A 448,909-nucleotide genomic window follows, 5' to 3' on the forward strand; every position below is an offset into this window, starting at 1 on the left:
GCCATGCCGCGAAGTCGTCAGGGTTCTTGTAGCCGAACAGGTGAAGGACCGACGCGCCGGTGGCGTAGAACAGAATTTCGAGAAACAGATTCAAGAGCCGGTCGAGCATCAGGTCTCCAGTCCGGACGCGGTGCTTCGCCACTGAGCCTGGCAGCTGATTGCGCATCGCTTTGTCCAGCTCACGTCATGGCACCTTCCGGTGCTGGCGATTAGTCGCCCCACGCGCCGCTCCGGTTCACCTGCCCGGCAAGGACGCCTCGCGCGCGAAAGCGAACAGCTCAAAGGGGATGATGGTGGGCGCGAATGCAGCAGAACAGAGCCGCCCGCGACGACTGCCCTTCGCTGCGATTTGCTGCTATCTATGCCCTGCCCCGCCTATAACGACGGAAAATCCGCACACGTTCTCAAGGAGTTCGCAAATGAGATACCTCCACACCATGCTGCGCGTCCGCAATCTCGATACCGCGATGAAGTTTTACCGCGACGCGCTGGGGCTGAAGGAAGTACGCCGGGTCGATAACGACAAGGGCCGGTTCACGCTGGTGTTCCTGTGCGCGCCCGAGGACGAAGGCCTGTTCAAGGCAGCGCCCCAGAACCGCGGCGCGCCGCTGGTTGAGCTCACCTATAATTGGGACGAGGAGAAATACGGCGAGGACCGCTATTTCGGCCACCTCGCCTACGAGGTCGACGACATCTATGCGACGTGCGACCGCCTGATGAAGGCCGGCATCACCATCAACCGGCCGCCGCGCGACGGCAACATGGCCTTCGTGCGCTCGCCGGATCTGCATTCGATCGAGCTGTTGCAGAAGGGCGAGCCGAAGCCGCCGGCAGAGCCGTGGACCTCGATGCCGAATACCGGCCACTGGTAGGGTGTTGTACAAGTTCTTCGTGCACGTCCACCATCCGAGCTACCGGCTCGTGACACGAGCGGACGCGCCGTTTCCGCCCGATACGAGCGAAAGCGAATGGCGGCTGACGCGCAGCCGCCATTCCGACGACGTCAATGCCGAAGTGCGCGAAGCCGTCGAGCAGGACGGCTATTCGCTGTTTCGGATCGGACTGTCGCTCTCGGAAATTCCCAAATCGTAAAACGTTCCGTCGCGCAGGCCTGTTTTTTGCGCAGGAACAGGTCACGACATGCCGCGTTTTCCCTTCGATTCATTTCGAGGAGGAGATGATGGGACGAGGAATCCTGTTGTGGTTGCTGGGTGTGCCTATTCCGGTGATCATTTTGCTGTGGCTGTTCTTCGGTCATTGAGAACTGACGAGCCGTTCGTGCGCAAGGTCGGGCTCTGTCGCATCGCGGCGGAGTCCGATTTGTTTTTGAGCCTCTGTTTTGAGCCGCAGGATTTTTGCCCTGCCCGCCCATCTTCGGCTATGAACGCAGCAACGAAAATCAGCGGGAGCAACGCGCGTGGCCGACAACAACAAACAACTCACCGTCTGGGGCCGGGCCAACTCGGTCAACGTCCAAAAAGTGCTGTGGTGCCTCGCCGAGCTCGGCCTCGCCTATGAGCGCATCGACGCCGGCATGCAGTTCGGCAAGAACAACGAGCCGGCCTATCTGGCGATGAACCCGAACGGCCGCGTCCCGACCTTGGTCGACGGCGACTACGTGTTGTGGGAATCCAATTCCGTGATGCGCTATCTCTGCATGGCTTATGGCGCGAATTCGCCGATCTACCCGTCGCAGCCGAAGGCGCGGGCCGGCGTCGACCGCTGGCTCGACTGGACGCTCTCAACGCTGCAGCCGGTCGACCGTCCCGTGTTCTGGGCGCTCGTGCGCACCCCGCCCGAAAAGCGCGACATGGTGGCGATCCAGAAGGATGTCGACGCCGAGGCGGTGGTGTGGCGAATCGCCGAGGCGCAACTGGCGAACCGGCGCTTCATCGAGGGCGAGCAGTTCACCCTCGCCGACATCGCGATCGGTGCCTTTGCGCGCCGCTGGTTCGGCGTCGAAGGCGTGACCAAGCCGAAACTGCCGAACCTCGAGCGCTGGTTTGCGCAAGTTTCAGAGCGTCCCGGCTTCGTGCGATTCCTGTCGGCGCCGATGACGTGACGGCTGTCAGCGTGAGCCGCTGGAAACGCCCGCACCGACGCCGATCGCACCGCCGATCTTCATGCAGGTGCCGGTGCCTTCAACCCTGACGAAGCCTGCGCCGTATTCCGCGCAGGCATTGGCCGAGTTCGGGCGCTTCAACGGGAGCACCTTGCCCGATGGCGCGGCCTTGTCGGATTTGGGAGGACGGCGTTGTTCCGCCACGGCGCCTGAAGACAGGACGAGTGCTGTCGCCAGCAGGAGAAGTTTTCGCATCTCGCCTTTTTACCGCTGCCCGCAGCTCGACGCCAGCGGAAGGATCTAGCGAACGAACTTGACGCCCACCGTCTTGCCGCGGCGCCAGACCACTTCGCAACGGCGGCCAGTTCGGGCATCGCGCGAAAACGCAAGCCGCAATTTCGCCGGCAGCGAGTTCGGATCGTCGATGGTGACTTTGGCCCCGGTCGTGGACATGTCCTGCACCACGCATTGGCGCGCAGCAAAGCCGCCTTCCAGCGTGATCCAGCCTGGCTGGCTCAATGATTTGCGCGTCTCGCGCTTTTTGCTCGCTCGCAAGGCCATGTCGGAAATCCCCCGGACATCATCCCTACACCGGGCGGCTTTACATTCCGTTGCGCTGCGTGGAGCACCCGCCGGGGCGGGGCGCCGGAGAACAGCCCACAAGATCGGCTTTGCGAGCGGCTTGCCCCTCCGGCCAAACGCCACTATACGTTCGCCCGTCGCCGCCGCCATGAACCATGAACGGCCGGCGGCCAACACGGCCATCAGGCGCATAACGCATTGATTTTCCGGTTGTTTTTGCTCCCTTCGTCTATCGGTTAGGACGCCACCCTTTCACGGTGGAGAGAGCGGTTCGATTCCGCTAGGGAGCGCCATCGTCCCCCGACGATTGAAATTCCTAACAAGCCTTTACCGACCGCCGCCTGAACGCTTGTTCCGCGACCGGCCTCGCGTCGCACCTGCCGGTGGCGCTGTGGTTCATCGGAGCCGCGGTTCTGGGTACTCCCCTATGGCATCATGCGTAACCGGCGTCGTACACGCCCCGAAAAAGCGACCACCGAGCAGGCGACCAAAGATCTCTACGCGCGAGAGAACCGCAACTGACTCTCTTGCAAGCTCCTGCGGCGCAGGCAGCCAGACCATATCCGGCGGCGCGGCATGTCGTGCTCGGCCGGCCTTACTCGGCGGGCGGCCCCTGATTCTTCCGGAACGGATCGGCCGCTTCATCGTGTCCGCTGCGGCTGCTGAAGAACATCAGCGCCATCAGGCCGCATCCGACCAAAAGCGAAAAGAACGTGCCGAGCCCAAGGGCGATCCAGCCGTGCCGATCCATCACGACGTCGCCCGTGGCGTTCCATACCGTGGTCGCCCAGACCCCGGTAAGGATGAGCAGAGCCATCAGGACCAGGATGAGCGCGATCTGTCCGGCGCCAAGAGTTCGCATCGGTAATGCCTTCTCGGGTCGTCCCCTGCAGGCGGTGAACCATCGGGGGAAGCATCCGTTCCTCGCACGAAACGACGCAGGAAGCGCTGTCGGCCTGCCCTAATCCATACGCGCTTTTTCCTTGAGGTCGCGAATGCGCGTCTCGGCTTCTTCCCTGGAGGTTACGATCTCGGACTCGTCAGGTACGCGCGCCTCTTTGCTGAGCCTCTTCAGTTCATCGAGCTGTTGCGGCGTGGGCTTTTCGGTCATGGGCGGCTCCTCTGCCAAGCCAACGGTGTCGAGAACGCGCCGTTCCTGGAAATGCATCAGCCTTCGGCGGCCTGCGCGGCACTTTGCCCATTTCGCGAGCATATCCTGCGGCTTACCCGGCGCTGGTCACGTTGCCACCACGTTCAAATCCCAGTGGAACCATTTTTGCGGCTTAAGGGAACCATTTTCAGGTTCCATGATCCCCATCGTTAACGCAGTCCGTCAAACGGACGCGGCGTCAGTAATGGGGTACAGGGAATGGATATAGCTGCCATCGCGATTACGGGTTGTGTCGGAATCTACCTCGCTCTCCGCTATACTTTGCGGTCCTACTTCCCGCCGGATACCTGATAGGCCGCAAGCGTCGGACATCGCCGGCGCTTCGCTGCTCGCCTGAATACGATCTCGCCGTGGCCGGGTTTTCCCGGCCATTAATTTTTCCAGCATCCGTTCTGCGCGCCGCCTTCTTCGTCAGATCGCTCAGGTCGCGCGCCGCGGCAACTGCCTTGGCGCCCGCCATTTCCTGGCCGTCAGATAGACGGGACCGCCGAGAAAGAGCGCGACGCCGCCGATATACATCGCGACGAGGAACAGAAATTCGAGCGGCGCGGCGGCGAAAGCAACACGGGTAGAGCCCGAAATAGTATACGGCGCTCCCCGCAAAATCATGGCGACCAGCTGGCTTGCCGCGAACAGGCCGATCGGCACACCGACGGCCAACGCCCAGAGCGGCAACGGCCTGGCAGAACCGGCATCCGCGGTCTCGCGGCTGCCGTGCAACGGCGGCCGTTCCTGCAAGGGCTCAACCTCAGTCGCAAACTCGGAGCCGAATAGCTTGCCGAGCTCTGCGATCTGTTCGGGCTTCAGATACACAATGGTGGCATCGCCATCGAAAAATGCAGCGAACCGTCCCGCCGCTCCAGGCGGAAGCCGCTCGTTGAGACGCGTCACGACCGACCAATCAAAATCCTTGTCCGCGATCAGATCGAAAGACGGAGCGCCTCCCTCGCCTTGAATGACGATTTCGATACGATGAGACAGACCATATTGCCCCAGCCTCTGGACGCTCGACGCCGAGACGGTCGCGTTCGGCCATTCTTCCCCCGCCAGCGCCATGATCGAGGCGACCACCCCGGCATAATCCTCTTCGCCGGCGACGTCGAAACAATGGTCCTGAAAATGGACGGCGTTGGCAAACACCTGCTCTGGGCCGGTGAGCGCGAGATCGAACCAGGTCAGAGGCAACGGCGGATCCGGGATGCCGGTCCCTGCAAATTCTTCCGCGATCCGCCGTGCCAGCGCCGGGAATTCTTCTTCCGGAAACAGCGGCCTCAAGCCGATCCGCGCAAGCTGCGGAATCGCAGCCGCGATTTTTGGCGCGTCATCGGCCGTCAATCTCCGGGACGCCATCATCTCAGCTCCACCCATGCAATGCTGTCGCGCATCGGCCTGGACGAATTGCCGGGGGCAGCCATGGGCACGCCTGGCCGATGGGTTTGGTCCCAGTGCATTTGCAGTTGCTGTTCACCATCGGCGCGCTCCTGAACGAAGGCACTCTCAACGCGTCGTACGGCGATAATTTGACCCGCGCTTCAACGGGCTGCATCGGCAAAGCAGTCACGCATGCCGAACGATAGGCGGCAGCGACATGTCTCCGGAATGAACGCCGCAGAGCACCCACCTGAAGCTGGCCTGACCCACGAAGGATGGGAAAAATACCTATTTATTTTAATCCTGAACCGACTTACCGCTCAATTAAATACGACTATATAAAAATGAACACGTCCCACGAAAATTCAGTCGGAACGCGCATTTTGAAGGAGATGCACAATCACTGGCGCGCAACCTACAAATGTTGAAATTATTTTAAATAGAGGTATCTCAGTAATCGCTTGCCCCTTTACACTTTTTTAATAATCGGTAGATTTCGGGAAAAGGTGGCAATCAGTCAGCCGCCATTTTTACGCGAATTTTACGCGAATTTTTGGCACCGGTAGGCAGGGAGTATAATGGAATGGTTAGTTCACGCGGAATATTGGCAGCTGCTTTCATATCGATGGCCGCTGTTTCGATCAGCCCGGCGCAGGCAGACATCGTTGTGGTCACGGGCGTCAACAATCAGGGCACGGACAACGTGCTGCTGGACCCCGCGACAAACGTGTCGCTCGTCACTGGCACGGTCGGACCAAACGACCTCGTGGTTAATTTCACGTCCACGAGCGGCACCGGACTCTTGAGCGCAAACCCCAGCGGCCAGGCCACGGTGTCAGGCGGTACCGGGAACACTTCCCTGACTCAACTCTCGTTCGACTTGGCGAACAACGACACATTCACGAGAGCCGTGTTCAACATCAATGCCGCCAGCAATGGGAGCGTGCTTATCCATGTGGAGGGCGTCAATATCAACGGCGGCTTCTTCGAAGACGACTTCACGGTCAACGCCAACGGCCAAAACTTCTTCACTGTTACCAGTATCAACGGACAGCTGATGACCGACATTTCGCTCACAGCGATTAATGGCGCGACGTTCGAAGATGTGCGGCAAGTCCGGCTCGGAGGGTTTGAGACGGTCGGCGCCGTCCCCGAGCCCTCCACCTGGGCCATGATGATCCTCGGCTTCGCCGGCGTGGGCTTCCTCGCCTACCGCCGCCGCGCACAAGGTCAGGCACTGCGGCTGGTCTGATACGCGCGCATCGATAGAAGACGAAAAGGCCGCCACCGTGGCGGCCTTTTTTTCGAGATGGCGACCCACCCAAGTTGATCGCTGCAGAGGCATGTGATGAAACGGAGGGATTGCAATTTCGAGACGATGTCAACCGCCGAGCTCTGGGACTTGTACAATGAGCTCGGATCCAAACTGGCCGTCAAGCTGGAGGCCGAAGCCAACTTGCTTCAGCAAAGACTGGACGAGATCCAGCGCCGTGCCAGCCTTTCCCCCATCGGTGGCACCGACAAGCGCAAACATGCCGCCGTGGCAAAATTTCGCAACCCGCACGCCCCGTTCCAGACATGGTCGGGCAGAGGAACACAGCCGCGCTGGGTCAAGGACGCGCTCGAGCGCGGCGAGACAATGGATAGCCTGCGGATCAAGGCGCTTGTCCCTCAGCAAGATGAGGAAACCCATTCTGTGTAGTGCAGGCCGCTGGCGTCTCCTCGATCGGACCATCCTATTGCGACCATCTTATGGATCGAGACCCCCGTACGAAAAGAACGGGCCGATCTGAAAGATGCCCTCGCCGGTTTCGAACATCGGCTCGAAGCTCGCACGGGATACTGGAAGCCATCGCCAGCGCATGAGCCGCTGCCGCACGATTTCAAACTGCATTCGCCAACGACGTCATCGCAGCGGTGAAAAACCGGAAGAGCGAGCATCTCGGGATGGCCGGCCTGCGACGAGCGACCATTATAGCCAGTGCCGGACCGGCAACGCCCATTGATTGCCGGGCCACGCCCCGATCGAACAACGGGAAAAACTGCACTCAACAACAATACAGCCTGAGCAATTATTCAATCAGGACGGCCAAAGAGCAACTTGAGGCTGCCACAACCCTTTGTATTACGAGGCAATATAGGTAAATCCAACTGACATTTAAATATTTTAATCGACAGCGCTAAATCACTTTACCAATTTTTAATGACTGATAAATTTCGGGAAAAAATGGCAATACTCAAACTTGGATTTCAAACTTCATCAGGGGGGTGCATGTAAAACGGAGTAGCAGTCATGAGGTTCAATCGAACTGCATTAGCTTTGACATTTCCAGTGCTGCTTGCGACCGGTGCTTTGGCCTTTACCAGTCCGGCTCAAGCGGACCTTATCTTCACCCTTGATACGACCAATGGGTTTGCCACGTGTCCTGTCGGTGGTTGTGGAACCATCGACATCGACGTAACTAGCGCGACTTCGGCAACCGTTACGTACTCTGCGGCTACGGGGTTCGCCTATCACCAGAATGTGGTAGGTCTAAATATAAACCTTGGCGGCGGCAGCGCGTCTTTAACGACGTTTTCCGGCACGTTGGCTGATGGTACCGCGTACCCGCAAGCCACCAATCCCGCAACCCAAGGATCAGGAAATCTAGACGGCTTCGGCTTCTTCGATTTCGTAGTCAATACGTTTGACGGCTTGGCAACGACGTCAGGTACGTTCACGATCACTGGTACTGGCACGTCGTGGACCGAAGCTAATTTCCTCACGCCCAACAATAAGGGCTTTGAGGTGGCTGCTCAGATGGGCTTTTGTGGCACCGTCTGTACGACCGATCACGGGCCTTTTGTTAGCACAGGCTTCGCCGCTGCGACGCCTGCGGTCCCCGAGCCATCCACCTGGGCCATGATGATCCTGGGCTTCGCCGGTGTCGGCTTGTTGGCCTATCGCCGCCGCAGGCAAGGCCATGCAGTCCGTCTGATCTGACGGCTTGTCTCCTCCAGAAAATTGCGGGCCGCCACACGTGGCGGCCCTTTTCGAAACCGACAGCCGCACAATGTTAAATCGCAGCCGCTGGGTGAGGGACGCACTTGAGCACGGTGGGACAATTGCCAGCTTGCGGATCAAGACACTCGTCCACCGGCCAGATGAGGAAGCGCATGCTGCGTAACTTCCGCCGCTGGTTCGCGTCGGCTCGCAGACTAATGCATTGGGAGCATCCTATGGACCGAGATCCCCGCGCGAAAGAACAGGCCAATCTGAATGACGCCCTCTCAAATTTCGAGCATCAGCTCGATCTGTTCGAAGCTCGCGTTGGGTACCCGCCGAAAGACTCGCAAGCTCCCGACCTCGCGCCGGCTGATCCGCACACCGCAGCAGGCAATGATCCTCGGATTGCATTCGCCAGTAACGTCGTTGCCGCCATGAAAAATCGTATGAGCGAGGATCACGCGGCCGCCGGCATGCGCGATGCCGTCTCTCCCGACAGCCGCTGGTGAAGCTCCGCCCTAATCCGCCTGGACCAGCGCCCCCTTCGATCTACCGGAAGCAGACACAAATCCCCCGCGAGCAACGCGCGGCGCGGGGGCCCCCGGCCCGTTGCGCCGCCGCTTCACGAGAAGCCTATTTCCTCCGGCATGCCCCGGCGGTTAGAGTTCCACGGCAGCCCACCACCCTACAACTACTTTTGCGATAGTGATGCGGAACTACACGCCAGGGGACAGAGCGAAGATCACGGCCGGTGCGGTGGCCGCGATCGTGATAGTAGTGGCTAGCGATCGCCGCGCTCGGGTTCCTCATGGCATAAATTCACGATAGTGGCCTCGTTCACGGAACTTTGTTCTACCCTCGCGAAAACGTGAGGAACTTTGTTCTACCCCGGAGAACTACGGATAAACGAACGCGTGTAGTCCATGACTGATCATCTTCCGCGTGCAGACGGTGCGCGCGTTCTCGCAGACCTACACGCATTGCGTGCAATAGGCCCGTATAAGACCGGGGTCCACAAACCGACATTGTCGGAAGCGCATCTGGATTCCCTGCGGTGGCTGGTACAACGCCTCCCCGACGCCGGGCTTGCGGGCGAGATCGACGGCATCGGCAACGTGATTTCTACCAGTGCCAAAGCCGGTCCGAAATTGCTGGCCGGCTCGCACCTGGAAAGCCAGAACCATGCAGGCTGGCTCGATGGACCGCTCGGCGTGGTCTACGCGCTCGAGGCCGCTCGCGTCCTCAATGGCGACGCGGCGACGCGCGGCGCCGTCGAGGTCGCGGCGTGGTGCGACGAGGAAGGGCATTTCGGGCACTTCCTCGGCAGCCGCTCCTATGTCGGCGCGGTCAGCGATGCCGAAATCGATGCGGCGTGCGATCGTAGCGATGGCCGGACCATGCGCGAGGCGCTGGCACGCGCAGGCCTTGCCGGCCGTCCTCGCGTGCAGGCCGAACGCGGGCGCCACATCGGATATCTCGAGGCTCATATCGAACAGGGCGAGACGCTGGAAAGCAGCGGCCTCAAGATCGGCATCGTCACCTCCATCGTCGGAATCTGGCAATACCGCATCGCGTTCACCGGCGAGCAGAACCATGCGGGCACGACGCGGATGGCCGTCCGGCGCGATGCAGGCCTCGCGCTTGCCAGATTTTGCGTCGACATCGACGATCGTTTCCCCGCCGCCTGCGGACCGCGCACGGTGTGGACCACCGGCCGCATCACCCTCGATCCCGGCGCACCCAGCATCATCCCGGGCGCGGCGGAGATGCTGTTTCAGATCCGCGATGACGATCCCGCCGTGATCGCGCGGCTGGAGGACCTCCTGCGCAGCATGGCCGCGGAGGTCGACAGGCAGGGCCGCTGCCGCGTCGCGGTGGAGCGCATCCGCACCGGCGCGCCGGCGCGAATGGATGCCTCGTTCCAGGATGCCATCGAGGCCGCAAGCGCAGCCCTCGCGCAGGGCAAATCGCTGCGCATGCCGAGCGGTGCCGGGCACGATGCCCAGACCCTGGCCACCATCATGCCATCGGGCATGCTGTTCGTGCCCTCGATCGGCGGCATCTCGCACCACTGGACCGAGAACACCGCAGACGCCGATATCGTCACGGGCGCAGAGGTCTTTGTCGAAGCCTGCCGCCGCCTGTTGGCGCGATGAGGCGGCGCGAGATGCGACATGATCGCTGATACCGGGCCGAACCGTTCGGCCAGGGGCATCCCGCCCGGCGTATGGGTCCTGGGCTTCGTCTCGATGCTGATGGACATCTCGTCGGAGATGATCCACGCCCTGCTGCCGATCTATCTGGTCACCGTGCTCGGCGCGTCGATGGTGACGGTCGGCGTCATCGAGGGCATCGCCGAGGCGACCGCCTCGATCACAAAAATATTCTCCGGCGCGCTTTCGGATTGGCTCGGCAAGCGCAAATGGCTCGCCGCCACCGGCTATGGCCTTGCCGCCATCACCAAGCCGGTCTTTCCGCTGGCGCCGACGATCGGCTGGCTGGTGGCTGCGCGTTTCGTCGACCGCGTCGGCAAGGGCATTCGCGGAGCGCCGCGCGACGCACTGATAGCTGATATCGCGCCAGCCGATCTGCGCGGCGCCAGCTTCGGGCTGCGGCAATCGCTCGACACGGTCGGCGCGTTCGTCGGTCCGCTGCTCGCGATCGCCCTGATGTGGTGGACGGCAGACAACTTCAAGACGGTGTTCTGGTTCGCGGTGCTTCCCGCCTTCCTCGCGCTGGCGCTGATCGTCTTCGCCGTCCGCGAGCCCGAACGGCCGCCGACGCTGCGCGTCGTGCGCAATCCGATCAGCCTGGCCGAGATCGGAAATCTCGGCGCCGCCTATTGGTGGGTGGTGGCGGTGGCGAGCGTGTTCACGCTGGCGCGCTTCAGCGAGGCATTCCTCATCCTGCGCGCCCAGAACGTCGGGTTGCCGATTGCGCTGACCCCTGCTGTGCTGGTCGCCATGAATGTCGTCTATGCGCTCGCGGCCTACCCGGCCGGCGTCATCTCCGACCGCGTCAGCCGTACGGCCGTGCTGGCAGGCGGCATTCTGTTGCTGGTCGCGGCCGACGTCGTACTGGCCCTGCTCCCATCGGTGGGCGGCGTTGCGCTCGGCGTCGTGCTCTGGGGCCTGCACATGGGGCTGACGCAGGGATTACTGGCCGCCCTCGTCGCCGATACCGCGCCGGTGGAATTGCGCGGCACCGCTTACGGGTTTTTCAACCTGCTGGGCGGCGTGGCCATGCTCGCGGCCAGCGTCATTGCCGGCGCGCTCTGGGACAGCGCCGGACCGCAAGCGACGTTCCTGGCGGGTGCCGGCTTCGCGGCGCTCGCACTGGCGGGATTGCTCCTGGTCCAGGGCAGGATCGGCAAGCCATCCAGGCCCGCTGCCTGATTACACCTGCTTGAACAAGTGTGAACCGTTGACCGGACCTGCGGCGCGTCCGAAATGTTGATGGCAGACGGCGTGGCGTTCAAACCGGCTTTGGCGACAAGGAGTCGCGTTTGACTTTCTTGCAAACGGCTGAAGATACGGCCATTTTCGTAAATGAGGTAAAGTTCCGCAAGATGTTGTTGCTTCAGGCCCTCCCCACATCGATCGGCGTTGCCGCGATCGCGCCGGCGTTGCTGCTGCTATGGCTCGTCATCGCCGCCGACGAGCGTCCCGGTCCGCCGGGGCGGGTGTGGCTCGCCTTCATCCTGGGGGCCGCCAGCATCTCGCTGCTGGGCATCGCGCGGGCCCCGTTTGCGGCAATCCTCGCGGTGCCGGGAAACCCGTGGATGACGCAGGGCCTGCGCTCGGTGTTCGGGGTTGCCGCGCCGGAAGAGATCGTGAAGGTCCTCGTCATCCTCCTGGTCGCCGCGTCGGCGCGCCGCCGCACCTTTGCCGACCCGATGGACACCGTGGTCTATGGCGCGGCCGCCGGCCTCGGCTTCGCCGCTTACGAAAACCTCGCCTATCTCGTTCAGCACTCCGACATGTGGCGTTCGCTTGCCGCGCTGCGCAGCGTGCTGACGGTGCCGTTTCATGGCGCGCTCGGTATCATCGCCGGCGCCTATATTGCGATCGCGCGCGCCGGCACGGCACTCGGCGCAAATCGCCATCATCGCGACTGGGCACGGATATCGAGCTGGGCGCTGGCGCTGTTCGCACCGATCGCACTCCATGCCGCCTTCGACTTTCCGCTGCTGACCCTGCAGAAACATGGCGAGCTCGGTCCCAACGCGCGACTGCTGCTGGGCGCGGCGAGCCTGCTGATCGGCTTCAGCTCGATCGGATTTGCGATCCGCCTGGTACGGCGCGTCGGCCGCCATCATGCGCCGCGCACCGAGATCGCGCGTGAGCGGTTGAGCCAGTTGCGGCGGATGTGGGCGCTCTTGCTCGTTGGCAGCGGTGCTGGATTCGCCGGCGCGGCTTTCGTGCTGACCTCGCTGCATCACTGGTTCGTCAATCCCGACCGTAACGCCTCGCTGCTTCTCATTCCGCTCGGCATGAGCTCCATTCTGATCGGCCTCGCGCTCTTGCTGGCGACCTCGGCGGTTTATGTATTCGGCCGCAACCGCATCAGAACCTCTGCGGACGGATTCTCGTCCGCGCCCGAGCCCGGCTGAACGTCATCCGTCCGTCGTTGATATCGATCAAAAAGGCCAGCGAACAATTTTCGCCCGCAGGCCGCGCACGGGCTATATTGGGCATGCGATCGGCGCGGCAGGCATCGGAGCTTCCAATGACCCTTCCCCAGGACAATCCTCCGGATATCGGAAAACTGCAGACTGCAATGAACGCCGCGGTAAAGGCGCACTGGAAGGCCTTCTTGTTCGAGGGCATCGTGCTCGCATTGCTCGGGCTGGCCGCGATGATCGTGCCGCCGCTGGCCAGCCTTGCCGTCACCATCTTCCTCGGCTGGATGTTCCTGATCAGCGGCATCGCCGGATTGTTTGTCACCTACTGGGCGCGGCAGATGCCGGGCTTCTGGTGGTCATTGTTTTCCGCCGCGCTGGCCGTTCTCGCCGGTGGCATTCTGCTGGCACGGCCGGTGCAAGGCATCCTCACGCTCACCATCGTGGTCGGCGCTTATTTTCTCGCCGAAGGCGTCGTCACCATCATGTATGCGCTGGAGCATCGCCGCGAATTGTCGGAGCGTTGGTCCTGGCTGCTGATCTCAGGCGTGATGGACCTGTTGATCGCCTTCATCATCATCTCGGGGCTACCGGGATCGGCGGAATGGGCGATTGGCCTGCTGGTCGGGATCAACCTCGTGCTCGGCGGCGCATCGCTGGTCGGGGTGGCGCTCGCCGCGCGCAAGACCTGAGGCCGCCGATTATGGGGTGACAGGCCGGGCCGGGTGCGCTATAGAGCGCGCCATGATCACGTTCGCCGCCAGCAACTTTTGGTATTTTAGCTACGACAGCTCGCTGGCGGTGGGAGGATCGCGCTCAATCTGATGAATTGAAGCATACAATCCGAACAGCCGCCAAACCTGGCGGCTTTTTTATTGGCCGGCAGGTTTCCTAACCAGGAGCCAGAGCCGTGTTGAGCACCACCGACGACCTTCGAATTAGCGAACTGAAAGAACTGAGCACGCCGCAGGAGGTGATGGGCGAGATACCGCGCACCTTGACCGCGACGCGCGTCGTGATGGCCGGACGTAACGCCATTCACGCCATCCTCAACGGCACCGACGACCGCCTGCTGGTCGTCGTCGGCCCCTGCTCGGTCCACGATCCCGCCGCAGCCGTCGACTACGCCGAGCGCCTCGCCGTCCTGCGCGAGCAGCTCGCCGACCGTCTCGAAATCGTGATGCGCGTCTATTTCGAGAAGCCGCGCACGACGGTCGGCTGGAAGGGGCTCATCAACGACCCCAATCTCGACGGTTCTTTCGACATCAACAAGGGTCTCCGCCTCGCCCGCAACGTATTGTCAGCGGTGAACAATCTCGGTCTGCCGGCCGGCACCGAATTCCTCGACATGACGACGCCGCAATACATTGCCGACCTGATGGCGTGGGCGGCGATCGGCGCGCGCACCACCGAGAGCCAGATCCACCGCGAGCTCGCATCCGGCCTATCCTGCCCGGTCGGCTTCAAGAACGGCACCGACGGCAATGTCCGCATCGCGGCGGACGCCGTGAAGTCGGCCTCGCATCCGCATCATTTCATGGCGGTGACCAAGGGCGGGCGCTCGGCGATTGCGGCAACAACCGGCAACGAGGACTGCCACATCATCCTGCGCGGCGGCAACAAGCCGAACTATGATCGCGATAGCGTCGATGCGGCGTGCCAGGAGCTCGTTCGTGCCGGCGTGGCGCCGCGCATCATGATCGACACCAGTCACGCCAACAGCTCCAAGAAGCCGAAGAACCAGCCATTGGTCGCCGCCGACATTGCCCGGCAGATCGCCGGTGGCGAGCAGCGCATCACCGGTGTGATGATCGAGAGCAATCTGGTGGCCGGTCGCCAGGACGTGGTGCCGGGCAAGAAGCTGACCTATGGCCAGAGCATCACCGACGGCTGCATCGACTGGGAGACGACGGTGTCGGTGTTGAACGGTCTGGCCGATGCGGTCGAGACAAGGCGTGCGCGATCGCTCAAATTCCCAGAGGAGCGTTCGGCTTAAAGCCCCCACGCGCATAACGGCGAAGCAGGGCACGCAGGCGGCGCGCCCTGCTTCGGCTTAAAAAACTGGCAACCACGGCCAGAAGACTGGACGCATAATCCGGGCACTCCTCCCCCAAACGGCTGACTTCACCGACGAGCCCACGGCATAGGCTTTGCAAGAAGCGACCGGCCTGTGGGGTATGTCACATGAAGAAATTGAACTTCGAATTATACGTTCCCGCAGTGGACCGGCTCCTTCGCGGTCCGGCAATTCGAACGGATTTCAGCATATTTTGGAGCAGCGCGATGATTAACCCGGTCGGTCGATTGTTGTTGACGGTAATTCTGCTTGCTCCAATTTCAACATTCGCGGCTGATCGGGCCAACGTTCAATTCTGTTGGGCAATGGGAAAGTTCGACCACACGATCTACTTTGCCGAAGTTGAGAATCGCGAGGATCGGCAGGCAAGTTTCGACGCGCTGCTCGAGATTTCCGGCATCGATCATAACGCGGTCAATTGCATAACGTCAGACCACGCAACGCACGTTGCGACGCGTGCGAGATTGATGAAAGACTGGCGGGACTCCGAGTTCGAGATTGTGAATACGACGTTCCTGTCGGATCTCGACTATTAACACGGCGACGCCGCAGATCGCGGGCGCTAGCCGCGCTATCTTCCGATCGTCACGCCTGCTACGGAGCCCAGCGCGCCCCGAACGCTGGTGGCGTTCATGTCGTCGAGCACTTCCCGCGTGAGAACGGTGGTCTGCCCGGGAATGTTGAGGATCGGTTCGCTCACCCGCGGCGATGAAAGCCGATTGGCCTTGTAGGGGGCTGCCGGATCGATGTAACCATCGCGGGCGGCAACCGGCATCCGGGCAGCGTTGTGCTTCAGACGTGATGCACGCGTATCAGTGGATCGAACGGTGGCGGCTCCCGGCGCATGACGCGGCTGTGCAGAAACGACAGCTAACGCGCCGTCGCAGAGGCAGACGACAATCAACACAATTGTTCGCAACGGGGCAGCGGGCATGCGGCCTCCCAATCAGCAATCATCATGCCGAGTATATGTCTGATGTTGCCGATGGACGATGGTGCAGGCGCGCATTGTACCAACTTGTGATCGGCGTAAGACCGTCACCTTGCCGCCGGCTGCGAGGCCACGAGCGAGCGGATACGCTCGGCATCGGAACTCGTCGCCGGATTGTAGACGATCATGCTGAGGTCCGGCCGGCCATCGACGGCAAAGGCGGAGTATTCCATCATGATCGGGCCGAGGATCGGATGCCGGAGGCGCTTGACGCCCTCGCCGTGCACATGCACGTTGTTGTCGCGCCATAGCGCGGCGAATTCCGGACTGCGCCGGCAGAGTTCGTCCACGAGTTCGCCGACCTCGGAAACGGCGCCGGCCCGTGCCGCATCCACCCTGAATGCACCTACCACGAACCGGGCGATGCTTTGCCAGTCATATTGCGCGGCGCGAACGCGCGCGTCGCAGAAGATGAGGCGCAGGATGTTGCGCTCGCCGGGAGGCAGCGTGCCGTAATCAGTCAGCACGACGGCGGCCGCGCGATTCCAGGCCACGACGTCCCAGGTCGCGGTCTTGATCAGGGCGGGACTGACCTCGAATGCGTCGAGCAGGCGCTGCAAGCGCGGCGTTACGCCATCGGCCGCCCTGTAGCGCACTTCGGGCGGACGCCCGAGCCCGAGCAGGAACGCATGCTCGCGCTCGATGTCGGTCAGCATCAGCGCGCCGGCGATCCGGTTCAACACATCAGCCGAGGGCGCGCCGCCCCGCCCCTGCTCCAGCCACGTGTACCAGGTCGGACTGATATTGGCGCGCTGGGCGACCTCCTCCCGGCGCAACCCCGGCGTCCGCCTTCGCCCCACTGCAAAGCCGAAGGCCGCCGGATCGAGCTTGGAACGACGGTCCTTCAGGTAGGCCCCGAGCAGATTGTTCGTAGCTTCGGCCATCCCTCATCCTGTTGGTCACTATACCACGATAAGGTCACTACTTTAACATGATGAACGGCTGACCGATATCAGCCTCCAAACACCAATTGGAGACTGTCCCATGCGTATCTTCGTCACCGGCGCGACCGGCTTTGTTGGATCTGCCATTGCCCGCGAACTGATCGCATCAAGCCATGAAGTGCTGGGTCTCGCCCGTTCCGATCGCGGCGCCGAGGCGCTCGCGGCCATCGGTGCCAACATCCATCGCGGATCGCTGGAGGATCTGGACAGCCTGCGCGCCGGCGTCCGTCAGGCGGACGCCGTGATCCACACGGCGTTCAACCACGACTTTTCCAGATTCTCGGAAAACTGCGCCGAAGACAGGCGTGCAATCGAGGCGATGGGCGCAGCCCTGGAAGGCACCGACCGGCAGATGCTGGTCACCTCCGGATTCGGATCGCTCGCACCGGGACGCGTCGCGACCGAAGCCGACCGTCCGGATCCGAGTTCGCTGCGCGTCTCCGAAGCAGCCGCCGCAGCGCTCGCGGCCCGCGGCGTGCGCGCATCGGCGGTGCGTCTGGCGCCGACAACCCATGGCATCGGCGATCATGGCTTTGTTCCGCATCTGATCAGTCTGGCGCGCGCGAAAGGCGTTTCGGCCTATGTCGGCGATGGTCAGAACCGCTGGCCTGCCGTGCATCGGCTCGATGCCGCCCGCCTCTATCGGCTGGCGCTCGAGCGCGGCGTCGAGAGCGGTCCGTATCATGCGGTCGATGAGGAGGCTGTCCCATTCAAGGCCATTGCAGACGTGATCGGCCGCCGGCTCGGCGTGCCGGTCGTCTCGAAGACCCCTGACGAAGCCGCTGTGCATTTCGGCTGGTTCGTCAGAATGGCGAGCATGGATATCCCGGCCTCGAGCGCGCGGACGCGCTCGTCGCTATCATGGAGGCCGGAACAGCCGGGGCTGCTCGCCGACCTCGACCAGCCCGGCTATTTCGGCCCGGCACGGCCGCTTGCGTCTTGAGCACGCGGCAACAAGCGTGTATCGGCGCCAGCGGCGTCCGGATGCCGCGTCGGCATTCGGGCCAATCAGGTTTCCCCAGGTGATCGATTGAGTTCAAAACCTTCGACAAGCCCCGTGGCTGCATCGAGCTCGTTTGCAGCCATGAAGTCAGTGCCCTATCGGGCCCAGTTCGCAGCTTACGTGCTGGCCATGATGGCCGACAATGTCGAGCATGTGATCAGCTACTGGGTGGTGTTCCAGAAATTCCATTCGCCGGCGCTTGCGGGCTTTGCGGTGCTGTCGCACTGGCTGCCCTTTCTGTTCTTCTCCGTCGCCGTCGGCGGCCTCGCCGACCGCTACGATCCGCGCCGCATCATCCAATGCGGCATGTTGCTGTTCATCGTGGCGTCCGCCGGATGGGGCCTCTTCTTCCTCACCGACACGCTTCAGATGTGGCATGCGATGCTGCTTCTGGTGATCCATGGCTGCGCCGGCGTGCTGTGGCAGACGCCGAACCAGTTGCTGCTCTATGACATCGTCGGTCCCGCCGATCTGCCCAGCGCGGTGCGGCTGAACGCGATGGCGCGCTATCTCGGCATCCTGGTCGGGCCGGCGATGGGCGGCGTCATCATGCTGGCGCTCGGCCCGTCCCATGGCATCATCGTCAACACGCTGTTCTATTTGCCGATGCTGCTCTGGCTGTTCTGGGCGCCCGCCCGCGACAAGAGCCTGGCGCTGAAGCGCTTCGCCGTCCGCGGCCTCGCCGACATCGTGCAGACCATCCGCGACATCGCCACGCACGGTGTGCTGACCTCGATGACGCTGCTCGCCGGCCTGACCTCCTTCATGATCGGCAATGCCTACCATGCCCAGATGCCGGGCTTCGCCGGCGACCTCGGGCACGGCGATCCCGGTGTGTCCTACAGCGTGCTGCTGGCCGCCGACGCTGCCGGGGCTGTCCTTGCCGCCATCGCCCTGGAAGCATGGGGACGGCTCAGACCAACGCCGCGCACAGCAATCGCGCTCGCCATTCTCTGGGCGCTGTCGCTGCTCGCCTTTGCATCGTCACGCATCTACGCGCTTACGATCGCGCTGCTGTTTGCCGCAGGATTCTTCGAACTGTCGTTCAACACGATGGCGCAGGCGCTGGTCCAGATCAACGCGCCCGCCGATAGCCGCGGCCGCGTCGTCGGCCTGTTCAACATGGCCGGGCTCGGCATGCGGGCCTTCAGCGGCATCACGGTCGGCCTCGCGGGAGCCGCGATCGGCATTCACTGGTCGCTCGGCCTGTCGGCCGCGACGCTCCTTGTCTGTCTGGCTGTGCTTTATGGCCGTGCGGCAAAGCCCGGCTAATGCCGGACGGTGGCGGGCGCAGCGCTCGCCGCCGTCTTTCTCATCTCGTCATCAGCAGCCGCGGCAGATGCTCTTGATCTTGCGATCGAGCGCCGCGTTTTCCTTGCTCAACGCATCGTTCGGATCGTTGTACTGGTTCTTGCCGTCATTGGGCAGATCGCTCGGACGCGGCTGGCGGTGACCGACCGGCGCCTGTATTGCCCCGCCGCCACCACCGCCGGAATTCTTCGAAACGGATGACGACCCCTGCGCGAGCACATCCGCGCCGCCGATCAGAACCGTCAGCGCTATCGAAAGGATTGTGGTTCGCATGTCGGTTCTCCCGTATTCCTGTTTGTTGCTACCGCGCCGGCACGTCGATTATCGCACAGTTCCGGCGTCCCTGGGCGGCGCAGTCCTGCGCCTTTCGTACATCGGCCATGGTGCCAAGCAACCAGATTCCGGCCGCCACCAGCACCACGAAGAAACCGAGCAATACCGCATTTTCAATTCCGCGATGGCGCTCGTCTTCCGGCGGCTCCTGCTTCTCGTCGCCGTCGTCCGTCATCGCTGGTTACGGCTTTGGCGGATAGAGGTGAACGTCACCGCAATAATCAACGATACGATATTGCGCTTCAGAGGATAGATCACATTCCCTGGAACTTGTATGCGACAAATAATTCGGTCCGATCGGCGCCTTGCCGTGACCGCCGGGAATGTCGAGCACATATTCCGGCTGGCACAGGCCCGAGACGCGGCCCCGCAAGCGACGCATCAGTTCCTGCCCCTCCGCGATGCCAGTGCGCAGATGCACAGTCCCCGGCGCGAGGTCACCATGGTGCAGATAGTAGGGTTTGATTCGATTTTCGACAAAAGCCCGCATCAAGGCTTCCAGCGTCGCCGCATCGTCATTGACGCCGCGCAGCAGCACCGTCTGACTCACCAGCGGAATGCCGGAATCGGCCAGCCGCGCGCAGGCGGCGCGTGCCTCATCAGACAGTTCACGCGGATGATTGGCATGAACCGCGATCCAGGTGGTGACGCCGCCGGCATGCAGCGCCGCGATCATATCGGCATCGATTCGCTTCGGCGCCGCCACCGGCACGCGGGTGTGAAGCCGCACGATTTTGACATGATCGATGGCGGCGAGGTCGGCCATGATCTCGGAAAGCCGCCGCGGCGAAAGCATCAAGGGATCGCCGCCAGTCAGGATGACTTCCCAGATTTCGGTGCGCGCGCGGATGTAGTCCAGCGCGCCCTGATAGGCGTCCTCCGACAGCGCGGTCGCCTTGCCCGGCCCGACCATCTCGCGCCGAAAGCAGAACCGGCAATAGACCGCACAGACATGCACCAGCTTGAACAGCACGCGGTCGGGATAGCGGTGCACGATGCCGGGAAGCGGCGAATGTGCGTCGTCGCCGATCGGATCGGCATTCTCACCGGGCGCTTCCTCCAGCTCCAATGCGCTCGGAATGAATTGCCGCGCGATCGGATCATCGGGGTTGTCTGTGTCGATCAGGCCGGCGACCTCCGGCGTCACGGCTATCGCATAGCGCGCCGCCACCCGTTCGAGATCGGCGAGGTCGGCAGGCATCGCCAGCCCGCGCGCGACGAGATCAGCGGGCTGCCGCAGCGTTGCCAAAAGTTTCGGATCGATCCTGTTCATCTCTCTCCTGCCGGCGGCGTCCACACTACCTGGTCGACCCGCAGCGCACCGCTTGCCAGCATCACCAGCCGGTCGAAGCCTAGTGCAACGCCGCTGGATAGCGGCATCGCGGCGACTGCGGCAAGAAAATCCTCGTCCAGCGGGTAGCGCTCACCATAGCGCCGCTCCTTCTCGTCCATCGAATCGACGAAACGGCGGCGCTGCTCAGCGGCATCGGTCAGTTCGCCAAAGCCATTGGCCAGCTCGACGCCGCAGGCATAGACCTCGAACCGTTCGGCAATGCGGGGATCAGCCGCCTTCGCCCGCGCCAATGCGGCCTCCGGCGCCGGATATTCGAACAGGACCGTTAAACGCCCCTGCCCCAGATTTGGTTCGACATGCTCGACCAGCACCTTGCTGAAAATGTCCGACCAGGTGTCGTCGTCCGTGACCCGCACCCGCTTACTTGCAACAGCCGCCAGTGCCGCTCGATCGCCCTCGCCATTCACGATTGTGGCCAGAAGATCGATTCCGGCAAAGCGCTCGAATGCCTGCGCCACCGTCAGGAGTTCCGGCTCGGCAAAGGGATCGGCCGTTCTGCCGCGGAACGCGAATTGGCCGATGCCGGTCGCCTGCGCTGCATGGGCAATCACGACAATGGTGTCGGCCATGATGGCGTCATAGCCGGCGTTAGCGCGATACCATTCCAGCATCGTGAATTCGGGCAGATGCAGATCGCCGCGCTCACGGTCGCGGAACACCCGTGCGAATTCGAATATTTTGGTTTCACCAGCGGCGAGCAGTTTCTTGGCCGCGAATTCCGGCGAGGTGCGCAGGTATCGTGTCGCACGGCTGCCGTCATTGCCGGTGATCTCGGTACGCGGCGCATGCAGATGCGTCTCGTTGCCGGGTGATATCTGGAGCACGGAGGTCTCGACCTCGGTAAATCCCTGCTCGTCGAACCAGGCCCGCACCGCCCGCATAATCGCGCCCCGGGCCATCAGGAACGGCCTGCGGTCCGCGTGCCGCGCGGCCGACCACCAGGGCGAAGGCTGGTCCGTCGCGCCCATCAGGCGCCGTCCGTGCCGCGCAACGCCACGTGTTCCGCAAGGCCTGAAAGGGCAGTCAAGGAAACGGAGAATACCATTGAAACTGTTCGACTTTCCTATCGTCTCGGCAACAGCGGCCAGCGCCCGTGCCTGATCCGTCCTTCATGGCGAAACAGGCTGAGCTTGTCCATTCCATCGGCGCCCCCGGAGGGTGAAACGCTGAACCTTGCGGCCCCCTTCCCCGTCCAATCACGTGAGTTTTGCTGGGATCTACGGACATGTCTGGCGGCTGGCTGCGAAGGACTGCAATTCTTTTGTTAATCGGCTTCGGGTCCCTCGCGCCGGCCTGGGCGGATGGGCCCGGGGCAAAATTCAAGCATCTGAAGGACGAGACCGCAAAATCCCCCGACCGCCAGGTGAGGGTCGAACAATATTCGACGGAACGCGACGACGATATTCTCTATCAGTTCTGGGTCTTCGACCGGAAGAAGCGCGGCTTCCTCCTCAATCCCGGAGAAGATCGCGACCTCGCCGGATATCGCGCCGGTTTCCGCTTCAGCCCCGACAGCCAATGGCTGGTGCGCATGCAGAAGATCGGCGCAGGCTTTCACACCCTGCTGCTTTACCGACGCGACGGCGATCGATTTGTAGCGGCAACCGCCAAGTCGCTCGGTGACCTCGCCTGGGACTATCTGTTCAGTCTGCCGGTATCCGGGGGCATGGAGCGGGAGCCCGAGGACGCCGGTACGCTCAATCATGCTCAGGTGCACCTGCTCAAGGGCCTGGAAGACAATTACGCCTAGCTCGGGAAGCGCTGGCCGGACAGCCGCTATCTCGTGCTCAGCCTCTCCTTTGATATTCAGGGCCAGGACAAGTCAACGCCTTGGGTTGAGGACTGGCGCTGCATATACGACATGAAAACCGGCGAATTTACCGTCCCGCCCGATTTCGCCGACCATAATGCGAAGGCCCTCAAACGGCGCGATGAGGTCGGCCGGTAAAGCGAGCAAATCAGGGCCGTTCCGGCCTCAAGCAGACCTGCCGAAATGGCCCTAAAACACTGGCATCGACGGGCAAAATCAGTATGTTGCAGCCCGAAACTGCCTCGACGGCCGAAGGACGCTTATGTCCCGATTTGGCCGCAGGCCCGAAATTCAGGAAAACAGCTTTGAAAGTCATCGCCAGTTCTATTCGCAAGGGCAACGTCATCGAGCAGGACGGCAGGCTCTATGTCGTCCTGTCAGCCGAAAACATCCATCCCGGCAAGGGAACCCCGGTCAGCCAGATCGAAATGCGCCGCATCGGCGACGGCGTGAAGGTGTCGGAGCGCTACAAGACCACCGACCAGGTCGAGAAGGCGACCGTCGAGGACCGCAACTTCAACTATCTCTACGAGGATGGCGATGGCTTCCACTTCATGAATGCCGAGACCTACGACCAGGTCCAGGTGTCCAAGGAGATCGTCGGCTCGGCCGCGCCCTATTTGCAGGAAAACATGACGGTAAAGCTGTCGATGCACGACCTGAACCCGGTCGCGATCCAGCTGCCGCAGCGCGCAACGCTGGAAGTTGTGGAGACCGAGCCGGTCACCAAGGGCCAGACCGCGTCTTCCTCCTACAAGCCTGCTATCCTCTCCAACGGTGTTCGCACCTCGGTGCCGCCGCATATTGGCACCGGAACACGTATCGTGGTCATGACTGAGGATGGCTCCTACGTCGAGCGCGCGAAGGATTAAGACCGCGCTTTGGAATACGGGGCACGCCGGGGGGCGGTGCATTGGAAATCAGGGCTGTCAGCTTGCTCTTGCGGTGGCTGGCAGCCTTTTGTTTGCTCCTCGCCGGGATCTCAGGCGTTTCCGCCAACGAATTCAGGACCCCGTCGATCACGGCCGTTCGCGTCGAGTGGCGCGCTGCCCTCGATCAACTGCGCAGCGAGATCAGTTCCCAGCCCGCTATCGCCTCGCGCTTCAGCTTCGCGGGCCGGCAACGGATGGCGGCAAGCGATCCCCGCGCCACACCCGCGCTGGTGCAATTGAACGCGATCAATGCGTCGATCTTCGCCGGCATCGGACGCAGCCCGGTTCCGGTGCTGCTGCCGTTCGATACCGCTGCTTATCTCGAGGCTCAGGCTGGCGGCACGCCCGCTCCCGCGCTGGCGCGTCATCAGGCTGATTTTCGGCCCGCTGACTTCTTTCACGCCGGCCCATCCGGCTATGACGCCGTGTTCACCCTTGATCCCGGCGCGGGCGCCGGTCTGCCGTCCCGAATCTTCGCCCGCCCGGTCGAGGTGCAGATCACCGGTTCGCTCCTCACTTACGATCTGGCCGATCCGCTCGGCGGCAGGGGTGTGCCGGTCAAGGCGCTGGCGGCGCAATTCCCGGATATCCGCCGCTTCATTCGCGAAGGCTATGTGCGCTACGCCTTCACCCGCTTCGGCGTGCCCTATGTCGTGTCGATCCAGTGCCTGGACTCGGCGCCGCGGGCGCGGCGGCTGGCCTGCCGCGAGGCCTACGCGATTGCCGAGCGTTTCCTGAAGGCGCTACGCATCGCCGGCGGCCAGCCGGCCCGTCCGCGGTTTGACATGGCATCCGAGGTTGCGGAACGGCCGGCGGCCCGGTCACCCGACTTCAGCTATCGCCCAAGCGGCGACATCATTGCCAACAGCAGCGCCCGCAACCGCGGCGGCCGCACCGATCTCATCGCCTATTCGCAGATCCGCTTTCCGCTGGCGAAGGCGCCGGTCCGCGTCAGCTCGCAGCAGTTCGGCAAGCGCGGCCAGCAAGGCGTTTATCCTTGGCGCGACAATTTTTGCGAAGCCCGCAGCTTTCAGGTCGGGCAATGCGCCGCCGGCTTCGGGCATCAGGGCCAGGACATCCGTCCCGCACCCTGCCCGCCGCACGGCGACAGCGAGAGCGCCTGTCATCCGAGAAAGCAGGCTGTCGTGGCCGTGCGCGATGGCATGCTGATCCGCTCACCGAGGCAGCAGGCGCTAACGCTGCAGATCAACACCGGCACCGAACATATCCGTTTCCGCTACATGCACATGAATCCCTCCGCCATGGACGCGGACGGTATTCTCAATGGCCGCGGGGTCGCCGAGGGCGAAAAGATCGGCGTGGTCTCCAACTATCTCGATTTCCCCAACGGCACCTCATACCACCTTCACTTCGACGTGCAGGTGTTCACGCGCGATGGCTGGATCTGGGTCAATCCCTACACCACGCTGATCGCCTCCTATGAGCGGCTGATCCGCGCCCGCGGCCGCGAGATCGGCACCGATCCGCCCGTGGCCGCCGTAGCGCATGTGCTGCCGGAGGATGTGCTGCGTCACAGCGCGCGGCAAGGCGAAGGCCGCGAGAACTAGTCATGAGGCATGAAGGCCGGACGACGCTGCGCCTACCAACGCGGCGCTAGGCGGCCGATTGTTCAAGGCCTCGCGATGAGCAATGGCTGCACGTTTGCGCCGCCTGCCATCAGGGGATTCGACGGCTCGAAGCGCTCGCGCAGTTCTCGTTTCCGGACGAGTGCCCGCGCAACAACAAAGGCTTCCTTCAAGCTTCTAGCTCGCCGGAGCGCAACGTTGAAAAAGGCATCGCCGAAATAGGTCCACTTGGCCTTGTCCTCGCAGCCGAACGATGGATGGTCGGCATCTGCCGCCGTGATGACCAGGACATCGGGGTTGGCGAGACGAGGGATAAAGACGCCGGAATAGCAGGCCGAAATGACTACGACCTTGTGTCGCACGCTCGTCCGCGCCAACATGTCGGCGAGATTGGAGGGCGTGAGCGTTTGCGTTAATCGTCCCGCTTTGACTGCAAGACCGTCGCGGGAGCCATGCGAGGTCAGTATCAAGAACAGAATGTCGTTCTCGGCGTCCATCCCATTGGCTGCCACTTGCAACGACATGGCCAGGGCCTCGATCGTTGCGCGTCCGCCTTTCTTCGAATTGTATTGCACGTTGACTGGGCCGCTCCCGAAACGATCCGCAACGACCTGTGCTGCGCCGGTCGCCTCGCGTCTAAACACCCCTTGATCGCCGAAAAGGCCAAAGGACACCACGCTCACCTTGGGCGCGTCCTCGACCGCGTGCGTCGGCGAAGCCGACAGCACGGCCGTCAAAACCAGCGCGATGAGCGGTGCGCCGAGCCGGCCGATCCAGGACTTGGGCGTCATTGCAAACCTTGTCTCGTCGTCGCCGTCATTGCGGCCCAATCCGCGACACCGTCAGTGTCTTCCCCAGCGGCGGACGTCAACGAATCATGCGCAGAAGGGAACTGGCGGCTAGCTAGCGGTTTGGTCCTAGCTGAGTCCACGCCCCCGATTTCTACGAGGCTGCCGCGCCCACCGCTGTTTTTCGCGCGGGCGGTGTCCAGCGGAAGGCAGCACCGAACCTGTTCCAGACATTGATCGACGCCACGGCCGACGTGAGGTAGGCGAGCTCCTTCTCGGAAAATTCCGCGCTCGCTTCCGCATAGACCTCGTCGCTAACGCCCGCGCTGAGCAGCGTCAGTGCTTCCGTCCACGCCAGCGCCGCCCGCTCTCGCGCAGTGAACTGCAGCGCCTCGCGCCAGACCACCACGAGATTGAGCTTATCAGCTGATACCCCGAGCTTCTCGCCCTCCAGGATGTGATACTGAACACAGAACGCGCAGCCGTTGATCTGCGAGGCACGCAGCTTGATCAGCTCGAGCAGTTGCTTGTCCATGCCCACCTTGCCCGCGACCTGGCTGAGCGCCAGCACGGCCTCGTAGGCGTCCGGCGTCAGCGACATAAAGTCTCGATATTCCTTGCGGGCGTGCGACATGTTTCCTCGCCTTCGTTGTCGTTGCTCCGGATCATTATAAGAGGCGATCACACCCCGTCCATGGCCGGGAGCGGCGGCAAAACCGCGGCAAAATGCCGGTTCCCGCGACGTCAAGGCTTTTGGCTCGGGGCCGCCGCGCCGCTAGACTGCCGGCATGAAACAGCCTGATTCCAAGCCTGCTTCCAGGACAGCCCCCACCCGCCGCGCCGTGTTGCAAGCCGGTCTCGCCGCAGGCGCAATGTTCGCCGCGCCATCCGCGTTTGCCGCCCCGCCCGGCTTCGATGAGTGGCGCAACAATTTCCGCCCGCGTGCGCTGGCAAAAGGTATTTCGGACGCGACCTGGACACGGGTGATGGGCCGCATCGAGCCCGACATGACCGTGTTCCGGCAGATGCAGAAGCAGCCGGAATTCCACGAGCAGATCTGGCAATACATCAACCGCCGCGTCTCGGACTGGCGCATCATCAACGGCCGCGAGGCGCTGAAAAAGCACGAGGCGCTATTCGCCCGGATCGAGCAGGACTTTGGCGTCGAGCGCGGCACGTTGCTGGCGCTGTGGGGCGTTGAATCGGCCTATGGCGATCCCCTGGTGCAGCAGAACCATATGCGCCCGGTTTTTCCGGCTCTCGCCGCGCTCGCCTGGAACGAGCCGCGCCGCCGCGCCTATTGGGAAACCGAGCTGATCAACGCGCTCAAAATCGTCGACCGTGGCTGGGGCACGCCGGAGGAAATGCGGGGATCCTGGGCCGGCGCGATGGGCCACACGCAATGGATGCCGGAAGTCTGGCTCAATGTTGGCATGGACTATGACAAGGACGGCCGCGTCTCGCCGTTCGGCAAGCCGGACGATGCGCTCGGGTCCAGCGCGCGCTTCCTGCTCAACCGCGGCAAGTATCACCGCGGCGAACATTGGGGCTATGAGGTCCGCACATCCGGCGGCGCTGCGAGCGGCAGCCGGACCTACGCCGCTTGGGCCAGCGCCGGCGTCACGCGCGCCGACGGCAAGCCGTTCCCGCAACCGAATGCGTCCGCGCAGATGTGGGTGCCGGTCGCCGGCGGCCCGTCGTTCCTGCTCGGCCCCAATTTCTATTCGGTCAAAAGCTATAACCCCTCGATGAACTATGCGCTCGCGATCTGCCATCTCGGCGACCGCATTTTGGGCGCACCGCCCTTCATCCAGCCCTTCCCCGGTTCAGAGCGCGCGCTGACGCTCGCCGAAGTGCAGGAAATGCAGACCCGGCTGACCAAGGCCGGCTTCGACACCGGCGGCACCGATGGCCGCGTCGGCAACGACACGATGAAGGCGGTCAGGGATTATCAGAGCAAGATGGGGCTGTTGCCCGCTGACGGATATGGCGGGCTGAAGGTGCTGGCACGCTTGAGGCAGGGCGGGTAGTCCACCACCGTCATTGCGAGGAGCGTAGCGACGAAGCAATCCATCTATCCCCAAGCCGAGATATGGATTGCTTCACTTCGCTCGCAATGACGGCTGAGACGCTATCTCCGCGCCACCGCGCCCGCAAACATCCCGCCATCGATCACGAGCTCCGTCCCTGTCACGTAGCGCGAGGCATCGGACGCCAGATAGAGCACGCCTTGGGCGATCTCCTCGGCGTGACCGGCGCGGCCGAGCGGCGTTCCCAGTCTGGCGCGCTCCCCGGGATCGATCGGCGCGTTCTGTCCGCTGCCCGTGGCCCCCGCCGGGATCTTGCCCCAGATCGGCGTGTCGATGATGCCGGGATGCACCGAATTGACCCGGATGCCATCACCGAACGTGGCGCATTCCATTGCAATCGCCTTCGCGAACAACCGGACACCTCCCTTGGTCGCGGAGTATCCGGAAAGCCCAGCCGCGCCGCGCAGGCCGGCCAGTGACGACATCATGATGACGGAGCCGCCGCCGGTCTTGCGCATCGGCGGCAGGCAATGCTTCACCGACAGGAACACACCGTCGAGGTTGATCGCGGTCTGCCGCCGCCAGTCGGCGAGCGACATCTCGGTGATCGTCGGCACCGAAATGCCGATGCCGGCGTTCGAGACGAGCACGTCGAGCCGGCCATAGCGCTTCATGACCTCGGCCACGACCTCGATCCAGCGTTCCTCGCTGGTGACATCGTGATGCCAGAAGCTCGCTTCGCCGCCCGCATTCTTGATGCGCGCGACAACCTCCGGGCCTCTGAGGTCATCGACGTCGGTCACGGCCACCGATGCGCCCTCGCGTGCCAGCAATTCGCAGACTGCCTCGCCGATGCCGGACGCGCCGCCCGTCACCAGCGCGACCTTGCCCTGAACCTGCCCCGTCATTTCCACTCCCGTTTTTGTGTTTGTTGATTGAGACGTCTCTTGATCTAGCGGATCACGGCCGGCCCGGGATCCGGCACCGCGACGTCGACTACGCGCAGCTGCACGCGTTCCGCGCCCTGGAAACGATCGACGGCGAGCGATCCGGCGACATGCAGGGGCTGGCCACGATTCTGCGTCAGCGCATGGCCGAGCTTCTGCCCGATCGCACGGAACGCGATGCCGTTGACGATGGCGCCGTCGCCGGCCTTGAAGCGCACGCGCAGATGCGCCTGCCCCACTTCGTCGGCATAGACGAGCTGATGCGCCGGCAGCGCGATCACCGGCTCCGGATTGGCCGACCCGAACGGCCCGGCACGGTTCAGCATGTTGGCGAATTCCACGGTCACGCTGCGCGCGCTGACGGCGCCGTCGATGAACAGCTCGTTCTCGTGCCGGGAATTGGCAACGTCTTCGGCCAGCACGCTCTCCATGAAGGCACGGAATTCGGCGAGCTTCTCCTTCCGCAGCGTGATGCCGGCCGCCATGGCATGGCCGCCGCCCTTCATGAGGATGCGCTCCTTGACCGCCTCGCGCACGGCCTTGCCGAGATCGACGCCGGAGATCGAGCGGCCCGAACCGGTGCCGATGCCGCCCGGCTCCAGCGCAATGGCGAAGGCAGGCCGCGCGAATTTCTCCTTCAGCCGCGAGGCGACGAGGCCAACGATGCCGGGATGCCAGCCTTCGGCGGCCGTCACGATGACAGCGCCCTTGTCTTCCAATCCAAGCGAAGCCAGCGCCTCGGCCTCCGCCTGCGCTTCGGCCGCCTGCTCGATGATGCGTCGCTCGCTGTTGAGCCGGTCGAGTTCGGCTGCGATCCGCGCCGCTTCCGACACGTCGCCTTCCAGCAGCAGCCGCACGCCGAGATCGGCCCGCCCGATCCGGCCGCCGGCATTGATGCGCGGCCCCAGCATGAAGCCGAGATGCCAGGCTTCCGGCGGCCCGTTGAGCCGCGCCACGTCCATCAGTGCGGTGTGTCCGACATGGTCGCGGCGGCGCATCGCGATCAGGCCTTTGGCGACGAAGGCGCGGTTCAGCCCGGTCAGCGGCGCGACGTCGGCCACGGTTCCGAGGGCCACATGGTGCAGCATTCCGAGCAGATCCGGCTCCGGCCGCTCCGCGTTCCAGAAGCCGCGCCCGCGCAGTTCCCGGTTCACCGCGACCAGCGTGATCAGGACGAGGCCGACGGCGGCGAGATGGCCGAGGCCGGAGAGATCGTCGGGACGGTTCGGATTCACCAGCGCGTCGACCTCCGGCAGCGCCTCCCCGCACTGGTGATGGTCGATGACGACGACCGCCATGCCGAGCTTGCGGGCCTCCGCCAGCGGCTCAAGGCTGGTGGTGCCGCAATCGACGGTTACCAGTAACGTCGCGCCTCTGCCGGCGAGTGCCCGCACCGCCTCGGTGTTGGGACCGTAGCCCTCAAAGATGCGGTCAGGGATGTGAATCAGCGGATCGAGCCCGCAATGGCGCAAATGCCAGGCGAGCAGCGCCGCCGAGGTCGCGCCGTCGACATCGTAATCACCGAAGATGGCGACCTTCTCGCCGCGCTGGGCGGCATCCGCGATCCGCCCCGCCGCTGTCTCCATCTGCGTCACGGTGTGGGGATCGGGCATCAGCTTGCGGATGGTCGGATCGAGGTAGTCCTCGACCTCGTCGATTCCGACGTCGCGGCCCGCCAGCACCCGCGCCAGCATCTCCGGCAACTGGTAACGCTGGGTGATCGCCAGTGCCCGCGCCGCTCCCCGCGCGTCGAGCCGGTCGCGCCACAACTTGCCGGTTGCCGAACGCTGCACGCCCAGAAAGGCCGGCGGCAGTTCAACGGGCAAAGCGGATGCGGGCGTCATGATACCTTCGAGACATAGGGGCAAAGTGCGCGCTCAGCAAACGCAATCACCGGGAACGACGGCCAGCCGGAATCCTGCCGTCAAAAACAACTTGCACAAAGAACGTGCAACGCGATCGGGTAAAACTACCCTGAGGCCGCCGGAACATAAACCAATCGTTAGCCATGATCCCCGACAAAGAAACAGGCACGTTCGCCTTGAGTCCCTGCCGATCCGCCAGAAGACCGGCAACCGCACAAAGACTGAGGAATTCCCGCCAATGTCCGTCGCGCTTCGCTCCCAGACCGCACCGATTTCGAAGCTGAACGCCAAGCCGGCGAGCGCCGAGGATGAAGCCGACGTTTCCGCGCTGATCGCGCGGCTGACCGCCGAGGTCAACCAGGTCGCCTGCGAGAAGACCAAGTCAATCCAGAAAATCACCAACCAGATGAAGATGCTGGCGCTGAACGCGCTGATCGAAAGCTCGCGCGCCGGCGCGCAAGGCGCCGGGTTTGCGGTCGTGGCACAGGAAGTGCGCAATGTCGGCCAGCAGGTCGAGACCATCGCCCGCGAGCTCGAAAGCCAGCTCACCAACCGCACCGGCAATCTGATGAACTCGATCGCGCAGATGGCCGACCGCTCGCGCGGCGAGCGCATGGTGGATCTGTCGCTGAATGCCATCGAGCTGATCGACCGCAACCTCTATGAGCGCACCTGCGACGTGCGCTGGTGGGCCACCGACTCGGCTGTGATCGATTGCGCGGCGGCGCCTGATGCGGCCACCGTCAGCCATGTGTCGGAACGGATGGCCGTGATCCTCGGCGCCTATACCGTCTATCTCGATCTCTGGCTCTGCGATCTCAACGGCAACGTGCTGGCCAACGGCCGCGCCGACCGGTTCGGCGTGATCGGCCAGAACGTGGCGCAGACCAAGTGGTTTCGCGCCGCGCGGGCCCTGCGCTCCGGCGACGATTACGCGGTGGGCGACGTCGAATGCCAGCCCTTGCTCGGCAATGCCCAAGTCGTGACTTACTGTGCCAGCGTTCGTGAAGGCGGCAAGGCGCACGGCAAACCGACCGGTGTGCTGGCGATCCATTTCGATTGGGAGCCGCAGGCCCGCGCCATCGTCCAGGGCGTGCGCGTCGGCGCCGCCGACAAGGCCCGCGTGCTGCTGGTCGATTCAAATTTCAGGGTGATCGCGGCCTCCGACGGCCAGGGCCTGCTCAGCGAACGCATCTCGCTGCAGCTCGAAGGCAGGCGCTCCGGCTTCTATCAGGACCGTTCCGGGAATATGGTCGCGTTCCACGCCACGCCTGGCTACGAGACCTACAAGGGCCTTGGCTGGTTTGGGGTGATTCAGGCCGGGGCGACGTAAGCCCTAGCACCCCATCCGCTCGGCAATCGCGCCAAAATCCTTGGCGACGATGTCCCAGTCGCCCTTGGCCTCGAAATCATATTTCTGGTGCGGTCCGTATTCGGTCGGGCGCGCGACGAAGGCGGTCTTGAGGCCGAGCTTCTGTGCGGCCTTCAGATCGTGGTTGTGGGCAGCGACCATCATCACCTGCTCCGGCGGCAGGCACAGCAATTTGGCGGCGCCGAGATAGGTTTCGGGATCGGGCTTGTAGTGCTCGAACAATTCCGCGGACATGACGAGGTCCCACGGCAGGCCTGCGAACTTCGCCATGTTGGTCAATAGCGCGACGTTGCCGTTGGAGAGTGGCGAGATGATGTACTTCTTTTTCAGCCGCGTCAGCCCCGGCACGCTGTCCGGCCACGGATGCAGGCGGTGCCAGCCCATGGTGAGGTGATGCAGATCGGCCTCGCTCAGTCCCTTGATCGAGAAATCGGCGACCAGCTTTTCCAGCGAGCGCCGGTGCAGCGTGTCGAGGATCTGATAGCCGCGTTCGGGATGCTTGCGCACCTTGTCCATCGAGGCGGTGTAAACCGCGCGCCAGCCGTCGACCAAAGCGGTCCAGTCGGCCTTGATGCCGGAGGTCTTCGACCACTCCGTAAAATCGTTGATGAGGCTGGTGCGCCAGTCGACGACGGTGCCGAACACGTCGAACACGAGTGCTTTCACCGCTGATACGTCGGACATGCGCGCCTCCTCTTGTTCTTATTTTTCTACTCCGTCATTCCGGGGCGATGCGTAGCATCGAACCCGGAATCTCGAGATTCTCAGATGCGCAATTGCGCATCATAGTTCGCTTCGCGCCCCGGAATGACGGTGCATTAGTCGAGATGGAATTTATCCAGCTGCCTATGCTCGGCCTTGATGTAGCGCACCGTGCCGGTGACGGAGCGCATCACCACCGTTTCGGTCTCGATCACGCCATCCTTGCGGAACTTGACGCCTGACAGCAGCGAGCCGGTCGTGACGCCGGTCGCGGCGAACAGGCAGTCGCCGCGCACCATGTCCTCGATGCCGTAGATCATTTTCGGATCGGTCACGCCCATCTTGTGTGCGCGCGCGCGCTTCTCATCGCTGTCGAGGATCAGCCGGCACTGCATCTGGCCGCCGATGCAGCGCAGCGCCGCCGCCGCCAGCACGCCCTCCGGCGCACCGCCGGTGCCGATATACATGTCGACGCCGGTGTTATCCGGATCGGCACAATGGATCACGCCGGCGACGTCGCCGTCGGTGATCAGCCGCACCGCAGCGCCGGTCGAGCGGATGCTGGCGATGATGTCGGCGTGACGCGGACGATCCAGCACCAGCACGGTGATCGCACCGGGCTCGACGCCCTTGGCCTTGGCGAGACGGCGGACATTGTCGGCGGGCGATGCATCAAGCTCGACGACGCCTTTGTCGTAGCCCGGACCGATCGCAAGCTTTTCCATGTAGACGTCGGGCGCGTGCAGCAGCGTGCCGCCATCGGCCATCGCCATGGTCGCGATCGCGCCCGGCATGTTCTTGGCGCACAGCGTGGTGCCTTCCAGCGGGTCGACGGCGATATCGACTTGGGGCCCGGCGTTCAGCCCGACCTTCTCGCCGATGAACAGCATCGGCGCCTCGTCGCGCTCGCCCTCGCCGATCACGATGGTGCCTTCGATCGGCAGCTTGTTGAGCTCGCGGCGCATCGCATCGACCGCGGCCTGGTCTGCCGCTTTCTCCTGGCCATGGCCGCGCAAGCGCGCGGCCGAAACCGCTGCACGTTCCGTTACCCGCACGATTTCAAGCGTCAGGATGCGCTCAAGCAGCAATTGCGGCGGAACGGAAATATGGGTCGACATCGCTCACTCCTTGTAAACTTGCACGGACTTTGTAGCCCGCAATCAATGCTTTGGCGCGCGATCCGTTCGGATCCTGCGTCAGTTCTTCTCGATTCGTATCACCTGCGGCCGGCCGCTGATCACCTTGTCGCGCTGAACCTTCTCCAACGCGCGATAGACCGCGTCCTCCGAGGTGGCATAGGTGATCAGGATGACCGGAACCGGCGCGGCCTTCTTCGCGGCACCGTTCAAGTCGACGCCTTCGGGATGGCGCTGCACGATCGATTCCAGCGAGATCTTCTGTTCGGCAAGGCGCTTGGCGATGGTCGCGGCGGTGCCGGCGAGGTCACGCGCCATCAGGCGGATGTAATAGCCGCCCTCATGCCGCTCCATCGGCGCCTTGGTGGTCTCGCGCAGCCGCTCCACGGGGCGTCCGAACGGTTTGGCGCGAATGCCGCGCGCCACGTCGGCGATATCGGCGACCACGGCGGACGCCGTTGCAGCCCCGCCGGCGCCGGGTCCTACCAGCGTGATCGGCGGAATGCCCTCGCCGTCGATGGTCACCGCGTTGGTGACGCCCATCACCTGCGCGATCGAAGATGATTTCGGCACCATGGTCGGATGCACGCGCTGCTCGATGCCCTTGGCGGTACGCACGGCAACGCCCAGCAGCTTGACGCGATAGCCAAGCTCTTCGGCTGCGCGAAGATCTTCCGGCGCGATCGAGGAGATGCCTTCGACATAGACCGCGCTCTGCGCCACCTTGGTGCCAAAGGCGAGGCTGGCCAGGATCGCCAGCTTCTGCGCGGTGTCGTGGCCGTCGACGTCGAAGGACGGATTGGCCTCGGCATAGCCGAGCCGCTGCGCATCCTTGAGGCATTCAGCGAACGACAGGCCCTCCTGCTCCATCCGGGTCAGGATGTAATTGCAGGTGCCGTTGAGGATGCCGTAGACGCGGTGGACGCCGGTGCCGGCGAGGCCCTCGCGCAGCGTCTTGATGACGGGAATCGCCGCGCCGACCGCCGCCTCATAGTTAAACGCGCCGCCATGCTTCTCGGCAGCCTTCGCCAGCCGCACGCCGTGCTTGGCGATCAGCGCCTTGTTGGCCGTCACCACAGACTTGCCGGCCTTCAGTGCCGCCTCGATCGCCGATAGCGCCGGCTCGCCGGAGCCGCCCATCAGTTCGACGAAGCAATCGACGTTGGGATCGCCGGCCAGATCGAGCGGGCTCTTGGCCCAGTCGACGCCGTTGAGGTCGACCGAACGCTTCTTCGCTTTCGAGCGCGCGGTGACGGCAACGACGCGCACGCCACGCCCGCTGCGTTCCGACAGCGTTCGCGACTGCTCTTCGATGAGGCGGACGACTTCGGCACCAACGGTGCCGAGCCCCGCGATACCCACTCTCAGGGGTGCGACCATGGATGAGAGAACCTGCAATAGAAAGGAATTAGCGCCGGTTGGCGAGAGGAACCACGTTGTGCAACGTTTCAATGCCGCTTTCAAGGAAGCGCCGCACCCCGCGCGCCGCCTGGCGGATACGCTGCTCGTTTTCCACCATGGCGATGCGGACATAGCCCTCGCCATGCTCGCCGAAGGCGACGCCGGGCGAAACCACCACGCCTGACTTCTCCACCATCAGGGTCGCGAACTGCATGCTGCCGACACTCTCGAAGGCTTTCGGCAGCGGCGCCCAGGCGAACATCGAGGCCTGCGGCGGCGGGATCTCCCACCCTGCCCGGCCGAACGATTCGACCAGCGCGTCGCGCCGCCTGCGGTAGGTGTCGCGCATTTCCTTGATGCAATCGTCCGGCCCGTTCAGCGCCGCGGTCGCCGCCACCTGGATCGGGGTGAACGCGCCGTAGTCGAGATAGGATTTCACACGCGCCAGAGCGGCGATGATCCGCTCATTGCCGACGGCAAAGCCCATGCGCCAGCCGGCCATCGAGAAGGTCTTCGACATCGAGGTGAACTCGACGGTGACATCGATCGCACCGGGAACCTGCAGCACCGAGGGCGGCGGATTGTTATCGTCGAAATAGACCTCGGCATAAGCCAGATCGGACAGGATGAATATCTCGTGCTTCTTGGCGAACGCCACGAGGTCTTTATAGAAATCAAGCTCGGCGACGTAGGCTGTCGGGTTCGAGGGATAGCAGACGATCAGCGCGATCGGCTTCGGGATCGAATGGATGATCGCGCGTTCCACCGCCTCGAAAAACTGCGGCGTCGGTTCCGACGGCACCGAGCGGATCACGCCGCCAGCCATAAGAAAACCAAAAGCATGAATCGGATAGCTTGGGTTCGGACACAGCACGACGTCGCCAGGCGCGGTGATCGCCTGCGCGACGTTGGCAAAGCCTTCCTTCGAGCCGAGCGTCGCGACGATCTGGGTGTCGGGATTGAGCTTCACGCCAAAACGGCGTCCGTAATAGGCGGCCTGTGCCTTGCGCAGGCCGTTGATGCCGCGCGAGGCCGAGTAGCGGTCGGTCCGTGGCTTGCCCAGCGTTTCCTTCAGCTTCTCGAGCACATGGGTTGGCGTCGGCAGGTCCGGATTGCCCATGCCCATGTCGATGATGTCGGCCCCGGCATTGCGCGCGGCCGCCTTGGCCTGGTTGACCTTCTCAAACACGTAAGGCGGCAGACGGCGGATGCGGTAAAAATCTTCCATGGGACCCTTGCTCCGACAACCGGCAGGACAGAATCGAGGAACTCTCGTGAGGCAACGAAACCGATTCAGCGGTTTCGTCAGAAATCGCGCTTAATCAATGATTTAGAGCGAATTCAGGCACGAGGTCTTAAGGCTCTGGGCCCGCAATACGGTTGAATTGGGTTCTTTTTACCACGGGAGGGCGGCAGCGCCAGTTTTTATAGTGTTTTCAAGCCCGCCCAAGGGCCTGATTCCGAGGTGGCCCGCCAATGCCAGCAAGCGCGTTAAGGTGATGACTTTCTCACTTCTTGGCCGGCTTTGCCGCGGCGGCAGGGTTCGCCGCGGCCGCCTGGCGGTCCCGGGCAGCCGTTAATTCTGCCTGGATTTTAGCCAGTTCGGCCGGCTTCATCGCTTCCTCGGTACGTTCCGGCGGCAGATCATGGACCGGTAAATAGCCACCGGCTTCCTTCGGACGTTCGGGCGCGTCCGCCGGCAGGCCAAGCGCCGGCATATCGGCAATCTGGGTCGAGCAGCCGCCAAGCGCGATCGTTGTCGCGCACAGCGCCACTATCGGCCACAGCCTTATGATCCGGCTTACCGGCATCCGTCCCGAATTCCCCAACTACTGAACGCCACCCACTGCGTATCCCGGCACCATATGGATACGCTGGTATGAGCTTTGCAACGTCAAATCGTCCCGCGCGTTGATTTCGCTGTGACTGTTCAAACCATTGTCGCCCGAAACGATTAGAGCCAAAGCAAATAGAGGCGGTGCGGCTGCAATGTGTCTGAACACGCAAACTTTATCGCAGTGCAACAGGGTGGTTAACGCAAAAATCCCTTGCATCAATCCGCGCGGTGACGAACGCAAAATGAAGTTATAGTGTCCCTGTTATGAGTGACGTCAGCACCGAAACCCAAGCGCCGAAGACATTCAACGCCGAAGCCTTCGCCATGAACATCGCGAAAGCGATGGAATCGACCGGCCAAGCGCTCGCGGCCTATCTCAAGCCGCGCGAGGACGGGGAACCAAAGGACAAGCCACCCAGCGAGATCGGTGAAGTCGTCAAGACATTCTCCGCAGTCGCTGAATACTGGTTCTCCGACAAGGAGCGTGCCGCGGAATTGCAGACCAAGATGGGCAAGGCCTATCTCGATCTCTGGGGATCGGCGGCGCGCCGCATGGCCGGCGAAGCGGCCCAGCCCGCGATCGAGCCGTCGCCGCGCGACAAGCGCTTCAAGGATCCGGAGTGGAAATCGAATCAGTTTTTCGATTTCATTCTTCAGCTCTATCTACTGACCACGCAGTGGGCGAATGAGCTGGTCAAGAACGCCGAAGGCATCGATCCGCACACGCGCAAGAAGGCCGAGTTCTACGTGCAGCAGATCACCAATGCGATCGCGCCGTCGAATTTTGTCTTCACCAATCCGGAGGTGCTGCGCGAGACGCTGGCCTCCAACGGAAGCAACCTGGTTCGCGGCATGAAGATGCTGGCCGAGGATATCGAGGCCGGCCGCGGCACGCTGCGTATCCGCCAGTCCGACCCGTCGAACCTCGTCGTCGGCGTCAACATGGCGACGACGCCGGGCAAGGTGATCTTCCAGAACGATTTGATGCAGCTCATCCAGTATACGCCGGCCACGGAGACGGTGCTGCGCACGCCGCTTTTGATCGTGCCGCCCTGGATCAACAAGTTTTACATTCTCGATCTCAAGCCGGAAAAATCCTACATCAAGTGGTGCGTGGATCAGGGCATCACGGTGTTCGTGATCTCCTGGGTCAATCCCGACAAGGAACTCGGCAAGAAGACCTTCGACGACTACATGAAGGAAGGCCCGCTCACCGCGATGGACGTCATCGAAAAGGTGACGGGCGAGATGAAGGTCCATACCGCCGGCTATTGCGTCGGCGGCACCCTGCTCGCCTCGACGCTGGCCTGGCTCGCCGAGAAGCGGCGCCAGCGCGTGACGTCGGCGACGTTCTTTGCGGCGCAAGTCGACTTCACCCATGCCGGCGATTTGCTCGTGTTCGTCGACGAGGACCAGATCTCGACGCTGGAGCGCGAGATGGAGGCGCGGGGCGTGCTCGAAGGCAGCAAGATGGCGATGGCCTTCAACATGCTGCGCTCCAACGACCTGATCTGGTCGTATGTCGTCAGCAACTATTTGAAGGGCCAGCCGCCCTCCGCCTTCGACCTGTTGCACTGGAATTCCGACGCCACGCGGATGCCGGCGGCCAATCATTCCTATTACCTGCGCAACTGCTACCTGGAGAACCGCCTCACCTCCGGCAGCATGGTGCTCGACAACACCCTGCTCGACCTCTCGAAGGTCAAGGTGCCCGTCTACAATCTGGCGACCAAGGAAGACCACATCGCGCCGGCCGATTCGGTGCTCTACGGCTCGCAGTTCTTCGGCGGCCCGGTCAAATATGTGCTGTCCGGATCAGGCCATATCGCCGGCGTGGTGAACCCGCCGGCGGCCGGCAAGTACCAGTACTGGACCAACGACAAGATCAAGGACGTCTCGCTCGCCGACTGGATGAAGCACGCCACCGAGCACAAGGGCTCGTGGTGGCCCGACTGGCTGCAATGGCTGGAGAGCCTCGATGCCGAGCGCGTGCCCGCGCGCGCGGTCGGCTCCACGGAGCTGCCGCCGATCGAGGACGCCCCCGGCAGCTACGTCAAGGTCCGCGCATAGCGCCGCCACGCGCAGTTGGTTATAGTCCGATCGCGTCGTAAGCCCCTCATGGTGAGGAGCGCGAAGCGCGTCTCGAATCCATGAGGCCCGTCTCTGGCCTACATCCCTCGAGACGCTCGCTCCGCGGGCTCCTCAGGATAAGGGTTCGAACGTGACGCAGTAGAACCACCTGACATCCCACGCCGGGATTTGAACTCAGTTGAGGGGGAGAGCATGACGCGTGAATTGTTCTGGCTGACTCTGACCGTGATTTTGACCGGGCTGTTGTGGATCCCCTACATCATCAATCGCTGTCAGGTCCGCGGCCTCTCCGGCGCCATGGCCAACCCCTCGCGCAACGACAAGCCGCATGCCGAATGGGCGACGCGGCTGATGTTCGCCCACGACAACGCGATCGAGAATTTGATCATCTTCGCGCCGCTGGTCCTGATCCTGAACGACCTCGACTATTCCACCAAATGGACCGTCTATGCATGCGCCGTGTATTTCTGGGCTCGCGTCGCGCACCTGATCTTCTACACCCTCGGCCTGCCGGTGTTCCGCACGCTGGCCTTCACCGTCGGCTTCTTCGCCCAAGCCGTGCTGGCGCTGGCGATCTTCAAGGTGGTTTGAAAAGGTCCTTCATCGGCCAGACCAAAGCAAAAACCCCGGAGCCAGGCTCCGGGGTTTTTCATCGGCTGCTTTGAAGCGGCCCTCAGTACTTCGCCACGACGGGCGAATTGAAGTGGTAGTTGATGCCGGTGCGGAAGACGTGCTCGGTGACCGAACGAGTCGCCGTTGCCGGAGCGGCCCCCAGAACGAAGTTGTCCGAACTAGAGCCGAGGTCGACGTACAGATACTCGCTCTTGGTGGTCCAATTCGGGCCCAGCAATCCGAGCAGCGTGAACGGCGTTTCGATACCCGCACCCGCGGTCCAGCCGGTCTTGGTATGCTCGAACGATTGCGTGACCGGGCCGACAAAAGAGGTCGTGTTGATCTTGGTCTTGACGCTGCCATAGGCGAGACCGCCTGTCGCGTAGAACAGGGTGGATCCGACCGAATAGCCGAGGCGGCCGCGCACCGTGCCGAACCATGGCAGGGTCGCATCGTAGGCGACCGTAAGCCCGGGCGTGCAGGCGAGAATGCAGGTCTTGTTGTCCTGCTGGGTGCTGCCCTGGATATCGGCCTCCAGGCCGAACACCCAATTGGCCGCCTGCCAGTTGTAGCCGGCCTGGATACCGCCATTGAGGCCGTCGGGCGCAAGGTTGAAGGTCTGGACGATCGGCACTGTAGGAAGGCTCAATGCGCTGCGATCCCGCCCGGTGCCGGAGCCGAAATTGCCACCGAGGTAGAAGCCGGCCCAGTTGGCGGCAGCGACCGGCGCATAAGGCCTGCCGCCGATCCGGTAGTTCAGACCGACCCGGAAGATGTTCTCGCGCAGTTCGGTCTGGATCGGCGTGGTCGCGCCTAGCGTGGCAAGGTCGCTCCTGTTGCCCAGGTTGAGGTAAAGATACTCGATCTTGCCGGTCCAGTTACCGCCCAGCGCGGCTTCGACGCCGCTGCCGATCACCCAGCCGCCCGCCGTGCGCTCGTTCGAGAAGGTGTTGGTGATGCCGCCGAACGACGCGCTCGCGTTGGTCTTGACATTGGCGTAGGCGAAACCGGCAGTGAAATAGCTCAGCACCGGACCATTCGCGATGCCGACGCGACCACGCGCGGTCCCGAACCAATCCAGCTTCTGGCTGTAGTTTCGCAAGACACCGACCTCGTTGAACGTCGTGCGATCATCGCTGAGGCCCGCACCCTGAATGTCCGCCTCGACGCCGAAGACGATCGGTCCGAACACCGATCCGGTCTGCCAGTTGTAGCCGACCTGGCCGCCGCCGAAGCCGCCCTGCGGCGAGACGTAGAAAGAATTGACCGAACCCGTGCCGAGCCAATCGTGCTGGAAGCGATCGCGGCCGATGCCGACGCCGGCGTTGACGCCGATGTAGAAGCCGGTCCAGTCATAGACCGCAGCCAGTGCAGGAGCTTTTGTGTAAGGGCGGGCGGCGAGGTCTGCAGCGAGTGTCGGGACGGGTGAGAGGCCAACGAGCGCGGTGGCCAGCAGAAACTTCTTCATTTGCATTAACGGCATTCCCAGTGCGTTCCCGACGCAACGCGCTGCCGGTACTTGGGCAATGGTTCTACTGGATTCGCACCTGAATGCTGTAGCGCGTCAGTCACATCTTTCCGGGAATTCCCCGTCACAAATTGGCAATATTCGGGCAGCCTGATCGCTTCGAAACCGCGTCAATCGTCCTTGCGTGCAACGACGAACAGCATCTGTGCCATCTTGTCGTCGAATCCCCTCACCTCACCGCGCTCCATCGACAGCGAGCTCCAGCTCCCCGCTTCGGCGTAGGTGGCACGCAGCCAGTCCTGCGAGGGATAGTTGTAGTAGCGATCGAGCGTGTCGCGTCCGCCCGCCTCGCCTTCCTTGTAGCTGGCATAGAACACGCCGCCCGGTTTCAATGCGCGCCGGATCAGCGATAGCACGGACGCAAGCTGATCGCGGGGAACATGCAGCAGGCAGGCATTGGCCCAGACGCCGTCATACGCCTCGGCTTCATCGAGTTCGTGGAACAAGAGCGTCTCGATCGGACGGCCGAGGCGCTTGGCGGCCACCGCGGCCATTTCCGGCGATCCGTCGGTCGCGCGGACATCGAACCCGCGCGCCAGCATTTCCGCGGTATCGCCGCCAGCGCCGCATCCAAGTTCGAGAATGGCCGCGCCCGGCGGCAGCAACGCCAGAAACGCGGTCAGCCGGGCATGACGCGAGGTGATCTCGCGCTGCGCATAGGCATCAGCGTTGTCGCGGTAGAATTGCAGCGTCGCTTCGTCCACCGTAGCACCTCACATCACGGGAACAGCGCGATCTGCTCCAGCCCCGCCGTCTCGGGCAGGCCGAACATCAGGTTCATGTTCTGGACCGCCTGCCCGGCCGAACCCTTCACCAGATTGTCGAGCGTGGAAATCACGATCGCCCGGTTCCTGATGCGGTCGGCGATAACGCCGATCTGGACGTAGTTCGAGCCGCGCACGTTCTGTGTCTGCGGCAGCACACCCTTTTTGGCGACATGCACGAACGGCTCGTTCGCGTAGGCATTCTCCAGCGCCGCGCGCAGATCGTCCGGCGTCGCGCCGCCGGCGAGTTTTACATAGGACGTGCACAGCTCGCCGCGCGCCATCGGGATCAGATGCGGCGTGAAGTTCACCGTCACCGGCGCCCCGGCCGCGACGCCAATCTCCTGCTCGATCTCGGGCGCGTGCCGGTGGGTGCCGACCGAATAGGGTGACAGCCCCTCGCCCGCCTCGCTGAACAGCGTGTTCTGCTTCAGCCCGCGGCCGGCGCCGGTGACGCCCGACTTGGCGTCGATGACAATGTCGTGGACGTCGATCAGTTTTGCCTTCGCCAGCGGCACCAGCGCGAGCAGCACCGCCGTCGGATAGCAGCCGGGACAGGCGACCAGCCGCGCGGACGCAATCTTCTCCCGATAGAACTCGGTCAGGCCGTAGACCGCCTCACCCTGCAGTTCGAGCGCCCGGTGCTCATGGCCGTACCATTGCGCATAGGTCTCCTTGTTGCGCAGCCGGAAATCGGCGGACATGTCGAGAATCTTGATCCGCGGATTGGCCTTGAGGAGCGCGGCAATGATCTCCTGCGTGGTGCCGTGCGGCAGTCCGCAGAACACCGCGTCGAGGCTCGTCCAGTCGACCTTTTCCCATTCCACAAGCTTCGGCAGGTCGAGCATGAAGAAATGCGGAAACACATCGCTCATGGTCTTGCCGGCATGGGTGTTGGCGGTCACTGCCGTGATCTCGGCATTCGGATGCCGTGCCAGGAGGCGCACCGCGTCGGCTCCGGTGTAGCCGGAGGCGCCGAGAATGCCGATCTTCTTCTTCGAGCTCATTGCGCGTTCCCGTTATTGGTCGGCCAAGCCCAGCATCAGCCGCATGTTCTGCACGGCTGCGCCCGACGCGCCCTTGCCGAGATTGTCGAGCCGCGCAACCAGCACGGCTTGGCGATGTTTTTCGCTGGCAAAGACGTAAAGCTCGAGCTTGTTGGTTTCGTTCAACGCCTCCGGCTCGAGCCGCCCAGCCTTGGTTGCCGCATTCTCCAGCGGCATGACCGAGACATAGGTGCTTCCTGCGTAGCGCTTCGCCAGCGCGGCGTGCAGGTCGGCGGCGCCGGGCTTGCCATTCAGCGTATCGAGATGCAGCGGCACCGAGACCAGCATGCCCTGCCGGTAATTGCCGACCGACGGCACGAAGATCGGCCGCCGCGTCAGCTTCGAGTAGAGCTGCGTCTCCGGCAGATGCTTGTGCTCGAAGCCGAGGCCATAGAGCTCGAACGACGGCGCGCTGCCGTCCTCGTAGCTCGCGATCATCGACTTACCGCCACCCGAATAGCCGCTCACCGCATTGATGGTGACAGGATAGTCCGCAGGCAGCAAGCTGGCATCGACCAGCGGCCGCAGCAGCGCAATGCCTCCGGTCGGGTAGCAGCCGGGATTGGAGACTTTTCGCGCCGCGCGGATCTTGTCGGCCTGGTCAGGCGCGAGTTCTGGAAAGCCGTAGGCCCAGTCACTTGCAACGCGGAACGCCGTCGAGGCGTCGAGCACCTTCGGCGCCGAGGCGCCCATGCTGTCGATGAGGGCAACCGTTTCTTTCGCCGCATCGTCAGGCAGGCAGAGGATGACGAGATCGACCTCCTCCATCAGCGCGCGCTTGGCGCCGGCATCCTTGCGCTTGTCCTCGGCAATGCTTTTGACGACGACGTCGTTCTGCTGCCGAAGGCGCTCGGCAATGCCGAGCCCCGTCGTTCCGGACGCGCCGTCGACGAACACGGCGGGCTTGGCTGCGGCGTCCACGGTCTTCGGCTCATGGCTGTCGGTGATGGTCATGGCACGGTCCTTTCGAACTGGTTGGTTTCGTCGGCAAAGGCTTGCGGCCGTGCCTCTCTCATCAAATGGGCGATCTGTTTGGCGCCGGCGTCGGTCTGCTCGGCAAGCGACCCCGCAACCGCCACATAGTCGGTCTCGGATTTGTGCTGATTCAGCTTGAAGCTGCCCTCGACCTCTTCAACCGTCATCTCAAGGCCCACGATCGCTTTCTTCATCGCCTCCAGCCGTCCGGCTGTCATCTTCGATGACAACCACGGCTTCTTCGGCAACAGCCGCGCCTCGAACTTGGCGCTGAGCGCCTCGATCTGCGCGGCGAGTTCATCGTCAGACATCGTCCGCACCGGGCCGGTCAGGTGCACCGACTGATAGAGCCAGGTCGGCACCTGGTCCGGCGAGACGTACCAGTCTGGCGATACATAGGCGTCCGCGCCGGTAACGGCCAGCAGCCAGGAGGTCGTGCCGTTCGCAAGCTTTACCAGCGGATTGTGACGGGCGACGTGAAACGCCACGCGCGGCGTGCCGTCATTGGCCGAGGTCAGATAAAACGGCAGCGGCGAGGCGACCGGCTTGTCGCCGTCCCACGCGCAGGCAAGGCCAAAGCCGCGCGCTTCCGCGAACCCGAGGCTCGCGGCGCGGTCGGACTTGAACGGTGGCGGCGTATACATCTCAAACTCCTGCTTGACGTAGGAGCCGCCAGTTCAGACCGCGTTTTCTGGAAGAAGGAGAAGCCGCGGAATCCGATCCGGCGGCAGGGGCGATGATCTCAAACGCAGACGACCGCCCGAACCGCGAGTGTGCGGCGGCGGCGAGCGGCGGACATGGTCAAAGCGTTGATCATGGGCGCGGCTATAAGGCCGCGCCCGCCTGGCGTCAAGAGATTGCATCGTCATTCCGGGGCGATGCACAGCATCGAACCCGGAGCTACAATCTCTGGATTCCGGGTTCGCTCGCCTTGCGAGCGTCCCGGAATGACACCTTCAGCTCAAATCACCGGATTCCACGGCGCCGGGATCAGCCGGTAACCATTGCCGTCCTTCTCGACGAAGCCGTTGGCGGGGAACGGATAGTGGAAGCCCTGCACCCGCATCTTGTCGGCCACCAGCATGTCGTAGACCCGTCGGCGGGTCTTTTCCGCCAGCGCCGGATCCTGGTCGAACATCAGGTGCCAGCCCGGATGGGTGACGAACAGCGCCGGCAGGTTGGTGACGTCGGACTGGATGAACACTTTGTCTGAGCCGGAGGCGAGAACGTAGGAGGTGTGGCCCGGCGTGTGGCCGATGGTCTCCATCGCCGTCAGTCCGGGCGCGACCTCCTTGCCCCATTCATAGGGCGTGACCTTCTTGTTCAAGCCAGCCTCGAACACGCGGCGGGCGTTCTTGAACACGGTCTGCATCCGCCCTTCCGGCGCACGGCTCATCTCGCCGTCGTCCATGAAATATTTCCACTCCACGGCCGGCACCAGCACCTCGGCCTTGGGGAATGCCGGCTTGTTGTCGGCGGTTAGAAGGCCGTTGATGTGATCGCCGTGGAAGTGCGAGATCACAACCATGTCGACCGCATTGGGATCGAAGCCTGCGGCGACCATGTTGGCGCCGAACTGCCCGACATTGCCCTTGCTCGACGCAAACGCGGCGGCGCCGTTGCCGGTGTCGACGACCACGAGCTTGCCGCCCGTGTTGATGACGAGCGGCGCGAACTGGATCGACATCTTGTCCTTCGGCATGAAGGCTTTTTCCAGCGCTGCGTTGACCTCGTCCTTTTTGACATTGAGCACGAAGGTGTCGGGCAGCGCGAAATTGTTGACGCCATCGGAGATCGCCGTCACCTGGGCGTCACCGACCTTGTAGCGATAGAAGCTCGGCGCCTGCTTGTCCGCGGCTGGCGCGGCGGCCTTGGCCGGCGCATGTGGCAACAGCGGCGTGGCGGCGAGCGCCGCGGCCCCGGCGAGTGCGTGACGACGAGTCAATTCCATGATGATGTCCTCCCAGTTGAGACGATGAAGCAATTGCGGAATCCACCTGCGTCTTTGCTTACCCCTGGTCCGCTTGCCGCTCTCACTGGCAGCGTTTCTACAATCGCGCGATGACGGCTTCGGGGCGGCAAAGCGAAGATGAACAATCGTGGGACTTAACACTTCTGCCGATCGCTTATTCCCTCTCGTGACCACGGTGGGGGCAAGCGGTCGAACGGTACGACGCCCTTAGCCGAAGCGGCGCGGAAGATGATAATGATTCGCATTAAGCGTCATTACCGCCTGGATAGCCCGACGTGCCGGAACAGAGCGCCCCAGAACGAAACGCCCTCCGTCAACCCTGCCAGATGGGCGTGGGCTTGTGCGTGGCCGAGATTGGAAGCCTTGCTATACCACTTGATGGCCTCCACCGTGTCCCTTGCCACGCCGGTGCCGCTCTCGTAGGCCCAACCAAGATTGTATTGAGCGTCACGATCATTCCGCTCGGCGGCTTTCCTGATCAAGGCGATACCCTTGCCCTCGTCCTGTGCGACGCCCTGTCCTTTGAGATAGAGCAGTCCAAGGTTCATCTGCGCCCACGAATAGTCCTGGTCGGCGGCCTTCGAAAACCATTTTGCCGCCTGCTGGAAGTCTTGGGGAACGCCACGGCCGTCCCGGTACATGCCCGCTAGCCGCGCTTGGCCGTAGGCGTCGCCCTGCTCGGCCGCTTTGACGTACCAATGAACTGCGGCCTTGTCGTCGCGCGCGGCACCGAAGCCCCTTTCGTACGCATAGCCCAGATGCGATTGGCTGAAGGCGTCGCCCTGCTCCCCAGCCATCAGAAACCAGCGGATCGCCTCGGCGTAGTTGTGCTCAACGCCATTGCCCGAAACATACATGGCGCCCACATAGGATTGGGCCTTGGCGTTTCCGGTTTCGGCAAATGGCTTGAGCCGCGTCATTGCCAGCTTGTAGTTGTTTGCAAGATACGCCCTCACGCCTTCATCATACTTGGCGCTGCCTTCCCAGACATGGGTGGGCGATTTTGGCGTCAGGCCAATCGGGCCATGCCTGAACTCGCCGAAGGCGTCGAAGCCTGACTTGATGGCCGCGCCGAATTCGGCCGGACAGACCGGCGCATCGAACGTCAAGCGCACCAGGGCGGTGGAACGCACGGTCCGGCCCTCGATCACGGCGGCTGCGGTCACTTCGATGCTACCATTGACCGCCCCATATGCCGTGTTGCCACTGAGATTTTTGTGATATCTGACGGACGGCGGCTTTTGGTCGAAATTGGTTTCCTCAGGAATCGTTAGCGCGCTTGTCTCGCGGTATTCCAACGAACGGCAATGGAATGGCCGGTCGGTTGCTCCCCCTGTGCTCAGGAATAGTGCCGAGGGCCGAGGATCGGTCAGGGGCAGCAGCCGGACGGTCCGGCGTTCATCGAGTTCGACGCGGGAGCTGATGCGAAAGGTCGCGGTGATGGCATAGCTGTCGGACAGCTCACGCGGGTTCGGAAAGCTGTAGTCGCCGGTGCCCTTCAGTGCCGCCTGCTCGATCAGTTTCCGCGCCGTGTTCTGCCGATCGACGGTCTCCAGCTCTTGCGCGATGGCGCGTCCCAGCGTGGCGCCCAGACCGGTGCCGGACAGAATCGAACGGGCCTGCCTCGTTCCATCGCTTGCAAGCTCGTACTGCGTATCTGTCGCCAACGTAAAAAGCTCCGGCGCCGAAACCGGGATGCGGGCCAGCGTACCTCTATCGATGTTCAGCACCGGCTTGCCGCTTAGGCGAAACGGCAGCGCGCCGTAGGCCTGGAGCGATGCCGTAGGGTCGAGATACTGATCGATCGCGGGCACGTAGACGATCGCGTGGTCGAAATTTGGAGTGGCGACTTCCGTCAGCGTGTACTGCATGCCTACATTCACGGCGACCAGATCGGCTTCGATCCCCTGCGCGGCGAGCAGAGCCTTGAGGATCGTCGCATGCGCCTTGCAGTCGCCGTAGCGCGCGGCGAGCACCGCCGACGCCGGCTGCGATGTCCAGCCGCCATCGTCGAATCCGATGCCGACATAGCGGATATTCCGCGCCACCCAATTGTGGATGCGCTCAACCTTGAGGCGGGAGTTGGTGGCATCGCCAACGATTTCGGCCGAGAGCTTGTGCAAGGTCTCGTCAGGCCGCGCCATCGGCGCATTGCGGGCATTCAGCATGGAAGCAAAGGCGGCATAGTCCGCAAACGTGCTGACTTCGAACCGCCGGGCATCGTCGAATCTGCCACCATCGATTTGACGCGGCTTCGGTGTCTGCTGCTTGAGGCGGACGCGATGAATGATCCTGCCGCCTACCCTCTCTTCGGCATGATCGACATTATGCCCAGCGATGCGCAGCGGTTTGACGGCAGGGCCATCAAGGGTCAATTCGATCGTCTCGGGAGGCTGATCCGCAGGCTGGATCCAATAGCGAGCAAACTCGCCTGCAAACTTCGGACGCTTTGCCTTGTCAGCCGCCCTCTAACCTTGTCGCCGGGCGCGACGTGTGGATAGGCGATGATCCTCTGCCGCGTTTCGTCAAAATAAGGTGAGGAAGAGTCCGCCGATACGGGCTGATCGCGGATGGCACGCTCGTCGACCGCTATGATGCGGCCGTCCGCTTTGACGGTTGCAAGTTCGCTGGAAAGCAGCTCGTCGAAATAACTGTTGTATAACGTGATCTGCTGCGCGATGTCCTGGGCACCTTTTTCATTGAGTGCCTGGATTTCGAAGTCGAAGACCGTGGTGCTTAACCCCTCCTCGTCGAACGTCACCGCATAGCGGGCGACTGTTCGGCGCCAGCCTGGGTCGACCCAAACGGGCCCCAGTTCTGCACTTGTCGTGTCAGCGGCGTTAGTAGCGACGAAGGTCGACGAAACCAGCAAAGGCAGCAAGGCTGAGTAGATGCGCTCGATCATGTTGCGGAAGCCCCGGGTTGCTACCGGTCACTCAGCTAACATCGCGAAATTACCGTCGTCTCGCGCCGATAGAGAACATTTCATCTTTCCCGCAGAAGGTGTGCGAGCGACACACCGTGCCCTGCCTTGCGATCGATGCCTGCCCTACACCGCCCGCCACAGCCATTCGGCAAGCTTGCCCATGACGTCGCCGACCAAGAGCAGCACGGCCGACCAGATCAGCGCCGAGACGAAGTTGGCGATCTGGAACGGCCAGTAGGACATCTCGAAAATGCCGGCAGCGAGCGGCACCGAGGCGCGCAGCGGCCCGAAGAAACGGCCGATGAAGATCGAGGGGACACCCCATTTCTTCACGAATTCCTCGCCGCGCGGCAGGATCTCGGGATAGCGCGACAGCGGCCACATCTCGGCGACGTGCTCCTTGTAGCGGTAGCCGAACCAATAGGAGACCCAGTCGCCGAGCGCAGCCCCAATGCCGCCGGCGAGCCACACCGGCCAGAAGCTGATGCCGCTGACGCCGATCAGCGCGCCGATCGCGACCAGCGCGCCCCAGGCCGGCACCAGCAGCGAGATGAAGGCCAGCGACTCGCCGAATGCCAGGACCAGGACGATCGGGGCGGCCCAAGCCTGATTGTCGCGCACGAAATCAGCCAGAGTGCGCGCAAAATCTTGCATGTCCGAAGTGCCTTCCCCGCCCTGTTGACGCCGTTGAATTTTTAGCTGATTCAAGGCTCACAACAGCTAAGCCAGCCACTTGCGTGACTTCAAGTCACAAAGGCTGGCACGGCCCGTGATCCCCTTCCAATACCATCGGCGGCCTCGGCGGCGGCAAAAACGCTGATGTCTTCGGGTCCTGGCCGGCCGCATTGCGGTCATCTGTTCAGCGCAGCGCAGGCCTGATAGAGGGCTCGCAACCCGGTGTCAAAGGCCGGAAAGGCGCTCTTGCCCATCGTCACCTTTTGAGGCCATCCGTGGCATAGTCAGAGCGACCGATTCGCTGGCGCGACCTCGCGCGCAACATCTAAAGAGCCATGTCCAAACCATTGAAATCAGCTGCAAAATCAAAGCCGGACCTGTTCGCGGAATCGAAGGGGCGGGCGGCGCCGAAGGCCGCCGCGCGGGCGAGTAGCGCCGAGGCCGGCTACACCGCGGCCGACATTGAGGTGCTGGAGGGATTGGAGCCGGTACGGCGCCGTCCCGGCATGTATATCGGCGGAACCGATGAAAAGGCGCTGCACCATCTGTTTGCCGAGGTCATCGACAACGCGATGGACGAGGCGCTGGCCGGGCATGCCTCCTTCATCGAGGTCGAGCTGACCGCCGACGGCTTTCTAACCGTTACCGACAACGGCCGCGGCATCCCGGTCGATCCGCATCCGAAATTTCCGAAGAAGTCGGCGCTCGAAGTCATCATGTGCACGCTGCACTCCGGCGGCAAGTTCGACTCCAAGGTCTATGAGACCTCAGGCGGCCTGCACGGCGTCGGCGTCTCCGTCGTCAACGCCCTCTCCTCGCGACTCGAGGTCGAGGTCGCGCGCAGCCAAAAGCTCTACCGGATGAGTTTTGAGCGCGGCCATCCCAAGGGCAAGCTGGAAGACCTCGGCAAGATCAATAACCGCCGCGGCACCCGCATCCGCTTCAAGCCGGATACCGACATCTTCGGCGCCAAGGCCGCCTTCAAGCCGCAGCGCCTGTTCAAGATGACGCGCTCGAAAGCCTATCTGTTCGGCGGCGTCGAGATCCGCTGGCGCTGCGATCCCGCGCTGCTCAAAGGCATCGAGGATGTGCCCGCCGAGGACAGCTTCCACTTCCCCGGCGGCCTGAAGGATTATCTCGCCGCCGCGATTCACGCCGACACGCTGGTGCATCCGGACATCTTCTCCGGCAAGTCCGGGCGCAACGGCGCCCATGGCGCCTGCGAATGGGCTATTGCGTGGACGGCGGATGCCGATGGCTTCCTCTCCTCCTATTGCAACACCGTGCCGACGCCCGACGGCGGGACGCATGAATCCGGCCTGCGCAGCGCCATGCTGCGCGGCCTGAAGGACCACGCCGAACGCATCGGCCAGGGCAAGCGCGCCGCGCCGGTCACGTCGGAAGACGTCATGGTCGGCGCCGCGGTGATGCTCTCGGTGTTCGTCCGCGAGCCTGAATTCCAGGGCCAGACCAAGGATCGTCTTGCGACCGCCGAAGCGCAGAAGATCGTCGAACAGGCAATCAAAGACCCGTTCGATCACTGGCTGTCGGGCAATCCGCTGCAGGCCAACAAGCTGCTCGACTTCGTCATCGAGCGCGCCGACGAGCGGCTGCGCCGCCGCGCCGAAAAGGAAATCTCCCGCAAGACCGCCGTGAAGAAGCTGCGCCTGCCCGGCAAGCTCTCCGACTGCACCAACAGCGCTCAGGAAGGCTCCGAACTCTTCATCGTCGAAGGCGACTCGGCCGGCGGCAGCGCCAAGCAGGCGCGCGACCGCAAGACCCAGGCCGTGCTGCCACTACGCGGAAAAATCCTCAACGTCGCCTCCGCCGGCAAGGACAAGCTGACGCAGAACGCGCAGCTCTCAGACCTCATGCTGGCGATCGGCTGTGGCACCGGCGCGCATTATCGCGAAGAGGATCTGCGCTATTCGCGCATCATCATCATGACGGACGCCGACGTCGACGGCGCGCACATCGCCTCACTGCTGATCACGTTCTTCTATCGCCAGACGCCGCGGCTGATCGATGAAGGCCATCTCTATCTGGCGGTGCCGCCGCTCTACAAGCTGACCCATGGCAGCAAGTCGGTCTATGCCCGCAACGATGCACACAAGGACGCGCTCTTGAAGAGCGAGTTCAACGCCAACGCCAAGGTCGAGGTGAATCGCTTCAAAGGTCTTGGCGAGATGATGCCGGCCCAGCTCAAGGAAACCACCATGGACCCGGCCAAGCGCACCATGCTGAAGGTGGTGCTATTGGCCGACGACCGCGAAGGCACGGCCGATTCTGTCGAGCGGCTGATGGGAACCAAGGCGGAGGCCAGATTCGCCTTCATCTCCGACAAGGCGGAATTCGCCAGCGACGAGCTGCTGGACGTTTGATTTTACCGCAACAGCCTTTTTTGGGGCGATTTCGGGCTTTTTTGGTCTGAAATCGCCTGAACTTGCCCGCTTTCCGGGCAATTCTCCGACTTTCGTTTTCCGGTAGCTGTGCTTCCCCCGCAACAGCATTTTCCCCGGAACTGCGTATAGTCGCCTTACTGGATTTTGGGAATCGGCGCTCGCGCACCCCGTTAGAGGGGTCTAACTGGGGCACTTAGGTGAGGAATTTGAAAATGAAAAAGGTGCTGTTCGCTCTGACCGCGCTGGCGGCGTTCACCGGATCGGCCTCGGCCGCAGATCTTGGCGCACGTCCCTACACCAAGGCTCCGGTCGCGGTCGCGCCGACCTATAATTGGACCGGGTTTTACATCTTCGGCGGCGGCGGCGGCGGTCTCTGGAACGCTGACAGCAACGTGAACACCTTCCCCGGTGGCGTAGCTATCACCCGCGATCAGCGGCTTGGCGGCAGTGGCTGGTTCGGAACGGTCGGTGCCGGCTATGATTGGCAGTTCGGCGGTCGGTGGGTGGCCGGCATTTTCGGTGACGCACAGTTCGGCGACATTCGCGGCTCCCTCAGTGATCCATTTTTCGGGACCGAAGGCCGTATGAAGCTTGAGACGAGCTATGCCGGCGGTGTGCGACTGGGCTATCTGGTGGCTCCCAATGTGTTGTCTTACGTTAATGGTGGCTACTCGGGCTCCCATTGGTCGGGTACTACCCAATCCACTATCTTTGGCGGTGGCGCTGGTATCTACACCACGCCCTCCTTCGATCGGAATGGATGGTTTATTGGCGGCGGCGTCGAGAACAATCTGGACATTTTTGGCATCACAGCTCCCGGCTGGTTCATGAAGACAGAGTACCGTTCTGCCTTCTATGATCGGACTACCCTGCCCGGGACGTTCACGCCTGCCAACGGTGGCGGTCTGACCGGCACTGCTGTGACATTCAAGCCTTGGACGCAGACCATCAGCACCTCGCTGGTCTACCGCTTCAACTGGGGTGGTCCTCCGGTGGCCGCCCGGTACTGATCTCTTCGAAATCGGAAATCAAAGCCCCGGCATCGTCCGGGGCTTTTTTTGTTGCTTGGCGTCGACGGCTCCTGATGGCGCCCCTCAGCCTCCTGCCACCGCCTCCTTTGGCGACTAGTACGCACGGCGCAGCCGGCACTCGATCTCGGACCAGTCCTGATCCGTCATCGCCTGCCCGCACGCGTCGCGGTAGGCCATCGCCTCGGCGCGGCCGATTCCCGAGATCAGGAGTGACGGCTCGTCCGGCCGCTTGCCATAGGTGATCGCGGCGCCGCGGGCGACCCTCACACCGTACCGCTCCGGGTCGAAGGCTTCACGCCGCGCCTGCCACCAGTCGAGCTCAAGGCGCACCGCCTCTTCGACATCGAAGCCACCGGGAGTGGCGGCAGCCAGCAGGCGGTAATAAGTCACAAGCGGCGGCAGCGCTGCGTCGGCCGCCTCGCTCGACCGGGTCGGCTGAAACGCCTTTGCGGCCCGTGCCGCCGCCTAGGCGATTCGCAGGCTGTCGAGCGGTGAGAAGCCGAACTGCGTCCGCGACACATCGCGGTCTCCAACCGTGCGATCGCGGCCGGCGCGAAGCCTCGCAGATCCGCCGCCCGCGGCCACGACGCATAGGCGAGCATGACGACCAGGACGAGCGCGACGGCAAATCCGAGCCTGAGACCGACCGTTCGGCGGTTCATGATGTCCCCTTTGAGGATGCAACGCAGCGGAATTTCCGGCCTTGCGAAGCCGGCCGGCTTTCTATTCGATCGGAAGCTACGGCCGCCGTCGGCAACGGTTTCCCGCGGTGGTCCGAAGACGACGTTCCTGTGAGGGCGGCAACAAGGGAGGAAGCCATGGCCAGATCGCTTTCGATCATCGGCTTTCTGGCGCTTGCGATCGGTCTGTTGTGGATCGGTCAGGGCACCGGCGCGATCGCCTGGCCACGTTCGAGCTTCATGATCAACCAGCTGCAATGGGCGGGATATGGCGCGGTGCTCGGCGCCGTCGGCCTGATCCTGATCTGGCAAGGCAACCGCTAGGTTTGTAGTAAACCATCAGACCCTCATGGTGAGGAGGTGCTTTAGCGCCGTCTCGAACCACGAGGCCCCACTGGTGCCACTCGTCCTTCGAGACGCGCGAAGACGCGCTCCTCAGGATGAGGTCTGACACTTCAAGGAGGCAGGACAAATGACAGCAAGACCCTTCGATCTCAGCGGCAAGGTCGCGATCGTCACCGGCGGCAATGGTGGCATCGGGCTCGGCATGGCCCGCGGCCTCGCGCAGGCTGGCGCGGCGGTTGCAATCGTCGGGCGCAACGAAGCCAAGTCGGCCGCGGCCGTCGCCGAGCTCGTGCAGGCGGGCGCAAGGGCGATTGCGGTGGCCGCCGACGTCACCGACAAGGCGGCGGTCGCGGCCATGGCGAGCCAGGTTGCCGGCGAGCTCGGCCGGATCGACATCCTCGTCAACAATGCCGGCATCAACATCCGCAAGCCGCCGCATGCGCTCGACATCGCCGAATGGAACAGCGTGATCCAGACCAATCTCACCAGCGCCTTCCTGTGTTCGCAGGCGGTCTATCCTGCCATGAAGGCCGCGGGCGGCGGCAAGATCATCAATATCGGATCGATGATGTCGATCTTCGGCGCCAGCTTCACGCCGGCCTATGCGGCCAGCAAGGGCGGCATCGTGCAGTTTACGCGTTCCTGCGCCTGCGCCTGGGCAGCCGATAACATCCAGGCCAACGCCGTGCTGCCGGGCTGGATCGATACCGACCTCACCAAGCGCGCGCGTCAGGAGATCGGCGGCCTGCATGAGCGCGTGCTGGCCCGCACGCCCGCGGCGCGCTGGGGCGCCATCGACGATTTTGCCGGCATCGCCGTATTCCTCGCCTCGTCAGCCTCGGACTTCCTCACGGGTACGGCGATTCCCGTCGACGGCGGCTATTCGATCATGGGCTGAGACGGCCGACACGCCATAGCGCCTTGTCGAATGCGCAAAGAAAAAGCCCCGGCCTTCGCCGGGGCTGTTCCCTCAGGAGATTCCAGAACGATCAGTACTTCGCGACGACCGGAGCACCGAACTTGTAGCTCAGGCGGACGACGGCCCACTGAATGTCGCGCGGCTTCACGTCGAAGGCATAGGTGGCAGCGGGACCAGCAGTGCCACGGAGCTGATAGCTCTTGGTCTCGAAAGCCGCGTAATTGTACTCGAGGCCGACGATCCAGTTCGCGGTAATGCCGTATTCCCAGCCGGCGCCCACGACCCAGCCGTTGTGCCACTGCGTGTCCGAACCGTTGCCTACGAAGGCCGGGACAGTATCGGAGACCGACAGGCGGTTATTCACGCCAGCCCAACCGCCGCGGACGTAGAACAAGTTGTTCTGCACGGCGATACCAGCGCGGCCGACAACGGTCGCGAGCCAGTCGGAACGCCAGCTGAATACGTCGTCCCGGCCAGCACCAAACACCGTGTTGAGCACGGTGCCGCTGTTATCCATACCGGAGATCGTGCCTTCAAGACCGAAGACGAACTGGCCAGCCTGCCAATTGTAGCCAAGGTGGCCACCGCCGAACACGCCGGTTCCACGTTGACGGAAGCCTTGACCGGGGCTGAGATCGCCAAAACCGGTGCCGACATTCGCGGTGTTCACCCATTCCTGGTTGGTCCAGGAGCCACCGACGTGACCGCCGATGTAGAAGCCACCCCAGTTGTAAACCGCTGCAACGACCGGCGGAGCCTTCGTGTAAGGACGAGCCGCCAGATCCGCAGCCGATGCGCCAAACGTGCTGGCGATCAAGGCAACGGCTGCGAATGCCAGTTTCTTCATATTACTTAAGCCCCTCTATCCGACAGAATTAGACACCTAATTCCCAAATTGATGCCCAATCTTACGGGGATTCTCGCCTGCTGGCTGTCACCCGCTTGCTACATTTGCGAGCAATCCATGACGTCCGCCGCCTCACATTTGTATGATATTACCGCATGCCCACAACTGGCGGTCACATAGCACCGCCACATCTGTGGGGAGTAACTTGCGTGCCTCTGCAGAGTGGCTCATGCATCTCACCTTTTTGGCCTCGCGATGTTCAAAGTCTGACGCTGTGGCATGCAGGTGACAGCTATCCGGCGACTCTTTGGTTATGTTGCAAGAACATCGATTGCTCGCTTGGCTTGTATCTATTGGGGAAAATCATGAAAAAAATCGCTCTCTCCGCAGCCGCTTTAGTCATCGGCACTGCTAGTGCCTCGGCCGCGGATTTGGCAGCCCGGCCGTACACCAAGGCCCCCGCGCCCATCGCTGCGGTCTACAACTGGACTGGCTTCTACATCGGTGCACAGGTCGGTTACGCCTGGGGTGACAACAGCACCCGTGAGTTCGTCACTGCAACGGGCCTGCCCACTGGCTTCATTCGCGACTTCAACGCTGATGGTTTCGTCGGCGGTGGTCACATTGGCTACAACTGGCAGGTCGGTCAGTTCGTTTTCGGTCTTGAAGGCGACGTTGAAGGCGCCGACATCAAGGGCGGTTATCGCTTGGCAAACCTCAACGGCACGGACTTTCGGATCGATGCTCAGGCCTCTATCCGCGGTCGCCTCGGCGTAGCCTTCAACAATTCGCTGCTCTACGTGACCGGCGGTGCGGCCTGGGCGGATATGGACCACACCTACGTGTTCGCGAACACTCTGTTTGAGACCGTCTCCACCACCCGCACGGGCTGGACCGTCGGCGCAGGCTGGGAATACGGCTTCACGCCGAACTGGTCGGCCCGTCTTGAGTATCGATATACCGATTTCGGCACCTTCCGGAACAACTCTACCTTCTCGTTCCCCGGCTTCACGTACGAACATGATCCGGTATTTCACACGGTGCGTGGCGGTATCAGCTATCGCTTCGGCGGTCCGGTGGTCGCCAGGTACTGATCCTGGCCAACCTGACAAACCTCAGCAGCTTAAAGCCCCGGCATCGTCCGGGGCTTTTTGTTGGGTTTTGCTTGCAAGCAGAAGCCCCTGCACTCGCATCGTCGCGTTACGGTTGGATCGGCGACTGCACATGTTCAGGCCGCACGCCCACCCCCACAAATCGCGCGGTGATTCCCTGTAACCACGGAATAGCGGTGACCAGCCGCATGACCAGCGGCGGCCTCAGCGGCTGATTGCCGGGCCGGAGCGCGGCGCTGACGATGGTATCTTGCGCGATCACTTGCATGCGCTGCGTCATCTTCACTGGGAATTCGCGGCGCCGGCGGACGGCGTCGAGCTCGTCTTCCGATGGACACCCATGCTCAAGCTTCGCCGCCAAGAGGTTCGCGGTCGCCACCGCATCCTGCACCGCAAGGTTGACGCCGACGCCGCCCATTGGCGACATCGCGTGCGCGGCGTCGCCGATGCACAGCAGCCCCGGGAGTGTCCAGCGCTTCAGCCGGTTGATTGCAACCGTCAGCAGCTTCACGTCGTCCCAGCTCTTCACCTCTGACAATCCAGGTTTGAGGATCGGCGCCATCCGCCCAACGTCTTCGAGCAGCGCCGGCAAGCCTCTCGCCTTCACGGCCTCGTACTCTCCCTTGGGAATGACGAAGGCACATTGCCAGTAGTCGCCGCGGTCGAAGGTCACCATCATCTTGCCGGGGTCGACGCGGGCAAACAGGCTTTCGTTGTCGCCCGCCCGCTTGCCGGCGCGAAACCACAGCACGTCCATCGGTGCGCCGATTTCCTCGATCGCGAGGCCCGCGCGCTCGCGCACCAGTGAATGTCGGCCGTCGCAGGCAATTGTCAGATCCGCCTCGATGTCGATCACGCCATCGGGTGTCCTCGCCTTGACGCCGGTGACGCGCTCGCCGTCACGCAGGAGATCGATTGCCTCCGTCGACATCATCACTTTCAGCGAGATGAACCGCTTGCCCGCCTCGCGCAGGAAATTGAGAAAATCCCACTGCGGCATGAAGGCAATGAAGGGATACTTCACGCTGAGCCGGCTGAGATCGGCGATCCTTACCGTTTCGTCGCCGAACTTTCCCTCCATACGCTGCAGTCGCTGATGCGGCAGTTTCAGGACTCCGTCGATCAGCCCGAGCTCATCCATCACCTGCAGCGTGGAGGGATGCACGGTGTCACCGCGAAAATCGCGAAAGAAATCGGCATGCTTTTCCAGCACCACGACATCGATGCCGGCGCGTCCCAAGAGATATCCGAGCATCATGCCGGCCGGCCCGCCGCCGACGATGCAACAGCGCACTTTCATCGCAGACTCCTCAAAGATGATCGACGATCCGACAACGTTCACCCCGTGAGATCGCCGACGAACCGCCTGACGCGATCAAGCACTGCCCGCTGGTCGCCGGCGAAGGCAAAGTGATCGTCGCCGTCGAGCTCGATGAATCGCGCCCGCGGGATGTGGTCGGCGAGATGCCTGCCGGCGCCGATGCGAACGGCGCGGTCGCCGCGGCGGTGGAGCACGAGCGTCGGAACGGTAATCCGCCCCAACAGATGCCGCACATCCGTATCGCGCAGCGCCTCCAGCACGCCTTTGATCGCGCCCGGGCTCGAGGCCGCACGAAGCAGGCCGGCCCACCAGGCTCTCGCTTTGGCATCGCCGGCAAGGCTCGGCGCGAAGGTCTCGATACCGGCCGGCCCTCCCCAGGCCGAGACGAGTTGCTGCAGCCACGCCGCATACTGATCGGCGCTCAACGCGTGGGGATAGTCGGGTGCAGCGCTTCCCTTCGCGAGCGAGGCGAACAGGATCAGCCCGGCGACGCGCGCAGGATAATCCGCCGCGAACCGGATGCAGGCCGGTCCGCCTTCGGATGCACCGAACAGCACGACCCGGCGTGAGCCTGAAGCATCAAGCACGGTGCGGATGTCCTGGGCCGTTGCCTCCACGCTCGGGCTGAACCCGACCCGATCGGACAGGCCGACGCCGCGGCGATCGAACAGGACGAGCCGACCCATCTCCGCGAGCGAGGCCAGGAAGGCCCGGCTCCTTTGGTCCTCCCAGACCCGTTCGACATGGGATACGAAGCCGGGCAGCATCAGAACGTCGGTACGCCCATTGCCATAGGTCTGGAACGCGAGATGCACGCCGCCGCTGACATATCGCGTCGGCGGAGGCGCTGCCGCGGTGACAGCCTCAAGCAGCGCACTGGTCTCGACTTCGGGCGCCACGTCGAGCTCGTCGCGTAAACGCTGCGTCAGCGCCTTGAGCTGGCGCTCGGCCCCGGCCCGATCGCCGCCCAAGATGAGATTGCGAATGAGGTGGCGGGCATAGATTTCGCTGAGCGGATCGAGCGCCACCAGACGGCCGGCATGCGCGGCGGCGGAGACGTAGTCGCCCACCGCGTGCTTCTCCTGCGCCACCCGCTCGAGCGCCTGGATCGCGCGGCCGCGCAAAGCCTCCTTGCGAAAGAATACCCACTCGTCGAATTGCGGACAGTCGCCGGGCGAGAAGCCATCGAGGAAATCGGCCTGATAGAGCGTGCAGGCGCGATCGAACTCGCCGCGATCGCAGGCTTCTTCAAACTGGCGTGAATCGATCTCCAGATCGATCGCCGCCGACAACCGGACCGTGGATCGGTCTGTTACCAGGACATCACCGAGGGCCTGTTGAAGCCGGTGCAGCAGCCGGCGCAGCCGTGCCCTGACCACGTCAGCCGGGCTTTCCGGCCACAGCATGGTCGCCATGGCATCGCGGCCGACCGGCCCGTTGGCTTCAGCCAGATAGACCAGCATCGCAAGGCCCTTGCGCAGGGCCAACGGGCACGGGCGGTCATCACACCGAACCTCCGGAAACCCGAGCGTCCGGACGCTGAACGAAGCCATGGCGATGCAATCATCAGTAATGGCGTCCGGAACACCCAAGGGGTCCGGGGACGCTGAAGGGACGCTGTGATGATAGCGCGGTGGCATCGCACCGTCACCTTATGGAGAAACCTCATGATCGGACGCACCGCCGCCCTGCTCTATGGCCTGGTGAGCTATCTCATCTTCTCTGCTTCATTTGCCTACACGCCGGCCTTTGTCGGGAATTTTCTGGTTCCCAAGACGATCGACGCCGGACCGGACAGCGGACGCGCGCAGGCCGTCCTGATCGACGCCATCCTGCTCGGCCTGTTCGCGATCCAGCACAGCGTCATGGCCCGTCCAGCGTTCAAGCGTTGGTGGACGCGCATCATCCCGACGTCCTGCGAGCGCAGCACCTACGTGTTGATCTCGAGCCTTCTGCTGATCCTGATCTTCTGGCAGTGGCGTCCGATCGCCCCGACCATCTGGCACGTCGAGGGCTGGCCGGCCGCCATGCTCACGGCGGTGTTCTGGATGGGCTGGCTGATCGCACTGGCGTCGACATTCCAGATCGACCATTTCGAACTGTTCGGGTTACGCCAGGTCGTCGATGCCCTGCGCGGCGCAACCGATCGTGTGCAGGCGTTCAAGACGCCGCTGCTATATCGCCTGGTGCGCCATCCGCTGATGCTGGGCCTCTTGCTCGCCTTCTGGGCAACACCGCACATGACGGCCGGGCATCTGCTGTTTGCTATCATGAATACCGTCTACATCCTTGTCGGCGTGACGCTCGAGGAACGCGACCTCGTTGCGGCGTTCGGCGCGAGCTACGAGCATTATCGCCGACGCGTTCCGATGCTGATGCCGCGTTTATTCGGCGGCGGCGGTTCCACCGCTTCAGAAGCACGCCGCGGAGGCTGAGATGCGCGCCATTCTGTGCAAGGCCTTCAAAGGCACCGAGGCGCTTGAATTCACCGAGGTCGCCGAACCACACCCGGCGGCAAACGAGGTTCTCGTCGACGTCCATGCCGCATCCGTCAGCTACATGGACTATCTGATGAGCTCTGGCGGCTATCAGATGCGACCCGCCCTTCCCTATGTGCCGGGAACGGACGCCGCCGGTATCGTGCTGGCCTGTGGCGACCGCGTCACGCGCTTCCGACCCGGCGATCGGGTCAGTTGCGGAAACTGGTTCGGTGCATTTGCGGAGCGCATGGTCGCCAAGGAGAGCAGCGTTGCATTGCTGCCGGCCAATGTCGATTTCACCGTGGGATCAACTGTGATGAACGCCTATCTCACGGCCTGGTACGCGTTGATCGAGCGGGCGCGGCTGCAGGCCGGTGAGACGGTGCTGGTGACGGGGGCCGCCGGCAGGGTTGGCCTCGCCTGCGTCGAGATCGCGCATCTGATCGGCGCGCGGGTCATTGCCGTCGTGGGAAGTGGTGCGAAGGCAGCGATGGTCCGCACGCACGGCGCCGCCGAGGCCATCGACCATTCGTGCGAAGACCTGCGCGAACGGGTGAAGGCGCTTGCCGGAGACAAAGGCCTCGACGTCTGCGTCGACAATGTCGGCGGCGCGCACTTCGCCATCCTTGCAAGACTGATGGGCTGGAACGGCCGGCTGCTCCCGATCGGCTTCACCAGCGGCGAGGTTCCGTCGCTCGCCATGAATCTGCCTTTGCTCAAGAACTATTCGGTCGTCGGCGTCTTCGTCGGCGCCTGGATGGAGCGCTATCCGGACGAGGCGGCCCGCGCAGCGGAAGCCGTCATGGCATGGGTCGGCGAAAGCAAGCTCCACCCTCGGGTTGACCGCGTGCTTCCACTGCAGCGTGCCGGCGAGGCGATGAGCCTGGTTGCGAACCGGACCGCGATGGGGCGAATTGTGCTGCAGGTGAGAAACGGCGTTTGATCGGACCGAGACGAGATACTACCGCCGAGCGAAGCTACCTAGTTCAGCTTTGCTAGGAACGCGTTGATAGCGTCAGCACCTAGCTTCGGCTGCTGGCACATCCACCAATGACCCGCCCCCTTCAAGATAGCGACCTCTGCGCCGGCGCGCTCGGCACTGCGGCGAGCGAGTGGCTCTCCGCCGCAATAATGATCTTCCGTCGCGATCACGGCCAGACCGGGCTTCGCGGCGGCGCGTGATAAACCGGCTCCGAAATCTCGCATCACCGGCTGCGCGGCCGATCTGTAAACCGCAAGGATCGCCCTGCCCACGTCCGGGTTCGTACCGGCAACCACTTTTCGGGCGATCGCCGCGGTCATGCCCAGGCTCTCAAAACGCTCGACCCGGGCCTCGGCCGGCGCGCTCGCCATCTGCGCGATCGCCTGCTCGCCGGCTTCTGGCGTCTGCCAGACCTGCGCCATATCGTGCCAAACATAATCAGCATCGAATGCGCCGAGAATATCCGACGACCAGGAACGTATGAGATCCGGATGATCCATCGCGATGCGCACGACATGTCCTCCGCCCCAATCGTGCCCGATGAGATCGACCGGTTGCGCCAGCTTCCTGAGCTCGCCCGCAAGCCAGTCGCGATAAGCATCGACAGAACAGTCGAAGCCGGGAGGGATCGCCGACCCAAATCCGGGTGGAGAGAGACGCACGATGTTCTGGTCGCGCAGATGCGGAACGAGATCGTCCCAGACCGCTTCGGTTTCAGGATTTCCGTGGACGAGAACAACAGCCATGGCGAGTTTCTCCCCGACAGAGTTCGTTGAATAACCTCTCAGTTGCACGCCTTACGGGCGCGCTTCTGGCCATTTTATATTTGAATTCTACCGCGGCCAATGGCCATACTCGATCATTGCTTTGCTGTTTTTACTTTCCTTTTTTCCCGGGGGTGTGCATGACCAATCTGGCGCCGGATATCGTGATCGTTGGTGGCGGGATTGCAGGCGGCACCATGGCAACGGTGCTTGCCAAACGCGGTTTGCAAGTTTGCGTGTTGGAGCGCGAAACCATCTATCCGGATCGCGTGCGAGGGGAATGGATTGCCCCTTGGGGAGTCGTCGAGTTCAAACGCTTGGAGCTACTCGAACTGCTGCACGACACTGGCGCCATTCCCGTAAAGCGAAACGTGCCCTACGACGAGAACTGGACGCCGGATGTCGCGGAAAAGCGCGCGCTTGATTTCAGCGCATTGCCACCGGATCTCCCGCTCCCTCTTTGCATCGGCCATCCGACCATGTGCCGCGCATTTGCAGCGTCAGCGAAGGCGGCCGGCGCGCAAGTATTGACGGGCATTAGCGACGTGAAGGTGACAGCGGGTGCACGACCCGCCGTATCCTGCTCATTAAATGGCGAGCGATTGCAGCTCAGGCCGCGCCTCGTCATAGGAGCCGATGGGCGCAACTCCGTTCTGAAAAAACAGCTCGGGTTTTCCGTGCAGGCCGACGAACCGCATAATCTTCTCGGCGGGATGCTCGTCGCAAACGTTCCTGAATGGCCTCGTGACGTACAGGCGATAGGAACGGAGGATAGATTTCATTATTTCGTTTTCCCGCAAGGGACGGACTTGGTTCGGCTTTATGCCTGCTTTGATTTCGAGGACCGGCAAAGATTCGCCGGCCCGGAAAGAGAAGCCCGGTTGTTGCAGGCCTTTCGCTTGAAGTGTTTGCCCTATGCAGAGGCAATACTGAAGGGAACGCCGGTTAGTCCCTTCCATGCCTATTCGAACGAAGATCATTGGATCGATGATCCGACGATGCCAGGCGCGGTGCTCATTGGCGACGCCGCCGGCCACAATGATCCGATCATGGGGCAAGGCTTGTCGATTGCTATCAGGGACGTACGCATCGTCTCCGATATTCTGCTTTCAACGAAAGACTGGGACCGCATCGACTTCGCGCCCTATGTCGACGAACGACGGGAGCGTATGCGCCGCCTCAGGATCGCTGCTGGTTTCGCAACCAGGATACGAGTCGAATTTGGCGAGGCTGCCAGGCAGCGGCGCGCAAGGGTCAGCAACAGAATGCTGGAACGCCAACTCTCTCCCTTGCCGGCGGCAATTATCGGCCCGGAACGGCTGCCAGCCGAAGCCTACACCCCTGAAACGATCAACCTGTTGATTGCGCCGTAGCACGGCGCTGCTCGTCTTCCGGTGTCGTCACCCACCTTGTGCGCATTGCGCACTGGGGCGGGTGACCAAGTATTCCAGAGACAGCAATGATTGAACCGATAAGACGCGGCGTACTGGATCCCCCGCATTCGCGGGGGATGACGACGTCGATGGCTGTGAGATCGTGCCGCTCCCTACCGCCGAAAACTCTTGATCTCCGAGACGCTGCCGTCGCGATAGGTCAGCTCCACCGAGACCGACCTGGTCTGTGGTGCGAGCTTCAGATAGGGGTTGGCGTCGTGCGGGATGACGCTGGGATCACGGGGATCACAGGGAGGCATTTTCAGAACCTTGTCGGGCACCGCAGAGTCGATGCCGACGCGCACTTCGCGGATCGCGCAGCGATACGACATCAGATGGGTGTAATAGACCAGCAGGCCGTTGAACTCGCGGAACGACAGCCAGCTCGTCGCGGTCATGTCGAGGATCTTGCGCTGGTCACGGATCAGCGCGGCTTCGGGATCGAAGCGGATCGGGAACGGCCCCTGCAGATCGCCATTAGCATCGACATAGCGCACCTGGATATTGCCGGCCGGCGCATCGGCCGGAAGCTCGATCGACGGGTTGGGCATCCGCTTGCGGGTGCGCGGATCGAGCGTGTCGATGAAACCGGTCTCGCGGAAGTCGCCGGCCTCGCCGAGCCGCCAGGAAATGCCGAGCGTCGGATCGGCAAACGAGAACACGACCGACCAGCCGCCATTGTGGCGCGAGAACGACGCGATCGGCGCATTGAGCGATTCCTTCTGCGGCTGCAGGCGCTGCACTGGCGACATTGCCGCGAGCTGCTGCGCCGGCTCGGCCGGCTTCGCCCCAACTTCAGGCTGGCCTTTCATCACGCCATTCAGGAACACGTCGTCGACCATCTGGTCGAAGTAAACCGGGATCTGCTTGTGGCGGACGGTCTCCGCGAGTTCGCTGACCGAGCGCCGCGTGCGCTGCGCGACCTGGACGAGGTTCGCGCCGGGCTGCGTCAGCTCCTTGGCGAAGGTGCGCGTGAACACCGAATTGGGATTGGTGTCGTCATTGGACAGCCGATCGAGCGCGGTCTGGCGCGGTCCCGCCGAGAAGATCGAGAACACACCTTCCGGCAGTTGCGTCATCGGCGCCAGGCCGCCGCCGCCGGCCACCGCACGCGTACCGGGGCGTTCGAACGGATTGTTGCGGCAGGCATCGAACACCAGGATCGCAGTGCGCACCTTGCGGTTCTGCAGCCGCTCGATGATGCGGTCGGCGAGAACAGAGGCGTCGCGCACCAGCTCCTCCTGCCCTTCGGTCGCCGCCGGCACGTCGGTCGGCAGCAGGAAATTCTGCCCGGCGATTTCGAAGCCATGCCCGGCATAGAAGAAGAACGCGGTGTCGCCGGCATCGACCGCCTTGTCGAAGGCCAGCAGCGTCTGGCTGAACGCCTGCCGGTTCTGGTTTTCCGCCACCATCACGGTGAAGCCGAGCTGCTTCAGCGTATCGCCCATGGTGCGGGCATCGTTGACCGCCTTCTGCAGCTTGGGCACGTTCCGGTAATCATTGTTACCGACTACGAGCGCCACGCGCTTTTCGGCGTAGGCGGGCGCGGCAAAGACGGCGATGCACGTGGCGAAGCTCGTCACCGCGAGCAGTCTGGAAAGCCAACCCTTCATCGAATTCCCCAAGTGCACCAATGGTCCTGTTCCGGGCCGTGCATAGCCGCTTATTGCCATAGTCGGCAGCGGAAAGCCGGCGGTTCAACGGCGTCGATTGATAGCAGGACTGCGGCGCCGTTTGGCCGCCAAACCGCGGTTTTTGCCGTTATTTGTGCGAAAACATTAAGCTTTTTGGGCTCCAATGCCCGTTCCAACATTGACTTTGGCGATTTCGACCCTATGTTCGCGCTCAACGCGGCCCTGGATCGAAGCGCGATTCCTCGTTAGCCGCTCGTCTGCGTAAGTCAGAGCCCCCAGCTTCTTAAAAGCGCGCCGTTTCGGGGCAAAACGCGACAGCCTTTTTACCCTCGATTCCGAACGGCGGTGTCGACCAGAGGCTCAATGTCTTTTTCCCATCTCGGCCTTTCAGATAAGGTCCTCGCGGCAGTCGCGGCCACCGGTTACACCACCCCCACCCCTATCCAGGAACAGGCCATTCCGCACGTTCTGGCCCGCCGCGACGTCCTCGGCATCGCCCAGACCGGCACCGGCAAGACCGCCGCCTTCGTCCTGCCCATGCTCACACTTCTGGAAAAGGGCCGCGCCCGGGCACGAATGCCGCGCACCCTGATCTTAGAGCCGACCCGCGAACTCGCCGCCCAGGTCAAAGAGAATTTTGATAAATACGGCGCCGGCCAGAAACTCAACGTCGCCCTCCTGATCGGCGGCGTTTCCTTCGGCGATCAGGACTCCAAACTGACCCGTGGTGTCGACGTCCTGATCGCAACCCCCGGCCGCCTGCTCGACCACACCGAGCGCGGCGGCCTCCTGCTCACCGGCGTCGAGCTGCTGGTGATCGACGAAGCCGACCGCATGCTCGACATGGGCTTCATCCCCGACATCGAGCGCATCTGCAAGCTGGTGCCCTTCACGCGGCAAACGCTGTTCTTCACCGCGACGATGCCGCCGGAAATCAGCCGCATCAGCGATACCTTCCTGCACAATCCCGAGCGGATCGAAGTTTCAAAGCCGGCGACCACGGCGACCGGCGTGTCGCAATTCAAGGTCACCGGCGGGCGCGAGCCGCACGAGAAGCGCGAACTGCTTCGCCGCCTCCTGCGCGATGCCAAGGACCTCAACAACGCGATCATCTTCTGCAACCGCAAGCGTGAAGTCGCGATCGTTTACAAATCGCTGCAGAAGCACGGCTTCAGCGTCGGCGCTCTGCACGGCGACATGGACCAGTCGGCGCGCACCGCGGCGCTCGATCAGTTCCGCAAGGGCGAAATTCCGCTCCTGGTGGCCTCCGACGTCGCCGCCCGCGGCCTCGACATTCCCGCCGTCAGCCACGTCTTCAATTTCGACGTACCGCATCACGCCGACGATTACGTGCACCGCATCGGCCGTACCGGCCGCGCCGGACGCGCCGGTACCGCGATCTCGATCGTCAGCCCGCTCGACAGCAAGTCGCTCGCTGCGATCGAACGGTTGATCGGGCAAGCCATTCCAACTGCTGAAGGCGATTACACGTTGAACTCGGGCTCGTCCGAGGAGACCGATCAGCCGCGCGAGCATCGCTCGCGCGAAGGCTCCCGCGGCGGGCGCAAGCCGCGGCGTGAACGCGAGCCGCGACACGCCAGAGGCACGGACGCGCGCAACGACAAGAGCGCCGAGCGTGAGCCGCGACAGGCCAAGCGTGCAGGCCGCAGCGGCAGACCGCAGCCGGAGGCCGCGACCTTCGCTCCACCCACCTCTGCACAGCCGTCGCGCGTACCCTCGATCGGCCGGCCCGAGCCGCGGCGCGCGCAGCGCGAGGTCGAATCGGAACCCGCCGATCACTCGCACCTTCCCGCGTTTCTGTTGCGGCCGGTGCGCGCCCGCGTCTGATCTTGCGTCAATGACCTGCGGCCGGAAGTGTTTACCGGCCGTTCATCCTCCTCCACTACCGTGGCGCCGATAATTTAGTCATTGCTGCACGGCAACGACCGGCGCTGCTCGGATATTGGGGACGGATCAGTGGTCAAGCTGCTGGACGAACACGAACGCACGATGGCGTTTGCCGAAGTTGCGTTGGGCCAGATCAGATCCCTCCGCCAGACCGCCATCCCGCGCAACTATGAAATCTGGTACGTCTACGCGACCGGATACAACGCTCCGCTCAACAAGATCATCAACGAGACGCTGGCACGCAACGGCAAGCTCAGCGAATCCGATCTCGAGCAGATATACGAAACCTATCTCTCGCATATCAAGGCTTCCGACCGGATCGACAAGGTCGGCGCGCGCGTGATCGGCGAAATCGACGACGTCATGGCGTTGATCACCGAGGCGCTGGGCATGTCGGAGAGCTACGACGCCAAACTTTCCGGCGCGAACGAAAAACTCAGGACCGCCAAGACCCGCGATCAGCTCAAGTCCGTTGTCGACGGCCTGATGAAATCGACGCGCGAAATGCAAGAGACCAACAAGGCGCTGGAGAATCGGCTGGCGCTGTCGAAGACCGAGATCAGCAACCTTCAGCATAGCCTCGAAGCGATTCGCGCCGAGAGTCTGACTGACCCGTTGACCGGGCTCGGCAACCGCAAATATTTCGATCGTTCGATCGAGATGGCGGTACGGACAGCGCTGGCGAATGGCGAACCGCTGTCGCTCATGATGTTCGACATCGACCATTTCAAGTCGTTCAACGATTCCTACGGTCACCTCACCGGCGACCAGGTGCTGCGGCTGGTTGCACAGTCGCTGAAGCAGACGATCAAGGGCCAGGACATCACCTCCCGCTATGGCGGCGAGGAATTCGCGGTCGTGCTGCCCAACACCGGCCTGCGCCAGGCGCTGACGGTCGCCGATCACATCCGCCGCGCGGTGATGGCGAAGGAGCTGAAGAAGAAATCGACCGGCGAGATTCTCGGCCGCGTCACCATTTCGGTCGGCGTCTCCCTGCTCAAGCCGGATGACGACACGGATTCCCTGATCGAACGCGCCGACGGCTGCCTCTACGCCGCCAAGCGCAATGGCCGCAACCGCGTGGTCTGCGAAGTCGATCCCGAATACGCCGACGAGACGCGCAGCCAGGTCGCCTGACGCCGGTTATTTGCGCTGCGCCTTTTTCGCCTTGGCCGTACGCTGCTTTGCCGCGGGCTTCCGGCGGGCGACAGGCTTCTTCGCTATCTTGCCAGACACCTTCGGCTTCGTCGCCTTGCGGGCTTTCGGCCGCTTGCGAACAGCCGCGCGTTGCGCGGCGGCGAGTGCCGCCCGCGCCCAACTGGCCAGTTCTTCGGAATCATCGAACAGCCGCGCCGGCAATTGCCAGTACGAGTTCACGGTGACGGTCTTGGTCCGCGTCTGATATTGAAACGGCTTCGAGCCTTCCGCTTCGAATTGCGGGATGGTCGCCTCGTCGGCACGGAAATAAAGGCCGGCACGCAGCGACAGCGCGAAATTGGTGCCATCGGCCGAGATGCCGTAACCGGAAAACATCCGCCGGATGGTGACTGGACCGAAATCGGCGAACAGGTCGATGAGGAATTCGCGATCCATGGCTTACGGCTCGTGCCCCGGACGCGGCGCAGCGCGAAGCGGTGCGCCGCAGAGCCGGGGCCCATCACTGGGCAGACAGTAATCGTGGGTCCCGGCGCTGCGCAGCAGCGTAAGCACGCTGCAGCGCGTCCGGGACACGAGACCTACACCTTCGCCGGCGTCAGCTGCACCGATTCGCCGCAGCCGCAGGCGGAAACCTGGTTCGGGTTGTTGAAGATGAACTGGGCCTGCAGCTTGTCGGCCTTGTAGTCCATCTCGGTGCCGAGCAGGAACAGCACGGCCTTGGGGTCGACCAGGATCTTGACGCCCTTGTCCTCGACCACTTCGTCGGTCGGGCGGATCTCATGGGCGTATTCGACCGTGTAGGACTGCCCGGCGCAGCCGCCATTCTTGATGCCGACGCGCAGGCCGACGATCTCGGAATCGGCGCGTTTGGTCAGTTCTGTGATCCGCGCAGCGGCCGCGTCGGTCAGTTTCATGACCTGCGGGCGCGGCCGCGGCTTGGGCTTGGCAGTCGTGGGTGAAGCGGGTGTCATGTCAGTCATGTCGTCATTCCCAGCGGCAATTCAATGCCTGTCATCTTTCCCGTAACGCCGCAAAACCCTCACGCAACGCAGATTCACCACATGTTGAGGACGAGGCGGGCCTCGTCGGACATCCGATCCGGCGTCCAGGCCGGATCCCACACCAGATTGACGTTGACGACGCCGACGCCGGGAACGCTGGCGATCGCGTTCTCCACCATGGTCGGCAACTCGCCGGCCGCCGGGCAGTTCGGCGTGGTCAGCGTCATCGTCACGTCGACGCTGCGGTCGTCCTTGAGGTCGACCTTGTAGATCAGGCCGAGCTCGTAAATGTCGGCCGGGATTTCCGGGTCGAACACCGTCTTCAGCGCCGCGACGATTTCCGTGCCGAGACGCTCGGTCTCCTCCGGCGGCAGCGCCGAATTGGTTTCCATATTGGCTGACTTGATTTCGGCCGTATCACTCATGCGAACAAATCCCGCGCCTTGATCAGCGCCTGTGCCAGATGGTCGACTTCTTCCCGCGTATTATACATGCCGAACGAGGCCCTGCAGGTGGCTGTGACGTTGAACCGCTCTAAAAGCGGCATCACGCAATGGGTGCCGGCGCGCACCGCGATGCCCTGCCGGTCGATCACGGTCGCGACGTCGTGGGCGTGCGCGCCCTTCATCTCGAAGGAGATCACCGGACCCTTGCCGCGGGCGGTGCCGATCAGGCGCAGCGAATTGATTTCGCGCAGCCGCTCCTGGGCATAGGTCAGAAGATCGTGCTCGTGGGCGGCGATGCGCTCCTTGCCGATCGAGGTGACGTAGTCGATCGCAGCCCCCAGGCCGATCGCCTCGACGATCGGCGGCGTCCCGGCCTCGAACTTGTGCGGCGGGTCGCCATAGGTGACCCAGTCCTTTGCCACCTCGCGGATCATCTCGCCGCCGCCATTATAGGGTCGCATCGCGACCAGGTGTTCATGCTTGGCGTAGAGCGCGCCAATCCCGGTCGGGCCATAGACCTTGTGGCCGGTGAAGGCATAGAAATCGCAATCGAGGTCCTGCACGTCGACCGGCAAATGCACGGCGCCCTGCGCCCCGTCGACCAGCACCGGAATGCCACGGTCATGGGCGAGCTTCACGACTTCCTTGATCGGCACGAAGGTGCCAAGCGCGTTCGACATCTGGGTGATGGCGACGAGCTTGGTGCGCGGCGTCAGCAGCTTCTCGAATTCCTCGATCAGGAAATTGCCGTCATCGTCGACCGGCGCCCATTTGATCACGGCGCCGTGGCGCTCGCGCAAAAAGTGCCACGGCACGATGTTGGAGTGGTGCTCCATGATCGAGAGCACGATCTCGTCGCCCTGCTTGATGTTGGGCTCGCCCCAGGACGATGCCACCAGATTGATAGCCTCGGTGACATTGCGGGTGAAGATGATTTCTTCGCTGCGCCCTGCATTGATGAATTTCGCTACCTTGGCACGGGCGCCCTCGTAAGCCTCGGTGGCCGCATTGGCGAGGTAATGCAAGCCGCGATGCACGTTGGCGTATTCGCTTGTGTAGGCCTGCGTCATGCGGTCGAGCACGGCGGTCGGCTTCTGGGCGGAGGCGGCGTTGTCGAGATAGACCAGCGGCTTGCCATAGACCTTCATCGCCAGCGCGGGGAAATCCTCCCGCACGCGGGTCACGTCATAGGCACCATTTTTGACCGCCGGGTGCTGACTCATGAACGTGCCTCCAGCCAACGCCGCGTGGCTGCAATTGCGAGTTCTCGCAGATTGTCGCTCGCGATGGATTCAATCGCCTCGCCCACGAACGCCTGGATCAAGAGCGCCTGCGCCTCCTTCTCGGAGAGACCGCGGGCGCGCAGGTAGAACAGCAGGCTCTCGTCGAGGGCGCCGGTGGTCGCGCCATGGCCGCAAGTGACGTCGTCGGCGAAGATCTCGAGCTCCGGCTTGTTGTCGGCCTCGGCATCATCGGAGAGCAGCAGCGCGCGCGTCATCATCTTGGCATCGGTCTTCTGCGCGTCGGGACGCACGACGATGCGGCCCTGGAACACCGAATGGGCGCGGTCGTCGGCGACGGCGCGGAACACCTCGCGGCTGGCGCAATGCGGCACCGCGTGGTCCATGAACAGCGTGGTGTCGGCGTGCTGGCGGCCATTGAGCAGGTTGACGCCGTTGGTCTCGACCCGGGAGTGCTCCCCGGCGAACGCAATCGTCGCCTGGTAGCGGCTGACGGCGGCGCCCGAGGTCATGCCGAACGTATTGTAATGCGCGTGCGCACCCAGCGTGACGACGGCGGAGGAGACGTTGAAGGCCTCGCGGCTGTCCTCGACCAGTCTGACATGGTCGAGCCGCGAGTTATCGCCGACCGCGATAACCAGCGAGTCATGGGCCTGATAGGTCTTGGTACCCTCGGCCGCGATATAGCTTTCGACCAGCGTCGCGCCGGCGTCCTTGCCGAGACGGAGCAGCGAGCGCGTGAACATCGCCGCAGGCGCGGGCCCGCTGGCGACATGGATGATCTGCAGCGGCTGCTTCAGCACGAGGCCACCAGCGATCTCGATCACCACGCCATCGGTCATCATCGCGCTGTTGAGCGCCACCATCGGATTGGCGTTATCGGACGTAAGAAGCTGCGCCTGCAGCGCGGCATCGCCCGCCTCCAGCACGTCGCGCAGCGTACGGACAGTAAGGCCCTTCTCCAGGCCGCCGACATCGGAAAGCTTTGGCACGAACACGCCGTCCACCAGAACCAGCGGGCGCGCGCCCTTGATCGCCTGCAGCTTGATGGCCGCAGCGGCGCGCTTCAGCGCGGCAGCATCCGGCGCGGGCGCCAGCGGCAGCACCTCGCGCACAAGCGCGCGCAGGTCGGTATATTTCCAGTCTTCGATCCGCCGATGCGGAAGGCCGACGCGCTCGTAGGCCTCGAAGGCGGCGCGTCGTGCCTCCGGCACTTTTCCAGCACCGGGCAGCCGGTCGCGCGCGATCGCAAAGCTGTCGCTCAGCGCGCGTCCCGTCTCGTTCTTTGCCAAAACCAGGTTCATCACAAATCCGCTTTGCGTCAGGCCGCGTCGTCGAACTGGGTGTAGCCGGAAGCCTCGAGCTCCAGCGCCAGATCCTTGCCGCCGCTTTTGACCACCCTGCCCTTCGACATCACGTGGACGAAGTCGGGGATGATGTAGTTGAGCAGCCGCTGGTAGTGCGTGATGACCACCATGGCGCGCTCGGGCGAACGCAGCGCGTTGACGCCATCGGCCGCGATCCTGAGCGCGTCGATGTCGAGGCCGGAATCCATCTCATCCAGGATGCAGACGGCCGGCTCGAACAGCGCCATCTGCAAAATCTCGTTGCGCTTCTTCTCGCCGCCGGAGAAGCCGACATTGACGCCGCGCTTGAGCATGTCCTGCGGAATGTTGAGCGATTTTGCGACCTCGCGGACCTTCTTGAGAAACTCCGGCGAGGTAAGCTGGCTCTGGCCGCGCGCCTTGCGCTGCGCATTCAACGCCGTGTGCAGGAAATTCCAGGTGGTGACGCCGGGGATTTCGACCGGATACTGGAACGCCAGAAACACGCCCTTGGCAGCGCGCTCATCGGGATCCATTTCCAGCAGATCCTCACCTCTGAACAGGATCTGCCCGTCGGTGACCTCATAGCCCGGCTTGCCCGCGATGACGTGGCTCAGCGTAGACTTGCCGGAGCCGTTCGGGCCCATGATCGCATGCACCTCGCCCGGGTTCACCGTCAGCGTCAGCCCGTGGAGGATCTCACGCTCCTCGACACGGACCTTCAGATCTTTCACTTCAAGCAAAGCCATTTTGGTTTCCAGTCTATTCAAATGTTGCATAGAGCGCCGAAGCGCACCGCGAGGATCGGCAATTAACCCACCGATCCTTCCAGCGAGATCGAGATCAGCTTCTGCGCCTCAACTGCGAACTCCATCGGCAGTTGCTGCAGCACGTCCTTCACAAAGCCGTTGACCACGAGGCCGACCGCTTCTTCCTGCGAAAGGCCGCGCTGGGTGCAATAGAACAGCACGTCCTCGGAGATCTTCGACGTCGTCGCTTCGTGCTCGAAGGTCGCCGACGAGTTCTTCGCCTCGACGTAAGGCACGGTATGCGCACCGCATTTGTCGCCAATCAGGAGCGAGTCGCAGGCGGTGTAGTTGCGCGCGCCAGCCGCCTTGCGATGGGCGGTGACAAGGCCTCGATAGGTATTCTGCGAGACACCGGCCGCGATGCCCTTGGAGATGATTCGGCTCGACGTGTTCTTGCCGAGATGAAGCATCTTGGTGCCAGAGTCGACCTGCTGGTGACCGTTCGAGATCGCGATCGAGTAGAACTCGCCGCGCGAATTGTCGCCGCGCAGGATGCAGCTCGGATATTTCCAGGTGATCGCCGACCCGGTCTCGACCTGGGTCCACGAAATCTTCGAATGGTTGCCGCGGCAGTCGCCACGCTTGGTGACGAAATTATAGATGCCGCCGACGCCTTCGGAGTTGCCGGGATACCAGTTCTGCACCGTCGAGTACTTGATCTCGGCATCGTCGAGCGCGACGAGCTCCACCACAGCAGCATGGAGCTGGTTCTCATCGCGCTGCGGCGCGGTGCAACCTTCGAGATAGCTGACGTAGGAGCCCTTGTCGGCGATGATCAACGTGCGCTCGAACTGGCCGGTGTTGCGCTCGTTGATGCGGAAATAGGTCGACAGCTCCATCGGACAGCGCACGCCCGGCGGCACGTAGACGAACGAGCCGTCAGAGAACACCGCTGAGTTCAGCGTCGCGAAGTAATTGTCCGAGGTCGGCACGACCGAGCCGAGATACTTCTGAACTAGTTCGGGATGCTCGCGGATCGCTTCCGAGATTGGCATGAAGATCACGCCGGCCGCCTTCAACTCCTTCTGGAACGTGGTCGCGACCGAAACCGAGTCGAATACCGCGTCGACTGCAATCTTGCGGTTGGCTGACGATTCGCCCCCGGGCGGCGGCTCGACGCCTTCAAGAATGGCAACCTCCCGCAAGGGAATGCCGAGCCTCTCGTAGGTCTTGAGGATTTCAGGATCGATTTCATCGATCGACGACAGCGTCTTCTTCGGCTTCGGCGCCGCGTAATAGTGGATGTCCTGGTAGTCGATCTTGGGGTAGTTGACGCGCGCCCAGGTCGGCTCGGTCATGGTCAGCCAGCGGCGATAAGCCTCCAGGCGCCATTCCAGCATCCAGGCCGGCTCGTTCTTCTTGGCAGAGATGAAGCGGACGGTTTCTTCCGACAGCCCCTTGGGGGCCTTCTCGGACTCGATAAGAGTCTCAAACCCATATCGATACTGGTCGACGTCGATGCGCCTGACGCGCTCGACCGTCTCTTGTACGGCTGGCATTCCATCCTCCGCTCGCGGTTTCAAGGACCGCGGTGGAACAATCAAAGTCGAATTCGATATCTTTCAACGAAACGCGCTTAGAACGGTTCAAGCCGTGTTTCGTCGTCCTCTAAGTAAGGCATCGGCAAGCTTTCGCCAAGCCTGAAGGGCCAAATCTATGTCTGCCTCCGAGGTAGACCAGCCCAGACTGAGCCGCACCGCTCCCTGCGCCAGATCCCTGGCAATACCCATGGCGGACAGCACGTGGGAGGGCTGGACCTTCCCGGAAGAGCAAGCGGAACCGGAAGATACCGCAATACCGCCAAGATCGAAACCAATCACGGCGGTTTCGGCCTTCAGTCCGGGGACTGTGAACAAGGTGGTATTTGGCAACCGTGGCACATCTGCAGAAAATACAATCATACTAGCGGTTTGCATCAATCCCTTCTCAAGCCGCTCCTGCAGGGACTGCAGCCGCCGGGCGTTCGGCGCGAGCGCGGCCATGGCAGCCGAGGTGGCTGCGCCGAAGGCCGCGATCCCAGCGACGTTCTCGGTGCCGGCCCGGCGGCCGAGCTCCTGCCCGCCGCCCCGCAGCAGCGCCTCGAGCTGTACGTCCTCGCCGAGGACCAGCGCCCCGACGCCCTTCGGACCGCCGATCTTGTGCGCGGAAAGCGTGATCAAATCGGCATTCAGCGATTTGATCTCAAACGGTATTTTCCCAAGCGCCTGGATCGCGTCGATATGCAATAGCCCGCCCGCTTCATGCACGACGTCAGCAACCTCCGAAATTGGCTGAATGGCACCGGTCTCGTTGTTAGCCAGCATCACCGAAACCAGCGCAGGCGGCCCAGCGGCCAACAGCCGCCGCAGATGATCGAGGTCGACCAGCCCAGAGCCGGTGACGTCGATCGTACCGATCGCCTCCGGCGAGAAACGCCCGCCTGATAGTACCGACGTATGCTCGATGGCCGAGACCAGGAGCCGCCGCGCCGGCTGCCCCGAGCCGTGACGCACACCTGGTGTCAGCGCCAGCGCGTTCGCCTCGGTCCCGCCTGAAGTAAACACAACGTCCTGCGGACGGCCACCGACGGCGGCTGCGATCGCCGCGCGTGCATCCTCGACAACCCGCCGGGCCTGACGCCCCTCGGCATGGACCGAGGACGGGTTGCCGGCGATGTCCCAGGCGGCCGCCATCGCCGCCCTCGCCTCGGGGCGAAGCGGCGTGGTCGCGTTCCAGTCGAGATAAACTCTCTCGGGCATTTGAGTACAATATTACCTATATCCGCCAGTGGGCGACCATGGCCCTTATCGGGCGCCGTCGCCGGACGCCTTATGGCAATTGGGGATTACGCCGTCTTCTACAATCGCAGGCTAACGCCTTGAACTGCCTTTGAGATGTTCAAGATGCTTGCTTTTTGCCCCTCGCCTCATGCTAGAAGGCCGCACCAGTTCACAGAAGCGTCGTTCGCGCATCGCCCAGCGACGCCAGATGACATTCTCTCCCCCGGATCACGTCCGCTGCCCAGGGATAAAAATGCCTGAAGTAATTTTCACCGGCCCCGCAGGCCGTCTCGAAGGCCGTTATCATCCGGCCAAGCAGAAGAACGCGCCGATCGCGATGATCCTGCATCCGCATCCGCAGTTTCACGGCACGATGAATCACCAGATCGTCTACCAGTGCTACTACGCGTTTGCGCATCGCGGCTTCTCGGTGCTGCGCTTCAATTTCCGCGGCGTCGGCCGCAGCCAGGGCTCGTTTGACCACGGCACCGGCGAACTGTCGGATGCCGCGTCCGCGCTCGACTGGGCGCAGACCATCAATCCCGAAGCGCGCGCCTGCTGGGTTGCGGGCTTCTCGTTCGGCGCCTGGATCGGCATGCAGCTCCTGATGCGCCGCCCCGAGGTCGAAGGCTTCATCTCGATCGCGCCGCCCGCCAATCTCTACGACTTCTCCTTCCTCGCGCCCTGCCCGTCCTCGGGCCTGATCGTGCATGGCGAGAAGGACGCGGTGGTGCCGCCGAAAGATGTCAACACGCTGGTCGAGAAGCTCAAGACGCAGAAGGGCATCGTGATCGATCAGCAGATCATCCCCGGCGCCAACCATTTCTTCGACGGCAAGCTGGAGCCGCTGATGGAGACGGTGACGGGCTATCTCGACATGCGCCTCGCGAACGTGCGCTAAAAGCGAGCGGCGCCCCGTCGTCCCTCAAACGGCTCTATGCCCGGCCATGACGACGTAGAAACGTAAGCACGCGCGCGTGAGCAGCGAATGCCCGTCTTTGGGCCTGGGCCGAAGGTCGCATTGGTCGTCTGCACGTCGGCACGTCGGGGTAGACCGGACATTGCTCACCGCGACGTTTAACGCCGGCTTTTGATCCAGCTGCGACATTCGGCACTCTCGACGTCTCCTGGGGCCGGACATTCCCTCGAAGGTTAGCCTTATTGGCCTGTCTGCTGCGTTCGGTATCCAAAAGCGGACCACGATCTATTCGATCGGTGGAATGGTGCGCACCCAGGCAACGATGGCGTCGAGGTCCTGCTCGGTCATCCTGCTGAAATAGCGCTGCCGCGCCATCGGCTGCTTGAGCACGCGGCCGTCGCGGCCGATCCCCTCGGTCAGCACGCGCTTGAGTTCGGCGTCGGACCATGCGCCGACGCCCTTCTCCTTGTGCGAGGAGATGTTGGGAACGATGACGGAGCCGAACGGGCCCTTCATCTCGTGACCGCCCTTGCCCCACCAATTCTTGAAATCCTGCACGCCGTCAGGTTTGCGCGAATGACATTCCATACAATGCGCCAGGCTGGCGAGATAGAAGCCGCGTTGGATCGGGTCTTGCGGGACGGTGTCGCCGATCGACCGCTCGGCACCCGGCAGCGGCACCGGATACGCCGCAGCCTTGTAGACCGGCAGCGGCATCTCATGGGTCACTGGCTTGATACTCTTAAGATAGGCCGCGATCGCCGCGGCGTCCTCCGGCGTCAGGATCTTGTAGAACCCGTACGGCATTTGTGGTGCGACAGACACACCGTTCGGCCGCACGCCGGTGGTCAAGAGCCGCTTGATGTCCTCCGTGCTCCACGCGCCGATGCCCGTATCGCGATCCGGCGTGATGTTGGAGCCCCACACCGTATAGGCCGGCGTGTCCCACATAATCGCCCCGCCCGCGAGATGCCGCTCCATGTCCAGGCCCGCCGGCCCGCGCGGCGTATGGCAGCCATCGCAGACCATGACAGCATTGACCAAGTAGCTGCCGCGCTCGACCAGCGTCTCGGCGACAGCGCCGGTGGCAAATGCGCACCAAGCGGCGAGCACGGCGATGAGCTGGGCGGCGCCTGGAATGTTCCGAAACCGCAGCACCACCGTCTTGCTCCTTGCAACCAGTCGACCGTCAGCCGGCCGAATTCTCGCTTGAATGCCAGCAGACCACAGACCGGCGATCCGTATCCTGAAAGAGACATGAAATTCTTCTGAAACTTCCCGCTGCCTTCAACGCACAAATCCGGTAAGCTCGAGGAAATGAAACTGATTTTCAGCGCTTTGACGCTTGATATGCAGCGGTTTGGCCTGTTTGGCCCCACAGGTCAGATCAGACTGCGGCCGAAGAGCTTTGAAGTGCTGCGCTATCTCGCCGAGCGTCCCGGACAGACGGTCACCAAGGATGAATTGATCGCGGCCATCTGGCCGAACGTCACGGTCAGCGAGGAGTCGCTGACCCGCTGCATCAGCGACATTCGCCTCGCGATCGGCGATCCCGCGCAAGAGATCATCAAGACGCTGCCCAAGCGGGGCTATTTGCTTGAGGGACCGGTGTCACGCGAAGAAGACCAGCTCGATCCGTCGGCAGGCAACCTCACGCTGCCCGACAGGCCCTCGATCGCCGTTCTGCCCTTTGTCAACCTGAGCGCCGATCCCGAGCAGGACTTCTTCGCCGATGGAATGGTCGACGACATCATCACGGCGCTGTCTCACTTCAAAGCGCTCTTCGTCATCGCGCGGAACTCGAGCTTCACCTACAAGGGACGCGCGGTCGACGTGAAGCAGATCGGTCGCGAGCTTGGCGTGCGCTATGTCCTGGAAGGAAGCGTTCGCAAGGCCGCCGACCGGGTACGGATCACGGGACAGCTGATCGATACGACCTCTGGAGCACATCTGTGGGCCAATCGGATCGATGGCAGCCTCGGCGATATATTTGACCTGCAGGATCAAGTCACCGAGAGCGTGGTCAGCGCCATTGCATCCGTCGTCGAAAAGGTGGAGATCGAACGCGCCAGGCGTAAGCTAAAGCCGAGTCTGGATGCCCATGCTCTGTATTTGCACGGCATGGCCAAGGTGTATCAGTTTGCCAGCCAGCAAGCGAACGAAGAAGCCTTGCGCCTGTTCTACCGTGCAATCGAGCTCGATCCAGACTTTGCATCTGCCTACGGTCGTGCCGCCTCTTGCTACGCCCGTTTCAAGGCCGATGGCTGGATTGCGATCACGCCGGACGAGATTACCGAGGTGAAGCGGCTCGCTCGGAAAGCGATCGAACTGGGTAGAGACGACGCGATCGCGCTCTCCGCGAGCGGGTGGGCTCTGGCGTTTGTCGTTGGCGATCTCGGCGCAGCCGCCGACTTGGTGGATCGGGCGCTTGTGCTCAATTCCAATTTGGCAGAGGCTTGGCGTTTCAGCGGATGGGTGAAAAGCTGGCTCGGGGAGTCAGAAGCGGCGATCGAGCGCTTCGCACGTGCCATGCGCTTGGATCCGCTCGATCCTCGGATGGGCGGGTTGCGAAGCGGCGTCGCGCATGCACATTTCTTCGCTGGCCATTACGACGAGGCAGCAGGTTGGGCTGCAATGGCATTGCAAGACAGTCCAGATTTTCAACCCGCACTACGTATCGCTGCCGCAAGCAATGCAATGGCCGGACGCCTGGAGCAGGCGCGGCGTTCAATGGCCAGGTTGCGGGAGCTAAATCCGATGCTGCTTGTTTCCAATATGAAAGACGGATTGGGGCCTTATCAAAAGGCCGAGAACGTTTCACGATACGAAGAAGGATTGCGCCAGGCTGGATTGCCGGAATAACGATCGGCATTCGAGTCTAACGACCCCAGCGAAGCGCTTCCGGTTTTGATTCGTAGCGGACGCCGCGGCCAATATCCGCTCGCACCTAAGCTATCACAGCCTCCACGACGCTCGCGGCCGAACGGGTCGGCACGACCCGCGTGAGTCTGAAACCACTCTTACTCAAGAGTGACCCGTATTCGACTTCGGTTCGCTCCTGACCTCCCATACTGACGAGCATGGTCATATCGAGCATTTTCCCTGGATGCGGGGTGTCGCCGAGCGGCAGCACCATTTCAACGAGGAGCAGGCGACCGTCCGCATCCATTGCATTACGGACATTACCAAGGATGGTCAGGCACTGATCCTCATCCCAATCGTGGATGATGTGCGAAAGAATGTATGCGTCGGCGCCAGTGGGAACGCTCTTAAAGAAATCACCAGGCTCGATCGTCACCCTGTCGCTCACGCCTCTTGCTTTCAGCAAGTTCGGTGCATCCGTCACAACGTGCGGTCGATCGAACAAGATCCCCCGCGGCCTAGCATGACTGGAGAGGACGGCCGCCAACATGTTGCCGGTCGCACCGCCGACGTCAGCAATGGTACCGAACACTGAGAAATCATAAGCCTCGGCGACGGCTGCTGGCTCTTGGCTGTGTAGACCGACCATCATCTCGCTGAATAGCGATGCCTCCTCGGGATGATGGGCTAGGTAGTCGAAAAACGGGACGCCCTGTGCCTTTTCAAAGCCTGGTCGGCCCGTCTCAATGGAATAGACGACATGGTCCCAGCCACTTTGAGACGACGGATTGCCGGAAAAAATCACGGATGCTCGTGCTGAGCCAGGCGCGTCGGCTTTCAGCGCCTCACCCAATGCGGTTAGGGCAAAACGTTGTTCCGCACGCTCGGTAAGAATGCCCAGGCTCGCCAAGGCACGCATCAGCCTGTGCAATGAAGGAGCATGTACATGCAGAAGTCCGGCAAGTTGTGCAGCGCTCTTTGGTCCGGAGGCGAGTTGATCTGCTAACCCCAACTTAGCCGCAGCGTAGACGGTTCTCGCGACGACATGGGCGCGACCCATTTGGATCAACTGAATGTGCGGCGGAGGTTCGTCCGGCTTGAAATGTGCCATAACCACTCCTGTCAAAGATGAATAACATACAAGACAATCGAGGAGCAGGCTACTTCCGCTAGCGGCCCCTTCTCGGACCTCTCGCAATGTCGGCTCTGGCGCCGCTCTTGGACAAGCGGGCATCAAACATGCCTCGTGGAGCTTCCTGATGAGTACACGACCTCGTGCCGGTCAAATGCAATAGCCCTGCCGTCTTGCTACGGGCGGCTTCGGGTCGGCGCCGTGTCGCCGTCGATCAGGTCGCTGACGCTCTCGGCGAGCTCCTTGTTGTCGAGCACGAAGAACAGCCCGCCGCGCCCGTTCTGGCTCTTGTTGCAATCCGGCGGCGACAGCGTGCCTTGCTGGTTGAGATCGCCGAAGATCACATAGTGATGGCTGCCGGCAGTTGAGACGCCGATCTTGGCGTGATTGGACGGCGCGGCGAGCTTGATCTCCTTGTCGTCCCAGTTTCCGGTCAGCGCGATCGCCACCGGACCCAGCGCCTTTTTCAGAATCGGATCGCCGGATTTCGGTGCCGCAAAGGGATCGAGGCATTTCACTTTCGAGGACTTCGTCGTGGTGTTGATCGTCGGCTTCATCCACCAGGTTGCGGCCCGCTCTGCCGTGCCATCCAGTATCGCGGACAGCATCTGCCATGGCGGAGCGGTGAGGTTCGAGGTCTTCGCAACCAGCAGGACCTTGCTCGACAGCTCGGCCTTGGTGAAATAATCGTCGGCCCTGAGCGGCTGGTCCGGAAGCATTTTCAGCTTCTTCGGCCGCTGCCCGAGCTCGCGCACCAGCGCCTGCACGTCGTCAGGGCCCCCGTTCCTGACGATCTGCAGCTTGGTCGGATCGGTGACGACGCCGGCGGTCTTCAACGCCGCCAGCACCTTGAGCAGATCGGCCTTGTCGAGCTTGAGCGCGAAAAAATGCTGGCTGGCGAGCAGATTGTTGTTGCTGCTGATGCAGCCCAGCGTGTTGCCCGCTTTGCGCTTGATCTGGTTAGTGCCGGATCCCGGCCAGGACGGCGTCGACACCTGCATCACGAAGCCGGCGCCGCTGTTGTCCCACGCCAGCAGCCCCTTCGAATGCCCCCATGGCGCGCCGCAGCTTTTGGCCGTGCAGTTCGAGAGCACGGGGTCGCGGTAGAATTGATCGTTCCAGATCACATAATTGAAGTTGCCGTTATAGACCTGATCGAAAGTGGCCCCGACGGGATCGTCGAGCGTGGCGCCCATGCAGCCCTTGCCCTGATTCAGCGTATTGCCACGGCTGCTGGCGATGGCGAATTGCTGACCAAATCGTTCCTTGGCCTGAACGGTGCCGCCGAAAATGCAGGTCCGCGTTCCGCTGTCAGGACCACAGCCGGCAAAAGTTTGCTGGGCGTTGAACTTGAAGGCGAACCACCAGTCGACGGCTTCGCCGCCTTTTTTTAATAGCGGCGCCGGCGGCTCTGCCCATGCCGGCCCGCCGCCCACGATAAACAGCACGAGGCTGCCAATCAGCAACCGCACCAGACGGCGCGCGGGGCGCCCGGCGTTCGATCCGGGCGCGGGAGGCAAGCCCTGACGCATCAGGGGGCTCCCGCGGCGTTTGCCCCACCTTCCGCAGGCGGAGCCTGAGGGCCTCTCCGCCGTGATCTGGGTGGCGGCTTGTCCTGCCCTTCGTTTTCGTTGCCTCCGGCGGGCTCCGAACCGCCGGACGCGTCTGTCGGGCCGCCACCGGCCGGTGGCCGTGGTGGTGGGGGTTTTTTGGCGACCTCCCTTTGCCCCCGTGACGGCTGTACCCTCGGATCGCTGTCGGTCTTTGGAAAGATCGCAGCGACGACGCGCTCGATGGTGTTGAACAGGAAATCGGTGCTGTAGCCGGCGACGAAGCCGAGCGCCGCCGAACTCAGGTGCACCACGGTGCCGCTGTCATCGACGAGATAGTTGACAAACAGGATGATGGCGCCGCCCGAGATCGCACCGAGCAGAATACGATTGTAATATTCAGGCTTGCGGCGCAGATCGAAACTGCGCTGGTAGATAAAATAATGCGCCGATCGCAGCAGATAGGCGCAGGACCCGAGCGCGCCATACGCCCATGGCAGCAGCGAACTAAGAAGATTCTTGTCCCAAACGCGGATGCGGGCGTCACCTTCCAACCCCCAGACATAGACGAGGCATTCCGCGATCAGGATGAAGGCGGCGATGCCGATCGTCAGGCCCGAGAACATCCGCGTGAAGCGCAAGGCGGGCGAATTGCCGAAGATCCTGTCCCACCATGTTGCCCCGTCGGTGTCAGGCGAGGTGCCTTGCGTCGATTTCAGCGTTTCGGCGGTGACCGGGCTGAGCGCAGCGGCCAGACGGTAATAGGCCTGTTCGAACCCAACCCATTCGGGTGTGGTGACGCTGCCGGATGATGCACCCTCGCCCGGCGCCTCGAACATCCCGAGCCGGGCTGCGGTGCCGTGGATTACGGCGATATCGGCAAACAGTTGCGGCTCGCCGCGCGGCGAGTGCACGCCGGCCGCGACGGCGTAACCGCAAAGCGACAGCGCGTCCTCGACCTGGCCGCGCGCATAGGCGCTCGCTGCCGTTATGTTTCCCGATGGCGTTGTGTTGCCCGATGGTGGTGACGCATTGGTTTCCTCAGCTGACATGTGCAGCTCCCCCTGCCAATTACGACAACTCGCCCCTTAGGGGCTTTCTGTTTTTACGCAATCATAAATAGAGATCATCGACATGTCCATCCGCCGGCCGGGGGGAGCCGGCCTGGCGTTGGTTCATGACGCGCCGCAGCGTGACCATCGGCACGGCGCCAGCCTCAAGGGTAGCCAGCGCCGTGCCGGCGATATTTCACGCCGCCAGCTTCAGCATATGCGCGTCGTGGCGCACCAGGAATGCATGCAGCAATTGCGGATAATCCGCGCCGACCGCGCTGCGAACGCTCGGCCGCTGCGCCAGCGCCTTTCGCCAGGCGCGCACCTTCGGCGTTTCGGCGAACACCGAAAGATCGATCAGTTGATCGAACACGTCGAAATAGCGAAAGATCGGCGCGAACACCGCATCCACCAGGCTGAACTTTTCTCCGGCGAAATACGGCCCGGCGCCCAACGCCGCTTCGACGCGGGCGAATTTCGCTGAAATCGCCTGCCGCTTGTTCTCGAAGATCGCCGGATCGCCTGTCGTTTCCAGCCCCCACAACTCGCTGAGGATGGTCGATCCGAATTCCATCCACGCGCGGGCTTGCGCACGCGCCAGCGCATCCTGCGGGTGCAGCTTGGCACCCCCCTGCGTCTCCTCGATGTACTCGCAGATCACGTTGCTCTCGAACAGCGCCACCTCGCCCTCTCCGGTCTGAACAAGCAGCACCGGCACCTTGCCGAGCGGCGAAATCTTCAAGAACCAGTCCGGCTTGTTGGCGAGATCGATATCGATGCGCTCGAACGGAACGCCCTTTTCAGTCAGCGCGATCACTGCGCGCTGCACATAGGGACAAAGCTTGTGGCTGATCAGTTTCAGGGTAGCGGCCATGGCCATCCTCCGATTAATGCAACTGCATCTATTTAAATGCAGATGCATTCATCTGTCAACCGGCCGCGACCGAGTTGGCAAGACTGGGAGGGCAAGACCGGGTCACGCCACGCGACGGACCGGCCCAGCGCTTCGGCCGCGAGCGGCGCGAATAGCGGCCCAATTCCTACTGTGCATGGGGTTGTTTTCGATATTTTGTGCTTGAGCCCGCGGCGTGCCGCCAACGGGTATCTGACCTTACGGCCGTACGATGATGCCGCCGGTCATCGGAAACGGCACGCCTGTTGTGGCGGGGTAGCTGAGCGGCAGGCCTTTCAGGCCGCGCGCCGCCAGGAATCCGAAGGCCTGCGCCTCGATGGCATCAGATGCCCAGCCCAGCGTATCCGCCGCGCGGACCGTCGCCGGCGCCAGGCATTCCCTCAGCATCCGCAGCATGGTCAGGTTGCGTGCGCCGCCGCCGGCCACGATCCAGTTCTTCGGCTCCTTCGGCAATAGCGGCACCACGCGGGCGATCGCGGCAACCGTAAATGCCGTCAGCGTCGCTGCGCCGTCCTCGGGCGGCATATCGCCGAGCTTCAGTCCCGCAAAATCGTTGCGGTCGAGCGATTTTGGCGGCGGCAGGGCGAAGAACGGCATCTGCAGCGCGCGGTTGATCCAAGCCGCATCAACCTTGCCCAGCGCCGCCGTGCGGCCCTCGGTGTCGAAGCGCTGGTTCAGGCGGCGGAACATGTGGTCGTCGAGCAGCGCATTGCCCGGGCCGGTGTCGCAGGCGATCAGCGTGTCGCCGTCGATATAGGTGATGTTGGCGACCCCGCCGATATTGACCACAACGGTCGGCCCCTCCCAGTCCAGCGATTGGGCGAGCGCGCGGTGGTAGACCGGCACGAACGGCGCGCCCTGCCCGCCGGCCTCGACGTCGGCCGCGCGGAAATCGTACATGACGGGAATGTGGATCAGCTTGGCGAGCTTGTTGGCGTCGCCGATCTGCACCGTCAGCTTCTTCTCGGGCCGATGCAGCACGGTCTGGCCGTGAAAGCCGACGATATCGATGTCGTCGAAACGCATCCGGTGTTGCGCAGTAAAGGCGGCCACCGCTTCGGCATGCGCCGCCGTGACCACCTGTTCGGCCTCGCGCAGGCAGCCGGGCCGCGCCGCGCGATCCGGCAGGTCGGCGGCTTCATACAGCGCCTGCCGCAGCAAGCCGCGCTCGGTGTCGGTATAGGGCCGGTAGCCGGACGGCCCGAGCGCGTTCACCCGGCGGCCGTCGGTCTCGATCAAAGCGACATCGACCCCGTCCAGCGAGGTGCCGCTCATCAGACCTAGTGCCGTCAACATCATCGCAATTCGTGCCTTCGCAACGCCCTGCTCGAACCGTCCCGCCGACGACGATCAGCTTGTGCCAAACACGGACATCTTATAATGCCACAGCGCCCGGCCTTCGGCAGCCTGTTCCGCCATGGTTCCCGCAGACAGTTACAATTACAGTGAAAATAGAATGATCAGAGCAGCCCGCCAATGACCGCATTTAAATCAGATTTCCTGAACATTTTACAGGAACGCGGCTTCATCCATCAATGTTCCGACTTCGAGGGCCTGGACGCGCTGGCGGCCAAGGGCCAGGCGACCGCCTATGTCGGCTACGACTGCACGGCGCCCTCGCTGCATATCGGCAACTACCTCACCATGATGATGCTGCACTGGCTGCAGGAGAGCGGCAACAAGCCGATCACCCTGATGGGCGGCGGCACCACCATGGTCGGCGACCCCTCCGGCAAGGACGAGACGCGTGCGATCCGCACGGTCGAGGAAATCGAGGCCAACAAGGCCTCGATCCGCGGCGTGTTTGCGAAGGTGCTGCGGTACGGCGACGGCCCGAGCGATGCGATCATGCTCGACAATGCGGAGTGGCTGACGAAATTGAACTGGATCGAAATGCTGCGCGATATCGGCCGGCATTTCTCAGTCAACCGCATGCTGACGATGGATTCGGTGCGCCTCCGGCTCGAGCGCGAGCAGGAGATGAGCTTCATCGAGTTCAACTACATGGTCTGCCAGGCCTACGACTTCGTCGAACTGGCGAAGCGCTCCGGCTGCCGGCTGCAGATGGGCGGCTCCGACCAATGGGGCAACATCGTCAATGGCGTCGATCTCGGCCGCCGCATGGGCACGCCGCAATTGTTCGCGCTAACGACGCCGCTATTGACGACAGCCTCGGGCGCCAAGATGGGCAAGACGGCGCAGGGCGCGGTATGGCTCAATGCCGACCAGTTCTCGCCCTACGATTTCTGGCAATACTGGCGCAATGTCGAGGACGCCGACGTCATCAAGTTTCTAAAGCTGTTCACGATCCTGCCGATGAGCGAGATCGCAAAGCTGGCGGCGCTTAAGGGCGGCGAGATCAACGAGGCCAAGAAGGTGCTGGCGACGGAAGCGACCGCGCTGCTGCACGGCCGCGAGGCCGCCGACACGGCCGCCGAAACCGCACGCCAGACCTTTGAGCAAGGCGCGATCGCCGAGAACCTGCCCACCGTGGAGGTTTCGCGCGGCGAGCTCGAGGCCGGTGCCGGCGTGGTCGGGCTCTTCGTCAAGGCGGGCCTCGTCGCCTCGAATGGCGAGGCACGTCGCCAGATCAAGGGCGGCGGCCTGCGCGTCAACGACGTCGCCGTCACCGACGAGAAGATGGTGCTGACGCCGTCCAATCTCACGCCGGAAGGCGTCATCAAACTTTCCATGGGGAAGAAAAAGCACGTCCTGCTGAGGCCGGCCTGATCACACCTGCATAGGCGCATTCGCTTTTTGATGCTTGCGGGAAGATGCGGAAACGCGCTCCCTGCATGGCCATGGACAACAAGACGCCAGAGGAAGACGCCCTCGCCCGGCCGCTCAAGCCGGGACGGGTTGCGCTCAACGTGCTGGCGCTGTGCTTTACCCTGGCGCTGCTCGGCCGCGGCCTCGGCGAGAGTTTTACAGTTTTCCTGAAACCGGTCGCGGAGAATTTCGGCTGGGACCGCGCGGAAATCGTCTCGGTCTATTCGCTGACCTGGCTGGCCGGCGGATTGATGGCACCGGTGGTCGGCCGCCTGTTCGACCGCTACGGTCCCCGCACCGTCTATTCGCTCGGGCTGCTGCTGCTCGGCGGCGCGTTCCTGATTGCCTCGCGCGCGCAGGCGCTGTGGCAATTGCAGCTCAGCATCGGCCTTTGCGTCGGCATCGGCATTGCCTTCATCGGCAACGTGCCGAATTCGATCCTGCTCGGCCGCTGGTTCGGCCCGCGCCTGCCGACCGCGATGGCGATCGTCTATTCTGCGACCGGCGCCGGCGTGCTGGTGCTGTTGCCGGCGTCGCAGCTCCTGATCGATCATGTCGGCTGGCGCGGCGCCCACCAGATTTTCGGCATCATCGCGCTATGTCTGTTGGTGCCGCTGCTCTTGCTGCCGTGGCGGTTGTTCGCCACCGGCTCGCCGCACATCGCCAGGAAAGCCGATCCCGGTTTCGTCGACGGCGGCTGGACGCTTGGCAGCGCGATGCGCCATCACGCCTTCTGGGCGCTGTTCTCGACCTTCTTCTTCACCGCCGTCGGCATGTACGCGATCTCGGCGCAGATCGTCGCCTATCTGATCGACGCCGGCTTTCCTCCGCTGCAGGCCGCGACCGCCTGGGGCTTTTCCGGCGTCGTGCTATTGTTCGGCATGCTCGGCGTGACCCAGCTCGATACGATGATCGGGCGCCGGCCATCGGTGCTGCTTAGCTACGCCATCTCGATCGTTGGAATCATCCTGCTCTGGCTGCTGCAGTTCCATCCGAACTTCTGGCTGCTCGCCGCGTTCGTCGTCACCTTCGGCAGCATGATCGGCTCGCGCGGACCACTGATCACGGCAACCGCGATGAAGATCTTTCGCGGCGAGCGCGTCGGCACCATCTACGGCACGATCTCGATCGGCAGCGGTCTCGGCTCCGGCCTAGGGGCCTGGGCCGGCGGCCTGATCCACGATTGGACCCACAGCTACAACCCCGTCATCGCATTCGCGCTGGTGGCGGTGATACTGGGGATGATCCCGTTCCTGATCGTGCCGGCGCTGCGGCGGTAACTTACGTTTCGCCCTTGCCGCTCGGACTTCCCTTCTGTGCTGCGATCGTTTCAAGCAACCAGTTCTTGAAGGAGAGCATCGCTGCTGACGGTTGCCGGGAATGCAGCGACGTAATCCAGTAATCGCCGAGCGCGACTTCGATCTTGAACGGACGCACCAGCCGGCGCTCACGGATCTCGTCCTGAAATAGCGCCGCCGGCAACAACGCAACGCCAAAACCGCGCGCCGCCACGCTGGCGATCGTGACGGATGAATCGAACACCATGCCCTTGAGCACCGGGCTCTGCAGTCCCGCCGCCGCAAACCATCGCGGCCATTCGTCCTGGCGATAGGAACGCAGCAGCACCTCGCGCTTGAGATCGGCCGGCCGGCTCAGCCGGCGCGCCAGCGCGGGCGCGCAGAAGGCGGAAAAAGGCGCGCCCATCAGGTGCGTCGCCTCGGTGCCGTGCCAGAGGCCGTCGCCGAACCTGATGGCGTAATCGAGCCCTTCGCCAGCAATGTCGATCCGGTTGTTGTTGGTGAACAGGCGTAGATCGATCCGCGGATGGGCCTTCCGGAAGGCCTCGAGCCGCGGCAGCAGCCATCCCGAAGCAAAAGTGCCGACCACGCCGACCGAGATGACGTCCTGGTAGCGACCGTCTTCAAAACGGTTGAGCGTTTCGCTGAGCCGGCCGAACGCCTCGACAATGCTCGGCAGCAGCAATTGTCCTTCATCGGTGAGCGCGACGCCGCGGGGCAGCCGGCGAAACAATTGCACGCCGAGCCGGTCTTCCAGGCCTTTCACGTGCTGGCTGACCGCCGCCTGCGTGACGCGAAGTTCGAGGCCAGCGCGGGTGAAGCTGAGATGGCGCGCCGTCGCCTCGAAGGCCCGCAGCGCATTGAGCGGAAGGTGCGAAAGCTTCATCGGGCGCCGCATGATCTGACCCTAGTTTTTCTTATGCCTGCCCGCAGAACTGATCGTTTGTCAAGACTGCGGCGCGTCGGCATTTTCCCACCACCGCACGAAGGAGATTCACAGTGATCAGCAGAAGACAGTTCCAGTTGGGACTTGGCACGGCATTGATAGCGACGGCTTTGACCATCCGGCCAAGAGCGATGCGCGCATCGATCGCCGATCAACAGTTCATCGATGAGATCAAGCGCCTGGAGCGCGAAAGCGGCGGCCGGCTCGGCGTCTGCATCCTCGATTCCGCGACGGGTACCCGTCATGTCCACCGGGGCGATGAGCGCTTTCCGATGTGCAGCACGTTCAAGGCCCTCGCAGCCGCGGCGATCCTGGCGCGGGTGGATTCCGGCAGCGAGCAGTTGACGCGGCGTATCACCTACGACCCGTCTGCACTCGTCACCTACTCACCCGTAACTGAAAAGCACCTGAGCGACGGCATGACGGTCGCGGAGATCTGCGAAGCGGCGGTAACGCTGAGTGACAATACGGCTGCTAATCTCTTGCTCGCGGCCCTTGGCGGTCCTTCGGGATTGACGACCTTCATACGGAGCCTCGGTGATCAACTCACGCGCCTGGACCGGAATGAGCCCTCGCTCAACGAAGCCTTGCCCGATGATCCGCGCGATACGACGACGCCGAATGCGATGGCCTCGACTTTGCAAACCCTCATTCTCGGAACCAAGGCGCTATCGGCCCAATCGCGTGATCAGCTGACGGCGTGGTTGATCGCCAACAAAACTGGCGACACGCGGCTACGTGCCGGCTTTGCGAAGGACTGGCGTATCGGCGACAAGACCGGCACCGGCGCCCGTGGTACCAACAACGACGTTGCCGTGGTCTGGCCGCCCAACAAGGCACCCGTCGTGATCACTGCCTATTTGACGGGAGCCACCGTTTCATCCGCCCAGCAGAATGCCGCTATCGCGTCGGTCGCGCGGGCGGTGTCGACGATGCTGTCCGGGTAGGTGCGGCATGCAGCCCGCTACGACCGGCTCGTTTGCAGCAGCCATTTGCCTGTGCCTCGCGGCGCCCGCTCCATCAATCGCATCAGACGATCCATTCGCCGGCAGGCCTGCATTTTCCGAAGCCGAACAGCCTGTGCAGACGCCAGCCGAATGCAGCGATGTCAGGCGGATGGCGGATGGCCTTCCTGAGCCCGGCTACCGGATCGATCTCGCGGTGGCCGGCAGCCTCACGGCGGTGCAGACAGATAGCGTGTTGTGGTATCTCGTAATGTGCTCGTCGCCGGATATCAGGATCATGTGCGTGACTTACGAGTCCAACGGCATGGCGGTCGGCGACCGGGTCATCGTCAAGGGCGGCTATCGACGGCTCGACGCCAACCATGTCCAGCTGGATCCCTGCCTCGCCAACAGACCGGAGCAGTGACCGCTGATGCCACGGCCTGGTCACCCCCTGTCAGGATCGCACGGGACCCAACTAATTGTTCGGCGGAAGCTCGGCCGGGTTGTTGTTCTGCTTGCCGGTGTTGAATTCCATAATCTTCCGCGTCACGCCCGGAAAGATCGCCGAAATCGGATTGACCCGCAGCACTGGCTGGCTTGGTGTGCCCACCACCTCATAGGTCACGCCGATCAAACCCTCGTTGTTGCCGTTGCCGAGGAGCAGCCCGACGACCGGAATCTGGCCGAACATGTTGTTCAATCCGTACATCGGAACGAAGGTGCCGCTCATGCGAACCTGATTGGCGACCGTATCGATGCTGCCTTCAATGGTCGCGCCAATCATCGGTCCCTTCACGACACCATCGCGGATCGATAGCTGTCCGTTCTGCCGGGTGAACTCGGCGCGCAGTGCCGAGAAGGAGACGCCGCTCTGAGTGCCGGTGGAATTGCCCGCCGCAACACGGTCGAGTGAAGCTTCACCCCTGATGGAGAAGCTGCGCACATTGATCAGACCTTCCTTGGCGCTGGGTTCGACCGTCGGTGGCTCCAAGTAGAGTTCGAGCTGTCCGCCAACCACCTTGGAGTACATGTCCGTGAACCGGAAGAATGCGCCGGCGTCGTTGGTCTGCAGCGCAATGATGTCCCGGCCCTGCCCCTGCCCACGAAGACGCAAATCCGCCGTCACAGGCGTGGCGTCGCGCCCGAGCTTGCCGGAAAGCGAGAAATTTCTGACGATACCATTGCGGCGAGAGAACTTGCTGTCGACGCTGCGCAGCGCCTCGCCACTGAAGCCAGCGACTGCACCGAGCTTGACGTCGATGTCGAGATCGATGTTCCTCGACTTGCTCTTGGGGTCGTCCCTGCCTGAGATTGCCGATTTGAGGAAGCCGCGGCCGTCGAAGACGTCGCCGCGCATCGTAACCTTGACAACACCATCAGCGCCGCGCTCGGCTTTCAAGGTGGTCCTGTCGCCGTCCGACGGCGAATAGACCGGGAAGTTCGCCATCATCAGGTCGCCGTTCTGGTCGACCTCGAGCGACCCCTTGATCGACGCGCCGCCGCCTTCCACCACGATGTCCTGGAACAGCGTCGACTGCTCCTTCTTCACGACGTTGAACGTCGCCTTGCCGGACTTTCCGGGCACCTTGACCCAGCCCGGCAGGATGTTGTCGAGCCGCAGCGAGGTCAGGTCCGCCTCGATGCCGACGCGGCTGTCATTCTCGCCGATCTTGCCGACCACCTTGATCGGAATCGAGCCGCTCACGGCAGACCCGAGATCGATCCCGAGGCGTGCGCGGCTGGCATCATCCAGCGTCGCCTGCAAGCGGATATCGGCGTCGCCTTCATTCGGCTTGCGATAGTCGAGCGAAGCCGGCTGCCCGTTGATCTTGACGTCGCCCTTGACCTGGTAGCCGGCATTGTTGGCCAGCACCTTCAGCGCGTTGGCCTCCAGTTTCTGGTTCATCACCAGCTTGTCGGCGGCAAATCCGCTGAGGTCGCCGATCACCGTATAGGTGGTATCGGCCTTGGTCATCGAGCCCTTGACCGGCATGCCGAGCGTGATGGTGGCGGCGACCGTCCCCTTGCTGGCGTTCGGATCGACCAGCGTGCCCGAGAGATCGCTGATGCGGTCGGAGGCCAGAATCTCGGCGGCTGCCGGCACCGGACAATCCACCCTGAACCTGACCTTCGACGGCGACGGCTTCGGTGCCATATCCGGCACCTCGAAGCTGAAATCTGAAATGTTGATCTTGCGGCCGGCGGGCGTGTCGGCAATGCCCTGCCCGATCGTCACCGTGGCGGTGCGCCCGGTCACACGCGCTTTCAAATCCGCATCACGGACGGCGGGCATGCCGTCGACCGGGCGAACCGTGACGCCCGACGCAACGATATTGACGGCGAGGCCATCATCCGGAATTGGCGGTCCCTTGCGCGGCAGGTTGCGCACCGGCGAATTGACGCCGACCTCGATACGCTGAAGCGTACCCTTCTCGATCCGCTCGATCACCCATTCGCGCACTTCGGGCACGATCAGGATCGGCCAGATCCGCTTCAGCGCCGAAGCCGACATCGGCGTGCCCGCGAAGCCGAGCTGGAGGCGCGCCTCGTTCGCATAATCGATGCTGCCGGTTCCGGCGATGCCGATCTCGCCGTTGCTGATGTCGGCCTGGGTCAACGTCACGCGCTTGCGGTCGGTGTCGAACTTCATCCCGATCGCGATGCGATTGAAGATCAGCGGCGGTTCGTTGTCGGTGCCGGCCAGGAGAATCGTGCCGCCGCTCAGGCCGGCTTGCCACTCGGTGGTGGCGCCGTTCGGCGGCTCGAGATGGCCGAGCAGCGTGATCCGGTTCGCGCCGGAAACGACCTTGAAGGGCGCAACCAGCACACGCCGTCCGGCATCCCATTCGACGCTCATTTCCGCCGAATCGATCGGCATCGGATAATCAGGCGTATCGCTGTCGATGAGGTGCCCGGCACCCGCCGTGACCTTGCCGCGCAAATAGGTCGGCACGCCGTCGCGGCCCAGCTCGCCTTTCAGCTCGCCGGAGAGCGGCAGCTCCGCGCTGTAGGTGAGATCCTTGACGCGCATCGCGAGCAGGATGTTGGCGGCCGGCACCTTGTCGGCGCGCAGATCAACCGAGCGCACGCCGTTCTGCGGCGGCCCGACCACGATCTTGAGCGACCACGGGCGCGCGCCCTCCTCGCCAAGGCTCACCGCGACACCGCCGCCGCTCGGCCGGCGCATGCTGAGACTGATGTTGTCAAACGTCCATTTGTTGCCGCGCTGCTGGTCGTCGACGACGAGATTGCCGTTCTTGAGGCCGATCTCGTTCAGATTCTGCCCGTCTAGGCCGGTCAGGCTGAGGCTGTCGAGCCAGTCGAGGCCCGCCAGCAACCCGCTCTGCGCCGTATCCGGCGCTGTCGCCGCCGCGCCGGGCGCCGGCAGTTGGCGCGGGAAGGTCGGCGCCAGGCCGGCATCGCGCTTGGAGGCAACGCCGGTTGCCAAGGGTTTGGCCGTATCGCCGGTGGACACTGTCACCTGACCATCCGGTGTAATGCGCACCGAGAGTTCGGCATCGACAAGATTGAGGCTTTCGGCGCGCAGCCGGCCCATCAACAGCGCCGTGCCCGACAGCTTCACCTCGGCCTTCGGCGCCGTCGCAACGACAACCTGGTCGCGGTCGCGCACCACGATGTCACGGATGCGCACCGCAATCCGGATTCGCCCGGCGCGCTCGATCTGCGTGCCGCCGACTGCAACCGTATTGCCGTGGCCGATATTTTCCTCGATCGCGGCCGCCAGCCAGGGCGTCGCCACATCGAGATTGATGGGGCCGGCGCCGAGCCGCCACCACAGGCCGCCAAAGCAGCCGGCGAAGATCACCACCAGCACGGCGATCACGATCGCGACGCGCTTGACCCAGCGCTCGCCGCTCAGCCAGAGCTGCAGCGCCGAGAAGCGGTCACCGACGCGGTGCAATTTGGAATCGGAGCGCGACAGCAGCCGCCGCGCACGATGGCCCGCCGCCTCTTCCTGCTCCCAGCCCGCCGTGTCATCCCATTGCTGGGCCTCGGCACGCGGATTCGACCCGTTTGGCGAAGTATTCCTAGCCATTGCCTCTCGGTGCCGGCGCTGAGGTTGATCGCCGCCAAGGGCGCGCCCATCGATTCGTATCGAGCGCTCCTGTGCCGGCATCGCTGCCAATCCTCGATTATTACTGTTACTCGTGGTCGGGCCCAAGGACTGATTAGGCGGCCCCATCGACGAGCGGACGGGTGTAGCGTCGAATTCCTTGGTACCATACTCCGGGGTCATCAAACGTGCCCGGCAGCCGGAGCGAATCCGGCGGTCAAAGGCGAGACCCGCAATACCCCAATGGTTGATCTGCGGAAAGCGACGAAAGGAAGGCGTATGTCCAAGAAAACGCGCACGAAATCCTCCAAGCCATCCCCCAAAAGCCACACGGCATCCGCCCGCAAACCAGCCGCAGCCAAGACCGCCCGCAAGACCAGCCACCCTGGCGCGGCGGCATCAGCCAAAAAGCCTGCCGCCAAGGCAGCCAAGGCGGTGAAACCCGCCGCCAAGAAGACCGTCAAAAAACCGCCCAAGGTGACCAAATCGGCGGCCAAAGCTGCATCATCCAAATCGTCGCATAAGCCGACACCTAAACAGTTAATAAAATCCAACCTTTCGGCCCCGGCCGAGGCTAGTGGAACTGGATTGGCCGAAGGCGCCATGGCACCAGCCTTCAGCCTGCCGCGCGACGGCGGCGGCAACGTGTCATTGGCCGACTATGCCGGCAAGAAACTGGTGCTGTTCTTCTACCCCCGGGCCGATACACCCGGCTGCACCCGGGAGGCGATCGACTTCACGCGGCTCGACCGTGCCTTTGCCGATGCGGGAGCCGTGGTGCTCGGCATCTCCGCCGACACCGTAAAGGCCCAGGAATCGTTCCGCGACAAGCATGAGCTGTCCGTTCCTCTGATCTCGGATCAGCAGCATGAAATGCTGGAGGCCTTCGGGGCCTGGGGCGAAAAATCGATGTATGGCAGGACTTTTATGGGCATTATTCGAACGACCGTGCTGATCGGCGCCGACGGACGCATCGCCAGGATCTGGCGCAATGTGCGGGTCGATGGCCACGCCGACGAGGTGCTGGAAGCCGTCCGCGCCCTATGATTTGACCGGTTCCCTTTCCCAAAAATTAACCATGAGAAGGTCAAATCGGCCCCGCAAATCAGCCGTCCGGAACGTCTCCGACCGGCGCGGGAGTGCCGATGTCGTACCGTTCCGGTCACCATTCTGATCACCACCATCCTCAGGATTACGGCCGAACGCCGCCGCGGCGTCCCGCACCTCAGGCGGCCCGAGCCGCCACGTTGGACGCGGACGGCTACACCATTGCCCACGCCGGCAAGCAGGTCCGTCTCGGCCCCGTCGTATTCTGGATCGTGGTCGGCACGATCGTGCTGCTCGGCATGTGGTCGGCGGCGACTGCGACCTATTTTGCGTTTCGCGATGACGTGCTGACCCGGCTGATCGCCCGTCAGGCCGAGATGCAATACGCCTATGAGGACCGCATCGCGGAACTGCGCGCCAAGGTCGACCGGACCACCAGCCGCCAGTTGCTCGATCAGGAACAGTTCGACCAGAAGCTCGACCAAATCATGCGCCGCCAGACCGCACTCGAATCGCGCGCCACCGCGCTCGGCGCGATTCCAGATGCCGCAGCCACCGGCTCGATACGTCCGCCGGCGCGCGGGGCGGCGGTGGAGACGCCTGCCTCCGGCACCCTAAAGCCCTCCCCGATCAGTGACACCGTGATCTTCGTGGCGCCACCGGATCGTGAAGCACGGCTGGAATCGCGTTCGCCCGTCATCGTCAAGCCGCAGCCGAATCAATTTGCCAAGGTTCAGGGTGTCGACAACGTGCTAGTCCGCCTGCAGACGTCGCTTGATACTGTCGAGCGTCGGCAGATGGCAGCGCTGAGCGCGGTCGAGGACGGCATGGAATCGCGGGTCCGCCGGATGCGCGGCGTGTTCAGCGATCTCGGCCTCGACATGGCGCAACTCGAGGCGGCGACGCCGCGCTCGGCGATCGGCGGCCCATTCGTGCCGGTGAAACTCTCGGCCGATGCCGGTGCGTTCGAGCGCCAGCTCCACCGGATCAACATCCAGCGCTTCCAGATGCAGCGCCTCAACGCCACGCTGGCGCTGGTGCCGTACCGCAAGCCAGTGGTCGGCGAGGTCGAATTCACCTCGGGTTTCGGTGTTCGCAGCGATCCTTTCCTCGGTCGCCCCGCCATGCACACCGGTCTCGATTTCCGCGCCGCTACCGGCGATCCGGTGCGCGTTACCGCCAACGGCAAGGTGGTCTCATCGGGATGGCAGGGCGGCTACGGCCGCATGGTGGAGGTCGACCACGGCAACGGGCTGTCGACCCGCTACGGCCATCTGTCGGAAATTCACGTCAGGGTCGGCGACGTGGTCAAGATCGGTCAGGTGATCGGCGCCGTCGGCTCGACCGGTCGTTCCACCGGCCCGCATCTGCACTATGAAACACGGATCGATGGCGATGCCGTCGACCCGCAGAAGTTCTTGCGCGCGGGCGTAAGGCTCAGCGCAGGCTGACATCGCGCCCATCGGAACTCGCGCTTTACGCCCGTGCCGGCAGAATTTTTTTCTGCCGCATGTCGGCCCGCGTGCAGGCCGGACGTCCTCGTGACATAGACTGAGCCTACTCAAGCCCATCCCGCGACCCCTCCGCTCAGTAATGGAGAAGATAACGTCATGTCCCAAGGCAATACCGTTCGTCTGCACCGCGTCCTCGCCACCAAACCCGAAAAGGTCTTTCGCGCCTTCCTCGATGCCGACGCCATGGCCAAGTGGCTGCCGCCCTACGGCTTCACCTGCAAGGTTCATCATTTCGAGGGAAAGGTCGGCGGCACATTCAAGATGTCGTTCACGAATTTCACCACGAACACGGGCCACTCGTTCGGCGGCGAATATCTGGAGATCGTGCCCAACGAACGTATCCGCTACACCGATCGCTTTGACGATCCCAATCTGCCTGGGGTCATCGAGGTCACCGTGATCCTGAAAGCGGTTTCGGTCGGAACCGAAATCCACATCGAACAGTCGAACCTGCCGGCGGCAATCCCGGTCGAAGCCTGCTATCTCGGCTGGCAACAGTCGCTCGCCCAGCTCGCGCTGCTCGTCGAGCCGAACATTCCGGGATAGCCGGCCCAGAGGAGAGGCACCACCGCATGGTGCCCCTCCTCTTTAATGCCCGACCTCGCCGGTGATGATGTCGCCGAACACCTCCCACGCTTCCCCGTTGAACTTCATCAACTGCATCTGCTCAATCGGGAAGAAGTCGTTCGCCGACGTGTTGACCTTGATGCCCGGCAGCAGCACCTCGCTGGTGAAATCCTTCAGGCTGGCGGCCTGCTTCATGACGTTCTCGCGCGTGAGGTTGTCGCCGCACTGCTTGAGCACCTGAACCATGGTCTGCGCCGTCGCATAGCCATAGATATTGTTGACGTTGGTCTTGTCGCCGTCGGGAAAGTATTTGTCCATGAAGGCGAGCCAGGCCTTGATGCCGGGATCGTCCTTCCACAACGGATCGGTCGGGTCCTTCAGATAGGCGGTTGAGATGATGCCCTTCGAATTATCGAGGCCGGCCGGCTTGAGCACCGCCGCGACGGAGGTCGAGACGTTGCCGATGAAGAACACCGGCTTCCAGCCGAGTTCCGCGACCTTGCGGATCGCCTGCGCCGCGCCCTTGGGCGCCGCCCAGGTCATCATGATGTCGGCGCCGGAATCCTTCAGCGCAACGATCTGCGAATCGATGGTGGGGTCGGAGACCTCGTAGGACTTGTCAGCGATTATCATGCTAGCCTTGGCGCCGAGGCCGTCGCGCAAGCCTTTCATCTGGTCCTTGCCGGCATCGTCATTCTGCCAGAGCGCCGCGATCTTGCCGTTCGGGTAATTCTTGAGGATATAGGCGGCATAGATGCGGCCCTCGCTCTGGTAGTTCGGCTGCCAGCCCATGGTCCACGGAAAGTTCTGCGGATCGCCCCATTTGGTCGCGCCGGTCGCGACAAAGAGCTGCGGCACCTTCCTGGCATTCATGTATTTCTGGATCGCGGAATTGGACTGCGTGCCGAGCGGCTGGAAGATCAGGAGCACCTCGTCGCTCTCGACGAGCTTGCGCGCCTGCTCGACCGCTTTCGGTGGGCTGAACGCGTCGTCATAGCTGATGAAATTGATCTTGCGGCCGTTGATGCCGCCCTCGGCATTGATCTTGTTGAAATAGGCCGCCTGCGCCTTGCCGATCGTGCCGTAGGCCGAAGCCGGGCCGCTATAGGGCATGATGTTGCCGATCTTGATTTCAGTGTCGTTGGCGCCGGGATCGTATTTCTTCTGGGCGTTCGCCGTGGTGGCGATCGCCGCGGCCACAGCGAACGCCGTCAGGGCAACAAGGTTTCTCATGCGAACCGGCATCGTTTTCTCCCCATCGTTTCTTTTCTGACCAAGTTTTGTTTCGACGAACTCTCGCAAGCTGCTTCAACGCTTGCAAGCATGTGCTTATTCCGCACGACGAAACGGGATTGTTGGCGAGCGCCAATTGTGGTTGATGCACCCTGGCGCCATCGGCCGGCGCGGTTGCAGGGCCCAGAGGTTGGACAGGGTTGAAACAGAACTTACGAATTGGTCCGCGGCATCCAAGGCTTGCGGCCGCAGGCTTCCGCTTCGCGCGCTGGCTCGCGGCGAAAACCATGGGCGCCGCAGGATTTCACCAACTCGGCTCTGCTTTCGCCGACGCGCGGATCGCGCGTGTGCGCGAAAAACTGGCGCGCGGTGAAACCGTCTATCTCGCCGGCCTCGGCGCGCCCGGTACGCATAATTCAGGCCTGGCGCTGGTCGAGGTGACGCAGGCGCATGGGCCGCGCCTGATCGTCAACAATGAGGAAGAACGCTTTTCCGGCAACAAGCACACGACGGAGTATCCAAAAAAGTCGATCGACGCGGCGGTCGCAACGCTGCGGAACATGGGCCGCGACATCGGCGATATCGACGCCTGGCTCACGAGCTGGGATTATCCGACGCTTGCCGGCACCCTGGCGCGCTCGGTGCTCGAGGAACTGCCGCAGAGTTTCAAGCTCGTGCGTACCACCGAGGCCGCCGGTTTCGACGGCCGCCGTCTTGACCAGATGACGCGGACGCCAAAGATCCTCGCGCGCCAGCTCGGACTTGCCGAGCGGGTGCCGCTGATCTGCCTGCCGCATCACGACAACCATGCCTGGTTTTCCTATGCGGCCTCGCCGTTTGCCGATGACGGCGCGCCGACGGCGATCGCGGTGCTCGACGGCACCGGCGACCAGGGCTCGATCTCGCTCTATGTCGTCGAGCGCGGCGCGATGCGCCGGCTCTACTGCAACGACAGCATGTTCGATTCACTCGGCGCGTTCTACAGCGTGATCTCCTCGACACAGGGCGGCTGGACCTGGCTGTCCTGCGAGGGCCGCTACATGGGCGCCGCCGCCTGGGGCGACATGGATCGCGCCAGCAATCCCTATTATACGCGGTTGCGCGACGTGCTGCATTTCGGCAGCAATGGCGAGGTCAAGCTCAATCGCGCGCTGGCAAACTGGTACTGCGATCCCTTCGAGCATCCCTACAAGCAGGCGCTGACCGACATCCTCGGCGAACCGCTCAGGCCGGAGCAGCTCTGGAATCCCGATGCGGTGCTGCGTGTCGAAGACATCCATCACCGGCCCGACACCAAGGACCGGCTCGACAAGGCCGCGGCGACGCAGCTGGTGTTCGAGGACGCCATGATCCATGTCATCGATCACCTGTTACGCACGACCGGCGCAAACCGGCTGGTGCTGACCGGCGGCGTTGCGCTGAACGCCGTCGGCAATATGCGGCTGCTCGAACATTTCGATGAGGCGTGGTTTGCGGAGGCGCAGCAGCGCAAGGCACGCCTGCAATTATGGGTGCCGCCGGTGCCCGGCGATCCCGGCGTCACCATCGGCGCGGCCTTTCTATTGGCGCATCTGGCCGGCGCCCCGCGCGGCGCGCCGATGACGCACGCATTTTACTGCGGCACGGCGCCCTTGCAGGCCGATATTGCCGGCGCGGTTGACGACGACGATGTCGCCTCGGAGCTGATCGGCGATATCTCGACAGCCGAGGGCCTTCAGGCCGTCGCCGACCTGATGGCGTTCATGGTGGCGCAAAACGGCGTGATCGCACTCTATCAGGGCGCGGCAGAAACCGGTCCCCGTGCGCTCGGCCACCGCTCGATCCTCGCCAACCCCTGTGACCCCGCAGCGCGAGAGCGGCTCAATGAGCGCGTCAAATACCGCGAGGCCATTCGTCCATTGGCGCCGATGGCGACGCTGGAGGCTGCGCAGGAATATTTCGAGCTGCTGTCCGGCGCCTCCGATGGCGACTACAACGCCTATAATTACATGGTGCTCACGGCGCATTCGAAGCCGCATGCCCTGGAAAAAATCCCGGCCGTCATCCATGCCGACGGCACCGGCCGCATCCAGATCGTGCGCGCCGGCGACGATCCTCTCACCTACGCCTATCTGAAGGCGCTCGGCCGCCACATCGGCGTCGAATTATCCGTCAACACGTCGTTCAATGTTGCCGGTCCGATCGCGCAGACGCCGCAGCAGGCCATCGACACGCTGCGCCGCTCCAAGGGCCTTGATGTCGTGGTGCTGGTGGCCGCCGACGGCACGGTCACCGCGGCCTGGCACGGCGGCGAGCGCGACAGCGGCAGGTTCACAAACTGGCTGGCCGACTGGAAGACGACATCGGCTTCCAGCCGGCCTGCGCGATAATTCGCTATTCAGAGATCGACGCGTTCGCTCGCCACCGACTTGCGTTCCGCCATGTTGAACCGGCCGCTATAGATCGGGCGCTCGCCGGTCGTCGGACCCGGATACTGGACGATGAATATCTCGCCGCCGGTTTCGGTGCGGAATTCACCCTCGAAGTGCGGGTCGGGATGGAACAGCACCGTTCCCGGACCGTGCGGCGTCCCGTCGATTGAAAACTCGCCTTTCAGGATATGCCAGACCTGCGCGAAGCCATGATAGTGCTCGGGATGGTATGCGCCGGGCTCGAGCCGCAGGATTCCCGCGTTCGGTTCGGTCGGACCTTCCGGCCGCGGATGAAACAGCATTTTGCCTGTTTCACCCGGCCAGCGGATCGTCTCCCATTCGACGTCGTCGAAGTGACGCGTCTCGTATGGCCTGTGGTCCCTGCGCGAGGCTTCGCGCGCGGTCGTTAACTCCGCATTGGCGGCCGCCGTATCGGGAATTTCCTTGCTGCTGACGTTCATTTCGCTCTCCCTTTTGCCGTTCCTTCCCGTTCGCTTTTCTTGCCCGCAAGTTTGCTCCACCACTCGACCGCGATGGCCGACTGATTTTCGATCGCGGTCACCATGAGCAGCCGCGCGCTGCCTGAGCCACGCGCCCACGCCATATGCGGCACGTCTGAACGCAAATGAATCGAATCGCCGCGCTCCAGCGCGATGGTTTCCTCGCCCACTTGGAATTCGACGCTGCCTTCGAGGACGAAACACATTTCTTCGCCGGGATGCGCGACCAGCGTCGGCTTGCGCGGCTTTGCCGACAGTTCGAGCAGGAAGGTTTCCAGCCGCTGCTCGCCGATGCCGGACGCGAGCTTGCGCCAGGCATAATTGGCGTCAGCATCCTTCGATGGAACGGCATCGCTTGACCGCACCACGCGATAGGCGCGCGTTCGGTCCTCGCCTTCGATGTCGGCAAACAATTCGGCCGGCGGCAGTTGAAGGACACCGGCAATTTCCAGGAGATTGCCGATCGAACACGCGATCAATCCGCGCTCGATCCGCGAGAGAAACGTCACGGACAGCCCGACCGTGCCGGCGAGTTCATCTAGCGTCAAACCGCGCGCCGAACGCGCCCTGCGAATGACCGCCCCAATCCCGGCAAGGCGCGCTGCCTCGCGGGCGCGCCGGCCAGCTTCTGACGAAACCACGCCGCTCTCCCTTTTGCTTATATGGCAAATCTTATTGCTATATAGGCAAATGTCAAGGCGCGAATAGCTAGCGTTGAAAGACCTTCAGTCCACGGCCATCGATCAGCAGCAGCGCGCTGCCGATCACCAGCGCGCCCATGATCTCGCGCGGCGAAATCTGCTCACCGAGCACGAGCGCGCCAAGCAGGATGGCCGTGACAGGCACCAGCAGCGTCACCAGCATGACGTTGGTGGCGCCGGAGCGCCGCAGGATCTGGAAGAACACGATATAGGCCAGCGCCGTCGACAGCGCGGCAAGGCCGAGCACGGCGAGCCACGTCACCATGCCCGGCATCGGCAATTGCCAGGGACGCTCGAAAAGGCCGGCGACGACGGCCATCATCAGGCTCGATGCCATCAGTTGAAACGTGGCGGTGGCAAGCGGCGGCGACTTCGATAACCCGCGCCGGGCGATCAGCGCGGAGATGCCATAGCTCAGCGCGGCCGCAAGACAGAGCAGGATGCCGAGCCCCTGCCCGCTGGAAAAGCCGAGCCCGCCGCCGCGAAGGATCACGACGCCAACAAGGCCTGTGATCACGCCAAGCACACGCCTGCCGATGAGCTTTTCCTCGCCCGCCGCCGCCATCACTGCCACCGTGAACAGCGGCGTGGTGGCATTGAGGATCGAAGCCAGCCCGCTCGGGATATAGGTCTGGCCGACCACGATCAGCGAGAACGGCAGCACATTGTTGAACAAGGCGATGAGAAAGAACGGCCGCCAGCCGATCCATCCCTTCGGAAACGCCAACCGCTGCACGTAAAGCACCGGCAGCAGGATCATGGCGGCGAGCGCTACGCGCAACAGCACGAGCGTGAACGGCGGCAGCTCGCGCAGCACCACCCCATTGAAGAAGAACGATCCGCCCCAGAGGATCGACAATGCCGCGAGCAACACCCAGTCGCGGGCGTCGATCCGGCCATCGCTGACTGTCATTTCGCAGAAACCCGGTGAAATCACGCAACCGCTAGGCCGAACGCTCCTCGCCGTCCACCCGATTTCCGAAGACTATTTCGGCTGCGACACGATCTCGATCATCTTGCCTTCGTCATCGTCGGGCGCGCTTGCCTTCGCTTTCTCGTAGGCGGCAAGCGCGGCGCGGCTGACGGGCACGCCGGGCAGCAGCGTTTCGGCCAGCCTCACGGCATAGGCCGCGTCCTTGTAGCGGAGCGCAGCCGTGAAGGACGCGCCGGAGAAGTCGCGCGCCACCATGCGCTTTGAGTGGCGGATCACCTGCGGCGACGCCACCGCGCCGGTCGAGAGTGCTTCCGCCACCAGATTCATGTCGAGCCCGGCCTGCTCGGCCATCGCGACGCCCTCGGCGAGGCTCGCGATCTGCACTGCGCCCATCAAATTGTTGATCAGCTTGAAGACCGTGCCGGTGCCGACAGCGCCGAAATGCCTGATGGCGTCGCCGATCGGCGCGAGAAAAGGCTTTGCCTTGTCGAGGTCGGCTGCGTCGGCGCCGACGAGCAGAGTCAGCTTGCCCGCAGCAGCCGCCTGCGGCAGGCCGGTGACGGGACAATCGATATAGACGAGTCCGCGTCCGCGCAGCTCGCGCGCCATATGAAGCGCGTGCTGGTGCGATACGGTCGAACACTCGATCGCGAGGCTGCCCGCCTTCATCTTAGCGACGGCGCCGTTCTCGCCAAGCCAGACGGCGCTTGAAGCCTCATCGTCGGCGACCATGGTGACGACGGCCTCAGCGCCGTCGGCCGCCTCGGCCGGCGACGCCGCCCAGCGCCCGCCGCGCGCGATCAAATCTTCGGCCTTGGCCTTGCTGCGATTCCAGACGGCGACTTCAAAGCCGGCATCGAGATAGCGGCCGGCCATGCCATGACCCATGCGGCCGAGCCCGATGAAGCCGACCTTTGCCATCGGCTAGTCCACGTCCTCGACGCTGCCGGGCCCGGTGCCGAACGCGCGTTGCGCCAAGGTCGCCGCCATGAACTCGTCGAGGTCGCCGTCGAGCACGCCTGACGTGTCCGAAGTCTGCACGCCGGTGCGCAGGTCCTTCACCATCTGGTAGGGCTGCAGCACGTAGGAGCGGATCTGGTGGCCCCAGCCGATGTCGGTCTTGGCGGCCTGGTCGGCGGCGGCCTGCTCCTCGCGCCGCTTCAATTCGATTTCGTAAAGCCGCGCGCGCAGCATGTCCCAGGCTTGCGCGCGATTCTTGTGTTGCGAGCGGCCGGCCTGGCAGACCACCGCGACGCCGGTCGGAATATGCGTCAGGCGCACCGCGGATTCGGTCTTGTTGACGTGCTGGCCGCCGGCGCCACCCGAGCGCATGGTGTCGGTGCGGACGTCCGATTCCTTGATGTCGATCTTGATCGAGTCGTCGACGACGGGAAATATCTGCACGGACGAGAACGAGGTGTGCCGGCGCGCATTGGAATCGAACGGCGATATCCGCACCAGACGGTGCACGCCGGCCTCGGTCTTCAGCCAGCCATAGGCATTATGTCCGCTGATCTGGATGGTCGCGGATTTGAGCCCGGCTTCTTCGCCAAGCGTTTCTTCCAGATATTCGATCTTGAAGCCGTGGTTCTCGGCCCAGCGCGTGTACATGCGCAGCAGCATCGCGGCCCAGTCCTGGCTTTCAGTGCCGCCGGCGCCGGCATGCACTTCGAGGTAGGAATCGAACTTGTCGGCTTCGCCCGACAGTAGCGCTTCCAGCTCGCGGCGGGCGACTTCCTTCTTCAGGGCCTTCAGTGCGTTCTCGGCTTCGACCACCACCCCTTCGTCGTTCTCGGCCTCACCGAGCGCGATCATCTCGACATTGTCGTCGAGCTCACGTTCGACCTTGCCGATGCCATCGAGCGCGTCCACCAGCGAGGTGCGCTCCTGCATTAGTTTCTGGGCTTTCTGGGGATCGTTCCAGAGATTGGGATCTTCGGCGAGCGAGTTCAGCTCAGCCAGCCGTGCCGTCGATTTCTCGACGTCAAAGATGCCTCCTCAGCAGCCCGACCGACTGCTTGATCTCTTCTACGAGGCGTTCGACTTCCGCGCGCATGGTCTCTTCTGTCTGCGGTCATGGGCCGCGATTGGATTGACTGGCGAGGGATGTAGCGGCGCCAGCCGCAAAGCGCAATCGGCTAATACAGCCGGCCGGTTCCCGGACGCATGATCGTGTCGGTTTCGGGTGAGATCGGCTGCGGCACCCGTCCGTCGCTGTCGGCAACGCCGACCATGGAATAGCTGTCCGGCGGCGCGGTGCCCGGCTTGAAGGCCTCCAGGATGGTGCGGCCGCCGTCGCCCGGATTGGGCCGCATGCCGCTCTTGGCGTCGATACGCACCAAGCGGATGCCGGGAGGTACCTTGAACGGCGTCGCCGGCTTGTCCGCGAGCGCGAGCTTCATGAAGTTCTTCACGATCGGCGCAGCGGTATGGCCGCCCTGGGCCGCGCGGCCCAGACTGCGGGGTTTGTCGTAGCCGAGATAGAGCCCGACGACGAGGTCCGCTGAATAGCCGATGAACCAGACGTCCTTGCCGTCACTCGTCGTTCCGGTCTTGCCGGCAATCGGCTTGCCCACTTCGCGCAGGACCGAGGCCGTACCGCCCTGCACCACGCCTTCCATCATCGAGGTGATCTGGTAGGCCGTCATCGGATCGATCACCAGCTCGCGGCGGTCCACCAGTGCAGGTTCAGCCTGATTCTTCCAGCCCTCGGGGGCATCGCAGCCGCGGCACTCACGGGCGTCATGCTTGAAGATGGTGCGGCCGTAGCGGTCCTGAATGCGGTCGATCAGGGTCGGCTTCACGCGGCGCCCGCCATTGGCGAGCATCGAATAGGCCGTAACCATCCGCATCACGGTGGTTTCTCCGGCGCCGAGTGCATAGGACAGGTAGTTCGGCAATTCATCATAGACGCCGAAGCGCTTGGCATATTCGCCGATCAGGGGCATGCCGACATCCTGCGCCAGCCGCACCGTCACGGTATTGATGGAGAATTTGAGCGCTTCACGAAGCGTGATCGGGCCTCGGTATGAGCCGACCGAAAAGTTTTCCGGACGCCAGACGCCGCTCTGCCCCTGATCGATCTCGATCGGACCGTCGATCATGATGGTCGCGGGGCTGTAGCCATTGTCCATCGCCGCCGAATAGACCAGCGGCTTGAACGTCGATCCGGGCTGCCGATAGGCCTGGGTCGCGCGGTTGAACTGGCTCTGGTCGAACGAGAAGCCGCCGACCATCGCCACCACGCGGCCGGTCCAAGGGTCCATCGCAACCATGGCGCCGGACACCTCAGGCAATTGCCGCAAGCGATACTGGCCTTCCACCGTGTTGCCGTCCTTGATCAGCGGATCGGCGTAGATCACGTCGCCCGGCGAGAGAATCTGCGACACCGCGACCGGCGCCGTCGCCCGGCCCCGCGCCGGGGCAGCCGTCGGCTTTGCCCAACGGACACCTTCCAGCGTGATCAGGCCGGTCTGCCGTTCCTTGGAGACGGCGCCTCCGAGTTCACGCCCGGGCTGGAAGCCGATCCGCGCCGACTGGTCGGACGTTTCCAGTACCACCGCCATTCGCCACGGCGAAATATCGGAAAGAGACTTGATGTCGGCGAGTTTCACGCCCCAATCACCGGATATGTCGAGCTTGCTCACGGGGCCGCGATAGCCCTGCGCCTCGTCAAAGTTCACGAGGCCGGCGGCCACCGTCTTGCGCGCCATCACCTGCAGCTTCGGATCGAGCGTGGTGCGGACCGACAGGCCGCCCTCATACAGCTTCTTTTCACCGTAGCGCTCGAAGATGTCGCGGCGGACTTCCTCGGCAAAATATTCGCCGGCGAAGGTATGCCCGGTGTTGGACCGGCTGGTGACGACCAGCGGCTCCTTGCGCGCCTTCTCCGCGTCGGCCTGCTTGATCCAGCCGTTTTCCAAAAGGCGATCGATCACGTAATTGCGCCGCTCGGTCGAGCGATCGCGGTTGCGCACCGGATGCAGCGTGCCCGGCGCTTTCGGAAGCGCCGCAAGATAGGCAGCTTCCGCGATCGTCAGTTCGTTCACCGACTTGTCGAAATAGACCAGCGACGCGGCGGCGACACCGTAGGCACCGAGGCCGAGATAGATCTCGTTGAGATAGAGCTCGAGAATGCGGTCCTTGGAATAGGCGCGCTCGATGCGCATCGCCAGCAGGGCTTCCTTGATCTTGCGGGTGAAGGAAACCTCGTTGGTCAGCAGAAAATTCTTCGCGACCTGCTGGGTGATCGTCGAGGCGCCCTGCGGACGCTTGTTGGAGCCGAGATTTTGCAGATAGAGGACGGCGGCACGCCCCAGGCCGGTGAAGTCGAGGCCGCCGTGCTCGTAGAAGTTCTTGTCTTCGGCCGCCAGGAACGCGTTGGTGACGAGCTTCGGCATCGCCTGGATCGGCAAGTAGAGCCGCCGTTCCTTGGCGTATTCGCCAAGCAGCGCGCCGTCGGCCGCGTGCACCCGCGTCATGACAGGCGGTTCGTAATTCTGAAGCTGTGAATAGTCCGGCAAGTCCTTGGAGAAATGCCAGATCCCGGCTGCAACGCCGGCAACGCCCACCAGAAACACCACACTTCCGGCCGCGAACAGGAAGCCGGTAAACCGCAACAGAAAGCGTATTATCAAAGTCTCATTCCAACTGTTGCGTCGCCATCCCGACGTGCGTTGCCGTGCGGAGGTCTCTGCCGAGAGATTCGCGCCCGGACGCTATCCCATGCTCACATGGTCGAAATCGGGCAATTCGCTTCCCGTGTTGCCCGCCCAGCACGCCCGGTCAAGTTCAGGCAGCGCCAAAGCACGGCCTGAAATTGTCGTCGGGCACCCCGCTAGTAAAGGCCGCCGGTCCCCGGACGCATGATGTAGCCCCCTTCGGGCTGCTGATAGCCTTGCTGATACCCTTGCGGATATCCCTGCGGCGCCCGGCCATCGACGTCGGCGACACCGATGACGGAGTAATTATCCGGCGGCGCTGTGCCCGGCTTGAAGGCTTCGAGGATGGTGCGGCCGCCCTCGCCCGGTCCGGCGCGCATGCCGCTCTTGGCATCGACGCGGACCAGCTTGATGCCGGCAGGCACCTTGAACGGGATCGGGGGCTTGTCGGCGAGCGCCAGCTTGAGAAAATCCTTGGCGATCGGCGCGGCGAGATGGCCGCCGGTCATACCGCGGCCGAGGTTGCGCGGCTTGTCGAAGCCGACATAGATGCCGACCACGAGGTCCGGCGAGAAGCCGATGAACCAAGCATCCTTCTCATCGTTGGTGGTGCCGGTCTTGCCCGCGATCGGCTTGCCGACCTCCTTGACCACCGTCGCCGTGCCGGCCTGCACGACATATTCCATCATCGAGGTGATCTGGTAGGCCGTCATCGGGTCGAGCACCTGCTCGCGGCGGTCCACGAGCTGCGGCTCGGCCTGGCTCTTCCAGCCGCCGGGCGCATCGCAGCCGCGGCACTCGCGCGCGTCATGCTTGTAGATGGTGTGGCCGTAACGGTCCTGGATGCGGTCGATCAGGGTCGGCTTCACGCGGCGGCCGCCATTGGCGAACATCGAATAGGCCGTGACCATGCGCATGACCGTGGTTTCGCCGGCGCCGAGGGCATAGGACAGATAGTTCGGCAGCTCGTCATAGACGCCGAAGCGCTTCGAATATTCGCCGATCAAGGGCATGCCGATGTCCTGCGCGAGGCGCACCGTCACCGTGTTCAGCGACTGCCGGAGCGCGTTACGCAGCGTCGTCGGTCCGCCATATTTGCCGGACGAGTAGTTTTCCGGACGCCACACCCCAGCGCCCTGCCCCTGGTCGATTTCGATGGGAGCGTCGACCACGACGGTCGAAGGCGTATAGCCATTGTCCATCGCCGCCGAATAGACCAGCGGCTTGAACGACGAGCCCGGCTGCCGATAGGCTTGGGTGGCGCGGTTGAACTGGCTCTGGTCGAACGAGAAGCCGCCGACCATCGCCAGCACGCGGCCGGTCCAGGGGTCCATCGCGACCATGGCGCCCGAGACTTCCGGCAATTGCCGCAGCCGGTACTGGCCTTCGACCGGCTTGCCGTCCTTGTCGAACAGCGGATCGGCATAGATCACGTCGCCCGGCGACAATACCTGCGCGACCGAGGTCGGCGTCTTGCCCCTTGCCGGTCCCGAGGCTGCCTTGGCCCAGCGCACGCCGTCGAGGGTGATGATGCCGGTCTGCCTGGCCTTGCTGACGGCGCCGCCGAGCTCGCGCCCAGGCTGAAATCCGATCCGCGCCGACTGGTCGGACGTCTCGAGCACCACGGCCATCCGCCACGGCGAGATGTCGTTGAGCGATTTGACGTCGGCGAGCTTGACGCCCCAGTCGCCCGAGATGTCGAGTTTTGAGGGCGCGCCGCGCCAGCCACTCGCCTCGTCATACCTGACGAGACCCGCCACCATGGTCTTGCGCGCCATCACCTGCATCTTCGGATCGAGGGTTGCACGAACCGACAGGCCGCCCTCATACAGCTTCTTTTCGCCGTAGCGCTCGAAGATGTCGCGCCGGACTTCCTCGGCAAAATATTCCCCGGCGAAGATATGCGCACCGGTGCCGCGGCTGGTGACGTTGAGCTGTTCCTTGCGCGCTTTGTCGGCGTCGGCCTGCTTGATCCAGCCGTTTTCCAGCAGGCGATCGATCACGTAATTGCGCCGCTCCACCGCGCGGTCGCGGTTACGCACCGGGTGCAACGCGGCGGGCGCCTTCGGCAGCGCCGCGAGATACGAGGCTTCCGCGATCGTCAGTTCGTTCACCGATTTGTCGAAATAGACCAGCGACGCCGCGGCGATGCCGTAGGCACCGAGGCCGAGATAGATTTCGTTGAGATAGAGTTCGAGGATGCGGTCCTTCGAATATGCCCGCTCGATGCGCATGGCGAGCAAGGCTTCCTTGATCTTGCGGGTGAAGGAGACCTCGTTGGTCAGAAGGAAGTTCTTCGCGACCTGCTGGGTAATCGTCGAGGCGCCCTGCGGACGCCTGTTGGAGCCCAAATTCTGCGCGTAGAGGACGGCGGCGCGCGCCATGCCGGTGAAGTCGATACCGCCGTGCTCGTAGAAATTCTTGTCCTCGGCCGCCAGGAACGCGTTGATGACGAGTTTCGGCACCGCCTGGATCGGCAGGTAGAGCCGCCGCTCCTTGGAATACTCGCCGAGCAGCGCACCGTCGGAGGCATGCACCCGCGTCATCACTGGCGGCTCGTAATCCTGGAGCTGCGAATAGTCCGGCAAGTCCTTGGAGAAGTGCCAGATCGCGCCCGCGACGCCGGCGACGCCCACCAGGAACACGACGGTTCCGGCAGCAAACAGGAAACCCAAAAACCGGACCAGAAAGCGCATGTTCGAAGTTCCGTTCCAACCCTTAAGCGCCGAACTTGGCGGCTATCCTAGCACGGCAATCCGGCCAAACGGTCCTGCCGCTACGCGGTCGAACAATCCAAATGAAGGTCCGGCGGACAATACTGACCGATTCCAAAGACCAGCAGTCAACTTCTATACCGTTTCTATACCGCCGCCGCTGTGGCCAAACTAGGGCTTGGCCCATTGGATGGCAGGCTTTTCAGGCCCCGTCATACATTTCGCTCGCCGGCAATTCACTTGCCGGGCCCGGCGGTTACTATCCGTTTCGCGAGGAACGTATCGATCGCCTGCGCCATTGAGCCGACGGTCTTGTTCCGCCAATTTTCCGACACCAGATGCTCAAGGTCGCCCTTGTTCGAGACGTAGCCGAGCTCGACCAGCACGGAGGGCACGTCTGGAGCCTTCAGGACCCGGAAACCGGCCGATTTCAGCGGATGCTTGTGCATCCGCACCGTGGCTTTCATCTCATTCATCAACATCCGCGCGAAGCGGTTTGAAAAGGTCTTGGTCTCACGCTGCACGAGGTCGATCAGGATATCGGCGACTTCGGTCGGCTCATCGGCGAGGCTGACGCCGCCGATCGCGTCCGACTTGTTTTCGACATCCGCCAGTCGCTGGGCCTCGGAGTCCGAGGCCTTGTCGGACAGCGTGTAGATGGTGGCGCCCTGGGCGTCGCCCTCGCCGCGGGGCAATGCATCCGCATGAATCGAGACGAACAGCGCCGCCGCCTCGCTGCGGGCGACCTTCACGCGGTCGGCGAGCGCAATGAACGTATCGTCCGTCCGCGTCATGACGATACGATACTTGCCGGACTTCTCGAGCCGATCGCGTAGCGCCAGGCCGAACGTCAGCACCAGATTCTTTTCCATGACATCGGCGCCGCCGGCCTGGGTGCCGTTGTCCTCGCCGCCATGCCCGGGATCGATCACGATCACCGGCCGCTTGTCGGCCGTTTGCGGCGCAGCCGACACCGCCCGTTCCTCCGGCCGCGCGGCGACCGCGTTCGCCTCGGCGATCGCGGGCCGCAATTCGGGGCGGCTTTCCGGCGCCAGCGCCTGGACGAAGGCGGTGCGGTCAACGTGCTCGAGTTCGAGCACCAGCCGCGGCGGCTGACCGTTCGCGGCCTCCAACACGTAGGATTTGGCGATCTTGGCCGGCCCCGTCAGATCGAACACGATCCGCGACCCGCCCGGCATGACGACGCCGTAGCGGAACGCCTTGACCAGGCCCCGCCCCGCCGTGCCGACCCCGCCGGCAAGCTGGAAATTGACCTGGGGAAGGTCGATCACGACGCGATATGGGTCGGCCAGCGTGAAGGCGCGAAACTGGACGGGCTTGTCGAGATCGAGGATGAAGCGGGTCTGCCTGTTGTCACCTGCCAGCCGGGCATCGGAGGCGATCGGGAAATTCGGCACCGCTGCCGAATTGGGGACGGCCGGAACCGTGGCCGGTCCTTGTATCGCCGGCGGCGAAGCCGCCCCTTGGGCCGCACTGGTCGCGATCACGGGCGTGCACAGCCATGCTGCGGCGCACAACAGCCCACATCCCAGCAAAACAAGATGATTTGCGCGGCTCGCCAACGATTCGGTGCCTCCGGAGGAGCCTTCCCTTACCGCATTAGGACCATACGGTTAATCGGACCTTAAGCCATGACCGGTGAAAAGAAGCTAGTGTTGCCGCAGTGCGACGCCGAGTTTGGGGTTCCCGAGCGCTTCCCTTGCACGCAGGCCCCAATCCACGTATGTACGGGGGGCTGACGGCTAATACTCCCGGTTGTGTCGCGTTCAGCCTCCCGGTGCAGCGCCGGAACCTCCTGACAGGAGGAACCTGCGTCTTTCCCGATCCCTCCCCGGCCAGCGCCGCGCGCGGCTGACATGGAGCGGCGGTTTCGAGCCCGAGCGGCGTCCGGTCCCAGGTCTTTTTCCAGGGACGGTTTGAGAACACGGCAAAACTGATTATCCGGACCCCAAACGGTCCGATATGCGATGGCCGGCAGGCGCTTAGGCGCCAAACCGGGCTTTCAGCGATAGATACGGCGGTATCATTTTCCGCCAACATGTTCAGACGGGCCGACGCTTGATGCGCCAGACTGTGTTGCCGACCAGGATCCACGGAACGATCGCGCCGACGCGAGGCGAAAGCTTCGCTCGTTGCGTTGTTCTGGTGGGCCCCCGTTCGGCGCGGCGCCAAGAAGTGCGTTTTGGCCTTCCCCTCACCCCCGAATCAGGTGGACCGTCGCGTCACCGGGCCGCGCAATTTGCGCGCGCCATGCACCGCGCCCGCCGCCGTCAAGAGTCCCAAAATGCCCAACAAGATGTTGATCGACGCGACCCACCCGGAAGAGACCCGGGTCGTTGTGGTCCGCGGCAACCGCGTCGAAGAATTTGATTTCGAGACCGCCCAGCGCAAGCAGCTGCGCGGCAATATCTATCTCGCAAAGGTCACGCGCGTAGAGCCGTCGCTGCAAGCGGCGTTCATCGAGTATGGCGGCAACCGCCATGGCTTCCTGGCCTTCAGCGAAATCCATCCGGACTACTATCAGATCCCGGTCGCCGACCGTCAGGCGCTGATCGAGGCCGACGAGCGCGCCCACCGCGAGGCCGAGGAAGAGAGCGAGAACCGCTCCAGCCATCGTCGCCGCTCGCGTCACCGCAACGCCCGCCGCCGCGGCCATGGCGACCGCGTCCAGAGCGACGTGATCGAGAATGCCGGCCAGGATCCCGCACAGGCGCCCCAGCCCTATGAGGACGAGCCGCATGAGCACCACGGCGTCTATGCCGGCGAGGCGCAGGCGCACGAGGCCGGGCATGGCGACGATGCCGCCCATCCCGATCATGAGGCGCACGACCACGAACCGCAGGGTCACGATGCGGATCATGCGCACGATCCCCACGAGGACGATGCGCCGCGTTCGAGCGAACCGGCGGAAACGGTAAGCGAAGCACCGGTTGCGGAAGCCGCACCTGAAGCCGTGACGCCAACCGAGGCCCCCGTCGCCGAGGCGGCTGCCGAGCCCGCGCATCCGGAAGGCGCGCACGACGAGCATCATGACCATGAGCATGAGGATGCGCACGAACATGCAGCCGATGCTGCTGAGCCGCCGCATGTCGAGCACGCCGGCGAAGGGTATGCCGCGGCTGCGGTGGACGAATTCGCCCCTGCTCCGGAAGGCGACGATGGCCATGACGACGAGGACGATGCCGAGGAAGCCGAAGAGGACGTCGTCGAATCCGTCGGCGGCGACGACGTTCTGGAGGAAGTTCCGGAGCGCCCGTTCCGTCCGCGCCGCCAGTACAAGATTCAGGAAGTCATCAAGCGCCGCCAGGTGATGCTTGTTCAGGTCGTCAAGGAAGAGCGCGGCAACAAGGGCGCGGCGTTGACGACCTACCTGTCGCTGGCCGGCCGCTACGCCGTCTTGATGCCCAACACCGCGCGCGGCGGCGGCATCAGCCGCAAGATCACCTCGGCCCAGGACCGTTCGCGGTTGAAGGAAGTGGTGCAGGACCTCGACGTGCCCGAAGGCATGGGAATCATCCTGCGCACCGCCGGCGCCTCGCGCACCAAGCCCGAGATCAAGCGCGACTTCGAATATCTGATCCGGATGTGGGAGACCGTGCGCGACATGACATTGCGCTCGCAGGCCCCCACCCTCGTCTACGAGGAAGGCTCGCTGATCAAGCGCTCGCTGCGCGATCTCTACAACAAGGAAATCGACGAGATCCAGGTCGCCGGCGAAGCCGGCTATCAGGAAGCCCGCGACTTCATGAAGATGCTGATGCCCTCGAACGTGCGGGCGGTGAAGCAGTATCGCGACGGCCAGCCGCTGTTCTCGCGGATGGGTGTCGAGAGCCAGCTCGATGCGATGTTCTCGCCGACCGTGCAGCTCCGTTCCGGCGGCTATGTCGTCATCAACCAGACCGAGGCGCTGGTCTCGATCGACGTCAACTCCGGCCGCTCGACCCGCGAGCACCACATCGAGGACACCGCGCTCAAGACCAATCTGGAAGCGGCCGAGGAAGTGGCCCGGCAATTGCGTCTTCGCGACCTCGCCGGTCTCATCGTCATCGACTTCATCGACATGGACGAGAAGCGCAACAACCGCGCGGTCGAGCGCAAGCTCTCCGACTGCCTGCGGCAGGACCGCGCGCGGATCCAGGTCGGACGGATCTCGCATTTCGGCCTCCTCGAAATGTCGCGCCAGCGCATCCGCGCCAGCGTGCTGGAGAGCTCGACCGAGCCCTGCCCGCAATGCGGCGGCTCGGGCCATGTGCGTTCAGTGTCCTCGGTCGCGCTGCAATTGCTGCGCGGCATCGAGGAAATCCTGATGAAGGGCGCCACCCACAATCTCGTGGTGCGCACCCGTACCGACGTCGCACTCTATGTGCTGAACCATAAGCGCGGCCATCTGCGCGATCTCGAAAATGCCTTCAAGGTTACGCTGGCCGTTGTGGCCGACGCCACCGTCAGCGGCCAGCAGTCCTACATCATCGACCGCGGCGAGCAGGTCCACACGCTGGAGGCCGCCAAGGCGCTGCTGGCGGCGCAGGCTGCCGCCTTCCCGCCGCAGGTCGAGGAAGCCTATGACGACGACGACGCGTACGACTTCGAGACCGAATCCGAGGTCGAGACCGAGGAAACGGAAGGCCTGACCGACGAAGCCACTGAGGCAGCGCCCGGTGACGGCGAAGGCGACGGTCATCGTCGCAAGCGGCGCCGGCGCCGGCGTGGCCGCGGCGAGCAGCGCGAAGGCGGCGCCCCGCGCGAGGACGGTGATGTGGTTCGCGCCGCCGGCGAGCCGGTCGAAGGCGCGGCCGTGGAGGACGCTGAAACCGACGAGGACGAAGGCGACGAACAGGTGGGCGTGGTCCGTGGCGATCAGCCTCCTGGCGAGCGGCGTCCGCGCCGCCGCGGCCGGCGCGGCGGACGCCGCCGGCGTGGCGGACCGGAAGACGGGCTTGCCGGATCGATCGCCGACGAGCTCGGCCCGACCTCGGCGCCGGAAGCCGCCAACGCGGCGGCCGATTTCGACGGCGGCTCGGCCGAGCCCGCACCGTCCCTGGTGCATACTGAAATTCAGCCCGAGCCGGTCGCTGAGCCGGCGACGATGCAGCCTGCGTCCGACGTCCAGCCGGAACCGGTCGCCAGTGCACCCGTCCCGGCCGCTGAAGAAGCCGCGCAAGAGACCGAGCGCGCTGCGGCACGGCGGCGTTCGACCGTGCGCGAGAAGGTCAGCTTCCTGACCAGCGCACCGGCCGAACCGGCGCCCGCCGCCAACGCGAGCGCGCCGGAGCCGGTCGCAACGCCCGCGTCCACTCCGGCTGAGCCGGCACAAGAGACATCCACTGACGCTGCGCCACGCAAGGCAGGCTGGTGGTCGCGGCGTTTCGGCGGCGGCGAATAGCGAAACGAAGACAGAAAAGCGAAAAAAAGAACCGCCCGGCACAAACCGGGCGGTTTTTATTTGGCGATCCCGGGTGACCTTTATCCCGTCGTGATCGCGGTCTCGACGTCGGTCGGATCGATTTCCCTGTTGAGATTGGCGATCAGCCGGTCGTGATCGAGTTCGCCCTCCCACCACGATACCACCACGCAGGCGACACCGTTGCCGCACAGATTGGTCAGCGCGCGGCACTCACTCATGAACTTGTCGATGCCGAGGAGGATCGCCATGCCCGGCACCAGCCGCGGATCGACCACCGCGAGCGTGGCCGCCAGCGTGATGAAACCGGCGCCGGTAATGCCGGACGCGCCCTTCGAAGTCAGCATCGCCACCAGCAGGATGGTCAATTGCTGGCCGAAGGTGAGATCGAAGCCGAGCGCCTGCGCGATGAACAGCGTCGCCAGCGTCATGTAGATATTCGTGCCGTCGAGATTGAACGAGTAGCCGGTCGGCACCACGAGACCCACCACCGACTTGGAGCAACCGAGCCGCTCGAGCTTCTCCATCAAGGACGGCAGCGCGCTTTCCGACGACGATGTGCCGAGCACGATCAAGAGCTCGTCCTTGATGTAGGCGAGGAATTTGAAAATCGAGAAGCCGACGATCCGCGCGATCACGCCGAGCACCACGAACACGAACAGCGCCGCGGTAACGTAGAAGGTCGCGATCAGCCCGAGCAGGTTGAGGATTGCGCCGGTGCCGAACTTGCCGATCGTGAACGCCATCGCACCGAACGCGCCGATCGGGGCCGCCTTCATCACGATGGCGATGACGCCGAATACGGCGTGCGCGGCATCATCGATGAAGGCGCGGATGGTGTGGCCGCGCTCGCCGAGCCCCATCAGCGCAAAGCCGAACAGGATCGAGAACAGCAGCACCTGCAGGATTTCGCCCTGCGCAAAGGCGCCCACCACGGTGTCAGGAATGATGTGCAGGAAGAAATCGACCGACTTCTGCGCTTCGGCCTGCTTGGCGTAGCCGGCGACCGCCTGCGCGTTCGCCATGCTGCCGCCAAAACCGTGCCCGGGCCGGACGAAGTTACCGACCAGAAGGCCGATGACAAGCGCGAAGGTCGAGACGACCTCGAAATAGACCAGCGCCTTGACGCCGATCCGGCCGACCTTCTTGGCATCTTGTATATGCGAAATGCCTGAAACCACGGTGCAGAAGATGATCGGCGCGATCACCATCTTGATCAGCTTGATGAAGCCGTCGCCGAGCGCCTTGATCCAGTCATTGGTCGCGAGCGCCGGCCACAACCAGCCGACCAGCGCGCCGAGCACGATGGCGATCAGCACCTGGACGTAGAGAATCCTGTACCAGGGCTTTTTCGCCGCGCTCGCGGGCGCTTCCGTCGCAATCGTTGCCGCCATGACGCTTACTCCCTTGGAAGGTGCGGACTGGTCGACATGCGCCAATCCGTCGCACACAGCCAAAATACTTTGGGCGAGCGGAGTCAATGGGTGTTGGCGGATGTAGTCCCGGCTATTCGCGGGAATCGAAAATCCGCCTGATCGCCGGTACCAGAGCAGCGCCAAGTGCGTTCTTAATCAGCGATGCCGCGATGAACGGCGCAATGCCGACCAGCCACGCCTTTTCAACGCCAAGCTTGATGCCGAATGCCAGCCAGCCAAATCCGGCGGCGAGGATGAGAAGGTGTCCGAGTGCCATCGCAACGAACAGAAGCGGCACCGATCGATCCCAGCCGTGTTCGGCAAGCCAGCCGGTGATGAAGGCTGCTGCCACGAACCCGAAGAGATATCCGGCCGTCGGGCCGAAGAGCGGCGCAAGACCGCCGACAGGGCCGGCGAATACCGGTAATCCGATCGCCCCTTCGGCGAGATAGGCGAGCAGCGTGGCGCTGCCGAGCCGCCAGCCATAGGCCGCCCCGATCATCAGCACGACCAGCGTTTGCAGCGTCATCGGCACGTAGGGCAACGGCAGATTGACCTTGGCCGACAACGTCAGCAGCGCCGTTCCCAGCGCGATTAGGATCACGCTACGGAACACACCGGATGAACCGTCCGCGCGATGCGGCCACAGCAGCGCTGCAAGCGGAAAATGCGACGGGACAACGGCTTCGGGCATGGTTCTGGCAGACACGGATAGCTCCCCGGTTAAGAAGACAGGAAATGATGTGGATGAAGACTGACTGCGTTATCGCAGCCAACGCGCGATGCGCGTCACCGCTTCGCGCATCTCGTCGGCTGAGCGCGCATAGGAGAAGCGGATGAAGTTGCGGCCGTGGATCGGATCGAAATCGACGCCTGGCGTTGCCGCCACATGCGCCTTCTCCAGCATGCGGCCGGCAAATTCGAAACTGTCTGACGTGAAATCCGAAACATCGGCATAGAGGTAGAAGGCGCCATCAGCGGGCAGGAACTTGGTGAGGCCGGCCTTCGGCAGTCCCTCGATCAGGATGCGGCGGTTCTCCTCATAGCCGTGCTTGATCGCTTCCATCTCCTCGCGGCCCTCGAACGCCGCTTCGGCCGCGATCTGCGACAACGTCGGCACCGATATCGACAGGTTCTGCTGCAGCCGTTCGATCGGCCGCACCAACTGCTCCGGCACCACCATCCAGCCGACCCGCCAGCCGGTCATGCAGAAATATTTCGAGAACGAGTTGATGACGAGGGCATGCGGCGAAAGCTCCGCCGCCGTCACTGCTGGAAATGCGTAGTCGAGGCCATGATAGATTTCGTCGGAGATGAAGCGGATGCCCGCGCTCTCGGCCGCATGGATCAGGCCGGTGAGCGCCTCGCGCGACATCATCGTTCCCGTCGGGTTGGCGGGGCTGCCGACCAGGACGCCCTTCAGCGGCGTCTTGCGATGAGCCGCCAGCAGCGCTTCCCCGGTCAGCGCGTGGCGTGTCGCGCTCGACGTCTCGATCAGCACCGGCTCGCAGCCCAGCGCGGTCAGGATGTGCCGGTACGGCGGATAACCCGGCACCGTCACCGCGACCCGGTCGCCCGGTTCGAACATCGACAGAAACGCGAGGATGAATCCGCCGGAGGAGCCGGTCGTAACCACGATACGGTCGGCGTCGACGGTACAGCCGTAACTATCGCGGTAGTGCCGCGCGATGCGCGCGCGCAGCGACGGCATGCCGAGCGCCGAGGTGTAATCGATCCGCGCCTCGTCGAGCGCTCGGTGAGCCGCTGCAATCGCGCAGCGTGGCGCCGGCGCCGCAGGCTGCCCGACCTCCATGTGAATCACGTGGCCGCCGGCCTTCTCGATACGGGCGGCAGCCGCCATCACATCCATCACCATGAAGGGTGGAACATTGCTCCGCGCCGAGGGTGTCAGCAGCGCTCTTGCGCGGTCTCTAAGTGTCGATTCCAGCATCGATATCTGCTATGTGCACGTGCGCCGCTCGAATTCGGGTTCCCGAACCGGTTGGCGCCCCAGACTGGCCGTATTCGGTGGCTTGTTATAGCGTTTTCAAGCGAAGTGATACCGGCTTCATGCAGTGATACCCCAGCTCGGGTGAAGAAACGCACGGAAACAACAACTGGACCGTTTCCGATCTGATCGGAGACCGAACCGCCGTCCGGGCAACCCCGGATACACCGCCAATCGCCAAAGACCGTTCATGCAGCTCCGTATCGCCCTGCGCCAGACATCGTTGAAATTCACCGCTCTTACCACCGCCCTCGCGCTAGTCGTTGCGCCCATGGCGGCGACGGCGCAGGAGAACCGCGGTCCGCCCGTGCTCCGCGATGCTGAGACGGAGCAGTTGCTGCGGGAATATACCCGCCCGATCCTGCGCGCCGCCGGTCTGGAAAAGCAGAACATCCAGATGGTGATCATCAACCAGAGCGTGTTCAACGCTTTCGTTGCAGACGGCCGGCGCATCTTCGTGAACTACGGCGCGATCCTGCAGTCGGAGACGCCGAACCAGATCATCGGCGTGATGGCGCATGAAACCGGCCACCTCGCCGGCGGGCACCTCGCCAAGATGCGCGAGCAGATGGCGCAGGCCCAGACCCAGATGATCATTGCCATGCTGCTCGGTGCCGGCGCCATGGTCGCGGGCGCGCGCGGCGGCGGCAGCAACAGTGGATTGACCAATGCCGGCGCGGCGATGTTCTCCGCGCAGGGCGAGGTGATCCGCCGCAATTTGCTCTCCTATGTGCGCCAGCAGGAGGAAAATGCCGACAAGGCCGGCGTGAAGTTTCTGAACACCACCGGCCAATCATCGCGCGGCATGTGGGAGACCTTCAAACGCTTCACCGACGAAAGCCTGTTTGCGGCGCGCGGCTCGGACCCCTACGTTCAATCGCACCCGATGCCATCCGAGCGTGTCGCCGCGCTACAAGAACTGGCGCGATCGAGCCCCTATTGGGACAAGAAGGACGACCCTGCCCTGCAACTCCGCCACGACATGGTGCGCGCCAAAATCTCGGCGTTCATGGAACGGCAGGACACCGTGTACCGTCGCTATCCGATGTCCAACAACAGCCTGCCGTCGCGCTATGCCCATGCCATCGCAACCTATCGGCACGGCGACCTGCGCAGTGCGCTTGCCCAGATCGATTCCCTGATCCAGCAGCAACCCAACAATCCCTATTTCCATGAGGTGCGCGGCCAGGCGCTGCTGGAGGGTGGCAAGCCGCAGGAGGCGATTGCGCCGCTGAAGAAGGCGGTCCAGCTCTCCAACAACTCGCCGCTGATCGAGATGATGCTCGGGCAGGCCCTGGTGGCGACCGGTAACAACGCCTACACCGACGAGGCCATCACGATCCTGCGCGCGGCGGTCGCCCGCGAGAGCGAAGCGCCGCTCGGCTACACCCAGCTCGCGATAGCCTATGGCCGCAAGGGCGACTACGCGCAGGCCGATCTGGCCTCCGCCCAGGCCGCCTACCTTCGCGGCGACAACAAGACCGCGCGCGACCTGGCCTCGCGCGCCAAGACGCGCTTCGCGATCGGGACGCCCGGGTGGGTCAAAGCTGACGACATTGTGAGCGCCAAGCCGCTGCCCGGCCAGAAGAGCAACTAGAAATCAACCGCATTCGGCTATAATCGGACCGGGTCGCAAAGGCTTGAAGTACCAGCATTTGGCGCCCCAGTACTTGGCTACGAACTGATATTCTCCAGGAGCCGGCCTTCAGCAGGATGGTCCGGGAACCGCTGCATAAGGACTTACCGATGCCCTCGTTCCGTCTTCTCGCCCCCGCATTGCTCGCTCTCGCGCTCTGCGGCGCACCGCAGGCCGCTTCCGCGCAGAGCTTCACCGACGCGCAGCGCGGCGATATCGAGACGATCGTCCGCAACTACCTGATCGCGCATCCCGAGGTGCTTGAAGAAGCGATGGCCGAGCTCAGCAAGCGCCAGGCCGCCGCCGAAGTCGCCAAGCATGAAGCCGGCGTCGCCGCCAACGCAGAAGCCATCTTCAATTCGCCGCGCGGCGTCACGCTCGGCAACAAGGACGGCGACGTCACCTTCGTCGAGTTCTTCGATTACAATTGCGGCTACTGCAAGCGTGCGATGGCCGACATGATGGAGCTGATGAAGGCCGATCCGAAGCTCAAGATCGTGCTCAAGGAATTTCCGGTCTTGAGCGCGGGGTCGGTCGAGGCCGCCCAGGTTGGCGTCGCCGTGCGCATGCAGGATCCGACCGGCAAGAAATATCTCGACTTCCACCAGAAGCTGCTCACCGGCCGCGGCGCCGCCGACAAGGCGCGGGCGATGGCGGCAGCCAAGGAAGCCGGGCTCGACATGGCCAAGCTGGAGAAGGATCTCTCGAGCGCCGAGGTACGCAACACGCTCGAGGAGAACTTCAAGCTCGCCGAGGCGATGGGCATGAACGGCACGCCGAGCTACGTCATCGGCAAGCAGGTCGTGATCGGCGCGGTTGGCGTCGAGAGCCTGCGCGAGAAGATCAGCAACGCCCGCTGCGGCAAGGCGACCTGCTGAAGCCAGCCGACTTCGCACGCGTGATGAAATCCGGCTGCGGCGCAGCCGGATTTTTTTGCCGGCAAAGTCCTCGCCAATGGACCTCGAAATTCAGCGCGACTTGTCTTGAGATCGAAGAACATTTCGGCTGCAATTTCGGTGGCGGCAACGGCCAGCTCGATCTCGCGGCGATGAAATCGACTGGGCCTGCGGCTGAAAAACATCTGCGAATTTGAAGAAAGCAACGCGTCGGAAAAGCCTATTTCCGCCGAGGTCCCGCGTTCATCCTGCATTCACAAAACAAACCCGGCGGAACCGCCAACTATCAGGAACATCAGGGAATTCCTTTCGTTGTCGGCGTGGGCAATGCAGACACGTGAGGAGATATTCGATGAGTAATCGCTTTCTGATGACGGTCGCCGCGGCGGCTCTTATCGCCGGAACCGGCTTTGCGAACGCGCAAGGTACCGGCATGGGACGTGGCGACGCGGGGTCGGCCGGTTCTGCGGCGCAGCAGAGCGCGCCTTCTTCCGAGCGGGGCGGCGCCTCGTCCGGCGGTGCCATGCAGCGCGATGACAGCAGCAAATCTGGCATGAAGGGGGCGCAGTCCGAGCCGAAGTCGATGGGCGCTGAAAAGAGCCAGCGCGCCGAAGAGCACGGCAAGGGCGGCAAGGACATGAAGGCCGAGGGCAAGGAAGGTGGCATGAAGTCCGAGAAGAGCCAGACCACCGGCCAGGGCACCGGCTCGAGCACGATGCAGAAGGATCAGGGCACGACGCAGCATCGTGACCAGACGACCCAGGGCCGCGACCGCGACCAGATGCAGAACCGCGACCAGAAGGCTCAGGGCCAGCAGGACCGCACCCAGTCGCAAACCCAGACCCAGGGCGGAGCAGCGGGCCAGAGCAGCACAACGACGGGTCAGGCCGGCGCGGGCGGCAAGCTCTCGACCGAGCAGCGCACCCAGATCACCAGCGTGATCAAGGAGCAGCGCGTGCAGCCGGTGACCAACGTGAACTTCTCGGTGTCGGTCGGCACCCGCGTGCCGCGTGACGTCACGTTCCATACGCTGCCGGAGCGTGTCGTGACGATCTATCCGGAATGGCGCAGGTATAAGTTCATCCTGGTCAAGGAGCAGATCGTGATCGTGGATCCGAACACCTATGAGATCGTGGCGATTCTGGAATCCTGATCGCAGACTTTCGCAGCAAGAGAGGGCGGACAGCAATGTCCGCCCTTTTTGCCGTAAGAGCCGCGGCCAGGGACGGCGCTACAACCTGATTGACGCCTCTGGCCTTCCTTTCGCCCTTGGGCAGCACAGCTTTCGCCGCGCTCGGCCTGCGAAACGGTCCGGAGGGCAACAGTCGTTGATAATCGGACCCCGGGGCGGCGGCCGCGGCGATTCGACGGCCTTGGTTAATCAGTAGAATCAGCGGGTTCTTGCCGCCTTTTTATGAACAGGATGAGGCCCTTGAAAGGGCTTGGCGCGGCCTAAAGACTTTCCCTTGGCCGCGTTGTTACCTATAACGCCGCGACCTGCCCGCCCCTCTTTGCTGGAATCCGGATGGCCCAAGGAAATACCCCAGCCTCTGCTGCGACGATCTATGTGCTCAACGGCCCCAATCTCAACATGTTGGGAATCCGCGAGCCGCAAACCTATGGCCATGCAACGCTCGCCGACGTCGAAAAACTGTGCGTCGAAACCGCGGCGCAGTTCGGCCTGAAGGCCGACTGCCGGCAGTCCAACCGCGAGGGCGAGCTGATCGACTTCATCCACGAGGCGCACGCAAAGAAGGTGGCCGGCATCATCATCAACGCCGGCGCCTATTCGCACACCTCGATCGCACTGCACGACGCACTGGTCGCGGTGAAGATTCCGACCGTCGAAGTGCATATCAGCAACATCCACGCCCGCGAGAGCTTCCGTCATCATTCCTACACCGCCATGGCGGCCTTCGCATCGCTTTGCGGCTTCGGCATCGATGGTTATCGCCTTGCGATATCGGGCCTTGCCGCCAAGCTCGGCATCAAGGCGCAAAACTGACTTCAAACACCTCAACAGCTGACGTCGAACCACCAAGCCTGACGTTAAGCACCCACACCCGAGAATTCCGGATCGAGATCATGGCCCGCCAGCCCGACACCAAGTCAGCGGACAAGTCAGCCGCAAATCTGAAGAGCGACGACTCAGCGCTCATTCGCGAACTCGCGCTGCTGCTCGATGAGACCAGCCTGACCGAAATCGAGATCGAGCGCGCCGGCCTGCGGCTGCGGGTCGCGCGCAACGTCACCGTGGCGGCGGCGATGCCGGCCGGTTTCCAGCCCACCGCCGCGCCTATAGCCGTGTCCGCCGCGCCCGCGGCGGTCGCCGATCTCGCCAAGCATCCGGGCGTCGTCCCCTCGCCGATGGTCGGCACCGCCTATTGGGCGCCCGAGCCCGGCGCCAAGCCGTTCATCGAGGTCGGCACAAAGGTGTCGGCCGGGCAGACGCTGCTGATCATCGAAGCGATGAAGACGATGAACCAGATCCCGTCGCCGCGCGCCGGCACGGTGACGCAAATTCTCGTCGAGGACGGCCAGCCGGTCGAATTCGGCGAACCGCTCGTGATTATCGAATAAGATCAGTCAACGTCAGGCGCTGCGATGTTCGATAAGATTCTGATAGCCAATCGCGGCGAGATCGCGCTCCGCGTGCTGCGCGCGTGCAAGGAGCTCGGCATCTCCACCGTCGCGGTGCATTCCACCGCCGACGCCGACGCCATGCATGTGCGGCTTGCCGACGAGAGCGTGTGCATCGGGCCGCCGCCATCCAAGGACTCCTATCTCAACGTCCCGGCCCTGCTCGCGGCCTGCGAGATCACCGGCGCCGACGCCGTGCATCCCGGCTACGGCTTTCTGTCGGAGAACGCCCGCTTCGCCGAAATCCTCGCCGACCACAATCTGCATTTCATCGGCCCGAAGGCCGAGCACATCCGCCTGATGGGCGACAAGATCGAGGCCAAGAAGACGGCCAAGCGGCTCGGCATCCCCGTGGTGCCCGGCTCGGACGGTGCGGTCTCCTCCGATGACGATGCCATGGCGATCGCGAAGGCGATCGGCTTCCCGGTGCTGGTCAAGGCTGCCGCCGGTGGCGGCGGCCGCGGCATGAAGGTCGCGCAAACCGCCGACGACCTGATGATGGCGCTGACCACCGCAGGCAATGAAGCCAAATCGGCATTCGGCGATGCTTCAGTCTATCTGGAAAAATACCTGCAGAAGCCGCGCCATATCGAGATCCAGATTCTCGGCGACGGCCGCGGCGGCGCGATCCATCTCGGCGAGCGCGACTGCTCGCTGCAGCGCCGTCACCAGAAGGTCTGGGAAGAAGGTCCCTCGCCGGTTCTCGCCGCCGCCGCCCGCGCCAAGATCGGCGAGACCTGCGCCAAGGCGATGCGGGACATGAAATATCTCGGCGTCGGCACCATCGAGTTTCTCTATGAGGACGGCGAGTTCTACTTCATCGAGATGAACACCCGCATCCAGGTCGAGCATCCCGTCACCGAGAGCATCACCGACATCGACCTCGTGCTGGAGCAGATCCGCATCGCCGCCGGCGGCGACCTGCCGGCGAAGCAGGAAGAGATCGCCATCATCGGTCATGCCATCGAATGCCGCGTCAATGCGGAAAACCCGCAGACCTTCCGTCCCTCGCCAGGGAAGATCACGCAATTCCATCCGCCCGGCGGGCTCGGCGTGCGGATCGATTCCGCCGTCTACCAGGGCTACGTGATTCCGCCCTATTACGACTCGCTGGTCGGAAAGCTGATCGTGCACGGCAAGACCCGCGCCGAATGCCTGATGCGGCTGCGCCGGGCGCTGGACGAGATGGTGGTCGACGGCATCGAAACCACCCTGCCGCTATTCCGGGCCCTGGTGCGGGAGACCGATATCATTAATGGCGATTACCACATCCACTGGCTCGAGCAGTATCTCGCCGGCCAGCCAGTTGACGCCAATAAAGGCTGATAAGCTGCCAAAACCCCCGCCGGCCGGCGTGGAACCCATCGCCTCCGTCGGCGTTGAGATGAGTTGGGTCCCTTCTGGCAGGGCGGCTTATTCCGTTTCATGACGACCATCGTGACTGCTGACGCTCAGCGCCGACGCCGCGCCGTGGGACAAATCCTGCTGCTCGCCGCGGCATTTCTCGTGCTGGTGGCGATCAGCGCGACCTCCGTCGTCCTCGTCAACGAGGCGCGAAAAGACAGCGGGCGCGTGGTCAATACCATCGAGGTGGAAAACCACATCAACGAGCTGCTGCTCGAACTCCGTCGCGCCGAGAGCGACGCACGCGGCTATCTGCTCACTTCGGGACCGGAGTTTCTGCGCAGCCACGAAGCGGCGGTGGCGAACGTGCTTCCGTTTCTCGACAGGCTGACGCAGTCGATCAGCGACAATGCCGCGCAGGTCGAGCATGCCAAGAAGCTGCGGTCCGCGATCGAGATCCGACTGGGGCAGTTCGCCGAGGAAATGGATTTCGTCAAACAGGGCCAACCGTCCAAGGCAACCAGCCTGGTGCGCCAAGCCGCATCCGCCGATACCAACACCACAATCCACGAGGTTGCGCAGGCGATGCGCACCGAGGAAGCGCGGCTGTTCATCATGCGCACAGCAACCGCCGATCGCACGCAGCAATTGGCCGCGCTGGTAACGGTAGCGGGATCAGGTCTCGTGATCGCGCTGGCCGGCATTGCGATCTTCCTGGTGCGGCGTTCGTCGCGCGCGCGCGATCAGGCCGACGCCAGGCTGCGCGACAGTCACCTCAATCTCGAGGCCACGATCGACGAGCGCACCGCCGACTTGCGCGAAGCCAATGACGAGATCCAGCGCTTCGCCTATATCGTCAGCCACGATTTGCGCTCGCCGCTGGTAAACATCATGGGCTTCACCAGCGAACTGGAGGAATTGCGCGGCGACATCTTCAAGCGGATCGCCCAGCTCTCGCGCGCCCAGTCGGCGGCGACAGCGACTGCAGAGAATGTCACCGACACCGCCGAGCCCGAGCTCGAGGGTACCGACCAGCAGCTCTCGCAGGACTTCTCCGAGGCGCTCGTCTTCATCAAGTCGTCGATCGGCAAGATGGACCGGCTGATCTCGGCGATTCTCAATCTCACCCGCGAGGGCCGGCGCGAGTTCGAGCCGGTCTGGATCGACACCAAGGAGCTGATAGAGGCCATCGTGACCACCGTGGCGCATCAGGCGGCGGAAGCCCAGGCGCAGATCCGGGTCGAGGCGCTGCCGAACATCGTCAGCGATCGCCTTGCGCTGGAGCAGATCTTCTCCAATCTGATCGATAATGCACTGAAATACCTCAAGACCGGAGTTCCCGGCGAAATCACGGTACGCGGCCGCACCAAGCTTGGCTTTGCGATTTTCGAGATATCGGACAATGGACGCGGCATCGACCCCAAGGACCATCAGCGCATTTTCGATCTGTTCCGCCGCGCGGGCACCCAGGACAAGCCGGGACAAGGAATCGGCCTTGCCCATGTCCGCGCCTTGGTGCGACGCTTGGGAGGAACCATGTCGGTCGCATCGGAACTTAACCAGGGCAGCACGTTCACGATCACGTTGCCCATAAATTGGTCTGCCAACCGGAACACACGGACATGAGTAATCCAGTCACTATCATCATGATCGAGGACGATGAGGGCCACGCCCGCCTGATCGAACGGAACATCCGCCGATCCGGTGTCAACAATGAGATCATTCCGTTCACCAGCGGTACAGCCGCGCTGAACTATCTGTTCGGCCAGGATGGGACGGGCCTCGACCACAAGGGCAGCGCCCTCCTGATCCTGCTCGATCTCAACTTGCCCGATACGACCGGCATCGACATTCTGAAGCGGGTCAAGGAAAACAAGTATCTCAAGACCACCCCGGTCGTGGTCCTGACCACCACAGACGATTCGCAGGAGATCAAGCGCTGCTACGAATTCGGTTGCAACGTCTATATTACCAAGCCCGTGAACTACGAGAGTTTCGCCAACGCCATTCGCCAGCTCGGTCTATTCTTCTCCGTCATTCAGGTGCCCCCGACCGCCCTATGAAACCTGCGACGCCCACACTGCTGTATATCGATGACGACGCCGGCCTTTCCCGGCTGGTCGATCGCGGCCTGACGCGGGCAGGCTTCAAGGTCGTGCATGCGGCAAGCGGCGAGGAAGGGCTGGCGCGGCTCGCGCAGGGCGGCATCGATGTCATTGCGCTCGACCAATTCATGCCGGGCCTTGACGGCCTCGAAACGTTGGAGCGGATCATGGCGATCGCGGACGCCCCGCCCGTCGTGTTCGTCACCGCCGCGCAGGATTCGGCGATCGCGGTCACCGCGCTGAAAGCCGGCGCCGCCGACTATCTGGTCAAGGATGTCAGGGGCGATTTCATTCCGCTGCTCCAGGTCGCGATCGACGGCGCGCTGCGGCAGGCCGCGCTTCAGAAAGCCCGCGACGAGGCCGAAGCGGAAGTCCATGCCTCGCGCGACCGCTATGCAGCGCTTGCCGCCGAACGCGAGGTGCTGCTGCGCGAGGTCAACCACCGCGTCGGCAACTCGTTGCAGATCATCGCCTCGCTGCTGCACCTGCAGGCCAACTCCGCGACCCAGGACGACGTCAAGGCGGCGCTGACCAATGCGATGGGCCGCGTCGCCGCCGTCGCGCAGGTGCACCGCCGCCTCTACACCTCGCACGACCTCAAGAGCGTGCTGCTGAACCAGTATCTCGAAGCTCTGCTGGAAGACCTGCGGCGTTCGGCCGAAGGCAACAAGATGTCGCGCCTGACACTGCAGGCCGAACCGATCGAGATCGACCCCGACCGCGCCGTGGCGATCGGCATCATCGTCAACGAGCTGGTGATGAACGCCGTCAAATACGCCTATCCCGACGGCGCTGGTCCGATTCACGTCGAGCTCAAGGCCGACGGCGAAGACCTCGTCGTCGTCATTGCCGACAATGGCGTCGGCCTCAACGGTAAGTCCGACCCGCGTTCCACCGGCATGGGCCAGCGCATCGTCAGCGCCATGGCCGCCAAGCTGGATGCCACGGCCGAACGCGATCCAAACCATGACGGCACGCGGATCGTGCTGCGCTTCCGCCGCGCCCCACCGGCGGCGGCGATAAAGCCGGCCAGCGCCGCGGCGGGCTAGTAATTACGTTCCCCGGCTGCTGCGCAGCATGCCGCCATTGCGGCATGGTGCGCTGCTGATCCGGGGTCCACATACACCGCCGCAACCACGGGTCCCGGCTCCGCGGGGCGGCGTTACCGGACGACGCTTTGCATCGCCCAGGCCGCACCGCGTCCGGGACACGCACGGCGATCAATCTCGTGGCGTCGCCGCTTCGATGGCACGCGCCGCGGCGACGAGAACATCCGCCACTTCGATCGTGCGGCGCGGATTCATCCTGTTGCGGATCGCGGACAGCGTGATCGCGGCCGACGGCTGGCCGTCGGGGGTCCTGATCCAGACCGATAGTGACTTCGTGCCCTGCACGAGCCCGATCTCGCGCAGATTGTAGCCTCTGCGGCGGGCAAGCTGGACCTGTCCGAGGACGGTTGTCGCGTCGGTCCGGTAGGCGCCAAACCGCGCTTCATTGGCGAGCACGATCTTGCGCGCCTCGGCGGCCGGCATGGCGGCGAGGATCGCAACCCCTGCGCTGCTGACGCCGAGCGGACGCCGCACGCCGACCTCGATCGACAGGACCTGGATCGGATAGCTGCCGATGCGGCGCGCCACGCATAGCGTGTCGAGCCCGGTGCGGAGAGTCAGAAACAGGGTATCGCCGAGTTGTGCCGACACCGCAGCCAGATGCGGCTCGGCCGCGACCATCAGCGGCGACCGCGAGGAACGCGCCAGCGCCAGTTCCGGCACCTGGCGGCCGACGATGTAATTGCCGGTACGTTCGCTGCGTTCGACGATGCCCTCCTCGATCAGCACGTGCACGATGCGATGTACGGTCGGCCGCGTCAGCGACGTCGCTTGGACGATTTCAGCCAGGGGCACGCCTCTTTCTCCGCCAACTGCCAGCGTACGCAGCACCGCCAGCGCGCGGCGGATCGCCTGCCCGCCCTGAAGCGGCTCGCGCCTGTTTGTGCTTAACCGGCTGTTTGTCATACGCGCCATCCCACGTCCACAATGTGGACAAAAACACCACAATTTGGTCGACAGCGGAAGGGGCGAGCGCAAAATCCATGATGCGGAACAATCAATGCGCGAACTGCTGGGACGGGGTGCGCGCAAAGCAAAAAATCAGCGGCAGATCTGCCGCTCTTCGGGAGAATGCGATGAAGTTTTTCGCAATCGCAGGCATTGCTATTTCGGCTCTGTTCGCGGTTTCGCTCGGCACGCCCGCCGGCGCGCAGCAATGGCCGGCGCGGCAGGTGCGCCTGATCGTCCCCTACCCGGCCGGCGGCAATGTCGACAGCGCGGCGCGCGTCATCGCCGACCGCCTTCAGGCCAAGCTCGGCCAGCCGTTCATCGTGGAAAACAAGGCCGGCGCCGGCGGCCTGATTGCCGGCGAAGCCTTCGCGAAAATGCCGCCCGACGGTTATGCGCTGTTCGTCGGCGCCAACGGCCCGGTGCTGTTCGCGCCCGAGATCGCCAAGCGCGAGGCCTATAACTGGAAGCGGGATTTCGTCCCGATCAGCTCGATCACGATGACGCCGCTGGTGCTCGAAGTGCATCCGTCGCTAGCGGCGAACGATCTCAAGGAATTCCTCGAGCTGGCCCGCCGCGATCCCGGGAAGCTGACGATGGCCTCGCCCGGTCAGGGCACCACCAACCACCTGCTCAGCGAACTGATGCAGTCGACGCTAGGCCTGCAATGGCTGACCGTGCACTACCGCGGCAATGCGCCCGCGCTCAACGACCTGATCGGCGGACAGGTGCAGTTTGCCCTCGACCAGATCTCCGTCGGCCTGCCATCCATCAAGAGCGGCATGTTGCGCGCGCTCGCCGTCACTGGCAGCCACCGCGCTTCCTGGTTGCCTGACGTGCCGACCTTCACCGAGCTCGGCTACAAGGAATTCGACGGCCAGACCTTTACCGGCCTGTTCGCGCCGGCGCGCACGCCGCCCGAGGTTGTGACCAAGCTGCACGAAACGCTGGCGGAGATCCTGAAAGATCCGGCCATCGTCGAGAAGTTCAACGCGCTCGGCGCCGAGGCCGTATCGATGACGCCAGCGGAGTTCACGAGCTATCTCCAGCGCGAAGACGCCAAGTGGATTCCTGTCGTCCGCAAAGCCAACATCAAGGCCGACTGAGCGCAGCTATGCGGATCGATCCTGCATATCTCGATCCGGAAACGGCCTACCGGCTGATCACCGGCATCGTGGTGCCCCGGCCGATTGCCTGGGTAACCAGCCTTTCGCGCGACGGCGTCCTCAACCTCGCGCCGTTCTCGGCGTTCACGTTCGTCGCGCCAAAGCCGCCGATGCTGGCCATCAGCGTCGGCCGCAAGGGGAATATCTACAAAGATACCGCGCAGAACATCCTCAACAACGAGGAGTATGTCGTTCATATCGCCGATTCCAGCCTGATGAATGCGGTGCACGAGAGCTCCACCGAGCATCCGCCCGATGTCAGCGAGGTCGAGGAATTGCGACTGTCGACGCTGCCGGGCGAACGCATTAAGGTGCCCCGTCTCGTCGCGGCGCCGATCGCGATGGAATGCCGCTTTCGCCAGTGCCTTGAATTCGGCGAGACCCGATCGAGGCTGATCGTCGGCGAAGTGCTGGTGTTCCACATCAGGGACGGGCTGGTGAACAACGGCAAGATCGAGACCGAGGCGCTTGATCCGATCGCCCGCATCGCCGGTCCGCGTTACGCAAGGCTTGGCGAGATCGTTACCTTAAAACCCGTATTTCAGACTTCCAAAACCGAATCCTGAAGGCGTACCCGCGCGCTTTTCGCGCTGCGCTGATCCGAAGGACCGATCGCATGCATCTTCTGAGCTATCTCTCCAACGGCAAGCCGCGCTTTGGCGCACACGTCCCGGGCGGGATCATCGACCTCACCGAGCGAACGAAGTTTGCCGACCTGCGGACGCTGATTGCCGAAAACGGCCTCGACGCCGCGCGTCAGGCCGTTGCCGGGCAGAGGGCAGACCATGCGCTCGAAGACGTTGTTCTGCTGCCGCCGATCCCTGCCCCGGAAAAGCTCTGGTGCATCGGCGTCAACTACAGGGATCGCAACGCCGAGTACAAGGACAATTCGGACCTGCCGAAATATCCGAGCCTGTTCGTGCGCAACCCCTCCTCCGTCGTCGGCTCCGGCCAGCCGATCGAGAAGCCAAAAATCTCCGAACAGCTCGACTATGAGGGCGAGCTCGTGATCGTGATCGGCAAGGAAGGTCGGCACATCCCGCGCGAGCGCGCCTTTGAGCACATCTTCGGCATGACACTGTGCAACGAGGGCAGCATTCGCGACTGGCTGCATCACGGCAAGTTCAACGTCACCCAGGGGAAGAATTTCGACCGCTCGGGAAGCATCGGCCCGTGGATCGTCACCTCGGACGAATGCGATCCGCGCGGCCCGCATGACATCATCACCCGCGTCAATGGCGAGGTGCGCCAGAGCGATTCCACCGAGCGGCTGATGTTCCCGTTCGACTACCTAATCAGTTACCTCTCCACCTTCGCCACCTTGAAGCCTGGCGACATGATCGCGACTGGCACCCCGACCGGCGCCGGCGCCCGCTTCACGCCGCCACGCTGGCTCAAGGTCGGCGACGTCGTCGAGGTGGAGTCCAGCAAGATCGGCATCCTCCGCAACACCGTGACAGCGGAGCAATAGATGCTCGACCAGCAAACCGTCGAACGTCTGGCACAGCGGCTCGATGAGGCCGAGCGCTCTAAGTCGCTGATCTCAGCTTTCACGAGCGAATATCCTGATCTCACCATCGAGGACGCCTACGCCATTCAGCGCGCCTGGACCAGGCTGCAGCTCTCGCGCGGACGGGTCGTCAAGGGTCACAAGATCGGCCTGACGTCGAAAGCGATGCAGAATGCGGTGGGCATTTCCGAGCCCGATTACGGCGTGCTGTTCGCCGACATGTTCTATCCCGATGCGTCGCCGATCCCGTTCGACCGTTTTCGCGCGCCGCGCATCGAGGTCGAGCTGGCCTTCGTGCTGAAAACGCCGCTGAAGGGGCCCGGTTGCACGCTGTTCGACGTGCTCAACGCCACCGACTACGTCACGCCGGCGCTCGAAATCCTGGAAACGCGGATGCATCGCGTCGACCCTGTCACCAAGGCGCCGCGCAAGGTGATGGACACAATCTCGGACAATGCGGCGAATGCGGCCCTCGTCGTCGGCGGCCGGCCGATCCGCCCGCTCGACGCTGATTTGCGGTGGATCGGCGCGCTGCTGTTCCGCAATGGCCAGATCGAGGAAACCGGCATCGCGGCCGGCGTGCTCAACCATCCCGCCAACGGCGTGGCCTGGCTCGCCGATCGCCTCGCTGCCCAGGGCGAATATCTCGAAGCCAGCGAAGTGGTGCTGGCCGGCTCGTTCACCCGCCCGGTCGAGATCACCAAAGGCGACACCTTTCATGCCGATTACGGCCGGTTCGGCTCAGTGTCCTGCCAGTTCATTTGAAGCGAAAGCGTTTGCGGAGAACAAGATGACACGGCGCAAGAGCATTCATATCGGCGAGTTCAAGCACGCCAACCCCATTCCCAACGCCTGCCGCATCGGCAACCTCCTGATGTCAGGCGTCATTCTCGGACGCGACCCCGCCACCGGCGCGATGCCCGAGCGCATCGAGGACCAGTGCGCCAACATGTTCGCGCACATGAAAGCGATCGTCGAAGCCGGCGGCGGCACCACCGACGACATCATCAAGATGACGGTGTGGCTGCAGGACCGCAAGCAGCGCGCGCCTGTCAATGTCGAATGGCTGAAGATGTTTCCCGACGAGCATTCCCGCCCTGCCCGCCATGCGCTGCAGATGGACATGGAGAACGGCGCGCTCGTGCAATGCGATTTCACTGCCGTGATCGGCTGACCGCTATTCTACAAGGAACCTGACATGCCGACCTATCTGCCGTTCGATCCGAACCCGCGCCGCCCGTCAAAACTGCCGCCGCCGAAGAGCATCGACAGCCAGTTTCACGTGCTGGGCCCGCTGGAAAAATATCCGGTGCGGCCGGGTGCCGCTTACCAGATGCCGTCGGCGACCTGGGAAGCCGCGCTGCGCGTCCACAAGGCACTCGGCATCGAGCGCGGCATCATCGTGCAGACCACAACCTATGGCGCCGATCATGCCGTCGTGCTCGATGCGCTCGCGGCGATGGGGCCGAACTATCGCGGCTGCGCCAACGCACTGGTGTTTGCCGAGGCCGATGATGCCTATCTCGCCAAGCTGCACGATGCCGGCGTGCGCGGCGCCCGCTTCAGCTTCCGGCAGGAACTCGGCGCGGTGCTGTCAGACAAGGATTTTGCCCGCGCGATCGCGCGAATCCGCGAACTCGGCTGGTACGCAAAAATCCAACCGGAGAAGGACGGCATCGTCTCCAGCGCCGCAAAATACGAAAACCTCGACGTCCCCGTGCTGATCGATCACATGGCCCGTCCTGATCCCGCGCGCGGCAAGGACGATCCAAACCTGCAGAAAATGCTGGAGCTTTTGTCGAAGGGCAATTTCTGGATGATGTTGTCGCTCGGCGAAAAGACATCGAAGAAGGGCCCGCCCTGGAACGACGTCATTCCGATCGCGCGCGCCTATATCGAAGCCGCTCCCGACCGCTGCGTCTGGGCCAGCGACTGGCCGCATCCGGTCTCGGTGGTGCAGCCGCCGAACGATGCCGACCTGCTCGAGCTGTTTTACCGCTACGTGGCTGACGACTCAGAGCTGAAGCGAATCCTGGTCACCAACCCGGCAAAACTGTTCGGGTTCGAGAACTAGCTCGCATAGCGCCTAGCGCGGGGCGGCCGTCACGAAGGACACGACCACGGGCAGCGTCACCGCCGCCAAAGTCGTGCCGAGCGCGACGGCGCCGGAGACGGCCTCGGTGAGACGTCCGTACTGCGCCGAGAAGATGTAGGCATTGGCGCCGGTCGGCATTGCGGCAAACAGAACCACGACCGCCGCCGAAATCGGCGGCAAGGCCAGAACGTAGAACGCGAGGATCGCGGCAATCGCCGGCATCGCCACGAGCTTGAGCGCGCACATCAGCATCATCGCCAGCGCCTGCCCCTTGATCCTGAAGCCGAACAGGTTGATGCCGAGCGCGATCAACGCGGTCGGCGAGCCCGCCTGTGCCAGCAGCTCCAGCGTCTTATCAGCAACCGGATGCAGCCCGAGGCCGGTGAAACGCCAAAGAAAGCCGAAGCCAAGCGCGAGCATGATCGGGTTTCGTGCAATCTCCCGCACGGCCCGCAGCACCAAAAGCGGCGCGCTCTCCGAAGACTTTCGTTCCGCCCACGCCATCTGCAGCGTGCCGCAGAGCCAGAGCAGCGGTGTGTTGACGGAGAGGATCAAGGCCATCGAGCCGGCGGCCTGGCTGCCCAGCGCCGATAATGTCAGGGGCAGGCCGAGCATCACGATGTTGCCGTAGATCGAGCCGATCGCAAGCACCACGCCGTCGGCCCGGGACTGCCGAAGCAGGGATGACACCAGGAGCGCGACGATCCAGGTGATCGCCGTCGCCCCGTAGTAAGCACCCCACACCGAGAAGGCGTTGACGGCCGGAAATTCGGCGACGACCACGATCCGGAACAACAGCGCCGGGATGGCGATGCTGAAGGCGAACTCGGCGATACCCTTGTTCGCCGTCGGTGAGATGAACTTGAGCGCTACCGCCGCATAGCCGGCGGCTATCAGGGCGAACACGGGAACAACGATCAATACAGCGCTCATGCCCTGCCCATCCGTCGGAAATCGGCCGGGAGCGACCGTCGTTCGCACCAATTGCCGTTGAATCGTAGCATGGTCCCCGCGCGTCCTGCTATCATTGCCCCATGACCTCACGCGAGTCCGCTGCTTCCGAAATCACCCCCGAAGTGCTGCTGCGGGCCTATGCCTGCGGCATCTTCCCGATGGCCGAGAGCGCCGGCGATCCGACGCTGTTCTGGGTCGAGCCGGAAATGCGCGGCGTGATTCCGCTCGACGGTTTCCGCATCGCCTCGCGCCTCGCCCGCACCGTGCGTTCGGACGCCTTCAGCGTTAGCGTCGATACCGCCTTCAAGGCCGTCATCGCCGGCTGCGCGGCGCCGCAGCCCGGCCGCGACGACACCTGGATCAACAAGCGTATCCGCGATCTCTATCTCGGGCTGCACGAGCTCGGGCATTGCCACAGCGTCGAGGTCTGGCAGGACGGCGACCTCGTCGGCGGCCTCTATGGCGTCAGCCTGGGCCGGGCGTTCTTCGGCGAGAGCATGTTTCATCGCGCCCGCGATGCCTCGAAAGTGGCGCTGGTGCATCTGGTAGCGCGGCTGATCGCCGGCGGCTTCGAACTGCTCGACACGCAGTATGTCACCGAACACTTGCGCAGCTTCGGCGCCGTCGAAATTCCGCGCCGCCGCTATCGCGCTCTGCTCGATAACGCGATCACCGGCGAGCCCGCGGAGTTCATGCGGCTGGTGTCCAGCATCAGCGGCGCGGAGGCGCTTGCGATTATCGCGCAGCGGGGCTGAATTCGCGTGTCCCGGACGCGGTGCAGCCTAGGCGATGCGCAGCATCGTCCGACAACGCTGCGCCGCAGAGCCGGGACCCATCCCCATTCGCAAGGACGTGGGTCCCGGTTCTGCGGCGCAGCACTTCGTGCTGCACAGCGCCCGGGACACGGACGCGAGATGCATTGGACTAATTCCCGAACAATCCGCCGAACAGCCCACCCGGCCGCTGCTGCGGCGGAGGCGGCGGTGGCGCCTGCTGCGGTTGCTGCTGGAATTGCGGCTGCGGCATCGGTCCGGGCGGACGCGGCGCGGCCTGCTTCGGCGGTGGCGGCGGGCGCTTGGCGCCCGTGGGCGGCGCGGCAGGCTTCGGCGGATCAGGCTGCGCACTGACGATGGTCTGGTCAGGCCCTTTGCAGTCGGTCAGCCAGATATCATAGACCGGATGCTCGACGCCGTGCAGGCCGGGGCTGGCGGCGAACATCCAGCCCGAGAAGATCCGCTTCACCTCGCCCTGCAGCGTGATCTCGTCGACCTCGACAAAGGCGTCGGTGTTGGCAGCTTCCGTCGAGGGCCGGGTGTAGCAGGCGCTGGTCTTCACGCGCAGCGCACCGAACTGCACGGTCTCGCCGATGTCCTCGTCGAAATTGATGATGCGGCCGGTGATCTTGTCGAGCCCGGAGAAGCTCGCCTTCTTGTTCGTGATCTTGGTGGCCGGCGGCTCGGAGACGACCTCGTCGCCCGGCTGTAACGTCGCCGGCGAACTTGGCACGCCCTTAGCTGGGGGCTGCTGCGGCTGGCGTCCGGGAGGCGCATTGGCGACGCCCGGACCACCGGGCTGCGGCGGCTGAACGGCAACGCCGGGCTGCGTGCCCTGGGACGTGCCGGGCGGCGGCGGCAGCGGCTGCGACTGGAAGCTGCCCGGCGGCGGCGCGCCCTGCCCCGGCGGTGGCCGGTTCGGGGTCGGCAACAGGCGGCCGCGCGGCAGTTCCGGCACTTCCTCGTCGTCGTCAGGGAATTGTTGTTGTTGCTGCTGATTGCCACGGGGAATCGCGCCCGGCGGCCGCAGCGGCGGATCGGAAAAGATATTGCCGATCTGCGCCTGCGCGGGCGGCGCAAGCGAGGCCGTGGTGGCGGCGATCAGGGCCGCAAGACCGGTCAGGGCAATGGTTCGAAGCATCTCGCGCGGCTTTAAAGGGCGAATCGGGCTCGCGACATAGTACAGACTAATCCGCCGCTCGCGTCCCATCCGGTTAACACGGCGAATACGGCGGGTTTGCGACAGAAGCAATTTCCGCTGTAATTTCAAGGAGTCCAATACCACCTTTTCTCATCTTTCGCGGGGGTTTTCCGGCCCGTCGGCTTTCATGAACAGCATCCTGGCGAAGGCGGTAAAAAAAGAAGCATGGTTCTTACCCGCTTGTCGATGACGCCGACGCGGCATTCCGGGAGGCTGACGCCGGCGTTCGGCGGCGAAGCAGACCTGCCCGAGTTGCGTCCATCCCGCCAAGTTGCCCACAGCCGACATTGTTGCCGCAAAATCCAAACCGCCAATTGACGGCCCGGCGGAGTGCCCCTCAAAATGCTGTGGCGCATTAAGGTGTAGCATTGGCAGAACCGACCGAAGTCCAACGCCGGCTGGTAGCAGTCTTCGCGGCCGACGTTGAGGGCTATAGCCGACTTATGGGATCTGACGAGGTCGGTACGCTGCAGCTCCTGACCGAGCGCCGGGCCACGCTCGACAAGGCGATAGCTGACCGGCGGGGTCGTATAGCTAACACCGCGGGCGACAGCGTCCTTGCGGAGTTCGGTAGCGTTGTGGACGCTGTACAGTGCGCGGTCGAGGCGCAGGACGCTCTGGCCGAAGCGAACGCCAGCTTGCAATCGGACAAGCGCATCAATTTCCGTATCGGTATCCACGTGGGTGACGTGATGGTTCGTGCGGGCGATCTGTTCGGCGACGGCGTGAACATCGCAGCGCGGTTGCAGACGCTGGCGGAGCCGGGTGGGGTTTGCGTCTCCGGAACGGCGTATGAGCAGGTGCGGAAAGTTCTGCCGATTACGTTTAGCGATTTGGGGACGCAGCAGGTCAAGAACATCGAAGAGCCCTTGCGGGCCTACGCGGTCTCCAAGCCCGCCGACGCCATGGCGGCACTGCAAGCTGCCGCGGAAGCGCCGAAGCCGATTCCACTCCCCGACAAGCCCTCTATTGCCGTCTTGCCGTTCCAGAACATGAGCGGCGATGCCGAGCAGGAGTATTTCGCTGACGGAATGGTCGAGGACATCATCACTGCACTGTCCCGTTTCAAATGGCTGTTCGTGATCGCTCGCAATTCGAGCTTTACCTATAAGGGGCAGTCGGTCGACATCAAGCGAGTTGGGCGAGAACTAGGTGTTCGTTACGTATTAGAAGGCAGCGTGCGAAAGGCAAACGGTCGAGTACGGATTACAGCGCAGCTCATTGACGCGGAGACAAGGGCCCATATTTGGGCGGATCGTTACGACCGCGCCGTCGATGACATCTTTGCATTGCAGGATGAGATAACCTTGAGCACCGTCGCCGCAATCGAGCCCAGCGTGCGTCAAGCTGAAATTGAACGGGCCAAGCGTAAACGACCTGAAAATCTCCACGCGTACGACCTTGTTCTACGTGCGACACCGCTAGTTGACACTGGAATGCCGGACGGCGCGTCGCAAGCCGTACCACTCCTGCAGCGCGCACTTTTGCTTGAGCCGAACTATGCGCTTGCGCACGGCCAAACCGCGTTTTGCAATGAGATACTGTATCTCCGGGCGGGGAGGCGTGAAGAGAATCGCACAGCTGCGATACGGCACGCGCATACTGCGGTGGCGCTTGGCCCCGACGATGCTCCGGCACTTGTTTATGCCGCTATCGCGATAGGTCTTGTCGAACATAACCGTACTTTGGCTCAGGAGACGTTCGAGGCCGCTCTTGCAATCTCCCCATCGGCAGCGTGGGCATATTCTTGGGGCGCCCTGATTTTGGGCTGGGGCGGGGAAGCCGAGCGTGCAATCGACTGGGGCGAGCGGGGCATCCGCCTTAGCCCGTTCGATCCGTGGATTACCGCGGCGCTGCATGGCATTTGCATGGGTCACTTTCTTCGAGCGCGCTATGAAGATGCCGCGGTGGCGGCGCAACGGGCCATTCGTAGCAAACCAGGTTTCAGTGTCTCCCACATGTTCCTTGCAGCGGCGCTTGCTAAACTCGGTCGAATGGAAGATGCGAAAGTGGCTGCCGATCGCGTAATGCAACTTCAACCCAACTTCAGCAGCACCGGTCAGTGCTCCGCCATAGGTTGCGTCCCGGTGCTCGCTCGGCCTCTTATCGAAGCAATGCGGGCCTCAGGTCTTCCCGAATGACCACCACACGCCGCTTCGCGGCCATCCTCGAGGTAACGGCGGGAAAAGGACGGCTTGCCCCCTACCGCCGCAGTCCGGCCTGGACCAACGCAAAACCGGCTTTCAGACCAGTGAAACGTGATCTAGCCACGCTCAGTTTCAGATGAAATAGTCGGGTTCGTCGCGCGGCTGCGCGCGAAAACCATCAAAATCCGGGATAGCCGGACGAGCCGGAGGAAACCCAGACATGCCCGATCGAATTCGCCTCGATGGCCGGGTTGCCGTCGTGACCGGCGCAGCCGGCGTCATCGGAACCGCGACCATTCGCCTGCTCGCCGAACGTGGCGCGCGGATTGTCGCAGTCGACCGCCGGGAAGAGGACCTCCGGGCCGCCATCAGCGGCCTGCCCGCCTCCGCCGAAGCGCTCGCGATCACGGCCGACGTCACACAAGAAGGGGACGTCGCGGAATATGTCCGCGCCACCGTCGACAGGTTCGGCACGATCGACGCGTTCTACAACAACGCCGGCATCGAGGGCGATATCAAGCCGATCCCGCAATATTCGCTGGAGAGCTTTCGCCGCGTGCTCGACGTCAACGTGGTCGGCGTCTTCCTCGGCATGAAGCACGTGATGCCGGTGATGCTGAAGCAAAACAAGGGCAGCATCATCAATACCGCCTCGATCGCCGGCCTGATCGGATCACCGATGATCGCCGTCTACAGCGCCAGCAAGCACGCCGTGATCGGCCTGACCAAGAGCGCCGCCTGGGAATGCACCGGCACCGGTGTGCGGGTGAACTGCGTCTGCCCCGGCCTGATCGACAGCCGGATGCTGAGCACGATTTTGCAGGGCCGTAGTCCCGGCAATGAGCCGCCGCCGACTGAAAAGATCGTCGACCGGATTCCGGCGCGACGGCTCGGACAGGCGTCCGAAGTCGCCTCCATCGTGGCGTTCCTCGCCTCGGATGAAGCAAGCTACGTCTCCGGCTCCGCCTACACCGTCGACGGCGGCCGGACCGCGGCGTAGCTCAACGCCCGTCATTCCGGGATGGTCCGAAGGACCAGACCCGGAATCTCGAGATTCCGGGTTCGCTGCGCGCCCCGGAATGACAAACTTAACCGCAGAGGTCCTCGCCATCATGCCCGTCACACTCGATCCCGATGCCGCCGCCGTCTACAAGGCTTTCCAGGAAGCAGGTCGTCCCGCCTATGAGACGCTGACCGCACCGGAAGCGCGCGAGTACTATCGGGCCGCCCGTGTCGTGATGAACCCCGATCCCCCCGCGCTCGAATCGAACAAGCCGATCGATATCCCCGCGCCGCATGGCGCCCTTCCTGCGCGCATCTACACGCCGAAGGCGCTGCGCAAGAATAACGGCCTTGCGCCGTGCCTCGTCTTCTTTCATGGCGGCGGCTGGGTGATCGGCGACCTCGATACCCATGAAGTCGTTTGCCAGAAGCTGGCTCATGAAGGCGAGATAATCGTCATCTCGGTCGACTACCGCCTGGCGCCCGAGCACAAATTCCCTGCCGCCGCCGACGACGCCATCACCGCGACCAGATGGGTTGCCGCCAATGCAAAACAGCTCGGCATCGACGCCGGACATCTGCTGGTCGGCGGCGACAGCGCCGGCGGCAATCTCGCCGCCGTGGTGGCGCTGGCCGGGCGCGACGGCGACGGACCTGATCTCGCCGGCCAGGTCTTGATCTATCCCGCCACCGACTTTGCGATGAAGCATCCGTCGCACAGCGAGCCGGAGACCAGCATCCTGCTGACGCACTCCGTAATCAAATGGTTCTGCAACCACTATCTGAACAGCGCCGCCGACATCGATCACTGGAAGGCCTCGCCGGCCCGCGCAAAATCAGTCGCAGGGTTGCCGCCCGCCTATGTATTGACCGCGGGCGCCGATCCCCTGCGCGACGAAGGCGCCGAATATGCCGCACGGCTGAAGGAAGCCGGCGTCCCCGTGACCTACCGGCACTTCCCCGGCCAGTTCCACGGCTTCTTCACCATGGGCAAGCTTTTGAACCAGGCCAACGTTGCCCTGAGTGAAATCGCTGCTTGGCTCAAAGCGCTGAAATGATGCAGATTGCTGCCGCTCTTCCATGACTTCGTGAATCTCTCCAGGTGTATTTGAGGCTGTTGTGATCGAACCGATCCTTGTTTTTGGCATCCCCGTCGACTTCATCCTGTTCGCGCTGACGCTGCTCGGGGTCGCGCTGTTCCACCACAAGACGCTCCAGGTCGCGCTGACGGGGCTCGCCGCGATCATCGTCTACAAGTTGGTTTTCACCGGCTTCAAATACGGCGCTGGCTTCGGCGGCCTCGGCCATCACATGGCGCATGAATGGGTCACGCTCGCCAATCTGTTCCTCCTGCTGATGGGGTTTGCGCTGCTGTCGCGGCATTTCGAGGAAAGCCGCATTCCCGATGAGATGCCGGCGCTGCTGCCGGACGACTGGAAGGGCGGCGTCGTGCTGCTCGTGCTGGTGTTCGTGCTCTCGAGCTTTCTCGACAACATCGCCGCGGCCCTGATCGGCGGCACGGTGGCGCGCCACGTCTTTCGCGGCAAGGTTCACATCGGCTTTCTCGCCGCGATCGTCGCGGCCTCGAACGCCGGCGGCTCCGGCAGCGTCGTCGGCGATACCACGACGACCATGATGTGGATCGCCGGCGTCAGCCCGCTTGCGGTCGTGGAAGCTTACATCGCGGCGATCGTCGCCATGCTGGTCTTTGCCGTGCCCGCCTCGATCCAGCAGCAGCGCTACGCGCCAATCCAGAAGGACCCGTCGAAGGGCCTGAAGATCGACGGTGCGCGCGTAGCCATCGTCGCCGCCATCCTGCTCGCCGCCCTCGCCACCAACGTCACCGCGAACGTGAAATTTCCTGCCTTGCTCGACGCCGTACCGGTGCTCGGCATCGCGGTCTGGACGGTCATCCTGCTGACGGCACCGTGGCGCGCGCCGGACTGGAAGGTGATGCCGGAGACCTTCAAGGGCACGATCTTTCTGCTCGCCTTGGTCACCGCGGCCTCGCTGATGCCGGTCGAGAAACTTCCGGCGGCGTCATGGCCGACCGCGCTCGGCCTCGGCTTCGTCTCTGCCGTGTTCGACAACATCCCCCTCACCGCACTCGCGCTGAAGCAAGGCGGCTACGACTGGGGCTATCTCGCCTATGCGGTCGGCTTCGGCGGATCGATGATCTGGTTCGGATCGTCGGCCGGCGTCGCGCTGTCGAACATGTATCCGGAAGCGAAGTCGGTCGGCCGCTGGATCGCCCAGGGTTGGCCGGTGGCTCTCGCCTATGTCGTGGGATTCTTCGTGATGCTGGCGGTGCTCGGCTGGCATCCGGACCCGCGCGTTTAGCGCGAGGGTTGCTGCGAGCCGCCGAATCAGCGTCTAGCCTGTTTATCCCGGCCGTTGCAACTGGTCCGACTCAGGCCGCAATGTTATCCAAGTTTCGCACTAGTTCTGGCACGCAAACGAATCTGCCAGGTGATTCTGGCGGACGGCCGCAACCTCGCGAGGAACCGCCATGTTATTCTTCAAGCGCGAACTCAGCCCGATCGAGCGCTTCGAGGTCGCGCTGAAAGACAAGCTCTCGGCGCGGCAAAAGCTGGCCGAGCGGCTCAGCGTCACCGAGGCGGAACTTTTGGAAAAGCGCACTGCTGCCGAACAGCTCGCGGTCGCCGGTGCCAATAATTCCCGGCTCGATCGCGCCGAAGCCAGCATGCGCACCGTCGAAGAGCGCGCCAAGACGCTGCGCGCCGAACTTGTCGAGGTCGACGATCAGGTCGCTTCCGCCGAGCGCGCCCTCGCCGATGCGAAAGCGCAGCGCGACCGCGACACGTTAGCCGACCAGATCGAGGCGATGGCGACCGCGATCGAACGGGCCGCGCCCGGATTCGAAGCCGGCAGCGCAGCGCTGGTCGAGGCCGTCACCCAAAGCGCGCTGTCGATACCGGAAGCCACGCGTTTTGCGAGCAGCATCGATGCGGTGCGTAGCGAAGTCCGCGCGGCGACCGATTTGATCTGCTGGGAGCTGCGCTCCGCCGCGGTACGTACCCGCGCGGGCAACGCCAACCTTGCCAGCATCTCGCTCTCGGAAGCCGAGCAGCTCGCATCGGCGGAGATCGAGCGGCAGTTGATCTACACGTTGCATCCCCTGCGTTGGCGCGAGGGCGACGAGGTACGCAAGGCTCCAGCCTTCGCGCTGGTCGGCCTGCCGAAAGCGCTGCTGGCGGTGGCGCTGCAGCACCAGCATGTCGATCATCTCAATGCCCGCCGGGTGCAGACCTTGATGCATCTTCACGGCAGCGCCGGCCATAACGGCGAACCCCAGGACGACGATCCGCAGCTCGTCGATCTCGATGCCCTGCTCGCAGAGCAACAGCCGAGCGCGCAAGCCGACGTTGCGTGAGCATCAGGCGCCCGGTCATCGGGTGCCGGACGCTGCGCAGGCGCTGAACCAATCCTGCCGGGAAACGTTGTCCGGGTCATTTCTGAACCGGATACAGTGTCATGCGGCTGCGCATCGTCACACTCAACGTCTGGAACCGGCAAGGCGATCCGAGACGAGCCGGCCTGATCAACCGCGAACTGTGCAAGCTCGCGCCCGATCTGGTGTCGTTCCAGGAAGTCGTCCAATCGCCGGAGCGTTCGCAGCTCGACGAATTAATCCACGACACCGGACTGCACGGAACGCATCAGGCTGGCATTCTGCGTAGCGCCCCGCCTTATGCCGATCGCTTCGGCGGAAACGCCGTCGCGACGCGGTGGCCACATCATGTCGAAGAGGTGCTGGACCTGCGGATGTCGGATGCAAACGACATCCCCTGGTGCTCGCTGGCGGTCACGGTGCCGTTGCCCGGCGCGGGCGACGTTCTGTTCATCGCCACGACGACGTCGTGGCGGCTATCGGCGGAAGCGGCCCGGGAGCGTCAGGCCGTGGCGCTGACGGATCTCGATGCGCGCCACCGGCGGACGCTTCCCACAATCATCGCCGGCGATTTCAACGCGACGCCCGACGCGGCCAGCATTCGCTACCTCAGGGGATTGCAGTCGCTCGGCGGACGAAGCGTCCGGTATCACGATGCGTGGGAGATTGCCGGCGAAGGCCAGGGTCATACCTGGAGCGTCGATAATCCGAATGCGAAGGCGGAGATCGGCGCGATCGTGCGCCAGCCGCATCATCGCCGCCGGGTCGACTATGTGTTCGTCGGCTCCTGGGACGCTCATCCGAAGGCCATTTGCGAGGTTGCGGCCGCTTCGCTTGCCTTCGACCGGCCGGTGGACGGCATCTGGCTCAGCGATCATTTCGGCGTCGTGGTCGACGTCGAAATCCGCGCGATTTCCTGAGCCATCGCACCGCTTGCGATTCCTTTCGGAAATCGGGTGGCTGCGGCGTCTCCATCTTGCGAGCGTCATCCAGCAATACAGTCGTAGTCGGAGCAAGCCATGAAATCCGAAAATGCCAAACTATACCTCGCATCCAGCAACGACACGGCCCGCCGCAATCCATTCGGCGTGATGGACGTGCCGCATCCCGACGACGACGACGTGATGCGGTTCGCCCGCAACACGATGCCGGAAGAATCGGCGGCTGACGAAAATGCCGAGCCGTGGAGCGCCGGCGATGGCTATCCGCACGGTTCGATCGAGGGACGATGGTCCAGCCGCTGGAAAGGCGCCGCGGATCCGACCATACCGGGCGATACGCCGGACAAGTGGAAACAGGGCCGCGGCGAAGCGAGGATCGTAGGTGACCGCGTCTACCTGCTGTTCGATTGGGATTCCGGCAGGCGGCGCGGTCTCATCGAGGCGCGGCGCGAAGGCGCGCACCGGCTGATCGGCAAATACATCAACCTGAACAATCCCGAAATCACCGTGCCGTGGGTGGGCCTTGTGGTGAACTACCGGCGAATAGACGGTTACTTCTCGCAGGGCCGGGTGGATTTCCGCAGATAGCGGCGGCCCTACCCTGCCCGCGCCGCGCGGCGCAGCGATTGCGGCGGCTGGCCGAACGCACGGATGAAAGCGCGGCGCATCCGCTCCGGATCGCGAAAGCCGGTGGTCTGCGCGACGCGCTCGATTGCCTCGCTGGAGGACTGCACGCGCTGCCGCGCCACCTCGATACGGAGCCGCTCCACCGCCTTGGACGGCGTGGTGCCGGTCTCCGCCATGAAGGCGCGGGTGAAATGCCGCGAGCTCATGCCGGCCTGCTCGGCAAGATCCTCGACCGTCAGCGGCGCGTCGAGGTTTTCGCGCGCCCAGGCAAGCAGCGGCCCGAACCGGCCGTTCGGCGCCTTCAATTCCAGCAGCGAGGAGAATTGCGACTGGCCGCCGCTGCGGCGGTGATAGAGCACGAGCTGCTTGGCGGTCTGCTGCGCGATGTCGTCGCCGTAATCCTCCGCGATCATCGCCAGCGACAGATCGATGCCGGCCGATATCCCGGCCGAGGTCCAGACATCGCCGTCGCGCACGAAGATGCGATCGGGCTCCAGCCTCACCTGGGGATAGGTCTTCACGAAATGCCGCGTGCGCTGCCAATGCGTGGTGGCGCGGCGGCCGTCGAGCAGGCCGGCCTCCGCGAGAATATAGGCGCCGGAGCAGACGCTGGCGATGCGAATGCCGCGCTTCGCCACCGCGCGCACGAAGCCGAGCGTCTTCTCGCATCGTGCCGCCTCGCGCACGCCCTCGCCGCCCGCGACGATAAGCGTCGTGATCGCAGCCGCCGATTTCAGTCCTCGTGCCACGATCTCGACGCCGGACGACGAGCGCACCGGGCCCGGCGCGACCGCCAGAGCCCGGATCGCCGGCGCGCCGGTAGCATAGCGCGCCGCGATCTCGAAGGCCGAAATCGGCCCGGCGGCATCGAGCAACTGGAAATCCGGAAAGATGAGAACGCCGATCATCGTGCTGATCCTGTGTTGAGCTTCGGCCGCATCTTTGGCCCATGTCCTAAAATGAGGGAAATATGCCGTTTTGGACATGAAGCGACCATGTCAGGATGCGTTCCGTCAAGGCAAATTTTCCGGAGGTCACGATGTCCGCGCCGTCGCCAACGCCCACGCCGCTACAAATCGGTCTCGCGCTGTTTCCGCGCGTCACCCAGCTCGACTTCACCGGCCCTTTGCAGGTGTTTTCCAGCCTGCCCGGCGCCAAGGTGCATCTGATCTGGAAGCGGATCGAACCGGTCACCAGCGATTCCGTCCTGATGCTGACGCCGACCACGACCTTTGCCGACTGCCCGCAGCTCGACGTCATCTGCGTACCCGGCGGGTTCGGCACCGACGACATGATCAACGATGAGGACATGCTGGCCTTTCTGCGCAAGCAGGCCCCCGGCGCGAAGTACATCACCTCGGTCTGCACGGGATCGCTGGTGCTCGGCGCCGCCGGCCTCCTGAAGGGCTACCGCGCGGCGACGCACTGGACCGCGATGGATTTCCTCAAGGCCTTCGGCGCGATCCCGACCAAGACGCGGGTCTGCGTCGATCGCAACCGCGTCACTGGCGGCGGCGTCACCGCCGGCATCGATTTCGCGCTCACGCTGGTCTCATTGCTGCACGACCAGCGGACCGCGGAAGCGATCCAGCTCCGCCTCGAATATAATCCCGCGCCGCCATTCAATTCCGGCTCCCCCGACACCGCGCCGCCAGAAGTGCTCGCCATTATGAGAGAGCGGATCGCGCCGGCGCAGGCCCGCCGCACCGAGATGATCGACCGCGCCGCGGCAAGGCTGGAGTAGCTGAGCCACATCCGCGTCCCGGACGCGGTGCGGCGTTCTTACGCCGCTCCGCAGAGCCGGGAGCCACGTGCATATGGGTCCCGGACGCGGAGCGTCACTTCGTGCCGCACCGCGTCCGGGACCGTCGAAACAGAAAAAGGCCGCCTGGTTGCCCAAGCGGCCTTTCCTGTCCTACGGCAGTCACACATTAGCGGGCGATTTCAGAACCTCCGCACCAGGGGCCTATCTCCCGGCCGTGTCCTACTCGGTGACCGCTGCAAATCGGGGCAGTCGCGACTGGATCCCGACACCGACGCGATGGTTTCCCATCTCCGCAAGATGGCTTCATTAAGCCGCGAGAACGCGGAAGGTACAAGCCGGCAGCCGGCGGCTGTCCCCGCTGATCCCGTTATTCACAGGCGGCTGGTTGTATGCCACAGCGCTTGCAGCGGCGGAGTGTCACGCCGTGCGGCGATGACGATCGTGTCAGCTTCCCGGCGTCCAGGCCTGGTAGTCGCCGGTCGCCTTGGGACGGCGGCCGCTAACGAGCGTCGAACCGGACGGACGGTACGCCGCGGGTGTACCGGTAAGGTTCGGCTGATGCGGCTTTTCCCATTCGCGTGGCGTGTAACCCAGCTCCGTCGGCGGCGTGTCGACGACGTGGTGCAGCCAGCCATGCCATGACGGCGGCACCCGGCTCGCCTCCGCATAGCCATTATAGATCACCCAGCGCCGCTCGAAGCCGAGCGTCGGGTCGACCTTGCGGCCCTTGGTGCGGTAGTAGCGGTTGCCCTGCTCGTCCTCGCCGACGAGTTCGCCGAATCGCCACGTCCACAATTGCGTGCCGAACGTCTGGCCGTTCCACCAGGTGAAAAACTTCAGCAAAAACTGCTTCATGGCGACCCGGCCGGTTCGAGAAAACGTGCCGCTCTGATGCCATTCGCAGGGCGGATTGTCCAGACAAAGGCTGACATTCCGCCCCTGCCAGGGGACGGTTTTGCCCCGCCTGTTTGCGGCCACGCCTATGGTCTCGAAATCGGCGCAATCCGTTCATGCCAGATACAGTTCCGGGCCGACAGTCTGAGCTCGCAGGCAATGAATGTAGGTGTTTGGGAACCTCCATCACACGATGGGGTTAGGCCCCTGTATTCCCGCAAATGGAGCCGACAATGATCAGTCTTAAGGTTTTGAGTACAGCGGCAGCGATAGCGCTTGTCTTGCCGCTCGCCGCGCCAAGCTTCAATGCCGCTCAGGCGCAAGGCCCCGGCGCTCGCGGCGGTGGTGGTGGCGGTGGCGGCGCAGCTGTCGGTGGCGGCGGTGGCGGCGGCGGCAGAGGTGGCGGCGGCGCAGCTATGGGCGGCGGCGGTGGTGCGGCAATCGGTGCAGGTGGCGGTTTTAGAGGTGGCGGCCCCGGCATAGCGGCCGGTGGCGGCGCTGGGATCAGAGGCGGTGGAATGGCCGGAGCCCCTGTCACGTCACCGGGCGTTCGCCCGGCCCCCGGCACCGGAGGCGGTGTTGTAGCGGGCGGCGGAAATTGGTCTGGCGGTACCTGGCATGGTGGTCGCCATCATCACCATCACGGTGGCGGGTTCTGGCCGGGCTTCGCGATCGGCGCCGGCATCGGATCGGCCTACGGCTATTACGGCAATAACTACTATTACGACGATCCCTATTATTACGACGACACGGTGGTCGCCGCGGCACCTCCGGTCGGCGATGACGCCGTCGCCTACTGCATGCGCCGGTACAAGTCCTACGATCCCGCATCGGGAACGTATCTCGGCTATGACGGTCAGCGTCACCCCTGCCCGGCGCAGTAACACAATATCGTGAGTTCGAAGGGCGGCGCATTCACCCTGCGCCGCCCTTTTCATTTCGGGATCAGGATCGCAGCGCCACCGCGATGCCGCCGAGCGTGATCGTCAGCGCCGCGATCTCGCGTGGCCCGAGCGGCTCGCGCAGCATCGCGGCCGCCGCAAGCACGCCGACGACGGGGACCAGCAGGGTTCCAACCGAGGCCGTGGCCGCCGGCAACCGCTCGAGCGCGGCAAACCAGCAGACGTAACACAGGCAGAACTGGATCAGCGTCATATTGAGAAGCGCGGCCCAGCCGACCCACGACAGCGCCGCCAGCTGCGGCTGCTCGACCACAAGGCCGACGATCGCGACCGGCAGGCAGCCGAGCCCGACCTGCCAGGCGGCCAGCGAAAGCGGCGGCATCTTGAGCGGAAAGTGCTTGGTCAGCACGGTGCCGAGCCCGACGCCGATCGCGCCCGCCAAGGCGAGCGCGACGCCCGGCAGTTTTTCGATTGAGGTCTCGAAACCATTGCCGCCGATCAGCACGACGATGCCGGCAAGCGCCACGATCAGCGAGATCGCGCGAAGCGGCGTCAGCCGCTCGCCCAGGAGCGGCCATGCCAAGAATGCCACCCAGACCGGGATCGATATGCCAAGCACCGCCGCCTCGCTGGCGCTAAGCCAGAGCAATGCCAGCCCCATGAACGCTACCCAGCCACTGATCGATAGTGTGGAGACGAGCAGCAGCCGCGACCACATTGGCCGTGGCACGCTCAATTTTTGACGTCGCGCCAGCGCGACCAGTGCCAGCGCCGTGGCGCCGGTGACACCTGCCAGGCCCCGCGACGACAAAGGCGGCCATTCGGTCAGTAAAAGTTTCATAATCGGAAAGTTGAGGCCCCACCCCACCGACGTAATCGCGAGCAGGATGAGCCCGAGCGGCGACGGCCGCCCCGTGTGACTGGTCGGTGGCATGGCGGGCTTAGATCCGGAACCGGAAGTGCATTTGTTATCGTTGTTCTTGTTCTGATACAGCGTTCTTGTTCTGATACAGCGAAACGGAATTGCCCTCGGCAACTTTTGTGTGCACTCTATCATACAGACGACCTGTCGGCGTTTCGACTCAATCGTCGCGTGGATGTGCTAGTCACGTAGTCGCCGCCCAAGGAAGGAAACATCGTGCCGCGCGTTCTCGTGGTCGATGACGACCCGATGGTATGCGTCGCCATCGAGGTCTGTCTGACGCGCAAGGGGTTCGACGTCACCGTTGCCGACGGTGGTGAGGCCGGAATGCGCGCGCTCGAAACTTCCGAGTTCGACGTCATGCTGATCGACGTGTTCATGCCGCATATGCGCGGCTTCGAGTCGATCCGGATGTTCCACGAACGCAAGCCGGACACGCCGATTGTCGCCATGTCCGGCTACGCCTTCGCCAACGCCGAGCGCGCCCCGGATTTCCTGCGCATGACCATCGAGCTTGGCGCGGCATGCTGCCTGCGCAAGCCGTTCACGCCCGACGCGCTGTTGACCTCGGTCAATCAATGCATCACCAAACCAGAAGCGTCCGCGCGCCACTCGAAGTAACAATTTGCAATGCCCTCGCAGCGTATCATTCTCGGAATTGGCCTCGCGATTCTCCTGGTTATCGGCGCTGCCTCGATTGGATTGGACTTCAAGTCGCGGTCGGATAACGCTTCCGTCGACCGCGCGCTCGGAATTCTAAGCAAGCTCTCCGACATGCGACCGATGCTGCGGGGAGCGGAGAGCGCGGCGCGCGCCTTCGCGTTGACCGGCGACCAGGAATTCGCCAGGGAATACCGCGAGGCCAGCGACGCCATCCTGCCGGCCCTTGCGCTGCTGATCGAGGCGGTGAAGGACAATCCCACGGAAAGGCAGCTGATCGAACAAACCAAGGCGTTGGTGGAACGCCAGATTGCCATCAACAGCGAGTTGATCAGGCTCCGCAATGCGGGAGACAATGCCGGTGCCGCAGCGCTCGTCGGCCAGGAGGACCGCGAGGCGACGGCGACGATCGCCGGAAATCTTGCGAAGGCGGTGGCAGAAGAGCGCCGGCTGCTTTTTGCCAGGCGCGCCGAGTCCGAAACCAGCGGGGTCTTCCTGCTGGCGATCGATCTTGCCGGAGTGTTGCTGATCCTGGTCCTTGCGAGTGTTCTGACGATGTCGGCCCGCCGTTCGCGCCGGGAACTGCAGGATTCGCTCAGCGCCAGCAAGGCGACCAACGAGGCGCTGGAGGCAGCGGTCGCCGAACGCACCGCGCATCTTGTCGCCGCACATGAGGAGCTCAGGCTGTCGGCCGCCGTCCTGCGCAGCACCTTTCACAGCATGGCCGAAGCCGTGCTCGTCATCGACACCAAGGGAGAGATTCTGCTTTCCAATCCCGCCGCGGAGACGATGCTGCGCTACCGGCCGGGCATGACGGTCGAGCTGCTCCGCTCGCTCAGCACCGTTTTCCACGCCGATGGCGTCACGCCGCTAAAGGTCGAAGACATGCCCGCCTCGCGCGCGCTGCGCGGCGAAACCTTCGACTCCAGCGAAATGGTGGTACGCCCGGTCAGCGGCAACGCGCCGGTTCACCTCATCATCAGCGGCCGGCCGCTACGCGACGGCTCGGGCGCGATCAGCGGCGCCGCGCTGGTCTATCACGACGCCACCGCCTCGCGGGAAACCGAGCACAAACTGCAGCAATCGCAAAAGCTCGACGCGATCGGCAAGCTCACCGGCGGCGTCGCCCACGACTTCAACAACATGCTCACCGTCATCACCGGCACCACCGAGACGCTGGTCGCCAGCCTTGCCCATGAGCCGGACCTGCAAAAGACCGCCGAACTGATCGACCAGGCCGCGGAACGCTGCAGCGAGCTGATCCAGCATCTGCTTGCCTTTGCGCGCCGCCAGCCGCTGCAGCCGCGCAATGTCGACATCAACGCCACCGTGCTCGACATCGCAAAACTGCTTCGCCCGACCCTCGGCGAGCAGGTCGAGGTCAACTCGATCCTCGATCAGGAAACGGCGATTGCCCATATCGACGCCTCGCAGCTCGCCAACTCCCTGCTCAACATGGCGATCAACGCCCGCGACGCGATGCCGAACGGTGGCAAGCTGCTGCTGGAGACGCGCAACGTTGTGCTCGACGACGCCTATGCGCAAGCCAACCCGGGCGTGAAAGCCGGCCCCTATGTGATGCTCGCGGTCAGCGACACCGGCGGCGGCATGTCGCAGGAGGTGCTGGACAAGGTATTCGAGCCGTTCTTCACCACCAAGGAGGTCGGCAAAGGCTCGGGCCTCGGGCTGAGCATGGTCTATGGCTTCGTCAAGCAATCCGGCGGGCATATCCGGATCTACAGCGAGGTCGGCCACGGCACCACGATCAAGCTCTACCTGCCGCCGGCACGCGGCCAGATCGAAGCTGCGCCGGCCCCGGCCGCGGCGCTGCCGCATGGCAATGAGACCATCCTGGTGGTGGAAGACGACGCGCTGGTGCGCAACTTCGTCATCGCGCAGTTACAGAGCCTCGGCTACCGGACGATCGCCGCCGCCAACGGACCGGCCGCGATGGCGCTGATCGCCGACGACAAGCCGTTCGACCTCTTGTTCACCGACGTGATCATGCCGGGCGGCATGACCGGCCGGCAGCTCGCCGACGAAGCGATCAAGCGCCGTCCCGGCGTCAAGGTGCTGTACACGTCAGGCTACACCGACAACGCGATCGTGCATCAGGGCCGCCTCGATCCCGGCGTGCTGCTGCTGACCAAGCCGTACCGCAAGTCGCAGCTCGCCAACATGGTGCGGCGCGCGCTGGCAGGGTGAGTGAAGCGGCGGCCCGCGCGGCGTCGTTTTCGCTACTGATTCGATGTATGAATGGGAGATTCGTTTGAACGATGGGGTTCGGGGGAAGAGCGCGGACTGATGGCCGACGTGATCTACAAGCGCCTCTTTTTCGACTGGGGCGGACGATGCGCCTACTGTGATGTTGGACTGTCCCGGTGCAAGACGGGCGGCAAGATCAAGGCCAGCATCGACCATTTCATCCCGCTCTCGAAGGGCGGCCCGAACGGCCGGAGCAATCGCGTGCTGGCCTGTTACCCGTGCAACCTCGCCAAGGGCGACACCGACCCGCGCGAGACCAACCAATGGCCGGAGGTCGAGCGACGGCTTGCCGCCATCGCGGCGTCGCCGATGATCAGTCACGGCAAGCTGAGACAGCTTGTTCCCGAGCTGGTGAAGCAGCTTGGCATAGAGGGGTAATCCAAGGAACGTACTGTGCTGATCGATGACGGCAAATCCAGTCGCGCCGTGGCGAAGACCTATCTGGGTGCGTCATCAGGCTGAGCTACCAGCTCGCGGACAGCTTGGTCGGTCGGTTTATCCAAACCCGCGGGCAACTTGCAACGCGACTACTTCTTATCGGGCACAGGCGGAAGATGACGCTGAAGATCCATTCTATCGTGGAGGATTCGCACGATTTCGATCGTCATGTCCGGCGTCACCCGGTACATCAGGAAGTGACTTCCACGCCGACCGTGCCGAGCGATGTGGAGCGTGCGAAGACCTGATATGATCTCACCTCGAGCCTTGGAGCCCGTAACATCGGGGCCATCGCCAAGCTCGCCAATCGCCTGAACGAGTACGTCCCGATAGATGCGCGATTGGCGCTCGCCAAAATTCTCGGTGGTCCATTTGATGATATTCGCAAAGTCGAGTTCTGCGACAGCGCCGAGACGGACGCGCCATTTTCGCTCGACCATAGGCGGATTCTATCCGACCGCCTTGGAAATGACCTTCTCGGAAAGGTCATTCAAATAAGTTCGTAACTCTTCGATATCTTCGAATTCTTTGAATTCGCCTCGCTCCAGGGCACCGACACCGACGCGGGCCGCCGATCGCAGGGCCTTCAGCTTGCTCGCGTCTTCCGCCTCGCGCTGCTCCACCAGCCGCAATCCGTCACGCAGCACTTCGCTGGCATTTTGGTAGCGGCCGGACTCGACAAGTGACTCAATGAGCTCTGCTTGGCGCTCCGTCAGCACAACATTTTTGGTCGGCACTGGCATTCTCGCGACAGGTTCGAGTTCGCGATGGCATCATATGCCATCGCACGCCGCTACTCAATCCCAATGCCCACGCATCGTCTCGGCCATAGCGATAATCATGGCCACCTTCATCGGATAGCGCGCCATTCTCGAAGCACCCCGCTACTGCGCCCCCGATCCGCCCGCCACGATCTTCTCGTTCAGCTTCTGATCGACGGTGTCGACGGTGCGATCGATCTCGGCGCTGGGAACGCCGAGCTGGTGCGAGATCAGTTTTACCAGCAGATCGACGCGCTCGATGAACGGCGCGCCGGCGGCGACCGCGCGGGCCGCCGAGGACGGCTTGAGCAGGCTTTCCGCCGCCTTGGCGTATTTACCGAACGGCACCTGGTCGGCCGGGTCGGCGCCGAGGCGCCTCGCAATGCCGTCGACATGCTCATAGATCGACTGCGACAGCTTTAAGTCGCCATGCACGGCGTCGCGGATTGATTGCGGCTCGTGCGGGGTGATGCAGCGGTAATTGCCGGTCAAGAGCATCGACCATTTGGCGAGCGGCACGAACAGCGAATCGAACACCTTCAGCTTCACTGGCACGTCGTGACCATCAAGCGTCACCGCGTCGATCGAAGCCTCCAGCTCGCGCAGCAGCTTGTTGTGCTTCTCGTCCGCGAAGATCGCGGCCTTGAAGTTGGTGGGCAGGCCGACATGCAGCACATTCGCCGCCTCTTCCGGCGGCCGGAAGGCCTGCGGGTCGGGCGAGCAGAGCGAGACCAGCCCCGGCTTGAAGCGCTCCCAGACCCGGGCGTTGGTGTAGGCCTCCTCCAGATCCATGTCCGCCAGCGCTGGGATTCGCTTGAGATACGGCAGCGGCGGCATGTTCATGATCGACAGGCAGGGCAATCCCGCTTCCGCGATCTTGATCATCAGCACGCGGATCGTGTGGTTGGTATATTGCGGCTCCTGCATCGCGAGGCCAACCAGGTCGTAGCGCTTGACGTCGACGTCCTGCGGCGTGACCGCATCGAGCTTGCCCGGCAGATCGCGCGAGAAGATCGCGCGGTGCACCGCCTCGTCGCGCAGCTTGATGCGCACTTCCGTGCCGTCGCGGTTGATCAGCTCGGCCGTCTTCTTCCGGCACACCAGGGTCACGTTGTGACCGGCCATCAAAAGCTTGGTCCCCAACAGGGAGCCATAGGAGGCCCCCAGGATCAGAATGTTGCGCGCCATACTCTCTCTTTCACCGCTAAAACCAGGCTCTCCGGTCTGGCACCCATTATACCAGAACTTTCCGCCCCGTTGCCTACTGCAAAGCGGGAGGCATTACAATCGGATAGAGGCCGTTCCATCCACGTCATGGAGACCTGTCTCGGCGTCCACGTCCATTTTCCGCAGCGGGAAAGAGGCGCGAATGTCCTCCGCCACCGGTTTTGCGAGGCCCGATTGACGGCCCAGCACTGGCCGCGCTCGGGATGCAATCCTAGCGACGCGTCAACGCCGGCTCGCATCTCGAGCTTGCCGGATTTCGGGCAAATGCTGCATTGCAGAGCGCTTGAATAAACGCGTTTCCGCTAAAAATTTCGCCCTCCCATTGAAGTTCCCTTAATCCGACCCGCGTCAATCTTATTCGGGAAAAATATGCAATTTCGCGCAGGAGGACCTCATGGGCCAAGGAAGGATCCGCAGCCGCGTCAGGCTATTTCCAGATCAATCTCCGCAGGACCAAATCGGTCGGCGACCGAACCGCATCCATCTGCTTCGTCGCTTCGTTCGGGATGAATCGGGAAGCTATGTGATCCTCTCGGCGATGTTGATGCCCGTTCTGGTTGGCGCCGCCAGCCTTGGCACCGAGGTTGGATGGTGGCTCTACAAGCACAAGAACATGCAGAGCGCGGCAGATTCCGGTGCGGTGAGCGCAGCGACCGCTGCCAGCAACCTGCTGGCTGAAGCCAATGCGGTCACCGCGACCTATGGCTATGCAAATGCAGTGAACAACGTAACCCTGACGGTCAATCAGCCGCCGACGACGGGCAGCTACGCTTCGAACGCGCAGGCCGTAGAGGTCATCCTCAGCCAGCCGCAGCAACGGCTGTTGTCCTCGATATTCGGATCCGATCCCGTGCTGATCACGGCACGCGCGGTGGCACTTCAAAATTCCGGGACGGGCTGCGTGCTGGCCCTCAACTCGGCCGCCACCCCTGCCGTGAACGTCGGCGGCAGCAACAATCTCACTTTGAAGGGCTGCAACCTCTACAGCAACTCAAGCGGCAATCCATCGCTGAACGTCAGCGGCAGCGGCACGATATCTGCCAATCAGGTCGGGGTGGTCGGCGAGGTCTCGGGCGCAGCCAGCATCACGGCCACCAATGGCATCCGAACCCATGTGCAGCCGATCGCGGATCCCTATGCCGACTTATTCCCGCCGACCAAGCCGAGTTGCAGCAGTGGCAAGATCGTCGTGAACGCCAATGGCAAAACCAACTCCATCAGTCCCGGTTGTTATAGCGGCGATATCACCGTTAACGCAGGCGCGACGCTGAACCTGGAGCCAGGAATTTACTATCTGGACGGATCGAACCTGAGCGTAGCGGGCAACGCCACGATCACAGGCAGCGGCGTGACCCTGGTCTTTACCGGTTCGGGCAGCAGCTGGGGCACAGCTACGATCGGCAGCAATGCGATCATTGATCTGACGGCACCGACCTCCGGAACGATGCAAGGTGTGGTCTTTTATGGCGACCGCAAAATGCCGGCGGGCACGGCGTTCAATCTGACGGGCGGCGGCACGCAGAATTTCGGTGGCGCGATTTACCTGCCAAAAGCGAACCTGAGCTTCAGCGGCGGAAACGGCACGACGACCTCCTGCACAAAGGTCATCGCAGATACCATCACCTTCACCGGCTCATCGAACCTTCAAGTCAATTGCTCCGCACTTGGCGTCGCCACCATCGGCACACTGACCGCGCAACTGGTTCAATGAGGGTACCTGACATGAATACCCAAAACTCATTCCGCTATCCCCACTTTCGGCCCTTTGGCGCACTCCGTCGCCTGTTCCTGCATGACAAGCGCGGCGTCGCGGCGATCGAATTCGGAATCATGATCCCGGTGTTCTCCCTCATGGTGGTTTCGGTGACCGATATCGGTCTCGCCGTCTATCGCAAGATGCAGGTCGAGAACGCTGCGCAGGCCGGAGCTCAGTACGCCATTGCCCGTGGATTTAATGCGACCGCCATCTCCAGTGCCGTGACCAGCGCCACGAATTCCTCGGCCGTCTCTGCATCACCCGAGCCGGTTCAGTTTTGTGGCTGTCCGACAAGCACAGGGGTGGATGGCGTGAGCTGCGGTACCGTCTGCCCGGGCGGCGCAACGGCCGGAACATACGCCAAGGTTTCGGCGCAGGGGAGCTACTATACGCTCGTGAATTATCAGGTCGTTGCCTCCACCTACAGCTTCACCGCGCAATCGATAGCGAGGCTGAAGTGAGACTCGCAACGATATGGCGCGACAAACGCGGAGCTTCAGCGCTCGAATTCGCCTTGACCGCTCCGGTTTTCATTCTGTTCATGTTTGGGGTCATCGAGCTCGGACTGGTCTTGTGGACCCAGATGGGCATGCAACATGGAGCCCAAATGGCCGCGCGCTGTGCAACGGTCGATTCCACGCTGTGTCCAACGAGCAATCCGGAAGCTATTACCAGCTACGCCGCCCAACAGACATTCGGCCTCACGCTTCCCTCGCAGACGTTCACCTACTCCACGCCGGCTTGCGGCAATCAGGTGAGTGCAAGCTATTCGTTTCAGTTTCCGGCAATTCTCAACCTGTCTCCGTTAACGCTGACCGCGCAGGCATGCTTTCCAAGCTAGGATCGGACGCGAGGCCGATAGCCTCTAGGACCTTGTTGCCAGCACCACACCCGCCAGCGTGAACACCAGCGCCGCGAGTTGGACCAGCCCGAGCGGCTCGTGAAGCGCAATCGCTGACGCCACGACGCCGATCACCGGCACCGCCATGGTGCCGATCGCCGCCACCGAGGCCGGCAGGCGGGCGAGCGCGGCGAACCAGCTCACATAGGCGATGCAGAACTGGATCACGGTCGAATAGATCAGCAGCCACCACCCGAGTGTCGTCACCTTTTCGATATGCGTGGTCTCGAACGCCAGCCCGATGACGACGATCGGCGCGCAGCCGAGCCCGATCTGCCAGGCCGCGGCCGGGATCGGCGGCAGCGGCACCGGCAATTTCTTCGCCAGCACCGTGCCGAGCGCAAAGCCGAACGCGCCGCATAGCGCCATCACGATGCCCGGCAGTTTTTCTGTCGTCGCCGTGATGCCGTTGCCGCCCATGATGGCGGCGAGGCCGGCGAAGGCCATCACCAGCGCGACGGTACGCAAAATGGTCGGCCGCTCGCCGAGCACCGGCCAGGCGAGAAGCGAGGCCCAGACCGGCATGGTGTAGGCGATCAGCGCCGCCTCGCTGGCCGGCAGCCAGAGCAGCGCCAGCCCCATCAGCACCATCCAGCCGGTGACGTTGAGCAGCGCCGAGAGCATCAGGCGCGGCCACAAATGCCGCTCGACCTTCAGGCTCTGGGCGCGCGCGAGCGCCAGGACGGCCAGCAGCGCCGCCCCGATCACCCCGGTCGAGCCGCGCAGGGTCAGCGGCGGCAGTTCACTCAAGAGATATTTCGTGACGGGCCAGTTGAACCCCCAGCCCACCGAGGTGATGGCGAGGAACATGAGGCCTGCGGGCGCAATCCGCGCCGGCGCGGTCGGTTTTGATTCTGTCATGGAGCCCGGCAAGGGTGGGACAAGCGTAGGGAATCGGCCTCACCTTGCCGTCGATCCGGCGCCGCGACCACGGGCGCACGGACATGCCAGACCTCCCCTGCCCGTAGCCTTACGTGAGTCTCCCCAGTGCAAGGCCGAACCGCGAATAAATACCTGCCCTGTGAACAGCGGGACGAAGCTGGTTTCCACATGGGGAGGAACAATTTTTTTGGTTGGGAATCCCTGAGGACTCACCGATACTTGGGCCTATCACAGGCGCGGCACTGACCCCTGTTTTCCCACCCTTTCCACCATATTTAGTATTTGATTCAGGAACTCGTACTAGTCCTTGACGGGCGCGACGGGTTTGGCCTAGCCTTACTACTGGACGGCGCGAGTTAAGTTCAGGGTCCCGCCGGTCACTCCCAAACGGGTTCCGAACAAGCACTCCGTCAGCCGGTTGAGGCACGGATCGAGGGCTTGTCTGCCCAAAATTCGGGAGTGATCCGGGGCCCATAAAAACGAGCCGAACGGCTCAGGCGACGGGTTGCGGCGTTGAGTTGGAGCGTGGTGCGGAAAGCTGGCTGGGTAGGCAGCGATCCGAACAGGCTCAAGACGATGGGATGGGGCTGGCCCCGCTAACAGGCGGGACGGGCCCTTGGGGTGGCGAAAGCAGAAACAGGGCCGGGTCCACCGGTAGAGCTTGCGGATCAAGGCACCGAGGCATCAGCTTCGGGGCGGGAGGTTCGCTCACTGAAACATCCGGCAACCGCAACAAAGCGGACCGGCAAAGATTACGGGGCACTAAAAATGCGAATTGAGCGGCGCAACACCACTTCCGGCCAGTCTCCCTATGCGGAGATCGGCTTCCGGCTGACCACCTCGGAGATCCGCAACCCCGACGGCTCGATCGTGTTTCGGCTCGAGAATGTCGAAGTGCCCGAGTTCTGGTCGCAGGTCGCTTCCGACGTGCTCGCCCAGAAGTATTTTCGCAAAGCCGGCGTCGCCGCCCGCCTGAAGAAGGTCGAGGAAGAGACCGTGCCGTCCTTCCTGTGGCGCTCGGTGCCCGACACCGAGGCGCTCGCCCTCCTCCCCGAATCCGAGCGCTATGTCGGCGAGATCAGCGCAAAGCAGGTGTTCGACCGCCTCGCCGGCTGCTGGACCTATTGGGGCTGGAAGGGCGGCTATTTCTCCAGCGAAGACGACGCACAGGCGTTTTTCGACGAGCTGCGCTATCAGCTCGCCAGGCAGATGGTCGCGCCGAACTCGCCGCAATGGTTCAACACCGGTCTGCACTGGGCCTACGGCATCGACGGTCCCGGCCAGGGCCACTATTACGTCGACTGGAAGACCGGCAAGCTCACCAAGTCCAAGTCGGCCTATGAGCATCCGCAGCCGCATGCCTGCTTCATCCAGGGCATCGAGGACGACCTCGTCAATGACGGCGGCATCATGGACCTCTGGGTGCGCGAGGCGCGCCTGTTCAAATACGGCTCCGGCACCGGCTCCAACTTCTCGCGCCTGCGCGGCGAAGGCGAGCGCCTGTCCGGCGGCGGCCGCTCGTCCGGCCTGATGTCTTTCCTGAAGATCGGCGACCGCGCGGCGGGTGCGATCAAGAGCGGCGGCACCACGCGGCGCGCGGCCAAGATGGTCGTGGTCGACGTCGATCACCCCGATATCGAGACCTATATCGACTGGAAGGTGAAGGAGGAGCAGAAGGTCGCAGCCCTCGTCACCGGCTCCAAGATCAACCAGAAGCACCTCAAGGCCGTGCTGAAGGCCTGCGTGAACTGCGAAGGCAGTGGCGACGACTGCTTCGACCCCGAAAAGAACCCGGCGCTCCGCCGCGAGATCAAGCTCGCGCGCCGCGCGCTGGTGCCTGACAACTACATCAAGCGGGTCATCCAGTTCGCCAAGCAGGGCTACAAGGACATCGACTTCCCGATCTACGACACCGACTGGGATTCGGAGGCTTACCTCACAGTATCAGGCCAGAATTCCAACAACTCGGTCTCGCTGAAGGACGATTTCCTCCGCGCCGTCGAAACCGACGGTGACTGGAATCTGATCGGCCGCACCAACAAGAAGATCACCAAGACTCTCAAGGCCCGCGAGCTCTGGGAGAAGATCGGCCACGCCGCCTGGGCCTCGGCCGATCCCGGCCTGCACTTCAACACCACGATGAACGACTGGCACACCTGCAAGGCGTCCGGCGACATCCGCGCGTCGAACCCGTGCTCGGAATACATGTTCCTGGACGACACGGCGTGCAATTTGGCCTCGGCCAACCTGCTGACGTTCTACAACACGACCACCAAGCGGTTCGACGTCGAGTCCTACGAGCACCTCTGCCGGCTCTGGACCATCGTGCTGGAAATCTCCGTCATGATGGCGCAGTTCCCGTCGAAGGCGATCGCCGAGCTCTCCTACGAATTCCGCACGCTCGGCCTCGGCTTTGCGAACATCGGCGGCCTCTTGATGACCATGGGCCTGCCCTATGACTCCAAGGAAGGCCGCTCGCTGTGCGGCACGCTCACGGCGATCATGACCGGCATCGCCTACAAGACCTCGGCGGAGATGGCGGCCGAGCTCGGCACCTTCCCCGGCTACAAGAAGAACGCCCAGCACATGCTGCGCGTGATCCGCAACCACCGTCGCGCCGCGCATGGCAATGCCTCGGGCTATGAGGCGCTCGCCGTCAACCCGGTGCCGCTCGACCACGCCGCCTGCCCGCAAGGAGACCTGATCGCGCATGCGACCAGGGCCTGGGACGACGCGCTGTCGCTCGGCGAGACCAACGGCTACCGCAACGCGCAGACCACGGTGGTAGCGCCGACCGGCACCATCGGCCTCGTCATGGATTGCGACACGACAGGCATCGAGCCTGACTTTGCGCTGGTGAAATTCAAAAAACTCGCCGGCGGCGGCTACTTCAAGATCATCAACCAGGCGGTGCCTGCGGCGCTGCGCGCGCTCGGCTACAGCGAGGCTGATATCGCCGAGATCGAGGCCTACGCCGTCGGCCACGGCTCGCTCTCCAACGCGCCCGGCATCAACGCCACCACCCTCAAGGCCAAAGGCTTCACCGACGAAGCGCTGGCCAAGGTGGAAAAGGCGCTGCCGACCGCCTTCGACATCAAGTTCGCTTTCAACAAGTGGACCTTTGGCGAGGACTTCCTGCGCGAGGCCCTCGGTATCCCCTCGGAAGTGATCGCGGCCCCCGGCTTCGACCTGCTGACCGCTGTCGGCTTCACCAAGCGCGAGATCGAGGCGGCCAACGTGCACATCTGCGGCGCGATGACCGTCGAGGGTGCGCCGCACCTCAAGGCCGAGCATTACGCGGTGTTCGACTGCGCCAACCCCTGCGGCAAGATCGGCAAGCGCTATCTCTCGGTCGAGAGCCACATCCGCATGATGGCGGCCTCGCAGCCGTTCATCTCGGGCGCGATCTCGAAAACCATCAACATGCCGAACGACGCCACCGTCGAGGACTGCAAGTCGGCGTATCTGCTCTCCTGGAAGCTCGCGCTGAAGGCCAACGCGCTCTACCGCGACGGCTCGAAGCTCTCCCAGCCGCTCAACTCGCAGCTCATCTCAGACGATGACGACGAGGACGATGCGATCGAGGCGCTCTACGACAAGCCGATGGCCGCGCGCACCGCCCAGGTCTCGGAGAAGATCGTCGAGAAGCTGGTCGAGCGCATCGTTGTCATGCGCGAGCGCGAGAAGATGCCGGATCGTCGCAAGGGCTACACCCAGAAGGCGGTGGTCGGCGGCCATAAGGTGTATCTGCGCACCGGCGAATATGATGACGGCCGTCTCGGCGAGATCTTCATCGACATGCACAAGGAAGGCGCGGCGCTGCGCTCCTTCATCAACAACTTTGCGATCGCCGTCTCGCTCGGCCTGCAATATGGCGTGCCGCTGGAGGAATATGTCGACGCCTTCACCTTCACCCGCTTCGAGCCGGCAGGCCCGGTGCAGGGCAACGATTCCATCAAGTACGCGACCTCGATCCTCGACTATGTCTTCCGCGAGCTCGCGGTCAGCTACATGTCGCGGTTCGATCTCGCCCATGTCGACCCGACCGAGTCGAATTTCGACGCGCTCGGCAAGGGCGTCGAGGAAGGCAAGGAGCCGGGCGATGGCCACCACGCGTCAAAATATCTGTCCAAGGGCCTGACCCGCTCGCGCACGGATAATCTGGTGGTGGTGCGCGGCGGCGATATCGATGCCCGCGGCTCCGGCAACGTCACCGCGATCGCCAGCCACGGCCCCAGCGCCCGCCTCACGGATGCCCACGAAGGCGCGGCGGCCTTAAAGCAGGAAGCCAGCCACGACCTCTCGCCGACCGAACGGCTGGACGCCCTGAAATGGAGCAAGGCCGGCAGCGCAGCGGTAGCCGTCGCGCCCAGCAAGGCCGAGCGCCGGGCTGAAGCCAAGGCCAAGGGCTACGAAGGCGAGATGTGCTCGGAGTGCGGCAACTTCACGCTGGTGCGGAACGGCACGTGCATGAAGTGCGATACGTGTGGCAGCACGACGGGGTGTTCGTGAGGCTTCATTCGAATAATTAGCCAACAATTATCGAAAGACCGCTCTTACGAGCGGCCTTTCGTCTAATAGATAGGACCCTCACGTCGAGCACGACAGGTATCCCTTCGCGATCGCCGCTTTCACCGGCGTCGTCTTCAGAATGGCGCAGCATTCCTGAGCCCGAGGGGGTTCGCGCTCAGGTTGACGAACACCAACACTTTACTCCTACGCTCTTCGATTTTTAGGAGATGGTATATGGCAAAGAAGGGCGTTCAAGCTGTAAGGGAAAAAGGAAGCAGGCCATCTCCCAAACGGGCCTACTACAAGCAATCGGATTTTCCACTCACGTCTCTCCAACAGGCTCAAAGGATAGCCTCTGCAATCGTAGACAATTTTGCGGCTGACGGTGGATCACCTCCCGATGTTGCTCTTGCGCTTGGAATCAGCCCGACAAGCAGTGCTTGGCCTGCGTTAACAGGTGCAGCAATAGCCTACGGTCTTATTGAAGGAGGCTGGAATGCAAATGCGATGAAGTTGACTAACCTCGGCAAGCGGCTAGTGGCCCCGGAAGCAGAAGGAGAAGATCTGGCCGCACGGCGTGAAGCGATATTGAGACCAAGAGTCCTACGAGACTTCTTCGAAAAGTACCGGCGGGCTAAGTTCCCAAACGATGTGATAGCAAGCAATGTTCTGAAATCGATGAACCTTCCCGCGGACCGTGTTGCGTCAGGGCTAGAGATCATCAAAGACAATGGGCGATACGCGGGGATCATCCGCGAGACGCCGACGGGCCCATTCATAAATCTCGACTCGCCCGGTGTTCCTGCTCCTACTGCCACGCCGGAATTTCCCGGACAAAGTGCACTCGATGCTATCGAGCCCGCCTCACAAGAGACCGCAACTCCTGCTTCGGCAGTTCCTGCTGCCGCTCCGCTCCCAGCATCCGCCACGTTAACGGCCAAGGCCAATCGCGTTTTCATTACCCATGGCAAGCAGAGAGCGATTGTTGTCCAGATCAAAGAGCTGCTCACCTTCGGAAGTTTTGATCCGGTAGTCTCAGTGGAACGGGAAGCGACTGCCATTCCGGTCCCGGAAAAAGTCTTCGAGGACATGCGCTCGTGCAGCGCACGGAGTGATCCATGTCGGCGCGGAAGGAAAGTATCTCGACAAGGACGGCACCGAGCTAACCAAGCTGAATGACAATGTTCTTATAGAGATCGGCGCTGCAATGGCGCTCTACGGTAAAAAGGTGATCTTGTTGGTAGAGCGAGGCGTAACACTGCCGTCCAATCTGCAGGGCCTGTATAGGTGTGACTTTGAAGGCGATAAGCTTGACTATGAATCGACTATGAAACTCCTAAAGACGTTCAGCCAATTTCGTTGATTCTCGTCAACAAGGTAGGCAAGCGTAGCCCGGATGAGCGAAGATGGCCGCCTTCAAATGATCGAGCCAAACACCCATCTCGAAACAAAGTTCGTGTTTCTGGACACCGAGGCATTTGTTCGCGAGAAATTTGATTGGAATTCAAAAGCGCTTGCCCGCTTTCAGGAATTGGCCGCGTCCAACCACATAAAGCTGCTAACGACAATCATCACTAAGACTGAGGTCAGACGCAAGCTACGTGAGCACCTAAGTAACGCAGGTAGCGCCCTCAAAAAGTACGAGGTTCTGCTCGCTCAACTGGACGCGGGGACGACCATTCAAAGAGCACTTACTCCAGAAGCAATCGCGCGCTTGGATAACCTGTTCGACCATTTTCTTCTAAGATCTCAAGCTATCGAGATACCGCTTGACGTTGACGTCACGACCCTCTTTGACGATTACTTTCGCCAAAAGCCACCGTTCAGCGATAAGAAGAAGGCTGAATTTCCCGACGCAGCTGTTGTTCAGTCAATCCGGAAGTGGTGTAACCGCAAATTTTGCAAAGCTTACATTGTCTCGGGTGACCCAGACCTGAAAGCCTGCTCCGACGACGTACTCCTTCACGCTGAGACAATCAGCGAAATCATATCGAAGGCTACAGTCACTCGAAAGATTCACGACGAACTTCTTACATTCGTCAATGAGAATGATTCGTTGAACGACGAATTTCATCGCTCCCTGCGCGGGAAGAAAGTAACAATCCTAAATCCGTATGGTGGGGTATACTATCACGATGTTCAAGCAGAAGGCGCGATCTACGCCACATCGAATCTAGAGATCACTGAACTTAACGTGTTAACGCAGCGTTCCACCAAGTTTACTTGCGAAATCCAGTTCGACGTCCAAATCGATATTGAGCTCGAACTATCATTTGGTAGTGACTTTTTTAGGTCCGGGTACGAGCGAGGACGCACCTACTTTGAGACCGAGTCGATCACAGTCTCACTTACGGCAGAGCTTGGAATCGCCTTCAATTTCTTGAACCCCTTAGATTCTGAAATTGAAGAGCTCCATTTTGATCCAAATATTGAAATTGGAATTAGAGAGCTGGAGATCTATCGTACACTGCGCTAACGCACGGGCCAAACTATTGAGAGTGTAACTAGCAAGCGTAGGGCGGATAGCCAAAGGCGTAATCCCAATTACGGTGACAGTGCACTGAATCTGCCGAAGGCGAAGTGCTGTTTAGTGCACTGTCACCGTAATCCCGGCGTCTTCGGCGTCGTGATCTTCTGCAGCGACTATCGCTGTAGCCGCTCCACTCGCCTGCCGATTGCAGTTTTTTCCCAGGGCGCAGGAACGATCGATTGCCTCAAGAATCGAATCCCCACCTCCGGCAACAAGAGCCCGAAGCCCCAGCCGGTGGAAAACCTGCTAGGTTGGCGGTCCTGGCGCGGTAGCGCCGGGGCCGTTTGAGAATTTGCTGGATCGTGGCATGGCGCTGCACTTTAGCCGCGTTGCTCCCGCGACAGAGGAGCTCGAGATATGGAGCGCGAGCGAGCGCGGCTTCTCGTTTGTAATAAGTAACGAGAGCAGCAGTGGTCCCGGACTTCACGGCCGGCCTGGCTTTGTAGCTTCGTGGCGGTCCGTCCACTTTAACAGCCCGGCCATCAGGATAGCTGGATCACCCTTTCAGACGTTTGGCGAAGCCGAGAAGGCCTGTGAGACCCTACTGGCGCACCTTTTCAGGTAGCTTCGAGGCATCGCCTGCCTCTGCACGCCCGGCCGCCTCCAGTTCAGACGCGAACTCGCACAATCCCGAGGAACGATCCGGGCCTGACGACGTAGGAATCGGGTGGCGTCTATGGACGCCACCGCGGCTCCGGCTCTTTGTGCCGTCTTCTCGACTCCCGGGGCCGGAACCCGCTCCCGTGTGGCCGCGGAATTACGGTGACGCTTAATTCACCTGGCGAAGTTAGTTTTGTGCACTGACGCCGCCAGCTCCGGCATTCTCTACCCCCGTACACCGCGCGCCTTCACCGCCCCCTTCCTCCACAACCGAAACCCGCCCTCGAACGCGTTGGTGTTGAGCCCGACGCGGACCTTGCGCGGGAGCTTGGCGGTCTTGTCGGCGTTGCCGCCGCCGAGCATGATGTAATCCGGCTCCAGTGCGGCGAGCAGGCGCTTGATGACGTCATCGACCGCGCGCTGCCATTTCTTCCGGCCGACGCGCTTCAGCGCGGCGGCGCCGACATATTGCTCAAAAGTCTTGCCGTGCTTGTACGGCAGGTGCGCCAGCTCCATCGGCTCCGGAATGCCGTCCACGATCATCGCGGAGCCGAGACCCGTCCCGAGCCCCAAGAACAGCATGCGGCCGCCCTGGTAGCTGCCGATCGCCTGCATCAGCGCATCGTTGACGACCTTGGTCGGGCGGCGGAACGCCTTTTCGAAATTGAAGCCGCCCCACCCCTGGCCGAGATTGTGCGGCTCCGACAACGGCCGGTTGTTGGCGACAGGTCCGGGATAGCCGATCGCGACGACGTCATAGGACCAGTCCTTCGTCAGCGCCTTGACCTTCCGCACCATCACCTTTGCGGATAGCCCCGGGCCGGACGCAAACGCGCGCCTGACGCGCTCCGTGCTGGTCATGACCTTCACGCGCGAGCCGCCGATGTCGATCACGAGGACCGTCGGCCGCGATTTCCGTTTGGCTGTTTTCGTCGCCATGAATGATCATAACCTCGACCGATACGCGCTCGAAGAAAAAGCGTAGGGCGGATTAGCCGAAGGCGTAATCCGCCATGTTTCGAGATCAAGTGGCGGGTTACGCTTCGGCTAACCCGCCCTACTCGCTTCGCCATGACTGATCATAGCCTCGGCCGATAGTCGCCTGAAGCAGAAAGCGTGGGGCGGATTCCCCTTGCGTTATCGGGGCATGGACCTACGGTGCGCCTCGCCTGGACCAGCCCCAGAGGACAACGATGGACGACGCGATGAACTGCCCGAAATGCAATTCCGAACACGCTTATCAGGATGGCAGCCTGTGGGTTTGCCCGGAATGCGCCCATGAGTGGAGCACTGAAGCCGGCACCGCCGCGGCGGCCGCGCCTGAGGTCGGCGTGCGCGATGCCCACGGCAACGCGCTCGCGGACGGCGACAGTGTCATCGTCATCAAGGATCTCAAGGTGAAGGGGTCGTCATCGGTCGTCAAAGGCGGCACCAAGGTCAGGAACATCCGCCTGTCCGAGGGCGCGGACGGCCACAACATCGCCTGCAAGATCGACGGCATCGGCGCGATGAACCTGAAATCGGAATTCGTGAAGAAGGCGTGAGGGGATAGCCCCTGGCTCACCGGAGATGACGGTGACAGCAAAGCGTAGGGCGGATTAGTCGTACTGCAGCCCCTCATGGTGAGGAGCGCGAAGCGCGTCTCGAACCATGAAGGCCCGTCTCTGGCCTGCATCCTTCGAGACGCCGCTTCGCGGCTCCTCAGGATGAGGGGATTGAGCGCGTATGACGCAGTAAAATTAGCCGACTCGTCCGCCCTAGCTCAACGAGCGAAGGAGGCGTAATCCGCCATTCCAAATGGCGGGTTACGCGGAGTTTATCATCGGGCGCGCATTTCGCGCGACCCGTTGGCTAACCCGCCCTACTCGCTTAAACGTTAGGTAAGGGCGAACAACGCGGCTACCATCCGCGATTCACATGGCGCACTTCGCCGGTTCGCGAGTCGACATAGACCTCCATCCAACGGTTGAGGCGGTCGCGGCCTTCGATCTCCCACTGATTGCCCTGAAACTCGGTGTGGGACACCGTCACGATGCCGAGTCCGGTCGCGACGTCGAGCGCGATCTGCATCGAGATCTGGCCACCGGAATCCTGAGCCATGGCAGGCGTCGCTGCGCCAAGCGCCAAAGCGGTGACGATTGGAATAAAGACATGTCGCATGAAGCACTCCTGTCGAACGCGTTGAGCGGTTACGCCAGCTAGAACGAGTGCAGCGGCAATGTGTTCCGGCATTGGAAATTGCGGAACAGCCGGAAATTTCAGCAGTTGGGGCGATTTGGTGGCAGTTCCCCCACTTAAATCACTCCGCAGCCTTGTTCTCCATTCGACTCCATTTTGTTCGCAAGAAACGAATCGCATCAGCGCAAATCAGCGAGGACCAATTCCTAACAAGTGGTTCGCACCCCGCAGCAAGCGTAGCCCGCATGAGTCAGCGGGTCGTGCGAATGCGTACATCCGGGACCACTCTGGCGGCGCCCGGACATCGCTACATCAGCTGTTCTTGCAGGATCGGTGAACCGAGTTCATCGAAACGGAAAAGCTGAAAGATCCGCTGGCCGTTGAAGTCGAGAATCCTCAAATCATCAGTCTCGTGCAGGTTGCTTTCGACCGCCTGAAAATGCCCGCCGTAGCGCTGCCTGGCGAGCGGCAATGGAACTTCAAACGCGACGAACTTGCCGATCCCTTTGTGCTTGAGCACCTCAAGGAGCCTCTGATCGCGTAAGGACTCGTGCGATGTGAGAATGAGCAGCGGACCGCTCGCCGTGAGCAGCAGAAGCGATTTCATCGGATACTCCTTCGCGATTGGACCGGGCTCACCCGTAATATCCAGGTGCGTAGCCCGTCAGGCCGCCAGCAGCTCATCGAGCAAAAAAGCCCGGCTATAGGCCGGGCTTCTAAGTTTATTAGCGCTTGTCCTGGCCGTGGCCTCCGCCACCGCCCGGTCCGCCACCTCGCGGTGCGGCGTGCGGCGCGCCGCCGCCCTGCGGCATCGCCGGCGCTGCTGCGCGCGGAGCGGCCGGGGCCGGCGTCTGCTGCGCGCGTGCATTCATCGGCGGGCCACCGCCGCCGCGCGCCGCATTGGGCTGCGTCATGTGGGGCGCAGCACGTTCGATCCGCGGCGCAGCCGCTCGCGGTTCATCATGACCGCGGGCCATGACCGGCGGCGTCTGCGTGCGGGTGCGGGCCATCGGGTGCTCGCGCACGGTCGCTCTTGCGTTCTCACGCGCGGTCTCACGCGTCATCCGCGCGTTCTCGCGCGTCATGCGGGACTGCACCGCCGCGCGTTCACGTCCTTCGCGCGCGCTACGCGCGATGTCTTTCTCCCGCGTCACACGTTCCGTCACACCAGCGCGGCTCCGCTCCGTCGCACCGGCGCGCGTCCGTTCCTCGACACGGGCACGCGACCTCTCCTCGACGCCCACAAGCGCCTTCGAACGCGCCCTCGCCTCGGGGAGCGCAGCGTCGCGCGCTGCCGCCGCGCGGCCGATCCGGGCCGCCGAGCGGTCGATCGTCAACCGCGTCGCGAAACGCTCATGCGATTGCCAGTAGCCGCTCCAATGGGCGCGACGTTGATACCAGGGACGTCCCGCATAGTAGCTCGACCAGTACGAGGTCAGCACGAACGGCACGACTGGAACGTCGATCTCATCGACATAGTCGGGCAGATAGACGTAGCGGTTGCGGTAGAGATATTCGAGATATCGCGACGACACCCAGCCACGATCATCCGACCAGCTCACATCGCACCAGGCCTTGCCTCTGAAGCACCCGTGGATGTTGACACGGGCGCCGCCTGGAATGCGGTCGACCGTCGGAAAGCCTTCACCGGGCCCTGCCTTGAGGCTGACCGTGGTGGTGACGATGCCCGGCGCCGCCAGTGCGGCGGCCGGCATCAGCAGCACGGCGGCTGCGATAAACAATGCTCTCAGTTTCATGGCGAGTTCCTCCTCTTGAGTTGGAACGCCGCGGCGAAACAGGTGTTCCCTTAAGGAGTGGTCGCGTTAGCCGAAGGATGCAGGCGTCTCGCAGGCGCGAGACGCTCCGTCCTTGTTTGTCATTCCGCAATGCGCCAACGGGTCGGCGCGCAACTAGTAGCAAGTAGCCCGAATAAATTCGTAGGACGGATTAGCGCAGCGTAATCCGCCATTCCACGAGACGAAGTCGGCGGGTTACGCTGACGCTAACCCGCCCTACTCCCCCCACCACAGCTTCGTTCGCCATCCGACTCCATTTTGTTCGCAAGGAACGAATCGGAGTCAGGAAAATCAAGCGCAGACCAATCCTTAACAAGACGTTCGGCGGCTGACGGGAAAGAGTGGACATTCGCCGTTGCGAGCGGTCGCGAATCCGCCGAGTCTCCGGTGACATGGGGTGATTCGTGCTGGCTGAAACGACCGATCAATATTTGGAGAGCCTCAATCCGGAGCAGCGGCGGGCCGTCGAGCACGGCATCGCGCCGGAGGGAACCGTGGGCGCGCCGCTGCTGGTCATTGCCGGCGCCGGATCCGGCAAGACCAACACGCTCGCCCATCGGGTCGCTCACCTCATCATCAAGGGCGCCGATCCGCGCCGCATGCTGCTGATGACGTTCTCGCGCCGCGCCGCCGCCGAAATGACGCAGCGGGTCGAACGCATCGCCCGCCGCGTGCTCGGCGACAAGGCCGGCATCATGACGGAGGCCTTGAGCTGGGCCGGCACCTTTCACGGCATCGGGGCGCGGCTGCTGCGCGAATATTCTGAGGCGATCGGCTTCGATCCGGCCTTCACCATCCACGATCGCGAGGATTCGGCAGACCTGCTCAATCTGGTGCGCCACGAACTCGGGTTTTCAAAGACCGAGTCGCGCTTTCCCACCAAAGGCACCTGCCTTGCCATCTATTCCCGCTGCGTGAACGCGCAGTTGCCGATCGAGACGGTGCTGGGACAGCATTATCCCTGGTGTTCAGGATGGGCCGACGAGCTCAAGCAGCTGTTCGCCGCCTATGTCGAGGCCAAGCAGAAGCAGAACGTGCTCGACTATGACGACCTCCTGCTCTGGTGGTCGCAAATGGTATCCGAGCCTGCGATCGCGGAAGCGATCGGCGGCCGGTTCGATCATGTGATGGTCGACGAATACCAGGACACCAACCGGCTGCAGGCGGCGATATTACTGGCGCTCAAGCCGGACGGCCGCGGCCTCACCGTGGTCGGCGACGACGCCCAATCGATCTATTCGTTTCGCGCCGCCACCGTCCGCAATATTCTGGATTTCCCCGATCATTTCAGCCCGCGGGCCGAGATCGTCACGCTCGACCGCAACTATCGCTCGACCCAGCCGGTGCTCGCAGCGGCCAATGGCGTGATCGGGCTGGCGCGCGAACGCTTCACCAAAAACCTCTGGACCGAGCGCCATTCGGCCCGGCTGCCGTGTCTCGTCACCGTGCGCGACGAAGCCGACCAGGCGCGCTACATCGTCGAGCAGGTGCTGGCGAACCGCGAACAGGGATCGCGACTCAAGGAGCAGGCGGTGCTGTTCCGGACCTCCTCGCATAGCGGCCCGCTGGAGGTCGAGCTGACACGGCGCAACATTCCCTTCGTCAAGTTCGGCGGCCTGAAGTTTCTCGACGCCGCCCACGTCAAGGACGTGCTGGCGCTGCTCAAATTCGTCGAGAACCCGCGCGACCGCGTCGCCGGATTCCGCGTGTTGCATCTGTTGCCCGGCATCGGCCCGGCCTCGGCGCAGCGGATCCTCGATCAAACCACTGTCACATCAGATCCGGTCTCCGCGCTCGCGGCGCTGCCGACGCCACCGCGCGCTGGCCAGGACTGGACCGCCTTCGTCGAAACGCTTGGTAATCTCCGCTATTCGGAATGGCCTACTGACATCGAACGCATCAGGCTCTGGTACACCCCGCATCTGGAGCGCATCCATGAGGATGCCGAGGTGCGGCTCGCCGACCTCTTGCAGCTCGAGCAGATCGCTTCAGGCTATCCGTCCCGCGAGCGCTTCCTCACCGAGATGACGCTCGATCCACCCGACGCCACCAGCGACCGCTCCGGGCCGCCGCTGCGCGACGAGGACTATCTGATCCTGTCCACCATCCATTCGGCGAAGGGGCAGGAATGGAAATCGGTCTACGCCCTCAACGTCGTCGACGGCTGCATGCCGTCCGATCTCGGCGCCGGCACCACGGCCGAGCTCGAGGAAGAGCGCCGCCTGCTCTATGTCGCGATGACCCGCGCCAAGGACGACCTGCATCTGATCGTGCCGCAGCGCTTCTTCGTGCACGGTCAGCACGCCCGCGGCGACCGTCACGTCTATGCGTCGCGGACGCGTTTCATCCCGGATCATCTGGTAAAACTGTTCGATCGGCAGACATGGCCGGCGGCGGCCCCGGCAGCCCGCGCGACGCCAAATCAGACCATGCAGATCGACATTCGCGAACGCATGCGCGGCATGTGGCGATAGAGCTTGATGTTGTTCGGTTTGCTTGCGACCAGGCGCTCCCTCTCCCCAGTCGGGAAACTGGTCGGCCCAAGAACTCTCGTCATGCCCGGGCTTGTCCCGGGCATGACGATGCGAAAGCTTCAGCGAGGAGATGAACCGAAGGTGAAACCCCAATGAGACGCCTCGTCCAGGCTTCGCTCGGCCTCCTCGCATGGAGTCTTCTTCAAACCTCGCCCGCATCCGCCCAGCTCAAGGGCAACCCCGACAATGTTTGCCGCAACGGATATTTTCCACGCGAGAGCACGAACTACAGGCTGGCGAAGATCAAGGGCGCGGGTGGCGACAGGATGTATTTCCATGGCGATGACAACGAGCGCTGCCCCGACGACCAGGCCTGTCGTCTGAAAACCTATGTCATTCCGGGCGACGAAGTCATTGTTTCCCGGACGCTCGGCAAGTTCGCCTGCAGCTGGTTTCAACCGCGCAAGGGCGAAGGAACGGTCGGCTGGATCGAGACCGACCGGCTGGCGTGGCAGGGCGACATGCGAGCATCGGCGACGCGGGATTGGCTCGGCGAATGGCGCGCCGACGACAATGTCATTCGCATCTCGAAATCGAAAGAGGCCGGCATGCTCGCCATCAAGGGCGAGGCCACATGGGGCTCGGGCAGCCGCACCCATACCGGCGAGCTCGATTACGACGCAAAACCTTCTGCCAATGAAATGAAGTTCGGCGACGGGACCGACGAGCTCGACTGCCAGGTCACGATGTACCTCGTCGGCAAGCTGCTCGTTGTCGGCGACAACCTCCATTGCGGCGGCGCCAACGTGTCGTTTTCGGGGGTCTATCAGAGAGGATCGAAGCGATAATGCAGCGAGCGTAGGGCTATTTCATATGCGGCCGGTCTTGTAGGGGGCTGGCGTGTCCACAAACTCGTCATGCCCGGGCTTGTCCCGCCTGCGGGGTCGAAGCCCCTTCGGCGAGGCGAAGGTCCGGGCATCCACGTCTTAGTTTCCGCCCGAAGACGTGGATGGCCGGAACAAGCCCGGCCATGACGATGTCGAGCAAGCATAGGGCGGATAAGTTCTACTGCGTCAGAACTGCTTCAAGTCCTCATCCTGAGGAGCCGCGCAGCGGCGTCTCGAAGGATGCAGGCCACAGACGGGCCTTCATGGTTCGAGACGCGCTTCGCGCTCCTCACCATGAGGGTCTTTTGACGCAGTAGGATTAGTTAGCCCAACGGGTCCGCGCGAATGCGCGGCCCGCTGACAGGCTCCGGCGCAATCCGCCGTTCTGCGCGACCAAGTCGGCGGGATACGCTTCGCTGGCCCGCCCCATTGCGCCCTCGCCACCCCATTTTAAATCCTCATTGAACATTGTTCATTTTTGGGATACCAATGCTTGAGCGATGCTCAAGAATGGAGAATCCGACCATGCAGCCCGCCCCCGGTATGGACGTCTCGATCGGACAGGCCCACCCCATGTCCCCATGGATCAGGCACACGCCGACGATCATCACCATCAGCATGATCGCGATCCTGGCGCTGCACGGGCGCATTGCGCAGCCGGCGCACTATCACGACTTCGCCGACCAGTCGGCCGCCTTCGGCATCCCCCACGCAGCCGATGTGTTTTCCAACGTTGGCTTCGCGCTGGTCGCGATCTGGGGCTGGCTGACATTGCGGCCAAGGCGCGGCAGCGAGCCATTGCGCGCGGGATGGCCCGGCTACAGGCTGTTCCTGATCGGACTGTTGCTCACCGCGTTCGGCTCCGCGTTCTATCATCTCGCCCCCGACAATTCCCGGCTGATCTGGGACAGGCTGCCGATCGCGCTGGTTTGCGCCGGCCTGCTCGCCGGCGTCCGCGGCGACATCTAGGGAGAATCGAACAGCGCAATCGACGTGATCGTTCTCGCCCTCTACGCCGTCGCCAGCGTCGCGTGGTGGGCCATGACCGACAGAAACGGCGCCGGTGACCTGCGGCCGTATCTCCTGCTGCAAGGGCTCGCGCTCATCCTCATCCCGCTATGGCATGCGATTTATCGCTGCCCGCGCACCGATCGCATCGCCTTCGCCGCCGCGATGGGGCTGTACATCCTGGCCAAGGCGGCGGAGGTGCTCGACCACGAGATCGCAGCCGCGCTCGGCTTCGTCACCGGACACACCTTAAAACATCTGATCGCGACGGCAGCCACCGCCGCCGTCGTCTGGGGATTGAGCCGGCGATTTTCCAGTTATGCTAGCCCGGCCGTGACGACAGCGTAAGAATCCTCCTCACTTCGTCAGTCCGAGCGACTTCAGCGCCTGGCCATTTTCCTCGTTGTCCGTCTTCATGAACTCGCCGAACTTCGCAGAGTCCAGATAGATCATGTCGAAGCCGCGCCTCGTCATGAACTCCTTGAACTCCGCGCTGTCCCAGGCCTTCTTGATCGCGGCCTCGTACTGCGCGGCGATCTCCGGCGGCAGGCCATTGGGCGCCGCAAAGCCGCGCCACACGCCCTTGTGCACCTTGTGGCCCGTCGCCTCCTCGGTGGTCGGCACGTCGGGAAAATTCGGCGCGCGCTTCGGCGAGAAGAACACCAGGCTGCGGATACGCCCTGCCTTGATCAGCGCCTCGGCTTCCGGCATCGAGCAGGCGACGAAATCGACGCCGCCGGCCGCCAGATCGGTCAGCGCGGTCGCAGCGCCCGTGGACGGCACCCAGCGGATCGAGCCGGGCGACACGCCGTCCGCCTGCATCAAGCCTGCGAGCGCGACATGCCAGCTGCCGCCCTGCCCGGTCCCTGAGGCCACCACCTTGTTCGGGTTCGCCTTAATATGCGCGAACAGCTCCTTGACGTTCTTGTAGGGCGCGTCCGCCTTCACATGGATCGCGGCGGGATCCTGGTTGACCAGCGCGATCGGCGTGAATTTTTCGAAGGTGAGATCGGTCAGTCCCGCCCAGTGCATCAAATTGATCTCGAGCGTGATGAGACCGAACGTGTAGCCGTCAGGCGCGGCTGATGCGATCGCCTGGTGCCCGACCACGCCCGAGCCGCCGGTGCGGTTCACCACGTTCACCGGCTGCCTGAAATCGCGCTCCAGCAGGCTCGCGATCTGCCGCGCCACCGCGTCGGTGCCACCGCCGGCCGCCCACGGCACGATCAGCGTGATCGGCCGCTCCGGAAAGGCGGCATGGGCGTTTCCGGCACCGAAGAGGCTTGCGGCCGCAAGCGCGATAAGCATGAAATTTGTGGCATGGCGAAGTACTTGGCGAAACATTCGCAAATCCTCCCCTTTGTTTTTATGCGCCGGGTGAGACACCGCGGGCGTGCGCTTATGCGCTGTCAGCCATTCCGGCGGCGGCGCGCTGACATGTCAAGGGGAGGCACCGCAGAAGCGTAGGGCGGATTAGCGCAGCGTAATCCGCCGCTCCAGAAAGACGGCGGGTTACGCTTCGCTAACCCGCCCTACTCCTCGTCACGCCATCAGCCGATCGTGCGCGCCAGCACGTTGAGCCAGTTCGCCGACCCCAGCTTGGCGAGCAGCGCCTCGGAATAGCCGCTCTGCCGGAGCGTCTCCGTCAGCACCGGCAGCCCGGCCGCCGAGCCGATTTTCGCCGGCACCGTGGCGCCGTCGAAATCCGATCCGAATCCGACATGGTCCTCGCCGAGCTTCTCGATGAGATAGTCGAGCTGGCGCACCATCAAATCCACCTCGGTATCCGCGGTCATGTTGCCGTCGGGACGAAGGAAGCAGGTGGCGAAGTTGAGACCGACCATGCCGCCGCTGTCGCGGATCGCGGCCAGTTGCCGGTCGGTCAGGTTTCTCGGCGAGGAGCACAAAGCATGCGCGTTGGAATGCGTCGCGACCAGCGGCGCGTTCGAGAGGCGCGCGACATCCCAAAAGCCCTTTTCGGTGATGTGCGAGAGATCGATCAGGATCTTCATTTCATTGCAGGCACGAACGAGCTTTTCGCCCACAGGAGTCAGCCCGTCGCCGAGATCGGGCCCGGCGGGAAACTGGAAGGGCACGCCGTGGCCGAAGATGTTGTTGCGGCTCCACACCGGCCCGAGCGAGCGCAGCCCTGCCGCATAGAGCAGCTCCAGAAAATGCAAATCGCCATCGATCGCTTCGCAGCCTTCGAGATGCAGCACCACCGCGAGGCTGGCGCGCCCGATCGCCGCATCGATTTCGGCGGCGGTCCTGCAAAGTGTCACGGCGCCCTGCGACTGGCGCAGCACCTTCATCAGGATCGCCAGCTCGCCGAGCACCGGCCTTCGTGCATCCTCCATCGGCAGTGGATCAGGCAGCGGCACTGCGTAACGTCCGCCGGTCATCTGCTTGCTGAGCGCCGCAAAGTTGCCCGGCGAGGGCGAATACATCGCGAACAGCCCGCCCACGAAACATCCGGCCTGCGCCTTTTTCAGGTCGATATGGCCGGCGTCTTCGCCGCGCAGGAAATCCGACACCACGTCAGGGGAAGTCGATTTGTAGAGGCGCAGCAGCACATCATTGTGCCCGTCGAAGACAGCGATATTGGTCGTCATGGCGTACTGGCACCCCAAAAGCGATGTGCCGAACGATAACGACTTGTCTTTGCCAGAACCAGCCCATCGACGTCAGCCGCGACCCGCTTTCCCCTCCGCTCGCTACTTTGCATGGGGTTGTTTTCGCGATTTTTGGTCCGGGGAGGTGTGGCAGCCGGCACACGCCCGCTCTTAAACGCGTCGCCGCCTGAAAAATGGCCGCGCTGTTCACAGACTTGCCGCAAATGCGTGTGGAGCTTCGATCGGGGACAATTAACCGAGTATCAATCCATGCGTTTGTCAGCTTTATCGACCGCCGCCGCGCGCGCCGGCGTGCTTTGTTGTGCCTTGTTTATGGTGATCAGCGCTGCGGCGCTCGCGCAGGAAAAGCCTGCGGCTATAGCGGAAGAGAAGCCGCCTGCGGCCGATGCCACCGAACCAAAACCGGCGAGCGCCGAGGAGAAGCCCGTCATCGCGCAGGACAAGCCCGTAGCCGCCGAGGAGAAATCGGCCGCCATGGACGACAAGCCGGTCGTCGTCGAACAGAAGCCGGCGCCGGCGGAGGAGAAGCCGGCCGTCGCGCAGGACAAGCCCGCCGCCCCGGACGACAAGCCTGCCGTCGTCGAACAGAAGCCCGCCGCTGCGGAAGAAAAGCCGGTCGTCGCGCAGGACAAGCCTGCCGCCGCCCAGGAGAAGGCCGCCGCCGCGGACGACAAAACCGGCGCCATCGAGCAGAAGCCGGCCGTGGCGGCCGCCAAGCCTGCGGCTATCGCGCGGACGCCGGCGCCTGCCGGGCAAGAACCGGCCGACGGGCGCACAACGCCTGCCTTGCAGCAGAAGGCTGTCGCCAAGCCATCCGCCAAGCCATCCGCCAAGCCAGCAAAACTCGCCAGCCGCAGCGTAGGGACAGAGCACAGTAAACCGGTGCAACCGGCAAAGAAACCGGACACGGCCGCCCGCGCGCCGCGCGAGCGGACGCTGGTCATGCTCTGCACCCGCTTCCGCACCTATAGTCCGACGAGCGGGACTTATCGCGGCTATGACGGCCAGACGCACGCCTGCCGATAGGCGAAAAGCGGGCGCGCCGTCGCGCGCCCTGTCTGGTGCGGTTACTGGGCGCCGCCCTCCGGCTTGATCCCGGCCGCCTTCATGATCGGCAGCAGCCGCCCCTCCTCGCTGTCGCGATAGGCCGACACCTCCTGCGGGGTGGTCGGCCAGGTGGTGGCGCCGAGATCGCCGTAGCGCTGTTGCACCCAGGGGTCGTTCAGCGCCTTGACCGTGAGCGCATTGATTTGCGCGACGAGATCGCCCGGCATGTTGGCGGGGCCAACCAACGCGGCCCATGAGGTCATCTCGTAGCCGGGCAGGAGCTCTGCGAACGCAGGAACGTCGGGAAGCTCCTTGATCCGCTGCTTTGCGGTGACCGCGACGGGGCGGATCGTGCCTGCGCGCACGCTCGGCAGCGATCCCGGAAGATTGTCGAACAGCAGATCGATATTACCGGCAAGCAAATCGTTTAGCGCCGGCGCGGCGCCGCGATAGGGCACGTGGCGGACCTCGACGCCGGCCATGCTGTTCATCATCTCGCCGGAAAGATGCAGCGTGGTGCCGAAGCCGGCGGAAGCGTAGGTGTATTTGCCCGGCGCCTTCTTGAATGCGGCGAGCAATTCCTTCAGATCCGAAGAGAACAGGTCCTTCTTCGCGGTCAGGATATTCGGCAATTGCCACATGCCGCCAATGAAGGTGAAATCGTTGCGCGGATGGTACGGCAGCTTGGCGTAAGAGCCGATCGCGAGCACGTTGGAGGCGATGCCGCCGAGCCCGACCGTGTAGCCGTCCGCCGGCGCTTTTGCGATTGAGTCAGCGCCGAGCACGCCGCCGGCGCCGGCCTTGTTCTCGACCACGAAGGATTGCCCGGACAGTTCGCTCAGCTTCTGGCACAGCACGCGCGAGAGCGTGTCGGTGGCGCCGCCGGCCGGAAAGCCGTTGACATATTTGACTGCGCGCATCGGCCACGCCTCGCCTGCGCGGCCAACGCGAGGCGCCAGAAACGGCGCGGCCACAAGAGAGCTGATGGTCGCGAGCGCGCGACGTCGGTCCACTGACAGCGGCATCGGTGTCCTCCCCTTGCACGCCGTGCGCCGCATTTGCAGCTTCTGCTGCTGTTTGTTTTTCCTTGGCTTCCGAATCCTCCCGTGGAGGACCGGAAGTGGGGCGCGTTCGGCCTGCCGTCAGCTTATGAGGTGCGGGCGAAGCTGCAAAGCCCGCCCATCGCGACAAAAAAGCCCGCGAGGAAATCGCGGGCTTTCTGCTGCACGGAAAATACTCGCATGCGGGCGCGAGCTTGCGACCCTCACCGCGTCGCGCGGCCGACGGTCTCGCTGCCGCCCTGCGCGGTCTTGATCTTGGCCCGCGGCGTCAGCACGCTGAGCTGAACCGGCGTGGCCGAGGCCGCGACCGGCGATGCTTCCTGGACGTTTTCGGCGCCCAGCACCTGAACCTGCACGGCCGAAACCGGCAAGCCCGCCTTCTCAAAGCTCGGCAATTCGGCAGCAAGCGCGCCGCCGGCAACCGGCAGCACGAGCATGGCGGCGGCGATGGACAGGGAAATCTTGTTCACGTCAGTTCTCCTTAAAAGCTTGGAATCCAGAGTTAAAGTGTGATTTGCTGCGTTGCAATAGCTCAATATTGCGTTGCATAAATATGTGATGGCGGAATGCAGAACCGCGCGTTGGTCGCGCGAACAGACGTGAAGGTTCGCGGAATTTCGATACAGCAACGTATCCGACCGAAAGGAGCGAAAAGTCTCGGCGCTGCAGTCGGAAGATGATTTCACCGAGTTGGCGACGAAGGCTACTTCGTTTCCTTCGTTCTCCATCCGACGCCATTTTGTTCGCAAAGAACGAATCGTATCAGCAAAAGTCAGCGCCGACCGTTTCTTAACAACACGTTTGCTTCGTGCTGCACCTATGTCTGCACGCTCTGCAACCCATACCTGAGTGTCGGTCGCCGCGCTCGCATCTTCGCGGCCAGCCGCTGGCTCCCCGTCTCTTCCGCGCGCGCCAACATGTCCGCCACCGCGACATGGTCCTCATCGCTCTTGTGCTGGTTGAGCTTCGACTGGCCCTCGATCTCATCAACGACGAGATCGATGACACGGATCGAGGCGAGCATGCTCTCGCGCTTGCCGGGCTCCATCTGGTCCAGGCTCCAAGGCTGTTTCGGCAGGCGCGCCTCGGAGACTGCGAGCAGCGCGTCGCCGTGGGCACGGTTGTCGTCGCGCCCAGCCAAGTGCGCGACGCCGGAGAAGTGTACGGCCTCGTAGAGCCAGGTCGAGACGTTGTCTGGCGAGGCATACCAGTCGTTGGAAACATAGGCGTCGTCGCCCGAGACGATCAACAGGAAGCGCCTATTGCCGTCGGCCAGTGCAACGAGCGGATTTTTCGCGGTCAGGTGCAACTGCACGATCACGCGATCCTCGCGGCGCTGGATCACGAACGGCACGTGCGAGGCGCGCGGACCGCGCTCATCGGCGGCGACGATGACGCCAAAGCCGCGCGCGGCCGCGAAGGCAAGCGCACGCGCCTCCTCGATTTGAAACTGGGGTCGAAGAATATGCATGGGCAAGCACTCGAACGGCTGGAGATGGAGGCTTCTCCGAAGGCTAACCCATCCGGCTGGACATCGCCAACGTGCGTCAGCGCGCGTTCCAACCGCAAGACAATTGCGATATGAGGCATCGCGACGCCCCATTCGCCAATTCCTTATCAGCCGAGCCGACGACATGCCTCCTCTCAAGCCCCAGGCCACCTACGAGGATTTCGCCCGCCTCGACATCCGCATCGGCAAGGTCGTCGACGTGCAGCCGTTCCCGCGCGCACGCAATCCGTCCTACAAAATCGGCGTCGATGTCGGGGCCGAGCGGATCATGTGGTCGAGCGCGCAGGTGACGAACTATGCACCAACCGACCTGCTCGGCTCGCTCGTCGTCTGCGTCTGCAATTTCGCCCCGAAAAATATCGCGGGCTTCACCTCCGAACTGTTGATCCTTGGCGCCAAGAACTCCGACGGCAACGTGATCGTGCTTGGCCCACGCAGCGAAGTCGCGATCGGCGAGCCGGTGTTTTGAAAGCTATCGGCGCCCCGCGGTTTCGTTCTCCATCCGACTCCATTTTGTTCGCAAGGAACGAATCGGAAGCGCACAAATCAGCACGGACCGAATCTTAACAACGTATTGCTTCTGCGCGCATGGCTGGTACGAAGCTGCGACGAACTCTGCAGCGCATGCTCAAGCATCGCTCTCTCCCCGTCATTGCGAGCGCAGCGAAGCAATCCATCTGTCCCCGAGCCGAGACGTGGATTGCTTCGCTGCGCTCGCAATGACGAGGAGACATGAGAGCCGAAAAGCATCAGCGCTGGGATCAGCGAGTTAGCGAAATCCCGCTTCGTGCCACGGCCACGCGCAACTCGCTCTTCTGAACGGCGCCTTTCATCGCCCACCGCGCGGAAAATCAAAACAGCGCATCGGTAGGCCTCACCCGAAATAGGTGCATGCTCACTAGCTCGCGATGCCCGGCCTTACGCCGGGCATCCACGTCTTCGCTTTAAAAATGCAAGAAAAGGCGTGGATGGCCGGGACGAGCCCGGCCAAGACGAATAGCGAACGCTTATTTTAGGAACGTGCCGGCAGGCTCACGCCGCCTTGGCTGTCTTCTCCGCCGGCGCGGTCTCCATCGCGCGCATGTAGAGATCGAGCAGGCTTTCACGCTCGTCGCGCTCGTCCTGGTCCTGCTTGCGCAGCTTGATGATCTCCTTGAGGATCTTGACGTCGAATCCCTCGCCCTTGGCTTCCGAAAACACTTCCTTCTTCTGCTCGTTCAGCTCCTGCAATTCGGTGTCGAGGTTCTCGATCCGCTCAACGAAAGAACGAATCCGCCCGCCGGGAATGGTGACGTCAGACATGGTGACTCCCTGTTGAATGAGACCGTGAAAATGACCGCAAAGAAATAACCAATGTGTTAACTTGCGAGGGTTCCCCTCTCCCTCCTTCGATCAATCCCCAGAACTCGTCCCATGAACGTCATTTCCATTCAGTCGCAGGTCGCCTTCGGCCATGTCGGCAACAGCGCCGCGGTGTTTCCGATGCAGATGCACGGCATCGACGTGGTGGCGGTGCCGACCACGCTGCTCAGCAACCGCCCGGGCTATCCGACGCTGCGCGGCCGCGTGCTGGAGGCGGAGCTCGTCGCCGATCTCTTGCGCGGCATCGAGGAGCGCGGCGCGGCAGATCACGCGCAGATGATCCTGTCGGGCTATCTCGGCTCCGCAGACAACGCCAAGGTGGTCGCCGATTTCGTCGCGCGCGCCAAGGAGAAGAATCCGGCGCTACTGTATTGCTGCGATCCGGTGCTCGGCGATCGCGACCGCGGCCTGTTCGTCCATGCCGACATTCCGTCGTTGGTGCGTGACCTGCTCTGCCCGCTCGCCGATATCATCGCGCCCAACCATTTCGAGTTCGAATGGCTGTGCGGGACCAAGGCGGCGACGATCGATCAGCTATTGAAGGCAGCGCGCGCCTTCATGGCGCGCGGCACGGTCGTCGTCACCAGCGCCGAGCTATCAGATACACCTGCGGACGAGATCGAGGCGCTCGCCATCGAGCGCACAGGCGCCTTCCGCGTGCGCACGCCAAAACTTGCCATCAGCCCGAACGGCACCGGCGATCTCTTCGCCGCGCTATTGGTCGCCGCCCGCCTCCGCGGCGCCGACACATCAGGTGCGCTCAGCCACGCCGCCTCCGCGATCTTCGCTGTGCTGGAACGCACCGCGGCAAGTGGCACCGAGGAAATGCGCATCGTCGACAGCGCGGAAGCACTCGTGAAGCCGCCACGCAAGTTCGAGGCCCGTAGGGCGGATTAGCGCAAGCGTAATCCGCCACGCATCCGCGATCGATCGGCGGATTACGCCTTCGGCTAAATCCGCCCTACGCACTAATCCACGACGTCGAGCTACTCGTTGACGACGTCGAGCTTGACCTTGGCAACGCCCTTGCCGACCATGCCGAGCGCATCAGCTGCAGAATAGGAAACGTCGACAACGCGCCCATGAACAAAGGGACCGCGGTCGTTGACCCGTACCGTCACCGAGCGGCCGCTCGAAAGGTTGGTCACGCGTAATTTGGTGCCGAACGGCAGCGTCGGATGGGCTGCGGTCATTTCGAGCGCGTTGAACTTTTCGCCGCTCGCGGTCTTCGTACCCTCGCTGTAGTAGCTTGCGACCCCGTGCGAAGCTGTATTGCCGCTCGCATCGCTGCGCGATGCGACCGCGTGCTTTCGCACCGCGGCCACGCGCCGCTTCATCATGGAGGATGTCGCGCGGTCCTGATCCAGCGACGCCTGCCTGACGGCGCGAAATCCTGATTTTTGACTGACGACGGTGGACTGCGCGCAGGCCGCCAGCGACGCCGCTCCCAGCGTAACCGCAAGCAGCGGCACGAGTTTCCTAGCCATCGAAGCCATGTTGCAATCCCCCGCTTGCGCCCCAGCCCAAGCCGAAAACCAACACGGAGCAATCGCGGGACCGAATCCGGGCGGAAACGTGGCCGGATGCGATCGGGCAAGGCTTCCGCAGCGCAATTCGCTTCCAGTGTGGTGATTGGGTCACAGAATTTGGCGCGGATGAGCCAACCGGTTCGCGGGCGAATGCGTGGCACGCGGCCGCCCCCGGTCAACAGCCGGCTGCGTCAGGAAATCTCGTAGACCGACACCTTGTCGGCGATGCCACTCAACTCCACGCGTCCTGGCGTTGGTTCTATCCCGCTGGTCTTCAGCAGGGCCCGGGTGCGCGCGTTCTCCACCACCGATTCCGTCACCACAATGGAGCGCGATTCAGCGAGACCCTGGACCCGCGATGCGATGTTGACCGTCTGGCCAAAATAATCCTGCTGGCCATTGAGCGTGACCGCCAGGCACGATCCTTCGTGGATGCCCATTTTCAGGCGCAGGCTCTGATGCTGACGCTCGGCGCCGAGATCGCTCATCGCCTCGCGCATGCGGATGGCAGCGGCAATGGCGCGGTCAGGCGTCTCGAAAGTCGCCATGACGGCATCACCAATGGTCTTCACGATCGCACCCCTTTCGGACGCGATGATCTCCTGCAACAGGCGGAAATGCTCGTTGACGAGATCGAAGGCCGTGAGGTCACCGACGCGCTCATAGAGACCCGTGGAGTCCTTGAGATCGCTGAACAGGAAAGTCAGGCTCAATATCTTCAGACGCTGGCCGATCGCGAGTGTATCGGTCCGGTAGATATCGCGGAACGTCTGGTTGGTCAGCAGACGCGTTGCCGTGAGAACGGATTTCCGTCGCCTCAAAAGGTCGTCCAGCGCCGGGTTCGCGACCCATACCGCCGGCAAGACGCGGCTGTCCGTGCGGTTGTCTAATGCCAAGCGCAGCGGCCCGGGACGCAAGGCAGCGGTGTCGACGGGGACTTGCAGCTTATTGAAGATCACCGACACGTTCTGGCGCTCGCTGGTCTCTTCGCCGCTCACGTCGAGAAATTGGGCCGCGTGTGTCACCGGATCGAACACGATCAGCGTACCCTGCGGCGCCTGCAAGGAAAGGATGGCCCTTTCGCCAGCCGGCAGGTCGACAATTTCGAGCGTGACCTCGTCCAGCAGTTTCTCCACATCGGCCGGAAGATCGATCGCCGAACTCCAGAAGATCTGGCGATAATATTCGGCCGCGGGCAGCTCGTCGGGATTATGCGCCGCGATCTTGCGCACGCGCGGGCTCACCGTAAAGGTTACTTCGACCAGATTATCGAGCGTGGTCTCGTAGCCGGCGGCGCAAAACGCGCAATTATACTGCGCGCTATTCACCGTTTTCAGGCTTTTGTTGGCGGAAAGAACTCCGGCGCAGCTCGGGCACATCACGTTCCAGGTCATCTCGAACATGCCAAGCCCCACCGCATTCAGCAGGGTTGCGATAACCCGATCTTCGTCCATGCCCTCGGTGCGTGCGAGATCAACCGCGTTGATCTTGTTCAAGGCATGATCCGGGGCATGGCGCACCATGCGCTCGAGCATGCCGACAATGGCTTCGTCCGACGATTGGCGCAGAGCCGCAAATAAGGTCTCGGTTTCACTCATGCGACGATGCTACCTTAAAGAAAGCAGCACGAACACCCGCTAAGTGCCCCGCTTTGGCAATTGGCCCGGATCAGCCGGCCGGGCCGAATGCGCCGTCAATTCGGACTGGCAAAGAGGCAAATACCGCTTTATCCGGGTTGGCCTGTAGCGTGGATCAGCGGGAGAAACGTCATGCAAGTCGCAGTCATCGGCGCCGGCGCCGTCGGATGCTATTATGGCGGACTGTTGCTGAAAGCGGGTCATGACGTGACCTTCGTCGGCCGGCCGGTGCATGTCGACGCCATCAATGCGCAGGGCCTGCTTCTGGACACCAAGACGTTCCGCGGCCACCTCCCCGCCAAGGCCGCGACCGACACGACCGGCCTCGCGCCGCCCGACCTCGTGCTGGTGTGCGTGAAATCGGCCGATACCGAAACGGCCGGCCGCTCGCTCGCCGGAATCTTGAGGCCAGACACCTCCGTCCTCAGCCTGCAGAATGGCGTCGACAATGCAGAGCGTCTTGCTTCCGTTATCGGCCACGCCGTCATTCCCGTCGTGGTCTATGTCGGCAGCGAGATGGCCGGGCCCGGCCATGTCCGGCATCACGGCGGCGGCGATCTCGCGATCGGGCCTTCGCCTGCGAGCGCCGCGCTGGCACAAACGCTGCAGGCTGCCGGGATCGGCGTCACGATCGCTGACGACATCGACAAGACGCTATGGAGCAAGCTGATTATCAACTGCGCCTACAACGCGCTGTCCGCGGTCGCCGGCATCGCCTACGGGCCGATGCTGCAGGTCGACGGCACGCGGCAGGTCGTCACCAGTGCCGTGCGGGAAGCAACAACCGTTGCCCGCGCCTGCGGCGTCGCGATTCCCGATGACCTCATCGACCACATCCTGAACATCCCCGCGATCATGCCGAACCAGATGTCGTCGACCGCGCAGGACCTTTCGCGCGGCAAGCCGAGCGAAATCGACTTCCTCAACGGCCACGTGGTGCGCAAGGGCGCCGAGCTCGGCATCGCAACGCCGACCAATCACGCGCTCCAGGTCATGGTGAAACTCGCCGAACGCGGCAAGGAATTGGCGCAGCAGAAATAGCCGCGCCCCTCATCCGCCGAGCACGTTGCCCCAACCGTCGAACACGTACTCGCGCCACGCGACGGTGCCGTCGTCACGCGCATTGGCGGTGCGGCAAAAGTCGTCTGCCTGGTCGCCGATCCAGGTGATGATCCGGTCGGTGGCGAGGTCGTGCAGGATGGCCGGCTCGGACGGATCGAAGCCCGTCATTGGATGCAGGGTGTTGGGATGCAGAGGCTGGATGCTTGTCATGCGCAGCCAACGCGTACGCCGCGCAAAGGTTGCGCCCTTGTTCGCAACTTCTTTGTCGCACCGGCGTTATGGGCGAACAGCAAGGAGCACTCGCCATGCGGAACAAGGCACCAAATTCGCAAAGCACAAAGAAGCGCTCAAACGCCCAGATGCAGGCAGCCAACCCGATGCTCAATCCCGGCGATGAAGCCGCACGCGGCACGCCCGGCACCGGCGAGGACATCTGCCCCGAATGTCATGGCAAAGGCCGCGTCAGCGGCGCGCCCTGCCCGCATTGCGGCGGCAGCGGCTCGATCACCCGCGCAATCGGCGGCGCTTAAGGGAGCGTTGTAGGGCGCCGTGCCCTACGCGACCATTCGCTTTTCGAGAATCTTTCGGAAATCCGTCGCGAGACTCGCGTAGTAACCGGCCAGCACCTCGTAGAAGGTCTGCTGCGCCTTGTCCTTGGCCTCGCGCGCCTGCGCCTCGCATCTGGAGGCCCTGCTCTCGTACTTTTCCACCTTGGTCTGCAGCTCAGCCACCACCATGATCGTCACTCCCCACGCCACACTTACAAGGATGATGCTATGCCGGGGCGCGTCGAAAAGATGACGGGCTTGGGGAGATTTCGCAGCGGCCCGGTGAGCAAGCCGTGGCGTAACAATCTGTTCCGAAAAACAGGAGTCGATTTTACCTTTCGGACGAGCGTGAGGCGTTTGCAGGGAGATTATGCACAAGAAGATGAGATCATGATGCGATCTGGTTGATCGCGCTGATCTATCGCACCGGCGCCGGCGGGCGAAACGAGGTGCGCGAGGCGGATTTCGCGGGCTTCGCAGCCACGCGCTTTCCGCTGTCGACGGAATCCAGGTACGACGCCAGCGCCCAGGCCGAGCTCGAGCCGCTGGAATAGTGTTTTTGCAGAAACAGATAGAGGGTGAGCTGGAAGCGGCCCTTGGCGAGCCCGCGCGGGCTGCGGTGGCAGGACGCGCAACCTTCGGCAAACAATTTTTGCGCCGGCTTGCCCTGATCGAGGTTCTGCGCGCCGATCGCAGCACCGCTAAGCGCGGCCAGCACGGCAACAACAAGCAGGCCACAGCCGATCTTTGCTGGCGACATTATTCTTACCCGTGCATGGAGCGATCGGCGGCGCTTCCGCAAAGTAAGCCCGATGAGTAAGCCCGACGAGCGAAAAGCGGGAGGCCGAAGATGAAGAGCAACACCAATCTGTTGCCCGCGCATGGCGAAAAGTGGGCAAGACTTTTGCGCTTCGAAGGCCGGGCACGCGGCAAGCGCCATGCCGCCTTGCTAATCAGCAGCAAGCGCGCCCGCCTGAAGCTGCATCGGTCGCCTCAGTAAGGCGGCTTCTTGCGCTCGCGCTGCGCCCGTGCCGCTTCCATCCACCAGGCAAGATCATCGGCAAAGCGCGGAAACGCGCGTTCGAGCGCTTTCCCGCCCTCGCCCGTCGCCTTGCCGTCTTCCGAAAGCGTTTGCGCGATCGGCCCGACCGCGATCGTGCTCGAAATCACCACCATGCCCATTTCCGAAAGCGTGCCGTGCCAGGCGAGCGCGGCGCGCGCACCGGAGAAGCGGCCCGCCGAATAGCTCGCGATCGCCGCCGGCCGCCAGAACCATTCCTCCAGAAAATGATCGGTGAGGTTTTTCAGCCCCGGCTGCATCCCCCAATTATATTCGCCGGTGACGAACACGAACCCATCGGCGCCGCGGATTTGCCCGGCGAGCTTTTCCAGCACATCAGGCGCGCCGCCTTTCGGATGTTCCTTGTACATCCGCTCCAGGATCGGCAGGCCGACCGCCTTGGCATCGATCAGCTCGACATCGTCGCCCCGCGCGCGAAATCCGTCGACCACGAAATGCGCCAGCCGAATGCCCATGCGGTCGAAACGATAGGAGCCGTAGAACACGAGAACGCGGTTGCTCATGGGACCTCAACCTCCAAACACTGGATCTTCAGACATTGGATGCAGTCGAACCATGCGCGCCCGTCGCGTGCAAGGCTTCACGCTTGCGGCAAATGAACCTGACGACAGATCGAGGCAGCTAAGGCCGAGCTTCATGGACCTCAGCTAATCTCTGGATGGGCCAACAAAAAAGCGGCCTTGCGGCCGCTTCGTTGCAGTTTACGCGTCCAGCTCTACCAATAGCCAGGCCCGTCATAATAGGCATAGGAATCAACGTACGGCGCGCCCGCGATTGCCGCCGCCGTTCCGATCGCGCCCGCGGCTACGCCGGCTGCAAGCCCAACCGGGCCAGGCCGATAATAGGCACGCGGCCCGTAGTACACGCGAGGTCCATAATACGCGCGAGGCCCGTAATAGCCTTCGTTGTAGTAGCTATAGTCATAGCGGCTCGGCGTACGCACGCCGTATCCGCCGCGCAGATAATTTGAATTCGGGTAGGCGAACCCGATCATGCCGGGTTCCTGGGTTGCTTCCTGCGACATTGCCGGCGTCGCAAACGCCGTCGCCAGGAGAGCAGCCGCCCCGAGCAGCTTCAGTTTCATCATCGCTCATTCCTCCATTCACGTATGAGGGACGAACGAGCGAAGCCGGGCGCTGTTCCGGTTGCCGATTCACAGCGCTGTGAGATGGCGCGTCGCCGCCAAGACAGCCGCCAAGAGAAAAGGCCGACGGGCGTTACGCCGCCGGCCTTCTCTTGCAACTGCCGGCTCGGGAGGTCCGGTTCCGCTGCGATTCCATATGCCTAAAACTTCACCACCACAGTCTTAATAAAATCTTAAGTAGTCACTGTGAGGCGCATCACAGAGGGCAAGAACCCGGCGCGGCTATCCTGCAACCAATAAGGCAGAACGGTTCAAACGCAGGAGGCCGCCATGGCCCAGGTTTATTTCCACTGCTCAAACTCCCGGGAAGTGCGGATCGACCGGTCCGGCGAAGCGGTGAGCGATCTTTCCGAGGCACGCGACCGCGCCGCCTGCATCGTCCGCTCGATGATCATGGGTCGCGACGGCGAAGACTGGCGCGACTGGGTCGTACATGTGAACGACGATTTCGACGACGAGCTGTTCGTTCTGCCTTTCGCCTTCGTCCTCGGCAAGCCGCACTGAGAGAAAAGCCATGCTTCCGGCGCGCCCGCCCTTCATGCCGCTGCTCCGCCGCATCGACGCGATGCTGGCACGCTGCCACCGCCTGATCGAGCGCGCCCGCGACCCCTACCGTCCCGAGCGCCACTACATGCGCGGCCCCGGTCCGAAATGGCACGCCCGGCATCGCGCCGACATCGCCGGCGCGGCCCTCTAAGGCCGATTTTCCCCCGGTTCCCGCGGCCCTCGCCCGCCGCGGCCCCAACCTCTCCACGAGTTTGCCTTGCTTTGGTCAAACCTCGCTGGCCGTGTTGAGGCCGGGCAGAGGATTTTTCCACGCAGCACGCATGCTCGCCGCCCTAATCCGGGTGGCATTGGACTGAGCAAGGGACAATGCAATCCATGCCAACGCTGAAAGACACCGATCCGCACGACGTCTTTGCGATCGAATCGCTGTTGCACGCGCATGCCGAAAAGATGCCGCCGGCCGAAAAGGCGCCGCCGCTGGCGCATGACCCGGCGACACCCCCGGCAGCCGCGCCAGTTCAAGTCGCGCCGTCGATTTCAATCGGCGCGCCGGCTCGGCAGGCCGAACCCACCTTCAGCGCCCCCCAAACCCCCGAGATCAACGTCAGCCGCGAAATCGGCGTCAAGAACGACAAGGCAAGCGAGATCAAGGTCGATCGTCTCAAGGCCCTGGACGACCGGCCGATGTCCAAATGGGTCAAGCGCATATTCATGGCGCTGCTGGGTCTTGTCGGCGCCATCGCTGCCGCGGCCTGGCAGCACTATGGCGATGACGCCAAGGCGATGGCTGCCGAATGGACGCCGCCCTTCCTGCTGGCGGCATTGCCTTCGACAGCCAAGCCGGCCCTCGCCGAGCAGCCGGTCGCGCCGGCGACGGAGACCGCCGTAACCGATCAGGCCGCTCAACCGGCAACTGCGGCAGCAGCGGCCCCCGCTCAACCCGAATCCGCGACCACCGCCGCCGTGGCGCCAGCGCCTTCTGCCGATACGGACCAGTTGCAATCGATGGCGCGGGATCTCGCCGCGATGGGACAGCAGGTCGAGGAGTTGAAATCCACCATCGCCCAGCTCAAGGCGAGCCAGGCGCAGATGGCGCGTGAATTGGCCAAAGCTTCTGAGGTCAAGGCCCCCGCGGCCGTAGCGCCGCCTCCGCCGGTACGACCGGCCGCCCCACCAGTGCGCAAGCCGAAACCGATCTCTTCCTATTCGCCTTCGTATTCACCCGCGCCAATGGCGGCCGCGCCTGCAGCGCCGCCGCCGGTGCAGGTCGCCGCACCGCCGCCGCCCGCGCCGCCTCGGCAGACCATCGCCGATGACGGCGAGCCGGTGGTGCGCCCGCCGATGCCACTGCGGTAAAATCATTGGTCGGATGCGACGCATCGCATCCGGCCCGATGCTAACTCTGATGCGGTCCCCGCATCAGCTTCATGGCGTCTTCGATATGACGCCACTCCTTGGCTTCCTCGATATCGCCCTTGGTCTCGCAAGACTGCGCGTTATGCGCCGCTTGCGCAATCGCGGTGAGGCCGTGCTTCTCCATCATCTGACGCGCGATCGTGTGGATCTGCATTTCCGACATCATGACGCTCTCCCGGGGTTCATCGGTCCGTGTCGCGAGGCTCGCGGATATCAGCAACTTGCCCACTAAAACGGCAGAACAGGAACTCTCGTTCCTGCCGCGGCGATGAATAAATTTTCAGAAAAGTCTAGCGATTTGCGCAGTTCCACCACAAGTCGCCGGCCCCCGTAATATCCCGTCCGCAATCTCCCCGAATATTAAGCCGGGCTCCCGCTTGGTATTTTCGAGTGTGAATCGCAATGCAGGAGTCGGATATGGCCCACGTCTATTTCCACTGCTCCAATTCCGAAGGCGCAGGCTTTGCCCAGCGCGGTGCAGCCGTCGAAAACTTCGCCGAGGTGCGCGCCCACGCCGCCCGTGTCGTGCAATCGCTGATCATGCTGCAGGATCCGGAAGACTGGCGGGACTGGACGCTGCACGTCAGCGACGATCTCAACAACGAAATCTTCGCCCTGCCGTTTTCGTCCGTCCTCGGCAAGTCGCATTGAGTTGAGGTGCCGCCATGCTGGCCATGCAATTGCTCCTCCGACGCCTGATCGAGACCGCGATGGAATGGAACAGGCTGCTCGACGTCGCCCGCAATCCTTACCGGCCCGAGTTGCATTACATGCGCGGACCGGGGCCGAAATGGCACGCCAAGCATCAGCTCTCGATGCATCGCGCGGATTAAATCCGAAGGGCGGATTAGATTAGCTAACCCGCCCTAGAATTCCCCGAGCTCCGGCGGTTCGAACCAGTTCGTGAGCGACAGCCCACCATCGACCACGATCGCCGCGCCTGTCACATAACCCGAGATCCGGTTCGACAGCACCGCCAGCGCAAGCGGCGCCAGATCGTTCGCCTCGCCAAGCCGGCCGAGCGGAATATGCCTGGCGAGCGCAGGATCAGCGACGAAGCCGCCGGCCGCGATCGCGCCGGGCACCAGCGCATTGACGCGGATATCGAAGCGGCCGAACGTCTTGGCCAGTTCTTTCACCAGCATCGACAGCCCCGCCTTCGACGTCGAGTAATGCGGCAGGTTGCGCGGCGTGCCGGCATGCAGCGAGGTGAGCAGCAGGAACGAGCCGGGCTGTTTGCCCGCGACCAGCTTTCGCGCCAATTCACGCGATAGATGAAATCCGGCCTCCAGGTTCACCGCATGCATCCGCGCCCAGATTTCCGTAGTGACGCCGAACATATGATCGCTCTCGCGCCGCGGCGGCGAGGCGCTGTGCACGAAATGCGTCACGCAGCCGAGCACATTGGCTGCTTCGTTCAGCAGCGCATTCCTCGCCGCGGGATCGGCGAGATCGCCGACCCAGGGCATTGCCAGGTCCGGACGGGCCGACGACTTGATCGCCGCCGTCACCGTGTCCCGATTGATATCGGCAAACACCGTGCGCACACCCTCGCCGACCAGCGCCTGCGCGATTGCGCGCCCGATGCCGTTGCCGGCGCCGGTGACGAGCGCCGCTTCGCGCACGGGATCGAATGGATTGTCGAAAAGGCTCATCGCTTTGACCCCCTTGCTATTGCGCCATCGGTATCTAGTTGCAGCTCGATGCTACGCGGTATCGATCCGGCGTACCAACTTCACCGCTAGGTTGCTTTCAGGTTCCCGGAAACCGTCCTAGTCTCTCATTTGTCACTGGCGGGCTCACCCATGCAAACCCGCGTTCGAAAGGTCGCCCACGTTCTGGAACGCCTCGGACTTGCGATGGCAGGCGCGGCAAGCGGGTTGTTTGTGGCGGCGCTGGTGGGAACCAGCTACGCGGTACTTACCAGTCAGGCCTTTCTGCTGCTGATGATGACCGGCGGCGCTGTCGGCTTCTATCTCGGCATCGATACGCCGCCTCCCGGTGCAGCGAACGGCCCGGCCAAAGACGGCGCCTGGGTCGGCAAGATCGACGCGCCGGAGCTGCTCAGCGCGGTAGGCACCTTCCTCGCGGCATTCTCGGCGTTCGCCTGCGTCGGTGTCATCGTGCTGCGCCACGATCCGCATCTGGCATGGACATCGATGATCATGGCGGGATGGGTCATCGGCATCACCATGCAGATCGTCGCCGGCACGATCGCGCGCCTGCGCCGCTGATCATGCAAGCCGCCGATCTCAGCTCTCGTCTTCCAGCGTCAGCACTAAACCGGTCAACGCCGAGCCGATGCCGAACATCAACCCGTAGGTCGTGATCAGCATCACCGCGGTCTGGACAGGGGCCGCGCTCTTGGCGACGAGATCCCTGACATGGAAAGCATCGATCAGCCCGAGCAGCAGGACCAGCGACAGCCCGAGCGCCACGCCCATCAGGAAATGGGTCAAGAGCGCACTGAAGAGTGATTTTTCCGGACGCATGACGGCCGTGCCTTCAGCATGATGCAGGCCAACGCCCGGCCGAAGGAACTGGTTCCTCCGCGGAACGACAGATTTCGCCCTGCGGCGCATCAACCGCCGCGCTGCGTTTGCAAAGCGTTAAGCAAGCGCTGGCAATGCTCGCGGTCCCTTCGAAAAATTTCCACAATTCCTTTTAGGAAGAAAGCATTCGCTTTCGACAAAGGAGAATTTCCCATGCGACTAGGGCAAGCGATCTTCTTCGGCTCGGCGGCCGCCCTCCTCACCCTGGCCGCGCCGACGCTGGCCAGAAACTCCAGCGCGCATTCGCACACGGCGAAAGCGACCGAGGCGCCGGCCTCGTCCTCCTGCCACGCCTATCAACAGGCGGCCGACGGCACATGGATGCAGCTGCCCTGTCAGGAGATGGGTTCCAAAGCACCGGCGCAACCCCGTTCCGCCGCAAAGAGCACGACCGAAGAGATGCGCTGAACGATGTAGGATGGGTAGAGCGCAGCGAAACCCATCACCACGAACGCCGGCATTGATGGATTTCGCTGCGCTCTACCCATCCTACCAACTACATCGCCCTGCCCAGCCAATCATCAAAACGTGTCGGGCATGATCCGCGCGCCGTCGTCCGGCACCAGCGACCGCAACGCCAGCGGCGCGCCGAAATACGGCACCTCGGCGCCGGCCACGATCCGGCTTGTATCGCCCTTTTTGCGCAGCCAGCGGCCGACGAAGTCGGACAGCGGCGCAGCTTCAGGACCCGCGACCTCGCGGATGCCGCGCGCGGGTTCGCCAAGCGTCACATCCGCCAGCGCCTCTGCGACCTCGTCGGAAAGCATCGGCTGCATCAACTGGCTGGAGACATGGACCTCGCCATCCCTGCGTCCGGAATCCGCGATGCCGCCGACGAACTCGAAGAATTGGGTCGCGCGCAGGATCGTATAGGCGAGGCCGGACGCCACAATCAGGCGCTCCTGCGCCAGCTTGGCGCGGAAATAGCCGTTGCTCTCCAGCCGGTCGGTGCCGACCACCGACAGCGCGACGCAATGACGGACGCCGGCAGCTTTCGCCGCCGCGACCAGGTTGCGCGTCCCGGTCTCGAAGAAGTGCAGCACGGCGTTGTCCTCAAACGAGGGCGAATTCGACACGTCGACGACGATATCGGCGCCGGAAAGCGCCGCCTGCAGGCCCTCCCCGGTCACGGCATTGACACCCCGGCTTGGCGAGACCTGCAGCACCTCGTGGCCTCGCGCCCGCAGCAACGGCGCCAGTTTCGAGCCGATCAGGCCCGTGCCGCCGATAATGACGATCTTCATGTTCTAAGCTCCTCCACCCGAGCGCCGCGAGGCGAAAACCCACAGCTCTTGCCATCAAGACGAGCCGGAAGGCGCTGGTGTGACAGCGCCCAGGTAAACTCGCAGGTAAACTCTGATTAATTAGCACCACTTATACTAGTGGCCCGCACCTTACGTACCCGTCCAATTGGCGTAAAATCCCCATGAAAATCGGTACCCTCCTGACTGCCGCCATCGTTTCGCTTTCCGCCGTCGGTGGCGGGCTCGCCGTCTATGTGGCGGTCGCAAAATACGAGACCATGGAGAAGGTCTCGCTGGCCCAGAGCCGGTTGGAAGTGGTGCGCGCCGTCGGCGACATCCCGCGCTACATGAACTCCGAGCGCGGCTTTGCCACCAACATCCTCTATGGGCCGCCCGCCATCGATCCGGCAATCCGCAAGCAGCTCAACGAAAAGCTTCGCAAGAACACCGACGGCGCCCGCGACAAGATGAACGCGGTCCGCAACAATCTGTCCAGCAGCCTCGACGATGCTGCGGCGATCGGTAGCGGCATTGACGACCTGAACGTGAAATTCAACGCGCTGCGCGAGGCCATGGACAAGGCCATGGACGGCCCGGCCGAGGCGCGCAAGGATGCCGCCAGAAAGATCGTCGCCGACAACGCCGTGTTCAACGCCGCGGTGACGAAGCTGCTCGACGAGCAGGTGCGCCGCATGGCGAAGCTGGACGGCGACGCCTATCGGCAAGCGGTCTACGCCAACATCGCCTGGAATTTGCGCGACGTCGGCGGCTACAACGCCAGCATCCACAAGAACCTCGTCGGCGCCAATCGCGCGGCGACCGAGGCCGAGAAGATGGAATATTCACGCTCGCAGGCCCGTGCCGACCAGATCCTGATGTCGCTGCAGGAGCTGCGCGGCAACCCGGCCACGCCGCCCAATGTGGCCGCGGCGCTGGACAAGATGAACGAGATCTACGTCGGCAGGTTCGGCAAGGAGCTGAAGCTCGTCAAGGACGGCGCGGCCTCGGGCAAGTACGAGCACAATGTCGATTTCTTCTATGCCGAATCCCAAGTCGGCCTCGGCGCCGTCGTCGAAGTCCGAGACGCCTTTTATAACAACGCCGAGTACGTTCTGGGGTTGGCCTACTCCTCCGCGCGTTTCAGCTTCCTGATCGCGCTCGCAGGGCTGGTCGCGGTCGTCGCCGCCAGCGCCGCGCTGATCGTGATGGTGCGCCGCCGCGTCTGCAAGCCGATCGTCGACCTCACCGCCACCATGTCGCAGCTCGCCAGCGGCGACGTCTCTGGCAACATCGCCGGTGCCGAGCGCGGCGACGAAATCGGCGCGATGGCCTCCGCGGTGCGCGTCTTCAAGGATAACATGATCGCGGCGGAACGGCTTGCGGCCGAGAAGGCCGCCGAGAGCGACGGCAAGATGCGCCGCGCCCAGATGCTCGACGAGCTCACCCGCGCCTTCGAAGCCAAGGTGACCGAGCTGGTCGGCGGGCTGTCGGCCGCGTCCTCCATCATGGAAGACACCGCCCAGTCGATGTCGTCGACGGCAACGCTCACCAACCGTCAGGCGGCGATCGTCGCCGCAGCTTCCGACCAGACCTCCGCCAACGTGCAGACGGTGGCCAGCGCCACCGAGGAGCTGGCCTCCTCGATCTCCGAGATCGGCCGCCAGGTCGCGCAATCGACCGAAATCGCGGCCCGCGCCGTCGACAATGCACGGCGCACCGGCGAGACCGCCCGCTCGCTGGCCGAAGGCGCGCAGAAGATCGGCGACGTCGTGACGCTGATCCAGAGCATTGCAGCGCAGACCAACCTGCTCGCACTCAACGCGACCATCGAAGCCGCGCGCGCCGGCGATGCCGGCCGCGGCTTCGCCGTCGTCGCCTCCGAGGTCAAATCGCTCGCCGGCCAGACCGCCAAGGCGACCACCGAGATATCCGAACAGATCGCGGCGATCCAGGCGGCGAGCGACCAGACCGTGACGGCGATCCAGAACGTCGCCAACGTGATCGGCGAGATCGACCAGATCGGCACCGCGATTGCGGCGGCGATCGAGGAACAGGGCTCGGCGACCAAGGAAATTTCGCGCAGCGTGCAGGAAGCGGCGCGCGGCACCCAGGAGGTCAACTCCAACATCACAGGTGTCCAGAAGGCCGCCGACGATACCGGCGCCGCCGCCAATCAGGTGCTCGGCGCGGCCGAGCAGCTGTCCTCGCAGTCCAAGGATCTCGCCGGCCAGGTCAACCGCTTCCTCTCGGAAGTGCGGGCGGCGTAAGCCGTATAGCGGATCGGTCGACCCACCTCGACCGACCTATCCGCGCAGCCCGAGCACGCGGCGCGCGATCGCCTGGCGGTGAACCTCGCTCGGTCCCTCATACATCCGCATCAGCCGCGCTTTCTGCCAGAGGGCGTTGAGCGGCAGTTCCAGCGTCATGCCGAGCGCGCCGAGCGTCTGCATGGCGTGGTCGCAGGCTTCATAGGCCATCTCGGTCGCGAACACCTTGATCATCGAGGCTTCCTGGCGGATGTCCTCGCCGCGATCGGTCCGGTCGGCGGCATCGCGCACCATCAGCCGGCAGGCATGCATGCGCGTCGAGATGTCGGCGATCCACCACTGGATCGCCTGGCGGTCGGCAAGTTTCACGCCGAAGGTCTCGCGCTGCTTCGCGTGCTCGCACAACATGTCGAGCGCCCGCCTCGCAATGCCGATGCAGGTCGATCCCATCTCCAGCCGCCGCGTGCGCAGCCGGAGCTGCATCGGTGCATACCCCTTGCCGACTTCGCCCAGCACCAAGTCCTTGAGGATACGGCAATCCTCGAACACGATTTCGTAGGTCGGCTCGCCGCCCAGCATCGGAATCTCGCGCTCGATGATGAAGCCCGGTGTTCCCTTCTCGACGATAAAGGAGGTGATGCCGCCCTGGCGTTGGTCGCTGCCGACGCGGGCCATGACGATGATGAAATCAGCGCTAGAGGCATTGGTGATCCAGATCTTGCGGCCGTTGATCACCCACTGATCGCCTTCCAGCACGGCGCGGGTCTTCATGCCCGCCGGATCGCCGCCGGCGCCGGGTTCGGAGATCGCGATCGCCGAGCTCATCCGCCCCTCGATATAGGGCTGAAGGTATTTCGCCTTCTGGACTGGGGTGCCGACCGCTTGCAGCATGCGCAGGTTCGGCGAGTCCGGCGGCAGCACGAAGGGCACGCAGGTGCGGCCAAGCTCCTCGTGAACGGCGGCCATCGTGCGCGTCGGCAGGTCGTGGCCGCCGAGGTCCTCGGGCGCGTCGAGCCCCCATAGCCCCAGCTCCTTCGATACGTCTCGCAGGCGCTGGCGCTGCGCATCCGTCAATCGGGGACGACTGGCGCCGGGCAGCTTGGATTGCAGGTAGTGCGGCTCCAACGGAATAAGCTCGCGATCCACGAACTTCGCCACGGTCTCGCGGATCATCGCCGTTTGTTCATCGTCACTCATCGCACGTCCCTGCCTGCGTTACCGGTTTGAGGAGCACTAGCTCAAACCCGCTCGCCCTGCACAGCGCAATTGCGCGCGGTGCCGTTGCGCCAGGCGCGGAGGTCCCACCGCGCGGAATTTGGAATTCCGCCGCTCGGTCAGTCAGTCCCTTTTGAAACGATAATCGAAACGGTCGCCATCCGCCGTGATCAGACCGGCGGTCGGCGTCGGAAAATGAATTGGCAGGATCAGCGTGTCGGTGCCGGCGACCGAGGCAAAGAATTTCCGCCGTGAGAGCGCGGATTGCTTCGGATCCCAATCGGGCTTGGCCGACCATTCCGGCTCGCGGCACTGAATCACGTGATGCATGAGGTCGCCGGCCACCACTGCGCGCTTGCCCCTTGAGAAGATGTTGACGCAGCAGTGACAGGGCGAATGTCCCGGCGTCGGCGTCAGGGTCACGGTATCGTCGAGCGCGTAGTCGTCGTCAACCAGAACGGCCTGTCCGGCCTCCATGATCGGCAGGCAATTGTCGCGGAAAACCGTGCCAGGCGGATTGGCGCCTTTGGCGCTCTCCGCCTCCCACGCCGCATATTCCCGCTTGTGGAATATGTATTTGGCGTTGGGAAACGTCGGCACCCAGCGCCCGTCGCGCAGCGTGGTATTCCAGCCGGTATGGTCGATGTGCAGATGGGTGCAGAACACGTAGTCCACCTGCTCGTAGGAGACGCCGAGCGCGAACAGCTCGTTGCGCCAGCGCTCCTTGCCGGGAAAGTCGAACGGCGGCGGATGCCCCTTGTCCTCGCCGGTGCAGGTATCGACCAGAATGGTGTAGCGCGGCGTGCGGACGACGAAGGTCTGGTAGGTGATCACCATCATGCCGAGCGCCGTGTCGAACACCTCGGGCTCCATGCCGGCGAGATGATGCTTGAAGACCGCCTCGTCGTAGGCCGGAAAGAAATCCTGCGGCCGGCGCCACGGCCCCTCGCGCTCGATCACCGCATCGATGGTGATGTCCCCGATTCTGAGTTGCTTCATTGCCGTTTCGCTCCCCTTTTTTAATCAGCGTAGCTGCGGGTTCCAGTCTCCACAAGCCAAGCGCGATGCGTCCTTGTCCTGGCCGCCCGAAATGTTGCTAATACTGCGCAGATGGCTATTCGACCGATTCAGCTTGTGGTCCTGCTGATGCTTGCAACGCTGCCGGCTGCGGCCGCCTTCGCGGCGCCCGAGACGGTATTCTTCCCGAGCGCCGACGGCTCGACTGAGATCGTCGCCTATCTCTTCAAGCCGCAAACGCCAGGTCCTCACCCCGCCATCGTCATGCTGCACGGCCGCGGTGGGCCCTACTCGGCCAATGTCAACGAGGGTTGTACGTTGGTATCGCGCACCAGCCCATCCGCATGTAACGCGAGCAGCCTGTCGAAGCGGCACCTAATGTGGGGCCGGTATTGGGCCGAGCGTGGCTACGTTGCGCTGCTTCCGGACAGTTTTGGGCCGCGCGGCAAGGCGCACGGCTTCGGCCGCTTCACCCATGACGATCCGGATCGCGCCGATGTCAATGAAAAGACGGTGCGGCCGCTCGACGCCGAGGGCGCGCTGAACTGGCTGCGCAATCAGCGCGACGTCATTGCAAATCGTATCTTCCTGCAGGGCTGGTCGAATGGCGGCAGCACGGCACTGAATGTGATGCATCGGCAAGGCAGGAAGACCTCCGGCTATCGCGCGGCGCTGGCGCTCTATCCCGGCTGCGGACCGAAAGCCCTGCTTGCACCCGATCTCGCGACCACCGCGCCCATCACCTTGCTGCTCGGCTCGGATGATGAAGAGGTCTCGCCGGCGAGATGCCAGAGCTTGGCCGAGCGGTCCATTGCGGCAGGCGCCAAGATCGACGTCGTCCTCTATCCCGGTGCAACGCATGGCTTTGACGACCCGGGACGACAACGCCAATCCATTCCAGGCAATCGCTCGGCGCTTGAAGATGCGATGAAGCGCGCGATCGCGTTTGTGGAGCGGCTAAGGGACTAGCAGGCGCCCACCGTCGTTCGGGCATTTTCTTTCGCCGTGCCGCAAATCGACCAGAAATCCTGCCTAGCGAAAGCACCTCGCATACGGGGGCAAGCCTTGAACAAGAAACTCAAATACGCCGCCATGGCGGTCGCCGTTTTCGCCGCGGCAGTCTATCTCAACAACACCAATCATCTCGCCATCCCCCAGGACGGCGAGCCTGTGCTGCTGGCGCATCGCGGCATTGCCCAGCGCTTCGACGAGCGCGATCTGACGAACGACACCTGCACCGCGGCGCGCATGCTGCCGTCAGGCCACCAATATCTGGAGAACACGATCGATTCGATGCGCGCCAGCTTTACGGCCGGTGCCGATATCGTCGAGCTCGACGTTCATCCCACCACCGACGGCGAATTCGCCGTCTTCCATGACTGGATGCTGGATTGCCGCACCGACGGCCACGGCGTCACGCGCGAGCACTCCATGGCATACTTGAAGAAGCTCGACATCGGCCATGGCTATACATCCGATGGCGGCAAGACCTTTCCGTTTCGCGGCAAGGCCGTCGGACTGATGCCGACGCTTGCCGAGGTGCTGGCGGCGTTCCCGCAACAGCGCCTGCTAATCAACGTCAAGAGCCGCGATGCATCGGAGGGAGAGAAGCTGGTGGACGTGTTGAGCAAGCTTCCCAGCGAACGCCAGGCACAGATCATGGTCTATGGCGGCGACGAGCCGGTCGACATCGTGCGCACTCGCCTTCCTGAAATCAAAACCATCTCGCGTGCCACCATCAAGGGCTGCCTGCTCGGCTATATCGGCTATGGCTGGAGCGGCATGGTGCCAAGGGCCTGCCACAACGCGATGGTGATGGTGCCGGTCAACGTCGCGCCGTTTCTATGGGGTTGGCCGGACCGCTTCCTAAGCCGCATGAAAGCCGCCCGTAGTGAGGTCTTCGTACTTGGTCCCTATCAAGGCGGCGGCTTCTCGACCGGCATCGATACGGCCGAGCAGTTTGCGCGGCTGCCGCCAAACTATGCCGGCGGCATCTGGACCAACGAGATGGAGACCATCGCGCCGCTCGCCGGCAAATAGCCCCTGGCCTTGGTGCCGAGCCCGAAACCTGCCTCAGGCGAACCGGAACATCCCTCGCTGGCTGTCGTTGGTCGGCGTGAGCGGAAGGGATGCACCAATGACGTGGAAAGGCAAATGGCAAAACCAGTACGGCTCCATCGTTGACATCACCGACGATGCCGATCGCAGGATCAGCGGCACCTTCAGGACCGCGCTGAGGGATAGCGGCTTCTACGGACAGGAAATTCCCATCGTCGGTATCCATCAGGGCGATTGCATCAGTTTTGTCGCCGGAGGTGAAACTGCGGCGGGAGATGCCGCGGTCTCCTACACCGGCCTTTTGCGCGATGGGAAGATGGAAACGATGTGGTTCGTCGTCGCCGACAGCGTGATCAAGGCGACAGCTGAGGGCGCGGCCGGCAAGAGGGAAAAGCTGAGCTGGTGGCGCTCGATCAGCACCAACGCCGATACATTTGTGCGTATGCCATAGCCTCGTCTCAGCTCCGCAGCCCCGGCGCTTCCTGCCCGGTGCGCGCGACATATTCGGTGTAGCCGCCGCCATACTGGTGGATGCCCTCGGGCGTCAGCTCCAGCACGCGGTTGGAGAGCGCGGCAAGAAAATGCCGGTCGTGCGACACGAACAGCATGGTGCCCTCGAATTCGGAGAGCGCGTTGATCAGCATCTCCTTGGTGGCGAGGTCGAGGTGGTTGGTCGGCTCGTCCAGCACCAGAAAATTCGGCGGATCATAGAGCATCTTCGCCATCACCAGCCGCGCCTTCTCGCCGCCGGACAGCACGCGGCACTTCTTCTCGACATCGTCGCCGGAAAAACCAAAGCAGCCGGCGAGCGCGCGGAGCGAGCCCTGGCCTGCCTGCGGGAAGGATTCTTCCAGCCACTCGAACACCGTGAGATCGCCGTCGAGCAGATCCATCGCATGCTGGGCGAAGTAGCCCATCTTGACGCTGCCGCCGACCGCCACCGTGCCGTTATCAGGTTCGGTCGAGCCGGCCACCAGCTTCAATAGGGTCGACTTGCCGGCGCCGTTGATCCCCATCACGCACCACCGCTCCTTGCGGCGAATCATGAAGTCGAGCCCCTGATAGATGCTGCGGCTGCCATAACCCTTGTGGACGTTTTTCAGGCTGACCACATCTTCGCCCGAGCGCGGCGCCGGCATGAACTCGAACGCCACGGTCTGGCGGCGCTTCGGCGGCTCGACGCGCTCGATCTTGTCGAGCTTTTTCACCCGGCTCTGCACCTGCGCGGCATGCGAGGCGCGCGCCTTGAAGCGTTCGATGAACTTGATCTCCTTGGCCAGCATCGCCTGCTGGCGCTCGAACTGCGCCTGTTGCTGCTTCTCGTTCAGCGCGCGCTGCTGCTCGTAGAATTCGTAATTGCCGGAATAGGTCGACAGCGTGCCGCCGTCGATTTCGACGACCTTGTTGATGATGCGGTTGATGAACTCGCGATCATGCGAGGTCATCAATAGCGCGCCCTCATAGCCCTTCAGGAACTGCTCCAGCCAGATCAGGCTTTCGAGATCGAGATGGTTGCTCGGCTCGTCCAGCAGCATCACGTCGGGACGCATCAGCAGGATACGCGCCAAAGCGACCCGCATCTTCCAGCCGCCGGAGAGCGCGCCGACATTGCCCTCCATCATCTCCTGGCTGAAGCCGAGACCCGACAGCGCCTCGCGCGCCCGGCCGTCGAGGGCATAGCCGTCGAGCTCCTCAAAACGGTGCTGGACCTCGCCATAGCGTGCGATGATCTCCTCCATCTCGTCGGCGCGGTCCGGATCGGCCATCGCAGCCTCGAGCTCCCTCAGCTCACCTGCGACGACGCTAACCGGCCCGGCGCCGTCCATCACCTCGGCCACGGCGCTGCGGCCGGACATCTCGCCGACATCCTGGCTGAAATAGCCGATGGTAATGCCGCGATCGACCGCGACCTGGCCTTCATCGGGCACTTCCTGGCCGGCAATCATCCGGAAAAGCGTGGTCTTGCCGGCCCCGTTCGGGCCGACAAGGCCGATCTTCTCGCCCCGCTGCAGGGCGGCGGAAGCTTCGATGAAGAGGATCTGGTGGCCGACTTGCTTGCTGACGTTATCGAGGCGGATCATTGGCTATCTGAGGGGAAAATCGCTGCGGCCGCTGCTTAGGACATCAGGGCCGAACCTTCAAGTTCCCTGAAACCGGCAGGCCGGTCATGCGACATGGCTCAGTGTTCCCCGTGCAGGATGTGATCGCAGTTCCCGAAAGCCGATAAGAACCCACGTCAATCGCCGGGCGTTGTCCCTGCTCAAGCAAGCAGGAATCGGAGCGAACATGACCAAACCACCGCCCGTCCCGCAGGACAATCAAAGCCACAAGGGTACCGGCGACCCGAAATCCGGCAATGCCCATCAGATGAAAAAGGGCCGCAGCCATATCGACAATCCGGAGCAGCAGGGCCAGCCCGGCAACACCGCACAGAATACGACCCATCAAGGCTATCAGCAGGACCGCTAGCCAGGAGCGCATCATGTCGACCTCAACAAAGACGCCGGCAAGCATCCGCCAGGGCGGCCCGGGCGCTTCGCACGAGAACGCCAAGGAACCGTTGCATGTCGATAAGCCATCCGCCGATGATCCGAAACGGCGACACAGCAAGGTATCGGGCGGCGGCGGCGAGCACGATACTCATCATACGCACGAACCGGAACGAAAAGGCGGCGGGACGCATCCCGCTTCAAGGTGACCCATGAGCACCAAGCATGTGAAGCTGAACAGACCGACCAACGCCGATCTGGTCCACAATCCCATGATCGGCGGATCGAAGGGCGCGAACATGGCCCAGGTGACACCTGACGAATTGGAAGAATTCGCCGGCGCCAACACGTTCGAAGGCGATCTGGAGAACGACACCAATCCGCAGGGCGGAATCAACAAGGCGGAAGTTCGCGACAGGCGCCGCGGGCCGCCGCAAAACGATCGCGACAGCGGCGCGCGCAAGGCCCCGCTTCAGGGCAAGAAGACGCATGAACAGCAGCTGCGTATCCTGGAAAGGAAGCCTGACGTACCCGATGCGCGGCAGGTCGAGGAGGATGCCGCGCGCATCCAGCGCGAGGGCGGTGCGAAGATCGCCAAACGCGACGGCCGTCAGTCGGAATTTGCCGTAAGCCGCGGCGGCCTCAACCAAGAGAGCCAGCACAACAAGCACAACAATCCCGGCCAATCCGGCCACAAGCCCCAAAAGCCACAGGGATAGAAATCATGACACGTGGAGCACACGGAGACGGCAAGCATCTGGGCCCCGGTACCAAGGGGAAAGGCGCCGGTACCGGCGCGATGACCGACATCCAGGATGAGCTGATCGGCGAGAACATGGTGCTCTCAAACCGCGACAAGACCGAGCATTCGCGCGATCGCGGCCAGGACAGCAAATGGACCCAAACCGAGCAATTGAAAGACCACGCAGCCAACAAGGGCCGCGGATAAGGATTGGACGGCGGCGCGTCGCCCGGAACCTTACAGGTTGATCACGCCGAGCCGCGCCGCGTGCGCCACCGCATCGGTGCGGCCGGTCGCATCGAGCTTGTCGAGCAGCGAGGCGACGTGGAATTTGGCGGTGTGAACGGATATTCCGAGCCGCCTCGCAATCGTCTTGTTCGATGCGCCTTCGGCCATCATCAGCAGCACATCGCGCTCGCGCGGCGTCAGCTCGACATCGGTCCGCGCAGCGACGTTCGGCGGCCCGCGCGACACCAGCGCGACCGCCGCTTCCTCTCCTGGCGCCGCCAGGCGAATCCCGGGGGCTTCGCCGAGCGCCGAGGCGAGCCGGTCAGCCACCGCCGCATCCTCGATCTCGATGGCGACCACGATGACCGGGAGCCCCTCCCCACTCACGCCTCCGCCCTTTCCCCGATCGTGAGCTTGATCTGAACCGGCGCGCCGCCGCGCCTGATGGTGACGTCGACGACCGAGCCGACGCTATCAGGACCGAGCGAGCGCAGCAGCGAACGGACGCCCGAGAGTTTTTCGTTATTCCAGCCGACGATGATGTCGCCCTGTTGAATGCCGGCCGCGGCCGACGGACCTGTTCGATCGACGCTCATCACCATGGCGCCAATATCGTCATCGAGCTCGACCGGCTGCAAGCCAAGCCCGAGATAGCCGCGGGCGATCCGGCCATGGGTTTCGAGCCTTGCGGCAACCCGCGCGATGGTCGCGCCGGGAATGACAAGAATCCGCCGCACGCCCTGAACGGCCATTCCGATGGCTTCGCCGGCGGCATTGAGAACGAGACCACCCTCGTGATGACGCCGCAGCCGTATGTCCAGCTCGATCCGTGCATCGATCTCGCCACCACGCATGCTGCGCCAGCGGCCTCCACTCAGAGAGACCATCCCGAGCGCCGCGGTCGTTACGCCCTGCTCGGCCGCAACGACGACCGACAGCGAACCCAGATCCGGGATCGCGGACGAGAGCACGATTGGCGTGCTAGTCGCCGTGTCGGCGCGCAGTAGCGCGATGTCGGTCGTATGATCGCGCCCCGCGATGGTCGCCGGCCGATCGGTTCCATCGGAAAACCTGATCGAGACTTCACCCTCTTCGGCAAGGCCCTCGTCCGCCGTCACGATCAAGCCGGACTTCCAGACGAAGCCGGAGGCGCGTGAGCGATGGGAGTGCACCGAGACAATTGTCGGCTTGGCGCGGGCGACAATCTCGGCAAGGGCTGAGGAGAGCGAGGAAAGGATGGATGCGGCCGGTTCGGTCATGGCGGAAACTCCTGGATTGTTTGAGTCCAATCTGGGAGTTCAAATGGCGTTCGGGAACTAGCCTGATGGGGAGGTTAAGGGCCGCTCCTTCAAATTCGCGATCGCTATCAGCCTCCAGGCACTACGCGGTGTGACCGGGATCGACGTGCTTCGGCGTCTTCTTTTCCCGCTGCGGCGTCATCTTCGCAGGGTCCGGCGCGTTGGGCACGCCGCGAGGCCTGAGTTGTTCACGCTGAATATCGTCTTCCGACTTCTCGGGTTCGATGCCACTTGGTTTGCGGTTTTGCTTGATGGCTGTCATGGCTATTCCATTTGATGCCGTGGGTGGCGCTTGTCATCGATCCAGTTCAGGTCCCAATGCTCAGGCAAACCACCCGTTCCTTTTGGCGCGGCACGCAATCGTCTCCGGCTCCCGCGCCACAAGTCGCGCCACAAGTAGTGAGTGTCGATAGTGAATCGACAACTCACGCGAAAGATTCTGGAAGTTTTCTAAGAGCGACTCTAAGAACCTTTCCATTAGAGGAATCGCCCCTCCCTCGCGTATGCGTCGGCGGCATTGCGCCAACTTCGGAAGGCGTAATGAAGTGCGCTCGCAGGTTGGGGTGGAACCTTGAAGTCCAGTGATTTGTTGCGCGTCGCCACGTTGGCGACCGTATCCGTGTTGGCGTTGTCGCCGCAGGTCTTATTCGCTCAGTCAAATTCTTCGCGGCCGTCGTCCGGAGCTGCGTCATTGCCCCCGGTTGTCGTCGCAGCACCGGAAGCGCGTCGTCGTGTGGCGGCGCCGGAGCGTCGGCAGACGCGGCGTGCAACGCAGGCCGCGCGAACGAGCCGGCCGCAGCCGCAACGCTCAGTGGGTGTCGTCGTCGAGAATCCACGCGGCGCCGTCCAGGGTTATGTCGCGGGCCACTCGATGGCAGGCACCAAGACCAACACGCCGATCATGGAGACGCCGCAGTCGCTCTCGGTCATCGGCAGCGAACAGATTCGCGACCAGAAGCCCGGCAAATTCGACGAGATCCTGCGCTACACACCGGGCGTTGTCGCGGGGACCTTCGGCGCAGATACCCGCAACGACTGGTTCCTGATCCGCGGCTTCAAGTCGGAAGACGTAGGCCTCTTCCTCGACGGCCTGCAGCTTTTCTATACCTCCTATGCAAGCTGGAAGCTGCAACCATTCAACCTCGAGCGCGTCGAGGTCCTGCGTGGGCCTTCCGCCGTGTTGTATGGCGGCTCGAGCCCGAGCGGCATCGTCAACGCCGTCAGCAAGACGCCGCCGGTGGCGCCGATCCGTTATCTCGAGACCGGCGTCAACAATTTCGGCAATGCCTACCTGGGATTCGATTTTGGCGGCCCGGTCGCAACCGCGCCTGGAAACGGGCAGCTTTTCTACCGCGTGGTCGGCCAGGTCCAGAACGGCGGCACGCAGGTCGATTTCACGCCCAACAACAACTACTTCATCGCGCCGTCGCTGACCTGGAAGCCCGACGCCGATACGACATTCACCGTGCTGGCATCAGCTTCGAAGTTGGAGACTCGCAGCGAGAACTTCCTGCCCTATATCGGCACCGTGGTCGATGCACCGTTCGGCCGGATCCCAACCCGCCTGTTCACCAGCGATCCCCACGTCGATTCGTTCAAGCGCGAGCAGGAAATGCTCGGCTACCAGCTCGAGCGCAACCTCTCCGATGATGTGACCTTCCGGCAGAACGCCCGCTTCGCCCATGTTGACGTTACGCTCTCGACACTTTTCGGCCTTGGCTATGTCGGCGGAGATCCTGCCACCGCTTCGCTGGCGCGCGGCAACTTCCTCACCCGCGGCGTTGCCAACCAAGGCAATCTCGACAGCCAACTCGAATACCGCTTCAACACCGGCATTCTCCGTCACACCGCGCTGTTCGGCCTCGACCTCAAGCATTATCGCATCGACGATCGGCAAGAATTTACCATTGGCGCCCCGTCGCTCAACCTGTTAAATCCGATCTACGCGCCTACCGCGGCGTTCACCGGCGCGTTCAATCCGGATACGACGCTGAGCCAGAAGCAACTCGGCTTTTATGCTCAAGATCAGATCAAGCTCGACCGCTTCACGCTGGTGCTGAGCGGCCGTAACGACTGGGTCGCAACCAACAACGACAACCACATCGGGGCCAGCCAGAGCCGCGAGGACAGCAAGTTCAGCGGCCGAGCCGGATTAATCTACAATTTCGATTCCGGCCTTGCGCCATACGTCTCCTATGCGACCAGTTACAACCCGGTGGTGACCCTTACGTCTGCCCTCCAATTGGCACTGCCGGAAACGGGGCAACAGACCGAGGTTGGCGTGAAATTCCAGCCCAACGGCTTCAATGGCCATTTCGGCATCGCCCTGTTCGATTTGAAGCGCCAGAACGTGCTCACCACCGATCCAAGCAGCCTGCCTCCTAGGCAGATGCAGAACGGCGAGTGGACCTCGCGTGGCATCGAGCTCGAAGCCGTCGCCAATCCACTCCCCGGTCTCAAGCTGGTCGGCGCGTTCACGAGCTACGATTTGTTCGTGAGCAAGGACGCAAACCCGGCGCTGATCGGAAAGGTCCCGACCGCCACGCCCCAGACACTTACCTCGGGTTGGGTCGACTACACTTTCCAGAGTGGTCCCTTGACCGGCTTCGGCCTCGGCGGCGGCGTGCGCTATATCGGCGGCTCCTTTGCTGACGATGTCAATACGAAGCCGGTCCCCTCTGTCGTGCTCGGCGACGCTACCATTCACTACGAATGGCAGAACTGGCGCGCGGCGCTCAACGTCATCAACGTTGCCGACACGGTCTATGTGGCGAACTGCTCGTCGGCGAACGCCTGCTTCTATGGTGACCGTCGCCGCGCGACGGCGAGCCTGTCGTACAAATGGTAGTGCGCATGGGCGTTGATTGAAGGGAGGCAACCCTGAAAGCCAGAACCGTTCGCATCTGGTCGGTGGTTCATACCTGGAGCAGTCTGATATCGACGCTGTTCCTGCTGTTGTTGTGTATCACCGGCCTGCCGCTGATCTTCCATCACGAGATCGACGAGCTGCTCGGCTACGATCCCAAGCCCGAGATCGTCCAGCCCGGCGCGGTGAAGCGGAGCATCGACGAGATTGCCCGCACCGCGCTGGCGAACGATCCCGGCCGCGTCCTGCAATATATCCTGTGGGACAGGGATGAACCGAACAACATCATCGCCTACACCAACAACAAGGTCGATGGCGATCCGGATGCGGCGACGTTGAGGGCGTATGATGCCAATTCCGCGAAGCCGCTCGGCCCGGTCGGCGGCGGCCCGATGCTGATCTTCCTCAAGCTCCACGTCGATATGTTTGCCGGCCAGCCCGGCAAGCTGTTCCTCGGTGCCATGGGCTTTCTGTTCCTGGTCGCGATCGTCTCCGGCGTGGTGCTGTACTGGCCGTTCACGCGCCGCCTCCGCTTCGGCACGCTGCGGGACAAGTCGCGCCGCATCGCCTGGTTCGACTGGCATAACCTTTTGGGCGCGGTGACCATCGCCTGGGCGCTGGTGGTCGGTGCCACCGGCGTCATCAACACGCTCGCCGAAGTGATGCTGAACCAGTGGAAGGCGACCGAGCTTGCGGACATGGTGAAGCCCTATGCCGGCAAGCCGCCGCCGGTGCATCTCGCGTCCCTCGACAAGACGCTGGACAACGCGCGCAAGACCGCGTCCGACATGAACGTCTCCTTCGTTGCTTTCCCCGGCACGCCGTTCTCCAGCTCGCACCATTTCGCGGTATTCATGCGCGGCGACACGCCGCTGACGTCGCGGCTGCTCAAGCCGGTGCTGCTGGATGGTGAAACCGGCGAAGTCGCCGATACGCGCGACCTTCCGCTTTATCTCAAGGCGCTGTTGGTGTCGCAGCCGCTGCATTTCGGCGACTATGGCGGCATGCCGCTAAAGATCATCTGGGCGCTGCTCGACATCATGACGATCGTCGTGATCGGCAGCGGGCTCTACCTCTGGGTCGTCAAACGCCGCAAGCACCGCAGCCCTGCGATGGCGGCGCAACCTTCGTTGCAACCGTCGCGATGACCGACGTCCGGAAGTCACGATCTAGCGGCAGTTGGCGGACCGTCTATGGCGGCCCGCTGCTGATCGGCGTGCTGTCGACTGCAGGACTTCTGAGCGCGCTGCTGTACGAGGGGCCCGGCCGCTATTTCTCCTGGCTCGCGCTCGGTGCGCCGGTCGCGCTTACGGCGTGGTTTTATTTCCGAAGAAAAGAACCCTAAACCGCCTGCATCAATTTCAGCGTCGCCACCAGCCGCAGGCTGCGCTTTCCCGCCAGGGCAATGGCTTCGAGTTCGGCCCCGGCCTCATCGTAGGTGCCAGTGAAGCCGATGCCCACCTCATGCCCGCCAAACACCGGGTTTTCGCCCTTCGCCGGCGTGTGCTCCTGGTTGAGGATCTCGCCTTTCCAGCGGCCGTCGGCCGAAGCGTAGGCGCCAAGATAGTAGAAGAAGGCGTCGCCGCCGAGGATGCGGCCGTCGAGCAGCAGCATGACGCCGGACAGGCCGGCCTCGACGCCGTCGAGCGCGCGAAGCTGGAGAGAATAGAGGCCGTTGATGATGCCATCAGGTCCCACGGTGCCGACCGGCGGCAGCACTTCATCGTCGAGCCGGGTCAGCTCGGCCCAGAACAACGCGCCCGGCCTTGGCGCCGCGCTGCCCTCGAAGCGGATCTTGTTGCCTTGCAGCCTGCCGCGCACGCTGATGGCGGCGATGTCGGTGTCCATCAGCGGCTTATAGTAGGGATCGTCATTGTGGCGCCGGGTGATGACCTCGCCAACGATCTCCCCGTCGCGCTCCTGGTAGCTGCCGAGATGGGCAAAGGCGGAATTGCCGCCGAGCAGCTTGCCGTTATGCATGCACATGATGCTGCGGCCGAACGCGTCGTTCACGCCGTACTCAACCTTATAGAGCCCGTTCAGCAACGAAATATCCTGCATGATCGAAAATATCCCGCGGGGGCTTAGCACCGCTGCAGGGCCGGGGCCAGCCGCGTTTTAACGCGGGGGTCAGTGCCGCTTGAAATATTGCACGGCACGCTCATGCTTCTCCGCCGCGGCGCGCGATTTGAAAGTTCCGAGATTCCGGCGCTTGCCCGTTTTCGGATTGATTTTGCGGGAATAGAGCCGGTATTCGCCCGATTGCAGTTTTCGGATCATGGCAGGCACCGTTTATTCGCGCCCCCCGACAACAATTGCCCCGCCGGCCCTCTTGTTCCTATCAGGCTATTCGCGTTGTCTCCTGTCCTGCCCGGGGGCGGATCGCCCTGCCGGCTCGAATGAACGGGAGCGCTTCGTGCAACATCTCTTTCTCTATTTCCTCGCGCTCGGCGCCGGTGTCAGCGTCGCGACCCAGCAGGTGCTCAACGGCAATTTGCGCACGGCCTTGGCGTCGCCGGCATGGGCGGGGCTGGTCAGCTACGCCGTCGGCCTTTTGACCATGATCGTTGCGGTGGTCGCGCTGGGCGAGCGCATTCCGGCCTGGAAAACCATGGCCGACGTTCCCTGGTATGCGTGGTCCGGTGGCGTGTTCGGCGCCGCCTTCATCCTGCTGGTGATCCTGCTGCTGCCTTCGCTCGGGGCCGCGACGCTGTTTGCGCTGGTCATTGCCGGCCAGGTGCTGGCCGCGGTGACGCTGGACCATTTCGGCGCGCTCGGGCTGACGCCGCATCCCGTCAATGCGGCGCGGATCGCCGGCGCCGCGCTATTGATCGCAGGTGTGGTCCTGATCCGGGAGTAAGCGTCATGCGCTTCAGAAGCACAGATTGGTCACCACGTTTCCGCGCTTGTCCTTGATCGTGTAGGGACAGCGCAGCCGCTCCAGCGCCTTCTTCGCATCCTCGTCGCCAAGCGCGGCGGCGCGCTGGTAATAGGCCTTGGCGGCCTCGGCATCCTTGGGCCCGCCGCGGCCGGCCTGGGCAAACGCGCCCATCCGCTCCAGCGCCGCCGGATGGTTTTGCGCGGCCGCTTTCTCGAACAGCGCACGGGCGGCGACATCGTCCTGCGTTCCGCCATTGCCCTCGGCCAGCATCAGGCCGAGCTGATACTGCGCCTCGGCATTGGCTTCGGCCGCCTTGGACAGCAACTCGCGCGCACGCGCCGGATCTGCGGCGCCGCCCCCACCCAAGGCGGCAAGATTGCTGACGCCACGCGGATTGCCGGCCTGGGCGGCGCGCTCGAACAGCTTTCGTGCCTGCGCTTCGTCACGCGCGACACCGCTGCCGTTGCCGTAGAGCACGCCAAGCTCGACCATCGCCGAGGTCGATCCCTTGTCGGCCGCCTTGCGCCAGGCCGCCATCGCTTCCGCCGTTTGCCCCTTGGCGGCATAAGCCCGTCCCAGCTGGTACATCGCCCGCCGCGACGTGTTCGCGGCATTCTTGCAGAACCTGATCGCGGTGGCGACGTCGGATGCCGCGATGTCAGTCACGCCCCTCACATCCGCCGGCCGATCGGGGTCGGAGGGATCGGCGGCGATGCGGTCGCACAGCACGAGGTCGGCCGATTGCGCGGCCGCTGGCGCCGGTGCGACAGCAAGAGCGACGGCGATGATCAGCAGGCCTCGGAGCGTCCGCTTCATGAGGCGCAGGTTGCGTCGGCCCGCCGCCAAATTCAAGGCTCGAGCCCGCTCTCTCGCAGCGCCGGCGCGACCTCTGATGATGCGAGGTAGCGTAGCAGCCGATCCGCCTCGCCCACGTTCTGCGATGCGCACATGCGTCCCGCGGAAAACACCGCGGGCGTCTGCAGCTCGCGGGGAATGGGCCCGACCACCTCGATATGAGGCACCTGCTTCAACTCGCTGATCTGCTGGATGGCGAGATCAGCCTCGCCGCTGACAAGGCGCTCGGCCGTAAACCCCTGCGGGATGATAACCGCGCGGGCATTGATCTCGGACGCAATGCCGAGACGCTCGATCAGCTTGGCGAATAGAATGCCGCTGGCGCCGAGCCGCGAATAGGCCACCGCGCGGGCCGCCAATAGCGCCTTACGCAGCGCGGCCTCAGTCGTGATGTCGGGATGCGGCGCCCCCGCCTTCACGGCGACGCCGACAAAGGAGCGCGCCAGATCGACGCAGCTTTCGGCGGCGACGCGCCCCTCGCGCGCGACCTCGTCCAAACCTTCGCGGGTCAGGATGACGACGTCGGCGGCCTCGCCCGCGCGCAGCCGGTCCAGCAGCGCCAGTGTCGGCGCGAAATCGGCATCGATGCGCGCGCCACCGGCCGCCTGGTATTGACCCGCCAGGGCCTGGACGGCGCCCTTCAGTGCCAGCGTCGAGAGCACGCGAACGGCATCGCTCATCGGCCGCTACACCCGATGCATCAGCTTCAGCACCGCTGTCATGCGCAGGCTGCGCTTGCCGGCGAGCGCGGTCGCGTCCAATAGCGCGCCTTCCGCGTCGCAGGTGCCGGCAAAACCGATGCCGACTTCATGCCCGCCGAAAATCGGATTTTCGCCCATCGCGGGCGTATGCTCCTGATTGAGAATCTGGCCTTTCCATCGGCCCTTCTCCGAGGTGTAGGTGCCGACATAGTAGAACGAGGCGTCGCCGCCGAGAATGCGCCCGTCATTGAGCAGCATCACGCCGGTCAAGCCGCCTTCGACGCCGTCGAGCAGGCGAACGTGAATGGAATAAAGACCATTGACGATGCCGCCCTCGCCGCGGCTGCCGGCGATCGGCAGCGCGTCCTGCTCGATCGGCGTCATCACCGACTGGAAGGGCACGCCGGGCAATTCCTTCAGACCGCCTTCAAAACGGTAGAGGTTGCCGTCCGCCCTGCCTTTCGCCACCAACGTGGCGTCGTCGGTGCCGGCCATCGCGCGGTAATTCGGGTCCGGGTTGTGGCGGATGGTCTGGATGACGATATCGACCCCATCATCGCCTTTCTCATAGGTGCCGATATGGGCAAAGGCCGAATTGCCGCCCAGCATCTTGCCATCGCGCGCATACATCACGCTGCGGCCGACCGCGGCGCCAAGCTGAAACCTGACCTTGTAAAATCCCTCAAACAATGCCGTGTCCCCGGCAGGCCCACGCTGCTGTCTAGCGCGCTTCATCGCGCAGGGAAACGCCCTTTGAACCGGCGTATTTGAATCAACGTCATCAAAACGCAATGATCCGCCAGGGGGCACCCTGGCGGATCAGCCTTGCAGACCGGAGGTTCCCCGGTCGTATCGTCAGCCGGCTCAAGCCGCCGCCTTGGCGCCGGTCGGGACTTCCGAGATCGTCTTCAGGATCTGGGAAGCGATCTGGTATGGGTCGCCCTGGGAGTTCGGACGACGGTCTTCCAGATAGCCCTTGTATCCGTTGTTGACGAAAGAGTGCGGAACGCGGATCGAGGCACCGCGGTCGGCCACGCCATAGCTGAACTTGTTCCAGGGCGCGGTCTCGTGCTTGCCGGTCAGGCGCTTGTCGTTGTCCGGCCCGTAGACGGCAATGTGGTCCATGAGGTTCTTCTCAAAGGCACCCATCAGCTTCTCGAAATATTCCTTGCCGCCGACTTCGCGCATGTACTTGGTCGAGAAGTTGGCGTGCATGCCCGAGCCGTTCCAGTCGGTATCGCCGAGCGGCTTGCAGTGGAATTCGATGTCGATGCCGTACTTTTCGGTGAGACGCAGCATCAGGTAGCGGGCCATCCACATCTGGTCGGCGGCGGTACGGGAGCCCTTGCCGAAGATCTGGAATTCCCACTGGCCCTTCGCCACTTCGGCGTTGATGCCTTCGTGGTTGATGCCGGCATGGAGGCAGAGGTCGAGATGTTCTTCCACCATCTTGCGGGCGACGTCGCCGACGTTCTTGTAGCCAACGCCGGTGTAGTACGGGCCCTGCGGCGCCGGATAGCCTTCCGACGGGAAACCGAGCGGACGGCCGTCCTTGTAGAAGAAATATTCCTGCTCGAAGCCGAACCAGGCGCCTTCATCGTCCAGGATGGTCGCACGCTTGTTGGACGGATGCGGGGTCTTGCCATCGGGCATCATGACTTCGCACATCACCAGCACGCCATTGGTGCGGGCGCCATCCGGATAAACCGCGACCGGCTTCAGCACGCAATCGGAGCTGTGGCCTTCGGCCTGGTTGGTCGACGAACCATCGAAGCCCCACAGCGGAAGCTGCTCCAGCGTCGGAAACTTGTCGAATTCCTTGATCTGCGTCTTGCCGCGCAAACTCGGCGTCGGCGTATAGCCGTCGAGCCAAATATACTCGAGCTTGTACTTGGTCATTGAGCCTCTCTTGAAGTTGCTACTGTGGAATGCGGAGCCGAAGCCTTGAAATCTGGATCGTGATGCCCAGCCCCCTGGAAGCTCCGCATACGTGTACCCGGCCACGTCAGGCCACGCCTTAGTAAGCATGTAACGTGCCAATCGCTGCACTGCGGTAGTGGTCATCCACAGGGCGAGCGGGGCGCCGGCCTAAAATAAAAGCTGCGACATAGGAGCGCGGCAGGCCTGCAAATCAGGCCGATCGGCGACGGCGCCGCAGCGCGAATCCAGCCTATTTCTCCGGCACTTCCGCTTGTCTGCGGCTAAGCGCTTAAAGGAACGGCATCATTTTGACACCCGGGCGCGGGCGGCCAGCTGGTCGGAGCAACCATCCCGCCGGCTCGCGCATTGGTCAGGCGAACGCTGCCTCGCAGAGAGCAACGCCGAAACTGCCTATGAAATGGACAAATCCTGCCGTCATCTTGGGCACTTGCACCCGACCGGGGCACCGACAATATCGACTTACGTAACCAGTAGAGAACGACTCGGGCGCACCATGGAGGTACCCCGCCCGAGGGATGAGGAGAGACTGAGATGATAAATACCGGTCTAGATCAGGGGTCTGCCAAGATCTACCAGTTCCCAACCGGGGGCCGTGCGGCTCTCCGGGGACGGCGCTATGGCGAGACCAAGCCAGCCGAGTTTGCCGCCCAGGCGGTCAACCTCGCGGACTGCAGCGACAGCTGGTACCACGCTGCCGCCATCGAGAATGCCAACAACGAGCGGGACCACTGATGCCCGGGAAGTGTCTGGCAGGGACGCGCCCGATCAACAAGGCGCGGACGGCGAACCAAAAAGGGTCGGAACGATAACGTTTCGGCCCTTTTTCATGTCTGCTGCTCGCAGGTCGTGGTCTTCCGCCTGGCATGCTTGAGCGTCACGACCCCTGCTTTGGTGATCCGCAGCGTCACGCCCTTTGCCTGATAGCGCGACCCCGTCAGCGCCACCCGCTTGGGCAGCGTCAGCGCCTTGCCGTCGATCTGCAGATGGGCGCGCTTGTCGTATTGAAAAAATCCGACCATGAATTGCGAGCCGTCGGCACAGCGATAGTTCCGGAAACTGGACTGCGCGGATGCCCCCGATGGGATGGTCGCAACCGCTGCAGCGCACAGCGCCGCGCCGAAAATCATAGCTTTAAGACAATTCATGCTTCGCCCCTTGCAGAGTTCAGTATAGACGAGACCGGAGCAGACGGCATGTCCTTCCGTTCTTGTCCACCACGCGAGATCGTCCGAACCAGCCGATGCCAGTGACCCCTGCCCGCCATCTCAACCTTTCCGGCGCCAGCAATTTCCGCGACCTCGGCGGCTACGCGACCAGCGACGGCCGGACCGTGCGCTGGCGGCAGATCTTCCGCTCCAACCATCTCGGCCATCTTACCGACGAAGATGCCGTCGTGCTGCGCGATCTCGGCGTCCGCAGCGCGTTCGACTTTCGCGGCACCGAGGAACGCACTGCCGCCCTGTGCGCCATGCCAGAAATATCAGTTCATTCGCTGCCGGTCGAACCCACCGTCGTGGCGGCCTTGCGCGCAATCGCAGCCGGCGGCACACCGCTGTCGACCAATCACGCCGTCGAGGTGATGTGCGATTCCTATCGCAGCTATGTGCAGAACAACACGCGCCACTTCCGGACGCTGTTTGCGCATCTGCTCGAAGACCGTGCGCCGCTGGTGATCCATTGCACCGCCGGCAAGGACCGCACCGGCTTTGCCTGCGCGCTGATCCTGCACACACTCGGCGTTCCCGAGGAAGCGATCTCGGAAGATTATCTGCTGACCAACCGCTTCTACCGCAGGGATCCCAACCACAGCACCGACCTGCCCGACGAGGTCAGGCAGGTGCTCGGCTCGGTGCAGGCCGCGTTCCTGGCTGCAGCCTTCCAGGCCATCGATGCCGATTATGGCGATCTCGAAAGCTATATCCGCGACGGCCTCGGCATCGGCAAAGCCGAGCGCGCCCATCTCGAAGCGCGCTATTTGGAGGGCTAACCTGGAGTCTGACGGGATTACAGTCGGTCGACTGGCTGCGTCGGGCGCTGCCGGCTACTGTGCATGGGGTTGTTTTCGATATTTTGTTGCGGCGGCCAAGGGAGCGCCGGGCCGGACCTGATCTGATCGTGTTTTAGTCCGCCTTCACCCGCCGCATCGATACCACCTGCGCGGAGGGCTTGCCGCCCGTGGTCCTGATGTTGACCTGCACCTCGTAGTCGTTGCTGGTTTCGCTCTTCGGCACATAGAGCATCGCGGTGAAGCGCAGGCGTCCGCGCGCATCCAGCGTCAATGGCAGATCGGTGCGCACGCGGAAGGAATTGCCCTGGCGTTTTCGCGGCGGCAACCTCGCCGTCATGACCGGCTCGACCAGCGCCCGCAGATCTAGCTTCACGGCCGCTGCGCCATCGATCCGGTAATAGGCAAAGGAGTCGCTGTCCCAGCGGCTGTTGGCGACCTCGACGACGGACCGGCTGTCCGGCGACCAGGCGGCAACCAGTTCGTAGCGGTTGGCGCGCATCTCGCCGGTCGCCCAGTATTCGCCGCCGAGCTTGGCGAGCACCGCACCGTCGCTGACGCGGATCAGGAGGTTTTCGACGCCGGGCGGCGGCGGATCGCTGACCGACAGGCCCTGCGCGCCGCGCCAGGCGAATGCATAATCCTTCGATGGCGAGATGGTATCGTCGACGACCCGCATCGCAGCGTTCCCCTCGCCGCAGACGAGGCCGCCATGTTGGTCGGTAACGCAGGCCTGCGCCAAGGCGGCAGGCGTCCGCAGCGCATAGGATGCGAGGACAACGAGCAGAACTGCCAGAGCGCGGTGCATGCCGCGATCCTATCCTTCGGAGGCCAGCCGTAAAGCTGCGCGCTATCCGGCCGGAGAAGTGCCTGGCGGCTCAGGCCGCCGCTTCCATTTCCATTTCGGCATCGAGGTCGGCGATGACGTCCTCGAACGCCGAGATCGCCTGCTGGATCGCTGCGATCTGCATCAATTCCCAGCTCGAGACCGGACCGCTGCGGTTCTGCAGCGCGACGACGAGGTCGCGCCGCTGCTCCTTAAGCTGAACAAGCGGTAAACCATGATCCGGCAAACCCATGACAAATCCCCCTGGCCTTCTGTTGGTATCCGCCTTGTATCGAACGGAGTCTGCAAACGGCTTACAGAACTTCGGCAAATTTTATCGATTTTGCCCCATTCCGTAGTCTTACGCGGCGTGTTTCCGCCGCCGCCGTTGCGGTTGGCGGAACGACCGTTCATGCAGAAATTCGCCGCATCACATGAAATTCTCCTGATAGGATGCGCCTCCTTTCCGGCTGGCGGAGGCCCATCATGAACGGAAAAGTCATCGTGGTGACGGGAGCCCTCGGCGCGCTCGGCAGCGTTGTGGCCAACGAGGCGCTGGCGCGCGGGGCCAGGATTGCAAGCGTCGACCATGCCCCGACGCAAGTCCCGGCCACGGCCGATCGGTTCGAACTTGGCGGCGTCGACCTCACCGACGCAGCCCAGGCGAACAAGGCGATCAAGGCTGCGGCCTCGCATTTTGGAAAGCTGGATGCGCTGATCAACATCGCCGGCGGTTTTGCCTTTGAGACGGTGATAGATGGTGACCCCAAGACCTGGCAGCGCATGTACGCACTCAACGTCATGACCGCGCTGAACGCCTCGCGCGCAGCGATCCCGCATCTCGTCGCATCGGGTAACGGGCGCATCGTCAATGTCGGCGCGATGGGCGCGCTGCAGGCCGGAAGTGGCATGGGCGCCTACGCGGCCTCGAAATCCGGCGTGCATCGCCTGACCGAGGCGCTCGCCGCCGAGCTCAAGGGCAAGGTCACGGTCAATGCCGTGCTGCCGTCGATCATCGACACGTCGGCGAACCGCGCCAGCATGCCGAAAGCCGATTTCGCCAAATGGGTGACGCCAAAGGAATTGGCCGAGGTGATCCTGTTCCTCGCCAGCGACGCGGCGAGTGCCGTCACCGGCGCGCTGCTGCCGGTGAGCGGGAGGGTTTAGTCCTCAACCTCCGCCAGCTTTCGCAGCACCGCCTTGAAGCGGATGCTGCGCTTGCCGGCGAGCGCGGTGGCTTCGCCCTCTGCGCCGTCAGGGTCGTAGGTCCCGGAAAAGCCGATGCCGACTTCATGGCCGCTGAATATCGGCCGCTCGCTTTGGGCCAGCGTATGCTCGCGATTGACGAGTTCGCCCTTCCACCTGCCGTTTGCCGCTGAATAGGCCCCGATATAGTCGAAAAAGGCGTCGCCGCCCCTGATCCGGCCGTCCTGCAGCAGCATCACGCCGGTGTTGCCGGCATCGATCCCGTCGAGCATGCGGATGTGGATGGAATAGAGCCCGTTGCTGATGCCATCAGGGCCGACTTCGCCGGGCGGCGGGGCGTCGGAATCGTTGATCCGAGAAAGGACGGTCTTGAACCGGATTCCCGGCAACGCGGCGCTGCCGCCCTCGAAATGAATTTCTTCGCCCAAGGGGGCGCCGGTGAAATTCAGGACCGCGTGGTCGACGTCGAACATCGGAACGTAGTTCGGATAGTGGTTGTGCCGCGACATCGTGATCTCGACCGCAATGACGCCGTCAGCCGAGGTGAAGCTGCCGGCAAAGGACGAGCCGGAATCACCGCCATAGAGCCGGCCGCCTTCGGTCGCGAACATCACGCCGCACCCCGTGCCGCGCTCGGTGACAAAGCTGAATTTGTATAGTCCTTGCAGCACGCCCTGCCCGCTTTGCATCTGGCAAATGCGATCTGGCCCGCGAACACTGGATTCGCGGGTTCCCTCGATTGCCTTTGGCCTTGTCCCCGGGGGCACAATAGCCGCCCGCGCGGCCCCCGATCAAACGCTTTGCCTGATATCGGCTACAGTCCGGATACTGAGTCGCGGCCGCCTGCGCCGCCGGAGCGAATTTTGGAAACCGAGCTCTATCTTCCCGTCAAACGCTTCCTCGAAAAGCTCGGCTTCACCGTCAAGGGCGAGGTCGGCGGCTGCGATCTGGTGGCGCTGAGTGGCGATGACCCGCCGATCGTCGTGATCGGCGAGTTGAAGCTTGCCTTCAATCTCGAATTGATCCTGCAGGCGGTGGATCGCGCCGGCGCCGCCGACGAGGTCTGGCTTGCGGCCAGACTGTCCGCCCGCGGCAAGGGCCGTGAAAGCGACGCGCGCTATCGCAATCTCTGCCGCCGTCTCGGTTTTGGCATGCTCGCCGTCACCAATACGGGCGATGTCGAGGTGCTGGTCAAGCCGCCGACATCGGCGCCGCGCCGCGATCCCAGGAAGCGCTCGCGGCTGATCGCCGAGCACCAGAAGCGCAAGGGCGATCCCGTCTTGGGCGGATCGACGCGCGCGCCGATCATGACGGCCTACCGTCAGCAGGCGCTGGCCTGCGCCTGCGCCCTTTCGGGTGGGCCGCGGCGCGTCAGGGATTTGCGGGTCGACATCCCCGATGCCGGCAAGATCCTGCTCCATAACGTTTATGGCTGGTTCGACCGCGCCGAGCGCGGCATCTACGTGCTGACCGACGCCGGCCATGCCGCGTTGAAACGCTGGCCGCAGCAGCCGCAGGGCCTGCCGGCCACCGATGCGGCGCCCTGACGGTATCGTGATCGCCCGCCATAAAGGGCTATCGGACCTGAGGAATTGTAGGTGCATGGCTGTATTGCCATGCGAAATTCATATTGCAATGCAATATGTGGGGACATAGGTATCTCCGCGAGTCAATGCGAGGCCCCTATGAGCGAAGACTGGAACACGAAATACGGCACACGGCGCGTCCGGCGGGATCCGCCGACGCTGGAGGAAGCGATCTTCGCCGCGGTGGGAATCACCGACGACCAGCAGCAGCAGGCGGAAATCGCGGCTGCGCTGATGGGCCTGCCTTACGAGGAAGTCCTGGCTGAAGTGAAGAAGACAGGCCGCGCACTGGCGCGTTCGGCCACCCGCGTCATCGCCGGCGAACAGGGCGCCCAGCGCGCCGTGGTGGTGGAGCGCAAGGTTGTCCGGCGCTTCGCTACGCGCACCGGCACCTGAACGGGTCGCCGCAGCCTTACCTGAATGGCTCAAGAAAAATGCCCAAGGCTCATTCGGCCTTGGGCATTTTTGTATGTTCGAACGTACGGATGCCCTACGAGGCGCCCCACTCGGTCGGCGCGCCGCCGGCCATCCGAACCAGCATGCGCCAGTAGGCGCGGTTGAAAGCCACCACCGCACGAACCGCATTCACCATGCTTTCGGCCCAGGACGTGGCGAATTCAGCCTGATCATACTTCATCACGTCGATGGTGCCGGTGGATTCGCCTTGGCGGAACACGAGCTGCGCGCCGAACTTGCTGGCCAGCGCCCGCATCGCTTCGTTCTGCGCACCCGTGGTGATCCGCAGGCTCTTGTAGCCCTTGGCGCGGGCTTCCTTGATCAGCTTGCGGAACAGGATGCTGCCGACACCCCGGCGACGCACCGACGATTCAACGCTGAAGGCGATCTCAGGCAGCGAATCCGGCGACTGATCCGGCGGATGCAGTTCGGCGGCGCCGCGGACCACGCCATCCTCGAAAAAGGCAATGATGACCGTGCCGTCATTGGCGCATTTCTCGGCGTAGCGCTCGATGAAGCTGTCATCCATGAAGCCGTGGAAACGATCGCGGCGGCTGATGCGGTCGAGCCGCAACAGGTGATCGCGCAACAGCGGCAATTCTTCCTGCTGGCTCAGCGTGCGCACGCTGGAATCGGCGAGCGCGGCCGCAATAACGGTGAGATACATAGTCCAAAAACTCCTCTCAGAAAGGCCCTTCGAGGAGGCGTCGAATCCCTAGACGGCCAATATTGTGCGTCGCAACATCAAATACAAGGCCGGATTGTTGCGTATACCGCCCTAAATAGTTGCAATAATTACAGTCGTTTAGTGCACCTCCATTAACCAATTGTTAAGCCCGCTAGTCCGGCGCAGACTGGGTATGAGGCTTGCTTATTTCGGTGCGGGACAAAGCTTTCCGCAGGGGATGGAGGTCCTTCGTGGCTGTCGTGCTCGACACGAGTTCTTGCCTGCCGGAGCGGCGGCTTGCGCTGTGGCAGGACATTGTCTGCGACACTTTCGTCGGGCTCGACTGCAAGTCGGACATGCGCGGCGCGTTCTGGGGCTCGGTGTCGCAAGCCAGAATGGGATCGGTGTCGCTCACCCAGGTCGATTCCACCGCACAGCGGGTATTTCGCACGCCGTCGCGCATCGCCCGCGCCAGCGAGGATTTCGTGCTGATGGCGCTCGGCAATCACGGTGTAAACGGCGTCTTCCAGGACGGCCGCGAAGCGATCGTCTCCGCGGGGCAATTCGTCATCTACGACACCACCCGCCCCTATGAGCTGCGCTTCGACGACAGCTTTTCGCAGACCATCTTCCAGATGCCGCGCAAGCTGCTGCAACAGCGCGTCGGCGCGTTCGAGAGTTTGACCGCGACCACTTTTACCGGCGACCGTCCGCTCGAACGGCTGACCTATGATTTCGCGCGCAATGTGAGCAGGACGATCGAGCTGGTCGATCCCGCGTCCGCGGCGCGGCTGCTCGACCAGGCGCTCGACCTTCTCGCGATGACGCTGGCCGATCGGCTGCATGCGCGTTCGCCGGACCAGTCGGTGCATCGGTCGGCGCTGCTCTATCGCCTCAAGAACTACATCCTGACGCATCTCGCCGATCCCGAATTGTCGCTGCCGCGCGCTGCGGCGGCGATCGGAATTTCGCCGCGCTACGCCAGCGACCTGATGGCGTCCGAACAGACTTCATTCCGCGGTTACGTGCAGATGCAACGTCTGGAACGCTGCAAGCGCGACCTCGCCGATCCCGCCAGCCAGGCCCGGCACATCGGCGAGATCGCCTTCGCGTGGGGCTTTAACGACCTCGCCCATTTCAGTCGCATCTTCAAGCAGCGCTTCGGCGTCTCTCCGCGCGAATGGCGCGAGCAGACCGGCAGATAACGCCCTCGCCTTCCCACCGCTCCGTTGCCTCTTCGGCCACTGCCGATTTAGACAAGTTTTCGTTCCGCCGCGGACAAGCGGCCCGCGCCTTCGCAGCAGTACGCTCGGCACCAACACGTGTCGGTCCAATGCGAAGGGAGGGTTGCGATGGGTCTGGTTCATCAGAAATACAAGGTGGCGGTGGTTCAGGCGGCGCCGGTTTTTCTTGATCTCGACGCAACCGTCGACAAGACCATCCATCTGATCGAGGAAGCTTCGGCCAAAGGCGCCAGGCTGATCGCGTTCCCCGAGACCTTCATTCCCGGATATCCGTGGCAGATCTGGCTTGGTGCGCCGGCCTGGGCGATCGGCCGCGGTTTTGTGCAGCGCTATTTCGACAACTCGCTGGCCTACGACAGCCCGCAGGCGGAAAAAATCCGCAACGCCGTGAAGCGCGCAAAGCTGACCGCCGTGCTTGGACTCTCCGAACGCGACGGCGGCAGCCTCTATATCGCGCAATGGCTGATCGGCCCCGATGGCGAGACCATCGCCAGGCGGCGGAAGCTGCGTCCGACCCATGCCGAGCGCACCGTGTTTGGCGAGGGCGACGGCAGCGACCTCGCGGTCCACGATCGCATCGACATCGGACGTATCGGCGCGCTGTGCTGCTGGGAGCACCTGCAGCCACTGTCGAAATACGCGATGTACGCCCAGAACGAACAGGTGCATGTCGGGGCATGGCCGAGCTTCTCGCTGTACGATCCGTTCGCGCATGCGCTCGGCCATGAGGTCAACAACGCCGCCAGCAAGGTCTATGCGGTGGAAGGCTCGTGCTTCTTCCTCGGCCCCTGCGCTGTCGTCTCGCAGGCGATGATCGACGAACTCTGCGATTCTCCCGAGAAACACGCGTTCCTGCATGCCGGCGGCGGCCACGCCGTGATCTACGGGCCGGATGGCAGTTCGCTGGCGGAGAAGCTGCCTCCCGACCAGGAAGGCATTTTGTACGCCGACATCGATCTCGGCATGATCGGGGTGGCCAAGAACGCCGCCGATCCGGCCGGGCACTATTCGCGGCCCGACGTCACGCGGCTGTTGCTCAACAACAAGCGCGCCAACCGCGTCGAGCATTTCTCGCTTCCGGTCGACGCCGAGGTGATGAGCGAAATCAGGCTGCAGGCTTGAGGCATTCACTCTGACAAGGAGAGGCCGATGGAATCCGCGATCCCTGCACATCTGCAAACCGCGCGCACGCGCCACCGCCGTGTCGGCGACGATTATGCGCCGCCCTACCCGTCCTTCGTGGCGCGGCACAGACCGAGCGTCACACGCGTGGTGATGGCCTATTTCGGCCTGCAGACCCGCGGCACGCCATCGATCGCTGCCGAGCAGGCTCTGATCCGGCTGGCATCCGAGTTCTCAGCCGCAGATGGTCCATCGCATTGGGACCGGGCGCGCTACATCGACGAAGCTGGTTTCACCAACATCGTCACGGTGGCCTATTGGGACGACCGCCAAAAATTCGACCGCTGGTTTCCGCCCGCACGCGAGCGCTGGACCGGCGGGCAGCGAAGCAATGACGGGTTCGGCACCTTCATCGAGGCGCTTTATCCTTCCGCGGAAGGCTATGAGACCCTGTTCTCTTCGCTCGGCAGGCCCGAGGGCGTCGCCGTTCTCGCCGACGGCATGAGCGGCGAGGTTTTGGAGCACGCCTATTGGGGCGGCATGCGCGATCGTATCCCACTGTCGCAGACCAGCGAGATGGCGCCTTTGGGCACCGCCCGCGCGATCCGCGACGGCGCGCGCGTCAGGATCGTCCCGCATGACAATGTCTGCCTGATCCGTTCGGGCCAGGATTGGGGCGATACCGAAGCCGCCGAACGCAAGATGTACCTTGGCGACGTCGAGCCGGTGCTGCGGGAGGGTATGGATTTCCTGCGCGACCAGGGCCGGTCGATCGGCTGCTATGCCAACCGCTACATGACGGTGCTGGGTGCGGACGGCACGGCGACCGAAAAGTCCTACGGCATGAGCTGGTGGAAGAGCCTGTCTGCGCTCGAGCGTTGGGCTGAATCGCACCCGACCCATGTCAGAATTTTCGGCGCCGCCATGAAATACCTATCCACGCTGGGACCAGCCGCGAAGCTGCGGCTCTACCATGAGGTCACCGTCGCCCGCGCCGATGAGCAGCTTTTCGAATATGTCGACTGCCATCCGCAAACCGGAATGCTGAACGCGGCGCAGGCGGTTGAGACCGCCTGAGGCTACAGCACCATCTGGGTTTGCGTGACGACCGCAACCAGCTTGCCGTCCTCGGTCTCCAGCCTGGTCTGCCAGACCTGGGTGCGGCGGCCCCGATGCACCGGGGTCGCGGTGGCGATCACGGTGGAGCCTTCCTTGGCGCCGCCGATGAAATTGGTCTTGCTCTCGATCGTCGTGGTGCCCTTGGCATCCGCCGGCAGGTTGATCACGGTTGCCGCGGCGCCAACCGAATCCGCGAACGCCATCACGGCGCCGCCATGAATTGTGTTGCGCAGCGTGCACAGGTCGGGCCGGACCACCATCTTCGCCACCACCCGGTCCAGCTCGGCTTCCGTGAAGACCACGCCCTTCAGCTCCGCGAACGGCATCTTCATCAACTGGATCTTCTTGAGCAGCACCGACATTCGTCCTCCGGCGGTTATTCCTTGCGGTTCTCGAGGCACCATGGACGCTGCTGGTAAATGAGGCAATGACCTCCGAGGTAATAGCTGCCGTGACATACGCGGTAGAATTCGGCATATCGTTACCATGCGCCAGTTCCCGCCCCGCCGTATCGTCTGCCTGACCGAAGAGACCGTGGAGACGCTGTATCTGCTCGGCGAGCAGGACCGCATCGTCGGCGTTTCCGGCTATGCGGTGCGGCCGCCAGGCGTGCGCCGCGAGAAGCCGCGGGTGGCGGCCTTCATCTCCGCGGACATTCCGAAAATTCTGGCGCTCGATCCCGATCTCGTGCTGGCCTTTTCCGACCTGCAGGCCGACATTGTCGCCGACCTGGTGCGCGCCGGGATCGCCGTTCATGTCTTCAACCAGCGCGACATCGCAGGCATCCTCGCCATGATCCGCATGCTCGGGGCGATGGTCGGCGCAGCGGAGCGTGCCGATCAGCTCACAAGATCATTCGAGGAGCGCCTCGCCCGCATCGCGGCGACGCCCCGGCCTGCGCCAAAGCCAAAAGTCTATTTCGAGGAATGGGACGATCCGCTGATTTCGGGCATCGGCTGGGTGTCCGAGCTAATCGAAATCGCCGGCGGCGAGGACGCGCTGCCGAAACTGAGGCTTCAGCAAGCTGCCAAAGACCGCATCATTTCACCCGACCTCGTTCGCGACACCGCCCCCGACGTGATCCTCGCCTCCTGGTGCGGCAAGAAGGTCGTGCCGGACCGCATCCGGCAGCGTCCGGGCTGGGCCGATATTCCGGCCGTGCGCGACAACCGGATCGTCGAGATCAAGTCGACGATCATTTTGCAGCCGGGACCTGCGGCGCTGACGGATGGGCTCGATGCGATCGTGAAGGCGTTGTGGGGATGACCAGCAAAGCCGTCGTCCCTGCGAACGCAGGGACCCATACGCCGCGGCCTATCAATTTAGCGATGTGGTTGTTGCCTTGTGTTACAATCGGCAGCGGTGATTATGGGTCCCTGCGTTCGCAGGGACGACGTCGAATTTCGCGGCTCACCCCTTCTCCACCCCGCACCATTCCGCGATGAATAGCGCGGTGGCCTTGGTCGACTTCCGCAGCGAGTCCAGCTCGACATATTCATTGAAGCCGTGCATCGCCGCGCCCTTTGCGCCGAAGCACAGGCTCGGGATGTTTGTAGTTCAACCCATAGAAACGCGTATCGGTCAGCGCGGTGAACGCGCGATCCGGCACCGCGCCGCCGTAGACCGCGTCAAATGCTTTTGCGAACGCGGCTTCCGGCTCGGCGGCGTTCACCAGCTCATACCCCTCCGACAGAAATCCCGACCATTCGACCTGCGGCGGGTTGTTGGAGAGGAAGCGGTGGTCGCGCGCCGCCGCCGAGACGCAGGCCAGAATCTCCTTCTGGCATTCGGCGATCGACCAGCCCGGCAGGACAGCGATGCGGCAATCGACGTCGCACCAGGCCGGCACGCTGGAGGCCCAGTCGCCACCCTTGATGATGCCGGGATTGAAATTGAGCGGATGGCTGGCCGCTTTGAAATGGCGGTCGGCCTTGGCGCGCTCGTTCCAGTCGGCCTCGAGCTTTTGCAGCGCGTGGATCAAATGATACGCCGCCATGATGGCGTTGGCGCCGGCGCCGGCCTCGAACACATGCACGGGAAAACCGCGCACTTTCAGGCGAAACCAGATCACGCCGACCTGCGAACGCACCATAGTCTCGCCGGTCGGCTCCGGGATGAAGCAGGCGTCAGCGCGGTAGCCGCGCTGCAAGGTCGAGAGCGCGCCGACGCCGGTCGACTCCTCCTCGATCACGGATTGGAAGTGGATGCGCGCCGTCGGCTTCAACCCCGCAGCCTTGATCGCGTCCAGCGCATAGAGCGCGGCGATGGTGCCGGACTTCATGTCGCAGGCGCCGCGGCCATACATCCGGCCATCCTTGATGGTGGGAGAGAACGGCGGCGTCTCCCACATGTCGAGCGGACCTGTCGGCACGACGTCGCAATGGCCCTGCAGGATCAGCGATTTGCCCGCATTGTTGGACGGCCTGTAGGTGCCGACCACCGTGCGCGCTTTGGAAAAATCGTGCTCGATCGGGCCGAAGCCGCGCAGATCCTTCAGGTCTTCGACGTCGATATGCCAATCGTCGACCTCGTAGCCGCGCTGGCGTAGGAGGTCGCCGATCATGTCCTGGCACGGCCCTTCCGCGCCGCGCGTGGACGGTATCGCAACGAAATCCCTGGTCGTCGCCAGTTGCGCATCGAAGCCGGCGTCAACGGCGTCAAGGATCCTCTGTTGCGTATCGGTCGTCATGCGGCAGCTCCAATCAAAAACACTCAGGGAGCGCGCACCCTAGCCCGATCTCAGCCGCCGGCGTAATGCGCAAAATGTGCATCCCGCAATGCATCTTCGAGCAGGCGGCCTTCCGAATAGACATTCAACGAGGCCGGACGCTCGACGCCGTCGAGCAGCCGCGGACATGGCTCCGGCCGCCCCAGCAAGGTGCGCACTGGAATGCGCTCGGCATAGATCGGGAGCGCGTAATCCTCTTCGTCGTCACCGACCCCCTTTGACCTGATCTTGGCGGAAGCCTCCTCGATCTCCATGGCGATCACAGCCGTCGCCTTGATCTCCTGCACCGTGCTTTGCCTCAAGTTCGCGGTGCGCCCGGGAAAGAAGCGGTCGACCATGGCAACCAGCGCCTGCTCTTTCTCCGCGAGATCGGTGATGAGATAGGCCGTGCCGAATGCCATCACTGCGCGGTAGTCCGCCGAATGGTTGAAGCCGCAGCGCGCCAGCACCAGGCTGTCGAGATGCGCGACCGTGAGACAAACCCTCTGGCCGGCGGACTGGTTGCGCAGCATGCGGCTGGCGCTGGAGCCGTGCCAATAGAGCTTGCTTCCTTCCCGCCAGAAGAAGGTCGGCGTGCAATAGGGCTGGCCGTCGATCACGTAGGAGACGTGGCACAGCATCGAGGCGTCCAGCAGGCCATGGATCGTCGCCCGGTCGTAGCGACCACGTTCGTGTAGGCGCTTCACCTGGTTGCGTGGCGACACTGGATACGAAGTGCTGGTCTCGGCTTCGGTCACGTCAACTCCGTCGGGATTGTTGGTCGGTCGATACAGTTGTACCGGCCCATTTGGTCTGCGATAGTGCCAATTCCATGCGAAAAATTCCGACCAATTCTCGCGCCTCGCGGCGCAAGCCTGAACTGGCGCTCGACCTCTCGGGGGCGCACATCACGCCGGGCACCTCCTCGCAGCACCGGCTTTATCAGGCGCTGTGCCACGCCATCACCGGCGGGATCGCCAAACCCGGCGAACCGCTACCGCCCTCGCGCACGCTGGCGAAGCAGACCGGTTTTCGCCGCAACGCCGTCACCTCGGCCTATGAACGGCTGATTGCGGACGGCTTTGCGGTCGCAACCGTCGGCTCCGGCACCTTCGTCGCCGCCCGCATTCCCGCCCGCGGCAGCGACAGGAGCAAGGCAAAGATCGCGGTCGAGGAGCCGCAGCAAGGTCCGCTCGCGCTCGGCTGCACCCATATCGACGAACGGGCCTTGCAGCGCTTCAGGGCGTTCGCCGGCCGCCGCATGCGCGCTTTCGGCAGCGAGCATCTCCATTACGGCGATCCGCGTGGCAGCCGCGAACTCCGCATGGCGATTGCCGATCATCTGCTTTCGGCGCGGGGGCTGCGCTGCGATCCGGACCAGATCATGCTGACGTCGGGAACGCAGCATGCATTGCGGGTCGTGCTCGGCGCCATCTTAAGGCCTGACGACCAGATCTGGTGCGAGGACCCCGGCTATCCCGCCGCACGAAAGGCCATTGAACATTGCCGGCTGCGCCCGGTCTCGGTACCGGTCGACGCTTCTGGATTGATCGTGGCCAGGGGACGCGCCCTCGCGCCTGCCGCCGGCGCGGCCTATGTGACACCGTCGCACCAGTTTCCGCTGGGCGTGCAGATGTCGATGCCGCGACGGCTGGAGCTGCTCGACTGGGCACGCGAGGCGGGTGCCTTCGTGATCGAGGACGATTACGACAGCGAGTTTCGCTATGACGGCGCGCCGCTGCTGTCGCTCGCCGGCATCGATCATCTCTCGCGGGTCATCTATGTCGGCACGTTCGCCAAGACGCTGTTTCCCGGCTTGCGCATCGGCTATTGCGCGCTGCCCGAGCGGCTGGTCGGACAGGTCACGGCGGCGCGCGCCGCACTTGATCGCTTTCCCGGCACGCTGCTCGAGGGCGCGGTAGCGGACATGCTCAATTCCGGCGCGTTCGCGGCCAATCTGCGCCGGGTGCGCGGGCTCTACCGCGAGGCGCGCGACGTGCTGGCATCGACATTGTCACGCGCATCGAATGGCGAACTGTCGGTGCCGGTGCCCTCGCAAGGTCTGCATCTGGTCGCGCGGTTCGATCCAAAGGCCGATCCGCGCGTCGCCGCGGAAGCCAAGGCCGATGCCGGCGTCGGGGGATGGCTGCTGGCGGAAACCTGTTTTCGCGCCCACCCGCTGCCGGGCTTCGTGCTCGGCTTTGCCGGTCATCCGCTGCCCGAGCTGATCGCATCGGCCGAGCGGCTGGCGCAGGCATCGCTGGCCGCACTAAAGGTCAATCGCAGGCCGGGCACGGGTGGAACCAAGGTCAGGCGAGCGAAGGGCGCAAGCTGACTCTTGCGGGCCGGCGCTCTATCAGAATCACGGCCGCGTCATCTAAGGTCAATGCTTGAAGTAACTCACGGCGGAAGCAACGGATGCCCGGCAATCGCAACGTCCTGTATCTCATCATCGGCGCGCTGGTCGTCGCCGTTGGCGTCCTCGGCTACAATCTCTATCAAAGCAAGAAGGAACCGGAGGGGCTTCAAATCAACGTTGGACCCGATGGCCTGAAGATCAAGACCAAGTAGGGAGACGGCTTTTGACGTTGACAATAACCGTGCGCCAATCCCTCGCCCTCCCCATCGCCCTGGCGCTATGTCTGACCGCAACCGCTACCCTCGCGCAAACCGTCTCGCGCGAGCAGGACATCGGCGATCTCCGGCTTGGCCAACGCGTCATGGTCGATGACGGATCGTGTCCGGCGGGACAGATCAAGGAGGTCCAGGGCGCGCAGATGACGGCGTCAGGCGTGCTCCGCACCCGCAAATGCATTGCGCGGCTGGGAACCAAGAAGCTGCGCTAGCGGAACGTTCGGCCTATCGCTACTGGCTCACCCTCATCCTGAGGAGCGGCCTCTTGGCCGCGTCTCGAAGGATGGGTAGCGGGCGAGAATCGGGGCCTGCATGGATCGAGACGGCGCTGACGCGCCTCCTCACCATGAGGGACGGGATGACGCTGTGCGACAAGACTAGAACATGCCGTTGTTGTTGGCGGCCTTCTCCGGGATTTCCTGCACGACGTCCCAGTGCTCGACGATCTTGCCATTCTCGAGCCTGAAGATGTCGACGATCGCCCGGCCCCGCGTCCCCTTCTCGCGCACGCTGTGGACGTGGAGGATCACGTAGTCGCCGTCGGCAAAGGTGCGCTTGATCTCGCTGTGGGAGTCCGGAAATTTCTCGCGCAGGAAGCCGAGGAAGCCCTTGAAGCCCTCGATGCCGTCAGGCGCGGTCGGATTGTGCTGGATGTAATGGGAGCCGAAATATTTCGCGGCGGCGTCGAAATCCTTGCGGTTGAGCGCCGCGTCGTAGAATTCGAGCACCGCCTTCTTGTTGGCTTCCTGAGTCGCTGCATCAGCGGCGAGCGCCGGAGAGATGGCCAGCGAGAACAGCCCGATCAGGCCGATAACAACAGATCGCATGACAGCTCCTTTCTCGCCCGGAAACAGCCAGTAGCCGATTGCTTACAATGGCCGTTAGCGGCGTGTCGAGCCTGCGGGATTATCGGAGACTAAGTATCGGCGGCGTTACTGGTTCGTCGCCGGATCGAACATGCATTGCAACGCCGGCTTGGCGATCTTGGTGAAGGTCGGGCCGATCTCCGATTGCTTCGACGGCGGCACCCACGCGGTCTCGATCGTCGGCACGCCGGTCTCGCTGATGCCGCGGAGCAGCGCCTCGCGCAAATCGGCATCCTCGACGGTCGCGGCGGCATAGTCGTGCAGGCAGCCGCACACGCTTTCGGGGTGCGCCCAACGGCCAACCATATGCGGCGCGCAGAGCCGCACGAACTCGCCGCGCGGATCGGGCACCTTGAGCAGGGAGCGGAATGTGGGCTGCGGCGGCTGAAACTGAACTTGAATTTGGGCTTGAGCTTGCGCAGCGCCGCCGAGAAGAAGCGACAGAATTACGGCAGAACAGATACGTACCAACATGCGATGCCTTTATCGGCAATCCCTTTGCATAGCGATCCGCCACGTCACTTGGCGGCCACGACCATCGGCTGGGGTGCGGCCATCGCAACGGGCGAACCATGATAGGCGAAGGTGCCAACCCCCGGCAGGGTCTGATCCGCAGAGCCAGCCATCGAGGGCCCTGCCAGGATGAAGGCAAAGGCGAGGATGAAGCTAAGGGTCCGCATCTGACTGTCTCCGGTATCGCTGGCCGAATCGCCCGCCGTCTCGTTGCCTATCCTGATAAGCATCGGCTGTTTCCGTACCTCTGCGCCCAAAACGGAAAATGGTTTCATTGCACCGGAGAATTGTTTCGTCAGCCGCATCCCACGAAACATTGGCGGGAAAAGCGCAATGAAATCAGTCGCGATGCGATCAGCCGCTACCGTTCAAACTGAACCGCGGAGCCGGCCCTCGGGGAGACAGCTTCGGCCCGCATCCAGCGGCGAGGACAGCCCTCAAGCGGATGAACCGCGGGCCCTCGCCGGCCGACTCAATCGAGCAGCCCGCGCAACTTTGCGCGCGCTCGCGCGTTCTGTTCCCTTCCTCAACAAAGGACAGCCGTCGTGGCGAATGGCAACAATGATGTTGGCAGTGCAACGGCGACCCGCAAACTCGGCCAGCCGGTGGTTGAAGATTTGTCTGGAAATAACGGCTCCGAACCGCGGATCGATCCTTCCCTGAAAACCGGGCGCCCAGAGGACAATTCAGAAAAAGGCCCGGCGCATGCCGTGGGCCTTTGCGGCGCGATGTCACAGCAAGGCGGCGAATTTCGCGGCAATGTCTCGGCGCCGCAGCAATTCGTGCATCTGGTCGGCTGCCGCGACCGCAAGGCCGGGGCGAGCCCGGAGGCCCGCCCATATTCCAATCCGCTCAAACGGTAAGCTTGAGGTCCTGATCCCGGATCGAAGGCTTACTGAATGAATTCACCGCATTTCTGAACCGCGGCTTCGGTCGCCCCCCAGGGCATGATCGGCACCGAGGACGTCGAGTTTTTCGGCGAGCCTTCGATCAGGCGGTCCGAATAGACCATGTAGACCAGCACGTTGCGCTTCGCATCGCAGCCGCGGACGATCTGCATCTTCTTGAAGAACAGCGATCGGCGCTGGCGGAACATATCGTCGCCCTGCTCCAGCTTATGCTTGAACTTGATCGGGCCGATCTGGCGGCAGGCCAGCGAGATGTCAGAGACTTCTTCGGCAAGCCCAAGCCAGCCCTTGAAGCCGCCCTTTTCCGGCACCGTGAAGTGACAGGCCACGCCCTCGACCTCGGGATCGTCGAGGGCATAGGTTGCCAGCTTGTCGTTGGGGCTGAGCCATTTGAACACCGTCGAGCGGCGAAAAATCAGGTCGGGCTCCTCCGCGGCCGACGCCGGGGCAGCCTGCCACATCGTGAGCGCCAGCACTGCCAAGGCCAATAGTTTCCACTTCTTGTCACACTTAACGATGGCCTTGGATGTCATTGATATCTCCGCTGAAGGGCACGTCGCCTATGTAGTGCCGGAATGTCCCACAGGAAGGCCATGGTGCTGACGTGACGGTGCGATACCATCGGGCCCGTCCAATCGGCCGTTTAACGGAATGTGAGGCTTTTTTGCTACGATCGGGGCGAAAAGCGCTGAAATTAGAAGGCCTACGCTGGTGAACGCTTTTCCCCTCTGCGACACCAAATGAATTGGCAGGACAGTAGATTCGAGTAGCTGGATTTGAGGTAATGCGCGTGAACGGGCATCGGTTTTTCAGTGCGAGTAGTGCGGGCGCGACCATTTCGAAACAACGATTTGGGCAGATTGCGATATTGACCGCGGCGGGCTCCATCGCCGCCGTTTCCCAGGCGGATGCCGCCACGATGTTCTACTGGCAGGATTCTGACCCGGGTTATTACCGGCCGATGCCGCCGGTGCAGCCGCGCAAGCCCAAGGTGCGCCGGCCGGCCGCCAAGTCCGCGGCGGCCGTCAAGGAAACCAACGCCAAGCCGCAGGGGCCGCTGATCATCGCGATCTCGATCGAGCAGCAGAAGCTCCGCATCTATGACGCCAAGGGCCTGTTCGCCGAAAGCCCGGTGTCGACGGGCATGAAGGGGCATTCGACCCCGATGGGCGTGTTCAGCGTCATCCAGAAGCACAAGATGCACCGCTCGAACATCTATAGCGGCGCGCCGATGCCTTACATGCAGCGCATCACCTGGTCGGGCGTCGCACTGCATGCCGGCGTACTGCCAGGCTATCCGGCATCGCACGGCTGCATCCGCATGCCGATGGCCTTTGCCGTGAAGATGTGGAACTGGACCCGGATGGGCGCACGCGTGATCATCACGCCCGGCCAGATCACGCCTGCCAATTTCGCGCACCCGTTGCTGGTGGCACAGAAGGTTGTGCCGCAGCCCCTCCTCGCTGACGATCCGACGAATGACGCGCCCGCGGTGAAGGGCGATAAGGGCGCGGACGCCGGCGGCGCCATCAAGGCCGCGAATTCCGAGGCCGGCCTCGATCTTCGCCCGACCGTCGGACACGCCGCGCCGCTGCGCGAACAGACCCACACCGCCGACGCTAGCAGCGCGCTGCCGGCCACCAATGCCGTCGTATCCGATGCGTCTCTCGCAAAGGTCCAGGGCGGCGATCTGTCAAAGGCGGAAGCCAAGGCCGGTACAGCGAAGTCGGAGCCGGCAGCCAACGCGGGCGGCACCAGCGAAACCGCGAAGACGGAAGTCTCTGCAAGCGAGGGCATGAAGGCCGAAGCAAGCGCGGAAACGAAATCCGACGAGGCTCCCGCGGCGGCGATTGCCAATGCGCCGAAGACCGAGGAAGCCAAAGCGCCGGAAGCCAAGACACCTGAAGCCAAGACTGAAGCCAAGACGCCCGAGGCCAAGCCCGCTGAATCCAAGGTCGCCGAACCCGCCAAGGCGAGCGCCGGTGCACCGCCGGCCCCGACCGCTGCATCCGACGTGAAGAAGGATACCGCGCGTCTGCCCGGCGCGGAAAAGCCTGCCAAGGCCGAGGCGCCGCGGCGCGCCGGCCAGATTGCGGTCTTCGTGAGCCGCAAGGATTCCAAGCTCTACGTCCGCGAGAACTTCAAGCCGCAGTTCGAGGTGCCTGTCACGATCGCGGCCAGCGACCGGCCGCTCGGCACGCATGTCTTCACCGCCGACACCGACAAGGCCGACCCCAATCTGTTGCGCTGGTCGGTGGTCTCGCTGCCGCTCACGGCCCGTAGCGCCGCCCACACCGAGGAGGACGGCCGCGCCGCCGGCCGCAAGAAGGCATCAGCTGCCGAGGCCAAGCCGTCGGTGCCGAACAGCCCGGCCGAAGCACTCGACCGCATCAGCGTCGCGCCGGAAGCGATGGCGCGGATCGCCGAAGTGCTGTCCACCGGCAGTTCGATCATCGTGTCCGATCTCGGCGTCAATCAGGGTGGCGAGACCGGTGAAGGCACCGACTTCATCGTCCCGCTGCGGTAGCTTTCATAACGCCTTGTTGAGCGGCCGACGGCGCGGCCTTGCGCTATGCTTCGTTCCGTCGAACCACAGCCGGAGCGTCTCATGATAAACCGCAGAAGCATGATGACGGCGGCGCTGGCCGCGATCGCAGCTGTCAGCTCGAGCAGGCAATCGCTGGCGCAGGCCGCCATGAGCCGGATCACGGCCTATGCGTTTTCGTTTCCGGGCCTCGCCGGCGGCGATATCCGCCTTTCCGAATTCGCCGGCCGGCCGATGCTGATCGTCAACACCGCCTCGCTCTGTGGCTACACACCGCAATATGGCGGGCTGCAGCAATTGTGGAGCGAGTTCGGTGACCGCGGCCTGATGATCATCGGCGTGCCCTCCAACGATTTCGGCGGTCAGGAGCCCGGCGGCGTCAGCGAGATCACCGCGACGACGCAGAATCATCACGTCACCTTTCCGATCGCCGGAAAGGCTGTCGTCCGTGGACCGAACGCGCACCCCTTCTACAAATGGGCAGCGGAGGCACGGCCGAAGGATGTTCCCCGCTGGAACTTCCATAAGTACCTGATCGGCCGCGACGGCTACATCGCCGAGGTGTTCCCGGAGTCCGTCGACCCCGTGGATACACGGGTGAAGACCGCGATCGCACGGGCGCTGGCTGCATCCTGAACGCACCAGTCCGCAACAAATCCGGCTGGGCGTAACCGCAGCGGTTGCGTTGGCGCGCCTGCCCCAACTAGTCTAATATCTGCTTCGGGAATGGAGGCAGACCGGACGACGGCGGCGTCGCAACCGGGTGCGGGATTCAACTTTGAGGAAAACAAGATGCGTATTGCGGCAGGGATGATCTTTGCAGGCGCGGTTTCGCTGTTGGCATCGAGTGCGGCGTGGGCGCAGGCGCTCCCCACCAAGGGCGCGGCCGCCGCTCCCCAGGCGGCTCCGGTCCCGGCGCCAGCCCCCGCCCCACCACCGGCACCGGTCTCGACTCGTCCACCCTGCAACAATCCGGACGCGCTCGGCATCGGCCGCACCGTCGAGATCGATACCACCGGCGGTCCCGGCTTCGGCTTCGAGCATTTCAAGGAGCTCGACTTCCTGCGCGACAAGGAGGTCGTGTTGACCTTTGATGACGGCCCGTGGCCGGTGAATACGCCATCGGTGCTGAAGACGCTCGCAGAAGAATGCACCACCGGCATCTTCTTCCCGATCGGCAAGCACGCCACCTATTATCCCGAGATTCTCAAGCAGGTGATGGCCGCCGGCCACTCCATTGGATCGCACACCTGGTCGCATGCCGCGCTCGTCAACAAGAAGCTGACCGAGCAGCAGCGCAAGGATGAAATTGAAAAGGGATTCAGCGCCGTGAAATGGGCGCTCGGCGGCAAGGCTCCGGCCCCGTTCTTCCGCTTCCCCGCGCTGCAGCACCCGCCGGAGATGGTGACCTATCTCGGCACTCGCAACATCGGGATCTTCTCCTGCGACCTCGATTCCTTCGACTTCAAGGCGAGCAAGGCGCAGACCATCATCGACAACGTGATGCGCAAGGTCGAGAAGAACGGCAAGGGCATCATCCTGATGCACGACTTCCAGAAGCACACCGCCGAAGCCCTGCCCGAGCTGCTCAAGAAGCTGAAGGCCGGCGGCTACAAGGTGGTCGCGATGCGTGCCAAAACGCCGGTGCAAACGCTGGCGCAATATGACGAGGACATCGTCAAGGATTTGAAGCTGCCGACCGTCAGCTCACGTCCGGTCTCCAGCGTCGTCCAGACGATCTCGGAATAACGCGCGCCTCCGTGCCGGCGTTGCGTATCGAAGGTTATGTCATCGTCTCCGCGGACGGCATGCTCGCTGACGCGCGTAATGTCATGCCGGATGAACTGAAGTTCGAGGGCGACAAGGCCTTCTTCACCGCCGCCCTCGACCGCGCCGATTTGATCCTGCATGGCCGCAATTCCTACGAGGACCAGCCGAACTCGCCGCGCCGCAAGCGGATCATCCTGACGCGCCACGTGGATACGATCGCGCCCGATCCGGCTAATCCGAAAGCGACGTTGTGGAATCCGGCCTGCACCCCGTTTGAAGCCGCCTGCCGTCATGCGGGCGTCGATAGCGGCACCGTCGCCGTGATCGGCGGGCCCGGCGTGTTCGGCATGTTCATGGACCGCTACGACGTGTTCTGGCTCTCGCTCGCGCCGCACGTCCGCCTGCCCGGCGGCGAGCCCTGCTTTCCCGGCGTGCCCGCACGTTCGCCACAGGACATCCTGGCCGCGCATGGCCTGCGTGCCGGCGAACCGCAGATGCTCGACGTCGCCGATGAAGTCGCCGTCACGCCGTGGCGGCGCAGCGCGTAGGCGGCGCACCTCGCCGGTCAATCCTGCCCCAAAGTTTGACGCGAATCTGCAAGCGCCGCTTGCCGGATTTAGATATCCCCGTAGGCCGCTTCGTTCGGCCGCGGTCCTTTGCCATAGCCAGCGATCATGAACAGCCCGCCGATGAGCGACAGGTTCTTCAGGGCGTCAATCAGCGTCCTGGCGTTCTCGGGCGCCGGCTGATTCCAGAAATCGTGGAAGTAGAAGGTCGCGCCGATCACGAAGAAGATCAGAAGGATCGCGAAGAAGCGTGCGGCGAAATTGACCGCGATCATCAGGCCGGCGAGGATCTCGAAGCCACCGGTGCCGACCGCCAGCAATTGCGCTATCGGCATGCCCGTCATGGTTTCGAGCTGCGAAGTATAGGGCGCAAACATTGCCGGAATGGTTACCTTGGACGCGATGTAGTCCGCCGTCGCCTGGATGGCGAACAGCTTCGTCGCACCCGTGTACATGAAGAGCACGGCGAACAGGACTCGCCCGAAGGTAACTAACGCTGGCATGGGATTGGCCTCACTGAATGGCATGCAAAATTAGCGGGCGGCACAAAGCGATTATGGGCGTTTCGTCTTCCCTTTTCAAACGCTCAAATCGAAACCTCACGCGCAGGAGCCTGCGCGTGCCGCCAACCAGACCTTCCTTTAGAAGCAGAACCAAGGCGCTTTGTTGGTCATAGCCATTCGAACCATGCATGCCCCGGACTTGATCCGGGGACATGTATGGTTCGCGACGTCAGAACAAAGGCAGAGGCGGCTCGAACAGACCTAGCCGAACAGGGTCGGCTGCTGACGGCCGGCCCGCTCCTGGGCCTCGACGGCGGCAACCGCCGTCATGTTGAGGACGCCGCGCGCCGTGACGCCCGGGGTGAGGATATGCGCCGGCCGCGCTGGTCCGATCAGGATCGGGCCGACCGGCAACGCGTCCGCCAGCGTCTTGATCATCTGGTAGGCAACGTTGGCGGTGTCGAGGTTCGGCATCATCAGGATGTTGGCGTCGCCTTCCAGGTTCGAGTGCGGCAGCACGAGTTTTCGCGCCGCAGCCGAAAGCGCGGTGTCGCCCTGCATCTCTCCGTCGGCCTCGATCTCTGGATGCTTTTCCCGAAGCAGCGCGGTCGCGCGGCGCATCTTGCGCGAGGATTCGGTATCGTAGCTGCCGAAGTCGGAATGCGACACGAAGGCGATGCGCGGCTTCATGTTGAAGCGCTGCACATGGTTGGCCGCGAGCGAAGCCACTTCCGCAAGTTCCTCGGCGCTCGGGTTGGGCCGCACCTGCGTGTCGGCGATGAAGTAGGAGCCCTTGCTGGTGATCATCATCGCGAGCGCCGCGAAATCGCTGACCCCCGGCAGGAAGCCGATGATCTCGCGGACGTGGCGCAGATGGCTCATATAGCGGCCCTCGACGCCGCACAGCATGGCGTCGGCCTCGCCGCGGACCACCGCCAGCGCGGCGATCACGGTGTTATTGGTGCGAACCACCGTGCGCGCCGCTTCGGGCGTGACGCCGCGGCGCCCCGCCACGTCGATATAGGTCTGCACATAGGAGCGGTAGCGCGGATCGTCCTCGGGATTGACGAGGTCGAAATCCTGCCCGGCCTTGATCGAGAGGCCGAACCGCTTGATCCTGGCCTCGACCACCGACGGCCGCCCGACCAGGATCGGCCGCGCCAGTTTCTCCTCCAGCACGACCTGCGTCGCGCGCAGCACGCGCTGGTCCTCGCCTTCGGCATAGATCACGCGCACCGGCTGGGTCTTGGCCTTGGCGAACACCGGCTTCATGGTCAGACCGGAGCGGAAGGCGAAGCGTTCCAGCAGTGCCTTGTATTCTTCGAAATTCTTGATCGGGCGGGTCGCCACGCCGGAATCCATCGCAGCCTTCGCCACGGCGGGCGCGATGCGCAGGATCAGCCGCGGATCGAACGGGCTCGGGATCAGCGAACCCGGGCCGAAGCCTTGCGCCTCGCCGCTGTCAAAGCCTTGCGCCACCGCATCCGACGGCGGGTCGCGCGCGAGCTGCGCGATCGCCTCGACGGCCGCATGTTTCATTTCCTCGTTGATACCAGTGGCGCCGACATCGAGCGCACCGCGGAAGATGAACGGAAAGCACAGGACGTTGTTGACCTGGTTCGGGAAGTCGGAGCGCCCGGTGCAGATCATCGCGTCGGGGCGCGCCTTGCGCGCTTCGTCCGGCATGATCTCCGGATTCGGATTGGCCAGCGCCATCACCAGCGGCTTGTCGGCCATCGACTGGACCATTGCCGGTGTCAGCACGTTGGGCGCCGAAAGCCCCAGGAATATATCGGCACCGCCGATCACATCGGCCAGCACGCGGGCATTGGTCTTCTGCGCATAGACCGCCTTCCAGCGGTCCATCAGCGTGTTGCGGCCCTCATGCACGACGCCGTCGATGTCGCAGACCCAGATGTTCTTGCGCTGCGCCCCCATCGACACCAGCAGATTGAGGCAGGCGATCGCGGCGGCGCCAGCGCCGGAACAGACGATCTTCACCTCCGAGAGCTTCTTGCCGTTCAGCAGCAGGCCATTGACGATGGCGGCGCCGACGATGATGGCCGTGCCATGCTGGTCGTCATGGAACACCGGGATCTTCATGCGCTCCTTGAGCTGCGCCTCGATCTCGAAGCACTCCGGCCCCCTGATGTCTTCGAGATTGATGCCGCCGAAGGTCGGCTCAAGCGCCGCCACGGTCTCGACCACGCGCTCGATGGTATCGGCGGCGATCTCGATGTCGAAGACGTCGATCCCGGCGAATTTCTTGAACAGAACCGCCTTGCCTTCCATGACGGGCTTGGAAGCCAGCGGACCGATATTGCCGAGCCCCAACACCGCGGTACCGTTGGATACCACGGCAACCAGATTGGCCCGCGAGGTCAGCGACGCCGCTTCCGCCGGATTGTTGGCGATTTCGGTGCAGGCCGCAGCCACCCCGGGCGAATAGGCCAGCGCAAGGTCGCGCTGGTTGGCGAGCGGCTTGGTGGCCTGGATTTCGAGTTTGCCCGGGCGCGGCAGCCGATGATACGCGATCGCCGCGGAATGGAGCTCTTCAGAATAGGACGACATACACTCCCCCCACGGGCTTCAACGACCCCGAATGACGTGCCGAGGCCGATCTTCATTCGAACCGTCAGTTTTGCGGCAGATTGAGCCGGATGTGAAGCACGGGCAACCACTTGGATGCAACATCCGCGAGCTTTCCCATCAACAGGGCATCGACGCAAAGCAGCAAAGCCGGTAGCATATTTTCCTCCCTACCCCGTCCCTCTGACCGGCATTGTGGCAAATTATTTGCCTCTCGCGATGTCGGCATCCGGAGCACAACTAATGGTAAGAATACTGCTTGGTCTGGTCGCCGCGGTCGTGATCGCGGTGGGCGGCTTCTTCGGCTTCGAATTTTACACGCAGCACCGGATTGCGCGCGAGGTCGAGACCGCGTTCGAACAGATCAGAGCCTCCGGCGGCAAGGCCAGCCACGGCAAGGTCTCGTTCGACCTGAAGAGCCGGACGCTTCGGATCGACGACATCGCAACGGAATCGGCCACGCAGCCGCCGGTGCGCGTGAAGATCACAAGCGTCGTTGCCTCCGGGGTCGCCCAGCCGGACGCCGGCCAGCTCTCCGCCGATACGATCGAGGCATCCGATCTGGAGATCGGCAGCAGCGTTGCCGGCCCGACGGAGGGGAAACTCGCCTACAAGATGCCGCGCCTTGTGATGAAGGACTATTCCGGCCCGGCAAGCATGCCGCACCCGCCGTCTTCTGCATCGCTCATCGACGCCTATCGTTCCGGATTGCAGCAATTCGCGGCGATGTCGGCGACATCGGTCTCCGCCCCGAGCATTACAGGGACGATGAACTTCGGCGGCGCCATGTCGGGAGAGTTCGCTTATTCAGGCATGACGTTTAAGGACATCAAGGCCGGCAAGATCGCCGCGATCGACATCGAGCGCGCCAGCTTTACCGTCAACACGCAGCAAGCCGGCAAGCCCGACAAGATGACCGGCGAAATCGCCAATATCGCCTCGCGCGACTTCGACGCCACCGCGCTTGCCGCCACGCTGGACTCGCAAAAGAGCAGCGAGGATCGCTATATCCGCGCCTATGGCAAAACGACGGCCGGTCCCTACACCGTCACTTCAGCGCAAGGGGTGCGCATGCGCATCGATGCGATGACGGTCGACGAGATCGCGTTGCGCCGCTCGCGGCTGCAACTTCCAGCACTGCTGGCAGCGATACAGGCGGCCGGAACCGCGCAGCCCTCGCCGGCGCAGGCGCGCGAACTGGTCGAAAAGGCGGCCACGATCTACGAGGGAATGCGCGTCGGCACAGCCGAGATGCGCGGCCTTTCGGCCGAAACGCCGCAAGGCCCGTTCAAGCTCGCCGCAATCAGGTTCAATCTGGAAGACGGCAAGGTCGGCGAGTTTGCCGTCGAGGGGCTAGATGCGAATACGCCGAAAGGCCCGCTCAAGCTTGGGCGCTTCGCGCTCAAATCGCTGGATATCGCCAATTTCATGCGGCTATCTGCACAGTTCGCAAATCCGGCTCAGGCACCTACGCCCGAATTGATCGCGGGGCTGTTTCCCCTGGTGCAGGGCGTCGAGGTCAAGGCCGTCACCGCGCCGTTCAAGAACACCGGCAAGTTCGTCAACCTCGATGGCTTCGATGTGAACTGGGGCCAGTTCATCGGGCCGATCCCGAGCAAGCTACGGGTGACCGCCAAGATGACGGCGCCGGTCGATGCAAGCGATCCCGCCATGCGGCAGCTTGTGGCGGCCGGCCTCGACCCGCTTGCCATCGATGGCGATATCGGCGCGGAATGGACCGAGGCGGCGCGGAGCTTCGTCGTGGAGGCCCCGAAACTGGAGATCGGCGGCGTGCTGAAAGCATCCGCGCGGATTACGCTCGCCAACGTGCCGCGGCAGGTATTTTCGGCCAATGCGGTCCAGGCGGTGGGCGCAGCGGCGCAGATCGACGCCGGCGCAATCGAACTTGCGGTGCGCGATCTCGGCAGCGTCGATCTCGGCATCGTGCAATACGCCCGCACCCAGAACGTCAGCCGCGAGGAGGCGCGCAAGGCGATCGTCGAGAGCATCAAGGCGGGCAGCGAGGACGTCGCCACCAACCCGGATGCCGTGAACGCCGTGCAGGCGCTCGCGCGATTTGTCGAGACGCCCGGACAAACGTTGGTCATCAAGCTCACGCCGCTCGGCAAGGTGCCGGCGATGCAGCTCTTTCAGATGTTGAAGACCGACCCGCTGATCGCGCTGGCGCAATTCCGGATCGAGACTTCGACGGGGCTGTGACTTAGCCCTTATCCGGCAGGTTGAGCCGGATGTGGAGCTCGCGGAGCTGCTTGATCGTGACTTCCGATGGCGCGCCCATCAAGAGGTCGACGGCCTGCTGGTTCATCGGGAACAGCGAGATCTCGCGCAGGTTCGTGGTGCCGCAGAGCAGCATCACGATGCGGTCGACGCCGGCCGCCATGCCGCCATGCGGCGGGGCGCCGTACTGGAACGCGCGATACATGCCGCCGAACCGCTCGACGACGTCCTTCTCGCCATAGCCTGCGATCTCGAACGCCTTCACCATCGCTTCCGGTTTGTGGTTGCGGATGCCGCCGGAGGCGATCTCATAGCCGTTGCAGACGATGTCGTACTGGAACGCCTTGATGGTGAGCGGGTCATTGGTCTGCAGCGCTTCGAGACCGCCTTGCGGCATCGAGAACGGGTTGTGGGAGAAGTCGATCTTCTTCTCGGTCTCGTCATACTCGTACATCGGGAAGTCGACGATCCAGGCGAGCTCGAACCGGTCCTTGTCGACCTGGTTCAATTCCTCGCCGACCTTGCCGCGCGCAAGGCCAGCGAACTTCCAGAACTTGTCCGGATCGCCGGCAACGAAGAAGGCGGCATCGCCTTCCTTCAGGCCGAGCTGGCTGCGGATCGCAGCGGTTCGTTCCGCACCGATGTTGTTGGCGAGCGGGCCTGCACCCTCGCCGCCTTCGCGCCACATGATGTAGCCGAGGCCGGGCTGTCCCTCGCCTTGCGCCCACGAGTTCATACGGTCGCAGAACGCGCGCGATCCGCCGCCCGGCCCGGGGATCGCCCAGACCTGGTTCTTCGTGTCTTCCAGCATCCGCGCGAACACCTTGAAGCCGGAGCCGCGGAAATGTTCGGAGACGTCCTGCATCTCGAGCGGGTTGCGCAAATCGGGCTTGTCGCTGCCGTATTTCTTCACGGCTTCGGCGAACGGAATCCGCCGCCAGCCCTTTGTCACCGGCTTGCCTTTGGCGAACTCCTCGAACACGCCCGTCACGACGGGCTCCATCGCGGCGAACACGTCGTCCTGCGTGACAAAGCTCATCTCGACGTCGAGCTGATAAAACTCGCCCGGCAGGCGGTCGGCGCGCGGGTCCTCGTCGCGGAAGCACGGCGCGATCTGGAAGTAGCGGTCGAAGCCCGACATCATCAGGAGCTGCTTGTACTGTTGCGGCGCCTGCGGCAGCGCATAGAACTTGCCGGGGTGGATGCGCGACGGCACCAGAAAGTCCCGCGCCCCTTCCGGCGAGGACGCCGTCAGGATCGGGGTCTGGAACTCGAAAAACCCCTGCTCCTTCATCCGCCGGCGCATCGAATCCACGATGGCGCCGCGCGTCATGATGTTCTGGTGCAGCTTCTCCCGGCGCAGGTCGAGGAAGCGGTATTTGAGGCGGATATCCTCAGGGTATTCCTGCTCGCCGAACACCGGCAGCGGCAGCTCGGCCGCGGGCCCAAGCACCTCGATCTCGTTGACGTAGACCTCGACCGCGCCGGTCGGCAGTTCCGGATTGTCGGTGCCCTCTGGGCGTTTGCGCACCTTGCCGTCGATCCGCACCACCCATTCCGAGCGGAACTTTTCCACTTCCTTGAACGCCGGCGAATCCGGGTCGGCCACGCATTGGGTGATGCCGTAATGGTCGCGCAGGTCGATGAACAGCACGCCGCCATGGTCGCGGATGCGATGGCACCAGCCGGAAAGACGGGCGGTCTGCCCAATGTCGCTCTCACGGAGCGCGCCGCATGTGTGTGACCGGTAGCGATGCATGGTAGTCCCAAAAACTGATGTCGGATGATCGAATCGGCGGGGCCAACGCCCTTGCCCGAAGTTGCGGAGGGTTTACCCGACGAGGCCGGGGGCGGCAACCAAGGGAACGGCCGGTTTTGCTCGGAAACCGCAGATTTTCGGCGCCAATGGCGAGAACCGTTTGCCTATTCGCCGCGCGGACCTATCTTTCCGGGATGACCGTCCATTTCCCGTTCCAGAACACCTATTCGGCCCTGCCGGCGAACTTTTTCGCCCGCGTAGCGCCGACGCCGGTAGCCGCCCCCCGCCTGATCAAGCTGAACCGGGCCCTGGCCGTCCATCTGGGGCTTGATCCCGACGTGCTGGACAGTCCCGAAGGCGCGGAAATCCTCGCCGGCAAGCGCCTGCCCGAGGGCGCCGATCCGATCGCCATGGCCTATGCCGGCCACCAGTTCGGCCAGTTCGTGCCCCAGCTCGGCGATGGCCGGGCCATCCTGCTCGGCGAGGTCATCGACAAGGACGGCGTCCGCCGCGATATCCAGCTCAAGGGCTCCGGCCCGACCCCGTTCTCGCGCCGGGGCGACGGCCGCGCCGCGCTCGGGCCGGTCCTGCGCGAATACATCGTCAGCGAGGCGATGTTCGCGCTCGGCATCCCGACCACCCGCTCGCTCGCCGCCGTCATGTCCGGCGAGCGCGTTCAGCGCGAGACCATGCTGCCGGGCGCCGTGCTCACGCGCGTCGCCGCGAGTCATGTTCGCGTCGGCACCTTCCAGTTCTTCGCAGCGCGCGGCGACACCGACGGCGTGCGCGCGCTCGCCGATCACGTCATCGCCCGGCACTATCCTGATATTGGCATCGCGGAGCGGCCCTATCACGCGCTGCTCGAACGCGTCGTCGCCCGGCAGGCGGACCTCGTCGCACGCTGGCTACTGGTCGGCTTCATCCACGGTGTGATGAACACCGACAACACGTCCATATCGGGCGAGACCATCGACTACGGCCCCTGCGCCTTCATGGACGAATACAACCCCGCGCAGGTGTTCTCCTCGATCGACGAGATGGGCCGCTACGCCTACGCCAACCAGCCGCGCATTGCGCTGTGGAACCTGACACGGCTCGCCGAATGCCTGCTGCCGCTATTCTCCGACGAGCAGGACAAGGCGATCGAACAGGCGCAATTCATTCTCGGCGAATTCGCCGACAAATTCACCGCCGCCTATCAGGCCGGGCTACGCAAGAAGGTTGGCCTGTTCACCGCGCAAGACGGCGATGAGGCGCTGGTGCAGGACCTGCTCGATGCGATGGCGAAGAATGAGGCCGACTTCACCCTCACCTTCCGCGGCCTGAGCGATGCCGCCGGCGACGGCTCGGGCGACAAGGTCCGCGATCAGTTCACTGATCCCGCCGCCTTCGACGAGTGGGCCGCGCGGTGGCGAAAGCGTCTTGCCGATGAGCCGCAATCGCCGGCCGAGCGGCAAGCCGCAATGCGCACGGTCAATCCGGCCTTCATCCCGCGCAATCACCGCATCGAAGCCGTGATTGCGGCGGCCGTGAACGACGACTACGCGCCGTTCGAGGAATTGCTGACGGTGCTGTCGAAGCCCTACGAGGATCAGCCGGAGTATGCGGCTTACACTGAGCCGCCATTGCCAGACCAACGCGTGCTGCGGACATTCTGCGGGACGTGAGTCACCGATCTATCCGCGTCATTGCGAGCGAAGCGAAGCAATCCACGCTTCAGCACGGGGTAGATGGATTGCTCGCGGAGCCTGTCATCGGGCGCGCATTTGCGCGACCCGTTGGCTCGCAATGACGGGATGAGAGCTTCCGTTAACCCAACTCCTTAAGCGCCCATCCACCATCAGCTGACGCGCATCCCCGCCGATTCCATAAATTAAGAAACGGTCAACACGCTCCCCACAAATCTAACGGCATATTGGGGGAGAATTGCCGTGGATGCCTTTGCTTTCGAATTCATGGGAATGGTGATGATTGCGCTCTGCCTCGCCGTGCTCGCGATCCCTTCGGGCCGGCGCCGGTCCCGACACATCCGTTACGAATAAGCCCTAGGAATTTCCCCACGAACCGCTGCGCCAGCGCAATTTGCCGGCGAAGTGCAACTTGCTTTTGCCGTTTCCGAAAATATGTATTATACGTATAATGGAGATTTCGACGAGGGATACTGGCAATGGTCAAGACCACGGCCCTGGAATTCCAGCGCAAATTCGGTGAATTCCAGCACCAGGCTCAGCGCGAACCGGTGGAGATCACACGGCACGGCCGGCGCGAGTTGGTCCTGATGTCGGCCGAACAATATGACTGGCTCACGGCTGCTGCCAAGCGCACCCATCGAACGTCAGATGCAACGTCGGTGATTATCCAAGCGGTGGAGCGGGCCGAAATGGATTCCGAACACGCAGGGCTCGACGATCTCCTGAAGTAGAGCCGCAAGCGTGACGCTTCCTGATCCGAAGCCGGGACTCATCGTCCGCTACGATTATCTCTGGTCTCACGAAGCAGCAGCCGGACGCGATCAAGGAAAGGACCGCCCGACCTGTCTCGTCGCGGCGAGTGATAACCTAGCCAAGCCGCGTTATGTCGTGCTGTTGCCGATTACGCATTCGCCGCCGGGCACAGGTACGGTGGGCGTCGAGATCCCAGCCAAGGTCAAGCGGGCCCTCGGCCTCGATGATGCGCCGAGTTGGGTCATCGTTTCCGAATACAACGCCGACGAATGGCCGAATGCTGGCCTGTCGCCGTTGCCCGGACGGCCGGGCGTGTTCAGCTATGGCTTCATCCCGCCCGGTCTGTTCGCAACAATCAAGGCCAGGTTTCTCGAGCTGGCGCGACAGAACAAGAGCCGCGCCGTGCGGCGCTGACCGGGCTTCTCGAAGACCGGCATATCGCAACCGGTCGAGGACCCCGCCCGCCCCCATTGAGTCGCAAAAAAGCCGTGCTCAGGCTCAAATGCAGGGCTCAAATCCTGACCAACACCCTTGACATATCAGCGTTTTCGGCAGAACGCGTGTCGGAAGCGTCATGGATTGTTCATGGATCTGATTACTACCACTTCGGACCTCGCTGCGGCCTGCTCCCGGCTCGCCCAGCACAAGGTCATCACGGTCGATACCGAGTTCCTGCGGGAGACGACCTACTACCCGCTGCTCTGCGTCGTGCAGATGGCGAGCCCGGACGAAGCCGTCGTGATCGACACGCTGGCGCCCGGCATCGACCTCAAGCCGTTCTTCGAGCTGATGGGCAACGAGGCAGTCCTGAAGGTGTTTCACGCCGCGCGCCAGGACATCGAAATCGTCTGGCACCAGTCTGGCACCATTCCGCACCCGATCTTCGATACCCAGGTCGCCGCGATGGTGCTCGGCTATGGCGACAGCATCGCCTATGACCAGCTGGTCGAGCGTGTCACCGGCCACCGGCCCGACAAGACCCACCGCTTCACCGACTGGTCGCGCCGGCCGTTGACGCCGGAGCAGATGCATTATGCGGTCTCCGATGTCACCCATCTGCGCGACGTCTTCGCCGCGCTCGATGCCGACCTGAAGAAGCGCGGCCGCAACGACTGGGTCAGCGAGGAGATGGAGATCCTGACCTCGCCGAAGACCTACGATTTCCATCCCGAGCGGGCCTGGGAGCGGCTCAAGACGCGGGTACGCAAGCCGAAGGAGCTTGCGGTGCTGATGGAAGTTGCGGCCTGGCGCGAGCAGGAAGCGCAAAGCCGCGACGTGCCGCGTTCACGCGTCCTGAAGGACGATGCGGTCGGCGACATCGCCACCCACGCCCCGACCTCGCTGGAGCGCCTCGCCGGCCTGCGTTCGCTGCCGAAGGGTTTTGACCGCTCGAAATGGGGCAGCGACATCATCGCCGCCGTGCAGCGTGGCCTCGCCCGCGATCTGCACACGCTGCCGAAAATCGAAAAGCCGCGCGGCAATTCCAATGGCGCTGCGACCGTCGAGCTGTTGAAGGTGCTGCTGCGGATGACCTCGGAACGCCATGCGGTTGCCAGCAAGGTGATCGCGACCGTCGACGATCTCGACCAGATCGCCGCCGATGATCACGCCGACGTGCCCGCGCTGCATGGCTGGCGGCGTGAACTGTTCGGCGAAGCCGCGATTGCGCTGAAGCACGGCCGGCTCGCGCTCGCGATCGAGCGGGGCCGCGTCGTCAGGGTCGAGCGGGCGTAGCAAAGTACCGCGGCTTTCATCCTTCGAGACGCATCGCTTCGCGATGCTCGTCAGGATGAGGTCTTAGATCCTCATGGTGAGGAGCGCGGCAGCGCCGCGCGTCTCGAACCACGAGGCCACAGACCACGTGATATGCCGAGCTACCACTTCAACTCCAGCCCCAACGTGCCCTGGTGGGACTGCGTCGCGGCGCGGAATTTTGCGTCGTAATTGACGTAGAGGCGCGCGGTGTTGGTCAGGCTCAGCGATGCCGAGCCGCCGGCATCGGCGCCGTAGCGGCTCTCGCCGATGCCCTGCAGGGTCAGGCTCTGGCCGCCGAGGCTGACGGTGATGTCGGAGAAATTCTGCACGAGGTTGTCGACGAATTTGCCGTAGCCCGAAACGTCGAGAATCTTGCCGTCGAAAATCCAGTAATGGCCGATCTCCGCGCCGATCATGACCCGCCCGCGCTGCACGGTGGCGCCGGTCGCGGCCACGGGATCAAGCCCGCCGATCTCCTGCAGCGCCCCGGTCTGGGCGCGGACATATTCGAACGCCGCCTTGGGCACGACGCGGTATTGGTCCTTCGTCCAGTAATAGCTGATCTCGCTGAGCACGCCGTCGAGCCGTGCGTTGTATCCGGCGGTAGCGAGCCCAAAGCCGGTGTCGCGGCGAGAATGGATGTTGCCGAAGCCGTGCACCACCGCGCTCGCCCAGGTCCACGGCCCGCTATCGACCGAGGCCGTGAAACCGAGCTGGGTCAGGTCGATCGTCGCCGATTGCAGCGCCAACGGAATATCGACCGCCGAGCGGCTCTGGTCGACCGAGAAGCCGATATTGACGCCCGGCGCCACCCGCGCGCCGATCCCGGCGACGCCGCCCCAGGTCTTTCTGCTGTCGCCGACGAAATCGCCGACCGCGCCGTTTTTGGTCGAATTCCCGTAAGTCTCTAACCAGGTGCGGTAGCGCGGGGCCTCGGTGCTCTCGGAGGCACCGCCGCCGCCCGGATTGGTCCGCTGCAGGCGGTTGAAGCCGTTGCCCGCCTGATTGCCCATCCGCTCCAGGAAATTGCTGCCGAGATTTGTCAGCGCCGCGCCCGACGTCACGGTCGAATTGATCACGGTCGGCGTGGGACTCGGCGTTGGCGAGGGTGTGGGTGTCGGGGTGGGCGTCGGTGTCGGCGATTGCGCGTGCGCGGCCGACATCACGGCGATCAAAACGAACGCAATGGCGGCCAGACGCGCCAGCGCGCGCCCGGTTCCGATCTCCCATGCCCGCGAAGGCCGCCGTGAGCAGCGCATGCAGTCCATTCCAAAGGGCGAAGCGCCAAGGCGAAAAATGCGCAAATGCCGATAAACAGTAACGATTTGCCCCCACTTCGCGCGAAGGGTCAATCGGCGTGCAGCCGAATACGCGGCGATGTGGTTCGGCTGCCACAGCCCGTGACATCAGAACGATTCGCTGCAGGGCGGCAAAACCTTGCGAATGTCCAGATTTCGTGTTGCAATCCGCGGCGCAATCGGATTCAGGCCGTTCGACTGTGCGTTTCGCGAGCAGGAAATCTAGCAGCTACCGGGGAGCCCGTTTGTGGCGTGGCACGTGGAAAACGTGGCCGCGTCTTTTTTATGTCTGGACTATCTAGGGAGACAGGCGATGGCGATGCAGAAGGGCACCGTCAAGTGGTTCAACCCCACCAAGGGGTATGGGTTCATCAAGCCGGCGGTCGGTGAGAAGGACGTGTTCGTCCACATCTCGGCCGTCGAGCGTGCGGGACTCACCACTCTCAACGAAAACCAGCACATCGAGTATGACCTTGTCGAGAATCGCGGAAAGACTTCCGCGGAAAACCTCAAGGTCTCCTAAGACCACAACACCTTGAACCCCCGGCACTGCCGGGGGGTTTTCTTTGCGCCCGCCCCCGGATCTACGCGGCGGCTTGGCAACCCGCGATCTCCTGCAGCTCCGGATAGAAGCGCGCGGTCATGCGCCCGACATAGCGCTTGAGATTGGCGTGGCTTGCCGCCGCCCGCTGCAGGTCCGATTCGAACAGTGGACAAATCGCGCAGACCGCGAACGCGAACATCGTGGCATCGATGCCGACAGGCGTGTTGCCCATGAAGAACGGCTTGTCGCCGAGATAGGCCGCCATCGCGTCGATCGAACGAATCCCGATCGCGGTGATCTCGTCGGCCGAGTGACGGCCCAGTCCATGGCCGTGCAGCGTCTTGCGTAAGCGCCGGCGGATCATCGTAACGACCACGGGCCGGACCGGCGCCGGCACGCCCTTGAAGAAGTTGACCGGTCCTTTGCGGAAGTTGTCGTCGATCATCCAGCGGAAATAGACGCTGGCCCAGTAGAGATTGTCCTCCGCCATCTTCTCGAACGCCCAGGAGATGGCGAGCTGCTCGGCGGTAAGCCCCTGGTCGAAGTCGATGCCGTACTTCTTCTCGAGATGCCAGCGGATCAAGGTCGAGTCGCCGAGCAGCTGGCCGTCGTCCTCAATGTAGGGGATCTTGCCTTTGGGAGCCTTCGAAAAGCTCATCAGCGCCTTTTCGAATGGCAGCTTCGACATCCTGAGCAAGGTCTCGGCCTTGGTCACGAACGGGCTTGCGTCGGGAAGGCCGAAATTCGGCCCAGAGCCATAGAGCGTGATCATGGAACCTCGATGAATTTGCTGTGCGCATCTCGCCCGCGCTGCTTCGCGTGCCGATATTATCAGATCGTCCGCGGCGAAATCAGGGTGCCGCCGCGCTCAGTGTCGCCGGCGATCCTGCAGAAATCGCCTTCGAGGCGGAGCCTGCCGCTTGCGAGCAGGCGCAGCGCCTCGGGATAGATGCGGTGCTCGATGTCGAGGATACGCTGCGACAACGTCTCGGCGGTGTCGTCATCGGCCACCGCGACCGCGCCCTGCATCACGATCGGACCGGCATCGGTTTCTGGGATGACGAAATGAACGGTCGCGCCCGAGATCTTCACCCCGGCCCGCAATGCCTGGCCGTGCGGGTCGAGGCCCGGAAAGGACGGCAGCAGCGATGGATGGATATTGAGCATCTTGCCGTACCAGCGTTGCACGAATTCGGCGGTGAACAGCCGCATGAAGCCACCGAGACAAATCAGCTCCACCTTTTCCTCGTCCAGCGCCCGCTGCAGCACCGCTTCGAAGCCGGCACGATCCTTGCCGAACGGTTTGCTCTCGATCACCTTTGTTTTGATGCCGCTGGCGGCGGCCTTCTCCAACCCGGCCGCATCGGCCCGGTTGGAAATCACAGTGGCGATCTCGGCCGGAAAGTCCGCGGCCGTCGCCGCGTCGATCAGCGCGGCCATGTTCGACCCGCGCCCGGAGATCAGGATGGCGACACGAGCTTTCATTGCGCGAGATCGAGGTGGCCGTTATAGACCACGCGATGCTCGCCCGTGGCCGGGATCACTTCGCCGAGCAGCGCGACGGTCTCGCCGCTTGCGGTCAGGATTTCCGTCACCTGCTCGACCGCATCCGCCCTGACGATCGCGATCATGCCGATGCCGCAGTTGAAGGTGCGGAGTAGTTCGAACTCGGCGATGCCGCCCAGCTCCGCCAGCCATTTGAACACCGGCAACACCGGCAGCCGCGCCAGGTCGATGCCGACGCCGAGATGCTTCGGCAGCACGCGCGGAATGTTGTCGGTGAAGCCGCCGCCGGTGATATGGGCGAGGCCCTTGATCGCGCCGGTCTCGCGGATCGCGCGCAGGCACGACTTCACATAGAGCCGCGTCGGCGTCAGCAGCGCGCCGCCGAGCGTCATGACCGGCGAGAACGGCGCCGGCGCATCCCAGGCAATCCGCGAGTGCTCCACGATCTTGCGGACCAGCGAGAAGCCGTTGGAGTGAACCCCCGACGAGGTCAGCCCGATCACGGCATCGCCCGCGGCGATATCGCCGCTGGGCAGCAGCGTACCGCGCTCGGCCGCTCCGACCGCAAAGCCCGCGAGGTCGTAATCGCCGTCCTTGTAGAGCCCCGGCATTTCCGCGGTCTCGCCGCCGATCAGGGCGCAGCCGGATTCGCGGCAGCCCTCGGCAATGCCGGCCACAATGGCCGCCGCGGCCTCCGGATCGAGCCTGCCGCAGGCAAAATAATCCAGGAAAAACAAGGGTTCCGCGCCCTGCACGACGAGATCATTGACCGACATCGCCACGAGATCGATGCCGATGCCGCCATGCAGGCCGGTCTCGATCGCGATCTTGACCTTGGTGCCGACGCCGTCCGTCGCCGCCACCAGCACCGGGTCCTTGAAGCCCGCGGCCTTGAGGTCGAACAGGCCGCCGAAACCGCCGATTTCGGCGTCGGCGCCGGCCCGCGCGGTGGCGCGCACCATCGGCTTGATGAGATCGACGAGGCGGTTGCCGGCGTCGATGTCGACCCCCGAATCGGCGTAAGTGAGCCCGTTTTTGCGGTCGTTCATGCCCAAATTCCAGTATGATGACGGCTGGTTACGAGGAATTCAGCGATCCTGCAATGGCTCGCAAGGGCCCAGCGCATATACTATGTAGATAAGAACCGGCAGAACCCGCCAGGGGCCGGATCTAAGGCCGGGAGCCGGGAAGCGACCGAGTTGAGTATTCCGAATATCATTACGCTGGGGCGCATCATTCTGGTGCCGGTCATCGTCTGGGCGATCGTGTCCAGCCAGATGGAAATTGCCTTCGCGATCTTCGTCATTGCCGGGGTCAGCGATGCCATCGACGGTTTCCTCGCCAAGCGCTTCAACATGTCGAGCGAGCTCGGCGCCCTGCTCGACCCGCTCGCCGACAAGGCTCTGCTGGTGTCCATCTTCGTCGCGCTCGGCATCTGGGGCGCGGTGCCGCGTTGGCTGGTCATCCTTGTGGTGTCCCGGGACATCATGATCGTCGCCGCGGTGATCGTGTCATGGCTGCTCGACAAGCCGGTCGCGATGAAACCGCTGATGGTCTCGAAGCTCAACACCGTGGCGCAGGTGGCGTTCGCGGCGCTGGTGCTGGCCTCGCTCGGCTTCGATTTCAGGCCGGCGCCTTATGACGTGATCCTGATGGGATTCGTCACGGTCTTTACCTTGGCTTCCGTCTCGCTCTATCTCGTCGAATGGGTGCGGCACATGAGCACGATCGAAGCGCGCTAGCTTCTTCTGTTATTTTGATGCGTTTTCTTCACGCCACCCGGTAGCCATTTCGCTTGAAAACGCTATGAATGCCCAAAGATTCCGGCCTGGAGACCTGCGTGGCAGTTCGCGTTCAACCTCGTCAGCTTGCCTTCGCGCTGCCGCATGCGGAGAGCCTGACCCGCGACAATTTCCTGGAAGGTCCGGCCAACGAGGCCGCGCTCGCGCTGATTGAAAGCTGGCCGGACTGGCCGAACCGCGTCATGCTGCTGGTGGGACCGGAAGGCTCCGGCAAGAGTCACCTTGCGGCGATTTGGGCCGAACAGGCCGGCGCGCGTTCGACGGCGGCACATGCGCTGAACCCCACTTCCGTGCCGGGTGCGCTGGCTACCGGAGCGCTGGTGGTCGAAGACCTCAAACCCGCCGACTTCGACGAACGCGCGATATTTCATCTCCTGAACCTGGCGCGGGAGGATGCGGCCTATATCCTGATCACAGCGCGCGTTCCGCCGTCGGCCTATGAGATCGAGCTGCGCGATCTCCGTTCCCGCCTGCGCGCCGTACCCGTGGTGTCGCTGTCGCCGCCCGATGATCTCCTGCTGCGCGGCCTGATCGTCAAATTCTGCGCCGACCGGCAAATGAGCATCGACGAAACGGTCGTCAGCTACCTCGTCAGCCGGATCGAGCGCTCCTACGCCGCCGCCCGTCAGGCGGTCGAGCTGTTGGATACCGAGGCGCTGCGGCTCGGCCGGCCGGTTACCCGGGCCCTGGCCGTGGAACTCCTGCGCAACATCTGAGCGGTATCCCGTGCTGCCTGCCGCCGCCTTGACGGTGGATTTGGGCGGAACATCAATGTCATTGAAACGTCATCGGAATATCACATGGTGTCGACGCATCCCTGATTTAAGCGTCTGCGTCCTCGCCCGAGATGGATCAAAGCCTCATGGAATCGGCACAAGTTATTGAAATAAAAGAAAAAGAGACGCCTGCCGAGACAGTTCCCGCGATCGCCGCCAGCCCGGAGCGCTTCATTAACCGCGAGCTGTCCTGGCTGCATTTCAACCGCCGCGTGCTCGAGGAATCGGTCAATCCCGGCCACCCGGTGCTGGAGCGGGTCCGCTTCCTGTCGATTTCTGCCAATAACCTTGACGAGTTCTTCATGGTCCGCGTCGCCGGTATCAAGGCGCAGGTCCGCGAAGGCATTGCCGAACGCAGCCCCGATGGGCTGACGCCGTCCGAGCAGCTCGCCCTGATCAACAAGACGGTCTCGGAACTCGCCTCCGACCAGCAGGCGATCTGGCGCGACCTGCGCACGACGCTGTCGGACACCGGCATCAAGCTGGTCGACGGCCACGACTTCACCAAGGCGGAGCGGAGCTGGCTGGAGGATCACTTCCTCCACAACATCTTCCCGCTGCTGACGCCGCTCGCGATCGATCCCGCGCACCCCTTCCCGTTCATTCCGAGCCTCGGCTTCACCATCGCCCTGCAATTGTCGCGTACGTCAGACGGCAAGGCGATGAACGCGCTGATCCGCATGCCCGGCAAGATCGACCGCTTCATCCGCATGCCTGCGGGCAAGGATGGCGCCGTGCACCTGATCCCGCTGGAGCAGGCCACCGGCCTGTTCATCGGCCGCCTGTTCCCCGGCTACACGGTGAAGGGCCAGGGCGCCTTCCGCATTATCAGAGACTCCGAACTCGAAATCGAGGAAGAGGCCGAAGATCTGGTTCGCCTGTTCGAGACTGCGCTGAAGCGTCGCCGGCGCGGTTCGGTGATCCGCCTGGAGATGGAAGCCAAGATGCCGGAAGCACTGTGTGCCTTTGTGCGGCAGGCGCTTGCGGCGGCGGATGACGAGGTCTTCCTGGTCGACGGCGTGCTGGCGATGAACGAGCTCTCGCAGCTCACGCGGCTCGACCGTCCCGACCTCGAATTCACGCCTTACGTGCCGCGCCACCCCGAGCGGGTGCGAGACCATGGCGGCGACATCTTCGCTGCGATCAGGCAGAAGGACCTGATCGTCCATCACCCTTACGAATCCTTCGACGTCGTCGTGCAGTTCCTGCAGCAGGCCGCGCGCGATCCCGACGTCGTCGCCATCAAGCAGACGCTCTATCGCACCTCGAACAATTCGCCGATCGTGCGCGCCCTAGCCGAGGCAGCTGAGGCCGGCAAGTCGGTGACGGCGCTGATCGAATTGAAGGCGCGGTTCGACGAAGAGGCCAATATCCGCTGGGCGCGCGACCTCGAACGCGCCGGCGTGCAGGTCGTGTACGGCTTCCTCGAACTGAAGACACACGCCAAGCTGTCGATGGTGGTGCGGCGCGAGGGCGGCAACCTCACGACCTATGTGCATACCGGCACCGGCAATTATCATCCGGTCACCGCGCGCATCTACACCGACCTGTCATACTTCACCTCGGACCCGATCATCGGCCGCGATGCGGCCCGGGTGTTCAATTATATCACCGGCTATGCAGAGCCCAGCGACATCGAGCGCATGGCCGTGTCGCCGTTGACGCTGCGCAAGCGCATCATCGAACACATCAGGGGCGAGACCAATCACGTCCGGCACGGCAAGCCCGGCGCGATCTGGATGAAGATGAATTCGCTGGTCGACCCCGACATCATCGACGCGCTGTACGAGGCTTCCCAAGCCGGCGTGTCGATCGAGCTGGTGGTGCGCGGCATCTGCTGCCTGCGGCCCGGCGTGCCCGGCCTGTCAGACAATATCCGCGTCAAATCGGTGATCGGCCGCTTCCTGGAGCACGGCCGCATCTACTGCTTTGGCATGGGTCAAGGCCTGCCCGGCCCCAAGGCGGCTGTGTATATCTCCTCCGCCGACATGATGCCGCGAAACCTCGACCGCCGCGTCGAGGTGCTCTGTCCGCTGCAAAATCCCACGGTACATCAGCAGGTTCTCGAACAGATCATGGTCGCGAACCTGAAGGATACCGAGCAGAGCTGGCAGTTGTTGCCGGATGGGTCGTCAACGCGTATGAAGGCCGCGAAAGGCGAAGAGCCGTTCAACCTGCACAATTATTTCATGACGAATCCGAGCCTGTCTGGTCGTGGAAAGTCTCTCAAGGAATCCTCGCCGCGCCGCCTCACGCGCCGCAACGAGCGTCAGCAATCGTCTTAAGGGGCCGCGGCCGTGAAGCGGCCGCGCAAGCGCGCTTCCAGCGTCGCCGTCATCGACATCGGTTCGAACTCGGTTCGTCTCGTCGTCTATGAGACGATGGCGCGCAGCCTCGTCACCATCTTCAACGAGAAGGCGTTGTGCGGCCTCGGCCGCGAGGTGCAGAGCACCGGCCTGTTGGCGGAAGACGCCGTCACCAAGGCGCTGACCGCGCTGCGGCGGTTCCGGGCGCTGTGCAGGATTCAGCAGGTCGGCCGCGTGTTCGCGATCGCGACCGCCGCCTGCCGCGACGCCAAGAACGGCCCGGACTTCATCGCCAAGGCCGAGCGCATCTGCGGCGCGCGCATTCAGATCCTGTCGGGACCACGCGAGGCCAAACTATCCGCGCTCGGCGTCGTCTCCGGCATCCACAATCCCAACGGCATTGTCGGCGACCTCGGCGGCGGTTCACTCGAACTGATCGACGTGCAGAACACCCGCGTCCACAGCGGCGTCACGCTGCCGCTCGGAAGCCTGGCGCTGCAGGACCTCTCGGACAAATCCTTGAAGCGCGCCGAGCGCATCGTTCGCGACGCGCTGTCCGGCGTCGCCCAACTCAAGGCCGGCAGTGGTCGCACCTTCTATGCGGTCGGCGGCACCTGGCGCGCGCTGGCGCGCATCCACATCGTGCAGAGCGGTTATCCGCTGCGCGTGATGCACGGCTATTCGATACCGGCTTCCGACGCGCTCGATTTCGCCAGACGTCTGCGCCGGCTTGCCGCCGCCAACATGCTCGCTGACATCGAAGTGGTTGCGGATGCCCGGCGCCCGCTACTGACCTATGCCGCGCTGGTGCTCGAATACATCATCCGCATCGGCCGTCCCAAGGAAATCGTGTTCTCGACCTTCGGCGTGCGCGAAGGCCTGCTTTACGAGATGCTCCTGCCAAAGGAGCGCGCCAAGGATGGATTCATCTGCGCCGCGCAAACCCTGAACGGGTTATTGTCGCGCTCGGCGCGCCATGCCGAGGAACTGGTGGCCTGGACCGATCGCCTGGTGCGCGTCGTGAGGCTGCGCGAGACCGAGGAAGACCGCCGCCTGCGCCACGCCGCCTGCCTGCTCTCCGATATCGGCTGGCGTGTGCATCCCGACCACCGCGGCGAGGAAACGCTGAGCCTGATCACCAACGGCAATTTCGGCTCGATCAGCCATCAGGGCCGCGCCTTTGTCGCGCTGTCGGTGTTCTATCGCTATGCCGGTCTCAGCGAAGAGAACGAGCCGCCGGAACACATCCGCGAGCTGCTGACTCCGGCGATGGACGAGCGTGCCCGCCTTCTCGGCGCCGCGTTCCGTGTCGCACACCTGATCTCGGCCGCACGCACTGGCGTCTTGCCGGCGACGCATTTCCGCACCCGCGGCCGCAAGCTGATGCTGGTGTTCGAGCACCGCATGGTCGATCTCGTCGCCGACCGCGTCGGCAGCCGCTTCAAGCAACTGGCGCGGCTCGTCGGCCGCGCCGGCTCGATCGTTCGAAGCTGAGAACGACCGGCACCGCCTGCTAGGGCGTGAACCCATAAATTCAGAGGAGAAGCCCATTTGCCGTGTGGCCCGATCGCAGGACCGAAAGCGAATCGTGCCGCTTCAAGAAATCTAGATATATTTCCGATTGTCAACGTGCTCTCAATGCCTTGACTTGCCGGCGGTGGTGCTTTGGCGCTATGCCGCAGTGCTCGCCACCGGTGCATGCGACCAAAGGGCCCAAGGTGCAGTTCCTGTTTGCCGACTACGTACTCGACCTTAATCGGCGGGAGCTCACCCGCGGCTCGGCCGCAATTGCAATTGGCCCAAGGGTGTTCGACCTGCTGGTCTACCTGGTGCAAGCCCGCGACCGCGTCGTCACCAGGGATGAACTGCTGGACACTGTGTGGAGCGGGCGCATCGTCTCTGAATCAACGCTCACCAGCCATATCAACGCGGTGCGCAAAGCGATCGGCGATAGCGGCCAGGAACAGCGCCTGATCCGAACGATTGCCCGCAAGGGCCTCCGGTTCGTGGGCGAGGTTGAGGCAAGAAGCCCCGATAGCGCCGTCATCCGAAACGCGGAGCAGGCTAACTCGAATGAGCGCCAGGAGCCGTCTCTTCCTGACAAGCCCTCGATTGCCATCCTGCCGTTTCAGAACCTGAGCGGTGATCCCGAGCAGGAGTACTTCGCCGATGGTGTTGTTGAGGACATCATCCTGGCCTTGTCGCGGATACGCTGGCTGTTCGTTATCGCCCGGAATTCGAGCTTCACATACAAAGGCCGGGCCGTGGATGTCCGACAGGTGGGGCGCGAATTGGGCGTGCGATATGTGCTTGAAGGCAGCGTGCGCAAGGCGGCGACAAGGGTGCGCATTACCGGGCAACTCATTGATGCGACCAATGGCGTGCATCTCTGGGCCGAGCGTTTCGAAGGCACCCTCGACGACATCTTTGAGCTGCAGGACACGGTCGCCGCAGGCGTCGTTAGTGCGATCGCGCCGCAGCTTGAGCTTGCCGAAATCGAGCGTGCGAGCCGAAAGCCGACCGAAAGCCTCCACGCCTATGACTATTACTTGCGTGGATTGACCAAGTTTCACCTTGCGAGCAGGGCCGGCCTCGATGAGGCATTGCCGCTATTCTACAAGGCGATCGAGCTCGATGCGGAGTTCGCCTCCGCGTATGGAATGGCGGCGTGGTGCTACTACTGGCGCAAGATGAATCGTTGGCTCGACGATCGCGAAGCAGACGGCAACGAGGCCGCGCGATTGTGCCGACACGCCGTGACGCTGGGAAAGAATGACGCGGTCGCTCTGACCAGAGGCGGCCACGCATGGCCTCATTTTGGCGGTGACCTCGAAAGTTGCGTCACCTATGTCGATAGGGCCATGGTGCTCAATCCCAATCTCTCGACGATCTGGTACCTCGGCGGGTACCAGCGAATTTCCCTTGGCAGACATGATAGTGCGATCGAATATTTCACGCGTGCCATGCGCCTCAGTCCGCTCGATCCGGAGACATTTCAAATGCAGACCGGAATCGCAATGGGACATTTGTATTCCGGGCGATTTGATGCGGCTGTCGCCTGTTTAGAGATGGCATGGCGGGAGGTACCGAACGTGCTGCGGGTAGCGGCCTTTATGGCCGCAAGCCATGCGCTGGCAGGCCGGGAGGAAGAAGCGCGACAAGCCATGCACCACGTGCGTCGGCTCGATCCCACGCTGCGCATTGGCAAGCTCGATGACTGGCTGCTGGTCCAACCGAAGGATTTCGCAGTAGCCGCGGAAGGCCTGCGAAGAGCGGGATTGCCGGAGTAACAGCTTGCTCCTGCTTCTACGCCCCCGAAAGATCAGAAGATCGAAAAGCCGCGGTCCAACCGGGATGCGTCTGAATCGTCTTTGAGTTCTCGCCTGCCGGCGTCAGACAATAATCCTCAAATGAAATTGGCGCTTCCGCGCGCCGCTTGGACAAGTTTCCAAGGTAAATCCAATCGCAATCCAACATGGCTGCAAGGCTTTTCGGCCAGCTTGGGCGCAATCTCCCCTCGCTTTCACAAGCAAGGCCATCGGTGGCCCGAAAGTCGAGGGAAAGTCATGAAGATTGTTATTATTGGCGGTACCGGGCTCATCGGAACGAAGCTCGCGAGCAAGCTCCGTCAGAAAAGCCACGAGGTGATCGCGGCATCTCCCAGTACGGGTGTCAACACGATCACCGGCGAGGGTCTCGACAGGGCGCTTTCGGGCGCCGAGATTGTCGTCGATGTTACAAATTCGCCCTCCTTCGAGGACCGCGCGGTTCTGAAATTCTTCGAAACGTCAGGCCGCAATCTTCTCGCCGCCGAGGCCGCCGCCTCCGTACGCCATCATGTAGCGCTGTCCGTTGTCGGGGTCGACCGCCTTTCGGAAAACGGTTACTTCCGCGCCAAGCTGGTGCAGGAAAGCCTGATCAAGGCCTCGAAGATTTCCTACACGATTCTGCGCGCGACCCAGTTCTTCGAGTTCGTCGGCGGCATCATCGATTCTTCTGCTGATGGACAAATCGTCAGGCTGTCGCCTGCCCTGTTTCAGCCCGTGGCTTCGGACGACGTCGCTGCCGCCCTGGCCGACGTCACGCTCGGCGTTCCAGTCAACGGCATCGTTGAGCTGGCCGGACCGGAACCGTTCAGTCTCGATGACTTCGCCCGGCAATATCTGACCGCGACAAAGGACCCGCGCAAGGTCGTCGCCGACATCCATGCTCGCTATTTCGGAGCAGAACTGGACGATCGGTCTCTCACGCCGGGCCAGAATCCCCGGCTCGGCGCCGTGCGTTTCGAGGACTGGCTGGCCGGGCTCCGCCAGTGACGGGCACGACCAAGGCCCACAAATCGATACTCACAACGCCCGGCGCATCGCCAGCAAGACAGGGCCAGCGCGTCTGCTTGCCGTTTCGTCGTGGATAGCGACGAAAGGAATCTGACCATTCCGGATCATGACGACTAGCGGGAGCTTGCTCGTCATACCGTGCCCCGCCCCCCAACACGAGCACAAACCATGAGCAAGCCGATCTTGCGCGATCCTTCGGAAGATCCCCCGGCCGCGTCTGAGGCGCGCCAGAGCAACTCGCCGATTGCCGATGGGCGTCCTGCCGATGTGGAGATGGCACGCGTGCTCAAGACCGCGCCACTTCGCATGGCTTCCGATCCGTCCAGTGGCGCGATCGCCTATTGGAAGCATGATCCCCTGCACGACGTCGTCGAGCCGATGGCTGATCACGTCATTATGACTTACCCTGCCGGCTCACAGCGGCTGGAGCGGCGCACCGGTAAATCAGCAGCGATTACGACGGCGCGTCCCGGGGTTGTGACGGTCATCCCAGCCGGCTCGACCTCCCGGTGGGACATTCACCAGCCCATGGATGTCGTTCAACTCTACCTTCCGTACAGAACGCTCGAGCGTGTTGCCGGTGAAGCCGGCATGGCCGCTCCCAGCGATCTGCTGGAAAGAACGGGACATCCTGATCTCATTACATCTCGATTACTCCTGAGTGCGGCGGATGTGCTTGAGGGCAGTGAGGCCCTGGACGCTCTGTTCAGGCAGCAGCTAACGGATCTTCTGGCCACGCGCCTCCTCGCTGCGCACACCAGCTCGCCAACCACTTTCCAGCCGACCATGGGGGGCCTCTCGCCCACCGCGCTGCGCCGCGCCGTCGAACGCTTGCGCTCGGACATCGATGCGGACGTGTCCCTTGCGGCGCTGGCTTCGGATGTCGGACTGTCGCGCTTCCACTTCTGCCGTGCCTTCAAGGAAAGCACCGGGCTTTCGCCGCATGCCTGGCTGCGCCAGCACCGACTCGAGCAGGCCATGAACATGCTGCGCGACACCGACGCGTCGGTCGTGTCGGTCGCCGCCGCGCTTGGTTATGCCTCCCAGACTGCCTTCGCTGCGGCGTTCAGGCGGCTGACCGGAGAAACCCCGAGCGATTGGCGACGACGCTTTCGGTAACAGCAATCGCTCTGCGATGACAGCAATCGCGGTGGCGCAGCCGCAGGACTGGTTCGCTAAGACATCACGGAGCATTCGCCAACACCAGGGAAGACAAGAAAATGGTCAGGAACAAATCCATCAGCCAGCTTGCAACTACTTCGCGCCGGAAAGTGCTCGCAAGCGCGCTCATTTACGCAACTTCGCTCACCGTCCGCTCCTCTTCGGCGACCGGCAAGGAAAACGACTCTTCGACAATCCCCGCTCAACGGACTGATCCTATGACCTCCGTCACCACCAAGGACGGCGTACAGATCTTCTACAAGGACTGGGGACCGAAAGCCGCCCAGCCCATCGTCTTTCACCACGGCTGGCCGCTGAGCTCCGACGACTGGGAGAATCAGATGCTCTTCTTCGTCGGCAAGGGCTATCGCGTCGTCGCCCATGATCGCCGCGGTCACGGTCGCTCAAGCCAGGTGAGCGATGGCCACGACATGGATCACTACGCAGCCGACGTCGCCGCGGTCGTCGAGCATCTCGATCTGCGCAACGCCATTCATGTCGGCCATTCCACCGGCGGCGGCGAGGCCACGCGCTACGTCGCGCGGCATGGCAGGGGCCGCGTGGCCAAGCTGGTCCTGATCGGCGCCGTGCCGCCGCTGATGCTGAAGACGGAAGCCAATCCTGGCGGCCTGCCGATCGAAGTGCTCGACGGCCTACGCAAGCAGCTCGCCGCCAGCAGATCGCAGTTCTATCTCGATTTCGCCAGCGGCCCGTTCTACGGCTACAACCGTCCGGGCGCCAAGGCATCGGAAGCAATCATCTGGAATTGGTGGCGCCAAGGCATGATGGGCGGCGCCAACGCGCACTATGATGGGATCAAGGCGTTCTCGGAAACGGACTTCACCGAGGACCTGAAGAGCATCATTGTGCCCACGCTCGTCCTGCACGGTGACGACGACCAGATCGTGCCCGTCGCCAATTCTGCGCCGCTGTCGGCGAAGCTGCTGAAGCGCAGCACTCTCAAAATCTACGAGGGGCTGCCGCACGGTATGTGCACGACCCATGCCGACCTCATCAACGCTGAGCTGCTCTCGTTCATCGCGGCCTAGCGCCTTCGCTTACGTCTTTTCATCGAAAACACTCAAAACCAGGAGCAAACCACATGCGACTAGTCATCATAGGCGCCGGCTTTGCCGGCATGTACGCCGCCCTTTCCTCCGCCCGGTTGCGCGACATTCAGGGCGTTTCGCCTGACGATCTCGAAATCGCACTGATCGCACCGGAGCCGACGCTGGTGGTCCGTCCGCGGCTCTATGAGCCGAAGCCGGAAACCCTGACCGCGCCGCTGCTTGACGTCCTCAAGGCGATCGACGTCGACTACATCCAGGGCAGTGCCGAGACGATCAACACCGATGCTCGAACGGTGCAGATCACGACTCCAAAGGGCCCGCGAAAGACTCTGTCCTACGACCGTCTCGTGGTGGCCACCGGCAGCCGCCTGTTCCGCCCCAACATTCCGGGCCTTGCCGAGCACGGCTTCAGCGTCGACTCGCTCGATGACGCAATCGCGCTCGACAAGCATCTACACAGCCTGGCCGACCGGCCGGCCATCAACGGGCGCGATACGGTCGTCGTGGCCGGCGGCGGCTTCACCGGCATCGAGGCAGCAACCGAGCTGCCCGGGCGCTTGCGCGAAATCCTTGGCAGGGACGCCAAGACGCGCGTGATCATCGTCGACCGCAACAGTGCGATCGCTCCCGACATGGGCGAAGGCCCTCGGCCAGTGATCGAGGAAGCGTTGCGCAAGCTCGGCGTAGAGACCCGGCTCGGGGCTGGCGTCGCCTCGCTCGACAAATCCGGCGTCACCCTGTCGACCGGCGAACACATCGATACCGAGACAGTGGTCTGGGCGGCCGGCATTCGCGCCGCGCCGTTGACGGCGCAGATTCCGGCCGAGCGCGACAATTTCGGCCGGCTGCTGGTGGATCGCGATCTGCGCGTGCCGAGTGTCGCCGGTGTCTTCGCCACCGGCGATGCTGCGCGGGCCGCATGCGACGACGAAGGCAACTACGCGCTGATGTCGTGTCAGCACGCCACGCGGATGGGCGCCTTTGCCGGCAACAATGCCGTCGCCGAACTCCTGGGCGTTCCGACCAGGCCGTATCACCAGAAGGCCTACGTCACCTGCCTCGACCTCGGCGAAGCCGGCGCTCTGTTCACGCGCGGCTGGGAGCACAAGGTCGAGATGGTCGGCGACGTCGCCAAGAAGACCAAGCAGGAGATCAATACTGTCTGGATCTACCCGCCCCGCGCCGAGCGCGCCGCGGCGCTCGCGTCGGCCGATCCGGAGCGCGTGACCAACCTCTAGACGCCCCAAGCGATGGCGGCCGCGCTCCTGGCTGCGCGGCCTGCTCAACCAAGACCAGCCAGAACCAAGACCAACCAAGCGCCTTTGCCATGAAACAGGAGACGAACATGAACCTGCATAATACCTCATACCCCGTTACATCGGGACCCGAAGAGCTCGTTCCGTCGCGCTACGCGCTGAAGGTCGGCGACATTGACGTGCTGGTGGTCAGCGATGGCGTGCTGCCGCTCCCAACCCAAATGTTGGGACACAACGCCGACCCGGCCGACCGCGCGGCCTGGCTGAAAGACATGTTCCTGCCGCAGGACGCATTCGACTGGGCACTGAACGTGGTCGTGGTGCGTAGCGGCGGCAAGACCATCCTCATTGACGCTGGACTGGGGTCCGATCCGGACTTGAACTTGCCGCGGGCCGGCCAGTTGATCAAGCGACTGGAGGCCGCCGGCATCGATCTTTCGTCCGTGACCGACCTGGTGCTGACCCACATGCACATGGACCACATTGGCGGGCTGCTCGTCGAGGGGGTGAAGGAGCGACTGCGCAAAGACCTGCGGATCCACGTGGCGGCCGCCGAGGTCAAGTTCTGGGAGGCGCCCGATTTCTCCCACACCTCCATGCCGCAGGGTTTCCCGGATGCGCTTCGGTCGGCCGCCAAGCGGTTCGCGAGCGAGTACGGGAGCAACCTGCGGACGTTCGATGAGGAGCACGAGATTGCGCCGGGCGTGGTCGCCCGTCGCACCGGCGGTCACACCCCCGGGCACAGCGTGGTCCGCGTGGCGTCCGGCGGCGACGGACTGACGTTCGCCGGCGACGCCGTCTTTACTGTCGGGTTCGAGCATTCCGACTGGCACAACGGTTTCGAGCACGACCCCGAAGAGGCGGCGCGCGTTCGGGTCCGTCTTTTGCGGGAGCTGGCTAAGAGCGGCGAGATGCTGGTGGCCACTCACCTGCCGTTCCCGTCCATCGGCCGGGTGGCGGCCGACGGCGACGCCTTCCGTTTCGTACCGGTGTTCTGGGACTACTGACCGCTCGTTGGGTTAAGGCCGAACCAGGGCGCGTATGAATTCGCGCCCTGGTTCAATACCTCGCAACCACCGGCGCTGAAACCGAAGCGGTCGTTTATGCCCGCTTTCACCAACTTCGAACTTTACAGATGAGTCGAACGAACATGCAGAACGAAAAAGTCATGATCATAACGGGCGGCAGCTCCGGCATCGGTCGGGCGGCCGCGCTCCGTTTCGCCAACCAGGGCGACAAGGTGCTCATCACCGGCCGCCGCGCCGGCCCCGTCGAGCAAACGGTGGCGGAGCATCAAAATATCGCGGGCATCGTTGCGGATACCGCCTCTGCTGAAGACGCCAGGCGGACCATCGCCACGGCGGTCGACAACTGGGGCCGAGTGGATGCACTCGTCAACAACGCCGGCGCGGGCGCCATCCTTCCGTTATCGGATGCGACAGCCGATCGGATCACAGACATCTTTTCCGTCAATGTGCTCGGTCCGAGCCTGCTGGCCCGCGCCGCCCTTCCTCATCTGAAGGCGACTCAGGGCACCATCATCAACATCTCCTCGACCTTCGGTCACCGGCCGGCGGCGGGACTATCCCACTACGCCGCCAGCAAGGCGGCGCTGGAACACCTGACCCGCTGCTGGGCGCTAGAACTCGCGCCGCTCGGAATAAGGGTGAATGCGGTCGCGGCCGGGCCCACGGAATCCGGCGCCTTGACCGGGATGATGGGCCTATCCGCGGAACAGGCCGAAGCCGTCAAGGAAGACGAGCGCGCACGGATTCCGCTCGGTCGGCGCGGCGTTCCCGACGACATCGCGGAATGGATTGTCCAGCTTGCGGGCCCCGCCTCGCAATGGCTGACGGGCCAGGTTCTCGCCGTCGATGGCGGCTTAGGGCTGGCTTAGTCTCCGCGCTCCACAGACGGTAAGTCGGATCGGCCAGCGGCTTTTTGAAGAGGCTATCAATCAAAATGAGCAAGCGTGCGCCAAAGCCGGGCTGTTCTCATCAACGGGAGGTTCACCCTACAGCCCGCGGACGAACGCTTCGAGCGCCGCGTTGGTCTCTTGTGGTGCTTCCTGCTGTACCCAATGCCCGATCGCAGGGATGATGGTAGAGCCGCGGAAATCAGAGCAGGCGATTCCGGGGTCGGCGTAGAGGTCCATGCCTGGAATGAAGGCGCGCACGGGGTCGCGCTCTCCGGCGACGAAGGCCGACGGCTGCGTGATGCCGCGTCCGCTTAATTCGGCGAGATCGGCGAAATCGATGGTCTGCGCGCGGTAGCGGTTGAGCGGGCCGCGAAAGCCGCCGGCCTTGAAGGCGTCGACATAAACTGCCAGATCGCTCTCGCTCATCCAAGCCGGAAATGGCTGCGGATCGACCAGCCCATCCAGCAGCCTTGCCTCCGGCGGTTTCGGCTCCAGCCATTGGTTGTGGGGCGCTTGCCCGGATAGCGCGAAATAGACCTTGCGCAGGGTGCCCGCGATATCAGCTTCCAGTTCAGCCTCCGCGACGCCCTCTTGCTGGAAGTAGATCTGGTAGAAAAAGCGCCCCTTGTACAGGGATCGCGCCAGCTCGATGAAAGGCGCGGGTCCGCGGGGACGGAACGGCACGCTGAGACCGGCCACGGCGCTGATCTTGTCCGGATGAAGCAGCGCCGTGTGCCAGACGATCGGCGCGCCCCAGTCATGGCCGAACAAAATCGCCGGGCCATCGCCCACATGATCGATCACGGCAACCACGTCGGAGGCAAGCTGACGCAGCGTATAGGCGGAGACTTCCTGCGGCTTCGAGCTTCGCCCGTAGCCGCGCGCATCAAGCGCAGCCACTCGAAAGCCCCGCGCCGCGAAGTACGTCATCTGATGCCGCCAGGAATACCAGAGTTCCGGAAACCCATGGACACAGACGATCAGCGGACCCGAGCCGCTGACGGCCACATTGAGCTCCGTCGCTCCGTTTCGGACAGTGAAAAAGTCCATCGCGGCCTCCCTGCACTGTCAACTATATCAGCGACATCACGCGTGCCGCCAACTTCTGCTCCCGCAGCGCCGCCTGCGGCTTGAGCAGTTGCGAGACTTCCACCGTCAACCGGTGCACCTCGGGATCATCAGCGGCAAGTTTGGTCAAGGCCGCGCCGTATTGCAGGCGCTGGGCAAGATCAGGGGGGCGAGCGCCGCGCGTGGCGGGATAGACGAAATCGTTGACGGCAACGCCCCATGGCGTCGCGATGGTGTCCTGGATGGCGGCGAAGAAGTCGCGCGCCAGGCGCTGCATCGGGACATCTTCCGTTAGCAGCCGGTCCAGTATCACGGCTTCCTGCGCTGCCACGCTCATGCCCTGACCAAACACCGGATTGAAGCGGCAGAGCGCATCCCCCGTCACGAGCAGGCCCTCCGGGAAAGATTCAAGGCGCTCGAAATGCCGGCGCGTGCTGCAAGGCAATTGATAGCGAACGATATCGGTGAGCGGTCGCGCATCCCTGACCGCATCGTAGATGGTCGGGGTGCGAAGGCTCTTGACGAAATCCATGAAGCCCGCGCGGTCGCCGGGCGGCGCGTCGCCATGATTGCCCCCGATGGAAAGCAGCCATCGCTGCTTTTCGATCGGAAACAGGAATGCGCCGCGGCTGCTGGCCGGCGCGGATGGCAGGGTGATGTTGCCCAGCCACTCGGCATTGTGATCAAGCCGCTCGACAATGGTGCTCGCATAGGCCTGATCAATGCCGATCTCGGTTTCGTCGGGCTTCTGCAGAGAAAGCTCGTCGAGCAGTTGAAGCGTCAGGCCGCAGCGGCCGGACGCTTCAACGACCAGATCGGCTTCCACCGTCACAGCAGGACCATCATCGCTTTCATAATGGGCCGCCTCGACCCGCATCGTGTCACGCGACGCGACAAGCTTGGTCACGCGGGAGCGCATGCAAATGCCGATATTCGGGGTTTGGAGAACGCGCCCTCTCGTGACGGCTTCGAGCAGTGGGCGCGACATGCTGAAAATATCGAAGCCAAGATCGCGAATGGGAAATGGGTCGAACCCGGGGCGCTCGAACCGGATGTCCTTCCCGGTGCGAACCTTCACGGCGCCGGCATCCGCCAGATCCTTCTCAAATCCAGGAAACAGCCTCTGTAGAGCCTGCAGTCCGCCGGCAAGCAGCATGTGGGCATGCTGGCACTGCGGGGTCCCTCGTCGCGGCGCCGCCTCGGCGGGAAGCGTGTCCCGCTCGATGACCGTCACCTTTCGGAAATGCCTGGAGAGCGCCTGAGCCGCCGTAAGACCGGCCATGCCCGCGCCAATCACCACCGCATGATTTCTTGCAGGATCTGGCATGTGTTCCTCCCGGTGTGTCAAAAGGATCGCAAACCAAGCCTATCTGATCTCATCCAGAACAATGGTGAAAGGCGTCACAAGCTTGCAGCAGGTTGCTGCCGTCATCGCGCCTGCAACTTAAAGGACGCGACACGTCCGAACGATTATCACAAACTGCGGAAAAGGCTTAGAAAACAGAGCCTTGCTCCTACAACTCGACGTTCCGGTTAGCGGGCTGGTAACGGCCGGTTGGTAATAACGAAGCGGCCGTGATCAGGGGCCCCCACCGGAAGGTTTCCCATGCGTTCGAAGCACGAAGCCCTTTCGGGCGTCACCGTCAAGACCACCCTCGCCATCATCGTCGCGGTGCTCGCGGCACTCGTGCTGATCTCCTGCGCCATTGCCGGAAAGGATGCATGGCAGAGCCATGCCGTGGCTGTCCGCGTCGCCGAGGTGAACGCCAACGCCGATCACCTGCTCAAGGGATTGGAAAGCATTCAGCTCGAACGCGGGCAGACCAACACCGCTCTTCAGGCCCCAGCCGCCGCGACTGGTGAAACGCGCGAATTGATCCAGAAGCGCCGTTCGCAGGGCGACGCTGCGCTGGCCCCGGCACTCCAGCAGATCGCTGCCAGCGCGACGCCCGAGGGCAAGAAGCTGATTGTCGAAGTCCAGCAGGCCTATGAGCGCGTCAAGCAGCTTCGCCGCAGCGCGGATTCCGCCCTTCAGTCTGCCAAGGAGCAGCGCGATGCCGAACTGCTGAAGTCCTGGTATCCGACCGTCTCGGACTTTCTGACCCGGATTCAATCGCTCTGGACCGTCGCCTCGCGCGAGATCAGCAAGGAAGATGCCATCGTCGGCGAGCTTACGATGGTCAAGCAGAGCGCCTTTTTGATGCGCGAATATGCCGGCCGAGAGCGCGCCGTTCATGCCGGCAACATCTCGGCGAGCCGCGCACTATCGGGCGAGCAACAGCGCGACATCGCAGGCTGGCGCGGCCATGTGCAGTCGAACTGGCAGGCGATCCGCGATCTCACCGCCGGTGCGACGCCGCCGCTGGTCGCTGCGGCCGCCACTGCCGAGCAGAACTTCCTCGGCAGTTTCAAGGCGCAAACCGATACGGTCTACAAGGCAGGCATGGCCGGCGCGAGCTATCCGATGACGGTCCAGCAATGGTACGATGTGTCAAATCCGGCGCTCGAATCCATCGTCCACATCAAGGATGCCGCGGTCGAGGTCACCAATGTCCACGCAGCCGCCAAGGCCTCCGCGGCGCGCACCCAGCTCATTCTGGTCACACTTGTCACCTTGCTCGGCATCGCCGTCAGCGCGGCATCGATATGGATCCTGTCGCGGCGCGTGATCCGCCCTGTCACCGCCATGACGACGGCCATGCGGCGTCTTGCCGGCGGCGACATGTCGATCGACGTTCCAGCGCTCGCACGGGCGGACGAGATTGGCGAGATGGCGCGCTCCGTCGCGGTCTTCCGCGACAACGCCATCAGGGCGAACGCACTGGCCGCCGAACAGCAGGCGGAACAGCAGAAGAAAGAGCATCGCCAGCAGGTAATGGAGACGCTGACGCAGGGCTTCGATCGCAATGCCACTAGCGTGCTCGATGCGGTTGCCGCGTCGATCGTGGAGATGCGCGCCACCGCCGAACGGATGGCCGCTGTCGCAACCGAAAACACCAGCAAGGCATCGGCCGTGGCCTCCGGTGCGCAGGAAACCTCGAGCAACGTTCAGACTGTGGCGACCGCCACCGAGGAACTGTCCGCTTCCGTTACCGAGATCAGCCGGCAGGTTGCCCAGTCGGCGGCCATCGCGGCAAAGGCCGTGCAGGAAGCGCAAGGGACCAACGCGGAGATCCAGGGCCTTGCGGCGATGGCGCAGCGGATCGGCGACATCATCAAGCTGATCAACAACATCGCTTCGCAGACCAATCTGCTGGCGCTCAATGCCACCATCGAAGCGGCGCGGGCCGGCGACAGCGGCCGGGGCTTTGCCGTCGTCGCCGCGGAGGTGAAGAGCCTCGCCGAGCAGACGTCGAAGGCCACCGAGGAAATCGCCTCGCAGATCTCGGCGATCCAGGGCGCCACGCAGAAATCGGTCATTTCGATCGAAGCGATCAGCAAGACGATCGGTGAAATCAGCGAGATCGCAACCACCATTGCCTCTGCGGTCGAGCAGCAGGGCGCGGCGACCCAGGAGATTGCACGCAATGTCCAGCAAGCCGCAGCCGGCACCCAGGAAGTCTCCGCCAATGTCGGCGGCGTCACGCAGGGCGCGGCAGCCACCGGCACCGCCGCAAGCCAGGTCGAGACCGCCGCCGGCAACCTGTCGCAGCAATCGCAGCAACTGCGCGAGCAGGTCGACGCATTTCTCAGTCAGGTGCGGGCGGCTTAGCCTGGTTAGCTAGTTTGGCCGGGCGCTGCCTTCGTACATGAAGGTCATCGCCTTCGGTCCGGGCATATAGCCGGTCTCCACCCGGTCAATCCGGAAGCCCGCACCTTCGATCATCGCACTAATGGGTCGATTGAGGTGACAGCCGCCGCTGATGCGCTTCCAGGCTGGCGTCAGCCAGTCCTGCCATCGCCTCACATTCCTGTCCGGCGCCATGCCGTGCTCCACGAACAGGAGCTTGCCGCCCGGCTGAAGCACCCGGCGCATTTCGGTGAGCGCCATGGCGGCATCCGGAATGCTGCACAAGGTCCAGGTCGTCACGACGGTATCAATGCTTCGGTCATCGAGCGGAATTGCCTCTGCCGAAGCTTCGATGAAGTTGACCGGGGCACCCGGATGCGGTGCGTTACGGGCCATCGCCGTGAGCTGAGGAGATGGCTCCAGCGCCAGCAGCTCCGTTACCGGCGAACGATAAAAGGGCAAGTTCCGGCCAGAGCCGATCCCGATCTCGAGCACGCGACCTTCGGCCGCACCGATCACCCGCTCGCGATACGGCTGCAATTGCTTGTTTCGCATCGCGAGATCGCAGAGTCTCGGCAGGATGATGTCACTATAGAATGCCATCGATACACACCCACGGTTGCCCGGAGCATCGTATGTGGCTCCCCTCGACGGCCAATGCCAGCCCTTCTCAGCATCGCGCATCGATCATTTTGCTGACCTCTTCCGGCGCGGCAAAAATCACGTCGGCTCGGTCATCCATCATCCCCGCGGGCACGAGAGCTGGTGCGCCGCTTTGCGGACCATCTTTTCCGGAATCGGTCTTCAGGCGCAGATTGCGCTCCCAAAAGGCGCGCGTCTTGCCATCGGCCGTGGTCACCCGATAGGTATCGCGACAGTAGGTGATCGTCTTGACCTGCATGTTCGACTCCGGGCTTTTCAAATTGGGAACGCGGCCGCCGCCCATCATCCCGCCCATGCCTCCCATCGGCCCTTGAGCACTCATTTGCGGCGCGCCTCCCGGCTTTGTTGCTTCCTTCAGAAAGGCGAGCAGATCTGCGCGGTGCTGCGGGTCCTTGATGCCGTTAAATGGCATTTCATTGTCCGGCACCATGCGATCGGGATCGGCCAACCAGGCGTCCAGCGAACGGTCGTCCCAGACGATGCCGGACGATTTGAGAGCATCGGAGTAGCGTTCGAAACTCGGCAACGATCCGGCCTTCCGTTCCCACAGACCGGCAAGGCTCGGCCCGGTCATGTTGTGGTCCGGCTCAAGCGAATGGCATGGCGCACAGATGCGGAAATTCCGCTGGCCCCGCGCAGTGTCGCCCGACCCGGCAACGGCAGGAGACAACAATGCGAGCATCGAAAGCGCGATGACAAAGAGTCTGTTCATCGCCAACCTCCTCGTTTCGGCATCGACTCCAATAAAATCTCGTACTTCTCACCGGATCATTGGGCTGGCTCTAGAATCGGCCTCTTCTGTGGGCTGGACGACGGCGTGGAATGCGGAGGCCCAGCCGCGGAATCGTCGTCGGTCTTCAGCCCAAAACCCTTCACCAGGCCGAAAATCGCCGGGATCACGATCAGCGTCAGCAAGGTCGATGAAATCATGCCACCGATCATCGGCACCGCGATGCGCTGCATGATCTCCGAGCCGGTGCCGCTGCTCCACATGATCGGGAGCAGCCCGGCCATAATGGCCACCACCGTCATCATCTTCGGCCACACCCGCTCCACCGCGCCTTCCATGATGGCGTCGTAGAGATCACGCTTCGTCAGCGGTCGCTTCTCGACCTGCCGGCGGGCGCTGATTTCGGCAAGCGCCTGGTTCAGGTAGATCAGCATCACGACGCCGGTCTCGGCGGCTACGCCGGCCAGCGCGATGAAGCCGACCGCGACCGCCACGGAAAGATTGAAGCCGAGCCACCACATCAGCCAGAACCCGCCGACCAGCGCAAACGGCAACGACAGCATCACGATCATCGTCTCGGTGATGGACCGGAAGTTGAGATAGAGCAGCAGGAAGATGATGAGCAGTGTTGCGGGGACGACGATTTTGAGCCTTGCGGTGGCGCGCTCGAGATATTCGTACTGGCCGCTCCACATCACGTAATAGCCGGGCGGAAACTGGATGCTGGCCTGCACGGCGCGCTGGGCGTCGGCGACATAGCCGCCGAGATCGCGGTCGCGGATGTCGACGTAGATGTAGGTCGCCAATTGGCCGTTCTCGGTGCGGATTGAGGTCGCCCCCCTTGCAGGTGCCACCTTGGCGACCTCGCCGAGCGGGACGGCGCCGCCGGCCGGCATCGGCACCAGCACGTCGCTTGCAATCGCCTTCGGATTGTCGCGGAGATCGCGTGGATAGCGCATATTGACGGTGAACCGCTGGCGTCCCTCGACCGTCGTCGTGACCGTCTGCCCGCCCAGCGCCGTTGCGATGGTGTCCTGGACGTCCTGGACCATGATGCCGTAGCGCGCCATCGCGTCGCGGTCCGGCGCGATCTCCAGATAGTAGCCGCCGATGCCGCGCTCGGCGTAGGCCGATGAGGTGCCGGGCACCGCTTTCAAGACCTGTTCTATCTGCTTGGCGAGCTTGTCGATCTCGACCAGATCCGTACCGATCACCTTGACCCCGATCGGGGTGCGGATTCCGGTCGACAGCATGTCGATGCGCGCCTTGATCGGCATGGTCCAGGCGTTGGAGACGCCAGGAAATTGCAGCGCCTTATCCATTTCCGCAATCAGGCTGTCGATCGTCATGCCAGGTCGCCACTCCTGCTTCGGTTTGAGGTTGACGACGGTCTCGTACATTTCCGATGGCGCTGGGTCGGTTGCGGTCGCGGCGCGGCCTGCCTTGCCGTACACGGAGGCGACTTCCGGAAACGACCGGATGATCCGATCCTGGGTCTGCATCAGTTCGGCGGATTTGGTGATCGAGATGCCCGGCAATGTCGTCGGCATGTAAAGCAGCGTGCCCTCGTTCAGGTTCGGCATGAACTCGGTGCCGAGCTGGCGGGCAGGCCAGACGCTCACGGCCAGAATTCCGAGTGCAAGCAGGACGACCAACGTTTTGGCGCGCAAGACGCTCTTGATGACAGGACGGTAGATCCAGATCAGGAAACGGTTGATCGGGTTCTTGTGCTCGGGAACGATTCTGCCGCGGACAAAGACCACCATCAGTGCCGGCACCAGTGTCACCGAAAGCAGCGCCGCAGCCGCCATGGCGAAGGTCTTTGTGAAGGCCAGTGGACTGAACAGCCGTCCTTCCTGCGACTCCAGCGTGAAAATCGGGATGAACGACACGGTGATGATCAATAGGCTGAAGAACAGCGCCGGCCCGACTTCAGAGGCGGCATCGATCAGGATCTGCACGCGGGACCGCCCCGGCTCGGCGCGCTCCAGATGCTTGTGCGCATTCTCGATCATGACGATCGCGGCGTCCACCATGGCGCCGATTGCAATCGCGATACCGCCGAGGCTCATGATGTTGGAGCCGATGTTGAGCAGCTTCATCGCGCCGAAAGCCATCAAGATGCCGACCGGCAGCATTAGAATCGCAACCAGCGCACTGCGGAAGTGCAGCAGGAATACGATGCAGACCAGCGCAACGACGACACTTTCCTCAAACAAGGTATGCTTTAGCGTATCGATGGCCGCATAGATCAGGTTCGAGCGGTCGTAAACCGGCACGATCTCGACCGATTTCGGCAGGCTGCTGGCGATTTCCACAAAACGCTTCTTGACGTTCTGGATCACATCGAGCGCATTGACGCCAAAGCGTTGCAGCACGATGCCGCTGGCCACCTCGCCCTCCCCGTTCAGCTCGGTGATGCCGCGCCGCTCGTCTGGGCCAAGCTCGACCCGGGCGACGTCGCGTAGCAGCACGGGCGTGCCGGTGTTGACCTTCAGCACGACGTTGCCGAGGTCGTTGATCCCCTTCAGATAGCCCTTGCCGCGGATCACATACTCGAATTCGGACAGTTCGACAGTGCGGCCGCCGACATCGGCATTGCTGGCGCGGATCGCCTCGCGCATCTTCTGCATGGTGATGCCGAGATCGCGCATGCGCTGCGGATCGAGGATCACGTTGTACTGTTTGACGAAGCCGCCGACGCTCGCCACTTCGGCGACACCTTCGGCCTTGGCAAGCGCGAACTTCAGATTCCAGTCCTGGATCGTGCGCGTGTCGGAAAGGTTCAGCTCCTTCGAGATGATGGCGTACTGGTAAACCCAGCCGACGCCGGTCGCATCGGGACCGATGGTCGGCGTCACGCCGGCGGGAATGCGCGAGGTCGCGGCGTTCAGGAATTCGAGCACCCGCGAGCGCGCCCAATAGATGTCGGTGCCGTCCTCGAAGATCACGTAGACGAACGAGACACCGAAGAACGAGAAGCCGCGAACCACTTTCGACTTCGGCACCGTCAGCATTGCCGTCGTCAGCGGATAGGTGACCTGATCCTCGATGACCTGCGGCGCCTGACCGGGATACTCGGTGTAGACGATCACCTGCGTGTCTGAGAGGTCCGGGATGGCGTCGAGCGGCAGATGGATGAGTGCATAGAGGCCGGCCGCGGCAGCGAAGCCGGTGCCGAACAGCACCAGCAACAGGTTACGGGCCGACCACGCAATCAGGCGGGCGATCATTGCTGCGCTCCCTCGGCAAAGCCCTTGAGAGCCGCCTTCAGATTACTCTCCGCATCGATCAGAAAATTGGCGGAAACGACGACGGGATCGCCGTCTTGCAGTCCGCTGCGGATTTCGATTAGTCCACCTCCCCGGCGGCCGATCGTGACGTCGCGAGGCTCGAACCGACCCTCGCCCTTGTCGACCAGAACGACCTGGCGAGAGCCTGCATCGAGCACGGAGCTGTCAGGAACCGTCAAAACGGATTGCGAGCCGCCGATATCGATATCGGCGTCGACATACATATCAGGCAGCAGCGCAAGGTCCGGATTGGCGAGCTCGACTCGAACGCGGGCTGTCCGCGTCTCGCGATTGACCTGGGGATAGACGACCGCAATTTTTCCGGAGAAGTCGCGCGAAGGGAAACTGCGCGCCCGAACGGTCACGGGCTGCCCGGCGGCAAGCAAGCCGAGGTCGCGCTCGGCCACGTCGATCATCGCCCAAACAAGCGAGGTGTCGGCGACGCGGAAAAGCACGTCGCCTGGTTGGGCTCGCATGCCCTGAACCGCGTTGCGTTCCAGCACGATGCCATCGCGCGGGGCCGACCACTCGACCGTCACCGGAACAATCCGCGTCCGTTCAATCGCGCTGATCACCGCGTCGGGCACGTCGAGATTCATCAACCGCTGCCGCGAGCCACGTCCGTAGGAGGGCTCGCCCGCCGTGGTCTTGGACGTCAACGTCGTCACATATTCGGCGGCCGCACTGGAAACTGCGGGGCTGTAGACCTGCATCAAAGGCTGCCCCTTCTTGACGAAGGTGCCGGTCGTAACGTCGGCGACCGATTGCAGGTAGGTTTCCGCACGCATCGCGATGACGGAGACTCGGCGCTCGTCGAGTTGAATCGCGCCCGGCGCCCGCACAACAGTCCGGATCGGACGCCGGGCCGCCGGCTCCGATTTGACGCCGGTGCGCTGGATCTTTCCGGGCGAGAGCTTGACCGATCCGTCGTCGCTGTCTTCGCCCTCGTAGACGGGGATGTAATCCATTCCCATCGTATCTTTCTTGGGAGTCGGAGAAACATCCGGCAGCCCCATCGGATTACGGTAGTACTTGATCTTGCGCTCGGCGGACGGCGCAGCCGCCGCGCTTTCCTGCGGCGGATCGTCAAAACTGACGTCGGCGCCCGGGGGGACAGCACGGTAGTCGCGGCCATCAGGCATCTTCTTCGGCGTCAGCGAATAGAATGGCTTGCTGTCGGGATCCTGATAGTAGATCGCGGCAACCGGTTGGGCTTGCGCCACGACGTGGGCTTGTCTCCGCTCTCCGCCCAACAGAAGGAATGGTCGCGCGACAATTCCGCCGACCGCCGCCGCAATGCCGGCGGTCACGATGACGATCAGGGCTGACCGTTTCATTTGTCGGCCTGAATAACGAGCTTGTTTTCGACCGTGCCGGTTTCACCCTGCACTTTTGCCCCGAGCGACAATTGCCACCGGCCCGCCATGCTGAAATTGGCCTTGAAACTGTAGGTGCCCGGTTCCGTTGCTGGCACTGGAGTGAGCTTGGTAGCCATCTCCTGCATTCCATCCGGAGCCATATCCAGGCGCGTGGCGAAGATCACCGCGTCAGGAACCGGCTTGCCGGTGATCCTCTCGACCAGCTTCACGGAAATGATCTTGTCGGGACCGGTCCTGACGGTCGGTTCGATGAGCTTGAACTCATAGTTCCTGATATCCGCCAAGGCGACGGTTGGGCCGCACATCAGGGCAGCACCGATCAGCGCGGCCCGCAGGCTGCGCGAAAACTGAATTAACGTCATGGTGAGAACCTCGATCTCTGGTTGACTGCCGTGGCAGCACGGAGCGGACGCTGTGAAGCGCCGCGCGCTTTGGCGTTAGGCCAAAACGTCCAGAGATCGGGGAGGTCTGGGAGGGGGTGAATAGCCGAGGCTTTCCGCCTCCGGATCGCTACCCGGACGCAACCTTTGCAGAATGACCGGGCGGCGCTCGGCAACACTGGCCACCGGCGGCGCCTGCAACGTCGGCGATACGCAGAGCGCCATCAGCGGGCACTGGTCGCAGCCGACAGGCACTGATTTGTCCGGACAGCACGGCATGTCCGCGGACATGGATGCCGCGTCGTCGGCCGTCGCCGCCATCGCCACCGAGGCCATCGAATCCACATTCGCCCGCGCCGTAAGCGGGGCAAACACGAGGCCTGCGATCAAGAAGACCGCGAGCAGCCGGCAAAGGTGGATCGAGCGTTTCACAGGTCGCTTTTCGCACAATTCGCCCCGCGATGGGAAGTAAGGTTCCATCACGAAATCGCGGGCTTCGTTAACATAATCCGCCTCTGGTACCTCACATTGCGGTGGATCAATCAGTCCTGATCCAAGCTCGCGCCATCCATTCTGACCAAAGGACCAGAACAATTTCGTTTCCCGCGGCTTGACTTAGCGGCCGCCCTGTCCGCGGCCTCCAGCCAAGGAGCCCCGCCATGCACGCCCGCGAAATGATCGGCACCCATCCGGCCGTCCAGGGCCAGGTCAACGACGCCCTCATCCGCTGCATCGAGGAATGCTACTCCTGCGCCCAGACCTGCACGTCCTGCGCCGACGCCTGCCTGTCGGAGCGCATGGTGCAGGAACTAACCCAGTGCATCCGCCTCGATCTCGATTGCGCCGACATTTGCAACATCACCGGCCGCATCATGACCCGCCGCACCGGCTCCGATGACGAGGTGATGCGTCGCATGCTCAGCGTCTGCGCCGCCGCTTGCAAACTTTGCGCGGAGGAGTGCCAGAAGCACGCCGCCATGCACGAGCACTGCCGCATCTGCGCGGAAAGCTGCCGCCGCTGCATGGAGGCCTGCTACGAGGTCGCCCGCGGCATGGCGCATTAGGGCGCTCGCAAGCCAGATCAGCTCTCGCGCCGGAAGATGCTGAACTGAAACGCCTGCCGCGCACCCCATGGCGTCGCATGCTCGTGCCGCTGCGTGTGGATGAGCTTGAACGCGGCGCCAAGCGTCCGCGCCAGGCCCGCGCTGTCGTAGCGCGCGACCGGCAGGCCGCTGCATTTTTCGGGACCGTCGGGTGCGAAAGTGGCGATGATGGCGTGTCCGCCGATCTTCAGCCCGCGCTCGAGACGGGCGATGTAGGCCGCGCGGTCGCTGGCGTCGGTGAGAAAGTGGAATGCGGCACGGTCGTGCCAGATCTCGTAGGCCCTCGCCGGCTGCCAACTCGTGACGTCAGCGACGATCCAGTTGACCCGCTCGGCGCGGATACCAAGGCGAACCTTGTCGGCAGCAAGCGCGGCGGCCGACAGATCAAGCACCGTGATATCTTCAAACCCGCGTTCGAGAAGATTATCGACCAATCGCGAGGCGCCGCCGCCGATATCGATGATGGCTGATGACAATGTCGGCTCCGCCTGCATGATCAGGTCGAGCGAAGGCGTCGGGCTTTGCTGAAACCAGCTCACCTCGTCCTCGCGTTTCGTCGTGTAGACATTCTCCCAATGGGCTTGGCGACTGATGTCCCCCATAGGCTCCTTCTCCCGGCGATCGAAGACATCGGACATACGCTCACAGCCCATTCACGCCAACGCAGGCGGCTGCATTTTTGCTTGCCAATCCATAACCATCCAGCTATACGTCAATCCATAACCCACAGGTTATCGATTGCCGATGTCGAACGCTCATGATGTGCTTTTCAAAACCCTCGCCGACCCCACGCGGCGGGCGATCTTCGAGCGCCTGTGCCGTGAGGGTGAGCAGACCGTCGGGGCGCTAACTGCCCGCGCCGGCATTTCGCAACCGGCGGTCTCGAAGCATCTCGGCGTCCTCAAACAGGCCGGGCTGGTGCACGACCGTCACAAAGGCCGGCAGACGCATTACAGCGCGCAAGCCGGCGCCCTCGCCCCGCTGATCGACTGGGCAAGCCAGATGCACGGCTTCTGGGAGAAGCGTTTCGACAGTATCGAAGATCTCCTCAAACGGATGGACCAATGACCAATACCGCGACCGAAACACGAACCGTCGTCGTCGAACGCGAGATGCCGCATCCGCCGGAGAAGCTCTGGCGCGCGCTGACGCAGCCGCATCTGATGGAGGAATGGCTGATGAAGAACGACTTCAAGCCCACGGTTGGCCACCGCTTCAACCTGCGCGGCGAATGGGGTGGCGTGCTGGACTGCGAGGTTCTCGCCATCGAGCCGAACAAGGCGCTATCCTATTCCTGGAATTTCAACCATCACGATCCGGCCTTCGCGCTGCAGAGCGTGGTGACGTTCACGCTGACGGCGACGCGCACGGGCACCCTGCTGCGCATGGAGCAGACCGGCTTCCGGCCGGATCAGAAGCAGGCCTATGGCGGCGCGCATGCTGGCTGGAAGCAGTTCTTCGAAAAGCTGGAAGAACTCGTGGCGCGGGCGGACTGAACCGCTGCGCCATGCTGCGGCTCACCTTCGAGGGAGGCACTGTTGAACTGGAACAATTGTATCAGGCAAATCCACCGCTGGCTGTCGATCGCCTTTACGGCGACCGTCATCGCCAACTTCGTCGCCATGGGATTGGGGGAACCTCCGGCCTTGGTCGTTTACTCGCCACTGCTCCCGCTGTTTTTGCTCCTGTTCACGGGTCTGTACATGTTCGTGCTGCCGTATGCCACCAAGTTACGTGGCGGGCGAGGCGCGGCCGGATAGGAGCGAATCGCAATGGCCAAGAAGACGTCGGCGAAAGTCGCAAAGAAAGCCGCCGCGAAGCGGGGCGCTGCGAAGCCGACGCTCCTCTCAGGCGGCAATCCCCAGATCGCCAAGGGGGACGGCGACGCACCCGTGCAGGCCTACATCGCCGCGATGCCGGGCTGGAAGCGCGACATCGGCCAGCAACTCGATGCCCTCGTCGTGCATACCGTCCCCGGCGTGCGCAAGGCGGTGAAATGGAATTCGCCGTTCTATGGCGCGCCGGATCAGGACGGCTGGTTCCTCAGCTATCATTGCTTTGCGAAGTACGTCAAAGTGACGTTCTTCCGCGGCACGTCGCTGCGTCCTATTCCTTCGGGCGAATCCAAACAGAAGGGAGTGCGCTATCTCGACATCCATGAGGGCGCTCTCAACGAGGCTCAGTTCGTCAACTGGGTGCAGCAAGCCAGCCGATTGCCTGGCGAACGATTGTAAATGGAACGACTTTAGCCATGAAGAAAGCCGGCATGAAGAAGAGCAGCCCCAAGGAAGCCAAGGGCGCAGGCTCTCCCTCCGAACATATCGATGCGAGGATCGAGGAATTGGCCGACTGGCGCGGCGAGACGCTCGCGCGCATCCGGGGCATCATCAAGCAGGCCGATCCTAAGGTGGTCGAGGAGTGGAAGTGGCGCGGCGTTCCGGTGTGGGAGCACGACGGCATCATCTGCACCGGCGAGACCTACAAGGCCGTCGTGAAGATGACGTTCGCCAAGGGCGCCTCGCTGGCGGACCCGTCAGGGCTGTTCAACTCCAGCCTGGAGGGCAATACCCGCCGCGCGATCGATATCCACGAGGGCGACAAGATCAATGAAAAGGCGCTGAAGGCGCTCATTCGCGAGGCGGTGGCGCTGAATACATCGAAGCGGACCGCCGGCGCGCGCAAGAAGTGATCGCGCAAGCGCGATCAGGACGCCGCCCTCCTACCTCGAAAGAAGCTGCAATTCCAGCAATGCGAGCCGCTGCAGGATCAGCGGATCCCGCTCTCCGCTATGGGCGCCGCGCAGGATCGCCTCGGCGATGAATTGGACATGATGGGCGCTGACGGGCTCGGGCAGCGAGGCGATGGTCGCCTCAAGCGCCTGCTCCATCACCGAGATCACCTCGGGCGGAAACGACGCGTTGGCAAAATCCTTCATGACGATGGCGGTGAAAAGGAAGCGGTTGCCAATGCGCCGCGTTGGGCGACGACATCGGCAGCCGCTCGAGTTTTACGTGTCTATCCCTGACACATATTGCACAATTTTCCCGAACTCGAATTGTTCCTGCCGCATGAACAAAATCGCCATTCGCGGCACGCGTTGCGGCGCTGCCTGAACATTGCGCATGACCGGGAGCCTCACACGGACGGCTCCTGGTGAAGGTAGCGGTCGTCAAACTGCGCAAGCTCCGTCAACTTGGTTTCGTCGAGCACGCGGGCGCGCCCCCTGCTGACATCGACGATGCCGTCCTGACGCAGTTGCTTGATGATGCGGTTTGCATGCACGGGGGTGATCCCCAGCGCCTCGCCGATCTGCTCCTGGGTGAGCGGAAATTCGAAATCGGCGGCCTCAGGGCTCGCCGAGACGATGGAAAGACGCTGACGAAGCTCGAGGAGGACGTGGACCAGCCGGGCGGGCGCCGGCCGCTGCCCGACATTGACGATCCATTCCCGGAATATCGCGGCATCGATCAAGGTGTCGCGCCACAGCGCCTCCGTCACGCTCGGCTGCGCATATGTCAGGGCACGCAACGATGCATGGCTGATGAAACCGAGCGTCGACGGCGCCAACGTGATGAGATCATGATCCATCTGGTGCAGGTGCAGGCTCTGCAGATCCGGCACTTCACCGGGAATATGAATTGAGAGGATCTGCCGCCCGCCCCGCACGGTCGTCTTTGAGCGGATGCAAAAGCCTTCGATGATCAGGCAGCATTCCTTCGGACGCTCGCCCTCCGATACGATCGCTCTTCCGCCTTCCCAGTGACGAACTGCGACCGGGAGCGAACGGATAGCGTCAACGTCCCCTGGTTCGAGTTTCGAGACGGTATTGAGCCGCCGCAATAAGCTCGCCAACACCGTTTCCCGATCCACGGGCCTGCCTCCTTACGAAATGACGTGCTGCCTTCGAGCAGAAAACGAACACGGTCCGACAGCGGTTCCAACAAAGGTTAAGGATGCTGTCGCCAGAACATGAAAGGCTCGCGGTTGGAAAGGAACACCGAGCCATGAAAAAGAAGCGAAACCGAAGCCGCCCCGCACTTCCCCTTCAAGAGCGTCTCAAGCAACTTGCATTTCGCGCCCGCGAGAAGGCGGAGGCGTTGCCGCCAGGACGCGAACGCGACCGCCTGATGACGGCGGCGGTCTCGACCGAGTCCGCAGCCGCTATCGAGCGCTGGTTGACGTCGCGTGAGCTGGAAAGCCCGAAATAGTGCTTTGTCTTCTCACATGCGTCTATCGGCGTGGACGTGGATGACGTAGAGCGGATTGGCGAATTCATCCGTGACTTCCATCCGCCAGTCCCTGCCCGGCCGCAATCTTCCGTCGAGATCCTGGATGATCTGCCCCGCCGTCACGGTGGCCTCGCGCCAAGCCGCCTGTACGTCGGGCAACTCCTCCCCTTCCTCATCTAGCTCGGCCCTCTCGTGATACACGTTGAAAAAGTAGCGTGGCATGGAGGCATTCCTTAACGTCGCGCAGCCTTCTTCCCGGCCCGGGTTTCCCTGGACTTCCTTCGCGCCGGTCTTCGTTCGCCGGGGCCTGTTCGCGGCCATGCGCATTCCTCCTGTGTCGGATACAGGACATTGTAGGAAGTCTTCAACACACCCGAATGTTCCTGCGCGCAATGCGGCTCACCGTGCGCAACGCGCCGGTAGGAACAAATCGAAAGCAGCCAGCTTGATCCGCCGTTCTGGAGTCGGGAGTTGGTAATGCGTATGGCTGGCTCGGTTCCGTCGATCGTGCCTCACGATGGCGAGCACGATGTCTATGTCGTCGAACACCACTCTTTTGAATCCGGACGGATCTGGGGAGAAGTGAATTCGGAGACACCCGGGCTGGAGCCGGTCGTCACCGATCTGCTCACCGGTCAGTACACCGACCCGATCCGAGTCGTTGCCTTCAATGTCGCCGAAGGATGGTGTCGCGATGTCTCTGCCGACGTCGCCCGCGAACTGCGGCAACGCTGCGATCTCCAGCTCCGCGATATCCCGTTTTTCCTGCAGGACTTCGTCGACCGCTACGAGGGCCGCTACCACGACGTCCAGTTGCCGCTGCCGATGCGGCTGTACTAGGTGCGGGCTCGTCCATTGGCAGGCATGATAGTCGACATGGAGATGGCGCTGAGGCTGAGCTAACGTGGACTCCGACGGGACAAGAAATCGGGGTTGCAATGGCAAGACTCATCGCACTGGCCGGCTTGCCGGGAGTCGGCAAGTCAAGCATAGCGCGGAATCTGGCGCAGCGTTCAGGTACCATCTGGCTACGCATCGACTCGATGGATCAGGCCATCTGGGCATCGGGTACCGCACCGAGCGACCTCTTTGATTGGAGCTATCGAGCTGCCCAGGCAATCGCTGCCGACAACTTATCTCTCGGCCTAGGCATCGTCGCGGACTGTGTAAACGATTGTCAGGATGCACGGGACGGGTGGGAAGCGGCGGCGCGACGCGCTGGAGCCGAAATTGTTTGGCTCGAAATCGTGTGTAGCGATGTTGTCGAACACCGTCGCAGAATTGAGACAAGATCAAGCGAAGTCGTGGGACTAGCCCTACCCGGTTGGGATGCAGTTGCAGCTCGTGCCTTCGACGAATGGAATCGAGATCACTTCATGATCGATACAGCGCATCGCAGCTTGGACGAGTGCGTTGCCCACGCGCTCGATCTGCTGAGCAGATGATAGCCGCTCTTGGTCCTCAACGACATGTTGTTCCGTTGCACGACCATGCCTTGCTTCAGACGCAAGTCTTGCACAACCATATCCGTTCCGAGCGCGACGCTGGAAGTCGATTCCAGAGGTCGTCCGCGCCGCCCTCAGCGAGGGACGATGGCCGCAAAATCACAGGGACGGCGAAACAGGAGGCCGCACGATGACCATCACCATTACCGCGTTCGAACGCTCACCCGATGGAGGCAAGGGGCTGGCGCGCGACACGCGCGTTCGCTGGGCGCTAGAAGAGGTCGGGCAGGCTTACGAGGTTCGTCTCGTTTCGTTCGATGCGATGAAGGCGCCGGCGCATCTGGCGCTTCATCCCTTCGGCCAGATTCCAACCTATGAGGAAGGCGATCTCGCGCTGTTCGAGACGGGAGCGATCGTATTCCATATCGCCGAACGCTATCCCGGCCTGCTGCCGCAAGATGCCAATGCCCGGGCGCGCGCGATCACATGGATGTTCGCCGCGGTCAACACGGTGGAACCGCCGATCCTCGAATTTGCCAACGCGAAGCTGCTGGAGGGCGACAAGCCCTGGGCAAAGGAGCGTATGCCGCTGGTCGCGGATCGCGTCCGCGACCGGTTGAAGCAACTTTCCGCTCGGCTCGGAGAGGCCGATTGGCTCGATGGCGCGTTCACTGCGGGCGACCTGATGATGGTGTCGGTGCTGCTCAGGCTGAGATCGTCGGGCATCCTGGACGAATTTCCAAACCTCGCCGCCTATGTCGCCCGCGGTGAAGCGCGGCCCGCCTACATGCGGGCGTTCGATGCTCAATTGGCTGTCAACACTGGCAAGCCGCCGATCAGCTAGTGGAATGCTGACGCCAGCCGTCTATGCGTCGCGTCGCGCCGTGCCGTCCTGATCGCCTGCCAGATGCGCTCGGGCGTTGCCGGCATGTCGAGATGCCGCACGCCGAGCGGCGCCAGCGCGTTCATCACTGCGTTCATGATGGTGGCGGGAGCGGCGATGGCGCCGGCCTGGCCGCTCCCCTTAACGCCGAGGCGATTGGCCTTACTGGGAAAATCCTGGGCCAGATCGCCCTCGAACGCGGGCAGATCGTCCGCGCGCGGCAGCGCGTAGTCCATCAGCGAGCCCGACAGGATCTGGCCCGTCTGTTCATCGAACAGCGCCTGCTCGAACAGCGCCTGGCCGATGCCTTGCACGACGCCGCCATGGACCTGCCCCAGCGTCAGGCGCGGATCGAGCAAGCGGCCGTAATCGTCGAAGATGACGTAGCGATCGAGCTTCACCGCGCCCGTTTCAGGATCGATCTCGACTTCTGCGAGGTGGCAGCCATTCGGGAAAGTATAGCGGTCGCACAGATGGGTCGCCTGATGCGTCAGGCCGGGCGCGACGTCGTCGCCCGGCGTCTGGTAGGAGGCGCGGGCCACCTCATCGAGGCTGATCTCCTGTCCGGTCGCGGCCACGCGCAGCATGCCGGCCTCGTACTGAACTGCATCCATGCCGGCCTGCAAAAGGCGTGCGGCAAGCCGCCGCGCATTTTCGATCACGCCTTCAGCCGCCATCAACAGCGCCGTGCCGCCCTGATGCATCGAGCGCGCGCCGCCATGGCCGCCGCCTGAATCGAGCTCGTCGGTGTCGCCCTGGTGGAAGCGGAACCGCTGTAACGGCAAGCCAAGCGCGTCGGCGGCGATCTGGGCGTAGGTGGTCTCGTGGCCCTGGCCGCTCGAATGCGTGCCGACCTTCAGCTCGATCAGGCCGTCCTCGCGGATGCGCGCCTCCGCGACCTCATTTGGTATGCCGCGCGCCGTCTCCAGAAAACAGGCATAGCCGAGCCCGCGCAGCCCGCCCCGCGCACGCGAGCTTTTCTGGCGCGCCTTGAACCCGTCCGCCGCCGCGACCGCGGAGTCGATCGCATGTTTGAAGCTGCCCTGCTCCACGGAAAGCCCCATCGCGCTGGCGTGCGGAAAGCGGCGAAAGATGTTCTTGCGGCGCAGTTTTAGCGCATCGATGCCGAGCTGGTCCGCCGCGATGTCGATGCAGCGCTCGATCAGGTAATTCGCCTCGGGCTTGCCGGCGCCGCGATAGGCGTCGACCGGCGTCGTGTTGGTGAACACGCCCCTGCTCTCGAATGCGATCAGCGGAATGTCGTAGACGCCGCCCATCGCGCTTGCCATCGCCATGGTCGGGACGGCCGGCGCCACCGTCGAGACGTAGGCGCCGAGATTGGCGAACACTTTGGTGTCGAGCGCCAGGAAGCGGCCGTCGCGGTCGAGCGCAAGGCGGGCGCGCACAAGGCTGTCGCGACCGTGCGCGGAGCCGACAAAATCCTCGTTGCGATCCCCGATCCATTTTACCGAACGCCCGAGGCGGCGCGCCGCCCACAGCACCAGCACCCATTCCGGATAGACGACGTTCTTCATCCCGAAGCCGCCGCCGACGTCGGGAATGCTGACGCGAAGCTTGTCCCTACTGACGTGGAAGACATCGTCGGCAAGCGGGTTGCGAATGCCGTGCGCGCCGGCGGCCGAGGCGGTCAAATGCAGGCGGCCGGTTGCGGCATCGAACTCGCCGAGCGCGCCGCGCGTCTCCAGCGGCGCCGCGACGACGCGATTGTTGACCAATTCGCATTGCACGACATGGGCGGCATCGCGGATGGCCGCCTCCACCGGGCCGATCTCGCCGCGGTTGAACTGGAATGCGATGTTGCCACTGGCCTGCGGCCAGACCGATGGCGCGTTCGGGTCGATTGCTTCCGCGATCGCGACGACCGGCGGCAACGGCTCATAATCCACAGTCACGGCCTCAGCGGCATCGCGCGCGGCCTCCGCGTTGGCCGCGACCACGAACCCGACGGGCTCGCCGACATAACGAACGGCGCCGCGCGCCAGCGCATGATACGGCGGCACCACCAAGGGCGTGGTCATCGGGATCTGCGTCACCGCGCAGGGCAGCGGGCCGATAGAGTCGGCAGCCAGATCCTCTCCCGTCAGCACGGCAGCGACATCTGGCATTCGGCGCGCCGCATCGGCGTTGATCGCACGGATGCGCGCATGCGCATGCGGCGAGCGGATCACGACACCATGAAGCGCTTTCGGCGCCGCAAGATCGGCAACATAGCGCCCGCGCCCCCGCACAAAGCGCTCGTCTTCAAGGCGATTGATGCTGCGCCCCAGCAACGGCTCGGTCATGTCGCGTTGTATGGAACCGGGTCGCCGCAAAGGCAATAGGCCGCCACGACGCGGCTCCCGGCGCGAGCATCCGCCGTTTCCCTCTCTGCCGCCGCAGTCCGAATTTTTTCCCCGAAATACTCCGTCCCGTAGTTCACCCGTCTTGCGGGAACATGATTCGTCTGACGTCTTGAGTGCGGCATTTTCGGGAGCGAACCATGCTCAAAACTGTTCTTGCGATGGCTATCCTAGGTCTCGTTGCTTGTGCCGCCGGGATCGTGATTTTCGAACGCCTCGCCCGTGTACGCCACCCACAAGTCGGTCCGCCGCCGCGGCGCCGGGCGTTCTGAGCCGCAATCTGCAGCAGCTTGCGTTTCGGCGAGCTGCGCCGCCGAGCTGATAACGACAAGCTGACAACGAAAATGCGAAACGCGCCCGCGAGGGCGCGAATACGCTGCTTGAGGTCGGTTGGACGAACCGGCGCCCTAGGCGGTCGCGGAGTGCTCGGCGCCCTGCAGCTTGCGCTTGCGCCAGACCGATCCTGCGATCAGCACCACGACGATGCCGATGATGCCGAGGACCACCTCGCCGCCGTGGCCATTATTAGCGAATTGCGGCGCCATGCCGAGCGACTTGAGGACCCCATCGAGGCCCGCACCGACCGGACCGTTGAAGAACGCATGCAGGTGAGGCTGCAGCGCCGGATCGGTCGCCATCACCTCGCCGGCGATCCAGCCGAGCAGGCCGGCGCCGGCCCACACCAGCGCCGGAATTCGCGTCAACAGCGCCATGATCAACGCGGCTCCCGCGACGATCAGGGGAACGCTGATGGCGAGGCCGATGACGAGCAGCGGGATGCTGCCGTTGGCGGCGGCGGCAACCGCGATGACGTTGTCGAGGCTCATCACGATGTCGGCGATCGCGACGATCTGCACGGCGGCCCACAGATGCGCAGCCGCTTCCGTGTCGCTTTCGTCCTCATGTTCTGGAACCAGCAGCTTTGCCGCGATTACCAGCAGCGCGAGGCCGCCGACCAGCTTGAGGTAGGGCAGCGCCATCAACGTCACGACGATGCCGGTGAAGATGATGCGCAGGAAAACGGCGACGCCGGCGCCGAGGACCATGCCCCAGAAGCGCTGGCGCGGCGGCAAGCCGCGGCACGCCATCGCGATGACGAGCGCGTTATCGCCCGACAGGAGGATGTTGATCCACATGATCTTGCCGAGCGCAACCCAGAACGCAGGTTGCTGCACCTCGGTCTGAAATTGGGTGAAGAACCCCGTGATCGTCGCCGGATCAAGAATTTGCAGCAGCCAGTTCACAGCGTTCCTCCCCCACGGCCCTGCGGCCGTTGCGCGCGGCTATTTTGCCTGCCGCGCTCCCAATCGATCAGCCGACGATCTCGTTACCCGAGAAGAATTGCGCGATCTCGATCGCGGCGGTTTCCGGCGCATCCGAACCGTGCACCGAATTCTCACCGATCGACTTCGCATGCAGCTTGCGGATCGTGCCTTCCGCCGCCTTCGACGGATCGGTCGCGCCCATCACGTCGCGATATTTCGCGATCGCGCCTTCGCCTTCCAGCACCTGCACCACCACCGGGCCTGAGGTCATGAACTCGACCAGCTCGCCGAAGAACGGCCGCGCCTTGTGGACGGCATAGAAGGTTTCCGCCTGGCCGCGGGTCATGCGAATGCGCTTCTGGGCCACGATCCGCAGGCCCGCCTTCTCGATCAGGGCATTGACCGCGCCGGTCAGATTGCGCTCGGTCGCGTCCGGTTTGATGATCGAGAAAGTGCGTTCAATCGCCATTGTTTACGTCCCTTGCAAAGCTGATTGGAGAGTTGCGGGGCTTATATCGGCGCGATCCCGGGACGGCAAGCGACCCGGTGACGCGCCCTCCCCACCCTTTTTTGGCGTGGTTGAGCGAAGGTACACGCCCTCGTGGGGCAAAGATTACCGCAATTTCACGGAGGTGAACCCATTCTGTAACCTCTGTCACGTCTCCATTCAGCTTGGCCGTCCTAGACTTTCCGGCGATCGAACACCGGGCCTGCATCCGCGTCCCGGGGCGTTTACGGGGCGATCTCACCGACGGCACGGACAGCCGCGCCGAAACCTTGAGGAGACGATCATGTTTCGCAAATTCTCGCTTGTTGCAGCGGCCGCCGTTGCGCTTGGCGCGGCAGCGCTGGCGCCGACATCGGCCTCGGCCTTCCACGGCTGGCACCATGGCGGCTGGCATGGCGGCTGGCATCACCATCACGGCTGGGGCTGGGGCCCGCGCGTCCTCGTCGGCGGCCCGGCCTATTACGGCGGCTGCTACGTACGGCGCCTGGTTCCGACCCCCTGGGGCCCGCGCTGGCGGCTGGTGAACCGCTGCTACTGACCTGACTGGACCTTCCCCCTGACTGACGCCCCGGCCGCCGCGCCGGGGCTTTTTTTTCGGGAACCATTTAGCAAAGACCTGATTTCGGCGCGCCCGCAGATAGAAGGCATGCAGTATTGCCCGCGAAACAAATTTCGCCGCTGTGACTTGATTCATCAAATTGTCATTCAAAGCCTTGCGAGCACTGCGAGGTGGAACTCGCCACGAGGCATGCCGATGAATACCCGAATCAACGATGATCGCCAACAAATCGACCACAGGACGTGTGTGTCGATCTGCGACGCGATCGGCGAACGGCTTCAGCAACGCATGCGTCCTGAAACCGAGTTATCGCCGCGTCTGCGCGAACTCGTGGAAGAATTTCGCCGCCGGGACAACGAGCTGCACTAGCTCCTGCGGGGGGCGCTGATTTTACCGATATAGAGGTTGCGTTTGACGCCGGCTCCGGTGACAACGCCGCATGCTTTCCATCACCGATATCTCGATCCGGATTGCCGGGCGGCTTCTGATCGACGACAGCAGCGTGCAGATCGTGCCAGGGGCGCGCGTCGGCTTCGTCGGCCGCAACGGCGTCGGCAAATCGACGCTGTTTCACGCGATCCGCGGCGATCTGCCGATCGAATCCGGTAGCATCACCCTACCGCCGCGCTGGCGCATCGGCAGCCTGGCGCAGGAGGCGCCCGATGGCCCGGAGAGCCTGATCAATGTCGTGCTCAAGGCCGATTCGGAGCGCGACGCGCTGCTTCGCGAGGCTGAAACCGCCGACGATCCGCACCGGATCGCCGAGATCCAGACCCGGTTGGTCGATATCGATGCGCATTCCGCGCCGGCCCGGGCCGCGGCGATCCTGTCAGGCCTCGGGTTTTCCACTGCGGACCAGGCGCGGCCGTGCGCGGAATTCTCCGGCGGCTGGCGCATGCGGGTGGCGTTGGCGGCGACGCTGTTCGCGGCGCCTGATCTCTTGCTGCTGGACGAGCCGACCAACTATCTCGACCTCGAAGGCACGCTGTGGCTCGAAGACCACCTCGCCAACTATCCGCGGACCGTCATCGTCATCAGCCATGACCGCGACCTGCTCGACACCTCGGTCGACCAGATCCTGCACCTCGATCGCGGCAGGCTGACGCTTTACAAGGGAACCTATTCCTCGTTCGAGGAACAGCGCGCGATGCGCGAAATGCTCGACGCCAAGCACGCCAAGCGGCAGGCCGACGAGCGCAAGCGCCTGCAGGCCTTCGTCGACCGCTTCAAGGCCAAGGCCTCGAAGGCGCGCCAAGCCCAGTCGCGCGTCAAGATGCTGGAGCGGATGAAGCCGGTCACCGCGCTGGTGACGCAGGACGTCCGTGAAATCACCTTCCCGGAGCCGGAAAAATTGCTGTCGCCGCCGATCATCGCGGTCGACGACGTCTCGGTCGGCTATGATCCGAAAACGCCGGTGCTGAACCGTGTCACGCTGCGCGTCGATACCGACGACCGCATCGCCCTGCTCGGCTCCAACGGCAACGGCAAGTCGACGCTGGTCAAGCTGCTCGCCGGCAAGCTGCAGCCGTTCTCGGGCAGGATCACGCGGGCGGAAAAGCTGTCGGTTGGCTATTTCGCGCAGCATCAGGTCGACGAGCTCAATCTCGACGCCTCGCCCTATGATCACGTCCGCCGCCTGATGCCCGAGACGCCGGAATCCAGGGTGCGTGCGCGCGTCGGCGCGATCGGCTTTTCCGGCAAGGCCGGCGACACCCTGGTCAGGAGCCTGTCAGGCGGCGAGAAGGCGCGGCTATTGCTCGGGCTCGCCACCTTCTTCGGCCCGAACATGATCATCCTGGACGAGCCGACCAACCACCTCGACATCGACAGCCGTGCCGCGCTGGCGGAGGCAATCAACGACTTCCCCGGCGCCGTCATCATGGTCTCGCACGACCGTTACCTGATCGAGGCCTGCGCCGATCAATTGTGGGTCGTCGCCAACAAGACGGTGACGACCTATGACGGCGACCTCAACGATTACCGGCGCATGGTGCTGTCGATCGATACGCGCAGCGCTTCCAAGGAAAAACTGAGGGAGACCGCAAAGCCGGAGCGGCCGAAGGGCGAAAAGCGAACGCCGCTGAAGCAGCGGATCGCCGAGGCCGAAGCCGAGATCGAGCGCATCACCGGCATCATTGCGAAAATCGACACCGCGCTCGCGCTGCCCGACCTGTTCACCCGCGATCCCAAGCAGGCCGCGCAGCTCAGCAAGGCCCGCGCCGGCGCGGAAAGCGCGCTGCGGCGCGCGGAGGAAGACTGGCTCGAGGCCAGCGCGGAATTCGACGAAGCCACCTAATCGATGGCACGCAGTTGTCACCAGATTGGTGACGTGATACTTATTGCCATATGCAGGTGATCGCCCGGCGGACGCTGAAGGATTTTTGGGTGCGTCACCCACGATCCGAGGGTCCGATTCGCGCGTGGCTTACGGTTGTATCCGCCGCGCATTGGGCAAACCCGGCGGAGATAAAGCGCCAATTCGGGAGCACGGTCGATTTCGTAGGCGACAACCGGGTCATATTTGATCTCGGCGGCAACAAATATCGATTGGTAGTTCACGTGTCCTTTGCATTTGGTCGCGTGCTTGTGAAGTTTATCGGTACCCATCCAGAATATGACCGCATCGATCCGGAGACTGTTTCATGGCGAAAAAAATAAACCGCCCGCTTCGCTCCGAGGCCGACTACGACGAGGCACTCGCTGAGATCGAGCGATACTTCGAAATGGAGCCGAAGCCAGGGACGCCGGAGGCCGATCGCTTCGATCTTCTCGCATTGATCATTGAGGACTATGAGCGTAAGCGCTGGCCGATCGAGCCGCCGAGTACGATAGATGCGATCCGTTACAGCATGGAAATGGGCGGCTACACCCAAGCCGATCTTGGTCGCCTGCTCGGCTCGCGCCAGCGTGCATCAGACATTCTCGCCAGAAAACGTCGCTTGACCATGGGAATGGCGTGGAAGCTGCACCGCGAATGGGGCATCCCGGCAGAAGCACTTATCGCACCGCAGCCAATACGCGGACGACGATCGGCTGCATAGCCGCTCAAAAAGACGATTTGTCCGTCACCATTCGATTCTGGCTGGAGGCTGAGATAACGCGAACCGGCGTGACGTCAACGATTACGCCGCCGGCTTCTTCCTTGGCTTGGCGCCCTTGGCCGGCGCCGCAGCCTCCGGTCCGCGCTCGATCGAGGTCAGGCGTCCGCCGGTGAAGGTGTAGAGGCCGGCGCGCGAACCGCGCGAATAGGTGACGACCGCCACGCGATCGCCGCGCGGGTTGTTGGAAAGGCTGACATTGTCGGGCGCGCCGATGCCGCGCACCACGTCGCACTCGGTATGGCCGAGCGCGACCGTGCCCGTCGTCGAGGGCGGCGGGCTGCCGGCAGCACCGTCTGCCAACGCCGTGGCGCCGGGCGCGCCCATGCCGGGACAGGCGCCATCCGCCGCGACGAGTTCATCCGGCATAACCGCCTTGGTCGGCGTCAGCGGCGGCGTTTCGATCGAGACGTTGCGAATGAAGACGCGCCCTGAGCGTGAAAACCAGTCCGCGTCCTTTGACAAAAGGTCAGCGCCACCAGCACAACCCGCAAGCGCAGGTCCGAGCAAGAGCAACGTCAGCAATGGCTTTCGATTGATCGTTCCGCGTCGCACGCTAAGACCCTGGCTCCGCCTTCTGTTGTAACCACTTGTCCGACCATCACTTTGCGGCACCACCATGGCTGCCCTCAAGATCCGGCGCAGAAACTTAAGGATTATCATTAATTCCAAAGGATTCGAACAGGGATCGCTATTGCCGCCGCCGCCAGCGGCCCCGTTCATCGGCCTGCCAATAGGTCACGTCGAACCCCCGCGCCTTGCAATCGGCCCAGGCGCCGCGCGCCGCGCTCAGCGCCTCGTCATCGTCGCCGTTGAACACCAGCACCACCCGCTCATAGCTGTCGCAATCGGCCGGCAATGCGGCGTTGTCGATCAGGAACCTGACATTGGCCCGGTTCGGATTGCCCTCCTCGATCGAGAGAATCACAGGCTGGTCCTGCGCATCGCTGGCGCGCCACGTCGCATGCGGCAGAAACGAATCGTCGCTGTAGGTCCACAAATGCGCATCGAGCGCTTCGGTACGCTCCGGCGAGGTCGATTGCACGACCACGCGCCAGCCACGCTCGAGCGATTTTTCCAAAAGCGGCGGCAATACGCTTTCGAGCGACATGCCCTGCAAATGATAGAACAGGACTTCCGTCATCGATCTGAAACCGGATTACTTGGTGGCTTCGTAATATTCCGCGACCAGCCGGTCCAGGAGGCGCACGCCGTAGCCGGATCCCCAGGAATGGTTGATGTCGGTTTTCGGCGCGCCCATCGCGGTTCCCGCGACGTCGAGATGTGCCCAGGGCGTGCCGTCGACAAAGCGCTGCAGGAATTGCGCAGCAGTGATGGAGCCGCCGTGGCGTCCGCCGGTGTTCTTCATATCGGCGAACTGCGAGTCGATCAGCTTGTCGTATTCAGCGCCGAGCGGCATGCGCCAGACGCGCTCACCGGTCTCGTTGCCGATCTTGCTCAGGCGCTCGGCCAGTTCGTCATTATTGGAGAACATGCCGGAATATTCGGTGCCGAGCGCGACCATGATCGCGCCGGTCAGCGTCGCCAGATCGATCATGAATTTCGGCTTGTGCTTCTTCGCCACGTACCAGAGCACGTCGGCCAGCACGAGCCGGCCCTCGGCGTCGGTGTTGATGATCTCGATGGTCTGTCCCGACATCGAGGTGACGATATCGCCGGGGCGCTGCGCGTTGCCGTCGGGCATGTTCTCGACCAGGCCGATGGCGCCGACCGCGTTGACCTTGGCCTTGCGCGCGGCGAGCGCGTGCATCAGCCCGACCACGCAGGCCGCGCCGCCCATGTCGCCCTTCATGTCCTCCATGCTGGCGGCGCCCTTGATCGAGATGCCGCCGGTATCGAAGCAGACGCCCTTGCCGACGAAGGCGACCGGCGCATCGCCCTTCTTGCCGCCGTTCCAGCGCATGATCACGGTGCGGCCGGGCTGGGTCGAGCCCTGGGCGACGCCGAGCAACGCGCCCATGCCGAGCTTTTCCATCGCCTTGACGTCGAGCACCTCCACGTCAACACCGAGCTTCTTGAGCTGGCTCGCGCGGCGTGCGAATTCGACCGGATACAAGACGTTCGGCGGCTCGTTGACGAGTTCGCGCGCGATGATCACACCGTCCACGACATGCCCCGCCGGCGCGAACGCCTTTCGCGCGGCGGCGACGTCCTCGACCGCGATCGAGACGTCGGCGCGCAGCGCGCCGTTGTCGTTATCCTTCTTCTTGGTCTTGTAGCGGTCGAACTTGTAGGCGCGCAGCCGCAGGCCCGCGGCAATCGCCGCGGCGGCATCGGCTTGCATCGCCCCGTCAGGCAGCTCGGCGATCACAGTGACCGTCTCGCTGGCGCCGTTGAGCTTGCCGGCGGTGACGCCGCCGAACTTTAGAAAATCCTTCTCCTTGATGTCGGCCGCCTTGCCGACGCCGACCACGATCAGTCGCTCCGCCTTGATTCCCTCCGGCGCCGGAATATCCAGCGTCGATCCGCTTTTGCCCTTGAACTGGTTGGCCGCCGCCGCCCGCTTCACGGTATCGGCCGCCTTCCCCAGCGCCTTGCGCGTCGCCTCGCCGAACTTCAAGGCGTCGTCGCAAAATGCCACGACAACGCCGCGGGGAGCTGCGGAAAAAGCGACAAAGCCGACCTTGACGGCGTCGGACATAGGTAATCCTCCAGAATGGGGCTGTGCGTGACGGGTCCGGATCGGCCCGATTATGGAATGTTCTCTTCGCTAGCGGCCCAAATCGCTCCGGACCTGACGTTTCCGGCACTATGGCCTGCAAGCCGCGCCACTGCCAAGCGCTGCCGTGACTGGAAGGCCACATAAAGCGAATTATTAACGGTATCTGGAGGCCGCCATCGCCCGGCCATTTTGTTGACAGATCAAAGGGATGGTAGTGAGACATGTGACGGCCTGACAATAGGCGGCTCGGCCAAAGGGGAACCCTTCCAAAGGGGTTGGTCGGAAGCTGCCCGTCAGGCGCGCTGGGCGAGATCGTACGGGTAACGATGGGGTCGATCGACAGGTACATCTTCCGCACGACGCTCGCGTCGTTTGCGCTGGTCCTGGTCAGCCTCACGGGCGTGATCTGGATTACCCAGGCGCTGCGCGGCATCGACCTGATGACCAGTCAGGGTCAGACCATCATCACCTTTCTCGGCATCACCAGCCTGGTGATTCCGGCGCTGGTCCTGATCATCGCGCCGATCGCGCTGATGATCGCGATCTCCCACACGCTGAACAAGCTCGCCACCGATTCCGAAATCATCGTAATGAACGCCGCCGGCTTCTCGCCGTACCGGCTGTTCCGCCCGTTCTTCTATGCCACCTGCGTAGTGGCGCTGCTGGTCACCTTCATCGGCTCCTATCTTGCGCCCGACGGCCTGCGCCGGATCAAGCAATGGGACGCCGAGATCACCGCCGACGTATTGACCAACATCCTGCAACCCGGCCGTTTTGCCCAGCTCGACCAGAACCTGACGATTCGCATCCGGGAACGCCGCCCCGGCGGCGAGCTCGGCGGCATCTTCGTCGACGACCGCCGCGATCCCAAAGAGCGCGTCACCATCATCGCCGACCACGGCACGGTGCTGAAGAACGAGACTGGTTCCTATCTGGTGCTGGAAAACGGCAATCTTGAACGTTTCGAGACCGGAAAGCGCGATCCCGCCTTCGTCGCCTTCGTTCGCTACGCCTTCGACATGTCGAAGTTCTCCAATCGCGGCCGCGACGTCGCGCTCGGCATCCGCGAACGCTACCTCTGGGAGCTAGTTTCGCCCACCGAAGACGATCCGATTTTCAAGCAGCTTTCCGGGCAGTTCAACGCCGAGCTGCATGACCGCTTCATGGCGCCGGTCTATCCCTTCGCCTTCGCGGTCCTGACCTTCGCCTTCCTCGGCACGCCGCGCACCACGCGGCAAAGCCGCAATTTCTCGATCGGTGGATCGATCCTGGCGGTGTTCGGCCTGCGCATGGTCGGATTCGCCTGCTCGGTGATGACGGTGAAGACGCCCGCCATGGCGCTCGTCCAGTATTCGATGCTGTTTGCCGCGATCGGCATCGGGCTGTGGATGATTGTGGGCGGCGTCGTGGTGGAGCCGCCGGCGGCGCTGATGGAGGCCATCAACCGCTCGAATGCGCGCCTGGCGCGGTTCTTTGGACGGCCGGCCGCAGCATGAGCATGATGACGAATACGCTCGGGCGATACTTCGCCGGCCGCTTCCTGGTCTCGGCGGTGGGCGTGTTTGCGAGCATCTTCGTGCTGCTGGTGCTGGTCGACTACATCGAAATGGTCCGCAAGACCTCCGGCCTCGCCTCGGCGTCCGCCATCACGGTGGCGCAGACCTCGCTGTACCGGGTGCCGCAACTGCTCGAAAAGCTGATGCCGTTCTGCGTCCTGATCGGCGCGATGACCTGCTATCTGGCGCTGTCGCGGCGGCTTGAGCTGGTGGTGGCGCGGGCGGCCGGCGTGTCCGCCTGGCAGTTCATCTCGCCGGCGCTGGCAAGCTCGATCATCGTCGGTACGCTGGCCACTATTGCCTACAACCCGATGTCGGCCAATCTGCGTGAACTGTCCAAGCGGATGGAGGCCGAACTGTTCGGCTCGGCGCCCGGCGGCGGCATCCAGGACGCCTCCGGCTTCTGGCTCAACCAGATCAACAGCGACGGCCAGTCGATCATCAACGCCGCGCGCAGCGAGCAGCAGGGCGTCCGGCTGACCGGCCTGACCGTGTTCCGATTCGATACCGAGCTCCAGTTCAAGGAGCGAATCGAGGCGCGTGAGGCCACCCTCGAGGAAGGCCGCTGGGCCTTCAAATCGGTACGTAGATACTCCCTTGATAAACCTCCGGTTGATCAAGACAGCTTCTACCTCTCAACCACCCTCACCCCAGCCCAGGTCCGCAACAGCTTTTCCACCCCCGAAACCGTGTCCTTTTGGCAACTGCCTGGCTATATCCGTTCTTCGGAGAGCTCGGGCTTCGCGACCGCAGGCTACCGTCTGCAGTACCATAAGCTCATCGCACAGCCATTTTTGCTGGCTGCAATGGTGATGTTGGCGGCTTCCGTGAGCCTTCGCTTCTTCCGGATGGGCGGCGTGCAGAAGATGGTTTTGAGTGGCGTGGGCGCAGGGTTTCTGCTCTACGTTCTATCGAAAGTTACTGAGGATTTGAGCAAGGCTGAGTTGATGCATCCCATCGCTGCGGCGTGGTTGCCCGTCTGTGTGGGTGGCCTCACCGGATTTTTGGCCTTGTTGTACCAGGAGGACGGGTAGTGGCCGTTGTCGCCGCCCGCCAGTTGAGGTCGCCTGCGTTCAGGCGGTGCACCCCCGTGCGCCGCTATCGAGCCCGCTTGGCCGCCGTTGGCGTACCGATGTTTGCCCTGCTTGCCGGGTTGGTCCTGGCTGGCACGATCGAGCTTGCCTTGACCGCGCCGGCCTCGGCGCAGGGATTCACCTACAACCCGCGCCCGCCCAAGCCGGCGCCGCGGCCGGTCAGCAATGACGGCCGCATGACCGTGCAAGCGGTCGAGGTGGATTACGATTACAACAACCAGCGCGTGTCGGCGGTCGGCAACGTGCAGATGTTCTACAACGGCACCAGCGTGGAGGCCGACAAGGTCGTTTACGACCAGAAGACCAAGCGGCTGCACGCGGAAGGCAACATCCGCCTCACCGATGCGGAAGGCAAAGTCACCTACGCCAACATCATGGATCTGAGCGACGACTACCGTGACGGTTTCGTCGACTCGCTGCGCGTCGACACCGCCGATGACACGCGCATGGCGGCATCGCGCGCCGACCGTTCGGCCGGCAATTACACCGTGTTCGAAAACGGCGTGTATACCGCCTGCGCGCCGTGCAAGGACAACCCGAAGAAGCCGCCGCTCTGGCAGGTCAAGGGTGCGCGCATCATCCACAACCAGACCGACAAGATGCTGTATTTCGAGAACGCGCAGCTCGAATTCTTCGGCGTCCCGATGGCGTATCTGCCGTACTTCTCGACGCCCGATCCGACCGTGAAGCGCAAGACCGGCTTCCTGATGCCGGGCTACAGCTCCAATTCGACCTATGGCTATGCGGTGGAGACCCCGTTCTACTGGGCAATCGCGCCGGATTATGACGCGACCTTCAATCCGCGCTTCACCACCCGCCAGGGCGTGCTGTTCCAGGGCGAATTCCGGCAGCGGCTGATCAACGGCTCGTACCAGATCCGTGCCTATGGCATTAACCAGCTCGATCCCGGCGCGTTCGCTGGGCAGCCGGGCGACCGCGACTTCCGCGGCGGCATCGACACCAAGGGCCAGTTCGCCCTCAATGACAAATGGGTCTGGGGTTGGGACGGCGTCCTGCTGTCGGACTACTACTTCTTCTCGGACTACCGGCTGGCGCAGTATCGCGATCCGCTGGGCTCGTTCCTGAGCCTGCCGACCGAAGCGATCTCGCAGCTCTACCTGACCGGCGTCGGCAACCGCAGCTTCTTCGACGCGCGCACGATCTATTACCTCTCCTTCTCCGGCAGCCAGGACAAGGTGCCGGTGATCCACCCTGTCATCGACTACAACAACGTCTTCAATCACCCGATCCTCGGCGGCGAGGTCAGCTACAAGACGAACTTCACCAGCCTGTCGCGCACGACGGCGGCCTTCGACCCGATCACGACGCTGGCCAATACCAACGGCCTGTGCCTGACCGCGTCGGCCGATCCGCTCGCTCGCATCCCCTCGCAGTGCCTGCTGCGCGGCATGCCCGGCACCTATACGCGGCTCACCGCCGAAGCGCAGTGGCGGCGCTCCTACACCGATCCGATCGGCCAGATCTGGACGCCGTTTGCGATTCTGCGCGCCGACGCGATCGACGCCTCGATCTCGAACCAGCCCGGCGTTTCGAACTTCTTACCCGTCGGCGACACCCAGGCGGTCCGCCTGATGCCGACAGTCGGCCTCGAATATCGCTACCCCTTCATCAACGTTCAGCCGTGGGGCACCACCACGATCGAGCCGATCGCGCAGATCATCCTGCGCCCGAACGAGACCTTCGCCGGCCGTCTGCCGAACGAAGACGCACAGAGCATGGTGTTCGACGCCTCTAACCTGTTTGCGGTCGACAAGTTCTCCGGCTACGACCGCGTCGAAGGCGGCGGACGCGCCAATGTCGGCGTGCAGGCGACCACGCAATTCGATCGTGGCGGCAGCATCAACGTGCTGTTCGGCCAGTCCTACCAGCTGTTCGGCCTGAACTCGTTCGCGGTCGCGGACGCGACCAATACCGCGCTGAATTCCGGCCTGCAGAACACCCGCTCCGACTACGTCGGACGCATCAATTATTCGCCGAACCGCACCTATACGTTCAGCGTGCGCTCGCGCGTCGATGAGGCGACCTTGAACGTCAACCGCTTCGAAGCCGAGGGACGCGCCTCGTTCGACCGCTGGTCGGTCAGCATGATGTACGGCAACTACGCCGCCCAGCCGGAACTCGGCTATCTGACCCGGCGCGAAGGCCTGCTCGGCACCGCGTCGATCAAGCTGGCGGCAAACTGGGTAGTGTCGGGCGCAGCACGTTGGGACCTTGAAGCCAACAAGCTGAACCAGTACATCATCGGCGCTGGCTATGTGGACGACTGCTTCGTGCTGGCCGCCAACTACGTCACGTCCTACAACTACTCTGCCGGAGCGGCGCCGCCGGTGCTCAATCATGCTTTCATGCTGCAGATTGGCCTGCGGACCATTGCGAACTCGTCCTCGTCGGCCAGCCCCGCCGGCTTCCAATAGCGTGAGGCCTGACCGTGCCGGAGGGTACCCAGCGAGAACGCGGTACGAATGGTTGATACGGCAGACATGACATGACGACCCCTATGCTCCGGCCTCGCCGACTGCACTCACTGACCGCCGGCTGCGCCCTCGCCCTCGCCACGCTGGCCGCCGGCATCTCACCGCTGCCGGCGCAGTCGATTGCCTGCATGGTCAATGGTGAGCCGATCACCGGCCTCGACATCGAACAGCGCACCAAGCTCAATTTTCTGACCACGCGCAAACAATCGACGAAGCAGGAAATTCTCGACGAGTTGATCAACGACAAGGTCAAGATCAAGGAAGCCAAGCGATATGGCGTCGATCCCGGCGCCAGCGACATGGATCAGGCCTTTGCGGGGATGGCGCAGCGCATGCGCCTCACGCCCGATCAGCTCTCCAAATCGCTGGAGAGCCAGGGCGTGCGGCCGGAAACGCTGAAGGCCCGCCTCAAGTCCGAGATGGTCTGGGGCAGCCTCGTCCGCGGCCGCTTCAAGGAAAGCCTGCAGGTCGGCGAAAAGGACGTCGCCACCGCCGCGCAGCAAGGCGGCGAGTCGACCCAGGTCGACGCGTTCGAATACCGGCTGCAGCCGATCGTGCTGATCGTGCCGCGCGGCTCGGCCCAGGGCGCGATCGATCAGCGGCGCAAGGAAGCGGAGACCTTGCGCGAACGCGTGCAGAGCTGCGATCAGGCCAACGACTTTTTCAAGTCGATGCAGAATGCCGCAATCCGCCCGGCCGTGACCAAGACTTCGGCCGACATCCCCGGCCCGCTGCGTGAGCTCCTGGACAAGACGCCGGTCGGCCGTCTGACCCCGCCCGAGATCACCAAGCAGGGCGTGGAGATGGTGGCGCTGTGCGAGCGCAAGCCGACCAAGATCGACACGCCGAAGAAGCGTGAAATCCGGGAAAAGATGTACACCCAGAAATACGAGGCAAAGTCGAAGTCTTACCTGGCGGACATTCGCAAGGCCGCAATGATCGAATGCCGTTGATGGCCGGGGATCCGCATTCCGAGGCTGTGAAGACCACGTCTTCGAGGATCCGGGCTCTCGCGCTGACATCCGGCGAGCCCGCGGGCATCGGCCCTGATATCGCGCTCACCGCTTGGCTGCGCCGCAGCGAGCTGGATCTGCCGCCGTTCTATCTATTGGGCGACCGCGCGTTCTTCGCCGAGCGGGCGAAGCTGCTGGACCTGCCGGTCGCGTTCACCGAAGCCACGCCCGAGGACGCCTGCGCGGCGTTCGCAACAGCCCTGCCCGTGGTCGACACCGGCGAAACCGCCACCGCGCGCCCCGGACAACCCGACGAGACCAGCGCGAGCGCCGCGCTTGCCTCGATCCGTCACGCGGTCGATCACGTCAGGAGCGGACGCGCCGGCGCCGTCGTCACCAACCCGATCGCCAAGAGCGTGCTGTACCGCGCCGGCTTCCGCCATCCCGGCCACACCGAATATCTCGCCGAGCTAGCCGCCGACGGCGGACGCACACCGCAGCCGGTGATGATGCTGTGGTCGCCGGCGCTTGCCGTCGTTCCCGTCACCATCCACGTGTCGCTGCGCGAGGCAGTAGCCCAGCTCACCAGCGATCTGATCGTGACGACCGCGAAGATTGCGGCTGCGGACATGAAAGCGCATTTCGGTCTGGCGCGGCCGCGGCTCGCCGTGTCGGGCCTCAACCCGCATGCCGGCGAGGACGGCTCGCTCGGCAGCGAAGACATCGACATTGTCGCGCCAGCCGTGGAGGCGCTGTGCAAGGCCGGTATCGACGCCAGGGGACCGTTGCCGGCCGACACCATGTTCCACGCCGCCGCGCGCAAGACCTATGACTGCGCCGTCTGCATGTATCACGACCAGGCGCTGATCCCGATCAAGACCATCGCGTTCGAGGACGCGGTCAACGTCACGCTCGGATTGCCGTTCATCCGCACCTCGCCCGATCACGGCACCGCCTTCGACATTGCCGGGACCGGCAAGGCCAACCCGTCGAGCCTTGCCGCGGCGCTGCGGCTCGCCGCGCGCATGGCGGCAACCAAACCTTTATGAGCGCGATCGACGATCTGCCGCCACTGCGCGAGGTCATCCGCGAACATTCCCTGTCGGCACGCAAATCGCTCGGCCAGAATTTCCTGCTCGACCTCAACCTCACCGCGCGGATCGCGCGCGCCGCGGGTCCGCTCGAAGGCGCCACCATCATCGAGGTCGGCCCGGGGCCTGGGGGGCTGACGCGGGCGCTGCTGGCGCTCGGCGCCAAGCGCGTCATCGCGGTGGAGCGCGACGAGCGCGCGCTGGCCCCGCTCGATTACATTGCAAAGCGCTATCCCGGGCAGCTCGAGATCGTGCATGCCGACGCGCAGCGCTTCGACCCGCGCCCCATGCTGGGCGGCGAGCGCGCCAGGATCGTCGCCAACCTGCCCTACAACATTGCGACCGCGCTCCTGGTCGACTGGCTCTCGATCGAGCCATGGCCGCCCTGGTACGACATGATGGTCCTGATGTTCCAGCGCGAGGTCGCCGAGCGGATCGTCGCGAAAGAGAATGAAGAGGCCTATGGCCGCCTCGGCGTGCTCGCCAACTGGCGTGCCGAGACCAAAATCCTGTTCGATATTTCCCCCGCCGCCTTTGTGCCGCAGCCGAAGGTGACCTCCTCGGTGGTACGCCTCGTGCCGCGCGCGGCCCCTGAAACCTGCGATCGCCGCGCGCTCGAGCAGGTGGCCGCAGCGGCGTTCGGCCAGCGCCGCAAGATGCTGCGGCAGAGCCTGAAATCGCTCTCGGTCGACCCGGCACGCCTCGCCGCGGCTGCACAGATCGATGCGACGCGGCGCGCCGAGACCATTCCCGTCTCGGGCTTCGTTGCCATGGCCCGTGAATTGGTCGATATACGAAACGCAAGAACAAACGCCGTATAAGGAGTGAACGCCATGGCGCGAATGATCCGCCAATCCCTCGTCAAATTCGATGCGCCATTGTGCGAAACCATCGTCGAGACGCCGAAGCCGCAGGGGCGCGAAGTTCTGGTGCGCATCGAGCGCTGCGGTCTCTGCCATTCCGACCTGCACATCCAGGACGGCTATGCCGATCTCGGCGGCGGCAAGAAGCTCGACACCACGCGCGGCATGACGCTGCCGTTCACGCTCGGCCACGAGATCGCCGGCGTTGTCGATGAGGTCGGCCCCGATGCACCGAAAGAGCTGATCGGCAAGAAGCAGGCGGTATTCCCCTGGATCGGCTGCGGCCAGTGCCGCGACTGCGCCAATGGCGATGAAAATCTCTGCGTCAAGCAGCGCTTCCTCGGCGTCTCCATCGACGGCGGCTTTGCCACCCACGTGCTGGTGCCCGACGCAAAGTATCTGCTCGATTACGATCCGCTGCCGGTCAACCAGGCGGCAACGCTGATGTGCTCAGGCGTGACGGCCTATGGCGCGCTGAAGCGGCTGGTCGACCGTCCGCGTCAGCGCAACCTGCTGCTGATCGGGCTTGGCGGCGTCGGCATGATGGGGCTGTCGTTCGCGCAGGCGATGTTCAAGCAGAATATCACGGTCGCCGATCTCTCGCCGGCCGCGCGCGAGACCGCGCTGAAGAACGGCGCAGCCAACGCCTATGACCCGGCCGAGCCCGAGATTGTCAGGCGCATCCTCAAGGAAACCGAAGGCGGCTTCGACGGCGTCGTCGATTTTGCCGGCAACGAGAAATCGATGCAGTTTGCCGTTTCGACAGTGGCGCGCGGCGGCAAGGTCGTAGTCTCCGGTCTGATGGGCGGCAATTTCAGCCTGCCGATGGTGCAATGGGTCTACAAGCGCATGACCATCGAGGGCTTCATGGTCGGCACGCTCGCGGAGGCCAAGGAACTGATGGCGCTCGCCCGCGCCGGCAAGATCAAGCCGACACCGATGAAGGAAGAGCCGATGGCCGATGTCCAGAAATGGATCGACGAGCTGCGCGCCGGAAAGGTCGTTGGGCGTATCGTGCTGAAGAACTGAGATGGCGCACGCGTCACTGCGATGATGAATTGCAGTGGCGCGTCATCGTCGCACTCATCCCCGCGGCCCCCACAATATCACGGCAGCACCGACCAGACACAGGCCGGCGCCTGCGACGTCCCAGCGATCCGGGCGAATGCTCTCGATCGTCCACAGCCAGGCCAGCGACGCGACAATATAGATGCCGCCATAGGCGGCGTAGGCGCGTCCCGCCGCGTCGGTCTCGACGAGCGTGAGCAGGTAAGCAAACAGGACCAGCGAGAGCAGGCCGGGAAACAGCCACCAGACAGGCTTGCCAAGACGCAGCCAGGCCCAAAAGGCGAAGCAACCGGCAATCTCCGCAACAGCGGCGCCGGCATAGACGACAACGGTTTTCATGGAACGAACGTCGCACGGCATCCGCTGCCGCTCAAGGCAGCGGATGGTTTGGCTGGCGCGGGATCAAGCCCGCAGCATGCGGATCAGAGGCTTTTCGATCAATGGCCAGAGAACAGCGACCGTCATCAACGTCGTCGACAGCACCATCATGACCAGCGTTGCAGTCGCCGCCTTGCGCCGCGTACGCCTGGATTGCCATGCGATCCACCCCCATGCGCCGAGGACGGCGAGGATGGCGAGCGCGGTGACCCACACATGGACGCTGACGAGCCACGCCAGCAGAGTCCCGGTGCTGGCGAGAACCGCGGCAGGAAGCGCAAACGGCAGGACGCAGCACACGCCGCAGGCGACCGCGCCGGTCGAAAGCGTCACGGCCGTGACGCCCGCTGCCTTCGAGCCTGCCGGCTCTTTCGAAGCCACCTTGGGAGGCACCGAGCTGGCGCAGGCGCAGGAAGGCGCGGACGCCTGGGCCAGGAACGGCTCGAACAGGCTGTCGGCGGCCTCGCGTGCCGCTTCCGGCGCGGCGATGGTGAGGCGGATTTCGTCTTCGGCTTCGTGCAGGTCGAAGGCAAGAAACCCGCAGCAAAGCTGCTCGTTGCGAACCATCTCGGCCACGCGGGCGCGTGCTTCGGGCGCATAGCGCAGTTCCAGCACGAGATCGCGGCGCCGATGGCCGCGGAGCGCATCCCGGTTCAGGGCAGCGATCCAGGACATCCGGTTCTTGTGCTCTCCTGGCGTCAAGGTGCAGGCGATGGGGGCGGCTTCGACGATCGACATGCAATATCTCTCCTGAAGATGATTGGATGGGACATTGCGGGAATCGTACTTCCTCAAGTAACTTGAGGTTCAAGCGAAATGTTCTACAGAGAAGACAGATAGATGAGCGCCATGAAGATAGGCGTGCTGGCCCGCCGCACCGGCACCAACGCGCCGATGATCCGCTACTATGAGGAAATCGGACTGCTGCGGTCGGCGAACCGTCAGGCGGGCGGCCAGCGCGTTTATGGCGATGCCGATGTAAAGCAGTTGACCTTCATCCGCCGCTGCCGCGAATTCGGCTTCTCGATCGATCAGGTGCGCTCGCTCGTCAAGCTGATGCAGGATCCGTCGCTGTCGTGCATGCATGCCCGCGACCTCGCCCACGAGCATCTGGTTGCCGTGCGCACCAAGGTCGCGGAGCTGAAGGGGTTGGAGCGCAGCATCGCGGCTTTCGTCGCGAGCTGTGATGCATCATGCGCCGGCGGGCCGGGCCCTGATTGTGTCATCCTCGATGATTTGTCGAAAGGCCGGACGGCAAGGTCCAAGTCTTCGTCCAAGTCTTCGTCTAAGTCTTCGGCTCAGCGCTCGAATTGCAGTGCGTGTTCGTAACGCGCGGCTCCCTGCGCAGATGCCGCTTCTTTCGCCGCGGCGGGAATGACTCGCTGAGGCGGCTCAGATCATCACCCTTCTCACCGCCATCGAGTTGACGTCACCAAAAGAGAGACCGCCCGAAGGCGGTCTCTCGGCATAGCGATAATCTTCCGACGCTTCAGCCTATCTTGAACGAGACCTGCTTTCGTCGGCGGTACGTCATGAATCCGACGCCGGCGAAGCCCAGCAGCATCATCGCCCAGGTGGATGGCTCGGGAACGGCGGCTGTCATCAGCCGCACATTGTCGAGCCCTTCCGTTTCCCCACCGCCGATGTACTCACCGCGAATCTGCAGTTTTGTGACATTGGACAGAATGGTTGCGAGATTGCCTCCGAGGGTGGCCTGGTTCAGTTGAACTTCAAGATGATACCAGCCTTGGCCCACGGGGTTGATGTTCGAGCTAAAGGAGGCCGAGCTCCCTCCACCTGAAATGATGAGATCAACATCGTTGAAATATGAAGTACCTGTGAAAACTTTGATATCCCAGCTCAGCGTCCCGCCGGCGTAGGCACTCAGATTTCCCAGAAATTTTGCCGGCGCGATATAGTAACCCGTCCCTCCCTGAGGATTTGTCTCGATGCCCTGAAGATAGCCGCCCGGATTACCGCCAGCGTTTTGCCAGTTCGCCGAATAATCGTGATAGTCGGCATCAACGGCGGTCCATCCATCCGCGCCCGAATTGAAGTCGCTCACAATCGTAGCTGCCGAAACCTGCGCGGCTGATAGGCTTAGTATCAGCGCCGCGGTCGCAATAATGCTTTTTGCCATATTAACTCCATTTTCACTGAGATGCCAAAACGGCCCAATTAATTTCAATTAGCAGTTTTAAAGTGTCAATGGACTTCGCCATTAGGTCGGGGAGCTTCACTCACGCGACATGATCGCGCGTGAGCCACGAGGAAACACTTGATCTATTGGAGAAATAACGCCGGACGCCACTGTTCAAATGCGGTTCGCCTTGGCGAATTGCTCAAAATAAATGCGCGAACCGCAATTGGAATTTCTCGGCTCCACGCGCCGACCTCGGCGATTATCTCGCGACTTTCCCAGTAGTCGGGACAGCTACAATCAACCCGCCGCCGCCTGCTTCTTCGCCCGCGGCAAGAATGGCTTGAACGGCCGCTTGATCGCGCCGGTGCAAGCCCGCGTGACGGTCTTGCCGCCGTCAGTCCAGCTCTGCGTGCCCTTCAGCTTCGCGCTGCGCCGCACGAAGCTGCCGCTGTACTTCGCCTCATATTGCCGACTGCCGCCTTTCCAGCTGCCCTGAAGTTCGATCTTCGCGGCGCTGATCGTGCCGGTGCCCTGCTCGGCTGTGGCTTCGACCGCGGCGTTGCGCAGTCGCACCACATGGGTGTAGCGCGCGGCGCCGCCGGAAACCGAGACCTCGATGGCCTCGCGCATCTGGCCGCTGGTGAACGGCAATTTTTCGCACACCATCGTGCCGCGATAGGTGGCATCCAGCACCTGCCCCGCAACGGGCGTGCCCGCCATCCCCATCATCGCCGCCGCCAGCACTGCACGTCCGCCCCGCATCATGGCCGCCCCCCTGAAAATTCCTTGTTTGCAATTCGGGCACATCGTACCGGGCGCGATGGGCAAGGTCGATAGAGGTGCAAACCGCTTCGCTGCCGCAACATGGCGGTGGGGCTGAGACTTTCCTGGATCGATGGCGCGAGGCGCTTGCGTTGAGGTCGATCAGCAGGCGGCATCGCGGATCGGCGGCTCGCCCTCCGTCGCGCCCGTTTCGATCAGCCACTCCCGCTCCTTGGCCAGCAGACGATAACCGGCCGCGATATCGAGATATCGCTTCCGCGTTTCGTCAACATCCGTTGTCGCAGCCAGCGCCTCGAATTCAGCCGCTCGCTGCAGATACTCCGTCACGCTACGCACGGCGTCCCCTTCATTTGGGAGGTTGCAGGCCGGGCGAGCGGAGCCATTCGTCCATGTGAGCAGCGGTCTCTGCCCGTCGCGCTTTCCGTTCGAGCTCCAGCCGCTCGATGCCGGGCGGCAGTTTCTCGGCTTCCGCGCGCCAGCGTTCGGCCTCCTGCGTGAGGCGGTCTGGAAAGGACAGAATGTGCTTGAACCGGCGTCGCTGCATGGCGCGGCTCCATTCCCTGAGAGGATGGCGGGAGCGCAACTGGCGATCTCATCACCGATAGATGCCTTGGGACGGTGCGATGACGGGAACATCATGCGTCCTGCCCGCCGGCGGCGCTACCGTTTTATTTCGCTCCATTCAGGAAACTTATCGATTTTCGCTCAAGTAGCGGCAATTGAGTAAGCGGCGCTGACTGATCGCAGCTCGGATATATCCGCCCTCCCCGACGCTTTTCGAGTTGATTTGAGAGCTATCCGCAACCGCCTAAATGGCGCGGCTCCGACACCGTGATCGTGGTGCATCCGGTCGAGGTAGCTCACGCGCATTCCAGTCAGACAAGGCCGCCGACGATGGCAAAGCTCATCCAGCGCCACGCGCAATCCCGGCTCTACGATACGCAAGCCGCTTGCTATGTACCGATAATGGATCTCCGCGAATGGCGGTCGCGCGGGCTTGCGTTCACGGTCGTGGACGCCGAAACGAACCAGAACATCGCGGCAAGTATGCTGGCCTAGCCATCGGACTTGAAGCTGCCTGAACCGCCGCTCACCGCGAGCCGTCGCTCAGGCACGCAATCCTTCGCGCCGGCGGCGACGGTTGCTTGGCGGCGATTTCAGCAAGCCGCACCTGCTCCTTGAGCTTCTGCAACTCGGAGAACCTTTTTTGCAGACTTTCCCTGCGGATCAGAACTGTCGACCTGGCAAATCGGACTTTCCGTTCCATCGCCATACTCTCCCTGCCACGCGGGAACATACCGCCACAACATGACGGCAATTGTTAACCAGTTCACAAGCGACATCAGGAATTGTGGCGCCGGCTCCGGCTGGCCTGTCGGCAGGCAAAACGCCTCGATCGCAACGAATGGCGCTGCGCGCTCGGCCGGCATCCCGTCGAATTGAAGATCGAGCGGCTTTGCCCATTTCAGCCGGCGCTTGGCGAACATTTCCAGCTTTGGCTCGATGCCTGCGGACACCCGCTGCGTCCAATCAATTTGGTTCGCCCTCATCCACCATCCCGCTGACCTGATCGCCACCCCGTCGAGCGCGGTCAGGCCTGCCAAGCCAAAACAGAAACATCGCCAGCGCCAGCCCTGGTAAACCAAATCCAAGCCAGAAGCCGAAGACGAATTCGCTGTCGCCGGGTTCTCTCGCTTGCCAGGCAAACAGCAAAGCCAGAAGCGTGGGACCCAGCAGGAAAGTCGCAACGAGATTCAGCGCGTTTGATCTCATGGTCGCGGCTTGCTGTGCGAAAAACCCGCCGACGGTTGCCGTTCGGGACGATCTGGATCGGGTGCAGATGAGCGTTGGTAACGTACGATCTTCGGGAACCTGCGTCATTGGCGGCGCCAGCGAATGCATCGGTCGTTTGGAGTTTCACTTAAAGATCGCCTAACGGGCAGCATCATTTTCGCCGCCTGACGTTAATTTCAGCATCGTTTGCTGGCGATCAGGCGGCGGATGACGCCTTCGGCCCCGATCCGCTCCGCGCCACCGGTCACGGCGACTTCGCATTGGATATCCGGTACCGCAGCAGCATCGAGCCGCCCTCCAGCACTTCGCTGCGCTCCAGCGTCATGGCCGTCAGCGGCGCCCATCGCGGATCGGCAAACGGCGGTCCAGCGCCGACTGCTTCGGCCGCGTGTAACGACGGTGACAATGCCGTTAACGCGGATGCTCGACGCGTAGCGAGCGCATCATCAGCGTCATTCTAGCGCTGGACTGTGTTGCGTCCGGGCATGCCACGCACGCGCCTTTTCCGTCGTTTCCTCGACGAAGCTGTTCTTGCCGGTTCGGTAGGCCTTGATGTCGTCCTGAGACGAGACGGCAAGGCTGCGCTTGATAGCGGCATAGGCGCGGGCTGCCTCGGGATGGGCGCGCAGATAATCGCGAAACACCAGAAACGCCTCCGTCCGCGGATGGCACGTCTCCATCAGATGCACATGATGAGTCCACGGTCCCGGAGGGCCTTTGCGAAAAAACAGTTCGCCAGGCAGCCACGAAGCGTATTCCGGAATATAGACATACCCCAGCTCTTGCATCGGCCCGACGCATCGCTCTAATGCCTCGTCGAAGCTCCGCACGCCGACCAGCAGATCAATAATCGGCTTGGATGGAAGCCCCGGCACTGCCGTGCTACCGATGTGCTCGACCGTCAAGACGAGCTGGCCGAGCGCATTCCGAATGATCGTGCTCTCCTTCTCGAACAACACCGGCCAGGCGGAATCATAGTCGCAGACAACAATCGAACCCGCCCCGTATTTCTCCATGCTCGCCCCCCGATTGTCTCGCGGGATCGTAACACGCAGGTCGGGGCGGATAAATCACGACTGGGTTATTGCATCCGTCGCGAAGGGGCGTCGACGCCGGCGCAACACGATGGATGATTTCTTGTCAAAGCGGTGGTCGACCTTGCCGGCATAGATCAGGTGTTGCCCCTTGCGGCGGCCGAGATAGATGCCGTCCGCCTACCATCGTCGACGTGGTTTGCGGTGGAAGGTCACCTCGATCAGCACCGCCATCACAGCCATGAAAATGATAATCGCCGCTATCATGGCTCGAGGGCTCATCACGACCGCTTCTCCGACCGGCGGCGGCTTGGCCCGGTGCTGCGGAAGCTCCTGATCGGGCCAGCGGTCCAGGATCGTCATGACCACCGGCTCCGCCGTGATCGCTGCCAACTTGCCTTGGCCCCATGCGCGCAAATCATCCGTTGTCAGCGATGCTCCAGGCATCGGGCCGACATCAGCGATCGCCAGCGGCTTCGGCTTAGCTGCGTCATCCCCGGAAATCGAGGCCTGTGCATCCAGCGGATTGCGAGGCTTTGCCAGCTGGCGTTCTGACGATGGGCGGGAGTTCGCTGCGGCGTTGCTTGATGAGGTTGGCCAATGCAACAGGGATTTAGAAAGCATCGGCTTGCCTTCGTACCAGCATTTTCGGCCGTCGATCAGCCGATAGGACCAATAGGATTGCGCATTTGACGGCCGTTCCGCGCTGCACTGCTTCGCTTGCGTCGGCGTCGCCGCAAAGAAAACCGCAACCGTCACACCGGCCACCTCGGCGCCGAACATTATCAACCGAAATCTGTTCATTACGCACCCACGCAACAATGGAACTGTTGAACAACAAACCTCAGTAACTTCAGGAAGTTAGATAATCGATTAAGTCAGAAATGGGGCAGTTATCCACAGTTTATGCACAGGCTCCCCGCGCCTTTGCCGGGCCTGAAAACGAGACGCGCGGGGCATGGGTGACACTCTCGAAACGAGATCAGTGGCAATAGTTTCAAGCGAAGCGCACCTTACGTTGGCGGTCGCATGCAAAACCCGATGTCATTGATCCTCGGCTGTCTCGCCGGGTGCCGGCTGCAGTGAACTCAATGCTGCATCGACCTTCTCTAAGAGCCGCTCCAGCTCGGCGCGCTCATTCGGTCCCGGATCCTCTCCCAGCCTGCGCAGCAGTTGCTGTTTTTGAGCGAGTAGCTTCGCAAGTGATGTCATGGCATTTTCGTCCGAATACGAAGCCAGAGGGCGCATCGACCAAAATCGATCAAGCGTTCAGAACGGCCTCCGGTTCCTTAAGCTCACGAGCACATCGTCGCCGTTGAAAACCGACATGAGCACGATCATCGAGCGACAAGTCCTGCCGGCACGATAAGCGTCGTCCACGATCGAAACCCAGCTAGCTCACTGCAATGTTCCCCGGCGGAACATGAGATGATCGCGCCATCAAAATCTCCGCCGTTCGGAACGAATGCCCTCCCAAGCCTTTGGTCCTCGATCGACAAGAGGAGGTATCTATGAAGCTTTCTGTCTTGACGATTGCGACCCTGCTTACGATCGGAGCCATTGGCTCCGCCAACGCTATCGAGTTTGGCGTCGGGCCCGGAGGCGTTTACGTCGGTCCCGGCTATGATCGCCCCTACTATCGTGATTACAGAGATGACTGCCGGATCGTGATCCGCGAACGCTTCAACCGCTTTGGTGAGCGCGTCAGGATCCGCGAGCGCATCTGTGACTAAACCGCGCTCGACGGCTATTAAGAAGGCGATCAGATCACGCCCGGCTTGAACGCCGGGCGGTGTCGACGCGTTTACTCGATCACCTCGTCCGCAGCGCGCGAGGCCGATGTCGATTTCCAGATGGTCGACGTCAACCTCGTGCTGCGGCAGATGCAGGGCTCGGGCACGCGGCTCAACATGGTGATCCTCGATGCCTGCCGTAACAACCCGTTCGGCGCGCGCGGCCTGCGCGCTTCCGACGGCGGCCTGGCGCAGATGCGCGCGCCGGAAGGCACGCTGATCTCCTATGCGACGCAGCCCGGCAATGTCGCGCTCGACGGCACCGACGGCCCCAGCCCCTACACCAAGGCGCTCGCCATGACGATCAAGCAGGCCGGGCTCGACATCTTCCAGACCTTCAACCAGGTCGGCCTCGCCGTGAAGCGCCAGACCGGCGGATCGCAGCAGCCCTGGGGTGTCGTCCTCGCCGACCGATGGCAATTTCTATTTCGTGCCCCCTGCCCCGGCACCGCAGCAGCTCGCCGCGGTTGCACCACAGTCGGAGCCGCTGGCTTCGACGCTGCGTCCCGATCCCGACCGCATTCCGATCAAGGATCCGGTCCTGCTGCGCGAGTTGAGCGACGCGACCGCCTGTTCGAGCTCAACTACGATCCGGAGCCGCTCGACAGCAAGAACGGCATGCGCGTCGCGACCGCCAAGTTTCAGGAGAAGGGTCAGGATGACGCCGTTAGGTGAAGCCACCGAGGGCGTGCTGACGCGGCTGCGCAAGATGGAGGACCTCAAACCGTGGGGCTCGATCCTCTACGGGCCCGACAACGACAAATGGGGCATGTCCTGGAATCACGCTTCGCGCCGCGGCTCGGTCCAAGGCTTGAGCTGGACCAGCACGGGGCGATTCTCGGGCCACACCGGCTCCGGCTCGTTCGTGCGGTCGGACGGCTGCACCGGACGTTGGACCGCTTCTAAACAATAGCCCTCCTGCACGGCCGAAACGCCCTGATTTTCCGACGATATTACATGGCCTTAGCCCGCCCGAATTGCGGCAGCGCGGCAGCCGCAATTATACCCCATCCGCTCCAAAATCGCGGCTCATTGCGACCCAAGTCTCTGACCAGATTGGCGGCATCAAGCGTCGCGTTGCGTTGCGTGTCCGGGGTTGCAGATGTCGAAGTGTTCCGTGAAATTCGTCCCGGCGTTGTTTGCCGGTGTCGTCGCAGGAACAAACCTCGCCACCGTGACGGATCTCCGGGCGCAAACGATGGACGCCGTTGCGGAAGCCCCGATGCAGCTCGCCCAGGTCGCCGACAGCTGCCGGTCGGCACCGAGCGGCGCGACGCCTGCGGGCAGCCATTGGTACTATCGCATCGACCGCGTCACCAAGCGGCAGTGCTGGTATCTGCGCGAGGAAAGCGAGAAGGCCGACGACAAGTTCGCACGCGCCGCCCCGCCAGAATCGGCGCCGGCAACGCCGCCTACGGCTGACGAATCGCGCACCCGCAAATTCGCCGAAGCGCGCGCCGAATATGTTGCCCAGCAGCCCCGCGCCGAGGCGGTCAGGGCAGAGACGCGGTCGATCGAAGCAGCGCCTGCGCCGGTGGCCCAGAATCAGCGCGCGGCGATGCCGAACGTGCTCGCCCCCGCGCCGCTGTCGAGCATGCGCTGGAACGACGCCGCCACCGCAAGCGCTTCGACCAATCCGGCTCCGCTTCAGGTCGCTGCGGTCGCCGCCGCGCCTGTCGAACAGCAGCCGCAGCAGTCGCAGACAGAATATGCGCAGCAGCCGACGGCGGAGCAGATCGCAGCTGTCGCGGTAGAGCCGGCAAAGCCGCCGACCGCCTCATTGCAGAAGCTGCTTCTGGTGATGGCGGCCGCGCTCGCGCTCGCCGGCCTCACGGTCAGCGCCATCGTCAGGATCGGCCGGATGCGGGCTCGCCGCGCGATGCGGAAGAAACGGCGCGCGATGTGGGATTCCGCCCGCGTCAAGAAACGTGCACCGCAGCCGATGTTCCACGACGAGGACGCCAAGCTGCGGCGCGCCCCCGCCATGCAGCCCGCGCGCGCCCCGCGCGACCACGCCTTCCAGGAGCGGGGATTCCAGGGCCGCGGCTTTCAGGATCGGCCATTCCAGGACCAGCCATCTCAGAACCGGGCGTTGCAGGACCGCGCATTCCAAGAGCGGACCCGCGTGCCCCGCGAGCGGTCGCGCGCAGCGCCGGAGTCCTACGCGCCCGCCAACCGGCGCCCGGTGTCGCAGGAGCGGGAGCGCGAACAGCAGGTTACGGAAATGCTGGCCCGCCTCGCCCGCAGCGCGCAGACGTAACGAAGCGGCAAGCGTCAGCTATTTCTCGAGCTGGCGCCGCAACCCGAGAACGAAGTCTGAAAGCCCGACTTGCCGATCTCGCTTTAACTGTTCCGCGCGCAAGATCGATTTCACGGCTTCGAACGCTATTCCGATGTTGTCGTTGACCACGATGTAATCGTAGGCGTCGAAATGGCTCATCTCGTCGCCAGCCTTTCTCATACGGCCGCGGATGATCTCATCGGAATCTTGCGCCCGCGTGTGCAGTCGTTGTTCCAGTGCCGACACTGACGGTGGAAGGATGAAAACACTGACCACATCATTCGGCGATTTATCGCGCAGTTGTTGGGTGCCCTGCCAGTCGATATCGAACAGCACGTCCTGCCCGGACGATAATGCCCTTTCGACCGGCGCCCGTGGCGTGCCGTAACGGTTGTCAAATACGGTCGCCCACTCCAGCAGCTCGCCGTTTGTGACCATCGTCTCAAACTGGGTGTGATCGACAAAGAAGTAGTCCTTGCCGTCAACCTCACCGGGCCGCTTCGGCCTGGTGGTCGCCGACACTGACATCTGCAGCGCAGGTGTCTCGGCAATCAGCATGCGCGACAGCGTCGTCTTGCCCGCGCCCGAGGGCGAGGACAGCACGAACATCAACCCGCGCCGTTCAACTCCGTCGAAACCGGAAGCCACCATCCCTTACTCCAGATTCTGGACCTGCTCGCGGAACTGCTCGACCACGTTCTTCATTTCGAGGCCGGTCTGGGTCAATTCCAGATCATTCGATTTAGAGCAGCAGGTGTTGACCTCGCGGTTGAACTCCTGGGCGAGGAAGTCGAGCCGCCGCCCAACCGGGCCGCCTTTGCCGATCATCTCGCGCGCCTGCGCGACATGCGAGGCGATGCGGTCGAGCTCTTCGCGGATGTCGGCCTTGGTCGCGATCATGATCGCTTCCTGATGGAGCCGGTCTGGGTCGAAGCGCTCGGAGGTTTCCAATAGCGCCGTGACCTGCTCGGCGAGCCGCGCGCGGATCGCCTCCGGCTTGCGGCCGGGGGCCGCCTCGGCCTTTTTCGCCAGCCGCTCGATTTCATCCATGCGCTGGATCAGGATTTGCCCGAGCGTCACGCCCTCGCGGCGGCGCATCTCGACGAGGTTGCCGAGCGCCTGCTCGAAGGCCGTGACCGCCGCATCCCGCGCCGCCTTGTCTTCGGCCTCGTCGCTTTCGGGCTCGACGACCTCGATGACGCCCTTGATGCCGAGTAGCCCGTCGATGCTCGGCGCCACCGCGTCGATCTTGGCGGCCAGCTCGCCCGCGACCTTCACGACCGAGGCGAGCACGTCGTCATTGATGCGCACGGTCGAGACCGCGTTGGCGCGCTTGACGTTGAGGTTGGCGTAGACGGTGCCGCGCGACAGCACCTCGCCGGCGCGTTTCTTGGCAAAGGCTTCCACCTCGTCCCAGCCGGGCGGCAGGCGCAAGCGCATGTCAAAACCCTTGGCGTTGACCGACTTCAGTTCCCATTCGAACGTATAGGGCCCGCTGGCGCCGTGACTCCGGGCAAAACCGGTCATGCTCGATAGCGCCATCGCGTAACACTCTCCGAAAGACAGGGATTTCGAGACTCGAAAGAACGGCGCGACCTTAAGCCGATTTCCGCCAAAGTGGAATTGCGTTCCGGCCCTGGCAGCAAATCCCGCGCGGGCCGGCCGGTTTCAGCGCTGCACGACCGGTGGCGTCGTGGTCGACTGCGCAGCGCCCTGGCGGGCCGGTGCGGTCGCCGGTGCCGCAGGACGGGCGGGCGGCTTTTTCGCCGGCGCCGAAGGCCGCGTCGTCGCGGTTGGATTGGTGTCGGCCGGACTGGCGGCCGTGGGCGGCGGCGCGTCTTCAGACGGCTCGACGGTGTCGTTCTGGATCTGCTTTTCAAGCGCGCGCAGCTTGGCGACGTTTTTCTGGTGCGCGTCGTAGGTCTCGGTGAAGGCGTGCCCGCCGGTGCCATCGGCGACGAAGAATAGGTCCCGTGTGCGCGCCGGATTGGCGGCGGCTTCAAGCGAGGCGCGGCCCGGATTGGCGATCGGTCCGGGCGGCAGGCCCTCGATCACATAGGTGTTGTAGGGCGACGGCTGGGTGATCTCGCTGCGCTTGATCGGCCGGCCGAGCGTTCCCTTGCCGCCGACCAGGCCGTAAATGATGGTCGGGTCCGACTGCAGCTTGATCCTCTGTTTGAGGCGATTGGTGAATACCGCCGCGACGCGGCTGCGCTCGTCGGCCCGACCGGTTTCCTTCTCGATGATTGAGGCGAGTGTAATGAGCTGCTCCGGCGAGCGGACCGGAACGTCCGGATTGCGGCGCTCCCAGATTTCCGCGAGCACCCGCTTCTGGCTCTGTTGCAAGCGGTGGATCACCTGTTCGCGCGTGGTGCCGCGCGGAAACTTGTAGGTTTCCGGCAGCAGCGTGCCCTCGCGCGGCATTTCCCGCACCGAGCCCGCGAAGATGTCGTTGTCGATCAGCCGCGTTACGATCTGTTCGGAGGTCAGGCCTTCGGGAATCGTGACGGCGTGCTGCACCACCTTGCCCTCGACGATGGTGGCGATGACGTCGCGCAGGCTGGCATTCTTCTGGAAGGAATACTCGCCCGGCTTGAGATCGGAGCTTGCCTTCAGCGCAAACACGCCGCCGATGAAGGCCCAGGGACTGACGTTGACCACCCCTTCGCGCAGCAGCACATCGGCGATATCGCGCTTGCCGGCCCGCGTCGGAATGTTGACGATCTTGTCTTCTTGCAGCGGTCCCGGCGTTTCCAGGATCTGCCTGCCGTAATAATACGCCGTTCCCGCCCCGATCATCAGGATGATCAGGATGGTGAAGATGGCATTGCCGACCACCACGAACGGATTGCGGGCGCGCTCCGACCGCTTCGGCGGCGGCGGCACCTGCTCGGGCTCCAGCGCAGCGCGCGGACTTCGCGGTGAAATGGGCGGCCTCTCACTCATCGATGCAACCTGAATCCTGCCGGTTCAATCGCGGCCCGGCAATCCCCTGCCCAGCCGATAGCATACGCCCGCTCGTAGAAGTCATCGCCGAATACGGCAAAACGGTGGAGTAGTTATAAACACTTACTAGTTTGCCACACGCCGTACGATTACGGAGGCGTTCGTCCCTCCGAAACCGAAGGAATTCGACAGTGCGACGGCAATCTCGCGCTTGCGCGCCGTCTGCGGCACCAGATCGATCGCCGTTTCCACCGACGGGTTTTCCAAATTGATCGTGGGCGGAGCAATATTATCGCGAATCGCAAGGATGCTGAAAATGGCTTCGATCGCGCCGGCCGCACCGAGCAGGTGTCCGGTCGACGATTTCGTCGACGACATCGACACCTTGGAAGCGGCGTTGCCGAGCAGCCGCTCCACGGCGCCGAGCTCGATCTCATCGCCGATCTGCGTCGAAGTACCGTGGGCGTTGATATAGTCGATATCCGATACCGCGATGCCGGCGCGCTTGATCGCCGCGCTCATGCTGCGGAAGCCGCCATCGCCGTCCGGCGATGGCGAGGTGATGTGATAGGCGTCGCCCGACAGGCCGTAGCCGATCACTTCGCAATAGATGCGCGCGCCACGCTTCTTGGCGTGCTCATATTCCTCGAGCACCACGACGCCGGCACCCTCGCCCATCACGAATCCGTCGCGGCCCTTGTCGTAGGGTCGCGAGGCCTTTTGCGGCGTCTCGTTGTAGCCGGTCGAGAGCGCGCGCGCGGCGCAGAAGCCCGCCATTGCCAGCCGGCAGATCGGCGATTCCGTGCCGCCTGCGACCATCACATCGGCATCGCCGAGCGCAATGAGGCGGGCACCGTCACCGATCGCATGCGCGCCGGTCGAGCACGCCGTCACCACGGAATGATTCGGCCCCTTCAGGCCATGCTCGATCGAGACATAACCGGAAGCCAGATTGATCAGCCGTCCCGGAATGAAGAACGGCGATACCCGGCGCGGACCGCGTTCCTTCAGCAGCAGCGAGGTCTCGGCGATGCCGGACAGGCCGCCAATGCCCGAGCCGATCAGCGTGCCGGTCGCGCACTTGTCTTCCTCGGTCGAGGGATGCCAGCCCGCGTCATCGAGCGCCTGGCGCGCCGCCGCCATCGCAAAGATGATGAAGTCGTCGACCTTGCGCTGTTCTTTCGGCTCCATCCACTGGTCGGGATTGAAAGTGCCGTCAGAGCCATCGCCGCGCGGAATCACGCAGGCGATCTGGCTGGCGAGGTCGGAAACTTCGAACGTGTCGATCTTCTTGGCGCCGCTCTGGCCGTCGAGGATGCGCGCCCACGTTGTGTCAACGCCGCAGCCGAGCGGCGTAACCATGCCCAGCCCCGTGACGACAACACGTCTCATGTCAAAAACTCCAGCCGGAAAGCAGTGACCAAAAACAAGAAACCGGGGGACCGTTCGACCACGGCCCGTCCGGCTCTGTCTCTACCCGCCCGGGACGTCAGCTCTTCGCGTTCTTCTCGAGAAACTTGGTCGCGTCGCCAACAGTCAAGATCGTCTCGGCTGCGTCATCCGGAATCTCGCAACCGAACTCTTCCTCAAATGCCATCACGAGCTCGACGGTGTCGAGACTGTCGGCGCCGAGGTCATCGATGAAACTTGCGCTGTCGACAACCTTTTCGGGTTCAACACCGAGGTGTTCGACCACAATCTTCTTAACCCGCTCGCCAATCTCACTCATCTTCAACCTCGTGCTTGTTCCATTGGACCCGACCCCAAGACGCTACAAAGACGCTACGAGCTATCGTGGTCGTTAAACTTCCTTCGCTATCGCGCATAGTCTTGGTTCGGCCCGATGGTAGCCGACAAAGCCCCGGCGAACGGCAGGCGTTGCCACGCCAATATACAGGGTTTCAAATTCCTGCAATGGCCTTGTTTGCCCATCCGTCGGGGGTTCGGTTACCATACTTCCCAAGCCTTGACTACAAGCCTCCACCGCCTCCGAAAACGGCCTTTGGCCGCATTGATCGGGGCAATAACTCGCTCAAATCATGGCCATTCCACCGTTGACGTGAATCGTCTGGCCGGTCACGTAAGCCGCCTCGTTCGAGGCGAGATAGACCGCTGCCCCGGCGATGTCCTCCGGCGTCCCCAGCCGCGCCGCAGGAACCTTCGCCAGGATGGCCTCGCGCTGCTTGTCATTGAGCGCGTCGGTCATCGGCGTCTTGATGAACCCTGGTGCAATGCAATTGGCCGTTACGTTGCGCTTGGCATATTCCGCGCCCAGCGTCTTGATCAGGCCGATGATGCCGGCTTTTGAGGCGGTGTAGTTGGCCTGGCCCGGATTGCCGGTCACGCCGACGATCGAGGTGATCGCAATGATCCGGCCGAAGCGCTTGCGCATCATCAGCTTTGTTGCAGCGCGTGCAAGGCGGAAGGTCGCGGTCAGGTTGACCTGGATGACGTCGTCCCAATCCTCGTCGCGCAACTGCACGAAGAGATTGTCGCGCGTGATGCCGGCATTGGCGATCAGAATATCGACCTGCCCCATCGCGGCCTCCGCCGCCGGGACCAGGCCCTCGACCTGCGCGGTCTCGGAGAGATTGCACGGCAGCACGTGGACGCGCTCGCCAAGCTTGGCGGCAAAGGAGTCCAGCACCTCGCGGCGCGTGCCTGAGATCGCCACCGTCGCGCCCTGGCCATGCAACGCCTGCGCGATCGCTCCGCCAATACCACCGGTGGCACCGGTGACCAGCGCTGTCCTGCCTGTCAAATCGAACATCATTGTCTCCTTCCGGCAGCTTCAGGCCGAAGCCGCCAATGCATCCTTGGCGGCGGCAATATCGTTGGGTCCGCCAACCGGCACGCCGACGGCGCCGTCAGCGATGCGCTTGACCAGGCCGCTTAGCACCTTTCCCGCCCCGATTTCGAAGAACCGCGTGACGCCGTGCGCCGCCATATAGGCTACCGACTCGCGCCAACGGACGGTGCCGGTGACCTGCTCGATCAGCCGGCGGCGAATCTCGTCGGGATCGGTGATCGGCGCCGCCAGCACGTTCGACACCAGCGGCGAAGCCGGCGCCTTGATCGTCACGCCCGACAGCGCCTCCGCCATCGCGTCGGCTGCGGGTTGCATCAGCTTGCAGTGGAAAGGCGCTGACACCGGCAGCAGCAGGGCGCGCTTGGCGCCCTTGGCCTTGGCGATCTCGACGGCGCGATCGACCGCCGCCTTGTCGCCGGAAACCACCACCTGCCCGCCGCCATTGTCGTTGGCGGCTTGGCAAACCTGCCCCTGCGCAGCTTCGCCGGCAACCGCCATCGCGGCCTCATAATCGAGCCCGAGCAGCGCCGCCATCGCGCCGGCGCCGACCGGCACCGCTTTTTGCATTGCAAGACCACGGGTGCGCAGCAGACGTGCGGTATCACTGACACTGAGGCTGCCGGCGGCGGCCAGCGCGGAATATTCGCCGAGCGAATGACCGGCCACGAAGGCCGCATCCCGCCCGACGGAAAAGCCCGCCTCGGTCTCGAGCACCCGCAGTGTGGCGATCGAGACCGCCATCAGGGCCGGCTGGGCATTTTCGGTGAGTTGGAGGGTCTCGGCCGGGCCATCCCAGATGGTAGCAGTCAGCTTTTCGCCGAGCGCCGAATCAACCTCGTCGAACACCGCCCGCGCGGCCGGAAAGGCCTCTGCCAGGGCCTTGCCCATGCCGACCGCCTGGGAACCCTGTCCCGGAAACGTAAATGCAGCCGTCATCGGGCGCTCCCTCGTTAGAATGGGCCGTAAGACACTGACCGAGGCCGGGATGTCAAGCCGCGCTGCGGGACGGCGCACGCTGCGGGAAGATCGGGAATTGAGGCAGGCTCAGCGTTCCTGCAGCGCCAAACGGACACCCAGCGCACAATAGATGCCGCCAACCGCCTTGCCCTGCCATTTCAATACAGCGGGATTCCGGCGGAGGAAGCTGCCGAGGCCTCCTGCACAGACGGCGAAGACCACCGTGCTGACAAGTCCCAACAGGACAAACAGGATGCCCAGAATGGTGAGTTGAAGCATGACCGATCCATTCTCAGGCGCAACAAACTGGGGAAGGAAGGCGAGGAAGAAAAGTGCCGTCTTTGGATTCAGCACCTCGGCCAGAATGGCCTGCCTGAATGCCTTGCCTGCCGGGATCGGCAGCGCGCTGGCCGCCAGATTTGCCGGCGCTTTCTCGAGAATTGCACGAATGCCGAGGTAAACGAGATACGCCGCACCAATGTATTTGATGATGCTGAACAGCAGCGCCGAAGTCGCGATGATCGCCGAGATGCCGACGATCGCCATGAAAGTATGGATAAGGTCGCCAGCGGCGATCCCGACGCCGGTAGCTATCCCCACTTTCGTGCCCGAACTAGTGGCCCGTGCCACCGTCAGGAGCGTGGCGGGACCTGGGATGAATACAAAGCCCAGCACGACTGCTCCATAAGCAACCAAGGTGGTCAGGTCGATCATCGGCTGGCTCCTTTCACGCACTCAGTGAGCGACGAGAGAGACGTCCGGGTCCTAAAACCCGCCTGCCGCCTGGTCGCCGCCAATCTCGGCGCCGGCCCGCGCCCGGCGTGCGATGCTCGCCAGTTTCCCAGGGCGATCCTCATGATCTGGCCTCGCGGTCGCCATCCGCAGCACGGCGGCATAGTTCGGTTGTACCTCCATCCTCCCCGCGTAGCGGCTTTCAGACAAGATGCAGTGCACGCGCGGCAGGTTGTAGCAGGGCACATAGAACAGCAGATGATGTTCGAGGTGGTAGTTGACGTAATACGGCGCGATGAACAGCCGCTCCAGGAAGTTCGCACGCGTGGTGCGGGTATTGCGCAGCGGATCGCTCGAGTCGGGAACGACGGCATGCTCGGCAATGTTGCGGATCCGGGTAATCACCATTTGCCAGGTGAGCAGCGGCAACAGCCACAGCAGCGGATAGGCCCACCACACGCCGGCGGCGGCAAGGCCGGCGAACAGCGCGGCATTGACGACGCATTGCGGGCCGAGCTTTTCCCAGAAATGCGCGGCGCGCCGCGCGAGGGGCCATTCCTTCGGACCGAGCGCATTGAGGAACTGCGCCTTGCGCTGCTGGTAACCGGTCTGCCCGGTGATGTCGCGGAAGAACTTGCGGCGATAGCTCACCTTCGTGATCGGAAACGGCGCCGATAGGATCAAATCCGGATCGTCTTCCTGCTGCGTGCGCGCATGGTGCTGCAGGTGATAGCGGCGGTAGGCGCGTGTCTCGGCGAAGATCGGATAGGCGCAAAACCATTGGCTGAGCGTCAAATTGAGCTTCTCGTCTGCCGAAAGGCATCCATGCGCGCCGTCATGCATCAGGATGGCAAGCCCGAGCTGGCGCGAGCCGATGATGCCGACCGCGAGCAGAAAGGTCAGCGGGTTGGGCCACCACGCGACCAGCGCGATCGAGCCCAGGATCAACGCCCAGGCATGCGTGATCAGCGCCGCACCCTTCCAGGTGAAGCGCTCGCGCACTGTGATCAATTCGTCCTCGCTGAGGAAATCGCGGGCACGCATGCGAAGTGCTGTCATCTCTCGCTCTCCCCTTCCGATGCTTCTTCGGTCACGCCGCTGCCGACGAGGCGCAGCCTGTTGCCGGTCGCCTTGGCGGCGGCCTGATCGCCCAGCACGCGCAGCATCTCGGCGGCCATTTCCTCGGACGACCGGCCCATCGCAAATCCCTCGACCGTCACGCCGATGGCGAGTGCCCAGAATCGCCGCGAGGATGCATCGGGATCGCGCAAGCTGCGCCAGCCGTGGCGCTCGATCTGCTCTGCATAGGCGCGCATGCCCTCGGCATGCAGCCGCTCGATGGTGCGCTCCACCAGCGGTGCGAGATCGGGCCTGCGCCGCGTCAGGGTCAGCGCCTCGGCGAAGAAAGCGACGGAATCGGTTGCCGTGACGGTCTCAACCAACGCGCGGGTGTAGTCCCGCGGCGTCTGCGCCCGCAATGCGGCCTGCTCGGTGGCGCGCGCAACATAGAGCATGTCGCGGCAGGCGGCCTCGACGAACAGCGCCTCCTTGGTGCGGAAGTAATAGGTGATCTGGCTTGGGAAAGCGTCTGCGGCGGCTGCGATATCCGAGATCGAGGTCCCGGCGAGGCCGCGCTCCTTGAACAGCCGGCTTGCGCCATCCAGCAGCAGCGAGCGCATTCTGCGCCCAGCCGTACGCGTGGCGCGCACGGCGTGCTTGGGGTCGCCGGAAATCGGCTCGGCCGCCGTGTCGGTCCGCTTCGGGTCCATCGGCCCCTCCTCCGGTTATTTGTATGTCATACAAACAAATAACTCAAGGCCTATATTCGCCTCCCCCCTTGCGGGACCCTGGGGCTACTGTGCATGGGGTTGTTTTCCAGAAAACGAGAATGGAGCCGGTTCTCGTCAGGACCGGGCTGTTCCGGGCCAGGCGCGTCCTTCGGCTTGCCATTCCGGCCAAAATCCTTATAAGGCGCGCATCCGCAGATCCCGGCCGGGAGCTGAACGGACGGTCTCAGCAATCGCTCCTCATCTGGCGTTTTTGATGTGACAGGGCCAGTCGGCCCGTCGTCCCGTGCTTCCGCCTTCTGAGCATTATCGAGTCCTTTCCGAAGGTCTCGAAGGGCTTGCCGTCGGGAGATGCGCTAACTCTAGGAAAGGACACCCATGCCTCTTTACGAGCATGTTTTTCTCGCGCGTCAGGATGCGAGCACCCAGCAGGTCGAAGAGCTGACCACCCAGATGACGGGCATCGTCGAAGGGCTCGGCGGCAAGGTCACCAAGACCGAGAACTGGGGCGTGCGCTCCCTCACCTATCGCATGAACAAGAATCGCAAGGCACACTTCGTGCTGATGAACATCGATGCGCCCTCTGCTGCGGTCACCGAGATCGAGCGCCAGGAGCGAATCTCCGAAGACGTCATCCGCTACCTCACCGTCCGCGTCGAAGAGCACGAGGAAGGCCCCTCGGCGATGATGCGCAAGGCCGATCGTGACCGCGAGCGCGACGATCGCGGCGGCGGTTTCCGTGGCGACCGCGAAGGCGGCTTCCGTGGCGATCGTGAAGGCGGTGGCTTCCGCGGCGACCGCGGCCCGCGCCGTCCGCGTGAAGACGACGCAGCAGCGGTAGAGGAGTAAGAATCATGGCTGAAGCTGGTGCACGCCGTCCGTTTTTCCGTCGCCGCAAGACCTGCCCGTTCACGGGTCCGAACGCGCCGAAGATCGACTACAAGGATTCCAAGCTGCTGATGCGTTACGTCTCCGAGCGCGGCAAGATCGTGCCGAGCCGCATCACCGCCGTCTCCGCCAAGAAGCAGCGCGAACTCGCGCGCGCCATCAAGCGCGCCCGTTTCCTCGGCCTGCTGCCGTACGTCATTCGCTAAGAGATCCTGGTCCGCGGCGTTCGCGCCGTGGACCTTCATATTCATAAGGCTTCCGGGTCGTCCGGTCGCCGATGGTTGGGGCCAGGTGGCCTCTAACCGCTCGAAAGGAGCGGGACAGCTGATGATCGCGATTGTCCTCATTGGTCTTGCCGCCGGCGCTGCGTCGGTGCTGATGTTCGCCTCGACAGTGTCGGGCGTGCACATCTCGCTGCTGCTTTCCCTTCTCGCACCGCTGCCGCTCATGGTGGCAGCGCTCGGATGGGGCCCGCTGGGCGCAACCATCGGCGGCATCGCGGCCGCTTCGGGATTCGGCCTTATTTTCGGCCTTCGCTATTGCATCGCCTTCGCGATCGCAGTGGCGCTGCCCGCCTGGTGGCTTGGCCATCTGGCTCTGCTGGGACGGCCGCTGACCGGAGCCGCCCCGGGCAACGGCTCGGCGCCGGCTACACCTCAATTCGAATGGTATCCCCTCGGCCGAATCCTGCTCTGGATCGCGGGCTTTGCCATGCTGTCTTCCGCCACGTCGCTGGCGTTCGGCAAGGGCGGCGACGCCACCACCGCGGCCCTCCGCAACGCGCTGCTGCAGGCTTTTCCTGCGCGCGAGGGCCTGTCGACAGGCGAAATCGAACGGCTCGTCGACGCGATGATGACTATCTTGCGAGGCCTGTCGGCGGTGTTTGTCGGCATGACTCTCACGCTCAACCTTTGGCTCGCTGCGAAGATATCCGCGATATCCGGGATGCTGCGCCGCCCCTGGCCAGACGTGACGAGCACGGTGTTGCCGCCGATGACGCTGGTCGCGCTGTCCGTCGCTCTGGCGTTTTGCTTCGTCGACGGAATATTCGGAGTGCTGGCGCAGATCGTCGCCGCCGCGCTCATGATGGCTTACGCGCTGATCGGCCTTGCCGTCCTTCACACCGTGACTTGGACGTTGAAGAGCCGCCTGGTCTGGCTCACCTGCGCCTATGGGATGCTGGTGCTGTTGCCATGGCTCATCTTGCTGATCGCACTCGGAATTGCCGATACCGTCTTCGGACTTCGCCAACGCTACCTGCGCGGCAAACCTCCACCCCTGCCCGCATCCTGAAACTGCAACATCCACCCAATCGAATACGAACATCAAAGGAGAACGAAAATGGAAGTCATCTTGCTCGAACGCGTCGCCAAGCTCGGTCAGATGGGCGAAGTCGTCCGCGTCCGCGACGGCTATGCCCGCAACTTTCTGCTCAAGCGCGGCAAGGCGCTGCGCGCCACCGCCGACAACCGCGCCAAGTTCGACGGCATGAAGGCCGAGCTCGAGGCCAACAACCTCAAGGCCAAGGGCGAAGCGGAAAAGGTCGCGGAGAAGATCAACGGCCGCAACGTGATTGTGCTGCGTCAGGCCTCGGAATCCGGCCAGCTGTTCGGCTCGGTCAGCGTGCGCGACATCATCACGTCCTTCGAGGCCGACGGTGTCACCATCAGCCGCAGCCAGGTGCTGCTCGATGCGCCGATCAAGACCATCGGCAAGCACGAGATCAACATCGCCGTCCACCCCGAGGTCGAAGTCGCCGTCAGCGTCACCGTGGCGCGCAGCGCCGATGAGGCCGAGCGCATCAACCGTGGCGAGGACATCTCGACCCGTCAGGAAGACCAGGACGCCGCCGCCGAGGCGATCGCCGCTGCCGGCGAGTTCTTCGATCCGGAAGCCCAGCACGACGAGGTCGCGCCGGCGCCGGCTGCGACCGAGAAGTAACGCGCGTTTCGTTTCAGCGCGATCACGACGTCAAGCCCGGCCCCTCAGGCCGGGCTTGAGATTCTGGCAGCCGCCTTCTCGTCGAGCATGGCGATCGAGGCGAGCGCGGTCGCGGTGTGCTTCTCGACGCCATCGGTGACGCAGAACACGTCGGCTGCGACCACGGCGACCTGGCGTCCGGGCTTGATCACACGTGCCCGGCAGATCAGGCGTTCGCCGGCTGCCGGCGACAGCAGGTTCAGTTTGTACTCCGCGGTCAGCGCCGGCTGGCCGCGCGAAGTCGCAGCCGCAATCGTGGTGGCGTTATCGACCAGGAAGGCCGTGACGCCGCCGTGGAACAGGCCATTCTGCTGCAGCAGTTCTGGCCGGCGGTCGACCGCAAGCGTACAGGTGCCCCGCGTCAATTCGGCCAGTTCTGCCCCAACATGATTCATAAAACCCTGGCGGCCGACATTGTCGCGAATGCGCGTCGCGATCGGCGCGAAGTCTGGGTCGGCATTCGCATTCATGCGGTTTCTCCTGGCTTTTGGATCGCATCGGGCGCAACCACCGCGCGGATGGCACAGGCGATCAGGATTTCAGCTTGCTCTCTCGGATCCGAGCGGTCGCGGCCCGACAGAAAGGCGCGGCAGAAAATCTGTGCCGGCCCGATGATCTGACTGAAGAAGACGGGCGACGTCATCGGCAGCAATTCGCCGCGCGCGACCAGTGGCGCGCGCCATCGCTCGACCGCTTCGGCAAGGCGCGAATTCTGGGCGCGCTGCGCGCCACGCACCTCTTCCGTCCATTCGCTGCGGGAAATCTCGAACAGGTAGCGCGCCTCGCGCCGGGAGTTCACGACCCATTCCAGGTGCGCGCGGATCAGACGGGCGACCCCCTCCCGGGCACCGCAGGAATCATCGACCGCCGCGATGATGGCGGCGTGGTAGCGGGCGAGAATTTCCAGGAACAGCGTGCCGGCTAGCTCTTTCTTCGAACCGAAGAAGTGGAAAAAGCTGCCGTTGGATGCTCGCGCGCGGCTGCGAATGGCAGCCACCGTAGCGCCGTCGAAACCGTCGCGATCGAAGACCGCCAATCCCGCCGCCAGCAGATCCTCGCGTGCCGTCGTCACCAGCACCGCCTCCCACATAACTAGACGGCCACTCTAGAGTAATGCTCTAGAAATGGTCAAGCGACGTCGTAGTGGCGGATGGCCTGCAAATGGAGAACCGCTAGCGGGAAATGGGCGGAGCCGGCGGGCCGGAGGACGCGGGAGGCGAAGCGGGTGCCGTAGCCTCCACCGACGAAGGTGGCGCGGGTGACGGCGCTGCTGAGGAATTCGCATCCGGCTCGGGCGCGGTCGTTGAAGAAGCGGCCGGCGGCGGATCAGACCGCAGCGGCGCCTGCTCGCTGCCAACGCTGTCCCTGGAAGAGTCTACTTTGGCGCTATCCGATTGGACGTCACGGGACGGCCTTTCGGAATCGACAGCGGGCTTCGCCGCCTCGCTGTCCGGCTTCTCTACGTCGCGCTTTATCGCATCAGTTTTGGCCGGATCGACCGCAGAGGTTTCAGGCTTGACGGTATCCCGCGAGACATCCTCTTTGGCGGACTCGCTGCGGACCGGCTCGTCGGATTTCGGCGGCTCTTCGATGGCGGCTGGCTTGGCGCGGCGGCCTCGCTTCTGCTTGACGTCCGATTTGCTATCGGTGGCGGCCCGCACCGGCGGCGCGCGACCGTCGGGCGAATCGGAAGCCTCGGGTGCCGGGTGCGGCCGGGCCACGCGGTCGCGGCCCCGGCGTCGGCCCTCGCCTTGCGGCGGGGTCGCCTCACCATCCGGCCGGGAAGCTTCCTGGGCGGGAGCCGGCGGCTGCCGGCGGCCAAACCGCTCAGGCTGGTCCGGCCTCGCGTCCTGCTTGGCGTCCTTTTGCCTGGCGTCCTTCTTCGCCTGCTCCTTGCTCTGATACCTGGGATCAGCCGCCCCGTTGGAGATCAGGTAGGACGAGAGCACCGAGGCCATGTCGGAGCCCGTCGTATAATGCTGGCGCAGGAAACCCGGCAATGACGAAGCCGCCGTGTTCTTCAGCAGCCCTCGCGGGCTCTTGTGGCAGGCGCTACAGGTGCTCGAGAATATCTGGGACGGGCTCTTGCCGGCGTCGAGATTTTCGGCGGCCGATACGCCTGCTGTGAGGCAGCCGATCAGGAGCGTCACCGTCGCTAAACTGAGCGCTCGGCTCAACATCCCTGCATTCTCCGGAAGTGGAATCGCTGCCCGCAGCCCACAAGGTGGACGGCGGCGGGGTCACCTTTTAGCCGATTATGACGCGAATGGAAGCGCGCTTATTACGCATCTGCGTGAGTGTGACATTTGAGAATATCCACTTTGAGTCCAACGCCCTAGCATCAAGGCACTATCGTACTTATGATAATCTTGATCCATCCATGGAACCAAACGTTCCGGGATGCGTAGGTATAAGGGTATCGCTCCATTGGTGTCTCGATGGACCGGTTGTTGCGTTATTTCTTAAGCCAATTCATTCGTCGCGGTGCGATAACATTCACGACCGCGAGCGGGACAAGATTTACCTGCGGAGATCGAACCGGCCCCTCGGTGGCGGCGCGGTTCCTGACCGAGCGGACCCAGCGCCGCATTCTCCTCAATCCGGAACTGGCGCTCGGCGAAGCTTATATGGACGGCACATTCGTCGTTGAAAACGGCACCATCGCGGACGTGCTGGCGATTGTGCTCGACCAGCCCGAAATGGTGCCGCATTGGGCCAAGTTGCAATGGTGGCTGCGCTATTTCGTAAGGCACTTCCGGCAATTCAACTGGCGCGGCCGGGCGAAAAACAACGTCGCCCACCACTACGACCTCGACGGGCGGCTCTACTCCCTCTTCCTCGACGCCGACAAGCAATATAGCTGCGCCTATTTCGAAACGCCGGATGCGACGCTGGATGATGCCCAGCTCGCCAAGAAGCGTCATCTCGCGGCCAAGCTCCTGATCAAGCGCGGCAACCGCGTGCTCGATATCGGCTCGGGCTGGGGCGGTCTTGGCCTTTACCTGGCCGAAATGACCGGCGCGGACGTCACAGGCATCACGCTCTCGACCGAGCAATTGCAGATCTCGAACGCCCGCGCCGCCGAGCGGAACCTGGCGCAGTCGGCAAGGTTCCTGCTCAGCGATTACCGCGATATTGACGGCCCCTTCGATCGCGTCATCTCGGTCGGCATGTTCGAACATGTCGGGGTCGACTTTTACGAGACCTTTTTCCGGCGTTGCGCCGAGCTGCTGTCGGACGACGGCGTCATCCTGCTACATTCGATCGGCCGCTCGACCGGCCCCGACGTGACCAGCCCGTGGATCACCAAATACATCTTCCCGGGCGGCTACATTCCCGCCCTTTCCGAGGTCATCCCCGCGATCGAGAAGGCCGGCCTTCTGGTCTGCGACATCGAGATCCTGCGCCTGCACTACGCGGAAACGCTGAAGGCCTGGCGCGATCGCTTCATGGCACGGCGTGAAGAGGCGGTGCGCCTCTATGACGAGCGCTTTGCGCGGATGTGGGAATTCTATCTGGCGGCGTCGGAGATGTCGTTCCGTAAGCAGAACCTGATGAATTTCCAGATCCAGCTTACCAAGCGCCAGGGGATCGTGCCGATGACGCGCGATTACATCACACGGGAAGAAGCCAGGTTGCGTGGGGAGGAACTCGGACGGAAGCCGCGGCTGCAATTGGCGGGCGAATAAGCCGTCACGAGCTGCGCGTCAGTTTCGCAGGCTGTAGGTCGATGCAAAAGACGAAGGCGCGAGCGCCGGACGGGCAAGCTGGGCACGCACGGTTGCAAGTAACTGGGCATCACAGGGCACGGCACGCCGGTCCGGGCGCGAAATCTGTTCCATGGTCTGGATCAGCTTCGACAGCCACGAGCGCTGGCCGCTAGCTGATCGCCATCCCTGCACTTGCTGACCCATCGCCCTGTCCTTCCGGTCCGTTGCTACTGGCAACTCGAAAATCGCCAGGCCGTTCCCGATATCGTAACCCAACCATTGTGCGGCGAAGAAAATCACATCCGATGTGATCTACTTCACAGAAGGTCTTCCCGGCCCGCCGTAAATCTACGGACATGAGCCAGCCGACCTACCGAGCCCCGTTCGACTCCGACATCCGGATCGACTACGCCTTGATCGCAGCAGGGATTGCCGCCACCCTGTTCGCGTTCATCTACTTGATGCTGATTTGATCAACGCTTAAGGCCGAGGCTCGAAAACACCTCTCGCCTTCGGATGGGTCTGCCCAAGTCGAGGTAAGGTTCAGGCTTCCCTAAGATATTGCTTGGCATTTTCGCGGAGCATGGCCCCAAACCGTCCGGCTTTCCGGCTGAATGGGCGTCAAGCTCGGCGGCCGGCGCGCGCCGGATTCATCCACATTTTTGAAGAACGGTGCATAGCGGTCAGCTTTTGCTTCCGCTTTGCCCGGGACAGGCGCTTCATCGCGGCCCCTCACAGAAATGCTGGCAACGCCTAAAAACGAGAAGCATAAGCTGACGCCATGGCACCGATTGATTCGAACGTTCTCAAGCTCGCTCCCGACGCGGGAACTCCGGTTTACCGGAGCGCGCCGCACAATATCGAAGCGGAACAGAGCCTCTTGGGCGCCATTCTGGTCAACAATGACGCGTTCTACCGGGTGTCCGACTTCCTGGAAGCGAAGCACTTCTTCGAGCCGATCCACCAGACCATCTTCGAGACCGCCGGCAGCCTGATCCGGATGGGCAAGGTCGCCACCCCCGTGACGTTGAAGACCTTCCTGCCTGCCGACACCGATATCGGCGGCATGACGGTCGGCCAATACCTCGCACGCCTCGCCGCCGAAGCCACCACGATCATCAACGCGCAGGACTATGGCCGCACCGTCTATGACATGTCGCTGCGCCGCGACCTGATCCGGATCGGCGAGGACATGGTCAACGTCGCCTTCGACGCGCCGGTCGACTTCACCCCGCGCACCCAGATCGAGGACGCCGAGCGCCAACTCTACGAGCTTGCCGAGTCCGGCCGCTACGAAGGCGGCTTCCAGCGTTTCTCGCAGGCGATGAAAGTCGCCCTCGACATGGCGGCCAATGCGTACCAGCGCGACGGCAAGCTCTCCGGCATCTCTACGGGCCTGCGTGATCTGGACTCGAAGATGGGCGGCCTGCAGCGGTCCGACTTGATCATCCTGGCCGGCCGTCCCGGCATGGGCAAAACCTCGCTGGCCACCAATATCGCTTATAACATTGCCAGAGCATACCAACCGGAGACCAAGGCCGACGGCACCACGACGGCCGCCAATGGCGGCGTTGTCGGCTTCTACTCCTGCGAAATGTCGGCCGAGCAGCTCGCCACGCGTATTCTCGCCGAGCAAACCCGTATTGCCTCAAGCATGATCCGCCGCGGCGGCATCAAACAGGAAGAATTCGACAAGATTCGCGACTATACGATCGAGCTGGAGCACTTGCCGCTATACGTCGACGAGACGGGCGGCCTTTCAATTTCGCAACTGACGGCGCGCGCCCGGCGGCTAAAGCGGCAGCGTGGCCTCGACGTCATCGTCGTCGACTACATCCAGCTGCTTCAAGGCTCGGGCAAGCGCGGCAATGACAACCGCGTCCAGGAAGTCACGGAAATCACCACCAGCCTGAAGGCGCTCGCCAAGGAGCTCAACGTTCCGATCATCGCCTTGTCGCAGCTCTCGCGCCAGGTCGAGAACCGCGACGACAAGCATCCGCAACTGTCGGACCTGCGTGAATCCGGCTCGATCGAACAGGACGCGGACGTCGTGCTCTTCGTCTATCGCGAAGAGTATTATCTGCAGAACAAGGAGCCCAAGCCCGGCACCCCCGAGCATGAGAAGTGGAAGCTCGACATGGAGCTCGCTCACGGCAAGGCCGAGGTCATCATCGCCAAGCAGCGCCACGGGCCAACGGGCACGGTCCCACTGCAATTCGAAGGGCAATACACCCGGTTCAGCGATTTCATCGAAGAGGACAATCTGCCCTACCGCGTGCCGTGATTGGGCTTTCGGCGCAGTTGAACCGTAGCGTTCCGCCGCGTAAAACGGTGGCATGAACGTCGCCGCCGATCCCAAATCCATGCCGCAAGGCACCCTGCTCTCGCCCAACGCGAACCAGGCCGCCGCGCTTGCGACCGCAACCGGCGTGCTGACGGTCGATCTCGACGCCATCGTCGCCAATTGGCGAAAGCTCGAGAAGACGGCCGTGCCGGCCGAGTGCGCCGGTGTCGTCAAGGCGGATGCCTATGGCTGCGGCGCCGCGCAGGTCGCCCGCGCCCTTGCCGGTGCCGGCTGCAAGACATTTTTCGTCGCCACGCTGGATGAAGCGCGCGTCGTCCGCGCCGCGGTGCCGGGGGCGGCGCTCTATGTGCTCGGCGGCTTCTTCCAGAACAGCGGCCCCGCCTATGCCGAGATCGACTGCAAGCCTGTGATCGGCGACCTCAACGAGCTTGCCGAATGGGACGTGTTCTGCCGCCGCTCGGGCTGGTCAGGTGGCGCGGCCATTCACATCGATACCGGCATGAACCGGCTCGGCCTCACCGTGACCGAGGCGCAGGGCATTATCCCGCGGATCAATGCCGGCGATCACGGCATTACGCTGGTGATGAGCCATCTCGCTTCCGCCGAGCTGCTCAACAATCCCGCCAACGCTCGTCAGCTCACTGCCTTCCGCGAGATCGCAAGCCTCTTCTCCGGCGTGCCGGCCTCGCTGGCGAATTCGTCCGGCATTTTCTTGGGGCCCCAATTCCAGTTCGACCTGGTGCGGCCGGGCTGCGCGCTCTACGGCATCAACCCGACCCCCGAAGCCGACAATCCGATGCAGCCGGTCGTCGAGTTGAAGGCCCGCATCGTGCAGATCCGCAACGTCGAGCGCGGCGAGACCGTCGGCTATGGCGGGACCTGGACCGCTCGGCGCCCGACCCGCTTGGCAATCGTCGCCGCCGGATATGCCGATGGCTATTTCCGTGCGGCCAGCGCCAATGACGGTACCCGCGGCGCCGAGGTGGTGGTCGCGGGCAAGCGCTGCCCGGTCGCGGGACGGATTTCGATGGACCTGATGGCGGTCGATATCACCGATCTCGACAAGAACGCGGTACGGCGCGGCCACATGGCGACGCTGATCGGCGAGGGCATCACGGTTGACGAACTCGCCCACCATTATGGCACCATCGGCTACGAGGTGATGACCAGCCTCGGCCGGCGCTACGCGCGGATCTACAAGGGCGGCAATGCCGTTGCGGCCGCCCCTGCTCCACCCCCGGCGAAGCCGGCCGCAGCTTCGACTTAATCTTCGTTTCGCCCGGTTGCCTCGCGGCCGCTATCTCACTGCTTCTTCCGGCTCGCCAACACTTTCTTGCAGGCGTCGCTGAGCTGGCTCTGCTGCTTGTTCAGGCACGCGACGACACGGCCGCCGCCGGGCAGCGTACCGGCGCAATATTTGTCATAATCCGCCTTGCAGGCGCCGCGGCCGTCGCCGCTTTGAGCAATCGCGGATCCGGAGCATCCAATGGCGAGCAAGAAAACGGCAAGGCGCAGTGTCGGCATGGAATCTCCAGGTGTCAGGCGACGCATAGTGATGCCCGGCTAGTCCTACATGAAGATTGCGACCTTCAACATTAATAATGTCAACCGACGCTTGCCGAACCTGTTGCGCTGGCTGCGCGCGGCCAAACCCGACGTCGCTTGCTTGCAGGAGCTGAAATCGACCGATGCCGAGTTCCCGTTTCTGGCAATCGAAAAAGCTGGCTATGGCGCGGTGTGGCGCGGACAGAAAACCTGGAACGGCGTCGCCATCCTTGCCCGCAACACCGAGCCGGTGCTGACCCGGACCGCCCTGCCCGGCGACCGCGACGATGACGAAGCGCGCTACATCGAAGCTGCCGTCAACGGCATCCTCGTCACCAGCCTCTATCTGCCGAACGGCAACCCGCAGCCCGGCCCGAAATTCGACTACAAGCTCGACTGGTTCAGGCGGCTGCGGTCGCACGCGGGGAAACTGCTCAAGCAGGACATTCCCGTCGTGCTGGCCGGCGACTACAACGTCGCACCGACCGCCGCGGATATCTACCCGACAAAATCCTGGGACAAGGACGCGCTGATCCAGCCGAAAAGCCGCGCCGCCTTCAAGGCGCTGGTGGACCAGGGCTGGACCGACGCGATCCGCACCCTGCATCCGGAAAAACCGATGTTCACGTTCTGGGACTACAAGCGCAACCGCTGGCCACGTGATGCCGGATTACGGCTCGATCATCTCCTGCTGAGCCCGACGATCGCGCCACGCCTCGTCAAGGCCGGTGTCGATCGCAAGGTCCGCGGCGAGGAAGGCGCCAGCGACCACGCGCCGGCGTGGATCGTGCTGAGCTAGCGGCACAACACAGGGCGTGGACTACAAAATTGCGAAAACAACCCCATGCACAGTAGGCCTGGCTGCAGTCAGCCCTTCCGCGTGTGGCCCCAGGCCGCGTCCCAATCCTCGCCCGCCGCGTCGATGACGCGGCCGTCGGCCTCGAAGAACTTGTTCGGCACCTGGAAGATCGCCAGCATCAGCCCGCCTTCCGGGCACCATGCGACGTGACGGCTGCCCTCTTCGCGCCAGATGAATTCGCCTGCCTTGCATTCGATGCCCTGCGCCGGACCTTCCTTGTCGACGAGCGAGCCTTCGAGCACGTAGGTCTGCTCGATGTTGACGTGCTCGTGGTCGGGCAGCACCGCGCCCGGCGCAAACCGCATCAGCGCCGTCATCAGCCCGGTCTTGCGATCGAACAGCAGCGTCTTGGCTTCGCAACCGGGGAACCGGGTTTTCTGCCATTCCATGCTTGCGGGGCGAACCAGATGGGAATGCGTCTCAGCGGTCTGCGCCTTTGCCGGCGTCACGGCGTCCATTGGCATCCTCCGTTCTGATTATTTGGACGCGATCCTAGCAGCTTTGCCTTGCGCCGCCAGCCAGCCGGTGTGCGCTGCGGGACGCTGCCTTGCCCGCTCCCACTGCCAGTTATAGGATCGTCGCACCAGCCGCTCTCGTGGAGTACGGTTGAACATGGAAGCTCTGCAACATTCGTTCATTTGCAAAGGGTGCTGGGAGCAGATGCACATGCCGGTGGTGCTTCGCGGCGTGGCCTCGGCGCCCTATCGCGCATTCGGCATTCGCCCGAGCCGGATGAATCCGAATACCTGCACCATCTGCGAGCTGATGTTCACCAAGGTGATGCGAGCCCGCAAGATCACCATCGATGCGACCATCATGTTTGCCGATCTGCGCGGCTACACCAGCCTGTCGCAGTCGCAATCGGCGGATGCGGTCTCCGGGCTGCTCGACGCTTTCTACGATGAATGCGCCAGCGCGATCTGGCAGCACGACGGTCTGCTCAACAAGACCATCGGCGACGCCGTGATGGCGGTCTTCAATTTTCCGCTACAGCGGGAGGGGCACGCCAGGAACGCGGTGCTGGCCGCCCGTGAAATCCAGACGGCTTGGCGCGACCGGCGTGAGAGCCTTGCCAAAGCGCACGGCCTGAACGCAGACGAATTGGGGATCGGGATCGGCATCCATACCGGTGAACTCAGCTTCGGCGAGTTCGGCCATTCGCACCGCGATCTGACGGCGATCGGCACCGTCGTCAATACCGCCTCGCGCGCCCAGTCGGTTGCCGAAGCCGGCCAGATCCTGGTGACCAAGGCCGTATTCGATCGTTCGCAACCGGATTTGAAAGACAGCCCTTCGAAGCCATTCCAGCTCAAGGGATTTGATACGCCGGTCGAGCTTTACGCGGCCTGACGCGACGCTGGCAGCCGCCCCTCACCACAAGTTCTTGCCATCGATCACGGTCACCGGCACGGCATCGAGATCGAAATCATCGAAGAGACGCGAGTTGACGCCGACCTTGGGATTGTCGAAGTCCGGCTTGCCGGTCGACCAATCGGGCGATTCCGAATAGGTGCCGCAGCCGCAACTGGCGCAGAAATGATGCTTGACGGTGCGGCTGCCCCACAGATAAGTCGCGACATTTTCCGGCGGCGAGATCAGGCGAAATTGTGCCGGCTTGTAATAGGCCCACAGCGCGCCGCGCTTGGAGCACAGCGAGCAGGTGCAGCGCGTCACGTCGGCCGGCGCCTCGCTCACCTCGAATTGTGTCTGGCCGCAGTGGCAGCTTCCCTTGATCGGCACGATCGCCTCCTTTCCTCCTGATATCAGGACTCGTAACCTCTCGCTGCTGACACCATGATGTCAGCATCAGGAATCGCGAGATTTTAGGGTGGGCTTCCTTTTCGTCCTCATTGTCGGGCTTATCGCCGGCACCATCTCCGGCATCGTCGGCACGGGATCGTCGATCATGCTGATGCCGGTATTGGTCTATCAATATGGGCCGAAGGAGGCCGTTCCGATCATGGCGGTCGCGGCCGTGATGGCGAACCTCTCGCGCATTCTCGCGTGGTGGCGAGAGGTCGACTGGCGCGCCTGCCTGGCCTACTCGGCCACCGGGATTCCGGCCGCAGCGCTCGGCGCGCGGACGCTGCTGGCGCTGCCCTCGCATGCCGTCGATATCGCGATCGGCCTGTTTCTGATCGCGATGGTGCCGATCCGGCACTGGCTGGCGCGGCATCAGCTTAAAGCGCAGCTCTGGCATCTGGCGGTCGGTGGCGCTGTTATCGGCTATCTCACTGGCATCGTAGTTTCGACCGGCCCGCTCAGCGTGCCGCTGTTTCTGTTTTACGGGCTGACCAAGGGCGCTTTCCTGGCCACCGAAGCGGCAAGCTCGCTCGGGCTTTACTTGAGCAAATCGGTCACGTTCGAGCGTTTTGGCGCGCTGACACCAGATATCGCACTGAAAGGCCTGATTGCCGGCTCTTCCCTGATGTTCGGCGCCTTCATCGCCAAAGGCTTTGTGCTGCGGCTCAAGCCCGACGTCTTCCGGCTCTTGATGGATGGCATCATGCTGGTCGCCGGTCTCACCCTGCTATGGACGGCTTTTTCATAGCAACCAGACCAACGGCCTGAACCATCCGCCTGCGACGGGCGACCAAGTGACGCGTGTCACATCCAGTCCGCAGGTCACCATAGATCAATGCCGGGCCTGGATTCGCATCACCCACGTCCGGAGAGACTGAAATGCCCAAGGGAAGCATCCGCGGAATCATCGGCGCGATCATCGCCGTCGTTATCGTCGCCATCATCGCCGCAGGAAGCTGGTACACCGTCGATCAGACCGAGCGCGGGGTGAGGCTGCGCTATGGCGCGGTCATCGGCACCGCGCAGCCGGGTCTCGGCTTCAAGCTGCCGCTGATGGACAGCGTCGAGAAGGTCAGCGTCAAGACGCTCACCTACACCTGGGACAAGATGAACTCCTACTCGTTCGACCAGCAGCCGGCCGACCTCAAGATCAGCGTCACCTTGCGCGCGTCGCCGGAGAAGGTGGCCGATCTCTATGCCAAATTCGGCGGGCTCGACACCGCGGTCAAGCAGGTGGTCAGCCCGGCGGTGAATCAGCAGGTCAAGATCGTGTTCGGCCGCTACACGGCCGTGAAGGCGATCCAGGAGCGCGGTGCGCTCAATTCCGCGATCAAGGACGCCATCACCGCGTCGCTCAAGGACGATCCGATGATCATGATCGAGAGCGTCCAGCTCGAAAACATTGAATTCTCTGCCAACTATCTGCACTCGATCGAGCAGCGCATGCTGGCCGAGGTCGAGGTGCAAAAGCTGCAGCAGAACGCCGAGCGCGAAAAAGTGCAGGCGCAGATCACCGTGACGCAGGCAACCGCCAAGGCCAACGCGGTCCGCGCCGAGGCTCAGGCCGCCGCCGACGCGCTGCGACTGAACGGCGAAGCCCGCGCCACCAATATCAGGATCACCGGCGAGGCCGAGGCCGCTGCCATCGAAGCCCGCGCCAAGGCGCTCGGCACCAACCCGAACCTCGTCACGCTGGTGCAGGCCGAACGCTGGAACGGCGTGCTGCCGACCACGATGGTGCCGGGCTCGGCGGTGCCGTTCGTGTCCGTGAAATAGCACCAGGCTGCGATCATCACGGCGCCCGGCCTCGGGCGCGGTCATGACACGGCGATATCAGTGAATGATCATGCCGAAAGTCCTCGCCCTCGCAAGCGTGCTCGCCGTTCTTGCCATGCAAACGTCCTCGCACGCCGCGCCGACGTTTGATGGGCTATGGGCAACCAGCAGGAAAGATTGCCGCGACAAGGACGGGCCTGACAGCAAGACCTTCATCGACCTCGAAAACGTCATCAAGAGCAAGCCGGCGCCGCTCGTCGATCAGTACGAAAATCATTGCCGGGTCAACCACAAGACGCCGGCCGGCGACGGGCTGGTGCTGTCGATGACCTGTTTCGAATTCTGGGACGACTACAACAAGGGCGCAAACGGGCGGAAAGTGACGATCAGGCTTTCGCCCGGGCCGAACAACACGATCAAGATCGACGGCAAGCCCTATCTGCTTTGCAAGCGCAAAAGTGATCTTTTCAAGAAGCGTTAGCTCTCGTGGCTCGGTATCGGCCTTTCCGAACCGGATAACCAACTTAACGTTGCTCGAGAGCCTGACTAACGGCCGCAGTATTGATATGGCGGCTCCGGTCGGTGGCCGCCTCTTCTCAGACGTGCCATCTTAAGCGACGACGCCGTGCAGGTTGCACGGTCCGATTCTCGACTGGGAGTACGTGTCTTGAGCATGGCGGCAGAAGTGGCTGATGTCCCCTCTCTTCGTGCCCGGCGACCTGGACGGACCGACGCCCAGCAAGACACGCTGAAATTCGCGGAAGCTGCCCTTGCCGAGAGCAAGCGCCAGGGTCTTCTGCTCGCCGTCAGGGCCCGCTGGGTCGCGCTGGCGGTGATTGCGGTGAGCTTGCCGATCATCAACCCGAACTGGGACGTGATCTACTACGTCGTGATGCTGGGCTTCTTTGCGCTGATCGGCTGGGCCCAGCTCAAGGTGGGCAAGGTCGGCCGTTCGCCGGTCGAGGTCTTCCTGATCATCTGCGATCTGGCATTAATTACCCTCCTCACCGTCGTGCCAAATCCGTTCAGTGCCGAGAGCTGGCCGATCGGCATGCAATTCCGGTTCGACACCTTCATCTATTTCTTTGTCTTTTTGGCAACCGCTACGCTTGCCTATTCGTGGCGAACAGTGGTCGCGATGGGCTTCTGGACCTCGGCCGTATGGGCGATCGGGGTGGGCTGGGCGTACCTGCAGCCCGAAACTCACGCCGAGTTGTCGGAACGCGTGCGAGCCGCCATCGGCTCCGACCTCAGAATGTTCCACATCATCAACCCTTCATCGATCGGCATTCCGGAGCGCTTCCAGGAAATCATCGTGTTTCTGATCGTCGCCATGACACTGGCGCTGGCGGTGCGCCGTTCGAATGCGCTTCTGATCAGCCATGCCGGGCTCGAACGCGAGCGCGCCAACCTGGCGCGCTATTTCTCACCCAATGTCGTCAATGAATTATCCGGCAATGACGAGCCGCTGACGCGGGTTCGCACCCAGGACGTCGCGGTGTTGTTTGCCGATATCGTGGGATTCACCGCTTACAGCGACGGACGAGACCCGAAACAGGTGATCGAGACGCTGCGGCAATTCCATGAACGAATGGAACGCGAAGTATTCCAGCACGGCGGAACGCTCGACAAGTATCTCGGCGATGGGTTGATGGCGACGTTCGGCACGCCGTTCGCCGGCGATTCTGATGCGCTGAACGCCCTGCGCTGCGCGCGCGGCATGATCGCCTCGATCGCCGAATTGAACAGGGAACGGATCGCTCGCAACCAGCCACCGATCCAGGTCAGCGTTGGCCTACACTACGGGCAAGTCGTGCTCGGCGACATCGGCCTCAACCGGCTCGAATTCGCTGTCATCGGCACCACCGTGAATGCCGCGAGCCGACTCGAGGCGCTGACCCGCGAATTCGGCTGCGCCATCGTCGTCAGCGACGCGCTGGTGCAACAGGCCCGAAGCGAAACGAGCCAGTCGAGCGCCGACTTCGCGTCGCTAGTCGAGCAGCCGGCGCAGAGCATTCGTGGGCTTGAGCAGCCAGTTGGCATCTGGACGTGTGCGGGGGTTGCTTCCCCCTGACGCTTGCTTGACGACATCGGCTCATCGCACCACACGGAGTCTTTCCGTGCTAGATAGTGCCGCCCGTTCCAACCGAGTCTGCTGTCCCCCATCATGGCCAAATCCACCCTTTCCTTCGTCTGCCAGAACTGCGGCGCGGCGTATAACCGCTGGCAGGGCAAGTGCGAGTCCTGCGGCGAGTGGAACACGCTGGCCGAGGAGGACACGGCCGGCAGCGTGCCGGTGTCGATCCGTTCGAAACGCCGGGGTCGGACGTTTGCTCTGGAATCGCTGACCGGCAAGAGTAACGACGCCCCGCGCCTTTCTTCAGGGATGACGGAGCTCGATCGCGTCACCGGTGGCGGCTTTGTCCGCGGCTCGGTGCTGTTGGTCGGCGGCGATCCCGGCATCGGCAAGTCGACGCTGCTGACGCAGGCCACCAGCCTGTTGGCGCGCGCCGGACATCGCGCGGTCTATATTTCAGGCGAAGAAGCGGTGGCGCAGGTGCGGCTGCGCGCCGAGCGGCTGGGCCTTGCGGATGCGCCGGTGCAACTCGCCTCCGAAACCTCCGTCGAGGACATTATCTCCACACTGTCGGAGGGCGCGGTGCCGCGCCTGATAGTGATCGATTCGATCCAGACCATGTGGACCGATACGGTGGAATCGGCGCCGGGAACGGTGACGCAGGTCCGCGCCTCCGCACAGGCGCTCATTCGGTTCGCCAAGAAATCAGGTGCCGCGATCATTCTGGTCGGCCACGTTACCAAGGACGGCCAGATTGCCGGCCCCCGCGTGGTCGAGCACATGGTCGACGCGGTGCTGTCGTTCGAGGGCGAAGGCTCGCAGCATTTCCGCATCTTGCGCGCGATGAAGAATCGTTTTGGGCCAACCGACGAGATCGGCGTGTTCGAGATGACCGGCCTTGGCCTGCGCGAGGTCACCAACCCTTCCGAACTGTTCCTTTCTGAACGTGACCTCGGCAGCCCCGGAACCGCGGTGTTTGCCGGCATCGAGGGCACCCGCCCGGTTTTGGTGGAATTGCAGGCCCTGGTGGCGCCGACGACGCTGGGCACCCCGCGCCGGGCCGTGGTGGGCTGGGATCCGAGCCGACTTTCGATGGTGTTGGCGGTGCTGGAGGCCCATTGCGGGGTCAAATTGTCCGGATACGACGTCTACCTGAACGTCGCGGGCGGCCTGCGGATCCAGGAGCCCGCGGCTGACTTGGCGGCGGCTGCCGCCCTGGTTTCATCCTTGGTGAACGCACCGTTACCGACGGATGCGGTTTATTTCGGCGAAATTTCGCTCTCGGGCGCAGTCCGGCCGGTGGCGCAGACCTCGGCGCGGCTGAAAGAGGCCGCCAAACTCGGTTTTGGCCGTGCCGTCCTGCCCGAATCGGCCCGAGGCGAGGTCGGCGGCGATAGCGGCCTGGCACTGAACGCCGTCGGCGGGCTGACCACTCTTGTTGCCGAAATAGCGGCCCGCGGCACCCCGAGAGGCAATCGCGATAACAATCGCGAGGGTGCGGGGGAGAAAAATGCCACACCAGCGCGATTCCGTCGTGAAAACAACTAAAGCGGCGTGACGCGCCCGGCCCTCGCCGCTATACAACGCGCGCGGAATGGCAGGCGGGATGGCGGATATCCGGCCTTGCGGGATGCACCATCTGCCCCTCCACTTGGGGTGAGCCGGCCCCCGCCGATTCGCTGCTTTAAGGGATTTACGAGCGGACCTGACCAGCCGATGCCGATTACGATACTCGATCTCGTCCTGCTCGGAGTGATGCTGATCTCGGGGCTGCTCGCCATGGTGCGCGGCTTCATGCGCGAAATCCTGTCGATCGCGGCTTGGGGTGCGGCGGCACTGGTGACGCTCTACGCCTTCTCGAAGCTGATGCCGCAAGCCAAGGCCTATTTCGGCAGCGATACGATCGCGGCCGTGGTGGTCGTCGCCGGCACCTTCATCGGTACCCTGATCGTGGTCTCCGTCATCACGGTGCGAATCTCGGACATGATCCTGGATTCCCGGATCGGCGCGCTGGATCGCACCCTCGGTTTCCTGTTCGGCCTCGGCCGCGGCCTCCTGATCGTGGTGGTCGCCTTCCTGTTCTTCAGCTGGCTGGTCCCGGACAAGCAGCGGCCGGACTGGATCACCGGGGCGAAGTCCCGGGTGGTGCTGCAGGGAACCGGGGATTGGTTAATGTCGCTCTTGCCTGACGACCCCGAGAACACCATCTTAAAGAGATTCAAGAAGAATAAACCGGAAGACGACCAAACTGACGCCGAGCAGGCAGCCCCTGCGTCCGGCGATGGCTACAGTAAACCTGCCCGCGACGGCCTTAAAAAGCTGATCGAGAAACCCGCGGGCCGCTAATTCTGGCCAAGATAGAGAGGCGATGGACGCGATGCAAAACCCTTCCGATCCCGCCGGCCAACTCGATCTAGATTCCGGTATCGAGTTGCAGGACGATCTCGAAGGCGACACGCTACGCGAGGAATGCGGCGTGTTCGGCATTTTCGGCCACCCCGAGGCCGCCGCGATCACAGCCCTCGGACTACACGCCCTCCAGCATCGCGGCCAGGAGGCCGCCGGCATCGTCTCCTTCGACGGCAGCCGCTTCCACTCCGAACGCCGCCTGGGCCTCGTCGGCGATACCTTCTCCCGCCGCGAGGTGATCGAGCGCCTGCCCGGCGGCATGGCGGTCGGCCATGTTCGCTACTCCACGACCGGCGGGACCATCCTGCGCAACGTGCAGCCGCTGTTTGCCGAGCTCAGCGCCGGCGGTTTTGCGGTCGGCCACAACGGTAACCTCACCAACGGGCTGACGCTGCGCCGCGAGCTGGTCAAGGGCGGCGCGATGATGCAGTCGACCACCGACACCGAAGTGATCCTGCACCTGGTCGCGCAGTCCAAGCGCAGCCGTTTCATCGACCGCTTCATCGAGGCGCTGCGCGCGATCGAAGGCGCCTATGCGCTCACCGCACTCACCAACAAGAAGCTGATCGGCGCGCGCGATCCGCTCGGCATCCGCCCCTTGGTGCTCGGCGATCTCGACGGCCGGCCGATCCTGACGTCGGAGACCTGCGCGCTCGACATGATCGGCGCCCGCTATGTCCGCGACATCGAGCCGGGCGAGATCATCGTGTTCGACGAGGCCGGCGCCCACAGCCACAAGCCGTTCCCGCCAAAGCCGCCGCGCCCCTGCATCTTCGAATACATCTATTTCGCGCGGCCGGATTCCATCGTCGGCGGCCGTTCGGTCTATGACGTCCGCAAGGCCTTCGGTGCACAGCTCGCCCGCGAGAGCCATCCCGATGTCGACGTCGTGGTGCCGGTGCCGGATTCCGGCGTGCCCGCCGCGGTCGGCTACAGCCAGTTCTCCGGCGTGCCGTTCGAGCTCGGCATTATCCGTAATCACTATGTCGGCCGCACCTTCATCCAGCCGACGCAGAGCGTGCGCGAGCTTGGCGTGCGCATGAAGCATTCGGCCAACCGTGCTGCGATCGAAGGCAAGCGCATCATCCTGATCGACGACTCGCTGGTGCGCGGCACCACGTCGAAGAAGATCGTGCGCATGATGCGAGATGCCGGCGCCCGCGAAGTGCATTTCCGCCTCGCTTCGCCGCCGATCCTGTATCCCGACTATTACGGCATCGACCTGCCGGACCGCGGTGGCCTTTTGGCGGCGACGCATTCGCTGGAAGAGATGCGCGAGACCATCGGCGCGGATTCGCTGGCGTTCCTGTCGATCGACGGCATGTACCGCGCGATGGGCGAACCCGGCCGCGATCCCGCCAATCCGAAATTCAGCGATCACTGCTTCACCGGCGCCTATCCGACCCATCTTACTGACCAGACCCAGGTCGAGCCGCAGCCCCGGCAATTGTCGCTGCTGGCGGAAGCGAGCTGAGACACCACCGGCGTCGTCCCTGCGAAAGCAGGGACCCATAACCGCCGGCTTACGTTGCTTAGGCGGCATTAGACACGAAGACCTCCTCTCGCCATAACCGCCACGGCGTATGGGTCCCCGCTTTCGCGGGGACGACGATTTGCTAGAGTCCTTTCCATGACCAAACCCCTCGCCTCCCGCATCGCGCTCGTCACCGGCGCCTCCCGCGGCATTGGCTTTGCCACGGCCCGCGCGCTCGCCCGCGCTGGCGCGCACATCGTAGCCGTCGCGCGCACGCAAGGGGGCCTTGAGGAACTAGACGACGAGATCCGCAAGGACGGCGGCACCGCCACGCTGGTGCCGCTCAATCTCACCGATTTCGACGGCATCGCGCGGCTCGGCGCCGCGCTGCATGAGCGTCATGGCAAGCTCGACATTCTCGTCGGCAATGCCGGCGTCGCCGGCCCCTCCTCGCCGCTCGGCCATATCGAATTGAAACCGTGGAACGACGTCATCGCGGTCAACGTCACCGCAAACTTCCAGCTCATCCGCTGCATGGACCCGCTGCTCAGGGTATCCGACGCCGGCCGCGCCGTGTTCGTCACCTCAGGCGCCGCCAGCAAGGCGAACGCCTACCAGGGTCCCTATGCGGCATCAAAAGCCGCGCTCGACACGCTGGTGCGTTCCTGGGCCAACGAGACCGTCAGCACCAAACTTCGCGTCAACCTGTTCAGCCCCGGCCCGATCCGCACCCGCATGCGCGCAGCCGTATTTCCCGGCGAAGACCCGATGACACTGGATACACCGGAGCAGGCCGCGGAGTTCATCGTGCCGATGTGCGCGCCGGAGTGGACCGAGACCGGGAAGCTTTACGATTACAAAGCGCGCAAGCTGATGAGTTTTCGCGCGCCGGAGTGAGCCGCGTTATTGCATGCTCTCTGCCGTCATTGCGAGGAGCGAAGCGACGAAGCAATCCATGCATCCGCGTGCGCTGAAGGATGGATTGCTTCGCTTCGCTCGCAATGACGCGGCGACACCGATTGACTTGGCCAACTCCCCACGATTGACTGCCCCCTCCCAAGCGGGACAACCCGCCAACAAAAATCATCGGGAGGCACTCATGACGCCGACGCGTAATCGCGCTCGCCAACGTCTATCCAGAGCGATTTCTGTCTGCTTCACCGCCGCCATGCTGATGGCAACGGCGCCCGCCCTCGCCGGCGACATCCCAACCTTCGCCGTCGATGCCTCCTGGCCAAAGCCGCTGCCGAACAACTGGATCCTCGGCCAGGTCGGCGGCATCACCACGGATGCGCAGGGGCATATCTGGGTCATTCATCGTCCGCGTTCGCTGACCGATGATGAGAAAGGCGCGACGCTCAATCCACCGCGCTCCAAATGCTGCGTGCCGGCGCCGCCGGTGCTCGAGTTCGATGCCGACGGCAACCTGCTGCGCTCCTGGGGCGGCCCGGGCGAAGGCTATCAATGGGTCGGCCGCGAGCACGGCATCGAGGTGGACGACAAAGGCTTTGTGTGGGTCGGCGGCAATGCCGACAACGACAACGCGATCCTGAAATTCACCGCCGACGGCAAGTTCGTGATGCAGATCGGCACGATCGCGCCGAGCAAGGGTTCTGGCGACACGACGCAGCTCGGCAAGCCCGCGGAGACTGCTGTCGACAAGGACGCCAACGAAATCTTCGTTGCCGATGGTTACGGCAATCGCCGCGTTATCGTGTTCGATGCGACGACCGGCGCCTACAAGCGGCATTGGGGCGCCTACGGCAAGCCGCCGAGTGACGACAAGCAGCCACCCTACGATCCCAACGGGCCGGTGCCGCAGCAATTCGCCAACCCCGTGCATTGCGTGAAGCTCGCCAATGACGGGTTGCTCTATGTCTGCGATCGCATGAACAACCGCATCCAGGTGTTCAGGAAAGATGGAACCTTCGTTAAGGAATGGTTTTACGAAAAGAACACGCGCGGCAATGGCGCGGTGTGGGATGTCGCGATCTGGCCCGATCCGAAACAGACCTATTTGCTGAGCGCCGATGGCGAGAATAACGAAATCCGGGTGCTCAAACGGGACGATGGTACCGTAGTCGGCAGCTTTGGTCGCAGCGGCCGCCAGGCCGGGCAGTTTCACTGGGTTCACGCCATGGCCGTGGACGCCAAGGGGAACGTCTATACCGCCGAGGTCGACACCGGTAAGCGGATCCAGAAGTTCAAGCTGACGTCGGACGCGCTACGATAGGTGGATTGCACCCGCTTTCGGGAACGACTATCGCAAAGTTAGCTGGCAGGTTCCGAAAAGAGAGCCGGCGAACAAACATTCTGGAGGGAATATTATGACGATTAGAAACGCGCGGCGCTTTGCCGCCTCCGTGGCGCTTGCTGCGCTCTGCCTCGGAACGCCAGCACTGGCTCAAGACAAGACGGTCAAGATCGGTGTGCTCAACGACATGTCGAGCCTCTACGCCGACATCGGCGGCCCGAACTCGGTCGCCGCCGTCAAGATGGCCGTCGAGGATTCCGGCCTCAAGGCGAAAGGCTGGACTATCGAGGTGGTGAGCGGCGACCACCAGAACAAGCCCGACATTGGCGTGAACATCGCGCGGCAATGGATCGACGCCGACAAGGTCGACGCCATCGCCGATACACCGAACTCCGGCGTTGCGCTCGCCGTGAACAATCTGGTGAAAGAAAAGAATTCGGTGCTGCTCAACTCGGGCGCCGCCACCGCCGATCTCACCGGCAAGGCCTGCACGCCGAACACGATCTCCTTCACCTACGACACCTACATGCTCGCCAACGGCACCGGCAAGGCGCTGACCAAGGCCGGCGGCGACACCTGGTTCTTCCTCACCGCCGATTATGCCTTCGGCCATGCGTTGGAACGCGACACCGGCAACGTCGTCACCCAGACCGGCGGTAAGGTTTTGGGTGCGGTCAGGCATCCGCTCAACACCTCGGACTTCTCGTCCTTCCTGCTGCAGGCGCAGTCCTCGAAGGCCAAGGTCATTGGCCTTGCCAATGCCGGCGGCGACACCACCAACTCGATCAAGCAGGCGGCCGAATTCGGCATCGTGGCAGGCGGCCAGAAGCTCGCCGCGCTGCTGCTCTTCATCAACGACGTGCACGCGCTCGGCCTGAAGACGGCGCAGGGCCTGACCTTCACCGAATCCTTCTATTGGGATCTCAACGACAAGACCCGCGAATGGTCGAAGCGCTTCCAGAAGAATTCGCCGAAGGGCTCGATGCCCTCGATGACGGTCGCAGGCCTCTATGCGGAGATCCTGCACTATCTGAAAGCGATGGAAGCGCTCGGCAGCAATCCGCATGACGGCGCCAAGGTCGTCGCCAAGATGAAGGAGCTGCCGACCGACGATCCGCTGTTCGGCAAGGGCCCGCTGCGCGCCGACGGCCGCCGCCTGATTCCGGCCTATCTGTTCGAGGTCAAGAAGCCGGAAGAGTCGAAGGGACCGTGGGACTATTACAAGCTCGTCGCCACCATCGCGCCGGAGGACGCCGCCAAGCCGCTCGAAGCCAGCGACTGCCCGCTGGTGAAGAAATAAGAAGCGTAGGGTGGGTTAGCGAAAGCGTAACCCACCTCCTTTCACGCAAGCGAGCGGTGGGTTACGCCTTCGGCTAACCCACCCTACTTTTTCAGCGTCCGCCACGCGATCAGGAGCGCCAGCCCGAGCAGCGCCGCGGCCAGCAGGAACGGCGCGCCCGGCAATTTCACCGGCGCCTGGTCGCTGATGAAATAGGCAAAGGTCAGCGTAAACAGGAACGGCCCGGCCATCTGCGCGATTGAGTTGACGCTGTTGGTCGCGCCCTGCAACTGACCCTGCTGATCCGGCGCGACGAGCTGCGTCGTCAGTGCCTGGACCGCCGCGCCCGCCACGCCCCACAGCGCCATCACGGGAATGCCGATCCAGAACAGCGGCCCGGTCGGCGCCACGCCGTAGATGAAGAATCCCAATCCGCCGCTGGCGAGCCCGAGCAGCAGCGCGCGGCGCTCGCCGAGCCATTTGACGATCGGCCCGACGCCCGCGCCCTGCACCACCATGGCGCAGACGCCAACCAGGGCCAGCGTGAGCCCGACCGTCTTCGTATCCCAGCCATAGCGGTAGGTGGCGTAAAGCACAAAGGTGGACGGCAGCACCACATGCGCGACCTGCCCGAAGAAATTCGCCAGCGACAGCCCGGCGAGGACGCGGTTCGAACGTAAGAGATGCAGCGCGCCAAGCGGACTGGCGCTCTTCCAGCGAAACGGCGCGCGGCGTTCCCCCGGCAGCGACTCCGGCAGGATCAGCCAGCCATACATCGCATTGGCAAAGCTGAGGCCCGCCGCAATCCAGAACGGCAGGCGCGGGTCCATGCCGCCGAGCAGGCCGCCAACCGCCGGGCCGAGAATGAAGCCAGCACCGAACGCCGCGCCGATCTTGCCGAACACGGCGGCGCGCCGCTCCGGCGGCGTCACGTCGGCGATGTAAGCAAACGCGGTCGAGATGCTCGCCGAGGTGATGCCGGAGATCACCCGGCCGATGAACAGCCACACCAGCGACGGCGCCAGCGCCATCAGCACATAATCCAGCGCCAGCCCGAAATTCGAGAGCAGCACCACCGGCCGCCGGCCGAAACGGTCCGAGAGCGCGCCGAGGATCGGCGAGAACAAGAACTGCATCAGCGCCCAGGCGGTGCCGAACAGGCCAAAAATCCGCGCCGCGGTGGCGGTATCGTTGTCGACAAAGCTCTCCACCAGCTTGGGCAGGATCGGCAGGATCAGGCCGAGCGCAAGCATGTCGAGCAGGATGGTGACGAAGATGAAGGCCGCCGCGCCGCTGCGCACCGGCGGCTTGTCGTCGGCGATGGCAGCGGACGCCTGCTCGCTCATGACGGCCGCTTGCGCTTGTGGGCGAACGGATTGGCCTTTTCGCGCAGCGTGATGCGGATCGGCGTTCCCGGCAGCTCAAATGCCTCGCGCAGGCTGTTGGTGAGATAGCGCAAATAGGATTGCGGCACGGCATCGGCGCGCGAGCAGAACAGCACGAAGCTTGGCGGACGCCCCTTGGTCTGCGTGATGTAGTTCAGCTTCAGCCGGCGCCCCGACACCGCGGGCGGCGGATTGGCGTCGACCGCCTGCTCGAACCAGCGATTGAGTGCGGCCGTCGGCACGCGCTTGTTCCAGACGGCGTAGGCGTCCTGGATCGCCTTCATCAGACGGTCGATGCCCTCGCCCATCAAGCCCGACACGGCGACGATAGGCGCGCCTTTGACCTGCGGCAGCCAGTGATCGGCATCGCTGCGCAGCTGAGAAATCAGATGCGGCTTGCGCTCCATCAGGTCCCATTTGTTGACCGCGAGCACGATGGCGCGCCCCTCGCGCTCGATCAGGTCGGCGATGCGCAGGTCCTGCTCCTCGAAGCGGTGCTGCGCGTCCATCATCATCACCACGACCTCGGCAAAGCGCACCGCGCGCAGCGCGTCCGCCACCGACAATTTCTCCAGCTTTTCCTCGATCCGCGAGCGGCGCCTGAGGCCCGCGGTATCGAACACGCGGAAATCGCGGCCCTGCCAGCTGATCTCCACCGCGATGGAATCGCGCGTGGTGCCGGCTTCGGCGCTGGTGAGCAGTCGCTCTTCGCCGAGCAGATGGTTGATTAGCGTGGACTTCCCGGCATTGGGACGGCCGACGATCGCAACGCGGATCGGTCGCCGCGCGAGATCCTCGTCCGACACAGCAGCGTCATCGAGATCTTCGGCCTCGTCCGACGGCTCCGGCATCAGCGCGGCGAGCGCGTCGTAGAGTTCGCCCATGCCCTCGCCGTGCTCGGCGGAAATCTGCACGGGATCGCCGAGCCCGAGCGCATAGGATTCCATCGCGCCGATTTCGCCGTGCTTGCCCTCGCTCTTGTTGGCGACCAGCACCACCGGCTTGTTGGCGCGGCGCGCGAAATCGGCAAAGGCGCGATCGTTCGGCGTCAGCCCGGCGCGAGCGTCGATCACGAACATCAGGGCATCGGCGAGGCCGATCGCGGTCTCCGTCTGCTCCTGCATCCGCGCGGTCAGTGAGCCCTTGGCGCCTTCGTCGAGGCCCGCGGTATCGATCACGGTGAATTCGAGATCGCCGAGACGCGCCTGCCCCTCGCGGCGATCGCGGGTCACACCAGGCTCGTCGTCGACCAGCGCAAGCTTCTGCCCGACCAGCCGGTTGAACAGCGTCGACTTGCCGACGTTGGGCCGGCCGATAATGGCAATCGTAAAGGACATAAATGATCCAAACGCCCTTTTCTGAAGGGCGTGTCAATCGAACGAATAGCAGAAATCAGCGCTGGAAACTGCCGCTCGGCATCGGGGCCGGGAAAGACGATTGCTGCGAGGATTGAGCCGGCTGATCGGGCGGCGGCGCGGTGGTGCGCTTGCGCGCGATCTTCGCCGGCTTGGGCGCCGGCGGGGCCGCAGCGGTGCTGCCCTCTTCCTCGGGCGCAGCGGCGGGGTCCACGGCCGCGGCCGGTGCGGCGGCCTGCTTGCCCCTGGATTTCGCACCCTTCTTGGACTTCGGCTCTTCCGGCGGCGGCGCCATGGCGGCGGCCTGCGCGTTCGGATCGTCCTGTTGATGGGCCCCTCGATAGAGATCCTTCGGCACGCCCTGCTCGAGGCCGGGCACGCCTTCGGGGAAGACCGGCTTGCGGTCGCCGGGCAGCTTCTTCTTGGTATCGAGGAAGTCGAGCAGGTCGGTCGGATCGAAATTGCCCGAGCTGCCACAGCCCGCCAGCGCGCCCGAGAGTGCGATGAGGACAGCGGTTGCGATCAAACGTTGCGGGCGGCGCATATCGGGTTTCCCAAGTCGTTCTTGCCGGTTTTAGCTCTTGGCGACCGGCGGCAGCAGGGCCTGCAGCGCTTCGGCACGCGAGCGCAGGCTCGGCGGCGTTTCGCCGTCATTGGCAATCATGTCCAGCCATTGCCGCGTCGCCGCGGCATCGTTGGCGCGCCACGCCGACAGCGCCAGCAATTCGCGCGCGGTATGGCGGAAGGTCGCCCCCGGCGCAGCCGCCGCCTCGAGGCGTTCCTTCATGTTCGGATAGCTGGTGCTTTCCAGCAGCAGTTGGGCCGCACGAATGCGCGCCAGATCCTGGTCGGCGGCGCCGACGCTGCGATCGGCAGCGATCTCGTCGTACATCTTGGCCGCTGCCGGCGCATCGCGATTGGCGATCTCCGCCGCGAGGCGCAATCGCGACAGCACGCGGTAACCGAACGGCGCCTTGGCGACGAGGTCGGCGAAAGCAGCTTCAGCCTCGGCATGCTTGTTCGCCTCCGAAAGCTCGACCGCCTTGTCGAAGGCCGCGCCCGCCTCGGCCGCCTTCTTGGCTTCCAGATACTGGTAGCCGCGCCAGCCACCCACGGCGGCGACGATCAAAATCATCGCGGCAATGATGTAGATCGAATATTTGTCCCACAGCTTCTTGAGCTGTTCGCGACGTACTTCCTCGTCAACTTCATCAAATAATTCAGACACTTAAGGATATCCCATCCCCGAGGAACCGCAACATCGGCGGCAGGTTCGCGCACCCGATCCCCGCATGGCCGGGGCGTAGCCTATCGATATGGCGGTGGCAAGGCAAAGCTAGCGGGATCAAAGCGTTAACAACGCCCGGATCCGCCTGCAAAACCGGCCGGCAATGTTGACACTGAGGTTCAAAGTTTGGCGTAATCCGCCCGCCTTCCTTTGTCGACTCGTACCCCATTTTTCAGGTGTTTCATGCCTCGCCATGCGCTGGTTTCGATCCTCGCCATGGGCCTGGCATTGCTGCCCGCAGCCTCGCTGGCCGACGACATCAAGCCGAAAGCACCTGATACGGCATTCTCGGGCAAGTTGCGCCCCGACATTCTGGGTATCTCGACCGAATCGAATGCCGAAGCCGCGCGCGCCGTCTTCGATTCGCAGTTCAAGGGCCGCACCGACGCCAAGACCGATATCCAGCAGCAGAAGCTCGGCAATGGCGGAACCAGCTACGTGGCAGCGCTGAATTTCAGCCTTCCGGCTGCACCAAAGCAGAACGGCGAGATGCTCTCGACCAGCTTCTCCTCGCCGGCGAGCGCCAACCGTGCCTATTTCGTCGCCCGCAACCTGACCTTCGCGCAGGACCAGCAGCCTTCGAAGGCGGACATGATCAAGGAAGTGATGGGCAAATACGGCGTGCCTACCATCGTCGGCGATCAGCACCTGTACTACATCTACCGCAAGGGCTCGATCATGTCGGTCGGCGGCAAGTACAAGGAAGCGACCGCCCTGGAGGCCATCGACAAGCCGCTTGATCCGCGCGCCGCCGTCAAGCTCAACGGCGACACCGTCCGCGGCAGTTGCGTCGCGGTCGTCAAGCGCGCGCAGGCCAAGGTCAAAGATCCAAGCGCCATGCTCATCGAGGCAAAGGGCGCGAATTGCGACGGTGTGCTGAGCGTGCAGCTCGTGCCGGGCGCGCAGAATGATCGTGTCGGCATCGCCCAGTTCACCCTGCTCGATGTCAAACAACTCATCAGCGCGGCGACCATTGACAGTGCCGCCGCGGGGCAAGGCAACGGATCAATGCCGACGGGAAGCGCACCAAAACTTTAGTCGGCCTTCAGGTGGGTCATGGTCTCGCGGAGCTGCCGTTTCATCACCTTGCCATTGGCGTTGCGCGGTAGCGGCTCGGTGCGCAGATCCATGGTTTCCGGCACCTTGTAGTCGGACAGCCGTTCGGCACACCAAGTGCGCAGCGCCTCGCTGGCAACGGGATTGCGCGTTACGACGACGGCGTGCACGCGCTCGCCCAGCACCGGACACGGTTTGGCGATGATCGCGCTCTCGACAACATCTGGGTGGCCGGCCAGCACCGATTCGACCTCCGCCGAATAGATCTTCAGGCCGCCGCGGTTGATCATGTCCTTCTGCCGGTCGAACACGCGGACGAAATTCTCAGCATCGATCGAGCCGAGATCGCCGGAATGCCAGAAGCCGGCCGTAAAACTCTCCGCCGTCGCCTTCGGATTATTCCAATAGCCTTTGATGACGGAGCCGCTGTGGATCCAGATTTCGCCGATCTCGCCGCGCGGCAGCTCGCGGCCCTCGGCATCCATCACGACGATCTGTGCGCCGGGACAGGGCAAGCCGACGCTGTCGATATGGCTTGCGGTCAGTTCGCCCGGCATCATGGTCGAGGGCGATGTCGTCTCGGTCGCGCCGTAGCAATTCATCAGCTTGAGGCCGGGAATTTTGGCATCGAGCTTCTCAATGGTGGCAATCGGCATCGGCGCGCCGCCGAAGCCACCGATCCGCCAGCTCGACAGATCGTAGCTGTCGAAGTCCGGCTGCAGCAGGCAGAGGTTGTACATCGCCGGCACCATCACGGTGTAGGTGACACGCTCGCGCGCGGCCAGCTTGAGATATTCCGCCGCCTTGAACTCGGGCATGATGATCAGCGTGCCGGCACAGCGCACCATGGTCATGACGTTGGCAACGACGCCCGTGACGTGGCCGAGCGGCACCGCTGCAATCGAACGGTCCGCCTCGGTGAGCTTCATGCCCGCCACGAACACCATCGCAGAATGGATGATCGTGCAATGGGCGAGCATCGCGCCCTTGGGCCGCCCGGTGGTGCCCGAGGTGTAGAGGATCATCGCGGTGTCCTCTTCGCCGACCTCGACCGGTGCGGCCAACGGCGCGTTGTCGGCCAGCTCTGAAAAGCGCGAGAGACGCGGATCGTCGTCGACGGCGATCCGGTGCGTGACCTCGGGAATATCGCCCGCATCAGGCACGCGGCCTGCCAGCGCGGCTTCGTGGACCAAAAGCTTTGCGCCGCAATCGGTCAACACATAGGCGATCTCCGGCTTTTGCTGGCGGGTCGAAAGCAGGACCGTCACCAGCCCGGCATGCGCCGCGCCGAGCATCGTCAGCACGAATTCGACGCGGTTACCGAGCAGCACCGCGACACGGTCGCCGCGCTGCAGGCCGAGTTTCTGGAAACCTGCCGCGATTTGCGCCGATCGCTGCGCGACTTCTCGCCAAGTCATGCGCGTGGCGCCACACACCAGCGCTTCGCCATCGCCGTTTCGCGCCACGGCGTCGGCCACCATTGCCGCAATACCCCGGGGCCGCTCGCAAAACACTGGGACGATCCGGTCGCCGAAGCGCGGCTCGAGCCGCATTGGCGGAATGGCGTGCTGGGACCAGTCCATAGCCCCCTCGTCAGCTCTTTTTCATCTCGTAGACGTGTTCGGGTCTTGGAAACGCGCGAGAGCGGACGTCATCGGCATAGCCTTTGATTGCCGCCTCGATCGCGGGGCCGAGATCGCCATAGCGGCGCACGAACTTCGGCGTCCGCGGCGACAGGCCGAGCATGTCTTCCAGCACCAGCACCTGTCCATCGCAGGCCACGCTGGCGCCGATGCCGATGGTCGGAATGGCGATGCTCTCGGTGATCTTCCGCGCCAGCGGCTCGGCGACCGCCTCGATCACAACCGAAAACGCCCCGGCGTCCGCAATCGCCTGGGCATCCCTCAGGATCGGCTCCCAACTGCCCTTGTCGCGTCCCTGCGCGCGGAACGAGCCGAGCGTGTTGATCGATTGCGGCGTCAATCCGATGTGGCCCATGACCGGCACGCCGCGCTCGGACAGAAACGCGATCGTTTCCGCCATTCGCTCGCCGCCTTCGAGCTTCACCGCGCCGCACTGCGTCTCCTTCAATATCCGCACGGCGGAATGAAACGCCTGCTCCTTGGAGGCTTCATAGGAGCCGAACGGCATGTCGACCACGACGAGCGCGTGCTTCGAGCCCCGCATCACCGCGCGCCCCTGCAGGATCATCATGTCCAGCGTCACCGGCACGGTGGTCTCGAAGCCATGCATGACATTGCCGAGGGAATCGCCGACCAGAATGACGTCGCAATGGCGGTCCACCAGCGCAGCGGTATGCGCGTGGTACGACGTCAGCATCACGATCGGCTCGCCATTCTTGCGCGCGCGGATGTCAGGCGCAGTCTTGCGCCTGACGGCAGATTGAACCGACATGCTTAAGCTCCAACCACGGGGACGCCGATCACGACCGGATGGAACGCGAAGGCGAGCGCCAGATAGGCAACGAGACCGACCGCGACTGCGATCAAATCGTTGCCGGGACCACCGACGGGTATCGGCGGTCCGCCGGCGTCGGTACGGGATTTAAGCGAGATGCGGTCATAGACCGCCCAGGCGAGGAACGAGCCGAACAGGATGATCGAGCCGAGATCGCCATTGGCGAGAAGGTGCGCCGCCGCCCACAGCTTGATGCCGGTCAGCATCGGATGTTTCAGCGTCGTGTAGATCCGGCCGCGGATATAGGACGCAACCACGAGAATGACCGCGGGCAGCATCAAGGCCACCGTGATGTGCTTGAACGCCACCGGCGGGTTCCAGACGTCGATCCAGCCCGTCGCGCGATACTTGGCAAAGCCCCAGATGATCAGCGCGAGGCCTGTGAATGAGGCCAGCGTATAGCCGATCTTGTAGCCGCCCTCGCCCGTCGCAGCGATAATCTGCGCACGCAGCTTGCGCTGGATCGTGATCGTGTGGACGCCAAAGAACACGATCAGGCCCAGGATCAACACCAGCAGTCCCATGATGTCCTCCCCTCGCGCGGCTGGTTTTCCGGATTATCCGCGTATCATTTTAGGGGCTTGGGACGCAATGCGCGAAAAGCTTCGGCGCGCCTGCACGGGAAAGCCTCGGCGAAGCCTTGGCGTAGCCGGGACCCGCGTATCCATCGTCCGCGCCAGCGGACAGACGTGATTCACGCGAAGGGCGATGGATTGCCGGGTGAAGCCCGGCAATGACAGGATAGATCGGCTCACGGCTTCCCCGCCTGCTTCCCCAGATCGCGGTTGTCGACGTACCGAATCGCAATCGGCCGCCCGGCCAGCGCGCCACCCAGTCCGGCCGTGAATTTGAGCGGCATGCAAGCCGTTAGCGAGGCGTCGATCGCTTTCAAATATAGCGCCCTTGTATCTGGCGGAACGCCGGCCGTGGCATAGGTCACACGGGGCGTCGCAATGATCTCGCCCGAGCGCTTGAAGCTGAAGCGCACCGACATCTGCATGCCCTCGCGCGCGAGATCGGAAGGCGGCGGCGACCAGCAGGAGCGCAGCGCCGCGAACAGGTCGCCGATCGTATCGAGATCGTGATCGGGCCTTTTGTATTTCGCGGCCTGATCCTGCGGCGGCACGCTCTGGATCGTCAGTTGCAGGTTCTGGCCGTAGGGGTAGTCGATTTCGGGAATGCAGGGGCCGTCGTTGAACACGCTGCAGAATGACGGCGTGCATGGCTGGCCGTCGAGCACGCTGCAGGGCGCATGCGAAAATGGCGTGGCGTCGATCTGACGCCGCGGCTGCGCCCCGAGGGCGCCGATCCCGGCGAACAGGCCGATCAGGCAGAGGATGGCGAACCGAAACATGCCGCGGGGTCCTTGCGGGTGATCCCGTTTAAGGTGATGCGCGTTGTGGGCACCATCAAGGCTGATCGCGTTCACATCCCCGCGTTCATCGCGGACAGTTCCGCGATCAGGGCTTTCTCGCTGGGCTGGTCGAGGACGCCGGCCGTATACAGCGAAATGCCGCCATAGAGCGTGATGTAGACCTTCATCACGGTGGGGCGGCGCTCGGTCTACTTCTTCATCACGGCTGTCATCGTCCGGCTTGACCGGACGATCCAGTATCCCAGAGACGTCAGTAATTTACGGAGTGGCCGCGGCGTACTGGGTCCCCCGCTTTCGCGGAGGACGACAGCTGCGCAAGGAGTTTGTGAGGGCTCGCGATGTATGCAGGCATCCACCGGATGCATATGTGAGGGAGCGTGTTGCACCGCTATCCACACCCACGGCTGTCATCGTCCGGCTTGACCGGACGATCCAGTATCCAAAGACGTCCGTGGTTTACGGTGAGGTCCCGGCGTACTGGGTCCCCGCCTTCGCGGGGGACGACAGCGGGGGTGGAGCAACACCGGGGGTTAGGCCGACAACGGGGTTTGGCGACCACGGGGCGTGGCAACAGCGCGCCGTCAGGCCTTCTTCTTCACGTCTTTGACGTTGGAGAAATTGATCCCCTCGGCGCGCTCGCGGGTGTAGCCGAGATAGAACTCGTTCTTGGCCATGAACACCGGATCGCCATCGACATCGTCGGCGATCCCCGAACCATTGGCGGCAATGAAGGCGTCGAGCTTTTTGCGGTCATCGGACGAGACCCAGCGCGCGAGCTGGAACTCCGACACTTCAAATTCCACCGGCAGCGAATATTCGGCGTCCAGCCGCGCCTTGAGCACGTCGAGCTGCAGCGGGCCGACAACGCCGACCAGCGCCGGCGCGCCGTCGCGCGGCCGGAATACCTGCACGACGCCTTCTTCCGACATCTGCTGCAGGGCCTCTTTCAGCTTCTTCGCCTTCATCGCATCCGTCAGGCGAACGCGGCGAACAATTTCCGGCGCGAAGCTGGGAACGCCGACGAAGGTGATGTCTTCGCCTTCGGTCAAGGTATCGCCGATCCGCAGCGTGCCGTGGTTCGGAATGCCGACGACGTCGCCGGCAAAGGCTTCGTCCGCCACCGAACGGTCCTGGGCGAAGAAGAACTGCGGCGACGACAGCGACATGTTCTTGCCGGTCCGCACCAGTTTTGCCTTCATGCCGCGGCTGAGCTTGCCGGAGCAGAGGCGCGCAAACGCGATGCGGTCGCGGTGGTTGGGATCCATGTTGGCCTGGATTTTGAACACGAAGGCGCTCATCCGCGGCTCCGCGGCCTCAACCTTGCGAATGTTCGAATCCTGCGCCCGCGGCGCCGGCGCGAACTTGCCGAGACCCTCGAGCAGATCGCCGACGCCGAAATTGCGCAGCGCGCTGCCGAAATAGACCGGCGTCAGATGTCCCTCGCGAAACGCATCGAGATCGAACGGCTTGCAGGCTTCCGAGACCAGCTCCAGCTCTTCCTTAACCTGCCCGACATCCAGATTGGCATTGCGGCCGGCGAGATCGGCGATATCGATCTGCTCGGTCGCGCCGGTCTTGGCGCCGCCGCCTTCCAGCAGCCGCACGCCGCCATTGACGACGTCGTAGGTGCCGAGGAAGTCGCGGCCGCGGCCGACCGGCCAGGTCATCGGCGTGGTGTCGAGCGCCAGCGTCTTTTCGATCTCGTCCAACAGCTCGAACGTATCGCGGCTCTCGCGGTCCATCTTGTTGATGAAGGTGATGATCGGAATGTCGCGCAGCCGGCACACCTCGAACAATTTTCGCGTCCGCGCCTCGATGCCCTTGGCGGCGTCGATCACCATGACGGCGGAATCGACCGCGGTCAGTGTGCGGTAGGTGTCTTCCGAAAAGTCCTCGTGGCCCGGCGTATCCAGCAGATTGAAGACGAGGTCCTGGAACTCGAACGTCATCACGGAGGTCACGACCGAGATGCCGCGCTCGCGCTCGATCTTCATCCAGTCGGAACGGGTGTTGCGCCGCTCGCCCTTGGCCTTGACCTGCCCCGCCAGGTTGATGGCGCCGCCGAACAGCAGCAGCTTTTCGGTCAGCGTAGTCTTGCCGGCGTCCGGGTGGGAGATGATCGCAAACGTGCGGCGGCGCGCCACTTCCTCTGCAAGCGGCGAGCGGGACGGCGATTCGGCTGATACGGCGATGTCGGACATGAGGCGTGCGTTTGACAGGGAAAGGTGGGCTAATCAAGCCTCATTTGGTGGTTGCAGCGGCCTGTGGCCAGTCCCATATCGGCGTTGGGAAGGACGGCCTTCCATTTCGCAGCTCAATCCCGCGGGGACGACCCTGCCATTTTCGGAGGGTTGTCATGGCCTGGATCGTGCTGTTCGTCGCCGGCCTCATGGAAGTGGGCTGGGCGATCGGCCTCAAATATACCGAGGGCTTTACGCGGCCCGTTCCCTCCGTCCTGACGCTCGCCTGCATGGCGGGCAGTATCCTCCTGCTCGGGCTTGCCTTGAAATCACTGCCGATCGGAACCGCCTATGCGGTGTGGACCGGGATCGGCGCGGTCGGAACGGCGATCCTGGGCATCGCGCTGTTCGGCGAGCCGGCGACCGCCGCCCGCCTCGCCTGCATCGGCCTGATCGTCGCCGGCATCGTCGGTCTCAAGCTCGTCACCGGATCAGCGTAGCGCCAGCGCGGCCCAGTAGGTCAGCGCGGCCACGATCCCGGACGCCGGAATGGTGATCACCCAGGCATAAACGATCGAGCTCGCCACATTCCAGCGCACCGCCGATACCCGCCGTGCGGCGCCGACGCCGACAATGGCGCCGGTAATGGTGTGGGTCGTGGAGACGGGAACCCCGAGAAAGGTCGCCATGAACAGGGTCGCCGCCCCGCCGGTTTCGGCGCAAAAGCCCTGCATCGGCGTCAGCTTGGTGATCCGCAGCCCCATGGTGCGGACGATCCGCCATCCCCCCATCAGCGTGCCGAGGCCCATCGCCGCCTGGCAGGAGATCACGACCCAGAACGGGATGTTGAAATCGGCGCCGAGATGGCCCTGCGAATACAGGAGCACAGCGATGATGCCCATGGTCTTCTGCGCATCGTTGCCGCCATGGCCGAGCGAATAGAGCGACGCCGAGGCGAATTGCAGGATGCGGAAGGCGCGGTCGACCGCGAACGGCGTCGAGCGCACCGACAGCCAGGACACGATCGCCACCAGCACCAGCGCCAGCAGAAAGCCGACCAGCGGCGACAGCACGATCGCCAGCAGCGTCTTTGACAGGCCGCTCCAGACCGCCGCGGAAATGCCGGCCTTGGCCATGCCGGCACCGACCAGTCCGCCGATCAGCGCGTGCGAGCTCGACGAGGGAATGCCGAGCGCCCAGGTGATCAGGTTCCAGACGATGGCGCCGACCAGCGCCGCGAAGATGACGGTCGCGTCCACGACATCAGGCTCGATGATCCCCTTGCCGATCGTGTTGGCGACGTGCAGCCCGAAGACCAGAAACGCAACGAAATTGAAGAACGCGGCCCAGATCACCGCGTATTGCGGGCGCAGCACGCGGGTCGATACGATCGTGGCGATCGAATTGGCGGCGTCGTGCAGTCCGTTGAGGAAATCGAACAGCAGCGCGACTGCGATCAGAAAGATCAGAATCGGAAGGCCAAGGGAGGCGTCCACTGAATTGGCCCCTGCCCTATATCACTTGCTTGAGCATGATCTCCGCGCAAACGCGTTCCGCGTTTGTCGCGACGGAAAACCGGTATCCACTTTTCCGGATCATGCTCATACCTGTTCGATCACGATCGAGTTGATTTCGTTGGCGACGTCGTCGAAGCGGTCGGAAACCTTTTCCAGATGCTTGTAGATCTCGGCGCCGACGACGAAGTCCATCGAATTGCCGTTGCGGTGCTTGAGGAACAGCTCCTTCAACCCGATGTCGTGGAGGTCGTCGATGCGGCCCTCCAGCTTGCCGATTTCCTCCGTGATGGCGGTCAGCATCGCGACGTTGGCGCCGATCGATTGCATCAAGGGAATCGCCTTGCTGACGAGATTGGCGCATTCGACGAGCAGCGTGGCGATTTCCCGCATCGGCGGCTCGAACGAGCGGACTTCGAACAGCACCACCGCTTTCGCGGTCTGCTGCATCTGGTCGATGGCATCATCCATCGCCGTGATCAGGTTCTTGATGTCGCCGCGATCGAACGGGGTGATGAAGGTACGGCGGACGGCGGTCAGTACCTCCCGGGTAATGCCGTCGGCATCGTTTTCGAACTGATTGACGCGCTGGCAGAATACCGGCGTCTCCTCGCCGCCGCGGAGCATATCCTGCAACGCCAGCGCGCCCTGCACGACCGTGTGGGCATGCCGGGCAAACAGGTCGAAAAACCGCTCCTCCTTGGGCAAAAAGGCACGAAACCAGCGAAGCATGGGGGGTATTTTCCGTCGTTCAGAAATGGCCGGCCGGGCGGCCTGTCACGAAACTGTCATAGACCATTCGGAAAAAAAACGCGCCACAGTGGGACCCCGGAACCGGATCATCCACCGCTTTGTGAAGCCGAAAATCGCGCCAAAATCGGTCGTTTTACAGGGACCGGCGGAAATAATGGGCAATTTCGCCGATGATGCCGCGTCGGAAGGTCAGCACGCAGGCGACGAAGATGACGCCCTGGATCACCGTCACCCACTGGCCGAAGCCGGCCAGATATTGCTGCATGGCAATGATCACGAAGGCACCGACCACCGGGCCGAAGATGGTGCCGAGGCCGCCGACCAGCGTCATCAGCACGATTTCGCCCGACATCGTCCAGTGCACGTCGGTGAGCGAGGCATTTTGCGCCACGAACACTTTCAGCGACCCGGCAAAGCCCGCAATCGTCCCGGACAGGATGAAGGCGAGCAGCTTGTACTGGTCGGTCTTGTAGCCCAGCGAAATCGCACGCGGCTCGTTCTCGCGGATCGACTTCAAGACCTCGCCGAACGGCGAGTTGATGGTGCGGTAGATCAAGAGGAAGCCGCCGAGGAAACCGGCTAGCACCACGTAGTAAAGCACCGTCGGCTTGGCGAGGTTGAACACCCCGAACAGATAGCCCTGCGGAATGCCCTGGATGCCGTCTTCGCCATGGGTAAACGGCGCTTGCAGGTAGACGAAGAACAGGAGCTGCGACAGCGCCAGCGTGATCATCGAGAAGTAGATGCCCTGCCGCCGAATGGAGATGAAGCCGGTGACGACGGAGAGCGCCGCAGCGCCGGCGACGCCGACCAGAATTCCAAGTTCGGGCGAGACGCCCCAGACCTTGAGCGCATGCGCCGAGCAGTAGCCGGCCGTGCCTAAGAACATGGCGTGGCCGAACGACAACAGGCCGCCATAGCCGATCAGGAGGTTGAAGGCGCAGGCCAGCAGCGCAAAGCACAAGGCCTGCATGACGAAGAACGGGTAGATGCCGGTCAGCGGCACGAGCCCGAGCAGCACCGCCATCCCGGCGAATACGGTCATTTCGTCGCGCATGGCGCGCGGCGTTACGGGGAGTGTGTCGTCAGTCAATGCGCTCATGTCAGGCCGCCCGTCCGGTCAGTCCCGTTGGCTTCACCAGCAGCACCAGCACCATCAGCACGAACACCACGGTGTTGGAGGCCTCGGGATAGAAGTATTTGGTCAGACCCTCGATCACCCCCAGCGCGAAGCCGGTGATGATGGAGCCCATGATAGAACCCATGCCGCCGATCACCACCACGGCGAACACGACGATAATGAGGTCGGCACCCATCAGCGGGCGGACCTGGTTGATCGGCGCCGACAGCACGCCGGCAAGCGCCGCCAGGCCGACGCCGAGCCCGTATGTCAGCGTGATCATGCGCGGCACATTGATGCCGAACGCGCGCACCAGCGTCGGATTTTCAGTCGCGGCGCGCAGATAGGCGCCGAGCCGCGTCTTCTCGATCAGGAACCAAGTCGCCAAGCATACCACCAGCGAGAAGATCACCACCCAGCCGCGGTAGACCGGCAGGAACATGAAGCCGAGATTGATACCGCCCTGCAGGCCGCGCCTGCAGAATGCATCCTGCGGGGCGCTCGGCGAGCAGTCGCCGATCTGCGGATAGTCCGGGATGGCATAGGGCAAACCGGACGAGCCGAAATAGTTCTGGAATACGCCTTGCACGATCAGCGCGATGCCGAAGGTCAGCAACAGGCCGTAGAGATGGTCGAGCCCGGTCAGCCATTGCAGCATGGTCCGCTCCAGGATCATGCCGAAAACGCCGACGGCGATCGGCGCGATGATCAGCGCCCACCAGTAGCCCATGCCGGTCAGGTGGAGCAGGAAGTAAGCGCAGAACGCGCCCATCATGTAGAGCGCGCCATGGGCGAAATTGATGATGTTGAGCATGCCGAAGATCACGGCGAGCCCGAGGCTGAGCAGCGCGTAGAACGATCCGTTGATCAGTCCCACCAGGAGCTGGGCGTAGAGAGCTTGCATCGGTTTCGCACTCGATCTCGTTTAAGAAGCGGAATCGCGCCAGAACGCGAAAGGAGGCCCGCCGGCACGGCGCCGGCGGGCCGCTGTTGTTATTTCTTCACCAGCGGACAGGCACTTTCCGAGAGCGGTCGGAACGCCTGTTCGCCCGGGGTGGTCCCGATCAGCTTGTAATAGTCCCACGGTCCCTTCGATTCGGCGGGTTTCTTGACCTCGAACAGGTAGGCCGGATGAATCTTGCGGCCGTCAGCGCGGATCGTGCCCTTGCCGAACAGTGCGTCGTCGGTCGGCGTCTCCTTCATCTTCGCGACCACCTTGGCGCCGTCATGCGGATTGCCGCCCATGGCGTCGATCGTCTTGAAATAATGGATCAGGCCCGAATAGACGCCCGCCTGCACCATCGAGGGCATCGCCTTGTTCTTCATGCGCTCGGAGAAACGCTTGGAGAATGCACGGGTGCCGTCGTTCAGATCCCAGTAGAAGGTTTCGGTGAAGTTCAGCCCCTGCGCCACCTTCAGCCCGAGCGAATGCACGTCGGTGATGAACAGGAGAAGACCGGCGAGTTTCTGGCCCCCGGCGACAATGCCGAATTCCGATGCCTGCTTGATCGTGTTCGTGGTGTCGCCGCCGGCATTGGCCATGCCGATGATCTTGGCCTTGGAGGCCTGCGCCTGCAGCAGGAAGGACGAGAAATCCGACGAATTCAGCGGATGCTTGACGCCACCGATCACCTTGCCGCCCGCCTTGACGACGACGGCCGTGGTGTCCCGCTCCAGCGCGTGACCGAACGCGTAGTCCGCGGTCAGGAAGTACCAGGTGTCGCCGCCGGCCTTCACCAGCGCCTGCCCGGTCGAGTTGGCGAGCATGTAGGTGTCGTAGACCCAGTGGATGGTATTGGGCGAGCACTGGGCATTGGTCAGGTCCGACGTCGCCGCGCCGGTATTGATCATGATGGAGTTCTTTTCCTTCACCAGATTATTGACCGCCAACGCCACGCCGGAGTTCAGCACGTCCATGAAGATGTCGACCTTCTCGACGTCGATCCATTGACGCGCGATGGTGGTGGCGATGTCGGGCTTGTTCTGGTGGTCGGCAGAGATGATGTCGATCTTCCAGCCCTTGGCCGCGAGGCCGGAGTCCTCGACCGCCATCTGCGCGGCAAGCGTGGAGCCCGCCCCGCCGAGGTCGGAATAAAGGCCCGAATTGTCGGTGAGCACGCCGATCTTGACGGTCTTGTCCTGCGCCAGGGCGACACCGCCTGCGGCAAACGCCAGCGCGGTACCGAGGAAGAGAGCCGAAATTTTGTGTTTCATAGTATCTCCAATAATCCAGAGTGCAGCGAGTACCAATTAAACACCGAGATAGGTGTGGAGCTTGTCCATGTTGGCCGACAGTTCGGAATTCGCAAAACCGTCGATCACCTTGCCGTGCTCGACGATGTAGTAGCGATCGGCGACCGTGGAGGCGAAGCGGAAATTCTGCTCCACCAATAGGATGGTGAAGCCTTCCGACTTCAGCCGCGCGATGGTGTGGCCGATCTGCTGAATGATAACAGGCGCAAGGCCCTCGGTCGGTTCGTCGAGCATCAGGAAGCGCGCGCCGGTGCGCAGGATTCGCGCGATCGCCAGCATCTGCTGCTCGCCGCCCGAGAGCTTGGTGCCCTGGCTGCTCAACCGCTCTTTCAAGTTCGGAAACAAATCGAAGATCTGATCGAGCGACAGCCCGCCGCTGCGCACCACCGGAGGCAGCAGGAGGTTTTCGCGCACGTCGAGGCTTGCGAAAATACCCCGCTCCTCCGGGCAGAACGCGATGCCCATCCGCGCGATCCGGTCCGATGAGGCGCGGATGATGTTTTCATTGTTGAAGCGGATCGAGCCCGTGCGCTTGCCGATAATTCCCATGACGGACTTCAGCGTCGTGGTCTTGCCGGCGCCGTTGCGGCCGAGCAGCGTCACCACCTCGCCGGCCTTCACGTTGAAATTGATGCCGTGGAGGATGTGGGATTCGCCGTACCAGGCCTGCAGGTCGGAGACGGAAAGCACTTCCGCGCTCGCCGGTTTGGTGGCGGCTTCGGCCATTTTCAGATCAGGCATGACCGGCTCCCAGATAGGCTTCCTTGACCCGCTCGTCCTTCGAGAGCTCGGCGTAATTGCCCTGCGCCAGCACCTGCCCGCGCGTCAGCACGGTGATGATGTCGGACAGGTTGGCCACCACGGAGAGATTATGTTCGACCATCAAAATGGTATGCTTGGCCGAGATGCGCTTGATCAGCGCTGCAATCTTGTCGATGTCTTCATGGCCCATGCCGGCCATCGGCTCGTCGAGCAGCATCATTTCCGGGTCGAGCGCCAGCGTGGTTGCGATTTCGAGCGCGCGCTTGCGTCCATAGGGCATTTCGACCGCCGGCGTATTGGCGAACTCGCTCAGGCCGACGTCGTTCAGAAGCTCGATGGCACGGCCGTTGAAACGATCGAGCACGCTCTTGGAGCGCCAGAAATCGAACGAGCGTCCATGCTGGCGCTGGAGTGCGACGCGGACATTCTCCAGTGCGGTCAGGTGCGGAAACACCGCCGAAATCTGGAAGGAGCGCACGAGGCCAAGCCGCGCCACGTCGGCCGGCGCCATCGCGGTGATGTCCTGCCCCTTGTACAGAATCTGTCCCGCCGAGGGCTTCAGAAACTTGGTCAGGAGATTGAAGCACGTGGTCTTGCCGGCGCCGTTAGGCCCGATCAGCGCATGAATGCTGCCACGACGCACCTTGAGGGCGACATCGCGAACGGCGAAGAAACCCGCGAATTCCTTGGTTAATCCGTGGGTCTCGAGAATAAACTCATCAGCCAAACAAATTTCCCCCGTCAGCCGTCTCCACGAAGCCGTTCGCGTGCGGCCCATTTTCCCTGCTCGGGCGAGCTCTGCCGGACGTTCCTTAAACCGCGCCGAGCCCGCCGCCTCCGGGCCGGAATATGCCGTCAACGCGGTGGATTAGGCAAGGTGGAAAGCTGCCGCGGGGAAAAGCGGCATATGGCGGTTCCGGATGCGCCATAAGTCGAATGCCCGGCCCGCTGCCTGGGCCGGACCACGGCCACACCTTCAGCAGGAGTCTTGCGCCAGCAAGCCATCGTTAACGGTGTTCTGCTGCAATCAGGCGGTTTCACACAATATTTCCGCCTCCGTCGCATCTTTGCGCGATTTGGATAGCCAGGAATTGCCGCCTTGGAATTTGAGAGCGTCGGACCGTCGGTCGTCAAATCGATCAAGCAGCGCGATCTGCTCAACACCTGGCTGCGGCTATACGCCCGCAACCAGTCGGTGCCGCGCATCTCGGAATATCAACCGGCGCGGATCGACGATGAACTTCCGGATCTGGTATTCTACACCGTCGACACGACAGTGCAGTCGCCGCGACTGACCATCCAGAGCGACGGCACGCGAATGTCGACCGCCTACGGCAATACTGGCAAGGGGCGCTATCTCGACGAGTACCTCGGCACAAGGCTCGCGCCGATGGTGATGCCTGTCTATTATGAATGCATTGCTCGCCGCCTTCCCGTGTACACCATCGCCGACATGAACGACATATACGGGCGGATCGTCGCCTATGAGCGGCTGTTGCTGCCGTTCGCCGACGAGGACAGCGTTACTCATATCATCGCCTCGCTGAAGACCATCAGCGAAGACGGCGGCTTCGAGATCAAGAACCTGATCCGCGGCAACGACAAGCTGCCGGCGCCGAAGCTTCGCACCATCATCGACCGCGATCTGTTTCATCGCGCACCCGGCCGCATTCCGTCCGGTGATGAACTCGAATTCGGCTAGGCCTTGCGCCCGCGCGATTTCGACGACACTTCCTTGCCGTAAACGTCCGGCTTGAAGCCGACCAGCAATTTGCCGCCGAGATCGAGCACCGGGCGCTTGATCATCGAGGGCTGCGCCAGCATCAGCGCCAGCGCCTTGCGCTCGTTCAGACCCTCCTTGTCGCTATCGGGCAGCTTCTTGAATGTCGTGCCCGCGCGGTTGAGCAGCGTTTCCCAGCCAACATCGTCGGACCATTGCTTGAGCTTGTCCTTGGCGATGCCGGCAAGCTTGTAGTCGTGAAAATCATAGGCGACGCCATGATCGTCCAGCCAGGCGCGCGCCTTCTTCATCGTGTCGCAGTTCTTGATGCCGTAGATGGTGATGGGCATTTTCGGTGCATTCCGGAATGTTGTTATCGGCCCCGTGGACCGGATTGAAGGTAAGCAGAGCGGCGACCAGCTTAAGGCCGCTTCGGAATGTCGAGCCCGCGCTGCACCGCCGGCCGGGCGAGCCCGCGCTCCAGCCATGCCGGCACTTCTTTCAGCGTATCGAAGGCGACGAGATCGCGCGCACCGTAGAAGCCAATCAGGTTGCGCACCCAGCCGAGCATGGAGATATCGGCGATGGTATATTCATCGTCCATGATCCACTGCCGCCCGGCAAGCCGCGTTTCCATCACCTCAAGCAGCCGTCTCGACTCGGCGACGTAACGCTGTAACGGGCGCTTGTCCTCATATTCCTTGCCAGCGAATTTGCGGAAGAAGCCGACCTGGCCGAACATCGGCCCGATGCCGCCCATCTGGAAATGCAGCCACTGGATGGTCTGGTATCGCTGCGCCGGATCATCAGGCAGAAGCTTGCCGGTCTTGTCAGCGAGATATTGCAGGATCGCGCCGGACTCGAACAGCGGCAGCGGCTTTCCGCCCGGCCCATCGGGATCGAGGATCGCCGGGATCTTACCGTTCGGATTCAGCGACAGAAATTCCGGCGTCTTCTGGTCATCCTTGCCGAAATCGACCAGATGCACCTCGTAGGGCAAGCCGATCTCCTCCAGCATGATGGAAACCTTGACGCCGTTCGGCGTCGGTAGCGAATAGAGCTGAAGGCGATCAGGGTGCTTGGCGGGCCAGCGCTTGGTGATGGGAAATACGGCGAGATCAGGCATTGATTCGTTCTTTTGCTTGGTTTGCGGTGCCGCGCTAATGTACGGCCGATGCCGCACATAACAAGACCTGCCCCGCCCCATGACTGAACATCCAACACCGCCGAAGCTCGGCCTGACCGATGCTGAACTTGCGGTTTATCCGACGGTCTTCGCCAGCGACGTGCTGAAGGATCGGGTCGTTGTCGTTTCAGGCGGCGCCGGCGGCATCGGGCGCGCCATCGCGTGGCTGTTCGCCCGGCTCGGCGCACATGTCGCCGTGGTCGGTCGCGACGGAAGCAGACTCGACGCGCTGGTGGGCCAATTGGCCGGCCGCGGCCTCAAGGCCTCGGCGCATGTCACCGACATCAGGGAGCCCGATGCGGTCAATCAACTGTTCGATGCGATCTGGGCTGCGCAGGGCCGCATCGATGCGCTCGTCAACAGCGCGGGCGGACAGTTTCCGCAGGCGGCCATCGATTTTTCCGTGAAGGGCTGGAATGCCGTCATCAACACCAATCTGAACGGCACTTGGTACATGATGCAGGCTGCCGCGCAGCGCTGGCGCGCGCACAAGCACCCCGGCAGCATCGTCAACATCGTGGTCGTGACCACGCACGGCCTTTACGGCATCGCGCACACCATTGCCGCGCGGAGCGGCGTGATCGGATTGTCACGCGCGGTGGCGGTCGAATGGGCGCCGCTGAACATCCGCGTGAACTGCGTAGCGCCCGGCGCGATCGAAACCGAGGGCTGGGCGGTCTACACGCCGGAAGCGCGCGCCGCCTACCCGCGCTCGAACCCGATGATGCGCGTCGGCTCGCCCTGGGAGGTCGCGGAAGCAGTCGCCTTCCTCGCCGGGCCCTCGGCGAAATTCGTGACCGGCGAAACACTGACCGTCGACGGCGGCAGTCAGCTCTGGGGTGAGACCTGGACCACCGGCAAGCCGGCCTATTTTAGCGGCGACGCCGAATGACGCGCTGAAGGCCCGGTACCCGATGACATCCCCACCCACGACGCGCTATCGCCTCGCGATCTTCGATTTCGACGGCACGCTGGCCGACTCGCTGCCATGGTTCCGCTCCTCCTTCCAGGAAACCATCATGCGATATGGTCTGACGCCGACCACGCCCGATGAGCTCGAGAGCATGCGCGGACTATCCGCGCGGCAAATGATGGCGCGGCTTGGCGTATCGATGTGGCAGCTTCCCGCGATCGCGAACGACATGCGAAAGCGCAAGCTCGCCGCCGCGAGCGAGATATCCTTGTTCGACGGCATCCCGGCGATGCTGTCGGGCCTCCAACAGATTGGGATCAAGACCGCTATCGTCAGCTCTGACAGCGAGGCGTCCATCCGGCAGGTGCTCGGGCCTGCTACCGCTCTCATCGCCGGCTTTGACTGCGGCGCCGCGGTGTTCGGCAAACACAGGAAGTTCCGCCGTGTCGCCCGCCGGCTGGGAATCAAGCCGGCGGAGACGATCTGCATCGGCGACGAGATCCGCGATATCGAGGCGGCGAAAACGGCCGAAATGGATTCGGGCGCCGTGGCCTGGGGCTTCGCCCTGCCGAGCGCGCTGCAAGCGGCAGGACCGACGCATCTGTTCAATTCGATTGAAGAGATGACCGCGCGGCTGGCCAGCATGAAATGATGCCGGGCGATGCATCTGCCCGCACGTTGCCGCCAATGGCCGTCATGCCCGCAAGCCCCATCGGGCGATGTGTCGATGCCCCCTCAGACTGCGCACGAGCACAAACTCGGTCACCGTCCAGACGACAGGCTCGATGGGATACTCATCCGCCCTGCGCGCGTCATACAACAGCGTGACGTGCGGCGTGAAATTCGTATTGGCCGGTCGCCGCAGGCCGCCTCGCATCAGCGTAGCCGCGAGCGTCTGCCGAAACGATTGTAACCGGCGCAACCCCGCCTCGCCGACCAGGACAAAAGGGCGATTACCCGGTCCGCCGCGGAAGCTCGTCGTCCGATCGAACGACACCTCAAACGGCTCAGCCCGGAAATCCTCGGCTGCCTCGCACGCTGCGCAAACCTGGCGATCCGGCAAGCCGGTGAGCGAGAACAGCGACACGTGCAGCCGATCGGGCGGGATGAGTTTGCCGTCAAAACGATGCGCTCGCTTGAGCACGCCGGCGAGGCGATAAATTCGCTCCGCCGCGGCAGGATCGGGAACGATGGCGAGGAAGAGACGGCCACTACCAGAGCTTGCAAACATGTCCATGATAGACTAGAACAGCTCATGAACAAGCTTGACTGGCAAGTCGATCCGACTGTATTGTAAAATACACTACAGCTGAAAATTGACATGGGAGACAGGGATGTCGCGCGTCAAAAAACGGAAAGAGCATCCGCTATCGATGCGGTTGCCCGAGACGGATGTCGCGATTATCGATCGTGCGGCGGCGATACGCGGCCGTTCGCGTACCGACTTCGTACGCGAGGCAGCGGTGCGCGCGGCAGAAGACGTTCTGCTGGAAACGATGCCCATTCGAATGAGCTCGGCGGGCTTCAAGGCGTTTGTTGAAGCTCTCTCGCAACCCGCACGGCCCGTACCTGAAATGGTCGAACTCTTTCAGCGCACAGCTCCGTGGGAGTCCGGAAAAGCAGAAGCCGAGAAGTGAAAGGTGGCCATTTCCGAGCCGCAACTACTGACGGCCCTTCACGACGTCTCTGAGTTTTCTTGCGGAAAACCTTCGCTGGACCGGTGGCTCAAAACGCGGGCGCTATCCAATCAAGAAAAGGGTTTTACGGCCGTGATGGTCGTACACGAGGCCAACCGCGTCGTTGGCTATTATGGTCTCGCGCCTACGGGTGTTCTTCCCGCAACGTTGCCACGATCGATTCGCACAGGCCAGCCGCCGGATCCAGTTCCTTGCCTGCTGCTCGGACAACTTGCGGCCGATGAGAGCTATCGCGGAAGAGGAATTGGCACCGGTCTGCTCAAACACGCGCTGCAACGTTGTGTAACGGCGGCGCGCCTGATCGGCGGGCGCGCACTCATCGTGAATGCCGTCGATATCGAGGCGGCGGATTTTTGGAAGCGACGCGGCTTTATTCCTTCGAAAGATGACAAGCTCATCTTGTTCAGGTCCATCGCCGACATTGCGGCATCGATCGGCTCTGCTTCCGGTTCATCGTCTCAAGGCCTCGCATGAACCGTTGATCGCCCGACCAGTCTAAGCCGGCCCCACTCGTGGCAAATCAAGCGCGGACCGCAATCTTCCGATGCCTCGCGATAGAGCATCGCATGCTGAGCCGGCGCCAAAAGATCCGTGCGCGGCACGAACCCATCGATCACCTTATTGAACGCGATTGCGCCGCATCCCGGGACGGCGCAATCGCGCTTCCCCTTGGGACACTGATTGAACGAACTGGGCCGCCCGCCGTACTTCCCCAAGACATTGCTGAGATTCAATCCAGAGTGCCAGATCGAGATCATGGCATTCATGCCAAACCTCGATGCCCGCACGACGGAAATCGCTAAAGCGCGGAACCTCTTTCCATAGCGCCTTTGCCACCGAGCCAATCACGGCAATGGCATGGATCTCCGGAAACGTCATCCACGCGTCGGTCACGACATCTGCGGCCACGCGAAACCGGCGTTGGTGGTCCACAAGATAGCTAGCTATTCTGCTGCTCGATCTTCGCGCGCCGCATCGCTTCACCCCAACAGCTTCATGAAGTTGCGCTTCTGTTTGTGGCGCGCTTTCAGTGCTGCGACGTAAGCAGCCTGCTGGGCCGTACTTTGCAAGGCGGCCATTTGCGCGATGAGCTTTGCGGCTTCCGCATAGGCGTGATTGCCGCCCGTGTTCACAAACTGATTGACGCGCTCGGCGTAAACCTCGAGTGCTTCACGCGGGTACCCGGCCTTGCTCGCGTCGGCGAGAGCCACTCTGGCGCCGAACGAAATCTTCTGCTTGCGCGCAACGGCCCACGCCGAATCGAACATGTTTTCTTCGATCAGGATCGTGACGAGAAGATCGGCGATGCTGTACCAGCCTGAACGTTCCCTGCCAGTCGATCGTGTCTCGAGAATTCCAATGATACGATCGAGCGCGGCTTTGCCGCCGAGCTCCCGCAGTTGCTTGTACAGCTTGAGCCCCGGCGCCTTGTCGAACGCACGCCACAATAACGCTTCTGCGTCGGTCTTCCGACCGGCTTTCAAAAGCATCTCGACGGTGAACGAGACGAGCCGCTCGTCCGGTTGCCCGTCCTCGAACACCCAGAGGCCCTCCTCGGCGCGACGCAGCGCTTCGTCGAAGCGGCCCTGCGACTGACAGAATCGCGCCAATTCAAGATAGCGCCACGCGGAGGACAGGTCGCGAGCACGCAACGCGATACGTGTATCGACATCGCCGGCACGTTCGGCAAAGAAATCGAGGATTGCTTTCAGCCGCTCGTATTGGGCGGAGAATTCGTCTTCTTGCCTTCGCACGCCACCCCCGCGCCTGGGCAGTTTCTCCCAGGCCTTCACGGCAAGGCGATTATATTCCGCGAGGCCCGGCTCCCCGAGCACGTCGGCGTAAAGTTCCGCGGCACCTGCGAACGTCCCGTAATCGCCGTCCACCTCGCGGGCAAAGAGCTTGCGGGCGAGCTGCACGGGATCGGGCTGCGCAGACTCGGCTGCGGCGAGATGGATGTCGCGCGCACGAGCCAACAGCTCACTGCAGTAGCCATCGGAATCGTCTACATTGGCGATGGCTCGTTCGATCCGATCGATCGCGTATTCCGCAAGTTCCAGAGCGAGGTCGGAACGGCTTCCGGAAGCAAGATCATCGATGACATCGAGCGACGCATTCAGGTTCGAAGCCCAGTCCTGCACCTCACCATATTCGACATAGCCCCGCGTCTGCGTCGCCGCGTCGATCGCCTTGCGCAAGCGTTTGCGAAGCGTCCCGTCGTCGGCATCCGCGGCCGCCGCCGCCATATCCAGTCTGCGCAGCAAGACGGGATCCCGCTCCGCCAATTCCACGATCATTCCGACGAGCTGATCAACCGCTTTCCGTTTCAGATCGTCACGTATGCGGTTCAGCACGCCAGCGCCTTCCGCCTCCGCATCGGGACCTAAGGCATTGGTCGCCAACGCCACAGCGACCATGTGCTTACAAATTCCCCAATCCCTGAAAGCCACGCAAGAGCAATCGCCGCCGATGACACTGCCACGTCCCGTCAGCTCGGTACGGTAATCCTCCGTACCCGCAACTTGCGCTAACACGCGTCCCGGTTCGACGATGAGAATCTGCACTTGACCATCGCGATGGTAGGCCTCTCCGCGCGCGAACGTCTTATCGCCTGCCAGGTCACGTAACGCATCGATACTGAAGCGAGGTTGATCCTTGGCTTTCATGCGCGCTTGCAGCAGATGCTTGTGTTTGCCGGAGGTTGGGTTCCAATCTAGCTAATGAGCATAGACACCGCCAGCTGTTAAATCCCTCTCACACCACACATCCGTAATGCGCCGAAGACACCAGGCGGATGTACTTGTCGTGCACCGAGCCGGGCCGCACCGCGGCGACGGAGGCCGGCGGCCGCCAGTCGGCCATACGGCGGGCGATCTCTTCCCCGGGCACGTCGAGCGTCAGGGTGCGGGTGCCGGGATCGATCACAATGATGTCGCCGTCGCGCACCGCGGCGATCGGACCACCGCGCGCGGCTTCCGGCGAGATGTGGCCGATCAGGATGCCGTGCGAGACGCCGGAAAAACGGCCGTCGGTGATCAGCGCGACGTCTTCACCGAGCCCTTGCCCCTGCAACTGGATGGTGAGCATCACCATCTCGGGCATGCCGGGTCCGCCGACCGGGCCGACATTGCGCACCACGATGACATTGCCTGCCACGATCTCGCCGGCGCGGATGGCCGCCATCGTATCGGCCTCGGATTCGAACACCCGCGCGGTGCCGCGAAACTGGCCCTTCTCCAGCGTCTTGCCCGACAGTTTGAGCAGGCAGCTTTCCGGCGCGAGATTGCCCTGGAGGACGCTGATGTGATTGTTAGCCGGCGCGATCGGTTTCGATACCGGAGAAACGATCTCCTGCGGCGGCATCTCCTCCAGCGTCGGAACGTCGGCGAGATTTTCCGCCAGCGTCTTGCCGGTGACGGTCATGACGTCGCCATGCAGGAAGCCGGCACGCAGCAGCTCCTTCATCACGACGGGGACACCGCCGATCGCATGCAGACTTCCCATCGCGAACGGGCCGTGCGGCTGCAAATCGGCCAATAGCGGCACCCGCTCGCCGACCTGCTGAATCCGCTCAATCGTAATCGGCACCTGCGCCTCGCGCGCGACTGCCAGCAGGTGCAGATACATGTTGGTCGAGCCGCCCATCGCATAGATAGTCGTGATCGCGTTCTCGAAAGCGCGCTCGGTCATGATGTCGCGCGGCCGGATGCCGGCAGCCATCAGGCGGTACAGCGCGTCGACCGAGGCGCGGGCCTGGGCGCGGACGTCGGCGTGGATGTCGCTGCCGGCATTGTAGTCGGCCGGATGCGAAGCGCCCCGCGGCAGCATCATGCCGATCGATTCCGCGATCGTGCTCATGGTGTTGGCGGTGAACATCGCGCCACAGGTGCCGCTGCCCGGCATCACGTTGCGCTCGACCTCCAGCAGCTCCTCGCCGGACAAGCGGCCGGACTCGTTGGCAGCGCGCGCCTCAGCGTAATCCATGATGGTGAGGTTGTTGCCCTTGCCGGCCCATGCCCCGAACGAAACACGGCCCGGCGTGCTGGTGCCGGGATAGAGCACGAGGCCGAACGCATTGGTGCGCGCCAGCGGCATCAGCGCGGCGGCACCGGTCTTGTCGCAGCCGGAGATCACGATCATGGCGTCGCCGTGATGGGCGTAGTGGCCGATCTCGAAACAGTCGGCGACGACATCGCGGGAGACGAGGCTGTAGCCCGCCGTCGGCGTTCCCTGTGTCAACGCATCCGACACCGCCGGCGCGCCAACGATCAGCCCCTGCCCGCCGCGCTCGGCGAAGATTTCCACCAGGAGATCGGTGATGGCGCGGACGCGGTTGTTGCAGCGGTGGGCATTGGTGTAGGCGCTCGCGATCGTCACCACCGCGTTGGTCTCTGCCGCACGATCCGGGTCAAAGCCGGCGGCGCGCAACTCGACGCGGCCCCGCTTCCAATAGGTGCTGCTGTCTTGCGTCGTCATGACGTGCTCCAGATCTCCTGATTCGATGCGCGGATGCCAATGTCCGGCCTGTTCGGCACGGAGCGAGGTTAAGCCGTCTTGCCGTCGTCGAAGCTGACGATCACGGCCGCGTTCGCAATCAGGATGGGGTCGTTACCGATATCGGACGGAATCTCCAGCCCGCCGGCGACAGCCGTCACCTTCACCGTGCCGTATGGCAACTCCTTGGCCACCACAGCGGTGTCGACCCCCTCCGGGTTGGGTACGGCGATCGTGACATCGACGAACATGTCATTGGCGGTCTTGCCCAGCATCCGGAAGAAGCCGAGGCTGGAGTGGCGGATGGCGTCGGACACGGCGCGCTTGGCGGCCTTGGTCGCATCGCGCCCGTGAACGTCGACGCCCATGCCCATCTCGGTGATACAGCGCACGCGTGCCATTGGGTTTCCTTCGATCGTTGAGTGAGGGTATCGGCCACCCGCAATTCCGGCGAACGACCAGCGAGGCGACGGCCCCAGGTCGTCATCAATCTTACGACGGGGGGCGCGAAGAAGTGAAGCTGTTACCGTGGAAGCGCAAATTCTCGCGCGACAACTGGTCGAGCGATGTAACGCCCATCAGCTTCATGTCGCGTTCGATTTCGATCCGCATCTGTTCCAGCGCACGTTCCACGCCGGCCTGGCCGGCCGCCGCCAGGGGGAAGAGATAATAGCGGCCAAGGCCGACGGCCTTGGCTCCCAGCGACAGCGCCTTGAGCACGTGAGTACCGCGCTGCACGCCGCCGTCCATGATGACGTCGATCCTATCTCCTACCGCATCGACAATCTCCGCCAGTTGATCAAAGGCGCTGCGCGAGCCGTCAAGCTGCCGGCCGCCATGGTTGGAAAGTACGATCCCCGTGCAGCCGATCTCCACCGCGCGCCTGGCGTCTGCTACCGACATCACGCCCTTAAGGCAGAACTGCCCGCCCCAGTGCCGCACCATCTCGGCGACGTCGTCCCACGTCATCGATGGGTCGAGCATCTCGGTGAAGTAGCGGCTGATCGACATGGTGCCGCTCCCCATATCGACATGGGTGTCGAGCTGCGGCAGCTTGAAGCTTTCATGCAGGAAATAGTTGATCGCCCAGGCCGGCTTGATCGCAAACTGTGTGATGCCAGCAAGATTCAGCCTGAACGGGATGGCGAAGCCGGTGCGCTTGTCGCGCTCCCTGTTGCCGCCGGTAATGCTGTCGACGGTCAGCATCATGACCTCGACACCGGCCTGCTTGGCGCGGTTCATCATCTCGCGGTTCAGGCCGCGATCTCTATGGAAGTAGAACTGATAGACCTGCGGTGTGTTGCTGATCTTGCGCGCTTCCTCGAGGCTGACGGTGCCGAGAGAGGAAACGCCGAACATGGTGCCATATTTGCCGGCGGCGGCCGCCACGGCGCGCTCGCCCTGCGGATGGAATAATCGCTGCAGCGCCGTCGGCGAGCAATAGACCGGCATGGCGAGCTTCTGCCCCATGATCGTCACCGACATGTCGACATCGGTTACGCCGCGCAGAATGTTGGGCACCAGATCGCAATCGTCGAACGCGCGCGTGTTGCGGCGGTGTGTCGATTCGTCGTCGGCCGCACCGTCGATGTAATTGAAGATAGGCCCAGGCAGGCGCTGCTTGGCCATTCGGCGAAAATCGTGAAAGTTGTGGCAGTTCTTCAGACGCATTGCATTTCTCGGTTGACAACAATCTCGCCTGCCGTAGCAGCGTTCTCATGAGGACAGGCTAGCATCTCGCCGAGTTCTTGGCACAGGAATCCACATGTGAGGTGCGAGGCGGCCGTCATCCGCAAGGCAAGCAAAACAGGCCCGGGCATACGTTGCCCGAGCCTGACTGTCTATAGATGCAACGCCTCGAGAGAAACCGGCCCGTCCCTCACCCCGGCGGCATCCTGTCGAATTTCGCCGCCGCCGGATCAAGATGATCCCAGGCGTGGCCCGCCGCGGTCCACAAGACTTTTTGCGGCTTGTATCGGCTGGGGTCGTCGAGACTCCCTGCGTGGACGATGAAGATCTCGGGAATGCCGGGGAATGTCAGATAGACCGGTGAACCGCATGTCGGGCAGAAGGCGCGGGATTTCACCGTCCCGCCGTCGCCGATGACGTCCCAGTGCTTTGCATCGCCCTCCGCCTTCACGGCGGGTCGCGGGAACGTCAAATAGGAGCCGTGGCCGGTGCCGCTCTTGCGCTGGCACTGCCGGCATTGGCAGTCGCTCATCTCAATCGGTTCAGCAGAAATTTCATATCGGATCGCGCCGCAGGCGCATCCGCCGGTATAGGCGGCATTCATGTGTCTTTTCCTTCTGTAGAACAGCATTGTTGGCCAACGAAGAGTTTGGGCACATCGAGCGCGTAACACGCTCGGTTTTCGCCGATTCGAGCGATATCTAGACGCGGCCAGCGATCAGCTTGAGCCACGGCGGCAGATGAAAGGCGCTCATCAGCAAGTACATCGGCACCATCCCGCTCAGCGGTGACGCGCTTGCGATCGAACACATTGCCGGCCCGTCACCAAGGACGGCCGTCAATAGCGCCATCGTCGCAAACGTCGGCGCGGCCGCGAGATGGAGCCGATTGGCCGACCGGAGCGCCGCGGCGTTCCGCCGGGGCGCCTTGTCGTCGAATCCGCCGGAGCAGACCTGGCTCATGGCTTTGCACTCGCGCTCTGCTTGCGGAACGCCGCCTCGCCGGCATCAGACACTTCGACCCACCTCTTGTCGGGCGCGGCGCCTTCGACGTAGCTGTCGTGCCAATTCCACCATTTGTAGGTCGGCGTTTGCGGATAGCCTTCCGGCGAATTCTCCCAGACCTCCTGCCGTCCAAGCGGCGTGATGTCGAGATAGTTCCAGGTACCCCCCATCTGCTCATCGCCACGGTTGTTGATGAAGTAGGTGCGGTAGACGTTGCTGCCGTCGCGGAAGAACACGTTGGTGCCGTGCCATTCGCCGACGTCGAAATCGGCGTCAAAACTGTCCGTGATCGTGTACCAGGGGATCATCTCCCACCCCATCCGCGCCTTCAGCCGCGCAATGTCGGCCTGCGGCGCACGCGAGGTGAACACCAGCGTGGTGTCGCGGGCATTGAGATGGGCGAGATGGGCGACCTGATCGGCCACCATCGAACAGCCGCGGCAGGCGTGGTCGGGCCAGCCGAACACGCCCGGCTCGTAGAAAGCGCGGTAAACGATCAGCTGATGGCGGCCTTCAAATAGGTCCAGCAGGCTCGCCTTGCCGCGCGGTCCCTCGAACACATAATCCTTTTCAACGGCCACCCACGGCATCCGCCGACGCTCGGCGGCCAGTGCGTCGCGCGCGCGCGTCAGCTCCTTCTCCTTCACGAGCAACTTTTTCCGAGCGGCTTCCCACTCCTGCGCTGAAACAGCATGAATCTGCATGGCTGATCTCCTGTTTTGTTAGGGTTCGTGTTGCGCCTGTCGAGCCGTTCATGCCGGCAGTCGGCGGCCGTACTCCTGGTGCAGACGGGCCCAGCCTTCCCAGAACTGCGCAGGCTCCGTGTCGTTCGCGCGGGCGACCAGGATATCGAGATGCATGTGCCATCCGGCGCTGACTTTGAGCAGCGTCGATCGATCGGGCAGACGCCGATGGATCACGGTAAGCAGCACACCTGTGCCCTTCGGTTCCAGTTCGAACGTCACGTCGCCGCTGTTGTTCCAGGTAATTGAGAGCTTGCGTAGCGGTTCGAGCTCGGTGATCCGGCTTTGCATGCGATGTTCTTCGGCAAAGCCTTCCGGCCGCTTGCCGGGGGGATCGTTGAGCTCGTCGTTACGCCAGACCAATTCCACGGGCGCGCCGACCTTCATCTCCATCTGGCCCGCCGCCAGCCACTTGCTGCGCAGATTGCTGTCGGTGAGATAGGCCCAGATGCGTTCGATCGGGCCGGGCAGCAGGCGCTGAATCCTGAGCGTGGTCGGCTCAATCAGTTCGCCATAGGCGTCGGGCTTTGCATTCATCGTCTACTCCTTCTTTCCTTGCTTTGCTTTCGCCTCATCCTCTGCACGCAGCAGGGCTTCCAGCTGATCGAGCTTTTCGCTCCAGAAACGTTCGTAGCGGCGGAGCCATGCATCGGCGTCCGCAAGGCGCGCCGCCTCGAGGCGGCACAGATGCGTGCGGCCGCGGATCGTGCGCGTCACGAGGCCGGCATTTTCCAGCACCCGCACATGCTTCGATGCACCGGCGAAGCTCATCTCGAACGGGGTTGCCAGTTCCCCGATCGTGCGTTCGCGTTCCGCCAATCGTCCAAGCATCGCCCGGCGCGTTGGGTCCGAGAGCGCGTGAAAAACAGCATCGAGATGCGTCGAATATTCAACCATATGGTTTAGTATAAGGATGCAGCCGAAATAGTCAACCGATCGGTTTAACATCTTCGTGAAGGGGTTCTGGAGCGCCTAATCGTCGGGCAAGGTGTAGACGGCGCAGGGCGTCGCGATGCCACGCAACGCATGCGTTCCCAGCGGAACCAATGCCGTCCGGGTCTCAGTGGCGACGGTGCTTGAGATCAGGACCGTGCGGCCGAGTGGACGGCAAAGCCCTTCCAGGCGGCTGACGAGATTCACCGCTGGGCCGATCGCCGTGAAATCCAGCCGGTCGGCCGCGCCGACATTGCCCCACAGGATTTCGCCGAGATGCAACGCCACCCCGAACGACAGCGGCGGCAGCCCCTGCTCGCGCCGCGTCGTGTCGAGATGCACCATGCCGGCCTTGGCTGATACAACCGCGCGCAACGCAGCGTCGCAGGCATCACGCGGCCTGTCGCCGACCGGGAAGATGGCGAGCACGCCATCGCCGATGAATTTGAGCACCTCCCCGCCGAACGCGTGGACGGCGCCGCCGATGCAATCGAACCAGCCGCCGAGCGCCGCGATGACGGCGGCGGGCGGCTTAGCCTCCGACAGCGCGGTGAAGCTGCGCAGATCGCCATAAAGCAACACCGCGCGGATGGTCTCGCCCACTTCGCGCCGCAACGGCCCCGCCAGCACGCGCGCGGCGCTGCGCCGGCCGAGATAGGCCTCGAGCGCCGCCGAGAGCGTCGCGCGCACCGAGAGCGCCGCAAGCGGCGCGGCAGCGAAACGCGCGGCTTCACGCAGCCGATTTGCCTCCGCCTCCGTGAACCTGCGCGAGCCGATCCAGCCGAGCAGCGGCCCACCCTCGCCCGCCCCAACAATGTCTTCATGCGCCGCCCCGCCAGGCGCGAGCCCGTTCAACCAACGCCGGCCGGCATCCCCGGACGAGTCCCCTCCATCGCCAAAGCCCGCGGGAGCGAAGCCCACCGCCTCGATCACCTCGCCATTTTCGGCCCGCCACAACCAGGTTCGGCGCGCGATGATCGGATGTGGCACAGAAAGCGTCAGCGCGCCGCCGGAAAGCGGGATGCCATCCTGGATCAGGCGCGCGCCGAGCTCGGCAAGGAACCGGTCAGCGCCCGGCGATCCGGCGGCCTCATCGACAAGCCATGTCAGTGTCGAACTCAGTTGCATGGGCCAATCATGTGGCACGTTTCGTTGTCATGGGCACTTGGTAAATTCCTGCGCCGGCATATGTTGGCTCGGTTGCAGCCACCGCCATCCCCACCTAGCAACGAGGTTTTCGATGCCTGAGTCATTTGTGGTCCAGCGCGAGACCCAGATCGCCGCGCCGCGCGCCAGCGTGTTCGCCTTCCTGACGGACCCCGAGAAGATCGTGCAATGGATGGGCAGCGAGGCCATGACGGAGCTGCATCCGGGCGGGCTCTATCTCCTGAAGGGCGTCGGCAGCGCCACCGGCCGCGGCACGTTTCGCGAGGTCGTCCCGGTGCACCGCCTCGCCTACAGCTTTGGCTGGGAAGGCAATGACGAAGTGCCGCCGGGATCGGGCCTGATCGAGATCGACCTGATCGAACGCGATGGCGGCACGCTGCTGCGCATGACCCATAGCGGCTTGCCCAGCGCCACCCACCAGGCAAGCCATGCCAAGGGCTGGGCGCATTACATCGACCGGCTGACCAAGGTTGCCTCCGGCGAGGATCCCGGACCCGACCGGGGGCCGAACGGCACCCGCAACGCGTAGGGACATGTCGGTCGGGGCGCGCATCGCCGGGGCTATGGCTCCGCTTTCTTCAGCACTGTGACATGAAACTGGCGGCGGATTTCCATCCCCTGCCGCCGGTAGAGCGCGATCGCCGAGTGATTGCTGGTGAACACGTGCAGGAACGGAATCTCGCCGCGCGATACGATCTGGCGCGAGATTGCGGAGAGCAGCATCTGCCCATAGCCACGGCCGCGATGCGATGGATGCACGCAGACGGCGGTGATCTCGGTGTAGTTGGCCGGCCTCATCCGTTCGCCGATCATCGCGGCGAGTTGGCCATTGACGCGAATACCGAGGAAGGTACCGAGTTCATGGGTCCGCTTGCTGAACGGACCCGGCTTGGTAAGCGCGGTCAGCTCGATCATGTCGGGAATGTCGTCGGCGCCAAGGGTGACGATATCGACGCCGTTGGCCGACGTCTCAAGCGGCGTTCCGACCATCTGCTCGCCGGTTTCCGCCAGCATGACCTTGAACTCCTCGGGTGCCTTCACAGCGTCCGGCGTGAACAACACGGCGATATCCGTTGGCGACATCAGCGCGCCGAGTGCCGAAAAGCTTTCAGGCGACATGTCCGGCATGTCGGCGAACGGCGTCATTGCCGTCGGATAGCGCCGCGCGCGTCCATCGCCTTCGGCCAGCGCCCGCTGCGTGGTCGTCAGCGCGGTCCAGATCGGCTGGTCGAGCGGGTGGTCGGGTGCATGGCTAACGGACATCACACAACTTTCCTTAATTCTTGGTCGGACGGCACTGCGCGCTGCGCTGGCGATCACGCGGTGTATCGGCCATCATGAGCGGAACGGCCGGCCGCTCCTGAACTATCGCGCGTTGAAGGACAAACCAATGAGTTGGCGCATTGCCGGAAGTGTTGGCGTCGCAATCTGGACAGCCCGCAACATCTACGTGCATGCGCGGAGCGAGGCGCTCGGACGGGTGGATATGGACGCCGCGGCCATCATCGCTGTTCCACCGATCCTGTTGCCGGGTTTGGTCGGGCTTGCCCGCCTGCTGTTTCCGGAAGCCGTTACTTCTCGGCCGTCGCCTCGATCAGATTGTCGCGGAGCGTGACGACACTCTGCTGCAGCCGTGCGAACTCGTCCGGTTTCAATCCGGTCGCGGCCACGAGATTCATGTGCATGCCCTTTTCGCGCAGCCGCCGCCCGGCATCGGTCAGGCTGATCCGGACCTGCCGCTCGTCCTCGGGATCGCGCTGGCGGCACAGATAGCCCGCCTGCTCCAGCTTTTTCAGGATCGGGGTCAGCGTGTTGGACTCAAGGAACATCCTAGCGCCAAGTTCGCTCACCGTCTGGCCGTCCTGCTCCCACAGCGCCACGATCGCGATCCATTGCGGGTAGGTCAGGCCGAGTTCATCGAGGCCCTTCTTGTAGGCCCGGCCGAAGGCGAGGTTCGCCGAGTAGATCGCAAAGCACAGAAAGTCGCCGAGGCGCCGCTCGCCGGCGGGCTTGGGCTTTTGATTGCCCTTTGAACTGTCTCTGGAATTTTCCCTGGAACCGGCGCTTGAACCGATCCGGGTACTATCATTCGGTCTCATGGTTCGTCCTTTCCGACACGAACATGTGAAGTCTCGCATCCATATATATCGTATCCGATTAAATCGGAAGGGTTGACACCGGCGTCCGGAGGAGTTTTATAGCACGCATTCGATTATATCGTACACGATCTAACAGGAGAAGGAACCATGACCGGTACTACCCGCACGCCAACTGTCGACCTGAAGCTCGAAGTCATCGTCATCCCGGTATCCGACGTTGAACGTTCGAAGCAGTTTTACGCGAGCCTCGGCTGGCGGCTCGATGCCGACTTCGCCGGCCCCGACGACTACCGCGTGATCCAGTTCACCCCGCCCGGCTCCAACGCCTCGGTGATCTTCGGCAAGAACGTCACCCCGGCCGCGCCCGGCTCGGCTCAGGGGCTTTATCTGGTCGTCTCCGACATCGAGGCCGCCCGCAAGGAGTTGCTCGGCCAAGGCGTCGCGATTAGCGACGTGTTCCACGCCGGCGGCGACGTGCATGTCGGCTCCGACGAGCCGTATCTGTTCGGACGCGTCCGTCTGAGCGGCGCCGATCCCGGGCGCGGCAGCTACCGTTCCTACGCTTCCTTCAGCGATCCCGACGGCAATGGCTGGTTGTTGCAGGAAGTGACGGCACGGTTGCCCGGCCGCATCGACGGCAACGCTACCTCGTTCAACTCGTCGGCTGATCTTGCCAGCGCGTTGCGCCGCGCCGCCGCCGCCCACGGCGAGTATGAAAAGCGCAATGGCGGCCAGTACGACGTGAACTGGCCGGACTGGTACGCCGAATACATCATTCGCGAACAGAGCGGCCAGCAGCAGGCAGCATGAACAGGCAAAGCGATCCAGTCATCGGCGGCGAGCCCGCCGGTGACGGATCTCAACCCAGGGAGTTCGACATGACCACGATAAAGCAATTGCAAAGCATCGCGATGGCGGCGCTTGTCGCCGGCGTTTTTCTGGCGCCTTCCGGCGTGCAGGCGCAGCAGAACGGCGTCACCCGGACCGACCTGCAGCGGCACGATCTGAGCACTAACGGCCACGAGGCGATCCAGGTCCGCGTCGACCTCGCGCCCGGCGTCGCCTTTGGCAAGCACACGCATCCCGGCGAGGAAGTGATCTATGTGCTGGAAGGCCAGCTCGAATATCAGATCGAGGACAAGCCGCCTGTCACGCTGAAGGCCGGCGACGTGCTGTTCATTCCAGCCGGAACGGTGCATTCGGCCAGGAACCCCGGCGATGTCAAAGGCAGCGAGCTCGCCACTTACATCGTCGAGAAGGGCAAGCCGCTGGTGACCCTCGTCAAGCAGCACGCGGACAAGGCGGCACACTGAGACAGGATGGACCGGGGCTGCTCGCCACGCGGCCCCGCCCCGCTGCTGAAGATTTTTCTCGCTGTGTCGTGGCAAGACACCCGGCCTCAGCTGTTCGGCCTTTGCAGAAACGAGGATAGCGCGTCGGCCGTCTCCTTCGGTTTTTCCTCCGGGAAAAAGTGACCGCCATTTACCGGCCATCCTTTTACATCGCAGCACCAGCGTTGCCAGATCGCGAGCGGGCCTCCTTCGGCTTCGTACCATGTCGCCAGCGATCCCGCTGCGCTCCACAGGGCGAGAGCCGGACAGGTGATTTTCTGCATCGCCTCCCGATCACGCCGGTCGTGATCGCGATCGATCGAGGCAGCTGCGCGATACTCCTCGCAAATGGCGTGCGCATGCATGCCATCCTGTAGCATTGCGGCATATTCCTTCTGCACTCGTTCTGGAATTGCGTTCGCCGAACCCCAGTTTGCCGCAGCGTTCGCTACGATAGCTTCACCGCAACGGACCAGGATGGTTTCCGGCAGCGGCGCCGGCTGCGCCAGCAGCGACCACGGCCAGAACGCAAGTGCCAGCCGATCATCGGCGCGATCCCACGCGTCTGAAACCGGAATGATATCGAGCATGGCCAGCGCATCGATCCTGTCCGGCGCATCCAGCGCCAGACGCTGCGCGACGCGGCCTCCCCTGTCATGACCTGCGACGGCGAAGCGCGAAAAGCCGAGTTGGTCCATCAGCGCCAGCATATCAGTCGCAAGCGCCCGCTTCGAATAGGCCGCGTGGTCAGGCGTGCTTTCAGGGCATCCGCTTCGCCCGTAGCCGCGCAGATCGGCGCAGACGACCGTATGTGTCTCGGCGAGGCGCGGAGCAATGTCGCGCCACATCAGGTGCGTCTCGGGAAAGCCGTGCAACAGCAGAACCGGCGGACCGGAGCCTGCCCGGCGCGCGAAGATCCGCGCCGCACCGGTGTCAATTTCGACCGATGCGAAACCTTCGAACATGGCGTCAATCCGGCAGCGCCGCGATGGCGACGATCTCGACGACGAGGTCGGGATGCGCCAGCGCGGCGACTCCGATCACCTCCGACGGCGGCGGGTTGTTGTAGCTGCAATGTTTCGGGCAGTGTTGGGCGAAGAATTCGTCCATGACGTCCAGGCGGAAATTGGGCGAGCTGAGCACGCCACCGTTCGGAAACGGCCCCTTGACGTATTGCGTGATCTTGACGAGGTGCTCGAGCGAACTGCCGAGCGCTTCGAGATCCGCTTTGATGTTGGTCAGGATGGAACGCCACTGCGCGGCCGCATCGCCGGCGGCGCCACCGCTGCCGCTCGCGGGATCGTAGTTCTCGGTCGTGGCGGTGTTGCCTGCCAGGAAAACATATCCCTTTGTGCCCGTGACGACCGTGCCCTTTCCCCACGGCATCAACTTGCCGCCTTTCATCTTCTTATGTGTGACGAGCTCCATCACTGTTCCTCCCGTGGACGAGCCGTCGCCCCATCATCACGGCACGGCAATACAACCCGCGGCTGCGGAAATGGTTCGGATCGAGAGGTACCGCTTCGGATTCACGCGACATGAGATGTCAGAGGCTTGCGTCGCTATTCAACCTCTAGCGACGGCAACCGTTCGTTCTAGCGCACAATCTTGATATCCGGGCCCTTTGGCTTAGGCTGCGGCTGTTCGTTCGTTGCCGCCACACATTCATATTGCGGCCACTTCGGTAATCTCTCATCGAGATTCACTTCGCGCCATTTCGGATGGCCGTTTACATCCAGCCAAGCCTTGTTCTCGCGGATGATCTTGGCCACTTTGGCTACGTTTTGGCACTGCTCGCCAGCGTAGCTAAACGTTATCAGAACGGCTTTGACCGCTACCGTCTTGACGTCGGATTCCTGCCATTTGTAGGTACCCGACGGAATCACTGCAGTGAGATAGCTGTCGAGGGCTTTATCGTCTATTCCAAGGAGCTGGAATTTATCGTCGGCCGTCGTGCTCTCCGAAAAGAGCGTTGCCGGCGCGCCGGCCACATAGACCATTGCATCAATTTCGCCCCTGCGCAGCGCATCCAGCGCTTCCTTGCCTCCGAGAAATACTTCCTTCGAGGGAGTGATCCCCGTCTGGAAAAAAATCGTCTTGGCGGTCAGGTACGTGCCGCTTCTTTGAGGACCTATCGCAACACGTTTGCCGTGCAGGTCCTGCAGCGTCTTCAAGGAAAGATCGCCGAGGATATGCACTTCCTCCTTGTAAAGCGGATAAACGGCGGCAAGCTTGGCGGCGATGGCTTTTAGCTCATGGTCGTCAGAAATGTCGCGGATGTAGTCGAGCACGTCCGACTGGACGATGCCGAGTTGGACACCGCGCTTCCTGCGGACGTCGAACACATTCTGAATCGAGCCGGCCGATTCAAGAACCTGCATGGAGATGCGGCTCGGTTCGACGATCTTCTTGATGTCCTCGCCAATCTTGATGTAGGTGCCAGTTGCACCACCTGTGACAATTCCCATCTGCGGCGGAGCCGCGAGCGACATAGCAAGCACAGCGGCCAAAAAAGGAATCTTCATCACTCACAGCCTCGCGATATAGATTAAAAACGTCGGCCGGATACGGACCTACTGACGGTTGCGTCGCGGGGTTCCGGCGAATTCGGAGGATACGGTGGCGAGTCTGGTAAGATATTACGGCAAGTCTACGGCGCAAAAGCAGGAAAAATCTACTTCCGGCTGTCTGCCGTCCTGTCTGATTGCATCGGCCTCCGCGCTGTATCTTTCCGGCCATATCGGTGACGCCGGCGGCGTCCTCACGCCGGCACCGGCGCCGCCCGCGCCACCGGTACGGGGCGGAACGTCATGATGATCAGGAAGGCGCCGATCCCCATGACCCACGAGCCGATGTAGAGCCAAGCGTAGCTTGCGAAGGTGTCGTAGATCAGGCCGCCCGCGAGCGGCCCGGTCGCCATGCCGAGGCTGCCGGCCATCGCCGTGCCGCCGATCACCGTGCCCATCATCCGCAGCGGAAAATTCTCGCGCACCAGGACGGCGTAGAGCGGCATGGTGCCGGCATAGAGGAAGCCGAACAGCGCCGCTATCGCGTAGAACGCGGCGAGTTCGCGCACGAAGACGTAGCCGAGTGCACCGAACGCCTGCGCCAGCAGGCCAAAGACGAGCACACGCTTGGCCCCGAAGCGATCGCCGAGCAGGCCGAAGGCGATGCGGCCGCCCATGCCGGCGAGGCCCTCGACGCTATAGATGGTAACGGCCGCGATCATCGGAATGCCGCAGCTGATGGCGTAGCTCACGGTATGGATGATCGGACCCGAATGCGTGGCGCAGCAGAAGAAATTCGTCAGCACCAGCGTGATGAATTGGGGCGAGCGAAGCGCCTGCGCCAGCGACATTTCCGAAGACGCGGCTTCGCCTGGCGCTGCGACGGGCGCGTTTTGCAGCGCCGGCGGGCGACGCACCAGAAGGGAGACCGGGATCATGATTGCGGCGACGACGAGCGCGACGATCTGCATCGACGTGCGCCAGTCATGATGTGAGACCAGCCAGGCGGCAAGCGGCGCCATCGTCATCGGCGCCATGCCCATGCCGGCCGAGACCAGCGATACCGCCAGGCCGCGATGGGTATCGAACCAGCCGGTGACGGTCGCCATCATCGGCGCGAAGATCGCGGCCGCCGCGCTGCCGACCAACAGGCCGAACACGAATTGAAACACGACCAGCGAGGTCGCGATGCTTGCGAGGGCGAGGCTCGACGCCAGCACGATCGACCCGGTCAGCACCACCGGCAACGGCCCGAACCGGTCCGTCAAATTGCCCCAGATCATGCTGGTGAAGGCCATCGCGAGAAATCCGATGGTCATCGCGCTGGAAATGCCGGTCACCGACCAGCCGGTATCGCGCGCGATCGGCTGCAGGAACACCGGCAGCGAGAACATGCCGCCGATCGCGACGCAGCCAAGCAGGCCTCCCGCCGCGACGATCACCCAGCGATATTGCAACTTGGTCATTCCTGGTCTCCCCGTTGTCTGTCTGGCTGGAAGACGAACGGGAACTGCCAAAAGCTACAGCTACCCCTCACTTTTTTGCGAGCGGGTCGTGCCAAGCAAAGTGGCGCCGTCGGCCCGCGCCCCTGTACTTAGCGCGCTTGAACGGCTTTATGGGTAGAATCATGACGATCCGTCCGATCATCCGCTATCCCGATCCGCGGCTTGCGATCCCGGCAGAGCCCGTGACCGCGTTCGACGCTGCGCTGGCCGAGCTCGCCGCCGACCTGCGTGAGACGATGCATGCCGCGCCCGGCATCGGCATCACCGCGCCGCATATCGGCATCGCGCTGCGGGTCGCCGTGCTCGAACTCGACCCGGCTGAGGGCGCGCGGACCTATGTCAATCCGGAAATCACCTGGATATCGCCGGAGACGATCCTGCACCGCGAGGGCAGCGTCTCGATGCCCGGCGTCAACGACGAGGTGAGCCGCCACGCCCGCGTAGCGATCCGTTATCACGATCTCGACGGCGTGCTGCATACCGAGGAATCGGAGGGGCTGCGCGCGGTCTGCCACCAGCATGAGATCGACCAGCTCGACGGCATATTCTGGATCCGGCGACTGTCCCGCCTCAAGCGCGAGCGGCTGATCAAGCGGTTCGAGAAGCTGTCGCGCGGTTCGGCCTAGCCCGCGAGCTCTCTCCCCGAACGCATGGAACGATCTAGCCCGCGGCCCGGTTAACTTGCTTACGCTGCAGGACGATCGAGAGCTTGGGAGATCACCATGGCCATTCATTTCAACCATACGATCCTGTCGACCCACGACAGCAAGGCATCGGCAACGTTCCTGGCGGAAGTGCTCGGCCTTCCAGCGCCACGCAAGTGGGGGCCGTTTTACATGGTCACCACCGAAAACGGCGCCAACCTCGATTACATGAACGTCGATGGCGACATCGCCCCGCAGCACTATGCCTTTCTGACCGGCGAAAGCGAGTTCGACGCGATCTTCGGCAGGATCAAGGAACGGCGGCTGCCCTACTGGGCCGACCCGGGACGAGCCCAGCCGGGCCAGATCAATCACCATGATGGCGGGCGTGGCATCTACTTCCAGGAAAAGAACGGGCATCTTCTCGAGGTCATCACCAAGGAATACGGCAGCGGCGGCTGGAATCCTTGAACTGGTCCGGCGCGCACCGTGGTGCGGCCGTTGCGCGTCACCCGGGAGGTGTCTTACGGCCGGCAACGCCGGTCGCACAGCCGAAAAAATATTTTGAAAATTCTACTTCGAGGCGGTGGCTCCGCAGCATTGCGGCGAGCTCGGCGGCGCTACCGAAATTGGTGCTGTAGGTGCCGATCATCGCAAAATCCTGTGCGCCGCGCAGGAACAGGCGCTCGACCAGCGGCAGGACTACCTTCAGGTGTAACAAGTACAGCGGCCGCAGCCACCACCCTTTCGGATCGGAGGCCTCGATCATCGAGAAGACGCCGCCGGGCTTGAGCACCCGTGCCACCAGGGCGGCGAGCCGGGCATGCTGCCCGGGATTGAATGTCTTCAGGCCGAAGGTGGAGATGATGAAGTCAGCGCTTTCCGATGGCAGGTCGCTCGCCAGCACGTCATCCTCGATGAATTCGATCCGGTGCGCCCGATGGGCATGCAGCCGCTCCATGGCGCGGCGATGCATCCCGGAGGAAATATCGACCGCGGTGATCGCGCCGATATGCTCGTGACGTTTCAATAGATGCGGCCACACCTCGCCGGTCCCCGCCATCAGATCGTAGCCGCGTGCACCGCCTCCGATCGCCGGCATCGCCGCCACGCATTGCCGGCGCCAGCGCTCGGTGAAGCCGAACGAGCAGACCAGGCTGAAGGCGATGTAGCGGTCCGAGCAACGGTCGAACACGCCCTTCACAAATGCGGGATCGTAGATGTCGCTCATTCTGGTGTCCCCCTCCTCCTCGACCCTCGTGGCGAACAGGCGGTCGCGGCTCGGCCTGTCTTCGTGGTGGCGCCTCACCCGGATGTGACGCTGTTTTGGCCGAATTCATGCGAATGTTGGAAAGCGTCGAGCATTGAGGTTACGCCATTAAGATTACGCTTTAACCATTCATTAATTATGTCTTTGCGGGCACGAAGGGCCCGGCATAGCGTTAGGAAAACTGCCGAACAACCTATAACGGGGTTGAGTGTCATGACCTATCGAACGACGCTGATCGCGTCTCTTTGCGCAGTCGCGCTTGTCCTTGCCGCAGGCGAGGCCTTTGCCAATCCGGTCGGCGCACCCACCCCCGCCGCTGCACCAGCCGGTCCCGGCGTTGCGCCGGCGCGTCCGGCTTTTCCAGCATTCCGCTCGATGCATCATCACCATCATCACCGCGGTGGCAGCTTCTTTCCGGGCGGCCCCGGCGTGTTCTACGGCCTGCCGGCCGATGTCGAACAACCGGTCGTGGACGCGGCGCCGCCGATCATCAAACAGTCCGATGATCTCCGCTTCACTTGCGTCTACGACATTCCCTGGGACTACGTGCATCGCTGCCCGCAGTTCAATACGCCGCGGTATTGATGGTGCGGGCGCGTAGCCGTTAGTAGCGCACGGGATCGCTACGTCACGGCGTAGCCACATCATTCCGCCCCAAATTCCGCTGTCATCCCCGCCACCGGGTCGCGCGAACGCGCGCCCGATGACAGGCTCCGGCGGGGATCCAGTACGCCGCGGCCTCTCGATTCGATCATTGACGTCTCGGAATACTGGGTCGCCCGGTCAAGCCGGGCGATGACAGATGAATGTGAGGCGGCATTCTCGCGACATAATTTGCCCGAGGTTTGCATCTCCTTTTGCCCGCATCGAAATGACGGCGCATGGAAGACCGGGTGCGCGCCGCATCCGCCGTCTCGTGTGCGGCTATGCGGTGCCGATGTTATGCGCGGGGCCGATTGCGGAAGAACCACCCGAAATAGAGACATACAAGAAAGAGCCCGAAGTGGATCGTGCCGCGCACGGCGCTGAGCTCGGGCGACTGGACGGCGCCGGTCCATATCAGGGGAATCGGGAGCTTTGCCAAGTAGAAGTAGAATTGTATGCCGCTGCCGACGAAGAACGCGCCAGCGAGGAATTTGCGGTACTCGCGGTATCGCACAGCGACATAGAGTGTCGGCAATCCGATGACGATGATCGCGGCAACGAGATAGGGAAGCATGCGCCTCTCCCGGGCTTGAAGCTTGCCGGCCAGATCTTACTTCTGTATATTCGGAATATGCCGAATATGTCAAACAAAGTGCGCAAGGATGAGCGGCGGTTCGTGGAGGACGTGGCCCGGTTGTTGACGCCCTGGGGCGTGCCGCCCGTCGCCGCCCGCCTCTACGGGCATCTGCTGCTCTGCCCTCGCCCCGTCAGCCTCGACCAGATCGTCGAGGATCTCGGGATCAGCAAAAGCAGCGCAAGCGTGGCCGCGCGGCTGCTGGAAAGCTATACGTTGGCACATCGCCATAGCGAGCCTGGAACAAAGCGCGCGCTTTATGCCGTGGCCGACGACTACGAAGCCATGATCCGGCAGCAGAACCGTCTGCTGGATGCGCTGGCCGGGCAGCTGAACGCCGGTGCCGGCATAGCCGCATCCAAGACGGTCAGTGCGCGTCTTGAGGAGATGGCGGAATTCTATCTGACGATGCGTGGCGCCATGGAGGACGCCATGAGCCGCTGGAAGCGTAACCGGCGACCGCGATGAGCAACGAACTCTCGCGCCGACGCACGCCGCGCCGAAAAATCAACAGCTTCGACAGGAGGCTAGAAAATGAGTCTCGTTCTAAACCTTATCGTCCAGACGATCGTCTGGTTCGGCTTCATGGGCGCGATCATCTTCGGCGCCGCGGGCACAACGGACTACGCCGGCGGATGGCTCTATCTCGGTGCGATGGTCGTCCTCTCGGTCGTTTTTGGGGCGCACATGATGCGCGTCGATCCCGGCCTGCTCAGGGAGCGGCTGAAGCCGCCCGTGCAGAAGGATCAGCCGCTGGCGGACAAGCTGGTCCTCATCCCGGTCCTGCTGCTGATGTTCGGAGGGATGGGTTTCATGGCCGCGGATGCGGCGCGCTGGCGCTGGTCAATGATGCCACCGTCCGTGCAGTGGGCCGGATGCGGCCTCCTCCTGGCGGCATTTTTGTTCATGTACTGGACCATGCGCGCGAACAGCTTCGCCGCGCCCGTCGTAAAAATACAAAAGGACCGCGGCCAGGCCGTCATCACGACAGGCCCTTATGCCATCGTCCGCCATCCGATGTATTTGGGCGCGCTGTTCTATATGGCCGGCACCTCGCTCGTGCTCGGCTCGTGGTGGGGGCTTGTGGCGGTTCCGATCCTTACCCTCTTGCTCGGCATCCGGATCGGTATCGAGGAAAAAGCGCTGCGTTCGGGCCTTCAGGGCTATGACGACTATGCGCGCCGGGTGCGCTGGCGTCTGATTCCGCTGGTCTGGTGAGACGGCTCATTAGCTATCGGCTGCGGAACCAAAGCACGCGCAGCAGCTATGTAGCGCGCATGAGCGCAAGCGACATGCGAGGACACTGTCCCGGGTATCGCTTGCGCTCACCCGGCTACGCTTAAGCCCTCTTCCCGCCCCGTTTGGTCAGCGGCGCGTTGCGCCGCTCGCGTTTGCCGCGCGCGATCTCTGTCGCCAGCGCGTCGAGCTTCGGCTCCCAGAAATTCCGGAAGCGGCTGATCCACGCGTCCACCGCCTGAAGCCCGGCCGCGTCGACCGAATAAAGCCGTCGCTGCGCGTCCGCCCGGACCTTTGCAAAGCCGCTCTCGCGCAGCACCTTGAGATGCTGCGACACGGCCGCCTGCGTGATGCCGAACTCGGCGCCGATCGCCTCCACCACTTCGCCGGACGCCATCTCCCGCAGGCCCAGCAGTTCGAGGATGCGGCGGCGCACCGGATCGGCAAGGACTTCGAAGACGTGCATCAGCTTCCTGTGCCGGGATGGGCGATATCAGGCGGCATCTCGCCGCGATAGAAGGCGATAGTGCGGTCGGAGCGCTCCTTCGCCGAGACGGGATCGACGCCGCTCGCGACATGCGCCGCGCGCCAAAACTCGCCGCTCCCGGTCATGAACGCCTTGCCCTCGTCAGAGCCCATCCATGCCTCCGCCGTTTCATGGTCGACCGAGGCGCCCGTCGCAAGATATCCCTCGAGGCCCGCGAGCGCGAGATCCCAACCAATGCCTACCGCGCCGGGACCGAACTGATTCCAATGGTCCTCGATTATGGCGGTGTGCTCAAGTGTCAGCCGCGCCTTGTCGCGTTCTGCGGCCAGCCTGACGTCGATCCAGCTTGTCGCGCCGCCGAATTCCCACGTGGCCGCAAAATGCGCAGGCGGCGCGCAGGCCGTGATGGTGCCGCCCGCATTGCCCTTGATCTGATACCTGCCGCCGAGTTTAAGCTCTCCCTCGACCGGCAAGAACCAGCGCGGGATGCGTTCCTTGCTGGTCACGGCATCCCAGAGATCATCGACATCGGTGTCGTAAAGCCGCGTCAGCGTCACCGCGCTCGCCGGCTTGCCGTCCTTCTCGAAATTGCGCACCGAACGCGTGACAAGCCCCAACACCTTGGCGACGTCGATCTGCATACCGGTCCTCCCTGTTTCCGACAATGAATATCGGTCATCGCTTATATAAGTCAAGGCTTGTTATATTGCGGGTGATCCACCCTACTAGCCCATCACGACGGCAAGACGGTCCGCCAAAGAGGACCTGCGGTCAGTCCTCCACCGCGTTCCCACGAACTCGACTGCCGCGAAGCCCCCAGAAGATCAGTGAGAAGGCTATGATTCCCGTCGGGGCGGCTGGATACGTCACGAGCTGGATCAGCATCTCCTGAGCGTCGCTCCCACGAGCGCCGGCCGCCGCGATCGGCATGATCGAACCGCCGGCTCCCAGGAGAGCCGCGATCACGAATCCGGCGATCGTTGCAAGCGCGGAATAGATGAGAAACCAGAACGCGAGGCGCGACGGCATCGATGCGAGCTTCAGCTTAGGCCAAACCAGTCCCAAGGCCACAAGCAACACTCCGGTGAATCCGCTGAGCGTGTGAACCGAACGGCCGAGATTTGGTGAAGCAAAATACGGCACCGCAAATCCCTGGAAGCTCGTGAAAAGGAAGAGGGTCACGCCGATCTGAATCAGCCGGCGCCCTTGGACGGCTAGTCGAGTCGCAGTCATGCGTTGCTCCTTACTCTATGGCGGTCTGTTCTCTCCTGCCCAGAAGCTTTCCCTACGCTCTCGATATAGTTGCAGGATCTTGGAACGCCACGCGCGCGGAATAGAGGCCCAGCGGCCATTAGCGACAGCGTAACACTCCATCGGTTCGTTCCGATGAGATCAATGCGGTGGAGACCCGCTGGGCCAATCGACCTACGAATTCGACGGCGGAATAGGCTTCCCTATTCCGTCCTGAGAGCCGCTTTCCTTGCTACTTTCCGCGCAGACCAGCGCACTCGAACCCGCTCGAAGGCGCGCAGCGTCTTGACCGGCCGGCCGATCATGTAATATCGTTAGTTACATGAGAAGAGACAGTCGATTGTCGGGCGTGCTGCACGTGCTGCTCCACATGGCCGAGCAGAAGGCGCCGGTGACATCAGAGGCGCTGGCGAAGGCGATGGACACCAATGCGGTGGTGATACGGCGGATCATGTCCGGGCTGCGGGATCACGGCTATGTGCGCTCGGAAAAAGGCCATGGCGGGGGATGGACCCTCGCCCGCAGCCTTGCAACGATATCGCTGCGGGACGTCTATGAAGCGCTTGGTCAACCGTCGCTGTTCGCCATGGGCAACAGAACGGAGTCGCCCGGCTGTCTGGTCGAGCAGGCCGTGAATGCCGCGCTCGACCAGGCATTCGAGGACGCGGAGGCGCTGTTGCTGTCGCGCCTCGGCAACGTGACGCTCGCGATGCTGAGCGCCGATTTTCAGAAGCGCCTGGGCGACCGGCGCAATCGCCATCGTCTGGAGACCGCCCATGCATCATGATGCCGCAGCCGAGGTATGGCAGAAGCACTACAACGATCCAGAGGCCGTGACGCGCTATGCCGAAGGGCCGCCGCGCTTCGTCCCCGGCTTTGCCGACCTGCATCGCATGACCCGTATCCTGCTGGCGGAACGGGCCGCGCCGCATGCGCAAGTGCTGGTGCTGGGGGCCGGCGGCGGCCTGGAGTTGAAGGCATTGGCGGAGGCAGAGCCGCGCTGGCGCTTCGTCGGTGTCGATCCCGCCGCGGAGATGCTAAAGCAGGCCGAGCGGACCCTCGGCCCGTTGAAGGCGCGGGTGCAATTGCGGCAAGGCTATATCGACGATGCGCCCGACGGCCCGTTCGATGCCGCCACGTGCCTGCTCACGCTGCATTTCCTCGATGTCGATGAACGGCGACGAACGACGCGGGAAATTCACCGCCGTCTGCGTCCCGGTGCGCCCTTCGTGGCCGCGCATTCCAGTTTCCCGCAAGCCGGCAGCGAGCGCGCGCGATGGCTGTCGCGCTACGCCGCTTTCGCGATTGCTTCCGGAGCCGATCCAGACTTGGCCAAGCAGGCGAGCGCTGCGGTCGAGGCACATCTCAACCTGTTCGACCCGGCACAGGATGCGGAAATCCTGGGTGATGCCGGCTTCCGCAATGTCGAGCTGTTCTACGCCGCCTTCACGTGGCGCGGCTGGGTTGGCTACGCCTGAAAGGGCGCTAAGGCGTGATGATGTCAGGTCAAGCTGCGACCAGGAAAAAGGTGCGCTCCCTCTCCCGCTTGCGGGGGAGGGCTGGGGCGGGGGCTGCCTCCGCGTGCGACACTGCCCGTGTGGAGAGAGCCCCCACCCGCATCGCATCGTTGGATGCGATGCGACCTCCCCGCAAGCGGGAGAGGTGAGCGCGTCTGCGGCCAATTCGGTCAAACTAAAAGACGTCATGCGCTAGTGTAACGTCAACCTCCCGCCATCAAATCCTTTGCCAGCGCCATGTAGGCCGGCAGCGTCACGGGATCGTTGGCGGCGTTGCCGGCGGCCGGGTGCGAGGCATAGCGGGCGATCACCATCTCGGCCTTCGGATCGATATAGATGCCCTGCCCGTGCACGCCGCGCGCCATGAAGGCGCCGTGCGCGTTATGCGTCACCCACCACTGGTTCCGGTACGAGGCACCGGGCAAGGTGGTGTAGCCGGCCGGCTTGAACTTTTCGGGATCGCCGCCGCGCGCGATCTCCTCGACCACTTGCGACGGCACGATCTGGCGGCCGTTGAAGCGGCCGTAATTGCGGATCGTCTCGCCGAAGCGGGCGAGATCGCGCAGTGTCGTGGAAAGCCCGCCGCCGCCGCTTTCGCTGCCGATGCGGTCGACGTGATAATGCGCGTCCTCTTCCGCGCCCATCGGAATCCAGATGCGCTCCGAAAGTAGATCGGACAGCGTCATCCCGCTCGCCCGCCGGCAGATGAAGGCCAGCACGTCGGAATTGACGGTCTTGTAGGCGAAGGCCTTGCCGTGCTCACCCTGCTTCTTCTGCCCGCACAGGAAATCGAAAATATTGGTCGCGCCCTCATAGCCCGGCTCGATCGGCGCCATGCCGTTCGCCCGCCGCAGCCCGAACACGCCGGAAGTCTTGTCGGTATAAACTTCCGTGTATTCGAGGCCGGTGGTCATATCCATGGTCTCATGCACGCGCGCATCGCCGAAGGCGCTGGCCTTCAGCTCCGGCACATAGTCGGTGACCGGCGCCTGCGGATCGATCTTCCCCTCCGCGATCAAAATGCCGGCGAGCGTGCCGGTGAAGGATTTTGTCACGGACATCGCGATATGCGGCTTGTGCGGCTTCAGCGCACCGAAATAGCGCTCGTAGATCAGCTTGCCCCGGTGTACTACGGCGATGCCGTCGGCGTAGGTTTCCTCGAGCATGCGCGCGAACGTCATGGGACGACCATCCATCGTAACCGAGGCGGACGCGCCGATATCATGCTCCTCGCGCGGCAGCACCGAAGCCGGCCCTGCCCCGCGCCAGACGTTTACGGTCGGCACCAACTGGCGGATGTTGCTCCAGGCCCAGCGGAGCTCGGGGAAGCTGCGGAACGAGCCGTTATGGAAGGTGATGGTTTTTTCCGGCGGCGGGGGAAAGCCGTGCATCCAGCCGATGGTTTGCGGATCGGTTTCGGCGGCAGTTGCGGGCGGCTGGTTGGCGGCGGTCGCGACGGACATCGAAGATCACTCCAGAGAGGCGATCCCGAGTCATACCATGCGATTACGCACCGCACATCCCGCGTTTGCACCGGGGTGACCGTCACCGCAAGCGGTTGCGGGGCAGTGCCTAGAGCGGGCTTAGCGATAGCGTAACTCGACGATCTCGCTCGACAACGTGGTGGATTGCGCCTTCGGCTAATCTCACCTGATCGCTAATAGCTACCGGCTGTATTCCCCCGAAACTTGCAGCTAGACTCGCCTAGACACATAATTAAGCGACACGGTCTCACGCGGTTTGAGATATGCCCGACATCTACAATATCGGCTCGTTAGAACCTTTCGTGCATGCCTTGCCAGCAGAAGAGCAGCCTGCCGCGATGGTTTTGATATTTAACCTCATTCAATTGAATCGTCTGGTCAATGACTTTGGTGCGGCGGTAGCGCTTCTAGAGCACGCAGAGAGCCATCTCGCAAGTATTCAAATTCTCCAGACGCAAAACTCGCTCACTTTCGTTAAGGAAAGCCATGTTTTGGAGCTTTGGAAAGAAATGGCCGGCCGGGACTCGACGTCTACGATCTTCCATTTTGGAAAGACTTTGGAAGCTTTCGGCAAAAGCATGAACAGGTCACCGACTATAGCCAATGGCGCGTTGCACGAGAAACTGAGAGCCGCAAAGAGATCGTTCCGAACAGCATTTCCTGCATTTGAACTTCTCAGACATGGCGTAAGCCACCGAGCCGAAAGCACGATATCTCTCGAAAGCTTGAAGAAGCATTCCGAAAACGGTGCTTTCATCTTCGGTAAGATGACAAACCGATCCTTCACCATCTCCTTCGAGGGGGCCCACCGAACTTTGACGATCGATAAGCCGACGCGACGAGTTTTGGCAAAGATCACAAACGAGACGTACGCCGCCTTTCCTCGACTAACTCCAAATTTGCCGGTCGCCTATGAAGGATAGTTTCGGTCTCGACTTACTGGGTATCCATTCGGCGTAGGCCGCAGGGTTAGCGCCTGAGCAATCCAGGGTTCTCTTTGTAGAACCTAATCAGCTCGATGAGGTTTTCGATTCCGAAGTCGGTGAACGCCTGGACGCCGTCTTCTCCGACGCCATAGACCCAGATGACGCCGTCCTCGATTTCCATTTCGTTGGCGATGTCCCACAGCCAATCTTCATCTTCGCCGAGGTCCTTGGCGACCTTGGTAATAGTGGTGACGTGATGGACCTTGTTGACGTGGGTGGTCATGCCGCTCGAGCGGAGAGCGTTGATGCCGGCGTCCAATTCCAGGGCAGAAGTTCGTCCAGCCGATGAGCCGGATGGGCGGCGATGCGGGCGAGGATATCGGTGAGCCAGGCTTGCGGGTCGATGCCGTTCATTTTTGCCGTGATGATGAGGCTGTACATAGCTGCCGCGCGCCGCCCTCCGCGATCAGATCCGCAGAACAGCCAGGACTTCCGTCCAAGAGCGATGCCTCGCAAGCCTCGTTCGGCGGCATTGTTGGAGAGACACACGCGTCCGTCTTCGAGGAACAGCGTAAAGCTCGCCCAACGCTTCAGGATGTAGTTGAACGCCTTGGCCAGGTCGTGACCGCGGGACAGTTTGGCGAGCTGCTCGCGCATGTAGACCTGAAGGTCCTCGACCAGAGGCCGGCTCAGCGTCTGTCGCACCTGAAGTCGCCCTTCGGGGCTCCTGCCATTGATGGAGCGTTCGATCTCGAACAGCGCATCGATCCGCCGCACGACCTCGATCGCGATCGGAGAGAGCGGGATTTCCTTCTTTCCGGCACCCTTGCGCCGCGCATTCTCTTCGATGTCGGCCATGGCAAAGAACGGGCGCCTTCCATGTGACCAGCAGGCAGCCTCCCGGATCGGTCCGGGCTCGCGCCCGGCCAGATAGAGCTGGTTGTACCCGTCATAGGCGTCGGCCTGCAGGATGCCGGCATACCGGGCCAGATGCTGCTGGGGATGTTCGCCCTTGCGGTCGCGTGAGTAGTAGAACATCGCTGCTGGCGGACCCGCGCCCCCAAACGGCCGGTCGTCCCGAACGTAGATCCAGCACCGTCCCGTATCGGTCTTGCCCTTGGCCAGCACCGGCACCGTCGTATCGTCGGCATGAAGCCGCTCGGCTGCCATGACATGGGCTTCTACCAGGCGCAGCAGGGGATCCAGCGACGCACAGACCGACCCCACGGCATCGGCCATGGTCGACAGCGCGATCGGCACCCCTTCCAGGGCATAGCGCTCGGCCTGGCGGTTCAAGGGCTGATGCTGGCCGAACTTCTCGAACATGATCATGGCCAGGAGGCTCGGGCCGGCCCATCCCCGGGCGATGGCATGGAATGGCGCCGGCGGCTGGCTGATCTTCTCGCAATCGCGGCAGGAGAACTTCTCCCGGACCGTCTCGATCACCTTCCACTGGCGCGGCACTACTTCCAGCGTGCGCGTCACGTCCTCGCCGAGCTTGCGAAGGCGATTGCTGCCGCAGCATTCACAAGCCGTAGGTCCTTCGATCACCACCCGCTCCCTGGGAAGGTGCTCAGGGAAGGTCTGGCGCTCAGCGCGCTTGCGCGTAAATCCGCGCACCGTCGTCTTCGCCACGGCTCGTTCCGCCGCAAGCTCGTCCTCGGTGGCGTCGGCTTCCAGCTCTTCGAACGTCAGTGCCAACTGCTCGATCAGCCGCGCCGAACGTTCCGACCGCTGCCCATAGATCTGATGCTTCAGCTTGGCAATCTGCAACTGCTGCTGGGCGATCAGCGCTTCGTCTTCCGACGCCTTCGCGCGAGCGACCGCGAGCTCGGCGGCGATCTCCAAACCCTTCGCGCGCTCGACCGCCAGCGCCTCCTTCAGGGCGGCAACGTCATCCGGAACAGTGTCGCGGTCGGCATCCATGCGACGCAGTGAATCACAGATTGGACGCGATGGGACTCCCCAAAATGGCAGCAACCGCAGATTTCTTCGCTCAGCCCGCGCTTTGCGGCCGCCAGCTTAGTTGCGGATTCCGCCAGTCGATGCCCTCGAGCATATAGGCCATCTGCGCCGCTGAGATCGATACCGCGCCGGCCGACGCCGAGGGCCAGATGAACTTCCCACGGTCGAGGCGCTTGGCGTAGAGCGACATGCCCAGCCCATCGTGCCAAAGAATCTTGACGAGGTCACCGCGGCGGCCCCGGAAGATGTAGAGATCGCCGGCATGGGGATCGCGCTTCAAGCTCTCCTGAACTGTAAGAGCCAGGCTTTGCATGCCACGACGCATGTCGGTGTGGCCAGTGGCGATCCAAACCCTGACGCCGCTCGGAATCGGGATCATCGTCGCCGCAGCAGCTCAAGAATTCGCTGCAGCGCCTCAACGTCCACGTCACGGTCAACGCGAACGCGGCAGCCTCCGCCAAGCTCGATCTCGATGATTCCAGCCCTTGCACGTTGCGCAGGCGGTGAAGCCACTGGTTGTGGCGCGTCGCTCGAAGTCGGAGCCGCCATCGGTGTGATTTCGACCGGAACGAGAGCTGGCACAGAATCTCCGCCCAGTCGACCCTGGCGCGCCTGTCGACGCCAAGTGAACAGCAGGCTGTGAGCCACCCCATGCCGGCGCGCGACGCCGCAGACCGTCTCGCCAGCCTGCAAGGTCTCTTCGACAAGGCGAACCTTCTCGTCGTAACTCCATCGCCGCCGACGCTCGGCGCCCAACACATTGACCTGCATTCGCCACGTGACCTTAAAGCTAGACTTAAGGTCAAATCCTCGGGCCGCCAATCAAACTACACAAGGCGGCCGCCGCCGGAGGGATACCTTACTGGGATGGCTAGATCTGTAGCTCGCATCAGCGGAAGCGATATACGGATAGTGGTCCGAGGTGTCGCTGCGCTCACGAGGCTAGGCTTTTGCTGATTGGTGCGCGAAGTGATCAGAATAATTTCAGCTCCGGCCTAGATCGACCTGCAACCTGTCCTTATAGACCGCGATCCGCTTCCTGGCCCGATCCACCAAACCGTCAAAAAACAGTGTCTCGGCATAAAGCTCACCGACAACGCGATCGCTTTCAGGATCCTGAAGCGCTGTCGAGCGAAAGTAGCCCTTGCCTTGTGGAAAGCGCGTCCATCCCGACATTCGCATGCGATTGATCGTGTCGCCTATTAAATAGCCGTAGAATTTCTTGAGCCGACCGTTCGATTTGGCCAACAGCAGGTGTGCGTATTCGGATAAGTCTCCGATGTGGTCGTCCAAACTTACGCCCGGCGCCTTGAACTCGACGATGATGGCCGAACCTTCCTTGTCGAAGATCGCGATGTCCGGACGCTTAGTACCATGCTCGTCCGATCGACGGCGTAGCACCTGCTCGAACTCCTGATCGATGTCACTATCGAAGAGCCTCGAATGATCATTCCACGCGATCTGCGATAGTGGCTTATCGGACGCGATATAATCGTAGTATTGATACTCCTCGCTAAGTAGCCAGATATCGTGATCGCCAGTCTCGTGGCTGTCCTTTCGCATCGGGAAAAAGATGCTGTGGATGATGCGCTCATCCATGCGTTTGGCACTATCATCTATCTTCTGGACGTCCAGTTGCTTGCTACACGCGAGCGAGAGAATTTCAACGATCGCTGCGCGCCGGACAACTAGCTGCGATAAGTTGGCCATGTCGAAGGTCTTCAGCGACGAAGTGTAGCGCCACGATAGTTCATTGATCTTGTTGCGATAGTCAGTTGTATGCGGCTCCGCTTTGACGATCTCTTGCTTCAGATCGAAGATCTCCGCGGTCTCCGCGATAATGCGCTCCTGATACTTTCGCAGCACACGCTCAGCGACGGACTTGGCGCTATCACCGTATACTACGCGGGTGTCGGTATCGGAAATCATCCTCGGAAAGACGCCGAACTTCTCCGCCGCGTCTTTGATGACCTCTTCCTTGCGCCAGCCGGTGGGTGTCACCATTTTGTCGATGATAGGATCGATCGCGTCGTAGATCGCATCGTAGGAAACCGTCTCATCGACGAATAGGTCATATACGGGTATCTCGTCGGGAATTCCCTCGAAGCCATCGCGCTGCTCGTTCACCCGCTGATCGAGTAGGTCGCCCTCGATCAGCACGATGTGATGGTAGCCGCTAACCGGTCTGCTTTGCTCGGCTTGGGTGCGAAGATAGCGCCTCGTGATGTCCAAGACCGGCGAGGATTTCGCACAGAAAGAAATTGCGTTTCGCGGTAGATCGAAGCTTTGCGCGTCGAGCCTATAGTGTGAGATACGGAATTCCTTGCGTCTGCCAAGCTGAGAGCCGCTTTGAGGATCCCGCTCTTCGACAAAGGCCTTCCTTTCTTCGGTGATGGGCGGCAGGTCGGATGCACTCAGGCTGGTCTGCTCCACCCTCTCGTCCGGATATTTTGTATCGAACGTGATCGTGAACTCGCCGAGCTCCGCCTTGAGGCTCACCAGTCTCTGCAGGAAGGCCATCAACATATGCCGGCGTACATTGAAAGCGGAGAACGCTTCGCCGAGGGTCTCTGCGCGAAAGAAGCGCTCGCGCACTACTTCCTTGAGGCCCTCTAACGTGATCGTGGTACCGATTTCCTCTTCTCGGCCGGGAGCACTCGAAAAATCGCCAAGATCAATCTTCTTACGGCCTGCAAGAGGCGAAAGGACGCGCGAGACAATGCGGTCACCGTCGCGAAAGGTACTGCGAATGCCGACTTTTTCGAAGCTGTGGAAGAACTGGATGCGGCCCGCTCCCTTGCACTTCCCGATCCCGGTGATCGCGAGGTCGTCCTTGTAGGACGTGTCCTTAGTAAGGAATGCGTCGGTCTGTTCATCTCCAAGACCGCATCCATTGTCAGTGCATGAGATGAGGATATCGATCTGATCGTCTAGGAGACCCGCTTCAAATAGTTCAATCGAAACCGTCACCTTTAGGTCTAGCTTCGATGGGTCTTGGGATGGGTCTTGGCTGCGGCGTATGAGAAAGGAATCGATCGAGTTCGATATCAACTCCTCAATCACTACGTATTTATTGGAACTGAGCTTCGTATTCTTCAGACTTCCACGAATATCGAGCGTCATATCTGGTCCGTCGGAAGCTTTTCCCGAATGCGCGATTTTTGAGAGGCATACAACTACAAGTCAAGCACTTCGTGCATAATGACGCTAACGGCTACTCCCACTCAATCGTCCCCGGCGGCTTGCTCGTCACGTCGTACACCACCCGGTTCACCCCCTTCACCTCGTTGATGATCCGCGTTGCGGTTTCGCCGAGGAATTTCATGTCGAAGGGATAGAAGTCGGCGGTCATGCCGTCGGTGGAGGTGACGGCGCGGAGGCCGACGACGTATTCGTAGGTGCGGCCGTCGCCCATCACGCCCACTGTCTTAACCGGCAGCAGCACGGCGAAGGCTTGCCAGATCTGATCATAGAGGCCGTGCTTTCGGATCTGGTCGATATAGACGGCATCCGCATTGCGGAGGATGTCGAGCTTTTCCCTGGTGATGTCGCCGGGGCAGCGGATGGCGAGGCCGGGGCCCGGGAACGGGTGGCGGCCGACGAAAATTTCGGGCAGGCCGAGCTCGCGGCCGAGCACGCGGACCTCGTCCTTGAACAGTTCGCGCAGCGGCTCAACCAGCTTCATGTTCATGCGATCAGGAAGCCCGCCGACATTGTGGTGCGACTTGATGGTGACCGAGGGGCCGCCGGTGAAGGAGACGCTCTCGATCACGTCAGGATAGAGCGTACCCTGCGCCAGAAATTCGGCGCCGCCGATCTTCTTCGCCTCGGCGTCGAACACGTCGATGAAGAGACGGCCGATGGTCTTGCGCTTGCTTTCGGGATCGGTAACGCCTGCGAGCTCGCCGAGGAATTGTTTTGAGGCGTCGACATGCACCAGCGGGATGTTGTAGTGGCCGCGGAACAGGTCGACGACGGTCTCGGCTTCCTTCAGGCGCAAGAGGCCGTGGTCGACGAAGACGCAGGTGAGCTGGTCGCCGATCGCCTCATGGATCAGCACGGCCGCGACGGCGGAATCGACGCCGCCGGAGAGTCCGCAGATCACCCTGCCCTTGCCGACCTGGGCGCGGATCTTTTCGATCGCCTCTTCACGAAACGCGCGCATGGTCCAGTCGCCGGTCAGGCCGGCGACCTTGCGGACGAAATTGCGCAGCAGCAGGGCGCCATCAGGCGTGTGTACCACTTCGGGGTGGAACATCAGCCCGTAATATTTGCGCTTCTCGTCCTGGATCACCGCGAACGGCGCGTTCGCTGAGACGCCGGCCACCGTGAAACCCGGCGGCATCTTGGTGATGCGGTCGCCGTGGCTCATCCAGACCGGGTGCCGCGCGCCCTTGGTCCAGATGGAATCGAACAGCGCGCTATCCGCCTTCACCTCGACATCGGCGCGGCCAAATTCCCGATGGTGTCCGCCCTCGACCTCGCCGCCGAGCTGGGCGGCCATGGTCATCTGGCCGTAGCAGATGCCGAGCACCGGCACGCCGGAATCAAAGATTTTTTGCGGCGCGCGGGGCGAGCCTTGTTCGTGCACCGATTCCGGACCGCCGGAGAGGATCACGGCTTTCGGCTTCATCTCGTCGAAGGCGGCCTCGGCCTTCTGGAACGGCACGATCTCGGAATAGACGCCCTCCTCGCGCACGCGGCGGGCGATCAGTTGCGTCACCTGACTGCCGAAATCGACGATCAGAATCTTGTCATGCGCCGAGGCCACCGAAGGCGTCGACGACTCGCTGATTTGTTGCTGGGCTGTCATGGCAAGCAGATACGCGACAGGGGGCGGCCTCGCAACCGCGGCAAACGGGCGGCCCACATTCTTCTTGGGGGATGGACAGGCGCTCATAGGTCAGTATTATTGACCTAATTTGCCTGGTCCGCCGGACGGGCGCGGGAGGAGACGATGCAACGTCAGCACTATGCGGCGACTGATCTGGCCGCGCTCGGCCGGGAGTGGATCGCGGCCTGGAACTCGCATGACCTCGAGCGCATCCTCGCGCTCTATGCCGAGGATGCCGAGATGACCTCGGACAAGATCAAGGCGCTTGGCCTGGAGATGAGCGGCACGCTGCGCGGCAAGGAGAATTTGCGCGCCTATTGGAGCCGCGCGTTCCAGCTTCTGCCCAACCTGCATTTCGACCTGATCGACACCTATGTCAGCCCCGACAGCGTCGTCGTGTTCTACCAGAACGAACGCGGCGCGCAGATCTGCGAATATCTGCGGCTCGATCCGCGTGGGAAGATCAGGCAGGGCTCGGCGAACCACCTGGCGCATTAGGTGCTGTTCGCGCGGCGCCTAATTGAACCGACGGTCCCTCCCCGTCATTGCGAGCGCAGCGAAGCAATCCATCGCGCGGCATAACCGATAGATGGATTGCTTCGTCCTTCGCTCCTCGCAATGACGGGGAGGCATTGGCAAATCCCTCTCACCACTGGACTCGCTCATGAAAATCCCCACCCTGCCCTTCACCGTCACCGACTGGAGCCAGATGCCGGCTACGACGCATCCCGGCGAGACTGGGCAAGCGCATTGGCGCACGCTCAACATCGGGGACTTGCGCGTGCGCATGGTCGAGTATTCGCCGGGCTACCTCGCCGATCACTGGTGCGACCGCGGGCACGTGCTCTATGTGCTGGAAGGCGAGCTCGAGAGCGAGCTGCGCGACGGGCGCCGGTTCACGCTGAAGCCGGGCATGAGCTACCAGGTATCGGATTTCGGCGATGCGGCACATCGCTCGTCGACGAAGACAGGCGTGAAGCTGTTCATCGTGGATTGATCGGGGGCGCCTGCTTCAGCGGAAACCCGACGCGATGCCAACCACCCGGCCATCCAGGCCGTTGAAGCCGTGATGGCCGCGCGCCTGACAGGGGTCGCCTTCGTTGACGCCGCCGCTGACCCAGACCACCCGGGCACGCCCGGCGGACCATTTTACAAACGGCTCGACGCCGGCCGGCAAAGTCATCCGGCAGCTATCCTGGGTGTGATGGATCACCAGCGTGCGCGGCAACGATCCCGGCGATCCCAGGATCGACATGACATTCTGCCCGCTGCCGGACTCGGCGCTCAGAAATCCTGACGTCAGCACCAGCGCGTCCGGCCGTGCGCCCTGCGCAATTCCTTGCGCTGCGCGGATCGTGCCGCGGCTGGTGCCGATGACCGTGACTGGCCGCTTAATCGCGGCCATGTATTTAACCGCGGCGTCCAGCGGCGTGCCCGCATCGACCACGAGCACCGCAAGGCCGCGCGCCGCATAGGCGTGGCGGGTCCGCACCAATTGGTTGAACTTGAGCGCGTTGATCTCACCGTTCGGGCCCGGCGAAATCGCGCCATCGCCACCGGGTATCAGAATCACGCTCGCCCGCGGCGCGTTCGGCTTGATCAGCACGGCGCGGGATCCGCCGACACTGACGGTCTCGTCGGCACGGGCCGCACCAGCCGCCAGGGCAAGAATTGCTGCGGCCGAGACAAGACCAATCCGCCAGTATCGGTTCATCGTGCCCTCCGTCCAATGGACCTGCGCGTCTGGATCAAGCTCCGCTTTATCTTAATTTCTTTTCAGCACCGACACAAAAAACCCGTCCGTGCCCGTTCTTCGCGGCGTCATCAGCCAGCCTTCGGGCAACTTCAGCGCGGCGTTTTCAAACTCTTCCGCCTTGTCCCACAGCACGCTCGCCGTTTCGTTCAATGGCTGAATCGAAAATTCCGGATGCCGCGCCACAAAACTGCGCACCTGCTCGCCGTTTTCGGCAGGCAACACGGAACACGTCACGTAGGCGATGCGGCCGCCGGGCTTGACCATGCCGGCCGCGCGATCAAGCACTTCAGCCTGATCCTTCAAGCGGATTTCGAGCGCGCCGGGACGCATGCGCCATTTGGCGTCGGGGTTGCGGCGCCAGGTGCCGGTGCCGGTGCAGGGTGCATCGATCAGAACGAGGTCGGCCGATGACCTGATGTCGGCCAATGGATCAGCATCCCCCTTCGGCGGTCGGACTTCGGCGTTGTGCACGCCGGCGCGGGACAGCCGCTCGAAAATCGGCGCCAGCTGGCGTTTGTCGCGATCGGTTGCGATCAGCCGGCCCTTGCCGCCCATCATTGCCGCGAGCGCCAGCGTCTTGCCGCCGGCGCCGGCGCAGAGATCGATCACCTGCTCGCCACCTTTTGCGGCCGTGAACAGCGCGGCAAGCTGCGAGCCTTCGTCCTGCACCTCGATGGCGCCCTTGACGAAATCCTCCTCGGCGGAAACGCCGGGATTGCGCGCGTCGGCGCCGAGTTCGATGCGCAGGCCGGTCGGCGACCATGGCGTTGGAACCGCGCCAAGATGTCTTAGCGAGGCCTGCACCTTCTCGCGCTTGGCTTTCAGCGTGTTGACGCGAAGATCAAGCGGCGCACGGCTCGCCATCGCGGTGGCTTCCGCCACGCGATCCTCGCCGAACACGGCGGCAAGGTGCGGATCGAGCCATTCGGGATAATCGCCGGCGATGTGCGGCGGCGCGCCCGCAAGCGAGCGCGAGGTGAGCGCAGACCGCTCCGCCTCGCTCAGCGGTGCCGGCGCAAAGCGCGAGCCGTCGCACAGCGCGGATATCGCCTCCGTATCCATGCCGCGCTCGAGCTTGAGCATGCCGAGCACGCGCGCCCGCGGCGTGTCGGCGTCCATCAGAAAGGCGCTCGACGACCGCCGCCGCAGCACATCCCAGATCAGGCCGGAAATCGCGGCACGGTCGCCCGAGCCGGCATAGCGGTGCGCGGTACCCCACTCCTTCAGCGCCTTGGCCGCCGGAACGCGATCGGCGTCGATGGTCTCGATCAATTCGATGGCGGCGGACAGGCGGGCAGCGGGGGTCATCAACGACTTTCTAAATGAGCAACAATAGCTTGAGCGCGAAGTAGAGCCACATCGCCAGCAGCACCAGCGCGCCGGCAAACCAGGCCATGCTGCGCTGCTGGATGTTGTTGGAGGTGACGAAAACGCCGGCATGGGCAAAGCGTGTCACCACGAACACCCAGGACATCAGCACGATGAAGAGATCGGCCCGGCGCAGCGGCAGCGCCAGCGCGATCAGGAAGTAGAACAGGACCGGTATTTCAAACTGGTTCGAGAAGCAATTGCCGATCTGGGCGATACGGGGCGGATATTTCGGCTGTCCCGCCGCGATGTCCTTCAGGCTGGTTTCCCTTGCCTTCACCGCCTTGGTCCGGGCGGTCACCATCCACAAGAGCAGAGCGAAAGTGAGCCCGATCTGAACGAAGACCGGCAGTAAAACCATTTGAAGCGACATGAGAATCTCCCCCGAAGCCTGCGACCTCGTCTAAAGCAATAGCGAGGCGTTCCTCACCTGACAAATCCACTTGCAAACGTGCCTTGAACCGCAGGTGGAACGCCAGCGACCAACTATCGAGAATTGCTTTTGTTCTGGCCCGTAACCCAGCCATTTGAACCCCTCGCGAGCCCGCGATGAACATCACCTCCCCCTCCTGACCGGCGCCGGCCATGCCGCCCAGCTGCCCGGCGATTCCATGACTTCCCTGCTCCGGACCATCGGCTTCAGCGACGGTCCCGATGGCGGGCTTGGCATTGCGATGTCGGCGCTGTCAGGCGTCGCCGCGGCGCTCGCGGTCGCAATCATGCTGTCGGTCTATTTCCGCACCGGCCACCGCAGCCGCCGCGATGTTGTGAGGCACGGCCTCGCCGCCTGTGCGGTGTTCGTTCTGCTCGCCTTCGTCATCGTCGACCTGCGGCAGGCGGCACAGGCCTATCTCGGCCTCAACCCGGCCAAGCCCGCGGTGGAATTCGAAATCCGCCTGCCGAAGGGGACGCTGACGACGGCCGCCGACACCCAGATCGAGCTGTTGACCGACCGGAACCAGAAGCTGGCCAAGGTTCAGGAGGCGCTGAGCGCCACCGACGACGGCCGCAGCATTTTGCGCGGCACGGTGACGCTGGATTACCGCACCACCGACCGCGTGATGCTGCTCAACCTGCCCGGCCAGGCCCAAAGCACCTTCCGCGTGCGGCTGCCGGCAAGTCCGACGCGCTCGATCGGCTTCGGCCCATGGCATCTCGCCGACGGCATCGTGCCCGCCAGCGGCAGCACGGTGTCGACGGAGATCCACGATACGTTTGCGATCCGCTACCGCGTGCTTTGACGGCTGGATATTCCGGGCGGCGATATTCCCCGCGTCTTGAAGGCCGCGCCTGCGTTGCACAGTTACCCTGCGCAACGAAGACAGCAAGACCACCGGGAACATTTGCTTTGACGGAGGCAACCAGAATTCTACTGTATTCCCGATAGTCGCCTAATAAGAGTGGCATCGGGAGGATTTCAACTTTGCGATTTCGCGATTCCGACATCGTTTTCGCCGGCGGGGCCAAGGGAGAGAACTTCGAAATTCCCACCGCCAATCCGATCAATTACTTCCACGTCATCAGCCATGCCACCGACCTGCCGCGACTGGCGATCGATGGCAAGCTGTTCCTGCCGGCCTCCAGCGATCGCCGGCGCAATGGAAAACTGCCGCTGGTGATGGTGGTGCCGGGCAGCCTTGGCGTGGCAGCCTCGCACGTCAAACATGCCGAAACCGTGGTCGCGGATGGCTTTGCGGCGTTCGTGCTCGACGGTTTTGGCGCGCGCGATGTGACCTCGACCGTCGCCAACCAGACGCAGTTTTCGTTTGCGGCGAGCGCTTACGATGTGCTGGCGGCGTGGCAGGTGCTGTCTGTTCATCCCGAAATCGACGCGTCGCGGATCGGCGCGCAGGGCCACAGCCGCGGCGGCTCGGCGGTACTGACCGCGGCAACGCGGCGCTTTGCCGACGCGGTGGTCGGCGACGGCGCTGGCTTTCGCAGCGTGCTCGCCGCCTATCCCTGGAGCGGCCATCAATTTCTCGATCCGTCCGTCGATGAGACCGAAATCCGCGTGCTGATGGGCGATGCGGACGAGTGGTGTTCGCCGATGCAGGTGCAGGGCCATTGCCAGGCGATCCGTCTCTCCGGCGGGCGGGCGACGATGCGCCTGATCGGCGGCGCGCAGCACAGTTTTGACCGCGGCAGCGAAATCGAGACCGTCGTCGATGCGTCGGTCTCCCCTGCCGCGCCGACCGCCTACATCGCCAACAACGGCGCCTTCATCCACCCGCTCACCGGCATCGCCGACAGCAAGCTGACGGACCGCGATTTGATGGTCTATGCGCTGAAGGCCGGCTACGGCCGCAAGGGCGCAAGTATCGGCAGCCGCGACGGCGATGCCGAACTGTTCAAGACGGATATGCTGGCGTTCTGGCGAAGGACGCTTGGGTAAGCCTCGTCGTTGCCACGCTGAAAGCTGGATACCCGCGAAAGCGGGTGATCCAGTATTCCAGAGACGTCAGCGCTTGAATCGAGAGGCCGCGGCGCACTGGATAGTCCGCCTTCGCGGAGTATGACGGCGGAGGATGGAGTGCGACACCAGACTAGATGTCGTCATCGTTCTGACTTTTCGATCTGCCTATGATCCTTTCAAAGGAATACCGCATGACCGAATTTCGACTGACACAGATTTCCGATACCCATCTCACCCGGCGCCTGCAGCAGATCACCGACAATTTTCATCGCGTCAGCGAGCACATCGATGCGACGCGGCCGGACCTCGTCGTCAACACCGGCGATCTTGCCTTTGACGCGCCGACCAGCCGCGACGATCTGTTGTTTGCGAAGGAGCTGCACGACGCGCTGCCGGTGCCGTGCCGGCAGCTTCCGGGCAATCACGACATCGGCGACAACCCGACAGCGGTCGGCAAGGCCCCGAGGCAGCCGGCGAACGAGAACGAGCGGCAGAACTATCTCGCGGTGATCGGCGAAGACCGCTGGCGGTTCGACGAAGCCGGCTGGTGTTTTATCGGGCTGAACTCGCTGATCATGAATACCGGCATCGAAAGCGAAGCCGAGCAGTTCGACTGGCTCGCTTCGGAGCTGGCGCACGTGAACGGCAAGGCGGTCGCGCTGTTCCTGCACAAGCCGCTGTTCCTGAACGCACCTGACGATGCCGAGACGGAAGACACGGCGATCCGCTATGTGCCGCAGCCCCAGCGCAGGAATTTGATCGAAATGCTTTCGAAGGTCGATCTGCGGCTGGTCGCCGCCGGCCATCTCCACCAACGCCGCGACTTCACCTATGGTCATACGCGCCATGTGTGGGCGCCATCGACCAGTTTCATCCTTCCCGAACGGATCCAGCCCGTCATCGGTACGAAAGAAGGCGGGCTAGTGGAATATCGCTTCCAACCCGACGCCTTCGAGGTCCGGCACGTCAGGGCGGCGGGACAAGTCGATATTGCTCTGGATTCGCTGAACCGCGGGAAATGACGGAGCGGGTAACTTTTCAGATCGTCACCCGCTCCATCCAGTTGATCGGCGCATGATCTGCTCGAAAGATATTCGGATCACGCCGTCAGCGCATCACCACTGGCGCTCGACGAGGCCATATGAGCCGTAATAGCCGTACGAGCTGTCATCCCACGGCGCGGTCGCAAACGCCCCTACCCGTGGCGCCGGCTGAAACCGGTTGCCGTAATAATAGCCCGGCCCGGGCGAGACCCGCACGCCGTATCCGCCCGTGGTATAGGCGGAGTTCGGATAGCTAAAGCCGATCATGCCCGGTTCCTGATAGACCTCTTGAGCCATCACCGGAGTGGCCAGCATCGTGGCGGCAACCAGGCCGAGCGATAGTTTCTTGCAGTTCATCATTTGGCTTCTCCATTGGATGTCAGGGCCAAACGATGCCTGCCAAGAGACGTTCCCGTCTTCGCCTCAAGTGAGCGTGAGGTTCACGCTGCGCGTGTTCCCCACCATTGCAGCTTACGTCACGCCTTGTCAGGCCCGACGCGCACCAGCTGCTTGCCGAAATTGGCGCCCTTCAGAAGGCCCATGAACGCGGCGGGCGCATTCTCCAGACCCTCGGTGATGAACTCCTTGTGCTTGACCTTGCCTTCGCGCACCCATCCGGACATGTCGCGCAGGAAATCGCCGTGACGCGCGGCGAAATCGCTGACGATGAAACCGCGGATGGTGAGCCGCTTGGTCAGCACCGCGCGCATCAGCGACGGCGCCCATTTCGGCGCCACTGCCTGCGTGTCGTTGTAGTGCGCGATCAGGCCGCAGACGGAAACGCGCGCGAAGGCATTGAGCAGCGGGAACACCGCTTCGAACACCGCGCCGCCGACATTTTCGAAATAGACGTCGATGCCCTTTGGGCATGCGAACTTCAGTTTTGCAGCGAGATCGGTTTCGTGGTGATCGAGGCAATCATCGAAACCGAGCTCGTTCTTGACATAGGCGCACTTGTCCTTGCCGCCGGCAATGCCGATGGCGCGCGCCCCCTTGATCTTCGCGATCTGGCCAACCGCCGAGCCGACCGCGCCGGAAGCAGCGGCCACCACCACGGTCTCGCCGGCCTGCGGCTTGCCGATGTCGAGCAAGCCGGTATAGGCGGTCATGCCGGGCATGCCGAGCACGCCGACGGCGGTCGAGATCGGCGCGATCTTCGGATCGATCTTCGCAAGGCCCTTGCCGTCGGAGATCGCATGGGTCTGCCAACCGGCGCGCGACAGCACGATGTCGCCCTTGGCGAAGCCGGGATTGTTGGAAGCGATGACCTCGCTGACCGTGCCCGCCTCCATCACGCCGCCGACCGGCACCGGCTGCGCATAAGACGGACCGTCGCTCATGCGCCCGCGCATATAGGGATCGAGCGACAGCCAGATCGTGCGCAGCAGGACTTCGCCGGCGCCGGGCGTCGGGATCGGGCAGTCTTCGAGGCGGAAGTCGGTGGGCTTTGGTTCGCCGACGGGGCGCGAGGCGAGGACGATGCGTTTGCCTGATGCGGACATGGTTGTTTCCTCCGGTTCTTGTTCTTCGTCATTGCGAGCGTAGCGAAGCAGTCCACGCCTCCGCAAGCTGTGAAATGGATTGCTTCGCGGAGCCTGTCATCGGGCGCGCATTCGCGCGACCCGTTGGCTCGCAATGACGGTGGAGAGTGGCGGTTACTCAGGCACGGTCATTCCGGGGCGATGCGAAGCATCGAACCCGGAATCTCGAGATTCTCAGGTGCGCAATTGCGCACCATAGTTCACTTCGCGCCCCGGAATGACCGTGTGAAGAAATTACACCCCGCCCGGGTAGTTCGGGCTTTCGCGCGTGATCGTCACGTCGTGGACGTGGCTTTCGCGCAAGCCCGCGCCGGTGATGCGGACGAACTGGGCCTTGTCGTGGAATTCGGAAAGGTTGCGGGCGCCGACATAACCCATGGCGGCGCGGAGGCCGCCGGCGAGCTGGTGCATGACGTTGCCGACCGGGCCCTTGTACGGCACCTGGCCCTCGATGCCCTCGGGCACCAGCTTGAGCGTATCCTTGATGTCCTGCTGGAAGTAGCGGTCGGCCGAGCCGCGCGCCATTGCGCCGACCGAGCCCATGCCGCGATAGGCCTTGTAGGAGCGGCCCTGCCACAGGAACACTTCGCCCGGCGTCTCATCGGTGCCGGCCAGCAGCGAGCCGACCATCGCGATGTCGGCGCCGGCGGCGAGCGCCTTGGCGAGATCGCCGGAATATTTGATGCCGCCATCAGCGATCACGGGCACGTCGGCCTTCTTCGCCGCTTCCACCGCATCCATGATGGCGGTGAGCTGCGGCACGCCGACGCCGGCGACGATGCGCGTGGTGCAGATCGAGCCCGGACCGATGCCGACCTTGACCGCATCGGCGCCCGCATCGATCAGCGCCTGCGCGCCTTCCTTCGTTGCGATGTTGCCGGCGATCACCTGCACCGCGTTGGAGAGGCGTTTGATGCGGTTGACCGCCTCTAACACCCGCGAGGAATGGCCGTGCGCCGTGTCGACCACGATCAAATCGACGCCAGCGTCGATCAGCCGCTCGGTGCGTTCAAAGCCGCCCTCGCCGACCGTCGTCGCGGCGGCCACGCGCAAACGGCCATGCTCGTCCTTGCAGGCGAGCGGATGCGCGACGGCCTTTTCCATATCCTTCACGGTGATCAGGCCGACGCAGCGATATTGTTCGTCGACCACCAACAGTTTTTCAATGCGGTGCTTGTGCAGCATCCGCTTGGCCTCGTCCTGGCTGACGCCCTCGCGCACCGTGACGAGGTTTTCATGCGTCATCAATTCCGACACCTTCTGCCGGGGGTCGGTGGCGAAGCGGACGTCGCGGTTGGTGAGAATGCCGATCAGCTTGCCGGGCGAGTTCTTGCTGGCGCCGGTGACGACGGGAATGCCGGAAAAGCCGTGATCCTTCATCAAGGCCAGCGCGTCCGACAGCATCGCGTCCGGACCGATGGTCAGCGGATTGACCACCATGCCGGATTCATACTTCTTGACCTGGCGCACCTGCGCCGCCTGTCCCTCGGCGTCGAAATTGCGGTGAATGACCCCAACGCCGCCCGCCTGCGCCATCGCAATCGCCATGCGCGCCTCGGTGACTGTGTCCATCGCGGACGCCATGATCGGGATATTCAGCGGGATCGCGCGGGTCACGCGCGAGCGGATATCGGCCTCCGAAGGCAGAATATCCGAGAGACCGGGCTTGAGAAGCACATCGTCGAACGTGAAGGCTTCACGGATACCCTGAAGTCCCTGCGCCATTTGCCAACTCCTTTCGGCGGCTCGCCGCCGCGATCAATTCTATGGATGAACGTCGCCTTCGGCGATGCCACCGGCATCACCGTCGAATCGAAGCCCATCGGTCGGGTTGACGGTGGTCGATAGCATGGCAGGACGCCGAATCAAAGGGTTTGCCAGCTATGCACAGGCTTTTCGGGAAATGCCGCAATCCCAAGGGGTTACGGCGAGGCCTTAGGGCCGATAGCCCGGTGGCGGCCCATGCTGGCGGATCGCCTCGACCACCTCGCGGTGGCGGCGGTCCTCCCGCTTCATGTGAACCGCGATCAGCGCATGCGCCGAGGGCACCAACAAGAGAACGTGGAAAATCAGCCCGAAAACCAGGCAGAACACGATCAGGACCAGGTTGAAGATCGCCGAAAACGGCTGCCCGTTCAGGAGCAGCCCGAGCGGCGGCAACAAGGCGACGAGAACGTAGATCATTTAAGACCCTCCACGACTGGCGCGGTGCATACCAGCGTCACGCAGGATTTAGGTGGTTTGCGCGCTTCCGCAATGGCTTGCGCGAGGGCGGGATGATACAGGCCCCTCGCCTGCCTTTTTCGTCAGCCCGCCGATCCCGATGACCAAAGAACGCCTGATCCCGCTGATCGTCGCCACTGCCCTGTTCATGGAAAACATGGACTCGACGGTCATCGCGACCTCGTTGCCGGCGATCGCAGCCGATATCGGCACCAGCCCGCTGACGCTCAAGCTTGCCATCACCTCTTATCTGCTCTCGCTCGCAGTGTTCATTCCCGCCAGCGGCTGGACCGCCGACCGCTTCGGCGCGCGCATGGTATTCTCGATCGCGATCGGCGTGTTCATGATCGGCTCGATCGGCTGCGCGCTGTCGCAGAACGTCACCCATTTCGTGATTGCCCGCATCCTGCAGGGCATGGGCGGCGCGATGATGACGCCGGTCGGGCGGCTGGTGCTATTGCGCTCGATCGACAAGAGCGCGCTGGTCAACGCAATGACCTGGGTGACGGTACCGGCGCTGATCGGGCCTGTGATCGGCCCGCCGCTCGGCGGCTTCATCACAACCTATTTCTCCTGGCACTGGATCTTCCTGATCAACATCCCGATCGGGCTGCTCGGCATCTTCATGGCGATGAAGTACATCGACCCGATCAAGAGCACCGATCCCGAGCGTTTCGATCTCTACGGGCTGGTGCTGGCCGGCATCGGCCTGGCCGGCATCGCCTTCGGCCTCTCGGTCGCCGGGCTCAATCTCCTGCCCTGGCCTGTGGTCGCCGGCCTGGTTGCGATCGGGACGATCTCGATGACGCTCTACGTGATGCATGCGCGGCGGACCGGCTCGCCGGTGCTGGACTTTTCGCTGCTGCGGCTCGCCACCATGCGCGCCGCCATCATCGGCGGCTTCCTGTTCCGCCTCGGCATCGGCGCATTGCCGTTCCTGCTGCCGCTCCTGATGCAGGAGGGCTTTGGGCTGACGCCCTTCCAGTCTGGCCTGGTGACATTCGCGTCGGCGGTCGGCGCGATGGGGATGAAAACGCTGGCTGCGCGCATCATCCGCGCCTTTGGCTTCCGCAACATGATGACGGTCAATGCCGTAATCAGCGCGGTCTTCCTCGCGGCCTGCGCCCTCTTCACCATAGCAACGCCGCTACTCCTGATCTTCATCATCCTGGTCGTCGGCGGCTTCTTCCGCTCGCTGCAGTTCACCGCGATCAATACCGTCGCCTATGCCGAGGTCGAGCCGGCGCAGATGAGCCGTGCCACCACGCTCGTCAGCGTCAACCAGCAGCTCGCGATTTCCGCGGGCGTCGCGGTCGGCGCGTTCTCGGTAGAATCGACCATGCTCTATCAGCACGTCACCGAATTGAGCGCCGGCGTATTCCCGCCGGCCTTCCTCGTGGTCGCGTTCATCTCAGCGGTGTCGGCCTGGTTCTTCTGGCAGATGCCCGACGATGCCGGTCACGAAATCTCGGGCCGCAAGGCGGCCGAAATTGCCAGCCGCAAGGGCGCGGCCAAGGCAGCGAGCAAGGCCGCCAGCGAGGGCACCGAGGACGCACGGGATCAGCGACTAGGCTGACGCCTCCTCGGAGAAAACCTGGATTCACGAGCCGGCCGAGGAGCCGTCACGCGCCGAGGCCTGCGCTTGCCCTGCAACCGGCATAGGTCCGCCGGAAGCGCTGCAACTCCATCAATGACTCCTTGCTCGATGGCCGATTAGGCCGCGCCTGCGCGGGCCCTCATGCATCTCGTCGGCCTTGTCCAGCAGCGAGGCTGGCGCTGCCGACCAGGCCCGTAGGCTTTATTTCTTCCGGCTGCACGATCCGGCCGATCCGCCGCCGCATGAGATGATAACACTCGCAGGACGCTGCCTCGAGCCGCGGCCTGTCGATCTCGATCCAACCCCGCCGGTTGGAACGGACTGCGCCCTGCTCGCGGAGTTTGGAAATGACCTGCGTCACGGTAGTCCGCCGCACGCCAAGAAATTCCGCGAGGGTTTCCTGGGTCAACGGCAGGACGTCACCCTCGACCCGATCATGGACGTGCAGCAACCATCTTGCCAGACGCGCCTCAACCGAGTGGAGCGCATTGCAGGCAGCGACGTGTTGGAACTGCGCCATCAACGCTCTGGCGTGAGTTTGCACCGCGCCGTTCAAGGCATTGCTATCGCCAAGCAGTGACTGAAATCGCGTCGACGAAATCTGCAATGCGAGCCCCGCGACCCGCACCACCGCAGTCATGGGAGAGAGAACCGGCCCGAGCGTCGACAGGACGCCGACGGCTCCCTCATTGCCGACAATGGCGGTCGCAACGGTTTGACCGTTTGGCATGTCCATGATGAAAGCGATCAGGCCGCTGAGCGGGAAATAAATCCGGTCGACCGGGTCCCCCGAGCGCAACAGCACAGCATCACGTTCAAGCTGTATCATTCGGAAATGACGCGCAAGGAGTTGAAGGTCTGGCTGCGGTAGCGCAGCTAACAGCAGATTGCTAACCCTGGCCTTGTGCTCCATCACGGGAAAACTCCTCCCCGACGGACGCGCCTCACGCGGCAGAATTACTTCCGGCGCCAGGCCGAACAGGCCGCGCCGAACCCTTAAAATACACCATTCAGGAAAAAGTTCCAATGGCTCAAGTCTTGGCACCAAGCCTCGATCGCAATCATGACAGAGCCGCGCCAAGTCCCGCGCGGTGCAGTTGGGTTAGGGCCGATTGGACTGCCCGCGAAAACCCATTGCCAACACGTAACGCTCCGAGGAGTCCTGCCGGCTGGACGCCGGCTTCACATGACGCACGCTGGCGTAGTCACGTTTCAATTGCGCGACCAGCTCGGCATCGGCGCCGCTTTGGAAGACTTTGGCCAGAAACGTGCCGCCGGGATTGAGCACCTCGGCGGCAAAGGCCGCCGCGGTCTCGACGAGGCCGATGATGCGAAGCTGATCGGTCTTGCGGTGGCCGGTCGTATTGGCCGCCATGTCGGACATCACGACATCGGCCCGGCCGCCCATCATCGCCATCAGCTTTTCCGGCGCATCATCGGCCAGGAAATCGAGCTGCGCAAAGATGACGCCGGGAATCTCGCCCATCTCGAGCAGGTCGATCGCGACCACCTTGCCCTTGCCGTTGGCCGTGCCGACGCGCCGGGCGGCGATTTGACTCCAGCCGCCGGGCGCGGCGCCGAGATCGACCACCGCCATGCCGGGCTTGAGGAAGCGGTGCTTGTCGTCCATCTCGATCAGCTTGTAGGCCGCGCGCGAGCGATAGCCCTCCCGCCTGGCTTTCGCCACATAGGGATCGTTGAGCTGCCGCTCGAGCCAGAGCTTTGATGACAGCTTGCGCTTGCCTGCGGTCTTGACCGTGACATGCAGCCGCCCGGTGGTGTCTTTTGCCATGTTGATACTTGTCTTGGATGTCAGCCGAGAACCGGAGCTTGGAGCAATAGCACGGAACCGAATTGGCGTTGAAGCCGGTATGATGTCGTGCCCGCTGTCTGGCATAGACTAAGACGTAGCCGCCGTTCCCATGCAACATCGAGAATCTCCGAAAAGATCGAGAAGCCTGGAACAGCTCGACATTGATCGCGTTGCTCGGGAAGGAGCTGGGGCCAGTCATCAACCTGCAAATCAGCGGAGAAAAAAGATGGCAAATCCCCGTCAGGAGGAGAAGTCTACGCACGGTATGGAAGACGCGGCTCGCCACGCCGGCGAGAGAACGGCGGAACAGGCCAGCCGCCTGGGACAAACGGCAGCCGAGCAGACGGCGCGTGTCGGACAGGTTGCGGCTGAAGCGGGAGCGGAAGTGGCTCGCGCAAGTACAGATCTGCTCAAGCAAAACGCCGAGACGTTACAGAACGCATGGCGCTTCGGCCTGGAAATGGCGACCTCGGTCATGGGCCGTTCCACGGAGCAATTTGGTCGCTCGCTCGGTTTGTCAGGGGGCGGCGTGCAACAGGCAACCGAACGGTCGGCTCGCAACACCCAAACCGTACTTTACACCGGTACCGCTGCGGCCAAAGTTATGGGTGGAATCTCCCAAGAGTACTTCCAGATGGTTCGGCACCAGGTCGAGAAGAACATGGACCATATGAATGATTTTTGGGCCTGCCGAACTCCTCAGGACTTTGCGGCCATACAAAGCGACATGGTGCGCGAGACCGTGGAAACGGTTCTGGAGAGCAGCCGCCGGATGGCCGACATGTCGATCAAAATGGCCGATGACGCCGGAAAGCAGATCAAGCAAAATATGGACGAGATACGGCGTGCCGCGTAACTCAGTCAGCGGGACTTTGAAGGGAAAGGCGGCTGAGCCTCAGCCACCTTTTCCTATTTTTGGGCATAGCGCAAGGTTTCTGACCCAAGTTAAGCGCACAGATAGATGCGCAATCCAACAGATGACAACGCGCCCGCGCATCAGCACGGCCTGAGCGCGCCGTCCTCGCGCATCATCTCGACCAGCATGCCCTCGCGCAGGCCACGATCGGCGACGCGCAGCCGCGGCAGCGGGAAGGCGTCCCTGATCGCGTCAAGGATGGCGCAGCCGGCCAGCACCAGATCGGCGCGCTCGATGCTGATGCAATTATTGTTGGCGCGCTCCTGATAGCTCATGGCAAGCAGCCGCTCGATCACGGCCGAAACGTCAGACCCGTTCATCCAGATGCCGTCGATGCGACGACGATCATAGCGCGCCAGGTTGAGGTGGACGCCGGCCAACGTCGTCACCGTGCCCGATGTGCCGAGCATATGCATGTCGCGCAAATCCTGGCCATGTTCCGCCGCAAACGGCGCCACATGCTGCGTCACCTCGCGCACCATGCGTTCGTAAGATTCCGCCGTGACGTCGCGGCCGCCGAAATGCTCGGCGAGCGTGACGACGCCGAGCGGGATCGACATCCACGCCTTGATCCGCGGCGGCGCATTCTGTTCGGTGGGATCGCGCTCGATCCGCACCAGTTCGGTCGAGCCGCCGCCGATGTCGAACAGGATGGCGCCCCGCCCTTTGGTGTCGAGCAGCGGCGAACAGCCGATCACGGCCAGCGTCGCTTCGGTCTCGCGGTCGATCACCTCGAGCCGGATTCCGGTCTCGGCCGCGACGCGGGCGCGAAAGCTGTCGGCATTGGCGGCGGCACGGCAGGCTTCGGTTGCGATCAGCCGCAGCCGCCTGGCCTTGCGGTAACGAATCTTGTCGCTGCAGATGCTGAGTGCGGCGATGGCGCGCTCGATGGCCGCCTCGCTGATGGAACCGGTCGCGGAAATGCCTTCGCCGAGCCGGATGATCCGCGAAAACGAATCCACCACGCGAAAGCCGTCGCCGGCCGGGCTGGCGATCAAAAGCCGGCAATTGTTGGTGCCAAGGTCGAGCGCGGCGTAAACACCGTTTGCCGCGGTCGTCGCAACCGACCCTGACGGGCTTGCGCAGGCACCAAGGCCTTCGCGCAGCCGCCTATCTTCCTTCATCAAAACTGTCTTTCCGCAGGCCGCTTCCGGCCGCCGAAGAAAATTACCGTTCACGGAAACTTTAGCAGCGCCAAAGGGGTAAGCAACAACCCATCACATAGGACTATGCCCAATCAGGCGTTGTCCCGCATGATGCAGTGCGTTATCTGACCAGGAACCCACGGAACCCGGAAAATCCCGGCGATTCCCACGTATTTCAGGTGTTTGCAATGCAAGATCACACGTCGGCTTCCTCCCTGAACAACGCGATCGCACTGCAAAAATACGGCGTGGGGCAGCCTTTGCGGCGCAAGGAGGATGACACGCTGGTGCGCGGCAAGGGCAAATATACCGACGACTTCGCCCTGCCCGGCCAGGCCTATTGCTGGATGGTGCGCTCCAGCCATGCCCACGGAATCATCAAGGGCATCGGCACGGAAGCCGCCCGGGCGATGCCCGGCGTGCTCGGCGTCTGGACCGGCAAGGATCTCGCCGCGGCCGGCTACGCTCCCTTCACCTGTGGCCTGCCGCTGAAGAGCCGCGACGGCTCGCCGCTGTTGCAGACCAACCATCCGGCGCTGGCGACCGACAAGGTGCGCTTTGTCGGCGATCCCATCGCCTTCGTGGTCGCCGAAACCCTGGCGCAGGCGCGCGATGCGGCGGAGGCCGTCGAGCTCGACATCGAGCCGCTGCCGGCGGTGACCGATGCCGCGGAAGCCGCCAAGCCCGGCGCGCCGCAGCTCTATGATCACATCCCGAACAACGTCGCGCTCGATTATCACTATGGCGACGCCGCCAAGATCGATGCCGCGTTTGCTTCCGCGGCGCATGTGACAAAACTCGACATCGTCAACACCCGCGTTGCCGTGGTGTCGATGGAGCCGCGCGTGGCGCTGGCGGCGTTCGACAAGGCCACCGAGCGCTTCACGCTGCAGGTGCCGACGCAAGGTGTCTCCGGCAACAAGGTGACGCTGGCAAAAATCCTCAACGTGCCGAACGACAAGGTTCGCATCCTGACCGCCAATGTCGGCGGCTCCTTCGGCATGAAGAACGTCAGCTACCCCGAATACACTTGCATCCTGCACGCGGCGAAGGCGCTCGGACGTCCGGTGAAATGGACCGACGAGCGCTCGACCAGCTTCCTCTCCGACAGCCACGGCCGCGCCCAGCTCATCCACGCCGAGCTGGCGCTGGACGTCGAAGGCAAGTTTCTCGCGGTACGGCTTTCCGGTTATGGCAATCTCGGCGCCTACATCACCGGCGTCGCGCCGGGGCCACTGTCGCTCAACACCGGCAAGAATCTCGCCAGCGTCTACCGCACGCCGCTGCTTGGCGTCGATATCAAGACGGTCTTGACCAACACCACGCTGATGGGCGCCTATCGCGGCGCCGGCCGGCCCGAGGCCAATTATTACATGGAGCGGCTGATCGACCGCGCCGCCGACGAGATGGGCATCAACCGCCTGACGCTGCGCAAGCGCAACTTCATCAAGCCATCGCAACTGCCGTTCGCGGCGGCCTCTGGCGTCACCTATGACAGCGGCGATTTCGCAGGCGTCTTCAACAAGGCGTTGGAGATTTCCGACCACGCCAATTTTGCCAAGCGGAAGAAGGAGAGCAAGAAGAGCGGCAAGCTGCGCGGCATCGCCGTCGGCTCCTATCTCGAAGTGACCGCGCCGCCAAGCGGCGAGCTCGGCAAGATCACCTTCGAGCCGGATGGTTCGGTGAAGCTGACGACCGGCACACTCGACTACGGCCAGGGCCACGCCACCCCGTTTGCGCAGGTGCTGTCCGCGCAGCTCGGCGTGCCGTTCGAGAAGATCACCATCGAGCAGAACGACAGCGACCTCGTCCGCTTCGGCAACGGCACCGGCGGCTCGCGCTCGATCACGGCGACCGGCCAGGCGATCGTGGAGGCGTCCGCGCTGGTGATCGAAAAGGGCAAGCAGGCTGCCGCGCATCTCTTGGAAGCATCCGAAGGCGATATCGAGTTCGCAGGCGGCCGCTTTACCATCGCCGGCACCGACCGCTCGATCGGCATCATGGATCTCGCCAAGCGGCTGCGCGAGGGCAACATGCCCGAGGGCGCGCTGCGCTCACTCGACGTTGACCACGCCACCAAGGACACGCCGTCCACCTTCCCCAATGGCTGCCATGTCGCGGAAGTAGAGATCGACCCTGATACCGGTGTGGTGCAAATCGTGCGCTATTTCGCGGTCAATGATTTCGGCACCGTGGTCAATCCGATGATCGTCGCCGGCCAGCTCCATGGTGGCGTGGCACAGGGCATCGGCCAGGCGCTGATGGAGCAGGTCAGCTACGATACCAGCGGCCAGCCGATCACGGGTTCATTCATGGATTACGCGCTGCCGCGGGCGGAAGACATTCCGCTGATGGAAATCGGCGATCACCCCTCGCCTGCCAAATCCAATCCGCTGGGCACCAAAGGCTGCGGCGAAGCCGGCTGCGCCGGCAGCCTCGTCTGCATCGTCAACGCGGTCATCGACGCACTGTCGGAATATGGCGTCAGCCATATCGACATGCCCCTGACGCCGGAGCGGGTGTGGCGCGCGATTCAGGATGCAAAGGCGCAGCAGGCGGCGTGAGGCGGGCTGCTGGCCGCGGTTCACAGCGCGCTGTCATTGCGAGGAGCGAAGCGGACGAAGCAATATCCGCGAGCCGAAAGATGGATTGCTTCGCTACGCTCGCAATGACGCGGAGGTGCCGCGGCGTACTGGATACCCCGCTTTCGCGGGGTACGACGAGTTGGGTATGTGGCTGGTGAATGCGCCTCACACCTTCTCGACTGCGCCGCCGCTTTCGGCCCAGCCCTTGAAGCCGCCGAGATTACGCACGTCCTTGTAGCCGAGATCCTGCAGTGTCTTGCCGGCCAGCGCGGACCGGCCGCCGGACGCGCAATAGACGATCACGGTCTTCTCCCGATCGAATGCGTTGTCGTAGTAGGGGCTTTCGGGATCGGCGCGAAACTCCAGCATGCCGCGTGAGACATGCTTTGCTCCCTGAACCTTGCCGGTGCTTTGCAGCTCGGTGCCGTCGCGCACATCGACGACCAAAACCTTGCCACCCTCAATTAGTGCTTTTGCATCCTGTGGGCTGATGGTTGGGACCGAGCTGTTGGCTGCGGCAAGAAGGTCCTTCACTGAACCGGGCATAGTGTACTCCTGTTTCGTTTTCTCGTTAGATGCGGATCATAGCGCATTTTGTAGCGCAACACGTCAGGCCAGCATCTTCAGTGCGCGTTCCAGCAGGTCCAGCCGGTCCTGGCCCCAAAAAATCTCGCCCGATGGGAGTACATAACTCGGTGCGCCAAACACGCCGGCGTTGAGTGCGTCCTGCGTGTACTGCTCGTAAAGTGCATCGAACTCGGCATCCGGCGGGCCATTCGCGCGCAGAGCCGTCGCGTCCAGGCCGGCGCGCTGCGCGGCGGCCGCCATCACAATCGCATCAGCGAGCGATTCCTCGCGTTCCCAGATCGCGCGGCCGAACTCCAGCGACAGACGATGCGCGTCCTTGCCCTGCAGCTTGGCAGCGATCACAAGCCGCACTGCCGCAAGGTCATCGCTGGGGAAATATTTGGGCTCGACGTTGAGCGGAAGGCCCCTCACCTCGCGCCAGCGCCTGAGCTCCATCAACCGGTAGGCGCGCCGCTGCGGCGATCGTTTTGGCAGCGGCAGGCCGCCGGTCTGCTCGAAGATCGGGCCGAATTTGGCCGGCTTGACGTCGACATCAGCGCCGTATCGGCGCGCGATTTCGGCAAACGGCGCGCTGCCGATATAGGTCCAGGGCGAGTTGAGCGACAGATAATAGGTGATGGTGATGGCCATGGTTACGCCGCCGCCTGCTCGCGTGGCTGATAGATCGCAATGTGGTGGCAATGCGCCAGCGGCGTCTTGCCATTACCGACCACCAGCGCATCGAGCTCGACGAAACGGTGCCCCTTCTTGTCGTAATTGCCTGTTACCTTGGCGCGCGCGGTCAATTCATCGCCGATGCGGGCTGCCGACAGCAATTGCATCTGGGTGCCGACGTGAATCCAGGGTCCCAGAAGCGCATTGTCGACCAGCACCTTGTTCATCACCCGCGGCAACAGGCCGGGGTGGCCGAGCCCTTCCCTGGCGTAGATCTCTTCCGTTTCGCGGATATCCGAAAGATACTCCCTGGCCGCATCCACCGCCCAGGTGCGCGGGACAGCACCCAACCATTTTCCGAGGGCATAGGACGTCGCATCCACCGGCTTGCGCTCGGCCACCGCTGCAACTTCGACAAAGTCGGACAGGGAAAAGGATGGCGCGGCCGGTGGCAGCGATGCGGTGCCGGTCGCACAGAGCTCTCCCCGGCTCTCGACCTGGATCGTCAGTACACCGCTATTCTCTTCGCCCGTAACATCGGTCAATTCGCCGTCATACACCGGCTTGACGAAGCGCGCCTCGATCAGGCCACGTTCGAGGAACGCGCGGCCCCATTTTGCGACAGGCAGGTGCATCATGTAGGCCATCACGTCGACACCGGGCACCAGCCCGCCGACAAAGCCATAGCGCTTCGCGACGGTGTCATCGTGCATCTTGTTTTCGGAATGTTTTGACGTGTTATAGGCCGAGACCCGATAGGGCTGGATGGGCATGCCCGCTTCCTCTTATTCTTTGTTTTTTCAGACAGTTATCGTACGCAAAGAATATGCCGTGGCAAGCGTGTTCCGTGCCCTGTTTTCCTCGCATTCCGCCATCGAATGGGTTACCACGCGGGCAATAACCCTCTTGAACCGATATGCCTGACGTGAATCCCACCCGCATCTATGTCGATGCCGACGCCTGCCCGGTGAAGGATGAGATCTATCGCGTCGCCGGCAGGCACAGCCTGCCGGTCAGCGTGGTCGCGGGCAATTTCATCCGCGTTCCGCAGGATCCGCTGATCGAGCGCATCGCCGCCGGTTCCGGTATGGATGCCGCCGACGATTGGATCGCCGAACGCGCCGGCAAGGGCGACATCGTCATCACCTCGGACATCCCGCTCGCCAGCCGCTGCGTCAAGGCGGGCGCGGAGGTGATCGCGCCGAACGGCAAGCCGTTCTCGGAAGAATCAATCGGCATGACGCTGGCGGTGCGCAATCTGATGACCGACCTGCGCTCCTCGGGCGAAGTGACCGGCGGCCCGAGATCGTTCGCGCCGCGCGACCGCTCGGCGTTCCTGTCCACGCTCGACCAGACCATCCGCCGCATTCAGCGCCAGCGGGCCGAGCAGCCTGCGCCGAACCAGGGCTAGACGATGGCGCCGCCGCTGATCCAATTGAAGGACATTCGCCTGACCTTTGGCGGCACGCCGCTGCTGTCGGGCGTCGAGCTCTCGGTGTCCGCAGGCGAGCGCGTCTGCCTGATCGGGCGCAACGGTTCGGGCAAATCGACACTGCTCAAGATCGCGGCCGGACTTGTCGAGCCCGATGGCGGCAGCCGCTTCGTGCAGCCGGGCGCCACCATCCGCTATCTGCCGCAGGAGCCAGATTTCGGTGACCACAAGACGACGCTGGCCTATGTCGAGGCCGGCCTCGGGCCCGGCGACGATCACTACCAGGCGCGCTATCTGGTCGAGCAGCTCGGGCTCTCCGGCGACGAGGACCCCGCGCATATCTCCGGCGGCGAAGCCCGCCGCGCCGCGCTCGCCCGGGTGCTGGCACCCTCGCCCGACATCCTGCTGTTGGATGAGCCGACCAATCATCTCGACCTGCCGACCATCGAATGGCTGGAGGGCGAACTGGAGAGCCGGAAGTGCGCGCTAGTCCTGATCAGCCACGACCGGCGCTTCCTGTCCAACCTGTCGCGCGCGACGGCGTGGCTCGACCGCGGCCAGATCAGGCAGATCGACCGCGGATTTTCCGCGTTCGAAGCCTGGCGCGACGACGTGCTGGCGGAGGAAGAGCGCGAGCAGCACAAGCTCGACCGCAAGATCGTCAACGAGGAACACTGGGTGCGCTACGGCGTCTCCGGCCGCCGCAAGCGCAACGTCAAACGGCTCGGCAATCTGCATGCGCTGCGCGACCAGCGCCGCAATTATCGCGGCGCGACCGGCAGCGCCAATCTTGCGGCGGCGGAAGCCGATAAATCCGGCCGCCTGGTCATCGAAGCCAAGAACATCGCCAAGGCCTATGGCGACCGCCCAATCGTGGACAACTTTTCGATCCGCATCCAGCGCGGCGACCGCGTCGGCATTGTCGGCCCGAACGGCGCCGGCAAGACCACGCTGGTGCATTTGTTGATCGGCACCGATCCGCCTGACAACGGCACGATCCGGCTCGGCGCCAATATCGAGATGGCAACGCTCGACCAGCACCGCGAAAGCCTCGATCCGAAATCGACACTCGCCGAAGCCCTGACCGGCGGGCGCGGCGACCATGTCAATGTCGGCGGCAAGCCGAAACACGTGATCGGCTACATGAAGGATTTTCTGTTTGCGCAGGAGCAGCGCGGTACGCCGCTGGAAGCGCTCTCCGGCGGCGAGCGCGGCCGGCTGATGCTGGCGCGCGCGCTGGCAAAACCGTCGAACCTATTGGTGCTGGACGAGCCGACCAACGACCTCGACCTCGAGACACTCGACGTGCTCGAGGAAATGCTCGGTGAGTACGAGGGCACGGTGATCCTGATCAGCCATGACCGCGACTTCCTCGACCGCGTCGTGACATCGGTGATCGTGCCCGAGGGTCAGGGACGCTGGATCGAATATGCCGGCGGCTATAGCGACATGCTGGCGCAGCGCGGCGGGGATCTGACGCGGGAAGCGGTGAAGGCCGCACCTGCCGCCGAGGAGAAGAAAGAAGCGAAGCCAGCGACGCCGTCGGCCGCGCCAAAGCGCCGGCTCAGCTTCAACGAAAAGCACGCGCTGGAAACGCTGCCGAAGACGATGGCAAAACTGCAGGCCGAGATCGCAAAGCAGCAGAAGCTGCTTGACGATCCCGATCTCTACGCCAAGGATCGCAAGAAGTTCGACGCAGCCTCGGCCGCGATTGCAAAGGCACAGGAAGAGCTCGCGGCCGCGGAAGACCGCTGGCTGGAGCTCGAGGTTTTGCGGGAAGAGATTGAGCAAGCCTAGGCCGATGGTTTATCGTCGTCATTGCCTGCGACAAACGCGAAGCGTTTGTGCAAGGGAGCGAAAGCGACGAAGCAATCCATCTATCCGTTATGCCGCACGATGGATTGCTTCGCGGAGCCTGTCATCGGGCGGTGCTTTGCACCGACCCGTTGGCTCGCAATGACGAAAACTGCTGGATTGGAGTTGACCCCATGACAACGCCCCTCGCCGCAAAAATCGCCAGGGAATACGGCACGCCCTGCGCCGTCATCGACATGGATCGCGTCGAACGCAATATCGCGCGGGTCCAGGTCGCCTGCGACAAGGCCGGTGTCGCCAACCGGCCGCATATCAAGACGCACAAGAGCCCGATGCTGGCGCAGATGCAGATCGCCGGCGGTGCCAAAGGCATCACCTGCCAGAAGATCGGCGAGGCCGAGGTGATGGCGGACGCCGGGATCGACGACATTCTGATCAGCTACAATCTGCTCGGCGAGGAGAAGATGGCGCGCCTCGCCGCGCTGCAGGCCAAGGCGAATATGACCGTTGCTGCCGACAATTCGGTCGTCGTCGCCGACCTGCCGAAAGCTGCCGCGGCATCTGGGCGCACGCTCAACGTCGTGGTGGAATGCGACACCGGCCGCAAGCGCGCCGGCGTCGAGACGCCGGATGAGGCCATCGCGCTCGCCCGCGAGATCGCTGCTTCCAAGGGATTGAAGTTCGCCGGCTTCATGCTCTACCCGACCGAGACCGGCTGGGCGGAGGCGCAAAAATTCTACGACGAAGCGCTGGCGGGCGTCCGCACGCACGGGCTCGATGCGGCGATGGTTTCAACCGGTGGCTCGCCAAATCTGATCAACCTCGGCAAGCTCAAGGGCGCGACCGAGCATCGGCCCGGCACTTACATCTACAACGACCGCATGCAGGTCGCGGCCGGCGTCGCCAGTTGGGACGACTGCGCGCTGAACATCTATTCGACGGTGGTCAGCCGCGCCGGTCCGGACCGCGGCATTCTGGATGCCGGCTCGAAGACGCTGACCTCAGACCCCGGCGGCGGACTCGATGGCTACGGGCTGATCCTGGAGCACCCGGAAGCGAAGATCGCACGCTTCGCCGAGGAGCACGGCTTCCTCGATCTCGCCCGCAGCAATACGCGGCCCAATGTCGGCGACGTCGTGCGAATCGTGCCTAACCATGTCTGCGTCGTCGTCAACATGATGGACGAGGTGGTGATGGTGCGCGGCGAGGAGATCGTGGGCGTGCTGCCGGTGGCCGCACGAGGGAAGTTGCGGTAGGTGTCCTCCCGCGCCATCCTTCGTCATTGCGATCGCAGCGAAGCAATCCACCTCTCCACTTGCGGCGCGATGGATTTCTTCGCGGCGCCTGTCATCGGGCGCGCATCCGCGCGACCCGTTGGCTCGCAATGACGAGGTTAGATTTTGCGCTCCAGCCACTTCAGTGCACCGCGCCCCGCAGCAGCCCCGGTCGCAAACGATGCCTGCAGCAAATAGCCGCCGGTCGGAGCTTCCCAGTCGAGCATTTCGCCTGCGGCAAACATGCCGGGCAGCCGACGGAGCATGAAGGCGTCATCGAGTTCGTCAAACGAAATGCCGCCCGCCGATGAAATCGCGCGGGCGATCGGCGCGACGCCGGTGAGTTGCACAGGCACCGCCTGGATCAACCGCGCGAGATCGGTTGGAGAAAGCGCGGCCAACGAACTACCGGATGTTTTGGCACTCTCCTGCAACAGCCCGATCGCGACGGGCGAGAGATTTGCCGCCTTGCGAAGGAAGTTCGAGAAGGATTGCTTGCCCTTCGCGGCCGATAATTTCACCGTCAGTTCGCCGGTCTCCGCGTCGGGGCGCAAGGCGATGTTAAGCGTGGCGCGTCCATCGCGCAGGATGGTTTCGCGCAATTCGGCCGAAAGCGCATAGACAGCGCCCCCTTCGATGCCGGCCCGGGTGATGATCGCTTCACCGCGCACCGTTGCTTGGCCTGATGTCAGCGCCACGCCCTTGAGCGGCTGCCCCTCAAAGCGGTCGCGGAAGATGTCCGACCAGGCGACGGTGAAGCCGGAATTGGCCGGCCGCAGCGGAGATACCTTCACACCCTTGGCAGCGAGAATCTCCGCCCACGCGCCATCGGAACCTAGCCGCGGCCAACTTGCACCGCCGAGCGCCAGCACAGTCGCTCTGATATCGACAATGTGCGCTCCGTCAGGCGTTTCGAAGCGCAAGCGGCCCTGCTCGTCCCAACCGGTCCAGCGGTGACGCAGTGCCAGTCTTGCCCCCAGCGAATCCAGCCGCCGCAACCATGCCCGCAGCAACGGCGACGCCTTGAAGGCTTTTGGAAATACGCGCCCGCTGGAGCCGACAAAGGTCTCCTGCCCCAGCGTCTCGCTCCAGTCGCGCAAGGCCTGCGGCGGAAAGGCTTCGATGGCGGCTCTCAGATGCGGCAGCGCCTCGCGGTAGCGCGCGAGGAATTGCGGCAGCGGCTCGCTGTGCGTGAGGTTGAGGCCGCCGCGCCCGGCCATCAGGAATTTGCGCCCCGCGGACGGCATCGCGTCATAGACCGTGACGGCGGCGCCGCCCTGCGCCAGCACCTCGGCCGCCATCAGGCCGGCGGGACCGGCGCCGATGATGGCGACGTTTTTAGAGTGCGATGACATCGTGGGAGTGCATGCCGGATCGACGGTGCGTAGGGTGGGTAAAGCGAAGCGTGCCCACCATTCAGTCGTCATCGGGACAGATGGTGGGCACGTCGCTTCGCTCCTTTGCCCACCCTACGGGTCCGTCGCGTTAAAGCTTGATCCCCGCCCGCGCTGCGGCTTGGGCGACATATTTCTGCGTCTGCTCGAACGCGCCCTGCAGCGCCCTAGCCTTGGACACGTCGTCGATCTCGGCAAAATGCGCGGCGATCGCATCGGGCGTCCAGTCGGCCTGCGCCAGGTTGACGCCTTCGGTCTCGATGATCTTGATCACCGCAAAGGAGCCGGCGCCGGCGCCCATGATGGTGCGGGTCGGTGCGTCCTCACTCAGCAGAAACTCCACCGCCGGTGTGATCGCCTCGGGCTTCATCAGGGCCAGCGCCTGCGGCGGCAGCAGTTCTTCCGTCATGCGGGTCGCTGCCGTCGGCGAGATCGTGTTGACGCGGATGTTGTTCTTGCGGCCTTCCTCGGCCAAGACGTTCATCAGGCCGACCATGCCGGCTTTTGCCGCGCCGTAATTGGCCTGGCCGAAATTGCCGAATAGGCCCGATGACGAGGTGGTCAGCACGATGCGGCCATAGTTGCGCTCGCGCATGCCATCCCAGACCGCCTTGCAGCAGTAGAAGGTGCCGACGAGGTGGACATCGAGCACCTTGGCAAAGTCGGCCACGTCCATTTTTCCAAACGACTTGTCGCGCAAAATACCGGCATTGGCGCAGAGCAGATCCACGCTGCCCCACTCCTTGGTCGCCCGTTCGACCATCGCCGTGACCTGTCCGAACTTCGAGACATCGGCGCCATCGGCCATCGCGGTTCCGCCGGCCTTGCGGATCTCTTCGACCACCGCTTCAGCCGGCGACAGCGATCCGCCGGTGCCGTCGCGTGCGCCGCCGAAATCATTGACCACCACCTTGGCGCCGCGGCTCGCCAGCCCCAGCGCATGCGCCCGTCCCAGACCATTGCCCGCGCCGGTGACGATAGCGACGCGTCCGTCAAACCTGATTGCCATGAGTGGAATTTCCTGGAAGTTGGTTTCTCGTCGTGCCCGGCCTTGTGCCGGGCATCCACGCCTCGATGGTTGTTGCATAGCAAGACGTGGATGGCCGGGACAAGCCCGGCCATGACGCGGAGGAACCACGTCACTCGAAATAGATCAGCCCGATCCAGTCGGCGACCAGGGCAGGCTTGTCCTCGCCCTCGATCTCGACGGTGACATTGGTGCGCGACTGCAGCTCCTTCGGCTTGCGCAGCTTGGCTTCGGCCAGCGTAAACCTCCCGCGCACCCGCGAGCCGGCGCGCACGGGCGAAAGGAAGCGCAGCTTGTCGAAACCGTAATTGACGCCCATCGAGGTGCCCTCGATGACTGGCATCACCTCGTAGGACATGATGCTCAGCAGCGACATCGTCAGAAAACCATGCGCAATGGTGTTGCCAAACGCAGTTTCCTTTTTCGCCCTTTCGGGGTCGACATGGATGAACTGATGGTCCTCGATCACGTCGGCATAGACGTTGATCCGCCTCTGGTCGATCAGGTGCCACGAGGACACGCCGATCTCCTTGCCGACCATGGCCTGATAGGCCGATAGCGAGACCGGCGGCTTCTTCCAGACTTCATTCATTTATTCAGCTCTCCTGCCCGGCGGTCCGCACCTTCTGCAGCTCCGGGAATTCTTCCTCGCGGAACTCGGCTCCGCGTAGCGCATCGCTGCGGTTATTCTCCTGTTCGAGCCGGCGCAACTGCACGCGGCGGATTTTTCCGGAGATCGTCTTCGGCAATTCCGTCACCAGCTCGATCTTCCGGATGCGCTTGAACGGCGCAAGGCGCGTGTGCAGGTGCTTGAAGATCGACAGCGCCGTCTCCGGCGAACGCTCTACGCCCGATGTCAGCAGCACATAGGCTTTCGGGATCGCCAGCCTGATCGGATCGGGACTCGGCACGACGGCGGCTTCGGCCACCTGCTCATGCTCCAGCAGCACGCTTTCCAGCTCGAACGGGCTGATGCGGTAGTCGGAGGATTTGAAGACGTCGTCGGAGCGGCCGACGAAGGTGAGATACCCCTCGTCGTCCGCAAACACGACGTCGCCCGAACGGTAGAGATCGCCATCGGCGCCGGCCAATTTGCCATCCTCGCCCTGATAGCCCTGCATCAGGCCCGCGGGACGCTCAGTGCCGAGCACCAAGGTCACCTCGCCCTCCTTGGCGAGGTTGCCGTCGATATCGGTGATCTGCACGCGGTAGCCCGGCAGCGGGCGGCCCATCGAGCCGATCTTGACCTTCTGGCCCGGCGAATTGCCGGCCAGTGCCGCCGTCTCGGTCTGGCCGTAGCCGTCGCGGATCGTCAGCCCCCACGCCGCCTTCACCTGATCGATCACTTCCGGATTGAGCGGCTCGCCGGCGCCGCAGACCTCGCGCAGGCTGACCTTGAAGTCGGCGAGCTTCTCCTGAATGAACAGCCGCCACACCGTCGGCGGTGCGCACAGCGTGGTAACGCCGCAGCGGCCGACGGTCGCCAGCAACGCCTTGGCGTCGAAGCGCGGCTGGTTGACCACGAAGATCGTGGCGCCCGCGTTCCACGGCGCGAAGAAGCAGCTCCAGGCATGCTTGGCCCAGCCTGGCGACGAGATGTTCAGATGCACATCCCCCGGCTGCAGGCCGAGCCAGAACATCGTCGAGAGGTGGCCGACCGGATAGCTGCGCTGGCTGTGCCGCACCAGCTTCGGTTTTGCTGTGGTGCCCGAGGTGAAATAGAGCAGCATCGGGTCGTCGGCGTTAGTCGGCCCGTCAGGCGCAAACGCTTCGGAAGCGTTCGCGGCCTGCTCGAACGACAGCCAGCCGTCGTGATTTGTCGTTGCGCCGACCACGATGCGCACGAGCTTGTCGCCGCCGAGGCCGGTGAACTTCGCGACCTGATCCTGCGTGGCGACCACCGCCCGCGCCCTGCCGCGATCGAGCCGGTCGCGCAATTCGTCCGACGTCAGCAGCGTGGTGGCGGGGATCACGACGACGCCGAGCTTCATCGCCGCCAGCATGGTCTCCCACAGCGGCACGACGTTGCCGAGCAGCAGTAGCAGATGATCGCCGCGCTTCAGCCCCTGCGCGCGCAGAAAGTTGGCGACCTGATTGGAGCGGCGCGACAGCGCGGCAAAGGAGAGCGTTGTCTCCTTGTCGCCGGGATCGACGATCCACAGCGCGGTGCGATCGCGGCTGTCAGGATTTTGCGCCAGTTCCGCATCGAACCAGTCCAGCGCCCAGTTGAAGGGAACAGGGTCGGGCCAGCGAAAACCCTTCACGGCCGCATCGTAATCGGTGCGGTGCTTGAGCAGAAAGGCGCGCGCTTCCTGAAACGTCGTCATCCGGTCTCCGTTATTTCGCAGCAAGGCTCCTAACGTGCTGGATAATACCGGAAAAATCCACCCCGCCATGGCCGGCGGCGTCGAACGCCTTGTAGATTTCCTGCGCGTGCTTGCCGAGCGGCGTCACGGCGCCGGCGGCGTTGGCGGCGTCCTGCGCCAGCGTCAGGTCTTTCACCATCAGATTGGAGGCAAAGCCCGGCTTGTACCCGTTATTAGCCGGTGACGCCGGCACAGGGCCCGGCACCGGGCAATAGGAGGTCAGCGCCCAGCACTGGCCCGAGGAGGTCGAGGCGACGTCGAACAACGCCTGATGCGACAGGCCGAGCTTTTCGGCGAGCGCAAAGGCCTCGCCGACGCCGATCATGGAAATGCCGAGGATCATGTTGTTGCAGATCTTGGCCGCCTGCCCGGCCCCGGCGCCGCCGCAATGCACGATCTTCTTGCCCATGTTCTCCAGCGCGGGTTTTGCTGCTGCAAAGGCCTTTTCCTCGCCGCCGCACATGAAGGTCAGCGTCGCGCCCTTGGCGCCGCCGGTGCCGCCGGACACCGGCGCGTCGACCGAGAGCGCGCCATGCTTGGCCGCCAGCGCATGCGCCTGCTTGGCGCTTTCGACATCGATGGTCGAGCAGTCGATGATAAGCGTACCCTTGGTCATGGCAGGAACGACCTCGTTCCAGACCGTCAGCACATGCTTGCCGGCCGGCAGCATGGTGATCACGACGTCGGCGCCCTTCACTGCTGCCACTGAACTCTCGGCGATCGTGGCGCCGTCGGCCTTAGCCTGATCGCGCGACGCCGCCACCAGATCGAACGCAATGACCTTATGGCCCGCCTTGACCAGATTGGCCGCCATCGGCCCGCCCATATTGCCGAGGCCAATGAATGCGATATTTGCCATCTCGAATCCTCCGCTAGGTCTTTTTTGTTCTAATCAGGGAAACTTGAGCTCGTCCGCGCCGATCTCGGCGAAGTAAGGCGCGACCATTTCCGGCGTCACATCCTCAATTCGCGGCGGCGACCATTTTGGATTGCGGTCCTTGTCGATCACGGCCGCGCGCACGCCCTCGCGGAAATCGTCGCTGGCAAAGACTTCCAGCGCCGCGCGATATTCGCGCACGAGGCATTCCTCCAGAGATCTGGACGTTCGCGCCAGCCGAAGCAGCTTCAGCGTCACCACCATTCCGCGCGGCGATTTTTCGTTGAGCGTCTTCAGCGTCAAGGCCGCCAGTTCCGAGCCATCGCGCTGCAAAGCCGCGACAATGTCTTCCATCCGGTCATGTGCGAACCAGCGATCGATTTTCGACTGTATTGCCGCAACGGGGCCCGCGCTTTCGTCGGTCGCAAAGGTTTCGATCAGAGTTCTGATTTCGCCGGACGTTATACCCGGTGCGGCCCGGGTGAGAATTTCGCGCAGGGCGGCCAGTTCTCCGGACGGCACCACCAGGTCGGCAAAGCCGGCATGGATTGCGTCCGGGCCGTTCATGGTCTGACCTGTCAGTCCGAAGTATGTGCCAATCTCTCCCGGCGAATGCGAGAGCAGCCACGTGCCGCCGACATCGGGAAAGAAACCGAGACCTACCTCCGGCATCGCCAGCTTTGTCTTTTCCGTCACGACGCGATGTCTGGAGTGCGCCGATAGCCCGACGCCGCCACCCATCACGATGCCGTCCATGAAGGCGACGTAAGGTTTTGCGAATTTCTTGATGCGGGCGTTGAGGATGTATTCCTCGCGCCACAGGACCTTGCCGAGATCACCCTTGACCTTGGAGCTTTCCCAGAGGGCGCGGATGTCACCGCCGGCGCACAGGCCGCGCTCGCCGGCGCCCTCCAGCAGGATCACGGCGACGGCGGGATCGGACTCGAACGCATCGAGCGCCCTGTCAACGTCGCGAAACATCTCCAGCGTGACCGCGTTGATCGCCTTCGGCCGGTTCAGCCGGATTACCCCGCAGCCGCCTTCGCGCCGCGCGATCAGGTCACCCTCGATCAACGGGGCTGGGTCGATCGCCGTCATCGCGCGCCCTCGATCAACTTGCGCGACACGATCAGCCGCATGATCTCGTTGGTCCCTTCCAGGATCTGGTGCACGCGCAAATCGCGCACGATCTTCTCGATGCCGTATTCGCTGAGATAGCCGTAGCCGCCGTGCAATTGCAGCGCCTGGTTGGCGACCTCGAAACCGACATCGGTGCCGAAGCGCTTGGCCATCGCGCACAGCATGGTGGCATCCGGATCCTTGCGGTCGAGCGCAGCGGCGGCGCGCCACAGAAAGGTCCGCGCCGCCTCCAGCTCGGTCGCCATGTCGGCGAGGCGGAACTGCAGCGCCTGGAATTCGTCGAGGCGCTTGCCGAACGCTTTTCGCTCTTTCATGTAGGCCAGCGACTTGTCGAGCGCGCTTTGCGCGCCGCCGAGCGAACAGGCGGCGATATTGAGTCGGCCGCCGTCGAGGCCGGCCATCGCGATCTTGAAGCCGATGCCCTCCTCGCCGAGCCGGTTCTCGACCGGCACGCGGGCATTCTCGAAGATCACCGCGCGGGTCGGCTGCGCGTTCCAGCCCATCTTGCGCTCGTTGGCGCCGAACGACACGCCCGGCGTCTTGCCGTCGATGACGATCGTCGAGACCCCGCCGGGACCATCGCCGCCGGTCCGCACCATCGCGACCAGGAGATCGGTGCCGCCGGCCCCCGAGATGAACTGCTTCTGGCCGTTCAGGATGTAATGATCGCCTTCGCGCACCGCACGGGCGCGCAGCGCCGCGGCGTCCGAGCCGGCGCCCGGCTCGGTGAGGCAGTAGCTTGCGATCAACTCCATCGTACAGAGTTTCGGCAGCCACTTCTGCCGCTGGGTGTCATTGCCATAGGCATCGATCATCCAGGACGCCATGTTGTGGATCGAGATGAACGCCGACACGGTCGGGCATCCCGTCGCCAGCGCCTCGAAGATCAGCGCGGCGTCGAATCGGGTCATCGCCGAGCCGCCGACGTCATCCTTGATGTAGATGCCGCCCATGCCTAGCGTCGCAGCCTCGCGCATCACGTCGACGGGAAAATGCTTTTCCTCGTCCCAGCGCAGGGCATGCGGCGCGATCTTCTCGGCGGCGAATTCGCGCGCCATGTCGCGAACCGCGATCTGATCCTCGTTGAGAGCGAACTGCATTCTGCCGCTTACCGTTAAAGCTCACATCATCGTCATTGCGAGCGCAGCGAAGCAATCCGCGTCTCCGCACGGGGACAGGTGGATTGCTTCGTCGCTACGCTCCTCGCAATGACGACTGTGGCAAGGCCATCACTTCATCAACGGGATCGAGAACTCCGCACCTTCCTTGACGCCGGACGGCCAGCGCGAGGTCACCGTCTTGGTCTTGGTGTAGAAGCGGACCGAGTCCGGGCCGTGCTGGTTGAGATCGCCGAAACCGGACTTCTTCCAGCCGCCGAAGGTGTAGTAGGCGATCGGCACCGGGATCGGCACGTTGATGCCGACCATGCCGACGTTGACCTTGGCGGCGAAGTCGCGGGCGGCATCGCCGTCGCGGGTAAAGATCGCGACGCCATTGCCGTAATCGTGCTCGGACGGCAGCGCCAGCGCTTCCTTGTAGTCATGGGCTCGCACCACCGAGAGCACGGGGCCAAAAATCTCTTCCTTGTAGATCCGCATGTCCTTGGTGACGTTATCGAACAGCGAACCGCCGAGGTAGAAGCCCTTTTCATAGCCCTGCATCTTGAAGCCGCGGCCGTCGACGGCGAGCGTCGCGCCTTCCTTGATACCGATATCGATATAGCTCTTGACCTTCTCGACCGCCTCGCGCGTCACCAGCGGACCGTAATCGGCGGACGGATCGATCGAGGTGCCGATCTTGAGCGACTCCACGCGCGGGATCAGCTTTTCCATCAGGCGGTCGGCGGTGGCCTTGCCGACGGGGACCGCGACCGATACCGCCATGCAGCGCTCGCCGGCCGAGCCGTAGCCGGCGCCGATCAGCGCGTCGACGGCCTGGTCCATATCCGCGTCTGGCATCACGATGGCGTGGTTCTTGGCGCCACCAAAGCACTGGCAGCGCTTGCCGGTCTGCGCCGCACGCTCATAGATGTACTGCGCGATCGGGGTGGAGCCGACGAAGCCGATCGCCTTGATGTCGGGATCGTCGAGGATGGCATCGACGGCTTCCTTGTCGCCGTTGACGACGTTAAGGATGCCGGGCGGCAGCCCCGCTTCCATCATCAGTTCGGCGAGCAGCATCGGCACGCCCGGGTCGCGCTCGCTGGGCTTCAGGATAAAGGCGTTGCCGCAGGCGATCGCAGGCGCGAACTTCCACATCGGGATCATCGCCGGGAAATTGAACGGCGTGATGCCGGCGACGACGCCGAGCGGCTGCCGCAGCGAATAGATGTCGATGCCGGGGCCGGCGCCTTCGGTGTATTCGCCCTTCATCAAGTGCGGAATACCGCAGGCGAATTCCGCGACTTCAAGGCCGCGCTGGATATCGCCTTTGGCGTCGGGAACGGTCTTGCCGTGCTCGCGGGCCAGCAGTTCGGCGAGCTTGTCATAGTCGCGCTGCACCAGTTCGACGAACTTCATCATCACGCGCGCGCGGCGCTGCGGATTGGTGTTGGCCCATTCGGGCTGGGCGAGAGCGGCGTTCTCGACGGCGGCGCGGACTTCCGCTTTCGAGGCCAGCGCCACCTTGGCCTGGACGTCGCCGGTCATCGGCTCGAAAACGTCGGCCGTCCGCCCGGACGTGCCCTTGACCTCTTTGCCACCGATGAAGTGTCCGATAGAGCGCATGAATGATCTCCCTGAAGCCTGTTGAGGCTCTTTTTGACCCGCATTTCTTGGGATACAAGTCCAATATATTGCACCTTAGATGTGCGGAAATGCTGGATCAAGGCTCCGGGACGATCGACTGGGATGACTTCCGCTTTGTGCTGGCGATCGTGCGCGGCGGCTCGGTTTCGGCTGCCGCCAAGCAGCTATCAGTCGACCATGCCACCGTGATCCGCCGCGTCGACCGGCTGGAGCGGCACCTCTCGGCAAAGCTCTTCGACCGCCGCAAGACCGGCTATCTCCTGACCGAGGCCGGTCAGCGCGTCGCCGACAGCGCGGAAGCGATGGAATCCACCATCGTCGCCAACCAGGAGGCGGTCGGCGGCTCACGCGCCCAGCTCACCGGCACGGTCCGGATCGGCGCGCCCGACGGTTTCGGCAGCCACTTCCTGGCCTCGCGGTTGGTGAAGTTCACCGAGCGGTATCCCGATCTCGATCTGCAACTCGTCGCGACCGCCCGCCTGTTCAGCCTGTCGAAGCGCGAGGCCGACATTGCGATCAGCCTGACCATGCCGAAGGAAGGCCGCATCGTCGGTCGCAAGCTGCTCGACTACAGCCTCGGGCTCTACGCCGCACCGGCCTATCTGGACCGCGCGCCCAAGATCACAAGCCGGGGCGACCTGCCGGAGCATCGCTTCGTCGGCTATATCGAGGAATTGCTGTTCACGCCGGAACTGGATTACCTGCCGCAGGTCTCGCCAAAGATCTCGGCGAAATTCCGCAGCGCCAATCTGATCGCGCAGCTCAACGCCACCATCGCCGGCTTCGGCATCGCGGTGCTGCCGCACTTCATGGCGACATCGCACCCGGAATTGCGCGCCGTACTGCCGGACGAGGTCAGGATCTCCCGCTCGTTCTGGATGCTGATGCATGCCGACAGCAAGGACCTAGCACGCATTCGCGCGGTGGCCGATTACATCCACGAGACGGTGGAGCGCGAGCGCGCGCTGTTCGGCGGGCGGTGAAGACTCGGTGCAATCTGTTGTCGTCCCGGCGAAGGCCGGGACCCATACTCACCGATGTGAACTGTAATAGAAGCTGTCTCCCCTTGTGCCCCTTCCCGCGGCCGCGGCGTATGGGTCCCGGCGTTCGCCGGGACGACGTGGGGAGAGGCGCGGCCTAATTCACTTTCCGAGCCTTCTTGGCTGGCACCGCGCGCGACAGCGCCGCCTCGCGGCCGGCAGCGAGAATCTCATCTGACAATTCGCCACTGCCCGCGACACGGGACATCACCAGGGTGCCCATCATCGTTGCCAGCGTGCCCATCGCCTGCCGGCGCGCCGTCTTGCGCGGCACGTCCGGGATCTGGTCGGCCATGACGTCGATCAATTGGTCGAGCTTGGCGGAAAACGCCTTGCGCGTCTTGGCGCTCTCGCGGGCGATCTCGGCACCGAGCGTCGGAACCGCGCAGCCGCGGCCGGGATCGTCGCGATGCACGGTCGAAACGTAGGAATCGATGATGGTCGACAGCCGTTTCTCCGGCGGCGTTTCAGCAGCAATCTTGCGCCAGCCTTCGACCGAGCGGTCCATGGCATAGGCAAAGGCCTCGATCACCAGCGCTTCGCGCGAATCGAAATGCGCATAGAAGCCGCCATGGGTTAGGCCCGCCTCCTTCATCAGGTCGGCGACGCCGATGCCATGCGCACCCTTCTCGCGCAGCCGCACCGAGGCCTTCCGGACGATCCGGGCGTGGGTTTCCTGCTTATGCTCTTTCGAATAACGCATGCGGCGTCCTATTACATGTCCCTGGTCATATAATAGCAGTTGTGGCCGGGAAAAGCTGCATCTATTTCGCTTTTCCGGCCGCGGCGATCGCGACGGTGGCAGTTGCGTGCACCGCAAGATCGGCGGGGGCGGTATCCCGTAGTGCCGCTGCGGTCGCGCCGCGTAGCCGTGCAACGGTATTCTCCGGACTCCGGATCGAGTTCCATCAGTCTGCCAACGGACGCCATTCTGAGGCCGATCAGCGTCCTCCTTGCATGAGGTTCATAATTCCGTGCCGGGCGGCCGGCCCAGCGACGCTCGTCCGGTCCTTGACAACCTGGCGCAATGTCCGGAACTGACGCCAACCACCAAACAAGTCCGGGACACAAGATGGAAATGCTCAATCCCCATTGCGGTATCGACCGCGACGGCCGAGGCGTCGCCCGGCTCTCGATCTGCAACGCAGGTTCGCTCAACATCCTCTCCTCGGCCGTCACCAATAGCGTGCGCGAGGGATTCGAAAAGCTCGCCGCCGACAAGAGCATCCGCGCGGTGATTCTCGCCGGCCAGAGCGAAAAGAGCATGATCGGCGGGGCCGACATCAAGGAGATGGCAAAACTCGACCAGAAGTCCGCCGAAGCCTTCATCACGCGCTTGCGCGACCTCTGCGAGGCTGTGCGCCGCTTTCCGGCGCCCGTGATCGCGCGGCTACCCGGCTGGTGCCTCGGCGGTGGCCTCGAAGTCGCCGCCGCCTGTGATTTCCGCATTTGCGCCCACGACGCCAAATTCGGCATGCCGGAAGTGCGCGTCGGCATCCCCTCGGTAATCCACGCGGCGTTGCTGCCACGGCTGATCGGCTGGGGCCGCGCCCGCTGGCTGGTGATGACGGCGGAGAATATCGACGCGCCGACCGCGCTCGCCTGGGGCCTCGTCGACGTCGTCGCCAAGAAAGGCGGGCTCGACGACGCGGTCGAGCATACGGTGCAGGCGCTGCTCGAATGCGGCCCGGAAGCGCTGCGCATACAGAAGGACCTGCTCCGCCAATGGGAGGAACTGCCGCTGACGGAGTCGGTCAATCTGAGCGTCGGCGTGTTCGGAAAATCCTTCCTGACCGGCGAGCCGCAGCTGATGATGCAGGGATTTCTCGACCGCAAGAAATAGATGGGGGGCGGCATGAGGCCTGCCGGCAAGGGACCGCTGGAATCGCTCTATTTCGACTATCCCCGCTTTGCGGCGCGGCGCGTGCCCGAGCTCGACGGCGTCGCGACGCGGCATCCCGTTCTGATCGTCGGCGCCGGCCCGATCGGCATGACGGCGGCGCTGGTGCTGGCGCGTTACGGCATCAGAAGCGTCCTGATCGACCGCAAGGACACTTTTAATGACGGCAGCCGCGCCATCTGTATCGCGCGGCCGAGCATGCACATCCTGGAGCGGATCGGCGCGGTTGCGCCGTTCGTCGAAAAGGCGCTCGGCTGGCGATTTGGCCGCAGCTACTATCGCGGCGAACAGATTTTCGGCTGGAGATGCCGCAGCCGCCGGGCGAAAAATATCTGCCGATGTACAATCTGCAGCAGCAATACATCGAGAAATTCCTGTACGACGCGGTCGCGGCCAGCGACCTCATCGACATGCGCTGGCAGAGCGAACTCTCCAGCATCGCGCCTCGCAACGACGGCGTCTCGGTTCGCATTTCCTCGCCCGAGGGCGATTACCGGCTCGATGCAGATTATGTGCTGGCCGCCGATGGGGCGCGCTCACCTGTCCGGTCGATGCTTGGTCTCAGGCTGAAGGGCGACAATTACGAAGGCCGCTATATGATCGCGGATATCCGCATGGATCACGATTTTCCGACCGAGCGCCGCGCCTTTTTCGAACCGAGCGGCAATCCCGGCGGCACGGTGCTGATCCACAAGCAGCCGGACAATATCTGGCGCGTGGATTATCAGCTCCGCGAAGGCGAGAGCGAACAGGAAGCCTTGCGGGAAGAGAACATCCGCGCCCGTGTTACGGCGATCCTTGCCGATATTGGCCACACCAAACCGTGGGAGCTGGAATGGTGGAGCATCTATTCCGCGAACACGCTCTGCCTCGATGACTATCGCCACGGCCGCGTGTTCTTCATCGGCGACGCCGCGCACATTGTGCCGATCTTCGGCGTGCGCGGGCTGAATAACGGACTGGCCGATGCCGAAAACGTCGGCTGGAAGCTGGCGCTGGTGCTCCATGGCGAAGCGGACCAGCAACTCCTCGACAGCTATTCGCCGGAGCGGCGCGGCGCCACGCTGGACGTCTTCGCCAACGCCACCAAGAGCACGCGTTTCATGACGCCGCCGACGCGTGGCTGGCGGCTGGCGCGGGAAGCGGCCTTGTCGCTCAGTCTTCGCCACGAATTTCCCCGCGGCCTTGCCAATCCGCGCCAAATGCAGCCCTACACCTATTCGCAGAGCCCGCTGACGCCCTATGCCGGACGTGATTCCGAGTTTGCCGGCGGCCTTCCCAGCGGCAGCGCCGCGCCGAACGCGAAGCTCGCCGACGGCAGTTACCTCTTGGATCGCGCCGGCAACGGCATGACGGCGATCCTGTTCTGCGAGGCCGAGCCCACCACCGAACAGACGGCGTTGCTGGCCCAGCTCGGTCGAATCGACCGACGCTTCGTTCCGCTGGTTGTGACATCACAGCAGTCAACGGCGGCTGGAACGGCCATTGCCGATCGTGACGGTGAAATCATCAGCCTGTTCGCGGCGGCGCCCGGCACATTCTATCTGCTGCGGCCCGACCTGCACATCGCCGGGCGATGGCGGACGGCCGTTCCTGACGAGATCCTGAAAACCGCCAAGATTTGCCTGGGAAGTGAGATGCCATGAGCGCCATGCCGTTCGACGACTTCGAGACCGCCTATGAGACGCTGGCGACGGCAATCGATCAAGCCGGCGCCGAACGCGAAGCCTTGTTTCTGACCCGCCTTGCGCTGGTACTCGCGCACGAACTCGGCGACATCGCTGCCTTTAAAAGCGCCATCAGGACCGCGCTGGATGGGCTGGAATAGCGCCTCAATATCCCTCATGTGACGGATGAGATTTTTTGATAGGATTGCCCGGTTGCGATTTCCATCGCGCATAATTTCATAAGCATAATCCAACGTGCGGTCTGCGCATCGCCGTTGAAGTCCCGCCGTGTCCTGAAATGAGGGAAGTATGACATTCCAGTCAGACGTCCCGCGCGTCAGAATACGCTAAGCCAAAAACCCTCCCATCCGACTCGACCGAGGCCCAATGATCTCGAACTGGCTGTCCGCCGCCCTCGCCCGCCGCAACATCCATTATGGCTGGGCGATGGTCGCGGTGACCTTCCTCACCGCCCTGATCGCCGCCGGCACTGTCGGCGCGCCCGGCGTCTTCATCGTCCCCCTGCAGAAGGAATTCGGCTGGACCACGGCGGAGATTTCCTCGGCGCTGTCGATCCGCTTCATCCTGTTCGGGCTGATGGCGCCGTTTGCAGCGGCGCTGCTGAACCGTTACGGCCTGCGCAACGTAACGCTCTCGGCCCAGCTTATCGTCATCTCGGGCCTCGTCGCCTCGCTGGCGATGACCAAGGTGTGGCATCTGATGCTGCTGTGGGGCGTGGTGATCGGGATCGGCACCGGCATGACGGCGCTGGTGCTCGGCGCAACCATCGCCGCGCGCTGGTTCGTGGCGCGGCGCGGCCTCGTCGTTGGCATCCTGACGGCAAGCGTCGCCACCGGGCAGCTCGCCTTCCTGCCGCTGCTGGCGAGCCTGACCGAGACCTACGGCTGGCGGATCGCGCTGACGCTGGTGTGCGTCCTGCTGGTGGTGTCAGCCTTCGGCGTGCTCATGATCATGCGCGACCGGCCGAGCGATGTAGGCCTGCGACCATTCGGCGACGAAGGCACCGAGCCGCTGCCCGCCCCGCCGCCGAACAACACGCCGATCATGGCCGCCGCGCTCGGCACCCTGCGCGACGCGTCGAAGTCGGGCGTGTTCTGGATCCTGTTCGCGACCTTCTTCATCTGCGGCGCCTCGACCAACGGCCTGGTCCAGGTGCATCTGATCCCGATGTGCCTCGATTTCGGCATCCCGCAGGTGCAGGCGGCAAGCCTGCTCGCGGCGATGGGTATCTTCGATTTCGTCGGCACCATCGCCTCCGGCTGGCTGTCCGACCGCTACGACAACCGCTATCTGCTGTTCTGGTATTACGGGCTGCGCGGCCTGTCGCTGCTGTTCCTGCCGTTCTCCGACTTCACGCTGTACGGCCTGTCGCTGTTTGCGATGTTCTACGGGCTCGACTGGATCGCGACCGTGCCGCCGACGGTGCGGCTCACGGCGCAGCGGTTCGGCGCGGAGCGCGCGAACCTCGTGTTCGGCTGGATCTTTGCCGGCCATCAACTCGGCGCGGGCACGGCCGCCTTCGGCGCCGGCCTGTCGCGGACGGTGCTGCAGAGCTACCTGCCGGCGTTCTTCGTGGCGGGCGCACTCTGCGTGGTGGCAGCGTTGATCGTGCTGGCGATTGCACGGGTGCCGGCCAAGACTGCTGCTGCGTAACGACTGCTATAGGGTGGGCTGAGCGAAGCGAGCCCACCATCTCGCAGCTCGCGCGATGATGGATGGTGGGCACGTCGCTTTACGCGCCTTTGCCCACCCTACGGCTCCGGTGCAAATTACGGCCGCGTCGACATATTCGTCGGCGGACCCACCGTCCGGATCGGCTCCGCCAACCGCGCGAATTCGCAGAGCAGCGAACGCGTCTTGCGCGGGTCGATCACCTCCTCGACCCAGAATTTTTCGGCCGAGCGGAATGGCGAGCGCAGTTTGTTGAGGCGGTCCTCGATCTCCTTCAGCTTTGCAGTCGGATCCTCGGCCGCATCGATATCGGCGCGGTAGGCGGCCTCGATGCCGCCTTCCAGCGGCAGCGAGCCCCAATAGGCCGACGGCCAGGCATAACGCATCGAATAGCGGTTGGCCGGCTGGTGGACGACACCGGCGACGCCGAACGCGTTGCGCACGATGATGGTGCACCAG

Annotated in this window: 463 protein-coding genes, 1 tRNA gene and 6 pseudogenes (2 of these 470 running past the window's edge); 226 read left to right on the top strand and 244 right to left on the bottom strand. The window is 63.3% G+C overall.

Translation table 11 applies throughout. From position 1 onward, the window contains the following. Positions 1–166: the 5' portion of a hypothetical protein gene (locus QA643_RS21120; RefSeq protein ID WP_283027834.1), read on the bottom strand. 62 nt of this gene lie to the left of the window's left edge; the window shows 166 of its 228 coding nt (coding positions 1–166); its start codon is at positions 164–166; its stop codon lies off the left edge, out of view. 253 nt (positions 167–419) lie between these two features. Here QA643_RS21120 and QA643_RS21125 point away from each other — a divergent pair, with 253 nt between their 5' ends. The 3 genes from QA643_RS21125 (at position 420) to QA643_RS21135 (ending at position 2,062) form a co-directional block, all read left to right on the top strand. Continuing rightward, positions 420–872 (top strand): VOC family protein, encoded by a 453-nt coding sequence (locus QA643_RS21125; protein ID WP_028346213.1) that lies wholly within the window; start codon positions 420–422, stop codon positions 870–872. 4 nt (positions 873–876) lie between these two features. Continuing rightward, positions 877–1,092, top strand: a complete 216-nt coding sequence (locus QA643_RS21130; RefSeq protein ID WP_283027835.1) for a hypothetical protein — start codon at positions 877–879, stop codon at positions 1,090–1,092. A gap of 325 nt (positions 1,093–1,417) precedes the next feature. Continuing rightward, entirely contained in the window at positions 1,418–2,062 is a 645-nt protein-coding gene (locus QA643_RS21135) for a glutathione S-transferase (protein ID WP_283027836.1), read from the top strand. A 6-nt stretch (positions 2,063–2,068) separates the two neighbouring features. On the opposite strand, the gene QA643_RS21140 is transcribed toward QA643_RS21135, so the two are convergent. Both QA643_RS21140 and QA643_RS21145 read right to left on the bottom strand, forming a co-directional pair. Next, positions 2,069–2,317: a hypothetical protein gene (locus QA643_RS21140; RefSeq protein ID WP_283027837.1), complete on the bottom strand. Its 249-nt coding sequence runs from the start codon at positions 2,315–2,317 to the stop codon at positions 2,069–2,071. Positions 2,318–2,362: 45 nt separating this feature from the next. Continuing rightward, a complete protein-coding gene (locus tag QA643_RS21145) occupies positions 2,363–2,623 on the bottom strand; it encodes a PilZ domain-containing protein (RefSeq protein WP_283034872.1) in 261 nt (86 codons plus the stop codon). A gap of 239 nt (positions 2,624–2,862) precedes the next feature. Here QA643_RS21145 and QA643_RS21150 point away from each other — a divergent pair. Beyond that, positions 2,863–2,937, top strand: a tRNA-Glu gene (locus QA643_RS21150). 302 nt (positions 2,938–3,239) lie between these two features. On the opposite strand, the gene QA643_RS21155 is transcribed toward QA643_RS21150, so the two are convergent. From QA643_RS21155 to QA643_RS21165, 3 genes are all read right to left on the bottom strand, one after another. Then, positions 3,240–3,506, bottom strand: a complete 267-nt coding sequence (locus QA643_RS21155) for a hypothetical protein (protein WP_283027838.1) — start codon at positions 3,504–3,506, stop codon at positions 3,240–3,242. A 99-nt stretch (positions 3,507–3,605) separates the two neighbouring features. Further along, positions 3,606–3,755, bottom strand: coding sequence for a hypothetical protein (locus QA643_RS21160; RefSeq protein ID WP_283027839.1), 150 nt, complete (start codon positions 3,753–3,755; stop codon positions 3,606–3,608). 480 nt (positions 3,756–4,235) lie between these two features. Continuing rightward, positions 4,236–5,165: a hypothetical protein gene (locus QA643_RS21165; protein ID WP_283027840.1), complete on the bottom strand. Its 930-nt coding sequence runs from the start codon at positions 5,163–5,165 to the stop codon at positions 4,236–4,238. Between the two features lie 604 nt (positions 5,166–5,769). Between QA643_RS21165 and QA643_RS21170 the strand changes: the two genes are divergently transcribed. From QA643_RS21170 to QA643_RS21215, 10 genes are all read left to right on the top strand, one after another. Then, positions 5,770–6,438 (top strand): PEPxxWA-CTERM sorting domain-containing protein, encoded by a 669-nt coding sequence (locus QA643_RS21170; protein WP_283027841.1) that lies wholly within the window; start codon positions 5,770–5,772, stop codon positions 6,436–6,438. A gap of 96 nt (positions 6,439–6,534) precedes the next feature. After that, positions 6,535–6,888 carry an H-NS histone family protein gene (locus QA643_RS21175; protein ID WP_283027842.1) on the top strand — a complete coding sequence of 118 codons (354 nt, stop codon included), beginning with the start codon at positions 6,535–6,537 and terminating at the stop codon, positions 6,886–6,888. Between the two features lie 591 nt (positions 6,889–7,479). Then, entirely contained in the window at positions 7,480–8,169 is a 690-nt protein-coding gene (locus QA643_RS21180; protein WP_283027843.1) for a PEPxxWA-CTERM sorting domain-containing protein, read from the top strand. A 173-nt stretch (positions 8,170–8,342) separates the two neighbouring features. Further along, entirely contained in the window at positions 8,343–8,681 is a 339-nt protein-coding gene (locus QA643_RS21185; RefSeq protein WP_283027844.1) for a hypothetical protein, read from the top strand. Positions 8,682–9,095: 414 nt separating this feature from the next. Beyond that, on the top strand, positions 9,096–10,328 hold the full coding sequence (locus QA643_RS21190; protein WP_283027845.1) for a Zn-dependent hydrolase: 1,233 nt from the start codon (positions 9,096–9,098) through the stop codon (positions 10,326–10,328). A gap of 18 nt (positions 10,329–10,346) precedes the next feature. Continuing rightward, the gene (locus QA643_RS21195; RefSeq protein ID WP_283027846.1) at positions 10,347–11,567 is read left to right on the top strand and encodes an MFS transporter; all 1,221 of its coding nucleotides are present in this window, start codon (positions 10,347–10,349) and stop codon (positions 11,565–11,567) included. Positions 11,568–11,740: 173 nt separating this feature from the next. Next, positions 11,741–12,784 carry a PrsW family glutamic-type intramembrane protease gene (locus tag QA643_RS21200; RefSeq protein WP_283027847.1) on the top strand — a complete coding sequence of 348 codons (1,044 nt, stop codon included), beginning with the start codon at positions 11,741–11,743 and terminating at the stop codon, positions 12,782–12,784. A 116-nt stretch (positions 12,785–12,900) separates the two neighbouring features. After that, positions 12,901–13,485 carry an HdeD family acid-resistance protein gene (locus QA643_RS21205; protein ID WP_283027848.1) on the top strand — a complete coding sequence of 195 codons (585 nt, stop codon included), beginning with the start codon at positions 12,901–12,903 and terminating at the stop codon, positions 13,483–13,485. A gap of 218 nt (positions 13,486–13,703) precedes the next feature. After that, a complete protein-coding gene (locus QA643_RS21210; protein WP_283027849.1) occupies positions 13,704–14,789 on the top strand; it encodes a 3-deoxy-7-phosphoheptulonate synthase in 1,086 nt (361 codons plus the stop codon). A 188-nt stretch (positions 14,790–14,977) separates the two neighbouring features. Continuing rightward, positions 14,978–15,406 carry a hypothetical protein gene (locus tag QA643_RS21215; RefSeq protein ID WP_283027850.1) on the top strand — a complete coding sequence of 143 codons (429 nt, stop codon included), beginning with the start codon at positions 14,978–14,980 and terminating at the stop codon, positions 15,404–15,406. 35 nt (positions 15,407–15,441) lie between these two features. On the opposite strand, the gene QA643_RS21220 is transcribed toward QA643_RS21215, so the two are convergent. Together QA643_RS21220 and QA643_RS21225 are read right to left on the bottom strand one after the other, a co-directional pair. Further along, positions 15,442–15,804 (bottom strand): Plug domain-containing protein, encoded by a 363-nt coding sequence (locus tag QA643_RS21220; RefSeq protein WP_283027851.1) that lies wholly within the window; start codon positions 15,802–15,804, stop codon positions 15,442–15,444. Between the two features lie 104 nt (positions 15,805–15,908). Next, entirely contained in the window at positions 15,909–16,745 is an 837-nt protein-coding gene (locus QA643_RS21225) for a helix-turn-helix transcriptional regulator (protein ID WP_283027852.1), read from the bottom strand. Between the two features lie 100 nt (positions 16,746–16,845). On the opposite strand from QA643_RS21225, the gene QA643_RS21230 reads away from it, so the two are divergent. Then, positions 16,846–17,748 (top strand): SDR family oxidoreductase, encoded by a 903-nt coding sequence (locus QA643_RS21230; RefSeq protein ID WP_283027853.1) that lies wholly within the window; start codon positions 16,846–16,848, stop codon positions 17,746–17,748. Between the two features lie 141 nt (positions 17,749–17,889). Further along, positions 17,890–19,080, top strand: a complete 1,191-nt coding sequence (locus QA643_RS21235; RefSeq protein ID WP_283034873.1) for an MFS transporter — start codon at positions 17,890–17,892, stop codon at positions 19,078–19,080. 51 nt (positions 19,081–19,131) lie between these two features. On the opposite strand, the gene QA643_RS21240 is transcribed toward QA643_RS21235, so the two are convergent. From QA643_RS21240 to epmA, 4 genes are read right to left on the bottom strand one after another with little or no spacing between them, the layout of a single operon-like run. Continuing rightward, positions 19,132–19,392, bottom strand: coding sequence for a hypothetical protein (locus QA643_RS21240; RefSeq protein WP_283027854.1), 261 nt, complete (start codon positions 19,390–19,392; stop codon positions 19,132–19,134). 28 nt (positions 19,393–19,420) lie between these two features. Beyond that, complete coding sequence (locus QA643_RS21245) at positions 19,421–19,627, bottom strand: hypothetical protein (protein WP_283027855.1); 207 nt, start codon at positions 19,625–19,627, stop codon at positions 19,421–19,423. A 6-nt stretch (positions 19,628–19,633) separates the two neighbouring features. Further along, positions 19,634–20,725, bottom strand: coding sequence for a lysine-2,3-aminomutase-like protein (locus QA643_RS21250; RefSeq protein ID WP_283027856.1), 1,092 nt, complete (start codon positions 20,723–20,725; stop codon positions 19,634–19,636). Beyond that, positions 20,722–21,774, bottom strand: a complete 1,053-nt coding sequence (epmA, locus tag QA643_RS21255) for an EF-P lysine aminoacylase EpmA (protein ID WP_283027857.1) — start codon at positions 21,772–21,774, stop codon at positions 20,722–20,724. Before epmA ends, QA643_RS21250 begins: the two co-directional genes overlap by 4 nt. Before the next feature lie 257 nt (positions 21,775–22,031). Here epmA and QA643_RS21260 point away from each other — a divergent pair, with 257 nt between their 5' ends. The 3 genes from QA643_RS21260 to QA643_RS21270 all read left to right on the top strand — a co-directional run bounded on the left by QA643_RS21260 (position 22,032) and on the right by QA643_RS21270 (position 25,116). Beyond that, positions 22,032–22,556 (top strand): hypothetical protein, encoded by a 525-nt coding sequence (locus QA643_RS21260; RefSeq protein ID WP_283027858.1) that lies wholly within the window; start codon positions 22,032–22,034, stop codon positions 22,554–22,556. Positions 22,557–22,921: 365 nt separating this feature from the next. Beyond that, entirely contained in the window at positions 22,922–23,488 is a 567-nt protein-coding gene (gene efp / locus QA643_RS21265) for an elongation factor P (RefSeq protein ID WP_283027859.1), read from the top strand. Between the two features lie 92 nt (positions 23,489–23,580). Continuing rightward, positions 23,581–25,116 (top strand): M23 family peptidase, encoded by a 1,536-nt coding sequence (locus tag QA643_RS21270; protein ID WP_283027860.1) that lies wholly within the window; start codon positions 23,581–23,583, stop codon positions 25,114–25,116. Between the two features lie 62 nt (positions 25,117–25,178). Here the strand turns inward: QA643_RS21270 and QA643_RS21275 are convergent, their stop codons facing one another. Continuing rightward, on the bottom strand, positions 25,179–25,862 hold the full coding sequence (locus QA643_RS21275) for a C13 family peptidase (RefSeq protein WP_283034874.1): 684 nt from the start codon (positions 25,860–25,862) through the stop codon (positions 25,179–25,181). A 214-nt stretch (positions 25,863–26,076) separates the two neighbouring features. Next, a complete protein-coding gene (locus tag QA643_RS21280) occupies positions 26,077–26,556 on the bottom strand; it encodes a carboxymuconolactone decarboxylase family protein (RefSeq protein ID WP_283027861.1) in 480 nt (159 codons plus the stop codon). A gap of 154 nt (positions 26,557–26,710) precedes the next feature. Between QA643_RS21280 and QA643_RS21285 the strand changes: the two genes are divergently transcribed. Beyond that, entirely contained in the window at positions 26,711–27,952 is a 1,242-nt protein-coding gene (locus QA643_RS21285; RefSeq protein WP_283027862.1) for a lytic murein transglycosylase, read from the top strand. A gap of 101 nt (positions 27,953–28,053) precedes the next feature. On the opposite strand, the gene QA643_RS21290 is transcribed toward QA643_RS21285, so the two are convergent. Next, a complete protein-coding gene (locus QA643_RS21290; protein ID WP_283027863.1) occupies positions 28,054–28,860 on the bottom strand; it encodes a glucose 1-dehydrogenase in 807 nt (268 codons plus the stop codon). Between the two features lie 44 nt (positions 28,861–28,904). Continuing rightward, complete coding sequence (gene recJ, locus QA643_RS21295; RefSeq protein WP_283027864.1) at positions 28,905–30,743, bottom strand: single-stranded-DNA-specific exonuclease RecJ; 1,839 nt, start codon at positions 30,741–30,743, stop codon at positions 28,905–28,907. Between the two features lie 259 nt (positions 30,744–31,002). On the opposite strand from recJ, the gene QA643_RS21300 reads away from it, so the two are divergent. Further along, complete coding sequence (locus QA643_RS21300) at positions 31,003–32,097, top strand: methyl-accepting chemotaxis protein (RefSeq protein ID WP_283027865.1); 1,095 nt, start codon at positions 31,003–31,005, stop codon at positions 32,095–32,097. 3 nt (positions 32,098–32,100) lie between these two features. On the opposite strand, the gene QA643_RS21305 is transcribed toward QA643_RS21300, so the two are convergent. The 5 genes from QA643_RS21305 to QA643_RS21325 form a co-directional block, all read right to left on the bottom strand. Next, positions 32,101–32,820 carry a haloacid dehalogenase type II gene (locus QA643_RS21305; protein ID WP_283027866.1) on the bottom strand — a complete coding sequence of 240 codons (720 nt, stop codon included), beginning with the start codon at positions 32,818–32,820 and terminating at the stop codon, positions 32,101–32,103. Positions 32,821–32,954: 134 nt separating this feature from the next. Next, on the bottom strand, positions 32,955–33,956 hold the full coding sequence (glpX, locus tag QA643_RS21310) for a class II fructose-bisphosphatase (RefSeq protein WP_283027867.1): 1,002 nt from the start codon (positions 33,954–33,956) through the stop codon (positions 32,955–32,957). 78 nt (positions 33,957–34,034) lie between these two features. Continuing rightward, the gene (locus tag QA643_RS21315; protein WP_283027868.1) at positions 34,035–35,354 is read right to left on the bottom strand and encodes a homoserine dehydrogenase; all 1,320 of its coding nucleotides are present in this window, start codon (positions 35,352–35,354) and stop codon (positions 34,035–34,037) included. 28 nt (positions 35,355–35,382) lie between these two features. Further along, the gene (locus QA643_RS21320; protein WP_283027869.1) at positions 35,383–36,603 is read right to left on the bottom strand and encodes an LL-diaminopimelate aminotransferase; all 1,221 of its coding nucleotides are present in this window, start codon (positions 36,601–36,603) and stop codon (positions 35,383–35,385) included. 280 nt (positions 36,604–36,883) lie between these two features. Continuing rightward, positions 36,884–37,186 carry a hypothetical protein gene (locus QA643_RS21325; RefSeq protein WP_283027870.1) on the bottom strand — a complete coding sequence of 101 codons (303 nt, stop codon included), beginning with the start codon at positions 37,184–37,186 and terminating at the stop codon, positions 36,884–36,886. A 290-nt stretch (positions 37,187–37,476) separates the two neighbouring features. On the opposite strand from QA643_RS21325, the gene phaC reads away from it, so the two are divergent. Next, the gene (phaC, locus tag QA643_RS21330) at positions 37,477–39,282 is read left to right on the top strand and encodes a class I poly(R)-hydroxyalkanoic acid synthase (protein ID WP_283027871.1); all 1,806 of its coding nucleotides are present in this window, start codon (positions 37,477–37,479) and stop codon (positions 39,280–39,282) included. A gap of 213 nt (positions 39,283–39,495) precedes the next feature. Continuing rightward, positions 39,496–39,894: an MAPEG family protein gene (locus QA643_RS21335; protein WP_283027872.1), complete on the top strand. Its 399-nt coding sequence runs from the start codon at positions 39,496–39,498 to the stop codon at positions 39,892–39,894. A gap of 82 nt (positions 39,895–39,976) precedes the next feature. Here the strand turns inward: QA643_RS21335 and QA643_RS21340 are convergent, their stop codons facing one another. From QA643_RS21340 to QA643_RS21380, 9 genes are all read right to left on the bottom strand, one after another. Further along, complete coding sequence (locus QA643_RS21340; protein WP_283034875.1) at positions 39,977–41,383, bottom strand: outer membrane beta-barrel protein; 1,407 nt, start codon at positions 41,381–41,383, stop codon at positions 39,977–39,979. A gap of 170 nt (positions 41,384–41,553) precedes the next feature. Continuing rightward, on the bottom strand, positions 41,554–42,147 hold the full coding sequence (locus QA643_RS21345) for a class I SAM-dependent methyltransferase (RefSeq protein WP_283027873.1): 594 nt from the start codon (positions 42,145–42,147) through the stop codon (positions 41,554–41,556). Between the two features lie 14 nt (positions 42,148–42,161). Beyond that, positions 42,162–43,214 (bottom strand): N-acetyl-gamma-glutamyl-phosphate reductase, encoded by a 1,053-nt coding sequence (argC, locus tag QA643_RS21350; protein WP_283027874.1) that lies wholly within the window; start codon positions 43,212–43,214, stop codon positions 42,162–42,164. A gap of 12 nt (positions 43,215–43,226) precedes the next feature. Continuing rightward, positions 43,227–44,207, bottom strand: a complete 981-nt coding sequence (argC, locus tag QA643_RS21355; RefSeq protein WP_283027875.1) for an N-acetyl-gamma-glutamyl-phosphate reductase — start codon at positions 44,205–44,207, stop codon at positions 43,227–43,229. Beyond that, positions 44,204–44,872: an FMN-binding negative transcriptional regulator gene (locus QA643_RS21360; protein ID WP_283027876.1), complete on the bottom strand. Its 669-nt coding sequence runs from the start codon at positions 44,870–44,872 to the stop codon at positions 44,204–44,206. The genes argC (QA643_RS21355) and QA643_RS21360 overlap by 4 nt, the downstream gene beginning before the upstream one ends. A 317-nt stretch (positions 44,873–45,189) precedes the next feature. After that, a complete protein-coding gene (locus tag QA643_RS21365) occupies positions 45,190–46,179 on the bottom strand; it encodes an MBL fold metallo-hydrolase (protein WP_283027877.1) in 990 nt (329 codons plus the stop codon). A 275-nt stretch (positions 46,180–46,454) separates the two neighbouring features. Beyond that, a complete protein-coding gene (locus tag QA643_RS21370) occupies positions 46,455–48,575 on the bottom strand; it encodes a transglutaminase domain-containing protein (RefSeq protein WP_283027878.1) in 2,121 nt (706 codons plus the stop codon). Continuing rightward, positions 48,572–49,105, bottom strand: a complete 534-nt coding sequence (locus QA643_RS21375; RefSeq protein ID WP_283027879.1) for a DUF3857 domain-containing protein — start codon at positions 49,103–49,105, stop codon at positions 48,572–48,574. Before QA643_RS21375 ends, QA643_RS21370 begins: the two co-directional genes overlap by 4 nt. Positions 49,106–49,249: 144 nt before the next feature. Then, entirely contained in the window at positions 49,250–49,780 is a 531-nt protein-coding gene (locus QA643_RS21380; RefSeq protein WP_283027880.1) for a DedA family protein, read from the bottom strand. Between the two features lie 356 nt (positions 49,781–50,136). On the opposite strand from QA643_RS21380, the gene parE reads away from it, so the two are divergent. Together parE and QA643_RS21390 are read left to right on the top strand one after the other, a co-directional pair. After that, positions 50,137–52,182: a DNA topoisomerase IV subunit B gene (gene parE / locus QA643_RS21385; RefSeq protein ID WP_283027881.1), complete on the top strand. Its 2,046-nt coding sequence runs from the start codon at positions 50,137–50,139 to the stop codon at positions 52,180–52,182. 233 nt (positions 52,183–52,415) lie between these two features. Further along, positions 52,416–53,213 carry a porin family protein gene (locus QA643_RS21390; protein ID WP_283027882.1) on the top strand — a complete coding sequence of 266 codons (798 nt, stop codon included), beginning with the start codon at positions 52,416–52,418 and terminating at the stop codon, positions 53,211–53,213. A gap of 114 nt (positions 53,214–53,327) precedes the next feature. Here the strand turns inward: QA643_RS21390 and QA643_RS21395 are convergent, their stop codons facing one another. Further along, complete coding sequence (locus tag QA643_RS21395; protein ID WP_283027883.1) at positions 53,328–53,624, bottom strand: hypothetical protein; 297 nt, start codon at positions 53,622–53,624, stop codon at positions 53,328–53,330. A gap of 428 nt (positions 53,625–54,052) precedes the next feature. On the opposite strand from QA643_RS21395, the gene QA643_RS21400 reads away from it, so the two are divergent. Continuing rightward, the gene (locus QA643_RS21400; RefSeq protein ID WP_283027884.1) at positions 54,053–54,238 is read left to right on the top strand and encodes a hypothetical protein; all 186 of its coding nucleotides are present in this window, start codon (positions 54,053–54,055) and stop codon (positions 54,236–54,238) included. 148 nt (positions 54,239–54,386) lie between these two features. Continuing rightward, entirely contained in the window at positions 54,387–55,157 is a 771-nt protein-coding gene (locus QA643_RS21405) for an SDR family oxidoreductase (protein ID WP_283027885.1), read from the top strand. Positions 55,158–55,248: 91 nt separating this feature from the next. Here QA643_RS21405 and QA643_RS21410 read toward each other — a convergent pair whose 3' ends face one another. Further along, a complete protein-coding gene (locus QA643_RS21410) occupies positions 55,249–56,025 on the bottom strand; it encodes an outer membrane beta-barrel protein (RefSeq protein ID WP_283027886.1) in 777 nt (258 codons plus the stop codon). A 365-nt stretch (positions 56,026–56,390) separates the two neighbouring features. Here QA643_RS21410 and QA643_RS21415 point away from each other — a divergent pair, with 365 nt between their 5' ends. Then, positions 56,391–57,119 carry an outer membrane protein gene (locus QA643_RS21415; RefSeq protein ID WP_283027887.1) on the top strand — a complete coding sequence of 243 codons (729 nt, stop codon included), beginning with the start codon at positions 56,391–56,393 and terminating at the stop codon, positions 57,117–57,119. A 106-nt stretch (positions 57,120–57,225) separates the two neighbouring features. On the opposite strand, the gene QA643_RS21420 is transcribed toward QA643_RS21415, so the two are convergent. Beyond that, positions 57,226–58,437 carry an FAD-dependent oxidoreductase gene (locus QA643_RS21420; RefSeq protein ID WP_283027888.1) on the bottom strand — a complete coding sequence of 404 codons (1,212 nt, stop codon included), beginning with the start codon at positions 58,435–58,437 and terminating at the stop codon, positions 57,226–57,228. Positions 58,438–58,475: 38 nt separating this feature from the next. Next, positions 58,476–60,011 carry an alpha/beta hydrolase gene (locus QA643_RS21425; protein WP_283027889.1) on the bottom strand — a complete coding sequence of 512 codons (1,536 nt, stop codon included), beginning with the start codon at positions 60,009–60,011 and terminating at the stop codon, positions 58,476–58,478. Between the two features lie 114 nt (positions 60,012–60,125). On the opposite strand from QA643_RS21425, the gene mddA reads away from it, so the two are divergent. Together mddA and QA643_RS21435 are read left to right on the top strand one after the other, a co-directional pair. Continuing rightward, positions 60,126–60,893 carry a methanethiol S-methyltransferase gene (gene mddA, locus QA643_RS21430; protein ID WP_283027890.1) on the top strand — a complete coding sequence of 256 codons (768 nt, stop codon included), beginning with the start codon at positions 60,126–60,128 and terminating at the stop codon, positions 60,891–60,893. A 1-nt stretch (position 60,894) separates the two neighbouring features. Further along, on the top strand, positions 60,895–61,881 hold the full coding sequence (locus tag QA643_RS21435) for an NADPH:quinone oxidoreductase family protein (RefSeq protein WP_283027891.1): 987 nt from the start codon (positions 60,895–60,897) through the stop codon (positions 61,879–61,881). 38 nt (positions 61,882–61,919) lie between these two features. Here QA643_RS21435 and QA643_RS21440 read toward each other — a convergent pair whose 3' ends face one another. After that, positions 61,920–62,666 carry an alpha/beta hydrolase gene (locus tag QA643_RS21440; protein ID WP_283027892.1) on the bottom strand — a complete coding sequence of 249 codons (747 nt, stop codon included), beginning with the start codon at positions 62,664–62,666 and terminating at the stop codon, positions 61,920–61,922. 158 nt (positions 62,667–62,824) lie between these two features. Here QA643_RS21440 and QA643_RS21445 point away from each other — a divergent pair, with 158 nt between their 5' ends. After that, positions 62,825–64,057, top strand: coding sequence for an FAD-dependent oxidoreductase (locus QA643_RS21445; RefSeq protein ID WP_283027893.1), 1,233 nt, complete (start codon positions 62,825–62,827; stop codon positions 64,055–64,057). Between the two features lie 173 nt (positions 64,058–64,230). Here QA643_RS21445 and QA643_RS21450 read toward each other — a convergent pair whose 3' ends face one another. Continuing rightward, positions 64,231–65,730 carry a caspase family protein gene (locus QA643_RS21450; RefSeq protein WP_283027894.1) on the bottom strand — a complete coding sequence of 500 codons (1,500 nt, stop codon included), beginning with the start codon at positions 65,728–65,730 and terminating at the stop codon, positions 64,231–64,233. Positions 65,731–66,114: 384 nt separating this feature from the next. Between QA643_RS21450 and QA643_RS21455 the strand changes: the two genes are divergently transcribed. Continuing rightward, entirely contained in the window at positions 66,115–67,599 is a 1,485-nt protein-coding gene (locus QA643_RS21455) for a DEAD/DEAH box helicase (protein ID WP_283027895.1), read from the top strand. Between the two features lie 129 nt (positions 67,600–67,728). Then, on the top strand, positions 67,729–68,796 hold the full coding sequence (locus tag QA643_RS21460; RefSeq protein WP_283027896.1) for a GGDEF domain-containing protein: 1,068 nt from the start codon (positions 67,729–67,731) through the stop codon (positions 68,794–68,796). A 6-nt stretch (positions 68,797–68,802) separates the two neighbouring features. On the opposite strand, the gene QA643_RS21465 is transcribed toward QA643_RS21460, so the two are convergent. The 8 genes from QA643_RS21465 to QA643_RS21500 all read right to left on the bottom strand — a co-directional run bounded on the left by QA643_RS21465 (position 68,803) and on the right by QA643_RS21500 (position 76,377). Beyond that, complete coding sequence (locus QA643_RS21465; protein ID WP_283027897.1) at positions 68,803–69,252, bottom strand: TfoX/Sxy family protein; 450 nt, start codon at positions 69,250–69,252, stop codon at positions 68,803–68,805. Between the two features lie 143 nt (positions 69,253–69,395). Beyond that, a complete protein-coding gene (locus QA643_RS21470; RefSeq protein WP_283027898.1) occupies positions 69,396–69,797 on the bottom strand; it encodes an iron-sulfur cluster assembly accessory protein in 402 nt (133 codons plus the stop codon). Positions 69,798–69,871: 74 nt separating this feature from the next. Then, positions 69,872–70,243, bottom strand: a complete 372-nt coding sequence (locus QA643_RS21475; RefSeq protein WP_283027899.1) for an SUF system Fe-S cluster assembly protein — start codon at positions 70,241–70,243, stop codon at positions 69,872–69,874. Next, on the bottom strand, positions 70,240–71,487 hold the full coding sequence (locus QA643_RS21480; protein WP_283027900.1) for a cysteine desulfurase: 1,248 nt from the start codon (positions 71,485–71,487) through the stop codon (positions 70,240–70,242). Before QA643_RS21480 ends, QA643_RS21475 begins: the two co-directional genes overlap by 4 nt. Next, entirely contained in the window at positions 71,484–72,809 is a 1,326-nt protein-coding gene (gene sufD, locus QA643_RS21485; RefSeq protein WP_283027901.1) for a Fe-S cluster assembly protein SufD, read from the bottom strand. The genes QA643_RS21480 and sufD overlap by 4 nt, the downstream gene beginning before the upstream one ends. Before the next feature lie 17 nt (positions 72,810–72,826). Beyond that, positions 72,827–73,579 (bottom strand): Fe-S cluster assembly ATPase SufC, encoded by a 753-nt coding sequence (sufC, locus tag QA643_RS21490; RefSeq protein WP_283027902.1) that lies wholly within the window; start codon positions 73,577–73,579, stop codon positions 72,827–72,829. 62 nt (positions 73,580–73,641) lie between these two features. After that, on the bottom strand, positions 73,642–75,138 hold the full coding sequence (gene sufB / locus QA643_RS21495) for a Fe-S cluster assembly protein SufB (protein ID WP_283027903.1): 1,497 nt from the start codon (positions 75,136–75,138) through the stop codon (positions 73,642–73,644). An 87-nt stretch (positions 75,139–75,225) separates the two neighbouring features. Then, a complete protein-coding gene (locus QA643_RS21500) occupies positions 75,226–76,377 on the bottom strand; it encodes a cysteine desulfurase family protein (protein ID WP_283027904.1) in 1,152 nt (383 codons plus the stop codon). Between the two features lie 274 nt (positions 76,378–76,651). Here QA643_RS21500 and QA643_RS21505 point away from each other — a divergent pair, with 274 nt between their 5' ends. Then, positions 76,652–77,299, top strand: a complete 648-nt coding sequence (locus tag QA643_RS21505; protein ID WP_025589847.1) for an alpha/beta hydrolase — start codon at positions 76,652–76,654, stop codon at positions 77,297–77,299. A gap of 303 nt (positions 77,300–77,602) precedes the next feature. On the opposite strand, the gene QA643_RS21510 is transcribed toward QA643_RS21505, so the two are convergent. After that, positions 77,603–78,478: a cytochrome c gene (locus tag QA643_RS21510; protein WP_283027905.1), complete on the bottom strand. Its 876-nt coding sequence runs from the start codon at positions 78,476–78,478 to the stop codon at positions 77,603–77,605. A gap of 156 nt (positions 78,479–78,634) precedes the next feature. On the opposite strand from QA643_RS21510, the gene QA643_RS21515 reads away from it, so the two are divergent. Then, a complete protein-coding gene (locus QA643_RS21515; RefSeq protein WP_283027906.1) occupies positions 78,635–80,179 on the top strand; it encodes a winged helix-turn-helix domain-containing protein in 1,545 nt (514 codons plus the stop codon). A gap of 85 nt (positions 80,180–80,264) precedes the next feature. On the opposite strand, the gene QA643_RS21520 is transcribed toward QA643_RS21515, so the two are convergent. From QA643_RS21520 to QA643_RS21540, 5 genes are all read right to left on the bottom strand, one after another. After that, on the bottom strand, positions 80,265–81,290 hold the full coding sequence (locus QA643_RS21520) for a methyltransferase (protein ID WP_283027907.1): 1,026 nt from the start codon (positions 81,288–81,290) through the stop codon (positions 80,265–80,267). 197 nt (positions 81,291–81,487) lie between these two features. Further along, entirely contained in the window at positions 81,488–82,843 is a 1,356-nt protein-coding gene (locus QA643_RS21525; RefSeq protein ID WP_283027908.1) for a deoxyribonuclease II family protein, read from the bottom strand. Next, positions 82,843–83,913 (bottom strand): hypothetical protein, encoded by a 1,071-nt coding sequence (locus QA643_RS21530; RefSeq protein WP_283027909.1) that lies wholly within the window; start codon positions 83,911–83,913, stop codon positions 82,843–82,845. The genes QA643_RS21525 and QA643_RS21530 overlap by 1 nt, the downstream gene beginning before the upstream one ends. Before the next feature lie 196 nt (positions 83,914–84,109). Beyond that, the gene (locus QA643_RS21535; RefSeq protein ID WP_283027910.1) at positions 84,110–84,787 is read right to left on the bottom strand and encodes a glutathione S-transferase family protein; all 678 of its coding nucleotides are present in this window, start codon (positions 84,785–84,787) and stop codon (positions 84,110–84,112) included. 237 nt (positions 84,788–85,024) lie between these two features. Next, positions 85,025–86,125, bottom strand: coding sequence for an anhydro-N-acetylmuramic acid kinase (locus tag QA643_RS21540; protein ID WP_283027911.1), 1,101 nt, complete (start codon positions 86,123–86,125; stop codon positions 85,025–85,027). A 177-nt stretch (positions 86,126–86,302) separates the two neighbouring features. Between QA643_RS21540 and tyrS the strand changes: the two genes are divergently transcribed. Beyond that, a complete protein-coding gene (tyrS, locus tag QA643_RS21545; RefSeq protein WP_283027912.1) occupies positions 86,303–87,556 on the top strand; it encodes a tyrosine--tRNA ligase in 1,254 nt (417 codons plus the stop codon). 71 nt (positions 87,557–87,627) lie between these two features. Then, positions 87,628–88,875 (top strand): MFS transporter, encoded by a 1,248-nt coding sequence (locus QA643_RS21550; protein WP_283034876.1) that lies wholly within the window; start codon positions 87,628–87,630, stop codon positions 88,873–88,875. 1 nt (position 88,876) lies between these two features. Here QA643_RS21550 and QA643_RS21555 read toward each other — a convergent pair whose 3' ends face one another. Continuing rightward, complete coding sequence (locus QA643_RS21555; protein ID WP_283027913.1) at positions 88,877–89,779, bottom strand: LysR family transcriptional regulator; 903 nt, start codon at positions 89,777–89,779, stop codon at positions 88,877–88,879. Between the two features lie 191 nt (positions 89,780–89,970). Between QA643_RS21555 and bla the strand changes: the two genes are divergently transcribed. Then, the gene (gene bla, locus QA643_RS21560; protein ID WP_283027914.1) at positions 89,971–90,786 is read left to right on the top strand and encodes a class A beta-lactamase; all 816 of its coding nucleotides are present in this window, start codon (positions 89,971–89,973) and stop codon (positions 90,784–90,786) included. Between the two features lie 133 nt (positions 90,787–90,919). Beyond that, positions 90,920–91,210, top strand: coding sequence for a hypothetical protein (locus tag QA643_RS21565; protein WP_283027915.1), 291 nt, complete (start codon positions 90,920–90,922; stop codon positions 91,208–91,210). Between the two features lie 51 nt (positions 91,211–91,261). On the opposite strand, the gene QA643_RS21570 is transcribed toward QA643_RS21565, so the two are convergent. Further along, complete coding sequence (locus QA643_RS21570; RefSeq protein ID WP_283027916.1) at positions 91,262–94,924, bottom strand: DUF3971 domain-containing protein; 3,663 nt, start codon at positions 94,922–94,924, stop codon at positions 91,262–91,264. 216 nt (positions 94,925–95,140) lie between these two features. Between QA643_RS21570 and QA643_RS21575 the strand changes: the two genes are divergently transcribed. The 3 genes from QA643_RS21575 to QA643_RS21585 all read left to right on the top strand — a co-directional run bounded on the left by QA643_RS21575 (position 95,141) and on the right by QA643_RS21585 (position 97,968). Beyond that, complete coding sequence (locus tag QA643_RS21575) at positions 95,141–95,908, top strand: peroxiredoxin (RefSeq protein WP_283027917.1); 768 nt, start codon at positions 95,141–95,143, stop codon at positions 95,906–95,908. Positions 95,909–96,006: 98 nt separating this feature from the next. Continuing rightward, positions 96,007–97,359, top strand: coding sequence for a M23 family metallopeptidase (locus tag QA643_RS21580; protein ID WP_283027918.1), 1,353 nt, complete (start codon positions 96,007–96,009; stop codon positions 97,357–97,359). Between the two features lie 159 nt (positions 97,360–97,518). Continuing rightward, the gene (locus QA643_RS21585) at positions 97,519–97,968 is read left to right on the top strand and encodes an SRPBCC family protein (protein ID WP_283027919.1); all 450 of its coding nucleotides are present in this window, start codon (positions 97,519–97,521) and stop codon (positions 97,966–97,968) included. A 42-nt stretch (positions 97,969–98,010) separates the two neighbouring features. Here QA643_RS21585 and QA643_RS21590 read toward each other — a convergent pair whose 3' ends face one another. Continuing rightward, positions 98,011–99,234, bottom strand: coding sequence for an ABC transporter substrate-binding protein (locus QA643_RS21590; protein ID WP_283027920.1), 1,224 nt, complete (start codon positions 99,232–99,234; stop codon positions 98,011–98,013). Between the two features lie 275 nt (positions 99,235–99,509). Here QA643_RS21590 and QA643_RS21595 point away from each other — a divergent pair, with 275 nt between their 5' ends. Next, positions 99,510–101,591: a carbamoyltransferase C-terminal domain-containing protein gene (locus QA643_RS21595; RefSeq protein ID WP_283027921.1), complete on the top strand. Its 2,082-nt coding sequence runs from the start codon at positions 99,510–99,512 to the stop codon at positions 101,589–101,591. Between the two features lie 8 nt (positions 101,592–101,599). Here the strand turns inward: QA643_RS21595 and QA643_RS21600 are convergent, their stop codons facing one another. From QA643_RS21600 to QA643_RS21635, 8 genes are all read right to left on the bottom strand, one after another. Then, complete coding sequence (locus QA643_RS21600) at positions 101,600–102,094, bottom strand: hypothetical protein (RefSeq protein WP_283027922.1); 495 nt, start codon at positions 102,092–102,094, stop codon at positions 101,600–101,602. Continuing rightward, positions 102,091–102,774: an XRE family transcriptional regulator gene (locus QA643_RS21605; protein ID WP_283027923.1), complete on the bottom strand. Its 684-nt coding sequence runs from the start codon at positions 102,772–102,774 to the stop codon at positions 102,091–102,093. Before QA643_RS21605 ends, QA643_RS21600 begins: the two co-directional genes overlap by 4 nt. Before the next feature lie 67 nt (positions 102,775–102,841). Next, positions 102,842–103,747, bottom strand: coding sequence for a DMT family transporter (locus QA643_RS21610; protein WP_283027924.1), 906 nt, complete (start codon positions 103,745–103,747; stop codon positions 102,842–102,844). A gap of 72 nt (positions 103,748–103,819) precedes the next feature. Further along, positions 103,820–104,689: an NAD(P)-dependent oxidoreductase gene (locus tag QA643_RS21615; RefSeq protein ID WP_283027925.1), complete on the bottom strand. Its 870-nt coding sequence runs from the start codon at positions 104,687–104,689 to the stop codon at positions 103,820–103,822. A 3-nt stretch (positions 104,690–104,692) separates the two neighbouring features. After that, positions 104,693–105,824, bottom strand: a protein-coding gene (gene prfB / locus QA643_RS21620; protein ID WP_283027926.1) for a peptide chain release factor 2 whose coding sequence is annotated in 2 segments (ribosomal slippage) — positions 104,693–105,754 and positions 105,756–105,824 — 1,131 coding nt in all. Because the reading frame shifts where the segments join, the coding sequence is not laid out codon by codon here. Between the two features lie 82 nt (positions 105,825–105,906). Next, positions 105,907–108,399, bottom strand: coding sequence for a penicillin-binding protein 1A (locus QA643_RS21625; protein WP_283034877.1), 2,493 nt, complete (start codon positions 108,397–108,399; stop codon positions 105,907–105,909). Positions 108,400–108,605: 206 nt separating this feature from the next. Then, entirely contained in the window at positions 108,606–111,125 is a 2,520-nt protein-coding gene (locus tag QA643_RS21630) for a penicillin-binding protein 1A (RefSeq protein WP_283027927.1), read from the bottom strand. 254 nt (positions 111,126–111,379) lie between these two features. Further along, positions 111,380–112,726: an N-acetylmuramoyl-L-alanine amidase gene (locus tag QA643_RS21635; protein ID WP_283027928.1), complete on the bottom strand. Its 1,347-nt coding sequence runs from the start codon at positions 112,724–112,726 to the stop codon at positions 111,380–111,382. 722 nt (positions 112,727–113,448) lie between these two features. On the opposite strand from QA643_RS21635, the gene QA643_RS21640 reads away from it, so the two are divergent. Then, a complete protein-coding gene (locus QA643_RS21640) occupies positions 113,449–116,547 on the top strand; it encodes an Rne/Rng family ribonuclease (RefSeq protein ID WP_283027929.1) in 3,099 nt (1,032 codons plus the stop codon). An 80-nt stretch (positions 116,548–116,627) separates the two neighbouring features. On the opposite strand, the gene QA643_RS21645 is transcribed toward QA643_RS21640, so the two are convergent. The 3 genes from QA643_RS21645 to QA643_RS21655 form a co-directional block, all read right to left on the bottom strand. Further along, on the bottom strand, positions 116,628–117,959 hold the full coding sequence (locus QA643_RS21645) for a dicarboxylate/amino acid:cation symporter (RefSeq protein WP_283027930.1): 1,332 nt from the start codon (positions 117,957–117,959) through the stop codon (positions 116,628–116,630). 112 nt (positions 117,960–118,071) lie between these two features. After that, positions 118,072–118,689: a biotin transporter BioY gene (locus QA643_RS21650; protein WP_283027931.1), complete on the bottom strand. Its 618-nt coding sequence runs from the start codon at positions 118,687–118,689 to the stop codon at positions 118,072–118,074. A gap of 54 nt (positions 118,690–118,743) precedes the next feature. After that, complete coding sequence (locus QA643_RS21655; RefSeq protein WP_283027932.1) at positions 118,744–119,931, bottom strand: aminotransferase class I/II-fold pyridoxal phosphate-dependent enzyme; 1,188 nt, start codon at positions 119,929–119,931, stop codon at positions 118,744–118,746. A gap of 247 nt (positions 119,932–120,178) precedes the next feature. Between QA643_RS21655 and QA643_RS21660 the strand changes: the two genes are divergently transcribed. The 10 genes from QA643_RS21660 to QA643_RS21705 all read left to right on the top strand — a co-directional run bounded on the left by QA643_RS21660 (position 120,179) and on the right by QA643_RS21705 (position 129,658). Continuing rightward, entirely contained in the window at positions 120,179–121,585 is a 1,407-nt protein-coding gene (locus tag QA643_RS21660) for a M48 family metalloprotease (RefSeq protein WP_283027933.1), read from the top strand. Between the two features lie 149 nt (positions 121,586–121,734). Further along, positions 121,735–122,502, top strand: coding sequence for a DsbA family protein (locus tag QA643_RS21665; RefSeq protein ID WP_283027934.1), 768 nt, complete (start codon positions 121,735–121,737; stop codon positions 122,500–122,502). A gap of 20 nt (positions 122,503–122,522) precedes the next feature. Next, positions 122,523–122,717 carry a hypothetical protein gene (locus QA643_RS21670; protein ID WP_283027935.1) on the top strand — a complete coding sequence of 65 codons (195 nt, stop codon included), beginning with the start codon at positions 122,523–122,525 and terminating at the stop codon, positions 122,715–122,717. A gap of 155 nt (positions 122,718–122,872) precedes the next feature. Continuing rightward, positions 122,873–123,673 (top strand): DUF1236 domain-containing protein, encoded by an 801-nt coding sequence (locus QA643_RS21675; protein ID WP_283027936.1) that lies wholly within the window; start codon positions 122,873–122,875, stop codon positions 123,671–123,673. 372 nt (positions 123,674–124,045) lie between these two features. Further along, entirely contained in the window at positions 124,046–124,525 is a 480-nt protein-coding gene (gene aroQ / locus QA643_RS21680; protein ID WP_283027937.1) for a type II 3-dehydroquinate dehydratase, read from the top strand. 80 nt (positions 124,526–124,605) lie between these two features. After that, positions 124,606–125,100, top strand: coding sequence for an acetyl-CoA carboxylase biotin carboxyl carrier protein (gene accB / locus QA643_RS21685; protein ID WP_283027938.1), 495 nt, complete (start codon positions 124,606–124,608; stop codon positions 125,098–125,100). A 24-nt stretch (positions 125,101–125,124) separates the two neighbouring features. Then, positions 125,125–126,486, top strand: a complete 1,362-nt coding sequence (accC, locus tag QA643_RS21690; RefSeq protein ID WP_283027939.1) for an acetyl-CoA carboxylase biotin carboxylase subunit — start codon at positions 125,125–125,127, stop codon at positions 126,484–126,486. Between the two features lie 111 nt (positions 126,487–126,597). Next, on the top strand, positions 126,598–128,130 hold the full coding sequence (locus tag QA643_RS21695) for an ATP-binding protein (RefSeq protein ID WP_283027940.1): 1,533 nt from the start codon (positions 126,598–126,600) through the stop codon (positions 128,128–128,130). Then, positions 128,127–128,567 carry a response regulator gene (locus tag QA643_RS21700; protein ID WP_283027941.1) on the top strand — a complete coding sequence of 147 codons (441 nt, stop codon included), beginning with the start codon at positions 128,127–128,129 and terminating at the stop codon, positions 128,565–128,567. Before QA643_RS21695 ends, QA643_RS21700 begins: the two co-directional genes overlap by 4 nt. Continuing rightward, positions 128,564–129,658, top strand: coding sequence for a histidine kinase dimerization/phosphoacceptor domain -containing protein (locus tag QA643_RS21705; protein ID WP_283027942.1), 1,095 nt, complete (start codon positions 128,564–128,566; stop codon positions 129,656–129,658). The genes QA643_RS21700 and QA643_RS21705 overlap by 4 nt, the downstream gene beginning before the upstream one ends. Positions 129,659–129,829: 171 nt before the next feature. Here QA643_RS21705 and QA643_RS21710 read toward each other — a convergent pair whose 3' ends face one another. Continuing rightward, positions 129,830–130,624, bottom strand: coding sequence for an IclR family transcriptional regulator (locus QA643_RS21710; protein WP_283034878.1), 795 nt, complete (start codon positions 130,622–130,624; stop codon positions 129,830–129,832). A gap of 170 nt (positions 130,625–130,794) precedes the next feature. Between QA643_RS21710 and QA643_RS21715 the strand changes: the two genes are divergently transcribed. Genes QA643_RS21715 through QA643_RS21740 form a run of 6 tightly spaced genes read left to right on the top strand, consistent with a single transcriptional unit; the run spans position 130,795 to position 135,416 of the window. Beyond that, the gene (locus QA643_RS21715; RefSeq protein ID WP_283027943.1) at positions 130,795–131,772 is read left to right on the top strand and encodes a tripartite tricarboxylate transporter substrate binding protein; all 978 of its coding nucleotides are present in this window, start codon (positions 130,795–130,797) and stop codon (positions 131,770–131,772) included. An 8-nt stretch (positions 131,773–131,780) separates the two neighbouring features. Beyond that, entirely contained in the window at positions 131,781–132,398 is a 618-nt protein-coding gene (locus QA643_RS21720) for a flavin reductase family protein (protein WP_283027944.1), read from the top strand. A gap of 50 nt (positions 132,399–132,448) precedes the next feature. After that, positions 132,449–133,303, top strand: a complete 855-nt coding sequence (locus QA643_RS21725) for a fumarylacetoacetate hydrolase family protein (protein WP_283027945.1) — start codon at positions 132,449–132,451, stop codon at positions 133,301–133,303. Continuing rightward, entirely contained in the window at positions 133,304–134,107 is an 804-nt protein-coding gene (hpaH, locus tag QA643_RS21730; RefSeq protein WP_283027946.1) for a 2-oxo-hept-4-ene-1,7-dioate hydratase, read from the top strand. A gap of 25 nt (positions 134,108–134,132) precedes the next feature. Continuing rightward, complete coding sequence (locus QA643_RS21735; protein ID WP_283027947.1) at positions 134,133–134,516, top strand: RidA family protein; 384 nt, start codon at positions 134,133–134,135, stop codon at positions 134,514–134,516. 24 nt (positions 134,517–134,540) lie between these two features. Beyond that, complete coding sequence (locus QA643_RS21740; RefSeq protein ID WP_283027948.1) at positions 134,541–135,416, top strand: amidohydrolase family protein; 876 nt, start codon at positions 134,541–134,543, stop codon at positions 135,414–135,416. Positions 135,417–135,428: 12 nt separating this feature from the next. Here QA643_RS21740 and QA643_RS21745 read toward each other — a convergent pair whose 3' ends face one another. Continuing rightward, on the bottom strand, positions 135,429–136,370 hold the full coding sequence (locus tag QA643_RS21745; RefSeq protein WP_283027949.1) for an AEC family transporter: 942 nt from the start codon (positions 136,368–136,370) through the stop codon (positions 135,429–135,431). A 101-nt stretch (positions 136,371–136,471) separates the two neighbouring features. Between QA643_RS21745 and aat the strand changes: the two genes are divergently transcribed. Next, the gene (gene aat / locus QA643_RS21750; RefSeq protein WP_283027950.1) at positions 136,472–137,146 is read left to right on the top strand and encodes a leucyl/phenylalanyl-tRNA--protein transferase; all 675 of its coding nucleotides are present in this window, start codon (positions 136,472–136,474) and stop codon (positions 137,144–137,146) included. 169 nt (positions 137,147–137,315) lie between these two features. On the opposite strand, the gene QA643_RS21755 is transcribed toward aat, so the two are convergent. Beyond that, positions 137,316–138,305: a DUF2155 domain-containing protein gene (locus tag QA643_RS21755; protein WP_283027951.1), complete on the bottom strand. Its 990-nt coding sequence runs from the start codon at positions 138,303–138,305 to the stop codon at positions 137,316–137,318. A 428-nt stretch (positions 138,306–138,733) separates the two neighbouring features. Between QA643_RS21755 and QA643_RS21760 the strand changes: the two genes are divergently transcribed. The 7 genes from QA643_RS21760 (at position 138,734) to QA643_RS21790 (ending at position 146,455) form a co-directional block, all read left to right on the top strand. After that, positions 138,734–140,506 (top strand): adenylate/guanylate cyclase domain-containing protein, encoded by a 1,773-nt coding sequence (locus QA643_RS21760; protein ID WP_349253211.1) that lies wholly within the window; start codon positions 138,734–138,736, stop codon positions 140,504–140,506. 226 nt (positions 140,507–140,732) lie between these two features. Further along, positions 140,733–141,512 carry an SDR family oxidoreductase gene (locus QA643_RS21765; RefSeq protein ID WP_283027952.1) on the top strand — a complete coding sequence of 260 codons (780 nt, stop codon included), beginning with the start codon at positions 140,733–140,735 and terminating at the stop codon, positions 141,510–141,512. 112 nt (positions 141,513–141,624) lie between these two features. Further along, positions 141,625–142,572 (top strand): alpha/beta hydrolase, encoded by a 948-nt coding sequence (locus QA643_RS21770; RefSeq protein WP_283034880.1) that lies wholly within the window; start codon positions 141,625–141,627, stop codon positions 142,570–142,572. Between the two features lie 61 nt (positions 142,573–142,633). After that, positions 142,634–143,854, top strand: a complete 1,221-nt coding sequence (locus QA643_RS21775) for a citrate transporter (RefSeq protein ID WP_283027953.1) — start codon at positions 142,634–142,636, stop codon at positions 143,852–143,854. A 169-nt stretch (positions 143,855–144,023) separates the two neighbouring features. Further along, entirely contained in the window at positions 144,024–144,908 is an 885-nt protein-coding gene (locus tag QA643_RS21780) for a hypothetical protein (RefSeq protein ID WP_283027954.1), read from the top strand. A 101-nt stretch (positions 144,909–145,009) separates the two neighbouring features. Further along, entirely contained in the window at positions 145,010–145,846 is an 837-nt protein-coding gene (locus QA643_RS21785) for an endonuclease/exonuclease/phosphatase family protein (RefSeq protein WP_283027955.1), read from the top strand. Positions 145,847–145,945: 99 nt separating this feature from the next. Beyond that, a complete protein-coding gene (locus tag QA643_RS21790) occupies positions 145,946–146,455 on the top strand; it encodes a hypothetical protein (protein WP_283027956.1) in 510 nt (169 codons plus the stop codon). Positions 146,456–146,463: 8 nt separating this feature from the next. Here the strand turns inward: QA643_RS21790 and QA643_RS21795 are convergent, their stop codons facing one another. Further along, a complete protein-coding gene (locus tag QA643_RS21795; RefSeq protein WP_283027957.1) occupies positions 146,464–147,402 on the bottom strand; it encodes a GlxA family transcriptional regulator in 939 nt (312 codons plus the stop codon). Between the two features lie 131 nt (positions 147,403–147,533). Between QA643_RS21795 and QA643_RS21800 the strand changes: the two genes are divergently transcribed. Continuing rightward, positions 147,534–148,238 carry a DJ-1/PfpI family protein gene (locus QA643_RS21800; RefSeq protein WP_283027958.1) on the top strand — a complete coding sequence of 235 codons (705 nt, stop codon included), beginning with the start codon at positions 147,534–147,536 and terminating at the stop codon, positions 148,236–148,238. 465 nt (positions 148,239–148,703) lie between these two features. On the opposite strand, the gene QA643_RS21805 is transcribed toward QA643_RS21800, so the two are convergent. After that, the gene (locus QA643_RS21805; RefSeq protein WP_283027959.1) at positions 148,704–149,114 is read right to left on the bottom strand and encodes an NADH:ubiquinone oxidoreductase subunit NDUFA12; all 411 of its coding nucleotides are present in this window, start codon (positions 149,112–149,114) and stop codon (positions 148,704–148,706) included. Between the two features lie 345 nt (positions 149,115–149,459). Between QA643_RS21805 and QA643_RS38685 the strand changes: the two genes are divergently transcribed. Both QA643_RS38685 and QA643_RS38690 read left to right on the top strand, forming a co-directional pair. Then, positions 149,460–149,636 carry a hypothetical protein gene (locus QA643_RS38685; RefSeq protein ID WP_349253212.1) on the top strand — a complete coding sequence of 59 codons (177 nt, stop codon included), beginning with the start codon at positions 149,460–149,462 and terminating at the stop codon, positions 149,634–149,636. Between the two features lie 35 nt (positions 149,637–149,671). Continuing rightward, complete coding sequence (locus QA643_RS38690; protein ID WP_349253213.1) at positions 149,672–150,037, top strand: BA14K family protein; 366 nt, start codon at positions 149,672–149,674, stop codon at positions 150,035–150,037. Between the two features lie 61 nt (positions 150,038–150,098). Here QA643_RS38690 and QA643_RS21815 read toward each other — a convergent pair whose 3' ends face one another. Next, a complete protein-coding gene (locus QA643_RS21815) occupies positions 150,099–150,989 on the bottom strand; it encodes a DMT family transporter (protein ID WP_283027961.1) in 891 nt (296 codons plus the stop codon). 204 nt (positions 150,990–151,193) lie between these two features. Between QA643_RS21815 and QA643_RS21820 the strand changes: the two genes are divergently transcribed. The 3 genes from QA643_RS21820 (at position 151,194) to QA643_RS21830 (ending at position 154,280) form a co-directional block, all read left to right on the top strand. Continuing rightward, complete coding sequence (locus QA643_RS21820; RefSeq protein ID WP_283027962.1) at positions 151,194–151,598, top strand: response regulator; 405 nt, start codon at positions 151,194–151,196, stop codon at positions 151,596–151,598. A gap of 9 nt (positions 151,599–151,607) precedes the next feature. Then, the gene (locus tag QA643_RS21825) at positions 151,608–153,842 is read left to right on the top strand and encodes a CHASE3 domain-containing protein (RefSeq protein WP_283027963.1); all 2,235 of its coding nucleotides are present in this window, start codon (positions 151,608–151,610) and stop codon (positions 153,840–153,842) included. Between the two features lie 99 nt (positions 153,843–153,941). Beyond that, positions 153,942–154,280: an HNH endonuclease signature motif containing protein gene (locus QA643_RS21830; RefSeq protein ID WP_283027964.1), complete on the top strand. Its 339-nt coding sequence runs from the start codon at positions 153,942–153,944 to the stop codon at positions 154,278–154,280. A 149-nt stretch (positions 154,281–154,429) separates the two neighbouring features. On the opposite strand, the gene QA643_RS21835 is transcribed toward QA643_RS21830, so the two are convergent. The 3 genes from QA643_RS21835 to QA643_RS21845 form a co-directional block, all read right to left on the bottom strand. Beyond that, entirely contained in the window at positions 154,430–154,780 is a 351-nt protein-coding gene (locus tag QA643_RS21835; protein WP_283027965.1) for a type II toxin-antitoxin system RelE/ParE family toxin, read from the bottom strand. A 9-nt stretch (positions 154,781–154,789) separates the two neighbouring features. After that, complete coding sequence (locus tag QA643_RS21840) at positions 154,790–155,077, bottom strand: type II toxin-antitoxin system ParD family antitoxin (protein WP_283027966.1); 288 nt, start codon at positions 155,075–155,077, stop codon at positions 154,790–154,792. 147 nt (positions 155,078–155,224) lie between these two features. Next, positions 155,225–156,289 (bottom strand): 2-dehydropantoate 2-reductase N-terminal domain-containing protein, encoded by a 1,065-nt coding sequence (locus tag QA643_RS21845; RefSeq protein ID WP_283027967.1) that lies wholly within the window; start codon positions 156,287–156,289, stop codon positions 155,225–155,227. 433 nt (positions 156,290–156,722) lie between these two features. On the opposite strand from QA643_RS21845, the gene QA643_RS21850 reads away from it, so the two are divergent. From QA643_RS21850 to QA643_RS21860, 3 genes are read left to right on the top strand one after another with little or no spacing between them, the layout of a single operon-like run. Continuing rightward, entirely contained in the window at positions 156,723–158,039 is a 1,317-nt protein-coding gene (locus tag QA643_RS21850) for a TadE/TadG family type IV pilus assembly protein (protein ID WP_283027968.1), read from the top strand. Between the two features lie 11 nt (positions 158,040–158,050). Beyond that, positions 158,051–158,545, top strand: a complete 495-nt coding sequence (locus QA643_RS21855; RefSeq protein ID WP_283027969.1) for a TadE/TadG family type IV pilus assembly protein — start codon at positions 158,051–158,053, stop codon at positions 158,543–158,545. After that, a complete protein-coding gene (locus tag QA643_RS21860; protein ID WP_283027970.1) occupies positions 158,542–158,925 on the top strand; it encodes a TadE/TadG family type IV pilus assembly protein in 384 nt (127 codons plus the stop codon). The genes QA643_RS21855 and QA643_RS21860 overlap by 4 nt, the downstream gene beginning before the upstream one ends. Positions 158,926–158,949: 24 nt before the next feature. Here the strand turns inward: QA643_RS21860 and QA643_RS21865 are convergent, their stop codons facing one another. Further along, positions 158,950–159,846, bottom strand: a complete 897-nt coding sequence (locus tag QA643_RS21865) for a DMT family transporter (RefSeq protein ID WP_283027972.1) — start codon at positions 159,844–159,846, stop codon at positions 158,950–158,952. Positions 159,847–160,635: 789 nt separating this feature from the next. Here QA643_RS21865 and QA643_RS21870 point away from each other — a divergent pair. The 3 genes from QA643_RS21870 to QA643_RS21880 all read left to right on the top strand — a co-directional run bounded on the left by QA643_RS21870 (position 160,636) and on the right by QA643_RS21880 (position 166,855). Next, positions 160,636–164,379 (top strand): vitamin B12-dependent ribonucleotide reductase, encoded by a 3,744-nt coding sequence (locus QA643_RS21870; protein WP_283027973.1) that lies wholly within the window; start codon positions 160,636–160,638, stop codon positions 164,377–164,379. A gap of 234 nt (positions 164,380–164,613) precedes the next feature. Next, on the top strand, positions 164,614–165,558 hold the full coding sequence (locus tag QA643_RS21875) for a hypothetical protein (protein WP_283027974.1): 945 nt from the start codon (positions 164,614–164,616) through the stop codon (positions 165,556–165,558). A gap of 217 nt (positions 165,559–165,775) precedes the next feature. Further along, on the top strand, positions 165,776–166,855 hold the full coding sequence (locus QA643_RS21880; RefSeq protein ID WP_283027975.1) for a PIN domain-containing protein: 1,080 nt from the start codon (positions 165,776–165,778) through the stop codon (positions 166,853–166,855). Between the two features lie 879 nt (positions 166,856–167,734). Here QA643_RS21880 and QA643_RS21890 read toward each other — a convergent pair. Then, positions 167,735–168,448 carry an ROK family protein gene (locus QA643_RS21890; RefSeq protein ID WP_283027977.1) on the bottom strand — a complete coding sequence of 238 codons (714 nt, stop codon included), beginning with the start codon at positions 168,446–168,448 and terminating at the stop codon, positions 167,735–167,737. A 254-nt stretch (positions 168,449–168,702) separates the two neighbouring features. On the opposite strand from QA643_RS21890, the gene QA643_RS21895 reads away from it, so the two are divergent. Further along, positions 168,703–169,053 (top strand): zinc ribbon domain-containing protein YjdM, encoded by a 351-nt coding sequence (locus tag QA643_RS21895; RefSeq protein WP_283027978.1) that lies wholly within the window; start codon positions 168,703–168,705, stop codon positions 169,051–169,053. Between the two features lie 355 nt (positions 169,054–169,408). On the opposite strand, the gene QA643_RS21900 is transcribed toward QA643_RS21895, so the two are convergent. From QA643_RS21900 to QA643_RS21910, 3 genes are all read right to left on the bottom strand, one after another. Further along, on the bottom strand, positions 169,409–169,669 hold the full coding sequence (locus QA643_RS21900; protein ID WP_283027979.1) for a PepSY domain-containing protein: 261 nt from the start codon (positions 169,667–169,669) through the stop codon (positions 169,409–169,411). 325 nt (positions 169,670–169,994) lie between these two features. Continuing rightward, positions 169,995–170,294, bottom strand: a complete 300-nt coding sequence (locus QA643_RS21905; protein WP_283027980.1) for a cytosolic protein — start codon at positions 170,292–170,294, stop codon at positions 169,995–169,997. A gap of 118 nt (positions 170,295–170,412) precedes the next feature. After that, a complete protein-coding gene (locus QA643_RS21910) occupies positions 170,413–171,444 on the bottom strand; it encodes an SH3 domain-containing protein (protein WP_283027981.1) in 1,032 nt (343 codons plus the stop codon). Positions 171,445–171,887: 443 nt separating this feature from the next. Here QA643_RS21910 and QA643_RS21915 point away from each other — a divergent pair, with 443 nt between their 5' ends. The 4 genes from QA643_RS21915 to QA643_RS21930 all read left to right on the top strand — a co-directional run bounded on the left by QA643_RS21915 (position 171,888) and on the right by QA643_RS21930 (position 176,200). Continuing rightward, positions 171,888–173,957 carry an ATP-dependent helicase gene (locus QA643_RS21915; protein WP_283027982.1) on the top strand — a complete coding sequence of 690 codons (2,070 nt, stop codon included), beginning with the start codon at positions 171,888–171,890 and terminating at the stop codon, positions 173,955–173,957. A 152-nt stretch (positions 173,958–174,109) separates the two neighbouring features. Next, a complete protein-coding gene (locus QA643_RS21920) occupies positions 174,110–174,805 on the top strand; it encodes a hypothetical protein (protein ID WP_283027983.1) in 696 nt (231 codons plus the stop codon). A 564-nt stretch (positions 174,806–175,369) separates the two neighbouring features. Next, complete coding sequence (locus tag QA643_RS21925) at positions 175,370–175,813, top strand: hypothetical protein (protein WP_283027984.1); 444 nt, start codon at positions 175,370–175,372, stop codon at positions 175,811–175,813. A 24-nt stretch (positions 175,814–175,837) separates the two neighbouring features. Further along, positions 175,838–176,200, top strand: a complete 363-nt coding sequence (locus QA643_RS21930; RefSeq protein WP_283027985.1) for a hypothetical protein — start codon at positions 175,838–175,840, stop codon at positions 176,198–176,200. 9 nt (positions 176,201–176,209) lie between these two features. On the opposite strand, the gene QA643_RS21935 is transcribed toward QA643_RS21930, so the two are convergent. Together QA643_RS21935 and QA643_RS21940 are read right to left on the bottom strand one after the other, a co-directional pair. Then, entirely contained in the window at positions 176,210–177,196 is a 987-nt protein-coding gene (locus QA643_RS21935; RefSeq protein WP_283027986.1) for a tripartite tricarboxylate transporter substrate binding protein, read from the bottom strand. A gap of 206 nt (positions 177,197–177,402) precedes the next feature. Then, positions 177,403–178,464: a dipeptidase gene (locus QA643_RS21940; protein WP_283027987.1), complete on the bottom strand. Its 1,062-nt coding sequence runs from the start codon at positions 178,462–178,464 to the stop codon at positions 177,403–177,405. Positions 178,465–178,734: 270 nt separating this feature from the next. Here QA643_RS21940 and QA643_RS21945 point away from each other — a divergent pair, with 270 nt between their 5' ends. Continuing rightward, the gene (locus tag QA643_RS21945) at positions 178,735–179,511 is read left to right on the top strand and encodes a BA14K family protein (protein WP_283027988.1); all 777 of its coding nucleotides are present in this window, start codon (positions 178,735–178,737) and stop codon (positions 179,509–179,511) included. Between the two features lie 41 nt (positions 179,512–179,552). On the opposite strand, the gene QA643_RS21950 is transcribed toward QA643_RS21945, so the two are convergent. The 3 genes from QA643_RS21950 to QA643_RS21960 form a co-directional block, all read right to left on the bottom strand. Next, positions 179,553–180,557, bottom strand: a complete 1,005-nt coding sequence (locus tag QA643_RS21950; protein ID WP_283027989.1) for a tripartite tricarboxylate transporter substrate-binding protein — start codon at positions 180,555–180,557, stop codon at positions 179,553–179,555. Between the two features lie 239 nt (positions 180,558–180,796). Continuing rightward, a complete protein-coding gene (locus QA643_RS21955) occupies positions 180,797–181,063 on the bottom strand; it encodes a hypothetical protein (RefSeq protein WP_283027990.1) in 267 nt (88 codons plus the stop codon). Between the two features lie 347 nt (positions 181,064–181,410). After that, a complete protein-coding gene (locus QA643_RS21960) occupies positions 181,411–182,064 on the bottom strand; it encodes an FMN-binding negative transcriptional regulator (protein ID WP_283027991.1) in 654 nt (217 codons plus the stop codon). A 163-nt stretch (positions 182,065–182,227) separates the two neighbouring features. Here QA643_RS21960 and QA643_RS21965 point away from each other — a divergent pair, with 163 nt between their 5' ends. Then, entirely contained in the window at positions 182,228–182,572 is a 345-nt protein-coding gene (locus tag QA643_RS21965) for a tRNA-binding protein (RefSeq protein ID WP_283027992.1), read from the top strand. A 563-nt stretch (positions 182,573–183,135) separates the two neighbouring features. Here QA643_RS21965 and QA643_RS21970 read toward each other — a convergent pair. Then, on the bottom strand, positions 183,136–183,405 hold the full coding sequence (locus QA643_RS21970; protein ID WP_283027993.1) for a DUF2312 domain-containing protein: 270 nt from the start codon (positions 183,403–183,405) through the stop codon (positions 183,136–183,138). Positions 183,406–183,516: 111 nt separating this feature from the next. Between QA643_RS21970 and pdxY the strand changes: the two genes are divergently transcribed. Continuing rightward, positions 183,517–184,362 (top strand): pyridoxal kinase PdxY, encoded by an 846-nt coding sequence (gene pdxY, locus QA643_RS21975; protein WP_283027994.1) that lies wholly within the window; start codon positions 183,517–183,519, stop codon positions 184,360–184,362. 89 nt (positions 184,363–184,451) lie between these two features. Here the strand turns inward: pdxY and QA643_RS21980 are convergent, their stop codons facing one another. Beyond that, entirely contained in the window at positions 184,452–184,961 is a 510-nt protein-coding gene (locus QA643_RS21980; RefSeq protein WP_283027995.1) for a septal ring lytic transglycosylase RlpA family protein, read from the bottom strand. 224 nt (positions 184,962–185,185) lie between these two features. Beyond that, the gene (locus QA643_RS21985; RefSeq protein WP_283027996.1) at positions 185,186–186,592 is read right to left on the bottom strand and encodes an adenylate/guanylate cyclase domain-containing protein; all 1,407 of its coding nucleotides are present in this window, start codon (positions 186,590–186,592) and stop codon (positions 185,186–185,188) included. 171 nt (positions 186,593–186,763) lie between these two features. Here QA643_RS21985 and QA643_RS21990 point away from each other — a divergent pair, with 171 nt between their 5' ends. Beyond that, positions 186,764–187,672 (top strand): 2-dehydropantoate 2-reductase, encoded by a 909-nt coding sequence (locus tag QA643_RS21990; protein ID WP_283027997.1) that lies wholly within the window; start codon positions 186,764–186,766, stop codon positions 187,670–187,672. 9 nt (positions 187,673–187,681) lie between these two features. Here QA643_RS21990 and QA643_RS21995 read toward each other — a convergent pair whose 3' ends face one another. Further along, positions 187,682–187,903 carry a hypothetical protein gene (locus QA643_RS21995; RefSeq protein WP_283027998.1) on the bottom strand — a complete coding sequence of 74 codons (222 nt, stop codon included), beginning with the start codon at positions 187,901–187,903 and terminating at the stop codon, positions 187,682–187,684. A gap of 95 nt (positions 187,904–187,998) precedes the next feature. Here QA643_RS21995 and QA643_RS22000 point away from each other — a divergent pair, with 95 nt between their 5' ends. Then, positions 187,999–188,223 (top strand): hypothetical protein, encoded by a 225-nt coding sequence (locus QA643_RS22000; RefSeq protein ID WP_283035094.1) that lies wholly within the window; start codon positions 187,999–188,001, stop codon positions 188,221–188,223. Between the two features lie 24 nt (positions 188,224–188,247). On the opposite strand, the gene QA643_RS22005 is transcribed toward QA643_RS22000, so the two are convergent. Together QA643_RS22005 and QA643_RS22010 are read right to left on the bottom strand one after the other, a co-directional pair. Then, on the bottom strand, positions 188,248–188,430 hold the full coding sequence (locus QA643_RS22005) for a hypothetical protein (protein ID WP_283027999.1): 183 nt from the start codon (positions 188,428–188,430) through the stop codon (positions 188,248–188,250). A gap of 229 nt (positions 188,431–188,659) precedes the next feature. Next, the gene (locus QA643_RS22010; protein WP_283028000.1) at positions 188,660–189,001 is read right to left on the bottom strand and encodes a hypothetical protein; all 342 of its coding nucleotides are present in this window, start codon (positions 188,999–189,001) and stop codon (positions 188,660–188,662) included. A gap of 90 nt (positions 189,002–189,091) precedes the next feature. On the opposite strand from QA643_RS22010, the gene QA643_RS22015 reads away from it, so the two are divergent. Then, positions 189,092–189,241 carry a hypothetical protein gene (locus QA643_RS22015; protein ID WP_283028001.1) on the top strand — a complete coding sequence of 50 codons (150 nt, stop codon included), beginning with the start codon at positions 189,092–189,094 and terminating at the stop codon, positions 189,239–189,241. Here the strand turns inward: QA643_RS22015 and QA643_RS22020 are convergent. Both QA643_RS22020 and QA643_RS22025 read right to left on the bottom strand, forming a co-directional pair. Then, complete coding sequence (locus QA643_RS22020; RefSeq protein ID WP_283028002.1) at positions 189,235–189,825, bottom strand: NAD(P)H-dependent oxidoreductase; 591 nt, start codon at positions 189,823–189,825, stop codon at positions 189,235–189,237. The genes QA643_RS22015 and QA643_RS22020 overlap by 7 nt on opposite strands. A 212-nt stretch (positions 189,826–190,037) precedes the next feature. Continuing rightward, on the bottom strand, positions 190,038–190,409 hold the full coding sequence (locus QA643_RS22025; protein ID WP_283028003.1) for a hypothetical protein: 372 nt from the start codon (positions 190,407–190,409) through the stop codon (positions 190,038–190,040). A 327-nt stretch (positions 190,410–190,736) separates the two neighbouring features. Between QA643_RS22025 and QA643_RS22030 the strand changes: the two genes are divergently transcribed. The 3 genes from QA643_RS22030 (at position 190,737) to QA643_RS22040 (ending at position 192,329) form a co-directional block, all read left to right on the top strand. Next, positions 190,737–190,970 carry a hypothetical protein gene (locus QA643_RS22030; protein WP_283028004.1) on the top strand — a complete coding sequence of 78 codons (234 nt, stop codon included), beginning with the start codon at positions 190,737–190,739 and terminating at the stop codon, positions 190,968–190,970. 10 nt (positions 190,971–190,980) lie between these two features. After that, positions 190,981–191,163 (top strand): hypothetical protein, encoded by a 183-nt coding sequence (locus QA643_RS22035; protein WP_283035095.1) that lies wholly within the window; start codon positions 190,981–190,983, stop codon positions 191,161–191,163. Positions 191,164–191,348: 185 nt separating this feature from the next. Next, complete coding sequence (locus QA643_RS22040; RefSeq protein WP_283028005.1) at positions 191,349–192,329, top strand: hypothetical protein; 981 nt, start codon at positions 191,349–191,351, stop codon at positions 192,327–192,329. A 40-nt stretch (positions 192,330–192,369) separates the two neighbouring features. On the opposite strand, the gene QA643_RS22045 is transcribed toward QA643_RS22040, so the two are convergent. Continuing rightward, positions 192,370–192,555 carry a hypothetical protein gene (locus QA643_RS22045; protein ID WP_283028006.1) on the bottom strand — a complete coding sequence of 62 codons (186 nt, stop codon included), beginning with the start codon at positions 192,553–192,555 and terminating at the stop codon, positions 192,370–192,372. Between the two features lie 251 nt (positions 192,556–192,806). On the opposite strand from QA643_RS22045, the gene QA643_RS22050 reads away from it, so the two are divergent. Together QA643_RS22050 and QA643_RS22055 are read left to right on the top strand one after the other, a co-directional pair. Beyond that, the gene (locus QA643_RS22050) at positions 192,807–193,040 is read left to right on the top strand and encodes a hypothetical protein (RefSeq protein WP_283028007.1); all 234 of its coding nucleotides are present in this window, start codon (positions 192,807–192,809) and stop codon (positions 193,038–193,040) included. 14 nt (positions 193,041–193,054) lie between these two features. Beyond that, on the top strand, positions 193,055–193,222 hold the full coding sequence (locus QA643_RS22055; protein ID WP_283035096.1) for a hypothetical protein: 168 nt from the start codon (positions 193,055–193,057) through the stop codon (positions 193,220–193,222). 33 nt (positions 193,223–193,255) lie between these two features. Here QA643_RS22055 and QA643_RS22060 read toward each other — a convergent pair whose 3' ends face one another. Further along, on the bottom strand, positions 193,256–194,044 hold the full coding sequence (locus QA643_RS22060) for an SDR family oxidoreductase (RefSeq protein ID WP_283028008.1): 789 nt from the start codon (positions 194,042–194,044) through the stop codon (positions 193,256–193,258). Between the two features lie 150 nt (positions 194,045–194,194). Here QA643_RS22060 and QA643_RS22065 point away from each other — a divergent pair, with 150 nt between their 5' ends. Further along, positions 194,195–194,623 carry a hypothetical protein gene (locus QA643_RS22065; RefSeq protein WP_283028009.1) on the top strand — a complete coding sequence of 143 codons (429 nt, stop codon included), beginning with the start codon at positions 194,195–194,197 and terminating at the stop codon, positions 194,621–194,623. Positions 194,624–194,641: 18 nt separating this feature from the next. Here QA643_RS22065 and QA643_RS22070 read toward each other — a convergent pair whose 3' ends face one another. After that, the gene (locus tag QA643_RS22070; protein WP_283028010.1) at positions 194,642–194,881 is read right to left on the bottom strand and encodes a hypothetical protein; all 240 of its coding nucleotides are present in this window, start codon (positions 194,879–194,881) and stop codon (positions 194,642–194,644) included. 213 nt (positions 194,882–195,094) lie between these two features. Here QA643_RS22070 and QA643_RS22075 point away from each other — a divergent pair, with 213 nt between their 5' ends. Next, positions 195,095–195,349, top strand: coding sequence for a hypothetical protein (locus QA643_RS22075; RefSeq protein ID WP_283028011.1), 255 nt, complete (start codon positions 195,095–195,097; stop codon positions 195,347–195,349). A gap of 88 nt (positions 195,350–195,437) precedes the next feature. Here the strand turns inward: QA643_RS22075 and QA643_RS22080 are convergent. Next, positions 195,438–196,185: pseudogene (locus QA643_RS22080) on the bottom strand (NAD(P)H-binding protein). Positions 196,186–196,367: 182 nt separating this feature from the next. Here QA643_RS22080 and QA643_RS22085 point away from each other — a divergent pair. Further along, a complete protein-coding gene (locus QA643_RS22085; protein ID WP_283028012.1) occupies positions 196,368–198,452 on the top strand; it encodes a HAMP domain-containing methyl-accepting chemotaxis protein in 2,085 nt (694 codons plus the stop codon). Between the two features lie 36 nt (positions 198,453–198,488). On the opposite strand, the gene QA643_RS22090 is transcribed toward QA643_RS22085, so the two are convergent. Both QA643_RS22090 and QA643_RS22095 read right to left on the bottom strand, forming a co-directional pair. Next, positions 198,489–199,649, bottom strand: a complete 1,161-nt coding sequence (locus tag QA643_RS22090) for an acyl-CoA dehydrogenase family protein (RefSeq protein WP_283028013.1) — start codon at positions 199,647–199,649, stop codon at positions 198,489–198,491. A gap of 141 nt (positions 199,650–199,790) precedes the next feature. Next, entirely contained in the window at positions 199,791–200,666 is an 876-nt protein-coding gene (locus QA643_RS22095; protein WP_283028014.1) for an MBL fold metallo-hydrolase, read from the bottom strand. A gap of 111 nt (positions 200,667–200,777) precedes the next feature. Between QA643_RS22095 and QA643_RS22100 the strand changes: the two genes are divergently transcribed. From QA643_RS22100 to QA643_RS22110, 3 genes are all read left to right on the top strand, one after another. Beyond that, positions 200,778–201,653: a dienelactone hydrolase family protein gene (locus tag QA643_RS22100; protein WP_283028015.1), complete on the top strand. Its 876-nt coding sequence runs from the start codon at positions 200,778–200,780 to the stop codon at positions 201,651–201,653. Between the two features lie 96 nt (positions 201,654–201,749). Beyond that, positions 201,750–202,724: a glycerophosphodiester phosphodiesterase family protein gene (locus tag QA643_RS22105; RefSeq protein WP_283028016.1), complete on the top strand. Its 975-nt coding sequence runs from the start codon at positions 201,750–201,752 to the stop codon at positions 202,722–202,724. Between the two features lie 76 nt (positions 202,725–202,800). Further along, the gene (locus tag QA643_RS22110; protein ID WP_283034881.1) at positions 202,801–203,193 is read left to right on the top strand and encodes an avidin/streptavidin family protein; all 393 of its coding nucleotides are present in this window, start codon (positions 202,801–202,803) and stop codon (positions 203,191–203,193) included. Positions 203,194–203,200: 7 nt separating this feature from the next. On the opposite strand, the gene QA643_RS22115 is transcribed toward QA643_RS22110, so the two are convergent. Continuing rightward, the gene (locus QA643_RS22115) at positions 203,201–204,823 is read right to left on the bottom strand and encodes an ABC-F family ATP-binding cassette domain-containing protein (RefSeq protein ID WP_283028017.1); all 1,623 of its coding nucleotides are present in this window, start codon (positions 204,821–204,823) and stop codon (positions 203,201–203,203) included. A 205-nt stretch (positions 204,824–205,028) separates the two neighbouring features. On the opposite strand from QA643_RS22115, the gene QA643_RS22120 reads away from it, so the two are divergent. Genes QA643_RS22120 through QA643_RS22135 form a run of 4 tightly spaced genes read left to right on the top strand, consistent with a single transcriptional unit; the run spans position 205,029 to position 206,180 of the window. Further along, positions 205,029–205,211 (top strand): hypothetical protein, encoded by a 183-nt coding sequence (locus QA643_RS22120; protein WP_283028018.1) that lies wholly within the window; start codon positions 205,029–205,031, stop codon positions 205,209–205,211. Between the two features lie 13 nt (positions 205,212–205,224). Then, the gene (locus QA643_RS22125) at positions 205,225–205,440 is read left to right on the top strand and encodes a hypothetical protein (RefSeq protein WP_283028019.1); all 216 of its coding nucleotides are present in this window, start codon (positions 205,225–205,227) and stop codon (positions 205,438–205,440) included. Positions 205,441–205,443: 3 nt separating this feature from the next. After that, a complete protein-coding gene (locus QA643_RS22130; RefSeq protein ID WP_283028020.1) occupies positions 205,444–205,950 on the top strand; it encodes a hypothetical protein in 507 nt (168 codons plus the stop codon). A 5-nt stretch (positions 205,951–205,955) separates the two neighbouring features. Continuing rightward, on the top strand, positions 205,956–206,180 hold the full coding sequence (locus QA643_RS22135; protein ID WP_283028021.1) for a hypothetical protein: 225 nt from the start codon (positions 205,956–205,958) through the stop codon (positions 206,178–206,180). A 30-nt stretch (positions 206,181–206,210) separates the two neighbouring features. Here QA643_RS22135 and QA643_RS22140 read toward each other — a convergent pair whose 3' ends face one another. The 3 genes from QA643_RS22140 to QA643_RS22150 form a co-directional block, all read right to left on the bottom strand. Continuing rightward, positions 206,211–206,588, bottom strand: coding sequence for a LuxR C-terminal-related transcriptional regulator (locus QA643_RS22140; protein ID WP_283028022.1), 378 nt, complete (start codon positions 206,586–206,588; stop codon positions 206,211–206,213). Then, the gene (locus QA643_RS22145) at positions 206,585–207,460 is read right to left on the bottom strand and encodes a S1C family serine protease (protein ID WP_283028023.1); all 876 of its coding nucleotides are present in this window, start codon (positions 207,458–207,460) and stop codon (positions 206,585–206,587) included. The genes QA643_RS22140 and QA643_RS22145 overlap by 4 nt, the downstream gene beginning before the upstream one ends. 121 nt (positions 207,461–207,581) lie before the next feature. Further along, a complete protein-coding gene (locus QA643_RS22150) occupies positions 207,582–207,761 on the bottom strand; it encodes a hypothetical protein (protein ID WP_283028024.1) in 180 nt (59 codons plus the stop codon). 324 nt (positions 207,762–208,085) lie between these two features. On the opposite strand from QA643_RS22150, the gene QA643_RS22155 reads away from it, so the two are divergent. The 3 genes from QA643_RS22155 (at position 208,086) to QA643_RS22165 (ending at position 211,710) form a co-directional block, all read left to right on the top strand. Then, positions 208,086–210,347, top strand: a complete 2,262-nt coding sequence (locus tag QA643_RS22155) for a TonB-dependent siderophore receptor (RefSeq protein WP_283034882.1) — start codon at positions 208,086–208,088, stop codon at positions 210,345–210,347. 62 nt (positions 210,348–210,409) lie between these two features. Continuing rightward, positions 210,410–211,513 (top strand): PepSY-associated TM helix domain-containing protein, encoded by a 1,104-nt coding sequence (locus QA643_RS22160; protein WP_283028025.1) that lies wholly within the window; start codon positions 210,410–210,412, stop codon positions 211,511–211,513. Then, the gene (locus QA643_RS22165) at positions 211,510–211,710 is read left to right on the top strand and encodes a hypothetical protein (protein WP_283028026.1); all 201 of its coding nucleotides are present in this window, start codon (positions 211,510–211,512) and stop codon (positions 211,708–211,710) included. Before QA643_RS22160 ends, QA643_RS22165 begins: the two co-directional genes overlap by 4 nt. Here QA643_RS22165 and QA643_RS22170 read toward each other — a convergent pair. After that, positions 211,707–212,411 carry a GrlR family regulatory protein gene (locus QA643_RS22170; RefSeq protein WP_283034883.1) on the bottom strand — a complete coding sequence of 235 codons (705 nt, stop codon included), beginning with the start codon at positions 212,409–212,411 and terminating at the stop codon, positions 211,707–211,709. The genes QA643_RS22165 and QA643_RS22170 overlap by 4 nt on opposite strands. A gap of 84 nt (positions 212,412–212,495) precedes the next feature. Beyond that, entirely contained in the window at positions 212,496–212,645 is a 150-nt protein-coding gene (locus QA643_RS22175; RefSeq protein WP_141686549.1) for a hypothetical protein, read from the bottom strand. 136 nt (positions 212,646–212,781) lie between these two features. Between QA643_RS22175 and QA643_RS22180 the strand changes: the two genes are divergently transcribed. Continuing rightward, on the top strand, positions 212,782–213,225 hold the full coding sequence (locus QA643_RS22180; protein ID WP_283028027.1) for a DMT family transporter: 444 nt from the start codon (positions 212,782–212,784) through the stop codon (positions 213,223–213,225). A gap of 12 nt (positions 213,226–213,237) precedes the next feature. On the opposite strand, the gene QA643_RS22185 is transcribed toward QA643_RS22180, so the two are convergent. From QA643_RS22185 to QA643_RS22200, 4 genes are all read right to left on the bottom strand, one after another. Further along, positions 213,238–214,062, bottom strand: coding sequence for a tetratricopeptide repeat protein (locus QA643_RS22185; protein WP_283028028.1), 825 nt, complete (start codon positions 214,060–214,062; stop codon positions 213,238–213,240). 32 nt (positions 214,063–214,094) lie between these two features. Continuing rightward, entirely contained in the window at positions 214,095–214,781 is a 687-nt protein-coding gene (locus QA643_RS22190; RefSeq protein ID WP_283028029.1) for a substrate-binding domain-containing protein, read from the bottom strand. A gap of 6 nt (positions 214,782–214,787) precedes the next feature. Then, positions 214,788–215,492 (bottom strand): GrlR family regulatory protein, encoded by a 705-nt coding sequence (locus QA643_RS22195; protein WP_283028030.1) that lies wholly within the window; start codon positions 215,490–215,492, stop codon positions 214,788–214,790. A 174-nt stretch (positions 215,493–215,666) separates the two neighbouring features. Next, complete coding sequence (locus tag QA643_RS22200) at positions 215,667–216,701, bottom strand: glutamine synthetase beta-grasp domain-containing protein (RefSeq protein WP_283028031.1); 1,035 nt, start codon at positions 216,699–216,701, stop codon at positions 215,667–215,669. Between the two features lie 573 nt (positions 216,702–217,274). On the opposite strand from QA643_RS22200, the gene QA643_RS22205 reads away from it, so the two are divergent. Next, a complete protein-coding gene (locus QA643_RS22205) occupies positions 217,275–217,475 on the top strand; it encodes a DUF2735 domain-containing protein (RefSeq protein ID WP_283028032.1) in 201 nt (66 codons plus the stop codon). Positions 217,476–217,567: 92 nt separating this feature from the next. On the opposite strand, the gene QA643_RS22210 is transcribed toward QA643_RS22205, so the two are convergent. Next, positions 217,568–217,888, bottom strand: coding sequence for an MliC family protein (locus tag QA643_RS22210; protein WP_283028033.1), 321 nt, complete (start codon positions 217,886–217,888; stop codon positions 217,568–217,570). A gap of 95 nt (positions 217,889–217,983) precedes the next feature. Between QA643_RS22210 and QA643_RS22215 the strand changes: the two genes are divergently transcribed. After that, positions 217,984–218,730, top strand: coding sequence for a tyrosine-protein phosphatase (locus QA643_RS22215; protein WP_283028034.1), 747 nt, complete (start codon positions 217,984–217,986; stop codon positions 218,728–218,730). 133 nt (positions 218,731–218,863) lie between these two features. On the opposite strand, the gene QA643_RS22220 is transcribed toward QA643_RS22215, so the two are convergent. Together QA643_RS22220 and QA643_RS22225 are read right to left on the bottom strand one after the other, a co-directional pair. Then, positions 218,864–219,556, bottom strand: a complete 693-nt coding sequence (locus QA643_RS22220) for a hypothetical protein (protein WP_283028035.1) — start codon at positions 219,554–219,556, stop codon at positions 218,864–218,866. Between the two features lie 70 nt (positions 219,557–219,626). After that, positions 219,627–219,827, bottom strand: a complete 201-nt coding sequence (locus QA643_RS22225; RefSeq protein ID WP_057839937.1) for a hypothetical protein — start codon at positions 219,825–219,827, stop codon at positions 219,627–219,629. A gap of 233 nt (positions 219,828–220,060) precedes the next feature. On the opposite strand from QA643_RS22225, the gene QA643_RS22230 reads away from it, so the two are divergent. Further along, positions 220,061–220,741 carry an SDR family oxidoreductase gene (locus QA643_RS22230; protein ID WP_283028036.1) on the top strand — a complete coding sequence of 227 codons (681 nt, stop codon included), beginning with the start codon at positions 220,061–220,063 and terminating at the stop codon, positions 220,739–220,741. On the opposite strand, the gene QA643_RS22235 is transcribed toward QA643_RS22230, so the two are convergent. Further along, positions 220,738–221,469: a hypothetical protein gene (locus QA643_RS22235; RefSeq protein ID WP_283028037.1), complete on the bottom strand. Its 732-nt coding sequence runs from the start codon at positions 221,467–221,469 to the stop codon at positions 220,738–220,740. The two genes, QA643_RS22230 and QA643_RS22235, sit on opposite strands and share 4 nt — an antisense overlap. A 174-nt stretch (positions 221,470–221,643) precedes the next feature. On the opposite strand from QA643_RS22235, the gene QA643_RS22240 reads away from it, so the two are divergent. Next, positions 221,644–222,327, top strand: a complete 684-nt coding sequence (locus QA643_RS22240) for a DUF2161 family putative PD-(D/E)XK-type phosphodiesterase (protein ID WP_283028038.1) — start codon at positions 221,644–221,646, stop codon at positions 222,325–222,327. A gap of 138 nt (positions 222,328–222,465) precedes the next feature. Further along, positions 222,466–222,762, top strand: a complete 297-nt coding sequence (locus QA643_RS22245; RefSeq protein WP_283028039.1) for a hypothetical protein — start codon at positions 222,466–222,468, stop codon at positions 222,760–222,762. A gap of 94 nt (positions 222,763–222,856) precedes the next feature. On the opposite strand, the gene QA643_RS22250 is transcribed toward QA643_RS22245, so the two are convergent. Next, entirely contained in the window at positions 222,857–223,489 is a 633-nt protein-coding gene (locus tag QA643_RS22250) for a GNAT family N-acetyltransferase (protein WP_283028040.1), read from the bottom strand. A gap of 251 nt (positions 223,490–223,740) precedes the next feature. On the opposite strand from QA643_RS22250, the gene QA643_RS22255 reads away from it, so the two are divergent. The 3 genes from QA643_RS22255 to QA643_RS22265 all read left to right on the top strand — a co-directional run bounded on the left by QA643_RS22255 (position 223,741) and on the right by QA643_RS22265 (position 226,932). Further along, entirely contained in the window at positions 223,741–224,694 is a 954-nt protein-coding gene (locus tag QA643_RS22255; protein ID WP_283028041.1) for a helix-turn-helix domain-containing protein, read from the top strand. Positions 224,695–224,841: 147 nt separating this feature from the next. Beyond that, positions 224,842–225,855 carry a carbon-nitrogen hydrolase family protein gene (locus QA643_RS22260; protein WP_283028042.1) on the top strand — a complete coding sequence of 338 codons (1,014 nt, stop codon included), beginning with the start codon at positions 224,842–224,844 and terminating at the stop codon, positions 225,853–225,855. Positions 225,856–225,882: 27 nt separating this feature from the next. Beyond that, positions 225,883–226,932, top strand: coding sequence for a phenylacetaldoxime dehydratase family protein (locus tag QA643_RS22265; RefSeq protein WP_283028043.1), 1,050 nt, complete (start codon positions 225,883–225,885; stop codon positions 226,930–226,932). 2 nt (positions 226,933–226,934) lie between these two features. Here the strand turns inward: QA643_RS22265 and QA643_RS22270 are convergent, their stop codons facing one another. Further along, positions 226,935–227,336, bottom strand: a complete 402-nt coding sequence (locus QA643_RS22270) for a PaaI family thioesterase (protein ID WP_283028044.1) — start codon at positions 227,334–227,336, stop codon at positions 226,935–226,937. A 124-nt stretch (positions 227,337–227,460) separates the two neighbouring features. Here QA643_RS22270 and QA643_RS22275 point away from each other — a divergent pair, with 124 nt between their 5' ends. After that, a complete protein-coding gene (locus tag QA643_RS22275) occupies positions 227,461–228,240 on the top strand; it encodes a cobalamin-binding protein (RefSeq protein WP_283028045.1) in 780 nt (259 codons plus the stop codon). Between the two features lie 144 nt (positions 228,241–228,384). Here QA643_RS22275 and QA643_RS22280 read toward each other — a convergent pair. Further along, positions 228,385–229,663 (bottom strand): annotated as a pseudogene (locus QA643_RS22280) (ArgE/DapE family deacylase). Between the two features lie 50 nt (positions 229,664–229,713). After that, complete coding sequence (locus QA643_RS22285) at positions 229,714–230,439, bottom strand: pyridoxamine 5'-phosphate oxidase family protein (protein WP_283028046.1); 726 nt, start codon at positions 230,437–230,439, stop codon at positions 229,714–229,716. Between the two features lie 74 nt (positions 230,440–230,513). Between QA643_RS22285 and QA643_RS22290 the strand changes: the two genes are divergently transcribed. From QA643_RS22290 to QA643_RS22300, 3 genes are all read left to right on the top strand, one after another. Then, positions 230,514–232,016, top strand: coding sequence for a PLP-dependent aminotransferase family protein (locus QA643_RS22290; protein ID WP_283028047.1), 1,503 nt, complete (start codon positions 230,514–230,516; stop codon positions 232,014–232,016). Positions 232,017–232,099: 83 nt separating this feature from the next. Beyond that, a complete protein-coding gene (locus QA643_RS22295; RefSeq protein ID WP_283028048.1) occupies positions 232,100–232,252 on the top strand; it encodes a hypothetical protein in 153 nt (50 codons plus the stop codon). Between the two features lie 11 nt (positions 232,253–232,263). Continuing rightward, complete coding sequence (locus QA643_RS22300; protein ID WP_283028049.1) at positions 232,264–232,527, top strand: DUF6719 family protein; 264 nt, start codon at positions 232,264–232,266, stop codon at positions 232,525–232,527. A gap of 165 nt (positions 232,528–232,692) precedes the next feature. Here QA643_RS22300 and QA643_RS22305 read toward each other — a convergent pair whose 3' ends face one another. From QA643_RS22305 to QA643_RS22315, 3 genes are all read right to left on the bottom strand, one after another. Next, positions 232,693–233,142, bottom strand: a complete 450-nt coding sequence (locus QA643_RS22305) for an ester cyclase (protein WP_283028050.1) — start codon at positions 233,140–233,142, stop codon at positions 232,693–232,695. 105 nt (positions 233,143–233,247) lie between these two features. Continuing rightward, positions 233,248–233,655: a hypothetical protein gene (locus QA643_RS22310; protein WP_283028051.1), complete on the bottom strand. Its 408-nt coding sequence runs from the start codon at positions 233,653–233,655 to the stop codon at positions 233,248–233,250. A gap of 44 nt (positions 233,656–233,699) precedes the next feature. After that, entirely contained in the window at positions 233,700–233,999 is a 300-nt protein-coding gene (locus tag QA643_RS22315; protein ID WP_283028052.1) for a hypothetical protein, read from the bottom strand. Between the two features lie 240 nt (positions 234,000–234,239). Between QA643_RS22315 and QA643_RS22320 the strand changes: the two genes are divergently transcribed. Continuing rightward, on the top strand, positions 234,240–234,557 hold the full coding sequence (locus QA643_RS22320; RefSeq protein ID WP_283028053.1) for a hypothetical protein: 318 nt from the start codon (positions 234,240–234,242) through the stop codon (positions 234,555–234,557). A 29-nt stretch (positions 234,558–234,586) separates the two neighbouring features. Here QA643_RS22320 and QA643_RS22325 read toward each other — a convergent pair whose 3' ends face one another. Then, positions 234,587–235,135: a CreA family protein gene (locus QA643_RS22325; RefSeq protein ID WP_283028054.1), complete on the bottom strand. Its 549-nt coding sequence runs from the start codon at positions 235,133–235,135 to the stop codon at positions 234,587–234,589. 251 nt (positions 235,136–235,386) lie between these two features. On the opposite strand from QA643_RS22325, the gene QA643_RS22330 reads away from it, so the two are divergent. The 4 genes from QA643_RS22330 (at position 235,387) to QA643_RS22345 (ending at position 239,465) form a co-directional block, all read left to right on the top strand. Next, entirely contained in the window at positions 235,387–237,129 is a 1,743-nt protein-coding gene (locus tag QA643_RS22330) for a L,D-transpeptidase family protein (RefSeq protein WP_283028055.1), read from the top strand. A gap of 81 nt (positions 237,130–237,210) precedes the next feature. Next, complete coding sequence (locus QA643_RS22335) at positions 237,211–237,783, top strand: glutathione peroxidase (protein WP_283028056.1); 573 nt, start codon at positions 237,211–237,213, stop codon at positions 237,781–237,783. 156 nt (positions 237,784–237,939) lie between these two features. After that, on the top strand, positions 237,940–238,896 hold the full coding sequence (locus QA643_RS22340) for a polysaccharide deacetylase family protein (RefSeq protein ID WP_283028057.1): 957 nt from the start codon (positions 237,940–237,942) through the stop codon (positions 238,894–238,896). Between the two features lie 59 nt (positions 238,897–238,955). Continuing rightward, positions 238,956–239,465, top strand: a complete 510-nt coding sequence (locus QA643_RS22345) for a dihydrofolate reductase (protein WP_283034884.1) — start codon at positions 238,956–238,958, stop codon at positions 239,463–239,465. A gap of 68 nt (positions 239,466–239,533) precedes the next feature. On the opposite strand, the gene QA643_RS22350 is transcribed toward QA643_RS22345, so the two are convergent. Both QA643_RS22350 and QA643_RS22355 read right to left on the bottom strand, forming a co-directional pair. Beyond that, positions 239,534–239,986: a DoxX family protein gene (locus QA643_RS22350; RefSeq protein WP_283028058.1), complete on the bottom strand. Its 453-nt coding sequence runs from the start codon at positions 239,984–239,986 to the stop codon at positions 239,534–239,536. Positions 239,987–240,247: 261 nt separating this feature from the next. Further along, complete coding sequence (locus QA643_RS22355) at positions 240,248–242,557, bottom strand: NADP-dependent malic enzyme (RefSeq protein ID WP_283028059.1); 2,310 nt, start codon at positions 242,555–242,557, stop codon at positions 240,248–240,250. Between the two features lie 261 nt (positions 242,558–242,818). Between QA643_RS22355 and QA643_RS22360 the strand changes: the two genes are divergently transcribed. After that, on the top strand, positions 242,819–244,795 hold the full coding sequence (locus tag QA643_RS22360) for a hypothetical protein (RefSeq protein ID WP_283028060.1): 1,977 nt from the start codon (positions 242,819–242,821) through the stop codon (positions 244,793–244,795). A gap of 1 nt (position 244,796) precedes the next feature. On the opposite strand, the gene aspS is transcribed toward QA643_RS22360, so the two are convergent. Then, positions 244,797–246,572, bottom strand: coding sequence for an aspartate--tRNA ligase (aspS, locus tag QA643_RS22365; protein ID WP_283028061.1), 1,776 nt, complete (start codon positions 246,570–246,572; stop codon positions 244,797–244,799). A gap of 194 nt (positions 246,573–246,766) precedes the next feature. Here aspS and QA643_RS22370 point away from each other — a divergent pair, with 194 nt between their 5' ends. From QA643_RS22370 to rnd, 4 genes are all read left to right on the top strand, one after another. Further along, on the top strand, positions 246,767–248,239 hold the full coding sequence (locus tag QA643_RS22370) for a protein adenylyltransferase SelO (RefSeq protein WP_283034885.1): 1,473 nt from the start codon (positions 246,767–246,769) through the stop codon (positions 248,237–248,239). A 500-nt stretch (positions 248,240–248,739) separates the two neighbouring features. After that, a complete protein-coding gene (locus tag QA643_RS22375) occupies positions 248,740–248,994 on the top strand; it encodes a type II toxin-antitoxin system prevent-host-death family antitoxin (RefSeq protein ID WP_283028062.1) in 255 nt (84 codons plus the stop codon). A gap of 10 nt (positions 248,995–249,004) precedes the next feature. Then, positions 249,005–249,430, top strand: a complete 426-nt coding sequence (locus QA643_RS22380) for a hypothetical protein (protein WP_283028063.1) — start codon at positions 249,005–249,007, stop codon at positions 249,428–249,430. A gap of 171 nt (positions 249,431–249,601) precedes the next feature. Continuing rightward, the gene (gene rnd, locus QA643_RS22385) at positions 249,602–250,750 is read left to right on the top strand and encodes a ribonuclease D (protein ID WP_283028064.1); all 1,149 of its coding nucleotides are present in this window, start codon (positions 249,602–249,604) and stop codon (positions 250,748–250,750) included. 140 nt (positions 250,751–250,890) lie between these two features. Here the strand turns inward: rnd and QA643_RS22390 are convergent, their stop codons facing one another. After that, positions 250,891–252,030, bottom strand: coding sequence for an autotransporter outer membrane beta-barrel domain-containing protein (locus QA643_RS22390; protein ID WP_283028065.1), 1,140 nt, complete (start codon positions 252,028–252,030; stop codon positions 250,891–250,893). 358 nt (positions 252,031–252,388) lie between these two features. Here QA643_RS22390 and QA643_RS22395 point away from each other — a divergent pair, with 358 nt between their 5' ends. Further along, entirely contained in the window at positions 252,389–252,592 is a 204-nt protein-coding gene (locus tag QA643_RS22395) for a cold-shock protein (RefSeq protein WP_283034886.1), read from the top strand. Between the two features lie 61 nt (positions 252,593–252,653). On the opposite strand, the gene QA643_RS22400 is transcribed toward QA643_RS22395, so the two are convergent. Genes QA643_RS22400 through purM form a run of 3 tightly spaced genes read right to left on the bottom strand, consistent with a single transcriptional unit; the run spans position 252,654 to position 255,168 of the window. Beyond that, entirely contained in the window at positions 252,654–253,385 is a 732-nt protein-coding gene (locus tag QA643_RS22400; protein ID WP_283028066.1) for a glutathione S-transferase family protein, read from the bottom strand. Positions 253,386–253,444: 59 nt separating this feature from the next. Next, complete coding sequence (gene purN / locus QA643_RS22405; protein WP_283028067.1) at positions 253,445–254,098, bottom strand: phosphoribosylglycinamide formyltransferase; 654 nt, start codon at positions 254,096–254,098, stop codon at positions 253,445–253,447. Beyond that, positions 254,095–255,168, bottom strand: a complete 1,074-nt coding sequence (gene purM, locus QA643_RS22410) for a phosphoribosylformylglycinamidine cyclo-ligase (RefSeq protein WP_283028068.1) — start codon at positions 255,166–255,168, stop codon at positions 254,095–254,097. The genes purN and purM overlap by 4 nt, the downstream gene beginning before the upstream one ends. Before the next feature lie 150 nt (positions 255,169–255,318). On the opposite strand from purM, the gene QA643_RS22415 reads away from it, so the two are divergent. The 11 genes from QA643_RS22415 to QA643_RS22465 all read left to right on the top strand — a co-directional run bounded on the left by QA643_RS22415 (position 255,319) and on the right by QA643_RS22465 (position 268,724). Continuing rightward, positions 255,319–255,861, top strand: coding sequence for a CDP-alcohol phosphatidyltransferase family protein (locus QA643_RS22415; protein WP_283028069.1), 543 nt, complete (start codon positions 255,319–255,321; stop codon positions 255,859–255,861). A gap of 98 nt (positions 255,862–255,959) precedes the next feature. Next, positions 255,960–256,637: a DnaA/Hda family protein gene (locus tag QA643_RS22420; RefSeq protein WP_283028070.1), complete on the top strand. Its 678-nt coding sequence runs from the start codon at positions 255,960–255,962 to the stop codon at positions 256,635–256,637. Positions 256,638–256,783: 146 nt separating this feature from the next. Further along, positions 256,784–258,982, top strand: coding sequence for an RNA degradosome polyphosphate kinase (locus QA643_RS22425; protein ID WP_283028071.1), 2,199 nt, complete (start codon positions 256,784–256,786; stop codon positions 258,980–258,982). Between the two features lie 12 nt (positions 258,983–258,994). Beyond that, positions 258,995–260,497 carry an exopolyphosphatase gene (gene ppx / locus QA643_RS22430; RefSeq protein ID WP_283028072.1) on the top strand — a complete coding sequence of 501 codons (1,503 nt, stop codon included), beginning with the start codon at positions 258,995–258,997 and terminating at the stop codon, positions 260,495–260,497. A gap of 224 nt (positions 260,498–260,721) precedes the next feature. Beyond that, positions 260,722–262,293: a winged helix-turn-helix domain-containing tetratricopeptide repeat protein gene (locus tag QA643_RS22435; RefSeq protein ID WP_283028073.1), complete on the top strand. Its 1,572-nt coding sequence runs from the start codon at positions 260,722–260,724 to the stop codon at positions 262,291–262,293. A 276-nt stretch (positions 262,294–262,569) separates the two neighbouring features. Continuing rightward, positions 262,570–263,319 carry an SDR family oxidoreductase gene (locus QA643_RS22440; protein WP_283034887.1) on the top strand — a complete coding sequence of 250 codons (750 nt, stop codon included), beginning with the start codon at positions 262,570–262,572 and terminating at the stop codon, positions 263,317–263,319. A gap of 189 nt (positions 263,320–263,508) precedes the next feature. After that, entirely contained in the window at positions 263,509–264,459 is a 951-nt protein-coding gene (locus QA643_RS22445) for an AraC family transcriptional regulator (RefSeq protein WP_283028074.1), read from the top strand. Positions 264,460–264,719: 260 nt separating this feature from the next. Then, the gene (locus QA643_RS22450; RefSeq protein ID WP_283028075.1) at positions 264,720–265,550 is read left to right on the top strand and encodes an alpha/beta hydrolase; all 831 of its coding nucleotides are present in this window, start codon (positions 264,720–264,722) and stop codon (positions 265,548–265,550) included. Between the two features lie 53 nt (positions 265,551–265,603). Further along, positions 265,604–266,809, top strand: a complete 1,206-nt coding sequence (locus tag QA643_RS22455) for an NAD(P)/FAD-dependent oxidoreductase (RefSeq protein ID WP_283028076.1) — start codon at positions 265,604–265,606, stop codon at positions 266,807–266,809. A 107-nt stretch (positions 266,810–266,916) separates the two neighbouring features. After that, a complete protein-coding gene (locus tag QA643_RS22460; protein WP_283028077.1) occupies positions 266,917–267,834 on the top strand; it encodes an MBL fold metallo-hydrolase in 918 nt (305 codons plus the stop codon). Between the two features lie 128 nt (positions 267,835–267,962). Further along, on the top strand, positions 267,963–268,724 hold the full coding sequence (locus QA643_RS22465) for an SDR family oxidoreductase (RefSeq protein ID WP_283028078.1): 762 nt from the start codon (positions 267,963–267,965) through the stop codon (positions 268,722–268,724). Positions 268,725–268,841: 117 nt separating this feature from the next. Here QA643_RS22465 and QA643_RS22470 read toward each other — a convergent pair whose 3' ends face one another. Continuing rightward, a complete protein-coding gene (locus tag QA643_RS22470; RefSeq protein ID WP_283028079.1) occupies positions 268,842–269,795 on the bottom strand; it encodes an alpha/beta hydrolase in 954 nt (317 codons plus the stop codon). Between the two features lie 22 nt (positions 269,796–269,817). Next, the gene (locus tag QA643_RS22475; protein WP_349253291.1) at positions 269,818–271,140 is read right to left on the bottom strand and encodes an FAD-dependent oxidoreductase; all 1,323 of its coding nucleotides are present in this window, start codon (positions 271,138–271,140) and stop codon (positions 269,818–269,820) included. A gap of 279 nt (positions 271,141–271,419) precedes the next feature. Here QA643_RS22475 and QA643_RS22480 point away from each other — a divergent pair, with 279 nt between their 5' ends. Next, the gene (locus QA643_RS22480; RefSeq protein WP_283028080.1) at positions 271,420–273,525 is read left to right on the top strand and encodes a HAMP domain-containing methyl-accepting chemotaxis protein; all 2,106 of its coding nucleotides are present in this window, start codon (positions 271,420–271,422) and stop codon (positions 273,523–273,525) included. Positions 273,526–273,534: 9 nt separating this feature from the next. Here the strand turns inward: QA643_RS22480 and QA643_RS22485 are convergent, their stop codons facing one another. The 6 genes from QA643_RS22485 to QA643_RS22510 form a co-directional block, all read right to left on the bottom strand. Beyond that, on the bottom strand, positions 273,535–274,146 hold the full coding sequence (locus QA643_RS22485) for a class I SAM-dependent methyltransferase (RefSeq protein WP_283034889.1): 612 nt from the start codon (positions 274,144–274,146) through the stop codon (positions 273,535–273,537). A 67-nt stretch (positions 274,147–274,213) separates the two neighbouring features. Then, positions 274,214–274,918 carry a cytochrome c family protein gene (locus QA643_RS22490; protein ID WP_283034890.1) on the bottom strand — a complete coding sequence of 235 codons (705 nt, stop codon included), beginning with the start codon at positions 274,916–274,918 and terminating at the stop codon, positions 274,214–274,216. 56 nt (positions 274,919–274,974) lie between these two features. Then, positions 274,975–278,169: a CusA/CzcA family heavy metal efflux RND transporter gene (locus tag QA643_RS22495; RefSeq protein ID WP_283028081.1), complete on the bottom strand. Its 3,195-nt coding sequence runs from the start codon at positions 278,167–278,169 to the stop codon at positions 274,975–274,977. Then, positions 278,166–279,566 (bottom strand): efflux RND transporter periplasmic adaptor subunit, encoded by a 1,401-nt coding sequence (locus QA643_RS22500; protein ID WP_283028082.1) that lies wholly within the window; start codon positions 279,564–279,566, stop codon positions 278,166–278,168. Before QA643_RS22500 ends, QA643_RS22495 begins: the two co-directional genes overlap by 4 nt. Beyond that, positions 279,563–279,970: a FixH family protein gene (locus QA643_RS22505; RefSeq protein ID WP_283028083.1), complete on the bottom strand. Its 408-nt coding sequence runs from the start codon at positions 279,968–279,970 to the stop codon at positions 279,563–279,565. The genes QA643_RS22500 and QA643_RS22505 overlap by 4 nt, the downstream gene beginning before the upstream one ends. A gap of 75 nt (positions 279,971–280,045) precedes the next feature. Further along, positions 280,046–280,582 (bottom strand): hypothetical protein, encoded by a 537-nt coding sequence (locus QA643_RS22510; RefSeq protein WP_283028084.1) that lies wholly within the window; start codon positions 280,580–280,582, stop codon positions 280,046–280,048. A 65-nt stretch (positions 280,583–280,647) separates the two neighbouring features. Here QA643_RS22510 and QA643_RS22515 point away from each other — a divergent pair, with 65 nt between their 5' ends. Continuing rightward, positions 280,648–281,052 (top strand): four-helix bundle copper-binding protein, encoded by a 405-nt coding sequence (locus tag QA643_RS22515; protein WP_283028085.1) that lies wholly within the window; start codon positions 280,648–280,650, stop codon positions 281,050–281,052. A 17-nt stretch (positions 281,053–281,069) separates the two neighbouring features. Here the strand turns inward: QA643_RS22515 and QA643_RS22520 are convergent, their stop codons facing one another. Then, a complete protein-coding gene (locus tag QA643_RS22520; protein ID WP_283028086.1) occupies positions 281,070–281,693 on the bottom strand; it encodes a methyltransferase domain-containing protein in 624 nt (207 codons plus the stop codon). A gap of 142 nt (positions 281,694–281,835) precedes the next feature. On the opposite strand from QA643_RS22520, the gene QA643_RS22525 reads away from it, so the two are divergent. The 5 genes from QA643_RS22525 to QA643_RS22545 are packed head-to-tail and all read left to right on the top strand — an operon-like array spanning position 281,836 to position 283,780. Further along, positions 281,836–282,159, top strand: a complete 324-nt coding sequence (locus QA643_RS22525) for a metalloregulator ArsR/SmtB family transcription factor (protein WP_283034891.1) — start codon at positions 281,836–281,838, stop codon at positions 282,157–282,159. Beyond that, positions 282,156–282,587: an SRPBCC domain-containing protein gene (locus QA643_RS22530; RefSeq protein ID WP_283028087.1), complete on the top strand. Its 432-nt coding sequence runs from the start codon at positions 282,156–282,158 to the stop codon at positions 282,585–282,587. The genes QA643_RS22525 and QA643_RS22530 overlap by 4 nt, the downstream gene beginning before the upstream one ends. A 42-nt stretch (positions 282,588–282,629) precedes the next feature. Beyond that, a complete protein-coding gene (locus QA643_RS22535) occupies positions 282,630–282,851 on the top strand; it encodes a hypothetical protein (RefSeq protein ID WP_283028088.1) in 222 nt (73 codons plus the stop codon). Between the two features lie 12 nt (positions 282,852–282,863). Beyond that, on the top strand, positions 282,864–283,325 hold the full coding sequence (locus QA643_RS22540; protein WP_283028089.1) for a DUF1801 domain-containing protein: 462 nt from the start codon (positions 282,864–282,866) through the stop codon (positions 283,323–283,325). A gap of 17 nt (positions 283,326–283,342) precedes the next feature. Continuing rightward, entirely contained in the window at positions 283,343–283,780 is a 438-nt protein-coding gene (locus tag QA643_RS22545; RefSeq protein ID WP_283028090.1) for a DUF1801 domain-containing protein, read from the top strand. 30 nt (positions 283,781–283,810) lie between these two features. Here the strand turns inward: QA643_RS22545 and QA643_RS22550 are convergent, their stop codons facing one another. Next, positions 283,811–284,026, bottom strand: a complete 216-nt coding sequence (locus tag QA643_RS22550; RefSeq protein ID WP_283028091.1) for a hypothetical protein — start codon at positions 284,024–284,026, stop codon at positions 283,811–283,813. 200 nt (positions 284,027–284,226) lie between these two features. Continuing rightward, a complete protein-coding gene (locus QA643_RS22555) occupies positions 284,227–284,961 on the bottom strand; it encodes a Crp/Fnr family transcriptional regulator (protein ID WP_283028092.1) in 735 nt (244 codons plus the stop codon). Positions 284,962–285,095: 134 nt separating this feature from the next. On the opposite strand from QA643_RS22555, the gene QA643_RS22560 reads away from it, so the two are divergent. Beyond that, positions 285,096–285,299 (top strand): hypothetical protein, encoded by a 204-nt coding sequence (locus QA643_RS22560; RefSeq protein WP_283028093.1) that lies wholly within the window; start codon positions 285,096–285,098, stop codon positions 285,297–285,299. 12 nt (positions 285,300–285,311) lie between these two features. Here QA643_RS22560 and QA643_RS22565 read toward each other — a convergent pair whose 3' ends face one another. Continuing rightward, positions 285,312–285,542, bottom strand: a complete 231-nt coding sequence (locus tag QA643_RS22565; RefSeq protein WP_283028094.1) for a hypothetical protein — start codon at positions 285,540–285,542, stop codon at positions 285,312–285,314. A 255-nt stretch (positions 285,543–285,797) separates the two neighbouring features. Between QA643_RS22565 and QA643_RS22570 the strand changes: the two genes are divergently transcribed. The 3 genes from QA643_RS22570 to QA643_RS22580 all read left to right on the top strand — a co-directional run bounded on the left by QA643_RS22570 (position 285,798) and on the right by QA643_RS22580 (position 287,609). Next, positions 285,798–286,160, top strand: coding sequence for a hypothetical protein (locus QA643_RS22570; protein ID WP_283028095.1), 363 nt, complete (start codon positions 285,798–285,800; stop codon positions 286,158–286,160). 98 nt (positions 286,161–286,258) lie between these two features. Beyond that, positions 286,259–286,765, top strand: a complete 507-nt coding sequence (locus QA643_RS22575; protein WP_283028096.1) for an AAA family ATPase — start codon at positions 286,259–286,261, stop codon at positions 286,763–286,765. A gap of 190 nt (positions 286,766–286,955) precedes the next feature. Next, complete coding sequence (locus QA643_RS22580; RefSeq protein WP_283028097.1) at positions 286,956–287,609, top strand: glutathione S-transferase family protein; 654 nt, start codon at positions 286,956–286,958, stop codon at positions 287,607–287,609. Here QA643_RS22580 and QA643_RS22585 read toward each other — a convergent pair. The 3 genes from QA643_RS22585 to ndk form a co-directional block, all read right to left on the bottom strand. Further along, positions 287,606–289,951: a xanthine dehydrogenase family protein molybdopterin-binding subunit gene (locus tag QA643_RS22585; RefSeq protein ID WP_283028098.1), complete on the bottom strand. Its 2,346-nt coding sequence runs from the start codon at positions 289,949–289,951 to the stop codon at positions 287,606–287,608. The two genes, QA643_RS22580 and QA643_RS22585, sit on opposite strands and share 4 nt — an antisense overlap. Positions 289,952–290,415: 464 nt before the next feature. Further along, positions 290,416–291,252, bottom strand: a complete 837-nt coding sequence (locus QA643_RS22590; protein WP_283028099.1) for a TerC family protein — start codon at positions 291,250–291,252, stop codon at positions 290,416–290,418. Positions 291,253–291,319: 67 nt separating this feature from the next. Then, positions 291,320–291,742 (bottom strand): nucleoside-diphosphate kinase, encoded by a 423-nt coding sequence (gene ndk / locus QA643_RS22595; protein WP_283028100.1) that lies wholly within the window; start codon positions 291,740–291,742, stop codon positions 291,320–291,322. 322 nt (positions 291,743–292,064) lie between these two features. On the opposite strand from ndk, the gene QA643_RS22600 reads away from it, so the two are divergent. The 5 genes from QA643_RS22600 to QA643_RS22620 all read left to right on the top strand — a co-directional run bounded on the left by QA643_RS22600 (position 292,065) and on the right by QA643_RS22620 (position 295,381). Then, entirely contained in the window at positions 292,065–292,319 is a 255-nt protein-coding gene (locus tag QA643_RS22600; RefSeq protein ID WP_283028101.1) for a sulfur globule protein precursor, read from the top strand. A 216-nt stretch (positions 292,320–292,535) separates the two neighbouring features. Then, positions 292,536–292,709, top strand: coding sequence for a hypothetical protein (locus tag QA643_RS22605; protein ID WP_283028102.1), 174 nt, complete (start codon positions 292,536–292,538; stop codon positions 292,707–292,709). A gap of 70 nt (positions 292,710–292,779) precedes the next feature. Then, entirely contained in the window at positions 292,780–294,636 is a 1,857-nt protein-coding gene (locus QA643_RS22610; RefSeq protein ID WP_283028103.1) for an ABC-F family ATP-binding cassette domain-containing protein, read from the top strand. 50 nt (positions 294,637–294,686) lie between these two features. Next, a complete protein-coding gene (locus QA643_RS22615) occupies positions 294,687–294,998 on the top strand; it encodes a type II toxin-antitoxin system HigB family toxin (protein ID WP_283028104.1) in 312 nt (103 codons plus the stop codon). Then, positions 294,983–295,381, top strand: a complete 399-nt coding sequence (locus QA643_RS22620; RefSeq protein ID WP_283028105.1) for an XRE family transcriptional regulator — start codon at positions 294,983–294,985, stop codon at positions 295,379–295,381. Before QA643_RS22615 ends, QA643_RS22620 begins: the two co-directional genes overlap by 16 nt. 81 nt (positions 295,382–295,462) lie before the next feature. Here QA643_RS22620 and QA643_RS22625 read toward each other — a convergent pair whose 3' ends face one another. The 3 genes from QA643_RS22625 to QA643_RS22635 all read right to left on the bottom strand — a co-directional run bounded on the left by QA643_RS22625 (position 295,463) and on the right by QA643_RS22635 (position 298,100). After that, a complete protein-coding gene (locus QA643_RS22625; RefSeq protein ID WP_283034892.1) occupies positions 295,463–295,948 on the bottom strand; it encodes a hypothetical protein in 486 nt (161 codons plus the stop codon). A gap of 181 nt (positions 295,949–296,129) precedes the next feature. Continuing rightward, positions 296,130–296,582 (bottom strand): DNA polymerase III subunit chi, encoded by a 453-nt coding sequence (locus QA643_RS22630; protein WP_283028106.1) that lies wholly within the window; start codon positions 296,580–296,582, stop codon positions 296,130–296,132. A gap of 15 nt (positions 296,583–296,597) precedes the next feature. Further along, positions 296,598–298,100, bottom strand: coding sequence for a leucyl aminopeptidase (locus QA643_RS22635; protein ID WP_283028107.1), 1,503 nt, complete (start codon positions 298,098–298,100; stop codon positions 296,598–296,600). Positions 298,101–298,447: 347 nt separating this feature from the next. Between QA643_RS22635 and lptF the strand changes: the two genes are divergently transcribed. From lptF to QA643_RS22670, 7 genes are all read left to right on the top strand, one after another. Further along, positions 298,448–299,617, top strand: a complete 1,170-nt coding sequence (gene lptF, locus QA643_RS22640) for an LPS export ABC transporter permease LptF (protein WP_283028108.1) — start codon at positions 298,448–298,450, stop codon at positions 299,615–299,617. Further along, a complete protein-coding gene (lptG, locus tag QA643_RS22645; RefSeq protein WP_283028109.1) occupies positions 299,614–300,711 on the top strand; it encodes an LPS export ABC transporter permease LptG in 1,098 nt (365 codons plus the stop codon). Before lptF ends, lptG begins: the two co-directional genes overlap by 4 nt. A gap of 98 nt (positions 300,712–300,809) precedes the next feature. Continuing rightward, on the top strand, positions 300,810–303,206 hold the full coding sequence (locus QA643_RS22650; protein WP_283028110.1) for an LPS-assembly protein LptD: 2,397 nt from the start codon (positions 300,810–300,812) through the stop codon (positions 303,204–303,206). Between the two features lie 71 nt (positions 303,207–303,277). After that, on the top strand, positions 303,278–304,219 hold the full coding sequence (locus QA643_RS22655) for a SurA N-terminal domain-containing protein (RefSeq protein ID WP_283028111.1): 942 nt from the start codon (positions 303,278–303,280) through the stop codon (positions 304,217–304,219). Continuing rightward, a complete protein-coding gene (gene pdxA, locus QA643_RS22660; protein WP_283028112.1) occupies positions 304,219–305,268 on the top strand; it encodes a 4-hydroxythreonine-4-phosphate dehydrogenase PdxA in 1,050 nt (349 codons plus the stop codon). The genes QA643_RS22655 and pdxA overlap by 1 nt, the downstream gene beginning before the upstream one ends. Next, positions 305,265–306,131 carry a 16S rRNA (adenine(1518)-N(6)/adenine(1519)-N(6))-dimethyltransferase RsmA gene (gene rsmA, locus QA643_RS22665; RefSeq protein ID WP_283028113.1) on the top strand — a complete coding sequence of 289 codons (867 nt, stop codon included), beginning with the start codon at positions 305,265–305,267 and terminating at the stop codon, positions 306,129–306,131. The genes pdxA and rsmA overlap by 4 nt, the downstream gene beginning before the upstream one ends. Positions 306,132–306,143: 12 nt before the next feature. After that, positions 306,144–307,202: an alcohol dehydrogenase gene (locus QA643_RS22670; RefSeq protein WP_283028114.1), complete on the top strand. Its 1,059-nt coding sequence runs from the start codon at positions 306,144–306,146 to the stop codon at positions 307,200–307,202. Between the two features lie 54 nt (positions 307,203–307,256). Here QA643_RS22670 and QA643_RS22675 read toward each other — a convergent pair whose 3' ends face one another. Both QA643_RS22675 and QA643_RS22680 read right to left on the bottom strand, forming a co-directional pair. Next, entirely contained in the window at positions 307,257–307,580 is a 324-nt protein-coding gene (locus tag QA643_RS22675) for a YnfA family protein (protein ID WP_283028115.1), read from the bottom strand. 63 nt (positions 307,581–307,643) lie between these two features. Then, the gene (locus QA643_RS22680) at positions 307,644–308,357 is read right to left on the bottom strand and encodes a hypothetical protein (RefSeq protein ID WP_283028116.1); all 714 of its coding nucleotides are present in this window, start codon (positions 308,355–308,357) and stop codon (positions 307,644–307,646) included. Positions 308,358–308,459: 102 nt separating this feature from the next. Here QA643_RS22680 and QA643_RS22685 point away from each other — a divergent pair, with 102 nt between their 5' ends. After that, complete coding sequence (locus QA643_RS22685; protein WP_283028117.1) at positions 308,460–308,948, top strand: helix-turn-helix domain-containing protein; 489 nt, start codon at positions 308,460–308,462, stop codon at positions 308,946–308,948. Between the two features lie 160 nt (positions 308,949–309,108). Here the strand turns inward: QA643_RS22685 and QA643_RS22690 are convergent, their stop codons facing one another. The 4 genes from QA643_RS22690 to QA643_RS22705 form a co-directional block, all read right to left on the bottom strand. Next, positions 309,109–309,759, bottom strand: coding sequence for a laminin B domain-containing protein (locus tag QA643_RS22690; RefSeq protein ID WP_283028118.1), 651 nt, complete (start codon positions 309,757–309,759; stop codon positions 309,109–309,111). Positions 309,760–310,059: 300 nt separating this feature from the next. Then, positions 310,060–310,527, bottom strand: coding sequence for a hypothetical protein (locus tag QA643_RS22695; RefSeq protein ID WP_283028119.1), 468 nt, complete (start codon positions 310,525–310,527; stop codon positions 310,060–310,062). Positions 310,528–310,686: 159 nt separating this feature from the next. Next, positions 310,687–310,881, bottom strand: a complete 195-nt coding sequence (locus tag QA643_RS22700; protein WP_283028120.1) for a hypothetical protein — start codon at positions 310,879–310,881, stop codon at positions 310,687–310,689. Between the two features lie 10 nt (positions 310,882–310,891). Beyond that, positions 310,892–311,089: a hypothetical protein gene (locus QA643_RS22705; RefSeq protein ID WP_283028121.1), complete on the bottom strand. Its 198-nt coding sequence runs from the start codon at positions 311,087–311,089 to the stop codon at positions 310,892–310,894. Between the two features lie 350 nt (positions 311,090–311,439). Here QA643_RS22705 and QA643_RS22710 point away from each other — a divergent pair, with 350 nt between their 5' ends. Continuing rightward, complete coding sequence (locus QA643_RS22710) at positions 311,440–311,604, top strand: polyhydroxyalkanoate synthesis regulator DNA-binding domain-containing protein (protein WP_283028122.1); 165 nt, start codon at positions 311,440–311,442, stop codon at positions 311,602–311,604. A 98-nt stretch (positions 311,605–311,702) separates the two neighbouring features. Here the strand turns inward: QA643_RS22710 and QA643_RS22715 are convergent, their stop codons facing one another. The 6 genes from QA643_RS22715 to QA643_RS22740 all read right to left on the bottom strand — a co-directional run bounded on the left by QA643_RS22715 (position 311,703) and on the right by QA643_RS22740 (position 314,585). Then, the gene (locus QA643_RS22715; protein ID WP_283028123.1) at positions 311,703–312,095 is read right to left on the bottom strand and encodes a hypothetical protein; all 393 of its coding nucleotides are present in this window, start codon (positions 312,093–312,095) and stop codon (positions 311,703–311,705) included. Continuing rightward, a complete protein-coding gene (locus QA643_RS22720) occupies positions 312,076–312,426 on the bottom strand; it encodes a hypothetical protein (protein ID WP_283028124.1) in 351 nt (116 codons plus the stop codon). Before QA643_RS22720 ends, QA643_RS22715 begins: the two co-directional genes overlap by 20 nt. Positions 312,427–312,583: 157 nt before the next feature. After that, a complete protein-coding gene (locus QA643_RS22725; protein ID WP_283028125.1) occupies positions 312,584–312,745 on the bottom strand; it encodes a hypothetical protein in 162 nt (53 codons plus the stop codon). Positions 312,746–312,791: 46 nt separating this feature from the next. Beyond that, positions 312,792–313,355 carry a GrpB family protein gene (locus tag QA643_RS22730; protein ID WP_283028126.1) on the bottom strand — a complete coding sequence of 188 codons (564 nt, stop codon included), beginning with the start codon at positions 313,353–313,355 and terminating at the stop codon, positions 312,792–312,794. A gap of 198 nt (positions 313,356–313,553) precedes the next feature. After that, positions 313,554–314,156 carry a hypothetical protein gene (locus QA643_RS22735; protein WP_283035097.1) on the bottom strand — a complete coding sequence of 201 codons (603 nt, stop codon included), beginning with the start codon at positions 314,154–314,156 and terminating at the stop codon, positions 313,554–313,556. A 261-nt stretch (positions 314,157–314,417) separates the two neighbouring features. Then, positions 314,418–314,585, bottom strand: a complete 168-nt coding sequence (locus QA643_RS22740; protein WP_283028127.1) for a hypothetical protein — start codon at positions 314,583–314,585, stop codon at positions 314,418–314,420. 299 nt (positions 314,586–314,884) lie between these two features. On the opposite strand from QA643_RS22740, the gene QA643_RS22745 reads away from it, so the two are divergent. The 3 genes and pseudogenes from QA643_RS22745 (at position 314,885) to QA643_RS22755 (ending at position 317,426) form a co-directional block, all read left to right on the top strand. After that, complete coding sequence (locus tag QA643_RS22745; RefSeq protein ID WP_283028128.1) at positions 314,885–315,106, top strand: hypothetical protein; 222 nt, start codon at positions 314,885–314,887, stop codon at positions 315,104–315,106. A gap of 96 nt (positions 315,107–315,202) precedes the next feature. Then, a pseudogene (locus QA643_RS22750) lies at positions 315,203–315,971 on the top strand (caspase family protein); the annotation flags it as partial. 297 nt (positions 315,972–316,268) lie between these two features. Continuing rightward, positions 316,269–317,426 carry a hypothetical protein gene (locus QA643_RS22755; protein WP_283028130.1) on the top strand — a complete coding sequence of 386 codons (1,158 nt, stop codon included), beginning with the start codon at positions 316,269–316,271 and terminating at the stop codon, positions 317,424–317,426. Positions 317,427–317,444: 18 nt separating this feature from the next. On the opposite strand, the gene gmk is transcribed toward QA643_RS22755, so the two are convergent. The 10 genes from gmk to QA643_RS22805 all read right to left on the bottom strand — a co-directional run bounded on the left by gmk (position 317,445) and on the right by QA643_RS22805 (position 326,660). Next, positions 317,445–318,098: a guanylate kinase gene (gmk, locus tag QA643_RS22760; protein WP_283028131.1), complete on the bottom strand. Its 654-nt coding sequence runs from the start codon at positions 318,096–318,098 to the stop codon at positions 317,445–317,447. A gap of 3 nt (positions 318,099–318,101) precedes the next feature. Continuing rightward, the gene (locus QA643_RS22765; protein ID WP_283028132.1) at positions 318,102–318,989 is read right to left on the bottom strand and encodes a YicC/YloC family endoribonuclease; all 888 of its coding nucleotides are present in this window, start codon (positions 318,987–318,989) and stop codon (positions 318,102–318,104) included. Positions 318,990–319,115: 126 nt separating this feature from the next. Continuing rightward, positions 319,116–320,393, bottom strand: a complete 1,278-nt coding sequence (mltG, locus tag QA643_RS22770; protein WP_283028133.1) for an endolytic transglycosylase MltG — start codon at positions 320,391–320,393, stop codon at positions 319,116–319,118. 126 nt (positions 320,394–320,519) lie between these two features. Next, positions 320,520–321,785, bottom strand: coding sequence for a beta-ketoacyl-ACP synthase II (fabF, locus tag QA643_RS22775; RefSeq protein WP_283028134.1), 1,266 nt, complete (start codon positions 321,783–321,785; stop codon positions 320,520–320,522). 97 nt (positions 321,786–321,882) lie between these two features. Next, a complete protein-coding gene (locus QA643_RS22780; RefSeq protein ID WP_002716125.1) occupies positions 321,883–322,122 on the bottom strand; it encodes an acyl carrier protein in 240 nt (79 codons plus the stop codon). 303 nt (positions 322,123–322,425) lie between these two features. Further along, positions 322,426–323,163 carry a 3-oxoacyl-[acyl-carrier-protein] reductase gene (fabG, locus tag QA643_RS22785; protein ID WP_283028135.1) on the bottom strand — a complete coding sequence of 246 codons (738 nt, stop codon included), beginning with the start codon at positions 323,161–323,163 and terminating at the stop codon, positions 322,426–322,428. A 21-nt stretch (positions 323,164–323,184) separates the two neighbouring features. After that, complete coding sequence (fabD, locus tag QA643_RS22790; RefSeq protein ID WP_283028136.1) at positions 323,185–324,138, bottom strand: ACP S-malonyltransferase; 954 nt, start codon at positions 324,136–324,138, stop codon at positions 323,185–323,187. 108 nt (positions 324,139–324,246) lie between these two features. After that, complete coding sequence (locus tag QA643_RS22795) at positions 324,247–324,873, bottom strand: LysE family translocator (protein ID WP_283028137.1); 627 nt, start codon at positions 324,871–324,873, stop codon at positions 324,247–324,249. 51 nt (positions 324,874–324,924) lie between these two features. After that, positions 324,925–325,950, bottom strand: coding sequence for a fatty acid desaturase family protein (locus QA643_RS22800; protein WP_283028138.1), 1,026 nt, complete (start codon positions 325,948–325,950; stop codon positions 324,925–324,927). Beyond that, a complete protein-coding gene (locus QA643_RS22805; RefSeq protein WP_283028139.1) occupies positions 325,947–326,660 on the bottom strand; it encodes a TetR/AcrR family transcriptional regulator C-terminal domain-containing protein in 714 nt (237 codons plus the stop codon). Before QA643_RS22805 ends, QA643_RS22800 begins: the two co-directional genes overlap by 4 nt. Before the next feature lie 396 nt (positions 326,661–327,056). Between QA643_RS22805 and rpsF the strand changes: the two genes are divergently transcribed. From rpsF to rplI, 4 genes are all read left to right on the top strand, one after another. Continuing rightward, the gene (gene rpsF / locus QA643_RS22810) at positions 327,057–327,527 is read left to right on the top strand and encodes a 30S ribosomal protein S6 (protein WP_171579966.1); all 471 of its coding nucleotides are present in this window, start codon (positions 327,057–327,059) and stop codon (positions 327,525–327,527) included. 5 nt (positions 327,528–327,532) lie between these two features. Then, on the top strand, positions 327,533–327,772 hold the full coding sequence (gene rpsR / locus QA643_RS22815; RefSeq protein ID WP_011441353.1) for a 30S ribosomal protein S18: 240 nt from the start codon (positions 327,533–327,535) through the stop codon (positions 327,770–327,772). Positions 327,773–327,893: 121 nt separating this feature from the next. Continuing rightward, a complete protein-coding gene (locus tag QA643_RS22820) occupies positions 327,894–328,859 on the top strand; it encodes a hypothetical protein (RefSeq protein ID WP_283028140.1) in 966 nt (321 codons plus the stop codon). 48 nt (positions 328,860–328,907) lie between these two features. Then, complete coding sequence (gene rplI / locus QA643_RS22825; RefSeq protein ID WP_283028141.1) at positions 328,908–329,507, top strand: 50S ribosomal protein L9; 600 nt, start codon at positions 328,908–328,910, stop codon at positions 329,505–329,507. Positions 329,508–329,551: 44 nt separating this feature from the next. Here rplI and QA643_RS22830 read toward each other — a convergent pair whose 3' ends face one another. The 3 genes from QA643_RS22830 to QA643_RS22840 all read right to left on the bottom strand — a co-directional run bounded on the left by QA643_RS22830 (position 329,552) and on the right by QA643_RS22840 (position 331,726). Further along, positions 329,552–330,016 carry a PaaI family thioesterase gene (locus QA643_RS22830; protein WP_283028142.1) on the bottom strand — a complete coding sequence of 155 codons (465 nt, stop codon included), beginning with the start codon at positions 330,014–330,016 and terminating at the stop codon, positions 329,552–329,554. Next, positions 330,013–330,618: a TetR/AcrR family transcriptional regulator gene (locus tag QA643_RS22835; RefSeq protein WP_283028143.1), complete on the bottom strand. Its 606-nt coding sequence runs from the start codon at positions 330,616–330,618 to the stop codon at positions 330,013–330,015. Before QA643_RS22835 ends, QA643_RS22830 begins: the two co-directional genes overlap by 4 nt. Before the next feature lie 100 nt (positions 330,619–330,718). Further along, positions 330,719–331,726, bottom strand: coding sequence for a hypothetical protein (locus QA643_RS22840; RefSeq protein ID WP_283028144.1), 1,008 nt, complete (start codon positions 331,724–331,726; stop codon positions 330,719–330,721). Between the two features lie 258 nt (positions 331,727–331,984). On the opposite strand from QA643_RS22840, the gene QA643_RS22845 reads away from it, so the two are divergent. Then, positions 331,985–333,235, top strand: coding sequence for a cyclopropane-fatty-acyl-phospholipid synthase family protein (locus tag QA643_RS22845; protein WP_283028145.1), 1,251 nt, complete (start codon positions 331,985–331,987; stop codon positions 333,233–333,235). Between the two features lie 18 nt (positions 333,236–333,253). Here QA643_RS22845 and QA643_RS22850 read toward each other — a convergent pair whose 3' ends face one another. Continuing rightward, positions 333,254–333,556 carry a hypothetical protein gene (locus QA643_RS22850; protein ID WP_283028146.1) on the bottom strand — a complete coding sequence of 101 codons (303 nt, stop codon included), beginning with the start codon at positions 333,554–333,556 and terminating at the stop codon, positions 333,254–333,256. Positions 333,557–334,037: 481 nt separating this feature from the next. On the opposite strand from QA643_RS22850, the gene QA643_RS22855 reads away from it, so the two are divergent. Both QA643_RS22855 and alr read left to right on the top strand, forming a co-directional pair. Then, positions 334,038–335,540, top strand: coding sequence for a replicative DNA helicase (locus QA643_RS22855; RefSeq protein ID WP_283028147.1), 1,503 nt, complete (start codon positions 334,038–334,040; stop codon positions 335,538–335,540). 52 nt (positions 335,541–335,592) lie between these two features. Then, positions 335,593–336,828, top strand: a complete 1,236-nt coding sequence (gene alr / locus QA643_RS22860) for an alanine racemase (protein WP_283028148.1) — start codon at positions 335,593–335,595, stop codon at positions 336,826–336,828. Positions 336,829–336,863: 35 nt separating this feature from the next. Here the strand turns inward: alr and QA643_RS22865 are convergent, their stop codons facing one another. Continuing rightward, positions 336,864–337,085: a cysteine rich repeat-containing protein gene (locus QA643_RS22865; RefSeq protein WP_283028149.1), complete on the bottom strand. Its 222-nt coding sequence runs from the start codon at positions 337,083–337,085 to the stop codon at positions 336,864–336,866. A gap of 49 nt (positions 337,086–337,134) precedes the next feature. On the opposite strand from QA643_RS22865, the gene QA643_RS22870 reads away from it, so the two are divergent. Continuing rightward, positions 337,135–337,905 (top strand): exodeoxyribonuclease III, encoded by a 771-nt coding sequence (locus QA643_RS22870; protein ID WP_283028150.1) that lies wholly within the window; start codon positions 337,135–337,137, stop codon positions 337,903–337,905. A gap of 68 nt (positions 337,906–337,973) precedes the next feature. Here QA643_RS22870 and QA643_RS22875 read toward each other — a convergent pair whose 3' ends face one another. Continuing rightward, entirely contained in the window at positions 337,974–338,423 is a 450-nt protein-coding gene (locus QA643_RS22875) for a cupin domain-containing protein (RefSeq protein WP_283028151.1), read from the bottom strand. 163 nt (positions 338,424–338,586) lie between these two features. Between QA643_RS22875 and QA643_RS22880 the strand changes: the two genes are divergently transcribed. Continuing rightward, on the top strand, positions 338,587–339,315 hold the full coding sequence (locus QA643_RS22880) for an adenylate/guanylate cyclase domain-containing protein (RefSeq protein WP_283034893.1): 729 nt from the start codon (positions 338,587–338,589) through the stop codon (positions 339,313–339,315). Positions 339,316–339,336: 21 nt separating this feature from the next. On the opposite strand, the gene QA643_RS22885 is transcribed toward QA643_RS22880, so the two are convergent. Further along, on the bottom strand, positions 339,337–339,705 hold the full coding sequence (locus tag QA643_RS22885) for a GFA family protein (protein ID WP_283028152.1): 369 nt from the start codon (positions 339,703–339,705) through the stop codon (positions 339,337–339,339). Positions 339,706–339,793: 88 nt separating this feature from the next. Between QA643_RS22885 and QA643_RS22890 the strand changes: the two genes are divergently transcribed. From QA643_RS22890 to QA643_RS22935, 10 genes are all read left to right on the top strand, one after another. Then, positions 339,794–340,516, top strand: coding sequence for a sulfite exporter TauE/SafE family protein (locus tag QA643_RS22890; protein ID WP_283028153.1), 723 nt, complete (start codon positions 339,794–339,796; stop codon positions 340,514–340,516). A gap of 131 nt (positions 340,517–340,647) precedes the next feature. Next, a complete protein-coding gene (locus QA643_RS22895) occupies positions 340,648–341,544 on the top strand; it encodes a prohibitin family protein (protein ID WP_283028154.1) in 897 nt (298 codons plus the stop codon). 64 nt (positions 341,545–341,608) lie between these two features. Then, a complete protein-coding gene (locus QA643_RS22900; RefSeq protein WP_283028155.1) occupies positions 341,609–342,025 on the top strand; it encodes a hypothetical protein in 417 nt (138 codons plus the stop codon). Between the two features lie 192 nt (positions 342,026–342,217). Continuing rightward, positions 342,218–343,618, top strand: a complete 1,401-nt coding sequence (locus QA643_RS22905; RefSeq protein ID WP_283034894.1) for an adenylate/guanylate cyclase domain-containing protein — start codon at positions 342,218–342,220, stop codon at positions 343,616–343,618. Positions 343,619–343,711: 93 nt separating this feature from the next. Beyond that, positions 343,712–345,169, top strand: a complete 1,458-nt coding sequence (gene radA / locus QA643_RS22910; RefSeq protein ID WP_283028156.1) for a DNA repair protein RadA — start codon at positions 343,712–343,714, stop codon at positions 345,167–345,169. Positions 345,170–345,337: 168 nt separating this feature from the next. Then, on the top strand, positions 345,338–345,967 hold the full coding sequence (locus QA643_RS22915; protein ID WP_283028157.1) for a CvpA family protein: 630 nt from the start codon (positions 345,338–345,340) through the stop codon (positions 345,965–345,967). Positions 345,968–345,998: 31 nt separating this feature from the next. Beyond that, positions 345,999–347,504, top strand: coding sequence for an amidophosphoribosyltransferase (gene purF / locus QA643_RS22920; protein ID WP_283034895.1), 1,506 nt, complete (start codon positions 345,999–346,001; stop codon positions 347,502–347,504). 156 nt (positions 347,505–347,660) lie between these two features. Further along, on the top strand, positions 347,661–348,401 hold the full coding sequence (locus QA643_RS22925) for an SDR family oxidoreductase (protein ID WP_283028158.1): 741 nt from the start codon (positions 347,661–347,663) through the stop codon (positions 348,399–348,401). A 271-nt stretch (positions 348,402–348,672) separates the two neighbouring features. Beyond that, positions 348,673–349,737, top strand: coding sequence for a hypothetical protein (locus QA643_RS22930; protein WP_283034896.1), 1,065 nt, complete (start codon positions 348,673–348,675; stop codon positions 349,735–349,737). Positions 349,738–349,831: 94 nt separating this feature from the next. Beyond that, entirely contained in the window at positions 349,832–351,058 is a 1,227-nt protein-coding gene (locus QA643_RS22935) for an ABC transporter substrate-binding protein (RefSeq protein ID WP_283028159.1), read from the top strand. Positions 351,059–351,141: 83 nt separating this feature from the next. Here the strand turns inward: QA643_RS22935 and QA643_RS22940 are convergent, their stop codons facing one another. The 4 genes from QA643_RS22940 to QA643_RS22955 are packed head-to-tail and all read right to left on the bottom strand — an operon-like array spanning position 351,142 to position 355,005. Further along, complete coding sequence (locus tag QA643_RS22940) at positions 351,142–352,383, bottom strand: TCR/Tet family MFS transporter (RefSeq protein ID WP_283028160.1); 1,242 nt, start codon at positions 352,381–352,383, stop codon at positions 351,142–351,144. Further along, positions 352,380–353,759, bottom strand: a complete 1,380-nt coding sequence (gene der / locus QA643_RS22945; RefSeq protein ID WP_283028161.1) for a ribosome biogenesis GTPase Der — start codon at positions 353,757–353,759, stop codon at positions 352,380–352,382. Before der ends, QA643_RS22940 begins: the two co-directional genes overlap by 4 nt. A gap of 55 nt (positions 353,760–353,814) precedes the next feature. Then, the gene (locus QA643_RS22950; protein ID WP_283028162.1) at positions 353,815–354,321 is read right to left on the bottom strand and encodes a hypothetical protein; all 507 of its coding nucleotides are present in this window, start codon (positions 354,319–354,321) and stop codon (positions 353,815–353,817) included. Positions 354,322–354,351: 30 nt separating this feature from the next. After that, the gene (locus QA643_RS22955; RefSeq protein ID WP_283028163.1) at positions 354,352–355,005 is read right to left on the bottom strand and encodes a tetratricopeptide repeat protein; all 654 of its coding nucleotides are present in this window, start codon (positions 355,003–355,005) and stop codon (positions 354,352–354,354) included. 243 nt (positions 355,006–355,248) lie between these two features. Between QA643_RS22955 and QA643_RS22960 the strand changes: the two genes are divergently transcribed. Beyond that, on the top strand, positions 355,249–356,103 hold the full coding sequence (locus QA643_RS22960; protein WP_283028164.1) for a hypothetical protein: 855 nt from the start codon (positions 355,249–355,251) through the stop codon (positions 356,101–356,103). Here the strand turns inward: QA643_RS22960 and QA643_RS22965 are convergent. The 5 genes from QA643_RS22965 to QA643_RS22985 all read right to left on the bottom strand — a co-directional run bounded on the left by QA643_RS22965 (position 356,100) and on the right by QA643_RS22985 (position 362,175). Further along, positions 356,100–357,704, bottom strand: coding sequence for a class I adenylate-forming enzyme family protein (locus tag QA643_RS22965; protein WP_283028165.1), 1,605 nt, complete (start codon positions 357,702–357,704; stop codon positions 356,100–356,102). The two genes, QA643_RS22960 and QA643_RS22965, sit on opposite strands and share 4 nt — an antisense overlap. A 10-nt stretch (positions 357,705–357,714) precedes the next feature. After that, positions 357,715–358,536, bottom strand: a complete 822-nt coding sequence (gene panB / locus QA643_RS22970) for a 3-methyl-2-oxobutanoate hydroxymethyltransferase (RefSeq protein ID WP_283028166.1) — start codon at positions 358,534–358,536, stop codon at positions 357,715–357,717. A 2-nt stretch (positions 358,537–358,538) separates the two neighbouring features. Then, positions 358,539–359,123 carry an NnrU family protein gene (locus tag QA643_RS22975; RefSeq protein ID WP_283028167.1) on the bottom strand — a complete coding sequence of 195 codons (585 nt, stop codon included), beginning with the start codon at positions 359,121–359,123 and terminating at the stop codon, positions 358,539–358,541. A 227-nt stretch (positions 359,124–359,350) separates the two neighbouring features. Further along, complete coding sequence (locus QA643_RS22980) at positions 359,351–359,953, bottom strand: hypothetical protein (protein ID WP_283028168.1); 603 nt, start codon at positions 359,951–359,953, stop codon at positions 359,351–359,353. Positions 359,954–360,555: 602 nt separating this feature from the next. Continuing rightward, positions 360,556–362,175 (bottom strand): peptide chain release factor 3, encoded by a 1,620-nt coding sequence (locus tag QA643_RS22985; RefSeq protein ID WP_283028169.1) that lies wholly within the window; start codon positions 362,173–362,175, stop codon positions 360,556–360,558. Between the two features lie 155 nt (positions 362,176–362,330). Between QA643_RS22985 and sugE the strand changes: the two genes are divergently transcribed. Next, on the top strand, positions 362,331–362,654 hold the full coding sequence (gene sugE / locus QA643_RS22990) for a quaternary ammonium compound efflux SMR transporter SugE (RefSeq protein WP_283028170.1): 324 nt from the start codon (positions 362,331–362,333) through the stop codon (positions 362,652–362,654). Here sugE and QA643_RS22995 read toward each other — a convergent pair. From QA643_RS22995 to QA643_RS23025, 7 genes are all read right to left on the bottom strand, one after another. Next, a complete protein-coding gene (locus QA643_RS22995) occupies positions 362,646–363,650 on the bottom strand; it encodes an inorganic phosphate transporter (RefSeq protein ID WP_283028171.1) in 1,005 nt (334 codons plus the stop codon). The two genes, sugE and QA643_RS22995, sit on opposite strands and share 9 nt — an antisense overlap. Before the next feature lie 105 nt (positions 363,651–363,755). After that, positions 363,756–364,400, bottom strand: a complete 645-nt coding sequence (locus tag QA643_RS23000; protein ID WP_283028172.1) for a DUF47 domain-containing protein — start codon at positions 364,398–364,400, stop codon at positions 363,756–363,758. Between the two features lie 154 nt (positions 364,401–364,554). After that, positions 364,555–365,523, bottom strand: coding sequence for a branched-chain amino acid ABC transporter permease (locus QA643_RS23005; RefSeq protein WP_283028173.1), 969 nt, complete (start codon positions 365,521–365,523; stop codon positions 364,555–364,557). Position 365,524: 1 nt separating this feature from the next. Beyond that, positions 365,525–366,445, bottom strand: a complete 921-nt coding sequence (locus QA643_RS23010; protein WP_283028174.1) for a branched-chain amino acid ABC transporter permease — start codon at positions 366,443–366,445, stop codon at positions 365,525–365,527. An 89-nt stretch (positions 366,446–366,534) separates the two neighbouring features. Then, entirely contained in the window at positions 366,535–367,755 is a 1,221-nt protein-coding gene (locus QA643_RS23015; protein ID WP_283028175.1) for an ABC transporter substrate-binding protein, read from the bottom strand. 36 nt (positions 367,756–367,791) lie between these two features. Beyond that, positions 367,792–368,535, bottom strand: a complete 744-nt coding sequence (locus QA643_RS23020; protein WP_283028176.1) for an ABC transporter ATP-binding protein — start codon at positions 368,533–368,535, stop codon at positions 367,792–367,794. Further along, complete coding sequence (locus QA643_RS23025) at positions 368,528–369,283, bottom strand: ABC transporter ATP-binding protein (protein WP_283028177.1); 756 nt, start codon at positions 369,281–369,283, stop codon at positions 368,528–368,530. Before QA643_RS23025 ends, QA643_RS23020 begins: the two co-directional genes overlap by 8 nt. A gap of 372 nt (positions 369,284–369,655) precedes the next feature. On the opposite strand from QA643_RS23025, the gene QA643_RS23030 reads away from it, so the two are divergent. Continuing rightward, a complete protein-coding gene (locus QA643_RS23030) occupies positions 369,656–370,258 on the top strand; it encodes a PAS domain-containing protein (protein WP_283028178.1) in 603 nt (200 codons plus the stop codon). Here the strand turns inward: QA643_RS23030 and QA643_RS23035 are convergent. Continuing rightward, positions 370,255–370,626 carry an ArsC family reductase gene (locus tag QA643_RS23035; protein WP_283028179.1) on the bottom strand — a complete coding sequence of 124 codons (372 nt, stop codon included), beginning with the start codon at positions 370,624–370,626 and terminating at the stop codon, positions 370,255–370,257. The two genes, QA643_RS23030 and QA643_RS23035, sit on opposite strands and share 4 nt — an antisense overlap. Positions 370,627–370,697: 71 nt before the next feature. Next, positions 370,698–371,402, bottom strand: a complete 705-nt coding sequence (locus tag QA643_RS23040; RefSeq protein WP_283028180.1) for a glutathione S-transferase N-terminal domain-containing protein — start codon at positions 371,400–371,402, stop codon at positions 370,698–370,700. Between the two features lie 79 nt (positions 371,403–371,481). Here QA643_RS23040 and QA643_RS23045 point away from each other — a divergent pair, with 79 nt between their 5' ends. Both QA643_RS23045 and QA643_RS23050 read left to right on the top strand, forming a co-directional pair. Next, positions 371,482–372,354: an SDR family oxidoreductase gene (locus QA643_RS23045; RefSeq protein ID WP_283028181.1), complete on the top strand. Its 873-nt coding sequence runs from the start codon at positions 371,482–371,484 to the stop codon at positions 372,352–372,354. A 22-nt stretch (positions 372,355–372,376) separates the two neighbouring features. Then, complete coding sequence (locus QA643_RS23050) at positions 372,377–373,027, top strand: HAD hydrolase-like protein (protein ID WP_283028182.1); 651 nt, start codon at positions 372,377–372,379, stop codon at positions 373,025–373,027. A gap of 42 nt (positions 373,028–373,069) precedes the next feature. Here the strand turns inward: QA643_RS23050 and QA643_RS23055 are convergent, their stop codons facing one another. Beyond that, positions 373,070–373,612: a 2'-5' RNA ligase family protein gene (locus QA643_RS23055; protein ID WP_283028183.1), complete on the bottom strand. Its 543-nt coding sequence runs from the start codon at positions 373,610–373,612 to the stop codon at positions 373,070–373,072. A gap of 97 nt (positions 373,613–373,709) precedes the next feature. Here QA643_RS23055 and QA643_RS23060 point away from each other — a divergent pair, with 97 nt between their 5' ends. Together QA643_RS23060 and QA643_RS23065 are read left to right on the top strand one after the other, a co-directional pair. Continuing rightward, entirely contained in the window at positions 373,710–374,012 is a 303-nt protein-coding gene (locus QA643_RS23060) for a DUF1778 domain-containing protein (RefSeq protein WP_283028184.1), read from the top strand. A gap of 3 nt (positions 374,013–374,015) precedes the next feature. Next, on the top strand, positions 374,016–374,546 hold the full coding sequence (locus QA643_RS23065) for a GNAT family N-acetyltransferase (protein ID WP_283028185.1): 531 nt from the start codon (positions 374,016–374,018) through the stop codon (positions 374,544–374,546). A gap of 21 nt (positions 374,547–374,567) precedes the next feature. On the opposite strand, the pseudogene QA643_RS38695 reads toward QA643_RS23065, so the two are convergent. The 11 genes and pseudogenes from QA643_RS38695 to QA643_RS23120 form a co-directional block, all read right to left on the bottom strand. Next, positions 374,568–375,048: pseudogene (locus tag QA643_RS38695) on the bottom strand (hypothetical protein). 4 nt (positions 375,049–375,052) lie between these two features. After that, positions 375,053–376,738: a DUF6880 family protein gene (locus tag QA643_RS23075; protein WP_283028187.1), complete on the bottom strand. Its 1,686-nt coding sequence runs from the start codon at positions 376,736–376,738 to the stop codon at positions 375,053–375,055. A gap of 88 nt (positions 376,739–376,826) precedes the next feature. Then, on the bottom strand, positions 376,827–378,548 hold the full coding sequence (locus tag QA643_RS23080) for a dihydroxy-acid dehydratase (protein WP_283028188.1): 1,722 nt from the start codon (positions 378,546–378,548) through the stop codon (positions 376,827–376,829). A 68-nt stretch (positions 378,549–378,616) separates the two neighbouring features. Continuing rightward, complete coding sequence (locus tag QA643_RS23085; protein WP_283028189.1) at positions 378,617–378,967, bottom strand: Lin0512 family protein; 351 nt, start codon at positions 378,965–378,967, stop codon at positions 378,617–378,619. 91 nt (positions 378,968–379,058) lie between these two features. Next, on the bottom strand, positions 379,059–380,237 hold the full coding sequence (locus QA643_RS23090; protein ID WP_283028190.1) for an alpha-hydroxy acid oxidase: 1,179 nt from the start codon (positions 380,235–380,237) through the stop codon (positions 379,059–379,061). Between the two features lie 208 nt (positions 380,238–380,445). Continuing rightward, positions 380,446–380,859: a GFA family protein gene (locus tag QA643_RS23095; protein WP_283028191.1), complete on the bottom strand. Its 414-nt coding sequence runs from the start codon at positions 380,857–380,859 to the stop codon at positions 380,446–380,448. Between the two features lie 97 nt (positions 380,860–380,956). Then, a complete protein-coding gene (locus QA643_RS23100; protein WP_283028192.1) occupies positions 380,957–381,217 on the bottom strand; it encodes a hypothetical protein in 261 nt (86 codons plus the stop codon). After that, positions 381,214–381,963 (bottom strand): thioredoxin family protein, encoded by a 750-nt coding sequence (locus QA643_RS23105; RefSeq protein ID WP_283028193.1) that lies wholly within the window; start codon positions 381,961–381,963, stop codon positions 381,214–381,216. The genes QA643_RS23100 and QA643_RS23105 overlap by 4 nt, the downstream gene beginning before the upstream one ends. Before the next feature lie 48 nt (positions 381,964–382,011). Then, positions 382,012–382,539, bottom strand: a complete 528-nt coding sequence (locus tag QA643_RS23110; protein WP_283028194.1) for an SRPBCC family protein — start codon at positions 382,537–382,539, stop codon at positions 382,012–382,014. A gap of 3 nt (positions 382,540–382,542) precedes the next feature. Further along, positions 382,543–382,899 carry a metalloregulator ArsR/SmtB family transcription factor gene (locus QA643_RS23115; RefSeq protein ID WP_283034897.1) on the bottom strand — a complete coding sequence of 119 codons (357 nt, stop codon included), beginning with the start codon at positions 382,897–382,899 and terminating at the stop codon, positions 382,543–382,545. Between the two features lie 75 nt (positions 382,900–382,974). Further along, on the bottom strand, positions 382,975–384,063 hold the full coding sequence (locus QA643_RS23120) for an adenylate/guanylate cyclase domain-containing protein (protein WP_283028195.1): 1,089 nt from the start codon (positions 384,061–384,063) through the stop codon (positions 382,975–382,977). A 112-nt stretch (positions 384,064–384,175) separates the two neighbouring features. Here QA643_RS23120 and QA643_RS23125 point away from each other — a divergent pair, with 112 nt between their 5' ends. After that, a complete protein-coding gene (locus QA643_RS23125) occupies positions 384,176–384,631 on the top strand; it encodes an SRPBCC family protein (RefSeq protein ID WP_283028196.1) in 456 nt (151 codons plus the stop codon). Between the two features lie 32 nt (positions 384,632–384,663). On the opposite strand, the gene QA643_RS23130 is transcribed toward QA643_RS23125, so the two are convergent. Together QA643_RS23130 and QA643_RS23135 are read right to left on the bottom strand one after the other, a co-directional pair. Continuing rightward, the gene (locus QA643_RS23130) at positions 384,664–385,365 is read right to left on the bottom strand and encodes a GNAT family N-acetyltransferase (protein ID WP_283028197.1); all 702 of its coding nucleotides are present in this window, start codon (positions 385,363–385,365) and stop codon (positions 384,664–384,666) included. A 308-nt stretch (positions 385,366–385,673) separates the two neighbouring features. Then, on the bottom strand, positions 385,674–386,201 hold the full coding sequence (locus QA643_RS23135; protein WP_283028198.1) for a MarR family transcriptional regulator: 528 nt from the start codon (positions 386,199–386,201) through the stop codon (positions 385,674–385,676). Between the two features lie 147 nt (positions 386,202–386,348). Here QA643_RS23135 and QA643_RS23140 point away from each other — a divergent pair, with 147 nt between their 5' ends. Beyond that, complete coding sequence (locus QA643_RS23140; RefSeq protein ID WP_283028199.1) at positions 386,349–387,011, top strand: VOC family protein; 663 nt, start codon at positions 386,349–386,351, stop codon at positions 387,009–387,011. 77 nt (positions 387,012–387,088) lie between these two features. Then, entirely contained in the window at positions 387,089–387,514 is a 426-nt protein-coding gene (locus QA643_RS23145) for a cupin domain-containing protein (protein WP_283034898.1), read from the top strand. 86 nt (positions 387,515–387,600) lie between these two features. Here QA643_RS23145 and QA643_RS23150 read toward each other — a convergent pair whose 3' ends face one another. From QA643_RS23150 to QA643_RS23165, 4 genes are all read right to left on the bottom strand, one after another. Further along, positions 387,601–388,497, bottom strand: coding sequence for an alpha/beta hydrolase (locus QA643_RS23150; RefSeq protein ID WP_283028200.1), 897 nt, complete (start codon positions 388,495–388,497; stop codon positions 387,601–387,603). 4 nt (positions 388,498–388,501) lie between these two features. Further along, positions 388,502–388,960, bottom strand: a complete 459-nt coding sequence (locus tag QA643_RS23155; protein WP_283028201.1) for a RidA family protein — start codon at positions 388,958–388,960, stop codon at positions 388,502–388,504. 167 nt (positions 388,961–389,127) lie between these two features. Continuing rightward, positions 389,128–390,057, bottom strand: coding sequence for a TAXI family TRAP transporter solute-binding subunit (locus tag QA643_RS23160; protein ID WP_283034899.1), 930 nt, complete (start codon positions 390,055–390,057; stop codon positions 389,128–389,130). A 236-nt stretch (positions 390,058–390,293) separates the two neighbouring features. Further along, a complete protein-coding gene (locus QA643_RS23165; protein WP_283028202.1) occupies positions 390,294–391,505 on the bottom strand; it encodes an MFS transporter in 1,212 nt (403 codons plus the stop codon). A 161-nt stretch (positions 391,506–391,666) separates the two neighbouring features. Between QA643_RS23165 and QA643_RS23170 the strand changes: the two genes are divergently transcribed. Together QA643_RS23170 and QA643_RS23175 are read left to right on the top strand one after the other, a co-directional pair. Further along, entirely contained in the window at positions 391,667–392,170 is a 504-nt protein-coding gene (locus tag QA643_RS23170; RefSeq protein WP_283028203.1) for a peptide deformylase, read from the top strand. A 96-nt stretch (positions 392,171–392,266) separates the two neighbouring features. Beyond that, a complete protein-coding gene (locus QA643_RS23175; RefSeq protein ID WP_283028204.1) occupies positions 392,267–392,659 on the top strand; it encodes a VOC family protein in 393 nt (130 codons plus the stop codon). Positions 392,660–392,696: 37 nt separating this feature from the next. Here the strand turns inward: QA643_RS23175 and QA643_RS23180 are convergent, their stop codons facing one another. Further along, positions 392,697–393,419 (bottom strand): class I SAM-dependent methyltransferase, encoded by a 723-nt coding sequence (locus QA643_RS23180; RefSeq protein ID WP_283028205.1) that lies wholly within the window; start codon positions 393,417–393,419, stop codon positions 392,697–392,699. Between the two features lie 252 nt (positions 393,420–393,671). On the opposite strand from QA643_RS23180, the gene QA643_RS23185 reads away from it, so the two are divergent. Beyond that, positions 393,672–394,043: a hypothetical protein gene (locus QA643_RS23185; protein WP_283028206.1), complete on the top strand. Its 372-nt coding sequence runs from the start codon at positions 393,672–393,674 to the stop codon at positions 394,041–394,043. A gap of 355 nt (positions 394,044–394,398) precedes the next feature. On the opposite strand, the gene QA643_RS23190 is transcribed toward QA643_RS23185, so the two are convergent. Then, the gene (locus QA643_RS23190; protein ID WP_283028207.1) at positions 394,399–394,677 is read right to left on the bottom strand and encodes a hypothetical protein; all 279 of its coding nucleotides are present in this window, start codon (positions 394,675–394,677) and stop codon (positions 394,399–394,401) included. Between the two features lie 66 nt (positions 394,678–394,743). Here QA643_RS23190 and QA643_RS23195 point away from each other — a divergent pair, with 66 nt between their 5' ends. Further along, the gene (locus QA643_RS23195; protein WP_283028208.1) at positions 394,744–395,205 is read left to right on the top strand and encodes a hypothetical protein; all 462 of its coding nucleotides are present in this window, start codon (positions 394,744–394,746) and stop codon (positions 395,203–395,205) included. 66 nt (positions 395,206–395,271) lie between these two features. Then, positions 395,272–395,955: an isoprenylcysteine carboxylmethyltransferase family protein gene (locus QA643_RS23200; RefSeq protein ID WP_283028210.1), complete on the top strand. Its 684-nt coding sequence runs from the start codon at positions 395,272–395,274 to the stop codon at positions 395,953–395,955. Between the two features lie 121 nt (positions 395,956–396,076). Here the strand turns inward: QA643_RS23200 and QA643_RS23205 are convergent, their stop codons facing one another. The 3 genes from QA643_RS23205 to QA643_RS23215 form a co-directional block, all read right to left on the bottom strand. Continuing rightward, on the bottom strand, positions 396,077–396,439 hold the full coding sequence (locus tag QA643_RS23205) for a metalloregulator ArsR/SmtB family transcription factor (RefSeq protein WP_283028211.1): 363 nt from the start codon (positions 396,437–396,439) through the stop codon (positions 396,077–396,079). After that, positions 396,439–397,101 carry an SRPBCC family protein gene (locus QA643_RS23210; protein WP_283028212.1) on the bottom strand — a complete coding sequence of 221 codons (663 nt, stop codon included), beginning with the start codon at positions 397,099–397,101 and terminating at the stop codon, positions 396,439–396,441. The genes QA643_RS23205 and QA643_RS23210 overlap by 1 nt, the downstream gene beginning before the upstream one ends. Before the next feature lie 130 nt (positions 397,102–397,231). Then, positions 397,232–397,693, bottom strand: a complete 462-nt coding sequence (locus QA643_RS23215; RefSeq protein WP_283028213.1) for a hypothetical protein — start codon at positions 397,691–397,693, stop codon at positions 397,232–397,234. A 340-nt stretch (positions 397,694–398,033) separates the two neighbouring features. Here QA643_RS23215 and QA643_RS23220 point away from each other — a divergent pair, with 340 nt between their 5' ends. Then, positions 398,034–398,498 carry an Rrf2 family transcriptional regulator gene (locus QA643_RS23220; protein WP_283028214.1) on the top strand — a complete coding sequence of 155 codons (465 nt, stop codon included), beginning with the start codon at positions 398,034–398,036 and terminating at the stop codon, positions 398,496–398,498. Beyond that, the gene (locus QA643_RS23225; protein WP_283028215.1) at positions 398,488–399,189 is read left to right on the top strand and encodes a class I SAM-dependent methyltransferase; all 702 of its coding nucleotides are present in this window, start codon (positions 398,488–398,490) and stop codon (positions 399,187–399,189) included. Before QA643_RS23220 ends, QA643_RS23225 begins: the two co-directional genes overlap by 11 nt. Positions 399,190–399,431: 242 nt before the next feature. Here QA643_RS23225 and QA643_RS23230 read toward each other — a convergent pair whose 3' ends face one another. Continuing rightward, complete coding sequence (locus QA643_RS23230; RefSeq protein WP_283028216.1) at positions 399,432–400,691, bottom strand: serine hydrolase; 1,260 nt, start codon at positions 400,689–400,691, stop codon at positions 399,432–399,434. Between the two features lie 284 nt (positions 400,692–400,975). Here QA643_RS23230 and QA643_RS23235 point away from each other — a divergent pair, with 284 nt between their 5' ends. Further along, positions 400,976–401,635 (top strand): hypothetical protein, encoded by a 660-nt coding sequence (locus QA643_RS23235; RefSeq protein ID WP_283028217.1) that lies wholly within the window; start codon positions 400,976–400,978, stop codon positions 401,633–401,635. Between the two features lie 46 nt (positions 401,636–401,681). Here QA643_RS23235 and QA643_RS23240 read toward each other — a convergent pair whose 3' ends face one another. The 6 genes and pseudogenes from QA643_RS23240 to guaA all read right to left on the bottom strand — a co-directional run bounded on the left by QA643_RS23240 (position 401,682) and on the right by guaA (position 408,416). Beyond that, positions 401,682–401,921, bottom strand: coding sequence for a hypothetical protein (locus tag QA643_RS23240; protein ID WP_283028218.1), 240 nt, complete (start codon positions 401,919–401,921; stop codon positions 401,682–401,684). After that, a complete protein-coding gene (locus tag QA643_RS23245) occupies positions 401,918–403,564 on the bottom strand; it encodes an IS66 family transposase (RefSeq protein WP_283028219.1) in 1,647 nt (548 codons plus the stop codon). Before QA643_RS23245 ends, QA643_RS23240 begins: the two co-directional genes overlap by 4 nt. Positions 403,565–403,634: 70 nt before the next feature. After that, the gene (tnpB, locus tag QA643_RS23250) at positions 403,635–403,982 is read right to left on the bottom strand and encodes an IS66 family insertion sequence element accessory protein TnpB (RefSeq protein WP_349253214.1); all 348 of its coding nucleotides are present in this window, start codon (positions 403,980–403,982) and stop codon (positions 403,635–403,637) included. Between the two features lie 236 nt (positions 403,983–404,218). After that, positions 404,219–404,374, bottom strand: a pseudogene (locus tag QA643_RS23255) (transposase); the annotation flags it as partial. Positions 404,375–404,587: 213 nt separating this feature from the next. Then, positions 404,588–406,726 carry a hypothetical protein gene (locus QA643_RS23260; protein WP_283028220.1) on the bottom strand — a complete coding sequence of 713 codons (2,139 nt, stop codon included), beginning with the start codon at positions 406,724–406,726 and terminating at the stop codon, positions 404,588–404,590. 91 nt (positions 406,727–406,817) lie between these two features. After that, positions 406,818–408,416, bottom strand: coding sequence for a glutamine-hydrolyzing GMP synthase (gene guaA / locus QA643_RS23265; protein WP_283028221.1), 1,599 nt, complete (start codon positions 408,414–408,416; stop codon positions 406,818–406,820). A gap of 144 nt (positions 408,417–408,560) precedes the next feature. Between guaA and QA643_RS23270 the strand changes: the two genes are divergently transcribed. After that, positions 408,561–408,935 (top strand): nuclear transport factor 2 family protein, encoded by a 375-nt coding sequence (locus tag QA643_RS23270; protein WP_283028222.1) that lies wholly within the window; start codon positions 408,561–408,563, stop codon positions 408,933–408,935. A gap of 166 nt (positions 408,936–409,101) precedes the next feature. After that, positions 409,102–409,434, top strand: coding sequence for a DHCW motif cupin fold protein (locus tag QA643_RS23275; protein WP_283028223.1), 333 nt, complete (start codon positions 409,102–409,104; stop codon positions 409,432–409,434). Between the two features lie 15 nt (positions 409,435–409,449). Here the strand turns inward: QA643_RS23275 and QA643_RS23280 are convergent, their stop codons facing one another. From QA643_RS23280 to QA643_RS23290, 3 genes are read right to left on the bottom strand one after another with little or no spacing between them, the layout of a single operon-like run. Further along, complete coding sequence (locus tag QA643_RS23280) at positions 409,450–410,151, bottom strand: alpha/beta hydrolase (protein WP_283028224.1); 702 nt, start codon at positions 410,149–410,151, stop codon at positions 409,450–409,452. Between the two features lie 51 nt (positions 410,152–410,202). Next, entirely contained in the window at positions 410,203–411,501 is a 1,299-nt protein-coding gene (locus tag QA643_RS23285) for an RsmB/NOP family class I SAM-dependent RNA methyltransferase (RefSeq protein WP_283028225.1), read from the bottom strand. Positions 411,502–411,511: 10 nt separating this feature from the next. After that, positions 411,512–411,934 carry an MAPEG family protein gene (locus tag QA643_RS23290; protein ID WP_283028226.1) on the bottom strand — a complete coding sequence of 141 codons (423 nt, stop codon included), beginning with the start codon at positions 411,932–411,934 and terminating at the stop codon, positions 411,512–411,514. A gap of 238 nt (positions 411,935–412,172) precedes the next feature. Here QA643_RS23290 and QA643_RS23295 point away from each other — a divergent pair, with 238 nt between their 5' ends. The 3 genes from QA643_RS23295 to QA643_RS23305 all read left to right on the top strand — a co-directional run bounded on the left by QA643_RS23295 (position 412,173) and on the right by QA643_RS23305 (position 414,996). Further along, positions 412,173–412,802: an acriflavin resistance protein gene (locus tag QA643_RS23295; RefSeq protein WP_283028227.1), complete on the top strand. Its 630-nt coding sequence runs from the start codon at positions 412,173–412,175 to the stop codon at positions 412,800–412,802. 182 nt (positions 412,803–412,984) lie between these two features. Then, positions 412,985–413,953: a dienelactone hydrolase family protein gene (locus QA643_RS23300; RefSeq protein ID WP_283028228.1), complete on the top strand. Its 969-nt coding sequence runs from the start codon at positions 412,985–412,987 to the stop codon at positions 413,951–413,953. Between the two features lie 212 nt (positions 413,954–414,165). Further along, on the top strand, positions 414,166–414,996 hold the full coding sequence (locus QA643_RS23305; RefSeq protein ID WP_283028229.1) for a metallophosphoesterase: 831 nt from the start codon (positions 414,166–414,168) through the stop codon (positions 414,994–414,996). Between the two features lie 93 nt (positions 414,997–415,089). Here QA643_RS23305 and QA643_RS23310 read toward each other — a convergent pair whose 3' ends face one another. The 4 genes from QA643_RS23310 to QA643_RS23325 all read right to left on the bottom strand — a co-directional run bounded on the left by QA643_RS23310 (position 415,090) and on the right by QA643_RS23325 (position 418,742). Beyond that, positions 415,090–415,377: a hypothetical protein gene (locus QA643_RS23310; RefSeq protein ID WP_283028230.1), complete on the bottom strand. Its 288-nt coding sequence runs from the start codon at positions 415,375–415,377 to the stop codon at positions 415,090–415,092. Between the two features lie 116 nt (positions 415,378–415,493). Continuing rightward, positions 415,494–416,519 (bottom strand): NADP-dependent oxidoreductase, encoded by a 1,026-nt coding sequence (locus QA643_RS23315; RefSeq protein WP_283028231.1) that lies wholly within the window; start codon positions 416,517–416,519, stop codon positions 415,494–415,496. 273 nt (positions 416,520–416,792) lie between these two features. Continuing rightward, positions 416,793–418,283 carry an IMP dehydrogenase gene (guaB, locus tag QA643_RS23320; protein WP_283028232.1) on the bottom strand — a complete coding sequence of 497 codons (1,491 nt, stop codon included), beginning with the start codon at positions 418,281–418,283 and terminating at the stop codon, positions 416,793–416,795. Between the two features lie 210 nt (positions 418,284–418,493). Continuing rightward, the gene (locus tag QA643_RS23325; RefSeq protein ID WP_283028233.1) at positions 418,494–418,742 is read right to left on the bottom strand and encodes a hypothetical protein; all 249 of its coding nucleotides are present in this window, start codon (positions 418,740–418,742) and stop codon (positions 418,494–418,496) included. A gap of 139 nt (positions 418,743–418,881) precedes the next feature. Between QA643_RS23325 and QA643_RS23330 the strand changes: the two genes are divergently transcribed. Then, positions 418,882–420,357: a DHA2 family efflux MFS transporter permease subunit gene (locus QA643_RS23330; protein WP_283028234.1), complete on the top strand. Its 1,476-nt coding sequence runs from the start codon at positions 418,882–418,884 to the stop codon at positions 420,355–420,357. Positions 420,358–420,517: 160 nt separating this feature from the next. On the opposite strand, the gene QA643_RS23335 is transcribed toward QA643_RS23330, so the two are convergent. Continuing rightward, positions 420,518–421,291 (bottom strand): Crp/Fnr family transcriptional regulator, encoded by a 774-nt coding sequence (locus tag QA643_RS23335; RefSeq protein ID WP_283034900.1) that lies wholly within the window; start codon positions 421,289–421,291, stop codon positions 420,518–420,520. Between the two features lie 189 nt (positions 421,292–421,480). Continuing rightward, entirely contained in the window at positions 421,481–422,170 is a 690-nt protein-coding gene (locus QA643_RS23340; protein ID WP_283028235.1) for an RlmE family RNA methyltransferase, read from the bottom strand. A gap of 247 nt (positions 422,171–422,417) precedes the next feature. On the opposite strand from QA643_RS23340, the gene QA643_RS23345 reads away from it, so the two are divergent. Further along, on the top strand, positions 422,418–423,047 hold the full coding sequence (locus QA643_RS23345) for a phasin family protein (RefSeq protein WP_283028236.1): 630 nt from the start codon (positions 422,418–422,420) through the stop codon (positions 423,045–423,047). A gap of 140 nt (positions 423,048–423,187) precedes the next feature. On the opposite strand, the gene QA643_RS23350 is transcribed toward QA643_RS23345, so the two are convergent. Next, positions 423,188–424,231, bottom strand: a complete 1,044-nt coding sequence (locus QA643_RS23350; RefSeq protein WP_283028237.1) for a Ppx/GppA phosphatase family protein — start codon at positions 424,229–424,231, stop codon at positions 423,188–423,190. A gap of 209 nt (positions 424,232–424,440) precedes the next feature. On the opposite strand from QA643_RS23350, the gene QA643_RS23355 reads away from it, so the two are divergent. Beyond that, positions 424,441–426,816, top strand: coding sequence for a xanthine dehydrogenase family protein molybdopterin-binding subunit (locus QA643_RS23355; protein WP_283028238.1), 2,376 nt, complete (start codon positions 424,441–424,443; stop codon positions 426,814–426,816). Positions 426,817–427,002: 186 nt separating this feature from the next. Here the strand turns inward: QA643_RS23355 and QA643_RS23360 are convergent, their stop codons facing one another. The 3 genes from QA643_RS23360 to QA643_RS23370 form a co-directional block, all read right to left on the bottom strand. Next, complete coding sequence (locus QA643_RS23360) at positions 427,003–427,383, bottom strand: rhodanese-like domain-containing protein (protein WP_283028239.1); 381 nt, start codon at positions 427,381–427,383, stop codon at positions 427,003–427,005. A gap of 63 nt (positions 427,384–427,446) precedes the next feature. Further along, the gene (locus QA643_RS23365; protein ID WP_283028240.1) at positions 427,447–428,055 is read right to left on the bottom strand and encodes a 2-hydroxychromene-2-carboxylate isomerase; all 609 of its coding nucleotides are present in this window, start codon (positions 428,053–428,055) and stop codon (positions 427,447–427,449) included. Positions 428,056–428,057: 2 nt separating this feature from the next. Beyond that, positions 428,058–428,852, bottom strand: a complete 795-nt coding sequence (locus QA643_RS23370; protein ID WP_283028241.1) for a hypothetical protein — start codon at positions 428,850–428,852, stop codon at positions 428,058–428,060. 143 nt (positions 428,853–428,995) lie between these two features. On the opposite strand from QA643_RS23370, the gene QA643_RS23375 reads away from it, so the two are divergent. The 3 genes from QA643_RS23375 to QA643_RS23385 all read left to right on the top strand — a co-directional run bounded on the left by QA643_RS23375 (position 428,996) and on the right by QA643_RS23385 (position 432,582). Further along, a complete protein-coding gene (locus QA643_RS23375; protein ID WP_283028242.1) occupies positions 428,996–429,490 on the top strand; it encodes a YaiI/YqxD family protein in 495 nt (164 codons plus the stop codon). 3 nt (positions 429,491–429,493) lie between these two features. After that, positions 429,494–431,308, top strand: a complete 1,815-nt coding sequence (locus QA643_RS23380) for an ATP-binding cassette domain-containing protein (protein WP_283028243.1) — start codon at positions 429,494–429,496, stop codon at positions 431,306–431,308. A gap of 191 nt (positions 431,309–431,499) precedes the next feature. Beyond that, on the top strand, positions 431,500–432,582 hold the full coding sequence (locus QA643_RS23385; RefSeq protein WP_283028244.1) for a D-TA family PLP-dependent enzyme: 1,083 nt from the start codon (positions 431,500–431,502) through the stop codon (positions 432,580–432,582). A 137-nt stretch (positions 432,583–432,719) separates the two neighbouring features. Here QA643_RS23385 and QA643_RS23390 read toward each other — a convergent pair whose 3' ends face one another. The 8 genes from QA643_RS23390 to QA643_RS23425 all read right to left on the bottom strand — a co-directional run bounded on the left by QA643_RS23390 (position 432,720) and on the right by QA643_RS23425 (position 442,130). Continuing rightward, positions 432,720–433,955 (bottom strand): TIGR03862 family flavoprotein, encoded by a 1,236-nt coding sequence (locus tag QA643_RS23390; protein WP_283028245.1) that lies wholly within the window; start codon positions 433,953–433,955, stop codon positions 432,720–432,722. Positions 433,956–434,085: 130 nt separating this feature from the next. Continuing rightward, on the bottom strand, positions 434,086–435,003 hold the full coding sequence (locus tag QA643_RS23395; RefSeq protein ID WP_283028246.1) for an SDR family NAD(P)-dependent oxidoreductase: 918 nt from the start codon (positions 435,001–435,003) through the stop codon (positions 434,086–434,088). A gap of 130 nt (positions 435,004–435,133) precedes the next feature. Continuing rightward, positions 435,134–435,613 (bottom strand): MaoC family dehydratase, encoded by a 480-nt coding sequence (locus QA643_RS23400; protein WP_283028247.1) that lies wholly within the window; start codon positions 435,611–435,613, stop codon positions 435,134–435,136. A 4-nt stretch (positions 435,614–435,617) separates the two neighbouring features. Next, positions 435,618–437,348 (bottom strand): AMP-binding protein, encoded by a 1,731-nt coding sequence (locus QA643_RS23405; protein ID WP_283028248.1) that lies wholly within the window; start codon positions 437,346–437,348, stop codon positions 435,618–435,620. A gap of 10 nt (positions 437,349–437,358) precedes the next feature. After that, positions 437,359–438,246: a 3-hydroxyisobutyrate dehydrogenase gene (mmsB, locus tag QA643_RS23410; protein ID WP_283028249.1), complete on the bottom strand. Its 888-nt coding sequence runs from the start codon at positions 438,244–438,246 to the stop codon at positions 437,359–437,361. A gap of 33 nt (positions 438,247–438,279) precedes the next feature. Continuing rightward, complete coding sequence (locus QA643_RS23415; RefSeq protein ID WP_283028250.1) at positions 438,280–439,362, bottom strand: enoyl-CoA hydratase/isomerase family protein; 1,083 nt, start codon at positions 439,360–439,362, stop codon at positions 438,280–438,282. Continuing rightward, on the bottom strand, positions 439,359–440,504 hold the full coding sequence (locus tag QA643_RS23420; RefSeq protein WP_283028251.1) for an acyl-CoA dehydrogenase family protein: 1,146 nt from the start codon (positions 440,502–440,504) through the stop codon (positions 439,359–439,361). Before QA643_RS23420 ends, QA643_RS23415 begins: the two co-directional genes overlap by 4 nt. A 129-nt stretch (positions 440,505–440,633) precedes the next feature. Further along, positions 440,634–442,130: a CoA-acylating methylmalonate-semialdehyde dehydrogenase gene (locus QA643_RS23425; RefSeq protein ID WP_283028252.1), complete on the bottom strand. Its 1,497-nt coding sequence runs from the start codon at positions 442,128–442,130 to the stop codon at positions 440,634–440,636. An 89-nt stretch (positions 442,131–442,219) separates the two neighbouring features. Here QA643_RS23425 and QA643_RS23430 point away from each other — a divergent pair, with 89 nt between their 5' ends. Then, a complete protein-coding gene (locus tag QA643_RS23430; protein ID WP_283028253.1) occupies positions 442,220–443,134 on the top strand; it encodes a LysR family transcriptional regulator in 915 nt (304 codons plus the stop codon). 154 nt (positions 443,135–443,288) lie between these two features. Here QA643_RS23430 and QA643_RS23435 read toward each other — a convergent pair whose 3' ends face one another. Further along, positions 443,289–443,894 (bottom strand): TetR/AcrR family transcriptional regulator, encoded by a 606-nt coding sequence (locus QA643_RS23435; RefSeq protein WP_283028254.1) that lies wholly within the window; start codon positions 443,892–443,894, stop codon positions 443,289–443,291. 369 nt (positions 443,895–444,263) lie between these two features. Between QA643_RS23435 and QA643_RS23440 the strand changes: the two genes are divergently transcribed. The 5 genes and pseudogenes from QA643_RS23440 (at position 444,264) to QA643_RS23460 (ending at position 448,432) form a co-directional block, all read left to right on the top strand. Continuing rightward, positions 444,264–445,034: an enoyl-CoA hydratase gene (locus QA643_RS23440; protein WP_283028255.1), complete on the top strand. Its 771-nt coding sequence runs from the start codon at positions 444,264–444,266 to the stop codon at positions 445,032–445,034. 147 nt (positions 445,035–445,181) lie between these two features. Then, positions 445,182–445,280, top strand: a pseudogene (locus tag QA643_RS23445) (hypothetical protein); the annotation flags it as partial. A 116-nt stretch (positions 445,281–445,396) separates the two neighbouring features. Continuing rightward, a complete protein-coding gene (locus QA643_RS23450) occupies positions 445,397–446,737 on the top strand; it encodes an FAD-dependent monooxygenase (protein WP_283028256.1) in 1,341 nt (446 codons plus the stop codon). Continuing rightward, a complete protein-coding gene (locus QA643_RS23455) occupies positions 446,734–446,919 on the top strand; it encodes a hypothetical protein (protein WP_283028257.1) in 186 nt (61 codons plus the stop codon). The genes QA643_RS23450 and QA643_RS23455 overlap by 4 nt, the downstream gene beginning before the upstream one ends. Before the next feature lie 226 nt (positions 446,920–447,145). Beyond that, positions 447,146–448,432, top strand: coding sequence for an MFS transporter (locus tag QA643_RS23460; RefSeq protein ID WP_283028258.1), 1,287 nt, complete (start codon positions 447,146–447,148; stop codon positions 448,430–448,432). A gap of 116 nt (positions 448,433–448,548) precedes the next feature. Here QA643_RS23460 and QA643_RS23465 read toward each other — a convergent pair whose 3' ends face one another. Then, positions 448,549–448,909, bottom strand: partial view of a carboxyl transferase domain-containing protein gene (locus tag QA643_RS23465; protein ID WP_283028259.1) — the final stretch only. The gene runs 1,199 nt beyond the window's last position; 361 of the gene's 1,560 nt are visible here — the last part of the coding sequence; its start codon lies beyond the right edge, outside the window; its stop codon occupies positions 448,549–448,551.

Source organism: Bradyrhizobium sp. CB3481 (assembly GCF_029714305.1).
Taxonomy (GTDB): domain Bacteria; phylum Pseudomonadota; class Alphaproteobacteria; order Rhizobiales; family Xanthobacteraceae; genus Bradyrhizobium.

Bases quoted from the DNA above. Each gene is read 5' to 3' on its own strand.
- QA643_RS21125 (WP_028346213.1), top strand. From the start codon at position 420: ATGAGATACCTCCACACCATGCTGCGCGTCCGCAATCTCGATACCGCG.
- QA643_RS21140 (WP_283027837.1), bottom strand. From the start codon at position 2,317: ATGCGAAAACTTCTCCTGCTGGCGACAGCACTCGTCCTGTCTTCAGGC.
- QA643_RS21145 (WP_283034872.1), bottom strand. From the start codon at position 2,623: ATGGCCTTGCGAGCGAGCAAAAAGCGCGAGACGCGCAAATCATTGAGC.
- QA643_RS21155 (WP_283027838.1), bottom strand. From the start codon at position 3,506: ATGCGAACTCTTGGCGCCGGACAGATCGCGCTCATCCTGGTCCTGATG.
- QA643_RS21160 (WP_283027839.1), bottom strand. From the start codon at position 3,755: ATGACCGAAAAGCCCACGCCGCAACAGCTCGATGAACTGAAGAGGCTC.
- QA643_RS21165 (WP_283027840.1), bottom strand. From the start codon at position 5,165: ATGGCGTCCCGGAGATTGACGGCCGATGACGCGCCAAAAATCGCGGCT.
- QA643_RS21170 (WP_283027841.1), top strand. From the start codon at position 5,770: ATGGTTAGTTCACGCGGAATATTGGCAGCTGCTTTCATATCGATGGCC.
- QA643_RS21175 (WP_283027842.1), top strand. From the start codon at position 6,535: ATGAAACGGAGGGATTGCAATTTCGAGACGATGTCAACCGCCGAGCTC.
- QA643_RS21180 (WP_283027843.1), top strand. From the start codon at position 7,480: ATGAGGTTCAATCGAACTGCATTAGCTTTGACATTTCCAGTGCTGCTT.
- QA643_RS21185 (WP_283027844.1), top strand. From the start codon at position 8,343: ATGCTGCGTAACTTCCGCCGCTGGTTCGCGTCGGCTCGCAGACTAATG.
- QA643_RS21190 (WP_283027845.1), top strand. From the start codon at position 9,096: ATGACTGATCATCTTCCGCGTGCAGACGGTGCGCGCGTTCTCGCAGAC.
- QA643_RS21195 (WP_283027846.1), top strand. From the start codon at position 10,347: ATGATCGCTGATACCGGGCCGAACCGTTCGGCCAGGGGCATCCCGCCC.
- QA643_RS21200 (WP_283027847.1), top strand. From the start codon at position 11,741: ATGTTGTTGCTTCAGGCCCTCCCCACATCGATCGGCGTTGCCGCGATC.
- QA643_RS21205 (WP_283027848.1), top strand. From the start codon at position 12,901: ATGACCCTTCCCCAGGACAATCCTCCGGATATCGGAAAACTGCAGACT.
- QA643_RS21215 (WP_283027850.1), top strand. From the start codon at position 14,978: ATGAAGAAATTGAACTTCGAATTATACGTTCCCGCAGTGGACCGGCTC.
- QA643_RS21220 (WP_283027851.1), bottom strand. From the start codon at position 15,804: ATGCCCGCTGCCCCGTTGCGAACAATTGTGTTGATTGTCGTCTGCCTC.
- QA643_RS21225 (WP_283027852.1), bottom strand. From the start codon at position 16,745: ATGGCCGAAGCTACGAACAATCTGCTCGGGGCCTACCTGAAGGACCGT.
- QA643_RS21230 (WP_283027853.1), top strand. From the start codon at position 16,846: ATGCGTATCTTCGTCACCGGCGCGACCGGCTTTGTTGGATCTGCCATT.
- QA643_RS21235 (WP_283034873.1), top strand. From the start codon at position 17,890: ATGAAGTCAGTGCCCTATCGGGCCCAGTTCGCAGCTTACGTGCTGGCC.
- QA643_RS21240 (WP_283027854.1), bottom strand. From the start codon at position 19,392: ATGCGAACCACAATCCTTTCGATAGCGCTGACGGTTCTGATCGGCGGC.
- QA643_RS21245 (WP_283027855.1), bottom strand. From the start codon at position 19,627: ATGACGGACGACGGCGACGAGAAGCAGGAGCCGCCGGAAGACGAGCGC.
- QA643_RS21250 (WP_283027856.1), bottom strand. From the start codon at position 20,725: ATGAACAGGATCGATCCGAAACTTTTGGCAACGCTGCGGCAGCCCGCT.
- epmA (WP_283027857.1), bottom strand. From the start codon at position 21,774: ATGGGCGCGACGGACCAGCCTTCGCCCTGGTGGTCGGCCGCGCGGCAC.
- QA643_RS21260 (WP_283027858.1), top strand. From the start codon at position 22,032: ATGTCTGGCGGCTGGCTGCGAAGGACTGCAATTCTTTTGTTAATCGGC.
- QA643_RS21280 (WP_283027861.1), bottom strand. From the start codon at position 26,556: ATGTCGCACGCCCGCAAGGAATATCGAGACTTTATGTCGCTGACGCCG.
- QA643_RS21285 (WP_283027862.1), top strand. From the start codon at position 26,711: ATGAAACAGCCTGATTCCAAGCCTGCTTCCAGGACAGCCCCCACCCGC.
- QA643_RS21290 (WP_283027863.1), bottom strand. From the start codon at position 28,860: ATGACGGGGCAGGTTCAGGGCAAGGTCGCGCTGGTGACGGGCGGCGCG.
- recJ (WP_283027864.1), bottom strand. From the start codon at position 30,743: ATGACGCCCGCATCCGCTTTGCCCGTTGAACTGCCGCCGGCCTTTCTG.
- QA643_RS21300 (WP_283027865.1), top strand. From the start codon at position 31,003: ATGTCCGTCGCGCTTCGCTCCCAGACCGCACCGATTTCGAAGCTGAAC.
- QA643_RS21305 (WP_283027866.1), bottom strand. From the start codon at position 32,820: ATGTCCGACGTATCAGCGGTGAAAGCACTCGTGTTCGACGTGTTCGGC.
- glpX (WP_283027867.1), bottom strand. From the start codon at position 33,956: ATGTCGACCCATATTTCCGTTCCGCCGCAATTGCTGCTTGAGCGCATC.
- QA643_RS21315 (WP_283027868.1), bottom strand. From the start codon at position 35,354: ATGGTCGCACCCCTGAGAGTGGGTATCGCGGGGCTCGGCACCGTTGGT.
- QA643_RS21320 (WP_283027869.1), bottom strand. From the start codon at position 36,603: ATGGAAGATTTTTACCGCATCCGCCGTCTGCCGCCTTACGTGTTTGAG.
- QA643_RS21325 (WP_283027870.1), bottom strand. From the start codon at position 37,186: ATGCCGGTAAGCCGGATCATAAGGCTGTGGCCGATAGTGGCGCTGTGC.
- phaC (WP_283027871.1), top strand. From the start codon at position 37,477: ATGAGTGACGTCAGCACCGAAACCCAAGCGCCGAAGACATTCAACGCC.
- QA643_RS21335 (WP_283027872.1), top strand. From the start codon at position 39,496: ATGACGCGTGAATTGTTCTGGCTGACTCTGACCGTGATTTTGACCGGG.
- QA643_RS21340 (WP_283034875.1), bottom strand. From the start codon at position 41,383: ATGAAGAAGTTTCTGCTGGCCACCGCGCTCGTTGGCCTCTCACCCGTC.
- argC (WP_283027874.1), bottom strand. From the start codon at position 43,214: ATGAGCTCGAAGAAGAAGATCGGCATTCTCGGCGCCTCCGGCTACACC.
- argC (WP_283027875.1), bottom strand. From the start codon at position 44,207: ATGACCATCACCGACAGCCATGAGCCGAAGACCGTGGACGCCGCAGCC.
- QA643_RS21360 (WP_283027876.1), bottom strand. From the start codon at position 44,872: ATGTATACGCCGCCACCGTTCAAGTCCGACCGCGCCGCGAGCCTCGGG.
- QA643_RS21365 (WP_283027877.1), bottom strand. From the start codon at position 46,179: ATGGAATTGACTCGTCGTCACGCACTCGCCGGGGCCGCGGCGCTCGCC.
- QA643_RS21375 (WP_283027879.1), bottom strand. From the start codon at position 49,105: ATGATCGAGCGCATCTACTCAGCCTTGCTGCCTTTGCTGGTTTCGTCG.
- QA643_RS21380 (WP_283027880.1), bottom strand. From the start codon at position 49,780: ATGCAAGATTTTGCGCGCACTCTGGCTGATTTCGTGCGCGACAATCAG.
- parE (WP_283027881.1), top strand. From the start codon at position 50,137: ATGTCCAAACCATTGAAATCAGCTGCAAAATCAAAGCCGGACCTGTTC.
- QA643_RS21390 (WP_283027882.1), top strand. From the start codon at position 52,416: ATGAAAAAGGTGCTGTTCGCTCTGACCGCGCTGGCGGCGTTCACCGGA.
- QA643_RS21400 (WP_283027884.1), top strand. From the start codon at position 54,053: ATGGCCAGATCGCTTTCGATCATCGGCTTTCTGGCGCTTGCGATCGGT.
- QA643_RS21405 (WP_283027885.1), top strand. From the start codon at position 54,387: ATGACAGCAAGACCCTTCGATCTCAGCGGCAAGGTCGCGATCGTCACC.
- QA643_RS21410 (WP_283027886.1), bottom strand. From the start codon at position 56,025: ATGAAGAAACTGGCATTCGCAGCCGTTGCCTTGATCGCCAGCACGTTT.
- QA643_RS21415 (WP_283027887.1), top strand. From the start codon at position 56,391: ATGAAAAAAATCGCTCTCTCCGCAGCCGCTTTAGTCATCGGCACTGCT.
- QA643_RS21420 (WP_283027888.1), bottom strand. From the start codon at position 58,437: ATGAAAGTGCGCTGTTGCATCGTCGGCGGCGGGCCGGCCGGCATGATG.
- QA643_RS21425 (WP_283027889.1), bottom strand. From the start codon at position 60,011: ATGGCTTCGTTCAGCGTCCGGACGCTCGGGTTTCCGGAGGTTCGGTGT.
- mddA (WP_283027890.1), top strand. From the start codon at position 60,126: ATGATCGGACGCACCGCCGCCCTGCTCTATGGCCTGGTGAGCTATCTC.
- QA643_RS21435 (WP_283027891.1), top strand. From the start codon at position 60,895: ATGCGCGCCATTCTGTGCAAGGCCTTCAAAGGCACCGAGGCGCTTGAA.
- QA643_RS21440 (WP_283027892.1), bottom strand. From the start codon at position 62,666: ATGGCTGTTGTTCTCGTCCACGGAAATCCTGAAACCGAAGCGGTCTGG.
- QA643_RS21445 (WP_283027893.1), top strand. From the start codon at position 62,825: ATGACCAATCTGGCGCCGGATATCGTGATCGTTGGTGGCGGGATTGCA.
- QA643_RS21450 (WP_283027894.1), bottom strand. From the start codon at position 65,730: ATGAAGGGTTGGCTTTCCAGACTGCTCGCGGTGACGAGCTTCGCCACG.
- QA643_RS21455 (WP_283027895.1), top strand. From the start codon at position 66,115: ATGTCTTTTTCCCATCTCGGCCTTTCAGATAAGGTCCTCGCGGCAGTC.
- QA643_RS21465 (WP_283027897.1), bottom strand. From the start codon at position 69,252: ATGGATCGCGAATTCCTCATCGACCTGTTCGCCGATTTCGGTCCAGTC.
- QA643_RS21470 (WP_283027898.1), bottom strand. From the start codon at position 69,797: ATGACTGACATGACACCCGCTTCACCCACGACTGCCAAGCCCAAGCCG.
- QA643_RS21475 (WP_283027899.1), bottom strand. From the start codon at position 70,243: ATGAGTGATACGGCCGAAATCAAGTCAGCCAATATGGAAACCAATTCG.
- QA643_RS21480 (WP_283027900.1), bottom strand. From the start codon at position 71,487: ATGAGTCAGCACCCGGCGGTCAAAAATGGTGCCTATGACGTGACCCGC.
- sufD (WP_283027901.1), bottom strand. From the start codon at position 72,809: ATGAACCTGGTTTTGGCAAAGAACGAGACGGGACGCGCGCTGAGCGAC.
- sufC (WP_283027902.1), bottom strand. From the start codon at position 73,579: ATGGCTTTGCTTGAAGTGAAAGATCTGAAGGTCCGTGTCGAGGAGCGT.
- sufB (WP_283027903.1), bottom strand. From the start codon at position 75,138: ATGCCAGCCGTACAAGAGACGGTCGAGCGCGTCAGGCGCATCGACGTC.
- QA643_RS21500 (WP_283027904.1), bottom strand. From the start codon at position 76,377: ATGCCCGAGAGAGTTTATCTCGACTGGAACGCGACCACGCCGCTTCGC.
- QA643_RS21505 (WP_025589847.1), top strand. From the start codon at position 76,652: ATGCCTGAAGTAATTTTCACCGGCCCCGCAGGCCGTCTCGAAGGCCGT.
- QA643_RS21515 (WP_283027906.1), top strand. From the start codon at position 78,635: ATGAAACTGATTTTCAGCGCTTTGACGCTTGATATGCAGCGGTTTGGC.
- QA643_RS21520 (WP_283027907.1), bottom strand. From the start codon at position 81,290: ATGGCACATTTCAAGCCGGACGAACCTCCGCCGCACATTCAGTTGATC.
- QA643_RS21525 (WP_283027908.1), bottom strand. From the start codon at position 82,843: ATGCGTCAGGGCTTGCCTCCCGCGCCCGGATCGAACGCCGGGCGCCCC.
- QA643_RS21530 (WP_283027909.1), bottom strand. From the start codon at position 83,913: ATGTCAGCTGAGGAAACCAATGCGTCACCACCATCGGGCAACACAACG.
- QA643_RS21535 (WP_283027910.1), bottom strand. From the start codon at position 84,787: ATGGCCGCTACCCTGAAACTGATCAGCCACAAGCTTTGTCCCTATGTG.
- QA643_RS21540 (WP_283027911.1), bottom strand. From the start codon at position 86,125: ATGATGTTGACGGCACTAGGTCTGATGAGCGGCACCTCGCTGGACGGG.
- tyrS (WP_283027912.1), top strand. From the start codon at position 86,303: ATGACCGCATTTAAATCAGATTTCCTGAACATTTTACAGGAACGCGGC.
- QA643_RS21550 (WP_283034876.1), top strand. From the start codon at position 87,628: ATGGACAACAAGACGCCAGAGGAAGACGCCCTCGCCCGGCCGCTCAAG.
- QA643_RS21555 (WP_283027913.1), bottom strand. From the start codon at position 89,779: ATGAAGCTTTCGCACCTTCCGCTCAATGCGCTGCGGGCCTTCGAGGCG.
- bla (WP_283027914.1), top strand. From the start codon at position 89,971: ATGCGCGCATCGATCGCCGATCAACAGTTCATCGATGAGATCAAGCGC.
- QA643_RS21570 (WP_283027916.1), bottom strand. From the start codon at position 94,924: ATGCCGGCACAGGAGCGCTCGATACGAATCGATGGGCGCGCCCTTGGC.
- QA643_RS21575 (WP_283027917.1), top strand. From the start codon at position 95,141: ATGTCCAAGAAAACGCGCACGAAATCCTCCAAGCCATCCCCCAAAAGC.
- QA643_RS21580 (WP_283027918.1), top strand. From the start codon at position 96,007: ATGTCGTACCGTTCCGGTCACCATTCTGATCACCACCATCCTCAGGAT.
- QA643_RS21585 (WP_283027919.1), top strand. From the start codon at position 97,519: ATGTCCCAAGGCAATACCGTTCGTCTGCACCGCGTCCTCGCCACCAAA.
- QA643_RS21590 (WP_283027920.1), bottom strand. From the start codon at position 99,234: ATGCCGGTTCGCATGAGAAACCTTGTTGCCCTGACGGCGTTCGCTGTG.
- QA643_RS21595 (WP_283027921.1), top strand. From the start codon at position 99,510: ATGGGCGCCGCAGGATTTCACCAACTCGGCTCTGCTTTCGCCGACGCG.
- QA643_RS21600 (WP_283027922.1), bottom strand. From the start codon at position 102,094: ATGAACGTCAGCAGCAAGGAAATTCCCGATACGGCGGCCGCCAATGCG.
- QA643_RS21610 (WP_283027924.1), bottom strand. From the start codon at position 103,747: ATGACAGTCAGCGATGGCCGGATCGACGCCCGCGACTGGGTGTTGCTC.
- QA643_RS21615 (WP_283027925.1), bottom strand. From the start codon at position 104,689: ATGGCAAAGGTCGGCTTCATCGGGCTCGGCCGCATGGGTCATGGCATG.
- QA643_RS21630 (WP_283027927.1), bottom strand. From the start codon at position 111,125: ATGCGCTTTCTGGTCCGGTTTTTGGGTTTCCTGTTTGCTGCCGGAACC.
- QA643_RS21640 (WP_283027929.1), top strand. From the start codon at position 113,449: ATGCCCAACAAGATGTTGATCGACGCGACCCACCCGGAAGAGACCCGG.
- QA643_RS21645 (WP_283027930.1), bottom strand. From the start codon at position 117,959: ATGGCGGCAACGATTGCGACGGAAGCGCCCGCGAGCGCGGCGAAAAAG.
- QA643_RS21655 (WP_283027932.1), bottom strand. From the start codon at position 119,931: ATGCTGGAATCGACACTTAGAGACCGCGCAAGAGCGCTGCTGACACCC.
- QA643_RS21660 (WP_283027933.1), top strand. From the start codon at position 120,179: ATGCAGCTCCGTATCGCCCTGCGCCAGACATCGTTGAAATTCACCGCT.
- QA643_RS21665 (WP_283027934.1), top strand. From the start codon at position 121,735: ATGCCCTCGTTCCGTCTTCTCGCCCCCGCATTGCTCGCTCTCGCGCTC.
- QA643_RS21675 (WP_283027936.1), top strand. From the start codon at position 122,873: ATGAGTAATCGCTTTCTGATGACGGTCGCCGCGGCGGCTCTTATCGCC.
- aroQ (WP_283027937.1), top strand. From the start codon at position 124,046: ATGGCCCAAGGAAATACCCCAGCCTCTGCTGCGACGATCTATGTGCTC.
- accB (WP_283027938.1), top strand. From the start codon at position 124,606: ATGGCCCGCCAGCCCGACACCAAGTCAGCGGACAAGTCAGCCGCAAAT.
- accC (WP_283027939.1), top strand. From the start codon at position 125,125: ATGTTCGATAAGATTCTGATAGCCAATCGCGGCGAGATCGCGCTCCGC.
- QA643_RS21700 (WP_283027941.1), top strand. From the start codon at position 128,127: ATGAGTAATCCAGTCACTATCATCATGATCGAGGACGATGAGGGCCAC.
- QA643_RS21705 (WP_283027942.1), top strand. From the start codon at position 128,564: ATGAAACCTGCGACGCCCACACTGCTGTATATCGATGACGACGCCGGC.
- QA643_RS21710 (WP_283034878.1), bottom strand. From the start codon at position 130,624: ATGACAAACAGCCGGTTAAGCACAAACAGGCGCGAGCCGCTTCAGGGC.
- QA643_RS21715 (WP_283027943.1), top strand. From the start codon at position 130,795: ATGAAGTTTTTCGCAATCGCAGGCATTGCTATTTCGGCTCTGTTCGCG.
- QA643_RS21720 (WP_283027944.1), top strand. From the start codon at position 131,781: ATGCGGATCGATCCTGCATATCTCGATCCGGAAACGGCCTACCGGCTG.
- QA643_RS21725 (WP_283027945.1), top strand. From the start codon at position 132,449: ATGCATCTTCTGAGCTATCTCTCCAACGGCAAGCCGCGCTTTGGCGCA.
- hpaH (WP_283027946.1), top strand. From the start codon at position 133,304: ATGCTCGACCAGCAAACCGTCGAACGTCTGGCACAGCGGCTCGATGAG.
- QA643_RS21735 (WP_283027947.1), top strand. From the start codon at position 134,133: ATGACACGGCGCAAGAGCATTCATATCGGCGAGTTCAAGCACGCCAAC.
- QA643_RS21740 (WP_283027948.1), top strand. From the start codon at position 134,541: ATGCCGACCTATCTGCCGTTCGATCCGAACCCGCGCCGCCCGTCAAAA.
- QA643_RS21745 (WP_283027949.1), bottom strand. From the start codon at position 136,370: ATGAGCGCTGTATTGATCGTTGTTCCCGTGTTCGCCCTGATAGCCGCC.
- aat (WP_283027950.1), top strand. From the start codon at position 136,472: ATGACCTCACGCGAGTCCGCTGCTTCCGAAATCACCCCCGAAGTGCTG.
- QA643_RS21755 (WP_283027951.1), bottom strand. From the start codon at position 138,305: ATGCTTCGAACCATTGCCCTGACCGGTCTTGCGGCCCTGATCGCCGCC.
- QA643_RS21765 (WP_283027952.1), top strand. From the start codon at position 140,733: ATGCCCGATCGAATTCGCCTCGATGGCCGGGTTGCCGTCGTGACCGGC.
- QA643_RS21770 (WP_283034880.1), top strand. From the start codon at position 141,625: ATGCCCGTCACACTCGATCCCGATGCCGCCGCCGTCTACAAGGCTTTC.
- QA643_RS21780 (WP_283027954.1), top strand. From the start codon at position 144,024: ATGTTATTCTTCAAGCGCGAACTCAGCCCGATCGAGCGCTTCGAGGTC.
- QA643_RS21785 (WP_283027955.1), top strand. From the start codon at position 145,010: ATGCGGCTGCGCATCGTCACACTCAACGTCTGGAACCGGCAAGGCGAT.
- QA643_RS21790 (WP_283027956.1), top strand. From the start codon at position 145,946: ATGAAATCCGAAAATGCCAAACTATACCTCGCATCCAGCAACGACACG.
- QA643_RS21795 (WP_283027957.1), bottom strand. From the start codon at position 147,402: ATGATCGGCGTTCTCATCTTTCCGGATTTCCAGTTGCTCGATGCCGCC.
- QA643_RS21800 (WP_283027958.1), top strand. From the start codon at position 147,534: ATGTCCGCGCCGTCGCCAACGCCCACGCCGCTACAAATCGGTCTCGCG.
- QA643_RS21805 (WP_283027959.1), bottom strand. From the start codon at position 149,114: ATGAAGCAGTTTTTGCTGAAGTTTTTCACCTGGTGGAACGGCCAGACG.
- QA643_RS38685 (WP_349253212.1), top strand. From the start codon at position 149,460: ATGCCGCTCAGGCGCAAGGCCCCGGCGCTCGCGGCGGTGGTGGTGGCG.
- QA643_RS38690 (WP_349253213.1), top strand. From the start codon at position 149,672: ATGGCCGGAGCCCCTGTCACGTCACCGGGCGTTCGCCCGGCCCCCGGC.
- QA643_RS21815 (WP_283027961.1), bottom strand. From the start codon at position 150,989: ATGCCACCGACCAGTCACACGGGGCGGCCGTCGCCGCTCGGGCTCATC.
- QA643_RS21825 (WP_283027963.1), top strand. From the start codon at position 151,608: ATGCCCTCGCAGCGTATCATTCTCGGAATTGGCCTCGCGATTCTCCTG.
- QA643_RS21830 (WP_283027964.1), top strand. From the start codon at position 153,942: ATGGCCGACGTGATCTACAAGCGCCTCTTTTTCGACTGGGGCGGACGA.
- QA643_RS21835 (WP_283027965.1), bottom strand. From the start codon at position 154,780: ATGGTCGAGCGAAAATGGCGCGTCCGTCTCGGCGCTGTCGCAGAACTC.
- QA643_RS21845 (WP_283027967.1), bottom strand. From the start codon at position 156,289: ATGGCGCGCAACATTCTGATCCTGGGGGCCTCCTATGGCTCCCTGTTG.
- QA643_RS21850 (WP_283027968.1), top strand. From the start codon at position 156,723: ATGGGCCAAGGAAGGATCCGCAGCCGCGTCAGGCTATTTCCAGATCAA.
- QA643_RS21855 (WP_283027969.1), top strand. From the start codon at position 158,051: ATGAATACCCAAAACTCATTCCGCTATCCCCACTTTCGGCCCTTTGGC.
- QA643_RS21865 (WP_283027972.1), bottom strand. From the start codon at position 159,846: ATGACAGAATCAAAACCGACCGCGCCGGCGCGGATTGCGCCCGCAGGC.
- QA643_RS21870 (WP_283027973.1), top strand. From the start codon at position 160,636: ATGCGAATTGAGCGGCGCAACACCACTTCCGGCCAGTCTCCCTATGCG.
- QA643_RS21875 (WP_283027974.1), top strand. From the start codon at position 164,614: ATGGCAAAGAAGGGCGTTCAAGCTGTAAGGGAAAAAGGAAGCAGGCCA.
- QA643_RS21880 (WP_283027975.1), top strand. From the start codon at position 165,776: ATGAGCGAAGATGGCCGCCTTCAAATGATCGAGCCAAACACCCATCTC.
- QA643_RS21890 (WP_283027977.1), bottom strand. From the start codon at position 168,448: ATGGCGACGAAAACAGCCAAACGGAAATCGCGGCCGACGGTCCTCGTG.
- QA643_RS21895 (WP_283027978.1), top strand. From the start codon at position 168,703: ATGGACGACGCGATGAACTGCCCGAAATGCAATTCCGAACACGCTTAT.
- QA643_RS21900 (WP_283027979.1), bottom strand. From the start codon at position 169,669: ATGCGACATGTCTTTATTCCAATCGTCACCGCTTTGGCGCTTGGCGCA.
- QA643_RS21905 (WP_283027980.1), bottom strand. From the start codon at position 170,294: ATGAAATCGCTTCTGCTGCTCACGGCGAGCGGTCCGCTGCTCATTCTC.
- QA643_RS21910 (WP_283027981.1), bottom strand. From the start codon at position 171,444: ATGAAACTGAGAGCATTGTTTATCGCAGCCGCCGTGCTGCTGATGCCG.
- QA643_RS21920 (WP_283027983.1), top strand. From the start codon at position 174,110: ATGAGACGCCTCGTCCAGGCTTCGCTCGGCCTCCTCGCATGGAGTCTT.
- QA643_RS21925 (WP_283027984.1), top strand. From the start codon at position 175,370: ATGCAGCCCGCCCCCGGTATGGACGTCTCGATCGGACAGGCCCACCCC.
- QA643_RS21935 (WP_283027986.1), bottom strand. From the start codon at position 177,196: ATGTTTCGCCAAGTACTTCGCCATGCCACAAATTTCATGCTTATCGCG.
- QA643_RS21940 (WP_283027987.1), bottom strand. From the start codon at position 178,464: ATGACGACCAATATCGCTGTCTTCGACGGGCACAATGATGTGCTGCTG.
- QA643_RS21945 (WP_283027988.1), top strand. From the start codon at position 178,735: ATGCGTTTGTCAGCTTTATCGACCGCCGCCGCGCGCGCCGGCGTGCTT.
- QA643_RS21950 (WP_283027989.1), bottom strand. From the start codon at position 180,557: ATGCCGCTGTCAGTGGACCGACGTCGCGCGCTCGCGACCATCAGCTCT.
- QA643_RS21960 (WP_283027991.1), bottom strand. From the start codon at position 182,064: ATGCATATTCTTCGACCCCAGTTTCAAATCGAGGAGGCGCGTGCGCTT.
- QA643_RS21965 (WP_283027992.1), top strand. From the start codon at position 182,228: ATGCCTCCTCTCAAGCCCCAGGCCACCTACGAGGATTTCGCCCGCCTC.
- QA643_RS21970 (WP_283027993.1), bottom strand. From the start codon at position 183,405: ATGTCTGACGTCACCATTCCCGGCGGGCGGATTCGTTCTTTCGTTGAG.
- pdxY (WP_283027994.1), top strand. From the start codon at position 183,517: ATGAACGTCATTTCCATTCAGTCGCAGGTCGCCTTCGGCCATGTCGGC.
- QA643_RS21980 (WP_283027995.1), bottom strand. From the start codon at position 184,961: ATGGCTTCGATGGCTAGGAAACTCGTGCCGCTGCTTGCGGTTACGCTG.
- QA643_RS21985 (WP_283027996.1), bottom strand. From the start codon at position 186,592: ATGAGTGAAACCGAGACCTTATTTGCGGCTCTGCGCCAATCGTCGGAC.
- QA643_RS21990 (WP_283027997.1), top strand. From the start codon at position 186,764: ATGCAAGTCGCAGTCATCGGCGCCGGCGCCGTCGGATGCTATTATGGC.
- QA643_RS21995 (WP_283027998.1), bottom strand. From the start codon at position 187,903: ATGACAAGCATCCAGCCTCTGCATCCCAACACCCTGCATCCAATGACG.
- QA643_RS22000 (WP_283035094.1), top strand. From the start codon at position 187,999: ATGCGGAACAAGGCACCAAATTCGCAAAGCACAAAGAAGCGCTCAAAC.
- QA643_RS22005 (WP_283027999.1), bottom strand. From the start codon at position 188,430: ATGGTGGTGGCTGAGCTGCAGACCAAGGTGGAAAAGTACGAGAGCAGG.
- QA643_RS22010 (WP_283028000.1), bottom strand. From the start codon at position 189,001: ATGTCGCCAGCAAAGATCGGCTGTGGCCTGCTTGTTGTTGCCGTGCTG.
- QA643_RS22015 (WP_283028001.1), top strand. From the start codon at position 189,092: ATGAAGAGCAACACCAATCTGTTGCCCGCGCATGGCGAAAAGTGGGCA.
- QA643_RS22020 (WP_283028002.1), bottom strand. From the start codon at position 189,825: ATGAGCAACCGCGTTCTCGTGTTCTACGGCTCCTATCGTTTCGACCGC.
- QA643_RS22025 (WP_283028003.1), bottom strand. From the start codon at position 190,409: ATGATGAAACTGAAGCTGCTCGGGGCGGCTGCTCTCCTGGCGACGGCG.
- QA643_RS22030 (WP_283028004.1), top strand. From the start codon at position 190,737: ATGGCCCAGGTTTATTTCCACTGCTCAAACTCCCGGGAAGTGCGGATC.
- QA643_RS22035 (WP_283035095.1), top strand. From the start codon at position 190,981: ATGCTTCCGGCGCGCCCGCCCTTCATGCCGCTGCTCCGCCGCATCGAC.
- QA643_RS22040 (WP_283028005.1), top strand. From the start codon at position 191,349: ATGCCAACGCTGAAAGACACCGATCCGCACGACGTCTTTGCGATCGAA.
- QA643_RS22045 (WP_283028006.1), bottom strand. From the start codon at position 192,555: ATGATGTCGGAAATGCAGATCCACACGATCGCGCGTCAGATGATGGAG.
- QA643_RS22050 (WP_283028007.1), top strand. From the start codon at position 192,807: ATGGCCCACGTCTATTTCCACTGCTCCAATTCCGAAGGCGCAGGCTTT.
- QA643_RS22055 (WP_283035096.1), top strand. From the start codon at position 193,055: ATGCTGGCCATGCAATTGCTCCTCCGACGCCTGATCGAGACCGCGATG.
- QA643_RS22060 (WP_283028008.1), bottom strand. From the start codon at position 194,044: ATGAGCCTTTTCGACAATCCATTCGATCCCGTGCGCGAAGCGGCGCTC.
- QA643_RS22065 (WP_283028009.1), top strand. From the start codon at position 194,195: ATGCAAACCCGCGTTCGAAAGGTCGCCCACGTTCTGGAACGCCTCGGA.
- QA643_RS22070 (WP_283028010.1), bottom strand. From the start codon at position 194,881: ATGCGTCCGGAAAAATCACTCTTCAGTGCGCTCTTGACCCATTTCCTG.
- QA643_RS22075 (WP_283028011.1), top strand. From the start codon at position 195,095: ATGCGACTAGGGCAAGCGATCTTCTTCGGCTCGGCGGCCGCCCTCCTC.
- QA643_RS22085 (WP_283028012.1), top strand. From the start codon at position 196,368: ATGAAAATCGGTACCCTCCTGACTGCCGCCATCGTTTCGCTTTCCGCC.
- QA643_RS22090 (WP_283028013.1), bottom strand. From the start codon at position 199,649: ATGAGTGACGATGAACAAACGGCGATGATCCGCGAGACCGTGGCGAAG.
- QA643_RS22095 (WP_283028014.1), bottom strand. From the start codon at position 200,666: ATGAAGCAACTCAGAATCGGGGACATCACCATCGATGCGGTGATCGAG.
- QA643_RS22100 (WP_283028015.1), top strand. From the start codon at position 200,778: ATGGCTATTCGACCGATTCAGCTTGTGGTCCTGCTGATGCTTGCAACG.
- QA643_RS22115 (WP_283028017.1), bottom strand. From the start codon at position 204,823: ATGATCCGCCTCGATAACGTCAGCAAGCAAGTCGGCCACCAGATCCTC.
- QA643_RS22120 (WP_283028018.1), top strand. From the start codon at position 205,029: ATGACCAAACCACCGCCCGTCCCGCAGGACAATCAAAGCCACAAGGGT.
- QA643_RS22125 (WP_283028019.1), top strand. From the start codon at position 205,225: ATGTCGACCTCAACAAAGACGCCGGCAAGCATCCGCCAGGGCGGCCCG.
- QA643_RS22130 (WP_283028020.1), top strand. From the start codon at position 205,444: ATGAGCACCAAGCATGTGAAGCTGAACAGACCGACCAACGCCGATCTG.
- QA643_RS22135 (WP_283028021.1), top strand. From the start codon at position 205,956: ATGACACGTGGAGCACACGGAGACGGCAAGCATCTGGGCCCCGGTACC.
- QA643_RS22145 (WP_283028023.1), bottom strand. From the start codon at position 207,460: ATGACCGAACCGGCCGCATCCATCCTTTCCTCGCTCTCCTCAGCCCTT.
- QA643_RS22150 (WP_283028024.1), bottom strand. From the start codon at position 207,761: ATGACAGCCATCAAGCAAAACCGCAAACCAAGTGGCATCGAACCCGAG.
- QA643_RS22165 (WP_283028026.1), top strand. From the start codon at position 211,510: ATGACCGACGTCCGGAAGTCACGATCTAGCGGCAGTTGGCGGACCGTC.
- QA643_RS22175 (WP_141686549.1), bottom strand. From the start codon at position 212,645: ATGATCCGAAAACTGCAATCGGGCGAATACCGGCTCTATTCCCGCAAA.
- QA643_RS22185 (WP_283028028.1), bottom strand. From the start codon at position 214,062: ATGAAGCGGACGCTCCGAGGCCTGCTGATCATCGCCGTCGCTCTTGCT.
- QA643_RS22190 (WP_283028029.1), bottom strand. From the start codon at position 214,781: ATGAGCGATGCCGTTCGCGTGCTCTCGACGCTGGCACTGAAGGGCGCC.
- QA643_RS22200 (WP_283028031.1), bottom strand. From the start codon at position 216,701: ATGACCAAGTACAAGCTCGAGTATATTTGGCTCGACGGCTATACGCCG.
- QA643_RS22205 (WP_283028032.1), top strand. From the start codon at position 217,275: ATGATAAATACCGGTCTAGATCAGGGGTCTGCCAAGATCTACCAGTTC.
- QA643_RS22210 (WP_283028033.1), bottom strand. From the start codon at position 217,888: ATGAATTGTCTTAAAGCTATGATTTTCGGCGCGGCGCTGTGCGCTGCA.
- QA643_RS22215 (WP_283028034.1), top strand. From the start codon at position 217,984: ATGCCAGTGACCCCTGCCCGCCATCTCAACCTTTCCGGCGCCAGCAAT.
- QA643_RS22220 (WP_283028035.1), bottom strand. From the start codon at position 219,556: ATGCACCGCGCTCTGGCAGTTCTGCTCGTTGTCCTCGCATCCTATGCG.
- QA643_RS22225 (WP_057839937.1), bottom strand. From the start codon at position 219,827: ATGGGTTTGCCGGATCATGGTTTACCGCTTGTTCAGCTTAAGGAGCAG.
- QA643_RS22230 (WP_283028036.1), top strand. From the start codon at position 220,061: ATGAACGGAAAAGTCATCGTGGTGACGGGAGCCCTCGGCGCGCTCGGC.
- QA643_RS22235 (WP_283028037.1), bottom strand. From the start codon at position 221,469: ATGCAAAGCGGGCAGGGCGTGCTGCAAGGACTATACAAATTCAGCTTT.
- QA643_RS22245 (WP_283028039.1), top strand. From the start codon at position 222,466: ATGAGCGAAGACTGGAACACGAAATACGGCACACGGCGCGTCCGGCGG.
- QA643_RS22250 (WP_283028040.1), bottom strand. From the start codon at position 223,489: ATGTATCTCACCGTTATTGCGGCCGCGCTCGCCGATTCCAGCGTGCGC.
- QA643_RS22260 (WP_283028042.1), top strand. From the start codon at position 224,842: ATGGGTCTGGTTCATCAGAAATACAAGGTGGCGGTGGTTCAGGCGGCG.
- QA643_RS22265 (WP_283028043.1), top strand. From the start codon at position 225,883: ATGGAATCCGCGATCCCTGCACATCTGCAAACCGCGCGCACGCGCCAC.
- QA643_RS22270 (WP_283028044.1), bottom strand. From the start codon at position 227,336: ATGTCGGTGCTGCTCAAGAAGATCCAGTTGATGAAGATGCCGTTCGCG.
- QA643_RS22275 (WP_283028045.1), top strand. From the start codon at position 227,461: ATGCGCCAGTTCCCGCCCCGCCGTATCGTCTGCCTGACCGAAGAGACC.
- QA643_RS22290 (WP_283028047.1), top strand. From the start codon at position 230,514: ATGCGAAAAATTCCGACCAATTCTCGCGCCTCGCGGCGCAAGCCTGAA.
- QA643_RS22295 (WP_283028048.1), top strand. From the start codon at position 232,100: ATGCCCGGCAATCGCAACGTCCTGTATCTCATCATCGGCGCGCTGGTC.
- QA643_RS22305 (WP_283028050.1), bottom strand. From the start codon at position 233,142: ATGCGATCTGTTGTTATCGGCCTGATCGGGCTGTTCTCGCTGGCCATC.
- QA643_RS22310 (WP_283028051.1), bottom strand. From the start codon at position 233,655: ATGTTGGTACGTATCTGTTCTGCCGTAATTCTGTCGCTTCTTCTCGGC.
- QA643_RS22315 (WP_283028052.1), bottom strand. From the start codon at position 233,999: ATGCGGCTGACGAAACAATTCTCCGGTGCAATGAAACCATTTTCCGTT.
- QA643_RS22325 (WP_283028054.1), bottom strand. From the start codon at position 235,135: ATGACATCCAAGGCCATCGTTAAGTGTGACAAGAAGTGGAAACTATTG.
- QA643_RS22330 (WP_283028055.1), top strand. From the start codon at position 235,387: ATGCGCGTGAACGGGCATCGGTTTTTCAGTGCGAGTAGTGCGGGCGCG.
- QA643_RS22335 (WP_283028056.1), top strand. From the start codon at position 237,211: ATGATAAACCGCAGAAGCATGATGACGGCGGCGCTGGCCGCGATCGCA.
- QA643_RS22340 (WP_283028057.1), top strand. From the start codon at position 237,940: ATGCGTATTGCGGCAGGGATGATCTTTGCAGGCGCGGTTTCGCTGTTG.
- QA643_RS22345 (WP_283034884.1), top strand. From the start codon at position 238,956: ATGCTCGCTGACGCGCGTAATGTCATGCCGGATGAACTGAAGTTCGAG.
- QA643_RS22350 (WP_283028058.1), bottom strand. From the start codon at position 239,986: ATGCCAGCGTTAGTTACCTTCGGGCGAGTCCTGTTCGCCGTGCTCTTC.
- QA643_RS22355 (WP_283028059.1), bottom strand. From the start codon at position 242,557: ATGTCGTCCTATTCTGAAGAGCTCCATTCCGCGGCGATCGCGTATCAT.
- QA643_RS22360 (WP_283028060.1), top strand. From the start codon at position 242,819: ATGGTAAGAATACTGCTTGGTCTGGTCGCCGCGGTCGTGATCGCGGTG.
- aspS (WP_283028061.1), bottom strand. From the start codon at position 246,572: ATGCATCGCTACCGGTCACACACATGCGGCGCGCTCCGTGAGAGCGAC.
- QA643_RS22370 (WP_283034885.1), top strand. From the start codon at position 246,767: ATGACCGTCCATTTCCCGTTCCAGAACACCTATTCGGCCCTGCCGGCG.
- QA643_RS22375 (WP_283028062.1), top strand. From the start codon at position 248,740: ATGGTCAAGACCACGGCCCTGGAATTCCAGCGCAAATTCGGTGAATTC.
- rnd (WP_283028064.1), top strand. From the start codon at position 249,602: ATGGATCTGATTACTACCACTTCGGACCTCGCTGCGGCCTGCTCCCGG.
- QA643_RS22390 (WP_283028065.1), bottom strand. From the start codon at position 252,030: ATGCGCTGCTCACGGCGGCCTTCGCGGGCATGGGAGATCGGAACCGGG.
- QA643_RS22395 (WP_283034886.1), top strand. From the start codon at position 252,389: ATGCAGAAGGGCACCGTCAAGTGGTTCAACCCCACCAAGGGGTATGGG.
- QA643_RS22400 (WP_283028066.1), bottom strand. From the start codon at position 253,385: ATGATCACGCTCTATGGCTCTGGGCCGAATTTCGGCCTTCCCGACGCA.
- purN (WP_283028067.1), bottom strand. From the start codon at position 254,098: ATGAAAGCTCGTGTCGCCATCCTGATCTCCGGGCGCGGGTCGAACATG.
- purM (WP_283028068.1), bottom strand. From the start codon at position 255,168: ATGAACGACCGCAAAAACGGGCTCACTTACGCCGATTCGGGGGTCGAC.
- QA643_RS22425 (WP_283028071.1), top strand. From the start codon at position 256,784: ATGGAATCGGCACAAGTTATTGAAATAAAAGAAAAAGAGACGCCTGCC.
- QA643_RS22440 (WP_283034887.1), top strand. From the start codon at position 262,570: ATGAAGATTGTTATTATTGGCGGTACCGGGCTCATCGGAACGAAGCTC.
- QA643_RS22445 (WP_283028074.1), top strand. From the start codon at position 263,509: ATGAGCAAGCCGATCTTGCGCGATCCTTCGGAAGATCCCCCGGCCGCG.
- QA643_RS22450 (WP_283028075.1), top strand. From the start codon at position 264,720: ATGACCTCCGTCACCACCAAGGACGGCGTACAGATCTTCTACAAGGAC.
- QA643_RS22455 (WP_283028076.1), top strand. From the start codon at position 265,604: ATGCGACTAGTCATCATAGGCGCCGGCTTTGCCGGCATGTACGCCGCC.
- QA643_RS22460 (WP_283028077.1), top strand. From the start codon at position 266,917: ATGAACCTGCATAATACCTCATACCCCGTTACATCGGGACCCGAAGAG.
- QA643_RS22465 (WP_283028078.1), top strand. From the start codon at position 267,963: ATGAGTCGAACGAACATGCAGAACGAAAAAGTCATGATCATAACGGGC.
- QA643_RS22470 (WP_283028079.1), bottom strand. From the start codon at position 269,795: ATGGACTTTTTCACTGTCCGAAACGGAGCGACGGAGCTCAATGTGGCC.
- QA643_RS22475 (WP_349253291.1), bottom strand. From the start codon at position 271,140: ATGCCAGATCCTGCAAGAAATCATGCGGTGGTGATTGGCGCGGGCATG.
- QA643_RS22480 (WP_283028080.1), top strand. From the start codon at position 271,420: ATGCGTTCGAAGCACGAAGCCCTTTCGGGCGTCACCGTCAAGACCACC.
- QA643_RS22485 (WP_283034889.1), bottom strand. From the start codon at position 274,146: ATGGCATTCTATAGTGACATCATCCTGCCGAGACTCTGCGATCTCGCG.
- QA643_RS22490 (WP_283034890.1), bottom strand. From the start codon at position 274,918: ATGAACAGACTCTTTGTCATCGCGCTTTCGATGCTCGCATTGTTGTCT.
- QA643_RS22495 (WP_283028081.1), bottom strand. From the start codon at position 278,169: ATGATCGCCCGCCTGATTGCGTGGTCGGCCCGTAACCTGTTGCTGGTG.
- QA643_RS22500 (WP_283028082.1), bottom strand. From the start codon at position 279,566: ATGAAACGGTCAGCCCTGATCGTCATCGTGACCGCCGGCATTGCGGCG.
- QA643_RS22505 (WP_283028083.1), bottom strand. From the start codon at position 279,970: ATGACGTTAATTCAGTTTTCGCGCAGCCTGCGGGCCGCGCTGATCGGT.
- QA643_RS22515 (WP_283028085.1), top strand. From the start codon at position 280,648: ATGCACGCCCGCGAAATGATCGGCACCCATCCGGCCGTCCAGGGCCAG.
- QA643_RS22520 (WP_283028086.1), bottom strand. From the start codon at position 281,693: ATGGGGGACATCAGTCGCCAAGCCCATTGGGAGAATGTCTACACGACG.
- QA643_RS22525 (WP_283034891.1), top strand. From the start codon at position 281,836: ATGTCGAACGCTCATGATGTGCTTTTCAAAACCCTCGCCGACCCCACG.
- QA643_RS22530 (WP_283028087.1), top strand. From the start codon at position 282,156: ATGACCAATACCGCGACCGAAACACGAACCGTCGTCGTCGAACGCGAG.
- QA643_RS22540 (WP_283028089.1), top strand. From the start codon at position 282,864: ATGGCCAAGAAGACGTCGGCGAAAGTCGCAAAGAAAGCCGCCGCGAAG.
- QA643_RS22545 (WP_283028090.1), top strand. From the start codon at position 283,343: ATGAAGAAAGCCGGCATGAAGAAGAGCAGCCCCAAGGAAGCCAAGGGC.
- QA643_RS22550 (WP_283028091.1), bottom strand. From the start codon at position 284,026: ATGAAGGATTTTGCCAACGCGTCGTTTCCGCCCGAGGTGATCTCGGTG.
- QA643_RS22560 (WP_283028093.1), top strand. From the start codon at position 285,096: ATGAAAAAGAAGCGAAACCGAAGCCGCCCCGCACTTCCCCTTCAAGAG.
- QA643_RS22565 (WP_283028094.1), bottom strand. From the start codon at position 285,542: ATGCCACGCTACTTTTTCAACGTGTATCACGAGAGGGCCGAGCTAGAT.
- QA643_RS22570 (WP_283028095.1), top strand. From the start codon at position 285,798: ATGCGTATGGCTGGCTCGGTTCCGTCGATCGTGCCTCACGATGGCGAG.
- QA643_RS22575 (WP_283028096.1), top strand. From the start codon at position 286,259: ATGGCAAGACTCATCGCACTGGCCGGCTTGCCGGGAGTCGGCAAGTCA.
- QA643_RS22580 (WP_283028097.1), top strand. From the start codon at position 286,956: ATGACCATCACCATTACCGCGTTCGAACGCTCACCCGATGGAGGCAAG.
- QA643_RS22585 (WP_283028098.1), bottom strand. From the start codon at position 289,951: ATGACCGAGCCGTTGCTGGGGCGCAGCATCAATCGCCTTGAAGACGAG.
- ndk (WP_283028100.1), bottom strand. From the start codon at position 291,742: ATGGCGATTGAACGCACTTTCTCGATCATCAAACCGGACGCGACCGAG.
- QA643_RS22600 (WP_283028101.1), top strand. From the start codon at position 292,065: ATGTTTCGCAAATTCTCGCTTGTTGCAGCGGCCGCCGTTGCGCTTGGC.
- QA643_RS22605 (WP_283028102.1), top strand. From the start codon at position 292,536: ATGAATACCCGAATCAACGATGATCGCCAACAAATCGACCACAGGACG.
- QA643_RS22610 (WP_283028103.1), top strand. From the start codon at position 292,780: ATGCTTTCCATCACCGATATCTCGATCCGGATTGCCGGGCGGCTTCTG.
- QA643_RS22615 (WP_283028104.1), top strand. From the start codon at position 294,687: ATGCAGGTGATCGCCCGGCGGACGCTGAAGGATTTTTGGGTGCGTCAC.
- QA643_RS22620 (WP_283028105.1), top strand. From the start codon at position 294,983: ATGGCGAAAAAAATAAACCGCCCGCTTCGCTCCGAGGCCGACTACGAC.
- QA643_RS22630 (WP_283028106.1), bottom strand. From the start codon at position 296,582: ATGACGGAAGTCCTGTTCTATCATTTGCAGGGCATGTCGCTCGAAAGC.
- QA643_RS22635 (WP_283028107.1), bottom strand. From the start codon at position 298,100: ATGTCCGACGCCGTCAAGGTCGGCTTTGTCGCTTTTTCCGCAGCTCCC.
- lptF (WP_283028108.1), top strand. From the start codon at position 298,448: ATGGGGTCGATCGACAGGTACATCTTCCGCACGACGCTCGCGTCGTTT.
- lptG (WP_283028109.1), top strand. From the start codon at position 299,614: ATGAGCATGATGACGAATACGCTCGGGCGATACTTCGCCGGCCGCTTC.
- QA643_RS22650 (WP_283028110.1), top strand. From the start codon at position 300,810: ATGTTTGCCCTGCTTGCCGGGTTGGTCCTGGCTGGCACGATCGAGCTT.
- QA643_RS22655 (WP_283028111.1), top strand. From the start codon at position 303,278: ATGACGACCCCTATGCTCCGGCCTCGCCGACTGCACTCACTGACCGCC.
- pdxA (WP_283028112.1), top strand. From the start codon at position 304,219: ATGGCCGGGGATCCGCATTCCGAGGCTGTGAAGACCACGTCTTCGAGG.
- rsmA (WP_283028113.1), top strand. From the start codon at position 305,265: ATGAGCGCGATCGACGATCTGCCGCCACTGCGCGAGGTCATCCGCGAA.
- QA643_RS22670 (WP_283028114.1), top strand. From the start codon at position 306,144: ATGGCGCGAATGATCCGCCAATCCCTCGTCAAATTCGATGCGCCATTG.
- QA643_RS22675 (WP_283028115.1), bottom strand. From the start codon at position 307,580: ATGAAAACCGTTGTCGTCTATGCCGGCGCCGCTGTTGCGGAGATTGCC.
- QA643_RS22680 (WP_283028116.1), bottom strand. From the start codon at position 308,357: ATGTCGATCGTCGAAGCCGCCCCCATCGCCTGCACCTTGACGCCAGGA.
- QA643_RS22685 (WP_283028117.1), top strand. From the start codon at position 308,460: ATGAGCGCCATGAAGATAGGCGTGCTGGCCCGCCGCACCGGCACCAAC.
- QA643_RS22690 (WP_283028118.1), bottom strand. From the start codon at position 309,759: ATGGCAAAAAGCATTATTGCGACCGCGGCGCTGATACTAAGCCTATCA.
- QA643_RS22695 (WP_283028119.1), bottom strand. From the start codon at position 310,527: ATGATGCGGGGCGGACGTGCAGTGCTGGCGGCGGCGATGATGGGGATG.
- QA643_RS22705 (WP_283028121.1), bottom strand. From the start codon at position 311,089: ATGCAGCGACGCCGGTTCAAGCACATTCTGTCCTTTCCAGACCGCCTC.
- QA643_RS22710 (WP_283028122.1), top strand. From the start codon at position 311,440: ATGGCAAAGCTCATCCAGCGCCACGCGCAATCCCGGCTCTACGATACG.
- QA643_RS22715 (WP_283028123.1), bottom strand. From the start codon at position 312,095: ATGAGGGCGAACCAAATTGATTGGACGCAGCGGGTGTCCGCAGGCATC.
- QA643_RS22720 (WP_283028124.1), bottom strand. From the start codon at position 312,426: ATGACGCAGGTTCCCGAAGATCGTACGTTACCAACGCTCATCTGCACC.
- QA643_RS22730 (WP_283028126.1), bottom strand. From the start codon at position 313,355: ATGGAGAAATACGGGGCGGGTTCGATTGTTGTCTGCGACTATGATTCC.
- QA643_RS22735 (WP_283035097.1), bottom strand. From the start codon at position 314,156: ATGTTCGGCGCCGAGGTGGCCGGTGTGACGGTTGCGGTTTTCTTTGCG.
- QA643_RS22740 (WP_283028127.1), bottom strand. From the start codon at position 314,585: ATGACATCACTTGCGAAGCTACTCGCTCAAAAACAGCAACTGCTGCGC.
- QA643_RS22745 (WP_283028128.1), top strand. From the start codon at position 314,885: ATGAAGCTTTCTGTCTTGACGATTGCGACCCTGCTTACGATCGGAGCC.
- QA643_RS22755 (WP_283028130.1), top strand. From the start codon at position 316,269: ATGTCGAAGTGTTCCGTGAAATTCGTCCCGGCGTTGTTTGCCGGTGTC.
- gmk (WP_283028131.1), bottom strand. From the start codon at position 318,098: ATGGTGGCTTCCGGTTTCGACGGAGTTGAACGGCGCGGGTTGATGTTC.
- QA643_RS22765 (WP_283028132.1), bottom strand. From the start codon at position 318,989: ATGGCGCTATCGAGCATGACCGGTTTTGCCCGGAGTCACGGCGCCAGC.
- mltG (WP_283028133.1), bottom strand. From the start codon at position 320,393: ATGAGTGAGAGGCCGCCCATTTCACCGCGAAGTCCGCGCGCTGCGCTG.
- fabF (WP_283028134.1), bottom strand. From the start codon at position 321,785: ATGAGACGTGTTGTCGTCACGGGGCTGGGCATGGTTACGCCGCTCGGC.
- QA643_RS22780 (WP_002716125.1), bottom strand. From the start codon at position 322,122: ATGAGTGAGATTGGCGAGCGGGTTAAGAAGATTGTGGTCGAACACCTC.
- fabG (WP_283028135.1), bottom strand. From the start codon at position 323,163: ATGTTCGATTTGACAGGCAGGACAGCGCTGGTCACCGGTGCCACCGGT.
- fabD (WP_283028136.1), bottom strand. From the start codon at position 324,138: ATGACGGCTGCATTTACGTTTCCGGGACAGGGTTCCCAGGCGGTCGGC.
- QA643_RS22795 (WP_283028137.1), bottom strand. From the start codon at position 324,873: ATGATCGACCTGACCACCTTGGTTGCTTATGGAGCAGTCGTGCTGGGC.
- QA643_RS22800 (WP_283028138.1), bottom strand. From the start codon at position 325,950: ATGACAGCACTTCGCATGCGTGCCCGCGATTTCCTCAGCGAGGACGAA.
- QA643_RS22805 (WP_283028139.1), bottom strand. From the start codon at position 326,660: ATGGACCCGAAGCGGACCGACACGGCGGCCGAGCCGATTTCCGGCGAC.
- rpsF (WP_171579966.1), top strand. From the start codon at position 327,057: ATGCCTCTTTACGAGCATGTTTTTCTCGCGCGTCAGGATGCGAGCACC.
- rpsR (WP_011441353.1), top strand. From the start codon at position 327,533: ATGGCTGAAGCTGGTGCACGCCGTCCGTTTTTCCGTCGCCGCAAGACC.
- QA643_RS22820 (WP_283028140.1), top strand. From the start codon at position 327,894: ATGATCGCGATTGTCCTCATTGGTCTTGCCGCCGGCGCTGCGTCGGTG.
- rplI (WP_283028141.1), top strand. From the start codon at position 328,908: ATGGAAGTCATCTTGCTCGAACGCGTCGCCAAGCTCGGTCAGATGGGC.
- QA643_RS22830 (WP_283028142.1), bottom strand. From the start codon at position 330,016: ATGAATGCGAATGCCGACCCAGACTTCGCGCCGATCGCGACGCGCATT.
- QA643_RS22840 (WP_283028144.1), bottom strand. From the start codon at position 331,726: ATGTTGAGCCGAGCGCTCAGTTTAGCGACGGTGACGCTCCTGATCGGC.
- QA643_RS22845 (WP_283028145.1), top strand. From the start codon at position 331,985: ATGGACCGGTTGTTGCGTTATTTCTTAAGCCAATTCATTCGTCGCGGT.
- QA643_RS22855 (WP_283028147.1), top strand. From the start codon at position 334,038: ATGGCACCGATTGATTCGAACGTTCTCAAGCTCGCTCCCGACGCGGGA.
- alr (WP_283028148.1), top strand. From the start codon at position 335,593: ATGAACGTCGCCGCCGATCCCAAATCCATGCCGCAAGGCACCCTGCTC.
- QA643_RS22865 (WP_283028149.1), bottom strand. From the start codon at position 337,085: ATGCCGACACTGCGCCTTGCCGTTTTCTTGCTCGCCATTGGATGCTCC.
- QA643_RS22870 (WP_283028150.1), top strand. From the start codon at position 337,135: ATGAAGATTGCGACCTTCAACATTAATAATGTCAACCGACGCTTGCCG.
- QA643_RS22875 (WP_283028151.1), bottom strand. From the start codon at position 338,423: ATGGACGCCGTGACGCCGGCAAAGGCGCAGACCGCTGAGACGCATTCC.
- QA643_RS22895 (WP_283028154.1), top strand. From the start codon at position 340,648: ATGCCCAAGGGAAGCATCCGCGGAATCATCGGCGCGATCATCGCCGTC.
- QA643_RS22900 (WP_283028155.1), top strand. From the start codon at position 341,609: ATGATCATGCCGAAAGTCCTCGCCCTCGCAAGCGTGCTCGCCGTTCTT.
- QA643_RS22905 (WP_283034894.1), top strand. From the start codon at position 342,218: ATGGCGGCAGAAGTGGCTGATGTCCCCTCTCTTCGTGCCCGGCGACCT.
- radA (WP_283028156.1), top strand. From the start codon at position 343,712: ATGGCCAAATCCACCCTTTCCTTCGTCTGCCAGAACTGCGGCGCGGCG.
- QA643_RS22915 (WP_283028157.1), top strand. From the start codon at position 345,338: ATGCCGATTACGATACTCGATCTCGTCCTGCTCGGAGTGATGCTGATC.
- purF (WP_283034895.1), top strand. From the start codon at position 345,999: ATGCAAAACCCTTCCGATCCCGCCGGCCAACTCGATCTAGATTCCGGT.
- QA643_RS22925 (WP_283028158.1), top strand. From the start codon at position 347,661: ATGACCAAACCCCTCGCCTCCCGCATCGCGCTCGTCACCGGCGCCTCC.
- QA643_RS22930 (WP_283034896.1), top strand. From the start codon at position 348,673: ATGCTGATGGCAACGGCGCCCGCCCTCGCCGGCGACATCCCAACCTTC.
- QA643_RS22935 (WP_283028159.1), top strand. From the start codon at position 349,832: ATGACGATTAGAAACGCGCGGCGCTTTGCCGCCTCCGTGGCGCTTGCT.
- QA643_RS22940 (WP_283028160.1), bottom strand. From the start codon at position 352,383: ATGAGCGAGCAGGCGTCCGCTGCCATCGCCGACGACAAGCCGCCGGTG.
- der (WP_283028161.1), bottom strand. From the start codon at position 353,759: ATGTCCTTTACGATTGCCATTATCGGCCGGCCCAACGTCGGCAAGTCG.
- QA643_RS22950 (WP_283028162.1), bottom strand. From the start codon at position 354,321: ATGCGCCGCCCGCAACGTTTGATCGCAACCGCTGTCCTCATCGCACTC.
- QA643_RS22960 (WP_283028164.1), top strand. From the start codon at position 355,249: ATGCCTCGCCATGCGCTGGTTTCGATCCTCGCCATGGGCCTGGCATTG.
- QA643_RS22965 (WP_283028165.1), bottom strand. From the start codon at position 357,704: ATGGACTGGTCCCAGCACGCCATTCCGCCAATGCGGCTCGAGCCGCGC.
- panB (WP_283028166.1), bottom strand. From the start codon at position 358,536: ATGTCGGTTCAATCTGCCGTCAGGCGCAAGACTGCGCCTGACATCCGC.
- QA643_RS22975 (WP_283028167.1), bottom strand. From the start codon at position 359,123: ATGGGACTGCTGGTGTTGATCCTGGGCCTGATCGTGTTCTTTGGCGTC.
- QA643_RS22980 (WP_283028168.1), bottom strand. From the start codon at position 359,953: ATGTTTCGGTTCGCCATCCTCTGCCTGATCGGCCTGTTCGCCGGGATC.
- QA643_RS22985 (WP_283028169.1), bottom strand. From the start codon at position 362,175: ATGTCCGACATCGCCGTATCAGCCGAATCGCCGTCCCGCTCGCCGCTT.
- sugE (WP_283028170.1), top strand. From the start codon at position 362,331: ATGGCCTGGATCGTGCTGTTCGTCGCCGGCCTCATGGAAGTGGGCTGG.
- QA643_RS23000 (WP_283028172.1), bottom strand. From the start codon at position 364,400: ATGCTTCGCTGGTTTCGTGCCTTTTTGCCCAAGGAGGAGCGGTTTTTC.
- QA643_RS23005 (WP_283028173.1), bottom strand. From the start codon at position 365,523: ATGAGCGCATTGACTGACGACACACTCCCCGTAACGCCGCGCGCCATG.
- QA643_RS23010 (WP_283028174.1), bottom strand. From the start codon at position 366,445: ATGCAAGCTCTCTACGCCCAGCTCCTGGTGGGACTGATCAACGGATCG.
- QA643_RS23015 (WP_283028175.1), bottom strand. From the start codon at position 367,755: ATGAAACACAAAATTTCGGCTCTCTTCCTCGGTACCGCGCTGGCGTTT.
- QA643_RS23020 (WP_283028176.1), bottom strand. From the start codon at position 368,535: ATGCCTGATCTGAAAATGGCCGAAGCCGCCACCAAACCGGCGAGCGCG.
- QA643_RS23035 (WP_283028179.1), bottom strand. From the start codon at position 370,626: ATGCCCATCACCATCTACGGCATCAAGAACTGCGACACGATGAAGAAG.
- QA643_RS23040 (WP_283028180.1), bottom strand. From the start codon at position 371,402: ATGCCTGATCTCGCCGTATTTCCCATCACCAAGCGCTGGCCCGCCAAG.
- QA643_RS23045 (WP_283028181.1), top strand. From the start codon at position 371,482: ATGACTGAACATCCAACACCGCCGAAGCTCGGCCTGACCGATGCTGAA.
- QA643_RS23050 (WP_283028182.1), top strand. From the start codon at position 372,377: ATGACATCCCCACCCACGACGCGCTATCGCCTCGCGATCTTCGATTTC.
- QA643_RS23055 (WP_283028183.1), bottom strand. From the start codon at position 373,612: ATGGACATGTTTGCAAGCTCTGGTAGTGGCCGTCTCTTCCTCGCCATC.
- QA643_RS23060 (WP_283028184.1), top strand. From the start codon at position 373,710: ATGTCGCGCGTCAAAAAACGGAAAGAGCATCCGCTATCGATGCGGTTG.
- QA643_RS23075 (WP_283028187.1), bottom strand. From the start codon at position 376,738: ATGAAAGCCAAGGATCAACCTCGCTTCAGTATCGATGCGTTACGTGAC.
- QA643_RS23080 (WP_283028188.1), bottom strand. From the start codon at position 378,548: ATGACGACGCAAGACAGCAGCACCTATTGGAAGCGGGGCCGCGTCGAG.
- QA643_RS23085 (WP_283028189.1), bottom strand. From the start codon at position 378,967: ATGGCACGCGTGCGCTGTATCACCGAGATGGGCATGGGCGTCGACGTT.
- QA643_RS23090 (WP_283028190.1), bottom strand. From the start codon at position 380,237: ATGCGTCTGAAGAACTGCCACAACTTTCACGATTTTCGCCGAATGGCC.
- QA643_RS23095 (WP_283028191.1), bottom strand. From the start codon at position 380,859: ATGAATGCCGCCTATACCGGCGGATGCGCCTGCGGCGCGATCCGATAT.
- QA643_RS23100 (WP_283028192.1), bottom strand. From the start codon at position 381,217: ATGAGCCAGGTCTGCTCCGGCGGATTCGACGACAAGGCGCCCCGGCGG.
- QA643_RS23105 (WP_283028193.1), bottom strand. From the start codon at position 381,963: ATGCAGATTCATGCTGTTTCAGCGCAGGAGTGGGAAGCCGCTCGGAAA.
- QA643_RS23110 (WP_283028194.1), bottom strand. From the start codon at position 382,539: ATGAATGCAAAGCCCGACGCCTATGGCGAACTGATTGAGCCGACCACG.
- QA643_RS23115 (WP_283034897.1), bottom strand. From the start codon at position 382,899: ATGGTTGAATATTCGACGCATCTCGATGCTGTTTTTCACGCGCTCTCG.
- QA643_RS23120 (WP_283028195.1), bottom strand. From the start codon at position 384,063: ATGCAACTGAGTTCGACACTGACATGGCTTGTCGATGAGGCCGCCGGA.
- QA643_RS23125 (WP_283028196.1), top strand. From the start codon at position 384,176: ATGCCTGAGTCATTTGTGGTCCAGCGCGAGACCCAGATCGCCGCGCCG.
- QA643_RS23130 (WP_283028197.1), bottom strand. From the start codon at position 385,365: ATGTCCGTTAGCCATGCACCCGACCACCCGCTCGACCAGCCGATCTGG.
- QA643_RS23135 (WP_283028198.1), bottom strand. From the start codon at position 386,201: ATGAGACCGAATGATAGTACCCGGATCGGTTCAAGCGCCGGTTCCAGG.
- QA643_RS23140 (WP_283028199.1), top strand. From the start codon at position 386,349: ATGACCGGTACTACCCGCACGCCAACTGTCGACCTGAAGCTCGAAGTC.
- QA643_RS23150 (WP_283028200.1), bottom strand. From the start codon at position 388,497: ATGTTCGAAGGTTTCGCATCGGTCGAAATTGACACCGGTGCGGCGCGG.
- QA643_RS23155 (WP_283028201.1), bottom strand. From the start codon at position 388,960: ATGGAGCTCGTCACACATAAGAAGATGAAAGGCGGCAAGTTGATGCCG.
- QA643_RS23160 (WP_283034899.1), bottom strand. From the start codon at position 390,057: ATGAAGATTCCTTTTTTGGCCGCTGTGCTTGCTATGTCGCTCGCGGCT.
- QA643_RS23165 (WP_283028202.1), bottom strand. From the start codon at position 391,505: ATGACCAAGTTGCAATATCGCTGGGTGATCGTCGCGGCGGGAGGCCTG.
- QA643_RS23170 (WP_283028203.1), top strand. From the start codon at position 391,667: ATGACGATCCGTCCGATCATCCGCTATCCCGATCCGCGGCTTGCGATC.
- QA643_RS23175 (WP_283028204.1), top strand. From the start codon at position 392,267: ATGGCCATTCATTTCAACCATACGATCCTGTCGACCCACGACAGCAAG.
- QA643_RS23180 (WP_283028205.1), bottom strand. From the start codon at position 393,419: ATGAGCGACATCTACGATCCCGCATTTGTGAAGGGCGTGTTCGACCGT.
- QA643_RS23185 (WP_283028206.1), top strand. From the start codon at position 393,672: ATGACCTATCGAACGACGCTGATCGCGTCTCTTTGCGCAGTCGCGCTT.
- QA643_RS23190 (WP_283028207.1), bottom strand. From the start codon at position 394,677: ATGCTTCCCTATCTCGTTGCCGCGATCATCGTCATCGGATTGCCGACA.
- QA643_RS23195 (WP_283028208.1), top strand. From the start codon at position 394,744: ATGTCAAACAAAGTGCGCAAGGATGAGCGGCGGTTCGTGGAGGACGTG.
- QA643_RS23200 (WP_283028210.1), top strand. From the start codon at position 395,272: ATGAGTCTCGTTCTAAACCTTATCGTCCAGACGATCGTCTGGTTCGGC.
- QA643_RS23205 (WP_283028211.1), bottom strand. From the start codon at position 396,439: ATGCACGTCTTCGAAGTCCTTGCCGATCCGGTGCGCCGCCGCATCCTC.
- QA643_RS23210 (WP_283028212.1), bottom strand. From the start codon at position 397,101: ATGCAGATCGACGTCGCCAAGGTGTTGGGGCTTGTCACGCGTTCGGTG.
- QA643_RS23215 (WP_283028213.1), bottom strand. From the start codon at position 397,693: ATGACTGCGACTCGACTAGCCGTCCAAGGGCGCCGGCTGATTCAGATC.
- QA643_RS23220 (WP_283028214.1), top strand. From the start codon at position 398,034: ATGAGAAGAGACAGTCGATTGTCGGGCGTGCTGCACGTGCTGCTCCAC.
- QA643_RS23225 (WP_283028215.1), top strand. From the start codon at position 398,488: ATGCATCATGATGCCGCAGCCGAGGTATGGCAGAAGCACTACAACGAT.
- QA643_RS23230 (WP_283028216.1), bottom strand. From the start codon at position 400,691: ATGTCCGTCGCGACCGCCGCCAACCAGCCGCCCGCAACTGCCGCCGAA.
- QA643_RS23235 (WP_283028217.1), top strand. From the start codon at position 400,976: ATGCCCGACATCTACAATATCGGCTCGTTAGAACCTTTCGTGCATGCC.
- QA643_RS23240 (WP_283028218.1), bottom strand. From the start codon at position 401,921: ATGACCACCCACGTCAACAAGGTCCATCACGTCACCACTATTACCAAG.
- QA643_RS23245 (WP_283028219.1), bottom strand. From the start codon at position 403,564: ATGGATGCCGACCGCGACACTGTTCCGGATGACGTTGCCGCCCTGAAG.
- tnpB (WP_349253214.1), bottom strand. From the start codon at position 403,982: ATGATCCCGATTCCGAGCGGCGTCAGGGTTTGGATCGCCACTGGCCAC.
- QA643_RS23260 (WP_283028220.1), bottom strand. From the start codon at position 406,726: ATGACGCTCGATATTCGTGGAAGTCTGAAGAATACGAAGCTCAGTTCC.
- guaA (WP_283028221.1), bottom strand. From the start codon at position 408,416: ATGACAGCCCAGCAACAAATCAGCGAGTCGTCGACGCCTTCGGTGGCC.
- QA643_RS23270 (WP_283028222.1), top strand. From the start codon at position 408,561: ATGCAACGTCAGCACTATGCGGCGACTGATCTGGCCGCGCTCGGCCGG.
- QA643_RS23275 (WP_283028223.1), top strand. From the start codon at position 409,102: ATGAAAATCCCCACCCTGCCCTTCACCGTCACCGACTGGAGCCAGATG.
- QA643_RS23280 (WP_283028224.1), bottom strand. From the start codon at position 410,151: ATGAACCGATACTGGCGGATTGGTCTTGTCTCGGCCGCAGCAATTCTT.
- QA643_RS23285 (WP_283028225.1), bottom strand. From the start codon at position 411,501: ATGACCCCCGCTGCCCGCCTGTCCGCCGCCATCGAATTGATCGAGACC.
- QA643_RS23290 (WP_283028226.1), bottom strand. From the start codon at position 411,934: ATGTCGCTTCAAATGGTTTTACTGCCGGTCTTCGTTCAGATCGGGCTC.
- QA643_RS23295 (WP_283028227.1), top strand. From the start codon at position 412,173: ATGACTTCCCTGCTCCGGACCATCGGCTTCAGCGACGGTCCCGATGGC.
- QA643_RS23305 (WP_283028229.1), top strand. From the start codon at position 414,166: ATGACCGAATTTCGACTGACACAGATTTCCGATACCCATCTCACCCGG.
- QA643_RS23310 (WP_283028230.1), bottom strand. From the start codon at position 415,377: ATGATGAACTGCAAGAAACTATCGCTCGGCCTGGTTGCCGCCACGATG.
- QA643_RS23315 (WP_283028231.1), bottom strand. From the start codon at position 416,519: ATGTCCGCATCAGGCAAACGCATCGTCCTCGCCTCGCGCCCCGTCGGC.
- guaB (WP_283028232.1), bottom strand. From the start codon at position 418,283: ATGGCGCAGGGACTTCAGGGTATCCGTGAAGCCTTCACGTTCGACGAT.
- QA643_RS23325 (WP_283028233.1), bottom strand. From the start codon at position 418,742: ATGATCTACGTTCTCGTCGCCTTGTTGCCGCCGCTCGGGCTGCTCCTG.
- QA643_RS23330 (WP_283028234.1), top strand. From the start codon at position 418,882: ATGACCAAAGAACGCCTGATCCCGCTGATCGTCGCCACTGCCCTGTTC.
- QA643_RS23335 (WP_283034900.1), bottom strand. From the start codon at position 421,291: ATGGAGCACAAGGCCAGGGTTAGCAATCTGCTGTTAGCTGCGCTACCG.
- QA643_RS23340 (WP_283028235.1), bottom strand. From the start codon at position 422,170: ATGGCAAAAGACACCACCGGGCGGCTGCATGTCACGGTCAAGACCGCA.
- QA643_RS23345 (WP_283028236.1), top strand. From the start codon at position 422,418: ATGGCAAATCCCCGTCAGGAGGAGAAGTCTACGCACGGTATGGAAGAC.
- QA643_RS23350 (WP_283028237.1), bottom strand. From the start codon at position 424,231: ATGAAGGAAGATAGGCGGCTGCGCGAAGGCCTTGGTGCCTGCGCAAGC.
- QA643_RS23355 (WP_283028238.1), top strand. From the start codon at position 424,441: ATGCAAGATCACACGTCGGCTTCCTCCCTGAACAACGCGATCGCACTG.
- QA643_RS23360 (WP_283028239.1), bottom strand. From the start codon at position 427,383: ATGCCCGGTTCAGTGAAGGACCTTCTTGCCGCAGCCAACAGCTCGGTC.
- QA643_RS23365 (WP_283028240.1), bottom strand. From the start codon at position 428,055: ATGGCCATCACCATCACCTATTATCTGTCGCTCAACTCGCCCTGGACC.
- QA643_RS23370 (WP_283028241.1), bottom strand. From the start codon at position 428,852: ATGCCCATCCAGCCCTATCGGGTCTCGGCCTATAACACGTCAAAACAT.
- QA643_RS23375 (WP_283028242.1), top strand. From the start codon at position 428,996: ATGCCTGACGTGAATCCCACCCGCATCTATGTCGATGCCGACGCCTGC.
- QA643_RS23380 (WP_283028243.1), top strand. From the start codon at position 429,494: ATGGCGCCGCCGCTGATCCAATTGAAGGACATTCGCCTGACCTTTGGC.
- QA643_RS23385 (WP_283028244.1), top strand. From the start codon at position 431,500: ATGACAACGCCCCTCGCCGCAAAAATCGCCAGGGAATACGGCACGCCC.
- QA643_RS23390 (WP_283028245.1), bottom strand. From the start codon at position 433,955: ATGTCATCGCACTCTAAAAACGTCGCCATCATCGGCGCCGGTCCCGCC.
- QA643_RS23395 (WP_283028246.1), bottom strand. From the start codon at position 435,003: ATGGCAATCAGGTTTGACGGACGCGTCGCTATCGTCACCGGCGCGGGC.
- QA643_RS23400 (WP_283028247.1), bottom strand. From the start codon at position 435,613: ATGAATGAAGTCTGGAAGAAGCCGCCGGTCTCGCTATCGGCCTATCAG.
- QA643_RS23405 (WP_283028248.1), bottom strand. From the start codon at position 437,348: ATGACGACGTTTCAGGAAGCGCGCGCCTTTCTGCTCAAGCACCGCACC.
- mmsB (WP_283028249.1), bottom strand. From the start codon at position 438,246: ATGGCAAATATCGCATTCATTGGCCTCGGCAATATGGGCGGGCCGATG.
- QA643_RS23415 (WP_283028250.1), bottom strand. From the start codon at position 439,362: ATGACGGCGATCGACCCAGCCCCGTTGATCGAGGGTGACCTGATCGCG.
- QA643_RS23420 (WP_283028251.1), bottom strand. From the start codon at position 440,504: ATGCAGTTCGCTCTCAACGAGGATCAGATCGCGGTTCGCGACATGGCG.
- QA643_RS23425 (WP_283028252.1), bottom strand. From the start codon at position 442,130: ATGCGCTCTATCGGACACTTCATCGGTGGCAAAGAGGTCAAGGGCACG.
- QA643_RS23430 (WP_283028253.1), top strand. From the start codon at position 442,220: ATGCTGGATCAAGGCTCCGGGACGATCGACTGGGATGACTTCCGCTTT.
- QA643_RS23435 (WP_283028254.1), bottom strand. From the start codon at position 443,894: ATGCGTTATTCGAAAGAGCATAAGCAGGAAACCCACGCCCGGATCGTC.
- QA643_RS23440 (WP_283028255.1), top strand. From the start codon at position 444,264: ATGGAAATGCTCAATCCCCATTGCGGTATCGACCGCGACGGCCGAGGC.
- QA643_RS23450 (WP_283028256.1), top strand. From the start codon at position 445,397: ATGCCGCAGCCGCCGGGCGAAAAATATCTGCCGATGTACAATCTGCAG.
- QA643_RS23455 (WP_283028257.1), top strand. From the start codon at position 446,734: ATGAGCGCCATGCCGTTCGACGACTTCGAGACCGCCTATGAGACGCTG.
- QA643_RS23460 (WP_283028258.1), top strand. From the start codon at position 447,146: ATGATCTCGAACTGGCTGTCCGCCGCCCTCGCCCGCCGCAACATCCAT.